Source organism: Pseudomonas sp. GW823-FHT04A03 (assembly GCF_058796615.1).
The window spans coordinates 688,930-1,148,085 of the sequence record NZ_JBXAIV010000001.1; the positions used below are offsets into that span (position 1 = coordinate 688,930).

The following is a 459,156-nucleotide window of genomic DNA, read 5'->3' on the forward strand; positions in this document are numbered from 1 at the left end:
GATCAATTGGGCACAGCTGGGCAGGCTGTCGATGGAGGCCGCGACCTGGCCCGAAGGCAACACGCCTTCGGCCGGAAGCCCGTCGACCATGGCTTTCTGGATGACCATCGGCGCGTTGGCGGCCATGATGCTTTGCGCGGCGGTCAGGCCTGCGCTGCTGCGCATCTTCAATGCACTGGAAAGCAACTGACTCAAGCTCATGCCGCTGAGGCGGCGGTAAGCCAGACCGCTGCGCACCGCCAGTAACCAGCGTTTGAACACGCCGCTGGTTTCCAGTCGGTCGAGCAATTCGTTGCGGATCATCCGTTGCGGCATGCCGTCGATGGCGCGGCTGACGATGATCGCCGCCGGGTCCTTGATCGCCAGGTAACGCGCGAGGGTCTGCGCCGGCACCGGGCTTTCGGCACACATCAGAAACCGCGTGCCCATGGCAATGCCTTCGGCGCCATATGCCAGCGCCGACACCAGTCCCCTGCCGTCCTTGAAACCGCCAGCCGCGACCACCGGAACCGACACCGCGTTGACCACTTGATCGAGCAGCAACGACGTCGGTACCGAACCGGTATGCCCCCCGCCCTCGCCGCCCTGCACGGTGACGGCATCGGCGCCCATTTCCACGGCCTTCTGCGCATGTTTCAGCGCGCCAACCGTGGGAATGCAAACGACCCCGGCATTTTTCAGGCGCTGGATCATCTGTTTGCCGGGAGAACGGCTGTAACTGACCGCCCGCACCTTGTGGCGCAGCACCAACTCGACGATGTCGTCGGCATTGGGCTGGTACATATGGAAGTTGACCCCGAACGGTTGATCGGTCAGGCGCCGGGTTTCGACGATCGCAGCCTCCATGTGCTGCGGCTCGATGGTGGCGCCGGCGAGAAAACCGAAGGCGCCGGCATTGCTCGTGGCCGCAACCAGTTTCGGGTCAGCCACCCAGCCCATCGCGGTCTGGATGATCGGATAACGGCAGCCGAGCAACTCGGTCAGCCGGGTATTCAATGAGATCGCCATGTTCACGCCCCACCCGTTGAGCGTTGCGAGCTGGCCATGGCTTTGGCGTCGTAGCCGCCGAGCCGGTCGCCGGACACCAGTTCATTTTGCGCATGGGCGAAATGGTGCAGGCCGAAGACCATGTCCATGGTCGCGCGCTTGCCCATCAGGTCCTCGGCGTTGTTGACCGCCTGCTTGCTCAATTGCAGGCCCAGGCGCGGCATCTGGGCGATGCGCCCGGCGATGTCGAGGGTTTCCTGTTCGAGGGATTCGCGGGCAACCACGCGATTGAGCATGCCCATCTGATAGGCGCGCGCCGCCGGCATGCGTTCGCCAAGGAACAGAAACTCCTTGGCGATGCGCGGATTGAGCTCATGCACATGAGCAAAATACTCGACCCCGGGGATGCCCATACGCACCACCGGATCGGCAAAGTACGCATCCTCACTGGCGACAATCAGGTCGCAGACCCAGGCCAGCATCAGCCCACCGGCGATGCACGCGCCCTGCACCATGGCGATGGTCGGCTTGGGCATCTCACGCCAGCGCCGGCACATGCCCAGATAGACTTCCTGCTCGCGGGCGTAGAGAAACTCGCCGCCGGGCTTGTTGGTGTGGTCGTACCAGAGGCTCGCACGGTCGAACGTCTTGTGAACGTCCCGCCCCGGCGTGCCGATGTCATGCCCGGCGGAAAAATGCTTGCCGGCCCCGCGCAGCACGATGACTTTCACCTCGTCGTCATCGCAGGCACGGCGAAACGCCGCGTCCAGCGCGTAGGTCATCTGCGAGTTCTGGGCATTGTGATACTCGGGGCGATTCATGGTGACCAGCGCCACCGCCCCGCGCACGTCGTAGAGCACCACGTCGGCGGCATTATTATCGTTATGTTCAGCCATCACTTTTCTCCGAAACGGTGCAACTCAGCGCTGACCCGGCGGGTTGTCTTTGAGCTGACTGGCGCGCAGGTTGTGCGGGTCCAGACGCTCGATCAGTTGCAGTTGCGCGGCGGTGGGCGGCGCTGTCGTCGGGCAATCCTGTGGCACATGTAGCTCGAACCCGGTGTTGTCCTGCACCTGCTCCACGGTCACGCCGGGGTGCAGCGAACGGATCCGCACTTGCCGCTGCGGGCCGAGAAAATCCAGCACGCAGAGGTCGGTGACGATCAGGCGGATATCGATCTCGTCCAGCGACCAGCCCCGGGCCAGGCGCGCCGGGTTGTAGCCGACCGAGGCGACCATATCGACCTCGCCTTCGACGAACACCCGACGGTTGTGGCTGGGCACGCAAAAGGAGTTGGCATGGCTGATCGAGTTGCCGGGAAAGCCGCGCACGCCGAGCATTTGCGCCTTGGGTTTGGCGTAGTCACCGATGCAGGAAATGTTCGCCTGACCGAAGCCATCGATTTGCGTCGGGCCCACCAGCGCATGGCGCTTGCCGCTCCAGACGTTGTCGAAGATCCGCGAGAAGCCCATCCAGCTGTCGCGCTTGGGTTCGTAGCCGTTGCGTGCGCCGAGCGGCACCGGCTCGGCGACCATGTACGCCTCGGAATCGGTCATCAGCAGCTGCGGATTGCTGGTCAGCATGCTCAGTGAAGCGGCCAGGCGCGGAATCACCCCGATTCCGGTGGCGAGCACCTCGCCGTCATCGCGCCAGGCTTCGGAAGCGGCGCAGATCATCAGCTCGGCGAGGCTGTAAGTCGTTGCAGAAGTCGTCATATCAAGGCTCGCTTAGTAGACCGGCAGAGGGAGCTGGCGGATGGCGTCCAGGCCACCGACCTTGTCCAGATACTGTTCGTGGGTGCAGTCGACATAGTCGCGAACGTAGTCCTGCCAGCCCTCGCCAGCCTGGGCCGAAGCGTTGTAGGCCTTGAAATGCGCGACATCGAAGCCGTACAGCGGCGCGCAGGAAGACGGGTGCGCACCGCCCGGCACGTGCGCCACGGCGGTGGTCAGGTTGCGTTCCCAGAACACTTGATGCGCCCGCGCCGGATCGGCATGGAAGTAGTCGCTGTCGACCAGTTCGTCACAGGTCACGTAGCTGTGGGTCGCGGCCCGGACGAGCAAATCGTCCATGTAGTGATCGGGGCCGCTGATCTGGCACACGCCACGCGCATCGGCGCGGTCGACATGAATCAGCGCCGCATCCAGCTTGAGCGCCGGCATCGCAACCCATTGCTTGTTGTCGGCATAGGGCGAGTCGATCAACTTGATCTGCGGGTTGTGCCGCAGCACATCCGTGCCCAGCCCGACGGCTGTCGGAATGAATGGCACCTTCATCGCGGCGGCACGCAGGCCGAGCAAGAGCATGCCTTCGTCGATTTCCATCACTTCCAGCGCCGCGTCCTGACGCGCCTTGCGGAAGTACGGTTCCAGTGGAATGAAATCCAGCGACACGAAGGCAAACACCAGTTTGCGCACCTTGCCGGCCGCGCAAAGCATGCCGACATCCGCGCCGCCATAAGCGAGCACGGTCAGGTCCTTGAGGTCCGAACGCAGAATCTCGCGCACCAGTGCCATGGGTTTGCGGCGCGGGCCCCAGCCACCGATGCCGATGGTCATGCCGTCACGCAGTTGGCCGACCATTTCGGCCGTGGTCATTCGTTTGTCCATCGTCGTATTCCTCATTGGCGACCGACACTGAAGTCATGGCCCCAGTGGCTGACCACGGTGCTTTCGAACGGGGTGTGCTGATCCCAATCGACCACCAGGCCATCGCAGCCGTATTCCAGGTCAAACCCGGACGGGGTCTTGATGTAAAACGAGATCATCTGGTCGTTGGTGTGCTGGCCGAGGGTGGCGGACATCTTCACGCCGTTGGCCTGCACCCGGTCGAGGGCCCGGCCGACTTCATCCAGGGCGTTGACCTCGACCATCATGTGCACGCAGCCGTGGGGCATCGGGCACTCGAAAATCGCCAGCGAATGGTGGCGACCGTTATTGCAATGCAGGAAGTGAATGCGTTTTTGCGGTTCGGCCGGGTCCGGTGTGAAGCGGACTTTCATCAGGTCCGACAGGCCGAAACCCAACACCTGTTCGTAGAAATCCCGGCAACGATCAAAGCTCGGCGCCGGCAGCACCACATGGCCCATGCCCAGTTCATTGGTGACGAAGCCTTTTACGCCGACCGGCGAAACGAAGCGCGCGAAGTCCTGCAACGGGCCCCAGAACAATTCGTGGCGGTTGCCGTCCGGATCGCTGAAGTGCACCAGTTCCTGGACTTTACGGTCCCGGGCCTGAGCCTCGGTACCACGGGAGACTTGCACATCGGCGCGTTCCAGCTCGCTGACAGCCTGTTCAAGCGCCGCTTTGCCCGACACTTCCCAACCGCAGGCGCCGAAGCCGTTTTCGGTGCTTTTCTCCACCAGAATCCGGTGGTGGCGCTCGTCCATTTTCAGGTACAGGCGCTCATCGTCATCGCTGCCGGCAACCATCATGCCGAGCACCTGACTTGCGTACTGCCGCCATTGCGCCAGATCGCTGGATAACAGGGTGACGTAACCCAGACCACGGATATCCATGGATGCACTCCTCGTTGTTCTCAGGCCGAGCCGCCCGGCGGCGATTGCCGGGGAGACTGTATTGAGGCCTATTCAAACGGGTTCGCCGGGGGGAAACATCGTCCAATGGGACTAGCGCATGTGCGCAACGCAGGCATAAAAAAACGGGCCTTGGGGACCCGTTGGAAATGGGGACTGGATTCCGTTCCAGCCCTTGTGCGCGGCGTGAATGATCGTTCCCACGCTCCGCGTGGGAATGCAGCCCGGGACGCTCCGCGTCCCATTCAACAGCGGACGCAGAGCGTCCATTGAGGCATTCCCACGCAGAGCGTGGGAACGATCACGCCGGTCAGGCCTTACGAAAATGCGGAATCACCTTCTCGCCAATATTCTTCAACGTCTCAAGCTGCGCCCACTGCGGCACCGTGCCCATCTGGCAGATAAACAGAATTTCGTCGGCGCCTGCATCAATCAACCGCTGCACATACCCGATGCAATCCTCAACAGTGCCGTATGCATGGTTCGGGTTCATCATCGCCATGGTCGGGTCGGAGAAATCGACGCTGACCTCTTCCGAGGCAAACCGCGACTTGATCACGCTCTGGCCGTTGCCATCGACAAAGGTGTCGTCCTTCCACTTTTCCGGATCCGGACGCTCGCCACCGCCGTACCAGTAACCCAGCGACTCCATGAAATAACGCTGGCCACGGATGCCGATGCGTCGCGCCTCTTCGTTGTTATCCAGCACGATTGCCGGGCACAGCGCCGCGATGTGGCGATTCGGACGGAAGCCCACCTGATGTTTCACGTCACGGTTGTCCCAGGCCTGGTGATAGACCTCGACCTTCTTGGCGATCTCTTCCGGGCCGCCAAAGCCCAGCACCAGCGCGCCCATGCCACGGCTGCCGGCCTTTTTCAGCGAGTCAGTGTTGGTGCAGGCCAGGTACATCGGCGGATGCGGGTCCTGATAAGGCTTGGGATGGATCGGCCGTTTCGGGATCTGCACAAAATCACCTTGGTGCTCGATCTCGTCGAACACGAACATTTTCGGGATCAGGTACATCATCTCGTCGATCTGCGGCTGCAACGTCGTCAGGTCATAGCCGAAGGTGCCGGCCTCCTGCTGGGTGCCGCCCTTGCCGACGCCAAAATGCACCCGGCCCTTGGACAACAGGTCGAGGGTGGCGATGCGCTCGGCGACTTTCACCGGGTGGTTCATCGCCGGCGGCAGGCAGACCACGCCGTGGCCGATGCCGATCCGCTCGGTTTTACCGGCGACGAACGCCAGCATGGTTTCCGGCGCGGACATGTGCGAATAGTTGCTCAGCGCCGTGTGCTCCACGCACCAGAACGTATCGAAGCCCAGTTTGTCGGCCAGCACGGCCTGTTCGACGGTGTCTTCGAAAATCTTGCGATCGCCTTCGCGGCTGGAGTCCACCGTCTGGGCTTCGTAAATCAGGGAAAATTTCATGGTTGATCCTTGTACTTGTTGGATGCGCAGCCGGCGCCGGAGAATCACGCCTTCGCGCTAATGCTCGGGCATCGCCACGGCGCTCGAATCCTGCAAACGGACTAGCCGATTCAGCGCAGAGCGCTCAGAGGAAAAAGTCGTTGCTGTCCTGGCCCATGCTCACGGCGCCGAGGTTCCAGGCGTACTTCGCCGGGCTGTTGGCAACGTGGGCGCGACCGGTATGAATGTCGCGAAAGGCGCGGTTGATCGGGTGGCTGCGGAAGATCGTCGAGGCGCCGCTGTTGAACATCAGCTCGCCCACCGCTTTCGCGCATTTGTCGGCGACCAGCGCCGAGTCGTAACGCATCTTCACTCGCTCGGGCATGCTCAGCGGCTCGGCTTTTTGCGCGCGCTCAAGCATCAAGGCGAAGTTGCGATAGAGCACGGTCTTGCATTCGTCGACGCAGACCATGGCGTTGGCCAACGCCGATTGCGCCGCCGGGTCCTGGACCATCTTGCGTCCGTCGTTGACCCCGACCCGCGCACGGTTGTGTTCGACAAACTGATCCACCGCGCCTTGCAGCGCACCGATGGCTGCCGACGACACGGCCCGCACGAAAATCTGCCCGAACGGCAGGCGAAACAGCGGCGCGGTGTTCACCGCATTTCCGGGGCTGTTCTGCATGAAACCGTCGAATGCCCGATGGGTGCGGTATTCGGGAACGAAGGCGTTCTCCACCAGAATGTCGTGAGAGCCGGTGGCTTCGAGGCCCATGACGTTCCAGTTATCGAGGATCCGATAGTCACTGCGCGGCACCAGGAACGTCCGGTAATCCGGCGCACCACCAGCCTCTTCCGCCGGCACCAGAGCCCCGAGAAACGCCCACTCGCAATGCTTGCTGCCGGACGAGAACCCCCAGCGCCCGCTGAGCCTGAAACCACCTTCCACCCGTTCGACCTTGCCCACCGGCATATAGGAAGAAGAGATCAGCACGCTGGAGTCGTTGCCCCAGACATCCTGCGCCGCGCGGTCATCAAACAGCGCCATCTGCCAGTTATGAATCGCCACGACGCCAAGCACCCAGGCCGAGGACATGCAGCCCTCGGCGAGGGTCATCTGCACTTCGAAAAAATCCTTGGGCTCCAGTTCATAGCCTTCCCAGCGTGACGGTTGCAGGATGCGAAAGAACCCCGCGTCCTGAAAATCCTTCAGGGTCTCTTCCGGCAACTGGCCGGCATGCGCGGCGTCCAGGGCGCGCTCACGCAGAATCGGTACCAGCTCGCGGGCACGCTGGCTCAGACGCTGGCGAATCAGGTCTTGGTTGAGCATTTTTATTGTTCTCCATTGTTCACCCCGTCCGCCGGGGCGCGCGTGCAGCGAGGCACGTGCCGCACTTGCGGTGCCTGCCTCCTGTGCGGCATTCAAACAATGTGAAAAGAGGCGGACATCCCTCAAACGGACCATGTCGGCAATGATCCGAAGCACGTACGCAGACCACCCAAAGGCCTAGTCCCCTCGGACGATGCTGCACAGGCACGCCAGCGCAAAAATCCATCGCACTCCAGTACAACCACAGGACGAGTGCGATGAACGACGTCAATCTGAAAGCCGACATGCTCCAGGCCATGCGCCGTCTGGCCAAGTCAGTCACCATCATCAGTACCAGCAACGGCTCCGAGCGTTTCGCCATGGCTGCCACGGCGGTCGATTCCCTCAGCACCGAGCCGCCGTCGCTGCTGATCTGCGTGAACAAGACCGCCTCTTCCCACGCGGCGCTGGCCACCGGCGCGGACTTCTGCGTGAACATCCTCGGCGTCGAACAACAGGGACTGGCCCATCGCTGCAGCGGGTCGATCAAGGGTGAGGCGCGCTTCGACCAGGGCAACTGGCTGACCAGCCTTGGCGGCATTCCGTATCTGAGTGACGCCCAGTCGGCGATCCTCTGCCGTCAGGACGGCCACTTCAGCTACGGCACCCACACCGTGTTCATCGGGCGCATCCTGCAAATCCACACCAGCGACACCATCACCCCGCTGGTCTACCTCGACGGCAGCTACACCACCACCGCCAACCCGGCATCTGCCTTCGCTGCTGCGGGCTGAGGCCGGGCCATGGACGCTCAACAACAGTTGTCGGCATTGCGCGTGAACTGCGCCGATCAGTTGGACTGGGACGATCGCTGCGATTTGCTGGTGGTCGGTTTTGGCGGCGCCGGGGCCTGCGCGGCGATTGAAGCGGCCAGTCGCGGCTTGTCGGTGTTGGCACTCGATCGCTTTGCCGGCGGCGGTGCCACGGCCATCAGCGGCGGCGTCGTGTATGCCGGTGGCGGCACGCCGTATCAGCGCCAGGCCGGTTACGAAGACAGCCGCGACGCGATGTTCAACTACCTGCGCCAGGAAGTCGGCGAGGCCGTGAGCCCGCAAACCCTGCGCGAATTCTGCGAAGGCAGTTGCGAGCAACTGGCCTGGCTCGAACGTCAGGGCGTGGCATTCGAATCCAGCGTGCCGCCGCACAAGACGTCCTACCCGAGCGACCGGTTTTATCTTTATTACTCCGGCAACGAAGCCGTTCCGGCCTATGCCGCGATCGCCAAACCGGCACCGCGCGGGCATCGCACCAAAGGCCCCGGTCTGTCGGGTGCGAGCCTGTTTGCGCCGCTGAAAGCCAGCGCCTTGCGCCTTGGCGCACGCCTGCGCAGCCAGTGCGAAGTCCGGCGTCTGGTGATTGATGCCAATGACCGTGTGGTGGGTGTTGAAGCCTGGCACCTGCCGAGCGGCAGTCGCGCAGCCCGGCAACATGCCCGGTTGTCACGCTGGGCCACGGCGATTCACATGTACGCGCCGGCAGTGGCCGATCGGTTACGCGCTCGCTTGCGGCGCATTGAACTCGCCAGTGCCGAGCGCCAGTTGATTCGGGCCGAGCAGGCCGTGTTGCTGAGCAGCGGCGGTTTCATCTTCAACCGCGAATGGGTCCGTCAGCATGCGCCGCGTTATCTACCGGGTTTGCCGCTGGGCACCAACGGTTGCAACGGTAGCGGCATCGCCCTCGGCCAGAGTGCCGGCGGCCGTGTGGCGCGGATGGACAAAGTCAGCGCCTGGCGTTTCATCAACCCGCCGCTGGCCTGGGCCCGAGGCCTGATCGTCAATGCGCGTGGCGAGCGCTACGCCAACGAAGAAATCTACGGCGCGACCCTCGGCCACGCGATGATGGAAGAACAGGACGGCCGCGCCATCCTGATTCTCGACCGGGCGCTGGTGCGTGAAGCGCTGCGCCAGGTCGGCCCCGGCAAAGTCTGGGCCTTCCAGCGTTTGCCGGTGCTGCTCAACCTGCTGTTCAACGCCAGACGCAGCCGCCACCTCGCGGACCTCGCGAAGCGCTGCGGATTACCGCCCGACAACCTGCAACGCACCGTGAACACCTACAGCCGCGCCGCGCGCGCAGACATCGTCGATCCGTTCGGCAAGTCGCCAGCGATGCTCGCCGATATGGACCAAGGCCCGTGGTACGCCCTTGATCTGTCCTTCGCCAGCCGCCTCTTCCCCTGCCCCGTCATCACCCTCGGCGGGCTGAAGGTCTGCGAAACCAGCGGTCAGGTGCTGAACCACGCCGACCAGCCGATTGCCGGCCTGTACAGCGCCGGGCGCAACGCGGTCGGGGTCGCTTCCAATCTGTATGTCTCGGGCCTGTCCCTGGCCGATTGCATTTATTCCGGCCGACGCGCCGCCGCCCATGTGGCCGAACAACTTGCTGCTCAAACCACACGCTCAGGAGAACAACAATGCAACGTGTAGAAGGCAAAGTCTGCATCATCACCGGCGCCGCCAGCGGCATCGGTCGCGAAGACGCTCTGCTGCTGGCCCGCGAAGGCGCCAAGGTGGTGCTGACCGATCTCAACGACAGCGCTGGCCGCGAAATCGCCGCGCAAATCGGCAGCAACGCGCTGTTCATCCGTCACGACATCGCCAGCGAAAGCGACTGGCAGAACGTGATCAAGACCACCCTGGAACACTTCGGCCGCCTCGACGTGCTGGTCAACAACGCGGCGATTCTGGCGCTGGGCAGCATCGAAGACACCACGCTGGAGCTGTGGCAGAAGGTGCAGAAAATCAACGGTGACGGCTACTTCCTCGGCTGCAAGTACGCGATCCAGGCGATGAAGGAAACCGGCGGCGGTTCGATCATCAACATGTCGTCGGTGGCCGCATTGGGCGCGATGCCGATGTTCTGCGCCTATTCGGCGTCCAAGGGCGCCGTGGCGGCGATGACCCGCTCGATTGCCTTGCACTGCAAGCAACAGGGTTACCGGATTCGCTGCAACAGCGTGCACCCGGACGGCGTCAACACGCCGATGACCCAGGCCCTCACCGGTGGCTTGGCGGTCAATCAGCAAGACCTCGACCAAGACCCGATGAACCGCATGTGCGCGCCGGCCGACATTGCCAACGTGGTGCTGTTTCTCGCCACCGATGAGTCGCGTTTCGTCAACGGCGCCGAGATCCGCGTCGACAACGCCCAACTGATCAGCGGGCTCTGAGGCCGAGGTGAACATGGGCACGCAACAGCAGAACCTGACACCGGCCCAGGCCACAGCGACCAGCTATGCATTGCAAGTGTGCGCGGTGATCGACGAAACCGCCGATGCGCGCTCGCTGGTACTGGACATCCCGCCAGACCTGCGTGAGCGCTTTGGCTACAGACCGGGGCAGTTCCTGACGTTTCGCGTGCCCTGTGCCGGCAAGCTGCTGACCCGCTGCTATTCCATGGCCAGTTCACCGCTGACCGATGAACAGCCCAAAGTCACGGTGAAACGGGTTGAGGGCGGCCGGGTGTCGAACCGGATGAACGAAGTGCAGGTCGGTGACTGGCTGGAAGTCTTGCCGCCGGCCGGGCATTTCTGCCTCGATGAACATCAACTGGATGACGACAAACCCTTGGTGCTGTTCGGCGGCGGGTCGGGCATTACACCGGTGTTTTCCATTCTCAAATCGACGCTGCAGCGCAGCCGGCGGCCGATCAAATTGGTCTACGCCAATCGCGATGAAGCATCGGTGATTTTCAAGGATCAGCTGCGGCAACTGGCCCAGGCCCATCCGGAACAACTGCAAGTGCTGCACGTACTCGATTCGGTGCAAGGTTTCCTGACCGCCGCCCAAGTGCGCCATTTGCTGAAAGGTTCTGCCGGCGGCGAATACTTCATCTGTGGCCCCGGGCCGTTCATGGACACCGTCGAACGAACCTTGCTCGAACTCGGGGAAGCCGCTGAACGCATCCACGTCGAACGCTTCGTCTCGCCACCCGATCCCGACGAATTGCTGGCTGAAGAAACGGCAGCCCGGCAAGCCTCCCTCGGCTCGCGCTGCGAATCGCTGGTGGTCGTGCTCGACGGTCAGCTACACGAAATTGCCTGTCAGCCCGGCGACACCCTGCTGCAAAGCTGCAAGGCCGCCGGCCTCGACGTGCCCTCCTCCTGCGAAGAAGGTTTTTGCGGCGCCTGCATGTGCGTCGTCGAGGAAGGCGAAACGCAGATGGCCCGCAACGACGTGCTCAGCCCCAGAGAACTGGCCGAAGGCTGGACCCTGGCCTGCCAAAGCCGCCCGAGCGGTGCGCGGGTGCGCTTGAAGTTCCCGGATTGAGCGGCGGTCGGGAATAGTCTCAACGGACGATCTCCCGGATGCGATCTGCAGTTAGACTCGGCCAGCCCATTGGCCCAAAAACAATAAAAGAGGTGCAGTTATGGCTCGTTTGCAAAACAAGGTCGCAGTGGTTACCGGCGGCGCATCGGGGATCGGCCTGGCCTGCGTGCGGCGCTTTGCCGCCGAAGGCGCGCAGGTTGTCGGCCTGGACATCGGCAACGCCCCGGCGGATTTTCCGGGTCTGTTCATGACACTGGATGTGCGCGATGAAGCGCAGGTGCAACAGGTCATGCAGGAAATCGTCAATCATTTCGGCCCCATCGATGTGCTGGTCAATGCGGCGGGCGTCGCCGACCAGGGCAGTGTCACCCAGACCAGCACCGCCAATTGGCAACGGGTGCTGGACATCAACCTGACCGGCACCATGCTCACCAGCAAATATGCGCTGGCGTCGATGGAGCCCCGGCGCAGCGGCTCGATCATCAACATCGGCTCGATCTTCGGCCTCCAGGGTTGCGACGGCAACGTTGCGTACAACGTGTCCAAGGGCGGCATCAACCAGCTGACGCGCTCGATGGCAATCGACTTCGGTTACGCCAATATTCGCGTTAACGGCTTGTGCCCCGGCCTGATCGAAACCCCGATGACCAGCATGGTTCGCGAGCACGAAGCCTTCCACGCCTTCTTCGCCTCGCAACACATGCTCAATCGCTCCGGGCAGCCGGAAGAAGTGGCCAACGTCGCCCTGTTCCTGGCCTCGGACGAAGCGTCCTTTGTCAGCGGCCAGATGATCGCCGTGGACGGCGGTTTCTCCGCCGGCCGCCGCTTCGCCCCGCCCGCCGCCTGATTTGTCTCGCCGGGCGCCTGCCCGGCACACCCTTTTCTTCCGCACCTGTCCTCTGGCCGAGGAGGCCCCATGCTGCCTGTCGAAAACGCACTGACCATCGTCCAACTGTTCGCCAACGCTGCCCGCAACTATGGCGACCGCCCGGCCATCGAGGATGACGGACGCTCGATCAGCTACCGGCAACTCGATCAACTGCGCGGCCAAGCCGCCCGGGCGCTGTTGGCGTTGAACGTCCAGCCCGGCGACCGCGTGGCGATCTGGGCACCGAATATCTGGGAATGGATTGTCGCTGCCGGTGCGCTGCAAAGCGTCGGCGCCGCGCTGGTGCCGCTCAATACGCGCATGAAAGGCAGCGAAGCCGGTTTCATCCTGCGTCAGAGCGGCGCCTGCGTGCTGTTTGCCATCGGCGAGTTCCTCGGCGCCGACTATCCGCGCATGCTCGCTGCCGAAGATCTGCCGGCGCTGCGCCACATCGTCACCTTGCGCAGCGATAGCTGGGACGCGTTCCTGGCCTTGGCCAACGATGTATCGCCAGAAACCCTCCAAACACGCGAGCAGGCGCTCGGCCCGCAAGACCTCTCGGACCTGCTGTTCACCTCGGGCACCACCGGCAAGCCCAAAGGCGTGATGAGCAGTCACGGGCAAACCCTGCGGGTGGTGCGCGACTGGAGTGAAGTGGTCGGTTTGCGCGAGGGCGATCGCTACCTGATCGTCAATCCGTTCTTCCATTCGTTCGGTTACAAGGCCGGCTGGCTGGCGGCGCTGATGCGCGGCTGCACCATCGTGCCGCAGCAGATATTCGACGTGCAGGCGGTGCTCGAATGCGTGCAGCGCGAACGAATTACCGTGCTGCCCGGCCCGCCGACCCTTTATCAATCTCTGCTCGCCCATCCGCAGCGCGATGCGTTCGATCTGACGTCCCTGCGCATTGCGGTCACCGGCGCTGCGACGATTCCGGTGGAGATGATCCGCCGCATGCGCGATGAGCTGGGTTTCGCCACCATCGTCACCGCGTATGGCCTGACAGAAACCTGCGGTTTTGCCACGATCTGCCGGCCGGGGGACTCGCTGGAATTGCTCGCGTCCACCAGCGGCCGGGCCATGCCGGGGGTGGAAGTGCGCTGCATCGGCGCCAACGGTCGCAGCCAACCGGTGAACGTCCCCGGCGAAATCCAGGTGCGCGGCTACAACCTGATGCAGGGCTATTTCAATGATCCGCAGGCCAGTCAGGAAGTCCTCGATGCCGACGGCTGGCTGCACACCGGCGACATCGGCGTGCTCGACGAACAGGGTTATCTGCGCATCACCGATCGCCTCAAGGACATGTTCATCACCGGCGGTTTCAACGTCTACCCGGCGGAAATCGAACACTGCCTGCTGGGTTATCCCGGCGTGGCGCAGGTGGCGGTGATCGGCATTCCGGATGAGCGTCTGGGCGAAGTGGCCATGGCTTTTCTGCTGCCGGCGCCGGGTGTCGAGATCGAGCAGACCCGATTTCTCGCCTGGTGCCGTGAGCAGATGGCCAACTACAAGGTGCCGCGCCGGGTGCAGGTGCTGGAGAGCATGCCGCTGAACGCGGCGGGCAAAGTGACCAAGAATGTCTTGCGGGAGTGGGCGTTGAGCTGACTGCTGTCCCCCAGTGGAAGTCCACTGGGGGAATGACCTTCAGATCACCCGCGCCGGATGTTGCTGACGTGGATCGCCCAACAGCGCGCGATGGGATGGCGGCTGACGTCCGCCGTCTTCGCTGATGCCGTAACCGGCAGCGATTTCGGCGGTGATCAGCGTCTGCCCCGAGAGCGCCATCAACTGCGGATCATTGAGCAAGGCGTGAATCACCCGGCCATTGAATTGCGGGGTTTCGGCGTGCGCCAGAAAAGCCTGGTACTGCTCGCCATGCTCTTCGCCGGCAATCCGCGTGCGTTCGGTCAATTGCGGCCCGAGCCAAAGCGATAACGCCGCCACGCCACGGCCCTCGAAATCGATGGCCATGTCCGCTGCCAGTTTGTCGCAACCGGCCTTTTGCGCACCGTACGCCGGGCCGTGCATGTAACAACCGCCGCCAAATGACGAGGTAAAGCAGATCAGCCCTTGTGCGCTGTTCAACAACAGCGGCGCGGCGTGGTAACTGGCGATATATGCCGAGCGCAGGCCGACGTCGAGGATGCGCACCAGGTCCAGCGGCTTCTCCCAGAACGGCCCCGGTTCGATCAATTGGTCATGAATGAACGCTGCATTGTTCACCAGCAGATCCAGCCGCCCGCATTCACGTTCGACCTGGGCGAACAGCGCCGCCACCTGCCCATCGTCGGCGTGATCACAGACCACCGCGACGCCCTCTCCGCCCGCCGCAGTGATTGCGGCAGCCGTGTCGTCCAGCAAGCTATTCAAGGCCTGCCCGTATAAATGCGCGCCTGCCGATTCCGGCGCACGCCCGGTGACATACACCCGCATGCCCGCCGCACCGAGTGCCAGGGCAATGCCCTGACCGACGCCGCGACTGGCGCCGGTCACCACTGCAACTTGCCGCTTCATTTGACGCTCCCGAACTGACTGATCACCGAGCCGCTTTTCTGGCCCTGACGATGGATGTGATTGGCCGCCAGATAACCGAAGGTCATCGCCGGGCCGATGGTGGAACCGGCTCCCGGATAGGTGCGGCCCATCATCGACGCGGCGCTGTTACCGATGGCATACAGGCCCTTGATCGGTTTACCGTCCTCGTGCAGGACCCGGGCGTGAACGTCGGTGAGCAAACCGCCCTTGGTACCGATGTCGCCGGCATCGATGCGCACCGCGTAGAACGGCCCTTTGAACAACGGCGCCAGACACGGATTGGGCTGAACGCTTGGGTCGCCGTAGTAGCGATCGAACAGCGATTCACCTTTGTGGAAGTCTTCGTCGTAGCCGCGCACCGCCATGCCGTTAAAACGCTGCACAGTGCGCAGCAGCCCGGCCGCATCGATACCGATTTTGTCCGCCAGGGTTTGCAGATCCGGCGCCTTGAAAAAGTAATCACGCAGGTGTTCGGGCAGTTGCCAGTCGCGCTGGGCATACCCCGGCAACAGTGCGCCGCAGGGGTATTTGCGGCGAAACTCGGCGTCGAACACCATCCAGCACGGCACACTGACGGCGCCTTCGCGGTTGTTGGCGTACATCGCCTCGACGATATCGGTGTAGGGGGCGGCCTCGTTGACGAAGCGCTCGCCCGCCGAGTTGACCAGCACGCAACCGGGCAACGTCCGCTCAACGAACATCGCCCGTTGTTTTTCCTCGCCGCGAACATGGGTGGTCGGCGCCCACCAGCTGTGTTCCATCAGCGCCGTGCGGGCGCCGATGGCCTGGCCTGCGCGAATGCCGTCGCCGGTATTGTGCGGCGGCGTGGCGCTCCATTCGGTCTTTGACGGTTGCGGCAGATACTGCGTGCGCATCTCTTGATTACGCTCGAAACCACCGGCGGCAATGATCACGCCGTAGCGCGCCTTGACGTTCAGGCGCTGCCCTTCGCGGCAGACCCGCGCACCGCCGACCCGGTCGCCAACAATCAGCAGCTCTTCCAGCCCACAGTTCAGCCACAGCGATTTGCCGCGATCCTGCAACGAGCAACGCAAGGCGCCGATCAAGGCATTGCCCAAGGTCAGGTAACGATCACGCTTCGACAGTCGCCGCCCCTCGCGGTCGCGCCAGTAACGCCACATCACCTTCAGCGTCAGGCGCAACCAGCCGGGGCCACGGCACAGCAGGACCTGCGCCTCTTTCATGGTCATCGCCATGCGCCCCATCATCAACGTTCCGGGGGATGGCGCACGCATGCGCAGAAACTCTTCACCCAGCTCGGCGGCGTCGAACGGTTGCGGATCCATGGAGCGATAGCCGGGTTTGCCGCCTTCGACTTCCGGGTAGTAATCGGCGTAACGCGCCTGGGCCTCGAAGCGCACGCGGGTCTTCTGTTCGAGGTATTCGACCATCGCCTTGCCGTGCTCGACGTAGGCTTCGATGCGCCCGTCGTCAATCTCGCCGTGGGTCACCGCACGAATATAGGCAATCGCTTCAGCAGCGCTGTCGCTGCCGCCCAGGGCCTCGATCCGGTGGTTGCCGGGGATCCAGATCCCGCCGCCGGACACCGCCGAGGTACCGCCGTATTCGTTGCTTTTCTCGATCAGCAACACGTTCAGTCCCAGGTCGTGAGCGCGCAGCGCCGCGGTCATCCCGCCCGCTCCGGAACCCACCACCAGCACATCGCAGCACTCATCCCATTTGATCTCGGCAGCTTTCATGCGATCACCCTTTGCTCAGCGCCTTCAAGGCAAAAACCGCTGGCCGGATCTTCGTCCGGCGCAGTCGGTCTCGGGATTGTTGGGCGCGTGTGCCGGGTGGTCATCGTCCGATGGGACTAAGGGCCAGGCCTCTCGCTCCCGTACAAATCGCTTAGTCCGCTTGGACGATGTTGCGCCCGGTGCGTGACCGCATAGTCGCCCACGGCACCACTTCCCCCCTGAAATGCAGGTCGGGCAGGTCCGACCTGGGCATGAGGACGACATGATAAAAACAATAATCGCCCCACAATCGCTACACCCTCGCGTACAGCTGGCCGTGTTGTTGCTGGCCGGTGGACTGGGCAGCCAGGCCAGCGCGATGACCTTCCAGCCGAACGAAGATCTGAGCGTCGACTGGGACACCACGCTGACCTACAGCCTCGCCTGGCGCACCGAAGGCCGCGATCACAAGCTGACGGCCAACGCCGATGGCAACGACGGCGACAATGCGTTTTCCAAAGGCAGTCTGATCAACAACCGCGCCGGTTTCCTCACCGAAGCCAACATCAAATGGCAGGACGATTACGGCGTGTTCGTGCGAGCCACGGGCTTCTACGACAACGTCTACGATCAGGACAACGACAACAACACCGGCACTTCAAACTGTTTTGCCGGCGGTCATTGCAACCGGCCGGACCGTTTCTCCCAGGACACCATCGATCAGCACCGCAACGAACTGCGCATGCTCGATTACTACGCCTACGGCACCTGGGACCTGGGCGGGCACAACCTCAATGCGCGGCTGGGTAACCAGGTGGTCAGTTGGGGTGAAAGCCTGTTCTACCCCGGTATCTCGGCGGCGCAGAGCCCGGTGGACGCGACCAAATCGACCACGCCCGGTGTCGAGGTCAAGGAAATCCTCCTGCCGGTCGGCCAGTTGTTCACCCAGTTCAGCCTCACCGACAGCCTCGATATCCAGGCCTACTACCAATACAAATGGGAAAAGACCCAGTTGTTCGGGGTCGGCAGCTACTTCTCCACCACCGACTACATCGACGAAGGCGGTTACAACGACGCCAGCGGTTTCGTCACGCGTCTGGCCAACGACAAACCTAGCAATCAGGGCCAGTACGGCGTGGCCTTCACCTACGCCGCCGAGTCGCTGAACAACACCGAGTTCGGCATTTACTACTCGCGTTATCACGACAAGACGCCGTCGCTGGACTTCCAGTCCGAACTGGGTCGCTACCGTGCGGTGTACTTCGACAACATCGACCTGTTTGGCGCCAGTTTCTCCACAGTGATTGGCGACGTCAGTTGGGCCGGCGAAATCAGCTACCGCGACGGCGCGCCGGTGATGGTCAACAACGGTTTCTCCAGCGCGGTACGTGGCAAGACCATGCAAGCCCAGTCGTCGATGATCTACGTGCTCGGCCCGACCTCCTTCGCCGACAACACCACACTGACCGGCGAGGTCGTCTACAACACCGTGATCAGCAACGACAAGTCGGCACCCGTGACCCTGGCGCCGGGCTTCACGTTGCCGGGCACCGACAGCCTGGTCTATGACCGCGAAGCCTGGGGTTACACCGCCCAGGTCAGTTTCGATTACAACGACGTGTTCAGCGGTTGGGACATGTCCGTGCCGATCACCTACAGCACCGCATCCCACGGCGACAGCTCGATTGTCGGCTCGATCAACCAGGGCGAAGGCGACGACCGCGCCAGCATCGGCAGTTCGTGGCGCTATCTGGGCAACTTCACCGTCGAAGCCCGTTACAACGCCTACCTGGGCAACGCCAACAACAGCCCGTTGGCCGACCGCGACAACGTCGCCCTCAACTTCAAATACCGGTTCTGATTCCCCTGTCGGAGGAGCACAGCATGTCTCGATTCACCCAAACGTTATTGAGCACGGCGCTGACCGTCGGCCTGCTCGGCAGTGGCCTGGCCTACGCCAAGGTCAGCCCCGAAGAGGCCGCGCGACTGGGCCAGGACCTGACCCCGATGGGCGCCGAAAAGGCCGGCAACGCCGACGGCAGTATTCCGGCCTGGAGCGGCAAGTGGCGCGGTCTGCCACCGGGCTTGAAGTTTGCCGGGCCCGGCACGCCTTACCCGGACCCGTACGCGGCGGAAAAACCGCTGTTCATCATCGATTCGAAGAACATGGACAAGTACGCCGAGAACCTGTCCGACGGCGAGAAAGCGCTGCTCAAACGCTACCCGGACACCTTCAAGATCCCGGTGTACCCGAGCCACCGCGACTTCCGTGCCGATCAGCGTCTGGAAGACCTGATCAAGAAAAACGCGGTGACCGCCGAACTCGACAACGACAACAACGACACCAAAAACGCCTGGGGCGCCTCGCCGTTTCCGATTCCGAAGAACGGCAGCGAGTTGATGTTCAACCACACCCTGCAAGGCCGGGCCAACACAGAAGAAGCCAACTATGGCCAGGCGGTGGTGTACGCCAACAAGGAAAAGGTGCTGGAAGAGGTCAACTACAAGATCTTCTCGATCTGGTCCAGCCCGGACAAGAACCTCGACAGCGCCAACGGCATTCTGACCAACTTCCTGATCACCACCCTGGAGCCAGTGCGCAAGAAAGGCGAGATCGTGGTCGGTCACGAATTCATCAACCCCACCGCCTCGCCGCGTCAGGCCTGGCAATACAGCCCCGGCCAGCGCCGCGTTCGTCGCGCCCCTACCGTCGGTTATGACTCGCCGACCGGCGCGGGCGGCTTCCGGGTGTACGACGAAGACCGTTTGTTCAACGGCGCGCCGGACCGCTACAACTGGACCATCGTTGGTAAAAAAGAGCTCTACATTCCGTATCACAACTACAAGATCGACGACCCGAGCGTGACGGCTGATCAGATCCTCTCGACCACCGGCCACGTCGATCCGCAGTACATGCGCTACGAAAAACACCGGGTCTGGGTGCTGCAGGCAACGCTCAAGGAAGGCGCCCGCCACGTCTACGCCAAACGGGTTCTGTACCTCGACGAAGACACCTGGTCCGCGACCATGGCCGATAACTACGATTCCCGTGGCCAGTTGTGGCGCACCAACATGCAGACCTCGATCTACGCCTACGACATCGAGCGCTACCACGCCCGCCTCGGCATCTACCATGACCTGATCGCCGGCTCTTATCTGGTTGACCGTCTGCTGGTCGATCAGAAGCCTGCGAAGCTGAATGCCACCGCCTTCTCCGAAGATGAATTCACCCCTGGCAACCTGCGCAAACTCGGCACCCGCTGAACCCATGGCGCCCTGACCGATTCATTCGGTCGGGGCGTTGCGCTTTTTTCAATCTGCACTTTTACGGAAATTGCCCATGAATAAATTGCTCACTGCGGCCCTTGCCGTGGCCGGCCTCGGTTTGTCGATGCAGGCCAGCGCCCTGAACATTCTGCTGACCAACGACGACGGCTGCCGCGCGCCCGGCATCGATGCGATGTACCGCGCACTGACCGCCGCCGGGCACACCGTCACCCTGGTCGGCCCGTTGAACGACAGCAGCGGCATCAGTGCCGCCAGCGTTGTGGTGCCCGGCCAGGCACTGGCAGTGACCGAGCTTGCGCCCGGCAGATTCTGCGTCGGCCCGCCCGAGGGCTACACCGCGCCGGCCGGCAAGACTTCGGCCATCGGCACTCCGGTGGATGCAGTCAACGTCGGGCTGGATGTGTTGCTCAAGGACACGCCGCCGGATCTGGTGGTGTCCGGCATCAACTTCGGTGAGAACGTCGGCCCTCTGACACAGATGTCCGGCACCCTCAACGCTGCGATTCGGGCCATGTTCAAGGGCGTTCCGGCGGTGGCGGTATCGACGGCGATAGACATGGACCTGATCATGCGCGACCAGCAGGCCGGCTACCGCAAGACCCTGGGCGCCATGGATGACACCGCGAAGTTTGCGGTGAAGGTCATCGATCAGGCCCATCGGAGCTGCGCCAAACACAACTGCAAACTGAATGTGCTCGGGCTGCCAGGCGTCAACGGGCTGAACCTCAACTACCCGGCGTTACCCGCGCGTGAAGTCAAAGGTGTGAGCTTTGCCCCGATCGGCAATTGGGACCGGGTGAACTTCACCTCACAGCGCGGCGCCGACGGTACGGTTCACGTCAACCTGGTTGCGCCACCGACACCCACAGCCACTCAACAGCAGGCCGATGCGTATCAGCTATGGCAGGGCCATGCAGTGATTACGGTGATCGCCGGCAATATGAGCGCGCCGCAGGCAGTGCAGGATCAGGCGAAGAAAATGCTCAAAAGCATCCAGCCTTGAACCGACACAACCCCTGCAGGTCATCACCCGCAGGGGTTGAACGGTTTCAGACAGCGGGCTGGAACGGGATGAACTCGGTGACTTCGAGATCAAACCCCGACACCGCTTTGTAGGGCACCGGCGAACTCATCAAACGCATCTTGCGCACGTTCTGATCGCGCAGGATCTGCGCGCCGATGCCCAGCGTACGGTGCGGAAAATGCGGCGGCCGCGATTTACCGCCGCTGCGCTGACGCAATTGCTCAAGCACGCCTTCAGCGGTTTCCTTCTGCGCCAGTAACACCAGCACGCCGCAATCGGCCGCCGCGATACACGCCAGCGAACGTTCAAGGGTCCATTGCTGCGGTCCGCTTTCACTTTCGCACCCCAAGGCATCGCGAAGGGTTTCGGTGCTTTGCACCCGCACCAGCACCGGTTGAGCGCTGTCGATCCGGCCTTTGACCAGCGCCAGATGCAGCGCGCCTTGATAGGTGTCCTGATACGCCGTCACCTGAAACTCGCCGTGGCGAGTGAGCAAGGGATAGGCCTCGCCGCGTTCGATCGTGCCTTCGTGAAGGATGCGGTAGTGAATCAGCTCGGCAATGCTGCCGATGCGCAGGCCATGGCGGCGGGCGAATTCGTGCAGTTGCTCGCCACGGGCCAGTTCGCCGTCTTCGTCGAGAATGCCCACCAGCGTCGCCGCCGGTTGCAGGCCCGCGAGGCGGGTCAGGTCACACGCGGCCTCGACATGCCCGGCCCGCTGCATGACGCCACCGGGCAAGGCCTGCACCGGAAAGATATGCCCCGGTTGCACCAGATCCGCCGGGCCGCTGGCCGGGTCGACCGCCACCTGAATCGAACGCGCCCGGTCGGCCGCGCTGATCCCAGTGGACACACCGGTAGCCGCCTCGATCGACCGGGTAAACCCCACGCCGTGCTGCGCCCGCGAATGGGGGACCATCAGGTCCAGCCCCAGTTCGCGGCAACGCTGTTCGGTCAGTGCCAGGCAGATCAAGCCGCGCGCCTGTACCGCCATGAACGTCACTGCTTCGGCGCCCGCCCGTTCGGCGGCCATCAGCAGTGAGCCTTCGGCGTTGTTCTCGTCATCGGTGATGACCACCATCTGCCCCGCCGCGATGGCTTCGAGCAGTTGCGGCACGCTGTCGAACGCCAGACTCATTGCAACGCCTCGCGCAGGTCAGCAGCGGCTTCGGACAACACCTGAGCAGCGCCTTCGACAAACGGCGCCATGCTGATGAAACCGTGAATCATCCCTTCACAGCGCTGCACCCGCACGGGCACTTCGGCTTGTCGCAGGCGCTCGGCGAACGCCTCGCCTTCGTCACGCAACGGATCGAATTCGGCGGTGATCAGGGTCGTCGGCGGCAAATGCGCCACGCTTCCGGCGCGCAACGGCGAAGCCAACGGATCATCGCCCTGCCCGTCTTCCTGCAAATACTGCTGCCAGAACCAGTTCATCATGGCGCCGGTGAGGAAGAAGCCATCGGCAAATTCCCGGTAGGACTGGCTGTCGCAACCGGCGTCGGTAACCGGATAGAACAGGCATTGATAGCGGATTTTCGGCCCCTGCCGTTGCTCCGCCAACTGACTGACCGCCAGCGCCAGATTGCCCCCGGCGCTGTCGCCAGCCACCGCGAGCCGACTGCCATCGACGCCCAGTTGCGCCGCGTGCTCCACCAGCCAGCAGGTCGCCCGGTAACAATCCAGCGGCGCCGCCGGGAACGGGTGCTCCGGCGCCAGGCGATAAGCCACCGACACCACCACGGCGTCGGTCAGGTGAGCCAACGAACGGCACAGGTTGTCGTGGGTATCGAGGTTGCCGACGACAAAACCGCCGCCATGGAAATACACCAGCAACGGCAGATTGCTCTCTTCCGACGGCCGATACAGACGCGCGTCCAGTTCGCCAATCGCACCCTCGACCCGCAAGTTGCGCACTTCGATCATTGGCACGCCCGGTATCGCCGGCTGCATGTTGTCGCAGAACTGCCGATAGTGCGCGGCATCGAGCTGACTGTAATCGGGTGCCGGCAGGTCGCTGAATTGCTGGAGTATCAGCGCGATCTGTTTATCGAGCGGCATGGGCATCTTCCTCTACATCGGACAGTTTGAATTGTGGGTTGGACTCTTCCAGGATGCTCCGCACCCGGCGCTGCAGCGCCACTTTGAAGCCTTTGTGGGGAAAGACCCAGAAGCGCTTTTCGGCGATGGCGGCGAACACCTGCTCTGCCAGTTGCGCGGGTGTCATGCCCTGGCGAATGCTGTTGTCGAGCAATTGACTGAAGGACGAACCGGCGCCGTCGACCACTTGATTGGAGGCCATGATTTCACTGGCCACCGGCCCCGGGCACACGACTGAAACGGACACGGGCGCACCGAGCTGGGTCAATTCGTAATGCAGGGTTTCCGACAGCGCCACCACCGCCTGCTTGGTCACGTTGTAAGGCGCCATCAACGGGCTGCTGAGCAGACCGGCCAGGGACGCGGTGTTGATCACATGGGCCGGACGGCCCTGACGCAGGAACAGCGGCACGAAACAGCGAATGCCGTTGATGACCCCGCAGAGGTTGACGTCGAGCATCCGTTGCCACTGCGGCGCGGTGATTTCCCAGCTGTGGCCGGTCTGCATTACCCCGGCATTGTTGAACAGCAGATCGACTCCACCAAAGTGATCGAGGGCGACATCGCGCAAGCGCTCCACCTGTTCCAGATCGCCGACATTGGTGACGCAGGCGACTGCCTGCGTTCCCCCGCTTCGCAGTTCTTCGCAAAGCTTTTCCAGCCGCAACCCATCGAGATCGGCCAATACCAGGCGCATCCCCAGTTTCGCCGCATGCTCGGCCAGCCCGCGGCCGATGCCGCTGGCGGCACCGGTAATGACCGCGACCGGCCCTGATTGCTCATTCATTGCCTGCTCCTGACAAAAGTCCGATGGCGTCAGTAGACCGGGCGCCGGTCGGCCGGCCATCGTCCATTCAGACGATGCCCGCTTCTACAGGGGCGGCAGAATCTCCAGCAAGCTCAAACCCGTGAACCTGGGAGAATAACAAGATGAGTACCCTGCACCGTATCGAAGCCAAACTGCTGGAAGACCGCTACGCACGCGGCTGGCACTGCCTGGGTCTGGCCGCCCGCTACCGCGACGGCAACGCCCACCGTCTGGACGCTTTCGGCACCCGGCTGGTGGCGTTTCAGGGCGAGGACGGCGAGCTGCACATTCTCGACGGTTATTGCCCGCACATGGGCGCCGACCTCAGCACCGGTTGCGTCGAAGGCAATTCGATTCGCTGCCCTTTCCACGCCTGGCGCTGGGGCGCCGACGGCGTGTGCGATGACATTCCCTACGCCAAACGCATTCCGCCACGGGCCAAGCTCAAGAGCTGGCCGCTGATGGAAGAAAACCATCTGCTGTTCGTGTGGAATGACCCGGAAGGCAACCCGCCGCTGCCCGAGCAACGCATCCCGCGCATCGACGCCTGCTTCAGCGACGATTGGGCCGAGTGGGAAGTCGCCGAGTTGCAGATCGACACCAACTGCCGCGAACTGATCGACAACGTTGCCGACATGGCGCACTTCGGCACAGTACACGGCGCGCCGGTCGAAGCCTTCAGCAACGTATTCGAAGGCCACCTCGCGACCCAGATCATGAGCGCCCGCAGCGAGCGGCTGTCCGGCGACAGCGCTTTGACCACCGTCGCCACCTACTACGGGCCGGCCTACCAGATCACCGAAATGACCGGTGCCATGAACGGCCAGCCGATCCACTCGATCCTGCTCAACTGTCATGTGCCGATCGACCTCGGCAGTTTCACCCTGCGCTACGGCGTACTGGTGAAAAAGATTCCGGGCCTGAGCGAAGAACAGAATCAGGCGATGGCCAAGGCCTATGTGCAACAGGCCCAGGCAGCCTTTTACGAAGACGTGTCGATCTGGCACAGCAAGACCCGCGTCGATAACCCGTTGCTCTGCGATGGCGACGGCCCGGTCTATCAATTGCGGCGCTGGTACGAGCAGTTCTACACCGATGTCGGACTGCTTTCCGCGGATGTGCAGGACCAGAAAGTGTTCATCGTGAGGGCCCGCGAACAGGCCTGATCACGGGGCTGTCGCGTTTTTGTGCCTGGCCGGCCGCCGCCGGTCAGGCCTCGTGCCCGGGCGTTGCAAGTGGTCGATACAGGCGCTTATTCTCGGGCACCGCAAACCACTAATAATAAGAACGGGTTCCCCATGCAGCAGAGCCTCAGCCTCGACACGTTCAGCGATCTCATCGGCAACCTGTATCAGGGGCCGCTGGAAACCATTCCCTGGGCGACCTTTCTCAACCAGCTCAACGTCTACCTGAAAAGCAAATACGTGACCTTCATCCTGCGGCCGCCCAGCACCCATGTGGACGGACTGATGGTCAACACCACCGGCACCTCGACCGAGGCCGTTGCCTCGTACAACACCCATTTTTTCACCCTCGACCCCTTCGTCGGCCTGCCCAATCGCCAGGTGGTGACCCTCGCCGAATTCGTCTCCAGCGATGACTGGCAAAAATCCGAGTTCTACAAGAACTTCCTCGAAGCGGTGGACGTGTTCCATATCCTCGGCGCCGACATCAACACCTGCGACGGCGCCCAGTGCCGGATCCGTATCAGTCGCGGGCGGGATGACAAGCCGTTTGGCGATGAAGAAAAAACCCTGCTCGCGCATTTCATTCCGCACCTCGAGCGCTCGATCAAGGTTCACATGCAGCTCAACCGCATCGAGGTCGAACGCAACCTTTACGCCGGTGCGGTGAATCAGATGGCGGTCGGCACGATCATCCTCGACGAGGCCGGCAAGGTGCTGCAGACCAACCAGGTGGCCGACCGGCTGATCCAGGAAAAGGACGGCATCAAACTGGTCAACGACGGGCTGCAGGTCGGTACCGACCGCGACACCCAAGAGTTTCGCCGGTTGGTGAAGCAGTCGCTGCTCTCGCAGAAAAGCAGCAACCCGTCGATGGTCGAAGCGCTGCGCGTACAGCGGCCGTCCGGGCGCGCCGACCTGGGCATCATCGTGCGTTCGGTGCCGCTGTCGGAGTGGAGCGAAGGCAAGCAGTGCCCGACGGTGGTGATCTTCATCAGCGACCCGGAGCAACAGTCCACCGCGCCCCAGGAGATCGTCCGCGCCCTGTTCGACTTCACTCCCGCCGAAACCCAGCTGGCGATGTTGCTGGCCAACGGGCTGACCCTCGATGAAGCCTCGGAAGAACTCGGCATCAGCCGCAACACCGCGCGCGCCCACCTGCGTTCAACCTTCTCCAAGACCGGCGTGACCCGCCAGACCATGCTCGTGCGCCTGATCCTGCGCAGCGTGGCCACCCTCGGCTGACACCCGTCCCGCGCCATCGTCCGCCCGGGCGATGGCTTCTTTGCCTGACTAGTCCATTCAGACGACGCCGAATATCTCCCGCCGCCCTACCTTGCCTCTACAACAATAAAAATCCGTATGAGGCCCGCGATGCGACATTCCACCTGCGCCCTGCTCCTGATCGTCTGCGTCGGCAGTTCCGTCAGCCTGTGTCAGTTGTTCAGAAACGAAGCCTATCGACCGAGCACCGCGCTCCTAGGCTGTTCGAGCACGGCAGTCAACTGCTACCCGCCGCTGGTGCGCAATCTGCTCCCGTAAACATGCGCCCATAAAAAAGCACCGGCCTGCAAGCAGCGCCGGTGCTTTTTGTTGTCAGCCGAGGATCAGGTCGGCAGGAAGCCCCGCGCCCGGGACAGGGTCAGCGCCAGGTCTTCGATCATGTCTTCCTGACCGCCGACGGTGCCGCGCCGCCCCAGCTCCACCAGCAGCTCGCGGGCGGCAACCAGGTACTTTTTCTCGGCGCGTTTGGCAAACAGCAGGAACGAGCTGTAAACCCCGGCGTATCCCAGCGTCAGGGCATCGCGGTCGAGGCGGATCGGCTGGTCCATCATCGGCACGATCAGGTCTTCGGCGACGTCCATGATCCCGTACAGGTTGACGCCGCTTTCAACGCCCATCCGCTCCAGCACCGCAACGAACACTTCCAGCGGCGTGTTGCCCGCACCGGCACCCAGCCCGGCCGCCGAACCGTCGATACGCGCGGCGCCCGCCTCGATCGCGGCCAGGGAGTTGGCAATCGACATGCCCAGGTTGTGATGGCCGTGAAAGCCCACTTCGGTGCCGGCGCTCAGGCCGGCGCGCAGTACGCCGACTTTCTCGCTGACCTCGTCCGGGAGCATGTAGCCCGCCGAGTCGGTGCAGTAAATACAGTTGGCGCCATAACTCTCCATCAGCCGCGCCTGCTCCAGCAGTTTTTCTGCGCTGACCATGTGGGCCATCATCAGGAAACCGACCGTATCGAGGCCCATTTTCGCGGACATACCAATGTGCTGACCGGAAACGTCAGCCTCGGTGCAGTGGGTAGCGACGCGGATGGTCGACACCCCGTGTTCATGGGCCATGCGCAGGTGATCGAGGGTGCCGATGCCGGGCAACAACAGCGCCGAGACTTTTGCCTGGCGCAACCGTGGAATCACCGCCGAGAAGTATTCCTCGTCGCTGTGGGCCGGCATCCCGTAGTTCAGCGATGCACCACCGAGGCCGTCGCCATGGGTGATTTCGATCAGCGGCACGCCGGCCGCATCGAGGCCGGTGGCCACGGCGATCATCTGGTCCAGGCTGATCTGATGCTGTTTGGCGTGCATGCCGTCGCGCAGGCTCATGTCGTGCAGACGAACGCGTTTACCTTGCAGATTCATGGTCATTCTCCACTTAACGGGCGGGCAGTTGCAGGGCGCCCTTGTGGGCTTCTTCGGCGAACATTTCGGCGGTGCGCAGGCCGGCGGCGGTCATGATGTCGAGGTTGCCCGCCGACTTGGGCAGAAAATCCCCGAGGCCTTCCACCTCGATGAAGATCGAGACCTTGCGGCCATCGAACACCGGGCCGTTGATCAGCTTGTAACCGGGCACATAACGCTGCACTTCCTCGACCATCTGCAACACCGAGGCGCGAATCCGCTGCTGATCCGGCTCGTCGTCCGTCAGGCAATGGATGGTGTCGCGCATCATCAGCGGCGGTTCGGCCGGGTTGATGACGATGATCGCCTTGCCGCGACGGGCGCCGCCGATCTTCTCGACCGCGCCGGCCGTGGTGCGGGTGAACTCGTCGATGTTCTGCCGCGTGCCCGGGCCGACCGAGCCGGACGACACGGTGGCGACAATTTCGCCGTAACTGACCGATTGCACCCGCGACACCGCCGCCACCATCGGGATCGTCGCTTGGCCACCGCAGGTGACCATGTTGACGTTCATCGCCAGCGACGCCGCGTGCTCCTTGAGGTTGACCGGCGGCACGCAGAACGGGCCGATGGCCGCCGGCGTCAGGTCGATCATGATCACCCCCAGCTCGTTGAGCTTGCGGCTGTTCTGCTCGTGGACGTAGGCCGAGGTCGCATCGAAGGCGATGCGAATGTCATCGTCGAGCACGTGGGGCAGCAATCCGTCGACGCCGCCCGCGGTGGTTTTCACCCCCAGTTCGCGGGCGCGTTTGAGGCCCTCGGACTCGGGGTCGACGCCGACCATCCACACCGGCTCGATCCATTCTGATCGGTGCATTTTCATCAGCAGGTCAGTGCCAATGTTTCCCGGGCCGATAATGGCCGCTCTGAGTTTCTTGTTCATCCGGTTAAACCCCACGGGTCAGGCGCAGAAAGACACCCGGGCAGAGCCCAGGCCATCGATGGTCAGAGAAAAACGGTCGCCTGCACGGGCAGGCTCAAGCGGAACCAGAGACCCCGAGAGAATCAGCTCCCCGGCCTTGAACGGAATGCCGAAGGCACCCAGGGTGTTGGCCAGCCAGGCGACGGCCGTCAACGGGTTGCCCTGCACGGCCGAGCCCAATCCTTCGCTCAGCGGTTCGTCGTTCTTGAATACGCGCATGTGCAGATTCGGCAGGTCCAGCGCTCGCGGATCGGCTTGCACATCGCCGAGCACAAACACGCCGCAAGAGGCGTTATCGGCGACGGTGTCCTGAATGCGGATGCGCCAGTCGTGGATCCGCGAGTCGACGATCTCGAAGCACGGCGTGACGTATTCAGTTGCCGCCAGCACGTCGGCTTCGGTCACGCCGGGGCCGATCAGGTCGTGCTTGAGCCGGAAGGCGATTTCGCCTTCGGCGCGGGGCTGGATCAGCCGGTTCGCCGACAGGGAAATGTTCGCGTCATTGCCGAACGACATCTGCTGGGTGATGAAGCCAAAATCCGGCTGATGCACGTTGAGCATTCGCTGGACTGCCGCCGAGGTCACGCCGATCTTCTTGCCGACGATCCGGTCACCGGCCGCGACCCGACGCTCGATGCAATAGAGCGAAACATGGTAGGCGTCTTCGATGCTGATCGACGGCCAGCGCTCGGTCAGCGGGGCCACGGTGCTGCCCTGCAGGAGCGCCTGATACAACTCTTCGCCGAATTGGCGACGCAATGCCGCGCTCATCGCTGGCCTTCCTGAAAGAAGAACAGGCATTCGCGATTGAACAGCTCGCGGTACTCGACCATCACCCAATGCCCGCACTCGCTGAGCAGCACAAAACGAATGTTCTGGCAGTGCTGCATCATCGTTTGCGCACCCGAGACCGGGCAGAACTTGTCGTCCATGCCCCAGAAACCGAGGATCGGGCACTGCAACTCCTTGAGGCGCTCGGTCATGTTCGGTACTTGCATGGTCGACAGCACGCAGACCGGTTGCTCGCGCACCACGGCGACCCGTTCATTGACGGTCTCGGCGCTGATCAACGACTCGTCGAACAATTGCAGGTTCAGCAAGCGGCGCATGCCATCCGCGTCGTGCAATTCACCTCGGGCAAACGCGGCGCCCATTTTCTGGATGCCTTCCATTTGCAGGTAATACTGCTCCTTTTCCATCAGCCCTCCCGGTGCCATCAGCACCAGTCGGCTGACCCGCTGCGGCTGGTCGAGGGCCAGTTTGATCGCGATGGCGCCGCCCAGCGAGTTGCCCACCAGGATGCAGCGCTGGATATCCAGGGCATCGAGCAGACCGCTCAGCGCATTGACGAAAAAGTCCAGGGTGTAGAGGGTGTCCGGCTTGTCGGACGCGCCATAACCCGGCAGGTCGGGCACGATCACGCGATAACCGGCGGTGACAAACAGCGGGTAGTTCTGTTTGAAATTGCTGTGGCCGCTGGCCCCGGGCCCGCTGCCGTGGATGAACAGCACCGTCTCGCCACTGCCAGCGCCCTGCCCGCCGATGTCCAGATAATGCAGCCGCAACCCCTGCGGCAGCGTAACGAAGTGCCCTTGCGCCATTGCGCTCATAAGGTGTGCTCCCGGCTATTGTTGTGCCCGGATTATTTGCGCAGGCCTTTCCTGCAACATCGTCCGACAGGACTAGCCGCCCTAGTCTTTTCGGACGTTGGCCGTACGCGCCTGCACACCTAGCATCGACGGCATTGATCTGTGACTGAACGAGGCTTTTCCATGCTGGATGCGCTGGATTTTCGCGGCAAAGTGGTGCTGGTCACCGGGGGCGGCAAAGGGGCTGGTCGGGGCATCAGTCAGCGTTTTCTCGACGGCGGTGCCGAGGTGGTGATTTGCGGTCGCGAGGCCCCGGACTCACTGCCTTCTGGCGCAGGACGCGAGGCCGTTTTCCTGCCGTGCGATCTGCGTGATGTCGAGCAGTCCGCGCGGTTGATCGAGACCATCGTCGAGCGTTTTGGCCGGCTCGACGTGCTGGTCAACAACGCCGGCGGCTCGCCCAATGCCGACGCCGCCAGCGCCTCGCCGCGTTTCAGCGAAGCGATCATTCGCCTGAACCTGCTGGCGCCGTTGAATCTATGTCAGCAGGCCAATCGGGTGATGCAGGCGCAGGACGGTGGCGGTGCAATCATCAATATCTGCAGCGTCAGCGCGGTTCGTCCTTCTCCGGGCACGGCGGCTTATGGCGCGGCCAAGGCTGGTTTGTTGAACCTGACCCGTTCGCTCGCCGTGGAGTGGGCGCCGAAAGTGCGGGTCAACGCGGTCACGGCCGGGCTGATCCTTACCGAACAGGCCGCCCTGCATTACGGCGATCAATCTGGTCTTGCACGGGTGGCAGCAACCATTCCGCTGCAACGCCTGGCGGCGCCGGAAGACATCGGCGATACCTGCCTGTACCTCGCTTCGCCCCTGGCGCGTTATGTCAGCGGCGCGGACATCACCGTGCACGGCGGTGGCGAACGCCCGGCGTTTCTCGACGCGGCCCAGCCCCACTAAATCTTAAAAACAAGGAAATCCAGCATGCCGGCGATTGCCTGCCACAGCGTCCTGCTCGAACTGACCCCGCCCGCCGCCTGGGCCAAACTGCGGGATCTGCGCCTGGCGCCACACTATGTGCCGGGACTCACCGGTTGCCAGCTGCATCCCGGGCCGATCGAAGGGCTCGGCGCCAGTCGCCGGGTGTTTCGCAAGGGCGGTCAGTGGCTGGATGAAAGCGTGGTGCAGTGGCAGGACGGGGTCGGCTTTGTCCTGGTGCTGCACAAGGCGAGCGCCGGCGCGCCCTTCCCGTTTCGCGAAGCCAGCTTCAGTTATGCCTTGCAGCGCGAAGGTGAATTCAGCCGCATGACCACCCAGATGCACTACAGCCTGCGCGGTGGCAGGCTGATGGAAAAACTGCTGGGCAAGGCGTTCAACAAGGTCGTGCGGCAGATTGCCGAGAATCTGAAGGTCTATTACGAAAACGGTATCTCGCAATGAATCGGGTGGCAGGCTGCGATATTGCGCAGCCTGCAACAGGCATCAGGACTGCGGCCCGATGTTGGCTTCGCTCCAATAGGCTTTCATCGAGCGGATCCTGCCGTCGTCATCGAATTCCATCACGTCGATCACATGCAGCGAGCATGGCTGCCCCGCCCACTGCATGTCGACCCGAAACGGCATCGCCCCACATCCGTTCAACGTCGCGCGCACCGGGCCGGTCAACGTGGCCGACACCTTGCTCACGCCCAGGCCCTGACGGTAGAAGCGCTCGATGTCAGCGATGCCGTGAATCGGCGGCTGACCGACCGGGTCTTCGACCGTTGCATCCTCGCTGTAGAGCGCAAGGATCCCGTCGATGTCGCCGGTATCCACCAGTTCTACGTAGCGGGCCATGGTGGTTTGAATCTGCTGTGCGCTGATCATTCAGACCACCTCGAACAAGGCCGCAGCACCCATGCCACCGCCGATGCACATGCTCACCACGACGTAACGCAAACCACGGCGCTGACCTTCGATCAAGGCGTGGCCAACCATCCGCGCCCCGGACATGCCGAACGGATGACCCAGCGCAATCGCCCCGCCGTTGACGTTCAACCGCTCCTGCGGAATGCCCAGCGTGTCGCGGCAATACAGCACCTGACAGGCAAACGCTTCGTTCAGCTCCCACAGGCCGATGTGGTCCATGGTCAGGCCCTGACGCTTGAGCAGCTTCGGAATCGCGTAGATCGGGCCGATGCCCATTTCATCGGAGTTGCAGCCCGCGACGGCCATACCGCGATAGATCCCCAAGGGTTCCAACCCACGTTTCTCGGCCAGTTTGGCGCTCATCAACACCGAGGCCGACGCGCCGTCGGACAGCTGCGAGGCGTTGCCGGCGGTGATGAAACGACCTTTCTCGGTCCATTCACCGCCGGCCCAGACCGGTTCCAGCGCGGCGAGATTTTCGCGGGTGGTGTCGACGCGGTTGCACTCATCGCGTTGCAGGCTGAGGGTTTCAAAGCGGGTTTCGCCGGTGGCCTTGTCGAAAATCGCCTTGCGGCTGGTCATTGGCGCCAGTTCCCGGTCGAACAGCCCGGCACTCTGGGCCAGGGCGGTGCGTACCTGGCTCTGGTAGCTGTATTCGTCCTGTTCCTCGCGGCTGATGCCGTAGCGGGCGGCAACAATCTCGGCGGTTTCGATCATCGGAATGTAAGCGTGCGGATCGCGTTCGAGCACTGCGCCGGACTGGTTGCGATAGAGGTTCTTGTGCTTGTTCTGCACCAGCGAAATCGATTCCAGGCCGCCGGCTACCGCGATGTCGATTTCGTCGCACATGATGCTTTTCGCGGCCATGGCGATGCTCATCAAACCCGACGAGCATTGGCGTTCGACGGCCATACCCGACACGGAAAACGGCAAACCGGCGGCAATCGCGCACTGGCGGCCGAGGTTGTAGGACTGGGTGCCCTGTTGCGCTGCCGCGCCGATGATCACGTCGTCCACTTCGCCGGGCTCGATGCCGGCCCGGCGCACGGCTTCGCGCACCACATGGCCACCGAGCAGCGGCGCTTCGGTGTCGTTGAATGCACCGCGAAAGGCTTTGCCGATCGGGGTACGGGCGGTCGAAACAATGACGGCTTCTTTCATGCGGGACTCCTCGAAGGTGCTGCTGAATCTTGCGGGTAGTAGCGGCTGATGGTGTCGACCACGCAGCCAGGGCGTTCTTCGCCGTCGATCTCGACGCTGACGCGGATGGTCGCCTGAACACCGCCCTTGACCTCGTCGACGGCCATCAACTGCGCACGACCGCGCACACGGGAATCCACCGGTACTACCGTGGGAAAGCGCACGCGCTCGCAGCCATAGTTGACGCCCATGGCGATGCCGCGAACCTCGACGATCTGCGGCAGAAACAGGTTGACCAGCGAAAGGCTCAGGTAACCGTGGGCGATGCAGCCGCCAAACGGGCCGCTGGCAGCCTTGAGCGGATCGACGTGAATCCACTGGTGATCGCCGGTGGCGTCCGCGAACTGATTGATCCGGTCTTGCGCCAGCAACAGCCAGTCGCTGACGCCCAGCTCTTCTCCCACTGCGTCGCGCAGGGCGAAAGGCGTGTCGAAAATACGCGGCATGTCACGCCCTCTGGCTGGAGACCGACAGCACTTCGCCGGTCATGTAGGAGCTGTAGTCGCTGGCCAGGAACATCATCACGTTGGCCACTTCCCAGACTTCGGCGGCGCGACCGAACGCTTCATTTGCCGCCAGTTGATCGAGCACGGCCTGCGGCGCGGATTTGCGCAGGAAATCGTGCAGCGCGATGCTCGGGCTCACCGCGTTGATGCGGATTCCGTAATCGGCGGCCTCGACCGCTGCGCAACGGGTCAACGCCATGACCCCGGCCTTGGCGGCGGCGTAGTGCGCCTGCTCTTTCTGCGCCCGCCAGCCGAGTACCGAGGCGTTGTTGACGATGACCCCGGCGCGGCGCTCCATCATTTTCGGCAGCATGGCGCGGGTCATGCGCATGGTGCCGGTCAGCGTCACATCGAGGACCCGGTTCCATTGTTCATCGGTCATCTCCACCAGCAACGCTGAACCACCCAGACCGGCGTTGTTGATCAGCACATCGACGCCTTCAAGGTCACGCTCGGCGCAGGCAATCAGCTGCTGCACCTGGGCTTCGTCGGCGACGTTGCAGACTTGCCCGAAAACCTGTTGCAGACCGGTCGTTTCGCGGATTTTCAGCACCGCTTCGGCCAGCCGGCCTTCATGGATGTCGCTGATCATCAAGGCACGGCAGCCTTCCTCGGCGGCCCGCAGCGCGGCGGAAAAACCGATACCGGCACCGGCCGCTGCCGTGATCAGCACCGACTTGCCACGCAACAGACCGTGACCGGCGACATAGTGAGGAACAGACATGGAAAACTCCTTGATCACACAGGAAGGCGTGGCTCTTTGGGCATGCCCAAAGCGCGCTCGGCGATGATGTTGCGCTGGATCTCGTTGCTGCCGCCGTAGAGGGTGTCGGCGCGGCTGAACAGGTAAAGCGATTGCAGGCGCGTGAGTTGATACGGCGCGGCTTCAAGCAGTTCGGCATCGGCGCCAAGCACATCCATCGCCAGCTTGCCGAGATTGGCGTGCCAGGTTGACCAGAACAGCTTGTAGATGGTCGCCTCCTTGCGCAGCGAACCGTCCTGCGCCCCCGACAGCATGCGCAGCGAGTTGTAACGCATGATCCGCAGACCGCTCCAGGCCTGGGCCAGACGTTGGCGCAAGGCCGGATCGCGCGAGGCGCCATTGGCCCGGGCGATGCCGATGATTTCGTTCAGTTCATTTTGAAATTGCATCTGCTGGCCGAGGGTCGACACCCCGCGCTCGAAACCGAGCAGCGCCATGGCGATCCTCCAGCCTTCGCCCGGCAAGCCGACGATGTTGGCGGCATCGGTACGGGCGTCGTCGAAGAACACTTCGTTGAATTCCGAGGTGCCGGTCAGTTGTTCGATCGGTCGCACGGTGATTTCGGCTTGCGCCATCGGCACCAGCAGGAATGACAGACCGCGATGGCCGACACTGCCGGGCTCGGTGCGGGCCAGCACAAAACACCAGTCCGATTCATGGGCCAGCGAGGTCCAGACTTTCTGCCCGTTGATGATCCAGCTGCCGCTGTCTTCATCCAGCGTGGCCCGGGTTTTGACGTTGGCCAGGTCCGAGCCGGCGCCCGGTTCCGAATAGCCCTGGCACCAGAATGCCGTGCCGTTGACGATGCCCGGCAAGAATCGCTGTTGCTGTTCGGCGCTGCCGAAGGCCGCGATGGTCGGGCCGGCCAGGCCTTCGCCGATATGGCCCATGCGTCCGGGACCGCCGGCGCGGGCGTATTCCTCGTGAAAAATCACTTGCTGACTGATCGACAGGCCACGGCCACCGTGCTCCGGAGGCCAGCCCACGCAGGTCCAGCCGCCCTCGGCAAGCTTGCGCTCCCAGGCTTTGCGTTCCTCGGGGAACATGTGCTCGTCACCCGGGCCGCCGCGAAAACGCAGGGCTTCGAATTCACCGCTGAGGTTGACGCGCAACCAGTCGGCCACTTCCTGGCGGAAACGTTCATCGTGTTCGCTGAAACTGATTTTCATGGCTGCTCCCCCAGAATCGCCTCGGCGATACGCTCCAGATGCCAGGCCGGCAGCCCGAGAAAACTCTCGCTGGCGCGGGCGCGTTTGAAATACAGATGCACGTCGTATTCCCAGGTGAACCCGACCCCGCCGTGCAACTGAATGGCTTCCGAAGCGCAGTGAAAGAAGGTGTCCGAGCAATGGGCCTTGGCCAGCGCTGCTGCCGTCGGCAGCTCGCTGGCTACTTGCGGATCACCGTCAGGATCGAGCACTTCCTGGGCAACGCAGGCCGCGTAATAACTGGCCGAACGCGCGCATTCCACTTGCAGCATCATGTCGGCGGCGCGGTGTTTGAGGGCTTGAAAACTGGCGATCGGTCGGCCGAACTGCTGGCGTTCCTGCATGTAGGCCACGCTCAGGTCCAGCACCTGTTGCGCACCACCGGTCTGTTCGCAGGCCAGGGCGATGCAGGCCAGCTGCAGCACGCGCTCAAGGTGCGGCCAGCCCGCGCCGAATTCGCCGAGCAGGCATTGCGCGTCAACGTAAAGGCCGTTGAGCCGAATGCGAGCCTGACGACGGGTCTGGTCCATCGTCGGCAACATCTGACGCTCGATTCCGGGCTGATCGGCTTCTACGGCGAACAGGCTGATGCCCGCCTCGCCCACCGATCCGGGCAGCCGCGCCGCAATGATCAGCAGGTCAGCGCCGTGCCCGTCGAGCACATGATTGAGGGTGCCGTCGAGCACAAAACCGTCGCCCTCCTTCACCACTGAGGCCTGCACGTCTTCGGCGGCCCGGCCGTTGGCACTGTTGAACGCCAACGCTGCGGTCACACTGCCGTCGGCAATCAACGGCAGCCAGCGTTGCTTCTGCTGATCGTCAGCGGCCAGCAGCAATGCCGGCGTGGCCATGCAGGCCGTGGCGAAGAAGGGAGAACACAGCAAACGCCGGCCCATCTGTTCCAGCAGGATGCCCAGTTCGACAAAACCGAGTCCCAGACCGCCATAGGCTTCGGGAATGTGAATCGCCGGCCAGTACATTTCACGGCACAGACGCTGCCACAGCGCCTCGTCGAAACCCCGCTCACTGACCATCGCCGCGCGCACGGCGGCAGAATCCGAGACATCGGCCAGAAAACCTTCGGCCGATTCGCGGATCATTTCCTGTTCGTCGCTGAATGCAAACTCCATCGCGGCGCCTTCTACTCGTCTAGCGGAGCACCCGTGAAGTGGTGCCCCTTCGAGTCGCCAGTCTGGTCCGGGCGGTGCGCGGCAGAATCGTCAGGCTTGCCTAGTCCGAATGGAGGTTGTCGAAGGGCATGCGGGATTTCGCATCGATAGAAAAAGATCGCCGTTTCGTTGTCAGGTGGTTTTTTTCCGCCTAACCTTGCTTAAAACCTATACAAACAAACTATCTTCGTACAATTTTTATCGCTACCGATACAGCTTCATGCGTAGTTCTTACTCGATAAAGCTTAATGAATCGGCCACAACCCTGTACGCGCCCTGCCCGGCGTACAAGAAAATGCTTCGAACGTTCTCCCTCAACACCTGCGATCAGGGAGCAAGGCAATGACTCGATTACTGCTGTTACTGGCACTGATGCTCAACCTCGCAAGCTGCAGCAACGTGGATGTCACGCGTTATGCCGATCAACAACCGGCACTGAGTCTGGAGCGTTATTTCAGCCAGCCCGTCAAAGCCTGGGGGATATTTCAGAAGCCTGGCGGCGAAGTGACCAAGCGTTTTGAAGTCACGATCGTCAGCCGTCGCGAAGGCAACAACCTGATTCTCGACGAGCGCTTCCTGTACAGCGACGGCACCCGCCAGCACCGCGTATGGACATTGACGCCCGAAGGCCAGGGACGCTGGAGCGGTCGCGCCGGCGATGTGATCGGCGCTGCCCAGGGTCAGATTGCCGGGAACGCCGTGCACTGGGTTTATCGCCTGAACCTGGCGGTCGACGATTCGACCTATGAAGTGAGCATGGACGACTGGATGTACCTGATGGACGAGGACACGTTGATCAACCGCACCAGCATGTCCAAGTTCGGCGTGGAAGTCGGTCAGGTGACCTTGTTCTTCCGCCGCCAGGGCGCCGAAGCCAGCCAATGAACCGTACAACCCAGAGCTTGATTGAATGAACGTTACCCGCCGCTTGTGCCTGGTACTGGGCGACCAGTTGTCCTTCGACCTGGCTTCCTTACAGGCACTCGATGCCGAGCGCGACACGGTGCTGTTGGTTGAGGTCATGGAAGAAGCCAGCCATGTGGCCCACCATCCACAGAAGATTGCCCTGATCTTCAGCGCCATGCGCCATTTCGCCCAGGCGCTGCAAGACCAGGATGTACGCGTCGAATACGTCAGGCTGGATGATCCGGATAACAGCGGTTCGGTGCCGGGTGAATTACATCGCTGGAAGGCGCTGTTGCAGGCCGAAGAAGTCCACGTCACCGAGTGTGGCGACTGGCGGCTGGAGCACTCGATGAAGGAATGCGGCTTGCCGATTCACTGGCACGCCGATACACGTTTTCTGTGCGGTCGCGAAGAGTTCGCCGCCTGGGCCGAGGGCAAGAAACAGCTGCGCATGGAGTTTTTCTACCGGGAGATGCGCCGCAAGAGCCGGTTGTTGCTCAATGGCGACGGCTCGCCGGTGGGTGGCGCGTGGAATTTCGATGCGGATAATCGCAAAGCCCTGCCCAAAAGCGTGAAAGCGCCCTACCCGGCGCGCTTCAGTAATGACGCCATCACCAGCGAAGTACTGGCACTGGTCAAGGCGCGTTTCAGCCAGCACTACGGCGCGCTCGATGACTTCAACTATCCCGTCACCCATGCCGATGCGCAGGCTCTTTGGGCGTACTTTCTCGATTACGGTCTGGCCGGGTTTGGCGATTACCAGGACGCCATGGCCAGTGATGAGCCTTTCCTGTTTCATGCACGCATCAGTGCGGCGCTCAACATCGGCCTGCTGGATCTGCGGCAGCTGTGCAGCGACGTGGAGTCGGCGTACTGGTCCGGCAGTGTTGCACTCAATGCCGCCGAAGGTTTCATTCGGCAATTGATTGGCTGGCGCGAATACGTGCGGGGTGTGTACTGGCTGAAAATGCCTGATTACGCGCTGGGCAACGCGCTCGGCAACACCCGGGCTTTGCCCGAGTTCTACTGGACCGGCGATACGCAGATGAACTGCATGCGCCACGCCATCGGGCAAAGCTTGCAGCATGCCTACGCGCATCACATTCAACGGCTGATGGTCACCGGCAATTTCGCCCTGCTCGCCGGCATCGCGCCGAGCCAAATCTGCGAGTGGTATCTGGCGATCTACATGGACGCCTTCGACTGGGTCGAGCTGCCCAACACGCTGGGCATGGTCATGCACGCCGATGGCGGTTATCTCGGCTCCAAGCCCTATTGCGCCAGCGGCCAGTACATCAATCGCATGTCCGATTACTGCCGCGGTTGCGCGTACAAGGTCAGCGAAAGTACGGCAGACAATGCCTGTCCGTTCAATTCGCTGTACTGGCATTTCCTGATGCGCCACGGCGAGCTGCTGCGCGGCAATCAGCGTATGGCCATGATGTACAAGAACCTCGACCGCATGCCGCAGGCCAAGCAAGAGGCACTGTGGCAACGCGGCCAGTCGCTGCTGGCCCGCCTGGATAACGGGGAGTCGATCTGAAATCAGCGTTCGCCCGGGGCCATTCGTGAAACTTACCGACGACGCCACCGGTCAACGAATGAACAACAATCCAGCCAGACCGCTTCGAGATGACCACTGCCCCAGTCCGGCCTGTCCGCCCCATGAATCCGGCCCCTGAAAAACCTGACAAAGCAGGTGAAATGGATACCCTCAAACACCTTGATCGCGAAGCACTTGAGTCCGAGGTAAAGCGATTACGCGCCGCGCTGCTGAGCAATGAAGTCGACACTGAGCAAAATGTGGCGGCCCAACTGCAGGCCAGCAGAGCTGCGCTCGCCCGCAGTGAGGAACGCTTCAGCACCATTCTGGAAACCATCGAGTCGGCGTTTGCCATCGTCAAAGTCAAATTCGACGCCAACGACGAGCCTGTCGACTACTACTTCGTTGAAGCCAACCCGGCGTTCGAGCGCCAGTGCGGGGTCAACCTGCGCGGCAAATGGGTGACCGAATTCGCACCCAATCTGGAACGCTTCTGGTTCGAAACCTACGGCCACGTGGCCAAGACCGGGGAACCGGCGAACTTCGAGAATTACGCCAATACCTTTGAACGCTGGTTCGATGTGCGCGCCGTGCGGGTCGGCGATCCGGCCGACCGGCAGATCGCGATCCTGTTCAACGACGTCACCGAACGGCGCGACGCCGAGGAGCGCTTGCGCGCCAGTGAGGCGATTGCCCGGGAGAACGTCGAACGCGTGCAACTGGCCCTCGCCGCCGGCGCCATTATCGGCACCTGGCACTGGGACCTGCTGACTGATCGATTTGCCATCGACGAAGGCTTCGCCCAGGTGTTCAACCTCGACCCGAGTCTGGGGCGCGAAGGCCTCAGCCTCGAACAGGTGATCACCAGCGTGCACCCCGACGACCGGGACGGGCTGACCACGGCGATCGACGAAGCCATTGGCCGCGGTGGCGCCTATTCCCATCAGTACCGTGTGCGCCGCGCGGACGGCAGATACCAGTGGATCGAAGCCAACGGCCGCGTTGAGTGTGCCGATGACAAGAAACCAGTTCGCTTCCCCGGCGTACTGATTGACGTCGAGGAACGCCGCACCGTCGAAGCAGAGCGCGACGGAGCTATCGCCGCCTTGCGTGCGCTCAACGACACACTGGAACAGCGAGTGTCAGCGCGCACCGCCGAGTTGATGCAAGCAGAGGAAAAACTGCGTCAGTCGCAAAAGATGGAAGCAGTCGGCCAACTGACCGGCGGCCTGGCTCATGACTTCAACAATTTGCTGGCCGGCGTTTCCGGTGCACTGGAATTGATGAGTACGCGGATCAGTCAGGGCCGGTTGAGCGAAGTCGACAAATACATGGTCACCGCACAGGGCGCGGTCAAGCGTGCCGCCGCCCTCACCCACCGCCTGCTGGCGTTCTCCAGACGCCAGACCCTCGATCCGCGACCCACCGACGTCAACATGCTGATGACCGGCATGACCGAACTGATCCAGCGCACCGTGGGCCCGAGCATTCTTCTGGAAACCATTGGCTCGCCGGTGCTCTGGCCGACACTGGTGGATGCCAGTCAGCTGGAAAACGCATTGCTCAACCTGTGCATCAATGCCCGCGATGCGATGCCCGACGGCGGACGCATTACCATCGAAACGGCCAATCGCATCATGGACGCCGAGACCGCCGGCGCGCTGGATATGCCCGAGGGTGAATATGTGTGCCTGTGCGTCAGCGATACCGGCACCGGCATGTCGGCGGATGTAATCGCCAAGGCCTTTGACCCGTTCTTTACCACCAAGCCGCTGGGCCAGGGCACAGGGCTGGGCTTGTCGATGATCTACGGCTTCGCCAAGCAGTCCGGCGGCCAGGTGCGTGTGCACTCGCAGGTCGACCGGGGCACCACGATGTGCATCTACCTGCCTCGTCACCGTGGCGAACCCGTGCAAAGTCCCGATGACAAGCACATCGCACCGGCTGTAGTCCCCAAGGCCAACGAGACCATTCTGGTGGTGGACGATGAACCGACCGTGCGCGCCTTGTTGACTGAAGTGCTCGGCGATCTCGGCTACAACCTGCTCGAAGCATGCGACAGTGTTGCCGGGCTGAAGGCGTTGCAATCGAACGTGCATATCGACTTGCTGATCACCGACGTCGGCCTGCCGGGTGGCATGAACGGCCGGCAACTGGCCGACGCCGGCAGAGAGATCCGCCCGAACCTGACGACGCTTTTCATTACCGGATACGCAGAAAACGCAGTGATCGGCGCCGGCCAATTGGGGCCCGGCATGCAGGTACTGACCAAGCCCTTCGCGGTCGACACCCTGGTGGCGCGGGTGATTGACCTGATGTCGTCGAGAGCCAAATAGCAACCCAAGCAGACTGGCTGCGGCCAAGGAGTGATAAATGGTGACTTTCCTGATTTTCCTGATCGCCTGCGGTGCAGCCGCAACCACCGGCATGGTCTTCAAGCCCGGCCAATGGTACGCGCAGCTCAACAAACCGAAGTTCACGCCACCCAACTGGGTGTTTCCGGTGGCCTGGACGACGATCTATTTGCTGCTGGCCTGGGTTGGCTACCGTTTGACGACGATTCCCGGCAGCGAAATGGTGCTCGCATTGTGGGCGGCGCAGATTGCCCTGAACACGCTTTGGACGCCGGTGTTTTTCGGTGCGCAGCGGATTGTTTTCGCGATGGTCATTCTCGTGCTGTTGTGGCTGGTCGTCGCGGCGATGGTGGTCCTGGCCTTGCGCCTGGATGTGATCACCGGGTTGATCCTGTTTCCCTACCTGGCCTGGCTGTGTGTCGCTGCGGCGTTGAATTTCTCGATCATGCGCAATAACCGGGCAGGATTCGGTTCATGACCGGACGCCATCGGACTATGAGCATTAGCCACTCGCTCAAATCCGATAATACTGGCGATACCAACTCACAAACTGCGCCACGCCCTCTTCAACTTCCACATGGGGAGAAAACCCGATCCATTGCGCCAGTGCTGAAACATCAGCCCAGGTCTTGATGACGTCGCCTGCCTGCATCGGCAACATGTTGCGCCGGGCCCTGATGCCCAGTGCCTGCTCGAGGCAGTCGACGAAATCCAGTAACGCTACCGGTTTGCCGCGCCCCAGGTTGAAAATCCGGTTGACGCCCTGCGCCTCCTTGTCCGGTTCTGGAGGCTTTGGGCACAGTCGGGCGATGCTTTCGACAATGTCATCGACGTAAGTGAAGTCCCGCGCCATCTGACCCTTGTTGTAGATATCGATCGGCCGCCCTTGAAGAATGGCCTCGGTAAATTTGAACAGCGCCATATCCGGTCTGCCCCAGGGCCCGTAAACCGTGAAAAAACGCAGGCCGCTGGCCTTCAAACCGTAAAGATGGCAGTAGCTGTCGGCAAGCAGTTCATTGGCACGCTTGGTGGCGGCATACAGGGACACAGGATGCTCGACCGCATCGTCGACGCTGTATGGCAATTTGCTGTTGGCTCCGTATACCGAACTGCTGGAGGCGTAGATCAGATGCGCGGGCGGATGGTGTCGGCAGGCTTCCAGCACATTGAGAAACCCCACCAGGTTCGATTGCGCATAGGCATCCGGGTTGTCGAGCGAATAGCGAACACCTGCCTGAGCGGCCAGATGCACGACCTCGGTGAAATCGTGCGCCTTGAATAACGCCATCAAGGCAGGCTTGTCGACAATATCCAGTGTTTCAAAGTTGAAACCCTGCAGACTACTCAACTGTTCGAGCCGCGCCTGTTTGAGAGCCACGCTGTAGTAATCGTTGAGGTTGTCGATACCGACAACTTCCTGGCCTTGCAGGCCCAGTCGTTTGACCGTGTGATACCCGATGAAGCCCGCAGCACCTGTAACAAGAACGGTCATAATCCCTGCTCCACTTAAGCCGACAGGCGATTAGTTATAGCCTCGGTCGACTTATTGAGTCGAGCTTTTATAACAACACCCAATATTGGGGACAGTTTCTGATCTAAATGACAGCCTCGTCCGTAGTAAGCAGAAAAAGTTTCTGCCATTCAGACAAAAGGAATAACCATTTAAAAACAATAGGTTGAATACTGGCAAATTCATTACTGGATGGATGGCGTGTTTTTTGACTGGTAGCGTTTGACAGACCGCAAAGTCTGGCCGATAACTACCAAGGTTGATTTTTTACAGGGCGCGAGCAATCACTTACTCGCGCCCTGTCGCTTCAGGGGCAACTACTTAGTTACCTAACCTTAAGGCTGCGACGAACAGACCGTGCGGTAGCTTTGTCTTCTGAAAAGTTAAGCCGACAATGACCCGAAGACGCCGCATAACAGGGCACAACTTCACCGCGCGATGTGCACCAATGAAACACTTGTGATTCATAATTGAAACACTTCAATCCCCCAACAATAAAAATACTTTCACTGCCTGCCATTACTTAGCCTTCATTAGAGCTTCTGCCTGCCATAAACTTTCGATCATCAAAGAGTTTACAAGCATGCCAGTCATCAGCTCGGACCAACCTAATTGGTACCTTTTACAATGCAAGCCACGTCAGGATGAGCGTGCCCACCTCAACCTGCTTCAACAAAACTACGTGGTCTTTCACCCCCAACTCGTCAGTGAACGCGTCATTCGCGGGAAACGACAGCGAGTCCAGGAATCCCTCTTCCCCGGGTACTTGTTCATCCAACTCAGTCGTGACGACAACTGGGCACCCTTGCGCTCCACTCGAGGGGTCAGTCGCTTTGTCGAATTCAATCATGGTCCCGCGACAGTGGCGGAGCACGTCATCGAGCATCTGCGTGCACGTTGCCTTGAATCAACGTTGTCGCAGCCGGATGAAGCGCTGAAACCCGGAGAAAACCTGCAGATCGTCAGCGGTCCGCTCGCGCCACTGGAAGGCGTGTTTCTGGGGTTGCACGGTACCGACCGCGTCATGATCCTTCTGCAGTTTCTTAACCGTGAGCAGCCTGTCTGTTTGCCACTCAGCGTGATTGAACGTCAACAAGCCGGCTTTCACACCTATAACTAATGACTTTGCCTTACATGCCTTTGCTCAGGAGCTCTAACATGGCTTTAAAGTCACGATGCCCTGTCGCACTGATGATGGCCTGCCTCTATCCTGAAATGGCCTGGAGCATCAATCCGCAAGCCATTGATGTTTACGGATTCGACTTCACGCCATCCTTCCTGTTTTCAGAAAGTTATGACGACAACTTTCGCGAGCTGGAAAACAGCAAGCAGTCCTCCATGGTCACCAAGCTGGCGCCTTCTTTCGAGCTCAAGGCCGAGGATCGCAACAGTGCCACACGACTGATCTGGCAACCCACTCGATACATTTATCACGACGAGTCGGATGCCTCGAACACGGCACAACGCGTGCGTGCCGACAGCATCATGGAGTTTACTGACCGGCATCGTCTGAAGCTCGACGCTGAATACCGCAAATGGGAGCGCACGGAATCGACGGCAGTCGAAGGAATCAACGACAAACTCAACAACAAACGGGTGGGTGGTCTCTACACCTTCGGTGCGAAAAGCGCTGACAATCAGATCGATCTCGGGGCCAGTTACGCCCAACTGCGTTACGACAACGCCGATGGCATCAACGACGACAAGGAACGCAATACCACGGCCCTCACCAGCACCTGGTATCACCGCATCGGCAGCAACACCCGGGGTCTGGTGGAATATAACCACACCGACTTTGACTACCAGCAGGCCAACAGCCCGCGCAGCAGTAAATCCGACGCCGTCATGGCCGGTGCCGTATGGGATTTCACGGCACGCACGACGGGCAAGGTCCGCGTCGGTTATGAGAAAAAGAACTTCGACAACAGCGAATCCAAAGACCTCGATAACCCGACCTGGCAAGTGGACTTGCAATGGAAACCGCGAACCTATTCGACATTCACCTTCGTCGCTCGCCAAGCCCTCGCCGAGGGTGACGATGGCGCTGATGCCGTGAAGTCGACGTTCACCCAGGTCGGCTGGCGTCACGGCTGGACCGAACGGATCACCACGGTGGCACAGGCCGGTTACGGCCGTTATGTCTACGAAGGCCAAAGCCGTACCGACAATCTTCAGGACTACAACCTGGCCGTGGTGTACGCGATGCGCCGTTGGCTGGATATCGAACTGGGTTATCGATATCGCGACAACGATTCCGATGCCGACAATGAAAGCTTCACCCGCAACGTGTTCCAGATCAGCTTCAACGTCAGCCTTTAAGAGGGTTTCGACATGAACGCTCGCATGGTTTTTCTTTTGTTCGCGTTGTTTCTCATACCTCATACCTACGCGGCAGATCCCGACACGCAATACAAACTGGCTGCCGGCGACGTGTTACGAATCATCGTTTTCGGTGAGCCGGAATTAAGCATGAAAAAGATCCGGCTCAGTGACGCCGGCACCTTTTCCTATCCGTTCCTGGGCGAGATTTCCGCCAAGGGACTGACTCCCGGCCAGGTCGAAAAAATCATCGTCGACGGGCTCAAGCAGGGTTATCTGATCGACCCGAAAGTCAGTCTCAGCCAGATCGAATACCGCTCGTTCTACATCAATGGCGAAGTGAAAAAGCCCGGCAGCTACCCGTTCGTGCCCGGACTGACACTGGAGAAAGCCATCGCGCTGGGCGGCGGCCTGACCGAACGGGCCTCGATGAAACGAGTAACCATCTTGCGCGGCGATGGTGGCGCGACCGTGACCGATAACGTTACGCGAAGCACCACGATTGCCCCCGGCGATACCATTTCCATTGCACAAGGCTTTTTCTGATCATGGACAACAGCCCTAGCAACTACGTCGAACGTCCTCTTCAAGCGCACCTGCATCCGCAGCACGGCGACGACAAGGACACCCTGGATCTGCTCAATCTGTGGAGGGTCATCTGGCGCGCCAAATGGAGCATCGGCTGGCTGGTTCTGCTGAGTTGCGCACTGGCGGCCGCTGTGGTCTCCAGCATCACGCCGCAATACATTGGCAGCACCACCCTGCTGTTCAACGACAAGACACCTCCTCTGATGTCGTTCCAGCAAGTCAAGGACTCAGGCGGCAACGCCACTGATTACTTGCAGACCCAGCAGGCGCTCCTGCAATCGCGGGACCTTGCCGAACGCGCGGTGAAAAAACTCGGTCTGACGACCCACCCGGTCACCGACCCGCGCCAGCAGCCAAAGCCCTGGTTTGCTCCGCGCCAATGGCTGGCCAATCTGGAGCTTGATCAATGGATCCCGGGATTGGGTCGATTTTTACCGCCGAAGAAAGAGCAGCTCACTGAAGCAGACGTCTTCAATCAGGTCACGCAGAACCTCATGCTGCACACCAGCGTCAAGTTCGTTGGCAAAAGCCAGTTGCTCGAAATCGAAGTCGAGTTGCCAGACCCCGTTCTCGCGGCAGCGGCGGCCAACGCACTGGCTCAGGGCTTTACCGACAGCCAGCTCGATACCAGCGAGAAATCATCGCAAACCACCACGGCCTGGATGAACACGCGTCTGATCAAGCTGCGCGACAACCTGCGTGCGGCCGAGAAAAAACTGCAGGGTTACCGCGAAGAACAAGGTCTGGTGGATGTTGGCGGCGTTGCCACCATCAGCGCCAACGAACTGGAAATGACCGGTAACCGCATGGTCGACGCCCGTCGCAACCGCGCTGAAGCCGAGAGTGAGTACCGGCAGGCGAAGGCACTGGGCAACGGCGATCTGAGCCGACTCTCCAGCGTGCCTGCGGTCTTGAGCAATCCCCTGGTGCAGAAATTCCAGGCCGATCGCGCTGTGGCTCAAGCCAAGGTCGATGAATTGGCGGGCCGCTATGGTCCGAAGCACCCCAGCCTGATTTCCGCACAAACCGAGTTGCGCACCGCCACCACCAGCCTGCAATTACAGGTCCAGCAAGTGGTGGCCGGTATTGAGCGGCAATACCAGCTCGCCACGGCGAGCGAAGCGTCGCTGCGTCAATCCTTCAATAGCAACAAGGCGCAAATCCAGGACATCGCGCGCAAAGAGTTCCAGTTGCGCGAGTTCCAGCGTGAGGTCGACAGCACACGCGCGCTGTATGAAACCTTCGTCACCCGCCTGAAAGAAACCACGGCCACCGCCGACATGGACTCGACGAAAGTGCGCATCGTCGACCCGGCCATCGTTCCAGTCGACGCAAGCAAACCCCGCAAGACATTGATAGTCGCAATCGTCGGGCTGGTCGCTGCGGTCATCGGCGTCGGGCTGGCATTGCTCTTCGAAAGTCTGAGCAACACCTTCAAAACCGATGAGTCGATCGAGAGCGTGTTGAATGTTCCACTGCTCAGCGTCGTGCCGTTGGTGGTGAAAAAAAGTCGCCGGCAACTGGCACGGCTTTTCGAGGACAACGACAATCCGCGCTTTTCCGAGACCATTCGCAACCTGCGTACCTGGCTGATGCTGCAAAGCAGCGAAAAGCCCTCACAGGTGGTACTCGTGACCTCGACGGTTGCCGGTGAGGGTAAAAGCACCATCGCCACCAATCTGGCCAGTTCGCTGACGCCGCTGGAACGCGTGCTGCTGATCGATGCCGACATGCGTCAGCCAACCCTGTCGCTGAACTTCGATTTCCCTCCGGACAGCCCCGGCCTGGCGAATGTCATTGCCGGCACGGCCAGGCTTGAAGACTGCATTGTTTCAGTGGGCAATCTGGACATGTTGCCGGCCGGAAAGGTCTTGCCGCCGTCGCTGGACATGTTCGTTGCGCCGCGCCTGCCGTCCCCTGGCGATCCGCTCAACCCGGTTCAGCCGCCACCCCAGGATTTGCTCAGCTCGCCGCGCATGGCACGCATGCTCGAGGCGCTCAGATCACGCTATCGCCACATCATTATCGACTCACCCCCTGCGGAGATGATCAGTGACGCGCTGTTGCTGGCCAGACATTCCGATGCGGTGATCTATGTCGTCAAGGCTGACAGCACCTCGATCAGCCAGGTTCAGCGAGGGATTGCCATGTTGCAACAAAGCCATGTGCCGGTCTTTGGCACGGTGCTCAACCAGGTCGACCTGCGCAAGGCGCGCAAGTACGGCTACCACCACTCCCGGGCGTTCTATAACTACGATTTCGCGCCCAGGTAACCATCGGGCGCATACGCCCGCCGCTACGCCCTCTTCTGCCAACGCACCACTCGCTTCACCTCCGCCGAGCTACGGAAAAGCCATCGGGAGGCACGCCGTGCCTGCTCGATTCGCGCTGATGCATGAATGCTGTCTCGAGGTTAAGCCCATGACATCGCTCTATACCGCTCACATGACACACCGCCGAGGCCTGACGTTCTGGGGCCAGTGGCTGTGCGCGCTGTCGCTGGTCACCGCGCTGTTGATATTGCTCGTGCACTGGCGCGTCGGCAGTCTGACCAGCGAATACCGCATCCTGATCATTCTGACGGTGCTCGGCTCGGTGCCGATCTACAGCGTGATGCAGGTCTACCACAAACGCCATGGCTTGCTGGTCGGGCTTGGCAGGTTGCTGGCCGGTTGGTTGATCCTGCTGGCCGTTCTGGCGGCGATTGCGTTCTTCACCCAGACCAGCGCCATTTATTCACGCCAGGTGATCATGGTCTGGGCGGTGCTGGGCTTCGTGGCCCAGGCCATAAGCTTTCTGCCTCTGCATTACCTGGCCCGCCTGTATTCGCGCAAGGTCTGCAACGGGCGCCGCTCGGTGATCATCGGTACCTGCCCGACGGCCCATGAACTGGCGAAAAAACTGTCACTGCCGAACCGCGCGCTGGTGCTGGGCTTCATCGCCGCTGCCGACAGCAGTGGCCCCGCACCCAGCATTCTGCCGTTGCTCGGCCACGTTTCCGCCATCCGCGAGATCATCACGGGCCTGGAAGTGCGCCGCGTCTATATCGTGCTGCCGATGGCCCATGCCGCCACCATCGAAGCGCTCTACATCGATCTGTTGGACATGAATGTCGACGTGGTGTGGATCCCGGATTTCGGCAGCATGGTGTTGCTCAACCATTCGATCTCGGAAATCGAGCGGATGCCGGCCATCTACCTCAACGAGAGCCTGCTCAGCTCGCACCCTGCCAGCCTGTTTTGCAAGGATCTGTTTGAACGCAGCCTCGCCGGCCTGGCCATTGCTCTGCTCAGCCCCGTGCTGCTGGTGGTGGCCGTTGCCGTCAAGCTGACCTCCGCAGGCCCGGTGCTGTTCAAGCAAAACCGTCATGGTTGCAACGGCGAAGTGATCAAGGTCTGGAAGTTTCGCTCGATGCACGTTCACGACGACCACGAGGTTCGCCAGGCCACCCGCAACGATGACCGCCTGACGCCGATCGGCGGTTTCCTGCGCCGCAGTTCCATCGACGAATTGCCACAGCTGTTCAACGTGCTGTCCGGCCGCATGGCCCTGGTCGGGCCCCGCCCGCATGCCGTCACCCACAACCTTTATTACACCGGCAAGGTGCGCGCCTACATGGCCCGGCATCGCCTCAAGCCGGGCATCACCGGGCTGGCCCAGATCACCGGCCATCGTGGCGAAACCGAGACCGTGGAAAAAATGCAGCTGCGCGTCGCCCAGGACCTCAACTACATCAACCAGTGGTCGCTGTGGCTCGACATCAAAATCCTTATCAAGACCCCCTTCACGCTGTTCTCGAAAAACATCTACTGAGCCCCTTTCCCGCGTCTGCCGCTCCCCTGCCCGACCGTTGATAACCGTCACGACGACCTGAGGTTCGACCATGAATGTGAGCGTATTCGGAATTGGTTACGTAGGCCTTGTCCAGGGTGCTGCATTGGCCGAGGTCGGGCACAACGTGCTCTGCGTCGACGTCGACGCCGGCAGGGTCGAGGCATTGAAAGAGGGCACGCTGCCGCTGTACGAACCCGGCCTGAAAAGCCTGGTGCGCGACAACTACCAAAGCGGCCGGCTGCGATTCGGCACAGACCTAGTGGACGCCGTTCACCATGGCGATGTGCTGTTGATCGCCGTCGGCACACCGCCCGACGAAGACGGTTCGGCGGATCTCCAATACGTGCTGAGCGTGGCGCAGACCATCGCGCTGAACATGGATCGGCACCAGATCATCGTCGACAAATCCACCGTGCCCGTCGGTACGGGGGACCGAGTTCGAGCGTGTATCGAGCAGGTGCTGGCCGACAACGGTCGCGGCGATCTGACGTTCGACGTGGTTTCAAACCCGGAATTTCTCAAGGAAGGCTGTGCGGTCGAAGACTGCATGCGCCCGGACCGGATCATCATCGGCACCGACAGCCCGCGTGCCGAGGAGGTCATGCGCGAACTGTATGAACCGTTCAATCGCAGCCGCGAAAAAATCATCGTCATGGATGTTCGCAGCGCCGAGCTGACGAAATACGCCGCCAACTGCATGCTGGCGACCAAGATCAGCTTCATGAACGAAATGGCCTGCCTCGCTGAAAAGCTCGGCGCCGACATCGAAAAGGTGCGCCACGGCATCGGCGCAGACCCGCGCATCGGTTACCAGTTTATCTACCCAGGTCTGGGCTACGGCGGCTCGTGTTTTCCCAAGGACGTGAAGGCGCTGATACACGCGGCCGACGGTGTCGACATCGACGCCCGGGTGCTCAAGGCCGTGGAGGCGCGCAACCAGGAACAGAAAGCCAGCCTCTATCGCAAAGTATTCGATCACTTCGACGGTCACCTTCGCGGCAAGACGTTTGCCCTGTGGGGGCTGAGTTTCAAACCCAACACCGACGACATGCGCGAGGCCCCCAGCCGGGTACTGATGGAGGCTTTGTGGCAAGCCGGCGCCAGCGTGCAGGCGTTTGATCCCAAAGCCATGGAAGAGGCCCAGCGCCTTTACGGCTCGCGCGACGACCTGACGCTGACAGGCACCAAGGAAGCGGCGCTGAAAAATGCCGACGCCCTGATCATCGTCACCGAGTGGCAATCGTTTCGGGCACCGGACTTCGACCAGCTCAGCCGGTTGCTCAAACAGCCGTTGATTTTCGACGGGCGCAATCTGTTCGATCCGCAGCGATTGAGCAAACGCGGTTTCACCTACGTCTCCGTGGGTCGGCAGACCCCTTCAGCCTTCTGAAAGGAGCCGCGCCATGTTCAAACTGGAAATAGTCGGGCAGTACTCGGCGAAATTACTGGAAGCCAACCAGGCCTATTCCTTCATCAACTTTGCCTCGATCGGCAGCTTTTTCGAGCAGAACCCGAGCACCGTTGCCTATTTTTGCGACGGCATGCTGATGTCGACCTTCATGTCTCGCGTCACCGGCAGAACGATTGGCCGGGTCAGCTTCGACTTCACCTCGATAGCTGACGTCGTGCTGCGCAGCGCCGAGCAACAGGGCAAACGCGTCTATTTCGTCGGCGCCCGACAAGCTGAACTTGATCTGTTCATCATCAAGATCAAGGCCCTTTATCCGCAACTGAGCATCGCCGGCTACCACGACGGCTATTTCGACGCCGCCCAGGCCGAAGGCATTCGGGCTGACATCTGTCGCAGCGCAGCGGACATTCTGATCGTCGGCCTGGGCGCCGGACTGCAAGAGCAGTTCGAGCAGGATGCCCTGCGCGCAGGCTTTCGCGGGGTCGCCTTCACCTGTGGCGGGTTCATCCGGCAAGAAGCCCTGGCCACGCGGCAGTACTACCCGGCACTGATCAATCGATTGCACCTGCGCGCGTTCTATCGCATGTACCGCGAGCCCCACACGATCAAGCGCTACCTCATCGATTACCCCACCAACTTCCTGCACCTGCTGAACATGATCGTTCGACACAAAGTCGCCATCAGCGTCGGGGAATGACCATGCACATCCTGTTTATCCTCAAGGATTTCAAGCCCGGCGGTGGCGTCGAGCGCGTTCAGCAACGGTTGTCCGAGCAGTTTCTCAAGGACGGCCGGCGCGTGAGCTTTTTCGTCATGAACGCGGACCTGCCCGACACCCGGGACATTCAATGCTTCAGCGGTGGCGGCAGCGGCATCGCCGGCCTGTTCAAGTCCATCGTATTGCTGCGCCGGCTCATACAGCGTGAAGGCGTCACCCACCTCATTTCCGCCAAGGAACAGGCGAACCTCTGCACGTGGTTCGCCACCCTGGGCAGTGCCTGCAAAGTCATCTACAGCCGCCACGCGACACTCGACTGCAGCGAACAGAAAACCGGCCCTTCAAGCCTGCGCCTGCTCTACACCTTGTACCTGTGCGGCAGCGGCAAGGTGGTGACGGTTTCCTCGGCCCTGCGCCAGACCCTCGCCGACTTGGTGCCGTGGGGTCAGCAGCGTATCCGCTATTGCCCCAACGCCGTCGTCACCGATCAACTGTTCCAGGCCGCCCAGGCACCGCAACCCGCCGGTTTCCCCCGCAACTACTGGTTAGCCCTGGGGCGTCTGGTCGAGCCCAAAGGATTTCACCTGCTGCTGGACGCCTATGCATTGGCGCTACGCAGCGCAGCGCTGCCGGATCTGGTGATCGCCGGCGATGGCCCGTTGCGCGAAGCACTGGTCACTCAGGCCAATCAATTGGGTATCGCACAGCGGGTGCACTTCAGCGGCTTCCTCAGCAATCCCTATCCCGTGCTCAGACACGCCCGGCTGTTCATTTTGAGCTCCCTGCAAGAGGGCATGCCGACCGTGCTGATCGAGGCGTTGGCGCTGGGCACGCCGGTGCTCGCGTGCGATTGCGAGACCGGGCCGAGAGAGTTGCTGGACCACGGCCGGCTTGGCCAGCTGGTTATCGTCAACGATGTACAGGCACTGGCCGACGGCATGCTGCGACACCTGACCCTGCGCAATGACATTGCCTGCAGCGACGAGACGCTCACTGACACCCTGCGCCCTTACACCAGCCAGCACTCAGCGCAGGCGTATTACCAGGTCTGGAATCAATGAAAAAGTTACTGATCATCCTCCATGACCTCAGCGCCGGCGGCGCTGAAAAAATGATGGCGCGCCTGGCCAAGGCACTGGTGGATGCGGGCAATGACGTGACATTGCTGATGCTCACCGGCGGCGGCATTCACGCAGCGCATCTCGACCCGCGTGTGAAAAAGGTTGAATTGCACAGCCCGCGCAGCGTCCGTGCGGTGCCTGCACTCACGCGATTTCTGCGTGCCAATCGCTTTGACGCCCAACTGGCGGCTCTCACCCACGTCAACGTGGTGGCAATCGTCGCGGCGGCCCTGTCCGGCACGCTGGCCCGGCTGCACGTCAGCGAGCGCAATGCCTTTTCCCATGACCGGCACGTGAACCCCGACTTCATGGTGCGGATGGCTTATCGGGTAGCACCGCTGCTGTATCGGCTGATCCCCAACCCGGTGATCTGTGTATCGCGCGGTGTCGCCCAGGATCTGGTCGATACCACCCTCGCCCGGCGCCAGGACGTGACCATTGCCGACAATCCGGTGCTCGACAACGACTTTCTCGAGAAGACGCCGGGACTGCCCCGCCACCGCTGGCTGCTGGAAAAGTCCGGCACGGTGATTGTCGCCGTGGGGCGCCTGGCGCCGCAAAAAGGTTTCGACACGCTGATCACAGCGTTCGCGGCACTGCCGGATCGCGATGCCCGCCTGATTATTTTTGGCGAAGGTGCCCTCAGGGCCGCACTGCTGGAACAGGCGAAACAACTGGGGGTGGCGGAGCGCTTCGATCTGCCGGGTTATGCCAATGATCCCCTGGCAGAAGTCGCCGCAGCCGATTGCTTCGTGCTCTCGTCGCGCTTCGAGGGCAGTCCCAACGCGCTGGTCGAGGCGTTATCCACCGGCACGCCGGTGGTGGCGACCCGCTGCCCTCATGGTCCGCAAGACATCCTCGTTGGCGGTCTGGTAGCGCCGCTGGTCGCTGTCGATGATCCGATCGCCCTGGCGCAGGCCATCGCCGAGCAACTGTCCATACCGCGCGATCTGCAGCGTCAGTCACGCCTTGATGCAGCCGCGCGATTCATGAGTGCCAGCGCGGTGCAGACCTACCTTAAAGCGTTGATCGGGAGCCCGTCATCATGAGCGCATTGACGATCAGGTATTCGACGTTACGCGACGCCTTCACCGTGTTCGGGATCCTGTTTTACATACAGGTGATCACTTTTGTGCTCGGTCTGGGCAGTGCCGCGAGCTTTGGCGATATCAATAAAGACCTCGAAGGCAACGTCGCCAATCAGGTCTGCGGCCTCATCACCCTGCTGGTGCCGCTATTCTTTTTCATCCGCAACAAGGTATTCCTCAGCAAGACCTTTTATCGCAGCAACTTCTTCCTGCTGGTGTTCCTGCTCTGTGTCATCGCATCGATCGGCTGGTCCCACGACCCGATGCTCAGTCTCAAGCGGTTCATCGCCCTGCTCGGCGTGGTGTTTTTTGCCGGATTCCTTGCCTATAACTACTCCCTTGAAAAAATCACCTTCATGCTCGGTTGCGCCATCGGCATAGCGGCGTTGATCGGGTTGTTGCTCGCTGTGGTCATGCCTGAAGTGGCGTTCCTCTCCGGGGGCATTCGCGATGGCGCATTCAAAGGCGTTTTCGCCGAAAAGAATGCCGGCGCCCGGCTCAACGCGATCGCCATCGTGCTGTTGTTGCCGATGATCCGGCAGCGCAATCGCTGGGCGCTCTTCTGTTCGTTCTTTTCGCTGGTTGCCATCCTGCTTGCCCAATCAGCCACCGGCGTGGCGCTGATCATTTCCGGCACGATCAGCTACTGGTACTTCCTCACGATGATCCGCCTGGGCATCAATCGCTCGCAGCTGATGTTCCTGGGATGCACCCTGCTTTACCTGCTGGTTTGCCTGTTTCTGTACAGCAACTTTGCGGTACTGCTGGAAATGGCCGGTCGCGACCCGTCACTGACCGATCGCACGTTGATCTGGGAACTGCTCGCGCCTTTCATCGACAGCCAGTTTCTCAAGGGCTACGGCTTCGGCGCCTTCTGGTCCAGCCCTGATGCCGATGCCTTCATCACCCGCTGGGGTTACATCGGCAACGCCCACAGTGGCTATATGGAGACCTTGCTCAACGGCGGCCTCATCCAGTTGACGGCGCTGGCGCTGATGTTGGGTGAAGCACTGTTCAAGCAATACCGCGCCGTGACGGCGAATCAGGCAGCCCGGTTTCGCGCCAGTGCGCTGGTCATCATCGGCCTGTTCGCCATCACCAATTATGTGGCCTACGTGATTCCCAACTATCGCTCCGCCGAGTTTCTGGTGTTCTGCACGCTGGCCCTGACCTTCCGGCACCACCACGCGACCTTCCCCGAATCCTCACCGGCAGCGCTGCGTCAGCGTTCGTCGGGCAGCGCACTACCGCGCGATTCCGCCAGCGCGTAATCCAAGGAGAATCACCGTGCCAAACCAAGCTTCCCGTTCAGCAGATTCAGTGTGCGTCGTCATTCCGATGTACAACGGCGCCGACAGCATCGAGCAGACACTGACGTCCCTGGCCCGGCAAACCCGACTGCCCGACCACGTGATCGTCATCGACGATGGCTCCACCGATGACGGTCCCCAACGGGTCAGAGACTTCGTCGCGCCGTTTCGCCTGACGCTGTTGCAGCAAGCCAACGAAGGCCAGGCCAGCGCCCGCAATCACGGGTTGCGGCACTCCGCAGAGACGTTTGTGGCAATGCTCGATGCCGATGACCAATGGCACCCGCGCAAGCTGGAATTGCAGCTGGCACTGTATGACGAACTCACCCGCCAGGGCCGGCCGGTGGGGCTGATCGACTGCTATGCGCAAGTCAATTACAGCGATGGCAGGCGCCAACTGGACGACCGGCTCAAGCACGGCAGGCATTTCTACGATTTCATCCACGCCAACGTCGTCAATGGCGTTTCCACCGCGCTGGTCAAACGTGACGTGATCATGCAACTCGGCGGCTTCGATGCCAGCCTGCGCTATTCCGAAGACCGCTTCATGTGGACCCGGATCGCCGAGCACTGGGAGATCCACACGGTGCCGGAGGTGCTGCTGGAGCGCACGGTCAATGGCGGCAACATGACCGCGAATCCGAAAAAGTACTACCAGAACAAAATCCGCTTCATCGAGGTGTACCTCGCCCGTTACGGCGCGCAACTGACCCGCCAGCAGCGGATCGATTTCGAGCTGGGCAACCACACCGATTTTCTCGAAGCATTTTCCCGACGTGGCGAGCATGACCAGGTCATCGGTGTGTATCGGCGAATGCTGGATTGCTCATGGCAGACGCTGATCTTCGCCAATGGCAAACCGACCTTGCGCTATCTCTATGCCCTTGCCAGAAACTTGCGCAAGGCAACGGCGTCAACCACGGCTCATTGATCCGGTATCCGCCATGGCCAACCACCGCCTGATGACATTGACCTGGATCTTCACCGAAAAATTCGGGCTGATCCTGCTGTCGATGATTACCTTCGTCGCTTACGCCAGGCTGCTGTCGCCAGCCGAGCTGGGTGTGGGCACGGTGATCATTGCCATCGTCGAATTGATCGGTCTGGTGTATTCGTCGGTGCTGGAAGACCCGCTGGTACGACTTGAGCGGCTGGAAGACAAACACATCAGCACAGCCTACTGGGCAGCGGTGCTGGTCAGCCTGGCGAGCATCGGTGTTATCTCGGGCGCCGTCATGCTGTACACCCCGGATCCGGTGCTGCAATGGATGACGGCGGTCGCCTCGCTGAAGATCCTGTTCACCATGATGGCGCGGGTCTATGTGGCGCAGATGCGCCGCAGCAGCAACTTCAGGATGCTGGCGTCGCGCACGCTGCTGGGCAAGGTGGCGGGTGGCGTCGGCGGCATTGCCGTTGCGCTTTGGGGACTGGGTGCGTGGGCGGTCATTGCCCAGGCGCTGATCATGGAACTGGTGTCGATCATTGTGTTGATGCGTGCAGACCCGCGGCGCATCCCCTTTCATATCGACGGTCCGATCCTGCGCGAGCTGTTGAGGTCCGGCGCACCGGTGGCCATCAACGCGCTGAGCTCGCAAACCTTGCAGCGCGGGGTCAACGTGGTCCTGGGCATCACCGCCGGCGCGAACGCAGTCGGCATGTTCAACATGGCGATGCGCATCATCGAGCTGCCACGCACCGCCATCTACAACGGTTTGCTGAGCTATGCGCTGCCGGCGTTCTCCCGGCGCAGCGCAGAGCCCAAACGATTGATCGGGATCATTGGCGATTCAACCGCTGTCAGCGGCTTTCTGCTGACGCCGCTGTTCATCGGCATCGCACTCACGGCAAACGATCTGATCCTGTTGATCTTCGGCGTCAAATGGGCCGAAGCCATTCCTCTGCTGCAAGTGCTGGCCTGCACGGCCGCCATCGGCAACAGCGCCATGTACGCCACCACCGCACTGGTGGCGGTCAACCGCAGCCACCTCACGATCAAGGCGGAAGTGCTGACCACCGCGCTGGCCCTGGCGCTGGTCTACACCCTCGGCAATCTGTATGGCGGCATGGCCGCAGCCGCCGCTCTTCTTGCGCGAATGCTGGTCATCACGCCGCTGCAGATCCGTGGCCTCAACACGGCGATCGGTTACAGCTGGCACGGCTTTTTCGAAGCCAGTTACCGCAGCGTGATCGCCTCACTGGTCATGGCGGCAACCGTGCTGCTGGTGTTACCGCAGCTGGGCTTACAGGGTTATCTGCACTTGATCGGCAGCATCGTGATCGGCGCGCTGAGTTATGCCGTGGGCTACAGCGTCATGCACCCGCACTGGCCACAGGAATTCAAATCGGTTTTCACCTCCCGCTGAGTTCAGTCCCCGAGACAGGAAGACCTCATCATGCGCAAAACCACGTTGATTACTGGCGGGGCCGGCTACATCGGCTCGCATACGGCTCTGGCCCTCATTAACGCCGGCCACAAGGTGCTGGTGCTCGACAACCTGTGCAACAGCTGTCGAGAGTGCATCCGGCGCCTTGAGCAACTGACCCTGACCCGCGTCGACTTCATCAAGGGCGATATTCGCGATCCGGTGCTGCTCGACGATATCTTCAGCCGGTACGACATCGAGGCCGTGGTGCACTTTGCCAGTCTCAAATCCGTCGAGGAAAGCGTGCGCAAGCCGCTGGACTACTACGCCAACAATGTCGCCGGCACGCTCGACCTGTGCCAGGCGATGGCTCGCAACAACGTCTTCCAACTGGTGTTCAGCTCTTCGGCCACGGTGTACGGGGAGCCGACACATACGCCGATCGCCGAAGACTTCGGCACCGGCAAACCGGTCAACCCCTATGGCCGCACCAAGCTCATGATCGAAGAGCTGCTGACGGATCTGTGCGACTCCGATCCACGCTGGAGCATCGGGTTATTGCGCTACTTCAACCCGATCGGCGCCCACGAAAGCGGAATGATCGGCGAAGATCCGAGGGGCCGCCCCAACAACCTGCTGCCGTGCCTGACGCAGGTCGCCATAGGCCGGATACCCGAACTCACGGTGTACGGCAGCGACTATCCCACCGTAGACGGAACCTGCGTGCGCGACTACATCCACGTGGTCGACCTGGCCATCGGGCATCTGAAGGCACTGCAAGTGCTGCAGCACAACCCAGGCATTCGCTTCTGGAACCTCGGCACGGGCGTTGGTTACAGCGTGCTGCAGATCATCCACAGTTTCGAAGACATCACCGGCATCAGCATTCCCTACCGCTTCGCCCCTCGACGTCTCGGTGACATCGCCAAGTGCTGGGCCGATCCGGCCAAGGCAGGACGCGAACTGGGCTGGAGCGCGCAGCGCGGCCTGGAACAAATGATCACCGATACCTGGCGCTGGCAGTCGTGTAATCCGCAGGGGTATCAATCTTCATTCAAGATTCCGGCACCCGTTGCGGTGAAGTGATGCCGATGTTCAAGGAATGTCTGCTCGCATTGCTGTTTTCGGTTTCGCTCGTATGCAACGCAGCCCAGGCGCCTCCTGCTGTGCCGACCACCGGGCTCGTGTTGTGGCTGGACGCCGCCGACGCGTCGACGATGAGCCTGGATGCGCAGAACCGTCTCCAGCGCTGGAGCGACAAATCAGGCAAGGCCAATGATGCGACAGTCGATGGCGCTTCTTCGCCGCCACAACGGATGGAGAACAGCCTCAATGGCCAGTCGGTGGTGCGCTTGAGCGGTAACTCGGGATTACTGGGTCGAGCCCTGCGCACGGTTAAAGGGCCTGCGACCGTACTGATCGTGTCCCGGCGGTTGCCTGAGCAGGCCGGCGTCGATCCCTGGCAACGGTTGTTCAGTTCACGACCGCAGGCCGCCAGCAACGATAACGTGCTGCCGAATTTCGCTGTCAGCCTGCCGCAAACCGGTGCCTATGAGCCGACGGTTTCTGTCCTTGAGCTGCAGGACGTGCCAATCGGGCCGTATGGCGTGGGACGCAATGCCGTCGGCAATGCCGAAAACTTTCGCGGCGACATCGCCGAAGTCCTGGTGTATGACCGCCCGTTTGCCTCGCTCGCGGAGCGCCAACGCGTATTTCGGTATCTGGCAGACAAGTGGACCGTGGCCATGCCGGTTCAGGCCGATACCTGGACACGTGTCGGCCCCCTGGACGCTCTGCCGTCCCACATTCATCCGGATCTGCCGTTGTCCGACCAGGCCAATGCCGGCCGGTGGCTGCTCAACACGACACTGTCCGACGAGTTCGATGGCACCACCCTCGACCGCACGCGCTGGCACGTCAACAATGCTATCGGCAACGAGTCGCTGGGACGCAAACCGGCGTTGTTCACCGAGCGCAATGCCAGCGTCAGCAACGGCTATCTGAAGATTGTCTTTCGCAAGGAAACCCTGCCGCCGAAGTACGTCCAGCTCGGCTTCAAGGATTACACCTCGGCGATGGTTCGTACCCTCGAACGTGGCTTCTACGGCTATTACGAAGCACGGGCCAAACCCATGAACTCTGCGGCTTCCAGTGCGTTCTGGCTGGCGTGGACAGGACTCGCTGACAACGCCACCGAAATCGACATCTTTGAAATCGGCGGCAAGACCAAAGATGCGGCCTCAGACAGCGCCTACAACATGAACGCCCACCTCTGGGCCACGCCGCAGAGCACCGAACATATCGCCAACGGCAGTACCTGGACCAGCCCCTGGCGGCTGGCTCGCGACTTTCACGTCTACGGCTTCGACTGGCAGCCCGACACCCTGCGCTGGTACGTCGATGGCGTGCTGGTCAGGGAGTCGAAGAACAACCACTTTTTCTACCCCATGCAGATCGTCTTTGACAGTGAGGCCATGTGGAAATGGTTCGGCGTGGTCGACGATGCTGACCTGCCTTCCACTTTCGAAGTCGATTACATCCGCATGTGGCTACGCAGTCCTTGAGCACCCTACGCCGCTTTGGCCTTGAGTCGAATGTCACACGACACAGTCCTCAGTGATCGATCCGCGCTGACGAGTCTGGAGCGCCTGTACATGAACAACCGGCGACTGAACGAGCTGGACTTGTTGCGCTTCCTCGCAGCGGTCGCCGTAGTGATTTTTCACTACGCGTTTCGCGGCTATGCGAGGGGCGATATGTCGGTAATGCCCTACCCGCTGCTGGCTGACGTGGCCAAATACGGTTATCTGGGCGTTGAACTGTTTTTCATGATCAGCGGGTTCGTCATCCTGATGACGGCTTCGAACAACGATCTCAAAGTCTTTTTCATTTCCCGCGTCATCCGCCTCTGCCCGGCGTTCTGGGTGTGCTGCACGATCACTTTTCTGATCACGCTGGCCATTGGGCAGCCAAGATTCTCGGCTGACCTTTATCAGTACGTGATCAACATGACATTCCTCGGCGACGTGCTCGGCGTGGCGCCCATAGACGGGGTTTACTGGTCACTGTTCGTCGAAATAAAGTTCTACCTGATGATCGCCATTCTGTTGGCTTTCAAGAAGATAGAGAAAATAGAAACCTTCCTTGTGCTCTGGCTGCTGGTCTCGGCCACAGCGGAAGTCTTTGCTTTCGAAAAGCTGCGCTCGGTACTCATCACCGACTACGCGGCCTATTTCATCGCCGGTGCGACGTTCTACATCATATGGGACAAGGGTTTTACCAAAGCGCGTATTTCCCTGTTGGCCGCTGCGCAGGCATTGGCCAGCTTCAACGCGATCAAGTGGGCCGAGTCAATCGAGCTGAAATATTCGACCGAATACGACGCGTTGATTATCTGCGGTGTCATTGCCCTGTTTTTCATGACGTTTCTTTTTATCGCGACGCATAAAACATCAGTCATCGGGAGGTTCGACTGGACAGCGTTGGGCGCCCTGACGTACCCGCTTTACCTGCTGCATCAAATGATCGGCTTCATGATCTTCAATATGGCTTATCCGGCCATCAATCCACATTTGCTGCTCTGGGGCACCATCGCTTTGATGATCGGTGCGTCCCATGTCATCCATAAAGAAATAGAAACCCCGATGGCCAGGCTGATGAAAAGATCGCTTTCATCTTCCTTCAATCGTCTCAGAGTCGATTAATCGGTAGTGCAACAAGCTTGGCAAAATCGGCGGGTGAAAAAGACGGGAGAGGTTTCGGTGAATACCGAAACCTCTCCCGTCGTTTTTTGTTTGTGGCGCAGAGTGCCCGTCACATCGACGATGAGCGCTTCAAGGTCTCGCTCGGCAATTCCTTGAACATTGCACGGTAACTGCTTGAAAAACGGCCCAAATGCCAGAACGACCAGTTCATCGCGACCTCCGCCACCGTCGTATCTGCCGGCGAACGTTTAAGCAATTCCCGCCGCGCACTGTTGAGCCGGCGCAAACGCAGCCAATGACTCGGCGACATCCCGGTGTACGCCTTGAAAGTCTGTTGCAACTGGCGCAGGGAAACCCCGGCAACCCGCGACAGCTCCAGCAGATTGAGGGTTTCTTCCGGCGAATCCGCCGCCCACTCACCCACGCGCTTGAGGGTGATTCGCTCTTCGGCGCGACGCTGCAAACCGCCACCGTTTAGGCACACGCTCGCGTTGTCGAGGATAAACAGACAGTCCTCCAGCAACTGTTGAGTCAGTGCTTCTTTGCTTGGCTGATCAAGGGTTTGCGACAACTTCGTGAGGGTCGAGCTTAACCAGCGACTGAACAATCCGTTCTGCGCGCCATTGAGCGGCGCCATGAACAGACCTTCCAGCCTGGCCACGTCCAGGCCGTTGCGCTGGACGAATTCCGGGCCGAACACCACGGCGATTTCCTGGTAGTTCTCCGGGGTGATCCAGATGTTGCGGCTCTCTTCATTGAGCAGATAGAGCGCGTTGTCGCTGCGATCGAAACAGAACGCCAGCGACCCTTCCGGCGCGCTGAAATTCTGCTCGACCCGGGTGTTCATCTGTTCTTCGTAAACCTCCACACCCTGCAAATCCAGATAACGGATCTGCCCGGCGAAATGCCCCGGCGACATCTGCTGGTAATGCTGAACCCAACCCGGCGTGGCGCGGATCTGTTCGGTGACATCGGCTGTGTTGAACGCTTGAACCTGAAGCGGATTGCACGTCGTCATGGGGAACCTTGCGCACTCTTTTGGTGCGCTTTGGTGCTGCTGAAAGTGGATAGATGGAACGTCAAGGCCCGCCCAAGATAGTCGTCAACGCGCCACAGGGGAAGCCTGCGAAAGATGAAATCGCTTTTCCCCCGCGTCAACAAAACCAACGACGAGGTCTTTATGAATGCCCCTTTCGATCAGCTGTTCACGTGGCTGAAAGATCACAAGATTACCGAAGTGGAATGCGTGGTCAGCGACCTGACCGGCATCGCCCGCGGCAAGATCGCACCGACCAACAAGTTCCTGCATGAGCGAGGCATGCGCCTGCCGGAGAGTGTGCTGCTGCAAACGGTAACCGGGGATTTTGTCGACGACGACATCTACTACGACCTGCTCGACCCGGCCGACATCGACATGGTCTGCAAACCGGTGAGCGATGCGGTGTACGTGATCCCGTGGGCCATCGAGCCGACCGCCATCGTCATTCACGACACCTTCGACAAGTTCGGCAACCCGATCGAACTGTCGCCGCGCAACGTGCTGAAGAAAGTCCTGCAGTTGTATACCGACAAAGGCTGGAAGCCGATCGTGGCGCCGGAAATGGAGTTCTACCTGACCCAGCGCTGCGAAGACCCGGACTTGCCGTTGAAGGCGCCGCTGGGCCGTTCCGGTCGCGCCGAGAGCGGTCGTCAGTCGTTCTCCATCGATGCCGCCAACGAATTCGATCCGCTGTTCGAAGACGTCTACGACTGGTGCGAACTGCAAGGCCTGGACCTGGACACGTTGATCCACGAAGACGGCCCGGCGCAGATGGAAATCAACTTCCGCCACGGCGACGCGCTCGATCTGGCCGACCAGATCACCGTGTTCAAGCGCACCCTGCGTGAAGCGGCGCTGAAGCACAACGTGACCGCGACCTTCATGGCCAAGCCGATCGGCGATGAGCCCGGCAGCGCCATGCACCTGCACCAGAGCGTGGTCGAGATCGCCAGCGGCCAGCCGATTTTCGCCAATGCCGACGGCAGCATGAGTGACCTGTTCCGCCATCACATCGGCGGCTTGCAGAAGTACATCCCGAAAGTGCTGCCGATGTTCGCGCCGAATGTGAACTCGTTCCGCCGCTTCCTGCCGGACACTTCGGCACCGGTCAACGTCGAATGGGGCGAAGAAAACCGCACCGTCGGCCTGCGCGTGCCGACCTCCGGGCCTGAAGCGATGCGAGTTGAAAACCGTCTGCCCGGCGCCGACGCCAACCCTTACCTGGCCATCGCCGCGAGCCTGCTGTGCGGTTACATCGGCATGGTCGAAGGCATCGAACCGAGCGCCGCCGTCGAAGGCCGGGCTTACGAGCGCCGCAACCTGCGCCTGCCGATCACCATCGAAGAAGCTCTGACCCAGATGGAAGAGTGCGACACCGTCGCGCAATACCTGGGCAGCAAGTTCGTGCGCGGCTACGTCGCGGTGAAACGCGCCGAGCACGAAAACTTCAAGCGCGTGATCAGCTCCTGGGAGCGGGAGTTCCTGTTGCTGAGCGTCTGAGACCTTCACTACCCCTGTGGGAGCGAGCTTGCTCGCGAATGGGCCAGTTCAGTTAACGAAGACGGCGACTGACACACCGCTTTCGCGAGCAAGCTCGCTCCCACAATGGCAGCAACCAATCACCTGAAATCCAATAATTCGAAGAGGTGTCGATATGCGTCTGTTGAAATCCATGATCCCCGCCGCGCTGGCCCTGGCGTGCAGTGCCGGTGCCTTCGCCCAACCCCAGGTCAGCGTCTACAACTGGACCGATTACATCGGCGAAACCACCCTCGCCGACTTCCAGTCCTCCAGCGGGATCAAGGTGATCTACGACGTCTTCGACTCCAACGAAACCCTCGAAGGCAAACTGCTCGCCGGGCGCACCGGTTACGACGTGGTGGTGCCGTCCAACCACTTCCTCGCCCGTCAGGTAAAGGCCGGCGCGTTCCTCAAGCTGGACCGCTCGCAACTGCCGAACTGGAAAAACCTCGACCCGAAACTGCTGGCCCTGCTCGAGAAGAACGACCCGGGCAACGAGCACTCGGTGCCGTACCTGTGGGGCACCAACGGCATCGGCTACAACGTCGATAAGGTCAAGCAAGTGCTGGGCATCGATCACATCGATTCCTGGGCCGTGCTGTTCGAACCGGAGAACCTGAAGAAACTCACCCAGTGCGGTGTGTCGATGATGGATTCGGCCGATGAAGTGTTCCCGGCCATCCTCAACTACATGGGCATGGACCCGCGCAGCGAGAAACCCGAGGACTACAAGAAGGCCGAAGAGAAACTGCTGAGCATCCGGCCGTACATCACCTATTTCCATTCCTCGAAATACGTGTCCGACCTGGCCAACGGCGACATCTGCGTGGCCTTCGGTTACTCCGGTGACGTGTTCCAGGCCGCCAACCGGGCCAAGGAAGCCAAGAACGGCGTGAACATCGCCTACTCGATTCCCAAGGAAGGCGCGAACCTCTGGTTCGACCTGCTGGCAATTCCCGCCGACGCGGGCAACACCAAGGAAGCCCATGCCTTCATCAATTACCTGCTCGATCCGCAAGTAATCGCCAAGGTCAGCGCCTCGGTCGGTTACGCCAACCCGAACCCGGCGGCCAAGCAATACATGGATCCGGAGCTGGTCAACAATCCCGAGGTCTATCCGTCCCAGGAAGTCCTCGACAAGCTCTACATCTCCTCTACCCCGCCCCAGTCGATCATGCGTCTGATGACCCGGTCCTGGAGCAAAGTGAAGTCGAACAAATGAATCAGTACACCCAGGAACACGCCCTCTCCTATTACGCCGCGTCGGCCCGGGCCAGCACACCCTATCCGGAACTGGCCGGTGACCTGATCGCCGATGTCTGCGTAATCGGCGGTGGTTTCACCGGCGTCAACACGGCCATTGAACTCGCGCAGCGCGGGCTTTCGGTGGTTCTGCTCGAAGCCCGGCGCATCGGCTGGGGCGCCAGCGGGCGCAATGGCGGGCAGTTGATTCGCGGGATCGGTCATGACGTCGAAGGCTTCGCCCGGCATGTCGGCAGCGAAGGCGTGCGCTACCTGCATCGGGCCGGAATCGACTCGGTGGAGCTGGTGCGCCAGCGCATCACCGACAACGCCATCGAGTGCGACCTTCGCTGGGGCTTCTGCGAGCTGGCCAACACGCCGGCGCAGTTCGACGCCTTCAAGGCCGAGCAAGACAGCCTGGCGCAGCTGGGCTACCGCCATGAAACACGGCTGGTCGCCCCCGAAGACATCCGCCGGCAAGTGGTGAACGCCGGTGTCTACAAGGGCGGCCTGATCGACATGGGCTCGGGCCACTTGCATCCGCTGGATCTGGTGCAGGGCGAAGCACGGCTGGCAGCCTCCCTCGGGGTGCGGATTTTCGAACAGAGCCCGGTGCTGGAAATCGTCCATGGCTCGACCGTTCAAGTACGCACCCGGACCGGCACGGTGCGCGCCGGCAGTCTGGTGCTCGGCTGCAACGCGCACCTGGACGAACTCGAACAGCAACTCAGCGGCAAAGTACTGCCCGCCGGCAGTTACATCATCGCCACCGAACCGCTGTCGGCGGAACGCGCCGCCGAACTGATTCCGCAGAACCTGGCGCTGTGCGACCAGAAAGTCGGCCTCGATTACTACCGGCTCTCGGCGGACCGGCGCCTGCTGTTCGGCGGCGCCTGCCATTATTCGGGACGGGACCCGGCAGACATCGCAGCCTACATGCGACCGAAGATGCTCAAGGTGTTCCCGCAACTCGCGGATGTGCGCATCGACTATCAGTGGGGCGGCAAGATCGGCATCACCGCCAACCGCTTCCCGCAGGTCGGCCGTTTGAAACAGCACCCGAACGTGTTCTACGCCCAGGGCTATTCCGGCCACGGCCTGAACGTCACCCACTGGTGCGCCAAGCTGCTGGGCGAGGCGATTCATGCCGGTCACAGTCAGGGCATGGACGTGTTCAGCAACGTGCCGCACATGACCTTCCCCGGCGGCCCGGCGCTGCGTTCGCCACTGCTGGCACTGGGCATGTTCTGGTATCGCCTGCGGGAACTGCTCGGATGACGCTTTGCGGTTAATGCGTCCTGCACATTTGCTCTATCGCGAAGCACTTCTATATTGATGAAGTGCTTTTGCGTTCCTGACGCTCAGTGCCCAACACACCCTGGAGGTCATGGATGGAGTCGTCAGCCGCCGATCAACCGCGAGCGCCCGGCCAGGCGCCGGTCAAGACCCGCCGTTTCAGCATCTCGCTGGTGTGGATCGTGCCGATCATCGCGGTGCTGGTGGGCATCTCGCTGGTGGTGCACAACCTGATGCAGGAAGGCCCCAGCATCATCGTCACCTTCAAGACCGGCAGCGGCCTGACCGCCAACAAGACCGAAGTCAAATACCGCAACGTGGTGATCGGCCAGGTCACGGACGTCGAGTTGAGCGACGACCAGAAAAGCGTCAACGCCACGATCAAACTGGCCAAGCAGGCCGAAACCTTTACCCGCGAAGACTCGCAGTTCTGGGTCGTCCGGCCGCGCATCGGTGCGGGCGGTGTCTCGGGCATCGACACGTTGCTGTCCGGTGACTACATCGGCGCCGACATCGGTCAGTCCAACTCGCGCGCAAAACACTTCAAAGGCCTGGAGAACCCGCCGCCGATCACCTACGGCGAGCCGGGCAAACGCTTCAATCTGCATGCCTCGGACCTCGGTTCACTGGACATCGGTTCGCCGGTCTATTACCGCAAGATCCCGGTGGGTCAGGTGGTGGCCTACGCGCTGGACGCCGATGGCAAAGGGGTGAACATCGAGGTGTTCATCCATGCGCCAAACGACGCCTACGTCACCGAAAACACACGGTTCTGGAACGCCAGCGGCATTGACGTCAACGTCGGCGCCAACGGTTTTGCGGTGAAAACCGAATCGCTGTCGACCTTGCTGGTGGGCGGCATCGCCTTCCGCGCGCCGGAGTACAGCCCCAACGATGTCGTCGCCGCCGAAGAAAAGACTTACGACCTGTTCGATGACCAGCAAACCGCTCTCGCACCGCCCAATGGCAAGGCGCAGTACCTGAGCCTGCGTTTCGATCAGGCCCTGCGCGGGCTGAAAGTCGATGCGCCGGTGGAATTTCTCGGCATCGAGATCGGCCGGGTGGTCAGCGTCAACCTCGACTTCGACGCGAAAAAACGCAGCTTCCCGCTCAACGTCGGCATCGTGATCTACCCGGCGCGCCTCGGCCAGGCTCACATCAAGATGCTCAAAGTGCTCGAGCACAATCCGGACGACGAAGCGGCCGCCGTGCGCCTGATCGGCACCTTTATCGACAACGGTCTGCGCGCCCAGGCCCGCAGCGGCAACCTGCTGACCGGCCAGTTGTATATTGCTTTGGACTTCTTCCCCAAAGCCGAAAAAGTGGCGTTTGACCCGACCGTCCGCCCGATCAGTGTTCCGACCGTTCCTGGCAGCCTCGAACAGTTGCAGGAAAAACTCGAAGCGATGGTCGACAAGCTCAACAAGCTGCCGGTGGAACGGATTGCCGGCAACCTCGACAGCAACCTCGTGGAATTGCGCAAAGGCCTGACCCAGTTCAACGCCAAGACCCTGCCCGGCGTGCAGAACACCCTCGCCGACGTGAGCAAGACCCTGCAATCAGCCAGTTCGACCCTGGCCGAAGATTCGCCGCAACGCGAACAACTGACCCAGACCCTCGACGAGCTCGGGCGCATGTCCCGTTCTCTGCGTGAGCTGTCCGATTATCTGGGCCGGCATCCGGAATCGTTGATTCGCGGCCGCCCCGACAACGCCGCGCCGCTGGACCTCAAAGGGCCGCCGCGCAATTGAGCACAGGAGCTGTCCCATGGCTTTAAAGCTGAAGTTCACCGTGCTCGCGATCGGCCTGTTGCTCGGCGCCTGCAAAAGCGCCCCGATCAGCTTTCATACACTGACGCCGACGCAACCGATGACCGGCCGCGCCGGTTCGGAAATCGCCATCGAAGGCATCAGCGTGCCGCCGCAGGTCGACCGGCCGCAGATCGTCATTCGCCAGGGCAACAGCGGCCTGGCGATCCTCGAGACTGAATGGTGGGGCGCGAGCCTCAGTGATGAATTGCGCAGTGCGCTGGTGGATCAACTGAGTAATGCCGGCGGTACGCGCAAAACCTCGGTTCGCATCGATGTGCAACGCTTCGATTCGATACCCGGGCAGTACGGGCTGATCGACGTCAAATGGCGCCTGCGCCAGGCCAACGCCGGGGACGACGCCCTGATCGCCTGCCGCTCGCTACTGCAAACCCCGTCCGGGCCGACCATCGATGATCTGGTGGTGGCCCAGCAGAACAACGTCAAGCGCCTGGCTGCGCTGATCAGTCAGGCAGCGGGCACTTCGCGCGGCTGTCCACCGTCCTCTTGAGAAACCGGGCTCAGCGAGACCGAAAAACGACAACCGTTGGGCTCACGCGTGGTGAGCACGACCTGCCAATGCTCGCGGTTACAGATCCGCTGCACCAGTGACAATCCCAGTCCCAGCCCCTCTCCTCGTCGCTCGTCACCGCGCACGAACGGCTGGAACATCGCTTGGCGCTGTTCCTCTGGAATGCCGATGCCGCTGTCTTCGACCACAAATCCGTTCTCCCCGACGCTTAACCTGACAAAACCCTGATCGGTGTAGTGCCAGGCATTTCGCAGCAGGTTGCCCATTACTGACTGCAGGAAGGTCTGGTTGTAGCGAGTCGTGCCAGCCGGACTGATCTCGCAGAAAAATTCGAGCCCTTTTTCGCGGATCAGCCGCCCCCAGATCTCGCCCTGAACCCGCGCAACCTCCTCAAGCGTCACGCAAATGTCACCACCGGTATCTTCCTGCGAGCGGGCGAGCATGAGGAAGGTATCCACCAACTGACGCATTTCATGGCTGGCCCGGGCGATGCGGTTGACCTGCGCGGCCGAGCGCACATCAAGCGACGGATTGGCGAGCAGTAACTCGCAGGCACCGCCGAGCACCATCAACGGTGTGCGAAGCTCATGGCTCACGTCGCTGGTGAAGAGTTTTTCGCGGCTCAGCGTTTCGCGCAGCCGGCCCAGCGTCTGATCGAACGAGAGTGCCAGCTCGCCGACTTCGTCCGCCGCGTAATCCGGATTCAGGGGCGGCGCCAGTACCAGTAACTGGTCGCGGTGACGAACCTGGCGTGCCAGGCGAATCACCGGGGCCATCACCCGTCGCGCCAGCAATCGACCCAGCACAATCGCTAGAAGAATGCTCAGGATGAAACCCACCGCGACCACAATGAACAACAAATGCTCACGCTTTTCGAGGCTTTCCTGGTCACGCAACAGCACATACTTGCGTCCGCCCACCACCTCGACCATGGCAAAAAATCCGTCACCCTCGAACATGACCTCCTGAAACCCCGGCGACAGCGCCGCCAGTGACGGAACCAGCGCCATGGCACCCGGCCCGCCCTCGAAGAAAAACAGCTCGCTCTTTTCCGGTCGATGGCTCCAGCGACCAATGTCATCCATTGCCAGCAAACGGTGCAGACCGCCACTCAAGGTGGTGGTCGTCAGCCGGTGTTCCACCACATGCACGGTGGCCACGATACCCAGCGCAAACACCCCGGCCACCAGCGCGCTCATCAAGGCGAATACGGTCACGATCCGTTTGGTCAGGCTTTGCTTGAGATCCATTCGTTTCAATGACTCCACAACTGTTTTCTAACTGACCGAGTACAGGAAGCTTCAGGGCAATCGTCAACACTTGTTAAGTCTTGCTCGAAACAAAACAAGGATTTGAGTTTGCTTATCAATTGCTCGTTTAGTTGACCGATTTATCCGCTGGCAATTTTTTCACATGTTCTTCACTGCGCCCCGACGTGCACAAACGTAATGTTCAGGAAGTATTCAAGTAACCAACTCTGCCGGTTGATTAAATCGCCGGCCATTCCTGTCGGTGAATTCAAGGGGCAAGTTGTGGAAGTACAAATGCAATTGATTGCCGCCGGTAAACAACGCCGCAGGTCCCGACCTGGAAAACTGCTGACAATGCTCGGTTCAGCGCTGGTGGTCGTTCTGGTCAGTGGCTTCGTCTGGTGGCCGCGTACACCTGTCGATCTGGGGCACGCCGGCAAAACCGCCAGGGCCGAATGGGCGCAGGCATGGCAGGCCGGAGAAGTCGTGGCGCTGGTACGCCACACCGAGCGCTGCGACCGTTCAGACAACGCCTGCCTGGGCCCGGCCGACGGCATCACCCGCGTGGGCACGGCTGCGGCGGCCAAGGTCGGCCAGGGTTTCGTGACCCTGGGCATGCAGCATGCGCAAGTGCTCAGCAGCCCGCTGACTCGGACCGCGCAGACGGCGCACTTCATGTTTGGCCAGGACGCCGACACCCAGGACTGGCTGGCGACCTGCGGTCCCACCCTGCGCGACGAGGTGGTGGCGCATAAAGTTGCACAACGCAATCTGGTACTGGTCACTCACAGCGGCTGCATCAGCGACTTTGAAAAGCAGACCGGATTTCCTCACGCGGCCAGCTCTGAATATGGCAGTACATTGTTTGTGCGTATCAATGAAAAGAAACAACTGAAAGTATTGGGCGTCATGAATAGCGATGCCTGGGTGCAACCAACTAAATAATCCCTGATCCGAACTCCATCGAAGACCGGAAACTTCGGTTTTTTTGTAAGTGGTCGTGCACTTTCTGACCCGCAGGAATAAACACTCTCGTCTTTACCAGGATCAAGTCATGACGACTGAACACAATCCGTTGCGACACGCTGCCCGTGATTTCCCCCCGACCCGACAACCCACACCTTTCGAACGCTGGGCCATACCCGGTCTGATCCTGGCTTTCGTGGTGTTTTACCTGCTGCCATTGATGACTCACGGCCTGTGGATTCCCGATGAAACCCGCTACGGTCAGATCAGCCAGGAGATGTTGCTGAGCGGCAATTGGGTCGCTCCGCATTTCATGGGCATCCGCTACTTTGAAAAGCCGATCGCCGGGTACTGGATGATTGCGATCGGCCAGGCGATTTTCGGAGACAACCTGTTTGGCGTCCGCATCGCTTCGGCCCTGAGTACCGGGGCCAGTGTCTGGCTGGCCTATCTGTTGGCGCGCCGTTTATGGAACAACCCGCGGATCAGCATCGCCAGTGCCCTGCTGTTCATGAGTTTCGGTTTGATTGCCGGTCAGGCCGGGTACGCCAACCTCGATCCGCAATTCACTCTGTGGGTCAACCTGAGTCTGGTGGCCCTGTGGTTTGCCATCGACAGTCGCACGCCGCGCGCCCGGCTGGGCAGTTGGGCGCTGCTGGGGGTTGCATGCGGCATGGGCCTGATGACCAAGGGTTTTCTGGCACTGCTGCTGCCGGTGCTGATCGCCCTGCCCTACATGATCTGGCAACGCCGCTTTGGCGAGCTGTTGCGTTACGGGCCGGTGGCCGTGTTGGTCTGCGCCCTCGTCAGTCTGCCGTGGGTGCTGGCCATTCATTACCGGGAACCGGACTTCTGGCGGTTCTTCTTCTGGCATGAACACATCCGGCGTTTTGCGGCCGGTGATGATGCCCAACACGCCCGCCCGTGGTGGTTCTACCTGCCGTTGCTGGTGGCCTCCAGTCTGCCGTGGGCCGTGTTGCTGCCTTCCACGTTCATCCGCACCTGGCGCGAGAAGCGCGAGGCAAAAACCGCTTATCTGGCCTTGTGGTTCTTGTTGCCTCTGGCGTTTTTCAGCCTGAGCAGCGGCAAACTGCCGACCTACATCATGCCGTGCCTGCTGCCGCTCGCCCTGTTGATGGGCCACACCGTGGTGAACTGGCTGCAGCAGCGCAGCGCCCGTGTGCTGCGCCTGAACGGCGTGATCAACACCGTATTGGCCAGCGTTGCGCTGGTGGCCCTGCTCTATTTGCAAACGACCAGGGAAATCTACGAAAACACCGAGATGTTCAGCCTCTCGCTGGCCTTTATCGTGCTGGTCGGCTGGATCATCGCCAATGCGCTGCAAGTAGTGCGGCCATTGACGTTGTGGGCGATGCCGGCGCTGGGCATCGGCCTGCTCGTCGCCCTGTTGCCCGCTGCCATGCCGGCGCAAATCGTCGATAGCAAGATGCCTGACCAGTTCATTGCCGAACATCAGCAGGCGCTTGAGGGAACTCGATCTTTGCTGAGCAACGACCTCGGCGCGGCCTCCGCACTGTCCTGGCGCCTGAAACGGCCCCAAGTCGATCTGTTCAACACCGAGGGTGAATTGAAATACGGCCTCGAAGACCCGGCCATGGCGGCGCGCAAAGTCAGCCTTGAAAGCGTCAGCCAATGGATGACCGATGCCCGTCGCAAAGGCTCGGTGGGCGTGGTCATGCGCGTCAACAGCACGCTTGAAGAACAGGAAGTCGGACTGCTGCCGATAGACGGCCAGCATTATCGGCGTGGCAATCTGCAGATTTTCATCTTCCCCCAGAGTCAGCCCTGACCGGAACGCCCTGCTGCCGGGCCCGTTCAACCGCCACAGCACGCCCGCGACGGTAAATGCGTGGCGTATCTCCCTCAAGACTTCAGAAAAACAACGCCGGGCATTGCCCGGCGTCCTCGCCAAGTGACTGCTAACCTGAATGGCAATGACATGTATTAACGGTTTGTTTGACGTTTTTTTCTCATTTGCCTCTCTACATTGCCAGCCAGCCAACATATGCAAATCATTCGCATTGAAACTCCCGCGAATGCTTGCCCATAACGTCTAAAAACAGGAGCTGCCCCGCCATGAGTCCATCCGTTCCGTCCTTTCTGAAACAGGCCGCGCTGGCGACTGCGCTGCTCGCTGCCGGGCAGGCGTTTGCCGCCGATTCCGTCGGCCTTGTGGTCTACAACGCCCAGCACGAAACCCTGACCAAGGCCTGGGTCGCCGGCTTCACCGAGGAAACCGGGATTCCGGTCACGGTTCGCAACGGCGATGACACGGAAATGGGCAATCAGATCGTGCAGGAAGGTGCGGCGTCGCCGGCGGACGTGTTCCTGACGGAAAACTCCCCGGCCATGGTGCTGGTGGACAACGCCAAACTGTTCGCGCCCGTGGCTCCGGCGACTCTTGAGCAAGTCGACGCGGCGTATCGTCCGGCCCACGGCCAATGGGTCGGCATCGCCGCGCGCTCTACGGTGTTCGTCTATAACCCGTCCAAGTTGCCGGAAAAAGACCTGCCCAAATCCCTGATGGGCCTCGCGAGCCCGGCCTGGAAAGGTCGCTGGGCCGCGTCGCCTGCCGGTGCGGATTTCCAGGCCATCGTCGCCGCCGTGCTGGAACAGAAAGGCGAAGCCGCCACCCTCGAATGGCTCAAGGGGATGAAAGCCAATTTCACCGCCTACCGTGGCAACAGCTCGGTGCTCAAAGCGGTGAACGCCGGACAAGTCGACAGCGGCGTGATCTATCACTATTACGCGTTCGTCGATCAGGCCAAGACCGGTGAAAACAGCAAGAACACCGCCCTGCACTACTTCAAGCATCAGGATCCGGGCGCGTTCGTGAGCATTTCCGGCGGTGGCGTGCTGGCCTCCAGCAAACACCAGGAGGACGCGCAGAAATTCCTCCAGTACATCACCGGCAAGCAAGGCCAGGAAGTGCTGCGCACCGGCAAATCCTTTGAATACGCCGTGGGCAAGGACGCTGCTTCCAACCCAAAACTGGTGCCGTTGAAGGACCTGGACGCGCCGAAAGTCGATGCATCGAAGCTCGACAGCAAGAAAGCCGTCGAACTGATGACCCAGGCAGGACTGCTGTAATTGATGCCTGAACCGCTGCCTGCGGAGATCGCTGCGGCGCCCTCCGCCCATTTGTCACGCCGGACCCGCGCCCTCAATGGGCGCGGGAGTCCGTGGGTGGTCGTGCTGGCCATCGCGGTGTCGCTGCTGTCGCTGGTGCCGATCGGCTTTGTGATCGGCGTGTCGTGGTACACCGGCTGGGCGACCATCGAAGCCTTGGTCTTCCGTCCTCGGGTCGCCGAGCTGCTGATCAACACCGTGCTGCTGGTGCTGATCACGCTGCCGATTTGCATCGTGCTCGGCACCACTCTGGCCTGGCTGACCGAGCGCACCGACCTGCCGGGGCGAAGGTTGTGGTCATTGCTGGCGGTCGCGCCGCTGGCGGTGCCGGCGTTCGTGCACAGCTACGCGTGGGTCAGCCTGATTCCGTCGATCAATGGATTGCCGGCCGGGGTGCTGGTGTCGGTGATCGCCTATTTCCCGTTCCTCTATCTGCCGATTGCCGCGACATTGCGTCGTCTCGATCCGGCGATTGAAGACGTTGCCGAATCCCTCGGCCTCAAGCCATGGGCGGTGTTTTTCCGGGTGGTGTTGCCGCAGTTGCGGCTGGCGATCTGCGGCGGTGCGTTGCTGGTCGGTCTACATCTGCTGGCCGAATATGGCCTGTACGCGATGATCCGCTTCGACACCTTCACCACGGCGATCTTCGACCAGTTCAAATCGACCTTCAACGGCCCCGCCGCCAACATGCTCGCCAGCGTTCTGGCGCTGTGTTGCCTGGCCATGCTGGTGGTGGAATCCGGCGCCCGTGGCCATGCGCGATACGCCCGCGTCGGCTCCGGCAGCGCCCGTGAGCAACGCACCGTGCGCCTGCAACGGCGCACCGCCGCGCTGGGATTGTGCCTGCAAGGGCTGACCTGCCTGCTGGCGCTCGGCGTGCCGTTGCTGACCCTAGGCAAATGGCTGATCGCCGGCGGTGCCGAGGTCTGGCAAGGCAACGAATTGCTGCCGGCGTTGCTGCAGACGCTGTCGTTCGGCGTGGCCGGCGCGCTGTTGACCAGCCTCGCGGCGATCCCGATTGCCTGGCTGTCGATCCGCGCCCCCGGCAAGCTGCAACGCCTGCTCGAAGGCTGCAATTACATCACCAGCGCACTGCCGGGCATAGTCGTGGCGCTGGCGCTGGTCACCGTGACCATCCATTTCGCCCGACCGATCTACCAGACCACGATCACCGTGCTGCTGGCCTACCTGCTGATGTTTCTGCCCCGGGCGCTGGTCAGCCTGCGCGCCGGGTTTGCACAGGCGCCGGTGGAGCTGGAAAACATCGCGCAAAGCCTCGGTCGCTCACCGTTGCGCGCCCTGTGGCTGATCACCTTGCGTCTGGCGGCGCCCGGTGCGGCGGCGGGCGCGGCACTGGTGTTTCTGGCGATCACCAATGAACTGACCGCGACCCTGCTGCTCGCGCCCAACGGCACGCGCACCCTGGCCACCGGTTTCTGGGCCATGACCAGTGAAATCGACTACGCCGCCGCAGCGCCTTATGCCCTGCTCATGGTGCTGTTGTCGCTGCCGCTCACGGCCATCCTCTATCACCAATCCAGGCGCAGTGCCGGCCGATGAACGCTCTCGACATCATCAATCTCAGCAAATCCTTTGGCGCGCAAACGGCGCTGGATACCATCAACCTGTCCGTCCCGACCGGCAGCCGCACAGTGATCGTCGGTCCGTCCGGCTCCGGCAAGACCACGCTGTTGCGGATGATCGCCGGGTTCGAATTCCCCGACGCCGGCAGCCTCACGCTCAACGGCCAGACCCTGGTCGACAGCACCCACGCCGTGCCCGCGTATCAGCGGCAAATCGGCTACGTGCCGCAGGACGGCGCGCTGTTCCCGCACATGACCGTGGCCGACAACATCGGCTTCGGGCTGGCGGAAACCGGCAGCTCCCGAACCGAGCGCATTCAGGCGCTGATGGACAGCGTCGCCCTGAACGCCGACATGGCCGCGCGCTGGCCCCACGAACTGTCCGGCGGCCAGCAACAGCGGGTGTCACTTGCCAGGGCGCTGGCCCAGCGGCCACGACTGATGCTGCTCGACGAGCCCTTTTCCGCCCTCGACACCGGCCTGCGCGGCGCCATGCGCAAAATGGTCGCGCGCCTGCTGGAAGATGCCGGCGTGACCACGATTCTGGTGACCCACGATCAGGGCGAAGCGCTGTCGTTCGCCGACCAGTTGGCCGTCATGCGTGATGGGCGGCTGGTGCAATCGGGGCATCCGATGGATCTCTACCGCTACCCCGACGACGAACAGACCGCGCGTTTTCTTGGCGAAGCCGTGGTCATGCCCGCCCGGATCGAAGCCGGTTGGGCTCATTGCGACCTGGGTCGGGTCGCAGTCAACACCAACGGTTTTTCCGGCGCCGCGCAGATCATGCTGCGGCCCGAACAACTGCAACTGTCGGACATTCCCGCCGACCCGGACGGCTGTCACGCGGTGGTCACTGATCGGGACTTTGGCGGCAACGTCTGCACCCTGACGGTGGAACTTCGCTCCCGGGCCAGCCCCGGCCGCTCACTGCTGGTGCGCAGCTCCGGGATGCACGCGCCACCGGCCGGCAGCGCTGTGCAACTGTCCATTCTGGGAGCGGCCCACGTCTTTGCAACACCCTGACTACAGGTCGAAGCGATCCACCGCGCGGCGCCGCTCGTTGTCGTCGCGCACGTCATAATTGGCGGTCGTCTGGATATTGCTGTGATGGGCCAGCTTCTGGGCAATCGACAGGTCATGCTCTTCGATCACCCGAGTGATGAACGAACGCCGGAAATCATGGGGCATGATCTTCACCCCGACCTGAGTGCCGCGCTGGCGGGCGATGTAATAGATCGCGTGCTTGGTGATGCGCTCGCGGGTGATGTGGCTGCCACGGCGAATACGGTTGAACAGAAACGCGTCGTCGCTCTCGCCTTCCTTGAGTTCCGAGCGACGGAACTCCAGCCACGCATTCAGTTTGGCGAACGCCCAGGCTGGCGCGTATTTGATCAGCTGTTTGTTGCCCTTGGCGGTGACGCACAGACTGCGCTCAGTAAAGTCCACCTGATTCAGGTCCAGATCCACCGACTCCGACTTGCGCATGCCGGTGCCGTACAACAGCGCAATTACCGCCGCATCGCGCAAACCTTGTGGTCGCGGATCGGCCGCGCAGACTTCCATCAATTCATGAATCAGCGTGCGCTTCAGATTGCGTCCCTGAGACAGTCGCGTGCCGGCAATGCCTTTGACCGAGCGCATCTTCAATAGATGTTCCTGGCTGATAAGACTCATGCGCCAGGCTTCATTCATCACACCGCGAATTGCGTTTACATAAAGCGAAGAGGTATTCGGTGCGTAGTCGTCTTCACGTAATGCCGCGACTAACGCAACGACATCTTCCGGTTGCAACGCATGCCAGGGAATGTCTTCGACGTTCATGTCTTCGAAGCCGAGACGGTCGGCGGCATCTTGTAAAACGTAACGCATGGTGAGCTGGCTGGAGGGAGCCAGACGCGCCAGATACACGGTCATCGGGTTGGTTTTCAGGGTGTCGGGGGATGCAACGGGTAAGTCAATCAAACGTCGGGCCTTGAGTAAAAGCAGTTCAACACAGCAACTAACAACTGCAACATTCTTAATATAAGGGGAACACTTCCGTAGGACTTTTCTACTAAAAACCGCGATAAACGGTAGAAGTCTGAACAGTGGCTGTATGGGTTTCAGATAAACGATTCGCCGACCGGTTTTTCATGTTCCTTTCACAAAAACGGGCATAACCTTAATTCCACTGAGTCCTGTGCCGGCGCTGCCCAAGCTGCCGGGCAAAGCCTGAAAAGTCAACCGAACCCGACGTTATGTCGTCTTGGCAACTTATTGATGCAAAGGATTTTTTCGCGTCTACGCTTTGATTGGATCCAACTGCTCAATGGATCTTTTTCTTTTTTCTTTGCAATGAGGTGTGCATGAGTCAGGCGTTTCTCCCCTTCTCCCGCCCCAGTATCGGTGATGAAGAAATTGCCGCCGTGGAGCAAGTTCTGCGCTCCGGCTGGATCACCACCGGGCCGAAAAACCAGGCTCTTGAAGAACAGTTTGCCCAGTACGTCGGTTGCCGCCACTCCGTGGCACTTTCCTCCGCCACCGGTGCCATGCATGTAACGTTGCTGGCGCTGGGAGTCGGCCCCGGCGATGAAGTCATCACCCCGTCGCAGACCTGGGTGTCCACCGCCAACATGATTTCCCTGCTCGGCGCCACGCCGGTCTTCGTCGATGTCGACCGCGACACCCTGATGACCGACGCCGCGCGTATCGAAGCCGCCATCACGCCGCGCACCAAAGCGATCATTCCGGTGCATTACGCCGGCGCCGCGTTCGACCTTGATCCGCTGTACGCGCTTGCCGACAAGCACGGCATCGCCGTGATCGAAGACGCAGCCCACGCCGCTGGCACTCGCTACAAGGGTCGCCACGTAGGTTCGCAAGGCACCGCGATCTTCTCGTTCCACGCGATCAAGAACATGACCTGTGCCGAAGGCGCAATGTTCGTCACCGACGACGAAGCCCTGGCCACTCGCGTGCGCATGCTCAAGTTTCATGGCCTGGGCGTCGATGCCTACGACCGCCTGACCCACGGCCGCAAACCCCAGGCCCAGGTGATCGAGCCCGGTTTCAAATACAACCTGGCCGACATCAACGCCGCGATTGCGCTGGTGCAACTGGAGCGTCTGGACGCAATCAACGCCCGTCGCACCGAACTGGCCACGCAATACCTGCAAAAACTCGAAGGCCTGCCGGTGCAACCGCTGGCCGTGCCGCAATACGCCCAGCAGCACGCCTGGCACCTGTTCATCCTGCGCATCGACAGCGAGCGCTGCGGCATCGATCGCGAAGCCTTCATGAAGGGTTTGCAGGAGCAAGGCATCGGCACCGGCATTCATTTCATCGCCACCCACCTGCACACCTGGTATCGCCAGCGTGACCCGCACCTTTACCTGCCCGACACCGAGTGGAACTCGGCGCGGCTGTGCTCGATTCCGTTGTTTCCCGACATGACCGATCAGGACCTTGATCGCGTGGTCGGCGCCATCGCCACCCTTATGGATAAACGCCCGTGAAACCTTACCCAATCCGTTGTGTGTCGATCGTCATCCCGGTCTACAACGAACAGGACAGCCTGCCGGAACTGCTGCGTCGCACCGAGGCTGCGTGCCAGATGCTGCGTCACGACTACGAAATCGTCCTCGTCGACGATGGCAGCCGTGACGAGTCCGCCAATCTGCTTGAGGAAGCCGCAAGCCGCGAAGACAGCCCGTTCGTTGCGGTGATCCTCAACCGCAACTATGGCCAGCACGCGGCGATCATGGCCGGTTTCGAACAGTGCAAGGGCGACGTAGTGATCACCCTCGACGCCGACCTGCAGAACCCGCCGGAAGAAATCCCACGCCTGGTGGCCGAGGCCGAAAAAGGCTTTGACGTGGTCGGCACCGTGCGCGGCAACCGTCAGGATTCGGCGCTGCGCCGCTATCCGTCGAAACTCATCAACCTCGCCGTTCAACGCTCCACCGGCGTCGCCATGAGTGACTACGGCTGCATGCTCCGCGCTTACCGCCGCACGATCATCGACGCGATGCTCGCCTGCCGCGAACGCAGCACGTTCATTCCGATCCTTGCCAACAGCTTCGCCCGCCACACCACGGAAATCACCGTGGCCCACGCCGAGCGCGAACACGGCGATTCGAAATACAGCCCGATGCGCCTGATCAACCTGATGTTCGACTTGATCACCTGCATGACCACCACGCCATTGCGGCTGCTGAGCATCGTCGGCTTCGCCATGGCCGGGCTCGGCGTGCTGTTTGCCGTGGCGTTGATCGTATTGCGTCTGGCCTTCGGTTCCGGCTGGGCAGGTGACGGCATGTTCGTGCTGTTCGCGGTGCTGTTCGTGTTTACCGGTGGCCAGTTCATCGGCATGGGCCTACTCGGCGAATATCTGGGACGCATGTACAGCGACGTGCGCGCCCGCCCACGCTTCTTCATTGAAAAGGTGCTGCGCAGCCACCCCGCCACTCCGGCGCCTGCGGTCACCGTTGATGGTCTTTCCTCTACTGCTTCTACAACTTCTACTACCGGTCAGGTTCTCTCATGAGTGCAAAAACTGTTGTCTTCGCCTACCACGATATTGGCTGCGCCGGCATTCAAGCCCTGCTCGACAGCGGCTACGACATTGCGGCCGTGTTCACCCATGCCGATGACCCGCAGGAAAACGCGTTCTACGCCTCGGTCGCGCAACTGTGCGCCAACAAAGGCATCGCGGTTCATGCACCGGAAGACGCCAACCACCCGTTGTGGATCGAGCGGATTGCCAAGCTCGATCCGGATTACATTTTCTCGTTCTACTACCGCAACCTGCTGAGCGAGCCCTTGCTGGCCACCGCCAAAAAAGGCGCGTTCAACCTGCACGGCTCATTGCTGCCGCGCTACCGTGGCCGCGCCCCGGCCAACTGGGTGCTGGTCAACGGCGAAACCGAGACCGGCGTCACCCTGCACCGCATGGTCAAGCGCGCCGATGCCGGCGCCATCCTGGCCCAGCAACGCGTGGCCATCGAACGCAGCGACACCGCGCTGAGCCTGCACGGCAAACTGCGGACCGCCGCCAGCGACCTGCTGCGCGATGCACTGCCGGCGATGCTTCAGGGCAAAATCACCGAAACCCCGCAAGACGAATCCAAAGCCACGGTGTTCGGCCGTCGAACCCCGGCAGACGGCAAACTGGTCTGGGCCCAACCTGCCGAGCAACTGTTCAACCTCGTGCGGGCCGTGACCCAGCCCTACCCAGGCGCGTTCTGCGCGGTGGGCGAGCATAAGCTGATCGTGTGGAGCGCCGACGTGGTCAAGGGCAATGAAGGCCAGGCTCCGGGCCGGGTCATCAGTGTCGATCCGCTGCGCATCGCCTGCGGTGAAGACTCGCTGGTGATCAACGCCGGCCAGCGCAACGACAACGGCCTGTACCTGAGCGGCCCGCAATTGGCCAATGAACTCGGTCTGGTGGACGGCTCGCTGCTGCGCGGTGCCGAATCCGGCCGTGGCCCGCGCCGTACACGGGTGCTGATCCTCGGCGTCAACGGTTTCATCGGCAACCATTTGTCCGAGCGCCTGCTGCGTGACGAGCGCTACGAAGTCTATGGCCTGGACATCGGCTCCGACGCCATCGACCGCCTGCGCAGCCATCCGCGTTTCCACTTCGTCGAAGGCGACATCAGCATTCACTCGGAGTGGATCGAGTACCACATCAAGAAATGCGACGTGGTTCTGCCGCTGGTGGCGATCGCCACGCCGATCGAATACACGCGCAATCCGCTGCGGGTGTTCGAACTCGACTTCGAAGAAAACCTGAAACTGGTGCGCTACTGCGTCAAGTACAACAAGCGCGTGATCTTCCCGTCGACCTCGGAAGTCTATGGCATGTGCCAGGACAAGCACTTCGACGAGGACAGCTCGAACCTGATCGTCGGCCCGATCAACAAGCAGCGCTGGATCTACTCGGTGTCCAAGCAACTGCTGGACCGGGTGATCTGGGCCTACGGCGCCAAGGGCCTGAACTTCACCCTGTTCCGTCCCTTCAACTGGATGGGCCCACGGCTTGATCGCCTCGATTCGGCGCGCATCGGCAGCTCCCGGGCCATCACCCAGTTGATCCTCAACCTGGTGGAAGGCACGCCGATCCGCCTGTTCGACGGCGGCGAGCAGAAACGCTGCTTCACCGACATCGCCGACGGCGTCGAGGCGCTGGCGCGGATCATCGATAACGACAACGACGTCTGCAACGGCCAGATCATCAACATCGGCAACCCGGACAACGAAGCGAGCATTCGTCAGTTGGGCGAAGAACTGCTGCGTCAGTTCGAGGCTCATCCGCTGCGTTCCAACTTCCCGCCGTTCGCCGGTTTCCGCGACGTGGAAAGCAAGGCGTTCTACGGCGCCGGTTACCAGGACGTCGAGCACCGCAAACCGAGCATCGCCAACGCCAAGCGCCTGCTGGACTGGACGCCGACCGTGGAAATGCGCGAAACCATCGGCAACACGCTGGATTTCTTCTTGCGTGAGGCAATGGCCGAAATCGAGAGCAAGCGTTGATGCAGGCCGGTTTGCGCATCGACGTCGACACCTTTCGCGGCACCCGCGAAGGCGTGCCGCGCTTGCTGGAAATCCTCGATGAAGCGCAGATCAAGGCAACGTTTTTCTTCAGTGTCGGCCCGGACAACATGGGCCGGCACCTGTGGCGCCTGATCCGTCCGCAGTTTCTATGGAAGATGCTGCGCTCCAACGCCGCCGGCCTCTACGGCTGGGACATCCTGCTGGCCGGCACCGCCTGGCCGGGCAAACCGATCGGCCGCGACCTCGGGCACCTGATGCGTCAGGCCCGGGCCGCCGGCCACGAAGTCGGCCTGCACGCCTGGGACCACCATGGCTGGCAGGCCAATGCCGGACGCTGGAGCGATGCGCAACTGATCGAGCAGATCCGTCAGGGCGTCGACACCTTGAGCGACATCCTTGGCGAAAAGGTCATGTGTTCAGCCGCCGCCGGTTGGCGCGCGGACGAACGTGTGATCGAAGCCAAACAGGCCTTCGGCTTTCGCTACAACAGCGATTGCCGTGGGCAGCGGCTGTTCCGTCCGTTGCTGTCTGACGGCTCGGTCGGTGCGCCGCAGATTCCGGTGGACTTGCCGACCTTCGATGAAGTGGTCGGGCCGAGCGTGGCGGCGAAGGATTTCAACGCCTTCATCCTCGACCGGTTCCGCCCGGACAACCTCAACGTCTACACCATTCACGCCGAAGTAGAAGGGATTCTGATGGCCGAAGATTTTCGTCGACTGCTGGCCGACGCACGCCAGCGACATATCAACTTCCAACCGCTGGGCGACTTGCTGCCCGAGTTTCTCAACACCCTGCCCGTCGGCCGTGTGCAGCGCGGCGCACTCGAAGGCCGCGAAGGCTGGCTGGGAGTGCAAGGCGCATGAGCAAACGCTGGGCATTGCCGCTGTTGCTGGGGATTTTCCTGCTGGCTTATCTGCTGCCGCTAGGCAGTCATGGTCTGTGGATTCCCGATGAAACCCGTTATGCACAGATCAGCCAGGAAATGCTGTTGAGCGGCAACTGGGTGTCGCCGCATTTCATGAACCTGCGTTACTTCGAAAAACCGGCGGCCGGTTACTGGATGATCGCCATCGGGCAGGCCGTGTTCGGGCAGAACCTGTTTGGCGTGCGGTTTGCCTCGGCCCTGAGCACCGGGCTGAGCGTGCTGCTGTGCTTCCTCATCGCTCGCCGTTTGTGGAACGACCCGCGCAAAAGCTTCGTCTGCGCCCTGCTCTACATGAGCTTCGTCATCGTCGCCGGCCAGGCCGGTTACGCCAACCTCGATCCGCAATTCACCTTCTGGGTCAACCTGAGTCTGGTGGCGTTGTGGTTTGCCCTCGACAGCCGTTCCAACGGCCAGCGCCTGGCCGGCTGGGCTGTGCTGGGTCTGGCGTGCGGCATGGGGTTCATGACCAAGGGTTTTCTCGCCTGGCTGCTGCCGGTGCTGGTCGCCTTGCCGTGGATGCTCTGGCAAAAGCGCTGGAAGGAATTGCTGCTGTACGGCCCGGTGGCCATCGCGGTGGCGATCATCGTCAGCCTGCCATGGGCGTTGGCCGTGCACAGTCAGGAACCGGATTACTGGCGGTTCTTCTTCTGGCACGAACACATCCGCCGCTTTGCCGGCGACGATGCCCAGCATGACGCGCCGTGGTGGTTCTACTTGCCGCTGCTGGTGGCGTTCAGTCTGCCGTGGGTCGGGATGCTACCGGTGGCGCTGAAGCAGGCGTGGCAGACCCGCCGCGAAACCGGCATCGCGTTTCTCGGCCTGTGGCTGCTGATGCCGCTGCTGTTCTTCAGCCTGAGCAACGGCAAGCTGCCGACCTACATCCTGCCGTGCCTGCTGCCGCTGGCGTTGCTGTTGGGCCACGCGCTGGCCGATCGCTTGCGCCTGGAGCAAGGCCGGGCTCTGGGCCTCAATGGCCTGCTGAATCTGTTGCTGGGGCTGGTCACGCTGATCGGGCTGGTTTACGTGCAGCTCAAGCGTCCGCTGTACGACCATGAATTGCACAGCCTGGTGCTGGTGTTCATCGCCCTGACCGGCTGGATCATCAGCAACCTGCTGCAAGCCTTCCGCCCGTTGCAATGCTGGGCGGCGCCGGCGGTGGGCAGTCTGCTGCTGATCGCATTGCTGCCGGCGGCACTGCCCAAATCGGTGGTCGCCAACAAGATGCCTGACCAGTTCGTGCTCGCCCACCAAATAGAACTGGCGGCCACCACGCACCTGTTGAGCAACGACCTGGGCGCCGCGTCGGCCCTGTCCTGGCGGGTCAAACGCCCGCGGGTGGCGATGTACAACACGATAGGCGAATTGAAATATGGCCTTGCCTATCCTGACGGCATTCAACAGCGGGTCGATACCGATCAGGTGCAACAGTGGATGCGCGAAGCCCGCAAGACTGGTTCGGTCGGCGTGGTGATGCGGGTCAAGGGGCAAGACGAACTGGACGAACTCGACAGACTGCCCAAGGACGGCGTTCGTTATGAGCAAGGCAATCTGGTGATCGTGATTCTTCCGCAGGAGGCGTCATGAGCCTGTGGCTGCTGTTGCTCGCCTGCCTGCTGACCTGCCTGGGCCAGGTCGCGCAGAAATTCGCCGTCGAGAGCTGGCGCGGCGCAAGCCTGTCGTGGTCGCGCAAACTGCGCTCACCGTGGCTGTGGCTGGCCCTGTTTGCCCTCGGCACCGGCCTGCTGGTGTGGCTGCTGGTGTTGCAGCGCCTGCCGGTCGGCATCGCCTACCCGATGCTCAGCCTCAATTTCGTGATCATCACCCTGATCGCCCGCTTCGTTTTCAAGGAATCCGTCGACGCTCAACACTGGTTCGGCGTGCTGCTGGTGATCGGTGGCGTGGCGCTGTTGGGGCAACAGTCATGAACCAGGGTCGTGGAATCTTCTTCGCCCTGGCCAGCGTGCTGCTGGTCAGCGGGGCGCAATTGAGCATGCGCTGGAGCATGACGCGCCTGCCCCGGCCGGATCAGTGGCTGGCGCTGCCCAGCGTTGATTCAGTCGCACTGGCCGTGGTGCTCGCGGCGATCTTCGCCTATGCGCTGTCGATGCTCTGCTGGCTCGCCGCCCTGCGCGATCTGCCGCTGGGCCGGGCCTATTCGCTGCTGAGCATCAGTTACGCGCTGGTGTACCTGCTGGCGGCCAGTCTGCCGCTATTCAACGAATCCTTCAGTTTCTCTAAATCACTGGGCGTGGCGCTGGTCATGCTCGGGGTCATCACCATCAACACTCGTCCGGCCCGTGCGCCCGAATTGAGGAGTTCGCCATGAAAATCACAGTGTTTGGTAGCGGTTATGTCGGCCTGGTGCAGGCCGCTGTGCTGGCCGAGGTCGGCCATGACGTGGTGTGCATGGACATCGACGAGAAGAAAGTCGAGCTGCTGCGCCAGGGCCACGTCAGCATCTTCGAGCCGGGGCTGGCCAGCCTGGTCCGCGAGGGCCTGGACGCCGGACGCCTGCAATTCACCTGCGATGAAAAACTCGCGGTGCAGCACGGCAAGGTCGCGTTCATTGCCGTCGGCACCCCGTCGAAAGAAGACGGTTCGGCGGATCTGCGTTATGTGCTGTCGGTGGGTGACGCCGTGGCCCGTCACCGTGAGAAACCGCTGATTCTGGTGGAGAAATCCACCGTGCCCGTCGGCACCGGCGACACCTTGCGCACCCACCTGGACAAAGCGCTGGTCAAGGCCGGGCGCCTGTTGCAGTTCGATATCGTGTCCAACCCGGAATTTCTCAAGGAAGGCTCGGCGGTCGCGGATTGCCGCCGGCCGGACCGGATCGTCATCGGCTGCGAGCGCGAAGAAGTGCGCGACGTGATGCGCGACCTGTACTCACCGTTCAACCGCAACCACGACCGCATCATGTTCATGGACCTGCGCAGCGCCGAACTGACCAAGTACGCCGCCAACTGCATGCTGGCGACCAAGATCAGCTTCATCAACCAGATCGCCGAACTGGCCGAACACCTGGGCGCGGACATCGAATCGGTGCGCCAGGGCATCGGCGCCGACAGCCGCATCGGCTACCACTTTATCTACCCCGGTTGCGGTTACGGCGGCTCGTGCTTCCCCAAGGACATGCGCGCCCTGATCCACAGCGCTGAAGAAGCGCACTGTTCCAGCGATTTGCTGCAAGCAGTGGAAGCGATCAACCAACGGCAGAAACACAAGTTGTTCGAACGCATCAACGCGTTCTACAAGGGCGAACTGCGCGGCAAGACCTTCGCCCTGTGGGGTCTGGCCTTCAAGCCGAACACCGACGACATGCGCGATGCGCCGAGCCGGGTTCTGCTGGAATCGCTGTGGGCTGCTGGCGCCAGCGTGCGGGCGTTCGACCCGGAAGCGATGCAGGAAACCCAGCATCTGTACCCGGAAGAATCGAAACTGATGCTGATGGGCACCCCGGAATCGGTGCTCGCCGGTTCCGACGCGCTGATCATCTGCACCGAATGGCAGCAGTTCAAGGCGCCGGATTTCGACCTGATCCAGCAACGCCTCAAGGCCCCGGTGATCTTCGACGGCCGTAACCTGTACGACGCCGAACGTCTGGCCCGCAACGGCTTCCATTACTTCCCGATGGGCCGTGGCGAATCGCGCACCTTGCCGATTCCGTTGCAGCAATGGCCGCACGCTTCGGACGTGGCTTGATCGGTTTAACCCCTGCCCTGCGCCGGCAGTCCCTGATCGCAGGGCTGCTGGCGTTTTTGCTGTTCATCGCCGGCGTGTACGGACAAGCGCCCATCGGGTTTGACTCGCGTTTCGTGTTGTTCGCCCAGGAAATGCTCCGGCACGGGCCCAGCGTGTTTCCCACCACCTATGGTGAGCCGTACGCCGATTATTCGTCGCTCTCGACCTTGTTCATCTGGCTGTTGTCGTTGCCGTTCGGGACGGTCAACGGCCTGACGGCGTGGCTGCCGAGCGCTGCCGCCGGCGCGGTGATCGTGACGTTGATGTATCGCTTGCTCGCGCCATCATCCGTGCGTTGGGCGGTGGTCAGCATTGCGCTGCTGATGCTCACCAGCACCTTCATCACCGAAACCCGCGCGGTGTCGCAGGACCTGATGCTCGCCGCCGTGGCGTTCTCGGTGTTCTACCTCGGCTATGCCCACGACCATTTCGCTGCCGGTCGACGCTGGCCGCTGGTGTTCATTCTGTTGTTGCTGGGGTTCGGTATTCGCGGGCCGATCGGGCTGGTGGTGCCGACCGGCATGCTGTGCAGTTACTACCTGCTGGATCGCCAAAGGTCACGCCTGTTGACCTTCGGGGTGCTGGCTTCGCTGCTGCTGGCGGCTTGCGTGGGGCTGTTGTTGTGGCTGGCGGATGTCAGTGGCGGGCCGGCGTTTCGGCAGGACGTGATCCGCATGCAGTTCATGGGGCGCATGGACGGCAGCGAAGGCGTCAGCGGTTCGCTGTATTACTTCACCAGTTCTTTGGGCAACTACGCGCTGGCGTATCCGCTGGCCTTGCTGGCACTGGCAGCGGCGTGGCTGAGCAAACCCCGGCAACGCGGCCCGGCCTTGCGACTGGTGCAGTATTGCGCCGCGGCGGGGTTGATCGTGATGCTCGGGCTGTCGATTCCCCAGGCGAAAAAGGCCCGTTATCTGCTGCCGATGCTGCCCATGGCGGCGATCATTGCGGCGTATCCGTTTCAGGTGTTGCACGGTCGTGTGTTTGCCTGGCTGCGCGTCGGCATGCAGGGATTGTGGTTGCTGATTCCCGCGTTGCTGATCGTCCTGTTGTCGGTGGCGAAGCGGCGGTTTCCAGAGTCGTTGACCGACCTGACGCCGGTAATGATCGTGCTTGGCTTGCTGCAACTGGCCGCGTTGACGCGGTTGTGGCTGCCGCGCTGGCGAACTGAAGTCCTTGCGTTCAGCGCCGTGCTGGCGGTCTGGTCGGCGTACGCGCTGGTGTTCGAGCCGGTGGAGCGCCAGCTCTATGACACGCGGACCTTCAGCCACGCGGCACTCGCGCGGATCCACGAGCACCCCGCGCCGTTGGTGCTGCACGGCATGGGCAAGGACGCCAAGGCGATCAAGTTCATGGTCAACGTCGAGCAGGATCTGCAACCGCAGTTCACTGAAACCACGCAAGCGCTCGAAGCGCTCAAGGGGCCGGCGTGGCTGATGATGGATCGCAGCGACTTGCAGGCCCTGCAAGACACGCCGCTCGGTGCGCTGCAGCCGGTGCTAAGCGGGCGTTTCGACAAAAACGATTATGTGTTGCTGTGGCTGACGCCTTAACCTGCGCGACGGGATTTCGACAGGGACCGCTGACTGATGACCTTTACCGTGCGACAGGCCCTGGCAGCCGATGCCAACGCCCTCCCCGCCATCGAGCGCTCGGCCGCCGAGTTGTTTCGCCTCGACCCTTCACTGGCCTGGTTGGCGGATGCTGCCGTGCCGCAGGCCTCGGCGCATTTACCGGCCATTGAACGGGGCGAACTGTGGGTGGCGGAAAACAACGACGGGCAACTTGCAGGTTTTTTAAGGGCGGTGACTGTCGACCAACAGTTGCACATTGAGGAACTGTCCGTCAGCCAACACTTTCAGGGCCGGGGCGTCGGTCGCAAGTTGCTGTTGGCGGCGATTGAACAGGCGCGTCTGTGGCAACTTCGGGCGGTGACGCTGACGACGTTTCGCGACCTGGCGTGGAATGCGCCGTTCTATCAACGTATGGGTTTTACGCTATTGAACGCCGACGACTGCGACGTACGTCTGCGCCATGTATTGCGCGATGAAATCGCTCACGGATTGCCCGGCGAGCGACGTTGCGCCATGCGCCTGATGCTCACGCCGTCGGCTTGAGATCAACCCCCAGCGCCTGGGCAAACGCCTTGACCAACGGACTGCGCACGGTGTTGTGGCGCAGGATCAGATTGAACGGCGTGTCGAAGTGGATCAGCTCCGGGCACACCGCGCGAAACTGCCCGGCAGCTACCAGCGTGGCGGCGTAGTGCTGAGGCAGAAAGCCCACGAAACGCCCGGTCTTGATCAGCAATGCCACCGCTTCGACCTGGGTCGCCGAGGCGGAAAAACTGTCGTAGCGGGCGAAGTTGAGCTTGTCGCGATGGATCGCGTAGCGGTGGTTGATGCACTCGTAATCCTGCAGCACGTTGCCGCCCATCTGCTCCGCCGGCATCTCGAACAAAGGGTGGCCGACGGCGCAGTAAGCCTGCGAGCGTTCTTCGTAGAGCGGGTAATAATCGAACTCTTCACGCTTTTGATAAACCGGGACTATTCCGGCAACCAAGCGACCTTCCACTACGCCTCTTTCCACTTCATCCAGTTGGGTGGCTTGAAGTTGAAACCTTACTTTCGGCGAGTGCTCATTTATTTTTTTAAGCGCGGCAACTAACGGCGAATTATCGTCACTGATCGTATTATCGATCACCCCCACTCCGAGATCGCCGATAAGTTCGTTCTGCGCTGAACTAAGCCGGTCACGAAAGTTGTCGACCGAGGCAAACAGATCGATCGACGCCTGATACACCAGACGCCCTTCTTCGGTCAGGTGAAACCCCTCGCGGCCACGGGTACACAGGCGCATGCCGATGCGGATTTCCAGGTCGGAGATCTGCTTGCTGATCGCGGCCAGGCCCACGTTCAGCTCGTTTTGCGCCGCGCTGAAGCCGCCGGCCTCGACCACCGCCTTGAACACCTTGAGCAGTTTGAAATCCAGTCCGCTGAGGGCCAAAGGTGCCCGGTGAGCGGTTTTGACCGGTGGGTTTCCGGAATTGGAAAGTGGGGTTTCCATAATGCTGATTTACCTCTGGCGCAATGTTCAACAATCTGTGTCCAACAACAAAAACATCGCCGGCTAATAATAATGATCACAGAAAACAAGCCTTGGCAACCGCCAAAAAATCCCGAACATCAGTGCCAACTCACTGATCGCCAAACATTAAAAGCTGACACTTCGATCAGCTCTTGTCTCTTTGCAACTGCCCTCTTGAAAACTGCTTTGGCCTGATTCTGTCTGCTGCTGCTGTTGGCTAAATAGCCAGCGCGATTTTCAGGGCCATGCACACCGATTTCAGTTCGCGTTACCGACGAGGAAAACAACAAATGTCTCAAACCACCGACCGTCTCTGGGGTGCCCGTTTCAAAAGCGGCCCGTCCGCAGCCCTGGCGGCCCTGTCCCGTTGCCCCGAGCGCTATTTCCGCCTGACGCCGTACGATCTGGCCGGCTCCAAGGCCCACGCCGGGGAACTGCAACGTGCCGGCCTGCTCGACGAGCAGGAAACCCGCACGATGATCGAAGCCCTGGACGGCATCGGTGCCGATTTCGCTGCCGGGCGCATCGCCCCGACGATGGACGACGAAGACGTTCACACCTTCATCGAACGCCTGCTGACCGAACGCCTCGGCGCACTGGGCGGCAAGCTGCGCGCCGGCCGTTCACGCAACGACCAGACCGCCAACGACCTGCGCCTGTTCCTGCGTGATCACGTCCGCACCCTGGCCGTGGAAGTGCTGGCCCTGCAAACGGCGCTGGTGGATCAGGCCGAACAGCACGTCGAAAGCATCTGCCCGGGCTTCACCCACTTGCAGCAGGCGCAACCGATCGTGTTCGCCCACCACTTGCTGGCGCACGCGCAATCGATGTTGCGTGACGTGCAACGCCTGGTGGATTGGGACGCGCGCACCTCGCTGTCGCCCCTCGGCGCTGCAGCCATGGCCGGTTCCGCGATCGCTCGCCAGCCGCAACAGTCGGCCAAGGAAATGGGCTACGCCGGGGTCTGCGAAAACTCCATCGACGCCGTGGCCAGCCGCGATCACGTCGCCGAATTCCTGTTCATCGCCAGCATGCTCGGGATCAACATCTCGCGTCTGGCCGAAGAGTTCTGCCTGTGGTCGTCGCGCCAGTTCCGCTGGGTCGATCTGGACGATGCCTATGCCACCGGCAGCTCGATCATGCCGCAGAAGAAAAACCCCGACATCGCGGAACTGGCCCGGGGCAAGGCTGGACGTCTGATCGGCAACCTGACCGGTCTGCTCTCAACCCTCAAATCCCTGCCGCTGTCGTACAACCGCGACCTGAGCGAAGACAAGAACGGCGTGCTCGACAGCGTCGACACCCTGCTGTTGGTGCTGCCGGCGATGGCCGGGATGGTCGCGACCATGACCGTCAACGTCGAGGAACTGCGCCGTCAGGCACCGCTGGGTTTCACCCTCGCCACCGAAGTCGCCGACTGGCTGGCGGTGCGCGGCGTGCCGTTCAAGGAAGCGCACGAAATCACCGGTGCGCTGGTGCAGGCCTGCGAAAAACACGACCTCGAATTGTGGGAAGCCTCGCCGGCGCTGCTGGCCGAGATCGACCCGCGCCTCACGGCAGACGTGCGTGACAGCCTGACTCTGGAAGCCGCCATCGCTGCCCGCAGCGGCTGGGGCGGCACCGCGCCGCAACAGGTGCGCGAGCAGATCGGCCGCCTGAAAACCGCCCTCGCCGCGCAGCAACAGTGGACCGAAAACTACCAGGGCTTCCGCCTCTAAGCTGGGTCCCCCTCCCACCGGGAGGGGGTTGATCGAAAAGTACAGTGTACGGAGAAACACCATGAGCCAGACTCAGGCAGAACGACTCCAGGCGGAGCGCAAACTGGCGGAAAACCAGTTCGACATTACCCAGTACCAACACGTGCCACGGCGTTATTACGGGCGGATTTTCTTCGCCACCGTGATCGTCATCGCGATTATCGGCCTGGTGCGGGCCTTCGCCGAAGGCAAGATCGAATGGTCGTACATCGGCCAGTTCCTCTCCTCCGAAGCGATCATGTGGGGCCTGTTCAACACGATCATCATGGCCGTGCTGGCCATGGCGCTGGGCATCGTGTTCGGGGTGATCACCGCGATCATGCGCATGTCGGCCAACCCGATCCTGCGCTACGTGGCAGTGACCTACACCTGGCTGTTTCGCGGTACGCCGCTGATTCTGCAACTGCTGTTGTGGTTCAACCTGGCGCTGATTTTCCCCACCATCGGCATTCCCGGCCTGTTCGAACTCGACACCGTGAGCCTGATGACCCCGTTCGTGGCCGCCCTGCTCGGTTTGAGCATCAACCAGGGCGCCTACACCGCTGAAGTGGTGCGCGCCGGTCTGCTGTCGGTGGACACCGGCCAGTACGAAGCCGCCAAGTCGATCGGCATGCCGCGCCTGCAAGCGCTGCGCCGGATCATCCTGCCCCAGGCCATGCGGATCATCATTCCGCCGGTGGGCAACGAATTCATCGGCATGGTGAAAATGACCTCGCTGGCGAGCGTCATCCAGTACTCGGAACTGCTCTACAACGCCCAGAACATTTACTACGCCAACGCCCGGGTCATGGAGCTGCTGATCGTCGCCGGTATCTGGTACCTGGCCACCGTCACCGTCCTGTCCTTTGGTCAAAGCCGTCTGGAGCGTCGTTTCGCTCGCGGCGCCGGCAAGCGTTCTTGAGGAATCCGTCATGAGAAACATCGTCAAGGCCGTGAGCCTGAACAAATATTACGACCAGTACCACGCGCTCAAGGACATCAACATCGAGGTCGAGCAAGGCGAAGTGCTGTGCATCATCGGCCCGTCCGGCTCGGGCAAGAGCACCTTGCTGCGTTGCGTCAATCAGCTGGAAAAGATCGACAAGGGCGGCCTCTGGGTCGACGGCGAACTGGTCGGCTACCGCGTCGTCGGGCACAAGCTGCACGAACTCAACGAGTCGCAGATCGCCCGTCAGCGCCTGGCCACCGGCATGGTGTTCCAGCGCTTCAACCTGTTCCCGCACATGACTGTGCTGCAAAACATCATCGAAGGCCCGTGTCAGGTGCTCAAGCGTTCGCCCAAGGAGGCGCACGAAGAAGCCCTGGAACTGCTGGCCCGGGTCGGCCTGGCCGACAAACGCAACAGCTACCCGATCGAACTCTCGGGCGGTCAGCAGCAACGGGTGGCGATTGCCCGCGCCCTGGCCATGCGACCCAAGCTGATGCTGTTCGATGAACCCACTTCGGCACTCGACCCGGAACTGGTCGGTGAGGTGCTGTCGGTGATGCGCGATCTGGCGCAGACCGGCATGACCATGATCGTCGTCACCCATGAACTGGGCTTCGCCCGGGAGGTTTCCAACCGCATGGTGTTCATGGACGGCGGGCAGATCGTGGAGGCTGGAAGCCCCGAAGAAATACTAATAAGTCCGCAAAACCCGCGCACCCAAAGCTTCATTTCTGCCGTTCGAACCTGAGGCCCCTTTGGCCTTCACAACACTCATAAGAGAACGTCCATGAAGAACTTCGTCATTCCAGCAGTACTCACCTCCCTCATGTCTTGCGGTTTCGCCGTGGCCGCCGAGTTGCCGGCCAGCATCAAGGAAAAGGGCGAGATCGTTGTCGCGATCATGCCCAACTATCCGCCGATGGATTTCAAGGACCCGGCCACCAACAAGCTCACCGGCCTTGACTACGACCTGGGCAACGCCCTGGCCGAACGCCTCGGGGTGAAGATCAAGTGGCAGGAAACCGGCTTCGAGCAAATGATCAACGCCCTGACCACCGACCGCGTGGACATGGTCCTGTCGGGCATGACCGACACCGCCGAGCGCCAGGCGAGCGTGACCTTCGTCGACTACTTCACCAGCGGCCCGCAGTTCTACACCTTGCAGAAGAACGCAGCGACCAACGAGATCATCGACCTGTGCGGCAAGAAAGTCGGCACCAGCCGCCGCACCACCTTCCCGGCGGAAATCGCCGCGTGGAGCAAGGAGAACTGTGAGGCCGCCGGCAAACCTGCGATCAACGTGATCGGCACCGAAGGCTCGGCCGACGCCCGCGCGCAACTGCGCCAGAGCCGCATCGATGCGGCGATGCAGGGCAGCGAAACCCTGTCATACCTCAAGACTCAGGAAAAGGACATGTACAAAACGGTCGGCCAGCCGATCTCCGTACAGTTCACCGGGTTGGGGGTGAGCAAGAAGAAGCCTGAGCTGAGTGAAGCGGTGAAGGTGGCGCTGCAGAGCATGGTGGATGACGGCAGCTATGGCGCGATTCTGAAGAAGTGGGATCTGGAGTTGGGTGCGATCAAGGAAGTGACCGTTAACGCCGGTAAGTAACTGGTTCCTCTGTGGGAGCGAGCTTGCTCTGGGCGGCATTCCGACGAAGTCAGTGTGTCATTCACCAGAGATGTCGACTGACATGGCCTCATCGCGAGCAAGCTCGCTCCCACAGGTACAGCGTACGTCCCTACATGTGTGGAGCGCCCAATGCTCAGTTCACCCCAACCCACCTGGCCCGACCAGCACAAAGCCTGCCTCGCCCTGGCCTTCGACCTCGACGGCCCGACCGGCGATGCCATGCTCAACAACTCGATCTGGCACAAACCCGAATACTTCGGCTTCGGCGGCTACGGCCCCTACCGCGCCTTGCCGCGCCTGCTGGATCTGCTCGACACCTTCAAGATCCCGACCACTTTCTTCGTCCCCGCCTGGGTCGTGGAAAACTGGCCGAAACAGTGCCAGGCCATCGTCGAACGCGGTCATGAAGTCGCCTACCACGGCTACAAGCACGAATCCTTCTACGCCCTGACGCTGGACCAGCAGCAGGCCGTGATGAACAAATCACGCGATATTTTCTGGCAATACCTGCACATCCGCGCCGAGGGTTTTCGCACCCCGTCCGGGGACTGGCGCGCCGAAACCCCGGCGATGCTGGCCGACAACGGCGTCATCTATTCCAGCAGCATGCGCGGCGATGATCGCCCGTATCTGGTCAACGTCCCCGGCCACGACACGCCGCTGGTGGAAATCCCCGGCCGCTGGGAAATGGACGACTACGCCTCCCTCGCCTACACCCGCGCACCGAACTTCCCGTCCGGGCTCGACCGCACCGCCAGCTACGAGCTGACCCTCGACAACTGGCAACGCGAATACGACGGCGCGATGGATGAAGGCCTGTGCCTGACCACCCTGTTCCACCCGAAAATCACCGGCAAACCGGGGCGCATCCTGTTGCTGGAGAAACTCTTCGAACACATGCGCCAGCGCGATGACGTGTGGTTCGCCACCTGCCGCGACGTCGCCCGCTGGTGGCTGAAGGAGCATCACCATGGCTGACGCTGACAACCTCTGGCCCGCCGGCAAACGCTGCGCGGTGGTGCTGACCGTCGATTACAACGACATCCACGGCATTCTCACCCAGGCCCCGGAAGTCGCCGGACGCGACAAGACGCTGTCGGTGTGGCGCTACGGCACACAACGCGGCGTCGAGCGTTTGCTTGGCCTGTTCAGGGAACTCGGGGTGCGCAGCAGCTGGTTCGTGCCCGGCATCGTCGCCGAGGAAAACCCGCAGCACATCGCCGCGATACAGGCTGACGGCCATGAAATCGCCTGCGCCGGCTACCGCCACCAGGATTACGACACGCTGGGTCTGGCGACGCAAAGCGCGGAAGTCGCCAAGGGTTGTGCAGCGCTGGAAGCCCTGACCGGCGTGCGTCCAACCGGTTTCCGGATTCCGGCGGGCAACGGCGCGCCTGGCTTCATCGAAGCCTTGAAAGATCACGGCATTCTCTGGTCGTCATCATGGCGCGGCGATGACCTGCCGTTCTTGCACCCGACCGCGCCTGAAGTGGTCGAGTTGCCGCTGCATTACGAACTGGAAGACGAGCCTTACTTCGCCTTCAACCTGAGTCCGGCCGTGCCGCCGGCGCAATCGCGGATCGCCTCTTACAGCCACACCCTGGGCAACCTGCAAATGGACTTCGCCGGATTCCACCGCTTCGGCCTGTGTTACGTGCTGCGCCTGCACCCGGAAATCATCGCCACACCGGGGCGCATCGGCGTGCTACGGGAATTGCTGCAAGGCATTCAGCAACATGACGACGTGTGGATCGCCACCGGCGCTGAGGTCGCGCAGTGGTGGGCGCAAACGGCGGCGCCGGTCGCGCAGGATCATCCGGCGTCGGTGTATGAGCGCCATTATCGGGACTACCTCGTATGACTGAACGCATGCAGCGGCTGGCGCAGTTTTGCGTCGAAACGCGGTTTGAAGATCTGCCGCCAGCGTTGGTGGAACAGGCCAAGCGACACATTCTCGACACCTTCGGCGCAGCGCTGGCCGGGGCCGACAGCGCGGTGGCGCTTCAGGCGCGGCAGGTGTTCGGCGCCGAGCCGGGCACCGCGCTGGTCTGGGGTTCTTCATTGCGCGTCGGCGCGGGACATGCGGCGTTGCTCAACGGCATCGCCGCCCATGCGCTGGAGCTGGACGACACCGGCGGCTGCGATCACTCCGGCGCGGTGGTGTTGCCGGCGGTGATGGCGGCGCTGTCGCTGGTGGATCGGCCGGTGGACGGTCGCGAATTCATCACTGCGGTGGTGATCGGCTACGAAATCGGTCGGCGGGTGCTGGAAGCCTGCGGCAGTTATTCGGCGCACAACGGCGCCGGCTGGCATTCGACCGCCACTTGCGGCGTGTTCGGTGCGGCGGCGGCCTGTGCGCGGATCTTTGCGCTGGATGTCGGGCAAACCGTGTCGGCACTGGGCATCGCCGGCAGTTTCAGCGGCGGGTTGTGGGCGTTCATTCACGACGGTTCGCAAAGCAAGAAACTGCACAGTGGCCGTGCGGCCGAAGGTGGTTTGCTCGCCGCGCGTTTTGCCCGTGAAGGCGTCAGCGGGCCGTCGGTGTTGTTCGATGATGTTTGGGGTGGATTCCTCAAGACGCTGGCGCCGGGCAGCGCGCAACCGGCTGCGCTGGATGCTGATTTGGGGCGTGTGTGGAAACTCGCGCGCTGTTCGATCAAACCCTACGCAGCGTGTCGTGGCACCCATTCGGCCATCGATGCGCTCGGCTTGTTGCTGGAGCAATTGCAGGTCGGCGCGGATCAGGTGGAAGACATCCAGGTGAACCTGTGCGGGTTTCTGTTCGACATGTGCGGCGGTCGCGAAACCCAAAGTCTGGCCGCTGCGCAGATGAGTCTGCCCTATGCCCTCGCCGCGCGACTGGTGCACGGGCATTGCCGGCTTGAGGCTTACGATGAGCAGCCGCGCAACGATCCGCGCATCGCTCACTGGCTGACGCGCATTCGCCTTGAAGTGGATGAGCGACTGTCGGAGGATGGTGAGCCGGTGGTCGTGGTGCGAACCCGCGACGGGCGTCAGGCGAGTCTGCGTGTCGAGGTGCCGCTCGGCGCGCCGGGCAATCCGCTGAGCGAGGCGGCGCTGGAGGAGAAGTTTTTCAGTCTGGCGTTGCGGGTGATTTCACCGCTTAAGGCCGAGCCGTTACTGGCGCAGCTGCGGCAACTGCAAACGCTGGATTCCGTGCGCGATCTCGAGCACCTGTTAACCGAATAAGGACATTTGATTTTCCGTGGCCACCTACTCGCTCGTTATCCGCCGTCTGATGATCGTCTCGCTGACCATCGTCGTCAGCCGCGCCATCACCAGTCCGTTGCTCACCTTGTTTTTGAGCAACAAGCTCGGCCTCAACCAACAGGACGTCGGGTTGTTGCTGGGCATCGCGGTGTTCATCGCTACCCTGCTCGCGCTGTACGGCGGCTACATCATCGACCGGCTCGAGAAGCGCCGGTTGCTGATTCTGGCGATGCTTTCCAGTGCCATTGGCTTCGTGCTGCTGACCTTCGCCAAAGACCTGTATCTGACGACCCTGACGCTGGTCATCACCGAAACCGCCTCGGCGTTGTTCCTGATCGGCTCAAAAGCAATCCTCAGCGAAAACCTGCCCATGAGCCAGCGGGCCAAGGCGTTTTCCCTGCGCTATACCCTGACCAACATCGGCTACGCAACGGGCCCGATGCTCGGCGTGGTAATCGCCGGGGTCTACCCGATTGCGCCGTTTCTGATTGCCGCCGGCATCGCTTTCGGCAGCATCTTCCTGATGATCGGCATCCCGAAGGACGCCAGCCCGGTCGCCGCCATCGGCCAGCCGCAAAGCTTCCTGAAAACCCTGATCACCCTGAAAAACGACCGCACGCTGATCATGTTCACCTGCGGCTGTCTACTCAGCACCGTGGTCCATGGCCGCTTCACCCTGTACCTGTCGCAATACCTGCTGGTGGTCGAGGATTCGCAGCGTGCGTTGCAAACCATGGCCGCCCTGCTCGCCTGCAACGCCATCGCGGTGATCCTGCTGCAATACCAGATCGGCCGCTTCCTCAACCGGGAAAAACTGCGCTACTGGATCGCCGCCGGCACCAGCCTGTTCATCTTTGGATTGATCGGTTTCAGCCTCGCCGACAGCCTGGTGACGTGGTGCATCGCGATGTTCATCTTCACCCTCGGCGAGATGATCATTTACCCGTCGGAGTTCCTGTTCGTCGACACCCTGGCCCCGGAAGAACTGCGCGGCAGCTATTACGGCGCGCAGAATCTGGCGGCGCTGGGCGGCGCACTGAGCCCGGTGATCTGCGGCTTCCTGCTGATGCACACGCCAGCGCCGACCATGTTCTACGCCCTCAGCGCACTGACCGCGATGGGTGGATTCCTGTGCTTCATGAGCGGGCGGCGCGTGGCTTTACTGCATAAATAATGCACTGAAACTGCATTTATATGAATTTGTCAGCATCGTGAATGATTGGCACACTGTGCGCGTTCCTCCCCCAATAGTTGGAACACTTCGAAGGACTTTCCGCGTTTACGGACAAGTCCTTTTTTTTGCCCTGAATTTCGCAAAGGATCGATTCTGCATGCTCGCTCGCTGGTTGCCCGCCGCCATCAACACCCGCCCCACCGAATGGAGCCGCGCCGCGATCGGCATGGCCCTGGGCACGTTGTTCAGCGTGTGGGCGTGCAGTCAGGTGTTCGGCATTGAAGTGGCCTACCACCTGATCGGCCCGCTGGGCGCGTCGGCGGTGTTGTTGTTCGCCGTGTCTTCCGGCGCCCTCGCCCAGCCGTGGTCGATCATCGGCGGCTACCTGTGCGCGGGCGTCGTCGCGTTGCTGGTGGCCCACGTCCTCGGTCGAACCCTCGGCAGCGCGTGCCTCGCGGCGGGCATGGCACTGATCCTGATGTGCTGGCTGCGCTGCCTGCACCCGCCGGCCGGCGCTGTGGCATTGACCATGGTGCTAGCCGACCCGATGACCATCTCCATGGACTGGAAAGCCCTGGAACCGGTGATGCTCAGCGCCGCGTGCCTGCTGCTGGCCGCACTGGCCTACAACAATCTGACCCGCATTCGCTATCCGAAACGCCCTGCCGAACCGGCGCCGGCCGTAGCGCCGGTGGATATTCAGTCCATCACGGCCGAAGATCTGAAACTGGCACTGGCGGATATGGAGGCGTTCATCGATGTCACGCCGGAGGATCTGGAGCAGTTGATTCATGCCAGTGAACTGCATGCCAAACGGCGGAGCATTGGCCAGGTGTTCCGCTGAGTCCGTAGCCTGTCCCTGTCAGCGTTGTCGATTGAAAAGAAGCCGCGATCCCGTGCATTTTGCCTAAGGTAAAAATGCAGACAGCCCATGCACATATCCCCGTTGTACACGGCAAATTTGCACTGTTACGATCCGGTAACGCTCGCGCGCGAGCTTCTCGAATAAAGACAATAAAAGCAGGGAGTTAGTGATGACTGCTCAGGCTTCATCCCCGCGGACTTCGTCCATGGATGCCACGCCACACGAAGTGCTGGCCGAGGTTCGCAATCACATCGGTCATCTGACCCTCAACCGCCCCGCCGGCCTCAATGCCCTGACCCTCGATATGGTGCGCCAGCTCCAGCAACACCTGGACGCCTGGGCCGCCGATGCCGATATCCACGCCGTCGTGCTGCGCGGTGCCGGCGAGAAAGCCTTCTGTGCCGGTGGCGACATTCGATCCCTGTACGACAGCCATAAAAGCGGCGACACGCTGCACGAAGATTTCTTCGTCGAGGAATACGCCCTCGACCTGACGATCCACCACTACCGCAAACCGGTGCTGGCGCTGATGGACGGTTTCGTTCTCGGCGGCGGCATGGGTCTGGTGCAAGGCGCCGATCTGCGGGTGGTCACCGAGAAGAGCCGTCTGGCGATGCCGGAAGTGGCGATCGGCTATTTCCCGGATGTCGGCGGCAGTTATTTCCTGCCGCGCATTCCCGGCGAGCTGGGGATTTATCTGGGCGTCAGCGGCGTGCAGATTCGTGCGGCGGATGCGCTGTATTGCGGGCTGGCCGACTGGTATCTGGACAGCAGCAAACTCGGCACCCTCGACGAACAGCTCGATCACCTGGAGTGGCACGACACGCCGCTCAAGGATCTGCAAAGCCTGCTGGCCCGCCACGCCGTGCAAACCCTGCCGCATGCGCCGCTTGAAGCCTTGCGCCCGGCCATCGACCACTTCTTCGCCTTGCCAGACGTGCCGAGCATCGTCGAGCAACTGCGCGCCGTGACCGTCGCCGACAGCCACGAATGGGCAACCACCACCGCCAACCTGCTGGAAACCCGCTCGCCGCTGGCCATGGGCGTGACCCTGGAAATGCTCCGTCGCGGCCGCCATCTGAGCCTGGAACACTGCTTCGCCCTCGAACTGCATCTGGATCGCCAGTGGTTCGAACGCGGCGACCTGATCGAAGGCGTGCGCGCCTTGCTGATCGACAAAGACAAATCACCGCGCTGGAACCCGCCGACCCTGGCTGCGCTGCACGCCGAGCACATCGCGAGTTTCTTCCACGGTTTCGAAGAGAGCGGGAGCTGAGCCATGCACGATCTCGAATTGACTGAAGACCAGGTAATGATCCGCGACATGGCCCGGGACTTTGCCCGTGGCGAAATCGCGCCCCACGCACAGGCTTGGGAAAAGGCTGGCTGGATCGACAACGGTCTGGTGGCGAAGATGGGCGAACTCGGCCTGCTGGGCATGGTGGTGCCGGAAGAATGGGGCGGCACCTATGTCGACTACGTGGCCTATGCGCTGGCAGTGGAAGAGATTTCCGCCGGTGACGGCGCCACCGGCGCGTTCATGAGCATCCACAACTCGGTGGGCTGCGGGCCGGTGCTCAACTACGGCAGCGAAGAACAGAAACAGACCTGGCTGGCGGATCTGGCCAGCGGCGCGGTAATCGGCTGCTTCTGCCTGACCGAACCCCAGGCCGGCTCCGAAGCACACAACCTGCGCACCCGCGCCGAACTGCGCGACGGGCAATGGGTAATCAACGGCGCCAAGCAATTTGTCAGCAATGGCAAGCGGGCGAAACTGGCGATCGTGTTTGCCGTCACCGATCCGGATCTGGGCAAGCGTGGGATCTCGGCGTTCCTTGTGCCGACTGATACGCCGGGCTTCATCGTTGATCGTACCGAACACAAGATGGGCATCCGCGCCTCCGACACCTGCGCGGTGACGCTGAACAATTGCAGCATTCCCGAAGCGAATCTGCTGGGTGAACGCGGTAAAGGCCTGGCGATTGCCCTTTCCAACCTTGAAGGCGGACGTATCGGCATTGCCGCGCAAGCATTGGGCATCGCCCGTGCGGCGTTCGAAGCAGCGCTGGGTTATGCCCGTGATCGGGTGCAGTTTGGCAAGGCGATTGTCGAGCACCAGAGCATCGCCAACCTGCTGGCGGACATGCAGATGCAGATCAACGCGGCGCGCTTGATGATCCTGCATGCGGCGCGGTTGAGGACGGCGGGTAAACCGTGTCTGTCGGAGGCCTCACAGGCCAAGCTGTTTGCGTCGGAAATGGCCGAGAAGGTGTGCTCGTCAGCGATCCAGATTCATGGCGGGTATGGTTATCTGGAGGATTATCCGGTTGAGAAGTACTACCGGGATGCGCGGATTACCCAGATTTATGAGGGGTCGAGCGAGATACAGCGGATGGTGATTGCTCGGGAGTTGAAGAACTATCAGCTCTGACTGATCGCCCCCACGCAATGCGTGGGGGCGAACTCCATTACTTGCCTTGGAACTCCGGCGACCGTTTGGCCACAAACGCCGCCATCCCTTCCTTCTGATCCTGCGTCGCAAACGCCGCATGGAACACCCGGCGCTCGAACCGCACGCCTTCAGTCAGGTTCACTTCGAACGCGCGGTTGACGCTTTCCTTGACCATCATCGCAATCGGCAGCGATTTGCTGGCGATCACCGCCGCCACTTTCAGCGCCTCATCCAGCAACTCGGCACTCGGCACGATCCGCGCGACGATGCCGCAGCGCTCGGCTTCCACCGCGTCGATCAAACGCCCGCTCAGGCACATTTCCATGGCCTTGGCCTTGCCCACGGCGCGGGTCAGGCGCTGGGTGCCGCCCATGCCCGGCAGCACGCCGAGGTTGATTTCCGGTTGGCCGAACTTGGCGTTGTCGCCCGCCAGAATGAAGTCGCACATCAACGCCAGTTCACAGCCGCCACCCAGGGCAAAACCGTTGACGGCGGCGATGATCGGCTTGCGCCGGTTGGCCACGCGATCGCTGTCGCTGAACAGGTCGTCCATGTAGATCTGCGGGTAGGTGAGATCGGCCATTTCCTTGATGTCGGCGCCGGCGGCAAAGGCTTTGGTCGAGCCGGTGATGACGATGCAGCCGATGTTCGCGTCGGCTTCAAAACCATCCAGCGCGTGGTTCACTTCGCTGACCAGTTGCGCGTTGAGAGCATTCAGCGCCTGCGGGCGATTGAGGGTGATCAGGCCGACGCGGCCATGGGTTTCCAGCAAAATCGTTTCGTAACTCATGTGCAGATTCCTTCTCAAAGATTGCGCGAAATGACCATGCGCTGAATGTCGCTGGTGCCTTCGTAGATCTGGCAGACCCGCACGTCGCGGTAGATGCGCTCCAGCGGGAAGTCGTTGAGGTAACCGTAACCGCCAAGGGTTTGCAATGCCATGGAACAGACCTTCTCGGCCATTTCCGAGGCGAACAGCTTGGCCATCGACGCTTCGACCAGCGCCGGCTGACCGCTGTCGCGCAGGGCGGCGGCGTAATGCACCATCTGCCGCGCCACGGCGATCTGGGTGGCCATGTCCGCCAGGCGGAACGCCACGGCCTGATGCTCAATGATCGGTTTGCCGAAGGTGTCACGCTCGCGGGCGTAATCGCGCGCCGCTTCGAACGCGGCGCGGGCCATGCCCACCGATTGCGAAGCGATGCCGACTCGGCCGCCTTCGAGGTTGGCCAGGGCGATCTTGTAGCCCTCGCCCTCCTCGCCCAACCGGTTGGCCACCGGCACTTTCACGTCTTCGAACAGAATCTGACAGGTGTCCGAGGCGTGCTGACCGAGCTTGTCTTCGACGCGGGCGACTTTGTAACCCGGCGAGTCGGTCGGCACGATGAAGGCGCTGATCCCGCGCTTGCCGGCGCTCGGGTCGGTGACGGCAAACACGATCACGATCCCGGCGTTCTGCCCGGAGGTGATGAACTGTTTGCAGCCGTTGAGCACGTAGTGATCGCCTTCAAGGCGTGCGCGGGTTTTCAGGCTGCTGGCGTCGGAACCGGCCTGGGGTTCGGTCAGCGCGAAGGCTCCGAGCATCTCACCGCTGGCCAGCGGTTTGAGGAAGCGCTCACGCTGGTCGTCGTTGCCGAATTTGAGGATCGGCACGCAACCCACCGAGTTGTGCACGCTCATGATCGTCGAGCAGGCGCCGTCGCCGGCGGCGATTTCTTCCAGGGCCATGGCGTAGGCCAGGTAACCGGTGTCGCAACCGCCCCACTGCTCCGGCACCAGCATGCCGAAGAAGCCCAGCCCGGCCATTTCGCCGATGGCTTCTTTCGGGAAGCGGTGCTCGCGATCCCACTCGGCAGCGAACGGTTTCAGCCGTTCCTCGGCAAACTGCCGGGCCATGTCGCGGATTTGTTGTTGGTCGTCATTGGGAATCATGGCAAATCCTTAACTCGGGTTCAGACGCACTCGACAGCCATCGCCGTGGCTTCGCCGCCGCCGATGCAGATCGCCGCGACGCCGCGCTTCAGGCCTTTCTGGCGCAGGGCCGAGAGCAAGGTCACCAGAATCCGCGCGCCGGACGCACCGATCGGATGGCCGAGGGCGCAGGCGCCGCCGTGGATGTTGAGCTTGTCGTGAGGGATTTCCAGGTGGGTCATCGCCGCCATGCCGACCACGGCGAAGGCTTCGTTGACTTCAAACAGATCGACCTGATCCAGCGACCAGCCGGTTTTCTTCATCAGCTTCTTGATCGCGCCAATCGGCGCCACCGGGAACAGGCCCGGGGTGTCAGCGAAGGCTGCGTGGCCGTGAATCACTGCCAGCGGTTTCAGACCCTGCTTCTGCGCTTGCGATTGACGCATCAGCACCAGTGCGGCGGCGCCGTCGGAGATCGAGCTGGAGTTGGCAGCGGTCACGGTGCCGCCTTCGCGGAACGCCGGTTTCAGCGAGGCGATCTTGTCCAGTTTGGCTTTTGGTGGCTGTTCGTCGTTGCTGATCACCACCTGTTCCTTGCCGACGGTCACGGTCAGCGGAACGATCTCGGCCTTGAAGCTGCCGTCCTTGATCGCCTGCTGGGCGCGGGTGGTCGAGGCGATGGCGAAAGCGTCCTGGGCTTCACGGCTGAAGTCGTTGGTTTCAGCGCAATCCTCGGCGAAGGTGCCCATCAGACGGCCCTTGTCGTAGGCGTCTTCGAGGCCGTCGAGGAACATCGAATCCAGCACCCGGCCGTGGCCCATGCGGTAACCGGCACGGGCGCGATCCAGCAGATACGGCGCGTTGGACATGCTCTCCATGCCGCCGGCGATCACTACATCGGCGCTGCCGGCCAGCAGCATGTCGTGGGCCAGAATCGTGGTTTCCATGCCCGAGCCGCACATCTTGTTGACGGTGGTGCAGCGGGTGGATTTGTCCAGCCCGGCGCCCAGTGCAGCCTGACGCGCAGGCGCCTGGCCGAGACCGGCCGGCAACACGCAGCCGAACAGCACTTCATCGACCTCATCGGCGGCAACACCGGCACGTTCAACCGCAGCCTTGATCGCGGCAGCGCCGAGTTGTGGCGCGGTCAGGCTTTTCAGTTCGCCCTGAAAACCGCCCATAGGGGTGCGGACGGCGCTGACGATGACAATCGGATCGTTGGAGATGGTCATGGGAAATCCTCCTTACTTGGCGGCCATGCGCAAGGCACCGTCGAGACGGATCACCTCGCCGTTGAGCATGCTGTTTTCAATGATATGCCGCACCAGCGCGGCGTACTCGGCCGGTTTGCCCAGGCGCGGCGGGAACGGCACGCCGGCGGCCAGCGAGTCGCGCACTTCCGGGGTCATGCCGGCCATCATAGGGGTTTCGAAAATGCCCGGGGCGATGGTCATCACGCGGATGCCGAAGCGTGCCAGTTCGCGGGCGGCAGGCAAGGTCAGGCTGGCGATCGCGCCTTTGGACGCGGAATACGCGGCCTGGCCGATCTGGCCGTCGAACGCAGCGACCGACGCCGTGTTGATGATCACGCCGCGTTCGCCGTCGGCGTTGGCTTCGCTTTCGGCAATCGCTGCTGCTGCCAGACGCAGCATGTTGAAGCTGCCGATCAGGTTGACGTTGATCACCTGCGCAAAGCTGGACAAGGCGTGCGGGCCGTTCTTGCCGAGGATCTTCTCGCCGCGAACGATGCCGGCGCAGTTCACCAGACCATTCAGGCTGCCGAAGGCTTTGACAGTCGCCTGCACGGCGGCTTCGGCGGCGGCTTCGTTGCTGATGTCTGCGACCACGCTCTGCGCACCGAGGCGCTGGGCCTGGGCGGCAACGGCTTCGGCGTTCATGTCCACCAGCATCACTTTGGCGCCGGCGCTCACCAGCAATTCAGCGGTGGCGGCACCCAGGCCGGATGCGCCGCCGGTGACGATAAAAACCTTGTTCTCGATCTGCATGACTGTTTCCTTGGATTCAAGCTGAAACGTTGTGCACCGCGGCCTCTTGAGCCTTGGCGATTTCCTGGTTGCGCAAGATAAAGCGCTGCAATTTGCCGCTCGGGGTTTTCGGCAACTCGCTGACAAATTCGATTTCACGGGGGTACGAATGCGCGGCCAGACGCTTGCGCACGTGTTGGCGCAGTTCTTCGGCCAGCGCCGGTTCCGCGCGGTATTGCGGGTTGAGCACGACGAACGCTTTCACCAGTTCGGTGCGCTCCGGATCGGGCTTGCCGACCACTGCTGCCTCGACGACGGCCGGGTGTTCGATCAGTGCGCTTTCCACGTCGAACGGGCCGACCCGGTAGCCGGAGGTGGTGATCACGTCATCGCTGCGACCGACGAAGCTGATGCTGCCGTCCGGGTTCCACTCGACGGTGTCGCCGCTCAGGTAGTAATTGCCGACGAAGGCTTTGGTCGGCGCGCCTTCATACCCGGCGAACCAGCACATCGGCGACTGTGTGCGGTCGATGGCGAGGATGCCGGGCTGGCCGACGCCGAGTTCGTTGTACTGATCGTCAAGCACCACGATGCGATGGCCCGGCGAGGCGAAACCGGCAGCGCCGAGGTGGATCGGGTGTTCGAGGCCGTGGTGGTTGCACAGCACCATGCCCAGTTCGGTCTGGCCGTAATGGTCGTGAATGACCACGCCGAGGTTGTCGGCGAACCAGCGAATCACTTCCGGGTTCAACGGCTCGCCAGCGCTGCTGACGATGCGCAGCTTGCCCTTGATCGACTTGGCGAACTCATCGCCGCCGGCAATCAACAGGCGGTACGCGGTGGGCGAACCGGTGAGGTTGGTGATGCCGTATTTGTTGATCACCCGGCAGGTGCTTTCGAGGGTGAACGGGCCATCGTAGAACGTGATCGGGTGGCCCATCGACAACGGGCCGGTCACGCCGAAATAAATGCCATAGGCCCAGCCCGGATCGGCGACGTTCCAGAACGCATCTTCCGGGCGCAGATCCACGGCATCACGGGTGTAGCTCTGAAACGCCACGACCGCCTTGAGCGGCACCGACAGCGCTTTCGACGGACCGGTGGTGCCCGAGGTGAACATCAGCAGGAACGGGTCTTCGCCGGTCAGCATCACCGGTTCGCAGACATTGGAATGGTTGGGCAGCTCGGCCCAGAAACTGAAATCGCCACGGACGATGCCCTGGCCTTTCGGACCGCCGACGGTGACCAGCGTCGGGCAGTCGGCGACTTCGCTGAGTTTCGGCCGGTTGGCGGCGTCGGTCACCACGACTTTGGCGCCGGAGCTGTTCAGGCGATGCTCGAGGGCTTTGGGGCCGAACGCGGTGAACAGCGGTTGATACACCGCGCCGATGCGCCAGGTGGCGAACACGGTGATCAGCAATTCGATGTTGCGTGGCAGCAGGCCGGCGACCTTGTCGCCCTTCTGCACGCCTTGGGCGAGAAGGAAATTGGCGAAACGCGCGGCTTTGTCCTGCAGGTCGCTGAAGGTGTACGTCGCACTGGCGCCGTCGCGGCCTTCCCAGAACAGCGCGATGCGCCCCGGCAAGGCGTGGCGGTCACAACATTCGACGCAGGCGTTGAGCGCCTCGAGCGTGCCGCTGAGCGCAGCGTCCACGGTGTGCTGATAATCAAACTGTGCGGTGGCAGACAAGTAATCGCGCATTGCCAGAATCCCTCTGTTCTTATTAGGTTGGGGAACCGTAAACAACAGAGGAATACTCGCGCCGCACGCCGGCTGCGGCAATGGTCAAAGCCCTCAAAGTGGATGACTGGTTTGGCCAAGAATCCGGTTGCAGCTGATCGTTCCCACGCTCCGCGTGGGAATGCCTCAAGGGACGCTCCGCGTTCCAGCTCTGGAAGGGACGCGGAGCGTTCCGGGCTGCATTCCCACGCAGAGCGTGGGAACGAGAGTCGGTGGGGAGCAGCGAGTGTCGGGGGTGGATCAGACCGCTTCGTTGAGGATCAAGCTGCGATAGTGCCCGGGATTAGTCCCCGACCATTTGCGAAACGCCTTGTAGAACGAACTCGCATCGGAAAACCCCAAGCGGGTGGCGATCTCTGCAAAACTGATCGAAGGTTCCGCCAGCCAGGTGATCGCCAGTTCCTTGCGCACGCTGTCCTTCAAACCCTGATAAGTCTGCCCTTCTTCGGCCAGGCGCCGGCGCAGTGTCGACGCCGACATGCACAACTGCTGGGCCAGCGCGTCGGTTTCCGGCCAGTGTTCAGCAGATAATTGCCGCAGATCCTGCTTGATCCGGCTCGCAAGACTTTCCGGGTCGCGGTACTTCACCAGAATGTTGGCCGGGGCATGGGCCAGGAAGCGTTTCAACTCCTCGGCGCTGCGCTTGATCGGCAGATCCAGCACATCGGCGGCGAAGATCATCCGCGTACGCGGCCGGTCAAAGCGCAGGTTTTCCGAGAACATCACCCGATAGTCATCACAGAAATCCGGCGCCGGGCAGCGCAGCTCGATGGCCAGGATCGGAATCCGCCGCCCCGCCAGCCAGCACGCCACGCCGTGAACGATCATCCAGTAAGTGAAATAGGTGAAGGCGCGGCGCGGTTCCGGGTCGTCTTCGAGCAGGACGATTTCCGCCAGGCTCTGCTGGTGCACCAGTTGCGCCGGCATGCGTTCAAGCATCAACGACAGGAAATTCAAGCCCGCGCTCAACCCTGCGGCCAGGTTCGGCTGGGCCATCGCGCTGCGGCAGAGGAATTCCAGGCTGCCGGATTTCAGCTTGCGCGGGTCCATGCCAAAGAACTCGTCATCGCCGCGCCGCGCCAGCAGGCGCCACAACCGCGCGTACTGGCTGGCCGGCACGCGCGCGTCATCGGTGGACAGCAGCGCCGGATCGATCCCGACCTTGCTCAAGACTTCTTCCGTGGCCACGCCCGGGGCACAACTTTGCAGCAGTGCTTCGCGCACCAGTTGAATGGCGATGGTGTCTTTTTCCGACATGGAACGCGCGCAATCCTGTTGTTGTTCGAGTGGCGGGCATCTTAGCGCAGCTGGCTGGGCGACGTGGATGTTCAGACTCATTCAGCTGAGGTTCAGGTAAATGTCAATGGATGCCATGTGAGAATGACTTTCATTATGTTACAACTTGTAACCTCATTTCGTTACACAGTGATCGTCGAATGCTCGTTCCCTTTTTGATCATGTTGCGCGAAGGCATCGAAGCCGCGCTGATCGTTGGCATCATCGCCAGCTACCTGCAACAGACCGGCCGTGGCCAGTGGATGCCGGCGGTGTGGATCGGAGTATTTCTCGCTGCTGCGCTGGCGTTGCTGGTCGGCGGTGGCCTGGAACTGGTCAGCGCCGAATTCCCGCAGAAACAGCAGGAACTGTTCGAAGGCGTGGTCGGGCTGGTGGCCGTGGGCATTCTCAGCTCGATGGTGTTCTGGATGCGCAAGGTGGCGCGTTCGATCAAACATTCGCTGCAAGCCTCCCTCGATCATGCGCTGACCGCGTCGAAGCATCAGGTCATCGCGCTGATCGCCATGGTGTTTTTCGCCGTGGCCCGGGAAGGTCTGGAAACCGTGTTCTTCCTGCTCGCCGTGTTCCAGCAGAGCGAAGGCCCGGCCGCGCCGATCGGCGCCCTGCTCGGCCTGATTCTGGCGATCATCGTCGGCTTCCTGATCTACAGCGGCAGCATGCGTTTGAACCTGTCGGCGTTCTTCCGCTGGACCGGGCTGTTCATTCTGGTGGTCGCCGCCGGGATTCTCGCCAACTCGGTGCAGGCCCTGCATGAAGCCGGGGTGTGGAACCACCTGCAAACCGTGCTTTTCGACTTCAGCGCGACGCTGCCGATGGATGGCCCGCTGGGCTCGGTGCTGGCCGGCATGTTCGGTTATCAGGACGCACCGACCGTCAGCACCCTCGGCGCGTACCTGATTTATCTGGTGGTGGCGCTGGTCATGTTCTTCATGCCGGCGCCCAAGCCTGCTGCCCAATCGTCTTCCGTTTCCAGCCAATAAGGGCCTTCATGTCAAAGCCTAATACTCCTCAGGCCTCGCCTCCCCGCGCCTTGCGCTGGGCGGTGGCCGGTTCGGTGGTCGTGATGATCGCCGCCGGTGGCCTGTTCTACTACGCCTCGAAAATGGCCGCCGCCAAACGTCAGCACAACCGTGACGAAGTGGTGGTGAACATCCATCCGCACAGTTGCGAACCGAACGCCCTCACCGTCCCGGCCGGCCACGCCAGTTTCCGCATCGTCAACCGCTCCGACCGGGCGGTGGAATGGGAAATCCTCGACGGCGTGCTGGTGATCGAAGAGCGCGAGAACATCGCGCCGGGCCTGAGCCAGGTGATCAACGCCAACCTGCAACCCGGCGACTACGCCATCACCTGCGGCCTGCTGAGCAACCCGCGCGGCACCCTGCACGTGACGCCGACCGCCGCGTCCGATGCTGCCGCCAAGGCCAAGCCGTCGATGGTTGCCTTCGTCGGGCCGCTGTCGGAGTTTCGCGTTTATCTGGCCAGCCAGGGCAGCGCGCTGATCAAAGCCGTGACGGCGCTGAATCAAGCCATCGACAACGGCGATCTGGCCCAGGCCCAAGCGTTGTATCTGCCGGCCCGTGCCGCGTACCAGCGTATGGCCCCTGCCGCACAACGCCTGGCCGAACTGGACAACAGCATCAACGCCCGCGCCGATTACTTCGAAAAACGCGAGCAGGATCCGGCCTTCGTCGGCTTCCACCGCCTCGAATACGCGCTGTTCCAGCAACGCAAACTCGACGGCCTGACGCCCATTGCTCAAGGCTTGCTCGACAACGTCACCACGCTGAAACAACAGCTGCTGGCCCAGTCGCTGCCGCCGGAGCAACTGGTGGAAATCGTCGTGCGCAATCTCAACACCCTCGCCGACGTGCGCGCCGCCAGCGGCGAAGAGGAACGCTACAGCCACAGCGATCTCAACGGCTTCGCGGCCAATCAGGAAACCGCGCACAAAGTCGTCGAACTGCTGCGCCCGCTGCTGAGCAAATCCGCCGCCGACCTGCTGCCGAAAATCGACAGCGCGCTGGCTGATTTCGATACCGCGCTGAACGGCTTCAAGGTCAAGGACGGCTACGCCAGTTACGACACCGTCAACGGTGAGCAACGCAAGCAGATCGCCGACAAGGCCAAGGCCCTGGCCGACGCCCTCGACGCCATTGATCCCGCCCTCGGCCTCTCCGGCCTGTAAGCAGAAGACGAATACCGATGAACGATTCCGAACACTTCAACCTGCAACGTCGCCGCGTATTGATGGGCATGGGCGCCGCCGGTGTCGCACTGGCCGGCACGGCGTTGAGCTGCCCGGCGATGGCCGCCGCCCCTGCGCAAGTCACCGAAGCGCCGAGCAGCGACAAGACCCAGGATCACCACGACTTTCACGGCGTGCATCAGAGCGGCATCGTCACCCCGCGCCCGGCGTCCGGCATGCTGGTGTCGTTCGATGTGCTGGCCAGCGACCGTGAAGACCTGGAGCGACTGTTCCGCACCCTCAACGAGCGCATCGCGTTCCTGATGAAGGGCGGCCCGGTCGCGCAGATCGACCCGAAATTGCCGCCGCCGGACTCCGGCATCCTCGGCCCGGTGGTCACGCCGGACAACCTGACCATCACCGTGTCGGTGGGCGAATCGCTGTTCGACGAGCGCTTCGGCCTCGCGTCCGCCAAACCCAAGCGCCTGGTGCGCATGGTCGGTTTCCCCAACGATGCGCTGGAAGCCGATTGCTGCCACGGCGACCTGAGCCTGCAGTTCTGCTCCAACACCGCAGACACCAACATCCACGCCCTGCGCGACATCGTGAAGAACCTGCCGGATCTGCTGCTGGTGCGCTGGAAACAGGAAGGCAGCGTGCCGCCGCAAGCCCCGGCCAAGCCCGGTGTGCCGGCGCAATCGGCGCGTAATTTTCTGGGTTTCCGCGACGGTTCGGCCAACCCGGATTCCAACGACGGCAAAGCCATGGATCGCATCGTCTGGGTGCAACCGGGCAGTGACGAACCGGCCTGGGCGGCCCATGGCAGTTATCAGGCGGTGCGGATCATCCGCAACTTCGTCGAACGCTGGGACCGCACGCCGTTGCAGGAACAGGAAAGCATCATCGGCCGGGTCAAAACCACCGGCGCGCCGATGGGCGCCAGCCATGAAACCGAAGTCCCGGATTACAGCAAGGACCCGGAAGGCAAGCTGACCAAGCTCGACGCGCACATTCGCCTGGCCAATCCGCGCACCGCCGCGAGCCAAGCCAACCTGATCCTGCGCCGTCCGTTCAACTACTCCAACGGCGTGAACAAGAACGGCCAGCTCGACATGGGCCTGTTGTTCATCTGCTACCAGGCCGACCTGGAAAAAGGCTTCATCACCGTGCAGACCCGCCTCAATGGCGAACCGCTGGAGGAATACCTCAAGCCGATCGGCGGCGGTTACTTCTTCACCCTGCCGGGTGTCACGGGCGACAAGGACTTCATCGGTCGCTCGCTGCTCAACGCTACTCAACCAAAAACAACTGCATAGCATTCAACAGGAGCCGCCCCCATGAAAAAGACGCCACTCGCGTTATTGCTGACCCTTGGTTTGCTCAACACCCCGCTGTCGGCGTTCGCCGCGACCGCGCCTCTGGATCTGGTGGGGCCGGTGTCGGACTACAAGATCTACGTCACCGAACAACTGGATGAACTGGCCAGCCACACCCAGCAGTTCACCGACGCGGTGAAAAAAGGCGACCTGGCCACCGCGCAAAAGCTCTACGCGCCGACCCGCGTCTATTACGAGTCGATCGAGCCGATCGCCGAGCTGTTCAGTGACCTCGACGCCTCCATCGACTCCCGGGTCGACGACCACGAGCAAGGCGTGAAAGCCGAAGACTTCACCGGTTTCCACCGCATCGAATACTCGCTGTTCTCGGAAAAAAGCACCAAGGATCTCGACGCCCTGGCGGACGGCCTGAACAAGGACGTCAAAGACCTGCAGACCCGCGTCGCCGGCCTGACCTTCCCGCCTGAGAAAGTCGTCGGCGGCGCCGCTGCGCTACTCGAAGAAGTCGCCGCGACCAAGATCTCCGGTGAAGAAGACCGCTACAGCCACACCGACCTGTACGATTTCCAGGGCAACATCGACGGCGCGAAAAAAATCGTCGACCTGTTCCGTCCGCAGATCGAGAAGCAGGACAAGGCCTTCGTCGCCAAAGTCGACAAGAACTTCGCCACCGTGGACAAGATCCTGGCCAAGTACAAGACCAAGGACGGTGGTTTCGAGACTTACGACAAGGTGAAGGACAACGACCGCAAGGCGCTGGTCGGCCCGGTCAACACCCTGGCGGAAGACCTGTCGACATTGCGTGGCAAGCTCGGTCTGAACTGAGTCCGCGCATAAAAAAATCCCCCGGACGCTTGCTGCGTTCGGGGGATTTTTTGTGGGCCGGTTTTAGAGAATGCGATAGAGCAACCGCTCGACCCGCACCCGGCTCACGCGCTTGAGGAACTTGGCCACGCCCGCCGGGTAGTCCGGCAAGGCTTCCAGGTCCTGGAAGCGTGCGATCCGCGTGGTGTGGACGAAGATGTTCTCCAGCTCCGCGCGGCGCGGTTCCAGCCACTCGCCTTTCGGGTCATCGATCAGCAAGGCGTTTTCCAGATCGAGACGGAACGCCCGTGGGTTGAGGTTGTTGCCGGTCAGCAGCGTGTAGCGCTGGTCGATCCACATGCCCTTGAGGTGATAGCTGTTGTCGCCTTCACGCCACAAATGCAGGTTCAACTGGCCGCTGTCGATGTTGCGCTGATGACGCTTGGCGAAACGGCGCAGGCTGATCTCGTAAAGATACGGCAGCGCGGCGATCACCTTGAACGGCTCGCTCGGAGGGATGTAGAAATCGTTGGCCGTCTTGTCGCCGACCACGATGTCGATCTTCACGCCGCGCGCCAGCGCCCGATTGATCTCGCGAATCACCCCCAGTGGCAGGTTGAAGTACGGCGTGCAGATGGTCAGTTGCTTCTGGGCGCTGGCGATCAGCTCCAGAATCACCCGGTTCAGCGGGTTGTTCTTGCCCACACCGAGCAACGGACTGACCGACAGGCCGGTATGCGCCGTGCTGCCGGCACTGGTGTCGTAGGCCGCATATTTGAGGCGGCTGCGCAGGTCGCCGATGTCGTTGCGCAGGCTGCGGGTGGTCGGCAGGTTCGGCAGGTCGAGGCGATGCACTGCTTTCGATTCGATCAGGCCGTGCTTGACCAGGTGGTGCATCGAGTCCGCCAGTTCGCGGTTTTGCAGCACGTGATAACGGTCGAAGCGATACTTGTCGAATTTGTGCAGGTAGACGTTGTTCAGGCTAGCACCGCTGTAGACCACGCAATCGTCGATCACGAAGCCTTTGAGGTGCAGCACGCCGAACAGCTCGCGGGTCTGCACCGGCACGCCGTAGACCGGCACCACGCTCTGGTGGGTGCGGGTCATTTCCTGATACCACGCCGAGTTGCCCGGCTGTTTGCCGGCGCCGATCAAGCCACGCTGGGCCCGCAGCCAGTCGACGACCACCGCGATTTCAAGCTCGGGACGCTTGAGTTTGGCGGCGTGCAAGGCATCGAGGATTTCCTGGCCGGCTTCATCGTTTTGCAGATAAAGCGCGACGAGGTAGATGCGCTGGGTCGCCTGGGCGATTTTTTCCAGCAGGCAACGGCGGAAATCGGCGGCGCCGGGCAGGATCGTCACGGCCTCGGGGGTCAGCGGAAAGCTGCGCAGTTTGGGCAGCAGAGAGCGTTTGAAAAGCAACGGCATAGGGCTCGCAATGGGTCGAATCCGAAGAACCCGAGAGCTTACACCATCAACTCCTTCGGGTCTTGTGAGTGTCTGTAATGACTGATCGTTACCGCGCTCTTGAATGATCGTTCCCACGCTCTGCGTGGGAATGCAGCCCGGGACGCTCCGCGTCCCTTCCAGAGCTGGAACGCGGAGCGTCCCTTGAGGCATTCCCACGCAGAGCGTGGGAACGATCAATAAAAAACATTTGACCAAGGAGAACGATCGTTCTACTGTTCGCCACATGAACGAGATAATCAGCAACGACACGACCCGAGACATCATTCTGGATGTCACCGAAAAGTTGATCTACAAAAGTGGCATCGCGGCCACCGGCATGGATCTTCTGGTGAAAACCGCCGGCGTTTCCAGAAAGAGTATCTACCGCTACTTCGCCAACAAGGAGGAGTTGACCGTCACCGCCCTGCAACGCCGCGACGTGCGCTGGATGCACTGGTACAGAAGCGCCGTCGATCAGGCCGAAACCCCGGCCGACCGCCTGCTCAACCTGTTTACCGTGCTCAAGGGCTGGTTCGCCTCGGAAGGCTTCCGGGGCTGCGCTTTCATCAATACCAGCGGTGAGACCGGCGATCCCGAGGATCCGGTCCGCCTGGTCGCCAAAGACCACAAACAAAAGCTGCTCGACTACCTGTGCGAGCTGTGTACCGAACATGGAGCCGAGGACCCGCAACTGTTGGCCAAGCAGCTGCTGATCCTGATTGACGGCGCCATTACCGTAGCGCTTGTGATGGGTGATCACAGTGCCGCCGATAATGCGCAATGCATGGCGCGAAAGTTATTGGACCTGTAACGCCTTAATAAGCCTGACAAGTTGTTTAACTGTTAATAAATCGGGAGACAAACATGTCTACTGCAGCCGAAGTTCGTCCGCCACTGCCACCGTTCAACCGTGAATCAGCCATTGAAAAAGTTCGTCTGGCCGAGGATGGCTGGAACTCCCGCGACCCGGAGCGCGTGTCGCTGGCCTACACCCTGGACACCAAATGGCGTAACCGCGCCGAATTCGCCAACAACCGCGAAGAAGCCAAGGGATTCCTCACCCGCAAATGGGCCAAGGAGCTGGATTACCGCCTGATCAAGGAACTCTGGGCCTACTCCGACACCCGCATCGCCGTGCGCTACGCCTACGAATGGCACGACGATTCGGGCAACTGGTTCCGTTCCTACGGCAACGAGAATTGGGAATTCGACGAGCACGGCCTGATGTTCCAGCGTTACGCCTGCATCAACGACATGCCGATCAAGGAAAGCGAACGCAAGTTCCACTGGTCGCTGGGCCGACGCCCGGATGATCATCCGGGGTTGTCCGAGCTGGGTCTGTAATTACGGACCAGATTACCAACGGCGGGAGTAAAGATGCTCCCGCCGTCATGCTGATCCAACGACTGTTGAAGATCACAGCCGACACTTATGCTTATTGCGAATGGTGCTTATGGACTGTCAGTTGTAACAGTAGCGAAGGGGAAGAATGCATCGAATGATATTCACGTAACGAGGTTGCCCGTTCGAAACGGACGGCAACTGCCCTTCCTTCTGTCTACGTGAGCATCTGACATGACGCAAAAAAATCTGATTCGAAATGGTGATTTCAGCACCGGCGACTTCCAGCATTGGATTGCTCGCAACTACGACACCCCCATGTCGGTCGTACTTCGTAACTCTAACTATGCAGCACGCATGGTCGGCGGCAGAAACCAGGGACAAAATCTGGCCACCGAGAGTTTCCGTATTCAGCCCGGAGAATTTACTTTCAGCGTCGACGCTCAAGCGCCCAATGCCGTCCCGCTGCAAGACACCAAGGATCGACGATTTCACACCACTGATCGCAACAGAACCTCCAATCCTATGCTCCACGCATTTATCACTTGCATGATTTGGGCAAGCAACCGTAGCACAGGTGAAGACGAAGTCTGGTACAGACAGGAGTATGTCGATCCCAAGACAAGAACACTGACGTTCAAGGGCATCATTCAACCCGGCTACGAGTGGCTGGATATTCACTTCGGCATTCCCAATGATCCCTTTGGAAATAAAGGGCCGTATTTCATCGACAATGCCTGGTTGTCGACTATGTAGCGACTAACATTCAGGCACCACTTGATCGATCAGGATCCCAGTCGCGATGAACGGGTGTTACAGCTATGATGACCGCCCGTTCCTGCCCTGCCGAAATAAGCCGATTCCATGCCTTTCGAACTCAGCGTTGACCTCACCACCCTGGCCGTTCTGGCCCTTGTCGCTTTCATTGCCGGATTCATCGACGCCATCGCCGGCGGTGGCGGTCTGTTGACCACGCCTGCGTTGCTCACCGCCGGCCTGCCGCCGCACCTGGTGCTGGGCACCAACAAGCTGAGTTCGACCTTCGGCTCGGCCACCGCCAGTTTCACCTTCTACCGACGCAAGCTGTTCCACCCCAAACAGTGGATGCACGCCATCGTCGGCACGCTGGTCGGCGCGCTGACCGGCGCCGTCGTCGCCCATTACCTGCCCGCCGAATGGCTGAACAAGATGCTGCCGGTGATCGTCTTCGCCTGTGGCCTGTACCTGTTGTTTGGCGGCACGCCGAAAGCGCCGCTGGACAGCGACGCCCCGATCAAGAAGAAGTGGCAATCGACCCAAGGCTTCAGCCTCGGTTTCTACGACGGCGTGGCCGGCCCCGGCACTGGCGCGTTCTGGACGGTCAGCAGCCTGCTGCTCTACCCGATCGATCTGGTCAAGGCCAGCGGCGTAGCGCGCAGCATGAACTTCGTCAGCAACATTGCGGCGCTGTCGGTGTTCGTGTTTTCCGGGCAGGTGGACTGGATCATCGGCCTGAGCATGGGCCTGTCGGTGATGGTCGGCGCGTTCTTCGGGGCGCGTACCGCGATCAGCGGCGGCGCCAAGTTCATTCGTCCGGTGTTCATCACCGTGGTGCTGGGGTTGACCGTGCGTCTAGCCTGGCAACACTGGTTCAGCGTGGCCTAAGCGCCGCGCCACGTAAACGTCGATCAGGTAGCGGGCAATCGATTTGGACGCCGGCAACGGCGGCAGATCGTGCACGTTGAACCACTGGGCGTCTTCGATCTCGTCTTCCTGACAGACAATCTCGCCACCGGCGTATTCGGCATGGAAACCGAGCATCATCGAGTGCGGAAACGGCCAGCACTGGCTGCCCATGTACTGGATGTTCTTCACCTCGATCTGCACTTCCTCGCGCACTTCGCGAATCAGGCAATCCTCGGCCGACTCACCCGGTTCGGCAAACCCGGCCAGCGTGCTGTAGACCCCGGTGACGAAACGCGGTGAACGCGCCAGCAGCACTTCATCGCCACGGGTCACCAGCACGATCATGCTCGGCGAAATCCGCGGATAGCTGCGCAGGTCGCAGGGCTGGCAATACATCGCCCGCTCCCGTGGCACCTGGGTCATGGCCTGACCGCAGTTGCCGCAGAAACGGTGCTCCCGAGCCCACGTCCCGATTTGCGCGGCGTAGCCCAGCACTTTGTAGATCGTGTGATCGCCATCGAGCATGAACGCCCGCAGGCCTTTCCAGTTGCAACCCGGCACCTCGCTGGTGCTGCGCAGTTCCAGCAGATACACCGGTTCGCCATCGAGATGACCGATACCGTGCTCGGCAAGGATCGACAAGTCCTGACGCTTGAGCCATTCCCGGGGGAACAGCGCGCCGTTGTCATCGAACAGGAAACCCTCGGGGCTGCGCGCCACGGCCCAGCCGCCGGGTTGATCGGTGTCCAGTACTGCAGTGGTCCAGCGAGATGTCATGGTTTCTCAATCCAGAAATTCGGGTTTCTGTTTGCTCATATGGGCAGCCATGGCCACGCGCAAATCGTTGGATTGCAGCATGGCGGCGTTCCAGGTGGCAACGTACTCCAGACCATCGTCGATGCGATGGTCGCGCATGTAGCTGATCATTTCCTTGGTGCCGGTGACCGCGATCGGCGACTTGCCGGCGATGTCCCGGGCAATGTCCATCACACCCTCGATCAGGCCGTCCTTGTCGCTGTAGACGCGATTGACCAGGCCGATGCTGCGCGCTTCTTCGGCGCCAAAGGTGCGACCGGTGTAAGCCAGCTCACGCAGCATGCCGTCACCGATGATCCGTGGCAACCGTTGCAGGGTGCCAACGTCGGCCGCCATGCCGATGTCGATTTCCTTGATCGAGAATTGCGCGTCTTCGGCGGCGTAGCGCATGTCGCAGGCGGCGATCAGGTCAATGGCGCCGCCCAGGCAGTAACCCTGGATCGCCGCGAGTACCGGCTTGCGGCAATTGTCGACGGCATTGAATGAGGCTTGCAGGGTCAGGATCTTCTTGCGCAGCAGGCGCGCATTGCGGCCGACGTCCTTGCCCAGTTCATTGGCCACGCCGGCCAGCATCATCAGGTCGATGCCCGAGGAGAAGTGCTTGCCGGCACCACTCAGCACCACCACCCGCACTTCGTCGGTGTCGTCGATCCACTGGAACACCTCGACGATTTCGCTCCAGAACGCGGCGTTCATCGAGTTGATCTTTTCCGGACGATTAATCTGCACATGGGCGATGTTGTCGGCCAGTTCGACGCTGAAGGCGGTGTATTGAGTCATGGCAGAAGTCCTTTACCGGGCTGAAAATGAGGCCCGAACTATAACAAGGCATCAGCACGGCGGTTCGGCCAAATGCGGGACTTTAGCCGTTCTTCACCGCGACGAAGGCGGCGGTCTCGTAAGGCACCGTCACCACCTCCCTGCCCCGCAGCTGCGGCTCGCCGACAATCAGTTGAGCAATCTGCTCGTCGATCTTTGCGCGCTGTTGATCGTTCAACGCCGCAATGAAACTGGTGGAGCGCACCCGGTTGAAAATCACATCCTCCGGCGAGCCGGTATGGCCATGCTGAAAATGCTGGGCCTGCAAATGCCCGAACGCCGGATGGGGAAAGGCTTTGCGCCATTCGCCGGTGTAGAAGCGCGGTGTGTCGCCCTCCAACGCATTGACGATAGCGTCCAGCTTGGGCACCCAGTCGACCCGGGTGTCGCGCAGGTTCCAGATCAGGCCCAGCTTGCCGCCCGGTTTGAGGACACGGGCGATTTCATCCAGCGCCTCGCGACTGGCAAACCAATGAAAGGCCTGCGCGCACACCACCGCATCCACCGAGGCATCGGGCAGCGGCAAATCCGTCGCCGTACCGCTGACGGCCAACACTTGCGGCCAGGCCAGTGACAGTTTTTCCAGCATCTGCGCCACCGGTTCCACGGCGATTACCTGGGCACCGGTCGCCACCAGCCGTCCGGTGAACTTGCCGGTGCCGGCGCCGAGGTCGATAACGGTCTTGTGGCCATCGAGGCCCAGTGTGCCCGTCAGCCATTCGCTGACGGCCGGCGGATAGTCGGGCCGGCCTTTGACGTAGGTGTCGGCAGCGGTTTTGTAGCCGCTGGCGGCCGAGTGGTGAACCTGATCTTTCATGGCCAAACTCCCATGGTAGAACTGCAGATCGACAACGAATGCTGACGAGCATAGCGCCGGTAAAAGGGCTTTCCTTTAACAAAGCCTGACAAAGCAATGAATAAATTTTCACCCTGCGGTGTTCAAAGTGAAACATGACCCCCTGTGGAGCCTTGCCCATGACTATCCGTTCCGTTATGTTCGCCGCCCCGTTGCTGGTGGCCGCCGTTTTCGCGAGCCCCCTCGCCTTCGCCAATGGCGATGAAGAGGCACCCGTTCAGAAACCCAACTGCCCCAAAGGCCAGGTGTTCGACACCAAAACCCAGAAGTGCGTGATGCAGACCAGCCATCTGGTGCCCGACGCCGACCGCACCGATTACGCCTACCGTCTGGCCAAGGCCGGTCGTTACGAAGAAGCCCTGGCCCTGCTCGACACGCTGGAACAACCGAACACCGCCAAGGCTCTCAACTATCGCGGTTACGCGACGCGCAAACTGGGTCGCACTGACGAAGGCATCGGCTATTACCTGCAATCGGTGAAACTCGATCCGCAGTACGCGCAGGTCCGCGAATATCTGGGCGAGGCTTATGTGATCAAGGGCCGCGTCGATCTGGCGCAGGAACAGTTGCAGCACATCCAGAAGATTTGCGGCACGACCTGCGAGGAATACCGGGACCTGGCCGAAGCCATCAACGATTCATCGAAAACCTGACACGACACGCGGAGGCGAACATTTTCAGCGATCAGGCCTTCAGAGCCGAACTCGGGCAACACCTGGCGCGCTTGTGGCGTTACGGCTTGCTGCTGTCGCGCAATCGGCACGTGGCCGAGGATCTGGTGCAAGCCACCTGCGTGCGGGCGCTCGAGCGTTCGGGCCAGTACGTGGCCGGCACGCGCATGGACCGATGGCTGCTGAGCATCCTGCATTCGATCTGGCTCAACGAAGTGCGCGCCCGCCGGGTGCGCCAGGGCCAGGGCGTGGCGGATGCCGAAAGTCAGCTGACCTTCGATGGTGAATACGCCGCGCAGACCCACGTCATGGCCGCGCAGGTGATCCGCCGGGTCGATGCGTTGCCGGAAACCCAGCGCGAAACGGTCTATCTGGCCTACGTCGAAGGCCTGTCCTACCGCGAAGTCGCCGAGATCCTGCAAGTGCCGATCGGCACGGTCATGAGCCGGCTGGCCACCGCGCGCCTGAAACTGGCCGAATACCCGCCGCTGCAAGCGGTACCGAACACCCCCGCAGGAGACCGGCAATGAATGCGCCTTCCGACGAGCAACTGGTGGCGTATCTGGACGATGAACTGGACCGCGAGCAGCGCAGCCAGCTCGACAGCCTCATCGCCGACGACCCGCTGCTGAGTTTGCGGGTGCAATGGCTGAGCCGCAGCAATCTGCCATTCAAGGCGGCCTACGACGAACTGGCGCAACAGGCGCCGCTCGACCGTTTGCAGGCCCGGCTCGATGCCGCGCCGTCACCGCAGAAGCCTGGTTTCAGCCGACGCTGGTTCATCGGCGCAGCGGCAGCGGGCGTGGCGCTCGCGGGTATCGCGGCGGACCGCTTGTTCCTGGCCTGGCAAGCGCAGCAATCGCATAACTGGCGTGAACTGGTGGGCGATTACATGGCGCTGTATGTGCCGCAGACCCTCGAACATCTGCCCACCGATGAAGCCTCGCAACTGGCGCAGTTGCGCACCGTCGATGCGCGGCTGGGCGTAAACCTGTCGCCGGCGAAACTGAAACTGCCCGGCGCGCAGTTCAAACGCGCGCAATTGCTCGAGTATGACGGCGTGCCCATCGCCCAGATGACCTGGCTCGACGCCACCCACGGCCCGCTGGCGCTGTGCGTCACGCGCACCAACAGCGGCAGCCAGCCAATGGCTCATGAACGCCGGCACGGGATGAACGTGGTGTACTGGACCGAGCGCGAACATGCCTGGATGCTGATCGGCCATCACCCGGCTTCCGAGCTCGAAGACATGGCGAAAATGTTTAAATCCCGGCTGAACGTTTAAAGAATTTTGTCACTATGCTGCTCGGGTGATTTTCCAAGAAGGATGGATTTATGCCGATTTCGCCACGCGCAGCCCTGCTGGTCATCGACGTGCAGAACGACTTCATTCCCGGTGGCCAGTTGGCCGTCCCAGAAGGTGACCTGATCGTTCCGCTGATCAACCGGCTCGCCGGCCAGTTCAAGCAAGTGGTCATTGCCCAGGACTGGCACCCGGCGGGGCATGCTTCGTTTGCCTCCAGCCATCCCGGCCGTCAGCCTTATGACGTGATTCAACTGCCGTATGGCGAGCAGACGCTGTGGCCGGATCACTGTATTCAGGGCTCACGCGGTGCCGGGTTTCACTCGGGACTCGATTTGCCCCACGCGCAGTTGGTCATCCGCAAGGGCTGCAACCCGGACATCGACAGCTATTCGGCGTTTCTGGAAGCGGATCGTGTCACGACCACGGGGCTGGCCGGTTATCTGAAGGAACGCGGGATCGACACGGTGTACATGGTTGGTCTGGCGCTGGACTTTTGCGTGATGTTTTCTGCGCTGGACGCGCGGGCGGCGGGGTTCAATGCGTTTGTGGTGCTGGATGCGTGTCGGGCGATTGATTTGAACGGCTCGCTGGCGTCGGCGATCGAGCGGATGCAGGTGGCCGGGGTTGGATTGATCCAGTCCACTGAACTGCTCTGATAATCCCGGTTCCCACGCTGGGCGCTCAGCGTGGGAACGATCATCAGGTCGGGGTTGGCAGCCAGAGCCTGAACCTCGCCCCACCCAACGGCGAACTTTCCACCGTCAACGTCCCGCCCTGCGCCTCCAGCGCCCGCCGGCTGATCGCCAGCCCCAGGCCAAACCCGCCGGTCGCCCGATCGCGACTGCGATCCAGTCGATAGAACGGCTCGAAAATCCGCTCCCGCTCGTCTTCCGGAATGCCGATCCCGTCATCATCCACCCAGATCTCGCAGCCTTTCGGGCAGACCTGCACACCGATCTGAATGCGCTTTTCGCAATAGCGCATGGCGTTGCGCAGCAGGTTCTGAATCGCGCGGGCCGTCAGGCGCGGGTCGAGGGAGAAACGTTCCAGCTGGTTGTGCAGCAGCACATCGATGACGATTTCCGGGGATTCCAGTTCTTCGTCGACGCTGCCCAGAATGCTGTCGATGAATTCGTCCAGCGACACTTCGACCTGCTCCGGCAACTTCGCCGGATTCTGCAGGCGGCTGTAGGACAGCAACTCCAGCACCAATTCATCCAGTTCGCGAATGTGCGCGACCAGCCCTTGCAGGCGTTCGCGACTGGCCTGCGGCAAGTCATCGGACAGCGCGAGCGCCAGGCCGAAGTCCAGGCGGGTCAGCGGCGTGCGCAGTTCGTGGGACACGGCGTTGAGCAGGTCCCGCTGCTGGTTGAGCAGGTTTTCGATATCGCCGGCCATGGTGTCGAACACGTTGGCCAGACTGCCGATGTTGGAGTTCGAGCCAATCTGGGTGCGCTCGCTCAAATGGCCCTTGCCGAAGCGTTCGGCCGTGCCCTTGAGGCGTTCCAGATCGCGCCAGTGCGGGCGAAACCAGAGCAACAGGCACGCCAGCAGACTCGCACCGATCAGTACATTGATGCTCCAGTACAACAGGTTCACGTCCATCGGATCCGGCGGCACCACCATCTGCACCGCCATTTCGTCATTCAGCGGCGTGACCGCCAGCGTGCGCCAGCCCCAGTCGCCCACCCGCACCATGTTTTCGCCGCGCCGCAGACGTTCTTTCTCAATGTCGGTGAACCCGGCGTCATCGATACGGGCGAGCACGATGTGCAGCGGCTGGAAATCCTTGTCCATCGAGGCCGCGAGCGCCGGCCACTGATCCTGCGGCACCGCGCGAAACTGCTTGGTGATCAGCGATTGCAGGCCACGGGAATAGTCGAGGTTGTAGGTGACGAATCGCTGCTTGAACGCCATCACCACCAGATCCGGCACCAGATAGATCGCCGCGCTGTAGGAGACGATCGTCACCAGATAGAGGCGAAACAGGATTCTGAACATCGAATCAGCATTCCCACTCGGAACGGCTGAACAGATAGCCCTTGCCCCACACGGTCTTGATCTTGCGCGCCTCGCCGGCGTGGTCGTCGAACTTGCGTCGCAGCTTGGAGATCGCCACGTCCACCGAACGGTCGGTGCCGTTGAACTCGATGCCGCGCAGGCGTTGCAGGATCTGGTCGCGACTCAGCACTTCGCCGGCATGACGGGCCAGTACCACCAGCAAATTGTATTCGCCGCTGGACAGCTCGACCGGTTGCTCGCGCCAGGTCACGGTGCGCTCCGACAGATCGATGCACAGGTTGCCCATCAGGATGCGGTCGTTGGCGGTCACCGGTTCGCCGAGGCTGCTGCGCCGCAGCAAGGTGCGCACCCGCGCCAGCAGGACGCGCGGCTCGCAGGGTTTGGTGACGTAATCGTCGGCGCCCATTTCCAGGCCCAGCACCTGATCGTGGCTGTCGTCGCGGGCGGTGAGCATCAGGATCGGCAGCGTTGCCGAGTCGGCGCGCAACAGGCGACAGACCTGCAAGCCGTCGAGGCCCGGCAGCATCAGGTCGAGAATCACCAGGTCCGGCGGATTGAGCCGCGCCCGTTCGCGCACATGGTCGCCACGGCCGATCACGCTGACGGAGTAACCGTTGCGTTCGAGGTAACTGGAGATCAGTTCGGCGAGGGCGGTGTCGTCTTCGACCAGAAGAATGTTGGGCATTGATGATCCAGATATTGCAGTGGTGTTTGTCAGGGCCTCTTCGCGAGCAAGCTCGCTCCCACATTGAATTTGTGTCGTTCACAAAACCTGTGGGAGCGAGCTTGCTCGCGAAAGCGGCTTAACAGTCACGAAATAATTCAAGGCGTAAAGGATATACGCCCTCACTCGTCCCTGAGCAAAACCCTTACACAATTTCACACAGCGCCTACAAAGCTTCACCGCTACCCTCGGCGACTGTCCGTAGGATGCGCAGATCAATATTGGGGGTTGTACATGTCGAAGAATCTGCTGGCCGGGCTCGGCCTGATCGCATTGGCGCTGACGCTGAGTGCCTGTGATAAATCCTCGAACGCCGAGGAACAGGCGCCGCCGGCCACCGTGCGGATCGAAACCCTTGAGGCGCGCCCCCTGTCGATCAGCAGCGAACTCAGCGGGCGGATTGCCGCGCCGCGTATTGCCGAAGTCCGTGCCCGAGTGGCCGGCGTCGTGCTGCAACGCACCTACCGCGAAGGCAGCGACGTGAAAAAGGGCGATGTTTTGTTCCGCATCGACCCGGCACCATTCAAGGCTGACCTCGACAGCGCCGAAGCGGCCCTGCGCAAGGCCGAAGCCAACGCCTTCCAGGCAAAGCTGCAGGAACAGCGCTACGCCCAGTTGATCGACGACAAGGCCATCAGCGCTCAGGACTACGACAACGCCCGCGCCAACGCCCGGCAGACTGCCGCCGACGTGGCCGCCAACAAGGCAGCCGTCGAGCGCGCGAAGCTGAATCTGGGGTACGCCACCGTCACCGCGCCGATTTCCGGGCGTGTCGGTCGTGCTCTGGTGACCGAAGGTGCGCTGGTCGGCCAGAACGAAACCACACCCATGGCGCTGATCCAGCAGTTGAACCCGATCCACGCCGACCTCACTCAGTCGACCCGCGAACTCAATGAGCTGCGCCGGGCATTCCGTTCCGGCCAGTTGCAGCAGGTCGGCCAGGATCAGATCAAAGCCACGCTGATCCAGGACGACGGCAGCCTTTATCCGCTACCGGGCAAATTGCTGTTCAGCGACATCACGGTCGATCCGGGCACCGGTCAGATCATCCTGCGCAGCGAGTTCCCCAACCCGGATCTCGATCTGTTGCCCGGCAGCTACGTTCGCGTGCGTCTGGAGCAAGGCGTGATCCAGCACGGCCTGACCGTTCCGCAACGCGCGGTGCAGCGAGACAGCGCCGGTGTGGCGCAAGTGCTGACCGTCGACGATCAGATGCGCGTCGCCCAACAGCCAGTGCAGCTCGGCGCGGTGCAGAACGACCGCTGGATCGTCACCGGAGGCCTGAAAGCCGGCGACCGCATTGTCATCGAAGGCCTGCAGCACGCCCGTCCGGGCGAAGTGGTGCAGATCGACGACACCCCTCTTCCACTTGCCCAGACCTCTGGTCAGTAAGCAGGACGCTCTTCTATGCCGCAGTTCTTTATCGACCGCCCGGTGTTCGCCTGGGTCGTCGCGTTGTTCATCCTGTTGGCCGGTGCGCTGGCCATCCCGCAATTGCCGGTGGCGCAATACCCCGACGTCGCGCCGCCGCAGATCGAAATCTATGCCGTGTACCCGGGCGCCTCGGCGCAGACCGTAGACGAAAGCGTGGTCAGCCTGATCGAGGAAGAGCTCAACGGCGCCGATCACCTGCTGTATTTCGAATCGCAGAGCAGCCTGGGCAGCGCCACGATCAAGGCCACTTTCCAGCCGGGTACCAACCCGGAACTGGCGCAGGTTGATGTGCAAAACCGCCTGAAAGTGGTCGAGTCGCGCCTGCCGCAAGCGGTCAATCAGCAGGGCTTGCAGGTGGAGAAAGTCTCCGCCGGTTTCCTGCTGCTGATCACCCTCACCTCCAGCGACGGCAAGCTCGACGACGTGGCGCTCAGCGATTACCTGGCGCGCAACGTGATGAACGAGATCAAGCGTATTGACGGCGTCGGCAAGGCCCAGCTGTACGGCGCCGAGCGGGCAATGCGGATCTGGGTAGACCCGCAGAAGCTGATCGGTTTCAACCTGACGCCGGCCGACGTCAACGCCGCCATCGTCGCGCAGAACGCCCAGGTGTCGGCGGGTAGCATCGGCGATCTGCCTAACCCGAGCACTCAGGAAATCACCGCGACGATTCTGGTCAAGGGTCAGCTTTCGACGCCGGAAGAGTTTGCCGACATCGTGCTCAAGGCCAATCCGGACGGTTCCACCGTGCGCATCAAGGATGTGGCGCGGGTCGAGATCGGCAGCCAGGAATACCAGTTCGGCACCCGTCTGAACGGCAAACCGTCCACCGCCGTCGGCGTGCAACTGTCGCCGGGCGCCAATGCCCTCAGCACCGCAACGCTGATCCGGGCGAAGATGGATGAGCTGTCGCGCTATTTCCCTGCCGGTGTGGAATACAAGATTCCCTACGACACCTCGCCATTCGTGAAGGTCTCGATCACCAAAGTGGTCTACACCCTCGGCGAGGCGATGTTGCTGGTGTTCGCGGTGATGTTCCTGTTCCTGCAGAACATCCGTTACACCCTGATCCCGACGCTGGTAGTGCCGGTGGCGTTGATGGGCACCTTCGCGACCATGCTCGCGCTGGGCTTCTCGATCAACGTGCTGACCATGTTCGGCATGGTGCTGGCCATCGGCATTCTGGTGGACGACGCCATTGTGGTGGTGGAGAACGTCGAACGGATCATGGCCACCGAAGGCCTGTCACCGAAAGAGGCGACCCGCAAGGCGATGACCCAGATCACCGGCGCGATCATCGGCATTACGCTGGTGCTGGTGGCGGTGTTCATTCCGATGGCATTCATGCAAGGGTCGGTGGGCGTCATTTACCGGCAGTTCTCGCTGTCGATGGCCACCTCGATCCTGTTCTCGGCGTTCCTCGCGCTGACCTTGACCCCGGCGCTGTGCGCGACGCTGCTCAAGCCGATTGCCAAGGGTGAACACCACGAGAAAACCGGGTTCTTCGGCTGGTTCAACCGTCGCTTCGAGCAACTGACCGATCGTTATCAAGGCTGGGTCGGCTACGCGCTGAAACGCACCGGTCGTTATCTGTTGATCTACGTTGTGCTGCTGGTGGGCCTGGGCCTGTGTTTCGCGCGTCTGCCCTCCTCGTTCCTGCCGGTCGAGGATCAGGGTTACACCATCACCGACATCCAGCTGCCACCGGGCGCGACCAAGAATCGTACGGTGCAAGTCGCCGAACAGCTTGAAACGCACAACAACGGTGAACCGGGTGTCAGCGACAGCGTGGTGATTCTGGGCTTCAGCTTCTCCGGCAGCGGGCAGAACGCCGCATTGGCCTTCACCACGCTCAAGGACTGGTCGCAGCGTGGCAGCGACGACTCGGCCAGCTCGATTGCCGACCGCGCCAACATCGCCCTGAGCCAGATCAAGGATGCGATGGCGTTCTCTGTGCTGCCGCCGCCGGTTGACGGTCTCGGCACTTCCAGCGGCTTCGAATTCCGCCTGCAGGATCGCGGCGGCCTCGGCCATGCGACCTTGATGGAGGCGCGCACCCAGTTGCTGGAAGCCGCCGAGAAAAGCCCGATCCTGATGAACGTACGTGAAAGCGCCCTGGCCGAAGCACCGCAAGTGCAGCTGGAAGTGGATCGCAAGCAGGCCAACGCACTGGGCATCTCGTTCGCCGACGTCGGAAACGTGCTTTCCACTGCCATCGGCTCTTCGTACGTCAATGACTTCCCCAATCAGGGGCGGATGCAACGGGTTGTCGTGCAGGCTGAAGGCGATCGCCGCAGTCAGGTCGATGACCTGCTGAAAATGCACGTGCGCAACGATGCCGGGAAAATGGTGCCGCTGTCAGCGTTCGTCAGAGCCACATGGACACAGGGCCCGGCGCAGTTGACCCGCTACAACGGCTACCCGGCAATCTCGATTTCCGGCGAGCCGAAACCCGGCCACAGCACCGGCGAAGCCATGGCGGAGATCGAACGGCTGGTGGCCCAGGGGCCGAAAGGTCTGGGTCAGGAATGGACCGGTCTGTCGTTGCAGGAACGTTTGTCCGGCAGCCAGGCGCCGATCCTGCTCGGACTGTCGCTGCTGATCGTGTTCCTGTGTCTGGCGGCGTTGTACGAGAGCTGGTCGATTCCGACTTCCGTGCTGCTCGTTGTGCCGCTCGGCGTGCTCGGTGCGGTGCTGGCGGTGACTCTGCGCGGAATGCCCAACGACGTGTTCTTCAAGGTCGGCCTGATCACCATCATCGGCCTGTCGGCGAAGAACGCGATCCTGATCATCGAGTTCGCCAAGAGCCTGTATGACGAGGGTCATGATTTGATTGACGCGACCTTGCAAGCGGCGCGTCTGCGGTTGCGGCCGATTGTCATGACTTCGCTGGCGTTCATTCTCGGTGTGGTGCCGCTGGCGATTGCCACCGGCGCGAGTTCGGCGAGCCAGCAGGCGATTGGTACCGGGGTGATTGGCGGGATGATTACGGCGACGCTGGCAGTGATCTTTGTGCCGGTGTTCTTCGTTGTGGTGATCAAGCTTGTGCGCAGGTTCGCCAAGCCCGATTGATTGACCATTCCCTGCGCGGTGGCCACAGGTCGCCGCGCTGGGCTAAGGTTGTCTGCACACCCTGGCCCATCGAGTTCCCATGCGCTTCCTCGCCCGCACCCACCCTCGCCTCTCCGCCGCCGCCCTGTTCGGTCTTGCCGTCGGCCTGTTGGTGCCCGCCGACTCCGTCATCAGCAAAATCCTCATCGGCTGGAACGCCGGGGTCTGGACCTATCTGGCGCTGATGCTCTGGCTCACCGCCCGGGCGAAGGCGCCGGACGTCAAGCAGATCGCGGTCATCGAGGACGAGAACGCAGGGCTGGTGCTGTTCGTGGTGTGTATCGCGGCGCTGGCCAGCCTGGCGACCATCACCTTGGAACTGGCCGGCACCAAGGACCTGGAAACCACCCGCAAACTCTTGCACTACGGTTTTACCGCATTGACGGTGATCGGCTCATGGCTGCTGATCGGGGTGATTTTCAGCGTCCACTACGCCCGGCTGTTTTACACCTGGGACGGCAAGGAGCCGGCGCTGCGCTTTGCCGAAGGCCTGACGACGCCCAATTACTGGGACTTTCTGTACTTCTCGTTCACCATCGGCGTCGCTGTGCAGACGGCGGATGTCGGCGTGGCTACGCGGGAAATACGCAAGATCGTGCTGGCACAGTCGCTGATCGGATTTGTGTTCAACACCGCCATCCTCGGGTTCTCGATCAACATCGCCGCCGGGTTGTTCGGCTGACGTCAGCGGTTCCCAACGAGCGCCATTTGTCGGCGACTTATGAATTTCTCCCGATCATTCACTTGACGATCGAATCGCTTCTGGTGTTTCCTGAAACCGGTTTCAGATCCTGTTACAGCGATCTGACCTGACAAATCCAATAATAAGGTTTCAGACCGTGAACGATTTCTCCGCCGCCCAGCGCAGCCGCGTGACCATGCTCGACGTCGCCGAACACGCTGGCGTGTCCAAGGCCAGCGTCTCGCGCTTCATTGGCGACGACCGCGCCCTGCTCTCCGATGCGATTGCCCAGCGCATCGAGCAGGCGATTGCCGAACTCGGTTACCGCCCCAATCAAATGGCCCGAGGCCTGAAGCGTGGCCGCACCCGCCTGATCGGCATGCTGGTGGCCGATATCCGCAACCCTTATTCGATTGCCGTGATGCACGGGGTGGAAACTGCCTGCCGTCGGCACGGCTACAGCCTGGTGGTGTGCAACACCGACCGCGATGACGAGCAGGAACGTCAGCACCTGGCGCTGTTGCGCTCGTACAACATCGAAGGGCTGATCGTGAACACCCTGGGTCATCACTGGGATGAACTGGATGAGTTGAAGCGGGAAATGCCGCTGGTACTGGTGGATCGCAAAGTGGGCGGGCTCGACAGCGACATGGTCGGGTTGAACAACCCGCTGGCCATCGAGATGGCGCTCGAACACCTTCAGCAGCGCGGCTATCGCGATGTGTTGCTTGTGACGGAACCGTATGACGGCACCAGTTCGCGGATTGAGCGGGTCAGCGGTTTTCAGCAGCAGATTGGCCAGCGCAAAGACATGCGTGGCGCGGTGCTGGAAACCGGCCCGAGCCTTGCGAACGATCTTCAAACCTTTTTGAACACATCTGATAACGGCCCAAAGACCCTGTTCTGCGCCAATGGCGTGGCGGCGCTGGCCTGCACCTTGGCATTGCGTGAGATTGGCTGCCGGTTGTTCGAGGATGTCGGGTTGATCGCGCTGGATGATCTGGATTGGTATCCGCTGGTGGGGAGCGGGATTACTGCCCTCGCTCAGCCGACGGAGGAGATTGGTGCGCGGGCGTTTGAGTGTTTGCTCAAGCGTTTGCGTGGGGATGATGAAGCGGCGCGGACACTGGATTTTGCGCCGGTGCTGATCGAGCGCGGCTCGACGCGCAGCAAGGCGGAATAAGGCCCTACGGGGCCACCCAAAAATTTTTGAACAAAAATGAAACCGGTTTCAGAGGTAGATAACAATGAATAAACCTGCCGTTTCCATCAGTCTTTCCAGCTACGGCGCTGATTTTGTTCGCCGTCGTGGCCAAGGCTCGTTCATCGAAGTGCTGGGCGCTGCCGGCGCCAATCGCATCGAATGGCGCGAAGAGTTGCTGACCAACGAAGTCCCGGAACAACTCGCCGCTGCCACACAGGCTGAAGGCCTGCAAAGCATCTATTCCTCGCTGACCGAACTGTGGCTCGCCGGCCAGTCACGGCCCAATCCCGAACTCATCACCGCGCTGCAGAACGCCGAAGCGTTCGGCTCGAAGTGGCTGAAGGTTTCCCTCGGTTTTTTCACCGACAACAATGATCTGCAGACTCTGGGGCAAATCCTTGCGCAAAGCCCCGTGCAACTGCTGGTGGAGAACGATCAGACCCTGCACGGCGGTCGCATCGAACCGTTCCAGCGGTTCTTCGCCGCTGTCGAACAGCACAACCTGCCGATCAAAATGACCTTCGACATCGGCAACTGGCAGTGGCAAGACCAGTCCGCCACCAGCGCCGCACGGTTGCTGGGACGCCACGTTGGCTACGTGCATTGCAAAGCCGTGGCCCGTCGTGCCGACGGCAAACTGGTGGCCGTACCGCCCGCCGCCACTGACCTGCATCTGTGGGAACAACTGCTGCGGCACATGGCCCAAGGGGTCATGCGCGCCGCCGAATACCCGTTGCAGGGCGATGATCTGGTGCAACTCACCACCGAACACGTCGCCGCCCTCGCCCGCCTCGGCCAGTCCCGTCTGGAGCCTGCTCATGTCTGAGATCGATATTCTGTCGTTCGGCGAAACCATGGCCATGTTTGTCGCCGAACAGAGCGGTGATCTGGCCTCCGTCGAGCAGTTTCACAAACGGATTGCCGGGGCCGACAGCAACGTCGCCATCGGCCTGTCTCGGCTAGGTTTCAAGGTGGCTTGGCTGAGCCGTGTCGGTGCCGATTCGCTGGGACGATTTGTCGTCGAAACCCTGGCCCGCGAGGGGCTCGATTGCAGCCATGTTGAAGTCGACAACGCGCATCCAACCGGTTTCCAGCTCAAGTCGCGCAACGATGACGGCAGCGACCCGACGGTCGAGTATTTCCGTCGCGGCTCGGCGGCCAGTCATCTGTCGCCACAATCAATCACCTCGACGCTGTTAAGCGCCCGGCATCTGCACGCCACCGGCATTCCGCCGGCGCTGTCGGCCTCTGCCCGTGAAATGTCCCGTGAATTGATGACCCGCATGCGCAACGCCGGCCGCAGCGTGTCGTTCGACCCGAACCTGCGCCCGAGCCTGTGGGCCAGTGAGCGGGAGATGATCAGCGAGATCAACCGCCTCGCCGCCCTCGCCCACTGGGTGTTGCCGGGGTTAAGCGAAGGTCGGTTGTTGACCGGGTTTGAAGATCCGGCGGATATCGCTGCGTTCTATCTCGATCAGGGTGCCGAAGCGGTGGCGATCAAGCTCGGGCCGCAGGGTGCGTATTACCGCACGCATCTGGATCAGGGGTTTGTCGCCGGGGTGCCGGTTGAAACCGTGGTCGATACGGTTGGCGCTGGCGATGGATTCGCGGTCGGGATGATCAGTGCCCTGCTGGAACACCAGAGTTTTCCCGAGGCGGTCAGACGTGCCAACTGGATTGGCAGCCGGGCGGTGCAGAGCCGGGGGGACATGGAGGGTTTGCCGACCCGATCCGAACTCTCCGCTGAATTCAAGGCCGCCTTCGCGAGCAAGCTCGCTCCCACAAGTCTTGTGTACGCCACGGACACTGTGGGAGCGAGCTTGCTCGCGAAGGGGGCGTAACAGACGCAACTTTTTTTGAACCTGCTGCGACAAAAACAACAAGCTCAGGAGCAAGACCATGAAAACCGCAACCCTCGCCACCCGCCGCTGGTGGTACATCATGCCGATCGTGTTCATCACCTACAGCCTGGCGTACCTGGATCGCGCCAATTATGGATTTGCCGCTGCTTCAGGTATGGCTGCCGACCTGATGATCACCCCGGGCCTGTCCTCGCTGCTCGGCGCGCTGTTCTTCCTCGGCTACTTTTTCTTCCAGGTGCCCGGCGCGATCTACGCGCAGAAGCACAGCGTGAAGAAGCTGATCTTCGTCAGCCTGATCCTCTGGGGCGGGCTCGCCACGCTGACCGGTGTGGTCTCCAACGCCTATTGGCTGATCGTCATCCGCTTCATGCTTGGCGTGGTCGAAGCGGCCGTGATGCCGGCGATGCTGGTCTATCTCTGTCACTGGTTCACCCGCGCCGAACGCTCGCGGGCCAACACCTTCCTGATCCTCGGCAACCCGGTAACCATGCTGTGGATGTCGGTGGTTTCGGGTTATCTGGTGCAGCATTTCAGCTGGCGCTGGATGTTCATCATCGAAGGTCTGCCGGCGGTGCTCTGGGCATTCATCTGGTGGAAGCTGGCCGATGATCGTCCGGCCCAGGCCAAGTGGCTCAACGACCAGGAAAAGCACGATCTGGAAAGCGCACTGGCGGCTGAACAGGTCGGCATCAAAGCGGTGAAGAACTACGCCGAAGCCTTCCGTTCGCCGAAGGTGATCATTCTGGCGTTGCAATTTTTCTGCTGGAGTATCGGTGTCTACGGCTTCGTGTTGTGGCTGCCGTCGATCCTCAAGGCCGGCGCGCAAATGGACATGATCGAAGCCGGCTGGCTGTCGGCCCTGCCGTATCTGGCGGCGGTGATCGGCATGCTGCTGGTGGCGTGGGGCTCGGACAAACTGCAAAAGCGCAAACGCTTCGTCTGGCCGCCGCTGCTGATTGCCTCGGTGGCGTTCTACGGCTCCTACGCCTTGGGCGCGGAGCATTTCTGGTGGTCGTACACGCTGCTGGTGATCGCTGGCGCCTGCATGTACGCGCCGTACGGACCGTTCTTCGCCATCGTCCCTGAGATCCTGCCGGCCAACGTTGCCGGTGGCGCCATGGCGCTGATCAACAGCATGGGCGCCCTCGGCTCTTTCGGCGGCTCGTATCTGGTCGGTTACCTGAACAGCTCCACCGGTTCGCCCGGTGCTTCGTACCTGCTGATGAGCGGCGCGCTGATGCTCTCGGTGGTGCTGACGATTTTTCTCAAGCCCGGTGCGAGCGACCGGGTGACGGCCAAGCGTGTCGCACCGCGTCCGCTGCCGGCCCATTCCTGAATTGATAGAGAGATGACTGCGATGAAAAAGCAGGTTGTGCTGTACAAGAAACTGTCGCCGGCGTTGATGGCGCGTCTTGAGGAGCAGGTCGATGTGACGCTGATCGACAGCCTCGACGCCGACGGCCTGATGAAACTGCGTGACGCTCTCCCCGGTGCTCACGGCCTGCTCGGTGCGAGCCTGAAACTGGACGCGGCGCTGCTCGACCTGGCGCCGCAGCTGGAGGCGATTTCCAGCGTTTCGGTGGGTGTCGACAACTACGACATCGACTACCTGACCCGGCGCAAGGTCATGCTGACCAACACCCCGGACGTGCTCACAGAAACCACCGCCGACACTGGTTTCGCGCTGATCCTGGCCACCGCACGCCGCGTGGTGGAACTGGCGCACATGGTGCGTGGCGGCCATTGGCATCGCAGCATCGGGCCGGCACATTTCGGTACCGATGTGCATGGCAAGACGCTGGGCATCATCGGCATGGGGCGGATCGGCGAGGCGTTGGCGCAGCGTGGGCATTTCGGGTTCGGGATGCCGGTGATCTATCACAGCCAGTCGCGCAAACCGGCGGTTGAAGAACGTTTCGATGCGCAGTACCGCAGTCTGGAGGATTTGCTGCGACAGGCGGATTTCATCTGTCTGACCTTGCCGTTGACGGCGCAGACTGAAGGTCTGATTGGCGCCGAACAGTTTGCGTTGATGCGCCCGGAAAGCATCTTCATCAATATCTCACGGGGCAAGGTTGTGGATGAGGCGGCGATGATCGACACCTTGCGGCATAACCGGATTCGCGCGGCGGGGCTGGATGTGTTCGAACGCGAGCCACTGAATCATGACTCGCCGCTGCTGCAGTTGAACAATGTGGTGGCGACACCGCATATGGGTTCGGCGACCCATGAAACGCGCGAAGCAATGGCGCGGTGTGCGGTGGAGAATCTGTTGGCGGCGCTGGCCGGTGAAAAACCCGCCAACCTGGTGAATCCCCTCCGCTGAACACTGATGATCGTTCCCACGCTCTGCGTGGGAATGCCTCAAGGGACGCTCCGCGTTCCAGCTCTGGAAGGGACGCGGAGCGTCCCGGGCTGCATTCCCACGCGGAGCGTGGGAACGATCAGGCGTGAACAGTCAGGCGCTGCGCACTTGGAGAAGCTGCGCAGCGCACAAGGCAATCCTTGAACATGCATCCGCCAGCTTCACCCGATCCACCACCAGCCCGATGCGAATATGCCCCGCCGCACTCGGCCCGAACGCCTCCCCCGCCAGCACCGAAACCCCATACCCCTCCAGCAACCGCTCGGCAAAATCCTGCGCGCCCAACCCGGTCTGGCGCACGTCGACCATCACGAACATCCCGCCATCCGGCTTGATTGGGTACAACCCCGGACAGCCGCGCAACCGCTCGCACACCAGATCCCGACGCAACCGGTATTCCTCGCGCATCTGCGTCACCTCCGGCAAATCTTTCTCCAGCGCGATCTGCGCCGCTTTCTGCACAAAGTCCGGCAGACCGAACAACATGCTCAGCGACAGATTCACCAGATGCTCGGCCAACGGTTTGGGCCCGATCATCCAACCGATCCGCCACCCGGTCATGGCGTGGGATTTGGAGAGACTGTTGATGGTTGCGGTGCGTTCCGCCATGCCCGGCAGGCTCGCCGGGCTGACGTGCTCACCTTCGTATAACAATTCGCTGTAGACCTCATCGCTGATCAGCCACAAGTCATGGCGAATGCACAACGCCGCCAGCTCCTGCCAGATCAACAACGACAGGCTCGCACCGGAAGGATTATTTGGACTGTTGAGCAACATGGCCCGCGTCTTCGGAGTGATCCGCGCCGCAACATCCGCCGGGTCGACGCGAAAACCGTTTTCCGGGCGTACCGGAACAGGCACCACGGTTGCGCCGCAGGCACCGAACACACCTTCATAAGTCACATACATCGGCTCGGCGACGATCACTTCATCGCCCGGATCCAGCAGACATTGCGCCACCGAATACACCGCGCATTGCGCGCCGGGCAGCACGATCACGTGCTCGGCATCGACGTCCTGGCCGCTGTTGCGCCGATGGCGCTCGGCGATCCGCTTGCGCAGCTCGAGCCGGCCGCGCACTTCGGAATAATGGGTATCGCCGGCGAGCAGGCTGTCGATGGCCCCGTGGATGATCGGCAGCGGCGTATCGAAATCCGGATCACCCACGGACAGCAGCAACACATCAATGCCCTCGGCGCGTAACTCCAGCGCTCGGTCGTGAATCCGCCAGGCCGCTGCTCCCTCCCCGGCGATTCGTTGGGTCAAGGCTGAATAGCGCATGTACGTCTCCTGATTGCGCGGTCTCCAGCCTTCACCCTATCTCAAATCAAGAAACGCGCCACTTTCCGGGAGTGCTACCTGTCAGGTTTGACAGTATCGGGAAATACCGGGCTACCGCTTAATAGTCCTGAGCCTGTGAGGCGCTGGAGCCACGGGCAACACGTTCAGGAGATAAGGCATGGCCACAATTCCCGCATTGAAGATCACGCACGCGCTCGCCAGCCACGGTGAGGCGAGCAATCCGGTCTACCCCCAGAAAAATCTGCTGCCCTTCTGGGCGTGGCTATTCGACCTTGAGCTGGAGGTCAGCCGTCCATGGCCCGGTTCCGCGGTTGGAGGGCAGACTGACGAGGTGACACTGTGGGTGAAATTGCCCGGAGGAACCTGGACAGAGGCCGAAAAGTACAAGCTTCCTGGCCTGATCACATTTCCTCTGAAACTGAAACTGCCCCAGAAATACCTGTGGGTTGGCGTCACAGAAATTCAGATTAAGGTGATCAACCACGACGGAACGCCGCACGAGTCAGAACCGACGTTTTTAACCATTCAAGATCGCATACCGCTTGATGGTGCAACACCGGCCGAACCGATAGTGCCGGAAGAGACAACTTCCGGCCCAGGGGTTACAACCGGTTATCTGAAGGCACACTGCAACGTCGTCCAGATCCGGATTCCGGGGCACTCGGGATATGTAAACGGTGACACCGTTCAAGTCTTCTTCGGGCCGCCCAATGCACCTGAGGTGATTGAAGTGCTGGTCAATCACCTCGAAGGAGAGACAGTCGTGCCATTACCGGGTTGGATCTTCGTGAATATCGGTAATGGCGTTTACCTGTTGCACTATCGGATCAAGAGCCGAGCTGGCGTCTCGTCGAAGGATTCAATGGCGGAATTTATCCGGGTCAACATCGTTTAATCGCCCAGACAGATCTGGTCCGCCATTCAAATCACAAACCGCGCCACCATCGCGTTCAAATCCACCGCCAGACGCGACAGTTCGTGGGTCGCGGCGCTGGTTTGATTGGCACCGGCAGCCGATTGCGTGGCCAGGTCGCGGATATTCACCAGATTGCGATCGACCTCACGGGACACCTGCGCCTGTTCTTCCGAAGCGCTGGCGATCACCAGGTTGCGTTCGTTGATTTGGTGAATCGATTGAGTGATCTGCTCCAGCGCCACGCCAGCGGCACGGGCCATTTCCAGGGTCGACTGGGTGCGCTGGTTGCTTTGCTGCATCGACTCAACCGCTTCACCGGTGCCGTTCTGAATGCCGGCGACCATTTTTTCGATTTCCTGGGTCGACTGCGCGGTGCGATGGGCCAGGGCGCGAACCTCGTCCGCCACCACGGCGAAACCGCGTCCCGCTTCACCGGCACGGGCGGCTTCGATGGCGGCGTTGAGCGCCAGCAGGTTGGTCTGTTCGGCGATGGCGCGGATCACGTCCAGCACCTTGCCGATGTCGCGGCCCTGAGCGGCCAGGCCTTCGATCATTTGCGCGGTGTTCTGCACGTCGTGGGTCATGGTCTGGATCGCGTCGACGGTTTTCACCACCTGATCGCGACCTTCGCGGGCGGCGTGGGTCGACTGGTTCGAGGCTTCGGACGTCGACACCGCGTTGCGTGCGACCTCTTCCACCGCGGCGGTCATTTCGTTGACAGCAGTGGCGGCCTGTTCGATTTCGTCGTTCTGCTGTTGCAGGCCACGGGACGCTTCTTCGGTCACGGCGCTGAGTTCTTCAGCAGCAGCGCCCAGTTGCGTGGCGGAGCCGGCGATCTGTTCGATGGTCTTGCGCAGGTTGGTCTGCATCGCGGCCAGCGCTTCGAGCAGGCGCGCCGGTTCGTCCTTGCCGTCGACTTCAATGGCTTTGGTCAGGTTGCCGCCGGCGATGGTTTGCGCGGCAGCGACGGCGCGGTTCAGCGGGGTTACGATGCTGCGGGTCAGCAGCCACGCCAGCAGGACCGTGGCCAGTGCCGCGATGAGCGCAACAATAACGATGCCGGTAATCGCGCTGTCGTAGTGGTCGCCGGCCTGAGTGGAGGCGGTCTTTGCATCGGCGGCGTTGATCGCAATCAGCTTGTTGAGCTGTTCGCCCATCTGGTCGGTGCCATCCTTGATCTTTGTGTTGATCAGGGCACGCATCTCATCGACCTTGTCCTGACGCGACAAGTCCATCATCTGATTCTGGGCTTGCAGGTAGTTGTCCAGCGTCGTCGCGAAAGTCTGATACAGCGCACGCTCTTCCGGACCGGCCGGCAGTGCCGCGTAACTGGCCTGGGCAGCACGCACCTTGTCCACCAGTACGCCGATGCGAGTCTGGGCTTCCTGCAAACCGGCCGGGTCGCGGTTGACCAGAATGCGGAACGACAGAATGCGCAGGCGCAGGACGTTTTCCGTGACCATGGCAAGTTGCGTGACGCTCGGCAACTGCGTCGACTCCATCTCCAGGGACGCCTGGCGGATGATCGACATGCGGTTGACGGCGAACACGCCGAGCACGATCACCAGCAAGGCAATAAAGGCAAAACCGAGGAAGGCACGGGGCGCGATATTCAGATTACGCAAGGACATAGGAGGACTCTCGGATGATTGAAACTACGAGCGTCCATGCCGTGATCACTGGCCCGTGGAGTGGGCTTCAGTCCGGCGTCACTGTTTTAAGAAGTCTTGTGCGCGCCTGACTTCTGTATCGGCCAGGCTTGAGGAAGTTTGCGGGGAAAGAGTAAATATTTTTCAAAGTGTTGCGAGTGTTTCACGGCTGAAACACCCGCTGTTTTAGATGATGGGTGACAGGTCAGGCCGGGGTCGCCATGCGCCAGACCCGAGCGACGTCTGTGGCACGTTCGCGTAACAGGCGCGGGGCTTCGGCGCACGCTTGTTCGAGGGTCATCGGGCCACTGGTGACGGCGAATGCTGCGTCGATGCCGTGATCGTAGAGCTCCTGATAACCCTCGCCCAAGGTGCCGGCGATGACGATCACCGGGACGTCATGTTGCTTGGCGATCCGCGCTACGCCAAAGGGGGTTTTGCCGCGCAGGGTCTGGGCATCGAAGCGTCCCTCGCCGGTGATGACCAGATCTGCGCCCTTCACCGCGTCGGCGAGTCCGACCAGTTCCGCAACCACCTCGACACCCGCCTGGAAGCGTGCGCCGAGAAACGCCTTGGCCGCGAAACCCAGTCCGCCTGCCGCGCCGCTGCCCGGCTCATCGCGAACATCGTTGCCCAGCGCTTGCGCGCAAAGTTCGGCGAAGTGGCCGAGAGCCTGATCCAGTTGTTGAACTTGCGCGGGTGATGCGCCCTTCTGCGGGCCGAAAATCGCCGAGGCGCCGTGGGGGCCGCACAGCGGGTTGTTGACGTCGGCGGCGATGTCGAAGCGGACTTGCGCCAGACGTGGGTCGAGCTCGCTGAGATCCAATTTTGCAAGTTGCGCCAGCGCCAGACCACCCGGCACCAACGATTGCCCTTGAGCATCCAGCAGTTTCACGCCCAACGCCTGCATCGCGCCGGCGCCGCCGTCGTTGGTGGCGCTGCCGCCGATGGCCAGAATCACCCGTTGTGCGCCGGCATCCAGCGCGGCGCGGATCAGCTCACCGGTGCCGAACGTGCTGCTGATACACGCGTCACGCTGCCCCGGCGGCACCAATTGCAAGCCGCTGGCTTCGGCCATTTCGATGATTGCGGTGTGGTTGTGCGGCAACCAGCCCCACGCCGCTTCAACTGCTGCCCCCAACGGACCACGCACCCGGGTGCGGCGCAATTCGCCTTCACAGGCGGCGAGAATCGACTCCACCGTGCCTTCGCCACCGTCGGCCATCGGGCATTTGACCAGCGTCGCCTGCGGCCAGACCTGCGCCAGGCCCAGCGCAATGGCTTCTGCAACGCCTTGGGCACTCAGGCTGTCCTTGAACGAATCGGGGGCGATGACGATTTTCATGCGAATTCTCCAGTTCCAATGCCCCTCATGCTGCCAGTCGCCTTGCGCGTTGACGCCTGTCCGCTGCACAAGTCGTGCAGGCGTTTATTGTTCATTTCGACAAATCGTCAGTCTGTGGCAGCAATTGCACCCCGAGATACAACGCCAACATGCCGTCGAGTTTCAGCGGATCGACCCCGCTCAACTCGGCAATCCGCTCCATTCGGTAACGCAGGCTGTTGCGATGAATCCCCAATGCATCGGCGCAGGCCTGGCTCTGCCCGTCGTGATCGCACCAGCTGCGCAGGGTCGCCAGCAACTGGCCGTTGCTGTCCTTGGCGATGACTTTGCGCAACGGTTTGAGCAGTTCATCCAGCGCATCATCGTTGCGATGGCGCCAGAGCATCACCGGCAAGCGATAGCGATTGAGGGTCAGCAGCCGTGAGCGCGGCAGCACTTCGCGGCCATAGGCGAGCAGATCGCCCACCCGTCGATAGCAGCGGCGCAGCCCGGCCAGCCCATCGGCCTGCCCGCCGACCGCAATGCGCAGGATGTTCCAGCCCAGACCATCGAGTTTTTCCAGCAACCGATCATGCTCGACGTTCTGACTCGCCGGCCGGCACCAGAGCAGCGACGACTTCGCGGAACTCACGCACCAACTGTCCGGATAGCGCGACATCAGCCACGCACTCAGCGCCTCGACGGTTTGCCCCGGCCCATGTTCCAGGCCCAGCTCGAACAGATACGGCACCCGCGTCAGTTGCGGTTTGAGCCCGAGTTGCTGAGCTTCATCCACCAGACGCGGCGAATCCCCCGCTTCACTCAACAACAGCGCGAGCAAGTCATCGCAACGCTGCCGACGCCATTGCTGTTCGGATTGCTGGTTGCGTTGGCCAACGAGCATCTCGGCGGTCATGCGCACCAGTTCGGCGTAAGTACGCAGCTGCTCCGGCTCGCCGGTGATGCCGAGCACACCGATCAAACGCTGATCGAGCAGCAGCGGCAGATTGATCCCCGGCTGCACGCCCTTCAAATGCACGGCAGTCTGTGCGTCGATCTCCACCACCCGACCGTTGGCCAGCACCAGTTGCGCGCCTTCGTGGCGGGTGTTGATCCGCTCCGGCTCGCCACTGCCCAGGATCAGGCCCTGGCTGTCCATGACGTTGACGTTGTACGGCAAAATGGCCATGGCCCGGTCGACGATGTCCTGGGCGAGGTCGTGATCGAGTTCGAACATAAGGGCTGGAATCCTTGAAAACAGGCGCGGACGGTTGTTCACCCGCACAGGGTCTGGCAGCAAACCCTGTGCTCAGGCACAAAGACAATCCGGCCAAAGGTGGCCGAGACTCTCAGGGCGATCAACGTTACCCTTTGCATCGCAAAAAATCATAATAAAGAGAGAGCCGCCATGTCGCAGAGCGCCGCTGCCGCCCAGACCATCGATGACGATAAAAACGCCGTCTACAAACGCATCACCCTGCGTTTGATCCCCTTCATCTTCATCTGCTACCTGTTCAACTACCTCGACCGGGTCAACGTTGGATTCGCCAAACTGCAGATGCTCGACGCGCTGAAATTCAGCGAAACCGTATACGGCCTCGGTGCCGGTATCTTCTTTATCGGCTACGTGCTGTGCGGCGTACCGAGCAACCTGGCCCTGACCAAATTCGGCCCACGGCGCTGGATCGCGCTGATGATGATCACCTGGGGCACGCTGTCGACTTGCCTGCTGTTCGTCACCACGCCGACCGAGTTCTACACCCTGCGCCTGTTCACCGGCGCGGCTGAAGCCGGGTTCTTCCCGGGCGTTGTGCTCTACCTCTCGCAGTGGTTCCCGACGTTCCGCCGTGGCCGGATCATGGCGCTGTTCATGTCGGCGATCCCGGTGTCGGGCCTGCTCGGCAGCCCGTTTTCTGGCTGGATCCTCAACCACTTCGCCGCCGGCCAGGGTGGCCTCGCCGGCTGGCAGTGGATGTTCCTGCTGCAAGGCATTCCGACCGTGGTTCTGGGCGCCCTCGCCTACTTCCTGCTCAGCGACAACTTCGCCAACGCCAAGTGGCTGACCCCGCATGAACGTTCGGTGCTGGAAGCCGATCAGGCGGAAGACCTGGCGAACAAACCGAAAACCACTTCCGACTCGCTGATTGCCGTGTTCAAGAACCCGGCGATCTGGGCGTTTGGCCTGATCTACTTCTGCATCCAGAGCGGCGTATACGCGATCAACTTCTGGCTGCCGTCGATCATCAAGAACCTCGGTTTCAGCGATAATCTGGTGATCGGCTGGTTGAGTGCGATTCCGTACCTGCTGGCGGCGGTGTTCATGCTGGTTGTCGGTCGCTCGGCGGACTTGCGTAAAGAGCGTCGCTGGCATTTGGTGGTGCCGATGTTGATGGGCGCCATCGGCCTGCTGATCGCGGTGAATTTCGCGGCGAATCCGGCGATTGCGATTCTTGGTCTGACCATTGCGACCATGGGCGCACTGACCGGTTTGCCGATGTTCTGGCCGGTGCCGACTGCCATGTTGAGCGCGGGCGCTGCGGCGGGCGGGTTGGCGTTGATCAACTCGATGGGGCAGATGGCTGGATTCCTCAGCCCTTACCTCGTGGGTTGGGTCAAGGACAGCACCGGGTCGACGGATGCGGCGTTGTATCTGCTGGCGGGGGTGATTGTTGGCGGGAGTTTGCTGGCGTTGCGGATGACGCGGACGTTGCGGGCTTAAGCCTTAGCGGAATACAGAAACGGCCCTTTCGGGCCGTTTTTCTTTTGGATCTGGCTAGAGCGGTGTTTCTGTCTTCAACTCCAGATTATCCAGCGCCCGGTTCACCGCCAGTTCACTCAGCATGATCAGTTGTGCAATCCCCAACAGCACATGCCGCTGCGATCCGTCCACCAGCCCGGCGAAGTCAGTGGCCATGGTCTTGGCGCAGGTCAGGGTTTCAGAGGCGTCGGCCAGCAGTTCTTCGCTGTCGATGCCGGGGGCGATGAGGTAGCGAGTGTTGGGTTTGAGCAGCGGTTTTCGGGGGAGCAGCGGATTGAGGTAGTGATCAAGGGCGCGTTCGGCGGCTTCGTGGAAGGTCTTTGAGTCGAGGGATTCGTAGGGCGAGGTGGTGTCGGTTTCGGGTGGGTTGGGTGTTGGTTTGATCATGGTGAAACTCCCTGATTGATGGAGCTGCCACGGTTCGCTGCGAAACGAATAGAGGTGGCAGCTGTACGCGGGTTCGCAGACCGGGAATCAAGGAACCCGGCATACCCGAAGGTATCCCGCGCACAACCGCCATTACACGATCAGGCAACAATGCTGAACGGAAACGGCGCGCTGGGCGCCTTGATTGATCCGGGCTGCGAAACCCGATCGCTGATTCGTCAGCGACCGGGAAACGATAGAGCCCGCGTCCAAGGCGCACAAGCCGGCGGATTCTGGCTTAGTCGTAGGCAACGGCGCAAGGTTGTGTAGCCTGAGGTGCGTGTCCGAACGTGTCCTTTAAACGCTGCGCTTAAACACCCTACTCCAGAGCGTGGGAACGAGCGTCACACACCGATTTTCGCATCCAACTCCAAAACCACTCCCCCCGGCATCTGCACAAAAATCTGCCAGATCCCGTCCTCCGGCACCTGCGCCACCTGATACGGCAACCCACTCCCCTGCACCCGCTTCAAAACCACCGCCGCATCTTCATCGGTGCGAAACGCAATATGGCTCAACGCCGCCTTATCCAGCGCCGGCTGCTCAATCACATGCACCAACGCCTCCCCGTCCTGATACAACCACCGCCCGGGAAACGGAAACGGCGGCCGGCGCCCCGGCGTCAATCCCAACAACCCACCAAAAGCGTCCTGCAGCGCCTGCCCGTCGCCAGTGTTGAAGGCCAGATGATCAAATGTCCACGTCATGTCTGTCTCCTGCGGTTATTCAGGATTGCAGTATCTGCGCTTGCCAATCCCGGAAAAATCCCGCAAAACGCCAAGGATCTTCAACGGATTTTTACTAATGAGCTCAATCCTCGATCTGGAAATCTTCGTCCGCACCGCCGACTCCGGCAGCATCTCAGCCGCTGCCCGGGCGCTGGAGCTGACCCCGGCCGCCGCCAGCATCGCGTTGAAACGCCTGGAAACCCGCCTCGGCATCCGCCTCTTCGCCCGCTCCACCCGCAGCATGCGCCTGACCGAAGAAGGCCGGCGCTACCTGGAAAGCGTGCGCTTGGCGCTGGCCACCCTGGCCGAAGGCGAACAGGCGCTGAAACAGCAGACTGAAGGCCTGAGCGGCGTGCTGCAACTGGCGGCACCGTCGGACTTCGGGCGCAATGTGCTGTTGCCGTGGCTGGACGATTTCAAGCGCGAGCACCCGCACATTCAGCTGCAATTGCTGCTCAACGACCGGCATGCGGATTTGTTTCGCGAGACGGTGGATGTGGCGCTGCGCTTCGGCGTGCCGAGTGATTCGACGCTGGTGGCGTTGCCGATTCTGCCTGAGCATCGACGTGTGGCTTGCGCCAGCCCTGCTTATCTGGAACGCCACGGCACACCGCTAAATCCTGCCGACTTGAGCGAACGCAGCGCCCTGCTCTACCTGCGCAATGGCCGGCCTTATAACACCTGGCGCTTCCATCGCGACGACGATACGGTCGAGGTCGAAGTACGCGGCGACTACCTCAGCGACGACGGCGAAGTCGCCCGCCGTTGGGCGCTCGCCGGGCACGGGATCGCTTACAAGGCCTGGCTCGACGTGGCCGAAGACGTCCGCGCCGGGCGGCTGGTGACGCTGTTCGATGACTGGCACGGCGAGAGCGTGCCGTTCAATCTGTTGTGCCCGCACCGGGTGCAGGTGTCGGAACGGGTCAAGGTGTTGCAGGCGTTTCTGCGCGAACGTTGCGAGGCGTTACGCCGATAAATTCACTTTGCCGCGCCGGGCGCTTCTGGTATTTGATCTAAGCTTTCCCACCGACAAAAGGATTTCGGCATGAGCTATCGCACACTGGGTCATTCGGGGTTGCAGGTGTCCACCCTCACCCTCGGCACGATGATGTTCGGCGAGCAGACCAGCGCAGAAGACTCGCTGCGCATCATCGACAAGGCCTGGGATCAGGGCATCAATTTCATCGACACGGCGGACGTCTACACCAATGGCCGCTCGGAAGAGATCGTCGGCGAGGCCATCGCCCGTCATCGGCATGAATGGGTGCTGGCGACCAAGGTCGGTTTCGGCCCGGTGGACGGCGTGCCGAACCGCAGCGGTTTGAGCCGCAAACACATCTTCAACGGTCTGGAGGCCAGCCTGACCCGGCTCGGCACCGACTACCTCGACATCTATTACCTGCACCGCGAAGACCACAACACGCCGCTGGAAGTGACGATCTCGGCGATTGGCGATCTGATTCGCCAGGGCAAGATCCGTTATTGGGGCCTGTCGAACTATCGCGGCTGGCGGATTGCCGAGGTGATTCGCGTCGCAGACAAGCTCAGCGTCGATCGCCCGGTGATCAGCCAGCCGCTGTACAACATCGTCAACCGTCAGGCCGAAACCGAGCAGATCACCGCCGCCCAGACCTACGGCCTCGGCGTGGTGCCTTACAGCCCGCTGGCCCGTGGCGTGCTCAGCGGCAAGTACGCACCGGACGTGACCCCGGACGCCAACAGCCGTGCCGGGCGCCAGGACAAACGGATTCTGGAGACGGAATGGCGGGTAGAGTCGTTGCGCATTGCCCAGCAGATTCAGCAATACACAAAAGAGCGCGGAGTCGGCATTGTCGAGTTTGCGATTGCCTGGGTGCTGAACAACGGCGCGGTAACGTCGGCGATTGTCGGGCCGCGCACTGAAGAACAGTGGGATGCGTACACCAAGGCGCAGGCGGTGAAGATCACGGCGGAGGATGAGGCGTTTATCGACTCGCTGGTGACGCCGGGGCATGCGTCTACTCCGGGGTTTAATGATGTGAGTCATTTTGTGTCGGGCCGTAAACCGCGCCAGCCTTAAGCACCTATGCTTCGACACAGGTCCTGCTCTCACAGGACCTGTGTCGAATGTTGGAAATATTGATCACTCGGCCAATATTCAGCACAAAAACCACGTATCCTGCGCGCCCCGTTTGACCATCACCCCCGCGAGGACAGTTTGTCTAAAGGCATTGCTCTATCGGTAACAGCATCGACGCTGTTTGCCGTCATGTATTACTACACCTCGTTGCTCACCCCGTTGAGCGGCGTGGAAATCTTCGGTTGGCGGATGCTGCTGACTGTGCCCTGCATGACCGTATTCATGTTGCTGTCCGGCGAATGGCGGCGAGTGCTGGAGCTGCTGCGCCGGGTTCCTGCGCTGCCGAAGTTGATCGGTGGCCTGATCGTTTCGTCCGCGTTGCTCGGCGTGCAGTTGTGGCTGTTCATGTGGGCGCCGCTCAACGGCTACAGCCTTGATGTGTCGCTGGGCTACTTCCTGTTGCCGCTGGCCATGGTCCTGACCGGCCGCATCGCTTATGGCGAAAGCCTGTCGTACCTGCAGAAAGTCGCGGTGTTTTTTGCCAGCCTCGGCGTGTTGAACGAGTTGTATCAGGTCGGCGGGTTTTCCTGGGCGACGCTGGTGGTAGTCGTCGGTTACCCGCTGTACTTCGTGCTGCGCAAATACCTCAAGACCGACAACCTCGGTGGACTGTGGGTCGACATGACCCTGATGCTGCCGGTGGCGTACTGGTTTGTGCGCGGCGGTGAACAGGGTTTTGGCGTGTTCGATCAGTACCCGGCGCTGACATGGCTGATTCCGCTGCTGGGTCTGATCAGTGCGTCGGCGCTGGTGGTGTACATCATTGCCAGCCGCTTGCTGCCGTTCAGTCTGTTTGGTTTGTTGAGTTACGTTGAGCCGGTGTTGCTGCTCGGTGTGGCGCTGCTGCTCGGCGAGAGCATCAAGCCCGGTGAATGGCTGACCTACATCCCGATCTGGCTCGCGGTGGTGGTGCTGGTGTTTGAAGGGTTCAAGCATCTGATGCGCCAACGGCGCCCGTAAGGCGCGCAATAAAAAGCCCGGCCTGCTCAATTGCAGGCCGGGCTTTTTTACATCTGATGCGGATTACTCGGTAGCGAGTACGCCACGACGCACCTGGTCACGCTCGATCGATTCGAACAGTGCCTTGAAGTTGCCTTCGCCGAAACCATCGTCGCCTTTGCGCTGGATGAATTCGAAGAACACCGGGCCCATCAGGGTTTCCGAGAAGATCTGCAGCAGCAGACGCTTGTCTTCTTTATCCGACGCACCGTCGAGCAGGATGCCGCGCGATTGCAGTTGATCGACCGGCTCGCCGTGATTCGGCAGGCGGCCTTCGAGCATTTCGTAGTAGGTGTCCGGCGGCGCGGTCATGAAGCGCATGCCGATTTTCTTCAACTGATCCCAGGTCTTGACCAGGTCGTCGGTGAGGAACGCCACGTGCTGGATACCCTCGCCGTTGAACTGCATCAGGAACTCTTCGATCTGCCCGGCACCCTTCGACGACTCTTCGTTGAGCGGGATGCGGATCATGCCATCCGGCGCGGTCATCGCTTTCGAGGTCAGGCCGGTGTATTCGCCCTTGATGTCGAAGTAACGGATCTCGCGGAAGTTGAACAGTTTCTCGTAGAAATTCGCCCAGTAGGCCATACGACCGCGATACACGTTGTGGGTCAGGTGGTCGATGATCTTCAGGCCGGCACCGACCGGGTTGCGGTCAACGCCTTCCAGGAACACGAAGTCGATGTCATAGATCGAGCTGCCTTCGCCGAAACGGTCGATCAGGTACAGCGGCGCGCCGCCAATGCCTTTGATCGCCGGCAGGTTCAGTTCCATCGGACCGGTTTCGATGTGGATCGGCTGGGCGCCGAGTTCCAGTGCGCGGCTGTAGGCCTTCTGCGAATCCTTGACCCGGAACGCCATGCCGCAAACAGACGGGCCGTGTTCGGCCGCGAAGTACGAAGCAACGCTGTGGGGTTCGTTGTTGAGGATCAGATTGATCGCGCCCTGGCGATACAGGTGCACGTTCTTGGAACGGTGGGTCGCGACCTTGGTGAAGCCCATGATCTCGAAGATCGGCTCCAGGGTGCCAGGTGTCGGCGATGCGAACTCGATGAACTCGAAGCCCATCAGGCCCATTGGGTTTTCGTATAAATCTGCCATGGTTGGCGCCTCATCATTCTTATCAATTAACCAGAGTTATTTGTCAGTAATGCTGAGACCGGTGGGTGGCGCACAGGAGATGCCACGCACACTGCGGGCGAGGAAGTCACCGTAGATCAGTTGAAACCCGAATATCTTCATTGTCGACCCAAGGCTCTTGCGGGCGAGGCTTCTGCTGCCAGAAGACGATTATTATTGTATGCGTAACCCGATTCTACACAGCGTAAATAGGGTTGTCTGCCCTCTCTATAAAATCCGCTTTTTTCGGCCCGGTGCAAGGGGTTTGTTGCAGAGCCAGATGCCCGCCAGAATCAGCACCCCGCCCAGGCACATGGCCAGCGTCAGCTGTTCGCCCAGCAGGATTGCACCGGCCAGCACGGCGGTCAGCGGGTTGAGCGCAATGAACACGCCGGAACGCGTGGCGCCGATTTTACGGATGCCATCGTAGTAACCGATGTAGGCCAGCGCCGAACCGAGTACACCCAGATAGCCAGCGCTGCAACGTCGACTTCACCATGGCTCAGGGCCAGCGCCCATAACATCAGGGTGCCCAGCAGAATCGAAAAGGTCACGGTCTGCACCGGGCCGATGCTCTGGTTCAGGCCGCGCGAGAACAGCGAATAGACGCCCCAGCTCAAAACGCAGCCGAGGATCAGCAGGTCGCCAATCCACGCGTCGGGCGTTTCGCTCAGCAGTTGGGGGTTACGACTGACGATCACCACACCCGCCCCGCTGATGCAGACCGCAATTCCGATCACCTTCAGCTGGCTCAGCCGCTCCCTGAACAGCAGCCATGACGCGAGTCCAATGACCGCCGGATTCAGCGCCACGATCAACGAAGCCCGGGAAGCGTTGATGTACTGCAACCCGTAAAAGAAGCACAGGTTGTAGAAGAAAATCCCGAAGAACCCCAGCAACGTCAATTGCATCCATTGCCGGAGCGTGGGCCGCGCCAACCGGATTCGAGCGAGCCTTAAACACACGACCAACGCCACGCTGGCCAGCAGAAACCGCAGACTGGCGGCAAAAATCGGGCTCAGGCTACCGGCCAGAAACCGCCCGGCTACCCACGTTCCGCCCCAGATCATGGTGACCAGCGCCAGGTTCAAATAGACGGGCATGTCCGAGGAGGCCGGACGAACAGGTTCATGACAACTCATAACGCTCCCAACGATGAGACTGACGGATGACGTATCATTCGATTGATTCCTCATCATCGTAAAATGAGTCTTTACTCATGACCCTGACCCAACTCGAAATCTTCTCGCTGGTGGCCGAACTACGCGGTTTCACCCTAGCCGCTCATCGCCTGGGGATTTCTCAGTCCGCGGTGTCCCACGCCTTGAAATCGCTGGAACAGGAACTGGGCGTCGAACTGCTGCGTCGGCACCAGTCGCAAGTGGAACTGAGCGACATCGGCGAGCAGCTGCTGCTGCGCGCGCGGGCGATGCTCGGGCTGGCTAACACCTTGCGTCAGGAAGCGGCGGATGCGCGCGGCATGAAACGCGGCACGTTGCGAATCGGTTCGTTCGGCCCGACGTCCTCGATCAAGTTGTTGCCGCGGATTCTTCAGCAGTATCGCGAGGCGCATCCGGGGATCGAAGTGCACATCGATGAAGGCCCGGATCGGCAGGTCATCCAATGGCTGGAGGAGCGGCGGATCGACATCGGTTTTGTGGTGCTGCCCGAGGAGCGCTTCGACACGTTTGCCTTGATCGAAGATCAGATGGTCGCCCTGTTCCCGCTCGGTCACCCGTTGGCGACGCACGAAACAGTGACGCTAAAAGACTTGTGCAACGACCCGTTCGTGCTGACCGAGGCCGGCTCGTCGGAGCTGGTATCGCGCCTGTTCAACGCGGCGCGGTTGAGCCCGAACATCCGCTATCGCTGCTCGCAGCTGCTCAGCACTCTCGACACCGTGAGCCGGGGCGATGCGATGACCGTGGTGGCGGAAGGTTCGTTACCTTTCGATTTCGACCCGCGCTACGTCAAGCGACCGCTGGCCCCCGCAGTCACCCGCCAGGTCGGTCTGGCGGTGCTGGATCAGCGCCAGGCATCGCCCGCCACGCTGGCGTTCATTCAACTGGCAACACGGCTGGATTACCGTTGAGCGGCGCAGGCGTCATTGGCCATCTATCATGGGCTCAGACCTCGGGCTTTGCGCGCACGCTTCGCCTGCCATCAAGAGCCCCACTCCATCGCGACAGGATGCGCCCATGCCACTGACCGTCAGGCCCCGCCGCAAGCGCAGCACCCGGATTATCGTGACAATGCTGTGCGGCCTGCTGCCGATCGTACTCGGCAGCGTGATTCTTTATATGCAGGCCGGACGTGCCCTTCAGCAGAGTTCGCAACACACCGCCGATGAAGCCCTGCGGCAGTTCGAACTGATGCTCGACAACACCGCCCAGGCAGCCCGCGAACTGTTGCCTTTGGCCGGCCAGACCTGCGAAACCGTCAAACTGGCCTTGCGCGAGCAAGTCACCCGCCGTCCGTTCGTGCGCTCGACCAATCTGGTATGGGACGACAACCTCTATTGCAGTTCGCTGTTCGGCGACTTCAAGGAAGCCGTGAATCCGGGCGACTACGCCCAAGGCAAGTTGTGGCTCATGAACGGCAACCCGGTGACGCCAAACACCGCGCTGCTGGTCTATCGCCTGAGCGAAGGGCGCGGTGGCGCATTGACCACGCTGGACGGCTATCACCTGAGCAACATCCTGCGCCTGATCGGCCGGCACACGTTGTTGTTGCTGCAAGTCGGCAACAACTGGCTCTCCGCCGACGGCAAAGTGCATCAGGGCGCCCTGCCCGCGTTGCCCGTGGCGCAAAGTACCTTGCACTCATCGAACTATGCGTTCACGGTCAGCGCCGCTTTTCCGGCAGGCGAAACCTGGCGCTACATGAAAGACGAGTACCCGCCGCTGTTCAGCCTGTTGATGTTCTTCGGTGCGGTATCGGGAGCGATCGGCTATATCGTGCAGAAGCGCTCCACCTCGCCCAGCCACGAAATGCTTCGCGCATTGGAAGCAGGAGAATTCATTCCCTACTTTCAACCGGTGGTGCACGGCGACAGCAAACGCTGGTCGGGCACGGAAGTGCTGATGCGCTGGAATCATCCCAAGGAAGGTCTGGTACGTCCGGACCTGTTCATCCCGTTTGCCGAGCACTCAGGGTTGATCGTGCCGATGACCCGCGCCTTGATGCAGCAGACGGCTGTCGTGCTGGGGCCGCTGTCATCGACCTTTACCGCACCGTTCCACATTGGCATCAACATCACCGCCAGCCACTGCCACGATCTGGAGCTGATTGAGGATTGCCGTGAATTTTTGTCAGCGTTCCAGCCCGGCAGCATCAGCCTGGTTCTGGAGCTGACCGAACGCGAGCTGATCGAGCCGTCCGACATCACCCATCAACTGTTCGCGCAACTGCGCTCAATGGGTGTGAAGATCGCGATTGACGACTTTGGCACCGGTCATTCAAGTCTCGGCTACTTGAGGACATTCAATGTCGACTTCCTCAAGATCGATCAGACATTTGTCGCCATGATCGATAAAGATGCCCTGTCCCGGCACATTCTGGACAGCATCATCGAGCTCTCCACCAAACTGGATCTGGGCATTGTGGCCGAAGGTGTGGAGACGCAAGCCCAGTGCGATTACCTGGCCGCTCATCATGTCAACTTTCTGCAGGGCTACCTTTTCGGCAAACCGATGCCGGCTGCAGACTTCATCGAAGCATTAACTCATCATTAACTTCTCTGGATAAATCCTGACTCGCCGACAGCTCGCACCAAATTGATACAAAAGAGCGTTGTTGTTACATGAAGAAAAAGTCAGGATTTACTCTTGTCGCATTAACTACTACAATTTTTCTTACCTGTTGCAAGATGGGCAGGTGAGCCATTATCACCGAGTCGCTTCAAGGCTCTTGGCTTATAGCTTTGTTTGCGGTTGGTATCAGCCAAACACACTATTGGAGTAAAGATATTGTCCAGACTCGCTGAATTTCGTGCAGCTGAAAAGGCCCTTCAGGAACAGCTCAAGCAGCTGGAATCGCTGAAGAACGATGCCGGGCTCAAGAAAGAAATCGAATTCGAAGAAAAGCTCCAGGGGCTGATGAAAACCTACGGCAAAGGCCTGAAAGACATCATCGCCATTCTCGATCCGAACCCGGCGAAATCCGGTCTGCAATCGACCGCCGCACCTAAAACCCGCCGCGCTCGCGTGGTCAAGGTCTATCAGAACCCGCACACCGGCGAGCTGATCGAGACCAAGGGTGGCAACCACCGTGGCCTGAAAGCCTGGAAGGAACAATACGGTGCAGCCACCGTTGATTCCTGGTTGCGCGGTTAATCCCTCGCAAACATGAAAGCCCTGCATATGCAGGGCTTTTTTTTGGACAATATTTAACAAATGCAACGATTTTTCTGGCGGGAAAGTTGAGTCTCAAACCGCTGTCGCGTTGAAACTATGCTTCCGAATGTTGCCCCGTTAGCCGGAGATTAACTTTATGTTTAATCAGTTCCGGTATCTAACACCAGACTGACCACGAACAGACGACTAGAATTTCAAGCTGTTTCGTGCAGCTACTATTTCGTCGCCGCTCGCCTTATAAACCTCCGCCTGCCCGGCATACGAAAGTACGTAAGCCTTATCCGCCTCGACCGCTGCAACCAATGTTTGCGACAACACATGACGGCCGTTTTCAGTCACCGTACAAGTGGTTTCAAGCGCTGTCAGCGAGCCCAGCGTGCTCGCGTGAACCTTGTTGCAGACACTCTGATAACCGCTCTGGAAAAAGTCTTTCTGCACCGACTTGCGCATCTCAAGCAACACGCCTTGCAAGTTGACCTGATGACCACTTTCCACGCGGGTCATCGTCAACTCCATCACCATGACCTGATTGCCATCTTGGTCAGTCTTCACCGCGCGCTGACGCGAGACTTCCGGGGAGGTTTCGGGTAACGCTTCGACTTCCCAGCCGGCGGGCCAGGTGATGCTCGGCGCCTCTGCAAAGGCCGGCAGAGCAAGCAGGGAAAAACCCAGGAAAACGAACAGCGATTTGAACGGTCGGATCATTACCAGAGGCACTCGCGGATTGAGCCGTAAAGTCTGAGGCCCGCCCGCTCGCAGGGCAAGCCCGCGCTTTCGGTTTGGCGATGCTGCCAGGCATGCGTATCATTGCGCCCATTCACTCGCCCCAATTTGTTACGGAGGGCCCATGAGCCTGCAAGAACTGAACACCTTCCCTGGCGTCACCGCCACCCCGGACAGCGCAACCCGCAACTTCGTGTTCAACCACACCATGCTGCGCGTCAAAGACATCACCAAGTCGCTGGATTTCTACACCCGCGTACTGGGTTTCTCGCTGGTAGAGAAGCGTGATTTCCCGGAAGCGGAATTCAGCCTGTACTTCCTCGCCCTGGTCGACAAATCGCAGATCCCGGCCGACGCCGCTGCCCGCACCGAGTGGATGAAGTCGATTCCCGGCATTCTGGAATTGACCCACAACCACGGCACCGAAAACGACGCGGATTTCGCCTACCACAACGGCAACACCGACCCGCGCGGTTTCGGCCACATCTGCATCTCGGTACCGGATATCGTCGCCGCCTGCGCACGCTTTGAAGAACTGGGCTGCGACTTCCAGAAGCGCCTGACCGATGGCCGCATGAAGAGCCTGGCGTTCATCAAGGATCCGGATGGCTACTGGGTCGAGATCATTCAGCCAGCTCCGCTGTAAAGCTGGACCTGGGTAAAAAGCAACACGCAAAGAAAAACCCCCATCATCGCTGATGGGGGTTTTTCTTTTTCAGGCCCGGGATTTACGCCGGAGCCGAAGTGCGGATCAGGTGATCGAACGCGCTGAGGGAAGCCTTGGCGCCCTCGCCCACCGCGATCACGATCTGCTTGTACGGCACGGTGGTCACGTCGCCGGCAGCGAAGATGCCGGGGATCGAGGTTTCACCGCGGTTGTCGACGATGATCTCGCCGCGCGGCGACAGCTCGATGGTGCCTTTGAGCCAATCGGTGTTGGGCAACAGGCCGATCTGCACGAAGATCCCTTCCAGCTCGACCGTGCGCAGCTCGTCACTGTTGCGATCTTTGTAACGCAGGCCGTTGACCTTCTGGCCATCGCCGGTGACTTCGGTGGTCAACGCACTGGTGATCACGGTGACGTTCGGCAGGCTGTGCAGCTTGCGTTGCAATACGGCGTCGGCACGCAACTGAACGTCGAACTCCAGCAGGGTCACGTGGGACACGATACCGGCCAGGTCGATAGCGGCTTCGACGCCGGAGTTACCGCCGCCAATCACCGCCACACGCTTGCCCTTGAACAGCGGACCGTCACAGTGCGGGCAGTACGCCACGCCTTTGTTGCGGTATTCCTGCTCACCCGGCACGTTCATTTCACGCCACCGCGCACCGGTCGCCAGAATCACGCTCTTGGCCTTGAGGGTCGCGCCACTGGCGAAGCGAACTTCATGCAGCTCGCCATTCTTGCCCGGGATCAGCTTGTCGGCGCGTTGCAGGTTCATGATGTCGACGTCGTACTGTTTGACGTGCTCTTCCAGCGCGGTCGCCAGTTTCGGGCCTTCGGTTTCCTGCACGGAAATGAAGTTCTCGATGGCCATGGTGTCCAGCACCTGACCGCCGAAGCGCTCGGCTGCAACACCGGTGCGAATACCTTTACGTGCGGCATAGATCGCCGCCGAAGCACCGGCCGGGCCACCGCCGACCACGAGCACATCAAAGGCTTGCTTGGCGCTGATTTTGTCGGCCTGACGCTCGATGGCGCCAGTGTCGAGTTTGGCGAGGATTTCTTCCAGGCCCATACGGCCCTGGCCGAAGTTTTCACCGTTGAGGTAGATGCTCGGCACGGCCATGATCTTGCGATCGTTGACTTCGTCCTGGAACAGCGCGCCGTCGATGGCGACGTGGCGGATGTTCGGGTTCAGCACGGCCATCAGGTTCAGCGCCTGAACGACGTCCGGGCAGTTCTGGCAGGACAGCGAGAAGTACGTCTCGAAGTTGAAATCGCCCTTGAGCGAGCGGATCTGTTCGATCACTTCGACACTTGCCTTCGAAGGGTGGCCGCCGACTTGCAGCAGGGCCAGCACCAGCGAAGTGAATTCATGGCCCATCGGGATGCCGGCGAAACGCAGGCTGATGTCGGCACCCGGGCGGTTGATCGAGAACGACGGCTTGCGTGCATCGTCGCCGCTGTCGATCAAGGTAATCTGGTGCGAAAGACTGGCAACGTCTTTCAGCAGGTCGAGCATTTCACGGGATTTCGCACCGTCGTCGAGTGAAGCAACGATCTCGATCGGCTGGGTGACCCGTTCCAGGTACGATTTCAACTGGGCTTTAAGATTGGCGTCCAACATACGGGCGATCTCCTGACTTTATTTGAGGCGAAAAAAAGCCCGAGCGAATCTCGCCCGGGCTTTTCTATTGGGCGGTGCAGCTTACTTAAGTAGGTGCGGAGTTCCGCCCTGCATTGCGTGTCACAGACTTAGATCTTGCCGACCAAATCCAGGGACGGAGCCAGAGTGGCCTCGCCTTCTTTCCACTTGGCCGGGCAAACTTCGCCTGGGTGAGCGGCAACGTACTGAGCAGCCTTGATTTTGCGCAGCAGCTCGGAAGCGTCACGGCCAACGCCGCCATCGTTCAGTTCAACGATTTTGATCTGGCCTTCAGGGTTGATCACGAAGGTGCCACGATCCGCCAGACCAGCTTCTTCGATCAGCACGTCGAAGTTGCGGGAGATGACATGGGTCGGGTCGCCGATCATGGTGTATTCGATTTTGCCGATGGCTGGCGAAGTGTTGTGCCAGGCAGCGTGGGCAAAGTGGGTATCGGTCGAAACGCTGTAGATCTCTACGCCCAGTTTCTGGAAGGCGGCGTAGTTGTCAGCCAGGTCTTCGAGCTCGGTTGGGCAAACGAAAGTGAAGTCGGCCGGGTAGAAGAACACTACGGACCATTTGCCTTTCAGGTCAGCGTCCGAGACTTGTACGAAGTCGCCATTTTTGAACGCGGTAGCTTTGAACGGTTTTACTTGGCTGTTGATGATAGGCATTGATGACTCTCCGTCAGGGTTGTGAATTCGATGGGTGAATCCTACCTAGCCACTCGACGGATGGCTCATTGGCAAACCTGATGCTGCTGATTTGTTTTCGCTATTAGCTGAGGGTATTAATAGAAGAAAACGATATCTACGGCGACAGCGGCTTATCCGTAATCCGGGCCATCCCGTGAAAGGGGCTTGCTTCAACATAGCGCATGGCGGACTTCATATCCTTCCAGCCCACGTAACTCATCAACGATTTGAGATCCCAGCCGCTTTGATGAGCCCATGTTGCAAAGCCGCGACGCAGGGAGTGGCTGGTGTAGCGCTCGGCGGAAATACCGGCGCGTTCCAGGGCCTGACGCAGCAACGGAATCACGCTGTTGGCGTGCAAGCCCTCCTCGCTCAGATTGCCCCAGCGGTCGACGGCGCGAAACACCGGGCCCCGCACCAGTGCTGCCTCGGTGATCCATTCGATGTAAGCCTGCACCGGACACAACTTCAGCAGTGCCGGCGCCTGATAGGTCTGCCCGAGGTTTTCCCGATCGCCCTTGCTGCGCGGCAGGTACAGGGTGATGCCGCTGCCGGCGTGCGCCTGGACGTGCTCGATCTGTACCCGACACAGTTCATCGCTACGAAAGCCGCGCCAGAAGCCCAACAGGATCAACGCGCGGTCGCGGCAAGCTCTTAGCAGCAGCGGCCGGTCCTGTTGTTCCCGGGCGACTTTCATTTCCTGCTCAAGCCAGGCGACGGTCTGCTCAAGATCGCGCAATTGGAGGGGCTCGGCCTGTTTTTCCTGCGCGGGATGCAGGGCGCGAATGCCCTTGAAGACTTTGCGCACCACCGGCGACTTGGTGGGATCGGCGAAGCCCTGACTGTTGTGCCACTGCGCCAGCGCCGAGAGACGCAACTTCAGCGTGTTGACCGACAGCACGCCCGCGTGAGCCACCAGATACCGCGCGATGCTGTCAGCTGTCGCGGGCAGGAACCCACCCCATACCGTTTCGAAATGCTCGACGGCCGAACGATAGCTGCGGCGGGTGTTGTCGCGGGTAGCGGCTTGCAGATAGCGATCGATATCGCTCATGGGCTGATTTTCTCGTGGCGTACTGAGGGTTTGTGTGGAAACCAATTTTAGGGGTTTCACATGGGGTAATACCAGTATATCCCGCCCGTTTATCGGTGGTTATTTCACTTTATTTTCAACATGGTACACTACGTACTTTAGTGGCATGTACCACAGTACGAAATGGTAGGAGCAGATATGGCCCGTGGCGGCGTTAACAAAGCAGTAGTCCAGATCGCGCGCACAGCGATCCTCGCCCGTGGCGAACACCCCAGCATCGACGCAGTACGCATCGAACTGGGTAATACGGGTTCAAAAACCACGATTCATCGTTATCTGAAGGAGCTGGATGACGGCAGCGAACCGGCCGATCCTTCGGCAGAGCCCATTGATGACGAACTCCTCGCCCTCGTCACGCGCCTTGCCCAACGCCTGAAAGAGCAGGCGCAGGAGCCGATTGATCAGGCACGCGAGCAGTACGAGCAACAGCGTCAGGCACTGGAGGACGAGCTGAATCAGCTTCGTCAGGATCACGCGCAACTGGAGAAGAAGCACGACATTCAGGCCGCCGCGCTGGTCAAGGAATCCGAAGCCCTGAGCGATACCCGCTCGATGCTGCAGACCGAACAGACTCGCAACGCCGGGCTGAATCAGGCACTGGCCGATTTTGAATTACGCTTGCAGGACAAGGACGAGCAGATCCGCTCGCTGGAAGAAAAGCACCTGCACGCCCGCGATGCGCTTGAACACTACCGCAACGCCATCAAGGAACAGCGCGAGCAGGAACAGAGCCGTCACGAAACCCAGGTTCAGCAGTTGCAGATGGAGTTGCGCCAGGCGCAGCAAAGCGCGCTAGTACGCCAGGACGAAATCACCCAACTGCACCGCGACAACGAACGCCTGCTGACCGAAAATCGCGGCACCGTGCGCGAACTGAGCCTGATGCAGGATCAGCTCAAGCACAGCAATCAGCGTCAGGATCAACTGCTGGAGCAAGCGTCTCGCGTCGACAGCGAACGCACCCTCCTCCAGGAACGCCTGCGCGTGGCGCTGCTGGAAAGCCAGACGCTCAAGCAGAACGTCGACGAGCAGTCGCAGCTCAATCAGTCATTGGAGAAGGAATTGACCAAAGCGCAAGACAGTCTGCGCCTGGCCACCACCGTTGCGGCAGCGCCAGACGCAGCAGAACCGAAAAAGACTTAAGCGCCGACCGGCGTACGCATCGTGACAAATTCTTCGGCCGCCGTCGGGTGCACCCCGATGGTGTCGTCGAAGTCACGTTTGGTGGCGCCAGCCTTCAACGCGATTGCCAGACCTTGCACGATCTCGCCAGCATCCGGCCCGACCATGTGACAGCCCAGCACCTTGTCGGACTTGCCATCGACCACCAGCTTCATCAGCGTGCGCTCCTGGCAGTCAGTCAGGGTCAGCTTCATCGGCCGGAAGCGGCTTTCGTAGATCACGACGTCGTGACCCGCTTCCCGCGCCTCTTCTTCGGTCAGGCCGACGGTGCCGATGTTCGGCAGACTGAACACTGCCGTCGGGATCATCTTGTAATCCACCGGACGGTATTGCTCAGGTTTGAACAGGCGCCGTGCCACTGCCATGCCTTCCGCCAGCGCCACAGGCGTCAACTGCACGCGACCGATGACATCGCCCAGCGCCAGAATTGATGGCTCGGTGGTTTGATATTCCTCGTCGACTTTGATGAAGCCTTTGTCGTCGAGCTGCACATCGGTGTTTTCCAGCCCCAGGTTGTCCAGCATCGGACGTCGGCCGGTGGCGTAGAACACACAATCCGCTTCCAGCACGCGACCATCCTTGAGAGTCGCCTTCAGGCTGCCATCCGGTTGCTTGTCGATGCGGGCAATGTCGGCATTGAATTGCAGATCCAGACCACGCTTGGTCAGCTCTTCCTTCAGATGATTACGCACCGAACCGTCGAAACCGCGCAGGAACAGATCCCCGCGATACAGCAACGTCGTGTTGGCGCCCAGGCCATGGAAAATCCCGGCAAATTCGACGGCGATGTAACCGCCACCGACGACCAGTACACGCTTGGGCAGTTCTTTGAGGAAGAACGCCTGGTTCGAGCTGATCGCATGCTCATGCCCCGGAATCTCGGGAATCTGCGGCCAGCCACCGGTGGCGATCAGAATATTCTTCGCAGTGAATCGCTCGCCATTGACCTCGACTTCGTGAGGACCAACGATCTTGGCGTGCGCTTCATGCAGCGTCACGCCGCTGTTAACCAGCAGATTGCGATAAATGCCGTTCAGGCGATTGATCTCGCGATCCTTGTTGGCAATCAGCGTGGCCCAATCGAAATCCGCCTCACCCAGGCTCCAGCCAAATCCCGAAGACTGTTCGAAGTCTTCGGCAAAGTGGGCGCCGTACACCAACAGTTTTTTCGGTACGCAACCAACGTTGACGCAGGTACCGCCCAGATAACGGCTCTCGGCCACCGCCACTTTCGCACCAAACCCGGCAGCAAAACGCGCAGCCCGCACACCGCCGGAACCGGCACCAATCACATAAAGGTCAAAATCGTAGGCCATTTCTATCTCCTCGGCAGGCGATCAGCATACCCGCCGTCGTCCGTTGGGCAAGCACTCCTGCCGATATAGGGGCGGAAAATGAAAAAGCCACCCGAAGGTGGCTTTTTCGTACAGGCAGATCAGGCTTTATCAGTAAGCCTTGCCAGTCTTATAGAAGTTCTCGAAGCAGAAGTTGGTTGCTTCGATGTAGCCTTCAGCACCACCGCAGTCGAAACGCTTGCCCTTGAACTTGTAGGCCATCACGCAGCCGTTCTGGGCTTGTTTCATCAGGGCGTCGGTGATCTGGATTTCACCGCCCTTGCCTGGCTCGGTCTGTTCGATCAGGTCGAAGATGTCCGGGGTCAGGATGTAGCGGCCGATGATCGCCAGGTTCGACGGCGCATCTTCCGGCTTTGGCTTCTCGACCATGCTGTGTACGCGGTAGATGTCGTCGCGGATCATTTCGCCAGCGATCACGCCGTACTTGCTGGTTTCCTGCGGATCGACTTCCTGGATGGCAATGATCGAGCAGCGGAACTGCTTGTACAGCTTGACCATCTGGGTCAGTACGCCGTCGCCTTCGAGGTTGACGCACAGGTCGTCCGCCAGCACCACGGCGAACGGCTCGTCACCGATCAGCGGGCGACCGGTCAGGATCGCGTGACCCAGGCCTTTCATTTCAGTCTGACGGGTGTAGGAGAACGAGCACTCGTCCAGCAGCTTGCGGATACCGACCAGGTATTTTTCCTTGTCGGTGCCTTTGATCTGGTTTTCCAGCTCATAGCTGATGTCGAAGTGGTCTTCCAGGGCACGCTTGCCACGGCCGGTCACGATGGAGATTTCGTTCAGGCCAGCATCCAGAGCTTCTTCGACGCCGTACTGGATCAGTGGCTTGTTTACCACCGGCAGCATTTCTTTGGGCATGGCCTTAGTCGCTGGGAGGAAGCGAGTACCGTAACCGGCTGCTGGGAACAAGCATTTCTTGATCATATAAGTCCTTGAAAGGGCTGTGTGTACGAGTTTCGGCGCAGTCTAATCAGGCGGCGTGCACCTTACAATGCCCCGCACTGGCTAACCGATGTCAACATAGAGAAATAATCTGGCGGATAGTTCAATCCGCACGCAGAGGCTGCGCAATCAGCGTAGCCCAAAGATCTCGAAACACCTCATCGACCTGCGCCCGTTCGCCCATTTACCGCTATCATTGCGCCTTTGAACCAGCCAACGAGGCAGTTAGATGTCCGCAGCAAAAATCATCAATGGGTACACCGTCGCCAAGGCGAAAGATGGCCAGTGGCATATCACTGCCGCCAACGGCGAAGATGTGTCCGGTCCGTTGCCCACTGAAGCGATGGCGATTGAAGTAGCCGCGGTGCTTGATTACACGCCTCCTGCACCGAAGCGTCGCGGCAAGGACCAAGACTGATCCGCAACGACGAATCCCGGCCCTGCCTTCGCGCAGGGCTTTTTTTGTCTGCGCGCAAAGAAGTGGCCAATCGCTATAACCTTTTCATGCCGGCGCTGTCATAGCGTCTAGCCCCCTCCTCCTCGAAGACGACATTGCCATGATCAACCGCCCCTTCATCAGTTTCCTGCCCCTGATTGCGCTCGCGGCCTTGGCCGGTTGCGCCACCTCACAGACCACCTACCTGAACAACGGCGAACAAGGGTTGAGCATCGACTGCTCCGGCGAAGCCAATTCCTGGGCCACCTGTTATGAAAAGGCGGACGCGTCCTGTGCCGGAACGGGCTATCGAATCGTCGGGACAGATGGAACACCAGCGCCCAAGGAAAGCGACAAGACCCTGGGCGTCGACGTCGGCAACTACAAAACCCGCAGCGTCGTGGTGGTGTGCAAATAGCCTTACATGTGAATTTCGGCGAACTTGATCCCCAGCCCGCGCACGACCTCGATCAGGTCGTCGAGCCGGTTGAAGGATTCGACTTCGTCGTTATCATCGACCAGGAAGTAACTGCGACCGGCGCTCTTCTTGAAAAACACGATCCACTCCCCCGGATTCGCCGGGTTCTGGATCACATGGGTCGCCGCAATGAGCCCTTCCTTGTGTCGCTCCCGCACCTGCTCTCTCTTCATTCACCGCTCCCAGAAATGACAATGCCGCCACAGCAAAGCTGTGACGGCATCAATGCTGACTGCTGACAGTCTATCAGCCGGAAATGCAGGCCGTGGCGGCGTTGCGCACATCCCACGGACGCAGCGGCACATTGGACATCCGCTCGTGCAGTTTGATACTGCTGCCGCCGGAGCGATCCTCGATGTCAAACACCGCGGCCGGACCCGATCCCAGCTTGCCCGGAACGATGACCCGCACTTCGTCCTTGTGCCGCTCTACCTGCAAGGCACCACGGCTGTTGGACAGCTTTTCGGCCAGGCACTCAGCATATTCATGGGGTTTCTTGCCGGAAATGACGTTCATGGTCGGCAGTGTTTCATTGATTTCCGAAACGCTTGCGCAACCACCCATTGCCAATGCCAACGGCAGAATCACCACACCCCATTTCATACAAAACCTCCAATAAAGACCCTCCGACAGCACGAATGCCGTTTTTCTCCGAGGCCTGCTGCATTTAACCCACATGAAATCGTGAATATCTGTTTTTAATTGTCAAAGCGACGCCCGACGGCCAGATAATAACCCGTCCGGGCTGATAAACTGCGCCAATCGACAATGCTATCGTTTTGATTTTGTAGAAAAAGCCCTTCTGGAGGCGCCCATGAAATTCATTCACCAGCGCGAGCACCTCAACGAAGACGACATCGTCGTCATCCAATGCTCGCAAACCTGCAACATCCGCTTGATGAACGACGCCAACTTCCGCAGCTTCAAGAATGGCGGCCGTCACACCTATCACGGCGGCGCTTTCGACACGTTCCCGGCCCGTATCACCGCGCCGAGCACCGGCTTCTGGAACATCACCATCGACACCGTCAACCGCCGGGCGATCAGCGTAACTCGCAAGCCGACGCTGACGCATTCGATCAAGATCATTCGCCGCTCGAGCTCCAAACTCAGCTGAGCGGTTCCGCCAACGCAGACAGGTAAGCATCAACGTGGCCCAAACGACCAAATACGTGATCAAGTACAAACTCAACGGTGAACGCCGCTTCGAGTTCGCCCAACTGGAAAACGGCACGCCGGAAGAAGCCAAGGCAGCACTGGATGCCCTGCACGGTCAGAGCGACGATGTGATCAGCGACATCAGCGTCAGCAAGGCCCTGTAAGACCCGGACGACAATTCGACCGCAAGCGGCGGAGTGTTCCGGCCGGGTGGACGGCCCAGACTGATACCTGAATGCAAGCCAAGGAATCAGCATGTCACCCTCACCCGCCTCCCCGCTCGATGCGCTCGACTGGATCGCCCTGGAGCAGCAACTGGACCAGGATGGTTGCGCCGTCATCCGCACACTGCTGCGCCCGGACACCTGTGATCGGTTGAGTGCGCTTTACCCACAAAGTGAACCGTTTCGATCCCAGGTCATCATGGCCCGTCATGGTTTCGGACGCGGTGAATACAAATACCTGCGCTATCCGCTACCACCCGTGGTGGAACGCCTGCGCAGTGCGCTTTACCCGCGACTTGTGCCTCTGGCCAACCGCTGGCATGAACGCATGGGACTGCCGGAACGCTTTCCAGAGCAACACCGCGAATTTCTCGAGCGCTGCCACGCCGCCGGTCAACTGCGACCTACCCCGCTCTTGCTGCAATACGGCCCGCAGGACTACAACTGTCTGCATCAGGACCTGTACGGCGAACATGTATTTCCGTTGCAAGTGGCGATTCTTCTGTCAGAACCTGTCGAAGATTTCACCGGCGGTGAGTTCGTCATGACCGAACAACGTCCAAGAATGCAGTCGCGTCCGCTGGTGATGGACCTGAGAAAAGGCGACGCGCTGATCTTTGCCGTCAACCAGCGCCCGGTCAAAGGCGTGCGCGGCGACTATCGGGTGACCATGCGCCACGGTGTCAGCCGACTGCACAGCGGAAAACGGCATACTCTGGGCATCATCTTCCACGACGCGACCTGACGATCATGCAAACCACCTTCGATCTGTTCGCCGACACAGAATCCGAGCAGCCCCGGCGCGCCGAACAGATCGGCGAGCAATCCTGGGTGTTGCGCGGTTTTGCCTTGCCACAAATCGAGCAGTTGTTGCCGGCCCTGGAATCGATCATCGCCTGCGCCCCATTGCGCCACATGATGACGCCCGGAGGCTTCAGCATGTCGGTGGCCTCCAGCAGTTGCGGTGCGCTGGGCTGGATTACCGATCGCAGCGGCTACCGCTATTCATCCGAAGATCCCGTGAACCACCAACCCTGGCCCGCCATGCCCGAGGTGTTTCGCGAGCTGGCGCAGGCCGCAGCGAAATGCGCCGGATTTGCCGACTTCGTACCAGATTCCTGCCTGATCAATCGCTATGTCCCAGGCGCAAAGATGTCGTTGCATCAGGACAAAGACGAAAATGCCTACGAAGCGCCGATCGTTTCGCTGTCATTGGGCTTGCCGGCAACGTTCCTGTTCGGCGGTTTCGTACGCGGCGACAGGAGCCAGAAAATCTCGCTGCTGCACGGCGACATGGTGATCTGGGGCGGTGTCGACCGACTGCGCTATCACGGCATCCTGCCGATCAAGCCTGGCCGGCACCCGCGCCTGGGTGAACAGCGTTTCAACCTGACGTTTCGCACCGCTGGATAATCCTGCAAAGTTTGACCGCAAGGGTCGGAGTGTTCCGGCCGGTGGCACTGGTTAACCTGAAATTCAACAGGTCAACGGACTCTCCATCATGAAAACGCTTTCCACCTCGCTGAACACTGAAGACGATCCACGCTGGGCCGCAGTCGTGGCACGCGACCCTCGGGCGGACGGCCAGTTTGTGTATGCCGTGAAAACCACCGGCATCTATTGCCGCCCCAGCAGCCTGGCGCGCTTGCCGAAACCGCAGAACGTCGAGTTCTTCGACACCGCCGAGGACGCCGAGGCAGCGGGCTATCGCCCCAGCAAACGGGCGAGCAAGGATCAGACCGAAGTCGCCGCGCAGCATGCCGCCACTGTCGCGGCAGCCTGTCGCCAGATCGAGGCGTCGGACAGTCTGCCGGCGCTCAACGATCTCGCCGAGACCGCCGGCCTGAGTGCCTTCCATTTTCATCGTGTATTCAAGGCCGCGACGGGGCTGACGCCGAAAGGCTATGCCGCCGCGCATCGCTCGCGCCGGGTTCGGCAGCGTCTGGCAGACGGCGGCTCGGTGACCGACGCGCTGTATGACGCCGGCTTCAACTCCAACAGCCGTTTCTACGAAGCGGCCGATCAGGTACTGGGCATGAAACCCGGCGACTTCCGGGCTGCCGGCCAGAACAACGACATCCGCTTCGCCGTCGGCCAGTGCTCGCTCGGCGCCATTCTGGTGGCACAGAGCGCGCGCGGGATCTGCGCGATTCTGTTGGGGGACGACCCGCACCAATTGGTGTGCGACCTGCAGGACCAGTTTCGCCGCGCCAACCTGATCGGCGCCGATGCCGAGTTCGAACAGCTGATCGCTCACGTCGTCGGCTTCATCGAAGCGCCTGCCATCGGACTGGATTTGCCGCTGGATGTGCGCGGCACGGCGTTTCAGGAACGGGTGTGGCAGGCGCTGCGGGAAATACCGGTCGGCAGCACCGCCAGCTACGCGGACATCGCCCTGCGGATCGGCTCGCCAAAAGCCGTGCGCGCTGTGGCTCAGGCTTGCGGCGCCAACAGCCTCGCGGTAGCCATTCCGTGCCACCGCGTGGTGCGTAGCGACGGCAACCTCAGCGGCTACCGCTGGGGCGTGGAGCGCAAGCGTGAGCTGTTGCTGCGCGAAACGCCGGCTTAACGCAGGCCGATGTAAATCGCCACCGATTCGGGGCCGGTGTAGGCCTCGAAGTCGGTAGCGAATCGACGCTCGATCTGCGGATTGGCTTCAAAGTGCTGCCAGATCCGGCCCCAGGTCTCGATGACCGCTCCCGGCAACGGGCCGCGCCCTTCGAACACCAGATAGTTGCCGCTTTCGATGCGGATCGTCTCGAAGTCTGCTGACGGTTCGGTCACCGCCACCCCGGCGGTGACATCGAATGCCCCGGAGGCATCCGACTCGTAAGCCGAGTACACGCCATACACTGACGACTCCGTCAGTTTGCCGGGAATCACCTCGGCCAGCCCCTTGGCAAAAAACTGTCCCCACATCGAACCGATCTGCGCGGTTTCAGGGTTGTGTTCGGCTGCGTTGGTGGTGCGTACACGCAGGCCGGAAACCGTGAATGAATCGACGTATTGCTGTTGTAAGTCCATCGAAAACGCCACTCCATTAGCTCGAAGTGCGGCCCGGGCGGGCCGCGATGGCGCTAATGTGTCAGCGATTGACGTCGACCACAACCCGCCCGCGCAACTGACCGGCGAGCAACTTCGGGGCCGCTTCGAGGGCTTCGCCGAGGCCGATTTCGTGGCTGATCAGCGGCAAAAGCGCGAAATCCAGATCCTTCGCCAGACGATCCCAGGCCTCGATGCGGCGTGCCTTGGGCTGGGTCACGCTGTTGATCCCGGCCAGCGTCACGCCACGCAGAATGAACGGCGCCACCGACGCCGGAAAGTCCATGCCCTGAGCCAGACCGCATGCGGCCACGGTGCCTTCGGCCCGGGTGCTGGCGCAGGCATTGGCCAGCGTGTGACTGCCGACCGAATCGATGACGCCCGCCCAGCGCTCTTTGGCCAGCGGCTTGCCGGGTTCGGACAGGGTCGCGCGATCAATGATTTCGCCAGCGCCCAGTTGCTTCAGGTATTCGTGCTCCGACACCCGACCGGTCGAAGCGACCACGCGGTAGCCCAGCTTGCTCAACAATGCGATGGCAAAACTGCCGACGCCACCGTTGGCACCGGTCACCAGCACTTCGCCCTGTTGCGGGGTCACGCCGTTGCGCTCCAGCGCCATGACGCACAGCATCGCCGTATAACCGGCCGTGCCGATGGCCATGGCTTGCGCGGCGGTGAATGCCTTGGGCAGCGGAATCAGCCAGTCACCGTTCAATCGCGCTTTTTGCGCCAGACCGCCCCAGTGGTTTTCACCAACGCCCCAGCCGTTGAGCAGAACCGCATCGCCGACCTTGTAATCCGGGCGCGAACTGACTTCAACGGTGCCCGCCAGATCGATCCCCGGCACCATCGGAAACTTGCGCACCACCGGGCTGCTGCCGGTGATCGCCAGGCCGTCCTTGAAGTTCAGCGTGCTGTACGCGACGCGAACCGTCACATCGCCTTCCGGCAACTGTTCGTCGTTGATCTCCTGCAGGTTGGCGCGATAACCACTGTCGTCTTTGTCGATCAAAATGCCTTTGAACATGACTGCCTCTCACGGGTGGAATTCAGGATGTCGAGGGATTGGAATAGCACACTGCAACATTTTGCCCCACTCGACCTTTAGCCAATCGGGCCCGAACGCCCAGCCAGCGCCGGCTGTTCAAGCTACAAATCTGTGCTGGTCATGGGGGTGGCTTTGCGTTAAAAAACCGGCTGCTACCGTCCCTGCCCTGTTTTGTCGTCGGAGAAGCTATTCCATGAGCCAATGGCCTGATACCCGCATTCTTGACCTGTTCGGCATCGAACTGCCGATCATCCAGGGCCCCATGGCCGGTGCCACCAACTCATCCATGGTTATCGCAGCGTGCAACGCCGGTGGCCTCGGTTCGATGCCGGCGGCAATGCTGACCATCGAGCAACTGCGCGAAGAGCTGAAGATCATTCGCCAGGGCACGAACAAGCCGTTCAACGTCAACTTCTTCTGCCATCAACCTCCGGCCGCCGATGAGCAAAAGGCCCGCGACTGGAAAAACCTGCTGGAACCCTACTATCGCGAACTGGGTGTCGATTTCGATGCGCCGACGCCGGTGTCCAACCGCGCGCCCTTCGATGCGGCTGCCTGCGAAGTGCTGGAAGAGTTTCGCCCTGAAGTGGTGAGTTTCCACTTCGGCCTGCCGGAAAAATCCTTGCTGGATCGGGTCAAGGCCACCGGCGCGAAAATCATCTCGTCGGCAACCACCGTCGACGAAGCGATCTGGCTGGAGCAGAACGGTTGCGACGCGATCATCGCCATGGGTTACGAGGCCGGCGGCCATCGCGGTATGTTCCTCAGCAATGACCTGAGCAGTCAGGTCGGTACGTTTGCCCTGGTGCCGCAAGTGGTCGACGCCGTGAGCGTGCCGGTGATTGCTGCCGGTGCGATTGCCGATGCGCGCGGCGTGGCTGCAGCGTTCCTGCTCGGAGCTTCAGCGGTTCAGGCCGGGACGGCGTATCTGTTTACTCCGGAAGCGAAAGTCAGTGCGTCGCACCACAAGGCCTTGCGCACCGCCAAGGAAAGCGAAACGGCGGTGACCAATCTGTTTACCGGACGCCCCGCGCGGGGGATTCTCAATCGGGTAATGCGCGAGCTGGGCCCGATATCGGACAAGGCCCCTGCCTTTCCGCTGGCAGGCGGCGCCTTGATGCCGCTGCGCGCGAAGGGTGAAGCGGAGTTCAGCAACCTCTGGGCCGGCCAGGCGTTCACGCTCGGCAAAGACATCGGCACCGCCGAACTGACCCGGCAACTGGCTGAAGGCGCGCTGGCAAAACTGACGCGTTGATGAGCCCGAACGGGTGAGGAGCGTGGCACTTTCACCCGGTTTAAAAGCAGTGCTTCCCGTTTGGCGGCATTTCGCTATATATTTCGCTATATAGCGTTTCACCCCCTCGCATCGGCGCAGTCTACCTTCCAATAACAACTGCCCACTGCACTTGCCACCCACGGAGCCGTTACATGATCAATCGTGCCTCACGTTTTGCCCCTGCCCTGCTCGCGGTATTCGCCATCGGCGCCGCGCAGGCCGACGAAGTGCAAGTCGCTGTCGCGGCCAACTTCACCGCACCGATCCAGGCAATTGCCGCCGATTTTGAAAAAGACACCGGACACAAACTGGTCGCTGCGTACGGCGCCACCGGCCAGTTCTACACCCAGATCAAAAACGGCGCGCCGTTTGAAGTGTTCCTCTCGGCTGACGACACCACCCCTGAAAAACTCGAAAAAGAAGGCGATACCGTCAAGGGTTCGCGCTTCACCTACGCCATCGGCACTCTGGCGCTGTGGTCGGCCAAGGAAGGTTACGTCGATGCCAAAGGCGACGTCCTGAAGAAAAACGAGTACCAGCACCTGTCCATCGCCAACCCGAAAGCCGCCCCTTATGGTCTGGCCGCCACTCAGGTGCTGGAAAAGCTGAAACTGACTGAAGCCACTAAAGCCAAGATCGTCGAAGGCCAGAACATCACCCAGGCCTATCAGTTCGTGTCCACCGGCAACGCCGAACTGGGCTTCGTCGCCCTGTCGCAGATCTACAAGGACGGCAAGGTCAGCAGCGGCTCGGCGTGGATCGTTCCGGCGAGCATGCATGATCCGATCAAGCAAGACGCCGTGATCCTCAACAAGGGCAAGGACAACGCTGCTGCCAAGGCGCTGGTTGATTATCTAAAAGGCCCGAAAGCCGCTGCGGTCATCAAGTCCTACGGTTACCAGCTGTAAATGTCGCTGACGAGTGCTGATTTCGCGGCGATCTGGCTGACCCTGAAACTGGCGTCCCTGACCACCGCAATCCTGCTGGTCGTCGGCACTCCGATTGCCCTGTGGTTGTCGCGCAGCCGTTCCTGGCTGCGCGGCCCCATCGGCGCGATTGTCGCGTTGCCGTTGGTGCTGCCACCGACGGTCATCGGTTTCTATCTGCTGCTGGCGCTCGGCCCCAATGGCTTCATTGGCCATTTCACCCAATGGCTGGGGCTTGGCACCCTGACCTTCAGCTTCACCGGCCTGGTGATCGGTTCGGTGCTCTATTCCATGCCGTTCGTGGTGCAGCCGTTACAAAACGCCTTCTCCGCGATCGGTACTCGCCCACTGGAAGTGGCCGCGACCTTGCGCGCCAATCCCTGGGACACCTTTTTCAGCGTGATCCTGCCCCTGGCACGTCCCGGTTTCATCACTGCAGCAATTCTCGGTTTCGCCCACACCGTCGGCGAATTCGGTGTGGTACTGATGATCGGCGGGAATATTCCCGACAAGACCCGGGTGGTTTCCGTACAAATCTACGACCACGTCGAAGCCATGGAGTACGCGCAGGCGCACTGGCTGGCCGGGGCGATGCTGGTGTTTTCGTTTCTGGTGTTGCTGGCGCTGTATTCCAGCCGCAAGACTCGCGCGGGCTGGAGCTGATCGATGATTGATGCACGTCTGAAACTGGCCTGGTCGGGCTTCAGCCTCGATGTTGACCTGCAGATGCCCGGTCGCGGCGTGACCGCGCTGTTCGGTCAGTCCGGCTCGGGCAAGACCACTTGCCTGCGCTGCATCGCCGGGCTCGAACGCGCGCCGCAGGCGTTTATCCGCATCAATGACGAGGTCTGGCAGGACAGCGAAAAAGGCATTTTCGTGCCGCCGCACAAACGTGCGCTCGGCTATGTGTTTCAGGAAGCCAGCCTGTTTCCGCACCTGTCGGTGTTGGCCAATCTGCAATTCGGCCTCAAACGCATTGCCAAGGCGCAGCGCCGGGTCGACATCACCCAAGCCACCGAACTGCTGGGCATCGGCCACTTGCTCGATCGTCACCCGCAGCACTTGTCCGGCGGTGAGCGTCAGCGTGTCGGCATCGCTCGCGCGCTGTTGACCAGCCCCCGGCTGCTGCTGATGGACGAGCCTTTGGCGGCCCTCGACAGTCAGCGCAAAAGCGAAATCCTGCCCTACCTGCAACGCCTGCACGACGAACTGGAAATCCCGGTGCTGTATGTCAGCCACGCTCAGGACGAAGTGGCCCGGCTTGCCGATCATCTGGTGCTGCTCAGCGATGGCAAAGCGCTGGCCAGCGGTCCGATTGGCGAAACCCTGGCGCGGCTCGACCTGCCCCTGGCCATGGACAACGACGCCGGCGTGATCATCGAAGGCCAGGTCAGCGGCTACGATACCGACTACCAATTGCTCACCCTGCGATTGCCGGACTCGTCACTGAACATTCGCGTGACTCACGCGCCGATGACAACGGGCCAGAGACTGCGTTGCAAGGTGCACGCACGCGACATCAGCCTGACCCTGCAAAACAGCGAGTTCAGCAGCATCCTCAATCGCCTGCCGGTCACGGTCGTCAGCGAACAACCGGCCGATAACGCCGCGCATGTGCTCATTCGCCTCGATGCCGGCGGAACACCGTTGCTGGCGCGCATCACACGCTATTCACGGGATCAGCTTGGCGCGCATCCGGGCCAGTCATTGTGGGCCCAGATCAAGGCTGTTGCGGTACTGGCGTAAATCCGCGGGCACGACCGTCATGACGCGCGGTCAATGGCTTTAACAGCCTGATTTGCCGCGAAGGAAGTCCGCCATGCCCGATACTGCGCTCACCGAAGTGTTGCCTTCGGACCTGCATTACGTCGATGACACGCAGCCAGGTATCACCCGTAAGAAACTGCGCGGAAAATTCGCCTACTTCGACCCCGCAGGTCAGCGCATCACCGATCCCGACGAGATCAAACGCATCAACGCACTGGCCGTTCCACCGGCCTACATCGACGTGTGGATCTGCGCTGACCCGCGCGGCCATCTGCAAGCTACCGGCCGCGATGCCCGTGGACGCAAGCAATATCGCTATCACGCTCGCTGGCGCGAAGTGCGTGACGCGGACAAGTATTCGCGTCTACGCGAGTTCGGTCTGGCGCTGCCCAAACTGCGCAAACAGCTGGAGGCGCTGCTGGCCTCGCCGGGCTTCAGCCGAGACAAAGTCATGGCGACCGTCATCACGCTGCTCGACGCCACCCTGATTCGCGTCGGCAATACGCAATACGCGCGGGACAACCGCTCCTACGGCCTGACCACCCTGCGCAGCCGGCATGTCGAGGTCAACGGCAGCGCGATCCTGTTCCAGTTTCGCGGCAAGAGCGGCATCGAACATCAGATCACGGTGAAAGACCGGCGCCTGGCGCGGATCATCAAGCGTTGCCTGGAAATTCCGGGCCAGAACCTGTTCCAGTATCTGGATGAAAATGGTGAGCGGCACACCGTCAGCTCCTCTGATGTCAACACCTACCTGCAAACCCTGACCGGCGCTGACTTCACCGCCAAGGATTACCGGACCTGGGCCGGCAGCGCCCTCGCTTTGGCGGTTCTGCGGGAGCTGCAATGGGAGTCCGAGACCGAGGCCAAGCGGCATGTGGTCGAAATGGTGAAGGGCGTCGCCCGCCAACTGGGCAACACGCCGGCGGTCTGCCGCAAGTGCTACATCCACCCGGCGGTGGTCGAACATTTCATGCTCGGGGCCTTGGCCGAGTTACCGAAACCGCGCATCCGCAAAGGCCTGCGCAAGGAAGAAGTCGCGTTGGCGCTGTTCCTTGAACGGATGGTCGAGCAGGCAGGCACGCCTTGAAGCCTTCGGCCGTCTCGACTAGGCTACGCCCTCCTACCTCCCCGGGATGACCGCAGAAGTGAACAACTAAGCCTTCAAAAATGTAATCGCGACACGCCGTACATGGCGCTTGTCACTGTTCACGACATTTTTTGGAGGTGCCGATGACTCACGTCTCGCGTACGCCTGCTCTCGTCTCCCTGAATCAACTGGGTTTTCAGTTCGCCAATGGCGAGACGATTTTCACTGCACTCAATCTGAAATTCGATCACACCCCGACCGCTATTGTCGGGCGCAACGGCGTTGGCAAAAGCGTTTTGGCACGTCTGATCTCCGGACATTGGCAACCTACCAGCGGCAGCGTGAAGCGAGCCGTGGCGACAAACTACATGGCGCAAACCTTTGTCGCGGCACCCGGCGAGACGGTCGCCGAGTCCACCGGCAGCGCCGCGATTCTTCAGGCGCTGGAGCGAATGAACCGGGGCTGCGGATCAGTAGAGGATTTCGACCTCATTGGCGAACAATGGGATCTGTCGGACCGTCTGCGCCGCCTGCTCGATGAAGCCGGGCTGAGAGATATTTCTTTCACCGACGAGACCGGCAACCTCAGTGGCGGCCAGCAAGCGCGCATCGCCCTGATTGGTGCGTTTTTGAGTCAGGCTCCGTTGCTGGTTCTCGATGAGCCGACCAACCATCTGGATTCATCAGGACGGCAATGGCTGATGAACTCGCTGGAACACTGGCGCACCGGTTTAATCGTCGTCAGCCATGATCGGCAATTGCTCGACCGGATGCAGCGGATCGTCGAGTTGAGCGCGTCGGGGGCTATCGAATTCGGTGGCAATTACTCGGCATTCCGCGAGCATCAGCGAATCCATCAAGCGGCAGCACAGGCACGTCTCGACCACACCAGAAGCGAACGCCAGCGCGAGCGGATTCGGTTACGGCGCGAACACGACACGATACAGCGCCACGCCGCCAACTCCCGTCGCAACGCCGAAACCGCCAACATTGCCAGTTTTGAATACGTGGCGATCAAGGGCGCCGCCCGGGAGATCATGGGGCATGTCCGTCAGGGTCATCAGGCCCGCAAGTCAGAGCTCGATGCCCAAGTGCGCGAGGCTTACGCCAAGGTGCAACCCGAGGACAGCGTGTTGATCAATTTGCCCGGGAGCGCCGTGCCGAACAACCGTCAGATCTGCACGCTGATCGACGCTCGGCTGCCCTGGCTGTCAAACGGCGCACTGAATCTTACGATCCACGGCCCGATGCGGATCGCTGTCAGCGGTCCCAATGGATGTGGCAAATCAACCCTGTTGAAAGTGCTCGCCGGGGAACTGACACCCGTCGATGGAACCGCCACGACTCACGTGCCCTTCGCATTCCTGGATCAGCAACTGGCGCAGCTGGACGATCAGCGTTCCATCACCGAACAGCTGATGATGCAAGGGGCTGCGCTGACCGAGGGCACCCTGCGCAGCTATCTCGCCCACTTGCAGCTGGATGCGAGCCGCGCCACGGCCCCCTGCGCTTTATTGAGCGGTGGCGAGCGCCTGAAAGCCGCGCTGGCGCTGGCCTTGTGGCGAACGGATCCTGCGCAGCTGTTGCTGCTGGATGAACCGACCAATCATCTGGATCTGCCTTCCGTGGAAGCATTTGAACGGGCGTTGCAGTCATTTCCGGGCGCCATTGTCGCCGTTTCCCACGATCAGGACTTCCTTGAGGCGTTGAATCCGACTCATCACTTGCGCTGGCAACCATCAGGCTGGCAACTGCACCCGACGAACTGACCTGTGTATTTTTTGCACGATTGGTCAGGGCTTCTATAGTTGATCTGGTACGAATCAGCCGCGGTGACGCCATGGAAGACATATTCGTCGTGAAGCGCTGCAACAAGATCGTCATCCACGGCCGGCGCGCCGGAGAAACACTCCATGAGCCCGCCGAAGCCCTAAGCTGGTATCGCATCTGCGACACACGAACCGGCGGTTTCATTGGCGATGGCTACGATCGGGAAGAGGACGCCCGCAAGGAATGTCACCGGCTCAACGCCGCCAGCTCGCGAGTGAGCGCCCCCGAGTCGTCGGGCTGATAGCTGTCATTTACGGGTCTATACTCAAACCAGCTGAAGGAGCAGCGCCCCAACGGCAGAAAGCTCGCGCTTCGCGGGCTTTTTGCTGCCACCGAGCGGATTAATGAACGGAGGTGTTCCATGTCCGAAAGAGAGTCCATCACCACTCTCCTCACCTTGCTCGATGCCCGCGAAGCACGCCTCGCCGCGGCCTGCAAAGAGATCGCCGACTGGGTCGACCATCAAGGCGGGCACCCCACCGCCCTGCGCATCCGCGACCGGCTGAACGATATCGAAAAGGATACCCCGCTGATTCGCAGCACCCTGTCATCGCTCAAACCGATCGACCGGCCACTGCCACGCTTCAGGTAAGCCCTCGATTCACGGTGCGCGAAAAAAGAACGTCCTTGGTCGTGAGAGGTCAATACCTTTACACGTCACCAAGGAGGCGTCTTATGGTCATTCATTTCAAAGTTGACGGGCACTTGGCCTGCGGGCACAAGGGCAACAACCTCTCCTCCAGCAGCGAACTCAATCGAGTGAAGTGCCGCAGCTGCCGCAATACCGACGCATACAAGGATGCGCGCAAAGATCAGCGCAATGCGGCGCGGCGCGCGGCTCGCCATTCGAAGGGTGCGCACACGGCGTCCGACTGGCGTTCGGAGTGGATTGAACGGTTGACCGCTATGGCCGGTCTTCAGCGTTTGCCTAGAGGTTTTACCGGGCAGGCGTTTGTCTGAACAAAAAAAGGGCCGATTGAATCGGCCCTTTTTTGCTGTTGGCTCAACGCCCTGAAGATCAAAGCCAGGTCACTTCGTCTCCTTCACCTGACAAACCCCATTGGCTTTGTTCTTGCCCGTGTACGAAACATCACGCGAGCCGTCGGGCATGATCGTCAGCGAAATGGTCACCCCGCTGCCTTTGGCTTCGAAGGCGTTATCGTTGTATTTTTTCAGTTTTCCTTCTTTGCCATTGATGTAGATCGGGCCGCCTTTGTCTGCGTGAACCTCGATGTTTCCGGGGCATGTTGCGTTCAACAGCGGGATGCCGGCTTGAGCAACGGCGGAAGACATCAGCAAAACGCCCAGCAGCAATCGCCTCATCATCATTGTCCTGTGTTGGGTTACGCGAGAAAGAAACACTAGCTCACTTCATCCACAATGACCGATGAATACGTCTGGAATCGAAAGTGAAAGAAGGTGATACCCGCGAAGTGATTGGCGCGGAAAGGAATTTTCCATTGCGGAAAAAACAAAAAGGCCTGCATGAGGTATCTCTCATGCAGGCCTTTAATATTCATGGTGCCCGAAGCCGGAATCGAACCGGCACGCCCTTACGAGCGGGGGATTTTAAGTCCCATGCGTCTACCAGTTTCGCCATTCGGGCGGTAGCGCGGTACAGCTTTGCTCTGCTGAAGATTCACAGTCCTGACAGGAACTGCGCATTGGCGGCAGAGGGGAAATATATACATCACTTCCCGGTGAAGCAAGTTTGCAGTTGCCGTTTCAAAGACTAAATCTTTCAGTGCAACGCAAATAAAAAAGCTCCGTAAATCATGGATCTACGGAGCTTGTTTATAGTGGAGGCCGAGGTCGGAATCGAACCGGCGTAGGCGGATTTGCAATCCGCTGCATAACCATTTTGCTACTCGGCCTCAAAACATTTGCTGTCAGTAGCGCAACAACAAACGTTGTACAAATTGGAGCGGGAAACGAGACTCGAACTCGCGACCCCGACCTTGGCAAGGTCGTGCTCTACCAACTGAGCTATTCCCGCTTGGTGTGGCGCATTCTATAGAAATCAGAAGCGCCGTCAACCCTTTGATTCAAAAAAGTTTTATTTCTTTTCAACATCGGTCTTCAGATGTGGCCAGGCAGCGCGAAGGTATTGAACCATCGACCACAGGGTCAGGCCTGCCGACACCATCAGCAACGCGTAACCGATGACAACCCAGAAACTGAAAACCTTGGGATTGGCCAGGAGAATCACCAGCGCAAGCATCTGCGCAGCAGTTTTCCACTTGCCCAGATTCGACACGGCCACATGGGCCCGGGCACCAAGTTCGGCCATCCACTCACGCAATGCCGAGACAACGATCTCGCGACCGATGATGACAGCAGCCGGCAGAGTGAGCCAAAGGTTGCCATGCTCTTGCACCAGCAACACCAGGGCAACAGCGACCATCAGTTTGTCAGCGACAGGATCCAGAAACGCACCAAACGGCGTGCTTTGCTCCAGGCGTCGCGCGAGGTAGCCATCCAGCCAGTCCGTTGCCGCCGCAAAGGCGAATACCGAACTTGAGGCCAGATAGCTCCACTGGTAAGGCAGATAGAACAGCAAAATGAAGATCGGGATGAGCAGGACGCGGAGAACGGTAATCAGATTAGGGATATTCATCGGCACAACTGGCTACGAGGTGAATGGGCATTCTACTCACTATGCAGGTTTGCATAAATCGACTCTGCTAGCTTTTTGCTGATCCCCGGTGCTTTGGCGATCTCTTCGATGCTTGCACGAGACAGCTCCTGCAATCCACCAAAATGTTTCAACAAGTCCCGACGCCGGGTCGGCCCGACGCCCGCAACGCCTTCCAGCGTCGACGTACGGCGGGTCTTGCCGCGCCGTGCACGGTGGCCGGTAATCGCAAAGCGGTGGGCTTCGTCACGAATCTGCTGGATCAGATGCAGCGCCGGAGAATCACCGCGCAAGGTGAACTCGTGCGCCGCATCATTCAGATACAAAGTCTCGAATCCCGCCTTTCGCGTGGCCCCCTTGGCGACCCCCAGCAAGATCAGATCCGGAACAGCCAGTTCGTTGAGCACATCACGCGCCATCGACAACTGCCCCTTGCCGCCGTCCACCAACAGAATGTCCGGCAATTTGCCCTCGCCCTCCTTCAGTTTGCTGAAGCGTCGGGTCAGGGCCTGATGCATCGCAGCGTAATCGTCGCCAGCGGTCACGCCTTCGATGTTGTAACGACGGTAATCCGACTTGATCGCCCCTTCCGGGCCAAACACCACGCAGGAAGCCACCGTGGCTTCACCGCTGGAGTGGCTGATGTCATAGCACTCCAGCCGTTGTGGCGGCTCATCGAGGTTCAACACTTCAGCCAGCGCTTCGAAACGTGCAGCAACGTGTTGGCGGTTGGCCAGCCGCGCACCCAGCGCCTGTTCGGCATTGGTCACCGCCAGTTGCTGCCAGCGCGCCCGTGTACCGCGTACCCGATGGCTGATGGTCAACTCACGTCCGCGCAGCGCCTGAATGGCCTCGATCAGCGCAGGGAAATCTTCGTGTACGACGTTGACGATCAATTCGCTCGGCAAATCGCGTTCAGGGCTACTAATGAAGTATTGCCCGAGAAAAGCGGCCATGACCTCAGCCACTTCTTCTTCAATTCCGACTTGTGGGAAGAAGTTCTTGCTACCAAGTACCCGCCCTCCCCGCACGCTGATCAGGTGGACACAGGCCCCGCCCGGATTGACGAACGCGGCGATCACATCGATGTCGCCGGTACCGCCTTCCATGCTCTGTTGATCCTGTACCCGACGCAGCAACGCGATCTGGTCGCGCAGTTCGGCGGCGCGTTCGAACTCGAGGTTGATTGCAGCCTCTTCCATCGCCGTCGACAACTCATTGGTCAACGCATGGCTGCGTCCTTCGAGGAACATCACCGAGTGACGCACATCCTCGGCGTAAACCTCAGGCTCGACCAGCCCGACACAAGGCGCCTTGCAACGCTTGATCTGATATTGCAGGCACGGCCGGGTCCGGTTTTTGTAGTAGGAGTCCTCGCACTGACGCACGAAGAATGTCTTCTGCAAAAGGCTGAGGCTTTCGCGGATCGCCCCGGCACTCGGGTAGGGACCGAAATACTTGCCCTTGGCCTTTTTAGCCCCGCGATGAATGCTCAGGCGCGGGAATTGCCCGTCAGACAGAAAGACATAGGGATAGGATTTGTCGTCGCGCAGCAGGATGTTGTACGGCGGCCGCCACTCCTTGATCAGGGTTTGCTCGAGCAGCAACGCCTCTGTTTCATTGGACGTGATGGTGGTTTCGACCTGGGCGATACGCCCGACCAGAGCCGCGGTTTTCGGCGCCAGGCCTGTCTTGCGAAAGTAGCTGGCCAGACGTTTCTTGAGGTTCTTGGCCTTGCCGACGTACAGCAGACGCGCATCGCTGTCGAACATGCGATACACGCCAGGGCGCCCGCTGACGGTCGAAAGAAAGGCGCCCGAATCGAATGTTTCAGTCATGGTCAGAGGCTGGCATCAACCATGCCGTGACGAACCGCCAGAAGCGTCAGTTCGACATCACTGCTGATCGAAAGCTTCTCGAATATGCGGTAGCGGTAGGTGTTCACGGTTTTCGGCGACAAACACAATTTGTCGGAAATGATCTGAACCTTCTGACAGCCGACAATCATCAGCGCAATCTGGATTTCCCGCTCCGACAACGCATCGAACGGTGAATCGTTGGTCGGCTGAAAGGATTTGATTGCCAGTTGCTGGGCAATTTGCGGGCTGATGTAGCGCTGGCCGGCAAACACCAGGCGAATGGCCTGAACCATTTCCGGCAACCCGGCGCCCTTGGTCAGATAACCCGCCGCACCGGCCTGCAACAACCGTGTAGGAAACGGATCTTCCTCACACACGGTGACCGCGACCACTTTGATGTCAGGATGACTTCGCAACAGTTTGCGCGTGGCTTCGAGGCCGCCGATGCCCGGCATCTTGACGTCCATCAGCACCACGTCGGGCTTCAACTCACGAGCCTTGATGAGGGATTCTTCCCCGGACTCGGCCTGGCCCACTACCTGCAGGCCATCGATATCGGCCAGCATCCGTGTAATGCCTGTACGAACGAGATCATGGTCGTCGACCACTAGCACCCTAATCAAGCAGACACCTCGCGATATGGTCTTATTGGGATGCCGGACACCTTAGCAAAAAGTGCCGGGCAGACCTAGCGGCAAGCAACATATAAAAAGTTTCAATTCCTCATCGAGGGCTTGCCGGCCGTGGGTTTCAGAGCACAGGTGTACTGAAATCGAGCTGCATTCGCAGGAAACACTCGTCCTCACCCTGCACAAACATTCCTTTTCGGCGATACAGGTTTTGCGCCGGGTTGTTTTTGAATACCGTCAGACGCAACGCCGGCCGATGCTCCAGCCGGGCCATCGCGACAACCTGATCGATCGCCCAGGATCCCGCGCCCTGGCCTTGAGCGCTTTCGACGATCTGCAATTCGCGGATATACACGGCCCGAGCATCACGACTCAGACTGAAATAGCCCACCAATTCGCCTTCACGAAGGATCAACCAGTTTTCGCGCCCGGCCCAGGCAACATCGAACGCCTCGTCCTGCCACAACAAGTCATAGTGAATGTAGTAGCGAAGCATGTTTCGGCAAGTCAGTTCTCGCACAAACGACAGGTCGGCGGATGTTGCCTGGCGTAACTCAAAACTCATTCCTGCCTCAATCTTCTTCAAGTTCATGCCCCTTCCTTGAGTGCAAGTTCAGAAAGCGGAGTGTGTCACACCTTGGCGGGCGCTCAACCCATAGAGTCCTTCTTGTGCCTTCAATAGCAATTTCTGATTGCTGACGCGCAGCAGCCTCTAGTAAGCTCGGCGCATTCATTGGAGACAGCACATGTTCAACACCCTCTCACAGCTTCGTACCGTTAGCGCCTCGCGCTCGGTTGCGGCTGCCCGGGTGAACGACGTCTGTGCTGCTCCAGCAAGCTTTTATTTTGGGTATTGGTTTAGCCACTGGCGCGCCTGATACCCACACGGCGCCCATTTGAACGGGTCGCCTACCAGAGATTTCTCACCCCCCGGTCGGCCTCCCGACCGGGGGTTTTGTTTTTTCAGGCCCTGACTTTTTTCAGCAACACCAGACACTTTGAGGATTCAACCAATGAACTACGCCACTTATTACCGTTACGACAGTTTTACCGCCTGGCGATTTACCAGCCTCCGCTCGGGACAGCCTGCCGCCTCCGATCGGTCACCCACAGGTGGCAAGCCAACACACGTAGCCAATCCGGCCAATTGTCGAACACCCCAATAGGGCCGAGTGAGCGGGAAGCCCCCGCCCTCCGCCCAGGAAGACCGAATATGAACTCGTCCGTTTCTGCTCTGCCACTGTCCACCCTGAACCCTGCCAACGAAGCATTGACCCTGCGTCTGCCGAGTTCGCTGCAACTCAAACAGCAATTGCCCCTGAGCAATGCGCTGAACCAGCAAGTCGTCGCCCACCGCCAGGCGGTCCGCGCGATTCTCGATGGTCATGACCCGCGCTTGCTGGTGATCGTCGGCCCCTGCTCGATTCACGACCCCGAGTCCGCAATTGAATACGCCAGCAAACTTTCGCGCCTGGCTGAAGAAGTCCGTGATGACATGCTGCTCGTGATGCGTGCCTACGTCGAAAAACCTCGCACCACCGTCGGCTGGAAAGGCCTTGCCTACGACCCTCATCTGAATGGCAGCGACGACATGGCAGCCGGCCTCACGCTGTCGCGCGAATTGATGCTGGAAATGATCCGTCTCGGACTTCCGATTGCCACCGAACTGCTGCAACCCATGGCCGCCGGCTACTTCGATGACTTGCTGAGCTGGGTCGCCATCGGCGCTCGCACGACCGAGTCGCAGATCCATCGGGAAATGGCCAGCGGACTGAACATGCCGGTCGGCTTCAAGAACGGCACCGATGGCGGTGTGACCGTCGCCGTTGACGCAATGCGTTCGGCAGCGCATGCCCATCGCCATTTCGGCGTAGACAGCCAGGGCCACCCGGCGATCATCCAGACCCCGGGCAACCCGGACACCCACCTGGTGCTGCGTGGTGGTCACCGAGGGCCGAACTACGACCGCGAAAGCGTTGCCATCATCAACACCGAGTTGAACCGTCTGAAAATTCCGAGCCGGATCATGGTCGATTGCAGCCATGCCAACAGTGGCAAGGACCCGCTCCGTCAGCCGGGCGTGTTCAACGATGTGCTGGAACAACGACTGCAAGGCAATCGTTCATTGATCGGCATGATGCTCGAGTCGCATCTGTTCGAGGGATGCCAGCCCCTGAGTGAATCGCTTCGTTATGGCGTTTCGGTGACCGATGGCTGCCTCGGATTCGATGCAACAGAACGCCTGTTGCTGGACGCCGCACAACGCATTCGAAAACAGGCCTGACAACAAAAATCGCCCTCCGGTGTGTCATTCACCCGGAGGGCCAGCCAGAATTAAACGTCGAAGGATCACTCCTGCACTCGAATCCGGGACACACCGGACATCTGACTCACATCATCAAGCCTCTCGACCGAGTAGGACACTTGCACAAGAGTGCCAACATGTTCGCGCCAGAATCGATGCGGCACGATGAAAACCAAAGGCTGCATCGCCATTCCGATGATTATTTCGCGGTCATCGCGGTGAAAGAATGACTCACCATCACATTTCAGATACACCAGCTCACCCTCCTCCACCCGCGCATCACTGATCAGCACACTCACGCCGTCGATCGCATCCACAACATCAAGCACGCCGTCATTGGCTTCGAGTACCTGAGGGGCCGCCAACTCTCCTCTTTCAAGGGGGGCAATACTGACCCGCGTCGCACCTGACTCGCGAATCGCACCGCTTTTCTGTTCGATACAGTATCGAACGATTACTTCCCCGCCGAGATGCGGAGTGATGTATTCAGGAGCAACCCCCAACACCAGTGGCTCACCGACAGCAAAGGATTCGACGATCAGCGTATCTTGAAAGGATGCCTCCAACGCCGATCCTTCCCAGATCAACTGCACCCGGTCGCCTGCACTCATCCCGGCATAAGGCTGAAGCGTGACCGATGTCCCATCGATGACGCGTGCCGGGTCGAGACTGCCCCCGACGGAATCCTCGAGAGTGACTGGCATCAAGCTGTAGCGAACGTCTCCGACATCCAGTTGCCTGCGCAAGGAAGTCAGCGGCTCCCGCCGCGAGGCGCTGGTCAATGTCCAGAATACCTCCAGCGAACCTCCGTCCAGCGCTGCGATGTGAGCGCCCCGCACGACCAGAACAATCTCCCTGCCCAGTTGGGCTTCGCTGATAAATCGCGGAATCTCATGTTGATATGGCAATCCTTCGATATCGAGGCCACGCCAATGCAGCACGATCCGGTCCCCGCATGCCATTCCTGAATAGGGGGCAATCCGCACGACAACCCGGTTCATAGAAGGATCAAGGACCGTACCTTCCAACGAGTCGATTGAGGGTACGGGCAGTGATAATGCCTGCCCGGGTGCATGACAATGCTCGAACGTCCCGACTCTTTCAGTAGCCATCCCTTTGGCTCGCTCTCGCGAAGCTGTTGCCTGTGCATCCGTCATGTTCATTCGCTGCTCCATTCCCTGGAAATGACACGCCGCCGAAAGCTGCGTGAAAGAGACTCTATTTAACGCGTTTCCTCAACCACTCGATGTCAGCCCCACACCCGTCGACACAGGGTTAACCGCACTGAAGCAAGTAGGCAAAAACTGGAAAACCACCCTCGACAAGGCGAGAACCCTCCAAATATTCAGAACCGGATCTCATTCAAAAGTGAAATTTCATACGCACACTGATCCAGTTTCCATCGCACTAGAAAGACTCTTCAGGCATCGCCTGCGCAACGACTGTTTTAGAGTGGCACGCAGACAACATCGATGAATCTCTGCGATCAAGGACGAAAAATGCAACGAAATGCCACAACTCTCTATCCCGTACTGTTGGTGCATGGTCTGTTCGGATTCGAGCGCATTGGCCCTTTCGAACTGTTCCATGACGTCAAACAGGCACTCAAGGCCGCAGGCGTGCAGGTATTCGTGCCGCACTTGTCGGCTATCCATGACAACGAAGTACGAGGCGAGCAATTGCTCTCGCAAATCGATTCCGTGCTCAGAGGCACAGGCGCCACCAAAGTCAACCTGATCGGTCACAGCCAGGGCGCACTGACCGCTAGGTATGCTGCAGCGCTAGCGCCACACAAGGTCGCCTCCGTGACATCGGTCAGCGGTCCCAATCACGGCTCGGAGTTGGCAGACTTCCTGCGCAAGGCGCTGATCCCCGGACGACTGCCGGAGGCTGTGGCCCTGCAGGTCGCCACGTTGTTTTCCGATTTCCTGTCTCTGCTTAGCGGACACAAGACACTGCCGCGCCAGGCTCTGGCTGCACTTAACGCGCTGACGACGGAGGGTGTCGGCCAATTCAATGACAAATACCCACAGGGCCTACCCGAAACCTGGGGTGGCCAAGGGGCCGAGCGGGTCGATGACGTTCGCTATTATTCGTGGAGTGGCGTTGTGCCGGAATTGACCATGCAGGCCCTCGATCCAATGCAGAGCATCTGTCTGGCCCTGTCGGAATATTTCATTACAGAACCCGCTCAGAACGACGGTTTTGTCGGCCGTTTCAGTTCTCACCTCGGCACCGTGATCCGCTCCGATTATCCGCTCGACCATCTGCGCAGCCTGCGTCGAGGAGTCGGCCAGCGCACCAAGCAAAACGATCCGATCCAACTTTACGTTGAACACGCCTTGCGCCTGCAAGCGGCTAATCTTTAGCGACCGGTATCAGACGAGCGAATGGAACTTTGCCGAGAAATCGGCCACTGAATCCGGTAGGCTCCCCCCTTTACTGATTTGATTGGAGAGTTTCCCCATGGCTAAAGCCACTGCCCGCCACATCCTGGTTTCCAGCGAAGCCAAGTGCAACGAACTCAAGGCCCAGATCGAAGGTGGCGCTGATTTCGCCGAAGTGGCCAAGGCCAAGGCCAACTCCACCTGCCCGTCCAGCCGTCAGGGCGGCGACCTGGGTTCGTTCGGTCCTGGCCAGATGGTCAAGGAATTCGACACCGTGGTATTCAGCGCGCCGATCAATGTCGTGCAAGGCCCGGTGAAGACCCAGTTCGGCTATCACCTGCTGGAAGTCACCAGCCGTCAGGACTGATATTCAGCCCGACCTGCTGTGCAACGGCCCGCCTGATGGCGGGCCGTTTTGTTTTGGTTACACCACACCGCTGGCGAACGGCGCGCCGCTCGCGTACAAATTGCGCTTATCGATTACCCGGCTTTAAGGCTGACAATGCGACTGGCTTTCCCGACATTGATGTTCACTGCCGTGACCCTGCTGCTTGGGATCACTGGTGTGGACGCCGCACCGCAGCATGCGATGACCGTCTATGGCGAACCGGCAAAGTACCCGCCCGGTTTCAGTCACTTCGATTACACCAACGTCCGGGCGCCCAAGGGCGGGACGATGCGCCGCTCGGCCATCGAGATCGGCCACTTCGACCATGTCCTGCCGTACATCGACAAAGGCATCGGCGTCAGCCAGATCGACGGCTTGCTGTACTCCCCGCTGGCCCAGCGTTCGCTCGACGAGCCCTACACCGTTTACGGCCTCGTAGCGCAAAAAATGGAGCGCTCGGATGACGGCCTGTCGTTGCGCTTCTTTATCAACCCCAAGGCCCGCTTTGCCGATGGCAAGCCAATCACCGCCGAAGACGTGCGCTACACGTATGACTTGCTGATGACCCAGGGCAGCCTGCGTTATCGCACCCAGTTCGCCGACGTCAAAGGTGTCGAAGTCGAAGCCCCGCTCACCGTACGCTTCGATTTCAAGAGCAACGAAAACCGCACCCTGCCGCTGGACATCGCGACCCTGCCGGTGTTTCCCGAACATTGGTGGAAGACCCGTGATTTCGCCGGCGGTGGCGGCTATGAACCGCCGCTGGGCAGCGGCCCGTATCGGGTCGGCAAGGTCGATTCCGGGCGCAGCATTACCTTTGAACGCAATCCCGACTGGTGGGGCAAGGACCTGCCGGTCAGCCGTGGCCTCTACAACTTCGATCACTTCAGCATTGAGTACTTCGGCGACACCGACGTCGCCCGCCAGGTCCTGCGCGGCGGCGCCTACGACTACAACCGTGAGTTCTCCGCCACCGGCTACTCCATCGGTTACGAGAGCCCGGCCCTGAGCGATGGTCGTCTGCAAAAGGCTCACCTGGCCACCGAGGCGCCGCAGTCGGCCCAGGGATTCGTGTTCAACCTGCAAAAGCCGATATTCCAGGATCGCCGCGTTCGTCAGGCACTGGCCATGCTCTGGGATTTCGAATGGAGCAACCGGCAGATGATGCGCAACATGTACATCCGCCAGCAGAGTTACTTCTCCAACAGTGATCTGGCCGCCCGCCAGCTGCCGGACGCCGCCGAACTGAAGATTCTCGAACCCTTGCGCGGGCAGATTCCAGACGAGGTGTTCACCCAGGTCTTCGAGGCGCCGAAGACCGATGGCAGCGGCCTGATCCGCGACAAGCAACTGCAAGCGCTGGAGCTGCTGGAACAGGCTGGCTGGAAGCCCGATGGCGACCAGTTGGTCAACGACCATGGCGAGCCGTTGAGCTTCACCTTCTTGGTCAGCCAAAACGGCATGGACCGTCTACTGCTGCCGTACAAGCGCACGCTGAAGCAAATCGGCATCAATCTCGACATCCGTCGCATCGATTCCTCGCAGTACGTCAATCGCCTGATGAGCCGCGACTACGACATGATCGTCACCGGTTACCCGGTCACCACCTCCCCCGGCGGCGAACTGTTGAACTACTTCGGTTCGGCATCGGCCAACGATCCCGGCGCCAACAACTATATGGTGCTGAAGAACCCGGCGGTCGATACCTTGATCAACGGCCTGATCCGCGCTTCGACCCAGACCGACATGCTGCGTTACGCCCATGCGCTGGACCGGGTGCTGCAATGGAACTACTACTGGATTCCCAACTATTACCCGCCGGGCACGTCGACCGTGTGGTGGAACCGCTTCGGCATTCCCACCGTGCAGGCGAGCAATGACGAAGCGATCGAGAGCTGGTGGGAAATCAGCAGCACGCCGCTGACCAACCAGCAGATGACGGCCGAGAAAATCAGCCGTGGCAGACCCGGAGGGCCGCACTGATGTGGGCTTACATACTGCGGCGCCTGCTGCTGATCATCCCGACGCTGGTGATCATTCTGCTGGTCAACTTCGTGATCATCCAGGCCGCGCCGGGTGGTCCGGTTGAACAGGCTATCGCCCATTTGCAAGGCATCGGCGGCGCCAGTGTCGGCGGCGGTGCGAGCGAGACCATGAGCGGCACGTCCCGCGCCAGCCGTGGCCTCGATCCGCAGCTGATCAAGGACATCGAAAAACAGTACGGCTTCGACAAACCGGCCCATGAACGCTTGTGGCTGATGCTCAAGAACTACGCGCAGCTGGATTTCGGCAAGAGCTTCTTCCGCGGCGCCACGGTCACCGACCTGATCCTGCAGAAAATGCCGGTGACCATTTCCCTCGGCCTGTGGGCGACGCTGATCACTTATCTGGTGTCGATCCCGCTGGGCATCCGCAAAGCCGTGCACCACGGCAGCCATTTCGATATCTGGAGCAGCACGGCGATCATCATCGGTTACGCTATGCCGGCATTCCTGTTCGCGATGTTCCTGATCGTGGTGTTCGCCGGCGGCACCTCGCTGAACTGGTTTCCGGTGCGCGGGCTGGTGTCCGACAACTTCGAATCCCTGTCGACGCTGGGCAAGATCACCGACTACTTCTGGCATCTGGTGCTGCCGGTCACGGCGCTGGTGATCGGCGGTTTCGCCACCCTGACCATCCTCACCAAGAACTCGTTCCTCAATGAAATCACCCGCCAGTACGTGGTCACCGCTCGCGCCAAAGGCCTGAGCGAAAACCGGGTGCTCTACGGACACGTGTTCCGCAACGCGATGCTGCTGGTGGTGTCGGGCATTCCCCAGGCGTTCATCAGCGTGTTCTTCGCCGGCTCGTTGCTGATCGAGGTGATCTTCTCCCTCGACGGTCTGGGGCGCATGAGTTACGAAGCGGCCGTGTCCCGGGACTATCCGGTGGTGTTCGGCTCGCTGTTCATCTTTACCCTGTTCGGCCTCCTGATAAAACTGATCGGCGACCTGTGCTACACGCTGGTCGACCCACGCATCGATTTCGCTGCGAGGAATGCCTGATGTTCAAGCTCTCGCCTCTAGGCCGTCGCCGTTTCGAACGTTTCAAGAAAAACCGCCGGGGCTGGTGGTCACTGTGGCTGTTTATCGGCCTGTTCCTGCTCAGCCTCGGCGGCGAACTGATCGCCAACGACAAGCCTTTGGTTGTCAGTTATCAGGGCCAATGGTATTTCCCGGTGTTCAAGCGCCACACCGAGCAGGAGTTCGGCGGGCAACTGCCGTTCCAGGCCGATTACCGCAGCGATTACGTGCAGAAGCTGATCCGCAAGGACGGTGGCTGGCTGCTGTTTCCGCCGATTCCGTTCAGTGATGACACCCCGAACTACGACCTCAACAAACCGGCACCGAGCCCACCGACTTCGGTCAACTGGCTGGGCACCGACGATCAGGCGCGCGACGTACTGGCTCGGGTGATCTTCGGCGCGCGGGTGTCGATCCTGTTCGCCCTGATGCTGACCTTCGTCAGCGCACTGATCGGCATCGCGGCCGGCGCCCTGCAGGGTTATTACGGCGGCTGGGTCGATCTGCTCGGCCAGCGTTTGCTGGAGGTCTGGTCGGGGTTGCCGGTGCTTTACCTGCTGATCATCCTTTCGGGATTCGTCGAGCCGAACTTCTGGTGGCTGCTGGGGATCATGGCGCTGTTTTCCTGGCTGGCGCTGGTGGACGTGGTACGCGCGGAGTTTCTGCGCGGCCGCAACCTGGAGTACGTCAAGGCTGCCCGGGCGTTGGGCTTGAGCGATCGCAAAGTGATTGTCCGGCACATCCTGCCCAACGCGATGAACGCGACCCTGAGCTACCTGCCCTTCATTCTGACCGGGGCGATTTCCACCTTGACCGCGCTGGATTTCCTCGGCTTCGGCATGCCCGCCGGCAGCGCGTCACTGGGCGAGTTGATCGGTCAGGGCAAACAGAACCTGCAAGCGCCCTGGCTTGGGTTGACCGCGTTTTTCACCCTGGCGCTGATTCTTTCCCTGTTGGTATTCATCGGCGAAGCGCTGCGCGATGCCTTTGACCCGCGCTCATGAACGGACCTTTGATATGACTGACAACCTCATCGAAATCCGTGACCTCAGCGTTGCCTTCCATGGCCAGACCGTAGTGCGCAACCTGTGCCTGGACATCCGCCCCGGCGAGTGCCTTGCACTGGTCGGCGAGTCGGGTTCTGGCAAGTCGGTGACGGCCCACTCGATCCTGCAACTGCTCCCCGAATGCGATGCCCGTACCACCGGCAGCATCCGTTATCGTGGCCAGGAACTGGTCGGCGCCGATCCCAAGACCCTGCGCGACCTGCGGGGCAACCGCATCGCCATGATTTTCCAGGAGCCGATGACCTCGCTCAACCCGTTGCACACGATTGAAAAGCAGATCGGCGAAACCCTGTTGCTGCACCGTGGCCTCGGCGGCAAAGAGGCTCAGGCACGGATTCTTGAACTGCTCGAACTGGTGGGCATCCAGAAACCGAAAGAACGCCTGAAGGCTTATCCGCATCAGCTGTCCGGCGGCCAGCGCCAACGGGTGATGATCGCGATGGCCCTGGCCTGTGAGCCCGAACTGCTGATCGCCGACGAGCCGACCACCGCCCTCGATGTGACCGTACAGCGCAAGATCCTGCTGCTGCTCAAGTCCCTGCAACGGCGCCTCGGCATGTCGCTGCTGCTGATCAGCCATGACCTCAATCTGGTGCGCAGCATCGCCCAACGGGTGTGCGTGATGAAGGCCGGGGAAATCGTCGAGCAGGCACCGTGCGAAACCCTGTTCACCGAGCCGAAACACCCTTACAGCTGCGTGTTGCTCAACGCGGAACCGGAAGGCGAAGCGCTGCCCCGGGACGAGCGCGAGAACGTGCTGGAAGTCGATGACCTGCGGGTTGATTTCACGGTCGGTGGCGGGCTGTTCCAGCGCAAGCAATACCTGCGCGCGGTGGACGGCATCAGCCTGAACATCCAGCGCGGCAAGACGCTGGGCATCGTCGGCGAGTCCGGTTCCGGTAAATCAACTCTCGGTCAGGCAATTCTGCGCCTGCTCGACTCCAAGGGCAGCATTCGCTTCCAGGGGACGGCACTCGACGGTCTCGACCAGAAACAGATGCGGCCGTGGCGCCGGCAGATGCAGGTGGTGTTCCAGGACCCGTTCGGCAGTCTCAGCCCGCGCATGTCGGTGGCGCAGATCATCAGCGAAGGGCTGGAGGTGCATTGCCAGTCGACCGCCGACGAATGCGACGACCAAGTGATCCGCGTGCTCAAGGAGGTCGGGCTCGACCCCGAAAGCCGTCATCGCTATCCCCATGAGTTCTCCGGTGGGCAGCGTCAGCGCATTGCCATCGCCCGGGCACTGGTGCTCAAACCGGCGCTGATCCTGCTCGACGAGCCGACTTCGGCCCTTGATCGCACCGTGCAGAAACAGGTGGTCGCCCTGCTCCGCCAGCTTCAGGAAAAACATGGCCTGACGTATCTGTTCATCAGCCACGATCTTGCAGTGGTACGCGCGCTGGCCCACGACATGATCGTGATCAAGGACGGCAAGGTGGTCGAAAGCGGCGCCAGCCATGACGTGTTCGACTCACCGCAGCATCCCTATACCAAAGAGCTGTTGGCGGCGGCACATCCGGGATAGGCATAATCGCGCCACCTGACTTCCGCCAATGGACGCCGCCATGAACACCACCGAAAGCCTCAAGGATTACCAATGGGTTCGCACCCTGGCGATCCGTTCGTTGTTCGAGATCATCGAGCAATCCAGTGAAGGCACGGTGATTGTCGACCGCGACGCGAACATCGTCTGGATGAACGAGCGCTATGCCCGGCGATTCGGGCTCGACTCCGCCGCCGGGGCCATCGGCAAGCCCTGCGAAAGCGTGATCCCCGGCAGCCTGCTGCGCGAAGTGGTGCGCACCGGGCGACCGATTCTGCTGGACATGCAGGACACCCCGAAAGAACCGCTGGTGGTGATGCGCCTGCCGATCCACGACGACGCCGGCGCGGTGATCGGCGCCATCGGTTTTGCCCTGTTCGACGAACTGCGCACGCTGTCGCCGATGCTCAAGCGCTACCTGAGCATGCAGGAAGAGCTGGCCTCGACCCGTTCGCTGCTGCGTGCCCGGCAGACCAAATACAACTTCGCCCACTTCATCGGCACCAGCGCTGCCAGCCTCGAAGTCAAACGCCGTGCCCGCCGCAGCGCCAGCGCCGAGTCGCCGGTTCTGTTGCTGGGCGAGACCGGCAGTGGCAAGGAGTTGCTGGCCCAGGCCATCCACGGCGCTTCGCCCCGGGCGCACAAGGCGTTCGTCAGCATCAACAGCGCGGCGATTCCCGAAGCACTGCTCGAAGCCGAGTTCTTCGGCACCGCCCCCGGCGCCTTCACCGGAGCCGATCGCAAAGGCCGCACCGGCAAGTTGCAGATCGCTCAGGGCGGTACGCTGTTTCTCGACGAGATCGGCGACATGCCGCTGCCGCTACAAAGCAAATTGCTGCGGGTGTTGCAGGAAAAGGAGTTCGAACCCGTAGGCTCCAACGACGTGATCCAGAGCGATGTGCGGGTGATTGCCGCGACCTCGACGGATCTGGAGGCGGCGATCAAGCGCGGCGAGTTCCGCGCGGATTTGTACTACCGGCTCAACGTGCTGCCGATTCAGGTGCCGCCGCTGCGCGAACGGCTGGACGATCTGCCGGCGCTCAGTGAGGCGATTCTTGAAGAGCTACGTAGTCAGCACGAACTCAACCGCGAAGCGTTGGAATTGCTCGGGCAGCATGCCTGGCCGGGGAACATTCGCGAGTTGCGAAACGTGCTGGAGCGCGCGGCGCTGCTCAGTGATGACTTGATGCTGACGGTGGATGACATTCGTGCGGCGATTGGCACGTTTACACCGGTTGAGCGAGCGCTGGCGCCTCTGTCAGAGCCGGCATCCCACGAGACCTTCAGTCAGGCCCGCGAGCGGTTTGACCGGCAGTTGATTCAATCGACCCTCGCGCAATGCGGGGGCAAGGTGATCGAGGCGGCTGAGCGGCTGGGACTGGGTCGTTCGACGCTTTACAAGAAAATGATTGCGCTAGGGATCGCAGAGTCTCAATAAGGAGACAACGTTCTCCAAATCAAGACAACATCAAAAGCTTCGCGGGCAAGCCCGCTCCCACAAGGGAATGCGTTCAAACTGTGGGAGCGGGCTTGCCCGCGAAAGCGCCCTCACAGCCATAGAAGTCTCCAAAAAGAGACAGAACTTCGAAAACCACCGCCAAACATCAAATTAATTCCTTTTATTTCAATAACTTAACCATCTGGCACAGATCTCGCTATAGCCCTCCCACACCCGTTCCACCCACAAAAATAACAATCGAAGGAGCACACCATGAGTGTGATCATCGCCTTGGCAGCCCTCGCGCTGCTGATGCTCGCGGCCTACCGTGGCTACAGCGTTATCCTTTTTGCCCCGATCGCCGCCCTCGGCGCCGTCCTGCTCACCGACCCCTCCGCCGTCGCCCCTGCCTTCACCGGGGTGTTCATGGAGAAGATGGTCGGCTTCATCAAACTCTACTTTCCCGTGTTCCTGCTCGGCGCCGTGTTCGGCAAGCTGATCGAGTTGTCGGGTTTTTCGCGCTCGATTGTTGCCGCAGCGATTCGTCTGCTCGGCACCCGCCAGGCGATGCTGGTGATCGTGCTGGTCTGCGCCCTGCTGACCTACGGCGGCGTTTCGCTTTTCGTCGTGGTGTTCGCGGTCTACCCGTTCGCAGCGGAAATGTTCCGCCAGAGCAATATCCCCAAGCGCCTGATCCCGGCGACCATCGCCCTCGGCGCGTTCTCCTTCACCATGGATGCCCTGCCCGGTACGCCGCAAATCCAGAACATCATCCCCAGCACCTTCTTCAACACCACCGCATGGGCGGCGCCGTGGCTGGGTGTGATCGGCACGATTTTCGTGTTCTGCACCGGCATGCTGTTCTTGCAACGGCAGCGCAACAAGGCGCAGCGTGCCGGTGAAGGCTACGGCACCGAACTGCGCAACGAACCGGAAACCGCCGAAGACCTGAAACTGCCGAATCCGTGGATCGCCCTGTCGCCGCTGCTGGCGGTGGGCATCATGAACCTGCTGTTCACCCAGTGGATTCCTCAGTGGTACGGCAAGACCCACAGCCTCGCGCTGCCGGGCATGGCCGCGCCGGTCACCACCGAAATTGCCAAACTCACCGCAATCTGGGCGGTGCAGGCAGCATTGCTGGTGGGCATCCTGATGGTGCTCGCGTTCGGTTTTAAAGCAATCAAAAGCAAGCTTGCCGAAGGCAGCAAAAGCGCAGTCAGCGGTGCGCTGCTGGCGGCGATGAACACCGCATCGGAATACGGTTTCGGTGCGGTCATCGCCTCGCTGCCGGGTTTTCTGGTGCTGGCCGACTGGCTCAAGAGCATCCCCAATCCGCTGGTCAACGAAGCGATCACCGTGACCTTGCTGGCCGGTATTACCGGTTCTGCTTCGGGCGGCATGAGCATCGCGCTGGCAGCGATGTCCGAGCAATTCATCAGCGCCGCCCACGCCGCCAACATTCCGCTGGAAGTGCTGCACCGGGTAGCCGCAATGGCCAGCGGCGGCATGGACACCCTGCCGCACAACGGCGCGGTGATCACCCTGCTCGCCGTCACCGGCCTGACCCACCGTGAGGCCTACAAGGACATTTTCTGTATTACGCTGATCAAGACCCTGGCGGTTTTCGTGGTGATCGGCACTTTCTACGCCACTGGCATTGTGTGAGGTATTGATGACGACTCTTTCTGGCAAGACCGCACTGGTTACCGGCTCCACCAGCGGCATCGGGCTGGGCATCGCCCTGACCCTGGCCAAGGCTGGGGCTAACCTGATCCTCAACGGTTTTGGTGATGCATCGAAGGTGATCGCTGAAGTCGAGCAGTTCGGCGGCAAGGTCGGCCATCACCCGGCAGACGTCAGCGACCCGGCGCAGATCGCCGACATGATCGCCTACGCCGAGCGCGAGTTCGGCGGCGTGGACATTCTGGTCAACAACGCCGGCATCCAGCACGTCGCGGCGGTGGAAGAATTTCCGGTAGAGCGCTGGGACTCGATCATCGCGATCAACCTGTCATCGGTGTTTCACAGCACCCGACTGAGCCTGCCGGGCATGCGCGCCAAGGGCTGGGGGCGGATCGTCAACATCGCCTCGGTGCATGGCTTGGTCGGTTCCACCGGCAAAGCTGCGTATGTGGCGGCCAAACATGGCGTGATCGGCCTGACCAAGGTGGTCGGCCTGGAAACCGCCGCCAGCAACGTCACCTGCAACGCCATCTGCCCGGGCTGGGTGCTGACGCCGCTGGTGCAGAAGCAGATCGACGATCGCGCGGCCAAAGGTGTTGACCCGCAGCAGGCGCAACACGATCTGCTGGCCGAGAAACAGCCGTCGCTGGAGTTCGTCACGCCAGCACATCTGGGTGAACTGGTGCTCTTTCTGTGCAGCGAAGCTGGTAGCCAAGTGCGTGGCGCGGCGTGGAATATCGATGGCGGGTGGCTGGCGCAGTAAGCTTGCAACTGATCGCTCCCGCGCTGTCGTGGGAGCCTTCTGACCAACAATAAGAGGCAAACCATGTCCGACATTCTCTGGCAGCCCGATGCCCAACGCATTGCCCGGTCCCGCATGGACGGCTTTCGGCGCTTCATCAATCAGCGCCACCACCTGAAGCTCGACGACTACCCGGCCCTGCATCAATGGTCCATCGACCAGCGCGAAGCGTTCTGGCAAGCGATCGTGGATTTCTTCGGCATCAGTTTTCACACCCAGCCGGACGCCGTTCTGCGTGGAGGCCTGAAAATGCCGGGCGCCGAATGGTTTCCCGGCGCCACCCTGAATTTCGCTGAACACCTGCTGAGTCGCCGCGACGATGCCATCGCCGTGATCGCTATCGGCGAAAACGGCCAGCGCGAATTGCTGACCTGGGCCGAGCTGGCCCAGCAAGTCGCCGGGTTTCAGGCCAGCCTGCAAGCGGCAGGCGTCGTGGTCGGCGACCGGGTTGCAGCGTGCATGCCCAACACCTGGCAAACCCTGGTGGCGATGCTCGCAACCACCAGTCTCGGGGCGATCTGGTCGTGCTCGTCGCCGGACTTCGGCACCCACGGCGTGATCGACCGCTTCGGCCAGATCGAACCGAAAGTGCTGATCACCTGTGCCGGTTACCGTTACGCCGGCAAAGAGATCGACCAGACCGTCAAGATCAATGAAATCCTCGAACAACTGCCTTCACTGCAACAGCTGATCATCGTGCCTTACGCGCGCCCCCACGCCCATGCGACGGATTACCGGACATCCGCCAACGTCACGTTGTGGGACGATTTCTACGAACCCGGCGATGAGCCGCAATTCGTCCCGGTGCCGTTCGATCATCCGCTGTACGTGCTCTATTCCAGCGGCACCACCGGCGTGCCGAAATGCATCGTTCACAGCACTGGCGGCGTGTTGCTGCAACACGCCAAGGAACACGGGCTGCATGTCGATCTGGGCCCCGGCGACCGTCTGTTCTACTACACCACCTGCGGCTGGATGATGTGGAACTGGCTGGTGTCGGCGCTGGCGGTCGGCAGTGCGGTGGTGCTGTATGACGGCTCACCGTTTTATCCGGACAACGAGCGGTTGCTGGAGCTGCTCGACGACGAGCAAGTCAGCGTGTTCGGCACCAGCCCGAAATTCCTCGCGACCCTGGAAAGCAGCGGCATCAAGCCGCGCGAAAGCTACGACCTGAGCCACCTGAAAACCCTGCTTTGCACCGGCTCCGCGCTGTCGCCACAGAGTTATGACTTCGTCTATCGCGACTTCAAACCGGACGTGTGCCTGTCCTCGATGTCCGGCGGTACGGACATCGTGTCCTGCTTCGTCAACGGCAACCCGATGTCGGCGGTCCGCCGGGGCGAGATCATGGGCAAGAGCCTGGCCATGGCGGTGGAAGTGTGGAATGACGCCGGGCAACCGGTGATCGGCAAAAAAGGTGAGTTGGTATGCACTCGACCATTCCCGGCGATGCCCATCGGACTCTGGAACGATCCGGATGGCGAGAAGCTGCGCAAATCCTATTTCAGCCAGTTCCCCGGCGTCTGGGCCCAGGGTGACTACGCCGAACAGCTGCCCCACGGCGGGATGCTGATTCACGGCCGCTCCGACGCCGTGCTCAACCCCGGCGGCGTGCGCATCGGTACGGCGGAGATCTACCGTCAGGTGGAGAAAGTCCCGCAAGTGCTGGACAGCGTCGCCATCGGCCAACAGTGGCAGGACGACGTGCGGGTGGTGCTGTTCGTTCGCCTCAAGGAAGGCGTAGCGCTGGATGACACGCTGCAACAGCAGATTCGTCAGGTGATCCGCGCCAACACCACACCGCGCCATGTGCCGGCGAAGATCGTCGCGGTCACCGACATTCCGCGCACCATCAGCGGCAAGGTGGTGGAACTGGCCGTGCGCAATGTGGTGCACGGTGAACCGGTGAAAAACACCGATGCGCTGGCCAATCCTGAAGCGCTTGAGCAGTTTCGCGATCGACCGGAGTTGAACCACTGAAAACAGCGCTCCTGTGACAGGTGCGCTGTTTTGCAATGCAGGCGGATTATTCAGGACGGTTTAGGGTCAGCACCACCGGTTCGGCAATCGCACCGGTACGACGGATGGCGAGACACTGCTCAACGGTGTAGCGATTGCGTTCGAATTCGACGTTGTCGGTGTAGTACTGGTCGAGCAACGAGATGACCAAGGCCAGTGAGTCAGCGTTTTCAACGGCCTGAGTTGCCGAGTGGTATTGCGTCGTGGCACCGTCCTCACCCGTCGCCAGTTTGCCGCTGGCGAGATTGAGCAGCGGTGCTACGTCCAGCATCTGGTAAGTGCTGCCGCTCTTGGCAGTATCGTTGGCGTAGCTGACATCCTTCGTCTGCGCTGCGCCATGCAGCATTTCGTGAATCAGGTCATCCGCCACTACTTCGTGGTTGTAGCCGTGGCCGATGAAATGAGCGTTCAGATTGCGCGTGTAGACTTCCATGAACGTCACGTTAGCCCGCTCGCCTGGGACGGCGGTAACCCATTGCTGGTACAGCTGAGGATTGAAGGCCGCAAGATTACCGTTGTCCTTGTACGGATCAAGAATCAGATTGCTCAGGGAAAAGCCGGCGAAATCGGTACGAATCAGCTTCAGGTATTTCAACAACCGGTCTTTGACATCCGAGCTGTTGCTGCCCAAAAACGCTTTGAGTATGAAGTCGCAGTCTTTGGCAAAGCCGCGATCACTCAAAGCCTTGATTGCCTCTTCAATCTTGGCCTTGGCTTTCGGCAAGCTTTTTTCAATGACGGCACGGGTGTAACTGATCGGCAATGTTTTATGGAAAAGATTCACTCTGAACGGAGCATCGACAGTAAAACTGTTCAGCTTTGGTCCCCAGGCTTTGCCGCTACGATCAAGTGCATACCAGTAAAAGTCTTTGCGCGCAGCCACTACCGTCAACGTTTCTGCACCGGATGCTTTCGGGCGCCAGTTGCCTTGCCCGGCAATGAGCTGGGTGCCGGCATCGACAAACTCCCCAGACTTGTTGGCGCCTTTGATATGCCTCATCTGCGATTTGGCCAGTGCAATGATTTCCTGGGTCTGCCGACTTAAACGCATCCCGCCCTTATAGACCAGTCTGCCTGTGCCACGCACGATTGAAGGCAGGTCATCCAAAGGATTAAAGATGGAAATCCCGGTGGCAATTGCCAGTTTGGCAAGGTGTCCCAGCTTGATGGACAGAGTAGTAGCCTTTGACACGATCGAAACTGTTTTACTGGCAACACCCGCAACGGTGCCCACCAGTGCAATGGCATCCATGGCACAACCATAGACGCCGTCGATAATTCGGTTGTGTTCCCCGGAAGTCAGATCCTGTATGCACTTTTTGAACGGTACGACGAGGTCCACAATGTACGTTGCGACCGCCTCTCCTCTGGCTCGCTCTCGCTCAAGTTCAGTAGGTGAGGTGGCGCTTTTTTTCAGTTGTTCGAATGTCATCAGGGGGTGACGGAGTACGATGAGCGCCGAGATCTGTTCAATCCTGGGATCAGAGAAGTTCTGAAATTCACTGTGCTTCGGAATCGTAGGTGTGGCCGGTGCGGGCAATGCAATCAGCTTGTCGATAATCGCTACACTGCTGGTCACACGAAAATCGTTCACCACTCCTTCGATATAACACTTGCGGTTGATGGGCAGACGCTCCTTGGGTGTTACTGCCCCCTCGTATTTCAAGTCACCCTTGAAATCCGCTCGTGGCGGTAAGTTGAGTTTTCCGCTTTGAACGATGAATTTTCCCAGATCATCATTGCGATGAATATCGCCGCTCAAGGTAAACAGCTCAAAGCACGTGAGTTTGCCGCGATGGGAGGCACACATGACAATGCCGAAACGCCCAGTGACTGCATCTTTGTCCCCTTGAGTCTCCCAGTTCGCTCTAAAGACGTGCCCGTCCCCTAGCGGGACCGTACGGGTCTGCAGCGCCGAGTCTCGCACGGTAAAAAACGTCAACTCTGCGCGCAACACGTCTTGCAGATCGAAATAGGACATACGCGACAGCGCCAGTTTGAGCGTAGTAGCCAGTGCTGCATTCAACTCATTCAGATAGCTGCGCAATTGCCGATTGAATTCGAGGTTGTTATCAGTCAACCACAGCAATTCCGGATAACGGTTATAAATACTCACGACCGATGGATCGTGAAGCGCAGGTTTTTTGTTTCCAGAGATCTGGGATAGCAAATCGGGTGCTTTGCTGTCCTGAAAAACGGCACGGAAATCCCATTCCCGTTTTGCGAGATCGCCGGACATATGCAAGTCGATCATCGACATGATAGTCGGCGACGCCCCAAGTCCCGGTCGCTGATTGAGTAAAGGTTTTTCCAGGAAGTCACAGCTTGGGGCTGCATGCTCCAGCGCGGACCTGGCGATGGCTCTGCGATCAGGTAGTGGCGTGGAATAGGCGTGGCTGACCTGAGAGAAATTCGCTACATACTGCTGATAGGCCGCTGTAGCCCGTTGTGTCGTCGTTTTTTCGTCCTGTTTGAATTCGACTTCAGTGACGATCGCGTTGATCAACGCCCAGTCCACGATCGGATCGATCAATGCCAGCGTATGCACATCGGCCAGCGCCTGGCTGACCGGTTCCAGCTGCGCGTACGCCATGACCTGCGCATAAGTCATCACCCGCGCGGCGCCTTGAACGACCGCTTCAACCAAAGCGACACCCCGACAGAAAGCCACCCATTCGAGCGACCCGATCGCGATCGATGTCGGAACCTGCCTGACAATGAATTCGGGGGCGATCTGTGCCAGGCACAAGTGAATCGCCAGAGGTGCTGCGTCGTGGCTGACCCATTGATTGGTCACCATATGATCGCGCAGCCCCTCCAGAACTACAGATGCAGGCCTGCCAAGATGGCGTGGCGAGTACATTTCATAGCTGCCTACAGACTTTCTGTTCTGCTGCTTGCCAATAAATGGATTGATATCCAGCAACATGGCAGTTGCCAACAGCTGGCCAAGTTGTGAATCAGAGATCGTCTCTCCTGCTTGCGATCCGAACCAACCGAGGCGCTGCAAGCATGAAAGAGCCCAACTTTTCGAAGTCGCATGACCGATTAACTGCTTTAACAAGACAGCTGCGTTGTCATGTACTGCGATCCCTGACCGGGAACCAGCCATCAGATTGCTCAACAGTTTGGTGTCACGGGGCATTTGTTGTCCCGTGATATTTCTCATTGCCAGGCACTGCTCGGCGGACAAAGTAATGAGTGCCGAGTCATCCGCAACAAGCTGCCCCCAATAATTACCGAGACTGTCGATTTCGGGAAACTCAAACTCAAAATATTCAATCAGATTCTTCAGTTGCGCCACCGTATCTGGCACATCAAAACCATGAAATCCCAGCCATTGCTCTACTGTTATTTCATCGTCTGTCCATACGTACCCTCCCGCCTCTTTGGCGATATCAGTGATTAGCGACAACACACTGTGATCAAACCCCAGTCCCTTGTTATTGCTGTGTTCCTTGAAATCTATCCAGCCATCCTCGGCGGACACTTCCATTTTCCCGGATTGCGTCACGCAAATCGACGGACTGTCGCTCCCCGTCAAACCCAGCATATAGCTACGCATGGCAACCGTACGGGTCAGATTGATCAGGAGCATTTGTCCAGGTGCATGGATGTCATACAAGGACGAGTTCTTCTTCAACTCGATCTGATAGTCCCATCCCAGAATAATCTGTTTTTCAGGGTAGTTCGCAAGACACGATTTCAGTTCGGCCAATACCAGATTGCGCTCTAAAGCATCTGCATCCAGGCGCTGTTGCATGCTCGCACCAACTGCATATTTGAAGAACTTCCCTTTCATTTCAAAACTCATAACTTCCCCATCAGTAAATAAACGTGCCTGTTTGGCCGGCGCGATATTACTTTCACCGAACAAACTTTCCAGCCGTTATTTATGAGGCGAAATTTCAAGCCATAGAAAGCAAAGTCAAACTACGCCTTAGTCCACCAACCCCCATTCACCAGCACTTGAGCCGGATACATCTCCCGGGTGTGCAAGTTTCAGTTTCAGTTTCAAATTATTAATTGAGTCAGCATGCTTTAGTGCTTCCTGTGCACTCAGGACACCCTCAGCCACCAACTTGTAAAGTGCGTCATCAAAGGTTTGCATGCCCAGTTCCCCGGACTTTTCCATGATCACTTTCAACTCCCCCAGTTCATTGCGACGAATGAGGTCGGCAATGGTGGGCGTCCCCAACATGACTTCCACTGCCGCCCGTCGCTGGCCATCAAGCGTGCGCACCAGACGTTGGGAAACGAAGGCCTTCAAATGATTGCCTAGACTGTGGAGCAATTGCGGGCGGCGCTCTTCGGGGAAGAAATTGATGATCCGGTCCAGCGCCTGATTGGCGTTGTTGGCGTGCAATGTCGACAGCACCAGATGCCCGGTTTCGGCGAAGGCCAGCGCATGTTCCATGGTCTCGCGGTCACGGATTTCGCCGATCAGCACCACGTCCGGCGCCTGACGCAGGGTGTTTTTCAGCGCAGCGTGAAAGCTGCGGGTATCGACCCCGACTTCGCGCTGGTTGATGATCGATTTTTTGTGGCGATGGATGTATTCCACCGGGTCTTCAATGGTGATGATGTGCCCGCTGCTGTGGCGATTGCGATGGTCGATCAGCGCTGCCAGCGACGTGGACTTGCCCGAGTCGGTGGCGCCGACGAACAGGATCAGGCCTTGCTTGAGCATCACCGATTCGAGCAACACCGACGGCAGTTTCAGGTCCTCGAATCGCGGAATGTCGAGTTTGACGTTGCGGATCACGATCGACACGTCGTTGCGCTGTTTGAAGATGTTGACCCGGAAGCGGCCGATCCCGGTGCGGGAAATCGCCAGGTTCATTTCCAGATCCCGGTCGAACTCCCGACGCTGTTCGGCGTCCATCAGGGAGGCGGCGACAGTTGCCACCTCGCCGGGTTTGAAGGGCTGATCGCTCAAGGGCGTCAGTACCCCGTCGAACCGCGCACTGGGCGGTGCGCCCGTGGACAGGAACAGATCCGAACCGTGGCGGCTCGCCAGTTGTTTGAGCAGTGCATCGATTTCCATGGCCAAAAGCACCTGCGAAGCTTTCAATGAACTTAAGACCGTGCGTCGTGACGCGACGGGCCTTACAGCGTCTACCGCACTAGGATAGTAGACGCCGCCTCACCGACCGACGCCCAGGATTGATGTGATGAACGCTGTACCGAACACCAACGACGCCCAGGCATTGATTACCCGCACCGACTGGAGCCGCAGCCCGCTGGGCGCCGCCGGCACCTGGCCACAGAGCCTGCGCACCGCGGTGGACATCGTGATTCACTCGCCGATGCCGATGCTGCTGTTGTGGGGACCGCAACTCACCCAGATCTATAACAACGGCTTTGCACTGCTCGCCGGGAGCAAGCATCCGCACGCTTTCGGACAACCGGCACACCAGATATGGCCGGAACTTCGAGACTTTACCGACCCGATTTACAGCGCCGTCCTACAAGGCCAGGTGCGAACCTACAGCGAACGACGCTTTACCCTGCAGCGGGACGGACAGGATTCCGACTTCTGGCTGGACCTGACCTACAGCCCGATCCGCGACGAAAGCGCGCAAGTGGCCGGCATTCTGGTCACCGCCATCGAAACCAACGAACGCCGGCGCATCGCCCTGGAACTGCAGCAACGTTCCGAAGACAGCCTCAAGGCCCAGCGCGAAAGCGAAGAACGTCTGCAACTGGCGCTGGCAGCCACCGATGCGGTCGGCACCTGGGATTGGGACATCGGCGAAGACCGCTTCATTGCCGACGCACATTTCGCCCAGTTGCACGGTGTCGATCCGGCGCTGGCCGGTCAGTTGCCGATCAGCGAATACCTGCACGGCGTGCACCCGGAAGACCGCGCGCTGATTGCCCGCAGCATCAAGCATTGCATCACCCACGGCACCGAATACGCCGAGGAATACCGCCTGCTGCAAGCCAATGGCGAGCTGCGCTGGGTGTTCGCGCGCGGGCGCTGCTACAAGGATCATCATGGCCGGCCGATGCGTTTTCTCGGCGCCGCGCTGGACCTGACTGAACGCAAGCACACCGAGCAGGCACTGCGTCAAAGTCAGACCGAGCTGCAACTGATCATCAACGCCATGCCGATCCTGATCAGCTATGTCGACCACGAAGAACGCTTTCGCCTGAATAACGCCGCGTACCTCGACTGGTACGGGCTCACGCCTCAAGAGCTGTACGGTCGCACGATCCGCGATGTGATCGGCGAAGAGGCCTATTTCCTGCGGGCGCCATACATTGCTGAAGCGCTGGCCGGCCGCCCTTGCTCGTTCAGCCTGTACACGCCGCACCGCGACGGCAGCCAGCGGCATGCCTTGATGAACTACCTGCCGCGCCACGGCGCGGACGGTGCGGTGAACGGTTTCTACATCTTCGTGATCGACGAAACAGAACGCAAAAAGACCGAAGAAGCGCTGCGCAACCTCAATGAAACCCTTGAGGAACGCGTGAGCGCGCGCACCGAACAACTGGCCCAGGCCAACCAGCGTTTGCAGAACGAGATGTTCGAACGCGAGCGCGCCGAAGACGCTCTGCGCCACGCGCAGAAAATGGAAGCGGTCGGCCAGCTCACTGGCGGCATCGCCCACGACTTCAACAACATGCTGACAGGCATCATCGGCAGCCTCGATTTGATGCAGCGCTACATCGCCAGTGGCCGCGCCGATGAGATCGGCCGTTTCACTGACGCGGCGGTATCCTCGGCCAACCGCGCGGCGGCACTGACCCACCGTCTGCTGGCGTTCTCCCGCCGCCAGTCGCTGGATCGCAAGACCATCGACGTCAATGAATTGATCCACTCGCTGGAAGACCTGATCCGCCGCACCAAGGGTGATCCGATCGAGCTCAAGTTGCGCCTGGCCGACAACATATGGCCGGTCAGCACCGATGTCAGCCAACTGGAAAACGCCCTGCTCAACCTGGTGATCAACGCCCGCGATGCCATGCCCGACGGTGGCGAACTGCTAATCGAAACGGCCAACGTCTACCTCGACGGCAACGACATCACCACCCTCGAGCCGGTAAAGGCCGGCGACTACCTGATGCTCGCGGTGAGCGACAACGGAACCGGCATGACGCCTTCGGTACGTTCCAAAGCGTTCGATCCGTTCTTCACCACCAAGCCGATCGGCCAGGGCACCGGGCTCGGGTTGTCGATGATTTATGGCTTCGCCCAGCAATCCGGCGGGCACGTCAGCCTCGACAGCCTACCCGGTCAGGGCACCTGCGTGCGCCTGTACCTGCCTCGTTTGTATGCACTGGAACCGGAGCGGCCGGTGATCGAAACGGTCAGCGAGGCCCCCGCTTTAGCCACCGGCGAAACCGTGGTGGTGGTCGAGGACGATCCGGCGGTGCGCATGCTGGTCATGGACCTGCTCAAGGAGCTGGGTTATCGCGCCCATGAAGCCGAAGACGCCAAGGGCGCCCTGCCGCTGTTCGAATCGGATCTGCGGGTTGACCTGCTGGTGACCGACGTCGGCCTGCCGGGCATGAACGGCCGGCAAATGGCGGAGATCGCCCGCCAGCATCGTCCGGGGCTCAAGGTGTTGTTCATGACCGGTTACGCGCAGAAAGCCGCCGAGCGCCAGGGCTTTCTCGAAGACGGCATGGACATGGTCGCCAAACCGTTTTCCATCGAACAGCTGGCCGGCAAGATCCGCACGATGATCAGCCAAAATCCGTGACTTGAGGCATAATCCGCGCCCCGCCGTCACCCCGCTACAGGTATTGCACGATGAAAGCCCAAGCCCGCCACATTCTGGTGAAAACCGCCGAAGAGGCTGAAAAACTCAAACAACGCATCGCCAACGGTGAAGCGTTCGATGTGCTGGCGAAGAAGTTTTCGACCTGCCCGTCCGGCAAGCGCGGCGGCGATCTGGGTGAAGTGCGGCCGGGGCAGATGGTCGGTGCGATCGATGCGGTGATCTTCAAGAAACCGCTGCGCACCGTGCACGGGCCGATCAAGAGCAAGTTTGGGTATCACCTGGTGCAAGTGTTTTACCGCGATTGATCCAGTGCCCTGAAGGCGCGGCTTTCGGCAGCGCCTTCAGGGATCGGCATCAATCCTTGGGAATCAGCGCCCCAGGCACTTGAATGACCTGACTGGCCAAGCGGTGCCCCGCCTCCGCCGCCTGCGCAGGGCTAGCCCCCGACAAGCGACTCGCCAGATACGCCGCACTGAACGAATCCCCCGCCGCCGTGGTGTCCACCACCTTCTCGACCTTCTGCGCCGGCACTTCAAACGCTTCGCCGTTGCAATGGATCAGACAGGCTTCAGCGCCGCGCTTGAGCACCACTTCCGGCGTGCCGATCTGCGCGTACGCTTCAAACACCGCGTCACAGTCTTCGAAATGGAACAGCGCCTGCTCGTCGTCCACCGTCAGCAATGCCAGATCGACGTGAGGCAACACGCTGCGATACGCCGCCCGCGCCTCTTCCACCGAAGCCCACAGGCGTGGCCGATAGTTGTTGTCGAAGACGATTCGCGCGTCACGCTGACGGGCTTCGATCAAGGTCTCGATCAGTTTTTCCCGCCCCTGCGCACCGAGTACCGCCAGCGTGATACCGCTGAAATACAGCACGTCGTAATCCGGCAGCGCCGCCAGAATCGGTGCGGCGGCTGGCGTGGTGAAACAGTCGCGAACGGCGGCTTCGTTGCGCCAGTACAGAAAGCGTCGCTCACCGGCGGCATCGGTCTGGATGCAATACAGGCCCGGCAAACGACCGGGCAAACGCTGGACCAGATCCAGGCCAATGCCTTCGTCGGCCCAAATGCGGCACATCGCGTCACTGAAGCTGTCATCACCCAGCGCCGTGACGTAATCGACCTGCGCCTTGTCACCCATGGCGCGGGACAGATAGACCGCCGTGTTCAGCGTGTCACCGCCAAAGCTCTGTTGCAGGCTGCCATCGGCACGTTGCTGGAGTTCGATCATGCATTCGCCGATCAGGGCGATGCGCGGGGTGTTCGGACCCAATGGACTGAGCGTGTTCATCAGAAACAGGTTTCCATGGTTTCGATCACCGATAGCTGCTCGTCCACCAGCAGCCCCACGCGCCACTTGTCGAAGGTCAGGCATGGGTGGGAAGTGCCAAAGGAAATGATGTCGCCCACGCGCAATTCCACGCCCGGCGCCACGGTCATGAACGCGTGTTGGTCCATCACCGCCGTCACCTTGCAGGCGCCGACATCGTCGCCCACCGCCGGCAACACACCGGCCTTGTAACGCAGCAACGGTACAGGCATCCCGGCATCGAACGCCACGTCACGCTTGCCCAGAGCTATCACGGCAAAGCCCGGCTCCGGCATCGACTGCACGTGAGCCCAGACTTCCAGCGCCGGGCGCAGGCCTTCGTGCAGATCGCTGCGACGGTCGAGTACGCAGCACTGCGCTTCTTTATAAATGCCATGGTCGTGAGCGACGTAACTGCCGGGGCGCAACACGCTGAGGAAACGCCCGCCAGCGTTCTGCGCTTCGAACGATTCGGCGATCAGGTCGTACCAGGCCGAACCCGACGCAGTGATGATCGGCTTGGCGATAGCAAACGCGCCGCTGTCCTGCAACTGCACCGCCAGGCGCACCAGCGAGGCGGCGAATTCACGGATGCCAGTGACGGCGTGATCGCCATGAATCACGCCTTCGTAACCTTCGATGCCGGTCAGGGCCAGCGCCGGTTGCGCGCCGATGGCATTGGCCAGCTCGATGACTTCCTGCTCGCTGCGGCAACCGCAACGGCCACCGACCACGCCGTACTCGATCATCACGTTCAGGCGCACACCGCGCGATGCGAAATAGGCACCCAGATCGGCGACGTTGTCCGGGTGATCGACCATACAATAGAAATCGAAGCCGGAATCGGCCGCCAGCAGATCGGCAATCAACGCCATGTTCGGCGTGCCGACCAGTTGGTTGGCCATCAGCACCCGACGCACGCCGTGGGCGTATGCAGCGCGGGTCTGGGTGGCGCTGGCCAGGGTGATACCCCACGCGCCGGCGTCGAGCTGACGACGAAACAGCGCCGGGGTCATGCTGGTCTTGCCGTGGGGCGCGAGTTCGGCGCCGCTGTCGCTGACGAATTTCTGCATCCAGCGGATATTGTGTTCCAGCGCTTCGCGGTGCAGCACCAGCGCCGGCAGGCTGATGTCACGCACCAGTTGCGCGCCGACGGCGGCATCGCCCTTTTCCACGGCAGCAGTGTTGTTGGCAGTCGTCATGGTCGAACTCCTCACAGTCGCGCCCGCAGGCAGGCGCGGTTATTCGTTGATTCGCCGGGCGAGGCTGTTGGCGCTCTCGATCAAGACCCGGCGATAGTCGTTGTAATTAGTCTTGGCATCGGCGCGCGGGGCGACGATGCACAGGGTGCAGATAGCCACGCCTTGAGGGTCTTTGACCGGGGCGGCGAAGCAATGGGTGAAGGTGTCGGCGACACTGTCGAAGGAGAAGAAACCGTCGATGCCGGCCTGACGGATTTCCGCCAGAAACGTCTCCATCGGCAGGCGTTCGCCACCCGGCAGGATGAAGTCGTCAGGGTCGATCAGGTCGCTGATCTGCTGATCGCTCAAGTGCGCCAGCAGCAGGCGACCGGAGGCGGTCCACGGGATCGGCGCGTTTTCACCGATATCGGAAGAAATGCGGAAATGCCGCTCGCCCTCCTTCATCAGCGCCACCGTGTATTTGCGCCCGTTGAGCAGGCACATCTGCGCGGTTTCCCGGGTCTGGCTGACGATCTCCTGCAAGGCGTGATCGGCCTCGCGACTGAGGTCGAAATGACGCAAGTGCGCCTGGCCGAGGAAGTACAGCTGACGACCGAGATAGACGTGACCGTCCTTGCCCACCGGCTCCAGAATCCGCCGTTCGAGCAATGACGCCACCAGTTCGTAGACCGTGGATTTCGGGCTGCCGATGCCGTTGGCGATGTCGTTCGGACGCAGGGGCTGGCCGATCTCCTTGAGGAAATCGAGGATATCGAACGCCCGGTCCAGACCGCGTGCCCGGCGCTTGATGGTGTCTTCGGTCATTTCAGTGGTTCCCATTCAAAGTGCCGGGAGTTTATCGCGAAAGATCGCTCCCACGCTCTGCGCGGGAGCGGTCGATACTCAGGCCTTCTTCTTGTATGCAATGCAGTCGATCTCGACCTTGCAGTCGACCATCATGCTCGCCTGCACACAGGCCCGGGCCGGTGCGTGTTCGGGCTTGAAGTACTCGCCGAAGACCTTGTTGAAACTGGTGAAATCCCGCGGATCGTCCAGCCATACGCCAACGCGTACCACGTCTTCCAGGCCATAACCGGCCTCTTCGAGAATCGCGATCAGGTTCTTCATGGTCTGGTGCGTCTGCTCGACGATGCCGCCCACAATGATCTCGCCATCCACCGCCGGCACCTGCCCTGAAACGTGCAGCCAGCCATCGGCCTCAACGGCGCGGGCGAATGGACGAGGCTGGCCGCCAGCGGCGGTGCTGCCGGTGCCGTAACGAGTAATGCTCATGGGTGTTTCTCCTGATTGAAAAAGTGAAAAGTCAAAACCGCGTGCTTTTGAGAAATTCCGCCAGCCGCGGCGATTGAGGACGCTCGAACAGCTCCTTCGGAGGCCCCTGCTCTTCGATGCGTCCCTGATTCATGAAAACGATCTTGTCCGAGACCTCGAAGGCAAAACGCATTTCGTGGGTCACCAGCAACATGGTCATGCCGTCCTCGGCCAGGCCCTTGATCACGTTCAGCACTTCGCCGACCAGTTCCGGATCGAGGGCCGAGGTGACTTCGTCGAACAGCATCAGGCTCGGGTTCATCGCAATCGCCCGGGCAATCGCCACGCGCTGCTGCTGACCGCCGGACAACTGGCCGGGAAAGTGATTGCGCCGCTCCAGCAGGCCGACCCGCTCCAGCCATTTTTCGGCCAGGGCCACGGCTTCGTCCTTGTGCATCTTTTTGACTTTCAGCAAGCCGAGCGTGACGTTCTGCAACGCGGTGAGGTGCGGGAACAGGTTGAATTGCTGGAACGCCATGCCGGTCATCGCACGATGACGGGCAATGACTTTTTCCGGGTGGCGCACGCGCTTGCCGTTGAGTTCGTCATAGCCGATGGATTCGCCGTCGAGCAGGATCTGCCCGCCCTGGAATTCTTCCAGCATGTTCACGCAGCGCAGCAGCGTGGTCTTGCCCGAGCCGCTGGAGCCAATCAGCGTCACCACATTGCCGCGCTGCATGCTCAGGTCGACGCCCTTGAGGACTTCGACCGCGCCGTATTGTTTGTGCAGGCCACGGATGTCCAGCAGGGGCTGACCGTTCTGGACGTTGGAAACTTGAGCTTGAGTCATGGCAGGGCCACCCGCTTTTCAATGTGCCGGCCGAGTAATTCGATGCCGTAGTTGATGACGAAGAACAGAAAACCGGCGAACAGGTAAAACTCCAGGGTCATGAACGTCCGGGCGATGATCTGCTGGGTGCTGAGCAACAGCTCGGCCACGCCGATCACCGACAGCAAGGTCGAGGCCTTGACGATTTCCGTGGACGAGTTGACCCAGGTCGGCAGGATCTGCCGCAGCGCCTGAGGCAATAGCACGTAGCCGAGGGACTGATAGAACGTCAGGCCGATGGCCTTGCTGGCCTCCATCTGCCCGCGTGGCAACGCCTGCAACGCACCGCGCACGATCTCGGCCACGTGCGAGCCGCAAAACAGCGTCAGACCCAAGGCCCCCGCCTGAAACGCGCTGATCTGCCAACCGAGCGCCGGCGCCATGTAGAAGCAGGCCAGCACCAGCACGAACACCGGCGTGCCGCGAATCAGGTCGACATAAAAGCGGAACGGCGCGCGCATCCAGAACTTGCCGTAGGTCAGCACCAGCCCGGCGAATACGCCGATAAACGTGCCGAACAGAATCGCCAGCGCCGACACCTGCACGCTGGTCAGAAAGCCTTGCCACAAGGCTTCGCGGGCAATCCACAACTCATGCAACCAACTGGGGGATTCGTACATCGCAGCCTCCTATCGGCGGATTGCCAGACGCTGCTCGAGGTAACGCAGCAGCATGGCAATGAGGTAACAGGCCGCGACATACAACGCCGTGGTCACCAGCCAGGTTTCGATCACCCGGTAGCTTTCGACGTTGATCTTGCGCGCGTAATAGGTCAGCTCCGGCACCGCGATCGCGGCGGCCAGCGAGGTGTCCTTGAACAGCGAAATGAAGTTGTTCGACAGCGCCGGCAGCACGTTGCGCAACATCACCGGCACGGTGACGTAGGCTTTCACCTGCCACTCGCCCAGACCGATGGCCAGCCCCGCTTCGCGCTGGCCCTTGGGGATGCTCAACAGACCACCGCGGAACACTTCGGTCAGGTACGCCCCGGCATACAGCGACAGGGTGATGATGAACGACGGGATCTTGTCCAGCCGGGTCCCCAGGCTCGGCAACGCAAAGTAGATCAACAGAATCAACACCAGAATCGGCGTGTTACGGATCACCGTCACATACACCGATGCCAGCACCCGCAAGGCGCGATGCTTCGACAGCAAGGCAAACGCCATCAGCAGGCCGATCACGCAGCCGATGGCGATCGACACCAGCGCCAGTTCGAGGCCCAGACCGAGCCCCGCCAGCAAGGTGTCGAAATCGCGCCACACGGCGGCAAAGTTCAACTGATAGTTCATGGTCGGCAGTACCTTGAGCGGGGCGCATCAGCGCGCCCCACTCTCACGGGATCATTTGAATTCGACAGGGAAACCGATGGCGGGCGATGGCAGATCAACACCGAACCATTGCTTGAACGAAGCGGCGTAGGTCGGGAACTCCACGCCGGTCATGGCCTCATGCAGGGCGGTGTTGACGAAGTTCAGCCAGTCCTGATCGCCACGTTTGACGGCGCAGGCGTAGGTCTGCGGGCTCCAGGCGTACGTCGGGCTGCGATAGCGGCCAGGGTTCTGCACCATCAGGTATTTGACCGAAGACTGGTCGGTGGCGGCGGCATCGGCGCGACCGGAGTTCACCGCCTGATACATCAGATCGACGCTGTCGTACTGATCGACCTTGGCCTTGGGCAGCGCCTGATGCACCAGCTCTTCGGCGTACACGTTCTGCAGCACGGCCACGGTCACGCCGTCACCACCGGCCTGCAGGTCTTCGATTTCCTTGTATTTGCTGTTGTTCGGCAGCAGCAGGCCGACGCCTTCGCGGTAGTACGGCAGGGTGAACGCCACTTGCTGCGCGCGGCTGGCGGTGACGGTGATGAACTGGCAGCTCATGTCGACCTTGTCGGTCAGCAGGTTGGGAATCCGCGCATCGGACGACTGCACTACGAACTCGACCTTGCTTGGGTCATTGAACAGACCTTTGGCCACGATCCGGGCGATGTCGATATCAAAGCCCTGCAACTTGCCGTCCGCGCCCTGGAAGTGCCACGGCGCGTTGGTGCTGCCGGTCCCCACAATCAGTTTTCCACGGGCCAGGACGCTGTCCAGCTTGCTGTCGGCCGCCTGGGCCATACCCATGACAGCGGTCGAAGCCGCAAGAACAAAAACACACGCTTTGAACAAGGAAGGTCGGCGATGCATGGCAAGCACTCCAGAGGATTGTTTATTCCGCTATACCGGAACACGGTTTGTTACTACGGAATAGACAGCAGAAAGTGTGCCACAGGATTCGCGGGGAATCTGCAATGGATTGAAATTTGTTTTGAATCAAAGAGATGGAGGTAACCCGCGGATCGGTGTAACCAAAAGTGATTCCGCACTTCGCTACTTTGCGCCACACATGGCGGGTAGCCGGGCCACATTCTGGTGCGCGATGCACGATTGGGCGCGGGCTGCACCTGTCAACTCTGACAGTTGCGGCAACGGCCGCGGCTCCCCTAACGTCGTACTGTCCAGCACATCGAATAAAGGAGGCTCCGATGACGACGCCGACTCGATATTCAGCGTTGCCCCCTACGTACCAAAAGGTATTGAAAGCCAGGCGCCTTGTTGTCCTTTATTTCTTCAACCAGCACTGCGGTGCGTGTATATCTTCCGGCCCGGTGTTTCTCGAGATCGCCAAGCCCTTTCGGTCCTGGATGGATATCTTCATGCTCGATACAGCACAGTGTTGTCGGCATCCGGATGTCACGGGCACACCGATGGTGCTGTTCTACAAGGAAGGCGTCCTGCTCAAAAAGCTGGAAGGCATCGGTACGGAGGAATCCCTCCTGCAAGACTTCACCCGATTCCTCGGCAAAACCCGGCACCCCGCTGCACTGCGCAAACCGACCCATGACCTGAACTGGCTTCGCCACACCCTCAGCACCCTCTGCACCATCCCCCGCGCAAAACGATGGAACTTTTCCTGAAAGTGCCACCTAAGAGCCATCAGGTAATGGCACCGTCGTTCCAATTGATCTGTAACAACTAGCCTCGAAGCCGGATTGGACAAGCTCCCATCCGGCTGCTTTTCTTTATTTCTCAGAAAGAGACAAGTGCTGCCGGCCCTCTGGTCGCAGCCTTGCTTCGTCCCAGGAGGGGTCTAATGTCCTTTAACGTCATGATGGTTTTCGGTACTCGCCCGGAGGCCATCAAAATGGCCCCGCTGGCCCGGGTTCTGCGTCAGTGGCCCGACATCACACTCAACATCTGCTCCACCGGCCAGCATCGCGAGATGCTCACCCAGGTGCTGGACGCGTTCGAACTGACGGTCGACGAAGACCTGCAAGTCATGACCCAGGGCCAGACCCTGAACGGTCTGTCGCAGCACCTGCTCGCCCAGCTCGATCAGGCCTACGAACGGGTCAAACCGGACATCGTGCTGGTCCACGGCGACACGACCACCAGCTTCATCGCCGCCCTCGCCGCCTTCAATCGCCAGTTGCCCATCGGTCACGTCGAAGCTGGTTTGCGTACCGGCAACTTGCGCGCGCCCTGGCCCGAGGAAGCGAATCGACGCCTGACCGGCGTGATTACCGACCTGCATTTCCCGCCGACCTCCAAGTCCGCCGCCAATCTGCTGCGCGAAGGCGTACCTGAAGACAACATTGAAATCACCGGCAACACCGTGATCGATGCCTTGCTTTGGATGCGCAAGCACCAGCAGGAGATCGATTGGCATCCGCCCGCCGATTCGCCTCTGGCGGCGATTGATGATCAGCGCCGGATGATTCTGGTCACCAGCCATCGACGGGAGAATCTCGGCGACGGTTTCCGCAATATCTGCCAGGCCCTGGCCGAACTCGCCGAGCAATACCCGGACGTGCAATTCGTTTATCCGGTGCACCTCAACCCGCTGGTGCAGGAGGTGGTGTACGGCATGCTGGCCGACAAACCCAACATCTATCTGGTGCCACCGCAGGACTATCCGAACTTTGTCTGGCTGATGGGCCGCGCGCACTTCATCCTGACCGACTCCGGCGGCGTACAGGAGGAAGCCCCGGCCATCGGCAAACCACTGCTGGTGCTGCGCGACGTCACCGAGCGACCGTCCGTGCTCGAGAGCGGCACCATGCTGCTGGTGGGCACCGACAAGGCGCGCATCGTCAAGGAAGCCCGACAACTGCTGGACGACCCGGACACCTACGCGCGCATGAGTCGCGTGCACTTCCCCTATGGCGACGGTCACGCCAGTGAACTGATCGCCACCCGCCTCCACGCCTGGCTGAGCGCACACTCGGCGGCGGGTAACGGGGTATGAGCCTGGGTTGGGTCGATTTCTTCGCGTATGTGCTGTTCGGTCTCAAATATGTAGCGATTGCGCTCGCCCTGTTGATGTTCATCCTCGGTCTCGATGACCTGTTCATCGATCTGGTGTACTGGAGCCGCAAGCTCATCCGGCGCTGGCGGATCTACGAAAAATTCAAGCGAGCCGACGAGGAACGCCTGTATTCGATTCCCGAAAAGCCGCTGGCGATCATGGTGCCGGCGTGGAACGAGGTCGGCGTGGTCGGTGAAATGGCGCGTCTGGCCGCCTCGACCATCGACTACGAGAACTATCAGATTTTCGTCGGCACCTACCCCAACGATGCCGAAACCCAGGCGGATGTCGACGCGGTCTGCCAGCACTACCCCAACGTGCACAAAGTGGTGTGCGCCCGACCCGGCCCGACCAGCAAGGCCGACTGCCTGAACAACATCATCGACGCAATCCTGCGCTTCGAGAGCGAAGCGAAAATCCAGTTCGCCGGGTTCATCCTGCACGATGCCGAAGACGTGATTTCACCGATGGAATTGCGCCTCTACAACTACTTGTTGCCGAACAAGGACCTGATCCAGATTCCGGTCTACCCCTACGCGCCGGAGTGGAAAGGCTTCACCGCCGGGCACTACGTCGATGAATTCGCGGAGAACCACGGCAAGGACGTCATCGTTCGCGAAGCTCTCACAGGTCAGGTGCCAAGCGCCGGCGTCGGGACGTGCTTCAGCCGCAAGGCCATCAGCGCCCTGCTGGAAGACGGCGATGGTATTGCCTTCGATGTGCAGAGTCTCACCGAGGACTACGACATCGGTTTCCGCCTCAAGCAGAAAGGCATGAAATGCATCTTCGCCCGTTATTCGGTCAGCGATCCGAAACTGGCGCTGGAGCAACCCTGGGTGTTCGGCATGAATCGCGAATTCTCCCAGGTGATCTGCGTCCGGGAACACTTCCCCCGTGACCTGCAACACGCGATCCGGCAGAAATCCCGGTGGATTGTCGGCATCGTGTTCCAGGGCACCAAGAACCTCGGCTGGAGCCGCAAGGGGCTGCTCAACTACTTCCTGTGGCGCGACCGTCGCGGGCTGATCGCCTACCTGTTGAGCTTTCTGGTGAACCTGCTGTTCCTGGTGCTGCTGGCGATGTGGGCGGTGACGATCATTTCGCCGGACTCGTGGCGCTATCCCTCGATCCTCGCCGACAGCTCGCTGCTCTCGGTGCTGCTGTGGCTCAACGGCCTGATGCTGCTCAATCGCCTGTTCCAGCGCGGCTGGTTTGTCACGCGTTACTACGGATTGGTTGAAGGTCTGCTGTCAGCGCCGCGCATGATGTGGAGCAACTTCGTCAACTTCTTCGCCAACCTGCGCGCCCTGCGTCAGGTCATGGAAATGGGCGATTCACGACGCGTGGCCTGGGACAAGACTACCCACGAATTCCCGGCGCTGACCAAGGCGCAGCGCACGCCACTCGGCCATCGATTGGTGGAGAAAGGCCTGCTTACCGAAGAACAACTGGAAGCGGCGATTACCAGCCCAGTGCGCCGTCGACTTGGCCGCGAACTGTTGCTGCGTGAGTACATCGACAGCACTCAGCTCGTCGAGACACTGGCTGAACAGCTGGATCTGGAATGGGCACCACTCAATCCGTTCAAGCTCGACAAACGCTTGATCGATACGGTGCCGCGCCGGGTCGCTTCCCACTACGGAGTTCTGCCCGTGGCAGAAGAAGGCGACACGCTGATTCTGGCCTCCGAAGGTCCGGTCAGTCAGGTCTCGCTGGGCGCCATCAGCCGTCAATTGAAACGCCCGGTGCGCAGCCGTCTAGCACCCCAGGGCCGCGTCACATTGGGGATTCGTTACTGGTACGCCAGCCCCCGACAGAATGAGGAAGTGCGTCATATGCTCGAAGTGCTTGAGCGCCATCAGGACGATGAAGCCCTGCTGGAACGGGTCAGCCGCCATCAGGTGCTGCTGGGCAATCTGTTGCAGGTGCGCGGGATGGTGCCGCCCACCCTGTTCAATCAGGCGCTGATCGACTTCGATGCCGAGAAGATGTCACTCGGCGAACACCTGATTTCCCGGGGCATGATCACCCAGGAAGTACTGGAACAGGCCCTCGCCGATCAGGCCAGCGAACAGCAAGCCGCCTACCGCATTGTCCGGGAGGTCGCATGAAGCCTGTGCATCGTCACACCCTGCTGATGGGCAGCCTGCTGCTGGGCCTGAGCACCGCGTATCCGCTGCAGGCTGCACCGCTGAGCGACTTTGAACAGTTCCGCAGCTATCCCTACATGGACCGCAGCTATCGCGAGGCGAAAAAGGGCAACTGGAAAGAAGTCGAACGACTGATGCGCCACTTGCTGGAAAAGGTCCCAAAGAACGACGAGGCCCGGGCACTGCTGGTGGAGTCCCTGGCCAAGCAACGCCGTTACAAGGAAGCGCTGCAAGCATTGCCGGACGACAGCAACGCCCTGCTCGACCTGCGCCTGACCTGGATCGAACAGGACCCGCCGACCAGCACACAAGTTGAAAGCTGGATGGCCACCAGCAGCCTGAATGACCGCGTGCGCCTGTGGCAGGCTTACAGCCTGAGCCTGGCCAAGTTCGGCGGCGCAGCCAAGGCCCATGACTGGCTGGCACAACTGGCGCCCAAGGGTGATGACAATATCCTGCGTCTGGCGCGCGCCAACTGGTCGGAGCAATTGCGCGACTGGAGCGGCACCATCGACCAACTGGCGCCGCTGGCCGCGCGCAAAGAACTGGACGCCGAAGGCTGGCAACGACTGGCCAACGCCTACGTACAACGCCTCGATGAAAAGCCGCTGCAGCAACTGCTGCAACAGGCGCCGAGTCCTGAGGCCGCGCGCAACATTCGCCTGGCGATGGTCGACCGCGCCATCGCCATGGGCCACGAGCAACAGTCCCAACGCTGGATGCAGTCGCTGCCAGCCAGCGACCTCGCCGATCCAGCGCAACGTCAGCGACTGTGGGAACTGGCGCGCAAGACCGAAGACGTGCCTACCGTGCAGCGCCTGAGCAACGATCTGCAACGGCCCTGCCTGGAAACCGCCGAATGGCTGTCGCGGCAGGATCCCGAAGCGGCGCTCAAGCAACTGCGCAGCTGCTCGCCGACGGACGATCCACAGACCTGGCTGGTACTCGCCCAGCGCCTGCAAGCCACGGATCTGCTGCAAAGCATCCGTCTACCGGAGCCTTGGGACAGCCGTCGGCAAACGCAGGTGCTCGACATCTGGCAGGAGCAAGGTCGTAGCGCCGAGGTCAACGCCTGGCTGGCCGGGCAGAAACAGACGCCCGATATCGTCAAGCGCCGAGCCGAACTGACGCAGCGCATGGGACGGATGATTGAAGCGGAAACCTTGTGGGAACTGCATTACCGGCAAACCGGCAATCTTTCCTCGCTCAATCAGGCCACTTACCTGGCGGTAAATGCAGGTGATCGCGCACATGCTCAACAGTTGCTGGAATCTGCGTTCGATCGTCATGACGGGCGTTTGCCGGCGACGGCGTTGCAGCGTCTGGCCGGTTTGTACGCCGCAACGCCTTCCACGACACCAGAGCAACAGCGGCGTATGGCGCTGCTGCTCAACCGGGTGGACGGTGCCACGCGTGGCCAACTGCTCGCGCAACTCGCGGAGACCGGCCAGTGCGACGCCGTGCAGCAAGCCATCGGCAGCCACCCGCAAGCGGCTGGCGATTACCGCGCGCTCGGTCGCTGCGCCATGCCTGATCGCCCGGGTGAAGCCGTCGTCTATTACCAGCAGGCTGAAAAGCTCGGCGATCGCGGCAGTCGTCTGCCGCTGGCCTATGCCCTGGAAGCGGCCGGTGATTCTGCCGGCGCACTGGCCATCTGGCGCAGTTTCCCGACCGCCGAACTCAGCGACAACGCCCGCCTGACAGCCAGTCGCAGCGCGCTGAATGTCGGCGACAGCCAGACCGCAGAAACCTACTGGCAACAGAGCACCACGCGCGGCGCCAATGAATGGGCGCTCGGCGCAGCCATCGCCGACGCGCGGGGTGATCACGCCCAGGCACTGCAACGCCAGCGTCAGGCTCTGCAGCAGGCACCGGATGCCGGGCACTTCTACGCCGCATCGGTCACTGCGCAAAAGGCCGGGGACCTGCCGCAAAGCACTGCATGGCTGGCCGAAGCGGTACGCCGCGAGCCGAACAACCCGCGTTATCGCGCCGACTACGGGATGCGTCTGGCCGGTGCCGAAACCCGCGAAGAGCGCGCCACGGCGATTCCGTACCTGCAACAGGCGACCCGGAATTTCCCCGAGGATTACCGCCTCGGCGAAACCCTCGCCTGGCGCTACGACGAAGTCGAAGACAGCGCCTCCGCGCGCAAGGAACTGCGTCGGGTGATCGATCTGGAGCAGAATCCGGTGGCGGCCGATGATGAAGACGGCAGCATGGAAGCCCGGCGTTACCGTCAGCGCCGCGCCCATGAGGCGTTGTCGCGGCGTGACAGTTTCACCGTTGCCAGCACCTGGTCACCGGCCGGAGTTTCGACCAACGACTTTCTGCGCCCGGATGACAGCGAAGGCAGCAAACGAGTGACCCGCTCGCAGAACGTTCAGGTCGCGATGTGGGATCACGCGCTGGGTGAAGAGCCGAGTCGGGCCGGCAGTACGCTGTCGATCTATGGACGTGGATTGCTCGGCGGCCAGGGCCGCTCCAGCTACTTCGAATCGGTCGCCGCCGGCGTCGGCCTGCGTTACAAGCCTTGGGGCACGGCCAACATCAACTTCTACGCGGAAATCTACAAGCAGAGCGAGGTCAGCGACGACGCGGAGCATGGCATGCGTCTGGGAGAGTTGTTCAACCCCGGAAAAGTCTGGGATCAGGGTCATGACTTCGACCGTTACGGACGCACGAACACGGACTATCTGCTGCGCGCCACCGCCTCATTCCTTGATCAGGGCAAATACCGCAACGACTGGCGGGTCGACGAGAACGAATGGGACGAGCGCTTTCTCTACCTCGATGCCGCATGGTGGACCAAGGCCGGCGATCACCAGTGGCTGTCGCGCTTCCAGCAAGGTCACGCCTGGAAACTGCCGTTCAGCGGAGCCCAGACCATCATGCCTTACGGCTTCCTCGAGTTTGCCAGCCAGGACCCGAGCAACGACTGGCGCCAGGACCTGCGCACCGGTGTCGGCCTGCGCTGGCAATGGTGGTACGACGAGGATCGCTACAACGCCTACCGCTCGAAACTGACGGTTCGCACCGAATATCAACAGTCGCTGGGCGGCAATCTGTATGAAGGCGGCAACGGTGTGCTGCTGGGCGTGGAGTGGAATTTCTGATGGCTCGATGGATGTTGTGTTTGTGCCTGCTGATGAGTGCCACTGTCGCCAAGGCCGATGAACGAGTGTTCTATCAGCCGCTGAATGTCGATGCCGGCCTGACCCAGGCACAGTGGCAGAAAGTCTGGCGAGACACCGCCAAACAAGGCACGCGTACCGTGATCGTGCAGTGGACGGCCTATGGCAACTCGGACTTCGGCGGCGCCAATGGCTGGCTCGCCAACAGCCTGAAACTCGCTCAGCGACAAGGTCTGCAACTGGTGCTCGGCCTGGCGATGGACCCGGCTTACTACAAACGGATCGATGAACTCGACAGCGCCGGCCTCGGCGCCTACTGGCAGGCGCAACTGGGGCAATCGCTGGCCCAGCAGCAGAAACTGCGCCAGGACTGGAAGCTGCCGGTCAGCGGCTGGTATCTGCCGCTGGAACTTGACGACCTGCACTTTCTGGCGGCAGATCGACGGGCCACACTTCAGCGTCAGTTAAAGGACTTTGCCGCGAAGCTGGATGCGCCGCTGCATGTCAGCGCCTTCAGCGCCGGCAAGCTGGCCCCGGCGGTCAACGGTCAATGGCTGGGCGAATTGACGGCGGCCGGTGCGCAGGTCTGGTGGCAGGACGGCGCGGGCACCGGTCGTTTGTCACCACTGGTGCGCAACGGTTACGCCAGTGCGCTGCCCTGTTCCGTGGGGATAGTGCGCGAAGCCTTCCGGCAGGTCAGCCGTGAGGGCGAGCCTTTCCGTGCCGAACCGGCCAGCCCGGATGCGACCTCGACCGGCTGCCATCAGAACGCGGTGTTTTCCCTGCGCTACCGACCGTGGGGCTCGGTCATCCTCGATAACCAACGCAAGCATCCGGGCAGCAATGTACAAAACCATTGAAGACGAAGTCCTGAAAAAGACTGCGCCCGCCGAGCTGTGGAGCGAGTTCATCCAGCATGAATTCGAGCGGCTGCACAGGTTCTGCCTGCTGATTTATCTGGCAAGCATCAGTGTCTGGATTGTCTTCGATCTGATCGTCAGCTTCCTTGGAGGGCAAGGTTTTACCTGGCGCTCGATGGTGTTTCTGACGGTGTTTTCGATTCAGGCGGTCATTCTGCTGTTCACGCGAAAGGCCGCCCATTTCGACATCCTGAACATCCTGTTCATCGTCGCCATGACCCTTGGCGTCCGACTGCTGATCGACGGCCTGCCCGCAAGCTTTCAACCTGCGTGGCTGGTGCTGGGCGCCTCGAGCATGCTCTACAGCATCTCCGTTTTGCCCATCAGCCGCTGGTCGTTCTACACCTCGCAAGGGGTGATCTGGCTGGTGCTCAATCCGTTTTTTGGTACCGAAGTCGGGCTGTTCGAACTCAAAGGCGTGATGACCATCGCTTACGCCGTGTTTCTCTGCGGGTTGACGATCTATACGTTTTTGAAGCTCCGCGAGGCCAAGCTCTACAACTACATCATGTCCAAGCTGTTGCTGGACCAGGCCTACAACGACACCCTCACTGAAATCCCCAACCGCCGCTCGTTCATGACCCGCGCCGGAAAAACCCTGCAAGCCGTGCCGCGCGAACACGACCATTACCTGGCGATGATCGACATCGACAACTTCAAGAAAGTAAATGATGTGTACGGCCACGACATCGGCGATGAGGTGCTTAAGCGCATCGCCGCGGACATCAAAACCGTGATGTCACACTTCGAATACGCACGATTGGGCGGTGAGGAATTTGCGATCTATCTGGCCGGTGTGCGCCGCGAAGATGTCGAGGCGCTGGCCGGGGAGTTGTGCCGGGTGGTGCGTGAGCAACCGACCCGGCACCCGGTGACCATCAGCATCGGTCTGGCCCGGGTCGAAGATGACGACACCCTAAACCAGGCCCTGATTAAGGCTGACGAAGCACTGTACGAGTCAAAGCATACCGGCAAGGACCGGTACACTTTTCATCAATGAGGCCGTCAGGCCTCACGCACCAGCAACACCCGCGTCACGCGACGCTCTTCGACCGCCATTACGGTCATGCCCCACCCTTCATGCTCCAGTCGATCGCCCTTCATCGGCAGGCGGTCCAGCAGGCTCATCACCAGTCCGGCCAGAGTCTGGTAATCCTCGGTCGGCTCGGCGCGAAAGCCGGTGTGCTCGCGGATGCGGGTCAGGTTCAGCGCACCGTTGACGATAAACCCGCCCTGCTCCTCGACCACGTCGGGGCCGGCGATTTCACTGGCATCCGGCAGTTCACCGGCAATCGATTCGAGAATGTCGGTCATGGTCAACACACCAACGAAGTCACCGAACTCGTTCACCACGAAGGCAATGTGGGTGGAAGCCGCACGCATTTGTTCCAGTGCGTTGAGGATCGAATAGCTGTCCAGCAGATTGACGGTCTTGCGCGCCAGGTGTTCAAGGTTCGGCTCGTTACCGGCCAGGTATTCCTTGAGCAGTTCCTTCTTGTGCACGAAGCCCAACGGCTCATCCACTGCGCCGTTACGAATCAACGGCAAGCGCGAGTAGGACGAATGCATCAATCGCGTACGAATAGCCTCGGCGTCGTCCGCCAGATCAATGTGATCGACATCGGCGCGCACTGTCATCAAGGCGCGAATCGGTCGCTCGGCCAATTGCAGCACACCGCTGATCATCACCCGCTCACGACGGTCGAACAGCTCCGCGCTCGGCGCTTCACCGTTGTCCAGCAAGTCGGAAATCTCCTCGCCGACCTCTTCCACCGCCAGTTTGCGACCACCCAACAGTCGCATCACCGCATGGGCCGTGCGCTCGCGCATCGGGCGCAAGCCCTGCATCGAGCGCTTGCGACGAGCGCGGGCGATCTGGTTGAAGATCTCGATCAGGATCGAGAAACCAATGGCCGCGTACAGATAACCTTTCGGGATGTGGAAACCCAGGCCTTCGGCGGTCAGCGCGAAACCGATCATCATCAGGAAGCCCAGACACAGCATGATCACCGTCGGGTGGGCGTTGACGAAGCGGGTCAGCGGCTTGCTGGCCACGATCATCACACCGATGGACACGACCACCGCGATCATCATTACCGCCAGTTCATCGACCATGCCCACGGCAGTAATCACCGCGTCCAGGGAGAACACCGCGTCGAGCACGACGATCTGCGCCACGATCGGCCAGAACAGCGCATAAGCGGTGTTGGTGGAGCGCTCGCCAATATGGCCTTCCAGCCGCTCGTGCAGCTCCATGGTCGCCTTGAACAACAGGAACACACCACCAAACAGCATGATCAGGTCACGGCCGGAGAAGCTCTTGCCGAACACTTCGAACAACGGTGCAGTGAGGGTGACCAGCCAGGAAATACTCGCCAGCAAGCCAAGACGCATGATCAGCGCCAGGCTCAAACCGATGATGCGTGCGCGGTCGCGCTGATGCGGCGGGAGTTTGTCCGCCAGAATCGCGATGAACACCAGGTTGTCGATACCCAGTACCAATTCCAGCACGATCAGTGTCAACAAGCCCAGCCATGCCGTGGGATCCGCTAACCATTCCATAATCTGTCTTTATCTCTCGTCAGTGAATTCAGGCTGCCGGACACGGCAAAGTGCGGCGCGAAAGCTCGAAGGCTGCGCCATCAACGATAGTCGGTAGTCGGAAGACTGGATGTTGCGAGTGCGTCAAGACCGCGCGGTGGCGCGAGGGGAACGGGGTTCTTTGAATAGAACTGGGAGGCTCCGAGAGGGTGTTCATGCAAATCCTGAATGAAAAAAGGCCTTGAAGCGTACAGGCTCTGATGACTTTTCCTACAGCTGGAAATCATTTCAAAATCTGTACGCCGCAGACATCTCCGGACTTTTACGGATAAAGCGTCGACAACACCCGGTCGGCATTGGCACCGCAGCTCATGCCTTCGGGCTTGGATTGAATGTTCTCGATCACCTCCAGCAACCGCGCCTTGCTCTGGGCCAGATGCTGCTGCATGACTTCGATCTGCTCGACCTTTCGAGTCAGGCCTGCCACCAGTTCATCGTGCTTGAACTCACCGGTTCCGGCGGCCGGCAACAACTGTTTGAGTTCCTCCAGGGAAAACCCGGCCTGCTGGGCGCTGCGGATGATATTCAGGGTTTGCAACACTTGTGGCGGGTAACGCCGGTAACCATTGCCCTGCCGCTCCACTTTGGGAATCAGACCCTGAGCCTCGTAAAAGCGAATGCTCGAAGCGCTCAAGCCGCTCTGCTGCGCCAACTCACCGATTTTCATTTCAGCCTCGATTTGCCCGCTTGACATTAAAGTTAACTTTAAGCTTAGCCTCTCTCCATCACTGATGAGGAGTCAAGCAATGTCGCCCTTCCAGATCTTGAATCTGCCCAATGGTCAGACCGTCGGCAACCGTATCGCCAAAGCCGCCATGGAAGAAAACCTCGCGGACCGTGACCAGGCACCGTCCCGCGAACTGTTCCGTTTGTATAAGGCCTGGGCCGACGGCGGTGCCGGGCTGCTGTTGACCGGTAACGTGATGATCGACCGCCGTGCCATGACCGGCCCCGGTGGGGTGGTGCTTGAAGACGAGCGGCATCTGGAGCGTTTCCGCCAATGGGCCGAAATCGCCCGCAGCGGCGGCGCGCAGGTCTGGGTACAACTCAATCACCCCGGTCGTCAGACCTTCGCCAACATGGGCCAGCAAGCGCTGGCGCCGTCGGCGGTGGCACTGGAAATGGGCTCGTTCTCGAAACTGTTCGCCGAGCCCAAGCCAATGACCGAGGACGATATCGAGGAAGTCATTCAGCGTTTTGCCAAAAGCGCCGCGCTTGGCGAAAAAGCCGGATTCACCGGGGTGCAGATCCACGCTGCCCACGGATATCTGCTGAGCCAGTTTCTCTCGCCGCTGACCAATCGCCGCACCGACCGCTGGGGTGGCTCGTTGGAAAACCGTGCACGCCTGCTGTTGTCGGTGATCGAGGCCATCCGCCAGGCGGTGTCGCCGCAGTTTTGCGTGGCGGTAAAGCTCAACTCGGCAGACTTCCAGCGTGGCGGATTCGACACCGACGACGCGCGCCAAGTGATCGAATGGCTCAACGAACAGCCGATCGACCTGCTGGAACTGTCCGGCGGCAGCTACGAAGCCCCGGCGATGCAAGGCGAAGCGCGTGACGGGCGCACCCTCGCCCGTGAGGCGTTCTTTCTGGAAATGGCCACTGAACTGGCCAGCGTCGCCCGCATGCCGGTGATGGTCACCGGCGGCATTCGTCGCCTGCCCGTGGTCGAACAAGTGCTCGACAGCGGCATCGCCATGGCCGGCATCGCCACCGCACTGGCCATCGAACCAAGCCTGGTCAAGCACTGGCGCGAAGGCCGCAACAGTGAGCCGCAACTGCCACCGATCCGCTGGAAACGCAAACCGCTGGCCGCACTGGCGAACATGGCCGTGGTGCGTTTTCAGATGGCCCGCCTGAGCCATGGCCGCCAGCCCAAACCCGAGGTGTCGGCGCTCTGGGCGCTGATCCGCGACCGGTTGTACCTCAGCCGCCGGACCCGCCAGTACCGTCAGGCAATGGACGTCTAACGCCCGGCAAACCGCAGTCGAGATAACTGACGCAGGTCGTCCTCGACGTAGTAGTCGTTGGTCCAGCTGTCATCCGCCGCCAACGGCTGCACCTGCTTCAACGCCAGTTTCTTCGCGAAGTAGCGAAAACGGTAATGCTCGTAGAACCGCAGCAGTTCCAGGCCATAGCGATCCGCCAGATCGGTGTCGCCGCGAATGATCAGGTAGTTCTCGTCATTGCCGTTGCTGGCCGAGGTGCTGAGGTTGTGGCTGCCGCTGATGATGGTCGGGCTGTCGCTGGTGAAGTCGGTGACCACCGCTTTGGTGTGCACCAGCAGGTTGCCTTTCTGGCCTTTCATGTTTTCCCGCAGCCAGCCTTCCAGCCCGGTATTGAGCAATGCGGTGGCGGCGAACTCGGCGGTGCGGTCGGCGTGAAACCCGGTGATGCGGCTGACGGTGTTTTGCAGGCCGTAACGCAGGATGTCGTCGTGGGGCTGGCCGAGCAATGCGTTGAGAATCGCGTCGGGCAAGGCGAAGGCGGTGACGAACAGCAGGTCTTTCTTCGCCCCCTCGATGATATCGACAAACTCCCGCAGATCCGCGCCGCCGGTGCGCGGGGAAAACCCGGCGAACAAGGGCTGCGCCGGATTCATCGGATTGTGCTGGGTGATCCAGTCTCGGGTGGCGCCGACGTCCGCCGGCTCGGCCCAGATCTGCTCGAAGGTTTTCAGGTAACTCGCGCTGACGGCCGAATCGTCCAGCACATGCACCACGTTGGCCTGGCGGTACACGCCGTTGGCCGTGAAGTTGGTGCTGCCGCACAGCACCGCTTGCGGCTGGCGCTCACCGCCTCCGTCGAGGCGGCTGAGGACGATGAACTTGTTATGGAAAATGTTGTGAGTGACCCGCCCGCGCTTGCTGGTCGACGGCAGTTTCGCAAGGCTCGCTTCGTTGATCGTCGTGTCTTCGTCGTCGGGCCGGGCGTGATACAGCACGCGCACCTGAACACCTCGATCGAACGCCGCGTTCACCGTGTCGACGATGGCTTGCAACTGGTATTCGTAGATCGCGATGTCCAGCGCCCACTGCCCGTCTACCGCACGCTCGATAAATCCTTGCAGGCGCCCGAGCAGACCGTTCTCCAGCCACTGACGCGCCGCATCGGGCCAGGCTTCGATGGGCATGTTCTTGTTGGCGCTGATCTGTGCGTCGAGCTCGGGAAACTTGCGCTGAAACGCCTGGCTCGCGGCCACGGCACGGTTGAAGATCACGCCCTGATTGGCAGGATGACCGTCGTCGGAGCGGATCGTCAGCTCCAGCGCTTCACCCAGTTGCGGGGCATCCGGCGAGCCATACGCCGGGTGCACGCGATAGTGGATCGTCATGCCTGGATTGACCGCGTAATCGGCCCAGCGAAATTTCTGCAGCGGCGCCTTGTCGCTCGGCGTGGCGTGAAACTGCGGGAAGGTGTGAACCTTGCCGGGAAAGGTCAGGCTGTTGAACAGGAACAGCCACGGCTTGTCACCTTGCTGCTTTTCGATGGCAAACCCCAGCAGGCCTTTGCGGCGGGGTTCGGCAAGGTCCATGGCGAGCAGCACGCCGTTGGTGCCGGCGTAGGCCTTGACGCGAAAATCGTCCTGCGGATTGGCGACCAGAACGCGCATGATTCACTCCCTGTGATTTGGCCTCACTGCAGCATAGCTCTCAGACCGACATCAACTCGTCGATATGCCGGTAATCGGCGTCCAGTGCTGTCGCCAATTGCTTCGCGCGGCCCAGGCGAATCGGCCCGCGCTCGATATCGATCAGCACGCCCGGACACTCCAGCGCTGGCAGTTCCGGACAGTCTTTCAAACGGCCATCGGTGATCACCAGCAAACGTTGTTGTTCGGCGGGAAAACGCTTGCGCCGCACCGCCAGCCAATGCCCGGCTTCCGTCAGCGCTGCCAACAGCGGTGTGCCGCCTCCCGCACCCAACTCATCGAGCCACGCGCGCAACCCGCTGGAGGCCTTCAGCCCCTGCACCTGCCATTTCGGCGCGGCGCCGCTCGCGGTCAACAACGCCAGGCGCGCGCGCTGCCGGTAAGCGTCGTCGAACAGTTGCGCAAGCACGCCCTTGGCATCGCTCAAGGCTTGATGGCGACGGGTCGAGGCCGAAGCGTCGACGATCACCAGCCACAGTTCATGGGGCGTACGGGTGCGCAGTTGGAAGAGCAGATCCGCCCGGGTTTTCGGACGGCCATTGAGCAAGGTTCCGGGCCAGTTCACCGAGCCACTGCGAGCCGCGTGACGCTTGCCCTGGCGACCGTTATCGAGGCGTCCGGCGCGGGGTCTGGCATTCGCCCCCGCGTCGGTTCGGGGGCGAATGCCTAAGGCTTTTTTGGCCAGACAGGCACTTCGCGGCGGGCACCGGTCGAGAGTGCCGGCGCCGGCATTTCACCCCACTGCCCCTGCCCTTCGCTCGGCTCGGCGTTAGTGCCGGACGGCGATTGCGCCGGTGACTGTGCGGGGGATGAAGGCTGCTCGCGACGACGATGACGCAAAGCAAACTCAGCCACGGCATCAATGTCTTGCTCGGCGATGGCTTCAGCTCCGCGCCACGCTGCATGCGCACGCGCCGCACGCAGCCAGACCAGATCGGCGCGCAAACCGTCGACGCCAGCCGCGAAGCAGCGCTCGGTAATCTGCGCCAGCGCCGCGTCATCCAGCGGGATGCCCGGTAAAACCTGGCGGGCGTTTTCACAGCGCTCGCGCAGGGCTTGCTGCTCAGCCTCCCACTGCGCACAGAACGCCTGCGGATCGCTATCGAAATCCAGCCGACGACGAATGATCTGACCCCGCTCGGCCGGCGCCGTATGACCGCTCAGGGCGACGTTGAGTCCGAAACGATCCAGCAATTGCGGACGCAACTCACCCTCTTCCGGGTTCATCGTGCCGATCAATACGAACTTCGCCGAATGCCGATGGGAAATCCCGTCACGCTCGATCAGATTGGTGCCGCTTGCGGCCACATCAAGCAGTAAGTCCACCAGATGATCCGGCAGCAGATTCACTTCATCGACGTACAACACGCCGCCGTCAGCCTTGGCCAGCACACCCGGAGAAAACTGTGCACGACCGTCGCTGAGTGCCGCGTCCAGATCCAGCGTGCCGACCAGTCGCTCTTCAGTAGCGCCCAACGGCAAGGTGACGAACTGACCGCTGGCCAACAGATCCGCCAGACCCCGGGCCAGCGTCGATTTGGCCATACCGCGCGGGCCCTCGATCAGCACGCCGCCGATCTTCGGATCGATCGCCGTCAAATACAGCGCCAGTTTCAGATCATCGGCGCCGACCACGGCGGAGAGCGGGAAATGCGGGGTGTCGGTCATATTCAGTCTCAGCTCTCTTCTTCTATGTCCAGCAGCAGGTTTTCCAGGGCCTCTTTGTAGGCGCCCGGTTCCTGCCACATTCCGCGCTGCTGCGCTTCCAGCATGCGCTCGGTCATGTCGCGCAGTGCGTGGGGATTATGCTCGCGCACGAAGTCGCGGGTCGCCGGGTCCAGCAGATACGCATCGGCCAGCAACGCGTACTGGTGATCGTCGATCAATTGCGTGGTGGCGTCGAAGGCAAACAGGTTGTCGACCGTCGCCGCCAGTTCGAACGCGCCTTTATAGCCGTGGCGCTTGACCCCGTCGATCCATTTCGGATTCGCCGCCCGGGAACGAATCACCCGGTTCAGCTCTTCTTTCAAGGTGCGGATCTTCGGCAGATCCGGCTGGCTGTGATCGCCGTGATAACTCGCCGCCGCTTCACCGCGCAGGCTTTCTACGGCGGCGAGCATGCCGCCCTGGAACTGGTAATAGTCGTTGGAATCGAGCAAGTCATGCTCGCGGTTGTCCTGGTTTTGCAGCACGGCCTGCACCTGGCTCAGGCGCTGGACGAATTGCTCGCGGGCGGCGGTGCCTTCGTCGGAACCGCCGTAGGCATAGGCGCCCCAATTGAGGTAGACCTCGGCCAGATCCTCACGGGTTTGCCACAGACGACCGTCGATCGCGCCTTGCACGCCCGCGCCATAAGCGCCGGGCTTGGCACCGAAGATACGCCAGCCGGCCTGACGTCGCGCCGCTTCTTCGTCCAGCCCGGATTGCCGCAGCGCCTCGCGTTCTGCACGCACTTTGGCGGCCAGCGGGTTGAGATCGTCCGGCTCGTCCAGTTCCGCCACGGCTTGTACAGCAGCGTCGAACAGGCGGATCAGGTTGGCGAACGCATCGCGGAAAAATCCGGAGACCCGCAGCGTGACATCGACCCGAGGACGGTCGAGCAGGCTCAGCGGCAGAATCTCGAAATCATCGACGCGCTGACTGCCGGTGGCCCACACCGGGCGCACACCCATCAGCGCCATGGCCTGGGCAATGTCATCGCCGCCGGTGCGCATGGTCGCGGTGCCCCAGACTGACAGGCCGAGCTGGCGCAGATGGTCGCCGTGGTCCTGCAGGTGTCGTTCAAGAATCAGGGTCGCGGACTGGAAGCCGATCCGCCATGCCGTGGTGGTTGGCAGATTGCGCACGTCCACCGAATAGAAATTGCGTCCGGTTGGCAGCACGTCGAGGCGGCCGCGACTCGGTGCGCCGCTTGGGCCGGCCGGGACGAAACGGCCGCTGAGGGCATCGAGCAAGCCGTGCATTTCGGCCGGGCCGCAGGCATCGAGGCGTGGGGCGATCACTTCGCGCAGGTGAACAAGGATGGCACTCACCTCAGACCAGTGAGGACCCTGTGGGAGCGAGCTTGCTCGCGAAGGCGTCGTTTCAGTCGATATTTTTGGCACTGACATACCGCATTCGCGAGCAAGCTCGCTCCCACAGGAGTCGCTCACGGCGTGCGAGATCGATTGAGCCGCGAACAGCTCAAGGCGTTCACGGGTATCCCCCGCCGTGCGCCAGACTTCATCGCTCAGCGATTGCAGTTCCATCGGACGCGGGCCCGTCCAGGGATCAGCCAGTCCGCAATCCAAAGGATCGAATCCCAACTGAAACGCCTTGGCCAACGCCCGCAACAGACTCGACTGAGCCCCTTTGCCATCGCCGCGCGGAATCCGCAGCAGCGCCAGCAAGGTGTCAATGCGCAGCCGTCCACTCGGCGACTCACCAAAAATGTGCAGGCCATCGCGGATCTGCGATTCCTTCAAGTCACACAAATAGGTGTCCAGACGCGGCAGCCAGATCGCCGCGTCGGTGTCGCTGTCGAGGCCCTCGTCCAGCTGCAATTCGCGATCAATCTGCGTGTCACGCACCAGTTGCAGGATGTCGCGCTGCAATTCACGGGCGCGGCGCGGATCGAGCAACTGAGCTTCGTAATACTCGTCCGCCAACAGCTCCAGATTGCGCAACGGGCCGTAGGTTTCGGCGCGGGTCAGCGGCGGCATCAAGTGGTCGATAATCACCGCCTGAGTGCGACGTTTGGCCTGGGCGCCCTCGCCCGGGTCGTTGACGATAAACGGATAGATGTTCGGCAGCGGCCCGAGCAGCGCGTCCGGCCAGCAGTTCTCCGACAGGCCCACGCCTTTGCCCGGCAGCCATTCGAGGTTGCCGTGCTTGCCGACGTGAATCACGCCGTGAGCGCCGTAGGTCTGGCGCAGCCAGAAATAGAACGCGAGGTAGGCGTGCGGCGGCACCAGATCCGGGTCGTGATACACCGCGCTCGGATCGACCTGATAACCCCGCGCCGGTTGAATGCCGACGAAGGTCAGGCCAAAACGCAGACCAGCGATCATCATCCGCCCGTCACGGCACATCGGATCGTTTTGCGGCGAACCCCAACGTTCCAGCACCGCCGCGCGATTGGCTTCGGGCAGTGCATTGAACATCGTCAGGTAATCATTCATCGCCAGGCTCTGCTGGCATGGGCGCTGATCGAGGGTATCGAGATCGTTACTGACACCGCCGAGCAGTTGCCGGATCAGCTCAGTGCCGCTGTCCGGCAATTCGGCCGGCAGCGGATAACCTTCGGCCTGCAACGCCCGCAGGATATTCAGCGCGGCGGCCGGCGTGTCGAGGCCGACGCCATTGCCGATGCGTCCGTCCCGGGTCGGGTAGTTGGCGAGGATCAGCGCGATACGCTTTCCAGCGTTCGGCACCCGCGCCAGATCGACCCAGCGTCGCGCCAGTTCTGCGACGAAATCCATGCGTTCAGGCTGCGCCCGATAACACACCACGTCGGACTGACTGCGCTCGCTGCGCCAGGCCAGATCCTTGAAACTGATCGGCCGACTGATGATCCGGCCGTCGAGCTCCGGCAAGGCGATGTGCATCGCCAGATCCCGCGGGCCGAGGCCCTGCTCGCTGTCGCGCCAACCGGGCTCGTTGTCCTGGGCACAAATCGCTTGAATCACCGGAATGTTGCGGCGGAACGGCCGCAGATGCGGCGCTTCCGGGCTGGACTGGGCGAAACCGGTGGTGTTCAGGATCACCGAAGCTTCGACCTCATCCAGCCAGTCCTCGACCACCGACAGGCAGCCGGGCTCTTTCAAACTGGCCACGGCGATCGGCAGCGGATTGAGTCCGGCCGCCTGAAGCCGTTGGCAGAACACGTCGATAAACGCCGTGTTCGCCGCTTGCAAATGCGAGCGATAAAACAACACCGCCGCGACCGGTTGACCGGGCAGCCAATCGGCTTGCCAGTCACTCAGTGCGGCGGTGTTTTTGTTCGGGTGGTAAATCGCCGTGCGCGGCAGCGTCTGTGGCTCGCCCCACACGTAATCCCGCGCCAGCCAGCGATTGGCCAGGCAACGGAAAAAGTCCAGCGCATTGCCCATTCCGCCCTGACGCAAAAACTGCCAGAGCCGGTCGCGGTCTTCCGCGCAGACGGTGCTCAGGTCGCTGAGCTCCGGGTCGGGCCGGTCATCGCCCGGCACCAGAATCACCTGCACGCCACGCTCGGACAACTCGACCAGCCGCTCGACGCCATAACGCCAATAAGCGATGCCGCCGTGCAACGAAATCAGAATGACCTTGGCGTGGCGCAACACTTCATCGACGTACAGGTCGACCGACGCATGGTTCTGCACTTGCATCGGGTTGGCCAGCCGCACGCTCGGGTAATCCTCGGGCAGTTGCTGCGCCGCTTCGGCGAGCAGCGCGAGGCTGGAATCGCCGCTGCACAGGATCACCAGCTCGGCGGGGGTTTGTCCAAGGTCGGCAATGTTGTCATCCGACACGAAACCGCCGGGCTGGGTCCTGAGCAGATGCATGGCTTAAACGCTGAGCGCAGCGCGCAGTTGCGCTTCGAGCTGGGCCGCGTCCAATTCCTGGCCGATCAACACCAGACGCGTCACACGTGTTTCATCGGCGCCCCACTGACGGTCGAAGTGCTTGTCAAAACGCGTGCCCACGCCCTGGATCAACAGACGCATCGGCTTGTTCGGGATCGCCGCGAAACCTTTGACTCGCAGGATGCCGTGCTGAACCACCAGTTGCGTCAGCGCGTCGAGCAGCAGGCTTTCGTCGGCTTGCGGCAGTTCGATGGAAATCGAATCGAAGGCGTCGTGATCGTGGTCGTCGTGATCGTCATCGCCTTCACCGTGGTGGTGATCGTGATGGCTGTGACGGCTGTCGATGTGCTCTTCGGAACCGGCACCGAGGCCGATCAGCACGTCCAGCGGCAGGCGGCCGTTGCTGGCTTCGATGATTTTTACCGCTGGCGGCAGTTCTTCAGCGACTTCCAGGCGAACGCGCGCGAGGTCTTCAGGGCTGGTCTGGTCGGCCTTGTTGAGGATGACGAGGTCGGCGCTGGCCAGTTGGTCGGCGAACAGTTCGTGCAGCGGCGATTCGTGGTCCAGGTTCGGATCGAGTTTGCGCTGGGCATCGACCTGATCCGGGAACGCAGCGAAAGTGCCAGCAGCCACGGCCGGGCTGTCGACCACGGTGATCACCGCGTCAACGGTGCAGGCGCTGCGGATTTCCGGCCACTGGAAGGCTTGCACCAGCGGCTTTGGCAGGGCCAGGCCCGAGGTTTCGATCAGGATGTGGTCGAGGTCGCCGCGACGGGCCACCAGTTCGCGCATCACCGGGAAGAATTCCTCCTGAACCGTGCAGCACAGGCAGCCGTTGGCCAGTTCGTAGACGCGGCCGGTGGCTTCTTCTTCGGTGCAGCCGATGGTGCATTGCTTGAGGATTTCACCGTCGATGCCCAGTTCGCCAAACTCGTTGACGATCACCGCGATGCGGCGGCCCTGGGCGTTGTCGAGCATGTGCCGCAGCAAGGTGGTTTTGCCCGAGCCGAGGAAGCCGGTGACGATGGTGACGGGGAGTTTGGCCAGTGTTTTCATCGGATGCCCTTTGGCAAGGTGGCGGGCATACGGGACGAGACCGGCAACGCGGGTGCGTGCCTGGAGAGTTCGCCACCGGATCACCCCGCCCGGTTGAAAGTGAGAATCTGTGACGAGGCAGGTCTCCTGGCTGACGGTGTTCGGGTCTTGGCCCGGTATTCGCTGCGCCTTCCCGCTGGCTCTGGATTGAGTTGGCAGTGGCGTGGCAGCGAACAGCACCGTTCACAGTTGCGGGGGCAGCCGCGGCTTGGACCGCGTTCCCTTCTTAGCTTCGGCGTGGGCCGAAGAACCTCGAAAGCGCAAGGCTACGCAGGGTGTGGGGATGGGTCAATGGTTGGTGGTTTTTGAGATTGGGGGCATATCCGTTGCTTCGGGTGCTGCCGCTGGCGGTTTCGCTCTTACAGCGAGTCCCTTTTTCAAACGCCAAAAAGGAACCAAAAGGCTTTTGCCCCGGCGTACGGCACTTCGCTTAGGCTCAGTGTTCCCTCGCTACGGTGTCCATCAGGGGGCATCGCCTACGGTTTGCTTCGCTGCACCTCCTCTCGATGTATGCGGCTTCGCCGCACGGCGCTGCGCGCCTACCCCCTGATGGACACCTCCGCTCGGCCTGCCGAAGGGGCTAAAGATCAAAAGCAGATCAAGAGCCAGAACCAGAGCCAGATCAAGAGCCCCGCTCCTCACCACTCAACACGATGAGCGTTAGCTCGAGTACCGCTTTTGATCGCAAGGCCCGTCGGCAGGCTGAGTGGAGGGATTGATCCGGGGGTGGGAGCGCAGCGACCGTGCGGCGCAGCCGCATGCATCGAGAGGAGGTGCAGCGAAGCAAACCGTAGGCGATGCCCCCGGATCAATCCCGGAGCGAAGGAACCCCGAGCCTCAGCGAGGGGCCGTACGTCAGGGTTAGAGACTTTTTGGTTACTTTTGGGGCGTTTGCCAAAAGTGACTCGCTGTAAGAGCGAAACCGCCAGCGGCAGCACCCGAAGCAACGGATCTGCACCCAATCCCAATCCCAATTGACTCAAATCCCCCCCGCATGGTCTCCTACACAACTTGTTACGGGTGCCCTTCACAGGGTGAAACGGGAAACCGGTGAATCATGTGCTTTACTCTAAAGCCATGTCAGTCCGGTGCTGCCCCCGCAACGGTAAGCGAGCGAAGCGTCAGATCCACTGTGCCCACAGGCATGGGAAGGTGACGCTTGCAGGTCGGCCAGACGCCAACCCCTCGTGAGCCCGGAGACCGGCCCGCAACACACAGTGCGCATCCTTGCGCCACTGAACATAACAAACCCGCGGTGGGCGGGCGCTGTTCGAACCTCTGCGTGCCCGGCCGCAGGGGTTTTCATGCGCTCAATTCACCCGCTGACACTCCAGAGGGAAGCGCCATGTCGATCATTAGCAGCACCGGCAGCAATTCGGACAAGATCTCCAGCACCACCACCCTGAGCCAACGCCTGACTGCCGCCGTCTGCGCGTCGATCCTCGGTGCGTGTCTCGTGTATTTCGCCGGTTTCTCGCATATCGAAGCGGTGCACAACGCCGCGCACGATACCCGCCACAGCGCCGCGTTCCCGTGCCATTGAGACCTGACGACATGATCAAGCGTATTGCGCAGACCGCAGGTTTCACCGGCCTTCTGGCCGCCCTGCTCCTGACCTTGCTGCAAAGCTTCTGGGTTTCGCCGCTGATTCTGCAGGCCGAAACCTTCGAGAAAGCCGAACCGGTTGCCGAAGTTCACGAACACGCCGCCGGCACCGCCGCCCATACACACGATGCCGAGGCCTGGGAGCCGGAAGACGGCTGGCAGCGCGTGGTATCAACCACCGGCGGCAATCTGGTGGTTGCCGTGGGTTTCGCCCTGATGCTCGCGGGTCTGTACACCCTGCGTGCGCCGACCAAAACCTCGCAAGGCCTGCTCTGGGGTCTGGCCGGTTACGCGACCTTCGTGCTCGCCCCGACCATGGGCCTGCCACCTGAACTGCCGGGCACTGCCGCCGCGGATCTGGCCTCGCGGCAGATGTGGTGGATCGGTACCGCCGCCTCCACCGCTGTCGGCCTGGCCTTGATCGCGTTCAGCCGTAACTGGCTGATGAAGTTCCTCGGCGTGGCGATCCTTGCCGTGCCGCACGTGATCGGCGCGCCGCAACCGGAAGTGCATTCGATGCTCGCCCCGGAAGCCCTCGAAGCTCAGTTCAAAATCGCTTCGCAGCTGACCAACGTCGCGTTCTGGCTGGCCCTGGGCCTGATCAGCGCCTGGTTGTTCCGCCGCAAAAGCGAAGGTCAGTACCACGCATGACCGATGACAGCGCAGCGCCGACCTTCGTGGTCGGCCTGGGCTGCCAGCGCGGCTGCCCGGCCAGCACGCTGCGTGCATTGCTTGACCAGGCGTTACAGGCGCATCGAATTGATCTTGAGAAGGTCAAGGCGCTGGCCAGCATCGACCTCAAGCGCGATGAACCCGGTTTGCAGGAACTCGCCGCCCAACTGGCGCTGCCGTTGCTGTACTTCAGCAGCGAAGAACTGGCCAGTTACCAGCAACGTTTGAGTCACCATTCGCAGATCGCCTTCGAACGCACCGGTTGCTACGGTGTGGCGGAAAGTGCCGCGCTGGCGCTCGCCGAACAGCTGATCAGCGGCCCGGCAAAACTGCTGATTTCCCGGCAAAAGTACGCTCAGGCAACTCTGGCATTGGCCGGCGCGGCGTAAATTCCCGATAATCCCCGCTTTCGATCATGAGCATTCTTCATCTCAAAGGCTTGTGAAGCACTGCCCTGCCCCTTTTCTACAGGATCCAACGATGACCGTTTACTTCATCGGCGCCGGCCCCGGCGACCCGGAATTGATCACTGTCAAAGGCCAGCGGCTGATCCGCAGTTGCCCGGTGATCATCTACGCAGGTTCGCTGGTGCCGACGGCGGTGCTGGAAGGTCATTGCGCTGAAACCGTGGTCAACAGCGCCGAGCTGCACCTAGAACAGATCATCGACCTGATCAAGACCGCCCACGCCAAGGGCCAGGATGTGGCGCGGGTGCATTCGGGGGATCCGAGTCTGTATGGCGCCATTGGCGAGCAGATTCGTCATTTGCGCGAGCTGGATATTCCGTTCGAGATCATTCCCGGCGTAACCGCCACCGCCGCGTGCGCCGCGCTGTTGGGCGCTGAACTGACCCTGCCGGACATCTCGCAAAGCGTGATCCTGACCCGTTATGCGGACAAGACCGCGATGCCTGCCGGCGAAGAACTTGGCAGTCTGGCGCAGCACGGGGCGACCATGGCGATTCATCTGGGAGTCAATCATCTGGAGAAAATTCTGGTTGAGCTGCTGCCGCATTACGGCGCAGATTGCCCGATCGCGGTGATTCATCGGGCGACTTGGCCGGATCAGGACTGGGTGGTTGGGACGCTGGAGGATATTGCCGCGAAGGTTGCCGCCAAGGGGTTTCGGCGTACGGCGTTGATTCTGGTTGGGCGGGTGTTAGGTAGCGATCATTTCAGTGAGTCGTCGCTGTATCGCGCGGGGCATGCGCATTTGTACCGGCCATAAAAAAACGGCGCTCACGGGGCGCCGTTTTTCATGCCGCAGCGAACACCTTAGTAGTAGGCGTTTTCTTTCTGCGTGTGGTCGGTCACGTCGCGAACGCCCTTGAGCTCCGGAATGCGTTCGAGCAGGGTGCGCTCGATGCCTTCCTTCAGGGTCACGTCCGCCTGGCCGCAGCCTTGGCAACCGCCGCCGAACTGCAGCACGGCAATGCCGTCTTCAACCACATCGATCAGGCTGACCTGACCGCCGTGGCTGGCCAGCCCCGGGTTGATTTCGGTTTGCAGGTAGTAGTTGATGCGCTCGTTGATCGGGCTGTCGGCGTTGACCATCGGGACTTTGGCGTTTGGCGCCTTGATGGTCAGCTGGCCACCCATGCGGTCGGTGGCGTAGTCGACGACGGCATCATCGAGAAACGCTTCGCTGAACGAGTCGATGTAAGCGGTGAAGCTTTTCAGCCCCAGCGCCGTGTCTTCAGGTTTCTCTTCGCCCGGCTTGCAGTAGGCAATGCAGGTTTCGGCGTACTGGGTGCCAGGCTGGGTGATGAAAACGCGGATGCCGATGCCCGGGGTGTTCTGCTTGGAGAGCAGATCGGCCAGGTAATCATGGGCGGCGTCGGTAATGGTAATAGCGGTCATGGAGACTCCTCGCAGGCTTAAGGCGGAGTTTACGCCAATCGGCGCGCGGCACAAAGTCCTAGTATTTACGTAGGAATAGTTCGCAAATCGGCTAGGCGCCAGGTTCGCCGTCAATCCGCGCTTTAAGCCATTGATAACTGCGTTTTTCCACCCATTCGTAGCTCAACCACGAACCGATAGCGATGGCCAGTGCGCAGACGACGAACATCAAATACGGGTTGATCCCATAGCGTCGAGCCAGATAACCACCGGCCGACAGCACCAGCACATGCATCAGATACACCGAGTAAGAACAGTCGCCCAGCAGCTTCAGCAGCCTGTTGCGCTCGACATGCCGCTCCAGCGCCATGCTGGCCATGACCAGCACTGCGCTGGGCACGCCCCAATTCAGCAATCGGGGTTCCGGCGGCAGGTGATAGATCGCCAGCAACGCCGCACCGATCCCCAATAAGGACAGCCAGACCGCCGGCCCGATCCAGCCGCGACGGTAAAGCATGCCGATGCCGATCCCCAGCAGGAACTCATAAACGATGTCCGAGCGATAAAACTCGCTGACCCAGCCAAACCCGGTCCAGGCCTGGCACACCGCAAACAGCAGCGCCGAGACCACCAGCAAACGAACTTGCAGCCGGAACAACAGCGCCCAGGCGAACAGCACGTAGAACAACATTTCGTAATTCAGGGTCCAGCCGACATTCAGGGTCGGATAGATTCCGTAGCCCCCGGGGTTTTCGGTCGGGATAAACAGCAACGACAGCAGCAAATGATTCCAGTCCACCGTCTGATCTGGCAGCAGCGGCCGGGCGAACACCACCAGCAACGCCATCAGCACCGTGTAGAGCCAATACGCCGGGACAATTCGAAACAGTCGATACAGCAGAAACCGCGCCGGCGGCAGCGCCTTGCCTTCGGTCGACAGGAAAATCACCAGCCCGCTGATCACGAAAAAGATATCGACGCCCACGGCGCCCTTGTCGATGAACAGCTGCCCTATCGGCCCGCGCGCCTCGAAGTCGAAGAAAATCTGCATGAAGTGATGGCAGACCACCGCCCACGCGGCGAGCGCTCGCAGGGCCTGCACTGAAATCAACATCGATGGCGCTCCCGATCCCGTACGTCACAAGATTGGGACAACCGCCATCGTTCAAATGATCAAAGATTCTCGTACCGGTTCATATCCAGCACGCCCTCTTCCACCGGATCGGTTTCGTGGAGGTACTGGCTCAAATCATGGAAATAGAACCAGAACTGCGGATGGCTGCGGCGAATGCCCCAACGTTCGACGATTTTCTCGAACTGCGCCGCGTCCTTTGCACTTTCCATGGCGTCGACAAACGCCGGCACCTGATCCGCCGGGATGTTGAACATGAAATTCGGGTAGCTGCTGAGCACACCCGGATAGATCGTCAGCGTATCCAGCCCCGGTTGATAACGCAGCGATTCACCGAGCAGGAACGCCACGTTGCTGTGCGCACGGTTGCGCAGCAGGCTGTAGACCTCGCGTTTGCCGCTGCGGGTTTCGACCCGCAGCATGGTCGCTTCCGGCAATTGATCGATCACTTTCAGGCCGGCAGCCGGGCGCGAAGTCAGGCGACTGAGGGCCTGTTCGGCATTTTGCAGGGCCGGGTCGATGTTCGGACGCGAGCAATAGGCATCTTCGCAGCGGTTGATCGGATCCGGACGCGCGTTGAGATCGCCGTAGCGCGCCAGCAATTGCATGGCGAAATCGCGTTTCGGGTCCTTCTCGTCGAGTTTCAGCGCGGTCGGCTTGTCGTCGTCGATGGCTTCGTAATCGAGCCACATCTTGAACTGGCCGCTGCTCTGGTACCAGTCGTCGAGATAACCCTCGCGGGAATCGGCGGGCATCAGGCGCAGGAAGTTCTGTTCGGCGCCGTTGCGGATCAGGTCGAAATACAAGCGTGTTTGCGCTTGATGGGAGACGTTGCCGAACACATCGAAATTCACCGCCAACTGGTAATACGTGCGCTCCAGCAGCGGATAGTCGAACAGCCACATCGTCTGCGGCACTTCGCCGATCAGGCCTTTGGTCACCGAGGCGCTGTCGAAGTGGCGGAAGATGCTGAGCAAGGCGTTGTCGTTGCCGGCCCACAAGGTCGACCAGCTCGGCGCCGGCAGGTCGGCGTAGCTGTCACGGCGCAGGGCTTCGTATTTGTTGCGCTTGTTGCGGTAGTTGTGCCACAGGCTCAGGACACTGCCGACATCGTCGTTCTGCCCCGGCATGGCCAGCAATGGAGTGGCCTGGCCGCGATAGTTCGGGTCGGTGATGTACAGGTCGTGTTCCGGGGCCTGGAACAGTGCCCAGAAGTTGTCGCGGATCACGTCGGTTGCGATCTGCCCACGGCACACCGGGCCGCGAATGAAGGTGCGCACGAAGTATTCGGCGTTATCGAGCATGAACTGGTAACGCGCCTGCGCGGGGATCGCCTCGAAGGTCGCGAACGGGTTGGCCCTGCTCTGCGGCCCGTAACCCGGCAAGGCATTGACCTGCCAGTGGCCGTTGTAGAACAGGCTCTTGACCCGCGCCATCTTCGCCGCGCTCAGCGGATAGGTGATGTGGGTCTTGTGCACGATCACACCCTGCACCGGCCACAGGCGGTAATACACCTGAGTGCCCGGATCGTCGTTCGGGCGACGCGTGGCGATCAGGTCGATCGGCTGGCCGGTCGGCGTGCGCGAACGCACCCACTGGAAGTAATGCCCCGGCTCGCCATCCTTGAAATAGATGTGCGCCAGGAACCAGTGCTCGTACAGCCAGCGCCCGACCAGACTTTCCCGTGCGCCGGGCTGGTTGAGCAGGTTTTCCCACTGGACGATCTGCAGCGCCTCTTTAGCGCTCGGCGCCAGGCCTTGCTCGTCGATCGGCGCGCCGGACGCCAGCCAGCGTTGCAGCGTTTGATATTGCTGATCGGTCAGGCCGGTTACCGCCAGCGGCATGCCCTCTTTCGGATGGGCGCCGGCGTAGCCGTCGAATTCGGCAGGCATCGCGCACAGGTTTTCGCGATTGAGGCCCAGCACGATGTCTTCCGGCAATTTGGCGTTGGGAGTCAGGGGCGTTTTGTGTCCCAGCTCCAGCATGCGCGCCATCAGCGCCGCCTGACTGCCCTGAGCGTCGAGCACCGAATAGAAGTCTTTCTGCTGCCAGGCGCGTTTGCCGAAGGCGTCATAGAACAACCGAGTGGTCGGTGCCGCCTGAGTGCGTTCGCCATCGTAGACCGGCATCTTGCTCGCGCCACGGGCCGCACCTTCGCCGCTGCCCAGGTTCAACTGGCAGGCAGAGTCGTAGCACGCATGGCAGGCCACGCACTTCTCGGTGAAGATCGGCTGGATGTCTCGGGTGTAGGAGATAGAAGAAGAAATAGCGGGACTCTGCGCCGCCGCGCCAAAGCTTAAAAACAGCAATGCAATGCTGATGACGCGGTACGACATGTCCCTGATCCTGATCCTGAAGAAAAACGTCGCGATTCTACCGTTATGACGCCCGTACCAACATGAGCGATATTCATGCAAAAGCGCCACATGCTCTAAATCGGCACAGGTTTGTTATGATCCCGCTCCTTCGTCATGGTCTTTTTCGAGTAGTCCCAATGTCCGATCGCAGCGTCCGCCTTCAAGCTCTCAAGCAAGCCCTCAAAGAGCGCATCCTGATACTCGATGGCGGTATGGGCACGATGATCCAGAGCTACAAGCTCGAAGAGCAGGATTATCGCGGCAAACGCTTCGCCGACTGGCCGAGCGACGTCAAGGGCAACAACGACCTGCTGGTCATTACCCGTCCCGACGTGATCGGCGGCATCGAGAAGGCTTACCTGGATGCCGGCGCCGACATCCTCGAGACCAACACTTTCAACGCCACCCGCATTTCCATGGCCGACTACGGCATGGAAGAACTGGCCTACGAACTCAACGTAGAAGGCGCACGACTGGCGCGCAAGGTCGCTGACGCCAAGACTGCCGAGAACCCGGACAAGCCACGCTTCGTCGCCGGCGTGCTCGGTCCGACCAGCCGCACCTGCTCGCTGTCGCCGGACGTCAACAACCCGGGCTATCGCAACGTCACTTTCGATGAGCTGGTGGAAAACTACACCGAGGCTACCAAAGGCCTGATCGAGGGCGGCGCCGACCTGATCCTGATCGAAACCATCTTCGACACCCTCAACGCCAAAGCCGCGATCTTTGCCGTGCAAGGCGTGTTCGAAGAACTGGGCTTCGAATTGCCGATCATGATTTCCGGCACCATCACCGACGCCTCCGGCCGTACCCTGTCGGGCCAGACCACCGAAGCGTTCTGGAACTCCGTGGCCCACGCCAAACCGATTTCGGTCGGCTTGAACTGCGCCCTCGGTGCCCGCGAACTGCGTCCGTACCTGGAAGAGCTGTCGGACAAGGCCAGCACCCACGTTTCGGCGCACCCGAACGCCGGCCTGCCGAACGAATTCGGCGAGTACGACGAACTGCCGGTGGACACCGCCAAGGTCATCGAAGAATTCGCCCAGAGCGGTTTCCTCAACATCGTCGGCGGTTGCTGCGGCACCACGCCGGGCCACATCGAAGCCATCGCCAAAGCCGTCGCCGGCTACGCGCCACGGCAGATTCCGGACATTCCAAAGGCCTGCCGCCTGTCGGGCCTGGAGCCGTTCACCATCGATCGCAGCTCGCTGTTCGTCAACGTCGGCGAGCGGACCAACATCACCGGTTCCGCAAAATTCGCCCGCCTTATCCGAGAAGACAATTACACCGAAGCTCTGGAAGTCGCCCTGCAGCAGGTCGAGGCCGGCGCCCAGGTGATCGACATCAACATGGACGAAGGGATGCTCGATTCGAAGAAGGCCATGGTGACCTTCCTCAATCTGATTGCCGGCGAGCCGGACATCTCCCGCGTACCGATCATGATCGACTCCTCGAAGTGGGAAGTGATCGAAGCCGGCCTCAAGTGCATCCAGGGCAAGGGCATCGTCAACTCGATCAGCATGAAAGAAGGCGTCGAGCAGTTCATCCACCACGCCAAACTGTGCAAACGCTACGGCGCCGCCGTGGTGGTGATGGCGTTCGACGAAGCCGGCCAGGCCGATACCGAAGCGCGCAAGAAAGAAATCTGCAAACGCTCCTACGACATTCTGGTCAACGAAGTCGGCTTCCCGCCGGAAGACATCATCTTCGACCCGAACATCTTCGCCGTGGCCACCGGTATCGAAGAACACAACAACTACGCTGTGGACTTCATCAACGCCTGTGCCTACATCCGTGACGAACTGCCGTACGCCCTGAGCTCCGGCGGCGTGTCCAACGTGTCGTTCTCGTTCCGCGGCAACAACCCGGTGCGCGAGGCGATCCACTCGGTGTTCCTGCTGTACGCGATCCGCGCCGGCCTGACCATGGGCATCGTCAACGCCGGTCAGCTGGAGATCTACGACCAGATCCCGCAGGAATTGCGCGACGCCGTTGAAGACGTGATCCTCAACCGCACGCCGGAAGGCACCGACGCCCTCCTCGCCATCGCCGACAAGTACAAGGGCGACGGCAGCGTCAAGGAAGCCGAGACTGAAGAATGGCGCAGCTGGGACGTCAACAAGCGTCTGGAGCATGCGCTGGTCAAGGGCATCACCACCCACATCGTCGAAGACACCGAAGAATCCCGTCAGTCCTTCGCGCGCCCGATCGAAGTGATCGAAGGCCCGCTGATGTCCGGCATGAACATCGTCGGCGACCTGTTCGGCGCGGGCAAAATGTTCCTGCCGCAAGTGGTGAAATCCGCCCGCGTGATGAAGCAGGCCGTGGCCCACCTGATTCCGTTCATCGAACTGGAAAAAGGCGACAAGCCGGAAGCCAAGGGCAAGATCCTGATGGCCACGGTAAAAGGCGACGTGCACGACATCGGCAAGAACATCGTCGGCGTGGTGCTGGGTTGCAACGGCTACGACATCGTCGACCTCGGCGTGATGGTCCCGGCCGAGAAAATCCTGCAGGTGGCCAAGGAGCAGAAGTGCGACATCATCGGCCTGTCCGGCCTGATCACTCCGTCACTGGATGAAATGGTCCACGTGGCCCGCGAGATGCAGCGCCAGGACTTCCACCTGCCGTTGATGATCGGCGGCGCGACCACCTCCAAGGCGCACACGGCGGTGAAGATCGAACCGAAGTACAGCAACGACGCGGTGGTCTACGTGACCGACGCCTCCCGCGCCGTGGGCGTGGCGACGCAACTGCTGTCCAAGGAACTGAAAGCCGGTTTCGTCGAGAAGACCCGCGAAGAGTATATCGACGTCCGCGAGCGCACTGCCAACCGCAGCGCCCGTACCGAACGTCTGAGCTACGCGGCTTCGATCGCGAAAAAACCGCAGTTCGACTGGGCCTCTTACACTCCGGTCAAACCGACCTTCACCGGCACCCGCGTGCTGGATAACATCGACCTCAACGTGCTGGCCGAGTACATCGACTGGACGCCGTTCTTCATCTCCTGGGACCTGGCCGGCAAGTTCCCGCGCATCCTCGAAGACGAAGTGGTCGGTGAAGCGGCAACCTCGCTGTACAAGGACGCCCGCGAGATGCTGACCAAGCTGATCGACGAGAAGCTGATCAGCGCCCGTGCGGTGTTCGGCTTCTGGCCGGCCAATCAGGTCCACGATGACGATATCGAGCTGTACGGCGATGACGGCAAGCCGATGGCACGCCTGCATCACCTGCGCCAGCAGATCATCAAGACCGACGGTAAACCGAACTTCTCGCTGGCCGACTTCGTCGCGCCGAAGGACAGCGAAGTGACCGACTATGTCGGTGGTTTCATCACCACCGCCGGCATCGGCGCCGAGGAAGTGGCCAAGGCTTATCAGGATGCTGGCGACGATTACAACTCGATCATGGTCAAGGCCCTGGCCGACCGTCTGGCCGAAGCCTGCGCCGAGTGGCTGCACCAGCAGGTGCGTAAAGAGCACTGGGGCTACGCCAAGGATGAAGTCCTCGACAACGAAGCCCTGATCAAAGAGCAGTACTCCGGCATCCGCCCTGCTCCGGGCTACCCGGCGTGCCCGGACCACACCGAGAAGGCCACCCTGTTCGCCCTGCTCGATCCTGAGGCCGAGGAAATGCGCGCCGGTCGCAGCGGCGTGTTCCTGACCGAGCACTACGCGATGTTCCCGGCGGCAGCGGTTAGCGGCTGGTATTTCGCCCATCCCCAGGCGCAGTACTTCGCCGTGGGCAAGGTCGACAAGGATCAGGTGCAGAGCTACACCTCGCGTAAGGGCCAGGAACTGAGCCTGACCGAGCGCTGGCTGGCGCCGAACCTCGGCTACGACAACTGATTGATTGACGCAAAAGAGCCCCTGTCTCGGACGCAATGAGACGGGGGCTCGGCTAAGTGGCGCTCAGGTTACCTGACGTCCTCCCCAGGTTCGGACTCGCTGCCGGACCAGTCGACGAACTGATCAAATTCGGTATCGTTAAGCCAAAAATCGAGCGTTTCTCGCTTGATACCCAGAACCTGCTCTCCGCCCACTCTGTCGATATGAGCCCTGAGTCGAATCAGACTGTCCGTCATCAAGTAACGCCAGTTCGGCGACATTCGCGTACCCGCCAGCAAAGCGTCGTGGTTTCCGTCAAACGCCCTTTGCGGAATCTCTCTTATCGGGTTGTCTTCAAGGTTCAACGCAAGCAGGCGCTCAGCCTGCAACACACCTTCCGGCCAATCGCGCAAGTCATTGCCATTCAAATGTAGGACTTCCAGTGTTGCGGTAACGGGCCCGTTGAACTGCTTCATATGATTGAAGCTCAGCTCCAGCCAGCGTAACGCCGGTAATTGCTCGGCCGTGACGCCATTGAAAACCGTCAGACGGTTGTAGTTCAGCTTCAGCCATTTGAGCCGCGGCATGGGCCCCAATGCGTCGACAAGAGCCGGGAAATCGTTGAACCGGTTACCGATGAGCCCCAGTTCTTCCAGTCGCTCCATGCCAGCAATCACCGACGGCACTGCACGCAACTCGTTGAGACCAAGATCCAGCCAGCGTACCTGGGGAAAAGCCTGAAGAAACTCTTGAACGTCTGCCCCGCTCAAACCGAGCCCCCTCAGGCTGAGCCCTTCCACGTGTGCAAACTCTGGAGACAGTCGAGGCAGCGTTCCCAGTCTGGAGATATTGGCCAGATCCAGCGTTCGATCGCTACGCACCGCCGCCCCCAGCAACCCCTTCCTCCAGCACTCCATGATTCTGAGCGAGGCATCCCGGCGGCCCTGTGACGTCGACCAGTGCCCCCCAAAAAGCGTATTTCCTGATCGGCGCGTGAAGATCCAGCCATTGAGCTGGCGTGTCATTGACTCCAATCTCTGATTCCAGTCTTCGATCCGCGCATTGACCTGTTCGACGCTTGCGTCCTGCAATAAACCCTCGACCACTTCGAAGGCCTTTTCTTCGGTCAGGGATGGATGCACCCTGCGCAAACGCCGGGTAAACGCCGGAACCTGATCCGTGAATGGTATTGGCGCGGGTATACGCAGCAACCGGCCAGCCACCAGAGTGCCGTTCTCTAGCGGCCGACTGTCCTGCTCGGGTACGTCTTCGAGCATGAATTGCGCCAGCGCCCCCTGCGGCAGATCCAGCGCCAGTTCGCATCGCTGCTGCGCGACCCGCAACTGCAAGCGTGCGTCATCGGTCAGTGGCGTCCCTGTCAGATTCATGTTCAGCACCCACTCATCGCGGGCCAGGGCTTGCCGTGGAATGTCGGAAATCAACGTATTACTCAGGTCCAGCCATCTCAGGTTGCGCAGATTGTCAGCGCCGAGCGGCCATTCCTGAAGGCGCGTCCCCTTCAAATTGAGCAATTCGAGACGCCACATCCCGGTGACATCCAGGCGACTCACGGGATTGTTGGAAAGGTCCAGCTCAAGCAGCCGGCCAGAGGACTCCCGAGGAATCGGGTTGGTGACCAGGTGGTTGCCACTGAGGTCGAGGAATTCAAGTTCGGGAAAATTGCGCAGGAATCCGCGCATCTGTCCGAGGGTGGCGTGGGGCGCTTGAAGTCGCATCACCGTGACATGGGAGAAGTCCGCCGAGAAACCGGGCAATGCTTCATCAGTGGCCAGATCCAGGTGGCGCAACGTCGGGTTTTCTTCGGCGAATGGCCTTTTTCGCCAGCACCTTTTGAGACGGGTCGCGATCCTGTCTTTTTGCGCCCGGTTCGGTCCGGTACTGGCCCAATGATCCAGGGATTGCTCAAGTTCAAGCCATTGACGCCTCAAATCCTCCAGCAATTGAAGAATGTGCGCATCGCTTTTGCCAGCCCGAATCATCTTCAGAAGCACGCCGTTGGCCCTGGAGATGCTCAGTTCCGGATAAATGCTCAGCAGTCTCACGACCAGCGAAGCGTTCAGACCGGAAAGCCCGACCGCTCCTTCGCCGCTCGCGTGATAACCCACCAGATGCTCCCTGATCCGCTGCGGAGGCTTGAACTTGAGTGTCCTGCGGCCGTGCAGCGCAAACATCGTGGCCGTATCGCCGGCATGCTCGGTAGCGTAAGCAGTGATGGCTCGCTGAAGATCACTCCCGCGGGCGGTTTCAGACAGGCCGAGGGCCTTTCGAAAGGGCTCGGGGAGCAGGCGCAAGACCGAGGCGTAAAAACCGTTTCCCGAGACCGGCAGCTCATTGAGCGCGACACCTTGTTCATTGAATGCCTGATAGAGCGGCCCCTTCTTGACCACGCTGCCTCGCACAACCGCGCTTTCGTGACCGATGGAATCGATCTGTCTGCCATCGACGCGGCCGTCACGGATATCGAGCTGCATATCAGCGGACCAACCTGGCAACTTGCTCAAGGTGTGCAGGGCAAGACGACGGGTATCAGCCGACATCATGTGCTCCATGTGCAGCCCGGCAAGCGCGCGAACCAGTCGACCACGCCGTGCATACCATCGCGCCTCCTCCAGCATTGCTTCCGGCATGCGTCCGGTGCTGTACAAAATCGCCATGTCGTCAGCGTTGGCGTGGCGAAGAATCTCTTGCGCCGCGGCGTCGCTGAGTCCGGCGTAAGCGCGCTGCAACCTGTCAACCATGGGATCCGCGATGGCACTTTCCTGGAACAGGCTTTCGAACAGCGTCGGACGATTCGCCCGGGCGTAATCGGCCAGCAGATCCCGAAAAGCCTGAGGTCGCCATACCCGGTCACCCGCCTCTTTGTCACCGAATAACGCGGATATCTCGGATTCATCGAGGGCAGACAGGATTCTGGCGGGTAACTCGCCATTGAGCACATGGCTGCGGCTCACCCGGATCGGCGGTTTATTCGCCACCTCCGCCACTGGTTGCTCCGAACCATAGCGGGTGGAAGGCCCGGTAAAGTCTGGGGTGTCATAGACCTTCAAAGTGCGCCCGACAGGCCAGCCCGGCAGTTCGATGATCAAGGGCAAGGCGTGTAAATAGCGATGATCGATGTCCAGATCGCCTGCCAATTGCTCGATGACTTGCACAACACCACGATCAGTATCAAACAGTCGCAAGGCATCCGTGAGTTCCGGAGGTGGCGAAAGGTTATCCATGTGCATCTTGCGTAACGCGTTGTCGCTGACCCCGCTGATATCACCGATCGTGAGAAGTTGTTCGTCTGTATACGCTTCAGTGATGTGTCCGATGCGCCGCAACAAGGTCTGCCGGCTCCATTTCAGCGGATTCTCGAGCGTGTGGCGCCACGCTCCCGCCGCGTTGTGAGTCAGGACAGGCTGGTACGCATGCGGATTGTCGGGGTGCCTGATACACCAGCGCCCCAGCGCCCGGTCATACACCTGCTCAAAGGTCCTGCCCTCGATCCGAATGAAGTGTCTGCCCTGTATCTCGTAACGCCCCAGCGCATCGGGCCGGACATCTGGATCGAAGCGGACCGTGCTTTCATATCCCCCGAGATCGGACTTTCTCAATCGCGCATGGCCATCAGGACGCGTGACTGGATGCAGATCCTCGATAACCGGGGCAGCATCGACCGGCTTCAGTCGGGTCAACCCCTTCGTCACGCCCCCCATCAACGCGATCAACGCCAGATTGCTCGCAATGTCCACCAGATGCGCCGTGGCAGCATGCCGATCCCCTTCGCTCCACTCGATCACGCCCTCGATGGACTCTTCCAGAAGCTGGCAAGCCATGACCCCCATCATCACTTCGCCCAGCACGGGCACAAGCATCGAAACCGTGTTCAAGATGAGCATGCCGCTGTTCAGCAATTTCGCGAACAGCGCCTTGCGAGCATTCGCATCGACATCCTCCACGGGCACGGCGTAACTGCGTGCATCTTCAAGCAGTTGCTCGCGATGACGTTCGAACAGGTAATCCCACAGATCGATATTGTCATCCCAGAAACGCAGTCCCTTGAACGGCATGTTGACCGGCGCGAGAAACGGGTCCTGGTTGGCAACCTGTCTGATCGCGGGCGCGGGTGGCACGAGATCGACAAGTGCGTTTGGCAAAGGGCTCAGCCCGTTGATCCAGTCGTTGATCCGTGCAAGATAAGACGTGATCTTGCTGCTGAACGAGGCATCCGGTGCATCGTCAGTAAACTGACTGAAGTAGTACGCACGGTCGGCATAGGCTACGAATCTGCTGAAAAATCGTTGATATTGCGTCGGCGAGCCGTCATCGACCGACGCGCTTTCCCAGGCCGTGAATCGCCGCTTGAGGGCGGCCTCCAGCTGCGAGGTCTTGTATCGCTTCAAGGGGTGATGCGGATCATCGGGAATGTACAGAATCAGTTCTTCAGGGTCCTCGAACCTCTCACTGATTGCGAACCACAGACAACCAGTCAAGCGACGCCTCATCAGGCTCATTTCACAGAACCAGATACGCCGGCCGCCAAGCAGGGGTTGGCGCTCTCCATCGAGGATTTCCTGGAGCGACGCATGATCCGCAGGCTCGATATCTCCTTGCAGCAGTGCCTGCTCGGCGGCCGCACGCAAGGCTGCTCTGCGCGCGGAGGTAAATAGTTCGCGCAGGGTTTGACGGCCTGGCTGATTTTCGGAATACAGATAATGCTTGAGGTATCGCTGATACTGGCCGCCAATGTCCAGCGTGCGGCAGGCGACCATGAATTGCCGGACGGACATCGAAGTGCGCACAGCCTTGAAAGTCCCCGCCGGCAATCGGGCGAGAAATCCCGACCGCTTGTGAAACGCACCGTTCTCACATTCGGCCGCTTCGAAATTGTGCAGCGCGGCTTGCAGCAATGACATTTTCGACACCTCGAAGGTGCCGATCTCCGTGGACCATATTCCTGCATTGATCGGTTGAATCAGCTGCAAAAACGTGTCTTCGACATCCAGTTCGACGTTGAAACGATCCTTGAGCATCGCGCACAGCAGGGTTTTGCCAAACGCATGAATGCCCTGCATGTCGGCCAACGCGTGGTCCAATCGTGTCTGGGCGCGAAAGCTCGCCGTAAAACTCTCGTTCAGAGCGCTGCGTTGTCCAGACGAGGCCTTCCGATACCAGTCCGGCAAAATGGCATTGGCGTTTCTCAACGACGCACGGCGATGGGAAGCAGCCTCCGTCAGCCAGTCGGGAATGGATTGCTCGAGCATTGCTGCGTGAATGCTTCGTGTGACGTGCTGGCGTGAAGGCTTGACGCTGCTCGAATCCGGCTGAAAGTTTTCAGACATGCTCTCGTTCCTTGGAATGAAAGCAGCAGAACACCATGCCAGGCGAGCCGGACTGCGTTAGATAGTTATCGTGACTGGCGGCGATTTGTTGCCATGGATTTCTTCTGTCATGACCGGCTCCGCAGGATTCGCAGGATTGGCTAAGCTCAAGAGGTACACTTTTCAGACGAGGGATATATGGACGATCCAGTCGACAACAAACCACCGACCTTCTGGCAGATGCTGCACAGCGTCATGGCGGCGGCGTTCGGGGTGCAGAGCGGCAAGAACCGGGCAAGGGACTTCACCCACGGCAAGCCCAGCCATTTCATCTTTCTGGGCATTGCGTTCACGGCGGTGTTCGCCCTGACGCTGTTCGGCATCGTGCAACTGGTGGTGCACCTGGCGGGCGTCTGATCCGCTCAGCGCATCAACGTCTGCAGATTGAACGGATAGCGATACGACACCGGACGGCCCTTCGCCGAGAGCTTGCGAAAGCGTACGCCGTAGTCCGGTGAAGTGCCCATGGCCAGCATTCGCCGGGCATGTTCTTTGTCGATCAGTTGCAACAGCGGAATCTGCCGGTCACGACCGCCGTACTGATTCAGATCGACGCCTTGCGCGTGATCGTGCAGCTCGACCAGCGCCCAGCCACCGAGGGTGAAATGCCCGCCGAGCAAGGCGCTCAGGCGACCGTCGACCATCGCCTGCAAGGCCTCGGGCGAGGTGTTGACCGCGCTGAACAACACGTCCTTGCCCGGCACTTTGCCGGCCTCGGACACGGCGCGCATCGCGCCGAACGCCATCTCATCGTTGGCCGCCCACACCAATGACACGTTGGGATAGCGGACCAGCAATTGCTTCGCCTGTTCGTAGGCCCGCTGTTGCGTCCAGCCGCCGTAGACCAGCTGGCGCAGACGCACCTGAGGATGTTCGGCCAGCGCCCGTTGCATGCCTTTCTCGCGCAGCTGTGCCGAGGGCGTGATCTTCAGTCCGGAAAACGCCAGCAGGTCGATGCTTTCGCCGGGCGCCACAGCCGGATGCAGACGAATCAGCTCCTTCATCATCAGGTAGCCGCCCTCCTCGTCGTTGGGCACCAGGCTGCCGATGCGATCCGCGCGCTCGGTCACCAATGCCTGCTGATTGGGCGTCAGGGCCGAATTGACGATAAAGAGCTTCACGCCGCTGTCGTTGGCCATGCGCAGAATCTGCGGCGCCACGTACTGTTCGTTGACGAACACCAGATAATCCGGGCGTTCAGGCCCCTGCAAGGCCAGTCGCGCCTGCGCGAGGGTCAGTTCCGGCTGGCGCTGGGCGTAGAGGATACGCAAGTCGATGCCCAGATCCCGGGCGGCAGCCTGCATGAATTGCGAGTAGCTGACCCAGAACGCTTCCTGCGTCGAGCCCGGATTCAGAAACAGCACCGACTCTGCACGCGCGCAGGTACCGAAAACCGCGCCGAACAGCAGCAGGCTGAGGTGGAGAAGCTTGAACATGAATCATCCGGGCCCGAGGAAAAATGGCCGCGCATTATAGCCATTCATCGCCTGGCCTTTGGCGCTTGATCCCGCCTTTTGTCCGACAATCGTCGGAGGCGGGCCCGGACGGGTCGTTTTACTGATGACTGACCCAGAACACCGCCGTTCCAACGACCAGAATGATCAGGAACAGAATGGCCCATGCATCGACGCTGCTATCGCTTTTCCTTGCCTTGGTTGGGTTGCTCATTGCATCGCCTCTTGTCGGTTTTATCGGTGATTGCAGAAAGACTCGACCACAGTTAAGACGATGATTGTCCGCACGACAAATGTGGGTTAGTTGACAGTGATTCTCGTTAGGCGATTTGGTTCTTTCCATATACTCAAACATCACTTTTGCGCATAACTGCAAACGGGTATATTGCCCCGGCTCCGTCAGGGAGTGCGCGGCCGTGCGCGCAGAATTGCAGAGGAACCATCGGACTCCAGCAAGCGAAAACGCAGCGTTTTCCGAGTGGCCAAAGCCTGAGAACAGGACTTATATGTACGTATACGACGAGTACGATCAGCGGATCATCGAGGACCGCGTCAAGCAGTTCCGTGATCAGACCCGACGCTATCTGGCAGGTGAGCTGAGCGAAGAAGAATTCCGCCCCCTGCGCCTGCAAAATGGCCTGTATATCCAGCGTTTCGCGCCGATGTTGCGCGTGGCGGTGCCTTACGGCCAGCTGACCTCGCGTCAGATGCGCATGATGGCAAAAATCGCCCGCGACTATGACAAGGGCTACGCCCACATCAGTACCCGCCAGAACGTGCAGTTCAACTGGCCGGCGCTGGAGGACATCCCGGAAATTCTCGCCGAGCTGGCCACCGTGCAGATGCACGCGATCCAGACCAGCGGCAACTGCCTGCGCAACGTCACCACCGACCAGTTCGCCGGTGTTGCGTTCGATGAGCTGATCGACCCGCGTCCGTGGTGTGAAATCGTTCGTCAGTGGACGACCTTCCACCCGGAGTTCGCCTACCTGCCGCGCAAATTCAAGATCGCCGTCAACGGATCGACCTCCGACCGTGCGGCCATCGAAGTCCACGACATCGGTCTTGAGCCGGTCCATAACGCTGCTGGCGAACTCGGTTTCCGCGTGCTGGTCGGCGGTGGTCTGGGTCGTACCCCGGTGGTCGGCGCGTTCATCAACGAATTCCTGCCATGGCAGGACCTGTTGAGCTACCTCGACGCGATCCTGCGGGTCTACAACCGCTATGGCCGTCGTGACAACAAATACAAGGCGCGGATCAAGATCCTCGTCAAGGCGCTGACTCCGGAAGTCTTCGCCCAGAAAGTCGATGCCGAGATGGAACACCTGCGCGGCGGCCAGACCACTCTGACCGAAGCCGAAGTGCATCGCGTCGCCAAACACTTCGTTGACCCGGACTACAAGGCGCTGGAAAACCAGACCGCCGACCTGGCCGCCCTCGACAAAGAGCATCCGGGCTTCGCCCGCTGGCGCACCCGCAACACTTTGGCGCACAAGAAGCCGGGTTATGTGGCCGTGACCCTGTCCCTGAAGCCGACCGGTGTTGCGCCGGGCGACATCACCGACAAGCAGCTCGACGCCGTGGCCGACCTGGCTGACCGCTACAGCTTCGGTCAACTGCGCACCTCCCACGAGCAGAACATCATTCTGGCCGACGTCGAGCAAAGCCAGCTGTTCACCCTGTGGGGCGAGCTGCGTGAAGGTGGCTTCGCCACACCGAACATCGGCCTGCTGACCGACATCATCTGCTGCCCTGGCGGTGATTTCTGCTCCCTGGCCAACGCCAAGTCGATCCCGATCGCCGAATCGATCCAGCGCCGTTTCGACGACCTGGACTACCTGTTCGACATCGGTGAACTGGACCTGAACATCTCCGGCTGCATGAACGCCTGCGGTCACCACCACGTCGGCCATATCGGCATCCTCGGCGTGGACAAAAAAGGTGAAGAGTTCTACCAGGTCTCCCTCGGCGGCAGCGCCAGCCGTGACGCCAGCCTGGGCAAGATCCTCGGCCCGTCGTTCGCCCAGGACGACATGCCGGACGTGATCTCCAAACTGATCGACGTGTACGTGGAACAACGCACCGAAGACGAGCGTTTCATCGACACCTACCAGCGTATTGGCATCGACCTCTTCAAGGAACGCGTCTATGCAGCGAATCATTAAGAACAACGAGGTCGTCGACGAAACCTGGCACCTGCTGCCGAAGGATTTCAACATCGACGAAATCAGCAACTGCGACGACCTGATCGTCCCGCTGCAGCTGTGGCGTGAACACGCCCGCATGCTCAAGGCCCGCGATGGCGGTCTGGGTGTGTGGCTGGACGCCGACGAAGAAGCCGAGGAAATCGGTGACGACGTCAATGAGTTCCAGGTGATTGCCCTGAACTTCCCGGCGTTCACCGACGGCCGCAACTACTCCAACGCCCGCCTGCTGCGTGACCGTTACGGTTTCAAAGGCGAACTGCGGGCGATTGGCGACGTGCTGCGCGACCAGCTGTTTTACATGCGCCGTTGCGGTTTCGATGCCTTCGCCCTGCGCGCGGACAAAGACCCGTACGACGCCCTTGAAAGCCTCAAGGACTTCTCGGTGACCTATCAGGCCGCCACTGACGAACCGCTGCCGCTGTTCCGTCGCCGCTGACCGTATACCCGAGCCTGCACTCGCGGGCTCGGGTATTGCCGTTTATCCCTCTCTTGTTCCCAATCTGCTCGGGCCCGGCGTGACCGGCAAGCTCAGCCCTGGATGCCTCGCCAGCGCCGCATTGGTCAGCTGTTTGCGCAGTTCCAGGCTTTCATTTCTGAAGTTGTCGAAGATCGTCGTCATTTGCTGACTGGCTGCTTCACGGGACAGCCCGACCTGCGATTCCAGGCGCGCGAACGCGTGAGCACTGCGATCGAGAACGCTGGTAAATGCATCATGACGTGTCGTCAGCAAATACTCGGCCCAAAACTCCTGCCTGCTGACTGACTCGGAAAGTTGCGTCGTCTGTTCGGCCCTGACCACCTCCAGATAGGCGTGATCGATCTGCGCGTCGGTCACCTCGGCATCCAATGGCACATTCAGGTCTGTGGGTTGCGCCGGCAACGCCAGGCGCTGCGCCAGTCGCACTCGATAAATCAGGCTGACATCCAGTGCCTGACGTTGAGTGAAAGTTCCTGCGCGGGATCGGCGCGCGATATCGAGCAACGCCTGTTTTTCTACCTGCTGCAACCGGAACAACCCGCGCAACAGACGAACCAGATCGCCTTCGAGCGTCTGTGTACCGGTGCGAGCGGCCGCCGCTGCCCGATAACACAGAACCCTGACCTCCAGATCACTGAACAGTCCCGCAACATTGGGCGCACTGACCCAGCCTGTGCGGGCCATGCGAAACAGCGCGCGACGCAACGAATCATCCTCACAGGCCGCCTCCAGCACATTCCATACCCGCTGCCCGAGCTGTTCGCGGGTTCGGGAGTAATCGGCCGTTTCACGCAGTTGCATGAGCACTTCGAATAAATCCCGGGAATCCGGATCAGCCGACAGTGACGACAACACTTGCTTCGCCCGACCGATCTCCACCGTCGGCAGGCCGTTTACCCATCCCGCCCCTTCCCGATCACCGGCCAGTCGTGCGGTGCTGGTGTACTCGGTGGTGATGACGCCCAGACTTATACCTTGTGACTGTTGGTACGCAGCGATGGCTTGCAGGCTTTCGGTCGACAGCGGATTGCCATCGATCGTGGTGCCCCGATTCAGTACAGCGCGGGAGGTGAACACGGACGTCGGGATCTCGACAATCCTGTTGTTGCGCAGATCGAGAGATTCCAGATGCACGAGCGCATTGGTATTTCCGGGCCATTCGGTGATCCCGGTATTACGCAGGCACAAGTGGCGCAAATTGCGCATCGCACTGACATCCGGAGTGCGCCCCAGGAGCGGATTGAAACCCATATCCAGCGTACGCAAGTGCTGCTTGCCGGCCAGCTCTACTATCGTCTGCTGAGTAAGCCGGATACGGTTGTTGCTCAGATCCAGACCTGTCAGCCCCGGCATGTCCCCGATCGCGACAGGGATGCGTGTCAGTCCGTTTCCTGACAGGTTCAGTACCCTGAGTCCTGGAAAATTACGCAGAAACGAGTTCAAACCTGCACTGGCACCAACGCCGCTCATTTCCAGCGCGGTGATGTGGGAAAAGTCTCCGATAAGTACCGGCATCTCCCCTAACGGCACCGCATCGAGCGTCAGACTGTAGGTCGGATGCCCCGAGTGTGCCGAGTGACGGGTTTCCTTGCGCCACGCGCGCAAAATAGCCTGCATTGCCCGCGCCTTGCTATGGGCGGGCACCTTGAGTCTCGGACCTTCCTCACCCTGATAATACGTATCGCGGTGGGTCCAGCGCTCCAGGGTTTCCACCATCGTCCGGTATTGCTCGCGCAACCGTTCAAGTGACCTGATGGCCAATACTTCGTCGGCGCCCAGTGAGGTCACGAAACGTTTGATCTGTGCGGTCGATTGGGTCGGGTACAACTCCTGCGCCCGACGCACGAGCGCGGGCGAAATGCCCAGAGATGGACTTGAAGGTGCCGATTGCTCCACGGTGACCTGTTCGATCCGGGGATCTGCCAGCCCCATGGGTGAACGATAACTCGAGCGCACCGGTGCAATTTCCAGCACTTTGGCGAAGGCTTCGCGCCGCTGCAGCGCCAATGCGGTGATTTTCTGCCGCAAGCCCGTACCGTCAACGTCCGCTTCAACGCCGATGGCCTTGCGACTGTGGGTTGGAAGGCTTTCCCACAGCGCCTGGAAAAAACTCGCCCGGGTGCGTGATGGATGACTGGAGACCCTGTTCTTACGCGTGTCCTGGACCTGATAGCGCTCGGCATAGGCTTCCAGAAGCACCTTGTGCGCAGCATCGCCCGGGCCGACGAGGGCTCGCTGGTCGGCATACACACCCCAATCCAGAATTTCGACAAATACATCGCCAGGCCAGCCCGGCAAGTGGCTCAAGGTGTCGAGTACCAACATGTCGGCATCGCGCCCGCTGGCGGCGTCCAGGTATAACCCCTCGTACGCGCGGTTCAATCGCTGTACCTGCTGATAGCGCCTGGCCTCCTCGGACAGACGCAACGGTACGATATCGGATTCAAGCTGCGCCCACTCACGCGCATCGGCATGTTGCACCAGTTCGTCGGCAACACTGGCTGAAAGCCCTGGAAATGCCTTGATGATCGGCTCGCCTCTGGAAAGCTCGCAGACGTCGGCTCGCCGGAATAACCGGTCCATCATCGCCATGCGCATCCGCGGCGCCAGCCCGGCAATATGTTTGCCCAATAACGCTATCTGGTTTTTCGACTCCACAGTGGCCGAACCCAGCAAGTGTGAACGCTCACTGTCGCTGAGCGCCGCCAGAATAGGGGTATGAAACTGGCCGTTGCGCAGTGCGTCTTCACTGAGGCTCACCTGGCGGACAGCCTTGTCTGCGCCATAGCGTGTCACTTCATTACCAAAGACGTCTTGCACAACGATTGCCATATCCTGTGGCCAGCGCCCCGCCCCTGTCAGCAAATAAAGTTGCAGATCCGCATCCGCCAGCGACGCAGACGCGGGCGTATCAATTTGCGTCATGAACTGGCTGACGTCGGAATCGGCACGAAAGCGTCTCACCGAATCCGTGAGCATCGCCATCGGCTTGCCGCGCTCGACAAATAATTTGCGCATGGCTGCCTGGCCGATCCCGCTTGCCGCAATGGCTTGCAAGGCACGGGGATCTGAAATCTTCTCCTCACGAAAACCCAAGCGACGGAACAGGGTCAACAAATTCCACTCATGAGGCAGTTCGGAGTCATGACGCCAGGCGCCAGCTCCATTGGTCTCAAGCAACGGTGAATAACGCCCGGGCAATTGCGGGTCATGGACCTCCCACAAACCGGTGCCGGTAACCGGACGCACCGCGTATGCATCGGGGCCCAGCGGCAAATAGCGGTTATCTGCGCGCCATACCAGCCCTTGCGCATCCGCAGCAAAACTGCGCGGCAAAGACTCTCGCTGACGGTAAGCCGTCATGTCCGGATTCCACAGGCGGTAAGACATTGGGCCCACCGGAACGCGGCGCAGACCCTGCATGAAACTTGACGAGCGCACGGCGGTATAAGCCTTACCCACCGCAACACCGCCGGCAGCGAAACCCACCATGAGGATCAGATTCTCAAGCGTGTCGAACAGGCAATCGGTGGCATGTTCCTGGTCACCGTGAACCCAACTGTCGATGCCCTCGTAGATCTGACCGAGCAACTGCATCCCGGCGACGGCACAAATGACCTCGCCGAGAACCGGCACGAAAGACACAAAGAACAACAGCGTATTCAGCCCGATGGCTTTATAGGAGTCTTGCCTGGCAAGGCGGGTTTTTTCATCTTCATCATCCGTCGGCACCACCAGCAGGCGAGTATCGGCCCGAACCTGCGCCGCGCGGTGTTCGAACATCGCGAGAAACAGGTTCTGCTTTGCATCACCTTGAAGATCAAGTCCTTTCAGCGGAAGGAAGGTCGTAGAAACGGGAAACTGATTCGGTCGCGCTTTCAACAAACGTACATCGAGTCCGGTGAGAAAAACCGAGCGATCCTTCATCGGGATGAAGCGCATGAAAAAACTGCGAAACTGCGAGCTGCGTAAACGGCCGCTCAACTCGAGCTCGAATTTCTGGAAGGTAGTGTATTCCTTGAGAGGATGGTCGGGATCGCCAGGCATATAGATCACACAGCGGTAATCGCCATCCGCATGTTCGCTGACCGGGCCGATGAACATCGGCCCTCTGAGCGGTACATCAAGCATTTCAAGGCTTTGATAACCCAGGGTGTTGTTGCCCAGTTTGATTGAAGTCTGCGAGTTCTTGACCGACTCAAGCATGCGGTACACATCCAGACTGATATGCCCACGCATGTAAGCGATATGCCGCTCGACATCAAACTGGTCCCTGGAACAGGCAACGGATGACTCCTGCAGACTGGCGACTTGACTATCGCTGCCGAAGAACCCTTCCACGTGCTTTTGATATTGCTTACCGAGATCCAGATAACGGCAAAGCCTGGCAAACTCGTGAGGCTGTATCGACAATAACTTATTGTTGCGCCCGGTTATCCGCTGCGGGATGTACAGCAATGAACTCTCGTGATAGGTGCTGGCCAGTGTTTCCGACAATTCGAAATTTTCACAGGCAGCGGTCAGCAAATCACGATTGATCGGCAGCACCAGTTTCCTGCGCAACCCCAACAGGCTGGACGTGGAGCGTACATGTTGAAAAATCGCCCCTTCGACCTCGAAAAAAGGTTCGCCCAGCTTCTCAGCCATGGCCTTGGCCAGCAGTGGCGTACAAAAACTCTGCGGGGATTTCAGTGCGCGCAATTGCTCAAGTGCGGCATGACGGGATTTGAAACTGGCCTTGAAACTTTCATAGAGATCGTTTCGAACAGTTTCTGAAGATTTAAGCAACCAGTCAGGAATCTGTTTTTCATACAATTCAAAAAAGACACCCTGTTGAGCGGGCGTCATGACTGGCAAGATCAATTTACTCTTTTCAACATCCATGTTTAGCAACTTTATCTCTGAAATGGGCATCCAGAATAAAGTTTCAGACTCTTTCAATACAGCGTGATTAGTTGATGAATCAACCTGTAAAACAACAACAATACGCAACTATAAAATATCTATGTACCGCACTTTCTTCCGCTGAAAATGCAGCACGCCCGCGAGCTTGATTGCTCACGAGCGTGTGAGGTGTTTACCAGAAGCGTTGCTGAGTCAGCCGGCTCCACCAGTTCAGCAAAACACGATCCACAGAACCGCTGGCCGCCATGCCGATACGCTCCTGCAGACTTTTGCGTTCGGCATAGTGCAGGTGATAGACCTCGGACTGTTTGGCGCGCTCGGCCAGGTATTCGTCGCTGGTCTTGAGTTCGTCGACCAGTTGCTTGTCCAGCGCCGCGATGCCGAGCCAGACTTCACCGGTGGCGACTTCATCGATGGCCAGTTGTGGGCGATAACGGGCGACGAAGTTCTTGAACAGTTGGTGGGTGATGTCCAGGTCTTCCTGGAATTTTTCCCGGCCCTTCTCGGTGTTTTCGCCAAACACGGTCAGGGTGCGTTTGTACTCGCCGGCGGTCAGCACTTCGAAATCGATGTCATGCTTTTTCAGCAGGCGGTTGACGTTGGGCAACTGCGCCACCACGCCGATGGAGCCGAGGATGGCGAATGGCGCGCTGATGATCTTCTCGCCGATGCACGCCATCATGTAGCCGCCACTGGCCGCAACCTTGTCGATGCACACGGTCAACGGCACGCCGGCTTCACGGACGCGCGCCAGTTGCGACGAGGCCAGGCCGTAGCTGTGCACCATGCCGCCGCCGCTTTCCAGACGCAGAACCACTTCGTCCTTCGGCGTGGCCAGGGTCAGCAGTGCGGTGATCTCGTGGCGCAGGCTCTCGGTGGCCGAGGCCTTGATGTCGCCGTCGAAGTCCAGCACGAACACCCGAGGCTTGGCGTCGGGTTTCTTCTTCTGTTTCTTCTCGGATTTGGCCTGGCCCTTGCGCAAGGCCTTGAGCTGATCCTTGTCGAGCAGGGTCTGCTCCAGCCGCTCACGCAGGCCTTTATAGAAATCGTTGAGCTTGCTGACCTGCAACTGGCCCGCGGATTTGCGCCGGCCCTTGCTGCGCAACGCAGCGAAACTTGCCAGCACCACCAGAATGGCGATGACCAGCGTCACGGTCTTGGCCAGAAAACTGGCGTATTCAGTGAAAAACTCCACAGTGACTCCTTCAAACGATGCGCGGTCGTGAAACACACGCGGGAATTGGCTCCAGCATACCCATGCACCGGCCGGTCGACCAGCCGTGAAACCTCTGGCAACAAGGCTGGAACGGGCATTTCAAACAAGCGTATGTTTTTTCATTGACAGCTCACCGTCATCCCCATAACCTCGCCACAACCTTCAACGTACCGGGATGACGCGGACGTGGGCAGCATCTACTTGATTCGACATGGCCAGGCCTCCTTTGGTGCAGACGACTATGACGTCCTGTCGCCGACCGGTGTACGCCAGGCAGAAATCCTCGGCCGCCACCTCGCCGAACTCGGAATCAGCTTCGACCGCTGCCTGTCGGGCGACCTGCGCCGCCAACAACATACGGCCAACAGCGCCCTTGAACAGTTCGCCGCCGTCGGCCTGCCGGTTCCGGCTCTGGAAATCGATTCGGCCTTCAACGAATTCGATGCCGACGCCGTGATCCGCGCCCTGCTCCCGGCCATGCTGCCGGAAGAACCCGAGGCGCTGGAGATCCTGCGCAATGCCGCGCAAAACCGTGGCGAGTTCCAGCGCATCTTCGCCCTGATCATCGAACGCTGGCTCGCCGGCACCTACGACACACCGGGCCTGGAAAGCTGGCTGGGTTTCGTCGAACGGGTACAGGCCGGGCTGCAGCGGATTCTCGAACAGGCCGACAACACCCAGAAAATCGCGGTGTTCACCTCCGGTGGCACGATCACCGCCCTGCTCCACCTCATCACTCAAATGCCTGCCCGACAGGCCTTTGAACTGAACTGGCAAATCGTCAACACCTCGCTCAACCAGCTGAAGTTCCGCGGTCGCGAGGTGGCTCTGGCTTCCTTCAACAGTCATGCACATTTGCAACTGCTGAAGGCCCCGGAACTCATCACGTTTCGCTGAGTCCGGATTACTGTGAACCTGCTGCAATCAACCAAAAAGGATCGAACCATGACCTCCGTAGCTGATGCCGTAAAAGCAATGCAAGCCAAGTTCAACCCAGCCGCCGCTGCCGGTCTGGATCTGGTCTTCGGTTTCAACATCACTGACGAAGACAAGCAATACGCCCTGATCGTCAAAGACGGCACCTGCGACATCCAGGAAGGCGAAAACCCGGACGCCAACTGCACGCTGGTGCTGGACAGCGAAACCCTGAAAGGTATCGTCAGCGGCGAAACCGACGGCATGCAGGCTTTCATGGGCGGCAAACTGCGCGTTGAAGGCGACATGATGCTGTCGATGAAACTGTCCGAGCTGTTCCCGGCTTAAGACCGCAGCCAGTCTGCAAACAAATCCCGCCCCTGTGGCGGGATTTGTCGTTTCAGGCGTTCACACCGGCAAACGACGACGCCAGCAGCTCCCGCGTATACGGGTGCCGGGCCGAATGAAACAACCCGGCCGTTTCGCCGCGTTCCACCACCTCGCCATCCTTCATCACGATCAGATCGTGGGCCAGCGCCCGCACCACCGCCAGATCATGACTGATGAACAGATAAGTCAGTCCGTGCTCCTCCTGCAACCGGCGCAACAGCGCGACGATCTGTTTCTGCACTGTGCGATCCAGCGCCGAGGTCGGCTCATCCAGCAGGATCAGATCCGGCTTGAGCACCAGCGCCCGAGCGATGGCAATGCGTTGCCGTTGCCCGCCGGAAAACTCGTGGGGATAGCGATGACGCGTCGCCGGGTCGAGCCCGACTTCCGTCAATACATCGATCACAGCCTGCTCGCGCGCCTGCGCATTCAAGTCGCTGTGCACCTGCAAACCTTCGGCAATGATCTGCTCCACACACAAACGCGGGCTGAGGCTGCCGAACGGATCCTGAAACACCACTTGCAGGCGTTTGCGCAACGGACGCAATTGTTTGCCGCTCAGTTGTTCAAGCGCCTCACCCTTGAAGCGGATGCTGCCGTCGGCGTCGATCAGGCGCAGGATCGCCTGACCCAGCGTGGATTTACCCGATCCCGACTCACCGACAATGCCCAGAGTCTTGCCCCGCTGCAGGTTCAGATCGATGCCATTGACCGCGTGCAGAAACGACTTGGCCCGCAGCCATCCGCCACCCAGCGGAAAACGCACATGCAGATCGCGAACTTCGAGCAGATCCTCCGCCGAATCCCGGCACAGCGCCGCACCGCCGGGTTCGGCGTTGAGCAATTCGATGCTGTAGGGATGCTGCGGCGCGCGGAACAATTGCTCGCAGCTCGCCTGCTCAACGATTTCGCCCGCGCGCATCACCGCCACTCGTTGGGCGATGGTGCGCACCAGATTCAAGTCATGGCTGATGATCAGCAGCGCCATGCCCAACCGCTGTTGCAGTTCCTTGAGCAGCAACAGAATCTTGCGCTGCACCGTGACGTCGAGGGCCGTGGTCGGCTCATCGGCAATCAGCAATTGCGGTTCGCACGCCAGCGCCATGGCGATCATCACCCGTTGCCGCTGCCCACCGGAGAGCTGATGCGGATACGCCTTCAGCCGCTCGCGCGGTCGTTGAATGCCCACCAGTTCCAGCAACTCCAGAATCCGCTTGCGCGCCGCCGCGCCCGCCAGGCCTTTGTGCAGCGCCAGGCTTTCGCCGAGTTGCCGCTCGATGCTGTGCAACGGGTTGAGCGAGCTCATCGGCTCCTGAAAAATCATTGCGATGCGGTTGCCGCGCAGTTGCCGCAGATAGCGCTCGTGTACACCCAGCAACTCTTCGCCGCCATAACGGATGCTGCCGTCGATCTGCGTGATGTGCGGGTCCAGCAGTTGCAAAATGCTGTGGGCCGTCACCGACTTGCCGGAACCCGACTCGCCCACCAGCGCCAGGCATTCCCCCGGGCAAATGTCGAGGTCGATGCCGTGCACCACTTCCTGCCCTTTGAACGCCACCCGCAGGTCGCGTATTTCGATCAGATGTTCACGCATATCAAGTCCTCGGGTCGAAGGCATCACGGCAGGCTTCGCCGATGAATACGAGTAGAGAAAGAATCATCGCCAGGGCAAAAAATGCCGTCAGCCCCAACCACGGTGCTTGCAGATTGTTCTTGCCCTGACCGATCAGCTCACCCAGCGAAGCACTGCCGGCGGGCATGCCGAAGCCGAGGAAATCCAGCGCCGACAACGTGGCGATCGCCCCGGTCAGAATGAACGGCAGGTACGTCAACGTTGCACTCATGGCGTTGGGCAGAATGTGCCGAACGATCACCTGCGCATCGCCGACACCCAGCGCCCGCGCCGCTTTCACGTACTCGAGCCCCCGGCTGCGCAGGAACTCGGCGCGCACCACGTCCACCAGACTCAGCCAGGAAAACAGCGCCATGATCCCCAGCAACCACCAGAAATTCGGCTCGACGAAGCCCGACAGAATGATCAGCAGATAAAGCACCGGCAGCCCTGACCAGACCTCCAGCAGACGCTGGCCGAGCAAGTCGACCCAACCGCCGTAATAGCCCTGCAAGGCACCCGCGGCGATACCGATCAACGCGCTCACCGCCGTCAACGCCAGGGCGAACAACAGCGAGACCCGCGTGCCGAATATCACCCGCGCCAGCACATCCCGCGCCTGATCGTCGGTGCCCAGCCAGTTTTCAGCGGTGGGCGGGCTCGGGGCCGGTTCGGTGAGGTCGTAGTTGGCCGTGTCGAAGCCGAACGGGATCGGCGCAAACCACATCCGTCCGCCCTGCCCCTCGATCAGTTCACGCACCTGGGCGCTGCGGTAGTCGGGCTGGAACGGCAGCTCACCGCCGAAATCCTGCTCGGTGTAGCGCTTGAACGCCGGGAAATACCACTCGCCCTGATACGTCACCAGCAGCGGTTTGTCATTGGCGACCAGTTCGCCGCCCAGGCTCAGGCCGAACAGCGCGAGAAACAGCCACAACGACCACCAGCCGCGCCGATGGGCCTTGAACCGCGCCCAACGGCGCTGTCCGATGGGAGAAAGCGTCGGCATCAGGCAGTCCTCGCGGTGAAGTCGATGCGCGGATCGACCAGCGTGTAGCACAGGTCGCCCAGCAGTTTTATCAAGAGCCCGAACAGGGTGAAGATGAACAGCGAACCGAACACCACCGGGTAATCCCGCGACACCGCCGCCTCGTAGCTCAGGCGGCCGAGACCGTCGAGGGAGAAGATCACTTCGATCAGCAACGAGCCGCCGAAAAAAACCGCGACCAATGCCTGAGGCAATCCGGCCACCACCAGCAGCATCGCGTTGCGAAACACATGCCCGTACAACACCTGTCGTTCACTCAGGCCCTTGGCCCGGGCCGTGACCACGTACAGCCGCGAGATCTCGTTGAGGAAGCTGTTCTTGGTCAGGATCGTCAGCGTCGCGAAACCGCCGATCACCAGCGCACTGACCGGTAACACCAGATGCCAGAAGTAATCGGCGACCTTGCCCCATAGCGACAGCTCGGCAAAGTTGTCCGAGACCAGCCCGCGCACCGGAAACCAATCCAGCGCCGTACCGCCGGCGAACACCACGATCAGCAGCAGCGCAAACAGAAAACCGGGCATCGCATAGCCGATGATGATCGCCGCGCTGCTCCAGACATCGAACGCCGAGCCGTTGTGCACGGCCTTGCGAATGCCCAGCGGAATCGATACCAGATAAGTGATCAGCGTCGCCCACAATCCCAGCGACAAGGTCACCGGCAGCTTCTGCCAGATCAGCTCGGTCACCGTCGCGCCCAGGAAGAAACTTTTGCCGAAGTCCAGTTGCGCGTAGCTCTTGAGCATCAGCCACAAGCGCTCACCGGCACTTTTGTCGAAACCGTACTGACGCTCGATCTCGGCCACCAGTTTCGGGTCCAGGCCACGGGTCGCGCGGGACTCGCCGCCAATGCTCTCGACATGACTGGCACCCACCGCCGCACCGACACCAATCCCCTGCAATCGGGCGATGGCCTGCTCGACCGGGCCTCCGGGCGCGGCCTGCACGATGACGAAGTTCACCAGCAGAATCGCCAGCAAGGTCGGCACGATCAGCAGCAGACGCCGCAGGCTATAACCCCACATGGGCATACTCCTTTTGCTGTTGCTGCATTTGCGTCGAGGTCAGCGCGGTCGGGCTGATTTCCCACCAGGTGTCGAGGCCGGCGTCGTACAGCGGCGCAATTGCCGGGCGACCGAAACGGTTCCACCACACCGTGGAAATCCCCGGCGGGTAATAGTTGGGAATCCAGTAGTAGCCCCACTGCAACACCCGATCCAGAGCATGGGCGTGACGCAGAAGACTCTCGCGATTGTCGGCCTGCACCACGCCTTCGAGCAGCGCATCCACCGCCGGGTCGCGCAGCACCATGTAGTTGTTGGAGCCGGGATCGTCGGCGCCGTCGGAACCGAAATAGTTGAACAGCTCGCGCCCCGGCGCCTGACTCACCGGGTAACCGACGACGATCATGTCGTAGTCGCGGCTGCGCACGCGGTTGGTGTATTGCGCGGTGTCGACCTGACGAATATCGAAGCCGATGCCGATCTGCGCCAGGTTGCGCTTGAAGGGAAGCAGCAGGCGCTCGAAACCCTTCTGGCCGTTGAGGAAGGTGAATTGCAACGGCTCGCCGGCGGCATTCACCAGTTGATCGCCACGGGGTTTCCAGCCAGCAGCATCCAGCAATTTCAGCGCCTGCAACTGCTGCGCACGAATGTTGCCGCTGCCGTCGGTGCGCGGCGCTTCGAATACCTGGTTGAAGACTTCATCGGGAATCTTGCCGCGCCACGGTTCGAGGATTTTCAGTTCTTCGGCATCCGGCAGTTCGGTGGCCGACAACGCACTGTGGGAAAAGAAGCTGCGCTGGCGCAGGTACATGCTGCGCATCATCTGCCGGTTGCTCCATTCGAAATCCCAGAGCATGGCGATCGCCTGCCGGACCCGGCGATCCTGAAACATCGGCTTCTGCAGATTGAATACAAACCCTTGGGAACCTTGCGCAGCACCGGGTGCGAGGTGTTCGCGCAGCAGCTTGCCCTGCTCCAGCGCCGCGCCGGCATAACCGATGGTGTAACTGGTGGCGGAGAACTCGCGGTTGTAATCGAAACCGCCGGCCTTGAGCACTTGTCGCGACACGTCGGTGTCGGCAAAGAACTCCACGCTCAACTGATCGAAGTTGTAGAGCCCCCGGGTGATCGGCAGATCTCTGCCCCACCAGTCCTTGATCCGCTGGAATTTCACGCTGCGCCCGGCATCCACCGCGCTGACCTTGTACGGCCCGCTGCCCGGCGGAATCTCGAAGCCTGCGCCATCGGCGAAGTTGCGCGTGCGCCACCAATGCTCGGGCAGCACCGGCAACGTCGCCAGATCCAGCGGCAAGGTACGGCTCTCGTTGTTCTTGAACACGAAACGCACCTCGGTCGGCGACTCGACCTGCACCTCGGCGACATCGCGAAACTGCTGGCGATACTTGAGGCTGCCCTGAGTGGTGAACAGCTCGAAGGTGTAGCGCACGTCTTCGGCGGTGATCGGCGTGCCGTCCTCGAACCGTGCCTTGGGGTTGAGGTAAAAGCGCAGCCAGCGCCGGTCCGCATCCAGCTCCATGCGTTGCGCCACCAGACCATAGACGCTGTAAGGCTCGTCCTTGCTCCGATAGGCCAGCGGCGCATAGAGCCAGCCGTCGATGTCGGCAACGCCGGTGCCTTTGTCGATGTAGGGAATCAGGTGATCGAACGGGCCGCTCTCCAGTGAAGAGCGGCGCAAGGTTCCACCCTTGGGTGCGTCGGGGTTGGCGTAGGCCAGGTGCTGGAAGTCCGGGGCGTATTTCGGCGCTTCGCCGTAGACCGTGAGGGCGTGCTTTGGCGCCGCGAACAGCGCCGGGCTCAGCACCAGACCGACGCTGAACAGAATGACTCTGGAAAACATGGGCAGATCCTTTCACCACGTGCCTGCCTGACTGTGATGTGCAACAGGCCGGGCCTTTTTATAGGGCGAGGTTTAGAACGATGTGTTACTAAAACCCGCCCTGACCGATCATTCTCAGAACTTGTAATTGACCCGCGTGTACAGCGTGCGGCCAAACGGATCGCCGTATTTCGGGTCGTAGCCGCTCTGGAACGTGTAGGTCTGGTTGCTGAAAGGCGGCTCGCGGTCGAACAGGTTTTTCACCCCGAGGGTCACCGCCAGAGTCTTGCGCCAGGTGTAGGTGCCGGCCACGTCCCAGACGTTGTACGAACCGACGTAATCGTGAGTGTCGCGATCCGAGTCGTGGTAACCGCTGGTGTAGCGGTTGGTCAGGCTCGCGCCGAGCGGGCCGTAGTTCCAGCTGCCGGTCAGGCTGTGACGCCAACGGGCCACGGCGCCGGCCGAGGCAAAGTCGCCGCCGCGAAAATCGCCGAGCTTGTCGATGTAGTCGCCCTTGAGCTGCTGCTGATAGTCGTAGCGGGTGACGTAAGTGCCTTGCAGGCCGATGCCGAAATCGCCGTACGGTGTGCTCGGCAGGCGATAGTCGAAGCTCACGTCGACGCCGTTGGTCTTGATCTTGCCGAGGTTGGCCAGGCCAGTGACGATGTGATCGATCGAGCCATCAGGCTTGCGGATCAAACGCTCCGGGTATAGCTCCGGGTTTTCGAACACCGCCGACTCGGGAAACTCGGCGATCTGGTTGGCGATGTCGATCCACCAGAAGTCCAGTCCGGTGGTCAGGCGATCGAATGGCTGATAAACGAAACCGAGGGTGACGTTGCGAGCGGTCTCCGGGCTCAGGTCCTGGTTTCCGCCGGTCCGACTGTTGAACTGCTGAGCGCAGTCGCGGTTGGCAATCCCGCCGTTGCTCGGGTTGCCACCGGCACACAGCCGCGGGTCGTTGTAATTGGCTACGGTGAACGTGGTGAAGTTCGGGTTGTACAACTCGTACAGCGACGGCGCGCGGAAGCCTTCACTGTAGGCGCCACGCACCACCAGTTCCTTGAACGGCTGGAAGCGGAAAGAGTATTTCGGGTTGGTGGTGCTGCCGAAATCGCTGTATTTGTCGTGGCGCACAGCGGCGGACAGTTCCAGGCTGTCGAGCACCGGCACGTTGACCTCGGCGTACTGCGCCGAGACGCTGCGATCCCCGGCGACGCTGGCATTGGGATCAACGCCCAGGCTCTGCACATCAGCCGCGAACTGGGCGAAATCCTGATGGAAGTCCTCCTTGCGGTATTCGCCGCCCAGGGCCAGCGCCGACGGCCCGGCGCCGAACCAGTCGCCGATCTCGCGGCTGATGCGCCCGTCAATCGCCTTGACCCGGCCCACTGCTGTCGAGTAATCGCCGTCCACTCCGTTGGCTGCCAACAAGGCCGAACCGGCAGCCGTCTGCGGACCAAACGGGTTGATCACACCGTTGGCAATGCCTGCGCTGACGGCGCGGTCGTTCACATAACCGCTGCGAATCGTGTTGACTACTTTGTTCTGGTTGTACGACGCGCCGAGGTTGTAATCCCACCCGACCAGCGTGCCATCGAAGCTCAACAGCAGACGCTGACCGGTGTTGTCATCTTCATGCTGACGGGCACCGACGGCGGTTTCACGCCAGTTCACGTCCACCGGTTGCGTCGGGTCGAGGGCAAAACCGCTCGGCCCGGGCGTAATGCCGTTACCCGGATAGAACGCGGTGCCAGGATTGACCTGACTGCCCATTAAAGTGCCGGGGCCGATCTGCGTCCGGTTTTCGTTGCGCGCCCAGAAGTATTCGAGGCTGACGTTGTGGTCATCCGACAGCTTGCCGGTGGCTTTGGCGAACGCCGAGGTCTTCTCGGTTTCCGGCACCAGATCGAGGTAGTTCCACAGGCTCTGGCGGCAGATACCATTGCGTGACAGCAGCCCCGGCGCATTGCAACCGGAACCGGCCAATGGGTTGGTGGCGTTGCTGCCCTGACTCCAGTTGGCGGGCGATGCCGTGCCGGAGGTGTAATCAAGACCGCGCCCAGGCTGATAGTTGTAGGTGTAACCGCGATCTTCGGCGGCCAGCCGTTGTTGCTTGTCGTAACTCACCACGCCGAAAACGTTGAAGCGATCGTCCTGCAAATCACCGAAACCCCAACTGCCGCTGAAGTTGCGGCTTTCACCGCCACCGGAATGAGTCGGCGTGTCGTAATTGGTGCTGATCTGGCCTTCGGTGAGGCTGGTCTTGGTGATGAAGTTGATCACCCCGCCGATGGCATCGGTGCCGTACAGCGCCGAGGCGCCGTCGCGCAGCACTTCCACCCGGTCGATGGCAGCGAACGGGATGGTGTTGAGATCGACGCCGGAGCCGTTAATGGCGTTGGTCGCGTTGTTGCTCAGGCGCCGACCGTTGAGCAACACCAGAGTCTTGTTCGGGCCGATCCCGCGCAGGTCGGCGTAAGACGCCCCGCCGCTGCTCGACCCCACCGAGCGCCCGGAGCCCACCGAAGACTGGTTGGCCGAGATGCGGTTGACCAGCTCCTCAGTGGTGGTCACGCCCTGCTTCTGCAACTCCTCGACCCGCAGGATGGTGACCGGTACGGCGGTTTCGGCATCGACCCGACGAATCGCGGTGCCGGTGACTTCGACCCGTTGCAACTGGGTGGTCGGTTCTGTAGCACTGCTGTCGGCAGCAATCGCCGGCAATGTGTTGATCGCCAGCAGCAAGGCCAGGCTCAAAGGGGATTTAACGGGTGAAAAATGGATCATGAACAGCCATCCCTGCGTTTTGGTTTATGCAGGGATGTGCAATGGCAGATGTTGATTTATAGGGCGCGATTTAGACCGTTGGGTGCTGAGGTTATGCAAAATGCAGCATGACATTTCATCAGACCAACGCCATTTCCCCGAGTAATCGGGTATCGAGGCCGAACCGCTCCTGCGAGACCATCTTGAACTGCCCCTCTGCCAGGTCGCAGCTCACCAGCAAGTTCCACGAATGCCGGGTTGCCGCCGAGGGAATCAGTACAAACGGATGTTCAGCCAGTAAAGCGTCGGCAAACAATCGCTGATTGGGTGACGGCCGTGCAGGGCTCAGCCAGTAAGGGTTCGGCACCTCTTCGGGCTGCACGATTTTCACCTTCGCGTCGCTGATGACCTCAAAGCACGTCAATACATAAGGTTCGCGATCCAGGGCATCAAAACTGCGGTTGGCTGCCACCTCCAGAATGGCCGACGACGGATCGACGGATGCATACACGACGCGTCGTCCGGGAATGTTCCATCGACCTCCTCTCATCTTTGACCCCATCCCGCTATCCCACGTTCTTCCATAAACCTCGCGGTCAAGCCGCCATGCATACCAATGTTTGTCCCACGGCAAGGGGTTCATGGGTAAACCCCGTAGATAAGCTGACTCAGATACTGCTCCACCATCTGAAAACCCAATGGATGCAGGGTCAATTCCCGCGGCACATGACCGTAAAAATAGGTAGAGGGTTTCTGCAGCCAGTCCTCCGCCCGTGGTTGCCCCCCGAAGGCCCGAATGGCCAACTCCAGCACCAATGCATATTGGTAGGCGATGACACTCTGCTGCGGGTCAAGCCGTACCGGTTTGCCTTCCTTCAGCAGCCGCCTTACCGTCCTGACCGACTTGCCAGTGATGAGTTTGACCATGTCGCCTTGCTGGTAAAGCTCGGAGGTTGAAAGCATGTCGACGACGTCGTTCAGCTCGAAACCTTCATCGGTAAGCTGAACAATCAGCAGGGCGTCATCACCGATGTTCCGGCCATGCACGAGCAATTCGACAGGCTTGCCCTCGACTTTCTTCAAGCCCCCCAACCGGGGTACTTTTGCGCTGGGCAAGGCGACATCCTCCATGGGGCACCTGGCACGATCATCGCGCCACTGATGGCGAGCGGAATAAGCAGGCGTTTCGTATTCGAGGTGTGCAGTTCGCATGATCAATCCATTATCAGAGGCCTGAGTGATCAGGCCGTTAACGACTTCAATGTCATCGCCGATGCTATAGATCACGCTTCCGACGGCCAACCTTAAAAAGTCGTCGGAAATATCCCCGTTTTCGCCCAAAGCCCGGCAACTTCCGTAGGACGTTGCCGGACGCCATTCCGTCCTCAACTGCCGAAGTGATAACTCACATCCAGCCACCACTGGCGCCCGTAAGGGTCGTAGTTGCCGGTCGGGTAATACGGCCAGCCCGCCGAGTCGTCATGCTTGACCTGATTGAGCACGTTGTTCACGGTCAGCCCGATACTCGCCCGGTCGTTGAGCTTGTACCGTGCACTGGCGTTGAACACCGTCCACGGAGACAGTCGCCCGTCACCCGCGCCGTTGGTGACCGAGCCGTAACGAATTCCCATCAGCGTTGCCGTGGCCTTCTGGTAATCCCAGGTCAGGCTGGCGTTGACCTTGCTGCGCCAGTCGTAGTTGGTGCGCGAGGTGCGCCAGTCCTGGGTCGGGGCTTCGTCCGATTCCTTGTAGTAATGCGACAGCACCAGGGTGTAGCCCAGCGCCGAACTGAACGCGCCATACTGCCCGGCGCCCCAGCGAATGTTGCTCTTGAAGTCCAGGCCGCTGACCCGCTCGCTGGCGGCGTTGATCGCATTCACCCGCACCCGCTGCAACTGATTGGGATCGACGGCGGCATTGCCGGGATTGCGATCCACACGTGCCAGGGTCGACTGGCAGTTGGCCGAGTTGATGTCCTGGGTGCCATTGCGGCATTCGTTCTCTTGCTGCAACAGGCGGTTTTCGTCGACGGTGGTCAGCAGGTCATCGATCTCCACCCGCCAGAAATCGGTGGAGAAATCGAAATTGCGTGAGGGCGACCAGACGAAACCGTAGGTCCAGGATTTGCCGCGTTCGGATTCCAGATCCGCCGTGCCGTTCTGGGTGTAATCGACCCGCCCGCGATCGCAGGCGCCCTCCACGCCTTGGCTGCAACCGTAGTAGTCGATCTGCGCAGGGTAATAACCGTTGCTGTCGGACTGATAGATGTAGTTCAAGTCTGGGGCGCGGAAACTGGTGCCGTAACTGCCGCGCACCAGCAGACTGTTCACCGGCCGCCATTCCAGGCCGAGGTTGTAGGTTTTCTGTTGTTCGGTGCGGCCGCTGAATTTGTATTGGTCCCAGCGCCCTGCGGCTGTCGCCAACACCGTGTCGGTGACCGGAATGCTGAACTCGCCACCGGCCGCGTAACGCTTGCGCGAACCGCCGGAGCTTTGCGCCGGGGTCACGCCGTAGAAACTGCCGTCATTGAGGCTGTCATCCGGATTGATGCGGTATTCCTGCTTGCCCGCCTCGAGCACGCCGGCGAATCCCACCGGACCGGCGGGCAGGTCAAACAAATCGCCGTTGACCGACGCGTTGTAACTGGTCGACACCGACTTGCTGCTCTGCGTCAGGTTGCCGCGAAATTGCTCCCATTCCTGCGGCGTCAGTGGCCGGTCGAGGCGCGAGGCATCCGGCGCGAACACCGGATAACCGTCGCGGGTGCCCAGTTGCGGGCCGAGGTAGAAATCCTGGATCGACGACAGCGGCGTGTAACGCGTGGTGCGCACGCTTTTGTATTCAGACCGGTTGGCCGCCAGTTCATAGTTCCAGCCGGTGTCGGCGATCTTGTCCGAGAGGCCCAGGGTGCCGGTCCATGAGGTGTCGCGCCATTTGCTGTTGTTGCTGGTGCGCCCGCCGATTTCCTCTTCACCGAAGCGCCGGTACCAGCGCTCCAGATTGCCGCTGTTCTGGTTGATGAAATCCGGCGAGGTGAAGCTCGGGCCGCGCGTGTTGTTCTGGATATGATCGAGACCGTACATCAGGTCGGCGAACACCTGACCGCTGTCGCTGAAATGCCAGGTGCCACGGGTGTAGCCGTCGTAGTTTTCCTTTTGCGTCTGTACCGTCCAGTAATCGTTGTACATCTGGTCGGTGCGGCAACGTCCGCCGCTGTTGAACAGCTTGTTGTCGAACGTGCCCTGATAGGCGCCGCAGCCGGGCCCCAGATAACGGTTGTTGGTCAGGTCGCGACGGTAGCCGACATCCGCCAGCGGCCCGCTCTGCATGAAGCCGCGATCATCGGCCCAGATCGGGTCGCGGTTGGTCAGTTCGAGTCCAAACAACCCGTCGAAGTCGCCCCAACTGCCGCCGCCGCTGATCTGCAAGCGCTGGTTGTCACCGCCGCCGCGCTCGCTGGTGCCGCCCTTTAGGTTGACGTCGACGCCATTCATTTTGTCCTTGAGGATGATGTTCACCACCCCGGCAATCGCGTCCGAACCGTAGATCGCCGAGGCGCCGCTGCTGAGCACTTCGATGCGGTCGATGATCGCCGACGGAATGTTCGCAAGGTTGGTGAAGTTGACCTTGCCATCGTACGGCGTCGGGTAATCGGCGACCCGCCGGCCGTTGATCAGCACCAGCGTGTGGTTGGGACCGAGGCCGCGCAGGTTGAGGGCGCTGGCCGCCGGTTGCCAGGTGTTGCCGTAGTCTTCGCCCTGGGTCATGCCGGTGTTCTGGGTTTGCGTGGCGAGGGCGTCGTAGACGTTCTTGTAGCCGCGCGCTTCCATTTCTTCATGGGTGATGACGTTGACCGGCGTCGCTCCATCGCTCTGCGCCCGGGCAATGCGCGAGCCGGTGACGGTGACTTTTTCCATGCGGTAATCGGCGCTGCTGGCGGGCGCCACGGCAGCCGCCTTGACCGACGCCGCGCTCGGCGCATCGGCCGGGCGAATGCTCAGGCCCTGGGTGCCCTGCTCGACTTGCAGGCCGCTGCCGATCAGGGCTTTCTCCACCGCCTGACGGCCACCCAATGCGCCGCGCACCGCACCGCTGCGCTTGCCCTGAACCAGATTCTGACTGAAGGAAATCGGCACGCCGGTCTGGCGCGAGATGTCCAGCAGCACCTCGTCGAGGGCCCCGGCGGCAATGTCGAAGGTATAGACCTGAGCGGCGACGTCCTGTGCCTGAACGGTGGCCGGGACAATCCCCGTCGCCAGCACGATGGCCAGCGTCAGGCGGGACAATTGTTGTTGTTTGAATGAGAACATCGAGGGGCTTCCCTGTTGAAGGCGTCTGCAGGGAATGAGCAGCGGGCCGGCGCTTTTTATAGGGGGACGGATAGACCGGGAAGTTATGGATTTATAACCGTGCTTCGATGCTCACCCAGTACGGGTTGTGCCAAGTGACACGGATCGGCAGCGAACGCTCCAGCAGTTGCAAAGTGCGGTCACTGTCGTCCAGCGGATAGAGACCGCTGAGGCGCAAACCGGCGACCTCGGGGCTCAGGTGCAGGATGCCGCGACGGTAGCTGCGCAGGCTGTCGATGACTTCGCTCAAGGGGCGATCGCGCACTTCAAGCCGCCCTTGCACCCAGGCACTTTCCTGCCCTTTGCTGCGTTCCAGCGCGAGGATTTCCTGCCTGTTGAACAGCAGACTTTCGCCGGCCTCCACCACTTGCCGCGCGCCGCTGGCGGTGACCACTTCGACCTGTGAATGCAGCATCACCAGCCGCGTTGAATCCTCACCACGTTGCACCAGGAATTTGGTCCCGAGCGCACGCATCCGCCCATGCCCGGTTTCGACCACAAACGGCCGGGACAGATTTTTCGCCACATCGATCAGCAGCTCACCGCTGCGCAGGTCCAGCAAACGCTCGAGATTGTTGAAGCGCGGCACCACGCGGCTGCGGGCATTGAGGGTCAGAGCGCTGCCGTCCTCCAGCGTGAATTCCCTACGCTCGCCGATACCGGTCGACAATTCGCCGGCCTCGGGCAACCAGCCATAACGTCGACCGAGCAAACCGGCCAGCACCGCGATACCGAGCACACTCAAACTGCCACTGAGGAATCGGCGTCGACTGGACGGTGCATTCAGGCTGTGCAACACACTCTCACGCGGCAAACCACGCAGATTCGAATGGCGTAGCAGGTTCAGCCCGCCACCCATTTGCTCGATGATCTGCTGATGCCGTGGATCCGCCGTGCGCCAGGCGTCAAAGGCGGCGCGCTCCTGCAAGCTGACGTGCCCCGATTGCAGCAGCGCCATCCATTGCGCGGCTTCGTCGATCAGCGTTTCGTCCGGCCTCATGCCTGCATCGCCTGATAGCAACGCTTGAACGCCTCGACCATGTATTGCTGCACACGGCTGGTGGACACGCCGAGGCGTTCGCCGATTTCGCTGTAGGTCAGGCCGTCGAGCTGGTGATAGAGAAACGCAGCCTTGGCCTTGGCCGACAATCCGTTGAGCAAGCGATCCACCGCCAGCAGCGTTTCGATCACCAACTCCCGTTCCTCGGGTGACGGATGCACCGGTTCCGGCGCCAGTGCCAGGCTTTGCAGGTAAGCGCGCTCCAGATCCTGCCGGCGCCAGCCTTCATAGACCAGCCGCCGGGCAATCGTGGTCAGCAGCGCGCGGGGTTCGCGAATCGCCAGCGGATCGGGCAGCGCCAGGACCCGAAGAAAAGTTTCCGAAGCAATGTCCTGTGCGCTGTGCGGGCAACCGAGGGTACGGCTGACCGCTGCGCACAACCATCGGTAGTCCTTTTGGAACATTTGCCCGATGACCTGGTAATGCGGGTTGTGACTCCCCATGCCTTACTCCCTGAAAACGGGCTCCACCCGCTGCGAAAATCCATGGATATGCCGGGATCTTCCGGCGGTGATCAGGGGTGCGACTGTGCTATAGCGCCTGAGACATTTGAAGTAATAAAAAATCAGGATCAGCAAACCTTTGAGAATAAGGCACGTCGTCGCCACGGCAACATTGGCTGACACAACGTTGATCTCGATCAGTGGCGCCGGCCACGCCAGTCTCTAACCTTGCGCCTCCATCGATAGCCACGGACGGCTCACCGGGAGCCTGCGGCTGACCTTTCAAGGAAGAGCAATCATGCGATCACTCAACATCATTCTTCTGTCGTCGGCGTTCAACGGCCTGACTCAGCGTGCCTGGCTGGAACTGCGTCAGGCCGGGCACTCACCCAGCGTGGTGCTGTTCACCGACGAAACCGCCGTGTGCGAGCAGATCGAAAACAGCGGCGCCGACCTGGTGATCTGCCCGTTTCTCAAGGATCGCGTGCCCCACGCGCTGTGGAGCAATCCGCAGCGTCCGGTCGTCATCATTCATCCCGGCATCGTCGGCGATCGCGGTGCCAGCGCACTGGACTGGGCGATCATGCGCGAGCTGCCATCCTGGGGCGTAACCGCCCTGCAAGCGGTGGAAGAAATGGACGCCGGCCCGGTCTGGGCCACCTGCGAATTCAACTTGCCGACAGGCCTGCGCAAATCCGAGCTGTACAACGGCCGGGTCAGCGACGCGGCGATCCGTTGCATCCGCGAAGTGGTGGAGAAATTCATCGACGGTTTTGTGCCGGCTGCGCTGGATTACAACAATCCGAAAGTGCGCGGGCGTTTGCAGCCGAACATGAAACAGGACGACCGCACCTTCAGCTGGCACGACTGCTCACGCTTCATCAAGCGCTGCATCGATGCGGCGGACGGCCAGCCCGGCGTACTCGCCAGCCTCGCCGGCGGGCAGTATTACGTGTACGACGCGCACATCGATCAACGCACCGGCATGCCCGGCGAAATTCTCGCGGTGCACGACGACGCGGTACTGGTGGCGACCGGTGATCACAGCCTGTGGATCGGCTCGCTGCGCCGCAAACCGCAACCGGGCGAAGAAACCTTCAAGCGTCCGGCGCGGCATGTGCTGGCCGGGCAGTTGTCTGGCGTGCCGGTGCTGGACTGGTCGATTGCCAACGCGCCGTTCAGCGACGAGGCGTATCAGCCGATCCGGTATCGCGAGTCCGGCCAGGTCGGCGAGCTGACGCTGGAGTTCTACAACGGCGCGATGAGCACCGAGCAATGCCGGCGCATGGTCGAGGCCCTGCGCTGGGCCAAGTCCCGCGACACTCAGGTGTTGCTGATCAAGGGCGGACGCGGCAGCTTTTCCAACGGCGTGCACCTGAACGTGATTCAGGCTGCCGAGGATCCGGGCGCCGAAGCCTGGGCCAATATCCAGGCCATCGATGATGTGTGCGAAGAATTGCTCAGCGCACGGCAACTGGTGGTCAGCGGGGTTACCGGCAATGCCGGGGCCGGTGGCGTGATGCTCGCTCTCGCGGCTGACATCGTGTTTGCCCGCGCCGACATCGTGCTCAATCCGCATTACAAGAGCATGGGTTTGTACGGCTCGGAATACTGGACTTACAGCCTGCCCCGCGCCGTCGGCCCGGCCATGGCGGAGCAACTGACTCAGGCCTGTCTGCCGGTCAGCGCTGCGCAAGCGCTGCAACTGGGCATGGTCCAGGAAATCGGCCCGCGTTGCCCGGACGAGTTCTCGCTGTGGCTGCTGCAACGGGCCAACAGTGTGCTGAGTGATCCGACTTATGTGTCGGTACGGGAGCGCAAGTTGCGGGTCGATCATGTGTTGATTCGTGAGTGTCGCGAGGCGGAGCTGCAGGAGATGCAGGAAGACATGCTGTACAACCGCAATCAGTTTGCCGAGAAGTGCCGCAACTTCGTCTACAAACGCAAGACTTGCTGTACGCCGGCGCGGTTGGTGGAGGAATGGGCTCGGGTGCGTGAAGTCGAAGTGGCTGACTGAACAATGACGCGGTCCCGGGGCTGCCCGTACAATGCGGGCACCTCAACCACCGGCCCGCCCATGGACATCGACCTCGCCCGCACCTTTCTGGAAATCGTCCGCCACGGCAGCCTCGCCGCGGCGGCGGAAAAGCTGTTCGTCACGCAAACGGCAATCACCGCCCGTGTCCAGAAACTCGAAAGCCAGTTGGGCAGCACGCTGTTCGTGCGCAACCGTGCCGGTGCGCGGCTCACTGCCAACGGCGAGGCCTTCGTGGTCTACGCCAATCAGTTGGTGCAGACCTGGGAAGCGGCGCGCCGCGACCTGCCCTTGCCCGAGGGCTATCACAACGTGCTGCACATCGGCGGCGAGGTCAGCCTGTGCAACCCGCTGATGCTCAGTTGGGCCGCCGAACTGCGGGAGAAAATCCCCGGCCACGCGTTGCGCATGGAAATCCGCGACGGCGAAAACCTGCTGCGCCAGCTCGAACTGGGGGTGCTCGATGCGGCGCTGGTCTATCAACCGGAATACTGGCCGGGACTGCAGGTCGAGCAGGTGCTGGAGGAGAAACTGATTCTGGTCACCACGCCCGGCCGCCCTGCCCCCTACGTGTACATCGACTGGGGCCCGGACTTCCGCCGCCAGCACGACGCCGCCCTGCCGGAAAAGGCCAAGGCCGCCCTGAGCTTCAACCTCGGCCCGCTGGCCCTGCAATACATCCTGGAGAACGGCGGCAGCGGCTACTTCCGCACCCGGGTGGTGCGCACTTATCTGGAAAGCGGCGCGCTGGAACCGGTGACCAAAGCCCCTGAATTCGGCTATCCGACCTACCTCGTCTACTCCCGCGACCGCGACTCGGCGATCCTGCAACAGGCGTTCGATCTGCTGCGCGAAGTGATCAAGGCCGATGACGACTGGTCGCAGCGCTGGAACCCGTTGAGCTGACGGCCGCTATACACCGGAGCATGGCACTTGTGACCTGAAGGTTGCCCCTGCACAAACGGCGGGATCGGCTAATCTGCCGGGATAACGACAATATCCGCAGGTGACCGCAGTGAGGCAGACCACCGAGGCATTTCGCAGCCGCTACCGTGCGGCGATCCATCCCCGCTACAACCCGTGGCTGCACGGCGCATTCGTGCTGCTGTTCGGCGTGCTGGCCATCGGCGCGTTCTGGAGCAGCGTGCATCAGGTCCAGGCGCTGGAATGGCTGACCGTGCCGCTGACCCTGCTGTTCTTCAATTTCGGCGTGTACATGGTGCACCGCCACCTCGGCCACCACAAAAAGAGCTTCGCCCGGATGTTCTACGCCCGGCATGCCGGCGATCATCACAGCTTCTTCACCCCCGGCCACATGACCTATGACGGCGCCCGCGACTGGCGGGTGATCCTGTTTCCGGCCTGGCTGATCGTGCTGCACACGCTGGCGATCACCCTGCCCCTGTGGTGGCTGTTCGCGCAGGTCAACAGCAACGTCGCCGGGCTGTTCGGCGGCTGCATGGTGTTCGGTTACCTGGCCTATGAAGTGTTTCACGCCTGCGAGCATCTGCCGCCGCAGAATCCGCTGACCCGCCTGCCGTGGATCCGCCAGATGCGCCGCCTGCACGAGCTGCATCACCGTCGCGAACGCATGCAGGAGCGCAATTTCAATATCGTTTTTCCGCTGATGGACTACCTGTTCGGCACCCTCTACTGGGAGCCGGAAACCGCCCCTCTGACCGATTCGAGAACGCCCATGACCCGCATGCAGCACACAGTCGACATCGCTGGTGATCCGATCGCCGTCCTCGCCTACGCCGCCACCGTCAGTCGCTGGCCGGAGTGGCACCCGTCTTCGCTGAAAATCGACGGCCCCAGCGGTGCGCTGCATGCCGGTGCGCGATTCGACGAGGATATCCACGCCGGCGGGCGCGAGGGGCATTTGCGCTGGGAGGTCACCGAATACCTGCCAGGTCGGCGCTGGTGTGCTCGGGCCCAGGGTGATCAGGGTCTGTCCTTGCTGCTGACCTATGAATGCTCGGCGCACAACGATGCCACGCGGTTCGTGCGCACCCTCGATTACCAGTTCGAGGGCATCGGCCTGCGCATCGCCAACCACCTGCTGCTCAAGCGGCGCATCGATCGCGAATCGGCGGCTTCGATGCTGGCCTTGCGTGACATGGCGACCCGGCACCTGGCACTCGCGGGAGCCCACGTGTGAGATGGCGATATCTGCTGTTGCTGCTGGTTATCGGGGTTCTGGGCTTTTTGCTGTTGATGCCGACCAAGGTCGAGCCCGTCGGCTGGACGCCGCAACCGGCGCCCTCGCTGACCGAAGGCCAATTCGCTGACAACCAGCGACTCAAGGGCGCGGCGCAAGTCGGCCCGAGCGACATCGAAGGCCCCGAAGCGCTGCTGCTGGAAAACGACTTTCTGATCACCGGACTGCACGACGGACGCCTGCTGCGCACCAGCCTCGACGGTCAGCAACGCAAGGTGCTGGCGGATACTGGCGGCCGGCCGCTGGGGCTGGCGCGGCATCCCAACGGTTTGCTGGTGATCGCCGATGGGGTCAAGGGTTTGCTGTCGCTCGACGCGCAGGGTCGGCTGGTGGCGCTGTCTACCGAAGCCAATGGTCTGCCGTTCGGGTTTACCGATGACGTGGCCATCGACAAGTCCGGGCATTACGCCTACTTCAGCGATGCCTCGAGTCGCTGGGGCTACGGCCACGATGGCGAAGCGATCATCGAGCACGGCGGCGACGGACGTCTGTTGCGTTATGACTTCCAGACCGGCAAGACCGTCGTGCTGCTCGACAGACTGGAGTTCGCCAACGGCGTGACTCTCGGCCCCGATGACGCCTATGTGCTGGTCAACGAAACCGGCGCCTACCGCATCAGCCGCTATTGGCTGACCGGGCCCAAGGCCGGCACTTATGACCTGTTCATCGACAACCTGCCGGGGCTGCCGGATAACCTCGCCTTCAATGGACGGGATCGCTTCTGGGTGGCGCTGTACACGCCGCGCAACCCGCTGCTGGATCGCACCGCTGAACACCCGTTCGTACGCAAGATGATCGTGCGGGCGATGACCGTGCTGCCCAAACCGGTGGAGAAACGCGGGTTCGTGCTGGGGCTGGATCTGGACGGCAAGGTGATCGCCAATCTGCAGGACGCCAGCGCCGGCAATTACTCGCCGATCACCACGGCGCGCGAGTATGGCGAGTGGTTGTATTTCGGCTCGCTTAAGGCGACGCACATGGCGCGGATGCCATTGGAGGCAGCCTTGAAGTGAGGCGATGCCAGGCGGTCAGTTGCTGGACCGATCGAACTTGTCCGGATCCTCATCCTCCGGCACTTCCTCGCTCTTGCGTTCCTCTTCAGGATTACGAACGGTGTGCGCCGGGCTATTGGGCTCTGGATGCGTGGGAACCGGGTCAAATGCGCCCTGCTCTTCACTAGGGAATTTTGGATCTTTCATAAGGCACCTCGCAAAGAGTCGCAATGTGAAGACTCTTAACATTCGAGGTGCCGGTCGGGGCTGTCGTTCCAGTCGTTTCACCACCGAGGGCCGGTGGCGCGACTGACGGTCAGGTTCGAGCCTGTAACTGCTCGACGATCTTGTCTTTGACCTGCAGGCGTTTCTCTTTGAGTCTCTTCAGGGTGTCGTCGCTGGGTGCATCCGAGGTCGCCGTCTCGGCCTTGACGACTTCGGCGTCCGCCTGGGAATACTTGTTGATCAGTGCATCCAGATGTGGATCCGCGGTGCGTCGTTGCTGGATCTCTTCCTTTGTCAGTTTCAAGTCCTGTAACAAATCATGGGTCACCGGCATGGAACACCTCCGTCAGTTGATCGGCAGCCAACGCGACCGATTGCGCTGGCCAAGTATCAGAATGGCCTCGGTTGACCGGTTCTGTCGACCACCTGTCAGACCAGCGGTGCCCGTTCGTCGCCCTTTCGCGAATGCGATAAAACCTTTGGTCGGCCAATTCCCTCCATTGAATAACGCTCACAAAAACCTGCGTGGAGAAACACCAATGGACGGATTCAAACTGCGTCACCTTTTTCTGGCCGTGGCCTTGAGCACCGGCATGGGCTCGGCCTTCGCCGCCACCGACAATGATTTCGTCGACAACGCCGCTGCCGGCGGCATCGCTGAAATCGAAACGAGTCGCCTGGCGCTGGAAAAAAGCCAGTCCGCCGACATCAAGGCTTTCGCCAACATGATGATCACCGACCATGGCAAGGCCAACGATGAACTGGCGACGATTGCCAAGGCCAACGACATCGAAGTGCCGGACACCACGACGCTGGTCAAACAGGCCAAGGAGAAAATCCTCGACATGCGCGATGAATCTTTTGATGCGGCCTACGCCAACAATCAGGTCAAGGCCCACGAAGAAGCCATCAAACTGTTCGAGAAACAGGCCAACACCGTGACCGACGACAAGGTCAAAGGCGCCACGGAGCTCAAGGGCTTTGCCCAGAAAATGCTTCCCGGGCTGCAAAAACACCTGGCCGCTGCCAAGGAACTGCAGGCCAAGCACCCGAGCAAGTAGACACAACACACCTCAAGAGGCCGCCTCCATTGGACGCGGCCTCTTTTTTTGGCCCGTTGTTTTGCGCAAAAGATCAGCGCCGCCAGCCATGACGACTAGAGTTATCGGTGCGTTCCGTGCGGTAGATCAAAAATATGATCGCGGGAACGAACAACTATTTCGAACGGCCAAGGTCATTCACTTCGCGCCGGTCATTTTCCGAAGAACCGGCCCCCAATTCGCAATGGAGCAACAGGCACATGGCAGCACTGCAGAACAGCACACTCGATGCGATGAAAAACAAACAGGCACAACTGCTGGGCGAATGGACTCAAGGGCTGGTCGACAGCGGCGCCACCCGCAATCTCAAGGAACACGATGTGCAGCAGCAGACCAGCGAATTCCTGCAACTGGTGGTCAGCGGTCTGGAAAACGACAACGGCACCAACATCGCCGCGCCGGGCTGGGAAACCACCCGCCAGTTCCTCGAAAAGCTCTCCCACAGCCGCGCCCTGCTCGGTCAGGATTCGCAACAGACCGCCAGTTTCATTTTCTCGCTCAAAGGGCCGCTGTTTGCCCTGCTGCAAAATCATTACAAGAAACAACCCGCGCTGCTCGGCGGACAGCTCTGGGAAATCTCCGAACTGCTCGACGCGTTCGGCCTGCACACCATCCGCACCTTCCAGAAATCCCGTGAAGCGGTGATCAAGCGCCAGCAGGAAGAACTGCTGGAACTGTCGACCCCGGTGGTCAAGCTGTGGGACGGCGTGCTCGCCCTGCCGATGATCGGCACCCTCGATTCGCAACGCACCCAGGTGGTGATGGAATCGCTGCTGCAACGCATCGTCGACACCGGTTCGGAAATCGCCATCATCGACATCACCGGCGTGCCGACCGTCGACACCCTGGTGGCCCAGCACCTGCTGAAAACCGTGACCGCGATCCGCCTGATGGGCGCCGACTGCATCATCAGCGGCGTGCGTCCGCAGATTGCCCAGACCATCGTCCACCTGGGCCTCGACCTGCAAGGCGTGGTGACCAAAGCCAATCTGGCTGATGCGTTGAAACTGGCGCTGACCCGCTTGGGCATCACCCTCGCCAAGACGGTTTAACCAATGGAACGTATCCCGATTCTTCAGATGGGCGACTTCCTGCTGGTGACCATTCAGGTCGACATGCATGACCAGCTCGCCCTCACCCTCCAGGACGATTTGTCCGAGCGCATCAGCAAAACCTCCGCCCGCGGGGTGTTGATCGACATCTCGGCGCTGGACATGGTCGATTCGTTCATCGGCCGGATGATCGGCACCATTTCCGGTCTGTCGAAAATCATGGACGCCGAAACCATGCTCGTCGGCATGCAGCCGGCGGTGGCGATCACGCTGGTCGAGCTCGGCCTGAACCTGCCCGGCGTCAGCACCGCGCTGAACGTCGAGCGCGGCATGAAACTGTTGCAGGAACGAGTACGCCAGCAATGACCGTGCGCAGCAGCGGTACCCAACCGATCAAAATCGAGCAGGACGTGGTGCTGGCCCGGCAGCAGGCGCGCAAACTGGCCACCGAATGCGGCATGCGCCTGATCGACCTGACCAAACTGGTGACCGCCGTCAGCGAGCTGGCGCGCAACACCATGGTCTACGGCGGTGGCGGCGACATGGACTGGCAGATCCTCGACGACAACCACAAGGTCGGCCTGCGCCTGACATTTCGCGACGAGGGGCCGGGGATTGCCGACATCAAACTGGCGATGACCGATGGCTGGACCTCCGGCAGCGGCCTGGGCCTGGGCCTCACCGGCGCCAAGCGGCTGGTGGACGAGTTCGAACTGGACACTGCGCCCGGCGAGGGCACTCGCATAACGATCACCCGATGGACATGAATATCAGCGGGAGCCTGACCCGAGTGCTGCCGATCGAGGACAGCAGCCAGATCGGCCACGCCCGGCGCACGGCGCAACAACTCGCCGAGCAGCACGGTTTCGATGAACGCGATGCCGGACGTGTCGCGCTGGTGGCCACGGAACTGGCGAGCAACGTGCTCAAACATGCGACGCACGGTGAAATGCATCTGCGGGCACTGCAGCGGGCCGAGGGTTTCGGCCTCGAAATGCTCGCGGTTGACCGGGCCGGCGGCTTCGATCTCGACGCGTGCATGGCCGATGGCTTTTCCACGGGCGGCACGCAAGGGATCGGCCTCGGCGCCGTGTCGCGTCAGACCGAAGTCTTTGATGTGTACGCCGACGCTCGGGGCGCGGTGTTGCTGGCGCGGCTGTATCCACGCAGCGACCGGCAGCCGGATCAGCGTTTCGGCGTCAGCCAGCACTCATTGCACAACGACCCGGCGTGCGGGGATGTCTGGCATCTGGCGTTCAACGGGCCGGACATCAGCGCACTGATCGTTGACGGTCTGGGCCATGGCGAAGACGCCGAGCGCGCCGGACGGGCCGGTGAGAAAGCCTTCGCCCTGGCCCCGTTCGCTTCCCCGGTGCCGTTGATGGAAGATCTGCACCGGGAAATGATCGGCACGCGAGGCGGCGCGGTGGCGTTTGCGCAGTTCCATGGCGAGCGCGACAGCCTGACCTATGCCGGTGTCGGCAACATCGGCGCCAGTCTTGTCATGGCCGACAAATCCCGCGGACTGGCCTCGCACCCGGGGATCGTCGGCGGCCAATACCGAAAAGCCCAGCCCTTTGACTATGCTCACGTGAACGGACATCTATTGATCATGTACAGCGACGGCTTGCAGTCCCGTTGGAACCTTCAAGACTACCCCGGTCTGGTGCATCGCCATCCCGCCGTGATAGCCACCGTCCTGCACCGCGATTTCTGCCGCGGGCGCGACGATGTAACGGTGCTGGTCGTTGCCCTGGAGGCCGCCCATGGCTGAGTCCCCGACCTTGAACAACGCTGAACAATCAGCGCTGATCGCCCAGTTGCAGAGCGAATCCGCCGCGCTGCGCGAAGAGCTCGACGAAACCAATCAGGGCGTGCTCGCCCTGTACGCCGAACTCGACACCCAGGCCGAACAACTGCGCCAGGCCTCCGACCTGAAAAGCCGCTTCCTGTCGTACATGAGCCATGAGTTCCGTACCCCGCTGGGTTCGATCCTGAGCATCAACAGCCTGCTGGCCGACGAACTCGACGGCCCGCTCAGCCCCGAGCAACATAAGCAGGTCGCGTTTGTCAGCAGCGCCGCCCGAGAGCTCAGCGACATGGTCGACGACCTGCTCGATCTGGCGAAGATCGAGGCCGGGCGCATCACCATTTCTGCGGCATGGTTCGACATGTTCGATCTGTTCGCCGCACTGCGGGGGATGTTCCGGCCGATTGTCGACGCCACCGCCGTAGACCTGATTTTCGAAGAGCCGGTGGGCCTGCCGCGCCTCTACACCGATGACAAGAAGCTTGCGCAGATCCTGCGCAATTTCATTTCCAATTCGCTGAAATTCACCACCCGTGGTGAAGTCCGGGTCTCGGCGCGCCTCGAAGGTCAGGACAAGGTTCGATTTGCAGTGAGCGACACCGGCATCGGTATCGCCCCTGAATTGCACGGCACCCTGTTCGAAGACTTTTCACAGGTCGACTCGCCGCTGCAAAAACGCCTGCGCGGCACCGGGCTCGGCCTGTCGCTGTGCAAGCGTTTCGCCGAATTGCTCGGTGGCGAGGTCGGTGTCGAGAGTACGCCGGGCGTGGGTTCAAGCTTTTTCGTGATCATTCCGTTGGCGATTGCCCAGGAGAACGTCGATGAAACATGACATCCGTCTGTTGATCGTCGATGACAACGTCGCCACCCGCTACGCCTTGCGCCGACGCCTGGAGCGCCACGGCTACGAAGTGTTCGAGGCCGGCACCGGCGGCGAAGGCCTCGCCCTGATCGCCAGTGAACCGCTCGATGCGCTGATTCTCGACGTCAACCTGCCGGACATGAGCGGGTTCGACATCGTCCGTAAACTGCGCACCGACCCGGGTACCGCCCTACTCCCGGTAATCCACGTGTCGGCCGCCTCGATCCAGACCGGCGACATCATCACCGGCCTCGATGCCGGGGCCGATGCCTACCTGATTCACCCGGTCGATCCCGATGTGCTGCTGGCAACGTTGCGCACCCTGCTGCGGGTGCGCGACACGGAGAACGCCCTGCGCGAAAGCGAGGCGCGTTTTCGCGAGATCTTCATCAATATCTCCGCGCCCATCGCCGTGCTCGACGCCGACCTGAAAGTCCACGAGTGCAACCACGCCTTTTCCCAGCTGATTCAGGACAACCGCGACCCGCAGACTCTCAGCGAATGCTTCGCCGAGGATCAGAGTGCAATCCTCGACGAACTGCGCCTGCGGCTGGAGGATGGCGAACGCTGGAAAGGCACGCTGAACATGCGCGTGCAGGGCGAGATCCGCGAGACCGAGTGGCAGATTTCACCCTATCGCACGCCGAGGCTGAGCCTGGTGTTCGTCGAAGACGTCACCGAGCACCGTCATCGCGAACGCTCGCACCTGGCGCGGCTGGACGACACCACCACGCAGCTGGCCAAGGAAGTCGCCGACCGGGTCCGCGCCGAATCGCAGCTGCTGCAGGTACAGAAAATGGATGCGCTGGGCAAACTCACCGGCGGCATCGCCCATGACTTCAACAACCTGCTGACCGGGATCATTACCAGCCTTGAGCTGATCCAGAAACGCGTCGCCGATGCCCGCCCGGACAAGGTCCAGTTTTACGCCGAAGCGGCCCTGAACTCAGCGATGAGTGCGGCCTCGCTCACTCATCGCCTGCTGGCTTTTGCCCGCCAGCAACCGCTCGACACCCGTCCGGTGGACATCAACGATCACGTACGTTCGCTGGAAGAATTGCTGGTACGCACCATCGGCGAACGCATCGCCCTCAAGCTTGAGCTGACCACTAAACCTGCGATTGCGCTGGTCGACCCGATTCAACTGGAAAGCGCGGTGCTCAACCTGGTGATCAACGCCCGGGATGCGCTGCCGCAAGGCGGCAATATCTGGGTCAGCACCTACGCCGCGTACTCCCACGGCGATCCGAACCTCACCGATGGCTCCTACGTGGCGCTGTCGGTACGCGATGACGGTACCGGCATCGAGCACAGCGTGATCGGCAAGGTGTTTGAACCGTTCTTCACCACCAAGCCGCTGGGCCAGGGCACCGGGCTGGGGCTGTCGACGATCTACGGTTTCGCCCGCCAGTCCGGCGGCGATGCGCACATCCGCAGCGTGGCGCGACGCGGCACCGAAGTGACGATCATGTTGCCGGCGACCACCGACCCGACCGCTGCCGATCTGACGCCTCCGGTGATCGACCCGCAGGGGGCCGGCGAGCATGTGCTGATCGTCGAAGACATGCCGTCGGTGCGGCTGTTCGTCACCGAAGTGCTGGAGGACGCCGGTTACCGCTGCACCCAGGCCGGCGATATCGAAACCGCACTGGAGCGCTTGCAGAACGATCCGTCAATCAACCTGCTGCTGACCGACGTCGGCCTGCCACGCATGAGCGGTCGTGAACTGGCGGACGTTGCCCGGGGTTGGCGTGAGGGGCTGCCGATCCTGTTCATGACCGGTTACGCGGAAACCGCGATCAACCGCCAGGTGTTCCTCGGGGCCGGCATGGACATGCTGGTCAAACCGTTCCAGATCAGCGAATTGCTGGACAAGGTACGCCGCACGCTCGACGGAGCCTGACACACCGCCATCGCGGGCAAGCCCGCGATGAGGTCGGCCCTGGCGACGTAGTTATCGGCTCAAGGCGCGGGCAAGAAACGGCGCAGTCCGGCTCTTCTTGCTCGCCGCCACTTTCTGCGGCGTCCCGGCCACAACGATCTTGCCGCCCTGATCCCCGGCACCCGGACCGATGTCGATTACCCAGTCGCTCTGCGCCACCACGCGCATTTCATGCTCGACCACGATCACCGTGTGCCCTGCCGTCACCAGCGTATCCAGTTGCTCCAGCAAGCGATCGACATCCCGTGGGTGCAAGCCGGTGGTGGGCTCATCCAGCACATACAACGTCGCGCCGCGCTGGTTGCGCTGCAGTTCGGTGGCCAGTTTGATCCGCTGGGCCTCGCCGCCGGACAGCTCGGTCGCCGGTTGCCCCAGGCGCAAGTAACCGAGGCCGATATCGCGCAGCACCTCCAGCGAACGGCGGATCGCCGGTTGCTCGGTAAACACCGTCACCGCCTCGTCCACCGTCAGTTGCAGCACCTGCGCGATGCTCAAGCCCTGCCAGAGGATGGCCAGGGTCTCGGGGTTGTAACGCGCGCCGTGGCAGGTCGGGCACGGCGCATAAACGCTGGGCATGAACAGCAATTCGACACTGACAAACCCCTCGCCTTCGCAGGTCGGACAGCGCCCCTTGGCGACGTTGAAAGAAAACTGCCCGGCGTCGTAGCCCGCCGCTTTCGCCTCGTCGGTCGCAGCGAATAACTTGCGCACGTTGTCGAACAGCCCGGTGTAGGTCGCCAGATTCGAACGCGGTGTGCGGCCGATGGGTTTCTGATCGACCTGCACCAGACGCTTGATCGACTCCAGCCCGGCGCTGACCTGGCCGGCGCTGGCAGTCGGGGTATCGTCTTCCAGATTGAGTTCTTCCGACTCGGCATCACTGACGCTGCGCCCAAGTTGCGCGCCGACCAGTTCCAGCAGCGCCTGGCTGACCAGGCTCGATTTGCCGGAACCGGAGACACCGGTGACCGAGGTGAAACAGCCCAGAGGAAATTCGGCGCTGAGGTTGTTCAGGTTGTTGCGGGTGACGCCGTCGAGCTTCAGCCACCCAGAAGGCTTGCGCGCCGCGCGGGACGGCCGTTGCTGTTCGGCGAACAGGTAGGCGCGGGTCTGGGAGCTTTCGATCGCGGCCAGCCCTTGGGGAGGCCCGCTGTAGAGAATCTGCCCGCCCTTTTCGCCCGCTGCCGGGCCGACGTCGATCAGCCAGTCGGCGCGGCGCATGGTGTCCAGGTCGTGCTCGACCACAAACACGCTATTGCCGTCGGCCTTCAGACGCTGCAACGCTTCGAAAAGGGCCTCGCCGTCAGCCGGGTGCAGGCCGGCGGAGGGTTCGTCGAGCACGTAGATCACGCCGAACAATTGCGAACCCAATTGTGTCGCCAGGCGCAAACGCTGCAACTCGCCGGACGACAGGGTCGGCGTGCTGCGCTCCAGGGCCAGATAACCGAGGCCGAGATCGGTCAGGGTGCTGACCCGGTCCAGCAAGTCCTCGGCAATGCGCTGCGCGGCCAGGCGTTTTTCCAGCGACAGGTTCGGCGTATGGCGCACGTCCGGCGCGTTGGCGTGGCCGCTGGCGCCATGGGCCACGCGCTGCTGACGGGCTTCGCGGGTCTGGCTGTGGGTCAGGGTTTCACCGGTTTCATCGGCGTGTTCCAGCCAGCTCGCGTCCGCCACCGGTTTCAAGACTTCGGCGACTTGCAGCAGCGGCATCCGCGACAACTCGCCGATGTCATGCCCGGCAAACGTCACCGACAACGCCTCGCGCTTGAGGCGTTTGCCATCGCACAACGGGCACAGGCTGCCGAGCATGAATTGCGACACGCGCTTCTTCATCAGCGCGCTTTGCGAATGGGTGAAGGTGTGCAGGATGTAGCGCCGGGCGCCGGTGAACGTGCCTTGATAGCTCGGCTCCATCTTGCGCTCGAGGGCGACGCGGGTTTCATCCGGCGTCAGCCCGGCGTACACCGGAACCGTCGGTGTTTCCTCGGTGAAGAGGATCCAGTCGCGCTGCTTTTTCGGCAGCTTGCGCCAAGGTATGTCGACGTCGATGCCCATGGTCACCAGGATGTCGCGCAAGTTCTGCCCCTGCCAGGCCAAGGGCCAGGAGGCCACGGCGCGCTGGCGGATGGTCAGTTCGGGATCGGGCACCATCAGTGCCTCGGTGACCTCATAGACCCGGCCCAGTCCATGGCACTCCGGGCACGCGCCTTGCGGTGTGTTCGGCGAGAAATCCTCGGCATATAGCATCGGCTGGCCCGGCGGATAGCTGCCGGCGCGCGAGTACAGCATGCGGATCAGGCTCGACAGCGTGGTCACGCTGCCCACCGAAGAACGCGTGCTCGGCGTGCCGCGTTGCTGTTGCAGGGCCACGGCCGGCGGCAGGCCCTCAATGGAATCGACATCCGGCACGCCAACCTGATCGATCAGCCGCCGCGCATAGGGCGCCACCGACTCGAAATAGCGCCGCTGGGCTTCAGCATACAAGGTCGAAAACGCCAGCGACGACTTGCCCGACCCCGACACACCGGTGAACACCACCAGCGCATCACGGGGGATATCGACGTCGACGTTCTTCAGATTGTGTTCACGGGCGCCACGCACGCGAACCATGCCGGCGGCGGAATTGGAGCTGCGCTTGGAGGTCATTGGCCAGCCTTGGTCAAGGGATTCGAAGCTCAGGCACTGAGCACGGAACGGATCATCTGCAACAGCGCTTCGGGGCCGTAAGGCTTGCCGAGCAAATGGGTGTCGGGGCTGAGCTGATGGTTGCGCGAGATGATGTCGCGGGTGTGGCCGGAGGTGAACAGCACCGCCACCGGCGGCATCTGAACCTTGGCCCACGCCGCCAGATCGGAACTCTTGATCAGGCCGGGCATGACCACGTCGGTGAAAATCAGGTCGACACGCGCGCCTTCCATCAACATCTGCATGGCCGCGTCGCCATTGCCGGCGATCAGCACGCGGTAGCCTTCTTCGCGCAACAGTTCGACGGCCGAAGTGCGTACCGCTTCGTTGTCCTCGACCACCAGGATCGTCTCGTGGCCGCCAGTGAGGGGTTTCTCCACGCTGGGCGCCGCTTGCCCCACAGCCCGCAGGCTGCGCGGGAAGTACAACTGAACTCGCGTGCCCTGGCCCACCTGGCTGTCGATCTCGACATGCCCGCCGCTCTGTTTGACGAAGCCGAACACCATGCTCAAACCGAGGCCGGTGCCCTGGCCGTCGGCCTTGGTGGTGAAGAACGGTTCGAACACCTGCTCGAGCATGTGCGGGGCAATGCCGACGCCGCTGTCACTGACCGAAACCCGTACGAAATCCCCCGGCACGATGCCCTTGCCCGAACAGAACGCCCGGTCCAGTGAGAGGTTGGAGGCGCCGAGCACAATCGTGCCCTCGCCCTTCATGGCGTCCCGGGCGTTGATCGCCAGATTGAGAATGGCGTTTTCCAGTTGATTGCGGTCGACGTTGATGTGCCACGGTTCGTCCGGCAGTTGCACGTCGATCTGAATGGTTTCGCCCAGCGCCCGTTGCAGCAACTCGCCGACGCCTTCGAAGATCTGCCGTGGATCGCACACCGCCGGCGACAGCGGCTGGCGACGGGCAAACGCGAGCAGTTGCGAGGACAGCTTGGCGCCACGTTCCACCGCCGCCAGCGAGGCGCTGACCCGACGCTGGACGTTGGCGTTGTTCGGCTCATGCCGCGCCAGCAGGTGCAGATTGCCGGCGATCACTTGCAGCAGGTTGTTGAAGTCATGGGCCACGCCACCGGTAAGGCCGCCGATGGCTTCGAGCTTCTGCGACTGGCGCAGTTGCTCTTCAGCGGAGAGACGCGCGCCGACTTCATCGGCCACACGCTGTTCGAGATTGCGGGTGAACTTGAGCAGGGATTCTTCGGCGATCTTGCGCTCGTGAATGTCGATGAGTACGCCGGGGAAACGGAACGGCTGGCCCTGCTCGTCGAACTCGCAGCAACCGCTGGCCAGCACCCACAGGAAGCTGCCATCGGCGCGGATCACGCGGTATTCGGCGTTGTACGGCTCGCCGGTGCGCACCGAATTCTCGACGCATTCCTGCACCCAACTGCGGTCGTCTGGATGAATGTGCGCTTCAGCGATGTGCTGCGGCAGATTGGTCAGGTCCTGATTCGGCGGGAAGGAAAACGTGCGGGCAAATCGCTCGTCGGCGGACAGCACGTTGTTCCTGACGTCCCAGACAAACGAGCCGAGCAATGCCCCGGCATTCAGCGCCAGGCGCACCCGCTCGTTGTCGGCGCGGTAGGCATCTTCGGCGGCTTGGCGCAACCGTTCGGACTGCACCAGTTCGGTGGTTTCCACCACCATCGCCATCACGCCCGAGGGAACTCCCGCATCGTTGGCCACCGGGCTGTAATACAAATCGAGCCAGACGTCCTCGGGTACGCCATCGCGCAGCAGCACCAGCACCTTGTTGCGATATTCCAGGGTGCCGCCCGCCAGACAGGTGTCGACCACATGCCGGTTGAAATCGGCCACCTCCGGCCAACCCAGCTCTACCGGTGATCCGAGCAGATACGGATGGCGTCCGCCGGCGAATCGGGAATAGGCGTCGTTGTAGATCATGTAACCGGCATGGCCCCAGAGCATGACCATCGGCAGCGGCGAAGCCAGCATCAGCTGAACCGTGCTGCACAGGCTGGCCGGCCAGGTTTCGAGGGGGCCCAGATCCGTGCCGCTCCAGTCGAACGCACGGATCCGCCCGGCCATCTCGCCTTGCCAGCCGTCACACCCATGGCTATCGGATAAAAACTGCATCGGCTGCTTCAACGCCTTGTGGTGGGTCCGGTTCTATCGCTGCGCGTTCAAGCGCCGCGCCCGTCTGTTTCGAGCGCGCGGGGCAGCGATGGTTTCATTAGAGGTATAGCCGATTTCACCCCGGCTCGACGTTCAGACTTCGATCAGGTGTTTGAGCGGATGGTAGCCAGTCTTGAGCTTCGCAGCGACGTCGAGAATCGCCTTCTGGATGCCGTCCAGGTGCATGCAGGTCAGCTCGATCGCGGCGCTCTGGTTGCCGGCCTCGATGTACTCGATCAGCCGCAGATGCTCGTCGTCGCGGCAGGCTTCGTGGCTGTCGTCATCCAGCGCGGCGGCGTACAGCGAGGCGCGGGAAATCAGCTTCTGGAACCAGTCGAGCAACACCGGGTTGTTCAGGCTGCGGGCCAGTTTGATGTGGAACTCGCCGAGCAGGTGAATCAGCCGCTCGTGATCGCCGGCTTCGTGGGCTTCGTCTTCCAGCAGCAAGTGATCGCGCAAGTCCTGCATCACCGCAGAGTCCTTGCGCCGGCACAGTTCGGTGACGATGCCGATCTCGATCAAACGCCGGGTTTCGAACAGCGAACGGATCTCTTCATCGCTGGGCAGCGACACCGACGCACCTTTATTGGGCTCGGTGGTGACCAGTCCGTCGGCCTCCAGTTGCTTGAGCGCCGCCCGAACCGACGTGCGGCTGACATTGAACAACTCCGCCAGCGACGCCTCGCCCAGCTTCATCCCCGGACGCAGCGAACGCTTGCTGATCGCCTCGTAAACCCCTTGGTAGACGCGGTCGACCGTGGTTTCCGTTTTCTTCTCGGTCATTCAAAAACTCCTTCAATGCTGGCAACGCTGCCCGACGAACGACTCAGTCAGGGAAATGGGGGGTTGCGCAAGCAGATTAATCCGGGTATTTCTAAATTGCATTCAGATATTGCATACAATAATTAGAGGATTGCACCATTATGGGTCAACCAATAGCCATTGAAGTGCGTAACGTATCCAAGCGGTATTCTGATGATCCTGGCCTGGCGCCAGCCCTCGATAACGTGTCGGTGAACATCGCCGACAACGAATTCTTCACCCTCCTCGGCCCCTCCGGCTGCGGCAAGACCACCCTGCTGCGCACCATCGCCGGTTTCGAACACGTCAGCGACGGCGAGATCCGTCTGGCGGGCGAAACGGTCAATCACCTGCCGCCGTTCAAGCGTCGGGTCAACACGGTGTTCCAGAGTTACGCGCTGTTTCCGCACATGAGTGTCGCGCAGAATATCGCCTTCGGCCTCGAGATGCAGGGTCTTGATCGCAAGACGATTCCCGGACGGGTCGATGAAATGCTCGCGCTGGTGCAGATGGAGCACCTGGCCGGGCGCAAACCGGCGGAATTATCCGGCGGCCAGCAACAGCGTGTCGCGCTGGCCCGGGCCCTGGCGCCGAAGCCGAAAGTGCTGTTGCTCGACGAGCCGCTGTCGGCGCTGGACCTGAAGCTGCGCAAGGAAATGCAGGTCGAACTCAAGCGCGTGCAGCAGGAAGCCGGCATCACCTTCATCTTCGTCACCCACGATCAGGAAGAAGCCCTGACCCTGTCCGACCGGATCGCGGTGATGTCCGCCGGCAAGATCCTGCAGATCGGCACCCCGACCGACATCTATGAACGGCCGCAACACCGCTTCGTCGCCCAGTTCATCGGCGACATCAATTTTCTCCCCGGCCAGCTCAAGCGCGGCGAGCACAACGAAAACATCTTCGTGCCCAACGGCATGCCGGTGGAAATCCCCTGCCCGCCGCAAGGCGTCAATGGCAGCAGCGTGCAACTGGCGTTTCGCCCCGAGCGTTCACAACTGGTCTCGGCGGATCAACCACATCATCTGCGCGGCGTGATCGAAGCGGTGCTGTATGTCGGCACCGCGACGCTGTACCAGTGCCGTTTGAACAACGACATCAAAGTCATGCTGCGGGAAAACAACGAGGGCCTGAGCGCTTGTCGTGCGGTCGGTGAACGCGTGGCGGTGCACCTGCCACCCCAGGCCTGCCTGTTGATGGAGGCCTGAGATGAGCGTCAGCAGCACTTCCCCCTCCCTCAACCGCGCGCTTTTGCTCAGCCCGGTGGTGTTGACCCTGCTCGCCCTGATCGCCATTCCGCTGGGGATCATGGGCTACATCAGCCTGCTGCCGCGCAACACCTACGGCGGCGTTGACTGGCAGGCCCAATGGCAACTGCAGAGTTACGTGCAGCTGTTTTTCCAGGAAGGTTTCGACGGCGAACTGGAACTGAACTGGGTCTACGCCCAGGCGCTATTGCGCTCGGTGTTCCAGGCCGGCGGCACCACGGTGTTGTGCTTTTTGTTCGGGTTTCCGGTGGCGTTGTGGATGTCGAGCCTGACTCCGCGCCGACGCAATCTGATGGTGTTGCTCATCACCATTCCGTTCTGGACCAACCTGCTGATCCGCAACTACGCGTGGCTGATCATCCTGCGCGAACAGGGCTGGGTCGCCCAGAGCCTCAACGCGCTGTTTCCGAGCGCCGGCGGCATCACCCTGCTCTACAACGACTTCGCCGTCAGCGTGGGTCTGGTCTACAGCTTTCTGCCGTTCATGATTCTGCCGATCTACTCGACCCTGGAAAAACTCGACTGGCGTCTGGTGGAAGCCGCCTATGACCTGGGCGCCAACCGCTGGCACGCGTTGCGCCGGATCATCCTGCCGCTGTCGATGCCCGGCGTGATTGCTGGCGCGTTGCTGGTGTTCGTGCCGAGCCTCGGCGCTTTCATCACCCCGGCGATCCTCGGCGGCGGCAAGACCCTGATGATCGGCAACCTGATCCAGCAGCAATTCGGCACCGCGCGCAACTGGCCGCTGGGCAGTTCGCTGTCGTTCCTGCTGCTAGGGATTCTGCTGTTGTCGCTGGTGCTCTACGCCCTCTACAGCCGCAGCGCGGCGAAAACCCTGAACCGGGGAGCGAAAGCATGATCTCTCTGCACCTGAAAAAACTCCCGGCGACCCGGGAAATCAGCCTGCTGATCCTCGCCTACCTGTACGTGCCGATCCTGGTGTTGATCGCCTACAGCTTCAACGCCAACCGCTCGGCAACGGTGTGGACCGAGTTCTCGTTCGCCTGGTACGGGCGGATCCTGGCCAACCCGTCGATCCAGACCGCAGCGCTGAACTCGATCATCGTCGCGACCATCACCACGGTCTGCGCCACGGCAATTGCACTGCTCGCAGCACTGGCGACTTACCGGCCGTTCTACGGGCAGAAAATGGTCGAGGGCGGGATCAACCTGCCGCTGATCCTGCCGGAGATTGTCACCGCCGTGGCCACCCTGCTGCTGTTCATGGCGCTGGGGATCAAGCTCGGGTTGATGACGGTGATCGTCGCGCACATCGGCTTCTGTATTCCGTTCGCCTACCTGCCGATCCGCGCACGGCTCAACGATCTGGACAAGAGCCTGCTGGAAGCCGCCAACGACCTGTACGCCAACCCGTGGCAAGTGTTCCGCCGGGTGACCTTGCCGCTGCTGTGGCCGGCGGTGTTGTCCGGTTCGGTGCTGGCGTTCGTGGTCAGCCTCGACGATTTCATCATGACCTTCTTCGTCGCCGGCCCCGGTTCGACCACGTTGCCGGTGTACATCTTCTCGGCGATCAAGGCCGGTGTGACGCCGGAAATCAACGCGATTTCGACCCTGATGCTGGTGATTTCCATCGTGCTGGTGGTGCTGGCCTTCTGGCTCGGCCAACGCGGCAAACAACAATAAACCTGGAGCGCTCTGTTCATGAAAACCAAAAGCATGCGTTTGGCTATTTCCGGTCTGGCCCTGAGTTGTTTCACCGCGTTCAGCGCCCACGCCGCCGAGCCCAAGGAATTGTTCTTCTATAACTGGACCGATTACTACCCGGTGGACCTGCTGGCCAAGTTCGAAAAGGAGACCGGGATCAAGGTCACCATGGACGGCTATGACAGCAACGAAACCCTGCTCGCCAAGTTGCAGGCCGGCGGCGCCGCGTATGACGTGATCGTGCCGTCGCAGTCGATCATGCAGACGCTGATCAAGCAGGATCTGCTGCTGGAAATCGACGCTCCGACCCTGAACAACTTTCAGTACGTCAAAGGCCCGTTCCGCGACCCGAGCTTCGATCCGGGCCGCAAATATTCGGCGCCTTATCTGTGGGGCACCACCGGGTTTTCCTATGACAGCGCCCGGGTGCCGGGCGGCAAGCTCGACGACTCGTGGAAAGAATTCTTCGAACCGCGCAAAGAGCTGCAAGGCCAGCTCGCCGCCCTCGACACTTCCAGCAGCGTGATCAACGCCGCCAGCCATTACCTGAACGTCGACGAATGCACGGAAAACCCGCAGGACGCCAAACGCATCCTTGAGCTGCTGCAGAAGCAGAAACCGTTCTTGAAGATGTACAGCTCCGACAACACCGTCGACCGCATGGCCTCGGGCGAAGTGATCATGATGCAGAACTGGAACGGCTCGACGGCCCGCGCCACGTTGCAGAAGAGCACAATCAAATACGTGTACCCGAAAGAAGGCCTGGCGATGTTCCAGGACAACTTCGCCGTACCGAAAAGCGCGCCGCATCCGAGCAACGCCAAGATCTTCATCGACTGGATGATGAAACCGGAGAACGCGGCGGCCGTGTCCAACGCGATTGCCTATGCCAACGGGATTCAGAGCGATCAGTTGCTGGATGCGAAATGGAAGGTCATGGACGCGATCAACATGCCCGAGGAATACGCCTCGCGGCTGCGGCCGGAGAAGGAATGCAGCAACAAGGCGCGGGAGCTGCAGGATCGGATCTGGTCGAAGCTTAAGGGCTGATCGCCTGACTTGAGACCGCGTCGCGGCCATCGCGAGCAAGCTCGCTCCCACAAGGATCGGTGGCGCTCACAGTTCCAATGTGGGAGCTGGCTTGCCAGCGATGAGGCCCGCCCAGACAACATAGAAACAGAGGTATGAAATGTCCCACCCCCGCTGGCTCAGAAACATCCGTCCCTACGGCGCCCCCGCCGAAGACCTGCTGATCGAAAACGGCAAGTTCACCCAACGCCGCCCGGCCTCCAGCACCCCGCTGGCCGCCACCGACATAGATGGCCAGAACCAGCTCCTGACCGCCCCGCTGGTGGAAAGCCACGTCCACCTCGACAAGACCCTCTACGGCCAACCCTGGCGCCCGAACAGCGCCGGCCCGACGCTCAAGGACTACATCAGCAACGAGCGCCGCGTATTGCGCGAAGTGAAAGCCCCGATCGCCGAACGCGCCGGTGCGTTGCTGGAAAATTGCATCGCCCGGGGTTCGCTGACCATGCGTTGCCACGTCGACATCGACCCGGAATTCGGCCTGCGTCACGTCGAAGCCATGCAGCAACTGCGCGAAACCTACAACGACCTGATCGACCTGCAACTGGTGGTGTTCCCGCAAACCGGCCTGATCAGCCGCCCCGGCACCGCCGAACTGATGCGCGAAGCCATGGCCCTGGGCGTGGAAAACGTCGGTGGGCTCGACCCGTGCGGCATCGACAACGACCCGATCGCGCAGCTGGATTTCGTGTTCAAACTGGCCAGCGAATTTCAGCGCGGCGTCGACATCCATCTGCACGACAAGGGTGAACTGGGCCTGTGGCAGATCGCCCGGATCGCCGATTACACCGAACGTTTCAACCTGCAGAACCGAGTGATGATCAGCCACGCCTATTGCCTCGGCATGCTGCCGTGGAGCCAGGTCAAACCGGTCGCCGAACGCCTCGCTGCGCTGGGCATTTCGCTGATGAGTTCGGCACCGGCCGACTGCGCGGTGCCGCCGTTTCTGGCGCTGCGTGAAACCGGCGTCAACGTGTGCCTGGGCTCCGACGGTATCCGCGATGCGTGGTCGCCGATGGGCAATGGCGACATGCTGGAACGGGCGATGCTGTTGGCGTTCCGTTTCGACCTGGGCAAGGACGATGAATTGGCAGCGGCATTCGACGCGGCGACCGTGAACGGCGCCCGCGCATTGGGTGTTGAAGAGTATGGTTTTGGAATCGGCCGGCCGGCAGATTTTCTGTTGATGCCGGTGGAAACCCTTGGAGAAGCGGTAGTCGCGCGGCCGGTGCGTCAGGTGTATCGCGGCGGCGAACTGATCGCCAGCGGCGGTCTCCTGCTGGGCAGCCGTCTGTGAAACGGATCGGCCTGAAGGCCGGTTGCGTGGTCGGCTTCGACGGCACGCAGCATGTGCTGTGGCGTGACGGTGAAGTGGTGTTCGCCGGTTCGCGCATCGAGTTTGTCGGGCGCGGTTATCAAGGGCCGGTGGATCAGTGGATCGACTACGGTAATGCGCTGATCGGCCCGGGTTTCATCGACCTGGATGCCCTCGGCGATCTCGATTCCACGGTGCTGACCCTGGACAACGGCGAAGAGCGCGCCATGGGCCGGATGTGGTCGGCGGAGTATCTGGAGGCCGGCCCGCGTGAGTCGTTCAGCCCTGAAGAAGAAGTCTTCAAGTACCGCTACGCCTTCACCCAGTTGATCCGCAACGGCATCACCACGGCGATGCCGATCACCTCGATGTACTACCGCGAATGGGCGGAGACCTACGACGAGTTCGCCGCGGTCGCCGGCGTGGCGGGCGAACTGGGGCTGCGCACCTATCTCGGCCCCTGCTACATGAGCGGCATGAGTTACTGGCGCGCCGACGGCAGCCTCGCCCACCACTGGGATGAGGCTCGGGGGTTGGCCGGACTGGATGCGGCCGAACGGTTTTTCAAGGATTTCGATGGCGCGCACGCCGGGTTGATTCGTGGTGCGCTGCTGCCGGATCGCATCCAGACCTGCACCCCGGCGCTGCTTCAGCGCACGTCCGCATTGAGCCGCGAGCTGAACGCGCCGATGCGCCTGCATTGCTGTCAGGCGCTGAGTGAGGTGGCGATGGTCGAACAGCTGCGCGGCACCTCGCCGCTGGGCTGGTTGCAGCAACTCGACCTGCTCACCCCGCGCAGTCTGTTGCCCCACGGCATCTACACCTCGGGCGATGACGATCTGCAACGGGTCATCGACGGCGGCGCGAGTCTGGTGCACTGCCCGCTGGTGTTCGCCCGCGACGGCGAGGCGCTGAACTCGTTCGGCCGCTATCGCGCCAAAGGCATCAACTTCGCCCTCGGCACCGACACCTGGCCTGCGGACTTGCTGGCCAACATGCGCCACGGTCTCAACATCGCCCGCTTGATGGAGGGCGGCTCGGCGCTGACCAGCAGCCTCGATCTGTACAACGCCGCTACCCTCGGCGGCGCCACAGCGCTGGGCCGTGACGACCTCGGTCGCCTGGCTCCGGGCGCCAAGGCCGATATCACCGTTTTCAGCCTGCGCGGCCTGCACCTGGGCCCGCTGTTCGATCCACTGAAAAACCTGCTGCTGGCCGGGCGCGGCGACGACTGCATCGCCAGTTTCATCGACGGTCGCTGCGTGATGCACGACGGTCAGGTCAACGGCGTCGACTACCCCACTCTGCAACGCCAGGCCCAACGCCAATACGAAAAACTGATGCGCAGCCACAGCGACCGGGCCTTTGGCCGACCGGACTGGAAAACCCTGTTCCAGCCGGCCATTCCGTTCGCCGACGACTACAGCGCCGAGGCGCCGTTGAGCGCCATCGATCCACTTCTTTAGAGAACACTGCCATGCACAGCTTCGATTTCAGTCAACTGAGCCCACGGGAAAAGTACAAGATTCTGATCGGCAGCGTGGTGCCGCGCCCGATTGCACTGGTCACCACCATCGACGCCGAAGGCCGGGTCAACGCGGCGCCGTTCAGCTTCTTCAATGCGCTGTCGGCGGACCCGCCCATTCTCGCGCTCGGCGTCGAGAACTACGGCGACCAGAGCCCGAAGGACACCACGCGCAATATCCAGATGAATCAGGAATTCACCGTCAACATCGTCAGCGATGCACTGGTGGAGGCTATGAACGTCTGCGCCGTGCCGTTCGCGCCAGGCTTCGATGAGTTGACCGCAGCAGGGCTGACCGCGATCCCCGGCACCTCGGTCAAATGCCCGCGAATCGGCGAAGCACCGGTGGCGCTGGAATGTCGGCGGATGATGGCGCTGAACATCGGTCAGTCGCGGGAGATCATTTTTGGCGAGGTGTTGATGGCGCACGTGCGCGATGAGTTGATCGATCCGAAAACCCTGTACATCGATCAATTGGGGCTGGATGCGATCGGGCGCATGGGCGGGCATGGTTATGCGCGGACCCGGGATTACTTCGACCTGCCGACCCGCTCGTTGCAAGCGTGGACGGAGGCACCCGGGGGTGGCGAGCGGTTCTGGCCCGCCAAATAAAAAAACGGCCCACCGAGGTGGGCCGCCGTTACAGGTCGATCAGTCAGTGCCGTACTTCGGCGACCGTGGCCCGTACAGCAGGCCCGCCGGATGACCGGCCGACAGCAGTCGATTGCTGGCCACACCGGCAATCGGGTAGCCGGCATCGGTGGAGCTGTTGATGATCTGCTTCACCGCCGCAGTGATCAGCATGCCGATCAGGCCGCCGGCGTTGCTGTTGTTGCCCTCCTCGCTCGACGCCCGTGCCGCTCCGGTCCACAGGGTGACGCCGGTTTTCAGGTCGACCAGTCTGGCGTTGGCGGTGACGGCAGTTTCGCTGCTGATCACCATGTAGCGTGTGCCGTACTCGCTGACGGTGATGTACAGCGCCGCGTCGGCACCGAAGATTTCCTGCAGTTTGTTGGCCGGCGCCGCATGGATGTCATCCGGCGTGGTCAGGCCGTTCTGGCGGAATGTCTCGTCGACCAGGGTGATCGGCAGCACGTAGTAACCGGCTTCGGCCAGCGGGAAGGTCACTTGCGACAGCAGGCTGTAGGACGCCTTGACGTCCGGCGAGGTGTTCAGCGGTGGCAGCACCAGAATGGATTTCGGCCGTGCTTGTTTGTACGCCGAATAGTCCACGGTTTTCGGTGCAACGCAGCCACCGATAACGGTCAGCGCCAAGCCTGCGGCCAGCAGCTTCAAGGCACGCGAGATCATTGGGCGTCTCCGGTCCTGGCGTTTTTAAGCAGAAAATCCATGTAGGTGCCGGACTCGGGGAACAGGGTTTTCTCGGTGCGCAATTGCTGCACCATCTGATCGTCCTTGCCCATGCTCAGGTACAGCAGACCGAGGTGGGCGTGGTAACCCGGCGGTACGGGCTTGCCACTGGCGCGGATCTTTTGCAGATCGGCTTCCAGCGCTTCGGCCTGGGCCTCTTTCGGCGTTTCGCTTTTGAAGTATTCGTAGACTTGTGGCTGGTAGCCTTCCCACTGGTACAGGGTTTGCGGGCTGCTGCAACCGGCCAGCAAGGCGCTGCCAGCCAACGTCAAGGCCATTAGCGACCGGGACAGGGACAGATTCATGGTGTGTTGCTCCTTGCAATGGGCGTCTATCAGTTGCCCGGTTTCCAGGCACCGGCGTTCATGCCGTCAACCAGACGATTGATCGCCTCGCGCATGGCCAGATCGAGGACTTTGCCGTTGAGGGTGGAATCGTAGGCAGCGGTGCCGCCGAAGCCGATGATTTCGCGATTGGACAAGGCGTACTCGCCTGCGCCCTGGGTCGAATACACCACTTCGGACGTGCTGATGTTGACGATGTTCAGGTTGACCTTGGCGTAGGCGACCTGGGTCTTGCCACGGCCAAGAATGCCGAACAGTTGATGATCGCCGGTCTCTTTGCGGCCGAACTCGGTGACGTCACCGGTCACCACGTAATCGGCGCCTTTCAGGCGCTGGGCCTGGCCCTTGATCGCCGCTTCCTGCTGGATTTCGCCCATGTTGTCGCGATCCAGCACCGAGAAACGGTTGGTCTGCTGCAAGTGAGTGATCAGGATGGTTTTGGCCTGGCCACCGAGACGGTCGACGCCATCGGAGAAGATCCCGCGCATGTAGCTCGAACGGTTGTCGAACTTGCCCACGGCCATCGGGATACGCACACCGGACCAGGCCTGGGAGGCGCTTTCCACCTTGGCCACCGGCAATGCGCGGGAGCTTTCGGTGGCGCAACCGGAAAGCGAGCCGGCCAGAGTGCCGAGGACGGCAATCGCAACGCCCGAGACCAACATCCGGGAGATCATTCTCACTGTGCATTCCTTCTGAAAAATGATGTGTCCCGGCACGGCAAAATCGTGGGGGATCGGGAAAGGGGCGGCATTATGCCAAAGTGCCATCAGTGAAGACAGGCTTTTTTGACGTCAGTAAATTGGCTTGCGAATCAACCAGCAGCCCTCAGTAACGATCGTTCCCACGCTCTGCGTGGGAATGCATCCCGTGACGCTCTGCGTCACAGTGGACGCGGAGCGTCCATGGCGGCGTTCCCACGCGGAGCATGGGAACGATCAGTTCGGGGTATCAGTGGAAGTCGCGGCTCTGCACCCGGATTCCGTTGAGCAACGGACTGAGGTCGCTCAAGCGGCCGGCGATCAAATGCCGCACCTCGCCTTCACGCTCCCAGCGGCCATCGACCTTGAGCAGTTGCGAGCCGACCAGCACCTGACGCTGACGCTCGGCCAGATCGCGCCAGACCACCACGTTGACGTTGCCGAACTCGTCTTCCAGGGTCACGAAGGTCACGCCGCTGGCAGTGCCCGGCCGCTGGCGCCCGGTCACCAGTCCCGCCACGCTGACCGGCCGGCCATGCTCGACGTCCAGCAACTCCCGGGAGCTGCGACAGCGCCGGGCCCGCAACTCGTCGCGCAACAGCGTCAACGGGTGCGGCCCCAGCGTGGTGCCGAGGGTGGCGTAGTCGGTGAACAGGTCTTCGCTGACACTCGGCGTCGGCAGCAGCACATCCGGCTCGTCCTGACTCGGCAACCCGGCAAACAACCCGAGCTGTTTCTGCACCCCGGCCACTTCCCAGCGCGCCCGATGGCGGTGACCGGCCAAATCGCGCAAGGCTCCGGCATCCGCCAGCAATGCCTGGGCCCGACTGTCGAGCCCGGCCCGTTCACCCAGATCGGCGACATCGGCAAACGCGCCCCTCGCCCGAGCGTTTTCAATGCTGCGGGCATCTTCCTCGCGAAAGCCCTTGATCATCCGCAGGCCCATGCGGATGGCCGGTTGCTCGCCAGTGATCGGTTCCAGGCTGCAATCCCAGTCACTGGCGCGCACGTCCACCGGGCGGATCTGCAAATGATGCCGGCGTGCATCCTGAAGAATCTGATCCGGGCTGTAGAAACCCATCGGCCAGCTGTTGATCAGCGCACAGGCGAACGCCGCCGGTTCGTGGCACTTGAGCCAGCAACTGGCATAGGTCAGCAAGGCAAAACTGGCGGCGTGGGACTCGGGAAAACCGTAGCTGCCGAATCCCTTGATCTGCTCGAAAATTTGCGCGGCGAATTCCGGGCTGTAGCCGTTTTTCTTCATGCCGGCGGCCAGCCGTTCCTTGTGCGGTTCCAGTCCGCCGTGGCGTTTCCACGCCGCCATGGAGCGGCGCAGCTGATCGGCCTCGCCGGGGCTGTAGTCGGCGGCGACAATCGCGATCTGCATCACCTGTTCCTGAAACAGCGGCACGCCGAGGGTGCGCTTGAGCACCACTTCCAGCTCCGGTGACGGATAGGTTTCCTCTTCTTCCTTGTTTCGGCGACGCAGGTACGGATGGACCATCCCGCCCTGGATCGGCCCCGGCCGGACGATGGCCACCTCGATCACCAGATCGTAGAAAGTTTGCGGGCGCAGGCGCGGCAGCATCGACATCTGCGCCCGGGACTCGATCTGGAACACGCCGATGGTGTCGGCGCGGCTGATCATGTCGTAGGTCGGGCGATCGTCAGCCGGGATGGTGGCCAGGCTCAGATTCTGGTTGCGATGACGGCGCAGCAGGTCGAAACAGCGGCGAATCGCACTGAGCATGCCGAGGGCGAGGATATCCACCTTGAGCAACCCGACGGCATCGAGGTCGTCCTTGTCCCACTGGATGATCGTGCGGTCGGCCATGGCGGCGTTTTCCACCGGTACCAGCGTGTCCAGCGGTTGCTCGGAAATCACGAAACCGCCGGGATGCTGCGACAGGTGCCGGGGGAAGCCGATCAGTTGCCCGGTCAGGCTCAGTACCCGGTGCAGCAGCGGACTTTCGGGGTCGAAACCGCCTTCGCGCAGGCGCTCCACGGGCGGCGTTTCATCGCTCCAGTGGCCGCAGCAGTCGGCCAGCGCATTGATCTGGTCCGGTGGCAGACCCAGCGCCTTGGCCACATCGCGGATCGCGCCGGAAGCATGGTAAGTGCTGACCACCGCCGTCAGCGCCGCACGACGTCGACCATAACGACGAAACACGTATTGCAGGACTTCTTCCCGGCGTTCGTGCTCGAAATCCACGTCGATGTCCGGCGGCTCGTTGCGCTCCCTCGACATGAAACGCTCGAACAGCAGCGTGGTGCGATCCGGGTCGATCTCGGTGATGCCCAAGGCGAAACACACCGCCGAGTTGGCCGCCGAACCGCGACCCTGGCAGAGGATCTTCTGCTCCCGGGCGAAGCGCACCACGTCGTGCACGGTGAGGAAGTAGCTTTCGTAGCCGAGTTCGGCGATCAGCTCCAGCTCATCGTCGATCTGCTTCAGCACCTTGGGCTGCGCGCCTTTCGGCCAGCGCCAGGCGATGCCTTGCTCGGTCAGGTGGCGCAGCCAGGAACTGGCGCTGTGTTCCTCGGGCACCAGCTCTTTGGGGTATTGATAGCGCAACTCGCCCAGATCGAAGGTGCAGCGGCGAGCCAGTTTCACCGATTCGTCCAGCAAGGCCTGCGGATACAACTCGCGCAACACATCGAGGCTGCGCAAATGCCGCTCGCCGTTGGGGTGCAGGCGCAACCCGGCTTCGGCCACCGGAACGTGATGACGGATCGCGGTCATGGTGTCCTGCAAGGCCCGCCGGCCACGGGCGTGCATGTGCACATCGCCGCTGGCCACGGCTGGAATCTGCAGCTCATCCGCCAGACTCAGCAGCGCGGCCAGCCGTTGCTGATCGTTCTGCCCGCGATGCAACTGCACCGCCAGCCACAGCCGTTCGCCGAACGCCTGTTTCAGCCAGCGGCCCTCTTCCACCTCATCGATCGCATCCGGTACCCACAGCACCAGCAATCCCGGTAACGATTCGCTGAAGTCCTCGCGCAGCACTTGATACTGGCCTTTTTGGGTACGCCGTCGAGCCTGGGTGATCAAGCCGCACAGCGCCTGATAACCCTCGATGTTCTCCACCAGCAACACCAGTTTCGGGCCGTTCTCGATGCGGATTTCGCTGCCGATGATCAGCGGCAGCTCCACGGACTTGGACGCCTGCCAGGCACGGACGATCCCGGCGAGGGTGCATTCATCGGTAATCGCCAGCGCCTGATAGCCGTGTTTTTTCGCGCGCTGGAACAACTCCAGCGCACTGGACGCGCCGCGCTGGAAACTGAAATTCGACAGGCAGTGCAGCTCGGCGTAACCCTGGCTCACGCGAACCAGCCCTGCAGCCACAACGGACCGCCCTCACCCACTGCCCGGTACGCCCAGCCTTGCTGGCCGGCGCGGTTCTGGATCAGGTAATAGTCGCGGCGCACGTCGTCACCGTCCCACCAGCCGGACTCGATACGCTCCGGGCCCATGAGGATGCGCGCCGAACCTTCGGGCACGGACTGCGGCTCGCCCAACAACCAGCCCGGACGCTGCACGCCCGGCAATGCAGGGCAACGTTGTTTGTCGTCGGCGTTCTGCCATGCGCACTCCGGGCGATGATCGGCCTGAAAGCGCAGGCCCTGCACCGCCTCATCCCCCAGCCGCGCACGCAGGCGTTCGCGCAGTTGCTCCCAGGGCAAGGTCTGCTGCGGACGGTCGTCGAACAGTTCCTGAAACTGCGGCACGAAACTCGGCAGATCCTCGGCGCGCAGACGAAAACCGCGCACCGGGGCTTCGACCTGCACCTGCTCCAGTCGGCCACGGGCCAGTTCAAAGAGCATCGCCGGGTCGCGCTCGGCGCTGAGCAGGCCGACCTTGATCAGCGTGTCCGGCAGCCCCGCATGTTCCAGATGCAAGTCGAAGCGCTGTACGCCGCTGTCGCGGCCGCACAAAAACGCCGCCAGATCGGACGTCAGGCGGCGCAAGGGGAATAGCAGCGCCTGATGGGACTGCACGTCGAAATTGAGTTCGATGCGCACATCGAAGCGATCCGGCGGCAGGTAAAACGCCAGCGCCAGCGGCCGTGCGCCGAACAGCGTGTCCAGGTGCTTGAGCATCGGCGCCTCGAAACGCCGGGCCAGGGCCTGACGCGGCAGGTTCTGCACCTGATGAAGGTTGCGCAGGCCCATGCGCGACAGCGCCGTGGCCACACTCGGCTCAAGCCCGATGCGGTCGACCGGCAATTGCCCGAGGTGATGGCGCAGGGCTTCACCGTCGGGCGCCACCAATCCGTCATAGGCGTTGGCCAGTACTCGCGCGGCCACCGGGTTGGGCGCGGCGACGATGCGGTGCCGAAAACCCAGTTCCGTCAGCTCCGTGCGCAATCGCGCCTCGAACTGCGCCCAGGAACCGAACAGCCCGAGGCTCGATTCGATCTCGAACACCACGGTGCGCGGATAATGCACGCTGACCTGGGCGCTGAAGCGATAGGCCCAGGCGGCGAGAAACTGCTGCCAGTGCTCGACCTCGGCCGCGTCGTAATCGACGGTGGCGAACCCTTTGCTCATGGCCTGCGCAGCAGTCATCGACTGCCCGGGACGCAAGCCCAGCGCCCGCGCCGCCGGGTTGACCGCTTGCAACACCCGGCGCTGGGCCGGGCCGCTGAGCAGCGCCAAGGGTTGCTCGGGATCGGGGCGCTGACGCAGCACGGCGTCGAGGGCCAATTGCGGGAACAGAATGCAAACCCAGCGCATGGCGACCTCAATGCCCCGCGGCGAAGGCAATCGGGGCGCTGCGCGCCAGACCGCCCCGGCACTTGAGCACGCGCAACTGCGCCGGGCGGGCATCGATGGCAATCCGCAGCGCAGCGGGCGACGGGTTGACCGCTTCGCTCAACGGCCGCCACGCGAACGCCAGGGTCTGGCCGGTTTCCGCCGCCACCTGCAAACGGCGCAAGGCACGGTCATCAGCCTTGTGCGGCCAGCACAGCACCGCGCCGCAACTGCCCGAGCGCAGGCATTGCTCCGCCGCCCACAACGCATCGCGCTCGCTGGCCTGGATCACCGACAACTGGCGCAGATCGACCCCGGCATTGGCCCAGGCCTGCGGGTACGGCACGAACGGCGGCGCCACCAGCACGATGCGCTCGCCCGCCGCCGACAGCCGCGCCAACGTCGGCCACACCAGTTGCAACTCACCGACACCGGGCCCGGCCAGCAGGATTTCGCTCAGCGCCGCTTCCGGCCAGCCGCCACTGGGCAAGGCTGCGTCCAGCGCGGCGTGCCCGGTGGGTTGCGGGCTGGCGGCGGGTGGCGCAGGCCGGCCCTTCCAGACCTGGCCGCCATTGAACAGCGTATCCAGCGCAACGACGGCACCCATCAGCCTTGCCTCACCAGACCGCAGAACACCCCTTCGATGGCCAGGTCCTGATCGGCCCGCACCACAATCGGCTGGTACGCCGGGTTGCGCGGCAACAGGCGAACCTCATCGCCGATCCGCTCGAAGCGTTTGATGGTGACCTCACCGTCGAGTCGCGCCACCACGATCTGGCCGTTGAGCGCCTCGGGATTGCGGCGCACGCCGACCAGATCGCCGTCGAGAATCCCGTCCTCGATCATCGAATCGCCCTGCACCCGCAGCATGTAGTCGGGTGTACGGGAGAACAGCGCAGGATCGAGCATCAGCCGATTGTGCAGGTCGGCATCGGCGCCGATGGGCGCACCGGCAGCCACCCGGCCGAGTACCGGGACTTCGAGCAGTTCCGGCCGCGCAGGTTGCCCGAGCAGGCGAATGCCCCGGGCCTGATGCGGATTGACCTCGATGAACCCGGCTTCGGTGAGCGCCAGCACATGCTTGCGCGCCACGCTGCGGGAGGCGAAACCAAAAGCCTCGCTGATTTCAGCGAGGCTTGGGGGCTGACCGTGTTCGGCGATGCGTTCGCGGATAAAGGTCAGGATGGCGGTACGGCGGGGAGTCAGATTTGTCATGGAGTACATTTGTACTCCTGTGGGAATTTCCTGACAAGCACCGCCAGTCAGCTCAAACCGCGCTCCGCCAGAAACTCCGCGATGTAATCAATAAATGCCACAACCTTGGCCGTCGCCCGTCGATGGCTCGGGTACACCGCCAGAATGTGCGGGCCGAAGCTGTCCGGATCGATCTCGTAATCGGCCATGACCCGCACCAGTCGCCCATCGGCAATGTATGGCGCAGCGCTCCACAATGGCGTGTGCAGCAAACCGCGCCCGGCCAAAGCGCTGGCCAGCAGCAAATCGTAATTGTCGCTGCGCAACAGCGGCGCCGCCGGTTGCGCCAGGCTCAGGCGCTGGCCGTCGCGTTCGGCCCACCAGAATTCGCGGCTGAGCAACGGATGCCGGTACAGCAGCCATTCATGCTGATCGAGGGTTTGCGGCGTGACCGGCAAGCCCTTGCGCGCCAGGTATTCGGGGCTGCCGCACAGCGCCAGGCGATTGCTGCCGACCACCCGCGCAATCAGCCCCGGCAAATCATCGTGCCCCTCGCGCAACGCCAGGTCGTAACCGCTTTCCAGCAGATTGACGAACTCGTCGCACAAATCCACTTGCAGGCTGATCTGCGGGTATTGCTGCAAAAAGCCGTCACACACCTGATCGAGAAACGCCCGCCCGTAAGCCAGCGGTGCGGTGATTTTCAGGCTGCCGCGCAGGCCGTGCTGCAACTGCTCGATTTCTTCGCTGGCCTCATCCAGCCGTTGTAATACCTGTCGTGCGGTTTCCAGATACAGCCGGCCGATTTCGGTCAGCAGGATCCGCCGCGTGCTGCGCTCGAACAGCCGCGCCCCAAGTTCGGATTCCAGATGATTGACCGCTTTGGTCAGGGCCGACGGGGTCTTGCCCAGTTGCTCGGCAGCGCGGCTGAAACTGCCGAGCTGCGCGGTGACCACGAACATTTTCAGTGCACCCAGCTTGTCCATGCTTTTTCCATTCAGGCAAAAACGTTTTTCGTGAGGGAGGCGTTCTGTCGGGCATTGGCAGCCACTAATCTGGCCATCAGACGCAATAACAAGGAAATGTTCAATGAAAAGATTCATCCCGCATTTCACAAAAAATCTGCTGATCGCCGCTATGAGTTTTGCCTCGATGGAAGCCATGGCCGCCACTGATCTGGTGCTGCTCAACGGCAAGATTTTCACCGCCGACCGCGCTCAACCGAAGGTTCAGGCGCTGGCCGTGGAGAACGGCAAGGTGCTGAAGGTCGGCAGCGAAGCGCAGATCAAGGCCTTGATCGAACCCGGCACCCAGGTGATCGATCTCAAAGGCCAGGCGCTGATGCCCGGCCTGATCGACAGCCATTCCCACGCGATTTTCGGCGGGCTGGAAATGGTCTCGGCCAACATGGAAGACGAAATGGTCGAACTCGACGAACTGGAAAAACGCCTACGCGGCTGGCGTGAAGACGGCAAGGCCCGGCATGGCGATGTGTTGAGTGTGGCCGGCATGAGTTCGGCGTACTGGGCCAAGGCTGAAGCGCTGGGCAAAATCTTCAACCACGGCGAATGGGCCGCCGTGCCGGTGGTGTTCACCGGCAGCGACCACCACACGGCGTGGGCCAACAACGTGATGCTCAAGCGGGCGGGTATCGACGCCGCGCTGCTGAAAACCCTGCCGGACGCAGAAAAAGACACCATCGGCAAACTGCCCAGCGGTGAACCGAACGGCTTTGTGGTCGACGCCGGCTGGGATCGCGTCGCCTCGAAAATGCCGGTGCCGAGCCCGGCCGACATGCTCAAGGCTGCGCAATCGGCGGTGCGTTTCAACAACAGCCTCGGCATCACCGCGTGGATGGACCCCGCCGCCAACGCCGCGCCGGGCGAGCCGGTGTTCGCCCTCAAGCCCACCGAGAAAACCGTCGGCGTATTGCCAGCTTATAAAGCCCTGTCGGAAAGCGGCGGCATGACCGCCCACGTCGCCGCGCTGCTGGTGGCCAACCCGAAAAGCGTCCCGGCCGATCTCGACACCCTCGACAAGGTTCGCCAGCAGTTCCAGGGGATCCCCAACCTGACGCTGCCGGGAGTCAAGATCTTCGCCGACGGCGTGATCGAATACCCGGCCCAGAGCGCCGCGATGATCGATCCCTACAGCAACTCGCACAAACAGGGCGAGTTGCTGATCGATCCACAGCATTTCGGCGAACTGGTCAGCGCCATCGACCAGCGCGGCTGGCTGGTGCACATCCACGCCATCGGCGACCGCGCGGTGCGCGAATCTCTGAACGGCATCGCCCAGGCGCGCAAGGACCGGCAGAGCGGCGTGACGCACTCGATCACCCACCTGCAAATGGTCAACCCGAAGGAGTTCGCCCGCTTCAAGCCGCTGAACGTGATTGCATCGATGCAACTGCTGTGGGCCAGCGCCGACGACTACACCACCGACATGATCAAGCCTTACGTCAGCGCCCTCGCCTTTCGCTATCAATACCCCGCGCATTCGCTGCTCAAGCAAGGCGCGACGATTGCCGGCGCCAGCGACTGGCCGGTGTCCTCGCCGAATCCGTGGAACGCCATGGCCCAGGCCATCACCCGCACCGGGCCGCTGGGCGTGCTCAACGCCGACGAACGCCTGGACCGCGAAACCATGTTCTACGCCTACACCGCCAACGCCGCGCGGACCATCGGCCTGGAACAACAGATCGGCTCGCTGAGCCCCGGCAAACAGGCCGACTTCATCGTGCTCGATCGCGACGTGTTCAGCGTCGATGACAAAGCCCTGCATGACACTCAGGTCCTGCAAACCTGGTTCGCCGGCCGTCAGGTCTACGCCCCTACCCTCTAATAACAATCGCCGTATCCGCTGCCCGACCCCGCGCCCGTCGCCGGGGTCCGGCGCAGCCTTGCCCGCTTCCTGCCCATAACAACCACAACAACGGGACTTCACATGAAAGCCTTGCCCCTGTTCGCCCTCACTTCCTTGAGCCTGCTGCCCTTGAGCAGCCACGCGATCCCATTGAGCGATGATTTCGCGGTGCTGGTCGACCTGACCCTGGCCAGCGACTACCGCACCCGCGGCATCTCCCAGACCCAGAACGACCCGGCCCTGCAGGCCGGTCTGACCCTGGCCCACAGCAGCGGCCTGTACCTCGGCGCGTGGAGCTCGAACGTCGATTTCGGCGGCGGCCTGAAAACCCGTCAGGAAGTCGATTACTACGCCGGCTGGCTGTGGCAGGCGACCGAGGCTGTGAGTCTGGATCTGGGCTACATCAAATACGCGTATCCCAAGGAGAGCCAGTTCAACCAGAGCGAGGTGTACTCGATTCTCAGCGCCTACGGCGTGAAACTCGCGGCCTATTACTCCAGTGATGCGCCGGGCATCGACAGCAAACAGAGTTCGCTCTACAGCTATATCGGCTATGAAACCGAATTGCCGTTGGATTCCGGGCTGAAGCTGCGCTACGGCAACATGGACTTCAAAGATCCGCATATGTATTCGGCGTCCGGTCACAGCGAAGAGTCCTACCGGGAGTGGGAAGTCAAACTGACCCATAACCTGGCCGGCGTGGTGCTGGGCCTGAGCTACATCGACACCGACCTATCGCAGAGCCAGTGCCTGAGCAGCTGGGGCTTCAAGGACGTGTGCACGGCGACGGTCGTCGCCAGCGTCAGCAAATCCTTCTGATCTGCCGCAAACCTCCCGTGGGAGCCGGCCTGCTGGCGCCCACATTTTTTGCACTTACCGTGATTTTGTTACCGGATGTTTACGGAATTTTTACCAATGTTCTTCTACAGTTACGCGCGTAACCGTATGGGTTTTCGACTGACGTAGAGGAAAGTATCGAAATGGCTTTGGGCAAAGGACTGCGTTTACCGTCCATCACTCCGACCCGTCTGGTGCTGCTGTTTTCGCTGGCACTGGTGGCGCTGTACAACCTGGCGACCTGGAAGGCGCTGGGAACGCTGATTACCTTGCAAGGCGCGCACAAACTGGCGTTTTTCGCGTCCTTCGGGCTGTTTCTGTGGGCGGCGATCACGCTGCTGCTGACGCTGGTCTCGTTTCGCTGGACGCTGAAACCGGCGCTCACGCTGGTGGCCCTGCTCTCCGCCTGCGCCGCGTATTTCATGAACGAATACGGAATCACCATCGACACGGTGATGATCCAGAACGTGTTCGAAACCAATCCCGGGGAAGCCACGGCGTTGTTCAGCGGCAAACTGCTGGCTTACGTGCTGTTGCTCGGTGTGTTGCCGGCCGTGCTGATCTGGCGCTGGCCGGTGGTTTATCGGCCGTTCTTTCGGGGCTTGCTGAACAAGGTGCTGGTGATCGCGGCCTGCGTGCTGGTGATCGGCGCTTCGGTGGGCGCGTTCTATTCGACCTACGCGCCGATCTTTCGCGAGGAAGACAAGCTCACCCACTTCATCAACCCGACCAACTACATCTACGCGATCAGCAAATACACCAAGCAGCGGCTGGGGATCAAAAAGCATTTCGTGGTGCAGGCCATCGGCGAAGACGCAGTGATGAGCGCCAAGGCCGCCGGTCGCGAGAAGAAGTCGCTGATGGTGTTCGTGGTCGGCGAAACCGCCCGGGCCGACCACTTCTCGCTCAACGGTTATGAACGCGAGACCAATCCCGAGCTGAGCAAACTCGACATCCTCAACTTCACCCAGGTGCATTCCTGCGGCACTTCGACGGCAGTGTCGGTGCCGTGCATGTTCTCGATGTTCCCGCGCGAGGACTACAGCGACAAGAAAGGCAAAACCTACGAAGGCCTGCTGGACATCCTGCAACGGGCCGGCGTGCAGGTGCTGTGGCTGGACAACAACAGCGACTGCAAGGGCACCTGCCTGCGCGTGCCGAACCGCGACATCGAAAAGACCCAGCCGGGGCCGTTCTGCGACGGCAACAACTGCCTCGACGAAGCGTTGCTGGCCGACTTGCAAGGCTACATCGACAGCCTCAAGGGCAACGCGATCATCGTCCTGCACGCCGACGGCAGCCACGGCCCGGAATACTACGAGCGCTATCCGAAGGACATGGAGCGCTTCAAACCGATCTGCCACACCAACCAGCTGGGCAGTTGCAGCCGTGACGAACTGGTCAACGTCTACGACAACACGATCCTCTACACCGACCATTTCCTGGCCAAGGTGATCGAGCTGCTCAAGCGCAATCAGGACCATCTCGATACGTCGATGCTGTACGTGTCCGACCATGGCGAATCACTGGGCGAGAACGGCCTGTACCTGCACGCCGCGCCCTATGCGCTGGCGCCGGAAGCCCAGACCCATGTGCCGATGGTGATGTGGTTCGGCAACAACACCCTCTCGCAACTCGGCATCGACCGTGGCTGCCTGCAAGGCAAAAGCAGCCAGCCGGATCTGAGCCATGACAACCTGTTCCACTCGGTGCTGGGGTTGTTCGAGGTCAGGACGTCGCTGTATCAGCCGGGGCTGGATATTTTCCATGGCTGTCGGCCGGCGATGACGGCGGGACAGTGATCCCAACTAACTGCGCCAGAAAGGCCCACGGGTAAATCCCGCGCTGGTGGCCGTCGCTGAACACCAGTTGCAGGCCGTAGCCCTGAGCGTTCAATTCGATGACCCGCACACGCGGGTCAACCATTGGCGGCGAACCCCGCAGGCGGAACGCCCGGCACTGCGAGCACGGACACTGGCGACGCAGTTCGGCATGGTCGAGCAACTGCTCGCGGCCATCCGGCCAGCTAAGCCGCAACCTCTGCTCACTTTGGGAATTGCCGACCGACAGCGGATTCATTGCAGCTGACTCAACGCAATCCGCACGGCTTTGCGCACTTCCGGGTCGCCATCGTCCTGCGCGGCCTGCAACGCCGCCACCGCCCCGCGATCGTTCAATTCGCCGAGGGCCAGCGCGGCTTCCTTGCGCAGGTTGCTGATGCGATGGCCGAGAGTGTCGATCAGGGCGTCGAGGGCTGCGACGTACTTGAGGCGCCCGAGGCTGCGGGTTGCGCGCAGGCGCACCTGCCAGTAGTCGTCGGCCAAGGCTTCGATCAGCGCCGGACCCGCGTCGGTGTGGCCGACCTTGCCGAGGGTGGTCGCGGCTTCTTCGCGCACTTGCCACGCCTGATCCTGCAAAGCCTGACGCAACGCGGGCAGCACTTCGGCATCACTTGCCAGGCCCAGGGCGCCGGTGGCGGCGCGGCGCACTTCGGTGTCCGGGTCATCACTCGCCAGGCGGGCCAGGGCTGGCAACGCGTCGAGCTGCTTGAGCCAGCCGAGCACGCCGACGGCTTCGCGGCGCACGCTGGCGTCGGCATCGTTCAGCGCTTGAATCGCGGCCGACGCAGCGCCGGGGAAACGCAATTCACGCAAGGCCCGGAACGCGGCAATCCGCACGCCGGTTTCGGCATGGCTGGTCCACGGCAGAATCACCCTGCCCGCGGCTTCGGTCTTGAGCAGGCTCAGGCTCTGCGCCGCAGCGGCTTGCACCGCCGGCGACGGATCCGTCAGGGCCTGGCACAGCGCTTCAACCACCGGCTCGTCTTCCCAGGCTTCCAACAGGCGCGCCGCTTCGGCACGCACTTCTTCGGCAGGGTCTTCGGCCAGTCGCTCGACCAGCCAGAGCAGACCGTCCGGCTCTTCGAGGTCGGCCAGATCGATCAGGGCAATCCTCCGCACACCGGCGTCATCGGCGGTCAGGCGTGGTTGCAGGGCGAGAATGTCGTCGTTATCGGTCACAGCAAAAAATGAGGTCATAGGGCAAATCGCGGCAAGGAGTTTTCTGGAGGCAAACCGAGCGGATTGAGGCGCGGCAGCGGTCGGTCGTTGTCGTGGCGCAGCAGGTCGAGGCAATGGCGTTTGAGGCGCGAGAACTCGTGGCTGGTCACCAGTTCGGTGGTGCGTGGCCGGGGGAAATCCAGGCGCAGGTCTTCGATGATTCGCCCCGGTCGTGCGCTCATCACCAACAAACGGTCGGCGAGGAACAGCGCTTCGTCGATGTCATGGGTGACGAACACCACGGTGGTGCGAATCCGCGTCCAGATGTCCAGCAGCAGTTCCTGCATGTTCAGTCGGGTCAGCGCGTCCAGTGCGCCGAAGGGCTCGTCCATCAGCAACAGCCGTGGGCGATTGACCAGCACCCGGGCGATCTCCACCCGTTGCTGCATGCCGCCGGAAAGTTGATCGGGCCAGCATTCGGCGAAGCCTTCGAGGCCGACCAGTTTGAGGATGTCGTCGGCAGCGCGATGGCGCTCGGCCTTGCCGATGCCGCGCATTTTCAGGCCGAAGGCAACGTTGTCGCGCACCGTGCGCCACGGGAACAAGGTGTGATGCTGGAACACCATGCCGCGTTGCGGTGACGGGCCGGACACTTCGGCGCCATCGACTTTCAACTGCCCCCCATGGGGCTGCAGATGCCCGGCCAGCGCGCCGAGCAAGGTCGATTTGCCGCAACCGGACGGGCCGAGAATGCACACGAACTGGCCGGGTTCGATCTGGCAATCCAGCCCCTGCACCGCTTCGAATGCTTGCCGGCCTTCGCCGAGGACGATGGAGAGATGACGGATATCGATCCGCCCTTCCGGGGTTTGCATGACGCTCATCAGGCCTTTCCTCGTGGTCGATGCCAAGGCGTGAACAGCCCGCCCAGGCGTTTGATCAGCAGGCTGCTGCCCATGCCCAACACGCCGATCAGCAACATGCCGACCACAATGTCGGCGTAGTTCTGGATGGTGTAGGACTCCCAGGTGTAGTAACCGATGCCGAACTGGCCGGAGATCATTTCGGCAGTCACCAGACAGAACCACGAGGTGCCCATGCCGATCGCGAGGCCAGTGATGATGCTAGGTGCGGCGCCCGGCAGGATCACTTCCAGCAGGATCGCCCGACGTCCGGCCCCGAGGCTTTTGGCCGAGGCGATCAGGCGCGGGTCGACGCCTTCGACGCCGTGCACGGTGTTGAGCAGGATCGGGAACAGCGCGCCGGTGAAGGTGATGAAGACCATCGACAGTTCGGAGGACGGGAACATCAGGATGGCCAGTGGAATCCAGGCGACGGCGGGGATTGGGCGCAGGACCTCCAGCGGTGGCAGCAGCAGGTCTTCGGCCCACTTTGAACGGCCGATGGCCAGGCCCAGGGCGATACCGGTCAGCAGTGCGGCGAGGTAGCCGGCGAAGACCCGGCTGAGGCTCGCGGTCAGGTGCTGGATGAGTTTGCCGGAGTCGCCGAGGCCGAGGGCGGCTTCGATCACGGCCAGCGGGGTTGGCACGTTGGCGAAGGTGACGAGGCCGAGGTTCCAGTGGTGGCTGGCGGCTAGTTGCCAGAAGAGCAGGCAGAGCAGCAATGAGGCGGCTCTGGGGAGCCAGCGTCGATAAGGTCTGAACACAATAATTCCTCTCACCCCGACTCTATGTGGGAGCGAGCTTGCTCGCGATTCGGATAGGTCAGGCAAAGTTGCACCGGCTGACCGGACGCCTTCGCGAGCACGCTCGCTCCCACAGTTGACCGAGTTGTTATCGGGTTAACGACTGGCCACGGCCTGCGCGGTGGCATCGGTGAAATCAAAGACTTTGCCGCCTTGGGCCGAAGCGTACTGCTGCGCCTGCCCCTTCAACAAAAACGCGCTAAGGCGCCCCTTCGCATCACTGGCAAACCACGCCTGCTCCGCCAGCAACTTGATCCCGCTGTCACTCGCCTGCGCATACACCGCCCGAATATTCTTGCCTTCCGACTTCAGACCGGCCAACGCAGTGAACGCCTCTTCAGCCGAGGCATACCGCCGAACCTTGTCCTCACCGCGCACCCAGATTTCCGCAACATGACTGAAATCCGAAATCGCTTTCCCGGTCACCGCATCGACCGACTTCAACGGCGTCTGCGCGTAGTTGGCCAGTTGCGCGGTGTAATCCAGATTCGAAGCCTTGAACGCCGCACGAATGTACTGATCGTCGATAAAGGTATTCAGATCGAGCCCGCGATCGGCCTTCTTCAGCAGCTTCAGCGTGTCAATCGCGGTGCCCACAGCCTGGCGATATTCCGGCTTCCAGCTCAGGTCGCGGGTCTGCACGCCGAGCGGGCCATGGAACAGGTAATTGACCTCGGCATCGACACCAGTGACCTTGGCGATCAGTTCGCTGTATTTCTCCGGTTCGGCGGCCAGCAGTTGGTTGGCCTCGATGCTGGCGCGCAGGTAGGCGACGACGATTTCCGGGTACTTTTTCGCATAGGCCTGATCGACCAGCGCACCGTGGAAGGTCGGCGCATTGGCCTGGGCGCCGTCGTAGATCTTGCGGGCGAAGCCGCGGCTCGGGAACAGTTCGGCGAACGGTACAAAGTCAGCGTGGGCGTCGATCTTGCCGGCCTGCAACGCTGAACCTGCGACCTCTGGCGGTTGGGCGATGATGTTCACGTCCTTGAGCGGGTCCCAGCCCTGCTCCGCCACGGCGCGCAGCAACATGCCGTGGGCGGTGGAGGCGAACGGCACGGAAATGGTCTTGCCCTTGAGTTCGCTCAGCGACTGCACGCCCGACGCGCTCGGCACCACGATGCCGTTGCCGCTGCCCTTGATGCTGCCCGACAACACGCTGATGAACAGGCTGTGCTTGCCGGCGGTTTCAAACGCCACACCGTTGAACGCCCCGGGGAAATCGGCCATGGCGCCGAAGTCGAGTTTGCCGGCGACCATCTCGTTGGTCAGCGGTGCGCCGCTGGTGAAGTTCTTCCACTGCACGTCGTACTTGGCGTCTTTGTAGGCGCCGTCGTGAGGCAGGTATTTGTCGAGCAGGCCCAGCTCGCGAATCAACAGGCCGCCAGCGGCGCAGTTGATGGTGGTGTCCTGGGTGCCGATGGCAATGCGGATGGTTTCGGCCGAGGCCGACAGGGTGAACGAAGCCAGTACCAGACCGGCGATTGCTGCACGCAACATGGTTGAATCCCCTCGAATCATTTATAGGATGTTCGTCTCCGCCGCGATCAGGGCGCGGTGGGAAACGAGGGGTGTTTGGTGAGTCCAGCGTCCGGGGTTTACGGATGGCTTTTGTGTTGTCTGTGCGGGCCTCTTCGCGAGCAAGCTCGCTCCCACATGATCGTCGGTGTACTCATTATTTGCGGCTGGCTTAAATCCACTGTGGGAGCGAGCTTGCTCGCGATAGCGGACTACCGGTCAACGCAGTAAATATGGGATTTCGACTTTCACCGCACCGGTCGGGCAGTCCTTTTCGCAAGGCATGCAGTACCAGCATTCATCGAAGGCCATGTAGGCCTTTTGCGTGGCCGGGTTGATCGCCAGCAGGTCCATCGGGCAGACGTCGACGCACACGGTGCAGCCCTTTTCGGCGATGCATTTGTCCTCGTCCACGGTGACGGGAGCGTTGGAGCGGAAGAAGATTTCCTGGGCTTGGTAGGCCATGGTTCGGACTCTCTCTAGTGATGCCTCAAGCGGCGAAAGCACCGACCCGAAGGCGGTCGTAAGCCTGCATTTCCTCGGCATCGAGGGGGATGATGTAAGGCTCGACGGCTTTCTTGAAACTGGTCATGCGTCCGTCCTCGCCCTTCTTCAGGTGGCAGTGGCAGAACCATTCGCGGTCGTCCCGTTGTGGGTGATCGACGCGGTAGTGGTACAGGCCCCAGCGGCTTTCGGCGCGGAACAGCGAGGCGCGGGCGGCCATTTCGGCGCAGTCGCGGATCACGCTGGTTTCCATGGCGCGCATCAGTTCGTGGGCGTTGTTGGCCTTCATCTCGTTGAGATCGCGTTCGATGTCGCTGAAGCGTTGCAGGCCGATTTCCATTTTCTTGGTCACTTTCGGCGGTTGCAGGTAGTCGTTGACGAAGCGCCGCAGCTTGTACTCGACCTGCGCCGGCGGCAGACCGTGTTCGCGATCCAGCGGTGCGTAGACCCGGGCTTTTTCCTTCTCGATCTGCTCGGCATCCAGTGCGGAGAACTCGCGCCCGGCGACAAACTCCGCCGCGTTGTGGCCCGCGAACCAGCCGTAGGTGAACGCGCCAAGCATGTAGTTATGCGGCACGGCGGCCATGTCACCGGCCGAGTACAAACCTTTCACCGAGGTTTCGGCCCGCTCGTTGACCCACACGCCGGACGCCGAGTGGCCGCTGCAAAAACCGATTTCCGAGATGTGCATCTCGACCATCTGCGTGCGGTAATCGGTGCCGCGATTGGCGTGAAACTGGCCGCGACTCGGGCGCTCGTTGCTGTGGAGGATTTCCTCGATGTTCTGGATGGTTTCCTCGGCCAGGTGATCGAGTTTGAGGAACACCGGGCCGTTGCCGCTCTCCAGCTCCTGGTGGAACTCCCACATCATCTGCCCGCTCCAGTAGTCGCACTCGATGAAGCGTTCGCCCTTGTTGTTGGCGGTGTAGCCGCCGAGCGGGCCGGTGACGTAGGCGCAGGCCGGGCCGTTGTAATCCTTGATCAGCGGGTTGATCTGGAAGCACTCGAGGTTCGCCAGTTCGGCCCCGGCGTGATACGCCATGGCGTAACCGTCGCCGGCGTTGGTCGGGTTTTCGTAGGTGCCCATCAGGTAACCCGAGGACGGCAGACCGAGTCGACCGGCAGCGCCGCAAGCGAGGATCACTGCCTTGGCCTTGATCACATGGAAGTCGGCGGTGCGGCAGTCGAACCCCATCACACCGTTGACGGCGCCCTCCTCGTCGGTCAGCAAACGGGTGCAGGCCAGTCGGTTGGTGATGCTCACCCGCGCGCGCTTCAACTGGCGATACAGGACTTTCTTGATGTCGTGCCCTTCCGGCATCGGCAGCACATAGGCGCCCATGTGGTGGACTTTCTTCACCGCGTAATCGCCGGTTTCGTCCTTCTCGAACTTCACGCCCCAGCGGTCGAGCTGCTCGATGGTTTCGAAACTGTGCGTCGCATAGGCGTATACCGCCGCCTGATTGACGATGCCGTCGTTGGCGATGGTGATTTCCTTGGTGTACTGCTCGGGCGTCGAGTGGCCGGGAATGATCGCGTTGTTCAGGCCGTCCATGCCCATGCTGATCGCGCCGCTGCGCTTGACGTTGGCCTTGTCCACCAGCAGCACGCGCAGATCCTTGTTTTTCTCCTTGGCCTTGATCGCGGCCATCGGGCCGGCGGTGCCGCCGCCGATCACGACGATGTCGTATTCCTGTTCGAGTGTCGTTCGACTCATGCCTGCTCCCCTTTTTGCCGGTCGATCCGCAGGCGGTACTGGAACGCATCGCCACGGTAGTAAAGGTGTTCGAAGTCCAGCGGCTGGCCGTTGGCGTCGTGGGTCAGACGCTCGATGCGCATGATCGGCGAGCCGGCCTCGACGTTCAGCGCCTGGGTCAGGTCGCTGTCGGCCAGCACCGCGTCGATGGCCAGATCGGCGTGGCCGAGGGCAATGCCGCAGTCGTTTTCAAGGATCAGGAAGATGTCGCGGGTGACCAGATCAGCCTTCTCCAGCCGTTCGCCGACGGCTTTGGGCAGGTAAGTGATTTCCAGCGAGATCGGCTCGCGGTTGATCAGCCGTACGCGTTTGATCTGCGCGACGATTTCGCCTTCGGCGACCTGCAATCGCTCGGCGACCAGTTTGTCGGCGGCGATGAATTTGAAACTGCGCAGGCGGTTGATCACCTCGTAGCCACGGCCGGTCATGGACTCGGCGAGGCCTTGCAGGGTGCTGACGTTTTGAAAGGTCTTGGGTTTGGCGACGAAGGTGCCTTTGCCGTGGATCTTGAAGATCAGCCCTTCTTTCTGCAGATCGCCCAGGGCCTGGCGCACGGTGATGCGGCTGACCTTGAACAGCGTGCCGAGCTCGCTTTCGGACGGCATCTGGCTGTCTTGCGGGTATTCGCCGTCGAGAATCCGGGCGCGCAGCACGTCGCGCAGTTGGGTGTGCAGCGGAACGCTGCCAAGGGAAAGAACGTTATCGGTCATCACGGGATCACTTGTTATAACGAGTTATGACATGATCTTAGAGACGTTATGACAAGCTTGAGAAATACCGAATGAGCATAAGGTTAGATGCGCAACACCATCCCCTGTGGGAGCGAGCTTGCTCGCGATAGAGGTGTATCAGTCACCAAAGTTATTGACTGACAGGACGCTATCGCGAGCAAGCTCGCTCCCACAGGGGGGACGGTGTGGTCTGGGGAATTATTGGCGTTTGAGGATCTGATCCATGACCCAATCGGTCTTCAGGGCTTCGGCGGCGATTGCCGGGTGCCGGGAGTCACCGCGAATCTGCGCGTTCATGCCCAGTACGTGGTGCCACTGAATGTGTTCGTGGTGAGGGATTTCCAGGCTGATGTCCTCGTCGGCATGCAGCTCGACCGGATGCTCGTCGAACACCGAAAAACCGATCCGTCCTTTGCTGCCGATGATCTCGACCCGATCCTCGCGCCGATCCGCGACAAAGCTCCAGCAGCCCATGCCCAATGCGCCCGAAGCGAATCGCCAACTGGCGCTGACCGCATCCTCCGCCGCGTACAACCCGGCCTGACGCGCGGTGAAGCCAGCGACTTCGACGATGTCGCCGAGCAGGTACTGAAACAGGTCAAGCCCGTGGCTGGCCAGATCCGCAAAGTAACCACCACCCGCCACCGCCGGATCGGTGCGCCAGTTTGCGCTGCCGTCCAGATCCTTCGGTGATGGTGCCTTGGTCAGCGTCCAGCTCAGATGCCGCACCTCGCCGATACGCTTCTGCTCCAGCCATTGCCGAACCTGCTGAAAACGCGGCAACGAACGGCGGTAATAGGAGACGAACAGGTGCAGGCCGGCATCGGCAAACGCCTGCTGCATCTCGCGGCTTTGCCCGGCGTTGAGCGCCATCGGCTTTTCCACGCAGCAATGCTTGCCGGCGGCGGCGACTTGCAGGCTGTAAGCGTGGTGGCTGTCGGGTGGCGTGGCGATGTACACCGCATCCACCTCGGGATCGTTGATCAGGGCATCGACGTCGGTGTAAGTCCGAGCAATACCGTGACGCGACGCGTAATCGGTCACCGCTTCCAGACGTCGCCCCATCACCGCCACCAACGCCGAGCCGGGCGCCTTGTAGAAAGCCGGCCCGCTCTTGCGTTCAGCCACACTGCCGCAACCGATCATGCCCCAGCGCACTACGTTCATCGCTATCCTCCCGAGTTTTAACCGATGCGCAGTGCGCGAAGGTCGAGGTGGCCGTTTTGCAGCGGCGGGCACCAGTAGTAGCCGCCGGTGATCGGCCGGCTGATGCGGTACAGACCATCGGTGATGCCGTCTTCCAGACCGCTCATGCGGCGCAGTTGTGCTTCGAAGGCGTCGAGGGAGAAGCCGAACGCCAGGAACATCAGGCCGGCGCGGTCGCCTTCGATCCACGGCATCGAACGGCGCACGACGAAGGCTTCCGGGGCGAAGCTTTCCTGGGCGGTACGTTTGACGTGGGCGGACACCGGGGCGTCGTCGATCTCTTCGTTGTCGCTCAGGCGACGGCCCATGATGTTGTCCTTGTCTTCGGCGGACAGCGCATGGAAACCCTTGAGGTCGTGCTGCCATTGCTGGATCGCGGCAAAGCTGCCACCGACCAGACCATCGGCGCCTTCACTTTGCAGTGCGGCGGCGACAGCGGCTTCGTCATGCGGATTTTCGGTGCCGTCTTCATAACCGGTGAGGTCATGGCCGTCCTTGTGGCGGAAGGCTTCCTGCATCTGCACCAGACGCAGCGCCGGGGCCAGGGCGGCCTCAAGCGCGGTGCTGCGGTTGAGCAGATCACCACGGTCGACACCGTGCAACCAGACCCACAGGGCGTGCTGGGTCGACGGGTTTTCCACGCCAACGCCGGTCAACGCCGGGAAGCTGCGCAGACCGTCGATGTTCACATTCAGGGCCTTGGCCAGGGACTCACCGAAACCGACCACCGCCGACTTGCCGTCCACCAGGTTCAGCAGGTTGTCGATCGCCTGCGGCAGCGCTTCAACCGACTCAAGGGCGAAAAACAGGTGACGTGCTTGCGGGGGAACTGGGGTGGCGAGGATGCCCGGCTGGTAGTAACTCATGTCGACTCCTTGGAAAGAGCGCGGAGTTTAACTGTAGCCGGAGGATTTGTGTGGGATCAGATGACGCACTCGCTGCGCCACGCACTCGGACTCTTCCCCGTCCAGCGCTTGAACGCCCGCCGAAAACTGCGCACGTCGCTGTAACCGACTTCCTCGGTAATCCGCTCGATCGGCATCTCAGGATTGGCCAGCAAACTCATGGTGCGTGCCTGGCGCACTTGCTCCAGCAGCGCCTCAAACGTCAGCGAATGTTCAGTCAGCCGCCGGCGTAAAGTACGGCTGCTCATGTTCAAGTCACCAGCGATCTTTTCGATGTGACTGCCCCGGCTCAGATCCCGGGCAATCGCCCGCTCCACAGCCTGGATCAGATCGAGTTTCTGATGCACCTGCGCCGCTTCCAGCTCCAGCAACTTGACCGCCTGACGCAGCGCCAGCGAATGGTGGTTAGGCAGGTTCACATCCAGCCATTGCACGTCGATCAGCATGCGATTGTGCAGACACCCGAAACGCACCTCCGGCCCCAACAGCCGCCGGTATTCATCGACGTAATCCGGCGCGGCGTGCATGAACTCCACGGCAATCGGCTTGAATGTCTCGCCCACCAGCGCCCGGCCGTAGACCAGCAGGCTGGCGAAAAACTCTTCCACCGCAAACACCTGCACATCGGCAAATGGCAGCCGGCATTCAACGTCGACGTACACCTGGTCGCCCACTACATCGACACTGGAAACGACGATCCCGCCGGACGTGTGCTGATGCCGGACCCCGATTTCGAACGCGTCGCGCAAGGTCTTGCACAGCGACAGCACATGCCCCAACAGCCCCAGCGTCCCTAGCACGTTCTGCGCCCCGACCCACAGGCCCAGCCCCTGATTGGGCAAAGCCTTAAGCGCACGCTGGATCATGGCCACGGCCTGGCGATAGGAAATCCGCTGCGAAGGATCCTGCAAATCCTCGAAATCAAAACCCAGGCCACGGCACAGGCTCTGCGGTTCGATGCCCTTGTTGGCGGCGACTTCGGCCAGGGTTTGCAGGAGAAATGGCGACACCAGCGCCAGTTCGAAGGTGGGGTCTTGGACTTTTACGTTCATGGAGGCTGACATTCCGGATCACGCTGAATTGTTATTTTTGTAACCGGTTATGTCGAAGGAAGTTAGCACAGGGTTGACGGGCTGTCCGCAGAAGTCCCCTTCCGTGTCCGCCAATACCCTGCCCTGTCGTGCGCCAAGGGCTTATTTCTATAGTGGCCGGGCGTCCTGCGTGCCGGCGTTGCGCCCAAACACAATAATAATGAGGACGGACATGACCCCGAACCGCGCGACATTCCCTGTGCGACTGGCGCTGAGCCTGCTCGGCTGCGCCGCGACCCTGCCGGCGCTGGCCACCGAAGCCGGCGTCGACAACATCGGCCCCGGCACCGACGGCTTCTTCATGCTGCCGATGGAGGTCGACAGCCTTCCGGAGAACATGGTCGCCTTCAACCTCTACTACAACCACTACAAGGCGACCAAGCTCAACATCAGCTCGTTCGGCGGCAAGGTGCCGAATGTCGAGATCGAGTCCACCGCCGTCATCCCGCGTCTCGACTACCTGAGCCCCGTGCGGATCTTCGGCGGGCGCCTGGCCGGTTACATCGCCCAGCCGTGGCTCAAGCAGGAAGTCTCGGTGTTCGGCCTGAGCGATACCCGCGAAGGCATGGGCGACACCACCATCGCGCCGATTATCCTGTGGGACATGGGCAAGGATCTGACCCTCGGCGCCGCCGTGGAAATCACCGTGCCCACCGGCGAATACAGCGTCGACCGACTGGCCAACACCAGCAACAATTTCTATACCTACAAACCGCTGTTCTCCTTCACCTGGCTGCCGACCGAGCGCACCGAGGTGTCGATGAAGACCACCTACAGCTTCAACGAGAAAAACAAGGACACCGACTACAAGTCCGGGCAGATCTTCCACTTCGATTACTCGGCCAGCTACAAAATCACCGATGACCTGATGCTCGGCATCAACGGCTACTACCTCAAGCAAACCACCGACGACAAACAGTTCGGCCACACCGTGCAGTTCGCCGGCGAAGACGTGAACGACGGCGTACGCGGCAAGGTGTTCGCCATCGGCCCGGCGCTGCACTTCACCTTTCTCAAGTACGCCAGCGCCGAGATTCGCTGGGCCAAGGAGTTCGACGTAGAGAACCGGCCAGAGGGGGAAATGTTGTGGGCGAAGGTGAGTATTCCGTATGCGTTCTGAGTGCATTTGTAGGAAGGCGTGCGCGGATTTGTAGGCTGAAAACCTGAAAAACAGAGGGTAGGAATAGGCCTACAGCGGCGGTCGAGATTGCCGGACAACGGTGGGAAACGTCCGGCAGATTTCAAAGGGGGGCTTGCAGATACTGGGCTTCGTTACTCCATGGCCCTTCATGGGCTCATGGGGTACATCGTCTGCCAGTGACGACAATGGGCCATTCCCCCTTAAACTGCTGAGATTGATCACGGAGATCACTATGAGCTTATTACTTTCCCCGTATTACTCTGACTTCGAATCCGAAGAAGAGGCCGAGAGCTACGATCGCTGGTTTCGTGCAGAGGTACAGGAGGCACTCGATGACCCCAGCCCTGGCATTCCCCATGATGAAGTTATGGCAATGCTCGACCAGATGCTGGAAGAGATACGCAGGAAGCGTCGCGCTGCAGCTTGAATGGAGCAGCAAGTCCTCGCGTCAACTGGCTGACATCTTCAAATACATCGAGCAACACAATACCAACGCTTCAATTTCGCTAAGACACAAGGTGGGTGCAGCAGCACAGCGACTTTCATCAATACCTTATGGTTACCGACCTGGCCGAGTGCCTGGCACTCGTGAAATGGTGATTCATCCGAACTATCTGCTGGTCTATCGAGTGAATGGCCACATCAAAATACTGAGGGTGCTTCACGCCCGACAAAAATACCCCTCAACTTCAGCAACATAAAAAAAGGGCGGCCAAACGGCCGCCCGAAGCGTACTACACGAGAGTCCTTTACAACGTCAGCTGTCCCCGCTCCTCTTCGGTCAGCTGCTGTTTCGCCTGTTCATCCAGCGTCCCGGCGCCCAGCACCTGCACCGGGCTGTTGGGGTTGTAGCCCGGCGTCGGCGCGCGGCTGGCGCCGTCTCGGGTCGGGGCCAATTGTTCGTTGCCGAAGCTCAGTACTTGCACGGTGAACACCGAGGCCTGGTTCTGGCGCGACGCGGCTTGTTGCTGACGAGCGACATCTTCCGCCGCCTGGGTCGCCGACGACGCGGCGGAGCTGGCCGAAGTGATCGCCCCGGTGTTGACCGCCGAGACCACCGGCACGCCGGTCGCCTTGCCCTGCACCGAAATGTTGGCGGCGTTGACCACCGTCAGCGCGGCGATGTTGACGTTGCCCGAGACGCGAATCCCCGCCTCGCCCGCATCGATGGTGCCCAGCGGCGCGATCAGGTCGATGTCCCCCGGCGCCACTTCGGCAATCGGGTTGAGCGTGGCGATACCGGCGCCGGTGCTTGGCACCGATGGCGACAGCGTCACGTTGCCCCAGGTGTCGTACACGCGTTTCGGCGGCGTGTAGACCACGGTGGTTTTCGAACCGCGACCGGCGTTGATGTCGCCCTCGGCGGACCAGCCGAGGATCGAGCCGCCAAAGGTGGTCATGATCCGGCTCTGCCCCAGCAGAATGCTGCCCTGTGAGTAGAGCTGAATGTTGCCCGAGCCCTGGGTGATGATCCCCGCCGTCGATGGTGGCGCCGCGCCCTCGATGCCGAACACCTGACCACCGCCCGGCGTGAGCATCTGGATATCGCCGCCGAACAGGGTTTTCACCCCTGCTCCGCCATACAGGGTGATGTCGCCGTCATAACGGATCGGGTTACCGGCCACATCGACGGTCGGAAACAGCGAAGCAATGGCGTTGCGACCGCGCAGATAACTGCCTTTACGCGGGCCGTCGACGTCGTTGTATTCCAGGCCCCCGGCACGCAGTTCGGCGAAGTACACCTGACGGGCGAAAGTCGCCTGCTCTGCACTTGGCAGCGCGGCGAAGAAGGCTTGCGCCTGTTCTGCATTGCCGCTGAAGCCGTAGCCGAGGGTCAGCCAGCTTTGCAACTCATCGAGGTAGGTCTTGACCACTTTGCCTGGCTGACCGTTGAGGGATGAGTTCGGGTCGGCAAGGTTATTCGGGTTGAGATAACGAGCGATGAATCGCGAGTAATCCGGCCCCTGCGCGCCCACACCTGCCTGCAACACAATGCTGGCACCACGCCGATTGTCGCCTGCCACGACAGGGCCGATGCTGGTGATGCCGGCGCGGTCCTCCATCAGAATGTTCCGGCCTGCATTGATGTCCAGCAGACCCGGGCCGGCGATGTCGAAGCTGCTGTAGAGAATGTCGCGTCCGGCCGAAACCCGGGATACATCGCGCGCATCGTTGTGGAGGAACAGGTTACCGGTAGAAGTGACCACTTCGTTATTCGGGATAGTCACCTCATCCACCACGATTGTCGGCTGCCCCAAGTTGGTTCCCGAGGCAACGATATCGCGACCGGCCAACATCCAGACCGGCCCGGCGGCCTCATACCATTTGCGTTGCGCGACGCCATTTCTGGAGTACGTCAGCGTCTCACCACTGCGTACGCCCACAAGGTCTCCGGTCAGGGCATAGATTCTGGCAGGTGCCTGCACCGTGCTCAGCCCTGAGTAGCTGTCGGCCCCGAAGGCGAACAATGGATAGCGGGCATTTCGGCTGGCCGGTAAGCCGTCAACGCTGTTGTTGGTCGTGATCGGGTTACCGGCGGTGTTGCTGGCAAACCCATTGAAAGACGGTGCAAACGGCGTAGCGATGGCAGTCGGACTGGCGCCGGACTGGTTGATTGCATAGCCGCCGGCATAAATCGAATCACCGGCCAGCAATTCAAGTTGACCGGCGGACGACGGCGCCAGCAACAGCGAGAAGCTTGTCGCAGGCGCCGGATTGCCCGAACCGTAAGCAGCCGACGGGCCTGCGAAGATCGAACCTTGAGCGGCGACTGCGCGCAGGATGGACGGATAGACAAAACGCCGGTCAGTGGGTGAGGTATTGAGCCCGGTAACGACCGTTGGCGTCGTTTCGGCCAACTGCGTACTTGGCGTGAGATTACCCCCGGCTGAAAACAGATCGATTGCGGTGTGGTCGGTCCACAGGGAGAAGCCTGCCAGGCCACCGCCCGCATGGTAAACACCATCCGCGTCGGTAAACGGCGAGGAATTCTGCAAACGAACCCGGCCCGGATCCACCGCCCCGCCCATGACCAGATCGCCACGGGTACTGAGGCGCATCCCCGAATCCCCCGGAATCAGCACAAGCCCGCCAGTTGCACTGCCGATGGTCGCTTTGAACGGGTCAAACGCTCGCGTTTCCCGTGGATCCTGATCCAGGGTAAAGGCGCCATAGTGCAGATTGACGCCCCCCACGGAACTGGCGGTAATTTGCGCAGCACCGCGCAGGTTGATCAACGCACCTTGCAGATCATGGCGCGGAGCTAGCGTTCCAGACTCCCCGGCGCGGGCCTGCAGTGACGGATTGAGCGAGCCGCCGATGCGGATATCGATGTCTCCGCCACCGGTCAATTGCAAGCTGCCATCGCTGCCCACCCGCCCCGTGCTGCCGACGGCAACGATCAGACCCTGACTGCGTGGGTATAGATTCGAGCGGCCGTCACCGATCGGGCTGAGCATGCCGCCATCGGCGCCGGCACGCAGGTTGATGTTGCCACCGCCCAAGGTGCCGAAACCGGTGAAGCCGACGAGATAAGGCCCTTTGTCACTGTCCAGGTTGGGCAGAGGCGAAGTCGCGTAACTGCCGAAGTTGATCCACCAGGCGGTCGGTACTTCTGCGTTGCCGGTGCCCTGCCGCCACAGCCAGTTGCCCACGGCCACGCTTGGAACCTGCGCTCGGGTATCCACCTGGAGCGAATTGTCTCGCCGTCCGAGAACGTCACCTGAAATCGAACCACCGGCACCGATGGTCAGATTGCCGCCCAATTGCGGATACCAGGCTTGATAGAGATTGCTGTCCCCGCCATCGACCCATTTCTCGTTATCGCTGCCCGCGCTGCCGAGCACTGAGCCGTCATCCGTCAAGCGCCCGCGCGGTTGATTGAATCGGGCGTCGACATCGCTCGACTGGGTGCCGGAGGTATACACGCCAAATGGCGAATTCATGCTCAGGTTGCCGCCGGCCATAAGGTCCAGATCACCGGTGCCGGTACGCAGGACGCTGAACATCTGCGAATGCGTGGCAACCATGGTGCCACCGACGTTGGCTACGCAAGACATGGGATCGATATCACACCAGAACAAATCGTCTTCGCTGACCGGTGAGCCGGCCGGCATCCCCATCATATTGCCCTCCGTCCACAAGAACTTCGCCGGCGCGATGCAGACTCCGGGAATCGCGTCGCACCAGAACATGTCTTCTTCTTTGACGACATCTCCGGGGGTAAAGCCCAATCCATTATCTTCGGCCCACGTGGTATCGAGTTTCTTCACGGTGACTTTCATACCGTAATGGGTGTCCGCCAGGCGCAGATTGCCGTTGGTATTGAGCGGTTTCACCGCACGACTGTCGGCCGCGTCCAGATCTGCCCCCGCCACCATGCGCAGCGACCACGAGGTGCTGCCCGACGGCAGCATGCTCGCCAGCGCCCAATTGCGACCCTGAGACGTTCCGTTCGAAGGACGCAGATCAATGAACGCTGTGCCGTCGGCCAGAACCACGTCGGTCATGGAAGGAATCAGCGCGCCCCGCAGCAGTGCCAGTGAACCACTCAACTTCACACCAGCGGTCTGGTTGTCGGCAACGGTGCCTGGCAGCGGTACACCTTTGGGCCAGAGCATGGCGTCCAAAAAGGTATTGGCGACAAGCCGGGTGCCGGCGCCCAGGCGACTTCCCACCGGCAGCGTCACGCTGTCGCTGAGCACCGTACCGGCGGCATACAACAGCGTTCCCGAGGCATCGTGTATGGCACCCGCCAGCACCGTGCCAGCACTGATCGTGTAGGGTGCGGCCAGCGTGGCCTCCGTCGGCAACAGTGTGCCGCTGGCGAAGGTCGCCCCCTGGATCGGCAAGTCGTAATTGAGTGTCGTGCCCTTGGGAAACGCCGTACCTTCAGCCAGGGTGACGCCGGCCTGCGGTACGGTCAGATCGCCCCCGAACGGCTGTATGCCGGGCACCAGTTTCCAGCCGGCGTCGTCGACAGTTTCCGGGGGGGGTGCAAAACCGTCGTTGATGCTGCCATAGATATCGAGGTTGCCACCGGCGCGGATCAGCAGACTCCCCGCTTCGCCAGAGCCGTAAACCGCCGTTTTTTGCGTATGTGGATTCAGGCTCGCATAGCGGTAGCCGGACAGGTCCAGATCGCCCTGCACCACCAGATCGCCATCGACGCTTTTGCTGGCAATCTCCACGCCTGGCCGCAAATGGAACGCATCGGCATAGACCGGGTTGTTCAGGCCGGCCACTTTGCGTTGCAGCAGATCGGTGTTGCTCAGAGCCGCGTCGATGAAGGTGCTGCTATCGCCATGGATGTGATCCAGATAGGCCTGATCGATAACTTGGTAGGGCCGACCGCTGACTGCCGGATCGACGCCGTCATTGGCATCGGCGTAGCGGCGCATGGCGTTGAGACCAATCGAACGGGCGCCTGCGATATCCAGCGAACCGTTGGCGTCCACGGCAATATCGTCACTGCCCAGACGTGGTGCAAACAGCTCCAGCGTGCCACGCGGCAAACCGTCGCTTTGCCCCGCCAGTTGACCGAGTGGCGCATCCGTGCCGTGTCGCAGATCGATACGTGCGCCGGAAGTCAGCGTCAGCAGGCCATCACCCGAATCGAGTTCAACCATGGCGCGGTTTGGTGCATCGATGATCTTGCCGTAGCTGTCGACCCGCAGCACTCGCCCATGGGCGTCGAGCACCGCGCCGCCGGCCAGCGTCAACCCCCGATTGCCGGCCAGACGAATGCTGCCGACCCGCTCGCCACTGGCATCGACCCGACCGACCACGGTCAGACTGCCATTGTCCACCGAAACATTGATCTCGCCGGCCTTGAGCCCGTCCCCGATCAGCAGATCACCCTGTTTGAGCTGGAAGCTGCGACTGCCGAAGACCTGACCGGCATTCAAGCGTTGATTCAGCGACGCGAACGATGAGTTCAGGTCACCACCCAACGTCTGCGCGCGAATATCGACGCCACCTGCCTTGTACGGCACCCGGGTCCCGCCCGCGTCGTAGTCACCGCTGCTGGAGCCGAGAATCTCGCCTTGCAGATCGACCAGGCCCGCCTCGGTTGCCAGAGCCACCGCGCTGAGATGACCAGCCTGATTGTTGTGCGCCGACACATCGATGCGCGAACCGACAGCCTGACGAATGTTGCCCTGACTGCTGTACAGCGCCACGTCGCCGCCCCAGCTGTACTTGTTGATGTCATTGAACGGCAACGTGCGACCGGCCAGATCCAGTTGCGCAGCGCTGGTCAGGTTCAGATCGTGCTGCGACTTGACTACCAGTTTGCCGCTGGCCAGCGCGATACGGCCATCCAGCGTGACCTCACGCGCATCGAGCGTCAGCTCCGCCCCCAGCGCATTGGCCAGCGTCGCGTTCGCCGGGCCGCTGAGCGTCAGGTCATTACCGGCCTTGAGCAGATTGACCGAACCGGCTTCACCGGTGAGCAACGGCGTACGCAGATTCAGATTCCCCCCGCTGTAGACGTAGCCGGTTACCGGATCAAACGCACCCTGCTCGCGATACACCGCCAGACTGCCCTTGTGATTGGCCGTGATGCGCTCGCTGGCGTTGAGGTTGACGTTGGCGAAGCCCAGCGCGAGTCGGTTATTCAGATCCAGACCATTGGGTTGCGGGTTCGGGCCATAGCCGAACTCGATGCGCTTCGCTTCAATGTTCAGGGTTCCGCGACCGGTGCCGGCTCCGCCACTGACCACCGCCCCAGGTGCCTGGGTGGCGCCACTCCAGATCAGGTTCTCGGTGCGGATGGTTGCCACATCGTCGGATTTGCCGAGACCGTAAATGGCCGGTGTGGTGATCAGCAGATTCTGCAATCGGCTGGTACCGGTTTTTGCATCGAGCGTATCGAGGCTGACATTGCCAAAGAAGTTGAATGCATCACGAGCGGTCAGACTAAGGGTTTCCAGGGCCGGTGCCCCAAACCGGGTGTCGCCGCGGAGCAACCGGTCGAGCACATCCTGGTTCAGGGTCAGACCCGCCTGCACATGGCCCCCGGCCGCCGCGAGGGCTTCAACGCTGCCGGCGTTCACCGCGCCGACAGCCAGCGCCAGATGCCGGGTCCCGAAGCGCACCGCCTCGCCCAACTGGAATTGGTTATCCGTGGCCGCCGTTATGCTGCCGCTGGAATAGAGCGACGTTTGCGCACTGCACATTTGCAGTTCACAGGTGCCGATGCGGATGCTGCCACTGCCCTCGATGCTGTTCGTGATCTGCGGTGCAAGGACATTGGTCCAGCCATTGGACACCACCAGCAGGCTGGCGGCGCCAGGTTGATAAATGAAGCCGTCGGCGGAGTCGTAAGGTGCATCCGCACGCCCCAGTGTATTGATCGCCGCGCCCTCTTCGAGGGTAATGCCGCCATTACGATTCGTTGTGCGCATCAGCACTTCAGGCGCCGACAAGGTCGCCCCCGCGCGTAGCGTGATGCTGTTGGCATATCCGTCAAACTTGATGAAGTTTCCCGCCGGTCCATATTCCACCGTGGGTGTCGCACCGACGCTCAAACGTCCGGCGTTGAGCTGGTTGAGGCTGTCGGCATACATCGAAATGCCGTCGAAGCCAGGAGTGCGTGACTGCCCCGGGGCCAGGATCTCGATGTTCGCGCCTTGCACTGACGCGGTTCCGACCAGGCCACCCACCGTCGGGGAGAACAGCGCCTGCCCCTGAAAATTCAGGTTGATCTCGTGAGTCCCGCCGCTGGACAACTCCAGTTTCAGCGATTTGCCATCCATCGGTGCCAGGGCTCGCGGTATGCCACGCCGTGCGGCATCGCTTTGCACAAACTGGGTGAAGCTGGTTTCGTTGTACTGCGAATACCGCCGCAAGACATCGGCCGAAGTCAGGATCACCTGACGCGCAAGGCTTTCACGCAGGCCACTGTTGGCAATCGACATTTGCCCGGCACTGCTCCAGGAATCATTACGCAGCTTCAGCGCGCCAGAAGTGATGCCGGACGAGGCCTGACCATTGACCTCGACGCGGAACGCACCGGGCAACAGGGCGAATGTCGAAGGCAGCAACGTGTAAGTGCCCGCCGCCAGTCCCGGCACGCCTGCGCCGAGGGTGATCTGCTGGCCGATACGCGGATCACTCGCCCCTGCCTCTGCCAGTACCGGCGCGTAGGCACTCTGGTTACCCGGCACAATCGCGTACACCGGGTTGGTGCTCAGGCCCGGCAGACTGAACGTGCCATCGTAGGCTGTGCGCACCAGTGGACTGAACCGCGCATCTGTAGAACCGCCGCGACCGGAAACAAACCCCGCCCCCCGCAAATCACCGCCACCGGAAAGGTCCAGCAAGGCACCGTTCTGTACGTCGATGAACGCCCCGGTCAGGGCGATGCCGTTCAAGTTCCCGGCAACGCCGTTCAAGACCACCGACTTGCCGTTGTAGCGATAGTCGATACCGTCGGAAGTCCCGCCATAGGGCATGACCAGTCCGGCAGCACTGACCGAGGTGACGCTGCCCGGCAACAGACTCAGTTCCAGCGTTTTGCCCAGTAAGTTCTCTCCCAGCCTGATCAACCCGAGAGGCGCGCGAATGACCCCGCCCTGCTCGATTTTCCCGGCGACCATCAGCAATTCGCCAAACACCGAATAAGGCAGCGCCTGTGGCGCCGGGCCGTGACTGCCGATGCGCAAGGTACGTTCCTTACCGGGCACTGGCGTGAAGCCCTGATAACCGACACGCACGTCGGCCGAGACCCCCGCGGCAGGGTAGATCTGCGCTGCGCGCAGGTTCAGGTCGCCCGCCGTCCACAACCGCGAACTGCGTTCGTTGTCCGTCGGTGCGAGAAAGCGCAGGTCGCCCTGACTGTCGAGCGTGACCTGGTCGAAACTGCGCCGACTGACAAAACTGGCGGGGGCATTGAGCTGCCGGATCGAACCTTCAGTACCGAATGACAGGGTATTGTTCATGTCCAGCAAGTCGGCCGTGGCGATCAGTCGGGCTGACGACAATTGCGTCGTTGCACTGGCCATGACCCGTGGCCGGACACTCACGTCCGAAGGCTGGTACAGACCCAGTCCGGACAAGCGCATATAGGGAGCAGCCAGATTGATACGTGCGTCGTCCTTGGACGTCTGGGCCAGCGACACCGATCCGGCATAGAGACTCAGGCTTTGCTTCATGTGCAAGTCGACGTCGCCGTCGAACGTCAGCATGCCGTTGCTCAACAGACTCAGGTGGTCGAAGCCGCCCGTCATCAAACTGTCTGCACTCAAACGCGTTTGGCCAAAGCGTAACGACTGCGCCCCTTCTCCCGGCAGCAGGTCGGCGGGCAGGACGTCATCCGGCGCCTGGCCGATGATCAGCTCTCTTGGCACCCGCACCTCGTTGCTGGCCAGGGTGTGTCTGTACAGCGGCGCCTCCTGCGCGATTTCGAGCCGCCCGCCAGACGTGCCGCCCCCCCCGGCCGTGGCTTTCAACTGACCGTCAATGACCAGACCGTTGTAGGAACTCAATGCAATCCGCCCACCGTCCGTGGCGATGGTGGTCGGCCCCGCTCCTGCGATATCCAGCATCGCTTGCGTCCCGGAAGCGTCCAGCCGTGCGCCTTTGCGCACGATCACATAGGCATCGGCAGACGTGGCCGTGATCTTCTTCGCATCGATCTCGCCGCCGACAATGATGCTGCCGCCCTTGCCCACCTGACCGTAGGTCCGACCCCGCGCATCCGTGGCGGTGAACGCGCGCCCGGCCACATCGAGGACGGCGTGATCGCCGATCCAGATCGAACGGTCGTGGCGGTTCGGATCAGCCTCTTGAAGGCCGGTGGCAACGTCGAGCAAGCCAAACTGTTGCTGACGGATATCGATCGTGCCGCCCCAGGCATTCAACTCGCCGTCCACGGTAATCTGCCCCGCCCCTCGCACGTTGATGCGCTGACCGGGATCGACGCTGATGCGCGAGTTCTGCCCGATGCGCAGCGTACTGCTGGCCGGGTCAATGAGATTGAGCACACTGTGACCGGCCTGCAATGTCAGGCTGGCGCCTGCACGTTGGGTCAACTGGCCCTGAACGGGATTTTCCTGAAACAGGCTCGGTGTCCACAGTTCCAGTGCCGTGCGCGGGTCAGAACCGCTGCGCTGGTTCACCGCCGTATCGCCGAATCGATAAACCGGCACCTGCACATCGATGACCGCCCCATCAGCCACTTCCAGCCCATTCAGACCCGTGATGCTGTAGGCTGAAAAACCCTTGCTCAAAAGCGCCGGTGCCAGTTGCAGGACGTGATCGGCCAGCGTCGAGGCGGCGTCACCGATCAGCACCTTGTTGGCCTGGATCAGCAGACTGCCGCCGCCCGTGACGCCATAACCACGCAGTTCGCCATCAAGGCTCAGTCGCGATTGTCCGGGGGCAGAAAGCGCACTGGATTCCAGCGTGACGTCGCCGCCCTTGCCGCCGCGGGTCTTGCCATTGGCCAGGATGGCGCCGCCGGACGACACATCGAGCAGGCTGCCGTCAGCCAGTTGAATGTCCCCGGAGCTGCGGATCAGGATCTGTCCGCCATTGACATAGGCCAGGTCATTCGACGCCTGCGGGTCGGTGCGAAGATTGCTCCACACACCGCGCGTGTCCAGTTGCACGCCTTCGCTCACCGCTACGGCCGCGCGCGTGTCCTTTGGCACGAGCAACCCGGTATTGCCCGTCAACACGTCACCCAAATGCAGCGAGCCACCCCGGGCAGTCAGGTTGGCATCGATCTGCACATGCGGTCCGAACAGGGTGATATCGCCGCCCGTATCGACGGTCACGGCCTCTTGCACGTCGACGGTTTCACGGGCCGACACCTTCAACGCACCTAGGCGGTAGCCACGGATAAGCTCACTGTCGAGAAACAGCTTGCCGACGCGTTCTGCGGCCACCGCATCGTTCAGGCCGGGCACCGTCAGATCGGCGGCGCGCTCACCGCCAATGCGCACCTGATCGAATGTCGGCGTGAGGTCATAGAGCAGACCACCGGCACTCGCCGAGTAGACAGGCTCGTAGTTGCCAACGATCAGCTGCGCCCGGCGTGCCACGGCGGTCTGGCGCTGCTCATAGCCATCGAGCACGGCACGTGGCGCTTGCGTCTGGCGCTCGCCCTGGAACACTTCACCGAGCAACTGGCCGTCAAGCAACGCGCTGCCGGTACCGATGAGCAATTGACCGGCATCTCGGCCAACGGTGTAACCCGATTCCTGGCGAGTGGACGGGGCAATCAGCGGGTTATAAAACACCCGGGTCTGTCCCCAGCGCTCGCTGCTGTCTTCATAGCCTTTGTAAACGCCGGTGTAGAGCAAGTCCCCCGGTGCCCGGGAGACTTCATACAAGTGCCCGTCAGCACCGCGCAGCCAGCTCTGGCGAATACTGCCGCTCTGAACATCGAGCGTGCCGCCAGACAGGTTGATCAACGAATTCTTTTCGGTGACCACATCGTTGCCAGTGAAACTGACACTCCCGCCCTGGGCCATCCATTCCCCGATGCGATGCCCCTGAGTGCCGAGATAACCGCCGACCTCCAGCAGACCTCCGGCGGTGTACCAACGATCGGTCGCGTAGCCGTTGGTTCCGGCCGGCACATACACCAATTCACGGACATCAACCCAGACATCGTTGCTGTTGAGCGCACCGCTCTCGCGATTGACCGCTGCGTCGCGCTGCTCGTTGCCTTGAACGTTGATCTTGATGCTGTTGGCTTCCATGGCCACTTTCACACCAATGGCGCCGGACACATCGATCTGCGCGCCGTCACGCACCACACTGCGGCGCCCGGCTGCCACCGCGACCTGGCCGCCGGTGGCTAGAGTGATCGAGCCGTTCTGGAACTCGACGCTGCCACCGCTGGCGATCTCGATGCGTGACTGGTCGGCGCGAACCGGATTGTTGGCGTTGACCCCGGCCAATGCCGCCTGCCGTTGACTGTCCAGCGCCGTCAGGTCACTGCTGTCGAGAAGGACAGCAGTGACACTGCCCTCGCCGAGCGTAACGCTGCCGCGGGTGTCGGATGCCGGGTTGCGCAAATGGACAGTGCCGCGTGTGTTCACGGAAGTGCTGGCCAGCAGTACACCGTTTTGCAGCACGTCATGGCCGGTCAGCGTGATGTCGCCAGTTGCCGCTTGAATCAAACCATTGTTGCTGACCTTGCCGGCACTTGCGCCCTCTTTGAAACCCGGGGTGACTTCGCTGCCGAAGGTCGTGGACAGCGTATTGCCCTCGGTGCCCGAGCCTTTACGGATATAGAAGCGGTCACCGGCCCCAAGCACCGTCTGCCCCTTGGCGGTACTGATGCTGCCATCGTTCTGTACCTCATTGCCCAGCAGCAACGCATAACCACCGGCATCGGTCGACAACGCCGGCTTGTGCGTCGCGATAGTAGCGCCCCGCTCCACCAGCACCTTGCCAACGGCATCGGTGAAGGTTGGCTGGCTGCCCGTGGTGTCGAAGTACAGGCCTCGATCGTGGAACTGGGTGTCGGTGATATTGGCCGCAGCCGCCACGAGGTTGCGTACATTGACCTGGCTGCTGCCGCTGAACACGATGCCGTTACGGTTGACCAGCATCACCGTACCGTCACCCTTGATCTGTCCCTGGATCTGGCTCGGGCGGGCGCTCGGGTCGTTGACCCGGTTGAGCACCGCCCAGTTCGCCTGTTGGGCAAATTCGACCGTGGTATTGCGACCGACGTTGAAGGTTTCCCAGTTGAGGATCGCCTTGTCGGCCGTCTGTTCGATACGCACACTGGTTTTGCCGTCAGCCTGGGTTTGCTGAGGGCCCTTGGCATTCTGCCAACCTTGCGCAAGGCTGTTATCAACCTTCAAGCCGCCCTCGCCCAAACCATCCGGAACGAACTGCACCGAACCCAGCGCCGCCGCCCGTCCGGCAGCCTGAGCGGCTTGCTGCGCCGCAATGGCTGCCACCGTGTTGTTCAAGGTCTGGATCGAACGCTGCAACTGCTGATTGGCCTTCTGCTGTTGAGCCAACGGCGGCGTCATGCCCGGCAACCCGCCCACGCTTGGGCGAGCGGCCGCCGCCTGTTGCGCGGCCCCCTTGGCAGAGAACCAGCCGGAACTGAACGCTGTCGCCGCCTCGGCACTGCCGGCCACCAGACACAGCGCCACCGCGTGTGCCAACGGCTTGAGCAGCCACAACGCGGGATCGGCCACCTCACGCTTGAGCATCTGGGAACGGGTAACGCGACGGGATGGGCGAGCGAGCATCACTACGAGATCCTTTTTGTTTGCCACACGAAGCTGCAGGCCAGCGAACGCCTGCCGTTACGACATAGGCTGTTGGCAAGGGGCGCGACCGAACGGATGTCACACAAACTTCATGAACGGGGTGTAATTGCGCGGCAAAAAAAATGGCAGCCCACAAGGGGCTGCCATTCGAACCGCAGGTGAGAAGTGGTGCCTTACAGCGGACGGCCTGCGGCGTTGCACACGCTGGCGTTGTTGATGTCCAGGTTGTTGCCTGTGGAGTTGGTGATGAAGTTCGCGGTCACAGCGTTTTTCCAGTTGGTCGGAACCGGAATGAAGCCGTGAGCGGCGGTGGCGACGGCATTGCCTGGCACGCTGTAGTGCTGGGTCAGGAAGGCTTTGACGTCAGCGGCAACAGCGGCATCCTTGTAGCACTGGCCGAAGATGAAGTTGGTGTAGGCCGCCATGGCATAACCGTTCGCAGGGTTGGCGACTACCGGGGACCATTGAGCAGGATTGTTCGGGCTGGTTGGCAGCGGCGCCGACGCCAATGCCGCGTTGACGTTGGCGCTGGTTGGCTGAACGCCGTTGATGCGAGCAACCACGGCGTTGCTCGAAGCGTTCACGCCGTCCGGACCGACATAACCGATCGAACCGTCGACCGCGTTCACGGCGGGTGCCACGTCAGCGGTGTTGGCGACGCCAACCCAGGTCGAAGGCACTGCCGAACCGGCCGGCAGACGAGCGTTGGTGAACGTGGTATTGACGGCGAACTGGGTCGGGCAGATCGAGTTCAAGTGACGGCTGAGGATCTCGGTGGTGCCGCTGGAAGCCGTGCGATACACAACGCGAATCGGGGTGGTATCGGAGGTGTTCAACAGCGCACCCCAGGTAGTCTTGGCGCCCGACAATGCGTCACACAGCTGAGCGCTGGTCAGGTTCAGGGTGGTGTTGCCAGCCTTTTTGTATGGGATCGCTACCGAGGTGGCAACCGATGGCAGCTGAATCAGCGGGCCGTAGGCAGTACCGAAGTTGGCGGTGTAGGTGCTGAGTTCCGAACCGCTGAGAATCGAATCGCTGGCAGCGAAGTGCACGGTGCCGGTGGTGCCGAATTGCGAAGCGGTGTTGGTCAGGAAAGCGCTTTTGCCGATGCCGCTACCGGTCACGGCGTAGCTGAAATTGGCAGGCAGGATGCTGTTGCTAGAGCCTTTGTACAGAGCGGCAGGCAGTGAGGCGCCACCACCGGTTACGTTGGCAGCCATGGCCTGGGCGGAAGCCAGGGCAGCGACGGTCAGGGAAGCTGCGATCAGAGTGCGCTTGAACATGAAGAATCTCCTTTTCAACTAGGTTGGGAACACAGGTTTTCGGATTGCTTGCATGACACTGGGAGGACTCACCGCTGACCTTCGCAAGCGGGGTCCGTGGTTAAGTCGCACTGAGAAATTCGCAGTTTCCGGTGACAGATAAAGGAAAAAACCTCGGGAGGTGCGAGGTGTTTTTCGGGGGATTTTCTCGGGTGTTCTGGTGGTTGTGCGGAGTGTCTACGGCACGCTTTTCGAGGGAATCGGCCGCAGCCCTTGAAGGGCCGTTGCAGATGACAGAGAGGAGAACCCGAGGATGCCTTTTTTCGCGCTCGGGTGAGATCTGGGCGCCGGCGAAAAAGTTGAAAAAACTACTGCACGAGTTGGTTGATCTCGATGATCGGCAACAACACCGCCATCACGATCACCAAAACCACCCCGCCCATCACCACGATCATCAGCGGTTCAAGCAACGCGGTCATGCCCATCGCCCGGCGCTCGATATCGCGGGACAGGGTTTGTGCGGCGCGTTCAAGCATCGGCGGCAATGCGCCGGTTTTCTCGCCGCTGGCGATCAGGTGAATCAGCACCGGCGGGAACACGTTTTCCACTTTCAGCGCTGCCGCCAGGTTGACGCCCTCGCGCACCTTGGCGGTGGCCTCATTGACGCTCAGGCTCAGACGATCATTCGACAAGGTCTGCCGCGCCGCTTCCAGTGCCCGCAACAAAGGCACCCCGGCGCCGCCGAGAATCGCCAGGGTCGAGGCGAATCGGGCGGTGTTCAGCCCCAGCACAAACCGCCCGATCAGCGGCAGCTTCAGCACCCGGTGATGCCAACTCAAGCGCGCCGCCGGGTTGCGCAAATACAGGCGCCAGCTCCAGAACGCACCGGCCATGATCCCGGCGCACAACCAGCCCCAGGCGCGAATGAAATCACTGGCATTGAGCATCGCCAGCGTCAGCCCCGGCAGATCCTGTCGTGCCTGGGAAAACGCGCTGACCACCTGCGGCACCACATAACTCAGCAGGAAAATCACAATGCCGATCGACACCAGCCCGACCACGCCCGGATAGATGAACGCGGTGAGAATCTTGCCGCGCAGGTTGTTGCGCTCCTCGATGTAATCCGCCAGCCGCTCCATCACCTCCGCCAGATCACCGGACTCCTCGCCCGCCGCAATCAGCGCCCGGTAAATCTCCGGAAAATCCCGTGGCCGCGCCGCCAGCGCTTCGGCCAGGCGCATGCCGCTGCGAACGTCGGCGCGAACGGCGCTGAGGGTGTGGGCGATGTGCTTTTTCTCGGCCTGCTCGACCGTGGCACTCAGCGCCGCTTCCAGCGGCAAACTGGCGCCGAGCAGGCTCGACAGCTGTCGCGTGGCCCACGCCAGATCGTTATCCGACAGCCGCGCACTGAACATTCCACCGCCGCCATTCTGGGAGACATTGCTTTCCTTCTCCACCGACAACGCCGTCAAGCCACGACCACGCAGCACGCCGAACGCGGCGCCCTGACTCTCCGCTTCCAGATGCCCGGATTCGATCTTGCCGCTGGCATCGGCGGCTTCAAAACGATAGCGATTCATCAGGCGTCCCGTGTCACACGAAGGATTTCTTCAGGGGCCGTGGCACCGCTGCGAATCCAGCGCTCACCGTCCTCGCGCAGGCTGAACATCCCGGCCTTGCTCGCCGCCGCACGTAACGCCTGCTCCCCTGCCCCTTGGTGAATCAACGTGCGGATGTCGTCATCGATGCAGAACAACTCGTGAATGCCGGTCCGACCGCTGTAACCGGTGTGATTGCACGCCGCACAACCCACCGGGCGCCAGGTGCCGGGCGTCGCGGGGTCTTCCTGTTTGCACTGATTGCACAGGCGCCGTACCAAGCGCTGGGCCAAAACCCCGAGCATCGACGAGGCCAGCAGAAACGGTTCGACGCCCATATCGACCAAGCGGTTGACCGCCGACACCGCGTCGTTGGTGTGCAAAGTTGCGAGCACCAAGTGACCAGTCAGCGAAGCCTGCACCGCGATCTGCGCGGTCTCCAAATCGCGGATCTCGCCGATCATGATGATGTCCGGGTCTTGCCGCAGAATCGCCCGCAAGGCCAGGGCAAACGTCATATCGATCTTGGCGTTGACCTGAATCTGGCTGATGCCCGGCAGGTCGTATTCCACCGGGTCTTCCACGGTGAGGATGTTGCTGGTGCTCGCATCAAGCCGCGCCAGTGCGGCATACAAACTGGTGGTCTTGCCGCTACCGGTCGGGCCAGTGACCAGCACGATGCCGTGGGGCTGGCGGATCAGGTGATCGAGTTTGGCCAGCACCTGCGCGTCCATGCCCAACGTTTCCAGATGCAGGCGCCCGGCCTGCTTGTCGAGCAGACGCATCACCACCCGCTCGCCATGACCGGTGGGCACGGTTGAAATACGAATATCGATCGGCCGCCCCGCTACGCGCAACGCAATGCGCCCGTCCTGCGGCAGGCGTTTTTCGGCGATATCGAGCTGCGCCATGATCTTGATCCGCGACACCAACGCACCGTGCAATGCCTTGCGCGGCGACACCACGTCGCGCAGGGTGCCGTCGACGCGGTAGCGCACCACCGAATGGGTTTCGAAGGGTTCGATATGAATGTCGCTGGCCTCATCCCGCGCCGCTTGAGTGAGCAAGGCGTTGATCATGCGGATCACCGGCGCGCCGTCCTGGGTGTCGAGCAGGTCAGTGATTTCCGGCATGTCCTGCATCAGGCGGTCGAGGTCAACTTCGTTTTCCGCCGCACCCACTACCGCCGCCGCGCTGCCGGTGTCGGCGTAGGCACTGGCGAGCAAACCGTCGAGTTCGTCATCGCGCACCCGCTCAAGCCTGGCCGCGCCGAACTGCCGGCGCACTTCAGTGATCGACCAGCCCGGCGTCGACGGGCACACCGTCAGCACGCCGTCGCGCAGCAGAATCCGCTGCGCCTTGGCCCAGGCGTAAGGCAATGCGCTCATTGCAGCGGCACCGCTTTGATGGTCGCGCGCGGGCCGGACACCGGTGCCGGCACGCCTTGGGCGGTGGCCGGTAATTGCGGCGCCTGCATGTCCGGCATCGCCCAGCTGTGCTCCGGTTGCAGACCGCCCTGGGCGCGGCGCATGAAGTCGTAACGGTTGAGCGTGATGCTGCGGCCCGCCGCGCTGTCGCGGATGATGTACGGGCGCAGGAACACCATCAGGTTGGTCTTGGTGATCGAGCGGCGTTCGTTGCGAAACAGCGCGCCCAGCCCCGGAATACTCGACAACCATGGCACCGCGTCATTGCTCTGGCTGTAGCCGTCCTGCAGCAGACCGCCGAGCACCATGATCTGCCCGTCATCGAGCAGGATGCTGGTGTCGAGCGCGCGTTTGCTGGTGACGATCCCCGCCGAGTTGGCTGCCGCCGAGGCGCGCTCGTCGATGCTGCTGACTTCCTGATAGATGTCGAGCTTCACCGTGCCGCCCTCGGATATCTGCGGCCGCACGTTGAGCTTCAAACCGACCTCTTCGCGGGTCACGGTCTGGAACGGGTTGTTGCTGGTGCCCCCGCCGCCGGTGACGTAGCTGCCGCTGACAAACGGGATGGTCTGGCCGACAAAAATGCTCGCCGCTTCGTTGTCCAGGGTCAGCAGGTTCGGCGTCGACAGCACGTTGGTGCCGCCCTTGCTCTTCAGCGCCCGGGCAAGCACTTTCAGGTCGAGAATCTTGCCGATGCCGGGGATGTCGACGGTGCCGTTGACGTAACCGAGGTTCAGGCCTTGCGGCAATACGTCGATGCTGGTCTTGCCGTTGACGTTGATCCCGGAGCCGCCAAGGTTGGCGCCGCCGATCACGCCGTTGCCGCCGAGGTTGCCGGTCTGCCATTGCACGCCGAATTCGCTGGCGTCGTCCTCGCCGACTTCGACGATCAGGCTTTCGATCACCACTTGCGCGCGGCGCTGGTCGAGCAAATCGATGACTTCGCGCAGGTTGCGGTACAGCGGTTCCGGCGCGGAAATCAGCAAGGTGTTGGTGGTCGCGTCCGCCTGAATGGTCACGCCGCCGGCGCTGAAGGCGACGTTCTGTTCGCTGCTCTGCGCATTGCTGCTGCCACTGGTGGCGCTGCTGCCCTGAGCGTAGCTGCCACCGGTACTGCCGCTGTTGGTGGTCGAAGTGCTGCCGTTGGTTTGCGTACCGCTCTGGCCGTTCTGCCCGCCGCCCGAGTTGGTGGAGCTGCCCATGTTGCTGAGCACCGAACGTGCATTGTCGCTGGTGCCGCTGTCGCTCTCGCCGGTCAATAAACCGCGCAGGGCCTGGGCCAGTTTGCCGGCCTGAGCGTTGCGCAGATACACAACATGCAGATTGCTCGGGTTGCTTTGCGCGTTGTCGAGTTTGTAGATCAGGTTGCGCGCCAGCTCCGTGCGCTCCGGGCTGCCGGCGCGGATGATGATGGTGTTGGAGCGTGGGTCGCCGATCACGGCGATTTTCTGGGTTGGATCGTTGCCCGGCGCGTCGAGCAGGTCGGCGACCATCGGCGCAATGTCGGCGGCGATGCCGTTCTGGATCTGCACCACGTCGGTGTCGATGGCGCTCGGGGTGTCGATGCCTTGAATCAGTTGCGCGACCCGTGTGAGGTTCTCCGCGTAGTCGGTGACGACGATGGTGTTGTTGCCCGGATAGGCGTTGATCGGGTTGTTCGGCGAGACGATCGGGCGCAGCACCGGGATCAGGTTCACCGCGTTCTCGTATTGCAGGCGGAACGTGCGGGTGAGCATGCCGTTGCCGGCCGGTTTGTCGGCGCTGTAAATCGGCCCGCCGAGCAACTTGGCGTCGGCCTCCGGCACCACCTGCGCCACGCCGCCGACGTCCACCACACTGAAACCCTGCATGCGCAGCGCCGCCAGCAGCATGTCGTAAGCCTGATGCGCCGGCACCTGGCCTTCGGAGACCAGCGTCAGGTTGCCCTTGACCCGAGGGTCGACCAGAAACTGCTGACCAGTCGAGCGCGACAACGCCCGCACCACCGCTTGAATATCCGCGTCGACAAAATTCAGCGTCACCGGTTGATCGCCCAACGGATTGGCCGGCAACGTCGTGCCCCGCGCCGAGCCGCCACTGCGAGCGCGTTCGGTGATGTTGTGCAATTGCTTCGGCGCCGGTTTGACCTGGGCCTGCGCGCGCTCGCGGTCGAGCACCGCGTCGCCACTGCGCTGGGTGTTGGCCAGCGGCCGGCCGAGCTCGCTGTCCACCAGCAGCGGCGGTTGATTCGGTGGCGTGGTGTTGCTGCACGCGCTCAATGCCATCAACAGCATCGGCAACGCCATGCGTTTGGATCCTGACCCCTTCATGAAGCTTCCTTAGCGCCCAGCGCCTGATCCATGCGTACGGTGCCCGACAGAGTGCCGGCGGTGTCATCGGTCGCGGCGTCGTCTGCGCGTTGCAGACGGGCCTCGACCACTTGCAGTGAAAAATTCCGGGGTTGGCTCAGCAGCCAGTCGAGCACGGCGTCGGCCGGTGCCGCGTCGAACGTCAATTGCCAGCCAGTGGACGCGGTCACCAATTGGTAATGGCCGCCCAGTCCGCTGGCCTGCAAGGTCTGTTGCAGCGATTGCTCGAGGTTCTGCCCGTCCGGGCGCACGCTGACGTCGCGCAACAGCACTTCAAGCGCTTCGGCCTGGGCGCGCAATTTCGGGATCTCGACTTGCGACGCGGCGATCTTCTTCAGCGGCGGCTGAATCAACGCCACCCACACAAACAGCCCCAGCAACAGCGCCGCCATGCCGCCGACCATGCGTTTTTCACGCAGGGCCAACGGCTGCCAGCGGGCCTTTAGCTGAGCATTGAAGCGCTGCCAACCGGCGCGGTATTTCGCAAGCGATGGGCTATTCATCTTCGGCTCCGCTGCTGTCGTCGTTGTCGGTGGCGGCGGTCGCCTCGCCGGCCGGGCGCAGGACCCAGCCGTCGTCATTCGGGCTGATGCTGATGCCGGCCTGGGCCAGCGTGCCTTGCCAATCCTTGTCGTCGCCCGAACGCCGGGCCTCGGGCAGCAGACTCAATTGCAACGCGCCGTCGACGAATTCCAGCCGCTGCACCGTGCCCGCCATGGACGGCATGCCGCTGCCGGCCTGCGACACCAGTCGCGTGAAGTCCTGCCCCGGCGCATCCACCGCGCCTTGCTGACGCGCCGCAATTTGCTGACGGGCCTGTTGCAGCGGATTGAGGATCACCGGCAATTCGGGGAACGCCTGCTTCACCCGCTGCGCCATCTGCGCCTTGAGCTGCTGGCCCTGCGCGGCCTCGCGGGCGGCGTACAGGTTCAAACCGATCACCCACACCGCCAATGCCAGCGCGCAACAACCGAGCGCCCTGCCCCAGCCGCGATGCTCGGTGCCCGGTTGCTGGAGGCCGCCGTGCAGGCCCCAGTTCGGCAACGGGCCGGTGTTACGCTGCGTGTCGGGCAATGTTGATTGCACCGCTTCGGGCGCGCCGTCACCGATCCAGTGCGCCGGCAGACCGGTTTCCAGTAGCCATGCCTCGTCGATCATCGGCTGCACCTGCGCCGCATTCGGGCCGTGGCGCAGCAACAGATGATCGTCGCTCAGGCAGCCGACGCCGCCCGCCATCACCGGCAAACTGTAGGCCGCGGGGTACAGACCTTTGAGGTTCAAACCGAATTGCCCGAGGTGCTGCAAATCCTTGCGTGCTACCCAGGCAATCTGCACCTGGCCGCTTTCATTGCGAGCGCTGTGGGCGATGTGCATCTCGGCGCTGTCGCCGAGCATCAAGGCCTGCGCCGCACATTGCACAGCGGCGGCGGTTTTGCTCGCGGGCAACGGCGGCAGATCGATGCTCGCCAACAGGCTGTCCGACGGGTGCAGAAAACACACCAGCGGTTGCTTCGGCAACGCGCCAAGCCGCACGCGGTCCTGGCGAACGACCTGCCCCTGGCGATCCAGCCACGCACAATCCACTTCACTGTCGAGACCCAGCTCCGCCAGCGGCGGCAAACTCACGCGCAACTGGCTCATACACCCACCCGCGACCAGATCACTTGCGGCAAACGATCCTGACTGCGATGCAGCAACGCATCGAGGCTCACCCGCCGCTGATCCCGCCGCGCCTGCCCGCGCAGCCGGAACCAGTCGCTGGTGATGCCGACCTTGACGCTGGTGATCTCCAATTGCGGCAGCCGCAGCCGATTGACGAAATCCCCGCGATTGATAAACCAGCGCCCGGCGTCACGCTCATTGATCAACGCCTGCGCCCGCTCCAGCGACAGCCCCGGCACATATGCCGCCAACACAGGCGCCGTGGCCGTGTTGCCGTTGAGCCAGGTGGTCGCCGGAATCACCGTCAGGTACGGCGCCAGTTTCGCCAACAGCGCATCGTTGACCCCGTCGACACTGCGCAAATCCTCAAGCGTGCGCAGCATCGGCAAGGTCGGCGATTGCGGTTTGCGCGACGCGGACGGCGACGTCGCGCGCCCACTGTCGAAGGTGTTTTTCGCCACAGGCTTGTCCACCACTTGGGCATTCAACAGGTGCGGATACGAGCCGATCACCCGCTGACTGATGCGCCGGCTCAAGCCGTTGCTGACACCAATCAACTCGCACAAGCGCTCGAACGCCTGCACCTGCGCGTCATCGATTCGCTCGTTGGCCACCAGATTGCGCAGGTTGAACTTGCCCTGCTCGTCTTCCAGCCGCCCCTCGAAACCCTGGGTGTTCAACCGCTGCGCCCAGGGTTGATCGAGTCGGGTCAGCGGATCGCGTTGCCGCGCATCCCACAACAATTGCCGGCTGATCTCCAACCCGCCGTGCAACACCCAACGGCCCTGCACGCGCAGTTGTTCGGCTTCCAGCGCCCGGGTCGAAACGCTCTGGCGCGTCAGCATGCCGGCGGCAATCACCGCGACCACCGCCGCGATCAGCAGCGCACTGATAATCGCCATCCCCTGCTGGTTCGATTGGCTGTTCATGACCGGCCTTACAACTGCCAGGAACCAATGTCGGCATTCACACCGTCGCCGTCAGGCTGGCCGTCGGCGCCGAGGGAAAAGATGTCGATCTCGCCGTTGGCACCGGGATTGAGGTACTGATAAGGACGACCCCACGGGTCATTCGGCAGGCGCTCAAGGTACGAACGCCAGTTGGTGTTCTTCGCATCGGCCGGCCGCTCCACCAACACCTTCAAGCCCTGGTTCTGATTCGGATAAGTGCCGTGATCAAGGCGATACAGCTTCAGCGCCTGCATCAACCCGCCAATGTCCTGCTTCGCCGCCGTCGCCCGCGCCTGATCCGGCCGGTCGAGCACTTTCGGCACCACCATCGCCGCCAGAATCCCGAGAATCACCACCACCACCATGATCTCGATCAGCGTAAAACCCTGCTGCCCACGGGGCATCCGGCTCGGTCGACTGGGCTGTTTGAATTGCGCGATATCCATCTCGTCATTCCCTGGCTTGATTCGATTCGACGCGCAGTGTTGCAAGAAGATATGTCAGGGATGTTGAAAATCCTCGGGTGTTTTCGTCGTCAAGCCGTCAAGCACGGGCGTTAGCGTCAAGGGCTGCCCCACTGCCCGAGCCCCCGATGCGCACCCCCTCCCCGCAAGCCGGATTCACCCTGATTGAAGTGCTCGTCGCGCTGGCGATCATCGCCGTCGCCATGTCCGCCGCCGTGCGCGTGGCGGGGTTGATGACGCAGAGCAGCGGGATATTGCGGGATCGTTCGATTGCGATGATTGCGGCGCAAAGTCGGATGGCTGAACTCCGGTTGGAAGGGAGATTGCCGATGGGGGTTAAGGCGATGGAGTGTGATCAAGGGAGGTTGTTGTTGCGGTGTGAGCAGGTGATTGGGGGGGCGGAGAATGGGCGGTTGTTGAAGGTTGGTGTGCAAGTCTTCGATCGCAGCCAGGAGGCGCCGGCGTTGGCGAGGGTTGAGACGTTGTTGAGCAGACCGCAGGACTAAGGCCAATGGCGATTTGCCTGTCTAATCGATTTCCTGAGAGGCTGTTTTCTGAAAGTATGCAGGTCTCCGTTTTCCGTGTCCTAGCGACACCTTTTGGATCAGTACAAACCTCATGGATTTTGATCACAACCTGCCTCAACCTGGTGACATCCTGCTACTGAGAGGAAAGAGCCTGTTTACCAAGCCGAATATGGTGGCTCAATCGATCACACGGTTACAAAAATCAAGCTATTCACATGTCGCCATTGTTACCGGGCAGAACATGATCATGGATGCAACGCCAGGCACTGGCATAACCCTGCGTCAATGGGATGAGGTGAGTCATACCTACGACGTCGCCAATTCGTTGTTGGTCAGGCATAGAACCGCTGACCCGTTGGCGACTCAGGATCTGGTTCGACGAGCGAATTACTACTACGGCCAGAAGTACAAATTAATTGCCTTAATAGGGAATGAACCGACTTTTTCGGATAATAAAGGAATCGTGTGTTCACAGTTCGTCGCGCAGGTATACCAGGACTGCAATCTACGCTGCTCAGAAAAGCCATGTCGTAAAACTCTCCCGACAGATATCCATACCTTTGTCACGTCAAACCCGGAGTGGATTCAACGGCCCCTATCTGAAGTCGAAATTGGACTGAGCCATTACACTGATGAGATCAATCATTCCTTGGCATATTCGACTCACCAAATGGATAACTATGTTGCGGCTTCTGTTAAGCAGGCGTTTGATTTTAGCCGCATGTTTCATAAATTAACCGCGCACATCGCGGATCTGACTGACACGGTCAATGTCACGAACGGTGGTTTGATCCCTGTTACCCTGAGGATGGCCACCTCCTCCAAGACCGACATTTCCATCGAACACCTCAGTGCCTCATGGCGCCAATATTTTCTCGAGCCAAAAGCCAAGGCCACGTTCCTTCATGAGGACGGCCCGGCAGCTGACAAGCAGGTAACGGTCTTTATAAAAACATGTGAAATTGTAAAGCAGCATACCAATGCAGCAGACGAAGCATCGAATCAGCTGCAAATTTTAATGAGCACGTTTGAAGAACTTTCAAAGTCTCTGTCCCCTGCCCCTACTGAAGACGAAATTCGAACTTGGACTGCTAGCCATCTTGAGTTCAGGGCAAGTGCACAACATCAAATAGATATTCTGGACTGGATCTTCAACTCCAACCCCAACAATATTGATTTCGTCAAAAAATTTGATTTCCAGGCACTTATGGAGGAGTACGGTAAAAACCCGAGGCCCGACTACAAGGAAGCGCTAGATACACTCTCTATCATTGCCAACTATTGTCTGCTTTGCGATTGCTGGATAAAGCAGCGCCCACACTATGCTCAAATAATGAGCGCCCACGATGCTGCGGATGATCTGACGAAGCAGTAGATCCTGATTTTTTGATAAGAACCGAAGTAAAACCTCAGAGATCGGTGGAAACGCTGAAGCGATTGGTTGGAGCAAAGCGCAAGGTCGCCAAGTGGTTGGCGACCCATAAAGGCAACGACAGGATCTCGAGCAAGGCATCAATGCCTGAACATGATGCCGCCGCTGGCCAGGCTGGAGATTTTGCTCAACCACACGACCAAATGCATCAAGCCGATCAGGTTTTTAATACCCCGCCTCCCGCACCGAGAATAACCAGAAGCACGACATCCGCAGGATTAGGCGTTCCTGCATAGAGAACACCCGAACTTCTATAGCCGGAAATCCTGACAAGGTTGCCGCCCAGGCTGCCAGTGAAATCGATCGCACCGTTCACACAACCACCGTCCGTAAGGTCGATCATGTTACCGACGCCGCGCATCCGAATACCCGCGTAATTGGGGTTCACCGCTGCCGCTGTCGCGCCGAGCACACCACTGATCTTGTTCGCCGTCCCATGGTTATCAATGCAATAGGTGCCACGGGGCGCGTAGTAATCGCAGTCGCTGAATGAGTTCTGGTTGCTGTGTATGACGAGTGGGCAATGACCGCCCTCAAAGTGTGAGTTGACGGCCGTACAACCGGGTGCCGATTTTTCGATATAAACCGACGCCGCTGGAACATTGCTGGTAGAAGAACGGTTCCAGGGATGCAGGTTATCCGCTCTGAAGTTCCTGAGCGCATACAGTCCGTACCAGGCGTTATCTTTCGATACCCCGCAGTCCAGCAGCGTGACGTTGGTCATCGCGGAGTCGGTTGGCCCGTTGTACAACCAGCCATGCTGACCCGTCGTATCAATCAGAATGTCTTCGTACGTACTTTCAAAACCCAGCTTGCGCTCACCGTCAATGATGTCGAAATCAGTGATCAGGCCATGGGAGGCAGACTGTGTAATCGTCACCTGCCGCAGATTCTGCTTGGCGCCTTTGAGTGCAAAGGTGTTCCCGTTGGTGTTATTGGCGCGGTTGCCGTCGAACTGCATACCGACAATCGAAACGTTGTTCGTGTTGATGTTGAAGTTCGAAGAGATGAAATCCGTGTTCAGGCCATTCTTGGCCTTGAGTATCGTAAAGAACTGCCCTTTACCGACCCAGGACATGTTCGGAATGATCTGGATGTACTCGCAGATGTAAGTGCCGTAACCCCACACGATTCTCGCGCCTGCGGCAGTGACTGCTGCAATCGCCGGGTTCAGCGTCTTTTGCTCATTCAGAACGCCATCTCGCCTGAATCCACACTGCTCAGCGGTGACATCACCGTCGTGCATCAACTTCCATTGGCCACCATCGTTCGCCTTGATGACCATGGGGATCGCCTGGTCGGTCGTCGTGCCTGTTGTGTCCAAAACGTACTCAGCGTGCCCTCCATCTCCGCGAGCATGAAAGCCAAGCGTTGAAACCTTCTTGTACGTGGCCGAACTCACGGCGTACAGATCATCGAGGGTATCGACCGTGATGCAGTCAATCTGGGCGGCGAGGTTTGTGGTGTTTCCTGTCATTGGGCATAAATCCTTTTGCGTAGGGAAAGCCCCGCGTCTGGCGGGGCTCGGTGGCAACCTGACTTGTTGAGGAAGGGTTGCGGTGGGGTTGAAGAGATTTTTTAGGCGGCCCGTGGAGCCGGTTTGGAAGCAAGAATATGCATTTGCGCATACATAATCAATGCACATATGCATATCTGTTTTGATTACCCCAAAACGCTGATTGCCGATGGCATGGAGCGCGATCCGACGATTTGAGCGCTTGCCCCGTGAATCCATAGTCGCCTCAGTCGTTCTGGTCGATGTATGACGCCAGACACCTCGGTCGGCCCCCTCTCCCTCCGGGCGGTCCGACGTTTCGGGAGGGCTGGGGTGAGGGCCGCTTGTTGAATCACCCGTTTACCCACCCCAAAAACCACGTTTAAAAGACACCAACCGTTACCTCCTCAAGGCTACACAACCTTGCGTCATTACCTACGACTACGCCAGAATCCGCCGGCTTGTGCGTCTAGTGCGCGGGTCTTATCGTTTCCGGGTCACTGAAAAACAGTGATCGGGTTTGGTAGCCCGACCTCCCATATGACGCATAACGTCACCTAGCGCAGATGCCCTTTCGGCATCCGTCTTATGGTGGCCATGCGCAGGGCGCCCTCGGGCGCGCCGGATTTTCCATATGGGCCGGTCTACCAACCTTCGTATGGCCACCACCACTCGTTTGGTAGCGAGAGTGATGGCTCCTTAAGTCCCATATGGAGCTACATCTATGTTCAAACCAACACCAAACCCACCGGAAACCGATCCAGTTTCTCCCTACAAATTCCCCGATTCCCGAACGCTCAACGAAGCCGCCGAACGCGCGCTCGATCACTACCTCACACCGCAGCAACGGATCATGGGCAGCCATCACAAACACGACCCCATGTACCTGGCCAACCCGGCCTACAACACTGAATCCCTCTTGGCCAACGCCAGCGAATCATTGGGATCGGCCAGCGAAATGCTCAACAACTTTGCGGCCACGCTGGAGCCGGCTCATCGCAAAACCGCGATCGGGATTGCGCAGCTGGTGATGTTGAGTGAGTTGGCGGTGAATCAGGCGTTGGATCATGTTGAGGTGAAGGCGTAAGCATCTGAGTGCTGTAGCTCAATAGACGAAAAGAAAATGGCCGAGGTTGTCAGGTGTGACTGACGACCTCGGCCAAATGCGTTTTTCTCTGTACCAAAAGCTTCAACCGATCCGAACGCAAAGGCGATACGGGCTACTCGCTTCAAGATCATTCCCAACCCGTCAACCAAAGAATTGTAAGAATTGTTGAGCGCAACATTTGCCTCAGGCATCCTGTGCGACGCAAACGCACAGGGTGGCGGATTTTTGATACTCCCGCTCTGCCAAACGTTTGATGTTCGCACTCTCTCAGTGGCCGGAATTTCTAATCCAATCAGGCCAAGGACAACTGAATTTTTGAAAAGGAATTTCCCGTGAGTGGCAAACCTGCAGCCCGAGTAACAGATCCCACCAGTTGCCCACTCCCGGGGCACGGCGCAAATCCAATTGTCAGCGGCTCTGTTAAATGCAACTAAAAATATTAGCCATCAGCCTTTTATGTTGCGTCAGTTTATTTTCTAACGCTGCCGACCTTCCTATCAAAGAGGGCATGCCATTTTCGGAAGCCCGAAAAGCTTTGATCAAAAATGGCTGGAAGCCGAATCCGACCTACTCAGGTGAGTTCGGGATTGAAAGCGTCATCCAAAGAAAGGGCTTCAGTGAAATCGAGTCTTGCACGGAAGGCGTCCGTTACTGCAGCTTCAACTACATCAAGAACGGAGATTGTTTAGGTGTAGGAACTGTCGGCGAAGAAGTCAAAGACATGAAAATTTATTCCTGGATCTTCAAATGCCCTGAAAAGGATTGAAGCCAGAAATCAAAGGGGACAGAAATCTGTTCTTTTTTGGAACGATCAAATGAAGACCACGACCCTCCTGCTCCTCGCAATGTATTGCACGGGTACAAGCTTTGCGTTTGCCGGCGGCTCGCAATCGACAAATGACAAGCACGGGACAGCAGGCATCACCGTCGGTGAGCCTTTGGAGTCGGCCAGATCCAAGTTGATCAAACAAGGATGGAAGCCAACCCGCATGCACACCAGCGATGGCTATGAATACAGCGGTGTAGAGCGCGAGCTGGCAGCACGCAATTTCCTGGAACTCGATACCTGCTCGTTTGATAGCTCGCGCTGCATCCTGTTCTATTCAAAGAAAGGTGCCTGTTTGCGCGTTGACACCATGGGTGAACAGCTCAAAGGCATGACGGTTACGCGATGGGCCGAAGAATGTCCTGATGCTCCTTTAGAGCAAGATAGCGGCGACGCGGGTTAAGAAACAAAGGGGACCGAATGAAATAATTCAGTCCCCTTCCCCCTCTTTCCTCCCTAAATCCCTGTGGGAGCGAGCTTGCTCGCGAAGGCGTCAGAATTGATACCAGCTTAATCAGCAGGTGATCCCGATGTCTGCTTGACCGGCATTTGCAAATTATCCAACGCCCGATTCACCGCCAGCTCCCCGAGCATGATCAACTGCGCAATGCCCACCAACGCTCGACGCTGCGAAGCCGGCACCAGACTGGCGATGTTCTGGGCAATGGTTTGGGCCGAAGCGAGTGTTTCACTGGCATCAATCAGCAGTTCTTCGTTTTTGTTGTCCGCAGTCACGGCATACATCCCGCGGGTTCTGCGTGGGGGCGGCGTGGAGCCGGGCGGACAGAGGTAATGGTCGAGCGCGCGGTCAGCGGCTTCGTGGAGTTTTTTGGAATCGATGGATTCGTAGGGGGAAACCGAGTCGGTTTCGGGCGGGTTGGGTGTTGGTTTGATCATGGTGAAGCTCCATTTTTATACCTGGTGGAACCACCAACACCTGTCGCTAAACAAGTAAGGGTGGCAGCTGTACGCGGGTTAGCGAACCGAGAGGTATAAGACCCGGCAGACCCGAAGGTCTCCCACGCACAGCCACCATATCGTCATCGCAAAAATCTGCGACGAACTGGAGCGTCGTTGAACTTATACCTGGTCAGGTCGCTAAACCCGATCGCTGGGTTGCCAGCGACCCATAGACGATAAAGACCAGGTACAAAGCGCACAAGCCGGCGGATTCTGGCGTAGCTGTAGGCAACGGCGCAAGGATATGTAGCCTGAGAGAGTGTCTGGAGATGTCTTTTTAAACGTTCGTGTTTATCGGAATTCTCATTGCGTCTCGGATCCCACGACAGATCCGTCCCCTTGCCCCAACAAACGTAAAGCGTCCGGTGAACACATCCCCCTGACGCTGATAGGGAGCCGTCGCCTCCATTGAACCGAAGCAGTAGTGGTTATGCGGAATCTGTTCTCTGCATAATGACTGACCGACCATGTTTAGGGTGCTTGTCATGCCAGCCTCCGCTGATCAAAACTCCGCTGTCGTTTTATGCGCAGCTTCCAATAACGACCTGGAAGATCTGGTAGCCATCAGGATTGAGGCCATGCGCGAGAGCCTTGAACGGCTTGGACGATTTAACCCAGATCGAGCGCGCGAACGATTTGTTGCTGGGTTCGACGTTAACAGCACTCGCCGCATAGAAGTATCAGGTGATCTGGTCGGTTTTGTCGTAATCAAAGACCACCAGAGCGAGCTTTTGCTTGACCACTTGTATGTGATACCCAGTGCTCAAGGAGCAGGAATCGGCTCTGAAGTCCTTACTCAGATCTTCAGAGAGGCTGATGAGATCGGGCGTCCCATCAAGGTCGGTGCTCTCAAGGAAAGCGCTTCAAATCGTTTTTACACTCGCCATGGCTTCGTGTTCGTCGAAAGCGGTGAATTCGATAATTATTATGTCCGAGCTAACGGTAATGCCGTTGATTTGGGCGACTAGGCAGATCTTGTTACGCCGCCCGTCAGATGTTGCACCTTTAGATGAACAAAGGGGATTGATCTATTTTCTGGAAAATAAATCTGTGCCCTTCTTCGTCCGTCCCCTTCTTCGTCCCCTTCTTCCTCCGCTTACGCGTCGACACCATGGGTGAGCAGCTCAAAGACATGACGGTTACGCGATGGGCCGATGAATGTCCTGACGCGCCACCAGAGCCCAATAAAGACGACGCGGGTTAGTTACTGGCTTGTGGAAATCCGTCTGTTTAAGCGACTTTCTGAATACTGTTTAACGACACTCACCGTTACTTCCTCAAGGCTACAACGCCTTGCGTCATTGCCTACGACTACGCCAGAATCCGCCGGCTTGTGCGTCTGGGGTGCGGGTCTTATCGTTTCCGGGTCACTGAAAAACAGTGATCGGGTTTGGTAGCCCGACCTCCCATATGACGCATAACGTCACCTAGCGCAGATGCCCTTTCGGCATTTGTCTTATGGTGGCCATGCGCAGGGCGCCCTCGGGCGCGCCGGATTTTCCATATGGGCCGGTCTACCAACCTTCGTATGGCCACCACCACTCGTTTGGTAGCGAGAGTGATGGCTCCTTAAGTCCCATATGGAGCTACATCTATGTTCAAGCCAACACCAAACCCACCAGAAACCGATCCGGTCTCCCCCTACAAATTCCCAGACTCCCGAACCCTCAACGAAGCCGCCGAACGCGCCCTCGACCACTACCTCACCCCACAACAACGCATCATGGGCAGCCACCACAAGCACGACCCCATGTACCTGGCCAACCCGGCGTACAACACCGAATCCCTCCTGGCCAACGCCAGCGAATCACTGGGATCGGCCAGCGAAATGCTCAACAACTTTGCTGCGACGCTGGAGCCTGCGCATCGCAAGACTGCGATCGGGATTGCGCAGTTGGTGATGTTGAGCGAGTTGGCGGTGAATCAGGCGCTGGATCATGTTGAGGTGAAGGCGTAAGCGGCTGCGCGCTGTAGCTCAATAGAGGGAAAGAAAATGGCCGGGATCGTCAGATGTGACTGACGACCTCTTACCCCATGAACAAACCAACTACTCCGGCACATTTCGATGTGAACTCGAGTATTCAGATCTGTGTCTATCCTCACCATTTAAGCGGAACGGGTCGTTTTTCTAAAAAATAGATCCGTTCCGATCTTTTCTTTCAATACCCAAGCTCTGTAGATGGTTGCCTTGGAATACCATCAAGATTATTTACAGCGACTGACATCGACCACTGATTATTTGAGTGCGATGGCAATGTCAATTTCTATAATTTCCCGCACAGCTCAGACATATCAACAAGTTAGCTACGCCCTTGGTCAATTTCGGCTTCGAAATTCATTCCGAGCAGGCACTAAACACGTCGAAGAACTTGAGCAATAGAACAATCTAGCCTTAAATATATCCGCCACATGAAGAAAGCCGCTATCAATACGCAGGATTTACACTTCATTAAGGATGCAAAAAAATGAAATCACGATCACGAAGCATGCTAGAAAAATCTATATCAGCAATGCTTTCAGCAATGGAAATTTATAACAAGCCGGATTTTAAATACCGAGAGGAAAGCTTCTCGGTATTATGCATAAACGCTTGGGAATTACTGTTCAAAGCAAAAATCTTGAGCCTGTCAAGTAACAAAGCAGCGTCATTATACGCGATGGAGCATCGAACTCTAAAGAACGGTGAAAAATCAAAGCTCCCCAGACCAAAAACCAATCGATCCGGAAACCCGATGTCTATAAGTATGTTTGAAGCATTCCGAATAATCACCGAAGAGTTCGGAAGCAAGATCGAAAAAGCCGTGATCGATAACATAACCGCATTAAGTGAAATCAGAGACAACTCCATTCACTTCATTAATGACGATCTGATGCTGAGCCAAAAAATACAAGAGCTTGGCACTGCCTCATTACAAAACTATGCAAACATCGTGAAAAGCTGGCATGGCAACATCCTCTCAACATATAACTTTTACTTGATGCCACTTTCTTTTTTCCGAGGATTTGACGAAGCACCAGGCATAATGCTGAACCCGAAAGAGAAGAAAATCCTGGATTACATAGGCCAAATAGAAAAAACCTACGACAGCGATGACATTGGAGCCTATAACCTCACACTGAGAATTGATATAAAATTACAAAAAGTAAAAAGCGACGACGGCTTGCCAATTCAATATTCCACGGACAGCAATGCAACTAGAATCATAATCACCGAACTGGAAATATCCGAAAAATACCCGTGGGACTATCAAAACCTCACCACCCGCTTAAAACGCCGATTCAAAAACTTCAAACAGAACAACAACTATCACGCCATTCGCAAAGCATTAGAAGAGGACGATAAATTTGCACATAAGCGGTACCTTACGCCTGGCAGCACGACTGGAATTCCAAAAATCTTTTACAACCCAAACATTCTCAAAGAGTTCGATATACACTATGAGAAACACTGACAATCTTTACAAAAAAAGCATCAAAAAAACGGACTGAGCTATTTTATAAGATAGATCAGTCCTTTTTTTTCTACTATCTAAGCAATTTTGCTTTGTTAGTCGCGACATCAATCGCCCTAGATTGACTCATTCCAATATTCACTGATGCTGCCAACCGCTGCTTATCCTTATCGGTCGTGTGAAACATATGCAAGTGATAGAACACTAAGCTCTGCAATATAGTAAAAGCAAAATTATTTGAAATAGTATCTTTCGCTAACTTTTCAATCGCTTCAAACGGGATATGCCCCGGATGGACCAAACATGAGGCTATTCCGATCAACCGATATGCATTGTTTTGCTTATTAGCTACAAGTGAGTTTATATCTTCACGGATTTTTTCAGAACTCACCACCTGACCCACACGCGCTATAAAACCTGTGCAGATCATGCCGAGTACTTGGAATGCAAGCCGCTTCGCTGTCTCTTTAGCTTCGTTAGCAGTTAAGTCGGGCTTTCGGTCGTTCAGCATTCTTTCTAATTCAGCAACAAATGCATCGGGCTGATCAAAAATCTCCTCAAAAATAGCCTTCAAACTACGTAGCGAACCATTAAAAATTTGCTCCAAGTAGCTAGCTTTGCGAGAGCGCTCCAAGGATCCATAATAATTCTTAGTGATATGCCCCATAATTTCCGACGTTTTAATCATCAGGTTTATGTTAGAGCTAAAGCTAAGTATGGAATCAGCATCACCAGGAGACAGCGAGTTTGTTTTAGGTGGTTCGGGAATATCGCGAGTATCAGATAAATCAGCAGCACGCCGAGATTCTAACTGATTTTTCTCAACATCTTGATCATTAATTTCATCGATAACTATTTGCGCCGTAGTATTAACTAGCGCGCTAATTGATGCAATATCCCCATTAAATTCGATCGGCGCCTGATCGGAAAAACATCCATTTAAAACATCCGATACCTGCTCTATCACCCAGGGATTGTTTCCGTGATGCGTCAGGAACATTACACAGTTCGCATTTTCTTTGCGATAAAGCTCCTTACAGTAACCCCTGACCAGCTCTTTAATACTATCCTTATGAAGATTTGCCGCAAGATACTTTCCGACAAATAAAAAGTAAACATAAGAATAACTAAAGCTAAATAGATCACCATCCTGCTTCAGTATTTTTGCTTGTTTTAGCAATGACAGCCTTGTGTCAAAATCAACTGTCGCATACTCATCGCAAAAATTTCTATTAAATTCCCTAAGATTTTCCAGACCAAGCTCCGTCACATCTCTACTTTTGAAAAACCAAGCAAGATGAGATAGATAATTAAACATCTCATTTAGATGATCAAGCCTAAAATCGGCCTCTTTCAGACTCTTAACTATCAGGAACTCATAATATTGAGAAAAGCTGCTATTTTGAAGCTCAGTTTGTTGATCTTGCGCGCAGCTTTGCAACAATATCAGCAAATAAATTGGCTTTGACGGGACGAGGTTCTTCCCTAGGATCACTCCTAGAATACGTTCAACATCATGTACTTTCCTATCCAACTCTGACTTGGTATTTAACCCCCCAAGCATGCACCACTTCTTAATCAGATTGTGACGCATTAGATGCCCGAATGGACGTATTTTCAACGTCTCAAAATCCGAAAGCGCCTCAGCTGCCGAAGAATCAATATATTCATTCAATTGATATCTTGAGCTAGCAGTAACTATTACAGCCCCAAATGACTCGCTCAGATACTCTATTAATTTTGCTTGGTTTTTTGATCCGCCACTCAACCGATCCAGATCGTCAACAAGAGCAACCTTATTAATCCTCTCTGCGTAAACAAAATCCTCGTTTTTTTCGTACTGCACCTCTGCAAGCTGTGAAATTTTTCGGTCAAGCTCCCTCGTTCCAACTGAACTAAGCTCGGCAGCCTTTATATATACTGGCAACCCCCCTTGTGAATGAATGTCAAAAAAAGCTCTTTTTAACAAAAATGATTTTCCAGACTCGTCATCACCTAAAATCAGTGTCCTGCCTAGCTCCTGCCAACTGCTTATGACCTTGTCGGCAAATATATATTTTTTATCTTGCTCCGCATTGGTATCTTCCAACTCCGGATAAAGAAATACATCTTCAGCGACTATTTTTTGTTTGCTCTCATGAGTAAAATTACCACCTGCATCAGATAGAAAATCAATAAATCCAACGGAAATTTTATTGATTTGTCTTGCACACCCACCTGATACCTTTAGTGCATGCTGAAGTTCCTCAAGTTCCACCGGGAGTGTTTTACCTGCTTTGAATCTCTTCTCAAAAACCACTTTTTCATCAAGGTCAAATAAAAGACAACTAAATTTTGGATCAAACTCATTACCATGAGGCTGTAAAGCGGCACCTTCAAAAATCAAAACATTCCCAATTGATCCATCCACTACTTCTTCAGACGCAGATGAGTGTTCATGACCGGAAAGGATCGCATTTGAGTGCGTTCTCAGCGCTTTCTTTAGTGGATGATAACTTGCTTGGCAATACCAATTTAGGGGGTGATGTATCAGTGACAACCTTAGATTAGATGGAGCTTCAAGAAGATCATAGTAATTTTCGATTGGGAAGACCAATTGCCCCTGAGGCTCTGGAAGTCTTGACATCCAGGCTGCATTAAGTGAAGAGACCCGAACAACCGCACCTTTTATGTTTAATTCATACTCTTTCCAAAGGCTATCCGAGTACACAGGAGTTAATGTTGTCACCCTGTCCTGAAACTTAAAAAATTCACTCTGCACAGAAGTACAATCGTTCACGAGACCTTTGCTATTTGCCCGTGCTGGATCCTTAACAATCTGTTCAATTATAATTGTTCGGCCTTCGTTCTCAGGCTTGAGCACACAATCATGATTTCCAGGCGCTAAAAAAAAATCGACACCTCGCCCTATCTCGGATTCAATATCCTTTTTAATACCATCAAAAAAAACCTCGGCCAAGTCATACTCTTCTTTTTTGCAACTAAAAGCGATATCACCAGTAATTATTATTGCAAATGCGTCGCTTTGATGAGCCGTTGTGTAACATGCTTTCGCTATTGATAATCCAACTTCTAAAATCTTGTCAGCCGAACTCTTTATATGAATATCACTTACATGCAACACACCTAGCTTCATCAGAAACTCCCAGTTCTTAGTTATAGCTCATACTTGGCGCCAGAAGGAATTTGATCTTTCTATAGTTCAGCCATTTATAAAACTATTATTGTTTTTTTGTAGAACCAATTGCCACTGTTTTGATATCACGTTTTTTCGTTCCACGCAATTGGGCGGGACGAATTCGATCAACGGCTTAGGCCTAGGGGCTCTATCTACAAGCAATTGCCAAGGTGAATGCCTGCTACTGGCTCGGACGTCCTCTGAGAATTGAAGATGAGCGTTCTTGAGCGTCCGAAAACGACCACACATTTTTTTGTCCAATTTCGAGACACTTAAACCGGTCGCCGAGAAGTCACTCTCTTAACTGAAGTGACGAGATGACTGATACCAACCTCACAACTCACGGCCTAACCAACCTAGGCATCTCCACCCCCTCCCCCAACCTCTCCACCCCCAACCGCACCCTCTCCCCACCCTGCTCAATCACCACCCCATCCCCCTCCACCGCCACCAACTTCACCCCAGGACTCACCCGATCCCCCTGCAAAAAACTCCTCGGCGGCCCATCGTTCAAACTCAAAATCGCCACCGCTCCCCGACTTCCCGCCATCACGCCACTCACCTTGATCTCCACCGGCGCCGTTCGATTGGAAAACCACTGCAACGCCGGGTTATCGCTGCGCGCAGCGAGCAGTTGCGGGGTGGCGGCCGGGGTGTGGGATTCGGCGGTGGTCAGGAGCAGGGATGACCAAGTGGCGATGCCGACCAGGGCGGCCAGCAGTGCGGCGGCCTGGATGAGTTGGGGGGGTGAAAAGCGTGCGGTGTATCTCATGGGCTGAATCTCCTTTTAGTCCCGGTGACCAGACTACGCGGCAATTCTCACGGTTTTATTTCACACGCCTTACATGTTGGCCGTGCAGGATGGTTTTTTGGGACGGGGCTGGACGCAAGGGAGTGCGCAATCGATGAACCGGTGCAGGCAGCAGGGTTTTACGTTGATCGAGTTGATGGTGGTGCTGGTGATCATCGGTATCGCCAGTGCGGCGATCAGTCTGAGTATCAAGCCCGATCCGTTGCAGTTGCTGCGCAAGGATGCCGAGCGCGTGGCGCAGTTGCTGCAGATTGCCCAGGCTGAGGCTCGCGCCGATGGCCGGCCGATTGCGTGGTTGAGCGATGGCAAGGGGTTTCGGTTCAGTCGGCGCAGTGACAGTGGCAAGGGCTTTGATCATTTCGATCGGGACCCGCAGTTGCGGCCGCGTCCCTGGCAGAGTCCGAAGCTGGAGGTGCGGGTGGAGCCCAAACAGAAGGTGGTGCTCAACGCGGAGTGGATCAATCCGCCGCTGCAGTTGACGTTGTCTGACGGGCTCAATCGGTTGAGTGTGCTGCGCGATGCTTCGGGCCGGATTAGCGTGCAATGAACAGACAACAAGGTTTTACGCTGATCGAGGTGATGGTCGCGATTCTGTTGATGGCGGTGGTCAGTCTGATTGCCTGGAAGGGGCTGGACAGTGTCACCCGCGCCGACAGCCATTTGCAGGCCAGTGGTGAGCAGAGCGACAGCCTGTTGCGGGCGTTGAATCAGATGCAGCGGGATGTGGAGATGCGCGCCGGGATCGAGCTGACGGAACCGAAGAAGGTCGGCACCGAGGATGAACCGGCGACGGCCCCGCCTGCCGTTACGGTGCGCAGCAGTGACAGCAAGGGGTTTCGGCTGGACATCATTCGTAGCGCGGCGGATCAGCCGGGGGCGTTGCAGCGGGTGCGGTGGTGGCTCAAGGGCGACACGCTGTATCGCGCGGTGGCGCCGGCGCGTAGTCGGTATCCGTTGCCGGCGCCTACTGCGGGGGTGGCGGTGTTGGGTGAGGTGAGTGATTTGCAGGTGCGGGTTTGGGAGGCGGACAAGGGGTGGCGGCAGTTGAGCGGGAATCGCCGGGAGGATCCGTTGGGGTTGGAGGTTCGGTTGACTCGGCAAACACCGCAAGGGCCGGAGAAGTACCGGCAGGTTATGGGGCCACTCCAGTAACTTGGTCCACTGAGGTCCCTGTGGGAGCGAGCTTGCTCCGGGCGGCGATCCGACGAAGGGGCCGGAAGATTCAACATCTCATTGCCTGAACTACTGCTTTCGCGATCAAGCTCGCTCCCACAGGGTTCTGTGGTGTTTGTGGGGGTTGTGTTGGGTTAGCTGAGGACTACGACGCCGCCCGGTAGCTCGGTGCATTTGACGCCATAGGCATCGCGGATCAGGGCGCCTACGCCGGCCAGTTGGTCGAGGGAGAAACGTGCTTGTACCCGGCGTTGGCCGAGCTCCCGATTGAGCAGCAGCAACATCCCCGGACGGTAGCGGTTGATCTCATCAATCATCTGACTCAGCGTCGCACCGTTGAACACCAGCACCTGCTGACGCCAGTTCATCACCGCCGCTGTGTCGACGCTTTGCACAGTGCCAACCTGTTGCGCGTCATAGGTCAATTGCTGGCCCGGTTCCAGGCGCAGGCTGCGGCCTTCGACTTCCACTTCTACAGCGCCATCGAGGCACGTCACGCACACCTGCTGATCGAGGTTGCGCAGGTTGAACCGCGCCCTGCTCGCCCGCAACCAGCCGCCACCGGCCTGCATCGCCATGGGCAGCCGTGCGGTCTGCACTTCGACTTCGCCGCTGACCAGTTCAAAACCTTGCACGCCCTCATCCACCGAACGCTGGTTGATGCGGGTCTGGGTGTTCAGTTCCAGGCTCAAGCCATCGGCCGGTTCGACCCGACGTTGCTGGCCAACTTCGGTGATGTAATCAGCGCCAAGCCCGGAGAACCCGCCCGGAATCGTGCCGCGCACCAGCAGGAACGCTGCCGACGCGGCAATCGCGCCGCCGAGAAACGCCCGGCGTCCAAACCGTCGTGGCGCCTGTGTCGCTTCGGCCGCCGGTTGCAGCAGATGCCACAACGCCTTGCACTCTTCGAAGGCGCGGGCGTGTTCGGGGCTTTGCGCGCACCACTGGCGCAGCGCTCGGGCGTCGGCGACCGTGGCGCGGCCGGAGGTCAGCAGGATCAGCCAGTCGCGGGCTTCGCTTTGCAGACGCTCGGCAGGCGTGGGCTCGGCAGGTGTCAGACGGAAAATGTTCAAACGCACAGGTACTCGACGGGTTGATCGGGACACTAAATCGGAGCTTCATTCACTAGACGGTTTTCCGGCCCCGCGACCGAACCGCTGAAACACTTTTCTTTCCAGTTTGGCCGCGCAGTGTCCGAGGGCAGCCTTGATTTCCTTCTCGACCATGCGCGTGGAGATGCCGAAACGCTGGGAGATTTCCAGGTGCGGCGCCTCTTCCAGCCGTGCGGCGATGAAGATCCGGCGGCGCCGGGCCGGCAGTTCGTAGAGGGCGCTGAGCAGGGACTGGATTTCCTTCTGGCCGCCGACCACGCGCATCGGGTCCAGCGCTTCGTCGCTGACTTGCAGCAGTTCTTCGACTTCGCTGCCGGTGAGCAGCCGCGCATCGGCCTGGCGGCGGTCGGCGGCGATGTTCAGGGCCATGCGATAGAGGTAGGCGTTGGGCCGCAGCAGGTTCGGCGGCGCTTCCATGCGGTCGACCCGCAGGTAGGTTTCGTGCAGCACGTCGTTGGCCAGGTCCTCCGAGCCGAGACGGCGTCGCAGGCGTACCCGAAAGTCCTCGTAGGACGTCAGGAACAGCTGGACCATCGAACTTTGTCCGGCGTCTTTCATCCCCCGGAAACTCCTTCCCATTGTGTGCATTCCATGCGCTTTCCTGACGATTCGGGTAACAACAGCAACGTGACTGGCTGGCGCAATGCGCCGGGAGTCGGCCGGTCGATTTTCAGCGTGTGAAAACTGTCTACCAGCGCTGCATCGCGCCGAACATCGCCGGTGGTGGTGACCAACCGGTTGTGCTGCACCACACCGTCGCGACCGATCCACAGCTGCAACACTGCGCGAAAACTGCCGGGCCGGGTCAGCGGCGAGCGGCACAGGTTGCGTTCAATCGCGGCCTGCACCGCCGTGGCGTAACTGCGGTTGACGGCTGCGCTGGCGGGAGTCGGTTTCTCCGCCGGCATTGGTACTTCCTCGACTTGCGCAACCTGCAAGGTGAACGCGTCGTCGCGGCTGTACTTGGCCATCAACCCGCTGCCGCCGAGCATCCGGCGTAATGCTTCGGCGGCGGTGAATTCGCCATCCACCGCCAGGGAACGTCGACCGCGACTCAACTGGCTGTCGACCAGCACCGCCATGCCGGTGGCGCGGCTGAACTGATCGAGGGCGCGCGCCAGTTCCTGGGCCGGGATGTGCAGCGTCATGCGCATCGATGCCGGCACCGGGTCGGCGCTGGCGCGGCTCAGAAACAAGCCAAGCAGCAGCCCCAGACAGAGCTGGCGCATGAGCGCTGAGCGCACAACATCCTCCCTGGCACGGCCTCGCTGCACGGCTGATGTATCCCTGAAAACCGTCATCCTGAGGGCTGTTTATGAATCTGGTGTGACGGCCACTGCAAAAAAACCATCACGGGATCGGCGCCGCCGTTGCACTAGACTCTTGAGCTAGAGCGGCCCCTTCGGGCCGGCCAGGAGGCACGCATGAAATCAGTCTGGAAAGTCGTCTTCGGCGGGTTGTTGCTGACGGTGTTGGGCGGTGCACACGCGGAGGAGCCGCTGGGTTGCGTCGAGGTGACGGTGGGCGGCTACAAGGCGCCGAATTACGATTGCCTGAGCCAGCAGATGGGCAACAACCCCAATGGCGCGGCGGCTGCGCAGAAGAATCAGGAAGCGATGAATGTGCCGGTCAACAAGCGGCCGCCGAATCAGGTGGGGCTGGCGACGCCAGCGGCCACCGCAACGCGGATGGGAAACACGTTTGGCACGTCGGTGAAACCGCAGCGGCCACCGAACTAACTGATCTACTGTGGTAGCGAGCCTGCTCCGGGCGGCGATCCGACAATAGCGTCCTGTCAGTCAACATTGATCGCACAGACAAACCGCCATCGCTAGCAAGCTAGCTCCCACAGGGTTTTGTGTTTGGCATTGTTCAATGGTCTGCGGGAATCTGGCGAAAGCTCACCGCCAGCCGATTCCAGCTGTTGATGGTGCTGACGGCCATGGTCAGGTCCACCAGTTCCGTCTCGCTGAACTGTTCCCGTGCCTGCTGGTAAACATCATCAGGCACCCTGCTATCCGCCAGCAGCGTGACGGCCTCGGTCCAGGCCAGTGCGGCCCGCTCACGCAGGTTGAAGAAGCCGCTGTCGCGCCAGACTGCGATGGCGTACAGCCGTCGATCTGTCTCCCCTGCCCGCCGTGCTTCCACCGAATGCATGTCGGTGCAAAACGCGCAGCCGTTGAGCTGCGAGGCACGGATCTTGATCAGGTGCAGCAACGGCGGTTCGATGCTCAGGCTGCTGGTCAGCGCTTCCAGGGCAATCATCGCTTTCATGGCTTTGGGTGAAGCGCTGTAGTAATCCAGACGCGGGGACATGGGCGGGCCTCGGGCAGCAGAAGAGTGATTTCACGGTAAACGCTGGTTCGGCAACGTTACAGCCCCAATTCCACGAAAAAACGGCAGACCACTGATCCAGGCAAAACACGAAACCTGTGGGAGCGAGCTTGCTCGCGAAAGCGGTGTGTCATTCACCTTTGACAGTGGCTGAACTGACGCCATCGCGAGCAAGCTCGCTCCCACAGGGCCCTATGCCAATTTGGGGGATTTGCACTACGCAACTTCTGCCGGAACTACATTCGGGAGTAATCTGGCCGGCACACTCAATCGCCCGGAGAGCCCCCTCGGTATGGAACTTCATGTCGTGATCAACGGCCGCAAGGACTTGGCCGGTCAGTTGTACCAACAACTGCGCGGCGCTATTGAATCCGGGCGTCTGGCCGCCGGCACTCAGCTGCCGCCCAGTCGTTTGCTCGCCGAACAATTGGGGATTTCGCGCAAGACCATTTCCGACACTTACGCGCAACTCACGTACGAGAATTTTCTCACCGGCGTGATCGGCAAAGGCACTTACGTCAACGCCCGCTCGACGCCGGTGCTGCGCAAGCAAAGCCATTCCGAGCTGGCCAGTTCCGAAGTGATCGAGAGCTGGCGCAATCTGCCGGTGTTCCTGCGGCATCCGACGCTTGAGGGTTCGTTGCGCTATGACTTCATCGGCGGCGCCACCAGCAAGGGCCAGTTCCCCCAGGATGACTGGCGCCGCTGCGTCTCTCACGCGCTGCGGCAGATGGCCAATTCCAAAGGTTTCTACAGCGTGCCGGAGGGCCTGCCGGCGCTGCGCAATGCGATTGCCCGGCACATCGCGTTTTCCCGGGGCGTGAACTGTCAGGACGAGGACATCGTGGTGTGCAACGGCGCGCAACAGGCGCTGGATTTGATCACCCGGGTGTTGATTCGTCCCGGAAGTCTGGTGGCGATGGAAGATCCCGGTTACCCGCCGGCGCGGCTGCTGTTCGGCACTCATGGCGCCACCGTGGTCGGCGTGCCGGTGGATGCCGAGGGCATTCAGGTCGAGCGGATTCCCGAGGGCACGCGGCTGATCTACGTGACGCCGTCGCACCAGTTTCCGCTGGGCATGCCGATGAGTCAGGCGCGGCGCGAAGCCCTGCTCGAACGGGCCCATGAGCTGGGCGCGATCATCATCGAGGACGACTATGACAGCGAGTTCCGCTACGAGGGCCGCCCGACTGATTCGCTGCACAAGCTCGATCAGCGCGGCATCGTCGCCTACGTCGGCACCTTCTCGAAAACCCTGCTGCCGGAGTTGCGCCTCGGCTACGCGATCCTGCCGCCCGCGATTCTCGAAGCGGTGATTCGCGCCAAGCAGCTCACCGATCTGCACGCCTCCACCCTGCCCCAATGGGCGTTGGCCAAGTTTATCGCTGAAGGCTGTCTGCTCAAGCACATCCGCCGCTGCCACACCATTTATGCCCAGCGCCGCGAGCGGATCCTGGCGCGCATGGCCACCGACCTGTCGCCGTGGCTGGAGGCCGTACCGCCCAGCGCGGGGTTTCACATGGCGGTGTTCTGCAAGGTGCCGATCGACTTGCCGCTGGTGATCGAACTGGCAAAAAAAGTCGAAGTCGGGCTGTACGCCATCGACGGTTTCTATTACCAGCAGCCGGCCAGAAACGGGATGTATTTCGGTTTCGGCGCCATCGAGACGCTGGACATCGATATCGCACTCGACCGCCTGCGCGACATTCTGCAACAGGTCGTTGGTTAGATTGGACTAAACGATTAACCGCCGATTGGTTATTGGTGATCCGGGGGTGCAGGCCTATCCTGCACAAGCGTTATCCCTCAATGAGCAGGATTCGTCCGGCCTGATTCAGGAGTGTGAGCAATGTCCAACGAAGTGATCAACACCGTACAGGTGCAGGCTGCAGCCGGCCGATCGGAGGAGCTGGGCAAGCAGTTGCAGAAGATCGTCGAAACCCTGCGCGAAACGCCGGGCTGCGATTCCTACATGGTCGACCGCTGCCCCGAGGACAGCCACCGCTGGACGGTCAGCGCCCGCTGGCAGTCGGAAGCGGCGATGCAGGCGCATTTCAATCGCCCGGAAGCCCAGGGCTTCATCGACCTGATCGACAGTCGTCTGGCCAATAGCGTGGATTTCAACAGCTTTCCTATCGTCTGATCCGCCGCCTTCGCGAGCAAGCTCGCTCCCACAGGGTTTTGTGCAGTTCACTAATAATATGAACGACACAGAAAACTGTGGGAGCGAGCTTGCTCCGGGCGGCGTTCCGACGATGGCGTACTCGAAAGCGCAGAATCCCCCAGATTGGTCACCCAAACTTCCCGAATATTGGCCGTTTGAATACCCCGGCCCGCGGACTACTGTGATTACCGACTCCCCAACTTGATCAGGTGATCCCCATGAAAGTCCTGCACTTGCTTGCCGCCCCGCTCGCCGCTCTGGCCCTCACCATCAGCGCTTCGGCACTGGCCCACGGCACCGATTCCCCGTCCGAGAAAATCTCGGTGCTGCAGGATCAGATGCTGAAAAACGTCCCCGGCAAAAAAGCCATGATGATCGAAGTCGATTACAAGCCCGGCCAGTCCTCGATCGCCCACAAACACGACGGCACCGCCATGGCCTACGTGCTGGAAGGCGAGATCGTTTCCCAGGTCAAAGGTGAGCAACCGATCACCTACAAGAAGGGCCAATACTGGTACGAGCCGGCCGGTTCCGAGCATTTGATCTCGAAAAACGCCAGCAATAGCAAACCGGCCAAGTTGCTGGTGTTCATGGTGCTGTCGCCGGACGAGCAAGTGCTGATCCCATTGAAAAACTGATGGTTGTTTAACCAGCCATAAATAAAAGGCGCAAATTATTGATTTGCGCCTTTTTTATTTCTTGCGGCAATTAATCAAGAACGCTTACAGCCAATAAAACTATTGCATGACAGTCATTCAGCAAATTGTCAGGTTGTTTTCAGTTTGCCGGGAGTAGTCTGAGGCAACTGTCGCCGGTTCCATTTAATCAACCCCGACACCTCTGACTTTCCGACTGAAGTTGCTTCACGGGAGACTCACCATGAAACTTGCCTTTGCCAGTACCTTGGCGATATCGGTTTTAGCGTTGTCCGCCTGTTCCGTTCCTACCGCCCCCAAAGCGGTTTCTTCCCTCGACACACTGTTCACCCAACCGGTCGGCCGCAGCAGCGCCACCCAGGTCAAAAGCGGTCCCGGTGTCTCGCTGGGCGTCGTCTACAGCCCGAGCACCCAGACCAACCGCGAATACCTACGCGACTATCAGGCCAACGCCGGCACCGGTTTCGGCCAGAGTTTATTGGTGCAGCCGATCCACGACGCCTACGTCGCCACCTCAAAACCGGACATGGCGGTGGATTGGGTCAAAGCCTCGCTACAACGCCAGTTCGGCTCGGTAACGGTGTACCCGGACATGCAGAGCCTGCGTGCGGCCAACCCGGATGTGGTGGCGATCGTCGACACGCACAGCCAGTTGATTACTTCACGCAGTTCGGACATCAAGGCCGATGTGAGTGCAGACTTCTATGACGGGAAGTTCAACTATATCGGGACGGCGAAAGGCTCTGAGGCGAAAGAGTTGACGCCGATCTGGGCGGACTTCAAGCGTTCGGAGGAGATTGTTGCGGATATTAATCAGCAGCAGGAAGTTCAGGTTCGGGCGTTGCAGAAGTTTGACCAGTCGCTCAGTAATTTATTGACCAGGCCGGCAGATAAAGTGTCGATGCTCGATAATAAACAAGGACATAACTTGCAGTAACGACAAATCCATCAGGCATAAAAAAGCCCCCGCATCTCGCAATGCAGGGGCTTTTTCATTCAACGGCTACTCAAGCAAGCTCAAGTTCCGCAGTCGCCGAAGCAGGCACGACCGCCTGACCGCTCAGCGCCACGTCGTTCAGCTCGCGGTTGGCCACCGCGTACATGGCGTAGTCGGTGCCGCTGGCAGCACGGATTTCCACCAGCATCGCGCGCCAGCGTTCGATCATGGCGTCGTTCTGCTTCATCCACAGTGCCAGACGGGTTTCCACGTCCGAATCACCGCCGCCCGCTTGCAGAACGGCGATGGTGATCGCGCGTTGCTGCCAGTCGACGTCGTCGCGGAACGCTTCACGGGCCAGGGCTTGCCAGTTGTTTTCAACCGGCAAGGCGCTGATCTGCGAAATGTACCAGGTGATGTCCAGCGCGCTGCCCACGGCGAAGTACGCCTTGGCCACTTCGGCTGGGTCCTGACCGGTCACGTCGGCCGCTTCGATGATCGGCAGCAGCGTGTAGAGGTGGGTAGTGCCCGCCACCATACGCGCCAGCAATTCCGGTACACCGGCGGCGACGTACGCCTGATAACGCTCCTGCCAGTTCTCGCGGATTTCGCCGCTCAGCAGCTCGTCCAGTTTCAGGCCCAGCTCCTTCAGGTGCGGACCGAAATGCGCGACGTCACGGGCAGCGTTCTGCTCGTTGCGGCGGGCACGCAGGAACCAGCGCGTAGCGCGACGGCCCAGACGCATCAGCTCGTCCATCAGCTCCAGCTGCACGTCAGCGGAAACCTGATAGTCCAGCGCTTCGATCTGACGGAACCAGTGCGGGAGGTGGAAGATGTCACGCACGATCACGTAAGCGCCCGCCACGTTCGCCGGGGTCATGCCGGTGGACTCTTTGAGTCGCTGAACGAAAGTGATGCCCATGTGGTTGACCAGATCGTTGGCGATCTGGGTGCTGACGATCTCGCGCTTCAGGCGGTGACGACGCATGGCTTCGGAGAACTTGCTGACCAGAGTCGGCGGGAACGCCGTTTCCATGTCGCGGGTCAGGTAGTCGTCATCCGGCACCAGGGAGCCCAGCAGCTGCTCCTTGAGGTCGATCTTGCTGTACGAGATCAGCACCGACAGTTCCGGACGGGTCAGGCCATGGCCTTCGGCAACGCGTTCGGCCAGTTGCTCTTCGGTCGGCAGGAACTCGATGGCGCGATCCAGCTTGCCACGGCCTTCCAGGTCGCCCATCAGACGCTTGTACTCGGCGATGCGCGCATAAGCACGTCGGGCCGCCAGGGACAGGGCCTGAGTCTGCTTGTAGTTGTTGCCCAGCACCAGACCACCGACTTCGTCGGTCATGCTCGCCAGCAACTGGTTGCGTTGCTTGTCGGTCATGTCGCCGGCCTGAACCACTTCGTTCAGCAGGATCTTGATGTTCACTTCGTGGTCGGAGCAGTCCACGCCACCGGCGTTGTCGATGAAGTCGGTGTTGGAGCCGCCGCCATTGAGACCGAATTCCACACGACCCAGTTGGGTCATGCCGAGGTTACCGCCCTCGCCCACCACTTTGCAGCGCAGTTCGTTGCCGTTCACGCGCAGCGCATCGTTGGCCTTGTCGCCGACATCGGCGTGGCTTTCGGTGCTGGCTTTCACGTAAGTACCGATACCGCCGTTCCACAGCAGATCCACCGGCGCCTTGAGCAAGGCGTTCAGCAGTTCGGTCGGGGTCAGTTTGTCGGCCTTGATGTCGAAGCGTTCCTGCATCTGCGGAGAGATGGCAATGCTCTTCGCGCTGCGCGAGAAGATGCCGCCGCCTTCGGACATGATGCTGGTGTCGTAGTCGGACCAGGCCGAACGCGGCAGGTCGAACATGCGCTGACGCTCGACGAAGCTGGTGGCCGGGTTCGGGTTCGGGTCGATGAAGATGTGCATGTGGTTGAACGCGGCAACCAGTTGCAACTTGTCGGACATCAACAGGCCGTTACCGAACACGTCACCGGCCATGTCACCCACGCCGACCACAGTGATGCTGTCTTCCTGGACATTGATGCCGCGCTCGCGGAAGTGGCGCTGTACACCGACCCACGCGCCCTTGGCGGTGATGCCCATTTTTTTGTGGTCGTAACCGGCCGAACCACCGGACGCGAACGCGTCACCCAGCCAGAAGCCGTAGTCGATGGCGATGCCGTTGGCGATGTCGGAGAAGGTTGCAGTGCCCTTGTCCGCCGCGACGACCAGGTACGGGTCATCGTCGTCATGACGCACGACGTTGGCCGGCGGTACCAGTTTGCCGTCTTTCAGGTTGTCGGTGATGTCCAGCAGACCCGAGATGAAGATGCGGTAGCAGGCGATGCCCTCGGCCGCGATTTCGTCACGGCTGCCGCCCAGTGGCAGGCGACGCGGCAGGAAGCCGCCCTTCGCACCCACCGGCACGATGACCGAGTTTTTAACTTGCTGGGCTTTCACCAGGCCGAGGACTTCGGTACGGAAGTCTTCTTCACGGTCGGACCAGCGCAGGCCGCCGCGAGCAACGTTGCCGAAGCGCAGGTGCACGCCTTCGACGCGTGGCGAGTAAACGAAGATTTCGAACTTCGGAACCGGTTTCGGCAGTTCAGGGATCAAGTGCGGGTTGAACTTGAAGCTGAAGTACGACTTGTTCTGGCCGTTGGCGTCGGTCTGGTAGAAGTTGGTACGCAGGGTCGCTTTGATCAGGTCCAGGTAACGACGCAGGATGCGGTCTTCGTTGAGGACTTGAACGTCGTCCAGCGCGGTCAGGATTGCCTGCTCCAGACGCTGTTGCTTGTCGTCCAGATCATCGCTGCCGAGCTTGCGCGCCAGATAGAAACGGGTCTTGAACAACCGGGTCAGTTCGCGAGCGATGTCGGTGTGATTGTTCAGGGTGCTGGCGATGTAGCCGAGGTCGAAGCCCAGGCGGATCTGCTTCAGGTAGCGGGCGTAGGCACGCAGCAGCGCAACGTCGCGCCATGGCAGGCCGGCGGTCAGCACCAGACGGTTGAACGCATCGTTCTCGGCATCGCCACGGACGATGTGGACGAACGCGTCCTGCAGGGTGTCGTTGAGTTGCTGGATGTCCAGGTCCAGGCCTTCGGCAGCGGTGAACGCGAAGTCGTGGATCCAGAACTCGCGGCCGTTGGTGTGACGCAGACGGTACGGGAATTCACCCAGCACGCGCAGACCAAGGTTTTCCAGGATCGGCAACACGTCGGACAGTGCCAGCGGAGTATCGGCGTGATACAGCTTGCAATGCAGCTCGCGTGGGCCGGAAGCCAGCGGCTGGTAGAAGCTCATGGCCAGCGGCTTCTTCTCGCTCAGGTTAAGCAGGTGCTGCATGTCGACCACAGCCGAATGCGCAGCGAAACGCTCGCGGTAGCCGGCCGGGAAGCCTTTCGGGAAGTCGGCCAGCACGTTGGTGCCGTTGGCTTCGCCGAAGGTTTCGACGGTCAGTGCGGCGTAGTCGTCCTGCCAGCTGCGGCAGGCCTGGATCACTTCGTTTTCCAGTTGCAGCGGGTCGATGTCGATGCGGTTTTTCGGGTCGACGCGCAGGATCAGTTGCACGCGAGCCAGCACGGACTCGGAGAAGAAGGTCCAGAACTCGCAGTCGGAAGCCTTCAGGCGTTCCATCAGCACTTGCTGGATTTTCTGGCGGACTTCGGTGGAATAGATGTCGCGCGGCACGTAGGCCAGGCAGTAGCAGAAACGACCGTACGGGTCTTTGCGCAGGAACACGCGGATCTTGTTGCGTTCCTGGATCTGCACGATCGACATCACGGTGCTGAACAGTTCGTCGACCGGAGTCTGGAACAGGTCGTCACGCGGCAGCACTTCCAGAACCTGAGCCAGTTCCTTGCCCAGGTGAGCCTTGGCCTGGAATCCGGAGCGACGCTCGATTTCCTCGACCTTGCGGCGGATGAACGGGATGACACGCACGCTTTCTCCATACACCGACGAGGTGTACAGGCCCATGAAGCGGTGTTCCTTGATCACTTTGCCGTCGGCATCGAGTTCGCGGATCGACACGTAGTCCGGGTAGGCCGGACGGTGTACGCGGCTCGGGTGCGCGGCTTTGGCGAAGGACAGCAGCGTCGGTTCGCGCAGGTAGGCAACGGCGTAGTCTTCGATGCGCAGCTCGTCATAGGTCATGCCGGTGCGCAGCAGTTTGGTCAGGCCGAGGAAGGAATTCTGGTCGTACTTGATGTGGCCGCCATCCGGCTCATCGGTCACGGTGAATTCTTCGTAGCCGAGGAAGGTGAAGTGGTTGCCCACCAGCCATTCCAGGAAGCTCTTGATTTCGTTCTTTTCGTCGGCATCGACGGCGAATGCGCTGTTATCGAGCTTGGTGAGGATTTCCTGCACCTTGGCCTTCATCGGCTCGAAATCGGCGACCGCGACGCGGACTTCACCCAGGACCTGTTCCAGCTCCTTGGACAGCACATTCAGTTCGGCCGCGTTGGCGCAGCGGTCGATTTCCAGGTACATCAGCGACTCGTGCAATACGCCTTCGCCGGTCGAACCTTTTGGCAGGATTTCCAGCAACTCGCCCTTGCTGCCACGACGCACGCTGAGCACGGTGGTCTGCAGGGTATGGATGCTGTAGCCGCGACGGTTCAGCTCGGTACGCACCGAGTCCACCAGGAACGGCAAGTCATGGTGCAGCACTTCGACCGCGGTGTGGGTCGACTGCCAGCCGTGACGTTCGTAATCGGGGTTGTAGACGCGCACTTGTGGTTGCGCGTGATCGAAGCGCTCAAGCAGGCGCCACGCAGAAAGAGTACAGCCAGCGAGGTCGGAGAGGCGACGTTGGGTCAGCTCGTCCAGGGAAATGATGCCGAAGAATTGTTCAGCGAACAGCGCCACTTGTGGCAGTGCCTGTTCACTGATGTGCTGCGCCAGTGCCGCTTGCAGTTGGTGCTGGAAGTCGGCTTTGCTGGCTGCGGTGAAGAACGCCATCTGTGGTACTCCGCTTGGGCTTGTTATTGATGGAAAGCGTCGCGTACAAAACCCCTTTCGGGGCGTTCCGTCGCCCTGTTCCTGATTCTCGGGCAGAGGAAACAGGGTGACAGGTGGGTGAAGCTGGACGAGACACTCAGGTCACATTCACCTTCCATGAATGGGCATCTGCAAAAACGACTGCCCGGCGCCGCTCGCGGGGCCATGGCAATGCCTTTACGGGTGCTCATCCGTTGCGCAGCTTAATGGGTGCGACAATGTGTCTGCTTGCGGTGCTGCGACATATTCGGTCATTGGCACGTAAACCAAGGCTTGCGCATCGGTAAACACTAGCATTCATGGGGCAGAACGCCGGTCTGAATGCCCGTTTTTACGGTACATGCGTGCCAGGAATGACCATTGACCTGTGTCGCGTTCACGACACATCCTCTGACACTCTCACATGCAGAAATTCCCGGGGGCTGGCAGAATCGCGCCCAATTGCGACCAACAAGCCCGCCGAGGCAGGAATTCCCCATGCAAATGACCACCGCCCTTTTGATCGTCAACCCGTGCGACGACGAAGAAGACAACATGGCCATGCTCTGCTGCCACAGCGACAAGGGCGACATGTTCCTGATGAGCCGCTATCCGGACGAAGACGAGCTGGAGATCACGCTGGATGGCGAGCCTTCGACCCTTGATGGTGTCAAGGTCACCCTGAGCAAGACTCTGCTGAAGATCGAAATCGCGGCCGCCGATGCCGATGCGTTGAATGGGGATGATGTGCTGGAAATCACCTTCAACCCGGACATGGTGGATCTGGCTGAAGTCGAGGAAACCCTGAAGAACATTCTTGATGGTACTGGCACCTATATCAGCCAGATTTGATGGTGTCTGAACTGGCGCCTTCGCGAGCAAGCTCGCTCCCACAGTGACCGCGTTCTGTCAGGAGAACATAGTTCATTGTGTGAGCGAGCTTGCTCCGGGCGGCGTTCCGACGAAAGGGCCCGAAAGAACACCGCACCTCCCCCACCCTACAAAATTCCAACAATTGCCCCGGTCATTTCCCGCACTTTGCGCAAAATGCCGTTAGTCGCCACCCCCTGCGATGGATTAAAGTAACGCCCCCAGCCCCGGCGTTATCCGAACGCCTGTGGCCACCCTTTCCAGGAACAGTCATCGATGGAACATCGTGAAGCGCTGCTGGCGCTGCGAACCTTTCTTTCAACGCAGATTCTCGGCCAGGAAAAACTCATCGAGCGCTTGCTCATCGCCCTGCTCGCCGACGGCCACATGCTGGTCGAGGGCGCTCCGGGTCTGGCCAAGACCAAAGCGATCAAAGAGCTCGCCGAAGGCATCGAAGCCCAGTTCCATCGCATTCAGTTCACCCCGGACCTGCTGCCCGCCGACATCACCGGCACCGAGATCTATCGCCCGGAAACCGGCAGCTTCGTGTTCCAGCAAGGCCCGATCTTCCACAACCTGGTGTTGGCGGACGAAATCAACCGTGCCCCGGCCAAGGTTCAATCGGCGCTGCTCGAAGCCATGGCCGAGCGTCAGGTCAGTGTCGGGCGCAGCACTTACGAGCTGTCGCCGCTGTTTCTGGTGATGGCCACGCAAAACCCGATCGAGCAGGAAGGCACCTATCCGCTGCCCGAGGCCCAGCTCGACCGCTTCCTGATGCACGTGAAAATCGGTTTCCCGGATGCAGCCGTCGAACGCCGCATCCTGCAACAGGCCCGGGGCGAAGCCCTGAACGGCGAGACCAAGCCCGAACGTCGGGTCAGCCAGCAGGCGATCTTCGCCGCGCGCAAGGAAATCCTCGGTCTGTACATGGCGGACGCCGTGGAGGAATACCTGGTGCAACTGGTCATGGCCACGCGCAACCCGGCCAAGTTCGACCCGGAAATGGCCGAGTGGATCGCCTACGGCGCCAGCCCGCGTGGTTCCATCGCCCTCGACCGCTGCGCCCGCGCCCACGCCTGGCTGGCCGGTCGCGACTTCGTCAGCCCGGAAGACATCCAGGCTGTGCTGTTCGACGTGTTGCGTCACCGCATCATTCTGTCGTTTGAAGCCGAAGCCGCTGGCATCGACCAGGATCGGGTGGTGCAGCGGATTCTCGACGTCGTAGCCGTCGCTTGACCCCGATGAACGCCTCTCTGCCGTCCGAACCGGGCATCCGCATCAGCCTCGCCGAGCTGATCGAGATGCGTCACCGCGTGCGCGAAGTGCAGCTATTTTCCACGCCGAGCCAACGCAGCCCGCTGATCGGACTGCACCACTCCAAGTTTCGCGGGCGTGGCGTCGACTTCGATCAAGTGCGGGTCTATCAGGCCGGCGACGACGTGCGCACCATCGACTGGCGCGTGACCGCGCGGACGCAGGAACCGCACACCAAACTGTTCCATGAAGAACGCGAACGGCCGATTTTCATCATGGTCGAGCAAAGCACGCGGCTGTTTTTCGGCTCCGGGCTGATGTTCAAGTCGGTGCTCGCGGCGCAGGCGGCGGCGCTGATCGGCTGGGCCGCGCTGGGCCACAACGACCGGGTTGGCGGACTGGTGTTCGGCGACAACGAGCATTACGAAATCAAGCCGCGCCGCAGCAAGCAGAGCCTGCTGCAACTGCTCAACCGTCTGGTGAAGGTCAATCAATCGCTGCACAGCGAGCGGGAGCCAGATCGCGATGCGTTTGGCGTAGCGCTGCGCCGGGCCCGCGAAGTGCTGCGACCGGGCAGTCTGGTGATCGTGATCTGCGACGAGCGCGCACTGTCCGACAGCGCCGAGCAACAGTTGAGCCTGCTGTCGCGGCATTGCGATCTGTTGATGCTGCCGCTGTCCGATCCACTGGATCATGCCCTGCCCGCCGCCGGGCTGCTGAGATTCGCCGAGCGCGGCGCTCAACTGGAACTCGACACGCTGAATTTCGACCTGCGCCAGACCTACCGCGCCCAGGCCGAAGCGCGGATCGCCCGCTGGGAGTTGCTCGCGCAGAAGCTGCGCGTACTGCTGATGCCACTGAGCACTCAGAGCGAAATGGTCGAACAGATGCGCGAATTCCTTAACCCGCAACGTCCGGGGAAAGGTCGATGAACGGCCTCGAACAACTGCAACCGCTGATCTCCCCGCCGCCGATTGCCTTCTGGCCGCCGGCGCCGGGCTGGTGGCTGCTGCTTTTGCTGCTGCCGGTGATCGGTTTCGCGGTCTGGCGTCTGCGGCGTTTCATTCCGATCAAGAAAAAACCGATCGTGCGTGCCGAACTGCCGCTCGATCCGGTGCGTATCGCTGCACTCGCCGAACTGGCGCAGATGCCCAAACCCTACGACGGCGCCCCGGCCGGTGCCTGGCTGCAGCAGCTCAATGGCCTGCTCAAGCGCCTGTGCCGCAACCACTATCCCTACAGTCAGAGCCATACCCTCAACGGCCGCAAATGGCTGGCGTTTCTCGACAACCGTTGCCCCGCCGCCGGCCTGACCCGCTGGATGGTGCTCGTCGAAGGCGCCTACAAACCCGAGTGCAAACTCGACGACAAAGCCATCGCCGGCCTGACCCAGGCAGTCGACACCTGGATCCGCAAACATGTTTGAGTTCGCCTGGCCGTGGATCTTTCTGCTGTTGCCGCTGCCGTGGCTGATGCGCCTCGTGCTGCCGGTGGCCGACAGCGGCGAGCCGGCGCTGAAAGTGAGTTTCCTCGGTGACCTCGAAGGCCTCGCCCGCCGTCGCGCCCGGGCCAACCTGCCAGCGTGGCGCCAGCAAGCGCCGTTCATCCTGCTGTGGTTGTTTCTGCTGATCGCCACCGCCCGCCCGCAATGGCTCGGCGAACCGTTGCCGATTGCCGCCAGCGGCCGTGATCTGCTGGTGGCGGTGGACGTGTCCGGCTCGATGGATTTCCCGGACATGCAATGGAACGACGAAGACGTCAGTCGCCTGTCGCTGGTTCAGCATTTGCTCGGTGATTTTCTCGAAAGCCGCGATGGCGACCGCGTCGGTCTGATCCTGTTCGGCAGCCAGGCCTACCTGCAAGCACCCCTGACGTTTGACCGGCGCACCGTTCGGGTATGGCTCGATGAAGCGCGGATCGGCATCGCCGGCAAGAACACCGCGATTGGCGACGCCATCGGCCTGGCCCTGAAGCGCCTGCGTATGCGTCCGGCCCAGAGCCGGGTGCTGATTCTGGTCACCGACGGCGCGAACAACGGCGGTGAAATCGACCCGCTGACCGCCGCAAAACTGGCCGCCAGCGAAGGCGTGAAAATCTACCCGATCGGCATCGGCGCCGATCCCGAAGAAAGCGGCGCCACAGCATTGCTCGGCGGCAACCCGACTCTCGATCTCGACGAGCCGGCGCTCAAGGCCATCGCCGAGGTCACCGGCGGGCGCTATTTCCGCGCCCGCGACGGCCAGCAACTGCAAGCGATCAAGGACACCCTCGACCAACTCGAGCCGGTGACTCAACAACCGACCCAGGCCCGTCCGGCACAGGCGTTGTATCAGTGGCCGCTGGCATTCGCGCTGCTGCTGAGCATCTTGCTGGTGGCCCGTGTGTTGTGGCCGGACAACCCGCTGCAACGGCTGTTCACCAAGGAGCTGTATCTGCAAAGCCCCCTGCCTGACTGGCGCGAGCGCCTCAAGCGCCTGCGTTTGCGGAGGCGCCGATGATCGCCCTCTGGCCGCACTGGTTCCGCCCCTGGTGGCTGTTGCTATTGCCGTTGCTCGGCTGGCTGATCTGGCAGCTCTGGCACCGGCAAAAACGCGCAGGTCGCTGGCAGATGATTCTGCCGCCGGCCTTCCACGCCACGCTGCTCAGTGGCGGCAGCGGTCGCGACAGCAAACTGCCGTGGGTCGCCCTGAGCGTGGCCTGGCTGCTGACGATTCTGGCGTTGCTCGGGCCGAGTTGGGAACGGGTCGAACAAACCAGCCAGAAACCCGCCGATCCATTGGTGGTGGTGCTGGAACTGACCCCGGAAATGCTCGCCACCGACTCACCGCCAACGCGACTGGAACAGGCCCGGCGCAAGCTGTTCGACCTGTTGAAAGTGCGCAGCGATGCCCAGACCGCCATCGTCGTTTACGCCGGCAGCGCCCATACGCTGGTGCCGCTGTCGGATGACCTGGCGACCAGTCGCAATCTGCTCGACGCACTCAAGCCTTCGCTGATGCCGGAAAGCGGCCACCGCGCCGATCTGGCGGTGAGCAAGGCGCTGGCGTTGCTCAAGCAGGGTGCGCTGGGTCAGGGGCGGATTCTTCTGATCGGCTCTTCGCTATCGGAAGAAGAACGCCAAGGTATTCGCCACGCGCTGAGTGGCCAATCGGCGCAGTTATTAATGCTCGGCATCGGCACCGCCGAGGGCGCGCCGATTGCTCAGGAGGACGGCAGTTTCCTCAAGGATGCTCAGGGCGCGATCCGCGTGCCGCAGCTCGACAGCCCGGGCCTCGGCGCCTTCCTCAACGCAGTCGGCGGCGAGTACCGCAACGCACGGCTGGATGAATCCGATCTGGGCGACCTCGGCTTGCTCGATGGCCCGCGCAGCCTGCGCAACGATGGTCAGACTGTGCGCCTCGACACCTGGGCCGATCAGGGTTACTGGCTGCTGCTGCCGCTGTTGTTGCTCGCCGCGTGCGCCGGGCGGCGTGGCTGGCTGTTCTGTCTGCCGTTGCTGCTGGCATTGCCGCAACCGAGCTATGCCTTCGACTTCGAAGACCTGTGGCTGCGCCCCGATCAGCAAGGCCTGCATCTGCTCAAACAGAAGCGCCCGGCCGAAGCGGCGAAGCATTTCGAAGATCCGCAATGGCAAGGGGTGGCGTTGTACGAGGCCGGCGACTACAGTGGCGCCGCTCAGCGTTTCGCCGAGGGCAATGACGCCCACGCCCACTACAATCGTGGCAATGCCCTGGCCAGAAGCGGCGAGCTGGAAGCGGCGCTGGATGCCTACGAGCAGGCCCTGGAACGCCAGCCGGATCTGCGCCCGGCGCTGACCAACAAGGCGCTGGTGGAAAACCTGCTGAAACAGAAAAACGCCCCGCCGCCGGCCGAACCACAAGACAAACCGGCGCAGCCAAACATACCGGGCGATGAACCACCGCCACCGACCGCTCCGCCGCCAGCGGTCAAAAGCGAAACCCACAGCGAGCCACAAACCGGTGAGTCCGCCAGCGAGCCGCCACCGACCACTCCGCCGCTGCCGGGTGCCAACGAGCTGCCGGACGGCGAACCGGGCGAAGAACAGAACACTCCGCCGCTGCTGCGCCCCAATGAGGACAACCTCGAAGGCGAGCAACAGCAGGCGCTGGAACAATGGCTGGGCAAGATCTCGGATGACCCGGGCGAACTGCTGCGACGCAAATTCTGGTACGAACAGCAACAACATCAGGATCAGGAAAACATTCGATGACCCGTTTCACCGCTCTCTTGCTGCCCCTGCTGATCTGCACGGCCACCGCTCAGGCGGCCGAGCTGACGGCCAGTGTGGATCGCAGTCGCCTGAACTCCGGCGAGACGGTCGAACTCACCCTCGAATCCAACGATGTCACGCAGTTCGGCAAACCGGATCTGAGCCCGCTGGAGCCGCTGTTCGAAGTGCGCGGCACGCGTCAGGTCAACCAGTTGAACACGCTCAATGGTGACAACCGCGCCACCACTCGCTGGATCATCACGTTGCTGCCCAAGCAGAACGGCAGCGTTGAAATCCCGCCGCTGAAACTGGGCGACGTCGAGAGCCAGCCGATCACCGTGCAGGTGATCGAGAGCGACACCCGCGAAGAAAACAATGCCCGCGAACCGGTGTTCATTGAAGCCAGTCTCGACCAGACCAGCGTCTATGTGCAGGCCCAGGCCATCCTGACACTGCGCATCTACCATTCGGTGTCGCTGTACGACGACAGCAGCCTGACGCCATTGCAGATCGCCGACGCGCGCATCGAGCAACTGGGCGACATGCGCACCTACGAAAAAGACATCAACGGTGTGCGCCACGGCGTGATCGAGATGCGCTATGCGATCTATCCGCAGCACAGCGGATTGCTGAGCATCGCCCCGCAGACTTTCAGCGCCACACTGGTCGATACCCAGCCCTCGCAGGACGCCACGGCGCAGGGGCCGAAGCCGGGCAAACTGATGCGCGTCAGCTCCAGCGCCACGTCGCTGACGGTCAAACCGAAACCGATGACCTACCCCAGCGACGCACCGTGGCTGCCGGCCCGCAGCCTGAGCCTGAGCGAGAGCTGGAACCCGGAGCCGGAACACACTCAGGTCGGCGACTCCCTGACCCGCAGCCTGACCCTCAAGGTCGAAGGCCTGGCCAGCTCGCAACTGCCCGCCCTGCCCGCCACCGAGGCCAATGGCCTGCGCCGCTACCCGGATCAACCGGTGCTGAACAACCAGAGCAGCGACCGCGGCCTGATCGGCAGCCGCGAAGAACGCGAAGCGCTGGTGCCCAGCCGCAGCGGCTCGATCGAATTGCCAACGGTGGACGTAGTCTGGTGGAACACCTTCGAAGATCACCTGGAACACACCAGCCTGCCGGCTCGCACCCTGCAAGTGGCGAACAACCCGAGCCTGCAAGTCGACACCCCGGCCGGCAGCGCGCAACCGCTCAGCGCAGCCGACAGCGAAGCGTTGTGGTGGTGGAAACTCAGCACATTCGTTTTCGCCTGCACCACCCTGCTCGGCTTCGGCCTCTGGTGGCGTGCCCGCTGGCAACCGGCAATCCTGCGAGCCGCACAAACCGGCCCGAGCCCGCGCACCCTGCTCGACGACATCAAACGCGCCAGCCAGGCCAACGACCCCCACGCTACCCGTCAGGCCCTCGACGCCTGGGCCCGCCAGCAACCGGAAACCCTCGCGGACATGGCGGCGCGGTTTGTGCCGTTGTCGGATGCGCTCGACGGGCTGAACGGCGCGCTGTACAGCGAGACCGGGCAGCATTGGCAGGGTGAAGATCTGTGGCGAGCGATCCGGACGATTCCGACGGCGGAGCGGGTGCAGGATCCGGTCGGGGATAGTGGGTTACCACCGCTGTATCCGAAGTAGTTGCAGTCCAATAGAGGCTTTTGCCCGTAAACTCTCTTCTTTTTTCGCCGCGCTTTTTTTCCTGCGGCCATCACCTCTTTATATTGCGGAGTCAGCCTTGCGTCTGTTTCACACCTCCGACTGGCACCTTGGGCAGAACCTGCACGGCCAGGAGCGCGATTTCGAGCACGCCTGTTTTCTCGAGTGGCTGCTGCGCCAATTGAAACTGGCGCAGCCGGACGTGCTGCTGATCGCCGGCGACATCTTCGACACGGTCAATCCACCGGTCAAAGCCCAGGAACGCCTCTACGATTTCATCGTCAGCGCCCACGAACAGCAGCCGTTGCTGACCATCGTGATGATCGCCGGCAACCACGATTCCGGTTCGCGGATCGAACTGCCCGCGCCGTTGATGCGGCGTTTGCGCACCCATGCGCTGGGCCGGGTGCTGTGGCTGGATGACGGGCAACTGGATGCTGGGCGTCTGTTGTTGCCGCTGCCGAATGCTTCCGGCGAGATCGCAGCGTGGTGCCTGGCGCTGCCGTTCCTGCGGCCTGCTGAGGTGACCGGCGCGCATCTGGGTGAAAACTATCTGCGCGGCATCGGTCAGGTGCATGAATGGCTGATCGAAGCAGCCAACGCCAAGCGCCAACCGGGCCAGGCGCTGGTCGCCATCAGCCATGCACACATGGCCGGCGGCTCGGTGTCGGAAGACTCCGAACGCAGCCTGATCATCGGCAACGCCGAAGCCCTGCCCGCCAGCCTGTTCGGGCCGAGCATCAGCTATGTCGCACTCGGCCATTTGCACAAGCCGCAGAAGGTCAACGGTGAAGAACGGATTCGCTACAGCGGTTCGCCGATCCCGTTGTCGTTTTCGGAAATCAGTTATCAGCACCAGATTCTCGACGTTGTTCTGGACGGCGAAACCCTGGTCAGCGTCGAGCCCATGCTGATTCCGCGTTCCGTGAATCTACAACGCCTCGGCCCTGCGCCGCTGGCGGAAATCCTGCTGCAACTGGCGGACCTGCCGAACATCGACCTGCTGGCCGAAACCCAGCGCCAGCCGTGGCTGGAAGTGCGGGTGCGCCTCGACGAGCCGCAGCCGGATCTGCGCCATCAGGTGGAAAGCGCCCTGCAAGGCAAGGCTGTGCGACTGGTGCGGATTGCCGCCGAATACGCCGGCAACCGTGGCGCTAATGGCGCCGAAGACGGCAGCGCGCTGATCGAACTGGACCAGCTCACGCCGCAGGAATTGTTCAGCCGCGCCTGGCTCGACAACTATGGCAGCGAGGTCGACGAGCAAACCCTCAAGGACTTCGCCGAATTGCTGCAGGACGTACAGATGGAGGGCGAGCAGCCATGAAGATTCTCGCCATTCGCCTGAAGAACCTCGCGTCGCTGGCCGGCCCTTTTGAAATCGATTTCACCGCCGAACCGCTGGCCAGCGCTGGCCTGTTCGCCATCACCGGACCGACCGGCGCCGGCAAGAGTACTTTGCTCGATGCTCTGTGCCTGGCGTTGTTTGGCTCTGTGCCGAGGTTGAACAACACCGGGCGTGACGCCAAGGTGCCGGACGCCGACGGTGAAATCGCCACCGGCGACCCGCGCACCCTCCTGCGTCGCGGCACGGGTGAAGGTTTTGCCGAAGTGGATTTTGTCGGCGTCGACGGCCGTCGCTATCGCGCGCGCTGGGAAGCCAACCGCGCCCGGGAAAAGGCCGGCGGCAAGTTGCAGGCGAGCCGTCAGAGCCTGCGCGACATCGATCAGGATCAACTGCTCGCCAGCCAGAAAGGCGAGTACAAGACTCAGCTTGAAGCCGCGCTGGGCCTGAACTTCGAACAGTTCACCCGCGCCGTGCTGCTGGCCCAGAGCGAATTCAGCGCGTTCCTCAAAGCCGACGACAACGACCGCAGCGAACTGCTGGAAAAGCTCACCGACACCGCGCTCTACACCCGCCTCGGCCGGCGCGCATTCGACAAGACCAAAGAGGCCCGCGAAGCCCACAAGCAGTTGCAGGATCAGGCCACCGGCGTGACCCCGCTGGCGCCCGAGGCCCGCGCGGAGCTGGACGAGCGCTTCAATGCCGCCCAGCAACAACTGAAGTTGCAGCAGGCGCAGCTCAAGCAGATCGAGCAGCAGCACGACTGGCTCAAGGAACTGCTGCGGCTGCAAGACTCGCAACAAGCCGCCGCCGAACAACTGCGCAGCGCAGAGCACGAACGGGAGTCGCTGGCCGGCGAGCGTCTGAAGCTCACCCGCCTGGAACAACTTGCCCCGCAACGGCACCAGTTCGCCCGCAAAACCGAACTTGATGCACAGCTGACACCGCTGGCCGCACAGATCCACGCGCATACCCAACAGCAAGGTGAACTGGCTGAGCGCCAGACGCGACTGGAGCAGGATCTCGCCGCAGCGCAGATCGCCCTGACCCAGGCGCAAACGCAGCAAAGCGAAAGCGCGCCGCTGTTGCGTCAGGCCTTCGAGGAGCAAAGCACCCTCGCCCGCCTCGCCAAGGATGTCGCAACCGGCACCGAAGTGAAGCAAGCCGCTGAGCAATCCTGCGCCCAGGGCCAAAGCGCGATCCAGACCCTGCTCGATCAGCAAAAACAGGTCGCCGATCGCTTGCAGCGTATCGCCGCCGATCTTGAGCAAAGCGCTCACTTGGCACCGTTGAGCGAAGCGTGGAATGCCTACCGCGACCGCTTGCAGCAACTGATGCTGATCGGCAATCGATTGAACAAGGGCCAAAGCGAACTCGCTTCCCTCGAAGAAAACGCCGCTCGCGCCACCGAAGCGCTCGCCACGCAAAAGCAGCAGCTGGAAGTATTGTTCAAGGAGGCTGGCGCCGAACCGGACGCGGTCGCCGAGCAGATCGGCATTCTCGGCACTCTGTTGCAGGACAACCGCAAGCAACTGCGCGCCATCGAAGACCTGACGCGCCTGTGGGCCAGCCAACAGGATCTGGACAAGCGCAGTGCCGAGCTGCAACAGCGTCAGCTCGATGCGCAACAGGAGCGCGAGCGCCTGACCCAGGACGGGGTGAAAACCAAGTCCGAGCTGACCGTCGCCGAACAGACCCTCAACGTCACCCGAGAATTGCTCGAACGTCAGCGTCTGGCCCGCAGTGCCAGTGTCGAAGAGTTGCGCGCGCAGTTGCAGGACGACCAGCCATGCCCGGTCTGCGGCAGCAACGAGCATCCGTATCACCAGCCGGAAGCCCTGCTGCAAAGCCTCGGCCGTCATGATGAAAGCGAGCAGGCCCGCGCGCAGCAAGCGGTCGATCAACTGAAGGAAAAACTCACCGACCTGCGTGCCAGCGTCGGTGGCGTGATTGCCCAACAGAAAGAGTTGCTGCAACAGCAGGAACAACTGGCGACACAACAGCAAACGCTGACGCCGAGCATCGAGGCGCATCCGCTGGCGGCGTCGTTGCTGAATCAGGACGCCGATAAGCGTGCTGCGTGGCTCACCCGCCAGAATGAACAACTGAACCAGAGCATCACCCAGGACGAACAGCGCCAGACCGCCCTGCTCACGCTGCAACAGGATGCGGCGCGCCTGACCCAGCAATTGCGTCAGGCAGAAACCGCACACCAGCAAGCGTCGCAGCACCTGAGCAATCAGCAGCGCGAGCTGAGCGCTGACCGCCAGCGCCTGGACGAAGAACTGGCGGCCTTCGCCACACTGCTGCCGGGCGACACCCTCGACGCCTTGCGCGCCGAGCCGGCCGCGACCTTCATGCAGCTTGACCGGCAGATTGCCGAACGTCTGGCGCAAGTCGATCAGCAGAAAGAAGAACTGGCCGAGCAACAACAACGCCAGCAGACGCTTGAGAAAGAACAGGATCGCCAACAGGGCCGTGTGCAGCAGCTGCAAAATGCTGAGCAGCAGCTCAACGCGCTGACCGGGCAACAACAGGCCAGCCAGGAAAAACTGGCGCAATTACTCGGCAATCACAACTGCGCCGAACATTGGCAGCAGCAACTGGAACAGGCCGTGGAACAGGCGCGCAACGCCGAATCCACGACGACTCAGGCGCTGCAGGAAGCGCGTACGCAGCTTGTGCAAATCGCCGCTGAACTCAAAGCGCAGCAGGAGCGTCTGCAAGCGCTGGAAATCGAAGACCGCGACCTGGCCGGCAAGATTGCCGACTGGCGCGCACGCCATCCGGAGCTGGATGACGGTGGCCTCGAAGACCTGCTACGGGTTGATGACGCGCAAGTCGACGAACTGCGCCAACGCTTGCAGCGCAACGAAAAAGCCGTTGAACAGGCCAAGGTGTTGTTGCAGGAACGCGATCAGCGCCTGCTCGATCATCAGGCTCAACACAACGGCAACCTGGATGCCGAACAACTCGCCAGCGCCCTCGCCGACCTGCAAACCCAGTGCACGGCCAGCGAACAGCACTGCGCCGAACTGCGCGCCGAGCAGGCCGAAGACCAGCGCCGCCAGAACGCCAATCAGGCGCTCGCGCAGCAGATCGCCGACGCCAATGCCGAATATCTACGCTGGGCGCGGCTCAATGCGCTGATCGGCTCGGCCACCGGCGACACCTTCCGCAAGATCGCCCAGGCCTACAACCTCGACCTGCTGGTGCATCACGCCAACGTGCAGCTGCGACAACTGGTCAAGCGCTACCGCCTCAAGCGTGGCGGCAGCATGCTCGGCCTGCTGGTGATGGACACTGAAATGGGCGACGAACTGCGTTCGGTGCATTCGCTGTCCGGTGGCGAAACCTTCCTGGTGTCGCTGGCCCTCGCCCTGGGTTTGGCCTCGATGGCATCGAGCACGTTGAAGATCGAATCGCTGTTCATCGACGAGGGCTTCGGCAGCCTCGATCCGGAATCCCTGCAACTGGCCATGGACGCCCTCGACGGCTTGCAGGCGCAGGGTCGCAAGGTCGCGGTGATTTCCCACGTGCAGGAAATGCACGAGCGGATCCCGGTGCAGATTCAGGTACAGCGCCAGGGCAACGGTCTGAGCACACTGGAGGTGAAATGAACACGTTGTATTCCTTCCGCCGCTGCCCGTACGCGATGCGGGCGCGGATGGCCCTGCGTTATTCGGGTGTGCCGGTGGAGATCGTCGAAGTCAGCCTGAAAGCCAAACCGGCGGAGATGCTGGCGATCTCGCCCAAGGGCACGGTGCCGGTGCTGGATGCGGGCGGTCAGGTGATCGATGAAAGCCTGGAGATCATGCGCTGGGCGCTGGCGCAGAACGATCCGGATGACTGGTTGCTGGGTGGCGATTCAAGGATCGCCGAGTTGATCGAAGCCAACGATCAAGTATTCAAGGTTCACTTGAATCGCTACAAGTATGCCGAGCGTTATCCGGAACAGCCGATGGAGGTTTATCGCGCGGAAGGTGCGCTGTTCTTGCAGCAGCTCGATGAGCTGCTCGAGGGTCGCGATTACTTGTTGACCGGGCATCCGAGCCTGGCCGATATCGCGTTGCTGCCGTTCGTTCGCCAGTTCGCCCATGTTGATCGTGACTGGTTTGCGCAGACGCCTTACGTGCGGTTGCAGGCCTGGTTGCAGCGGTTTCTTGAGTCGGAGCTGTTCACCGGCATCATGAAAAAGTAAGCGCGTTACGCCAGCACTTCACACATGCCGATAGCCGAGCAATCCACTTCGAACGGGCCGAGAAAACCGCTGGGGGTTTTCACCGGCGGATTGCCGGCCAGCAGCCCCAGCGCATTGGCCCGTTCGATGTTGTGAGCGATGGTGTGGTTGGCCTCTATGGCCCGGGCAAGTCCGCCGACCGAACCCTGGCCGAATCCCAACAGGGAAGCGCCGTTGGTCATGAACGCCAGTCCGGCAATAACCCAGAGTCTGTAGCCTTTCATGCTCCGCCGACTCCCGCGAGTTCAGCTGAATCCACCGTCGCGTTTTGCGAGCGGAGTTCGAACTGGATGCCGGGATGGGCGACGTCGATCGGTGCTTCGAAGCTGTGTTGCGACTGCGACGCCAGACTGACAAACAGCACCATGACCAGGTACAGACCGATGGCCACGTAGGCGCCGCGTTTGGCGGAAGTGATGATTGAACTGGCCATGATGTGTGCTCCGTGGACAATGTTTCGAGGTCCACAGAATCGATCAAAAAAGCCGGGGTAACCACTCAGGGTTTGGCATAGTAACCATCAGCTTCGTTGATTATTTAGCCGGTCTATCTCGCTGTTTGAAAATAGCTATCGCTGGTCGTTGCGCAGGCAAAAAACTGCCCAAGGCTACGATCTTTTGATTTTGCTTTTTTGAGAAACAAGATCAAAGGATCGCAGCCTTGGGCAGTTCCAGGGTGTGACGGAAATTTCAGTGTTGAGCTTTGTGATCCAGCGCGGCGTAGAAGTTGGCGCTTTGTTGCAGGTATTTCTGGGTGTAGCTCTGGGTGTGGGATTTTTTGTCGCTGATTTCAACGTTGGCACTGGCTGGCAGGGCCACGGTGGCGGAGATGGCGGAAGCGGCAATCACGGAGAAGAGATTGAAGTTCATGGCGGTAACCCTCGTGTTCAGTTGGCTTGCTTGCCCGGTTGGGCCGTGAAGCAAACTTAACGCTCGAGGGTTGATCGCTTGAAATGCTTTGCAACATTACCTGTTATCAGCAGGATTAATACAAAGCTTCAGGCCCCGTAGACCGGGTCCTGCGGCTTATTGACGCACGAGAAACTTGAGGTCGCTCGGGGCGTCCATCGGCAGTTTTTGCACGGTTTTGCCCAACAGACCGGTCTTGCCGTCGCGCTCGACCACGACAATCTGGTTGCTCTTCTGGTTGGCAATCAGCAGGAATTTGCCGCTCGGATCGAGGCTGAACTCACGCGGGTGATCGCCTTCCACCGAACGTCGCTGCAGTTCCTTGAGCTGGCCGCTGGCCGGATCGATGGCGAACACCAGCAGCTGATTGGCGGTGCCACGGTTGCTGACGTAGAGGAATTTGCCATCGGCGGACGCGTGCAGCGCGGCGGCGGCCTTGTCCGAAGTCGGCTGGCCGGCAGCCAGATCGACCATTTGCGTCTGGGTCAGCACGCCGTCCTTGTAGTCGAATACCGCGACCTGAGCGCTCATTTCCATGGTCAGCCAGGCATGTTTGCCGTCAGCGCTGAACAGCAGATGACGCGGGCCGCTGCCGGCTGGCAGTTGCACCGACGCGGTTTTTGCCGGGGTCAGCGGCAGGTCCGGGTTGGCTTTCGGGTCGAATTGGTAGATGAAGACCTTGTCCGCACCCAAGTCATTGGAGAACACGTAACGGCCGTCCGGCGAAGACACCGTCGAGTGCACGTGGTTCGAGGCCTGACGCTCGGGATTGACCCGGCTCGCCGGGTGCGCGCTCATCTGCACCACCGGTTTGAGCTTGCCGTCGCTGCCGACCGGCAACACCGCGAGCGTGCCGCCCGGATCTTCAACCACCGAGTAGTTGCTGACGAACAGATGGCTGGCGTCGCCGCCGAGGCTGGAATGGGTCGGCTCGTTGCCCAGGCTCTGGACCTGATTGATCAGGGTCAGGGCGTGCGTTTTCGAATCGATTGAATAACTGCTGACGCGACCGACCGGATCTTTCTGGCCTGGGCCGTTTTCGTTGACCACGAACACCCGGTGCTGATCCTTCGACAGGGTCAGCCACGACGGGTTTTCGCTCTTGATCACTTGCAGCGGCTTGGCGTCGATCTGGCCGGTGGCGCTGTCGAAGTTCATCCGGTAGATGCCTTCGCTGGTGCCAGCGGTGTAGGAGCCGACCAGCAACTGGAAGCTTTCGGCCGAGGCGCTGGAAAGGCCCATCGCGCCGACGCTGCCGGCCATCAGCAATGGCCAGAATTTACGCATGTTCATTCGGTGTCATCCTCGTCGTCGGCGCTGCTGAGTACATCGCCGAGGCATACCAGACGGTGTTCGCCAACGGTTTTGGTGTCGCTGGAAAAACCGACGATCAGCCAGCTCTGCAGATCTTCATCAAACGTCGCCGCTGCCACCTGAGCCGGGGTGAACTCCCAATGCTTGGCGGCCCGGCCATCGATGCATTCGATGTGCAGATTGTCGTCTTCGTCGAGGGCGAATTCGAAAGCGTGCAGGCCGTCGATTTCGACCATACCGCAGTGTTCGAGGGCGTTGAGAAGGGTGTCGGTTACGGCAGTCATGGCAATCATGTCTTTCAGGGGGAAAGGGCCAATGATAGCTCAAAGCAGGCGCTGAGCCCCTGTGGGAGCGAGCTTGCTCGCGAATACGGAGTGTCAGGCAATCAACAAGTGACTGGACGACCGCCTTCGCGAGCAAGCTCGCTCCCACAGGGATCTCGGTGTGGTTTAGAGGGCTTCGCGCGAAGGCTTGCCGTCGACCAGCCGCTGAATGCGCAGCGGGTTGGCGTTTTTCAGCGGTTCCGGCAGCAGGCTGTCGGGGTAGTTCTGGAAACACACCGGGCGCAGGAAACGATCGATTGCCAGCGTCCCCACCGAAGTGCCGCGGGCATCGGACGTCGCCGGATACGGCCCGCCGTGAACCATCGAATCACACACTTCGACACCGGTCGGATAGCCATTGAGCAGGATCCGCCCGACCTTCTGCTCCAGCAAAGGCGTCAGCTCCGCGAAGCGCTCGAAATCCGCCTGCTCACCGATGATTGTCGCCGTCAGTTGTCCATGCAAGCCCTGCAACGCCGCGCTCAGCTGCGCCTTGTCCGCCACTTCGACGATCACCGTGGTCGGGCCGAACACTTCTTCCTGCAGGACTTCATCGCCGTCGATCAGCAGGCTGACATCGGCCTTGAACAACTGCGGCTGCGCCTGATTGCCTTGCTGCGGGTTACCCGCCAGATGCTCGATGCCGGTATGCGCCAATAATTTTTCCAGGCCCTTGCCGTAGCTACCGAGGGTGCCGGCATTGAGCATGGTTTGCGCCGGTTGATCGCCGATCAGCGCCGCGACTTGCTCAACGAATGCCGTGAATTGTGGCGAGCGAATGCCGATCACCAGACCCGGGTTGGTACAGAACTGTCCGCAGCCCTGCACCACCGACGCGGTCAGATCGCGGGCGACCGTTTCCGAACGTACGGCCAGGGCTTGGGGCAACACGATCACCGGATTGATGCTCGACATCTCGGCGAACACCGGGATCGGCTGAGGGCGCGCGGCGGCCATGTCGCACAGCGACCGTCCGCCACGCAGCGAACCAGTGAAGCCCACGGCCTGAATGGCCGGATGTTTGACCAGCCATTCGCCGACGCCACCACCGTAGATCATGTTGAACACGCCCGCCGGCATCGCGGTTTTTTCTGCTGCGCGGATCAGCGCATCGGCAACAAGTTCAGCGGTGGCCATGTGACCGCTGTGGGCCTTGAACACCACCGGGCAACCGGCGGCCAGCGCCGAAGCGGTATCGCCGCCGGCAGTAGAGAATGCCAGCGGAAAGTTGCTCGCACCGAACACCGCCACCGGCCCTAGGCCGATGCGGTACTGGCGCAGATCCGGACGTGGCAGCGGCTGGCGATCCGGCAACGGCAGATCGATGCGCGCACCGTAGAAGTCACCGCGCCGCAGGACTTTGGCGAACAAGCGCATCTGGCCGCTGGTGCGCCCTCTTTCACCCTGAATCCGCCCCGCCGGCAATGCGGTTTCGCGGCAGACCACGGCCACAAAGTCATCCCCCAGCGCATCCAGTTCATCGGCAATCGCATCGAGAAACTGCGCGCGGCGTTCGGCACTGAGGCTGCGATACGCCGGATACGCCGCCGCAGCGGCCTTGGCGGCGGCGTCTACTTCCGCTTCCGTGGCCTGAATGAAATCGTGAGGCAGTGCCTCGCCCGTGGTGGCATCGACGCTCTGCAGCTTGACGTCGCCCGCCGCGCTGCGACGGCCGCCGATGTAGTTGTGACCGAGAATCTGAGTCATGGGATCTCCTTAAAGGGTGCCGATGCTGTGCGGTTCGAATGCCGCTGCGACCGGGGCGATGCCGTTGACCAGCGGTGCGCCGAATTCGGCCTGGCTGATCTCGAACACGTCGCCCGGCTGAGTGCGAATGCCATCGGCGAACGACAGGGTCGCGGTGCCGAAGAAGTGAATATGCACGTCGCCCGGACGCAGGAACTGGCTGTACTTGAAGTGGTGGTATTCGAGGTTCGCCAGGCTGTGGCACATGTTGGCCTCGCCGCTGAGGAACTCGTTCTGCCACAGCACTTCGCCGTCGCGCAGGATGCGGCTGGTGCCGGCCAGATGTTGCGGCAGCTCACCGACGCGCAACTCCGGGCCGTAGCTGCAACTGCGCAGCTTCGAGTGGGCCAGGTACAGGTAATTCTTGCGCTCCATGACGTGATCGGAGAACTCGTTGCCCACCGCAAAACCGAGGCGATACGGCTTGCCGTCGTGGCCGATGATGTAGAGGCCGGCCATTTCCGGTTCCTCGCCGGCGTCTTCAGCAAACGGCGGCAGCGGGAACGGCTGACCGGGACGCACGACAATGCTGCCGTCGCCCTTGTAGAACCATTCTGGTTGCACGCCGGCCTGCCCCGCCGCCGGTTTGCCGCCCTCCACGCCCCACTTGAAGATGCGCATGGTGTCGGTCAACGCCGCTTCGTCGCCGGCCTGCTGATGCATCTTGTCCCGGGCCGAGGCGCTGCCGAGGTGCGTGAGGCCGGTGCCGCTGACCAGCAGGTGCGCCGGGTCCGGGTGGTCCAGCGGCGGAAGGATCCGCAGTTTGGCCAGCAATTCGGCGTAATCGTGGCTGATGCCCAGGCCGAGGGTTTGCACTTGCTGCGCGAGGGTGCTGCCGGCCTCGATCGCGGCCAGGGCCAGATCGCGAACCGTACGCGCGTCCTGCACTTCACGCACCAGACCGTCCTCGACCACCCCGACACGGCGCTCGCCGCTACTCAATTCGAATTGAACCAGATGCATGATGTTCTCCTGTTAAAACAAATCCTGGATCGAAATCAGGTGCGTGTCGCACCGCGTGCACTCGCTGCAAATTGCTCGACCGGCAGCACATGCTTGCGCTCCAGCAAGCGATAGACGACGCCCGTCAGAATCAGCCCGAACACCATCACCCCGGACAGGAAGTACAGGCCCGAAGCGAGGTTGCCGGTGTATTCCTTCAAGGCGCCGATCACGAACGGGCCGATGTAGCCGCCAAGGTTGCCTACCGAGTTGATCAGCGCAATGCCTGCCGCCGCACTGGCGCCGGCAAAGAACCGCCCCGGCAAAGTCCAGAACACCGCCGTGCAGGAAAACAGCGCGAACGCCACCAGACACAACGCCGCCAGTTGCGCCACCGGCAACGACAGCCAGGCGCTGAGGAACAGGCCGATGGCGCCCAGCACATACAGCACCGCCAGATGGCCGTAGCGATCATTCAAACGGTCGGAACTGCGCGGAATGATCAGCAGGCCGATGATCCCGAAGATGTACGGCACCGACGACACGAAACCGGTCACCAGATCGCTGCCGCCAAACTGTTTGATCAGGGTCGGCAGCCACAGGCCCAGGCCATAAATGCTCAGGGTCACCGGCAGATAAAACAGCGCCAGCAGCAGCACGCGTTTGTCTTTCAGCGCATGCAGCGGATTGCCGTGACGGGTCTGGCCATATTCCTGCAGGTCCTTTTTCAACTCGCCGGTCAGCCAGTCCTTCTCGGCCTGGTCCATCCATTTCACTTGCTGCGGGCCGTCCGGCAGCCAGCGCAATACCGGCCAGGTCAGCAGGATCGCCGGGGTGCCGATGACGATGAACAGCCACTGCCAGCCGTGCAGACCGAGGATGCCGTCCATGCCCAGCAAACCGCCGGACACGGGGCCGGTGATCATCATCGCGATGGGTTGAGAAAGGATGAACAGCCCGAGGATCTTGCCGCGATGGCGCACCGGGAACCATTGGGTGATGTAGTACAGAACGCCGGGAAAGAACCCCGCCTCCGCCGCGCCAAGCAGAAAGCGCATCACGTAGAAACTGTGCGGGCCCTGGACGAAGGCCATGCCGATGGTGATCGCGCCCCAGGTGATCATGATCCGCGCGAACCAGCGCCGTGCGCCAAAGCGTTCGAGCATCAAATTGCTAGGGATTTCAAATAGAAAGTAGCCGATGAAAAACAGCCCGGCGCCGAGGCCGTAGGCGGCATCACCGATACCGATGTCGGCGCCCATGTGCAGCTTGGCGAAGCCGACGGCAGAGCGATCCACATAGGCGATCAGGTACAGCAGGATCAGGAAGGGAATCAGTTTCAGCGTGATGCGCCGGACAAGCCGCAGTTCCTGGCTCATGAGATCGGTCTCCGATTGTTGTTTTTATGGAACCTCGGGGGACGCCTCTCGCGAAAAATCGCCAGGGCCATCTCTCCGTCGAAATCGACTATATAGTAATACTAATTACGCAACAACACTTCCAAACCGCCGATTTTGCGCTTATGTTTAGCCGAAGCTCGCAAACAATAGTCTTACAATAAGAGAATCGATCATGTCTGATAAGAAACCCACCCTGCGCTCCGCCCAATGGTTTGGCACGGCCGACAAGAACGGCTTCATGTACCGCAGCTGGATGAAGAATCAGGGCATCGCCGACCATCAGTTCCATGGCAAGCCGATCATCGGCATTTGCAACACCTGGTCGGAACTGACCCCGTGCAACGCGCACTTCCGCCAGATCGCGGAGCACGTCAAACGCGGGGTGATCGAGGCTGGTGGTTTTCCGGTGGAATTCCCGGTGTTCTCCAATGGCGAATCGAACCTGCGCCCGACCGCCATGCTCACCCGCAACCTGGCGAGCATGGACGTCGAGGAAGCGATTCGCGGCAACCCGATTGACGGCGTGGTACTGCTGACCGGTTGCGACAAGACCACCCCGGCCCTGCTGATGGGCGCGGCCAGTTGCGACGTGCCGGCGATCGTCGTCACCGGCGGGCCGATGCTCAACGGTAAACACAAGGGCAAGGACATCGGCTCCGGCACCGTGGTCTGGCAGCTCAGCGAGCAGGTCAAGGCCGGCACCATCACGATTGACGATTTCCTTGCGGCCGAGGGCGGCATGTCCCGCTCGGCCGGTACCTGCAATACCATGGGCACCGCGTCGACCATGGCCTGCATGGCCGAAGCACTCGGCACTTCCCTGCCGCACAACGCGGCGATTCCGGCGGTGGATGCGCGGCGTTATGTGTTGGCGCACATGTCCGGCATGCGGGCGGTCGAGATGGTGCGTGAAGACCTGAAACTGTCGAAGATCCTGACCAAGGAAGCCTTCGAAAACGCGATCCGGGTCAACGCAGCGATTGGTGGTTCGACCAACGCGGTGATCCACCTCAAAGCCATCGCCGGGCGCATCGGCGTCGAGCTGGATCTGGACGACTGGACCCGTATCGGCCGTGGCATGCCGACCATCGTCGACCTGCAACCGTCCGGGCGTTTCCTGATGGAAGAGTTCTACTACGCGGGCGGCTTGCCGGCCGTGCTGCGCCGTCTCGGCGAGGCCAATCTGATCCCCAACCCGAACGCGTTGACCGTCAACGGCAAATCCATCGGCGAGAACACCAAGGACGCGCCGATCTACGGCGAAGACGAAGTGATCCGCACCCTCGACAACCCGATCCGCGCCGACGGCGGCATCTGCGTGTTACGCGGTAACCTGGCGCCACTGGGTGCGGTGCTCAAGCCGTCAGCCGCCACGCCGGAACTGATGCAGCACCGTGGTCGCGCCGTGGTGTTCGAGAACTTCGACATGTACAAGGCGCGGATCAACGACCCGGAACTGGACGTCGATGCCAACTCGATTCTGGTGATGAAGAACTGCGGGCCGAAGGGTTATCCGGGCATGGCGGAAGTCGGCAACATGGGGCTGCCGGCCAAACTGCTGGCACAGGGCGTGACCGACATGGTGCGCATCTCCGACGCGCGAATGAGCGGCACCGCTTACGGCACCGTTGTGTTGCACGTCGCCCCGGAAGCGGCGGCCGGCGGGCCTTTGGCGGCGGTGAAGGAAGGTGACTGGATCGAGCTGGACTGCGCCAGCGGGCGTTTGCATCTGGACATTCCGGACGCTGAACTGGCGGCGCGCATGGCGGATCTGCAACCGCCGCAACAGCTGTTGGTGGGTGGGTATCGTCAGCTGTACATCGACCATGTGCTGCAGGCGGATCAGGGGTGTGACTTCGACTTCCTCGTCGGTTGCCGAGGGGCTGAAGTCCCCCGCCACTCTCACTAACACCACCGCCCCTGTGGGAGCGAGCTTGCTCGCGATTGCGATTTATCATTCAACATCCAGGTTGGCTGACACTCCGCTATCGCGAGCAAGCTCGCTCCCACATTTGCTTTGTGTATCCCCCTCAAGAATGAGCCACGCCTGCTATGATGCGCGGCATCTCCATCGCTCAGGATCGCGCCACTCCCCATGGATTACCGCAAACCTTCCGACCGTAAAAGCATGCACTCGCGCATCGTCCAGGAACTGGGCATGCAGATTGTTTCCGGACGCTTTCTGCCCTGCGACAAGCTGCCCGCCGAAGCCTTGCTCTGCGAGGAATACGCGGTCAGCCGGCCGGTGTTGCGCGAAGCCACGCGGGTGCTGGTCGCCAAGGGCCTGGTGTATTCGAAACCGCGCGTCGGCACCGTGGTCAAGCCACGCCGCGAATGGCACATGCTCGACCCGGACGTGCTGCACTGGCTGATGCAAAGCAGCCCGCAGAATGAATTCTTCAACGTCCTGACCAGTGTGCGCAGCATCATCGAACCGGCCGCCGCCGCCCTCGCCGCCCAGCATGCGACCGATGCCGACATCGCATCGATTGCCGAGGCTTACCAGCGCATGGAAGCCGCGCCGACCCCGGAAGCCTTGCTGCAACCGGATCTGGATTTTCACAGCCGGATTGCCGACGCGACCCATAACGATTTGCTGGCGAACCTGTGCAACATGCTGTCGGTGGCGATTGCCGAGGCGCTGAAGCATTCGAATCAGCGGCCGAATCTGCATGAACTGGCGTTGCCTCGGCACAAGGCGATTTTGACGGCGATCGAGAATCGGGATGCGTTGGGCGCGCGGCATGCGACGTTGGTGCAGCTGGATGATGCGCGCAGTGCCTTGAGTGTTGTGCTTGGGGCGGATCTTTCGTAAGCCTTTAGTGCGCCTGCCCACACCGCAGACATAAAAAAGCCGCAACCCTAAGGTTGCGGCTTTTTCATTTCAGCCAACCGGATCAGTGAGCAAACAGAGAATTCCCCTTCTGCCCCGCCAGTTTCTCCGGCTTGATCAGGAACTTCGCCAGTGCCGGCAGCAGCCACAGCGCACCGAACATGTTCCACAGCAGCATGAAGGTCAGCATCAGGCCCATGTCGGCCTGGAACTTGATCGCCGAGAAGATCCAGGTGCACACGCCGATGGCCAGGCACAGACCAGTGAACAGCACCGCCTTACCGGTGGATTTCAGGGTCTGGTAATAGGCTTCCTGCAACGGCAGGCCGGCACGCAGGAAACTTTCCAGGCGGCTGTAGATGTAGATGCCGTAGTCCACGCCAATCCCGACACCCAGCGCCACCACCGGCAGGGTCGCAACCTTCACGCCGATGCCCATGAACGCCATCAGCGCGTTGCCCAGCACCGAGGTCAGCACCAGCGGCAGCACGATGCACAAGGTCGCCGCCCACGAGCGGAAGGTGATCATGCACATGACCGCCACGCAGATGTACACCAGGATCAGGATGGTCAGCTCGGACTTCTTGATCACCTCGTTGGTGGCCGCTTCGATCCCGGCGTTACCGGCGGCGAGGATGAATTCCAGGCCTTCCTTGTTGTTTTCCTTGGCGAAGTCCTGCACCGCATGCACCGCGCGATCCAGGGTTTCGGCCTTGTGGTCGTTGAGGAACACCAGCACCGGCGCCAAGGAGCAACTGTTGTTGTAGAGGCCATCGGCCCGGGCGATGGAGTTGTTCAGCACGTCCGGGTTGCGCGACAGGGTTTCCCATTTCAGGTTGCCCTCGTTCATGCCCTTGATCATCTGCTTGGACACGGTCACCAGCGAGATCGCCGACTGCACGCCCTCGGTGTTCTGCATCTTCCACATCAGTTCGTCGATCGGCGCCATGGCTTCATAGCGCGAGCAGCCTTCGGACTTGGTCTTGACCATCACCACCAGCACGTCGGAGCTGGTCGAGTAGTTGCTGATGATGAAGTTGTTGTCCTTGTTGTAGCGCGAGTCCGGACGCAGTTCCGGCGCGCCCTGGTCGAGGTCGCCGATCTTCAGGTTCTGGCTGTACCAGAGACCGCCACCGAAGGCGACCAGCGCCAGGGCAATGGAAATCGGGGCGACTTTCGGGTTGGCGAAATTCGACAGCAAGCGCCAGAACGGATGCTCGCGGTGCGCGTCCTTCTTGCTCTTGGCGATGGCGCGCTTGCTGATGCCGACATAGGAAATCGCCACCGGCAGCAGGATCAGGTTGGTGAACACGATCACCGCCACGCCGATGGAAGCGCCGATGGCCAGCTCGCGGATCACGCCGATGTCGATGATCAGCAGCGTGATGAAGCCGACGGCGTCCGCCAGAATCGCGATCATCCCCGGCAGGAACAGCTGACGGAAAGTCCGTCGTGCGGCCGTCAGCGCGTTGTCCGCCTCACCGGATTGCAGGGCGATCCCGTTGATTTTCTGCACGCCGTGGGAAATCCCGATGGCGAAGATCAGGAACGGCACCAGCATCGAATACGGATCGAGTCCGAACCCGAAGAAGTGCATCAACCCGAGTTGCCAGACCACCGCCACCAGCGTGGTGCTCAACACCGCCACAGTGCTGCGCAGGCAGTTGGTGAACCACAGCAGCAGGATCAGGGTGATGACGAACGCGATGCCGAAGAACATCACCACCATCACCAGACCGTCGATCAGGTCGCCGACCTTCTTGGCGAAACCGACGATGTGGATCTTGACGTTGGGGTTCTGCGCTTCGAACTTGTTGCGGATCTTGTCTTCGAGCTCATGGGAGAACTGGCGATAGTCCAGCGCCAGCAGCTTGCCCTGGTCCTGCGGATCCGGGTAGGACTCCAGCAGCGGGATGTCGACGATGCTCGACTTGAAGTCGTTGGCCACCAGACGCCCGACCTGACCGGACTTGAGCACGTTGTTGCGCAGCATGTCGAGGCTGTCCTGAGAGCCGTTGTAGCTCTGTGGGATCACTTCGCCGCCAGCAAAACCTTCCTCGGTCACTTCGGTCCAGCGCACGCTCGGGCTCCACAACGACTTGAGGCCGGAACGGTCGACGCCGGAGATGTAGAACACCTCGTCGTTGATCTGACGCAGGGTCTCCATGTACTCCTTGGAGAAGATGTCGCCATCCTTCGCTTCCACCGAAATGCGCACGGTGTTGCCCAGGTTCGCCAGGTCGTTGCGGTGCTCCATCATCTTTTCAATGAACGGATGCTTGAGCGGGATCATCTTTTCGAAACTGGTGGACGGGCGGATCAGCGTGGCCTGCCAGAACAGGAAAATGCTGACCAGCAGGCAGATCACGATCACTGCCGGGCGGTTGTTGAAGATCAGGCGCTCGAGAAACGTCGCCTTGTCCTGATGATGAGTGCTCAAGGAAGTCATAGCCCCGCCTTCTTATTATTGATTCGGCTCATTTGCCCAGCTCGGCGCCGTTCGCAGTAGTCACGCGAACGCCACCCTGCCCGCTCAGGATCAGATTGCCGTTGCCGGCGGCGGTGACCGACGACAGCGAGATGCGATCCGGACGGTTGAACACACTGAAGGTTTCGCCGTTGTCACTGCTGCTGACCACCGAGCCGCCGTTGCCGACAATGACGATGGAGCCGTCTTCAAGCAGTGTGGCGCCGGACAGGCCGAACTCCAGCGAACCGCGCGCAGCTTTCAGTTCGACCTGCTCCCAGGTGCTGCCGAAATCGGTGGAGCGGTAAAGGTTGCCGCGCAGACCGTAGGCCAGCAGGGTTTGCGGTTGCGCCGTGCCGATCACGCCGAACAGCGAACCTTCGTACGGGCCTTCGAGTTTTTCCCAGGTCTGGCCCCAGTCGGCGGAGCGGAACATGCTGCCCGACTCACCGACGATGAACAGGCCGGCGTCCTTTACCGAAGCGATGGCGTTGAGGTGGAACTGGTCTTCGTTGTCGAGGCGATCGCTGACGTCTTCCCAGTGTTTGCCGCCGTCGGTGGTTTCCAGCAGCGCGCCGTAGGCACCTACGGCCAGACCATTGTTGACGTCCTTGAACCAGACGTCGAGCAGCGGCGATTCACGCTTGAGGTCTTCGAACTGTTTGGTCCAGGTCAGGCCGCCGTCTTCGCTGGCGAGGATCTGTGCGTCGTGGCCGACCGCCCAGCCGTGCTTGTCATCGACGAAATACACGGCAGTCAGCAACTGGCGGCTCGGCACTTTGGCCTGGGTCCAGGTCTTGCCTTGGTCGTCGGAATAGAGAATGTGCCCGCGATCCCCGACCGCCACCAGCCGGGTTCCGGCGTGAACGACATCGAGCATCAGGCTTTTCGAGGCCTTGGCCGATTCGGTGGAATAGACCACGTCGGCAGGCGCTTCGGCGGCGAGAACCGGCGCCGACAATGTGGCAAAGCCCAGCAGAGAGAGTGCTGTGGCCAGCAACGCGGTGTTGCGTAACGCCGGCGGGCGGCAACGACTCATAGACCTTCCCCTGTTTATTATTGTTGGTCATGGACCTTAAGGGCGCCGCAAGGGTGCTCACGGTGACTGCCTGGTCACAAGCATAGTCCTGAAACCCGCCATCCAGAGCCCCTTCGGAAGCTGGCTCATCCTATCGGGCATTCGAAACGTCTGACAATCGGCGCAACGTTATCTTTTGTTAACCGAAAGGGACTACAGCGGCAGCTGAATGCGCGGGCATTCGTCCGACTGATGGCAGGGATTCTTGCGAGGGGGACTTGCACGATCGGTATTATGGTATACCATCAGACGCACAGACACTCTTTATCCCCTACGGAGCAGCTCATGAGTTTCGAAATTCGCAAGATCGTCAGCTATGTCGAAGAAACCTTCATCGAAGGCGGCAAGGCGTCCGACACACCGGTGACCATGGTCGGCCTGGCCGTCGTGATGAAGAACCCGTGGGTCGGCAACGGCTTTGTCGAAGACCTCAAGCCGCAGATCCGCGCCAATTGCTCGGACCTCGGCGCAATGATGGTCGAGCGTCTGGTGGGCATCATCGGCGGTGCCGAGAAGATCGAGGCCTACGGCAAAGCCGCGGTGGTCGGCGCCGACGGCGAAATCGAGCATGCGTCGGCGGTGATCCACACCCTGCGCTTCGGCAATCACTACCGTGAGGCGGTCAAGGCCAAGAGCTACCTGAGCTTCACCAACAAGCGCGGCGGTCCGGGCACTTCGATTCAGATTCCGATGATGCACAAGGACGACGAAGGCCTGCGCTCGCACTACATCACCCTGGAAATGCAGATCGAAGACGCCCCGCGCGCCGACGAAATCGTCGTGGTGCTCGGTTGCGCCGACGGTGGTCGCCTGCACCCGCGCATCGGCAACCGCTACATCGATCTGGAAGAACTGGCCGCCGAAAAAGCCCAGTAATCACAATAAAAAAGGCATTGCAGGAGCGCTCCATGATTCGGCTCACCGCTGAACTCACCCCGGCCGGCACCAGTTATCTGGCGACCGGCCAAGGCCAACCCGTGGTGTTGATCCACGGTGTGGGCTTGAACAAAGAAATGTGGGGCGGCCAGATTGTTGGCCTGGCCACGCAATACCGGGTGATCGCCTACGACATGCTCGGCCATGGCGCCAGCCCGCGACCGGCCAGCGGCACCGCCCTGCTCGGTTATGCCGATCAGTTGCTGGAGCTGCTCGACCACCTGCAATTGCCCGAGGCGTCGGTGATCGGCTTTTCCATGGGCGGTCTGGTGGCGCGGGCGTTTGCCCTGCATTACCCGGAGCGCCTGAAAAGCCTGGTGGTGCTCAACAGCGTGTTCAACCGCAGCGAAGAGCAGCGCGCTGGCGTCATCGCCCGCACGGCGCAGGCTGCCGAACACGGGCCTGATGCGAATGCCGAAGCGGCCCTGTCGCGTTGGTTCAGCCGTGAATATCAGGCGGCCAACCCGGCGCAGATCGCCGCGATCCGCCAGACCCTGGCCGGCAATGATCCGCAGGGCTACCTGACCACCTACGAACTGTTCGCCACCCAGGACATGTACCGCGCCGACGACCTGGGCAGCATCCAGGCGCCGACGCTGATCGCCACCGGCGAACTGGACCCTGGATCGACCCCGGAAATGGCCGAGCAACTGGCCGCGCGCATTCCCGGCGCGAAGGTTGCCGTGCTGCCCGAGCAACGGCATATGATGCCGGTAGAGTCGCCACGGCTGGTGAACCAGACGCTGCTGGAATTTCTCGACACCGCACACGCCCGACAAAACCATATAAAGGGGATCGTTGCATGACGCTCGCACGCTTCCAGATGTGCATCGGCGGAGAGTGGGTCGACGCCCTCTCCGGCAAGACTTTCGAAAGCCTCAACCCGGCGCTGGCCGAACCCTGGGCCGAATTGCCCGACGCGGATGAGGCCGACGTCGAACGCGCCGTACAAGCGGCACAGACCGCTTTCGACAGCCCGGCATGGCGTGGCTTGACCGCCACTGCGCGCGGCAAACTGCTGCGTCGTCTTGGTGACCTGATCGCTGAAAACAAGGAACAACTGGCGCAGCTGGAAAGCCGCGACAATGGCAAGCTGATCCGTGAAACCCGGGGTCAGGTCGGCTATCTGCCGGAGTTCTTCCACTACACCGCCGGCCTCGCCGACAAGCTCGAAGGCGGCACTCTGCCGCTGGATAAACCCGATCTGTTCGCCTACACCGTGCACGAAGCCATGGGCGTGGTCGCCGCGATCATTCCGTGGAACAGCCCGCTGTATCTGACCGCGATCAAACTGGCGCCGGCATTGGCAGCGGGCAACACCATCGTGATCAAGCCGTCCGAGCATGCATCGGCGACCATTCTGGAGCTGGCACGCCTGGCTCTCGAGGCCGGGATTCCACCGGGCGTGGTCAACGTGGTCACCGGTTACGGCCCGAGCACTGGCGCCGCCCTCACCCGCCATCCGCTGATCCGCAAGATCGCTTTCACCGGCGGCGCGGCCACGGCCCGGCATGTGGTGCGCAGCAGCGCCGAGAACTTCGCCAAGTTGTCGCTGGAACTGGGTGGCAAATCACCGAACATCATCTTCGCCGACGCCGATCTCGACAGCGCGATCAATGGCGCCATCGCCGGGATCTACGCGGCGTCCGGGCAGAGCTGCGTATCCGGTTCGCGACTGCTGGTGCAGGATGAAATCTACGACGAATTCGTCAGCCGGTTGGTGGAGCGCGCCCAGCGCATCCGCATCGGCAACCCGCAGGACGACAGCAGCGAAATGGGCCCGATGGCCACCGCGCAGCAACTGGCGGTGGTTGAAGGTCTGGTAGCGGATGCCATCGCCGAAGGCGCGCGCCTGCGTCTCGGTGGCAAGCGTCCGAGTGGCGTCGGTGACGGCTGGTTCTATGAGCCGACGCTGTTCGAGTGCGATCGCAATTCGATGAAGATCATGCAGGAAGAAGTGTTCGGGCCGGTGGCCTCGGTGATCCGCTTCAAAGACGAAGCCGAAGCGCTGGCGATCGCCAACGACTCGCAGTTCGGCCTCGCCGCCGGCATCTGGACCCGCGACCTGGGCCGCGCCCATCGCCTGGCCCGGGACGTGCGCTCGGGGATCATCTGGGTCAACACCTACCGCGCGGTGTCGGCAATGGCACCGATCGGTGGCTTCAAGAACAGTGGCTATGGACGCGAAAGCGGCATCGATTCGGTGCTGGCCTACACCGAACTGAAAACGGTGTGGATCAACCTCTCCCAGGCGCCGATGCCTGATCCGTTTGTGATGCGTTAGGAGTCCTGCGACATGATCGAACCCGGCATTTACAAAGACGTCATGAGCTCGTTTCCGTCCGGGGTCACGGTGGTCACCACCCTCGACCCGGACGGCGGCATCGTCGGCATCACCGCGAGCGCCTTCAGTGCGCTGTCGATTGATCCGGCGCTGGTGCTGTTCTGCCCCAACTACGCTTCCGACACCTACCCGGTGCTGCGCGACAGCAAGCGTTTCGCGATCCATTTGCTGTCCGCCGACCAGACCGCCGAGGCCTACGCCTTTGCCGGCAAAGGCAAGGACAAGGCCAACGGCATCGACTGGCATTTGAGCGAGCTCGGTAACCCGATCCTCGCTAAAGCCACGGCGATCATCGAGTGTGAGTTGTGGCGTGAATACGACGGTGGCGACCACGCGATCATCGTCGGCGCGGTGAAGAACCTGATCCTGCCGGCGCAACCGGTGACGCCGATGATCTATCACAAGGGCAAGCTCGGCGCGTTGCCGACACTGGGGTGAGCGGAGGAACACATGAGCAACGAAAAGTATGAGCAAGGCCTGAAGATCCGCACCCAGGTGCTGGGCGAAGCCTATGTGCAGCGCTCGATCGAGAACGCCGACGACTTCACCCGCCCGCTGCAGGAAATGGTCACCGAATACTGCTGGGGCCATGTCTGGGGACGCGAAGGCCTGTCGCTCAAGGAGCGCAGCATGATCAACCTGGCGATGATCTCGGCGCTCAACCGCCCGCACGAACTGAAACTGCATGTGCGCGGCGCCTTGCGTAACGGCCTGAGTCGTGAGCAAATACGCGAAATTCTGCTTCAGGTCGGTATTTATTGCGGCGTCCCGGCAGCCGTGGACAGTTTCCGGCTCGCCCGTGAAGCCTTCGCCGAAGCCGACGCCGAGGCCTCCAGTTAACCCCTCGGCTGTTTTGATGCCCGTCTGGCATGGACAGCCACCTTAAAGAGCGGACCCCATGAAACGCCTGCCACTCGACGACAGCTTCAAGGTCAATCGCAACCCCGTCACCCTGCGCGAAATCGTGCTGGATAAACTGCGAAGCGCCATCATGAACTTCCAGCTGCTGCCGGGCGATCGCCTGGTGGAGCGCGATCTGTGCGATCGCCTGGGCGTGAGCCGTACGTCGGTGCGTGAAGCCTTGCGTCACCTGGAATCCGAAGGCCTGGTGGAATTCGCCGACGCCAAGGGCCCGCGCGTGGCGATCATCACTCTCGCCGATGCGGTCGACATCTATGAGCTGCGCTGCGTGCTCGAAGGCCTGATCGTCCAGCTGTTCACCCTGCGCGCCAAGGCCAAGGACATCAAGGCCCTGGAAAAAGCCCTCGACGAGAACCGCAAGGCGCTCAAGGACGGCGAACTACAACAGGTGATCGATTCGGTGCAGGGTTTCTACGACGTGCTGCTGGAAGGCTCCGGCAACCATGTCGCGGCCACTCAGTTGCGTCAGTTGCAGGCGCGCATCAGCTACCTGCGCGCGACGTCGGTGTCCCAGGAAAACCGTCGCGGCGCCAGTAATCACGAGATGGAAAAAATGGTCGAGGCGATCAAGAGCGGCGATCCGCTGGCGGCGCATCAGGCGTGCGTCGATCACGTGCGCGCTGCGGCTGCCGTGGCCCTCGATTATCTGAAGCGCAAACAGGAAGAGACCGGCGCCACACCGCCGATCACCCTGCCCATCGCGCTGAAAGAACCGCGCATAGGTCACTGACATGTTCAGCCCGAGCTTTTGCCCGAAATGCGGTGGCGCCGACCTCGGTCAGCAGGTGCCGCCGGGCGATACGCACGAGCGCCTGATGTGCCGCGGCTGCGGCTACATCCACTATGTAAACCCGAAAATCATCGCCGGCTGCATCATCGAGCAGGACGGCAAATACCTCTTGTGCCAACGGGCGATTCCCCCGCGCCCCGGCACCTGGACCCTGCCCGCCGGTTTCATGGAAAGCGGCGAAACCACCGAACAGGCCGCCCTGCGCGAAGTCTGGGAAGAAAGCGGCGTACGCGCGGAAATCGTCTCGCCGTACTCGATCTTCAGCGTGCCGAAGATCAGCGAGGTCTACATCATCTTCCGCGCCCTCGCGCTGGAAATCACCGGCCAGTACGGCCCGGAAACCCTCGCCTGCAAGTTCTTCGCCCCCGAAGACATCCCGTGGGAGCAGATCTACTACCCGGCGATCCGGCAGATCCTCGAACGCTACATCGAGGAACGCCAGGCCGGGGTATATGGCATGTACATGGGCAATGACGACAGCGGCAAGATTCATTTCATGCGCTGAAATATTACCTGTCCTTCTGTTCCTGATCGTTCCTACGCTCCGCGTGGGAATGCCTCTTCGGACGCTCCGCGTTCGGCTCTGGAAGGGACGCGGAGCGTCCCGGGCTGCATTCCCACGCAGAGCGTGGGAACGATCAGAGGTAGGCGATGCCTTCCACAATGATGATCTCCGCCCGCGCCCACTCCTCCCGGTAGCTCTTCGCTTCCTGATACGCCGCCGAGTGGTAGCACGCCACTGCCTGCTCGTAGCTGTCGAATTCAATCACCACGCTGCGCTGCGGCGTCGCCCGACCTTCCATCGCTTCGCTGCGCCCGCCTCTGGCTAAAAACTTCGCGCCGAACTCGGCGAACGCCTTTGGCGCGCGCTCGGTGTATTGGCTGTAGTGATCGGGATCGGTGATGTCCACGTGTGCAATCCAGTACGCCTTCATAGTGACCTCTTGGTTGAATTTGTATTATGGTATACCACGAATTTCAATCCTATCGAGAGTTCAGCATGGCCTTCAACAGCATCGAAGAAATCATCGAAGATTATCGCCTCGGCAAAATGGTGTTGCTGGTCGATGACGAAGACCGGGAAAACGAAGGCGACCTGCTGCTGGCAGCTGATCGTTGCACGCCCGAGGCGATCAGTTTCATGGCCCGTGAGGCTCGGGGGCTGATTTGTCTGACGTTGACTGACGATCATTGCCAGCGTCTGGGGCTGGAGCAGATGGTGCCGAGCAATGGCAGTGTATTCAGCACCGCGTTCACGGTTTCTATCGAAGCGGCGGTCGGCGTGACTACCGGGATTTCCGCCGCTGACCGCGCTTGTACGGTGGCCGCTGCGGTGGCGCCGAACGCACGCGCTGAAGACCTGGTGCAGCCCGGCCATATCTTTCCGCTGCGCGCCAAGGAAGGTGGCGTGCTGACCCGCGCCGGCCACACCGAAGCCGGTTGTGATCTGGCGCGGCTGGCGGGTTTCACGCCCGCCTCGGTGATCGTCGAAGTGATGAACGACGACGGCACCATGGCCCGCCGCCCGGATCTGGAAATCTTTGCCCGCAAGCACGGGATCAAGATCGGCACCATTGCCGACCTGATCCACTATCGCCTGAGCACTGAACACACCATCGAGCGCATCGGCGAACGGGAGTTGCCGACGGTGCATGGCACGTTCCGCCTGATCACCTTTGAAGATCGCATCGAGGGTGGCGTGCACATGGCGATGGTCATGGGCGAATTGCGCCGTGAGGAACCGACGCTGGTCCGCGTGCACGTGATCGATCCGCTGCGGGATCTGGTTGGCGCCGAGTACAGCGGGCCGACGAACTGGACGTTGTGGGCAGCGCTGCAACGTGTCGCCGCCGAAGGGCATGGCGTGGTCGTGGTGCTGGCCAATCATGAGTCGTCGCAGGCGTTGCTGGAGCGCATTCCGCAACTGACACAACCACCACGGCAGTTCAGTCGCTCGCAATCGCGGATCTATTCAGAGGTCGGGACTGGGGCGCAGATTCTGCAAAACCTGGGCGTCGGCAAGCTACGCCACCTGGGCCCACCGCTGAAATATGCCGGTTTGACCGGCTACGATCTGGAAGTGGTCGAGAGCATTCCTTTTACCGAATAACCCCGTTCGCCAGATAGCCGGTACGGCAAAGTGCTTGCACAAAGTTTGGAATACCATAATATGATATTCCATAGACCGGACGACCTGAAAAACCGTCCAGCTACTGCTCCCGACAGGCGGGCAACAACGCAAGCCCGCTCAAAAACACAACAATGAGGGCGTAAAAATGGTGTTGAACAAAGCTGCAACCGCGATCTTTCTTGCGGGACTGCTGAGCGTGACCGGTCAGGCCGCGATGGCCGCCGAGAGTGTGAACTTTGTCAGCTGGGGCGGTAGCACCCAGGATGCGCAGAAACAGGCCTGGGCCGATCCGTTCAGCAAGGCCAGCGGCATCACCGTCGTGCAGGACGGCCCGACCGACTACGGCAAACTCAAGGCCATGGTCGAAAGCGGCAACGTGCAATGGGACGTGGTCGACGTCGAAGCCGACTTCGCCCTGCGCGCCGCCTCCGAAGGCCTGCTCGAACCCCTCGATTTCAAACAGATCCAGCGCGACAAGATCGACCCGCGTTTCGTCAGCGACTACGGCGTCGGCTCGTTCTTCTTCTCCTTCGTCCTCGGCTACAACGAGGGCAAACTTGGTGCCAGCAAGCCGCAGGACTGGAGCGCGCTGTTCGACACCAAGACCTTCCCCGGCAAACGCGCCCTCTATAAATGGCCGAGCCCCGGCGTGCTCGAACTGGCGCTGCTCGCCGACGGCGTGCCAGCCGACAAGCTTTACCCGCTGGATCTGGATCGCGCCTTCAAGAAACTCGACACCATCAAGAAAGACATCGTCTGGTGGGGCGGCGGTGCGCAGTCGCAGCAACTGCTGGCCTCCGGTGAAGCGAGCATGGGCCAGTTCTGGAACGGCCGGATCCACGCCCTGCAGGAAGACGGCGCACCGGTTGGCGTGAGCTGGAAACAGAACCTGGTCATGGCCGACATTCTGGTCGTACCAAAGGGCGCGAAAAACAAGGACGCGGCGATGAAGTTCCTGGCCAGCGCCAGCAGTGCCAAAGGCCAGGCCGACTTCTCCAACCTGACCGCCTACGCCCCGGTCAACGTCGACAGCGTGGCGCGTCTGGACTCGACGCTGGCCCCGAACCTGCCGACTGCCTACGCTAAGGATCAGATCACTCTTGATTTCGCGTATTGGGCCAAGAACGGTCCGGCCATCGCGACACGGTGGAACGAATGGCTGGTCAAATGAAAATGGCGGCCACCGCGTCCCGTCCCTCCACTGCCACCGGGAGCGCCCCGAGCGCTGCCGGCCTGGCTGAAGGCAAAAAGGCGAGTGCCATGGCGCAAGCCCCGTCCCTCAAGCAACGCTGGCGCGGCGCCGGCAATCTCGCGCCGGCGCTGCTGTTCCTCGGTCTGTTCTTTCTCGCACCGCTGATTGGCTTGTTGCTGCGCGGCGTGCTGGAGCCGGTGCCGGGCCTTGGCAACTATGAGCAACTGTTCGCCAACTCGGCGTATGCGCGGGTGCTGTTCAACACCTTTTCGGTGGCGGGACTGGTGACCGTGTTCAGCCTGCTGCTGGGCTTCCCGCTGGCTTGGGCGATCACCCTGGTGCCACGGGGTTGGGGTCGCTGGATCCTCAACATCGTGCTGTTGTCGATGTGGACCAGCCTCCTCGCCCGCACCTATTCCTGGCTGGTGCTGTTGCAGGCTTCGGGCGTCATCAATAAAGCCCTGATGGCCATGGGCATCATCGATCAGCCGCTGGAAATGGTGCACAACCTGACCGGCGTGGTGATCGGCATGAGTTACATCATGATCCCGTTCATCGTGCTGCCGTTGCAGGCGACCATGCAGGCCATCGACCCGATGATCCTGCAGGCCGGCTCGATCTGTGGCGCGAGCCCGTGGACCAACTTCTTCCGGGTGTTCCTGCCTCTGTGCCGGCCGGGTCTGGCGTCCGGCGGGTTGATGGTGTTCGTGATGTCGCTCGGTTACTACGTCACCCCGGCGCTGCTGGGCGGAGCGCAAAACATGATGCTGCCGGAATTCATCATTCAGCAGGTGCAGTCGTTCCTCAACTGGGGCCTGGCCAGCGCCGGCGCCGCGTTGCTGATCGTTATCACTTTGGTGCTGTTCTACGTCTACCTGAAGCTGCAACCGGAATCCCCGGTTGGCGCCAGTAACGCGAGGTAAGCCGACATGCTCCTGACGCCCAATGCCATGAGTCGCCGGATGCGCTTCGGCCTGTATTTCACCACCGGGCTGATCGGTCTGTTCCTGCTGTTGCCGATCGTGTTCATCGTCCTGCTGTCGTTCGGTTCGTCCCAGTGGCTGGTGTTCCCGCCACCGGGCTGGACGCTGAAATGGTACGTGCAGTTCTTCTCCAATGCCGACTGGATGAGCGCAGCGCTGGCCAGCCTCAAGGTCGCGGTGCTGACCACGATCTGCGCCGTCGCCCTCGGTTTGCCGACGGCCTTCGCGCTGGTGCGCGGACGCTTTCCCGGCCGGGAAATGCTATACGGTCTGTTCACCCTGCCAATGATCGTGCCACTGGTGATCATCGCCGTGGCGGTGTACGCGCTGTTCCTCAAGCTCGGTTACACCGGGACGATGTTCGCCTTCGTCGTCAGCCATGTGATCGTCGCGCTGCCGTTCACCATCATCTCGATCATCAACTCGCTGAAGCTGTTCGATCAGTCGATTGAAGACGCAGCGGTGATCTGCGGGGCGTCACGCCTGCAAGCGGTGTTCAAGGTGACCTTTCCGGCGATCCGTCCGGGGATGGTGGCCGGCGCCCTCTTCGCCTTTCTGGTTTCGTGGGACGAAGTGGTGCTCAGCGTGATGATGGCCAGCCCGACCCTGCAAACCCTTCCCGTGAAAATGTGGACCACCCTGCGCCAGGACTTGACGCCCGTGATCGCCGTCGCTTCGACGCTGCTGATCGGCCTGTCGGTATTGGTCATGGTGATCGCCGCCGCCCTGCGCCGGCGCAACGAAATCAGCGCCTGAGCGCCCAGGAGTACGACATGAGTGCCGTGATCAAAGACGCATCCCAGCAGAACGACAAACCCCTGGTCAGCCTGCGCAACCTGAACAAGCACTACGGCGATTTCGCCGCCGTGGACAACATCTCGCTGGACATCAAGGACGGCGAATTCCTCACCTTCCTCGGCTCCAGCGGCTCGGGCAAAAGCACCACGCTATCGATGCTCGCCGGCTTCGAAACCCCGAGCAGCGGCGAGATCCTGGTCAACGGTCAGTCGCTGGTCAATGTGCCGCCGCACAAGCGCGATATCGGCATGGTGTTCCAGCGTTATTCGCTGTTCCCGCATCTGTCGGTGCGCGACAACATCGCGTTCCCGTTGGCGATCCGCAAACTCGCTGCGGCTGAACGTGACAAACGCGTCGATGCGATGCTGAAACTGGTGCAGCTGGAACAATTCGCCCATCGCCGCCCTTCGCAACTGTCCGGCGGCCAGCAGCAACGAGTCGCCATCGCCCGGGCGCTGGTTTACGAGCCGCGCATTCTGCTGATGGACGAACCGCTCGGTGCGCTGGACAAGAAACTGCGTGAAGACTTGCAAGATGAATTACGCCAGCTGCACCGCCGCCTCGGCATCACCATCGTCTACGTGACCCACGACCAGGAAGAAGCCATGCGCCTGTCCCAGCGCATCGCGATTTTCAGTCACGGCAAGATTGTCGGGCTCGGCAGCGGGTATGACCTTTATCAGAATCCGCCGAATGCGTTTGTGGCGTCGTTTCTCGGTAACTCGAACTTTCTCAAGCTCAAGGCGCAGGGTAATGCGGCGGCGAGTTTTGAGGGGGAGTCGCTGTCGATCCGTCTCACCGCTGGATTGCAGACCGGGCAGGATGTTTTGTTGATGGTGCGTCCAGAGAAGGCGTTGGCGTTGAGTGTGCAGCAGGCGGCGAGTGAGCCGTTGGCAGCGGGCTGGAATGAGGTTTCGGCGAAGGTGGTTGAGGTGTTGTTTCTGGGGGAGAGTCAGACGTGCAGTGTGGTCACGTCGGGTGGCACGTCCATGACCGTGAAAGCATTGTCGGCGGCGGGGATGCCGTTGAAGGCTGGGGATCCGGTTCGGGTGCGTTGGGCGACGGCGGATGCATGCGTCTATACCGAGTGGGCTGAGAGCGATCTGAATAAAGCTGCCGGCGCGCACTGATTCAACAGAGATTTGCGTGCCACTTCTGGCCACCGCAACGTCGGGTTGCGGTGGCCATTTTTTCAGACGATGGCCTTAAAGCCCTCAATCTCATCCGGCCAGGCCGTCAACACCTCAAACCCGTCCTCAGTCACCGCAATCATGTGCTCCCACTGCGCCGACAACGATTGATCCTTGGTCACAACCGTCCAGCCATCCGCCAGACTCTTCACATGCCGCTTGCCGGCATTTAGCATCGGTTCGATGGTAAAAATCATCCCCGCCTTCAGTTTCAAGCCCTGCTCCGGATAACCGTAATGCAGCACTTGCGGCTCATCGTGATAAACCTTGCCGATCCCGTGCCCGCAGTACTCACGCACCACGCTGAACCCTTCCTTCTCCGCCAACGTCTGGATCGCATGCCCGATGTCACCCAACGTGGCGCCCGGCCGAACGACGCGGATACCGGCGCACATCGCGTCGTAAGTGGTCTTGATCAGATGCCACGCCTCGGGCGTCGGTTCGCCGACCACGTACATGCGGCTGGTGTCGCCGAACCAGCCGTCCTTGATCACCGCGATGTCGAGGTTGACGATGTCGCCGTCCTTCAGCACGCGCTTCGAAGGAATGCCGTGGCAGACCACTTCATTGACCGACGCACAAACGGTTTTCGGGAAGCCGTGGTAACCGACGTTGGCCGGAATCGCCTTCTGCACATTGACGATGTAGTCGTTGCACAACTGATCGAGCTGATCGGTGGTGACGCCAGCCTTGACGTGCGGCACCAGCATCGCCAGCACCTCGGCGGCCAGCCTGCCGGCCTCGCGGGACTGGGCGACTTCGGCCTGGGTGTTGATCTTGATCGGGTTTCTCATGCCTTAATCGCCTCTTTGACCGAGGCGTTCTGCGCGGCATCCGCCAGTGCGCAGACTTGCTGCAGATCCAGACCGCCCGACTGCTCGGCGCGAATCAGCAACCGGCAAATGGCGTGGTGATCAAGGTCGGGATACAGCTCGGCGAGCATGCCGATGCGCATCCAGTGTTCGGCCTGCGCGTTGATCGAGCGGCTGAGTGCGTTGCTGGAGATGCGCAGATTCTCGTGCATGTCCTCTGAAATCTTTACGATGCCCATGGCAATATCCGATACGAAGTGTATATGTATCGTATATTAATCGTGCATCGTCCGGGATTGCAAATTTTGCGCGCCCAGTAAATCCCGGGCAAAAAAAAGCTGCCCGGAAGGCAGCCGAATCATGAAAAGCACGCGATGTATTGGGGCCAAGTATGGGCAGCCGATAATGACAGTGTCATGACAGCGATGAATTCATTGAACCGCCCCGCCCGCGTCATCAGGTTGTCATCGAACCCACGGCAGAATCCTCGCAAACCGTCCGCGCCTCCCGACGGATGATTTGCAAGGATCCCCATGAAAGAAGACACCTCGCTGTTTGCCGCCATCGACCTCGGTTCCAATGCCTTTCGCATGATGATCGGCCAGTCGGTGCGCAGCAGAAAGGGCTTCATGATTCAGGAGGTCAAAACCTTGCGCGAGCCGGTGCGGCTGGCCGAAGGTTTCGACGGCCGGGCACTGGATGAAATGGCGCTGGATCGTGGCTGGCAGGCGCTGGCGCGGTTCGGCAAGAAGCTGCGCGGTTTCGAGCCCGGTCGCGTGCGTGCGGTGGCCACCAGCGCGGTGCGCGAGGCGGACAATGCACAGCTGTTTCTGGCCAGCGCGGAACGGCATCTGGGGTTTCGCATCGATGTGATTTCCGGCCATGAAGAGGCGCGCCTGGTCTACGCCGGTGTGGCCCACACCCTGCCGGTCGCCGATGGCATGCGTCTGGTGGTCGACATTGGCGGCGGTTCCACCGAGCTGATTCTCGGCCAGGGCTCGCAACCGCTGCTGACCGAAAGCATCGCCCTCGGCAGCGGTACCTTGAGCACGCGCTACTTTCGCAACGGCGAGATTTCCCCCGGTGCGCTGCAAGAAGCCGAACGGGTAGCCATTCTGCAATTCGAAAAAGTCGCCCGCCGTTATCGTGCCCAGGGCTGGCAGCAGACAATTGGCTCTTCGGGTACCGCGCGGATGCTCGCCAAAGTGCTCAAGGCCAATCGCCTGAACGATCATGGCGAGAGCGGCATCACCTACGGCGGCCTGTTGCGGTTGTCGTTGCGCTTGCTGGAAGTCAGCAATGTTCAACAGCTGAAACTGGCCGGCCTGCAACCCCACCGCCAGAGCATCCTGCCCGGCGGCCTGGTGGTCATGCTGGCAGCATTCAAAGTGTTCGGCATCTCGCAAATGGTGCCGTCCGAACCCGGTCTGAGGCTGGGTGTGCTGCACGGTCTGATGAGCAACCACTGAGCGGTTTTCGCTGCAGGATTTTCACTGCCGGATCAAGCGCTTCGTGACGCCGAAGACGCCCTTTCAATACTCGATGACGCCTGCGTATAAACCCCTGCAAATCACTTCCTTCCCCTCTCCGATTTCGTTCTATCGTTAGATCGAAATGGCTGTATTTCCGGCCGTTTAAAGGTTGCGACAGCTCAGGTCTGAGCCTATGTTGCACGCGAGCTTTTTCCCCGCGAATGGAACGCGATCAACACCACAAAGAGGTGAAGAGATGTCAAAGGATTCACGCCCTGCCGTACTTGGGCTGATCGGCAATACGCCGCTGGTACAAGTCACCCGCTTCGATACCGGTCCCTGCACCCTGTTTCTCAAACTCGAATCACAGAACCCCGGCGGTTCGATCAAGGACCGCATCGGTCTGGCCATGATCGACGCCGCTGAGCGCGACGGTCGTCTGCAACCGGGCGGTACGATCGTCGAGGCCACCGCCGGCAACACCGGTCTGGGCCTGGCCCTGGTCGGCCGCGCCAAGGGCTACCGCGTCGTGCTGGTGGTGCCGGACAAAATGTCCACCGAAAAAGTCCTGCACCTCAAGGCCATGGGCGCCGAAGTGCACATCACCCGCTCCGATGTCGGCAAGGGTCATCCCGAGTATTACCAGGATGTCGCCGCGCGTCTGGCCAAGGACATTCCCGGCGCGTTCTTCGCCGACCAGTTCAACAACCCTGCCAACCCGCTGGCCCATGAATGCAGCACCGGGCCGGAAATCTGGGCCCAGACCGAGCATGACCTCGACGCGATCGTGGTCGGCGTCGGCTCGGCCGGCACCCTGACCGGCCTGACCCGCTTCTTCAAACGCGTTCAACCGGACCTTGAAATGGTCCTGGCCGACCCGGTCGGTTCGGTGATGGCTGAATACAGCCGCAGCAAGTACTTGGGCACCGCCGGATCCTGGGCGGTGGAAGGCATCGGTGAGGACTTCATTCCGTCGATCACCGACCTGTCGAGCGTGCGCAGCGCCTACTCGATCAGCGACGAAGAAAGCTTCGATCACGCGCGCCAGCTGCTGAAAGCCGAAGGCATTCTCGGTGGCTCGTCCACCGGTACCCTGCTCGCCGCCGCGCTGCGTTACTGCCGCGAACAGACCGAGCCGAAACGCGTGGTCAGCTTTGTCTGCGACACTGGCACCCGCTATCTGTCGAAGGTCTACAACGACCAGTGGATGACCGATCAGGGCCTGTTGCAGCGCAAACGCTACGGCGACCTGCGCGACCTGATTGCCCGACGTTTCGAAGACGGCAAAGTCGTCAGCGTCGGCCCGGACGATACGCTGATGACCGCCTTCCAGCGCATGCGCCTGGCAGACGTTTCACAACTGCCAGTGCTGGTGGATGGCAAGCAACTGGTCGGCGTGATCGACGAGTCGGACATTCTGGTGCGGGTACACGAAGACGCCTCGCTCTTCAGCAAACCCGTTGCCAAAGCGATGACGGACAAGTTGCAAACCCTCGCCCCCGGCGCCACGCTGGCTGAACTGGAAGCCGTGCTCAGCAGCGGCCTGGTGGCCATCATCGCCGACGCTTCAGGCTTCCACGGCCTGATCACCCGCGTCGACATGCTCAATCAATTACGGAGATCCCTGGCATGAGCCAGCACGACAAGAACGCCCGTCAACAGGGCTTCGCCACCCGCGTGATCCACGCCGGGCAAACGCCGGACCCGACCACCGGCGCGCTGATGCCGCCGATCTACGCCAACTCCACGTACCTGCAAGACAGCCCTGGCGTGCACAAAGGTTTCGACTATGGCCGCTCGCACAACCCGACGCGTTTTGCCCTGGAGCGTTGCGTGGCGGATCTGGAGGGCGGCACACAGGCGTTCGCCTTCGCGTCCGGTCTGGCGACGATTTCCACCGTGCTCGAACTGCTCGACGCCGGCTCGCACATCGTGTCCGGCAATGACCTGTACGGCGGCACGTTCCGTCTGTTCGACAAGGTGCGCCAGCGCAGTGCCGGGCATCGTTTCAGCTTCGTCGATCTGGCGGATCTGTCGGCGTTCGAAGCGTCGTTGCAGGACGACACGCGCATGGTGATTGTGGAGAGCCCGACCAACCCGCTGCTGGGTCTGTCCGACCTCGCCGCCATCGCCCGCATCTGCAAGGCGCGCGGGATCCTCTGCGTGGCCGACAACACCTTCGCCAGCCCGTGGATCCAGCGTCCGCTGGAACTGGGTTTCGACATCGTGCTGCACTCGACCACCAAATACCTGAACGGTCACTCCGACGTGATCGGCGGGATCGCGGTGGTCGGTGACAATCCTGCGCTGGCCGAGCGTCTGGGCTTCCTGCAGAACGCCGTCGGCGCCATCTCCGGCCCGTTCGACGCGTTCCTCACCCTGCGTGGCGTGAAGACTTTGGCGTTGCGTATGGAGCGTCATTGCAGCAATGCACTGGAGCTGGCGCGCTGGCTGGAACAGCAGCCGCAGGTCAAACGTGTCTACTACCCGGGCCTGGAATCCCATCCGCAGCACGAACTGGCCAAGCGTCAGATGCGTGGTTTCGGCGGGATGATTTCCCTGGATCTGAACAGTGATCTGGCGGGCGCCCGGCGCTTCCTGGAAAACGTGCAGATCTTCGCTCTGGCCGAAAGCCTTGGCGGGGTGGAAAGCCTGATCGAACACCCGGCGATCATGACTCACGCGACCATTCCGGCGGAAACCCGTGCCAAGCTCGGCATAGGTGACAGCCTGGTGCGTCTGTCGGTGGGTGTCGAGGACATCGAAGACCTGCGTGCGGATCTGGCGCAAGCGTTGGCCAGTATCTAACGCCCGAAAACGTCAAAGCCCGCACGAGGCGGGCTTTGGTGTTTGAGTAGGCGGCCAGTGCTGGTCTCTGGCTTACGAGGTTTCTCAGGACTCCCACAGTACAGGCAATGTGCTCTGCTGCTTCACACGGCATAAGGGCTGGAACCCAGCGCGGGGTTCTTTCTAACCGTGTACCCTTCGGAACGCGCCCAACGCTTCCTCGCTATCCGCTTGCGCATCAGTCTGCGTCTTCGCCTACATCCTTGAGCCTAGCAAACACGCTACATTGCGCTACGCGGTTTTTAGACTGATTGTTTTCTAGCGCCGGCCTGCAAGGAAGTTAACCGACTATCGCCTTCACGGCCCTTCAGCCTGCCTCTCGCCAAGGGCGAACTATACTTTTCAGTTCGCTGTCCAGATTTCCTGTAAACCGTCGACACCCGTGCACCCTCCGGTGCCCCCGTGCCACTCACCAATCTGGTTGACCCCGGGCCGACGAGCCTTCCGTCAAGCAACGAATGACGGGTAATGCTCGGTTGTTGTGTGGCTGATGGGGCGTGGAGAAAATCATGAAGCACACGCTTTGGCCGGGCCTCGTCCTGGCAGTTGCGGCAACGGTGGCAATGCCCAATGTCTGGGCTGCGAAGGCGCAGGCTTTGGCGTCGGATGGGGCGGATCATGTGGGTGCGGGGGCTGTGGCTTCTGATGGATCGGATCATGTTGGCGCGGGGGCCGTTGCCTCTGATGGCGCGGACCATGTCGGTGCTGGCGCTGTCGCCTCTGATGGTGCAGATCACATCGGCGCCGGAGCAGTTGCTTCAGACGGCTCAGATCATGTCGGCGCAGGGGCCGTTGCTTCTGATGGCTCCGATCACGTTGGTGCAGGCGCCGTTGCCTCCGATGGCTCCGACCACGTAGGCGCCGGAGCAGTCGCTTCTGACGGTTCCGATCACGTTGGTGCAGGCGCAGTCGCCTCTGACGGCTCCGATCACGTAGGTGCCGGAGCAGTCGCCTCTGACGGCGCGGATCACGTTGGTGCTGGCGCAGTCGCCTCCGACGGTTCCGATCATGTCGGCGCCGGCGCAGTCGCCTCTGACGGTTCCGACCATGTCGGCGCCGGCGCAGTAGCTTCTGACGGCTCCGACCATGTCGGCGCCGGCGCAGTAGCTTCTGACGGCTCCGATCACGTCGGCGCAGGCGCAGTAGCTTCTGACGGCTCCGACCACGTCGGCGCAGGCGCTCTCGCCGCCGATGGCGCAGACAAGGTTGGTGCCAACCGGCTCGCCTATTCCCGCGCAGGCGTCGGTTCGGACCAGGTCGCTTCCGCCCTCATGAGCGGCAGCTATTCCGACCAGTTCAACAGTCCTCAATAACCGCTATCGGCGCAACCAGCCCACCGCTGGTTGCGCCGCACTAGCACATTTGTGCTAATCGACCACCCCGATCCCTGGCGTTATATTCCTTCGCAACCCCCGACACTCCCCAACATTGCCGCTGTGCAGTGCGCGGGATCGTTGTGCCTGGAAAAACAACAACACCAAGGAAGAAACACCATGAAACTGCAACTCAGCCTCGCCAGGATCACAGTCCTCGGTGCCCTGCTCCTCGGCGCCAGCGGTTGCCAGACCGCCAAACCCACCGAAGACAGCATGCGCGAACGTGCCCAGACCGTCATCGGCCAACCGGTGACCAAGATCGGCAACATCCGCAACGACAGCACGCTGACCTACTACACCGCCTACACCGCCGCCGGCGAATACAACTGCGAGCTGCCCAGCGGCGCGATCATCGCAGTGGCCAGCATGGGCATCATGACGCCTCCGCTGTCCTGCCTGCCCAAAGGCGCTTCGCCGATTCCGTACCAGTAATCCGGCGCAGAAAAACCGTTCAAGTGCCTCTTCTCATCCGGTAAAGGATTCCGTTCGATCATGAAAACACTCATCGCCACCCTCAGCCTTGCAGCCATCGTTCTCACCGGCTGCGCCACCCCAAAACAATGGGAAGCCACCGGCGGCAGCAAGACCGACGGCGTTGTCCAGGTCTCCTATGAACTGGGCCAGTTCGAGAGCGGGCAAACCTCCGCCGCTCAAGGGTTGGCCACAGCTGAAGGCCGTTGCAAGGTCTGGGGCTACAAGAGCGCCGAAGTCTCGGGCTCGGAGAAAAACATCTGCCGCACCATGGGCCAGTACAACTGCCTGCAAACCACCATCACGCAAGACTATCTGTGTAAGCGCTGACCGCTTCGGTCTGCCGGTCGCGCAGCGCACGCAAGGTCGCGCGCAGCTCGGCCGGGCGTACCGGTTTGGACAGAATGGCGATCTGCCGATCATGCAGGGCCGCCTGGATTTTTTCGATGTCATGCCCGGTGATGATCATGGCCGGCACCGCATAACCGCGCTGACGGCGAACCTCATCGATGCACTCGATGCCGGTGCTGTGGGAGCCCAGGTCATAGTCGGCAACGATGACGTCGCAGTCCGTGACCAGGCCCTGCCCGCTCAGCTCGGCCTGCACGACGCAGCCCCACCGTTCGAGCAACGCAGAAGTCGCCAACAGAACGTTGCGATCATCCTCCACCAGACAAACCTTCAACCCCGTAAGTAACCCGACTTGCCTTGCCTCCTCACGATTGACAGGCATCTGCGGCGGCGCGAGTGGCAGTCCATGCAAGGCCACCGCCGTGCCATGCCCCAGCCGTGAGCGGATCGCGACGTCGACACCGATCAACTGTCCCAGACGCCGGACAATCGACAGCCCCAGGCCCACCCCTTCAACGTCCTTGTCGCGCAACTGGCGCACCCGATAAAACTCCTCGAACACCTTGGGCAAATGCTCTTCGGCGATGCCGTTGCCGCGGTCATAGATCGCGATGGCCAACCCCGCGCCGCGCTTGCGCACACCGATCAGCACCGGCCGGTGCGCGCCGTATTTGAAGCAATTGGAGAGCACGTTCTGCACCATGGTCGCGAGCAACGCCGGATCGGTGCGCACCCAGTGTTCGCAAGGCCGCAAGCGCAGTTCGACACCCGCCCAGCGCGCGGCTTCGGCGTTCTGGCGGATCAGATCCGCCAGCCATTCGCCCAGTTCAAGCGTCTGCAACCGGGGCAGAATCCGCCCGTTATCGAGGGTGTAGAGATCGAGGATCGAGCGAAACAGCTGCGACACGTTGAGCAGCGAACGATCGATGCTGTCCACCAGCCGCCGCTCCTCCTCGCCCAGCCGCGACTCGCGCAGGCACGCGGTAAACAACCCGATGGAGTGGATCGGCTGACGCAAGTCATGACTGGCCTGGGCCAGGAAACGCGACTTTTCCAGATTGGCGGCGACCGCTTCTTCCGACGCCTTGCGCGTGCGCTCCAGCAGCAAGTGCGCATACACCGGAATCACCGTGCTGGTGATCATCAGCATCAACACCATGAACGGTTGCGCCTGCCAGTACGGCGTCAACCGATAGACCGCCAACAACGCCAGCAGTGCCAGCACCGTGGCGATCGCCAGGTAGCGCGAGCCGTAGCGCATGCCGTTGCCGAGATTGACCCAGACCATGACGGCATAGATGGGCAAGGCCGCCTCGCCGCCGACCACCAGGCCGAAGCTGGTGCCGGTGTAATCGTGGAGCATGCCGAAAATCCGCCGCGCCGGATAATGCCCCGGCCAGCGCACGATGGCCTGGCGCAGCACGACGGAGGCCAGCAAAAACAGGGAAATGTAGGTGACCACCGGCAGATAGGTATCGAAGCGCTGGCCCGGCAGGAAACCGAGCACGGCCATGTAAACCAACGCGATGCTGGCGATGATGATGCGCAGATTGGCCTGGTCGAGCTCGGTGTTCTTTTCGAACTTCATGGGGGAACGTCCTTGTGCGGCAGTCGTCATAAACAGCACGAATCAGCAGGCAATGCCTTCGCCCGGTGCTAAGGTGCATGCCGTGAGAAATGCTGACCCAGGGAGGGTTTTGCCATGGCGTGCCGAATTATCATAGCCGACGATCACCCGTTGTTTCGCGAAGCATTGCTGCGCACCGTCCAGCGCTTGCTGCCCGACGCCCTGATCGAAGAGGCCGGCGACCTCGACACCGTGCTCGCCCTGCTGCCGGCCGGCGATGAGCCCGACACCTTGATCCTCGACCTGCGCTTTCCCGGCCTGACCTGTGTCAGCCAGCTCGCGGAACTGCGCCGGCGTTTGCCGCGAACCACGCTGATTGTGGTGTCGATGGTCGATGACGAGGCGCTGATCGGTGAGGTCATGGCGGCCGGCATCGATGGTTTTATCGGCAAGAACATCGCCCCGGACGAGATCGGTCAGGCGATCCGGGCGATTCGTGAAGGTGAGGTGCTGGTGAAATTCGCCCCGTCCGGCTTGCTGCCGCTGGACACCGGCACCGCCCTCACCCCGCGTCAGCAAGAGGTGCTGCGGCTGATCGCCCAAGGCAAGACCAACAAGGAAATCGCCCGTGAACTGGATATTTCGCCGTTCACGGTGCGGATTCATGTGTCGTCGTTGTTGCGGGTGCTCAACGTGCCGTCGCGGGCCGCGGCGGCAGTCAAGTATTCCGGTGCGGGTTAGCGGTGGACGCCGAGATCAAGGATCAACCTGGGCCATCAGTTCAGGCACCGACTCCTGCCGCTTCGCATAGCGCTGCGCCAGCACCGCGCAGACCATCAACTGAATCTGATGGAACAGCATCAGCGGCAGAATCAGCACGCCAATCGTGCTGCCGGCAAACAACACCTGCGCCATCGGCACACCGGTGGCCAGGCTCTTTTTCGAGCCGCAGAACAGAATGGTGATGCGGTCTTCCAGATTGAAACCGAACAGCTTGCCCAGCACTGTGGACGCGAGCAGCACCAGCGCCAGCAGGATGCAGCAGACCACCACCAGCCCCAGCAGGTCGATCACCGGAATCTGGTGCCAGATGCCCTCGTTCACCGCCTCACTGAACGCGCCGTAAACCACCAGCAGAATCGAGCCCTGATCGACGAATTTCAGCCAGTTCTTGTTGCGACCGACCCAGGCGCCGATCCAGCGACGGGCGATCTGACCGGCAATGAACGGTAGCAGCAATTGCACGCTGATTTTCACGATCGCGTCGAGGGTCGAGCCGCCGTCACCGTGGACGTTCAGCAGCAGCGTCACCAGCAGCGGCGTGAGGAAAATCCCGAACAGGCTGGACGCCGCCGCGCTGCAAATCGCCGCCGGAATGTTGCCCCGCGCCAGCGAGGTGAAGGCAATCGCCGATTGCACCGTGGCCGGCAGCGCACACAGGTAAAGCATGCCCATGTACAGCTGATCGCCGATCAGTGGCGACAACAGCGGTTTGAGCGCAAGACCCAGTAGCGGGAACAGGACAAATGTCAGGCCGAACACCAGCAAATGCAGGCGCCAGTGACCGGCGCCGGCGATGATCGATTCGCGCGACAGCTTGGCGCCGTGCAGGAAAAACAGCAGCGCGATGGCGATGTTGGTCAGCCAGCCGAAACCGGTCGCGACCTGACCGCTGGCGGGCAGGAAGCTGGCCAGCAGCACCACGCCGATCAGGGTCAGGGTGAAGTTGTCGGGCAAAAATCGTGGGCGCGTCATGGTTTGCTCATCCGGGGGTTGCCAGTACGTGGAAGCGACTCTAACGTGACTGGAAATTACCGACTAACGCCGAAGAACCCACAGATGCCGCCAAAAGGACACGACAAAAGCATCAGACGCAGCATTCCTGGGCTGCCCAGCCTGCCGCGTCCGCTATACGGGCGCACTGAATCGCTGCCCAATCGCGCGCTGACCCGCCGTCACAGTCATCCGTGGGTGCAGTTGTCCTACGCGATCCAGGGCGTGCTCGAAGTGCAGACCGCCGTCGGTCGTTTTGTCGCGCCGCCGGAGCGGGCGGTGTGGATTCCGGCGGGCGTGCCGCATCGGGTATTCAGTTCGCCGCACACGGAAATGCGCAGCCTATACATCGATTGCAGTGTCGCCAATTGGGCGCCGGAGCGTTGTCATGTACTCGGGGTCAGCGATCTTTTGCGTGAGCTGATCCGGGCTTTCAGCCAGATTCCTGTCGAGTATGACCAGAGCGGCCCGCACGGGCGTCTGGCGCAGGTGATCCTCGATCAACTGGCCGATGCGCCGCCCATCGATCTGATGCTGCCACTGCCGCAGGACAGTCGCTTGCGCCAGATCTATCAGAGCCTGGAGCAACATCCGGAACAGCAGACCACCCTGGCGCACTGGAGCGAAAAATTCGGCGTGACCGAGAAAACTCTGACTCGGCTGTTCCTGCGCGACACCGGTTTGACCTTCCGCACCTGGCGTCAACGCTTGCGTCTGCTGGGGGCTCTGACACCGCTGGAGCGCGGCGAACGCGTCACCGACGTGGCTTTGGCCTGTGGTTATGACTCGACGTCGGCGTTTATCGCGGCGTTTCGCCAACAGTTCGGCGAGACGCCGGGAGAGTTTTTCCGATGAAATTAACCGATATTTATCGACTTTATGCATGCCATTGAGCAAATTTCAGGGTAGAGTTTCGCCCATCAAGAATCTTTGACATCTTTCGACGATAACAATGATCAACCACCCTTTAGCGAACCTGTCGGCGGTAACAGCATGATCGAAGTCACTGAAGTTTCCATTGCCCAATTGCGCGCGGCGCTCGAATCCGGCCAGACCACGGCGGTTGAACTGGTGCAGGCCTACCTGGCGCGCATCGACGCCTTTGACGGCCCGGACACCGCCACTGCCCTGAACGCAGTGATCGTGCGCAACCCTGAAGCGCTGAAAGAAGCCCAGGCCTCCGATGCCCGTCGCGCCAAGGGCGAAACCCTCGGTCCGCTGGACGGCATCCCCTACACCGCCAAGGACAGCTATCTGGTCAAAGGCCTGACCGCCGCGTCCGGCAGCCCTGCCTTCGCCGATCTGGTGGCCCAGCGCGATGCGTTCACCATCGAGCGCCTGCGTGCGGGCGGCGCGATCTGCCTGGGCAAGACCAATATGCCGCCGATGGCCAATGGCGGGATGCAGCGTGGCGTCTATGGCCGCGCTGAAAGCCCGTACAACGCTGAATACCTGACCGCGCCGTTTGCTTCCGGCTCGTCGAACGGTGCCGGTACCGCCACCGCCGCAAGCTTCTCGGCATTCGGTCTGGCGGAAGAAACCTGGTCGAGCGGTCGCGGCCCGGCGTCGAACAACGGCCTGTGCGCCTACACGCCGTCGCGCGGGGTGATTTCGGTACGCGGCAACTGGCCGCTGACGCCGACCATGGACGTGGTGGTGCCGTACGCCCGCACCATGGCCGATCTGCTGGAAGTGCTCGACGTGGTGGTCGCCGAAGACACCGACACCCGTGGCGACCTGTGGCGCCTGCAACCGTGGGTGCCGATCCCGAGCGTCGCCTCGGTGCGCCCTGCTTCCTATCTTGAACTCGCCGTGCAAAGTGATGCGCTGGCCGGCAAACGCCTGGGCGTACCGCGCATGTACATCAACGCCGACCCTGAGGCCGGCACCAGCGACGAGCCGGGCATCGGCGGCCCGACCGGGCAGCGCATCTACACCCGCGCGTCGGTGATCGATCTGTGGAAACAGGCCCGTCAGGCCCTCGAAGCCGCCGGCGCCGAAGTGATCGAAGTGGATTTCCCGCTGGTCTCCAACTGCGAAGGCGATCGCCCGGGTGCGCCGACCGTGTTCAATCGCGGCATCGTCTCCAAAGAATTCATGCACCACGAACTGTGGGACCTGTCAGCCTGGGCCTTCGATGATTTCCTGCGTGCCAACGGCGACCCGAAACTCAACCGTCTGGCAGACGTCGACGGGCCGAAAATCTTCCCCCACGACCCGGGCACCCTGCCCAACCGTGAAGGCGACCTCGCCGCCGGCATGGACGAATACGTACGCATGGCCGAACGCGGCATCACGCCGTGGGATCAGATCCCGACGCTGCCGGACGGCCTGCGCGGCCTGGAGAAGACCCGCAAGCTCGACCTCGAAGACTGGATGGATCGCCTCGGCCTCGACGCCGTGCTGTTCCCGACCAACGCCGACGTGGGCCCGGCCGACGCCGACGTGAATCCGGCCTCGGCCGACATCGCCTGGAGCAACGGCATCTGGGTCGCCAACGGCAATCTCGCAATCCGCCACCTCGGCGTACCGACCGTCACTGTGCCGATGGGCGTGATGGCCGACATCGGCATGCCGGTGGGGCTGACGTTCGCCGGGCGCGCCTATGACGACTCGACGTTGCTGCGCCTGGCAGCGGCGTTCGAGGCGACCGGTTCCAAGCGTCTGGTGCCGCCGCGTACGCCAGCACTGGCGACAGGCAAGTAAATGCAAACGGCGGGATCGATTGATCCCGCCGTTTTTTATCGCTCTGCCAGTTCTTCCAGTAAATCCGCCGAAGGCACGAAAAACAGACTGCCGGTGACCGCCGTGCTGAAGTCCAGCAACCGGTCGTAGTTACCCGGAGGCTTACCGACAAACATGTTCTCCAGCATCTGCTCCAGCGGCTCCGGCGAACGCGCGTAGCCAATGAAATAAGTGCCGAACTCACCCGCGCCGGGCCGGCCGAACGGCATGTTGTCGCGCAGGATCTTCACCTCTTCGCCGTCCTTGGTGATGGTCGTCAACGCGCTGTGGGAATTGCTCGGTTTGACCGAATCGTCCAGCTCGATATCGGACAGTTTTGTACGCCCGATCACCCGCTCCTGCGCTTCGACCGGCAATTCGTTCCACGCCTTCATGTTGTGCAGGTACTTCTGCACCAACACGTAACTGCCACCACTGAACGTCTGATCTTCATCGCTCACGAGGGTGAAATGCTCGGCTTTTCGGCCCACCGGATTTTCCGTGCCATCGACAAAACCGATAATGCTGCGCATGTCGAAATAGCGGAAACCCTGCACCTCGTCGGTCACCGTCACAGCGCCGTCCAGTGCCGACATCAACTGCGTCGCCAGTTCGAAACACAGGTCCATCTGATCGGCCCGAATGTGCAGCAGCAAGTCGCCAGGCGTGGAAACGGCGCGCCGCCCTTCTACACCGAATTCGCGAAAATCATGCAAGGACGCCGGGCGTGGACTGCCGAACAGACGATCCCACGCGCTGGAAGAAAACCCGCAGACGCAGGACAGGTTTCCCGAGGGAACGCGCTTGCCAACCGAGCGCGTCAGGCCGGCGATATCGGCGCACCAGCCACGGACTTTTTCGGCGGCCTCGGCCTCGGCGCTGAGGGTCGCCACGATGAAGATGGCAGCGCTGGTGATCGGGCTGCAGACGGCTTGAGGATCTGGCGTGTCGATGATCGTAGCTCCCAAAGTGGTGGACTGACTCGACAGCGAGGTTAGCAAAGAAGTGTTGACTGAAGTATTGCCCGCGCTCTGCCCATGTCGTCCGACACTTCGTTATTCACGAACAATACCCACGAAATAAACGATTTTTCTTCGTCGGAAGGCTCCTACTAGCATGGCCCCGTCTACCCCGAAAAACATAAAGACAGGGAGAACGGCATGCACCCCATCAACATCGGCGAACCCTGGATGTGGGTCGCCTTCATCGTTTTTGTCCTCGCCATGCTGGCCGTCGACCTGTTCGTCTTCGGCGGGCGCAAGGCACATCGGGTCTCTGTACGTGAAGCCTCATCCTGGGTGATTGCCTGGTGCATGCTGGCGATGGCTTTCGCCGGATTGCTCTGGTGGTATCTCAACGGCGAATTCGGTCCCGAAATCGCCAAGGTCAAGACTCTGGAATTCCTTACCGGTTACCTGATCGAGCAGTCGCTGTCGATCGACAACATGTTCGTCTTCGTGATGATCTTCAGCTACTTCGCCGTGCCGCCGGAGTTGCAGCGCCGGGTGCTGCTGTACGGCGTGCTCGGGGCGATCGTGATGCGCGCGGCGATGATTTTTGCCGGGGTGTGGCTGGTGTCGCAGTTCACGTGGCTGCTGTACGTGTTCGGCGTGTTCCTGATCATCACCGGGATCAAGATGCTGGTGTTCGCCGAGCAGCAACCGGACCTCGATAACAACCCGCTGCTGCGCTGGGTGCGCGGGCATCTACGGATCACCAATGGTTTTCATGGCGAGCGTTTTTTCGTGCTGCAGAACGGCGTGCGCTGGGCCACGCCGATGTTTCTGGTGCTGGTGCTGATCGAGGCCAGCGACTTGATGTTTGCGGTCGACAGCATCCCAGCGATCTTCGCAGTGACGACCGATCCGTTCATCATTTTCACCTCGAACATCTTCGCGATCATGGGGCTGCGGGCGCTGTACTTTTTGCTGGCGGACATGGCCGACCGTTTCCATCTGCTCAAGTACGGACTGGCGCTGGTGCTGGTGTTCATCGGCGGGAAGATGACGGTGATGCCGTGGTTTCACATGCCGGTGGAGTGGTCGCTGGCGATTGTCGGCGGGCTGATTCTCGCGTCGGTGGTGCTGAGTCTGATCCTGACGAAGGACAAGTCGCCCGAGAGCGAAACGCAGGAAGGTCAGGCGAAGTAAAATTTGTGGGAGCGAGCTTGCTCGCGAAGGCGTCATGTCAGCCAACTAATCTGTTGAATGACACAACGCTATCGCGAGCAAGCTCGCTCCCACAGTAATGTGAACTGCTACTTATCCGATTTGATGCTGGTCCACACCCTGGTCCGCACCCGCTCCAATTTCTGCGGCAACGGTTGCACCACATACAGCTTCTTCAGCGCTTCGCTGGTCGGCGTCAGGTTCGGGTTGCCGGTGATTTCCTTGTTGATCAACGGCAGCGAATCCTTGTTGGCATTCGGGTAACCGAGGAAGTCACTGATCGACGCGATGACCTTCGGATCCAGCAGGTTGTTGAGGAACTCGTGGGCCTCTTCGACGTTCTTCGCGCTCTTCGGAATGGCGAACGTGTCGAACCAGATCGGCGCGCCTTCCTTCGGCAAGCGCCAGTCGACCACTACGCCGTTTTTCGCTTCTTTGGCGCGGTTGCCGAACTGGTAGAAGCTGCCGGAGTAACCGATGGCCACGCAGATGTCGCCGTTGGCGATGTCGGTCATGTACTTGGCCGAGTTGAAGTAGGTCACGTACGGGCGAACCTTGAGCATCAGGTCCTTGGCTTTCTCATAGTCGGCCGGGTTCTGGCTGTTCGGGTCCAGGCCCAGGTAATGCAGGGCCAGCGGCAGGATTTCGGTCGGCGAATCGAGCATCGCCACGCCGCAGGATTTCAGCTTCTCCATGTTCTCCGGCTTGAACACCAGATCCCAACTGTCCACCGGCGCATTCTCGCCGAGCGCAGCCTTGACCTTGGCCGGGTTGAAACCGATCAGCACCGTGCCGACCATGTAAGGCACGCCGTACTGATTGCCGGGGTCGTTGACGTCGAGCAACTTGAGCAGCGCCGGGTCCTGGTGACTCCAGTTCGGCAGTTTGGACTTGTCGAGTTTCTGGAACACCCCGGCCTTGATCTGGGTATCGAGGAACTGGTTCGACGGCACCACCAGGTCATAGCCGGAGTTGCCGGTGAGCAGTTTGGCTTCGAGAGATTCGTTGGTGTCGAAGGTGTCCCAGGTCACTTTGATGTTGCTTTTGGCGGCGAAATCCTTGGGCACCGACGGCAGGATGTAATCCGCCCAGTTGTACACCCGCAGTTCGCGCTGTTCGGCCTGTACGGCGCTGGCCAGCAGCGTCAGCCCGAAAACAGTGGCGCCCAGAATGCGTTTCATCGTGACCATGTTGTGTTTCCCCGAATGCAGCGTGAGTCGATGGTTTTTATGTTCTGTACACGGCAGCGGCTGTCAGATCAGCCAAGGGCAAGGAAGGTGCAGCATTTAATTGTGGCTTCGATTCTTCCTGACAGCGTAGACGCGGCACAGTAGCCCGTTGGCCAAAAGGGGATCGAAATGGCCAATTTGCGTGACCGCCAGGATGCGGAAACAAAAATGCCCGACGTAGTGCCGGGCATTGTTTGAGAAGACTGCAGAATATCAGTCAGTAAAACCCAACCGCGCCGCCCTGCTCTGCTGCGTCTGTCCACGGGTCGCCAGGCAGTAATACAGCGGGCATGTGACGATCAGGCCGACCAGCCACGACAGGTCCGCGCCTTCCACCAGATTGGCGTACGGCCCGACATACAACGACGTGTTGGCGAATGGCAGTTGCACGATGATGCCGATGAAGTAGGCAATGATCGCGTGCAGGTTGAAACGCCCATAAATGCCCCCGTCGGCGCGGAAGATCGAGGCGATGTCGTAATTGCCGCGCTTGATAAGGTAGAAGTCGATCAGGTTGATTGATGCCCACGGTACCAACACCAGCAGCAGCGCCAGAATCAAACCGATGAACTCGGAAATGAAATCCGCCGAGGCACCCAGCGCCACCACACAGCAACCCGCCAGCACGATGCTCGACAAGATCACCCGCACCTTGATGCTCGGCGTCCATTGGCTGGCAAAGGTCTGGATCGAGGTGATGATCGACAGCACCGCGCCATACAGATTCAGCGCGTTGTGGCTGATGATGTTGAGCAGGAACAGCACCATCAGAATCGGTCCCAGCCAACCGGTGGACTGCTTGACTGCCGCCATCGCTTCGGTGCCTTCCGGGGTTGCCAACACCGCCACCGCGCCGAAGGTGAACGACAGAATCGTGCCCAGCGTTGCGCCCAGATAAGTCGCGATAAACGGCTTGCCGATACCGATGTCCGCTGGCAGGTAACGGGAATAGTCGGAGACGTACGGCGAGAAACTGATCTGCCAGATAATCCCCAGCGACACCGTCGCCAGCCATCCCGAGAGATTGAAGCTGCCCCGGGTAAAGAAGTCCGCCGGCAACTCATGGGCAAAGATGTAGATGAACCCGGCCAGCAGCGCGCTGCCCATCACCCAGGTGCCAATGCGGTTGAGCGTGTGGATGAAGTTGTAGCCAATCACGCCAATGGCCGTGGCGCTGAGGGCGCCGATCAGGATGCTCAGCGGCGCCGGCACCGACGGCGCGATGCCGACGATGGACTTGCCGGCCAGCACGATGTTGGAAATGAAGAAACCGATGTAGATGATCGCCGCGAAAAACACGATCAACAGCGCGCCGTAACGCCCGAACTGACCACGACTCTGCACCATCTGCGGAATGCCCATGCGCGGGCCTTGCGCCGACGCCAGGGCGATCACCACCCCGCCGATCATGTGCCCCAGCGCAATCGCCAGCAGCCCCCAGAACAGGTCGAGATGAAACACCTGGACCACCATGGCGCCGGTGACGATGGGCAGTGGCGCGATGTTGGTGCTGAACCAGAGGGTGAAAAGGTCGCGGGCCTTCCCGTGGCGTTCCGCGAGTGGGACGTAGTCGACCGTGTGATTCTCGATCAACGGATCTTGCCGGGACATCTGGGACATAAAAATGAACTCGATTGGGTCTGTTCTTATCGTTGTATGAAGCCAAACCGGGGGAGCATCGTGGCCGCCCCTCAGATGCAGACCATATTATGGTATTCCAACATTTTCACAAGACTGATCCGCTGTTTGCGATGGCATCTGATCCGGCATCCTCCCTGATAGCCAGCGTTCACGGCTAGAGAAAAGCCCCGTAAATGCTGAGTTTCCGACGGATGAACCACGTTTATCGTTTCACCAAAAAAGCGCTTGCAATCGACGTATTACGGTATACCATCAGACCCATAAACACATAAAAACACGCTTCACCGCACTCGAGGATTGACCAATGATCGATGCTGCCGTCTACAAACAAGTCATGGGCTCGTTCCCGTCCGGCGTTACTGTCATCACCACCCTGGATGACGACGGCCAGATCGTCGGCCTGACCGCCAGCGCGTTCAGTTCGCTGTCGATGGACCCGGCCCTGGTGCTGTTCTGCCCCAACTACAGTTCCGACTCCTATCCCGTCCTGATCAAGAACAAACGCTTTGCCATTCACGTGCTGTCCGGCGGCCAGCAAAGCGAAGCCTACGCGTTCGCCCGCAAAGGCAAGGACAAGGCGCAGGGCATCGAGTGGACGCTTAGCGAACTGGGTAACCCGATCCTGGCCAACGCGACAGCTATCATCGAATGTGAGTTGTGGCGCGAATACGAAGGCGGCGACCACGCGATCATGGTCGGCGCGGTGAAAAACCTCATCGTCCCTCAGCAGGACGCCGGCCCGCTGGTGTATTGCCACGGCAAAATGGGCGCCCTGCCCGCCTTCGCCTGATCCGCACGATTGCACTTAAACAGGCCGGCAATCGACCGGCCGACCCCAAGAGATTCGAGGTAGCGTCATGAAATTTTCCCTGTTCGTACACATGGAGCGCTGGGACGAAAGCGTCAGCCACCGTCAACTGTTCGAAGACCTGACCGAACTGACGTTGATGGCCGAGGCCGGCGGTTTCAGCACCGTGTGGATCGGCGAACACCACGCGATGGAATACACCATCTCGCCGAGCCCGATGCCGCTACTGGCCTACCTCGCGGCCAAGACCACCACCATTCACCTGGGCGCCGGCACCATCATCGCGCCGTTCTGGCATCCGCTGCGGGTCGCCGGTGAATGCGCGCTGCTCGACGTGATCAGCAACGGCCGGATGGAAGTCGGCCTGGCCCGCGGCGCCTATCAGGTGGAATTCGATCGCATGGCCGGCGGCATGCCCGCCTCCAGCGGTGGCCAGGCGCTGCGGGAAATGGTCCCGGTGGTGCGCGCCCTGTGGCAAGGCGACTACGCCCACAACGGCGAGATCTGGAAATTCCCCACCTCCACCAGCGTGCCGAAACCGATCCAGAAACCGAACCCTCCGATGTGGATCGCCGCCCGCGACCCGGACTCGCACAACTTCGCCGTGGCCAACGGCTGCAACGTGATGGTCACGCCGTTGATGAAGGGCGACGAAGAAGTCCTTGATCTGAAGAACAAGTTCCAGACTGCGCTGGACAACAACCCGGATGTGCCGCGTCCGCAATTGATGGTGCTGCGTCATACCCACGTGCATTCGGCGGATGACCCGGAAGGCTGGAAGGTGGGCGCGAAAGCCATCTCACGTTTCTATCGCACGTTCGATGCGTGGTTCGGCAACAAGGAAGTGCCGGTGAACGGCTTCCTGGCCCCGAGCCCGGAAGAGAAGTTTGCCGGACGGCCGGAATTTGAGCTGGAGAGCCTGCACAAGACCGCCATGATCGGTACGCCGGAAGAGATCATTCCGCGGATCAAGTACTACCAGGAACTGGGAGTGGATGAGTTCAGTTTCTGGTGCGACAACAGCTTGCCGCATGCGGAAAAGAAGAAGTCGCTGGAGCTGTTTATCAAGCATGTGGTGCCGGCGTTCAGATAAAACTGCGACCCGGCATACGAAAACGCCCCGAGCTGTTCGGGGCGTTTTCATTTGAGGTTTCAAGGCAACGATGGCTCTGTTGGATCAGGCAGAAAGAATCGCGCTGTCAGCCAGCATGTCGCCATTGCCGTGACGAACAGCACGACCATTCCGAGCATCTCATCGGAAAAGGTCGCTCCCTTAACGTCCGAAACAACGGCGAGGACAAACGGTGTCACCCATAAAGTGGCCAACGCGGCACCCGACAGCGCAATCACTGAACAGGCTCGGCTCGTCCGTTTGACCTTCATCAGTGCAATCACCATTGCGAACAACAAAAACGGTACAAGAAATACAACCTCGGCGAGCACAGGGCCGAGGAACGGCATCAACATCAACTCCCCTCCCACGACCTCACCCATCAGCCGTGGGTTCATGGCCAGATGGAAGATCGTTGCAAGGGTCTTGAGGATGCTTGCGATAAACCCGGGAACCAGGGGACAAAGAAGAAAAGCCAGGAACACTTTCAGACGCGGATATTTCACTTCACTCACTGCCAAAATCCTTTTTCCAAAAAAAACAACGTTGTGCATCGTCCTTCACGTCGCAGAGCCTCAACGTCTGACGCCTGTTTGCGTCGCGATATCTTCCGGCGCCAAATGGCGACCATCGGCCGACAGCAACTCAAGCTTCCTGATCGGCTTTCGCTTTTGCGCATCCACCATCACCGAGCCAGACTCGCCAGGCTCGAACATGAATTCCCCGCCCCACTGCGACAGCGCAACAATCACGGTTTGCAACGCCCGGCCCTTTTCAGTCAGCACGTACTCCTTGTAAGCGCTGCCATCGGACGCCGGCACCAAGCGCAGGATGTCGCGCTCTACCAGCCCCTTGAGCCGGGTGCTCAACATGTTCTTGGCGATCTCCAGGCTCTTCTCGAAATCGCTGAACCGACAAATGCCTTCCAGCGCATCACGGATGATCAGCAACGACCACCAGTCACCGATCAGGTCGAGTGTCCGGGCAATCGGGCAGGCATTGCCCGCAAGGCTTTTGCGCTTCATTTCGGGTGTCTCCGGCAAAACGGCAGGTTCGATGCGGTTGCATCTTACAACTCATGCCGCCAAACCGATAACGCCATGCGCAGCGAACTTAGCACTTGCGTACAAGTGGCCAATCCGCTTTGTCGCGATAGTGAACGCTGCCATCACGGCATCCACGCAGGCCCACACCCAAGGAGTTTTCATGAGCACGTTCACGACCCAAGACGGCACCGAGATCTATTTCAAGGACTGGGGCAGCGGCAAGCCCGTGCTGTTCAGCCACGGCTGGCCGCTGGATGGCGACATGTGGGAATACCAGATGGAGTACCTGAGCAACCGCGGCTATCGCACCATCGCCTTTGACCGTCGCGGTTTCGGGCGCTCCGAGCAGCCGTGGACCGGCTACGACTACGACACCTTCGCCGATGACATCGCGCAGCTGATCGAGCACCTGGATCTGCGTGACGTGACCTTGGTCGGCTTCTCTATGGGCGGTGGCGATGTCAGCCGCTACATCGCGCGCCACGGTAGCGAGCGCGTTGCCGGGCTGGTGTTGCTGGGCGCGGTGACGCCGCTGTTCGGCAAGAAACCGGACTTTGCCGAAGGCGTCGACAAGTCGGTGTTCGACGGGATCAAGGCCGGCCTGCTGAAGGATCGTGCGCAGTTCATCGCTGACTTCAACGCTCCGTTCTACGGCACCAATCAGGGCCAGAAAGTCTCCGACGGCGTGCTGACCCAAACCCTGAACATCGCGCTGCTGGCCTCGCTCAAAGGCACCGTGGATTGCGTCACTGCATTCTCGGAAACCGATTTCCGCCCGGACATGGCGAAAATCGATGTGCCGACGCTGGTGATTCACGGCGATGGCGATCAGATCGTCCCGTTCGAAACCACCGGCAAACAAGCGGCCGCGCAGATCAAGGGTGCCGAGCTGAAAGTCTACGCAGGTGCGCCGCACGGCTTTGCGGTCACCCATGCGCAGCAATTGAATGAAGACCTGCTGGCGTTTCTTGATCGCTGAGTCCTTGTGATCTGAACACGCCTTGAAAAGGGCCGTCGACTCCCCTGTCGGCGGTCCTTTTTTTTGTTGTCCCGGATTCCGGTGCCAAGGTGAAGCCCCGTATTTACGGGGCTTTCAGGCCTCTGCATCACGTTTTTATCTTCACATGCCAGCTTAATAATATTTTACCGATAACCACCCCCTCCCTAGTCTGATCCCAAGCACAGAGAACAGGTCGACAGCGACCTGAATCCAACGGCCTCGTGAGAAGGGATCAGAGATGACCACTGAAATAATAAAAACAGACACGCTTGTTGTCGGCGCCGGTCAAGCGGGTGTGGCCATGAGTGAACACCTGAGCAAACTCGGTGTGCCGCACCTGGTGCTGGAGCGCAGCCGCATTGCCGAACGCTGGCGCACCGGGCGCTGGGACTCGCTGGTGGCCAACGGTCCAGCGTGGCACGACCGCTTTCCGGGGATGGAATTCGATGATGTCGATCCGGACGGTTTCGCCCACAAGGAGCGCGTCGCCGATTACTTCGAGGCGTATGCGAAGAAATTCAACGCGCCGATCCGCACCGGCGTCGATGTGAAAAGCGTGGTGCGCAATGTCGGGCGTCCGGGCTTCACCGTCGAGACCTCCGAGGGCGTGATCGAAGCCGCCCGCGTCGTCGCCGCCACCGGCCCCTTCCAGCGTCCGGTGATCCCGGCCATTGCACCGAAAGATGAGCGTCTGCTGCAGATTCACTCGGCCGACTATCGCAACCCGCAACAGTTGCCGGCCGGTGCCGTGCTGGTGGTCGGTGCCGGTTCGTCGGGCGTGCAGATCGCCGATGAATTGCAGCGCTCGGGCAAGCAGGTTTACCTCTCGGTCGGCGCTCACGATCGCCCTCCTCGCGCTTACCGCAACCGTGATTTCTGCTGGTGGCTCGGCGTGCTCGGCGAGTGGGATCAAGCCGCGATGAAACCCGGCCGCGAGCACGTGACCATCGCGGTCAGCGGCGCTCACGGTGGTCGCACCATCGATTTTCGTGGTCTGGCCCATCGCGGCATGACTTTGGTCGGCGTCACCGAATCGTTCAGCGACGGCGTGGTGACCTTCAAACAGGACCTGCGCGACAACCTCAAGCGTGGCGACGAGAACTACCTCGCGCTGCTGGATGCCGCCGACGCCTACATCGAACGCAACGGTCTGGATCTGCCACTGGAACCGGAAGCCCGCGAGACTTATCCGGATCCTGAATGCGTGAAAAACCCGCTGGCCGATCTCGATCTGGCCGCCGCCGGCATCAGCTCGATCATCTGGGCCACCGGGTTTGCCGTGGATTATTCCTGGCTGAAAGTCGCGGCTTTCGACGACAACGGCAAGCCGCAGCACCAGCGCGGTGTGTCCAGCGAATCGGGCGTGTATTTCCTCGGTTTGCCGTGGCAGTCGCGACGCGGGTCGTCGTTCATCTGGGGGGTGTGGCACGACGCCAAGCACGTGGCCGATCACATCGCCACCCAGCGCAAATACCTGGCTTATCGCGATGCCGAACAACGCGAAGCCGCGCTGCACAACAACGCTGTCGACACCGTCGACGCTTGATTTCCCTCTTCAATCCCGGCGCCCGTCGCGCCGGGCCCGATTTCGTCAGGAGCCGCACATGAGTCAGCCAACCCACACCCGCATTCGCATGTTCAACACCAAAGACACCTACCCGAACCAGACCCTGGACAACGACCTGTGCCAGGCCGTGCGCGCCGGTAATACCGTGTATGTCCGTGGTCAGGTCGGGACCAATTTCGATGGCGAACTGGTCGGCCTCGGCGACCCGCGCGCGCAGACCGAACAGGCGATGCGCAACGTCAAGCAACTGCTAGAAGAGGCCGGCAGCGACCTGAGCCATATCGTCAAGACCACCACTTACCTGATCGACCCGCGCTACCGCGAGCCGGTGTATCAGGAAGTCGGTAAATGGTTGAAGGGCGTGTTCCCGATCTCCACCGGGCTGGTGGTGTCGGCTCTGGGTCAGCCGCAGTGGCTGATGGAGATTGATGTGGTTGCGGTGATTCCCGAGTAATTCGACCTTAGCGAAAGGAGGCCACACATGACATTTTCCATCGCCGCCCGCTGCCCTGAAACCGGTCAGTTCGGCATCGCCATCAGTTCCTCCAGCATCGCCGTCGGCGCCCGCTGCCCGTGGCTGTTGCCCGGTGTCGGCGCGGTGTCGAGCCAGAACATCACCCTGCCGTCGCTCGGCCCGGAAGTGCTCGCCTTGATGGAGCAAGGCCTGGCGCCCGAGGCGGCGCTGGACAAGGTGCTGACCCGCAACGGCTACAGTCAGTACCGGCAGATCACGGCCATCAATCACCTCGGTCAGACTGCGCATTTCAGCGGCGCGCAAACCCTGGGTGTGCACAACGCCGTGTCGGGCGAGCAATGCGTGGCGGCGGGCAACATGCTTGCCGGGCGCTCAGTGATCGAAGCCATGGTCAGCGCGTTCGAAGAAGGCGAAGGCCAATTGGCCGATCGCCTGATCAACGCCCTGCACGCCGCCCAAGCCTTGGGCGGTGAAGCAGGTCCGGTGCATTCGGCAGCCGTGGTGGTGGTCGGCGAGCTGACCTGGCCCATCGTCAACCTGCGGGTGGACTGGGCCGATAAAGACCCGATCGGTCAATTGCAAAAACTCTGGGACGCCTATCGCCCGCAGCTTCAGGACTACATCGACCGCGCCCTCGATCCGGCCAAGGCGCCGGGCTACGGGGTTGCCGGAGACGACCGATGAGCGACAGCGTCGCGTTGCTCAAGACGCTGGTGGGGTTCGACACCACCAGCCGCGAGTCCAACCTGCAATTGATCGACTTCGTGCGCAGCTACCTCGAAGGTTTCGATGTGCCGTGCGAGCTGATCTACAACGATGAGCGCAGCAAGGCCAATCTGTTCGCCACGATCGGCCCGGCCGATCGGCCGGGCATCGTGCTTTCGGGGCACACCGATGTGGTACCGGTCGATGGCCAGCCGTGGACGTTGCCACCGTTCGAACTGAGCGAGCGCGACGGCAAGCTTTACGGTCGCGGCACGGCGGACATGAAGGGCTACATCGCCTGCGTGCTGGCGTTGGTGCCATCGTTGATCGAAGCACCGCTGCGCCTGCCGGTGCACATTGCTTTGTCCTATGACGAAGAGGTCGGCTGCCTCGGCGTGCGCTCGCTGCTCAAGGTCCTGGAGCAACGTCCGGTCAAACCGCTGCTGTGCATCATCGGCGAGCCGACCGAACTCAAACCGGTGCTCGGGCACAAGGGCAAACTGGCGATGCGCTGCGATGTCCAGGGTCATGCCTGTCACTCGGCCTACGCGCCGCTCGGGGTGAACGCCATCGAATGCGCCGCCGAACTGATCGGCGAACTGGGACGCATCGGTCGGCAACTCAAGGATGAACACGTCGATCCGCGTTTCGACCCGCCGTACTCCACGGTGCAAACCGGTGTGATCAACGGCGGCAAGGCGTTGAACATCGTTCCCGCCGATTGCCGTTTCGACTTCGAAATCCGCGCCCTGCCCTCACAGGATCCGGCGCTTGTCGCGCAGCAACTCAAGGCCTACGCCGAGCAGCAAATGCTGCCGCGCATGCGGGCCGTCAGCGAGCAGAGCGATATCCGTTTCCGCGAATTGTCGGCCTATCCAGGGCTGGCGACGGATGCCCGAAGCCAGGCTGCGGAATTGATCGCCACGTTCTGCGGTTCGGACGATTTCGGCACCGTGGCGTTTGGGACTGAAGGCGGATTGTTCGATGCGGTGGGGATTCCCACGGTGGTGTGCGGTCCCGGCAGCATGGATCAGGGCCACAAGCCGGACGAGTTCGTCAGCGTCGATCAGCTCACGGCCTGCGATGAAATGCTGCATCGAATGTTGGCGTCTATTCGCCTCTGAAAAAACGGCCTGGCTGCTGGATTCAGGTCTGCAGCCGAGCCGCAAGAACACCGACAGACAGCTGCTCCGACGGAGGTCAGCTGCGTTGTCGTTCATGGCGCTGAAACACCCGGGACAGAGCGTTTTCAGCTGACCGGAGAGCCTCGTTTTTTTAACGCCTGAAGCAATAAAACTACTAATTTATCTCTCCCCTTTCCTTGCCCATGATCAACCCCAACAAGAAATGCGCCGTCCGTGCCGGCGCTTACTGAAGTACGTCCACGTACTCGTCCTTGCCTTGGAGTTCGTCATGGCCACCTCTGCAACAACGTCCGCACCGCTCATTGAGAAACACACGATCGGCTATGTGCCGCCCGAAGATCGCCACGGAAAGGTTCGGGATCTGTTCACCCTCTGGTTCGGCGGCAATATCGCGCCGTTGCCCATCGTCACCGGCGCCCTCGGCGTGCAGCTGTTTCATCTGAATCTGGTGTGGGGCATCGTCGCCATTCTGGTCGGCCATCTGGTCGGCGGTGTGCTGATGGCGCTGCACTCGGCGCAGGGCCCGCAGATGGGCATTCCGCAGATGATCCAGAGCCGCGCACAGTTCGGCTCCCTCGGCGCATTGCTGGTGGTGTTGATTGCCGGGGTCATGTACATCGGTTTCTTCGCCTCCAACATCGTGCTGGCCGGCAAGTCCCTGCATGGCGTGGTCGACAGCGTTCCGGTGCCGGTCGGCATCGTCATCGGCGCGCTGGGCTCGGGGATCATCGGCATCATCGGTTACCGCTTCATCCACGTGCTCAACCGCATCGGTACCTGGGTTCTGGGGATCGGCATCGTGGTCGGCTTCGGCTACATCCTCACCCACATCCAGACCGATGACTTCCTCACTCGCGGCAGCTTCAACATCTCGGGCTGGCTCGCCACCGTGTCGCTGGCAGCACTGTGGCAGATCGCGTTTGCACCTTATGTTTCGGACTACTCGCGCTACCTGCCGGCGAACGTGCCGGTGGCGGCGACCTTCTGGACGACCTATCTGGGATCGGCACTGGGTTCGAGCCTGTCGTTCGTGTTCGGCGCTGTCGCCGTGCTGGCGACGCCAGTGGGCATGGACACCATGGACGCGGTGAAACTCGCCACCGGCGCCATCGGCCCGTTGATGCTGGTGCTGTTTCTGCTCAGCGTTATCAGCCACAACGCGCTCAATCTGTACGGCGCGGTGCTGTCGCTGATCACCCTCGTGCAAACCTTCGCCTACCGCTGGATTCCGACCGCCAAGAGTCGCGCAGTGATTTCGATCATTGTCCTGCTGGCCTGCTGCTTCGCTGCGGTCGGCGCCTCGGCGGACTTCATCGGCCACTTCGTCGACATGGTGCTGGTGCTGCTGGTGGTGTTGGTGCCGTGGACCGCGATCAACCTGATCGACTTCTACGCCATCCACAAAGGCCAGTACGACATCGGCTCGATCTTCCAGGTCGATGGCGGCATCTACGGCCGTTACAACCCGCAGGCCTTGCTGGCGTATGCGATCGGTATCGCGGTGCAGATTCCGTTCATGAACACGCCGCTGTACGTCGGGCCGGTGTCGGCGCACATCAACGGCGCGGACCTGTCGTGGGTGGTTGGCTTGCTGGTGACTTCGCCGCTGTATTTCTGGCTGGCGACCCGTGACAGTGCTTATCGTCGGCGGCTGACTTCCGGAAAGCTGGCGGGCAGTCTCTGAGATTGACTCGATGCACCAACAAAGGCCCGCCATGTGCGGGCCTTCTGTTTTGCGTTGTGCTATTTCTTTACGCCCGATGACAACCGGAGATGGAAATCCAATGCTGCGAATTCTGGGCAAAGCCTCATCGATCAATGTGCGCAAAGTGCTGTGGACCTGTGCTGAACTGAACCTGCCCTTCAAACGCGAAGACTGGGGCTCAGGTTTTCAATCAACGTTGACGCCGGAGTTCCTCGCACTCAATCCCTGCGCGATGGTGCCAGTGATTCAGGACGATGACTTCACGCTGTGGGAATCGAACTCTATCATTCGCTATCTGGCGTCGCGCTATGACGGCGAACAACTTTACCCGAGCGAGCCGCGCGCCCGCGCGCGGGTGGATCAATGGATCGACTGGCAGGCTTCGGAGCTGAACAAGTCCTGGTCGTACGCGTTCATGTCGCTGGTACGCAAGTCACCTGCGCATCAGGACAGCGTTGCTTTCGCGGCCGGTTGCCGGGAGTGGGCACGGCACATGGAGATCCTCGACCGGCAGCTGCAAAAGACCGGCGCCTATGTCAGCGGCGAGCAGTTTTCCCTCGCCGACATCCCGATCGGTCTGTCGGTCAATCGCTGGTTCGAGACGCCGCTGGAACATCCGCACTTGCCGGCGGTGAGCGCTTATTACGAACGTTTGAGCCAGCGCCCCGCTTACCGATTGCACGGACGAAACGGCACGCCTTGATGCCGGTCACTTGTTTTTGAACGCCTCACGCCGCGCCTGCCGTTCGGCGGCGTACGCCTCTTGCGGCTGGCTGATCAGATCCTCACGGCGCAACACTTCACCGCAGTGATCGCACAGCGGCCCGAGGCCGGCGCTGTGGTTGCAGTTCTTGTGGGTCATGTTCACCGCCAGCCCTTCCTCCGGCGACTTGCACCAGGTCTCGCCCCAGGCGCGTAACGCAATCACTACCGGGTAAAACGCCTCGCCTTTTGCGGTGAGGTGGTACTCATAGCGTTTCGGCCGCTCGTTGTACAAGCGGCGCTCGACCAGCCCGTCCGCTTCCAGGCTTTTCAGACGGGCGGCGACCATCTGCGGCGTACCGCCGGTCTGGGCCAGGATCTCGTCGTAGCGATGGCTACCCATGAACAATTCGCGCAAAACCAGCACCGTCCAGCGATCGCCGACGATCGACTCGGCCCGGGAAATCGGGCACAGCGTGTCGGGAAGACTATCGTTTACAGCCATCAGGGCTTGCCTCTTTCACAGTTACTATGATTATCATATCAGCACGATGCGGGAACAAGCCCTGAGCATCGATCACTCTCATTGCCGGAGTCCATCGTCATGTCGAAACCTCTCTATCCGCTCGACAGAACCGCCTACCTGCTGGTCGATCCGTACAACGATTTTCTCTCCGACGGCGGCAAGATCTTTCCGCTGATCAAGCCGATGGCCGAGCAGAACGGCCTGCTCGACAACCTGCGCAAACTCGATCGCGCCGTGCGGACCCTGCCGACTCCGGTCGTCATCGTACCGCATCATCGCTGGGTCAAAGGCGACTACGAGAACTGGGATCATCCAAGCCCCACCCAACAAAAGATCATGCACATGCACCACTTTGCCCGTGGCGAATGGGGTGGTGAATGGCACCCGGATTTCGCGCCGAAGGACGGAGACATCGTGGTTCAGGAACACTGGGGCTCCAGCGGTTTCGCCAACACCGACCTGGATTTTCGCCTGAAACAGCAAGGCATCACCCACGTGATCATTGTCGGCCTGCTGGCCAACACCTGCATCGAAGCCACCGCCCGCTACGCATCGGAACTCGGTTATCACGTCACGCTGGTGCGCGATGCCACCGCCGCGTTCAAAGAGGAAATGATGCACGCCGCCCACGAACTCAACGGCCCGACGTTCGCCCATGTCATCACCACCACGGACGAACTGATCGCCAGCCTTCAGTCCCAGGGTGACGCGAAATGAGTCTGACCGGCCACCTGCTGATCGGCGCCGTTGACGTGCCCGCCACCGAGGGCACGATGAAGGCACTGAATCCGGCAACCAACTCGCTGATCGAACCGGAATTTGCCTTCGGCGGTGCAGCGCAGGTCGATCAGGCGGCAGCCCTCGCCGATGCGGCCTTCGACAGCTACAGCCACACTTCGCTGGCCGAACGTGCGGCGTTTCTGGAAAGCATCGCCGACAACCTCGACGCCGTGCGCGAGGAACTGGCCGCACGTGCCTCGCTGGAAACCGGTCTGCCTCAGGCGCAGCTCGAAGGCGAAGCCGCACGGGCCGCGACCCAGTTCCGTCAGTTCGCCGAGGTGGTGCGCAAGGGGCGCTTCCTGCAACTGGCGATCGACCCGGCGCAACCTGATCGCCAGCCGCGACCACGCATGGATCATCGCCTGCAGAAAGTCGCCATCGGCCCGGTGGCGATCTTCGGTGCGAGCAATTTTCCGATCTCCTATTCAGTGGCCGGCGGCGACACCGCGTCGGCGCTCGCGGCCGGTGCGACGGTGATTCTCAAGGCCCATAACGCGCATCCCGGCGCCTCGGAAATCCAGGCTCGCGCTATCCGCAAAGCGGTGCAGATGCATGGCCTTCACGAAGGGGTTTTCTCCATGGTGCGCGGTGGCGGCAATGCCATCGGTGAGGCACTCGTCGATCATCCGTTGATTAAAGCGGTGACGTTCACCGGTTCGGAGATGGGCGGCATGGCGCTTTATCGCCGAGCCCAATTACGACCTGATCCGATTCCGGTGTTCACCGAAATGACCAGCGTCAACCCGACGTTCATTCTGCCCGCAACGCTGTCCACGCGTGGCGGTGAGATTGGCGATGGTTTTATCGAGCGGATGCTGGTGAATGTCGGGCAAGCTTGTCTGTGTCCGTCGATCCTGATTGCAGTCGAGGGTGAAGGTCTGCAAGCGTTGCGCAACGCCATGATCAAGCGGGTCAGCGCAGTGCCGTCACGCACGATGTTGACGCCAGGGATTCACGGTTCATACGTCAAAGGACTGGTGGCGATGGAAAGCGTGGGGGCGAATCTGGTGGCGGTCGGCGCGCCGACGGATGGGAAGTTTGAAGGCCGCTCGGCGCTGTTGGAAGTTGACGGCCAACGCCTGCTCAGCGAACCGGCGCTGGCCCATGAAGTGTTCGGCCCGGCGGCGCTGTTGGTAACGGTCAGGGATGATGAAGAGTTGCTGGCGGTCGCCCGTTCGTTCAAGGGTCAGCTCAGCGCAGCCATCCACCTTGAAGACCACGATCTGGATCTGGCCCGGCGTCTGTTGCCGATCCTCGAACGCCGCACCGGGCGCATTGTGGTCAACGCCTTTGCTCATCCGCAGGAAGTGACTTTCGCCACCGTGCACGGCGGGCCATTCCCGGCCACGTCGGACAGCCGCTTCACCTCGGTTGGCATGACGTCAATCGAGCGTTTTCTGCGGCCGGTGGCGTATCAGGGCTTTCCCGATGCGTTGCTGCCGGAGGCGCTGCGCGACGTTAATCCTCTGGACTTGCCGCGACTTGTCGATGGGCAATAACCCCGTCCCGGTTCGCCGTTAAGCCGAACCGGGACGCAGGTTTCAGATTTGCGCCAGCCATTCATGTTCCGGGTGTACAACTGCCAATTGCTCGATTAACCAATGCCGCTCTCCGGGCGAAAGCCTGGGCAAGGCGAGATTGAAATCGGCTAGATCCTTTGTCCTGAGGTGTTTGGCCTTGAACAACAGAATGGCCGCAGGCCTGAGATACGGAATGCCTGCATCGCTCGTGCAGACCATCTCACTACGTTCGCCAGTGATCGACGTATCGCGCTTGTAAACCCATCGGTCTGGCGTACCCGGTTCAATCATCATGTCGACCCGCCAGGCTTGCGCCTCGGTATCAAAACACCAGATCTGAAAAATATCGGAAGCCGGTTCGCGATTTGACTCCAGCCGCTCAAAGACGCCGCCCTTGACCGCATAGAAATCCAGAGGCCCCAGCGCCTCGCGAAACACCGGGAAATCTTCACGCAGGATGGTGAACTCGAGGTCTTCATGCGTTCGGGTTTGCTGTCCCTGCCAGACGTCAAACGCCCATCCGCCGACAATGCACCAAGGCCGATCGACGTGTTCGAGTCGCTGGAATAAATCAGTAGGTGTCCAGGGGTTCCATGCCTCTTGATCCGGCAGGTGTTCCTGAGCCGTCATTCGCCGTTCTCCATGTCCTTGGCTTTATCCGGACATTGAAACAAAAAAGTGCCGGGCTCGCTTGAGCCCGGCACTTCTTTTTTACAGCCATTGACCTGACAGATTCGATCAGGCCGGCACACCCAGAATGATGTGCGAAGCCTTGATCACGGCCGTCGCGCTGACGCCAGCCGCCAGGCCCAGTTCGTTCACCGCATCGCGGGTCACGATCGAATAGACCTTCGAACCGCCGGCCAGCTCGATCACCACTTCAGCGTTGACCGCGCCATCGGTGACGCTCAGCACCTTGCCTTGCAGGCAGTTGCGGGCCGACAGGCGAATGTCGCTGGATTCGGTCATCAGCATCACCCAAGGCGCCTTGACCAAAGCAACGGCTTCTTTGCCCACCGCGATGCCCAGGCTCTTGAGGCTGGCCAGGGTCACAACCGCCACCAGCTTCTCGCCGCCCGGCAGGGTCAGGACGACCTCCGCATTGACCGAGCCTTCCTGAACCTGGCTGACCTGACCTTTAAAAACGTTGCGGGCACTGACTTTCATGATGGACGTCCTTTTGTTGACTTTGGAGTTAGGAAACGGGCTGCATCATCGGAGCAAGCGCTATGTACTTACAACTACAGCGCTGCACCTGAATGAACATTGACCCCCTGACTCTAGATCAACAAGTCCTCATAGAAAGCACCGTACGGAAGCTCAGGGTGTTCGATCTGGATTTCCAGAATCCAAACACCGGCATTCGGAGCCTGATCGAAGTCACCCAGATTGCCGCCCCGATAAATCGCATGAGGAAAATCGCTGACCCGGTGGCCCTTGATGTCCAGGTTCAGCTTCCAGCCCATCGCCTCGGCCTGATCGGTGGCATAACGGTACAGCTCAACACCGGTTACGCCCTGACGCCAGAAGGCTTCGACCTTGTCGAAGAGTTCTTTGGAGGCCGCCGCGCAAGCGATCATTTGCGGATCGGAACCGGTGACAAACGTCGCCCCGGCATCGCCTTCGTGGCCTTCCCAGACCACGCCCATGTCGATGAAGAAAATGTCGTTCTCGCCCAGAACCGGATCGCCGTCGGAACGCTCCTTGAAGGTCTTCAACGTGTTAGCGCCGAAGCGGATCAGCAGCGGATGCCAGATCCGGTCCATGCCCAGTTCAACGAGAATCTCTTTGCCTCGCGCATGGGCCTCGGATTCACGCATGCCGGGCTTGATTACCTTGGCGATCTCGTCCACGGCCTTCCAGGTCAACTGCTGGGCGTGGCGCATGGTCTCCAGCACAAAACGCTCACCTACCGCTTCTTTCCCGCTCAGGGCTGTGGTCATCGCTGATTCCTTCTGGCTAATTGCTTGCGCTGTATAGTTTTTTATATTGCGAAACAGGACGCCTAAGATACAACCATGACACAACGTGTCAATTCTCTTCTGCGCGCACCACGCCGCGCTCTTCCAGCAAGCGCACAAACATGCTCAGACTGCGCGAAACCGTACCCCGCCGCCATACCAGCCACGTCGTCAGATAGCGGAAATCCGACGCCAGCGGCCAGACACTTACCGTCGCGCAACCGGGCATGCTCTGCAGCATGCTGCGCGGCATCAAAGCCAGGCCGGCGCCCGCACTGACGCAGGCGAGCATGCCGTGATAGGACTCCATTTCAAAAATCTTGCCCGGTACCGCAGCGTCAGTGCTGAACCATTTTTCGAAGTGATGGCGATAGGAGCAGTTCGAGCGGAACGCATAGATGTTCTCGCCGTTCACGTCCGCCGCGCGCTGGATCGGCCCGTGATGAAGCGGCGAGATGATGACCATTTCTTCTTCGAACGCCGGGATGCCTTCCAGCGCCGGGTGCAGGACCGGGCCGTCGACGAACGCAGCCGCCAGGCGTCCGGAGAGCACGCCGTCGATCATCGTCCCGGACGGACCGGTCGACAGGTCCAGATCGACCTTCGGATGTTGCTGGTTGTAGGTAGCCAGCAAACCGGGAATGCGCACCGCCGCCGTGCTTTCCAGGGAGCCCAGCGGGAACGCGCCTTGCGGTTCCTCGCCGGCCACCGTGGCACGGGCTTCCTGGACCAGATCGAGAATGCGCCGCGCGTATTCGAGAAAACTCCAGCCGGCCGGCGACAGGCGCAAACGGCTTTTCTCGCGGATGAACAGGTCGACGCCCAAGTCCTCCTCCAACTGCTTGATGCGCGTCGTCAGGTTCGACGGCACGCGATGGATCTGCGCCGCCGCCGCGCTGATGCTGCCGTGCTCGGCAACGGCCTTGAAGATTTCCAGTTGCACCAGATCCACAGTCATTCTCCAATCGTGAAAGAAACGCTCTTTATTATTCAGTTTCCAGAAATTAAACGCCACCCTACTCTGAGCGCATCCACTGACCTCGCAGGACGATGCCATGAGCCCGATTTCCAGCCAGACCCACGCCATCTCGATCAACCCCGCCACCGGCGAGCAGATCGGTCACTACGCCTTCGAATCCGCCGAAGCCCTCGACGCTGCGCTGACCCGCGCCGCATTCGGCTTCAACAAGTGGAAACGCAAACCGCTGCAGGATCGCTCCCGCGCCCTGACCGCGCTGGCCGGTGCGCTGCGTGACAGCAGCGAAGCCATGGCGACCATGATCACCAGGGAAATGGGCAAGCCGATCGCCCAGGCCCGTGGCGAAATCGAGAAATGCGCGAAGCTCTGCGAGTGGTACGCCGAACACGGCCCGACCATGCTCAACGCCGAAGCGACACTGGTCGAAGGCGGCAAGGCGCGCATCGAGTATCGTCCACTCGGCCCGATCCTCGCCGTCATGCCGTGGAACTTCCCGATCTGGCAAGTGCTGCGCGGCGCCGTCCCGGCCCTGATCGCCGGCAACACGTACGTGCTCAAGCATGCGCCGAACGTGATGGGCAGCGCCTATCTGTTACGCGACGCCTTCACCCGCGCCGGTTTTGCCGATGGCGTGTTCGAAGTGATCAACGTCACCCCGGAAGGCGTTTCCACCGCCATCGCTGACCCGCGCATTGCTGCCGTGACCCTGACCGGCAGCGTCCGCGCCGGCATGGCCATCGGCGCACAGGCCGGTGCCGCGCTGAAGAAATGTGTGCTGGAACTGGGCGGTTCCGATCCGTTCATCGTGCTCAACGACGCCGATATCGACGAAGCCGTGCAAGCGGCGGTGATCGGTCGTTACCAAAACTCTGGCCAGGTCTGCGCCGCCGCCAAACGTCTGATCATCGAAGAAGGCGTGGTCGAAGAATTCACCCGCAAATTCGTCGAAGCCACCCGCCAGTTGAAGATGGGCGACCCGTTGTCCGCCGACAACTACATCGGCCCGATGGCCCGATTCGATCTGCGTGACGAACTCGATCAACAAGTACGCGACACCCTGGAAGAAGGCGCCACCCTGCTGCTCGGCGGCGGCAAGGCCCAAGGCCCGGGCAACTACTATGAGCCGACCGTGCTGGCCGATGTCACCGACCGCATGACGTCGTTCAAGCAGGAACTGTTCGGCCCGGTGGCCTCGATCATCACCGCCCGCGATTGCGCTCACGCCGTGGCCCTGGCCAACGACAGCGAGTTCGGCCTGACCGCCACGATCTACACCGCCAACGTCGCCCTGGCTCAGCAACTGACCAGCGAACTGGAAACCGGCGGCGTGTTCATCAACGGCTACTCCGCCAGCGATCCGCGCGTGACCTTCGGTGGTGTGAAGAAAAGCGGTTTCGGCCGCGAGCTGTCGCACTTCGGCGTTCGCGAGTTCTGCAACGCGCAGACGGTGTGGCTGGATCGCCGCTGATTCAATGAAAAAAAGCCCGGAAGCGTTTTGCGCTTCCGGGCTTTTTCATTTCAAACCGCCGCTTGTTGTGGCTCCGGCACCGTCCGATCCTTGCTCAACAGCCCCAGCACCACAGCCGCCGACGCCAGCGTGAGGATCGTCAGGATGTGCAGCAGATACTGGAAGGCCGAAGCGTAACCTTGCACCAGACGTTCATTGGCCAGGCCCGGGACCGTGTTGATCGCGTGAGCCATGTCGCCGGTGGTCACCCGGTGCGCGGTCTCGGCAATCAGCGCTGCGTCTGCACCGCCGGCCACTGCTTGTAGATCCGTGTGTAGCAGCGAAGCAAGAATCGCCGCGACACTGGCCAACGCAATCCCCTCACCCGCCACCCGTATCGTGTTGAAAATCCCGGCCGCCATGCCGGCTCGCTCTTTCGGCACCACGCTGACCGACAGTCCATCCATCAAACCCCACGGCAGGCCCGCGCCGATCCCGATCAACACCATCGGCACCACCAGCGCGAATTTCGGCTCGCCGACGTTGTACAGGCTCAGCCAGTGCAGCCCCACGGCGGCAATCAGGAAGCCCACGCCCGACAGGATGCCGGCCGAGACAAACCGGGTCATGGACGCCGCCAGCATCGGCACCACCAGCATCGGCGCCGACAGCGCCAGCAACAGCAGACCGGCATCGATTTCACTCAAGCCTTCGACGCCGATAAACCGCAGCGGCAGCATGACCACCAGCACGATGTAGCAATAGCAGGTGCCGATCGGCAGCATCTGCACGCCGATGAAGCGCGGAAAGCGGAACAGCGTCAGATCGAGCATTGGACGTTTGACGCGCATTTCGATGAAGACGAACAGCGCCAGCAACAACGCCGAAGCCCCCAACAGACCCACCACCAACGGATTGCCCCAACCGCTTTCGGGGGCCTGGATCACACCGAACGTGAACAGCGCCAGCATCGAGCTGAATGTCACGGTGCCCGGCCAGTCGAGACCGCTGGCGTCGGGGTCGCGGGTTTCACGCATGCGTGGCAGACCAAAGACCATCGCGATCACACCGATCAGCGCCGTGAAGACAAAGATCGCGCGCCAGTTGAACGCTTCGATCAGCGCCCCGGCCACCAGTGGTCCGAACGCCAGACCGATGCCAAACGTAGTACCAAGCATGCTGTACGCACGGGTGCGCGCATGACCTTCGAATTCCTGCGCCAACGCCGCCGAACCACTGGCCAGCGCCGCCGCCCCGGCCACGCCCTGAATCGCCCGAAGCACATCCAGCCAGAACACCGAAGGTGCCAGGCTCTGGGCAATCGACGCTGCGGTGAACAACAGCATGCCAGCAGTGAACAGGCGCTTGCGTCCGTAGACATCGGCCAACGCCCCCGCCGCCATCAGCAAACTGCCGAACGACAACATGAACGCATTGGTGATCCAGGTCAGCGCCACCGGGCTGCCGCCCAGGTCACGGCCAATGGCCGGCGTTGCCACCGCGCCACCGGTAAAACTTAACGGCAGGACCAGCGCCGACAGGCAAATGGCCGCGAGGATCAGGAGCTTGTCGCGCGCGCCTTGATGTTGGGAGACGTTTGTCATGATTTCATCCAATGAAAAGAAAATCAGGCTGCGATCAACAGAGCGCAGCCTGCGATGGCTTCAACGGGGTGAAGTCAGTCCTTGAAATCCGTGGACAGCGCCAGCTCATTCCACTCGGCCAACTCCTGCGCCACCAAACGATTCTTCGCTTCGATCCGCGCAATCGTGTCGCTACCCAGCGCCAGCCGCTGCGGCGGGTTCGGTGCGTTGACCAGCGCCAGCATCGCTTCGGCAAACTTCACAGGATCGCCCGGTTGCGCATGGTTGGCCGCTTCGGCAAACGTGCGCATCGTGCCCACGGTTTCGTCGTAGTCCGGCAGCACCAGTGCGGTCTTGATCAGCGATTGCTCGTCGAGGAAGTCGGTGCGGAAGAAGCCCGGTTCGACCACCGTGGCATGAATGCCCAGCGGCGCCAGTTCCTGATGTAACGCTTCGCTGATGCCTTCCACCGCGAACTTGGTCGAGCCGTAGACGCCCCAGCCCATGTACGCCTGATAACCGCCAATCGACGAGATATTGATGACCCGCCCGCTGCGCTGGGCGCGCATGTGCGGCAGCACCGCGCGGGTGACGTTGAGCAGACCGAACACGTTGGTGGCGAACAGGCGCTCGGTTTCGCTGGCGCTGGTTTCTTCGACGGCGCCCAGCACGCCGAAGCCGGCATTGTTGATCAGCACGTCGATGCGGCCGAAGCGCTTGATGCCTACTGCCACCGCTTGGTGGGCTTCTTCTTCGCGGGTGACATCGAGGCGCACCGCCAGCAGGTTCGGGTGATCGCCGAGGCGGTCGGTGATGTCTTGCGGGTTGCGGGCGGTAGCAATCACCGCGTCACCGGCACGCAGGGCCTGCTCAGCGATAAGGGTGCCAAAACCACGGGAAGCTCCGGTAATCAGCCAGGTACGCATATCAACTCCTCCTGTCGGTGACCCTGGCGAGATTGCCGGGCCTTCTTGATGAGTTGAGTCGACTTTAAAGCCGTGCTACTGATGTGATAATCCCAACAAATTTGCATGACTTTGTGAAAGGCACTCACAAATGAAAAACCCGTCCACGGCGGATCTGTCGATCTTTCTTTGCATCGCCCAGCACCTGAATTTCAGTCGTGCGGCGGTTGATCTGGGCCTGACACCGTCAGCCCTGAGCCATTCATTGCGAGCGCTGGAAAATCGGCTCGGCGTGAGGCTGTTCAATCGCACCACCCGCAGCGTGGCCCTGACCGAGGCTGGCGAACGTTTGTACGCGAGGCTGAAACCGGCGTTTCGCGACATCGACGACGCACTCGAAGACCTTAATCACTTTCGCGACAAGCCCTCGGGCAATCTGCGCATTACCTCCGGGCGCCAGGCCTGTGAGCTGGTGCTGCTGCCGATTGCCAGCGAGTTCCTGCTGGCCTATCCGGACATACGTCTGGAAGTGGTCGAAAGCGATGCGCTGCTGGATATCGTCGCCGCCGGATTCGATGCAGGTGTACGCTTCGGCAACCGGCTGGAAGCTGACATGGTGTCGATGCCCATAGGGCCGACCCTGCGCTCGATAGTGGTCGCTTCACCGGCGTTTCTCGAACGGCACGCCGCACCGCAAAAGCCGGAGGACTTGCACGCCCTGCCCTGCATCCGTCACCGGTTTCCCAGCGGCGCGCTGTATCGCTGGGAATTCGAACGCGGCGGCATCGTTCAGGAAATCGAAGTCAACGGCCCGCTGACCCTGGGCGATGTCAGCCTGATGATCGGCCCGGCGTTGCAGGGCCTGGGACTGGCGTATGTGTTCGAGGACATGGCTCGCGAGCACTTGGCAAGCGGGCGGCTGGTGCAGGTGCTGGCGGACTGGTGTCCGTACTATCCCGGCCTGCACCTGTATTACCCGAGCCGTCGCCACGTACCGGCGCCGCTCAAGGCGTTTATCGATTTCGCCCGCAATGCCCGCGAAGGCAAAACGGGCTAAGCCGTTCTACAGATACTTCAACCAGGCAATGTCGCGCCGCCGGGCCTTCAACGTCGAAAACCAGCGCACGGACGGGAACAACGCGACCGCCAGCAGCACCGCCGCCAGCCACACCGCCGTCACCGTCGAGAAACCGAAATACGTGCCCTGATTAAGCCCGAACAGCGCCACGCCGATCAGGTACAGCACCTTCAGCGCATACAGGTGCAGCAGGTAGAAAAACATCGGTGCCGAACCAAACACCGTCAGCCAGCGAATCCAGCGCCGATTCTGCGCACGCTCGAACACCAGCAACAGCAGCAGCCCGACACTCACCGTCAACGTGATGAACAGCAGCGACGGCGGGTATTTGGTGATGTTGAAAAAACTCATCAGGGTTTGCAGACCGCTGTCACCCAAGGCCCAGGGTTTCTCGCCGTAACCGTTGACCAGTCGTAGTGCCACAAAGCCCAGCAGCCCGGCGACACCACCGATCAACAAACGGCGCTGACGCACTCCGGCATCGGCTGCGCGCGCGAACCACGGCCCCAGCGCGTAACCCAGACCGATCACACCGATCCACGGCAACAACGGGTACGAGGTGCGCAGGCGCAAGGTCTCGCCCGCCTCGATCCAGCCGCGGTCATGCAGGATTGCCCACGGCACGTGCAGCGCCGAATCGGTTGCGAAGTGCAGTCCGTCGAGCAGGTTGTGCCCGGCAATAATCGCCAGGCTCAGAGTGAGCAACAGCCAGCGTGGCAGCCAGACCAGCAGCGACAGCGCGATCATGCTCAGGCCGATCGCCCAGATCACTTGCAGGTAGATCACGGTCGGTGGCAGCTGGAACGTCCAGGCGAAATTCACCAGGGTGAATTCGAGCGCCACCAGGAACAAACCGCGCTTGAACAGGAAGGCACTGACGTCAGCCTTGCCGTCGTACTTCTCGCCAAACAACCACGCCGACAACCCGGTCAGCAGCACGAACACCGGCGCGCACAGATGCGCCAGGGTGCGGCTGAAAAACAGCGCAGGTTCCGTGCTGGCGATGTCCATCGGGTCGCTGACCTGACGATGCAGCAGAAAGGTTTCGCGCACGTGGTCCAGCAACATGAACAGAATGACCAGGCCACGCAGCGCATCAATGGACAGCAACCGGCCAGTCGCCGAGGGGGCAGAACGGGGAACCGCAATCGTCATGGAGGTATCGCAATCGAAAGGTTGATCGATGCGGCCGCCCGAAAGCGGTCGCATAATTTGCGTTACCTTATAACATGAAAAACCGATCCAATCGCTAGCGGTTCTCAACCAGAGATCACGCTGTTCGCAGGATTTCCAGCACGACCTGCAACGGATGACGCAGCTGTTGATCGGCCTGGCGCTTGACCTGACTGCGGCAGGAATACCCGGTGGCCAGCGCTTCGCCCTTCTCCGCCGGTGCCTCGATCTGCTTCGCCCAGGATTGCTCGTAGATCACTGCCGAGGTTTCGCGATTGCGCGCTTCGTGTCCGTAAGTGCCGGACATGCCGCAGCACCCGGTGGCCTGGGTCGCCAGCTTCAGGCCGACACGCTCGAACACCTGCTCCCATTGCCGGGTGGCGGCCGGGGCGTTGGTTTTCTCGGTGCAATGCGCCAGCAGGCGGAAGGTGTCTTCGCGGCGCTGATCGGCCTGCTCCGGCGTGACCTTGAGCAACCACTCCTGCACCAGCGCCACCTCCGGGCATTTCTCCATCCCCGGCACTTTCAGATATTCCTGGCGATAGACCAGGGTCATCGCCGGGTCGAGCCCCACCAACGGCACGCCGATCTCGGCCAGTGCGCGCAATTGCCCGGCATTGCGCAACGCCGCGCGATTGAACGCCGACAGGAAACCCTGCACATGCAGCGGCTTGCCGTTGGCACTGAACGGCGCCAGATAAACCTGATAACCGAGGCGCGAAATCAGCTCGATCAGATCCGCCAGCAACGGCGCTTCGAAATACCGGGTGAAGGCATCCTGCACCAGCACCACACTGCGTTCGCGTTGTGCCTGTGTCAGCGTCGACAGCACATCGACCGACGCCGGCTGAACCTGCCAGCGACGCATCGCCGCGTGGAAATCGAAACAGCTGAGCAACGGCACATCGACCATGCCACCAAGGCGCTCGATCAAGCGACGGCTGAACGAGGCGCCCATCAAGCCGTTGTAGAGCAACGGAATCCGCGCCATGTATGGAATCGTGTACTCCAGCGAGGCAATCAGATAATCCCGCGCCGGCCGCAGATAACGGGTGTGGTACAGCTCGAGAAACCGCGAACGGAAATCCGGCACGTTCACTTTCACCGGGCACTGCCCCGCGCAGGACTTGCACGCCAGGCACCCGGCCATGGCGTCGTACACCTCGTGGGAGAAGTCCTGTTCCTGCGCACGGCTGTTGCGCCAGCGCTGCAACAACGTGCTGAAAAACGGCGGACGGCGGCTGGCATCGGCCAACACATCAACACCCGCCTCGCCCTGCAAACGCAGCCATTCGCGAATCAGCGAAGCGCGGCCTTTTGGCGATTGCGCGCGCTGGCGGGTGGCTTTCCACGACGGGCACATGGCGTCGTCGGGATCGAAGTTGTAGCAGGCGCCGTTGCCGTTGCAGTGCATCGCCGCGCCGTAGTCCTGCCAGACTTTTTCGTCGATCTGCCGGTCGAGTTCGCCGCGCAGGGTCACTTCGTCGATCTTCAGCAACGCAGCGCCGGGGATATTCGGCGTGGCGATCTTGCCGGGGTTGAACTGGTTGAACGGATCGAACGCCGCCTTCAAGGCTTGCAGCGCCGGGTACAGTTCGCCGAAGAAGGCCGGCGCATATTCCGAACGCAGGCCTTTGCCGTGCTCGCCCCACAGCAGGCCGCCGTAACGCTGAGTCAACGCCGCCACGCCATCCGAAACCGGGCGCACCAGCGCAGCTTGTTGTGGATCCTTCATGTCGAGAATCGGCCGCACGTGCAGCACGCCGGCATCGACGTGGCCGAACATGCCGTATTGCAGCTTATGGCTGTCGAGCAGGTCGCGCAGTTCGGCGATGTACTCGGCCAGGTGCTGTGGCGGGACGGCGGTGTCTTCGACAAACGGCTGTGGCCGCGCTTCACCGGCGACGTTGCCGAGCAAGCCCACCGCGCGTTTGCGCATACCGTAGACGCGATTCACCGCCGCATGCCCGACGGCCAGCGTATGCCCCAGGCGCTCGACCGTGGCGTCGATGCCCAGGTGCTGGACAAAAGCCTCGACCCGGCCTTGCAGCTCCTCGGGATCGTCGCCGCAGAACTCCACCAGGTTGATCCCCAGCGTCGGCCGCTCGGCGCTTTCCGGGAAATACTCGGCGACGCCGTGCCAGACGATGTCCTGCATCGCCAGCAACAGCACTTTGGAGTCCACTGTTTCGATCGACAATGGCTTGAGCGCCATCAACGCGCGGGCATCGCGCAAGGCATCCATGAAGCCGGCGTAGCGGATGTTCACCAGCATTGTGTGCCTGGGGATCGGCAACACGTTGAGCTTGGCCTCGACCACAAACCCCAGCGAACCTTCAGCGCCGCACAGCACGCTGTTGAGGTTGAAACGGTTGTCGGCTTCGCGCAGGTGCGCCAGGTCGTAGCCGGTCAGGCAGCGGTTGAGGTCGGGGAAGATTTCCCGGATCAGCTCGCCCTGCTCATCAATGATCTGCCGCGCGCAGCGATACACCTCGCCGGCCCGGCCCTCGCGGGCGCATTCCGCTGCGAGTTCGCTTTCTTCCAGTGGACGGCTGTGCAAGCGCTCGCCACCGCGCAGGACCATGTGCAGTTCCAGCACGTGGTCGCGGGTCTTGCCGTAAGTGCAACTGCCCTGGCCGCTGGCGTCGGTGTTGATCATGCCGCCGACGGTGGCGCGGTTGGAGGTCGACAGTTCCGGGGCGAAAAACAGCCCGGCGGATTTCAGTGCTGCGTTGAGTTGATCCTTCACCACACCGGCCTGCACCCGCACCCAACGCTGTTCAACGTTGATTTCGAGGATGCGGTTCATGTGCCGCGAAAGGTCGACAACGATGCCGTCGGTCAACGACTGGCCATTGGTGCCGGTGCCGCCGCCGCGAGGCGTGATCACGACTTTCTGGTAGGCCGGCTCGGCGATCAGGCGTGCCAGCAGCGCCACGTCGTCGGCGTCGCGCGGGAATACCGCCGCCTGCGGCAAGCGCTGATAGATCGAGTTGTCGGTGGCCAGCACCACGCGGCTGGCGTAGTCGGCACTGATTTCGCCACGAAAACCGCCGGTTTCAAGGGCTTTAAGAAACTGCTGGTAGTCGGTGTTCAACGCGGTGGAAGGCGACAGCTGGGCAATCATCGGAAGGGCAATCTCGGTCAAAAACGGGCCGTGTGGCGGTGAACAGTTGTGCGCAATGAATGATTGCGTCACGCTCCCGCCATCTCATAGGCCTTATGTTCATTGCAGAGCGACGCCGGGACAACCGTAAAATCGACCCCCAATCCATGACTAAAACGAATGAATCCGCGAACCCTCACTCCCTCGATGTCGTTGCTGCTGGCGTTTGAAGCCGCCGCACGCCATGAAAGCTACACCCGCGCCGCCCACGAACTGTCGCTGACCCAAAGCGCGGTCAGCCGGCAGGTGCAGATTCTGGAAAAGATGCTCGGCATGCGCCTGTTCAGCCGCGAAGGCCGGCGGGTGATCCTCACCGACGTCGGGCGCATGTATCAGCGCGAACTGTCCGAGGCCCTCGGCCAGATCCGCAGCGCGACGTTGCAGGCCATGGCGTTTGGCTCGGGCATCCACAGTTTGCGCCTGGCGACCCTGCCGACCTTCGGCTCGAAATGGCTGCTGCCACGCTTGAAGGACTTCTACACCGCGCACCCCGGCATGACCGTGCACCTGCATTCACGCATCGAAACCATCGACTTCGACACCAGCGAAATCGACGCGGCGATTTGCGTCGGCGGCGGTGACTGGCCGGGGCTGACCGCTCACCGCCTGCACACCGAAGAACTGGTGGTGATCGCCAGCACGCAGTTGTCCGATGCCGAACGTCTCGCGGCCGACAAGGACATCGCCGGGCAACTGCTGCTCAACGTCAGCAGCAACGCTCAGGCCTGGTCCGAGTGGTTCAGCCATCACGCCCTGCCCCATCGCAGCATGCGCATCGGCCCGAGTTTCGAGATGACCTCGCACTTGATCCAGGCGGTGCGCGCCAACATCGGCATCGGGCTGGTGCCGAGAATTCTGGTGGAGGATGAGCTGCACAACGGTGAGTTGCTGCAACTGGGCGAACCGATCAGCAGCCGGCGCAGCTATTACCTGGTGTACCCGGCGCGCAATGAGTCGCTGGCGTCGCTGAAGGCGTTTCGCGACTGGCTGATGCGTACGCTCTGAAACAACAGAGGGCGCCGTTTGGCGCCCTCTGGCTTTGCTCGATCAGAACCGCGGCTTCAGCGCTTTCCAGTCCGGCTTATAGCGCTGCATCTGCCGCACATCATCGCGCTGACGAATGCCGCAGGTCAGGTACTGGTCATGCAGCTTGCCCAGTTGATCGTGATCCAGCTCCAGCCCGAGGCCCGGTGCACGAGTGATCTTCACGCAGCCGTCGACGATCGGCAGTTTGCCGCCCTTGATCACTTCTTCATCCGGTTCCTGCCACGGGTAATGGGTGTCGCAGGCGTAGTCCAGATTCGGCACCGCCGCCGCTACGTGAGCCATGGCCATCAGGCTGATGCCCAGGTGGGAGTTGGAATGCATCGACACGCCGAGACCGAAGGTGTCACACATTTTCGCCAGGGTTTGGGTATCGCGCAGACCGCCCCAGTAATGGTGATCGGCGAGGACAATCTGCACGCTGTTCAGCGCAACGCTGCGG

The 459,156-nt window shown here is 61.0% G+C and carries 393 protein-coding genes, 3 tRNA genes, 3 pseudogenes and 2 riboswitches (2 of these 401 cut by a window edge); of the genes and pseudogenes, 226 read left to right on the plus strand and 173 right to left on the minus strand.

Annotated elements, in window-relative coordinates:
* From AC1Q9F_RS02820 to AC1Q9F_RS02850, 7 genes are all read right to left on the minus strand, one after another.
* Positions 1-1,008: the 5' portion of an NAD(P)H-dependent flavin oxidoreductase gene (locus AC1Q9F_RS02820; protein ID WP_492619047.1), read on the minus strand. Its footprint begins 60 nt before the window's first position; only the first 1,008 of its 1,068 coding nucleotides appear in the window; its start codon is at positions 1,006-1,008; the stop codon falls past the left edge of the window.
* A 2-nt stretch (positions 1,009-1,010) separates the two neighbouring features.
* The gene (locus AC1Q9F_RS02825) at positions 1,011-1,883 is read right to left on the minus strand and encodes an enoyl-CoA hydratase (protein WP_492619046.1); all 873 of its coding nucleotides are present in this window, start codon (positions 1,881-1,883) and stop codon (positions 1,011-1,013) included.
* Positions 1,884-1,907: 24 nt separating this feature from the next.
* Positions 1,908-2,702, minus strand: coding sequence for a CoA-transferase subunit beta (locus AC1Q9F_RS02830; RefSeq protein WP_492619045.1), 795 nt, complete (start codon positions 2,700-2,702; stop codon positions 1,908-1,910).
* 12 nt (positions 2,703-2,714) lie between these two features.
* Positions 2,715-3,596 carry a CoA transferase subunit A gene (locus AC1Q9F_RS02835; protein WP_492619044.1) on the minus strand — a complete coding sequence of 294 codons (882 nt, stop codon included), beginning with the start codon at positions 3,594-3,596 and terminating at the stop codon, positions 2,715-2,717.
* Positions 3,597-3,607: 11 nt separating this feature from the next.
* Positions 3,608-4,504 (minus strand): VOC family protein, encoded by an 897-nt coding sequence (locus AC1Q9F_RS02840; protein WP_492619043.1) that lies wholly within the window; start codon positions 4,502-4,504, stop codon positions 3,608-3,610.
* Between the two features lie 328 nt (positions 4,505-4,832).
* Positions 4,833-5,954, minus strand: coding sequence for an LLM class flavin-dependent oxidoreductase (locus tag AC1Q9F_RS02845; RefSeq protein WP_492619042.1), 1,122 nt, complete (start codon positions 5,952-5,954; stop codon positions 4,833-4,835).
* A gap of 124 nt (positions 5,955-6,078) precedes the next feature.
* The gene (locus AC1Q9F_RS02850; protein WP_492619041.1) at positions 6,079-7,263 is read right to left on the minus strand and encodes an acyl-CoA dehydrogenase family protein; all 1,185 of its coding nucleotides are present in this window, start codon (positions 7,261-7,263) and stop codon (positions 6,079-6,081) included.
* A gap of 257 nt (positions 7,264-7,520) precedes the next feature.
* Between AC1Q9F_RS02850 and AC1Q9F_RS02855 the strand changes: the two genes are divergently transcribed.
* The 6 genes from AC1Q9F_RS02855 to AC1Q9F_RS02880 all read left to right on the plus strand — a co-directional run bounded on the left by AC1Q9F_RS02855 (position 7,521) and on the right by AC1Q9F_RS02880 (position 14,040).
* Complete coding sequence (locus tag AC1Q9F_RS02855) at positions 7,521-8,036, plus strand: flavin reductase family protein (protein WP_492619040.1); 516 nt, start codon at positions 7,521-7,523, stop codon at positions 8,034-8,036.
* Between the two features lie 9 nt (positions 8,037-8,045).
* Complete coding sequence (locus AC1Q9F_RS02860) at positions 8,046-9,725, plus strand: FAD-binding protein (protein WP_207982769.1); 1,680 nt, start codon at positions 8,046-8,048, stop codon at positions 9,723-9,725.
* Positions 9,713-10,468: a glucose 1-dehydrogenase gene (locus AC1Q9F_RS02865; protein WP_492619039.1), complete on the plus strand. Its 756-nt coding sequence runs from the start codon at positions 9,713-9,715 to the stop codon at positions 10,466-10,468. The genes AC1Q9F_RS02860 and AC1Q9F_RS02865 overlap by 13 nt, the downstream gene beginning before the upstream one ends.
* A 13-nt stretch (positions 10,469-10,481) precedes the next feature.
* Entirely contained in the window at positions 10,482-11,567 is a 1,086-nt protein-coding gene (locus AC1Q9F_RS02870) for a 2Fe-2S iron-sulfur cluster-binding protein (RefSeq protein WP_492619038.1), read from the plus strand.
* A gap of 100 nt (positions 11,568-11,667) precedes the next feature.
* A complete protein-coding gene (locus AC1Q9F_RS02875; protein ID WP_492619037.1) occupies positions 11,668-12,414 on the plus strand; it encodes an SDR family NAD(P)-dependent oxidoreductase in 747 nt (248 codons plus the stop codon).
* A gap of 69 nt (positions 12,415-12,483) precedes the next feature.
* Positions 12,484-14,040, plus strand: coding sequence for a FadD3 family acyl-CoA ligase (locus AC1Q9F_RS02880; RefSeq protein ID WP_492619036.1), 1,557 nt, complete (start codon positions 12,484-12,486; stop codon positions 14,038-14,040).
* Between the two features lie 39 nt (positions 14,041-14,079).
* Here AC1Q9F_RS02880 and AC1Q9F_RS02885 read toward each other — a convergent pair whose 3' ends face one another.
* Both AC1Q9F_RS02885 and AC1Q9F_RS02890 read right to left on the minus strand, forming a co-directional pair.
* Positions 14,080-14,949 carry an SDR family NAD(P)-dependent oxidoreductase gene (locus tag AC1Q9F_RS02885; protein ID WP_492619035.1) on the minus strand — a complete coding sequence of 290 codons (870 nt, stop codon included), beginning with the start codon at positions 14,947-14,949 and terminating at the stop codon, positions 14,080-14,082.
* The gene (locus AC1Q9F_RS02890; protein WP_492619034.1) at positions 14,946-16,691 is read right to left on the minus strand and encodes an FAD-dependent oxidoreductase; all 1,746 of its coding nucleotides are present in this window, start codon (positions 16,689-16,691) and stop codon (positions 14,946-14,948) included. Before AC1Q9F_RS02890 ends, AC1Q9F_RS02885 begins: the two co-directional genes overlap by 4 nt.
* Before the next feature lie 262 nt (positions 16,692-16,953).
* Here AC1Q9F_RS02890 and AC1Q9F_RS02895 point away from each other — a divergent pair, with 262 nt between their 5' ends.
* From AC1Q9F_RS02895 to surE, 3 genes are all read left to right on the plus strand, one after another.
* Positions 16,954-18,531 carry a DUF1302 domain-containing protein gene (locus tag AC1Q9F_RS02895; protein ID WP_492619033.1) on the plus strand — a complete coding sequence of 526 codons (1,578 nt, stop codon included), beginning with the start codon at positions 16,954-16,956 and terminating at the stop codon, positions 18,529-18,531.
* A gap of 23 nt (positions 18,532-18,554) precedes the next feature.
* Positions 18,555-19,934 carry a DUF1329 domain-containing protein gene (locus tag AC1Q9F_RS02900; RefSeq protein WP_492619032.1) on the plus strand — a complete coding sequence of 460 codons (1,380 nt, stop codon included), beginning with the start codon at positions 18,555-18,557 and terminating at the stop codon, positions 19,932-19,934.
* Positions 19,935-20,010: 76 nt separating this feature from the next.
* Entirely contained in the window at positions 20,011-20,961 is a 951-nt protein-coding gene (surE, locus tag AC1Q9F_RS02905) for a 5'/3'-nucleotidase SurE (RefSeq protein WP_492619031.1), read from the plus strand.
* Positions 20,962-21,007: 46 nt separating this feature from the next.
* Here the strand turns inward: surE and AC1Q9F_RS02910 are convergent, their stop codons facing one another.
* The 3 genes from AC1Q9F_RS02910 to AC1Q9F_RS02920 are packed head-to-tail and all read right to left on the minus strand — an operon-like array spanning position 21,008 to position 23,869.
* Entirely contained in the window at positions 21,008-22,120 is a 1,113-nt protein-coding gene (locus tag AC1Q9F_RS02910; RefSeq protein WP_492619030.1) for a 3,4-dihydroxy-2-butanone-4-phosphate synthase, read from the minus strand.
* On the minus strand, positions 22,117-23,043 hold the full coding sequence (gene lipP1 / locus AC1Q9F_RS02915; protein WP_492619029.1) for a LipP1 family hormone-sensitive lipase: 927 nt from the start codon (positions 23,041-23,043) through the stop codon (positions 22,117-22,119). The genes AC1Q9F_RS02910 and lipP1 overlap by 4 nt, the downstream gene beginning before the upstream one ends.
* On the minus strand, positions 23,030-23,869 hold the full coding sequence (locus AC1Q9F_RS02920) for an SDR family NAD(P)-dependent oxidoreductase (RefSeq protein WP_492619028.1): 840 nt from the start codon (positions 23,867-23,869) through the stop codon (positions 23,030-23,032). Before AC1Q9F_RS02920 ends, lipP1 begins: the two co-directional genes overlap by 14 nt.
* Positions 23,870-24,012: 143 nt before the next feature.
* Between AC1Q9F_RS02920 and AC1Q9F_RS02925 the strand changes: the two genes are divergently transcribed.
* Positions 24,013-25,056 (plus strand): 3-ketosteroid-9-alpha-monooxygenase, oxygenase component, encoded by a 1,044-nt coding sequence (locus AC1Q9F_RS02925; RefSeq protein ID WP_492619027.1) that lies wholly within the window; start codon positions 24,013-24,015, stop codon positions 25,054-25,056.
* Positions 25,057-25,188: 132 nt separating this feature from the next.
* Positions 25,189-26,319: a helix-turn-helix transcriptional regulator gene (locus AC1Q9F_RS02930; protein ID WP_007951349.1), complete on the plus strand. Its 1,131-nt coding sequence runs from the start codon at positions 25,189-25,191 to the stop codon at positions 26,317-26,319.
* Positions 26,320-26,681: 362 nt separating this feature from the next.
* On the opposite strand, the gene dmpG is transcribed toward AC1Q9F_RS02930, so the two are convergent.
* From dmpG to AC1Q9F_RS02950, 4 genes are read right to left on the minus strand one after another with little or no spacing between them, the layout of a single operon-like run.
* Positions 26,682-27,716 carry a 4-hydroxy-2-oxovalerate aldolase gene (gene dmpG / locus AC1Q9F_RS02935; RefSeq protein ID WP_492619026.1) on the minus strand — a complete coding sequence of 345 codons (1,035 nt, stop codon included), beginning with the start codon at positions 27,714-27,716 and terminating at the stop codon, positions 26,682-26,684.
* Between the two features lie 13 nt (positions 27,717-27,729).
* Positions 27,730-28,638: an acetaldehyde dehydrogenase (acetylating) gene (locus tag AC1Q9F_RS02940; RefSeq protein WP_492619025.1), complete on the minus strand. Its 909-nt coding sequence runs from the start codon at positions 28,636-28,638 to the stop codon at positions 27,730-27,732.
* A gap of 18 nt (positions 28,639-28,656) precedes the next feature.
* Positions 28,657-29,448: a fumarylacetoacetate hydrolase family protein gene (locus AC1Q9F_RS02945; RefSeq protein WP_492619024.1), complete on the minus strand. Its 792-nt coding sequence runs from the start codon at positions 29,446-29,448 to the stop codon at positions 28,657-28,659.
* Positions 29,445-30,287, minus strand: a complete 843-nt coding sequence (locus tag AC1Q9F_RS02950; RefSeq protein ID WP_492619023.1) for an alpha/beta fold hydrolase — start codon at positions 30,285-30,287, stop codon at positions 29,445-29,447. Before AC1Q9F_RS02950 ends, AC1Q9F_RS02945 begins: the two co-directional genes overlap by 4 nt.
* A 162-nt stretch (positions 30,288-30,449) precedes the next feature.
* Between AC1Q9F_RS02950 and AC1Q9F_RS02955 the strand changes: the two genes are divergently transcribed.
* Positions 30,450-31,223 (plus strand): SDR family oxidoreductase, encoded by a 774-nt coding sequence (locus AC1Q9F_RS02955; protein WP_492619022.1) that lies wholly within the window; start codon positions 30,450-30,452, stop codon positions 31,221-31,223.
* Between the two features lie 24 nt (positions 31,224-31,247).
* Positions 31,248-31,703, plus strand: a complete 456-nt coding sequence (locus tag AC1Q9F_RS02960; RefSeq protein WP_492619021.1) for an SRPBCC family protein — start codon at positions 31,248-31,250, stop codon at positions 31,701-31,703.
* Between the two features lie 42 nt (positions 31,704-31,745).
* On the opposite strand, the gene AC1Q9F_RS02965 is transcribed toward AC1Q9F_RS02960, so the two are convergent.
* From AC1Q9F_RS02965 to AC1Q9F_RS02990, 6 genes are read right to left on the minus strand one after another with little or no spacing between them, the layout of a single operon-like run.
* Entirely contained in the window at positions 31,746-32,129 is a 384-nt protein-coding gene (locus AC1Q9F_RS02965) for a steroid Delta-isomerase (RefSeq protein ID WP_492619020.1), read from the minus strand.
* Positions 32,130-33,332, minus strand: coding sequence for an acetyl-CoA C-acyltransferase (locus AC1Q9F_RS02970; protein ID WP_192558033.1), 1,203 nt, complete (start codon positions 33,330-33,332; stop codon positions 32,130-32,132).
* Positions 33,329-33,817, minus strand: coding sequence for a MaoC family dehydratase (locus AC1Q9F_RS02975; RefSeq protein WP_492619019.1), 489 nt, complete (start codon positions 33,815-33,817; stop codon positions 33,329-33,331). The genes AC1Q9F_RS02970 and AC1Q9F_RS02975 overlap by 4 nt, the downstream gene beginning before the upstream one ends.
* 1 nt (position 33,818) lies before the next feature.
* Positions 33,819-34,601: an SDR family oxidoreductase gene (locus AC1Q9F_RS02980; RefSeq protein WP_492619018.1), complete on the minus strand. Its 783-nt coding sequence runs from the start codon at positions 34,599-34,601 to the stop codon at positions 33,819-33,821.
* 14 nt (positions 34,602-34,615) lie between these two features.
* A complete protein-coding gene (locus AC1Q9F_RS02985; RefSeq protein ID WP_492619017.1) occupies positions 34,616-35,809 on the minus strand; it encodes an acyl-CoA dehydrogenase family protein in 1,194 nt (397 codons plus the stop codon).
* The gene (locus tag AC1Q9F_RS02990; RefSeq protein ID WP_492619016.1) at positions 35,806-36,978 is read right to left on the minus strand and encodes an acyl-CoA dehydrogenase family protein; all 1,173 of its coding nucleotides are present in this window, start codon (positions 36,976-36,978) and stop codon (positions 35,806-35,808) included. Before AC1Q9F_RS02990 ends, AC1Q9F_RS02985 begins: the two co-directional genes overlap by 4 nt.
* A gap of 381 nt (positions 36,979-37,359) precedes the next feature.
* Here AC1Q9F_RS02990 and AC1Q9F_RS02995 point away from each other — a divergent pair, with 381 nt between their 5' ends.
* The 4 genes from AC1Q9F_RS02995 to tspO all read left to right on the plus strand — a co-directional run bounded on the left by AC1Q9F_RS02995 (position 37,360) and on the right by tspO (position 42,298).
* Positions 37,360-37,902 (plus strand): DUF3833 domain-containing protein, encoded by a 543-nt coding sequence (locus AC1Q9F_RS02995; protein WP_492619015.1) that lies wholly within the window; start codon positions 37,360-37,362, stop codon positions 37,900-37,902.
* Between the two features lie 25 nt (positions 37,903-37,927).
* Positions 37,928-39,466 carry a cryptochrome/photolyase family protein gene (locus AC1Q9F_RS03000; RefSeq protein WP_492619014.1) on the plus strand — a complete coding sequence of 513 codons (1,539 nt, stop codon included), beginning with the start codon at positions 37,928-37,930 and terminating at the stop codon, positions 39,464-39,466.
* Positions 39,467-39,627: 161 nt separating this feature from the next.
* The gene (locus AC1Q9F_RS03005) at positions 39,628-41,802 is read left to right on the plus strand and encodes an ATP-binding protein (RefSeq protein ID WP_492619013.1); all 2,175 of its coding nucleotides are present in this window, start codon (positions 39,628-39,630) and stop codon (positions 41,800-41,802) included.
* Positions 41,803-41,839: 37 nt separating this feature from the next.
* Positions 41,840-42,298, plus strand: coding sequence for a tryptophan-rich sensory protein TspO (tspO, locus tag AC1Q9F_RS03010; RefSeq protein ID WP_492619012.1), 459 nt, complete (start codon positions 41,840-41,842; stop codon positions 42,296-42,298).
* 36 nt (positions 42,299-42,334) lie between these two features.
* On the opposite strand, the gene AC1Q9F_RS03015 is transcribed toward tspO, so the two are convergent.
* Positions 42,335-43,312 carry an NAD-dependent epimerase gene (locus AC1Q9F_RS03015; RefSeq protein WP_492619011.1) on the minus strand — a complete coding sequence of 326 codons (978 nt, stop codon included), beginning with the start codon at positions 43,310-43,312 and terminating at the stop codon, positions 42,335-42,337.
* A gap of 601 nt (positions 43,313-43,913) precedes the next feature.
* On the opposite strand from AC1Q9F_RS03015, the gene rfaH reads away from it, so the two are divergent.
* The 15 genes from rfaH (at position 43,914) to AC1Q9F_RS03090 (ending at position 61,786) form a co-directional block, all read left to right on the plus strand.
* Positions 43,914-44,450, plus strand: coding sequence for a transcription/translation regulatory transformer protein RfaH (rfaH, locus tag AC1Q9F_RS03020; protein WP_492619010.1), 537 nt, complete (start codon positions 43,914-43,916; stop codon positions 44,448-44,450).
* A gap of 38 nt (positions 44,451-44,488) precedes the next feature.
* Positions 44,489-45,649, plus strand: coding sequence for an outer membrane beta-barrel protein (locus tag AC1Q9F_RS03025; RefSeq protein ID WP_039768571.1), 1,161 nt, complete (start codon positions 44,489-44,491; stop codon positions 45,647-45,649).
* Between the two features lie 12 nt (positions 45,650-45,661).
* The gene (locus AC1Q9F_RS03030) at positions 45,662-46,195 is read left to right on the plus strand and encodes a polysaccharide biosynthesis/export family protein (RefSeq protein WP_007951324.1); all 534 of its coding nucleotides are present in this window, start codon (positions 45,662-45,664) and stop codon (positions 46,193-46,195) included.
* A 2-nt stretch (positions 46,196-46,197) separates the two neighbouring features.
* The gene (locus AC1Q9F_RS03035; RefSeq protein ID WP_492619009.1) at positions 46,198-48,510 is read left to right on the plus strand and encodes a GumC family protein; all 2,313 of its coding nucleotides are present in this window, start codon (positions 46,198-46,200) and stop codon (positions 48,508-48,510) included.
* A 148-nt stretch (positions 48,511-48,658) separates the two neighbouring features.
* A complete protein-coding gene (locus tag AC1Q9F_RS03040) occupies positions 48,659-50,050 on the plus strand; it encodes an undecaprenyl-phosphate glucose phosphotransferase (RefSeq protein WP_492619008.1) in 1,392 nt (463 codons plus the stop codon).
* Positions 50,051-50,120: 70 nt separating this feature from the next.
* Entirely contained in the window at positions 50,121-51,461 is a 1,341-nt protein-coding gene (locus AC1Q9F_RS03045; RefSeq protein ID WP_492619007.1) for a UDP-glucose dehydrogenase family protein, read from the plus strand.
* Between the two features lie 13 nt (positions 51,462-51,474).
* Positions 51,475-52,179 carry a WecB/TagA/CpsF family glycosyltransferase gene (locus AC1Q9F_RS03050; RefSeq protein ID WP_492619006.1) on the plus strand — a complete coding sequence of 235 codons (705 nt, stop codon included), beginning with the start codon at positions 51,475-51,477 and terminating at the stop codon, positions 52,177-52,179.
* Between the two features lie 2 nt (positions 52,180-52,181).
* On the plus strand, positions 52,182-53,261 hold the full coding sequence (locus AC1Q9F_RS03055; protein WP_492619005.1) for a glycosyltransferase: 1,080 nt from the start codon (positions 52,182-52,184) through the stop codon (positions 53,259-53,261).
* Entirely contained in the window at positions 53,258-54,370 is a 1,113-nt protein-coding gene (locus AC1Q9F_RS03060; protein ID WP_492619004.1) for a glycosyltransferase, read from the plus strand. Before AC1Q9F_RS03055 ends, AC1Q9F_RS03060 begins: the two co-directional genes overlap by 4 nt.
* Positions 54,367-55,680: an O-antigen ligase family protein gene (locus AC1Q9F_RS03065; RefSeq protein WP_492619003.1), complete on the plus strand. Its 1,314-nt coding sequence runs from the start codon at positions 54,367-54,369 to the stop codon at positions 55,678-55,680. The genes AC1Q9F_RS03060 and AC1Q9F_RS03065 overlap by 4 nt, the downstream gene beginning before the upstream one ends.
* Before the next feature lie 16 nt (positions 55,681-55,696).
* Positions 55,697-56,650: a glycosyltransferase family 2 protein gene (locus AC1Q9F_RS03070; protein WP_492619002.1), complete on the plus strand. Its 954-nt coding sequence runs from the start codon at positions 55,697-55,699 to the stop codon at positions 56,648-56,650.
* 13 nt (positions 56,651-56,663) lie between these two features.
* Complete coding sequence (locus AC1Q9F_RS03075; RefSeq protein WP_492619001.1) at positions 56,664-58,082, plus strand: oligosaccharide flippase family protein; 1,419 nt, start codon at positions 56,664-56,666, stop codon at positions 58,080-58,082.
* 30 nt (positions 58,083-58,112) lie between these two features.
* Complete coding sequence (gene galE, locus AC1Q9F_RS03080; protein ID WP_492619000.1) at positions 58,113-59,168, plus strand: UDP-glucose 4-epimerase GalE; 1,056 nt, start codon at positions 58,113-58,115, stop codon at positions 59,166-59,168.
* A gap of 5 nt (positions 59,169-59,173) precedes the next feature.
* A complete protein-coding gene (locus tag AC1Q9F_RS03085; RefSeq protein ID WP_492618999.1) occupies positions 59,174-60,646 on the plus strand; it encodes a family 16 glycosylhydrolase in 1,473 nt (490 codons plus the stop codon).
* A gap of 90 nt (positions 60,647-60,736) precedes the next feature.
* The gene (locus AC1Q9F_RS03090) at positions 60,737-61,786 is read left to right on the plus strand and encodes an acyltransferase family protein (RefSeq protein WP_492618998.1); all 1,050 of its coding nucleotides are present in this window, start codon (positions 60,737-60,739) and stop codon (positions 61,784-61,786) included.
* 109 nt (positions 61,787-61,895) lie between these two features.
* On the opposite strand, the gene AC1Q9F_RS03095 is transcribed toward AC1Q9F_RS03090, so the two are convergent.
* Positions 61,896-62,804: a helix-turn-helix domain-containing protein gene (locus AC1Q9F_RS03095; RefSeq protein WP_492618997.1), complete on the minus strand. Its 909-nt coding sequence runs from the start codon at positions 62,802-62,804 to the stop codon at positions 61,896-61,898.
* Positions 62,805-62,966: 162 nt separating this feature from the next.
* On the opposite strand from AC1Q9F_RS03095, the gene AC1Q9F_RS03100 reads away from it, so the two are divergent.
* The 5 genes from AC1Q9F_RS03100 (at position 62,967) to AC1Q9F_RS03120 (ending at position 69,203) form a co-directional block, all read left to right on the plus strand.
* On the plus strand, positions 62,967-64,325 hold the full coding sequence (locus tag AC1Q9F_RS03100; protein ID WP_007951306.1) for a glutamine synthetase family protein: 1,359 nt from the start codon (positions 62,967-62,969) through the stop codon (positions 64,323-64,325).
* A gap of 154 nt (positions 64,326-64,479) precedes the next feature.
* Positions 64,480-65,568, plus strand: coding sequence for a polyamine ABC transporter substrate-binding protein (locus AC1Q9F_RS03105; protein ID WP_285355934.1), 1,089 nt, complete (start codon positions 64,480-64,482; stop codon positions 65,566-65,568).
* Complete coding sequence (locus tag AC1Q9F_RS03110; protein WP_492618996.1) at positions 65,565-66,866, plus strand: NAD(P)/FAD-dependent oxidoreductase; 1,302 nt, start codon at positions 65,565-65,567, stop codon at positions 66,864-66,866. The genes AC1Q9F_RS03105 and AC1Q9F_RS03110 overlap by 4 nt, the downstream gene beginning before the upstream one ends.
* A gap of 113 nt (positions 66,867-66,979) precedes the next feature.
* Positions 66,980-68,635, plus strand: a complete 1,656-nt coding sequence (locus AC1Q9F_RS03115; RefSeq protein ID WP_492618995.1) for a PqiB family protein — start codon at positions 66,980-66,982, stop codon at positions 68,633-68,635.
* A 16-nt stretch (positions 68,636-68,651) separates the two neighbouring features.
* Complete coding sequence (locus AC1Q9F_RS03120; protein ID WP_492618994.1) at positions 68,652-69,203, plus strand: PqiC family protein; 552 nt, start codon at positions 68,652-68,654, stop codon at positions 69,201-69,203.
* On the opposite strand, the gene AC1Q9F_RS03125 is transcribed toward AC1Q9F_RS03120, so the two are convergent.
* Positions 69,161-70,474: a sensor histidine kinase gene (locus AC1Q9F_RS03125; RefSeq protein ID WP_492618993.1), complete on the minus strand. Its 1,314-nt coding sequence runs from the start codon at positions 70,472-70,474 to the stop codon at positions 69,161-69,163. The two genes, AC1Q9F_RS03120 and AC1Q9F_RS03125, sit on opposite strands and share 43 nt — an antisense overlap.
* A gap of 294 nt (positions 70,475-70,768) precedes the next feature.
* On the opposite strand from AC1Q9F_RS03125, the gene pmrG reads away from it, so the two are divergent.
* The 5 genes from pmrG (at position 70,769) to AC1Q9F_RS03150 (ending at position 77,199) form a co-directional block, all read left to right on the plus strand.
* Positions 70,769-71,419 (plus strand): lipopolysaccharide core heptose(II)-phosphate phosphatase PmrG, encoded by a 651-nt coding sequence (gene pmrG, locus AC1Q9F_RS03130; protein WP_492619439.1) that lies wholly within the window; start codon positions 70,769-70,771, stop codon positions 71,417-71,419.
* A gap of 109 nt (positions 71,420-71,528) precedes the next feature.
* The gene (arnT, locus tag AC1Q9F_RS03135) at positions 71,529-73,250 is read left to right on the plus strand and encodes a lipid IV(A) 4-amino-4-deoxy-L-arabinosyltransferase (RefSeq protein WP_492618992.1); all 1,722 of its coding nucleotides are present in this window, start codon (positions 71,529-71,531) and stop codon (positions 73,248-73,250) included.
* Between the two features lie 287 nt (positions 73,251-73,537).
* A complete protein-coding gene (locus AC1Q9F_RS03140; protein WP_492618991.1) occupies positions 73,538-74,551 on the plus strand; it encodes an iron ABC transporter substrate-binding protein in 1,014 nt (337 codons plus the stop codon).
* Positions 74,552-74,554: 3 nt separating this feature from the next.
* On the plus strand, positions 74,555-76,150 hold the full coding sequence (locus AC1Q9F_RS03145) for an ABC transporter permease (RefSeq protein ID WP_115079951.1): 1,596 nt from the start codon (positions 74,555-74,557) through the stop codon (positions 76,148-76,150).
* Positions 76,147-77,199, plus strand: a complete 1,053-nt coding sequence (locus tag AC1Q9F_RS03150; RefSeq protein WP_492618990.1) for an ABC transporter ATP-binding protein — start codon at positions 76,147-76,149, stop codon at positions 77,197-77,199. Before AC1Q9F_RS03145 ends, AC1Q9F_RS03150 begins: the two co-directional genes overlap by 4 nt.
* Here the strand turns inward: AC1Q9F_RS03150 and AC1Q9F_RS03155 are convergent, their stop codons facing one another.
* The gene (locus AC1Q9F_RS03155; protein ID WP_127800906.1) at positions 77,200-78,090 is read right to left on the minus strand and encodes a site-specific integrase; all 891 of its coding nucleotides are present in this window, start codon (positions 78,088-78,090) and stop codon (positions 77,200-77,202) included.
* 431 nt (positions 78,091-78,521) lie between these two features.
* On the opposite strand from AC1Q9F_RS03155, the gene arnB reads away from it, so the two are divergent.
* The 10 genes from arnB to AC1Q9F_RS03205 are packed head-to-tail and all read left to right on the plus strand — an operon-like array spanning position 78,522 to position 89,493.
* Positions 78,522-79,670 (plus strand): UDP-4-amino-4-deoxy-L-arabinose aminotransferase, encoded by a 1,149-nt coding sequence (gene arnB, locus AC1Q9F_RS03160; protein ID WP_492618989.1) that lies wholly within the window; start codon positions 78,522-78,524, stop codon positions 79,668-79,670.
* Positions 79,667-80,701: an undecaprenyl-phosphate 4-deoxy-4-formamido-L-arabinose transferase gene (gene arnC / locus AC1Q9F_RS03165; RefSeq protein WP_179694875.1), complete on the plus strand. Its 1,035-nt coding sequence runs from the start codon at positions 79,667-79,669 to the stop codon at positions 80,699-80,701. The genes arnB and arnC overlap by 4 nt, the downstream gene beginning before the upstream one ends.
* Positions 80,698-82,689, plus strand: coding sequence for a bifunctional UDP-4-amino-4-deoxy-L-arabinose formyltransferase/UDP-glucuronic acid oxidase ArnA (gene arnA / locus AC1Q9F_RS03170; protein ID WP_207982809.1), 1,992 nt, complete (start codon positions 80,698-80,700; stop codon positions 82,687-82,689). Before arnC ends, arnA begins: the two co-directional genes overlap by 4 nt.
* Complete coding sequence (arnD, locus tag AC1Q9F_RS03175) at positions 82,689-83,573, plus strand: 4-deoxy-4-formamido-L-arabinose-phosphoundecaprenol deformylase (protein ID WP_207982810.1); 885 nt, start codon at positions 82,689-82,691, stop codon at positions 83,571-83,573. The genes arnA and arnD overlap by 1 nt, the downstream gene beginning before the upstream one ends.
* Positions 83,570-85,219 (plus strand): lipid IV(A) 4-amino-4-deoxy-L-arabinosyltransferase, encoded by a 1,650-nt coding sequence (arnT, locus tag AC1Q9F_RS03180; RefSeq protein ID WP_492618988.1) that lies wholly within the window; start codon positions 83,570-83,572, stop codon positions 85,217-85,219. The genes arnD and arnT (AC1Q9F_RS03180) overlap by 4 nt, the downstream gene beginning before the upstream one ends.
* The gene (gene arnE / locus AC1Q9F_RS03185; protein WP_492618987.1) at positions 85,216-85,560 is read left to right on the plus strand and encodes a 4-amino-4-deoxy-L-arabinose-phosphoundecaprenol flippase subunit ArnE; all 345 of its coding nucleotides are present in this window, start codon (positions 85,216-85,218) and stop codon (positions 85,558-85,560) included. The genes arnT (AC1Q9F_RS03180) and arnE overlap by 4 nt, the downstream gene beginning before the upstream one ends.
* Positions 85,557-85,961: a 4-amino-4-deoxy-L-arabinose-phosphoundecaprenol flippase subunit ArnF gene (arnF, locus tag AC1Q9F_RS03190; protein WP_492618986.1), complete on the plus strand. Its 405-nt coding sequence runs from the start codon at positions 85,557-85,559 to the stop codon at positions 85,959-85,961. The genes arnE and arnF overlap by 4 nt, the downstream gene beginning before the upstream one ends.
* Complete coding sequence (locus tag AC1Q9F_RS03195; RefSeq protein WP_179694869.1) at positions 85,958-87,337, plus strand: UDP-glucose dehydrogenase family protein; 1,380 nt, start codon at positions 85,958-85,960, stop codon at positions 87,335-87,337. The genes arnF and AC1Q9F_RS03195 overlap by 4 nt, the downstream gene beginning before the upstream one ends.
* The gene (locus AC1Q9F_RS03200; RefSeq protein WP_492618985.1) at positions 87,310-88,929 is read left to right on the plus strand and encodes an ArnT family glycosyltransferase; all 1,620 of its coding nucleotides are present in this window, start codon (positions 87,310-87,312) and stop codon (positions 88,927-88,929) included. Before AC1Q9F_RS03195 ends, AC1Q9F_RS03200 begins: the two co-directional genes overlap by 28 nt.
* Positions 88,930-88,965: 36 nt before the next feature.
* Positions 88,966-89,493, plus strand: a complete 528-nt coding sequence (locus AC1Q9F_RS03205; RefSeq protein WP_492618984.1) for a GNAT family N-acetyltransferase — start codon at positions 88,966-88,968, stop codon at positions 89,491-89,493.
* Here the strand turns inward: AC1Q9F_RS03205 and AC1Q9F_RS03210 are convergent.
* Complete coding sequence (locus tag AC1Q9F_RS03210; RefSeq protein ID WP_262159533.1) at positions 89,477-90,442, minus strand: LysR family transcriptional regulator; 966 nt, start codon at positions 90,440-90,442, stop codon at positions 89,477-89,479. The genes AC1Q9F_RS03205 and AC1Q9F_RS03210 overlap by 17 nt on opposite strands.
* A 311-nt stretch (positions 90,443-90,753) precedes the next feature.
* Between AC1Q9F_RS03210 and argH the strand changes: the two genes are divergently transcribed.
* The 11 genes from argH (at position 90,754) to AC1Q9F_RS03265 (ending at position 102,482) form a co-directional block, all read left to right on the plus strand.
* Positions 90,754-92,181, plus strand: a complete 1,428-nt coding sequence (gene argH / locus AC1Q9F_RS03215) for an argininosuccinate lyase (RefSeq protein WP_085730860.1) — start codon at positions 90,754-90,756, stop codon at positions 92,179-92,181.
* Positions 92,182-92,242: 61 nt separating this feature from the next.
* Positions 92,243-93,121, plus strand: a complete 879-nt coding sequence (locus AC1Q9F_RS03220) for an amino acid ABC transporter permease (RefSeq protein ID WP_492618983.1) — start codon at positions 92,243-92,245, stop codon at positions 93,119-93,121.
* 10 nt (positions 93,122-93,131) lie between these two features.
* The gene (locus tag AC1Q9F_RS03225; RefSeq protein WP_039768627.1) at positions 93,132-93,896 is read left to right on the plus strand and encodes an amino acid ABC transporter ATP-binding protein; all 765 of its coding nucleotides are present in this window, start codon (positions 93,132-93,134) and stop codon (positions 93,894-93,896) included.
* A gap of 39 nt (positions 93,897-93,935) precedes the next feature.
* Positions 93,936-94,760: an ABC transporter substrate-binding protein gene (locus AC1Q9F_RS03230; RefSeq protein ID WP_492618982.1), complete on the plus strand. Its 825-nt coding sequence runs from the start codon at positions 93,936-93,938 to the stop codon at positions 94,758-94,760.
* A gap of 150 nt (positions 94,761-94,910) precedes the next feature.
* Positions 94,911-95,759, plus strand: coding sequence for a polysaccharide deacetylase family protein (locus AC1Q9F_RS03235; protein WP_492618981.1), 849 nt, complete (start codon positions 94,911-94,913; stop codon positions 95,757-95,759).
* On the plus strand, positions 95,752-96,642 hold the full coding sequence (locus AC1Q9F_RS03240) for a polysaccharide deacetylase family protein (RefSeq protein WP_492618980.1): 891 nt from the start codon (positions 95,752-95,754) through the stop codon (positions 96,640-96,642). Before AC1Q9F_RS03235 ends, AC1Q9F_RS03240 begins: the two co-directional genes overlap by 8 nt.
* Positions 96,639-97,991, plus strand: a complete 1,353-nt coding sequence (locus AC1Q9F_RS03245) for an MmgE/PrpD family protein (protein WP_492618979.1) — start codon at positions 96,639-96,641, stop codon at positions 97,989-97,991. The genes AC1Q9F_RS03240 and AC1Q9F_RS03245 overlap by 4 nt, the downstream gene beginning before the upstream one ends.
* A gap of 16 nt (positions 97,992-98,007) precedes the next feature.
* Entirely contained in the window at positions 98,008-99,186 is a 1,179-nt protein-coding gene (locus AC1Q9F_RS03250) for an MFS transporter (RefSeq protein ID WP_492618978.1), read from the plus strand.
* A 157-nt stretch (positions 99,187-99,343) separates the two neighbouring features.
* On the plus strand, positions 99,344-100,030 hold the full coding sequence (locus AC1Q9F_RS03255) for an HPP family protein (protein WP_492618977.1): 687 nt from the start codon (positions 99,344-99,346) through the stop codon (positions 100,028-100,030).
* 190 nt (positions 100,031-100,220) lie between these two features.
* On the plus strand, positions 100,221-101,327 hold the full coding sequence (locus tag AC1Q9F_RS03260) for an enoyl-CoA hydratase/isomerase family protein (protein WP_492618976.1): 1,107 nt from the start codon (positions 100,221-100,223) through the stop codon (positions 101,325-101,327).
* Between the two features lie 3 nt (positions 101,328-101,330).
* The gene (locus AC1Q9F_RS03265) at positions 101,331-102,482 is read left to right on the plus strand and encodes an acyl-CoA dehydrogenase family protein (protein WP_492618975.1); all 1,152 of its coding nucleotides are present in this window, start codon (positions 101,331-101,333) and stop codon (positions 102,480-102,482) included.
* Positions 102,483-102,519: 37 nt separating this feature from the next.
* Here the strand turns inward: AC1Q9F_RS03265 and AC1Q9F_RS03270 are convergent, their stop codons facing one another.
* From AC1Q9F_RS03270 to AC1Q9F_RS03295, 6 genes are all read right to left on the minus strand, one after another.
* On the minus strand, positions 102,520-103,293 hold the full coding sequence (locus AC1Q9F_RS03270) for an enoyl-CoA hydratase (protein WP_492618974.1): 774 nt from the start codon (positions 103,291-103,293) through the stop codon (positions 102,520-102,522).
* 14 nt (positions 103,294-103,307) lie between these two features.
* Positions 103,308-104,435: an acyl-CoA dehydrogenase gene (locus tag AC1Q9F_RS03275; RefSeq protein ID WP_011334278.1), complete on the minus strand. Its 1,128-nt coding sequence runs from the start codon at positions 104,433-104,435 to the stop codon at positions 103,308-103,310.
* A gap of 20 nt (positions 104,436-104,455) precedes the next feature.
* Complete coding sequence (locus AC1Q9F_RS03280; RefSeq protein WP_492618973.1) at positions 104,456-105,646, minus strand: acetyl-CoA C-acyltransferase; 1,191 nt, start codon at positions 105,644-105,646, stop codon at positions 104,456-104,458.
* Positions 105,647-105,658: 12 nt separating this feature from the next.
* Positions 105,659-106,420 (minus strand): SDR family NAD(P)-dependent oxidoreductase, encoded by a 762-nt coding sequence (locus AC1Q9F_RS03285; protein WP_007918867.1) that lies wholly within the window; start codon positions 106,418-106,420, stop codon positions 105,659-105,661.
* 16 nt (positions 106,421-106,436) lie between these two features.
* Complete coding sequence (locus AC1Q9F_RS03290; protein ID WP_262159521.1) at positions 106,437-108,101, minus strand: AMP-binding protein; 1,665 nt, start codon at positions 108,099-108,101, stop codon at positions 106,437-106,439.
* A gap of 279 nt (positions 108,102-108,380) precedes the next feature.
* Positions 108,381-109,397: an AraC family transcriptional regulator gene (locus AC1Q9F_RS03295; protein ID WP_492618972.1), complete on the minus strand. Its 1,017-nt coding sequence runs from the start codon at positions 109,395-109,397 to the stop codon at positions 108,381-108,383.
* Between the two features lie 179 nt (positions 109,398-109,576).
* On the opposite strand from AC1Q9F_RS03295, the gene efeU reads away from it, so the two are divergent.
* From efeU to efeO (AC1Q9F_RS03315), 4 genes are read left to right on the plus strand one after another with little or no spacing between them, the layout of a single operon-like run.
* The gene (gene efeU / locus AC1Q9F_RS03300) at positions 109,577-110,416 is read left to right on the plus strand and encodes an iron uptake transporter permease EfeU (protein WP_085696065.1); all 840 of its coding nucleotides are present in this window, start codon (positions 109,577-109,579) and stop codon (positions 110,414-110,416) included.
* Between the two features lie 8 nt (positions 110,417-110,424).
* A complete protein-coding gene (gene efeO / locus AC1Q9F_RS03305; protein ID WP_492618971.1) occupies positions 110,425-111,624 on the plus strand; it encodes an iron uptake system protein EfeO in 1,200 nt (399 codons plus the stop codon).
* A 17-nt stretch (positions 111,625-111,641) separates the two neighbouring features.
* Positions 111,642-112,940, plus strand: coding sequence for an iron uptake transporter deferrochelatase/peroxidase subunit (gene efeB / locus AC1Q9F_RS03310; protein ID WP_492618970.1), 1,299 nt, complete (start codon positions 111,642-111,644; stop codon positions 112,938-112,940).
* 21 nt (positions 112,941-112,961) lie between these two features.
* Complete coding sequence (efeO, locus tag AC1Q9F_RS03315; RefSeq protein ID WP_085687128.1) at positions 112,962-113,786, plus strand: iron uptake system protein EfeO; 825 nt, start codon at positions 112,962-112,964, stop codon at positions 113,784-113,786.
* 63 nt (positions 113,787-113,849) lie between these two features.
* Here efeO (AC1Q9F_RS03315) and pssA read toward each other — a convergent pair whose 3' ends face one another.
* On the minus strand, positions 113,850-115,193 hold the full coding sequence (gene pssA / locus AC1Q9F_RS03320) for a CDP-diacylglycerol--serine O-phosphatidyltransferase (protein ID WP_492618969.1): 1,344 nt from the start codon (positions 115,191-115,193) through the stop codon (positions 113,850-113,852).
* A gap of 265 nt (positions 115,194-115,458) precedes the next feature.
* Here pssA and AC1Q9F_RS03325 point away from each other — a divergent pair, with 265 nt between their 5' ends.
* The 4 genes from AC1Q9F_RS03325 to AC1Q9F_RS03340 all read left to right on the plus strand — a co-directional run bounded on the left by AC1Q9F_RS03325 (position 115,459) and on the right by AC1Q9F_RS03340 (position 118,199).
* A complete protein-coding gene (locus AC1Q9F_RS03325) occupies positions 115,459-116,025 on the plus strand; it encodes a TetR/AcrR family transcriptional regulator (RefSeq protein ID WP_492618968.1) in 567 nt (188 codons plus the stop codon).
* Between the two features lie 53 nt (positions 116,026-116,078).
* Positions 116,079-116,558, plus strand: coding sequence for a nuclear transport factor 2 family protein (locus AC1Q9F_RS03330; protein ID WP_492618967.1), 480 nt, complete (start codon positions 116,079-116,081; stop codon positions 116,556-116,558).
* Between the two features lie 231 nt (positions 116,559-116,789).
* The gene (locus AC1Q9F_RS03335; RefSeq protein ID WP_492618966.1) at positions 116,790-117,311 is read left to right on the plus strand and encodes a hypothetical protein; all 522 of its coding nucleotides are present in this window, start codon (positions 116,790-116,792) and stop codon (positions 117,309-117,311) included.
* Positions 117,312-117,419: 108 nt separating this feature from the next.
* Positions 117,420-118,199 carry a TSUP family transporter gene (locus tag AC1Q9F_RS03340; protein ID WP_207982832.1) on the plus strand — a complete coding sequence of 260 codons (780 nt, stop codon included), beginning with the start codon at positions 117,420-117,422 and terminating at the stop codon, positions 118,197-118,199.
* On the opposite strand, the gene nudC is transcribed toward AC1Q9F_RS03340, so the two are convergent.
* The 3 genes from nudC to AC1Q9F_RS03355 form a co-directional block, all read right to left on the minus strand.
* Complete coding sequence (gene nudC, locus AC1Q9F_RS03345; RefSeq protein ID WP_039768669.1) at positions 118,167-118,997, minus strand: NAD(+) diphosphatase; 831 nt, start codon at positions 118,995-118,997, stop codon at positions 118,167-118,169. The genes AC1Q9F_RS03340 and nudC overlap by 33 nt on opposite strands.
* Positions 118,998-119,003: 6 nt before the next feature.
* A complete protein-coding gene (locus AC1Q9F_RS03350) occupies positions 119,004-119,816 on the minus strand; it encodes a crotonase/enoyl-CoA hydratase family protein (RefSeq protein WP_011334292.1) in 813 nt (270 codons plus the stop codon).
* Positions 119,817-119,898: 82 nt separating this feature from the next.
* Entirely contained in the window at positions 119,899-120,672 is a 774-nt protein-coding gene (locus tag AC1Q9F_RS03355; RefSeq protein WP_492618965.1) for a class I SAM-dependent methyltransferase, read from the minus strand.
* A 158-nt stretch (positions 120,673-120,830) separates the two neighbouring features.
* Between AC1Q9F_RS03355 and AC1Q9F_RS03360 the strand changes: the two genes are divergently transcribed.
* The 4 genes from AC1Q9F_RS03360 to pncA all read left to right on the plus strand — a co-directional run bounded on the left by AC1Q9F_RS03360 (position 120,831) and on the right by pncA (position 123,344).
* Positions 120,831-121,364, plus strand: a complete 534-nt coding sequence (locus tag AC1Q9F_RS03360) for a tetratricopeptide repeat protein (protein ID WP_007951256.1) — start codon at positions 120,831-120,833, stop codon at positions 121,362-121,364.
* A 62-nt stretch (positions 121,365-121,426) separates the two neighbouring features.
* Positions 121,427-121,912, plus strand: coding sequence for an RNA polymerase sigma factor (locus tag AC1Q9F_RS03365; protein ID WP_207986217.1), 486 nt, complete (start codon positions 121,427-121,429; stop codon positions 121,910-121,912).
* Positions 121,909-122,667, plus strand: a complete 759-nt coding sequence (locus AC1Q9F_RS03370) for an anti-sigma factor family protein (protein ID WP_492618964.1) — start codon at positions 121,909-121,911, stop codon at positions 122,665-122,667. Before AC1Q9F_RS03365 ends, AC1Q9F_RS03370 begins: the two co-directional genes overlap by 4 nt.
* A 50-nt stretch (positions 122,668-122,717) precedes the next feature.
* Positions 122,718-123,344, plus strand: coding sequence for a bifunctional nicotinamidase/pyrazinamidase (gene pncA / locus AC1Q9F_RS03375; protein WP_492618963.1), 627 nt, complete (start codon positions 122,718-122,720; stop codon positions 123,342-123,344).
* Between the two features lie 43 nt (positions 123,345-123,387).
* Here pncA and AC1Q9F_RS03380 read toward each other — a convergent pair whose 3' ends face one another.
* Complete coding sequence (locus AC1Q9F_RS03380) at positions 123,388-124,689, minus strand: ATP-binding protein (RefSeq protein ID WP_273902759.1); 1,302 nt, start codon at positions 124,687-124,689, stop codon at positions 123,388-123,390.
* Positions 124,690-124,693: 4 nt separating this feature from the next.
* Positions 124,694-125,395, minus strand: a complete 702-nt coding sequence (locus AC1Q9F_RS03385) for a response regulator (RefSeq protein ID WP_492618962.1) — start codon at positions 125,393-125,395, stop codon at positions 124,694-124,696.
* A 273-nt stretch (positions 125,396-125,668) separates the two neighbouring features.
* Between AC1Q9F_RS03385 and AC1Q9F_RS03390 the strand changes: the two genes are divergently transcribed.
* From AC1Q9F_RS03390 to AC1Q9F_RS03425, 8 genes are all read left to right on the plus strand, one after another.
* On the plus strand, positions 125,669-126,826 hold the full coding sequence (locus AC1Q9F_RS03390; RefSeq protein WP_273899565.1) for an efflux RND transporter periplasmic adaptor subunit: 1,158 nt from the start codon (positions 125,669-125,671) through the stop codon (positions 126,824-126,826).
* A 15-nt stretch (positions 126,827-126,841) separates the two neighbouring features.
* Positions 126,842-129,940: a multidrug efflux RND transporter permease subunit gene (locus tag AC1Q9F_RS03395; protein WP_492618961.1), complete on the plus strand. Its 3,099-nt coding sequence runs from the start codon at positions 126,842-126,844 to the stop codon at positions 129,938-129,940.
* A 79-nt stretch (positions 129,941-130,019) separates the two neighbouring features.
* Positions 130,020-130,661 (plus strand): DUF1345 domain-containing protein, encoded by a 642-nt coding sequence (locus AC1Q9F_RS03400; protein ID WP_207982840.1) that lies wholly within the window; start codon positions 130,020-130,022, stop codon positions 130,659-130,661.
* A 157-nt stretch (positions 130,662-130,818) separates the two neighbouring features.
* Positions 130,819-131,844, plus strand: coding sequence for a LacI family DNA-binding transcriptional regulator (locus AC1Q9F_RS03405; protein WP_492618960.1), 1,026 nt, complete (start codon positions 130,819-130,821; stop codon positions 131,842-131,844).
* A gap of 64 nt (positions 131,845-131,908) precedes the next feature.
* Entirely contained in the window at positions 131,909-132,691 is a 783-nt protein-coding gene (locus AC1Q9F_RS03410) for a sugar phosphate isomerase/epimerase family protein (protein ID WP_492618959.1), read from the plus strand.
* Positions 132,684-133,706: a sugar kinase gene (locus AC1Q9F_RS03415; RefSeq protein ID WP_492618958.1), complete on the plus strand. Its 1,023-nt coding sequence runs from the start codon at positions 132,684-132,686 to the stop codon at positions 133,704-133,706. Before AC1Q9F_RS03410 ends, AC1Q9F_RS03415 begins: the two co-directional genes overlap by 8 nt.
* Before the next feature lie 58 nt (positions 133,707-133,764).
* Entirely contained in the window at positions 133,765-135,063 is a 1,299-nt protein-coding gene (locus AC1Q9F_RS03420) for an MFS transporter (RefSeq protein WP_492618957.1), read from the plus strand.
* 21 nt (positions 135,064-135,084) lie between these two features.
* Positions 135,085-136,053, plus strand: coding sequence for a 2-hydroxyacid dehydrogenase (locus AC1Q9F_RS03425; protein ID WP_492618956.1), 969 nt, complete (start codon positions 135,085-135,087; stop codon positions 136,051-136,053).
* A 132-nt stretch (positions 136,054-136,185) separates the two neighbouring features.
* Here the strand turns inward: AC1Q9F_RS03425 and AC1Q9F_RS03430 are convergent, their stop codons facing one another.
* Positions 136,186-137,373: a pyridoxal phosphate-dependent aminotransferase gene (locus tag AC1Q9F_RS03430; RefSeq protein ID WP_492618955.1), complete on the minus strand. Its 1,188-nt coding sequence runs from the start codon at positions 137,371-137,373 to the stop codon at positions 136,186-136,188.
* 178 nt (positions 137,374-137,551) lie between these two features.
* On the opposite strand from AC1Q9F_RS03430, the gene AC1Q9F_RS03435 reads away from it, so the two are divergent.
* Entirely contained in the window at positions 137,552-138,289 is a 738-nt protein-coding gene (locus AC1Q9F_RS03435) for a hypothetical protein (RefSeq protein ID WP_207982846.1), read from the plus strand.
* 26 nt (positions 138,290-138,315) lie between these two features.
* Here the strand turns inward: AC1Q9F_RS03435 and AC1Q9F_RS03440 are convergent, their stop codons facing one another.
* The 3 genes from AC1Q9F_RS03440 to AC1Q9F_RS03450 all read right to left on the minus strand — a co-directional run bounded on the left by AC1Q9F_RS03440 (position 138,316) and on the right by AC1Q9F_RS03450 (position 142,520).
* Positions 138,316-139,941 (minus strand): methyl-accepting chemotaxis protein, encoded by a 1,626-nt coding sequence (locus AC1Q9F_RS03440; protein ID WP_492618954.1) that lies wholly within the window; start codon positions 139,939-139,941, stop codon positions 138,316-138,318.
* A gap of 223 nt (positions 139,942-140,164) precedes the next feature.
* Positions 140,165-141,304, minus strand: a complete 1,140-nt coding sequence (locus tag AC1Q9F_RS03445) for a glycerate kinase (RefSeq protein WP_492618953.1) — start codon at positions 141,302-141,304, stop codon at positions 140,165-140,167.
* A 91-nt stretch (positions 141,305-141,395) separates the two neighbouring features.
* Positions 141,396-142,520 carry a sugar diacid recognition domain-containing protein gene (locus AC1Q9F_RS03450; protein WP_039768706.1) on the minus strand — a complete coding sequence of 375 codons (1,125 nt, stop codon included), beginning with the start codon at positions 142,518-142,520 and terminating at the stop codon, positions 141,396-141,398.
* A gap of 171 nt (positions 142,521-142,691) precedes the next feature.
* On the opposite strand from AC1Q9F_RS03450, the gene AC1Q9F_RS03455 reads away from it, so the two are divergent.
* A complete protein-coding gene (locus AC1Q9F_RS03455) occupies positions 142,692-144,002 on the plus strand; it encodes an MFS transporter (RefSeq protein ID WP_492618952.1) in 1,311 nt (436 codons plus the stop codon).
* A gap of 54 nt (positions 144,003-144,056) precedes the next feature.
* Here the strand turns inward: AC1Q9F_RS03455 and AC1Q9F_RS03460 are convergent, their stop codons facing one another.
* Together AC1Q9F_RS03460 and AC1Q9F_RS03465 are read right to left on the minus strand one after the other, a co-directional pair.
* The gene (locus AC1Q9F_RS03460; protein ID WP_480402263.1) at positions 144,057-144,428 is read right to left on the minus strand and encodes a DUF6124 family protein; all 372 of its coding nucleotides are present in this window, start codon (positions 144,426-144,428) and stop codon (positions 144,057-144,059) included.
* Positions 144,429-144,811: 383 nt separating this feature from the next.
* Positions 144,812-145,174 carry a VOC family protein gene (locus AC1Q9F_RS03465; RefSeq protein WP_492618951.1) on the minus strand — a complete coding sequence of 121 codons (363 nt, stop codon included), beginning with the start codon at positions 145,172-145,174 and terminating at the stop codon, positions 144,812-144,814.
* Between the two features lie 97 nt (positions 145,175-145,271).
* Between AC1Q9F_RS03465 and AC1Q9F_RS03470 the strand changes: the two genes are divergently transcribed.
* From AC1Q9F_RS03470 to rarD, 3 genes are all read left to right on the plus strand, one after another.
* Complete coding sequence (locus AC1Q9F_RS03470; RefSeq protein WP_492618950.1) at positions 145,272-146,171, plus strand: LysR family transcriptional regulator; 900 nt, start codon at positions 145,272-145,274, stop codon at positions 146,169-146,171.
* A 69-nt stretch (positions 146,172-146,240) separates the two neighbouring features.
* Positions 146,241-147,254 (plus strand): aldo/keto reductase, encoded by a 1,014-nt coding sequence (locus AC1Q9F_RS03475; protein WP_492618949.1) that lies wholly within the window; start codon positions 146,241-146,243, stop codon positions 147,252-147,254.
* A 138-nt stretch (positions 147,255-147,392) separates the two neighbouring features.
* Positions 147,393-148,274, plus strand: a complete 882-nt coding sequence (gene rarD / locus AC1Q9F_RS03480; protein ID WP_007958956.1) for an EamA family transporter RarD — start codon at positions 147,393-147,395, stop codon at positions 148,272-148,274.
* A gap of 63 nt (positions 148,275-148,337) precedes the next feature.
* On the opposite strand, the gene hppD is transcribed toward rarD, so the two are convergent.
* The gene (hppD, locus tag AC1Q9F_RS03485) at positions 148,338-149,414 is read right to left on the minus strand and encodes a 4-hydroxyphenylpyruvate dioxygenase (RefSeq protein ID WP_273899587.1); all 1,077 of its coding nucleotides are present in this window, start codon (positions 149,412-149,414) and stop codon (positions 148,338-148,340) included.
* Between the two features lie 246 nt (positions 149,415-149,660).
* Positions 149,661-150,574, minus strand: a pseudogene (locus AC1Q9F_RS03490) (DMT family transporter).
* A 77-nt stretch (positions 150,575-150,651) separates the two neighbouring features.
* Here AC1Q9F_RS03490 and AC1Q9F_RS03495 point away from each other — a divergent pair.
* The 3 genes from AC1Q9F_RS03495 to AC1Q9F_RS03505 all read left to right on the plus strand — a co-directional run bounded on the left by AC1Q9F_RS03495 (position 150,652) and on the right by AC1Q9F_RS03505 (position 153,766).
* Positions 150,652-151,524: a LysR family transcriptional regulator gene (locus tag AC1Q9F_RS03495; protein ID WP_492618948.1), complete on the plus strand. Its 873-nt coding sequence runs from the start codon at positions 150,652-150,654 to the stop codon at positions 151,522-151,524.
* Positions 151,525-151,630: 106 nt separating this feature from the next.
* Positions 151,631-153,166: an EAL domain-containing protein gene (locus tag AC1Q9F_RS03500; RefSeq protein ID WP_492618947.1), complete on the plus strand. Its 1,536-nt coding sequence runs from the start codon at positions 151,631-151,633 to the stop codon at positions 153,164-153,166.
* Positions 153,167-153,400: 234 nt separating this feature from the next.
* Entirely contained in the window at positions 153,401-153,766 is a 366-nt protein-coding gene (locus AC1Q9F_RS03505) for a histone-like nucleoid-structuring protein, MvaT/MvaU family (protein WP_011334329.1), read from the plus strand.
* Between the two features lie 207 nt (positions 153,767-153,973).
* On the opposite strand, the gene AC1Q9F_RS03510 is transcribed toward AC1Q9F_RS03505, so the two are convergent.
* Positions 153,974-154,492, minus strand: a complete 519-nt coding sequence (locus AC1Q9F_RS03510; RefSeq protein WP_492618946.1) for a DUF4946 domain-containing protein — start codon at positions 154,490-154,492, stop codon at positions 153,974-153,976.
* Positions 154,493-154,634: 142 nt separating this feature from the next.
* Here AC1Q9F_RS03510 and gloA point away from each other — a divergent pair, with 142 nt between their 5' ends.
* Positions 154,635-155,156, plus strand: a complete 522-nt coding sequence (gloA, locus tag AC1Q9F_RS03515) for a lactoylglutathione lyase (protein ID WP_065260490.1) — start codon at positions 154,635-154,637, stop codon at positions 155,154-155,156.
* An 82-nt stretch (positions 155,157-155,238) separates the two neighbouring features.
* Here gloA and ahpF read toward each other — a convergent pair whose 3' ends face one another.
* The 3 genes from ahpF to AC1Q9F_RS03530 all read right to left on the minus strand — a co-directional run bounded on the left by ahpF (position 155,239) and on the right by AC1Q9F_RS03530 (position 158,568).
* Positions 155,239-156,801, minus strand: a complete 1,563-nt coding sequence (ahpF, locus tag AC1Q9F_RS03520; protein WP_492618945.1) for an alkyl hydroperoxide reductase subunit F — start codon at positions 156,799-156,801, stop codon at positions 155,239-155,241.
* A 128-nt stretch (positions 156,802-156,929) separates the two neighbouring features.
* Positions 156,930-157,493 (minus strand): alkyl hydroperoxide reductase subunit C, encoded by a 564-nt coding sequence (gene ahpC / locus AC1Q9F_RS03525; protein ID WP_003224621.1) that lies wholly within the window; start codon positions 157,491-157,493, stop codon positions 156,930-156,932.
* 136 nt (positions 157,494-157,629) lie between these two features.
* Positions 157,630-158,568 (minus strand): site-specific integrase, encoded by a 939-nt coding sequence (locus tag AC1Q9F_RS03530; RefSeq protein ID WP_492618944.1) that lies wholly within the window; start codon positions 158,566-158,568, stop codon positions 157,630-157,632.
* A gap of 177 nt (positions 158,569-158,745) precedes the next feature.
* On the opposite strand from AC1Q9F_RS03530, the gene AC1Q9F_RS03535 reads away from it, so the two are divergent.
* A complete protein-coding gene (locus tag AC1Q9F_RS03535) occupies positions 158,746-159,750 on the plus strand; it encodes a DNA-binding protein (protein ID WP_492618943.1) in 1,005 nt (334 codons plus the stop codon).
* Here AC1Q9F_RS03535 and gorA read toward each other — a convergent pair.
* On the minus strand, positions 159,747-161,105 hold the full coding sequence (gene gorA / locus AC1Q9F_RS03540; protein ID WP_492618942.1) for a glutathione-disulfide reductase: 1,359 nt from the start codon (positions 161,103-161,105) through the stop codon (positions 159,747-159,749). The two genes, AC1Q9F_RS03535 and gorA, sit on opposite strands and share 4 nt — an antisense overlap.
* Positions 161,106-161,234: 129 nt before the next feature.
* Positions 161,235-162,074: a UTP--glucose-1-phosphate uridylyltransferase GalU gene (gene galU / locus AC1Q9F_RS03545; protein WP_007958937.1), complete on the minus strand. Its 840-nt coding sequence runs from the start codon at positions 162,072-162,074 to the stop codon at positions 161,235-161,237.
* Between the two features lie 247 nt (positions 162,075-162,321).
* On the opposite strand from galU, the gene AC1Q9F_RS03550 reads away from it, so the two are divergent.
* Positions 162,322-162,510: a hypothetical protein gene (locus tag AC1Q9F_RS03550; protein ID WP_096821531.1), complete on the plus strand. Its 189-nt coding sequence runs from the start codon at positions 162,322-162,324 to the stop codon at positions 162,508-162,510.
* Between the two features lie 139 nt (positions 162,511-162,649).
* Complete coding sequence (locus AC1Q9F_RS03555; protein ID WP_492618941.1) at positions 162,650-162,946, plus strand: hypothetical protein; 297 nt, start codon at positions 162,650-162,652, stop codon at positions 162,944-162,946.
* 2 nt (positions 162,947-162,948) lie between these two features.
* Here AC1Q9F_RS03555 and AC1Q9F_RS03560 read toward each other — a convergent pair whose 3' ends face one another.
* Positions 162,949-163,179 (minus strand): hypothetical protein, encoded by a 231-nt coding sequence (locus AC1Q9F_RS03560; RefSeq protein ID WP_011334337.1) that lies wholly within the window; start codon positions 163,177-163,179, stop codon positions 162,949-162,951.
* 73 nt (positions 163,180-163,252) lie between these two features.
* On the minus strand, positions 163,253-163,609 hold the full coding sequence (locus AC1Q9F_RS03565; protein WP_492618940.1) for a hypothetical protein: 357 nt from the start codon (positions 163,607-163,609) through the stop codon (positions 163,253-163,255).
* A 211-nt stretch (positions 163,610-163,820) separates the two neighbouring features.
* Here AC1Q9F_RS03565 and AC1Q9F_RS03570 point away from each other — a divergent pair, with 211 nt between their 5' ends.
* The 5 genes from AC1Q9F_RS03570 (at position 163,821) to ada (ending at position 166,957) form a co-directional block, all read left to right on the plus strand.
* Entirely contained in the window at positions 163,821-164,123 is a 303-nt protein-coding gene (locus AC1Q9F_RS03570; RefSeq protein ID WP_007958929.1) for a DUF1883 domain-containing protein, read from the plus strand.
* Positions 164,124-164,157: 34 nt separating this feature from the next.
* Complete coding sequence (locus AC1Q9F_RS03575) at positions 164,158-164,328, plus strand: hypothetical protein (protein ID WP_007958927.1); 171 nt, start codon at positions 164,158-164,160, stop codon at positions 164,326-164,328.
* 91 nt (positions 164,329-164,419) lie between these two features.
* Entirely contained in the window at positions 164,420-165,133 is a 714-nt protein-coding gene (locus AC1Q9F_RS03580) for a 2OG-Fe(II) oxygenase (RefSeq protein ID WP_492618939.1), read from the plus strand.
* A gap of 5 nt (positions 165,134-165,138) precedes the next feature.
* Positions 165,139-165,801, plus strand: coding sequence for a DNA oxidative demethylase AlkB (alkB, locus tag AC1Q9F_RS03585; protein ID WP_492618938.1), 663 nt, complete (start codon positions 165,139-165,141; stop codon positions 165,799-165,801).
* A gap of 88 nt (positions 165,802-165,889) precedes the next feature.
* On the plus strand, positions 165,890-166,957 hold the full coding sequence (ada, locus tag AC1Q9F_RS03590) for a bifunctional DNA-binding transcriptional regulator/O6-methylguanine-DNA methyltransferase Ada (RefSeq protein WP_492618937.1): 1,068 nt from the start codon (positions 165,890-165,892) through the stop codon (positions 166,955-166,957).
* Here the strand turns inward: ada and AC1Q9F_RS03595 are convergent.
* The gene (locus AC1Q9F_RS03595; RefSeq protein WP_492618936.1) at positions 166,954-167,412 is read right to left on the minus strand and encodes a GyrI-like domain-containing protein; all 459 of its coding nucleotides are present in this window, start codon (positions 167,410-167,412) and stop codon (positions 166,954-166,956) included. The genes ada and AC1Q9F_RS03595 overlap by 4 nt on opposite strands.
* A gap of 61 nt (positions 167,413-167,473) precedes the next feature.
* The gene (gene acuI / locus AC1Q9F_RS03600; RefSeq protein WP_492618935.1) at positions 167,474-168,457 is read right to left on the minus strand and encodes an acrylyl-CoA reductase (NADPH); all 984 of its coding nucleotides are present in this window, start codon (positions 168,455-168,457) and stop codon (positions 167,474-167,476) included.
* Between the two features lie 214 nt (positions 168,458-168,671).
* Between acuI and AC1Q9F_RS03605 the strand changes: the two genes are divergently transcribed.
* The 9 genes from AC1Q9F_RS03605 (at position 168,672) to AC1Q9F_RS03645 (ending at position 176,327) form a co-directional block, all read left to right on the plus strand.
* Positions 168,672-169,733, plus strand: a complete 1,062-nt coding sequence (locus AC1Q9F_RS03605; RefSeq protein ID WP_492618934.1) for an NAD(P)H-dependent flavin oxidoreductase — start codon at positions 168,672-168,674, stop codon at positions 169,731-169,733.
* 173 nt (positions 169,734-169,906) lie between these two features.
* Positions 169,907-170,662: a molybdate ABC transporter substrate-binding protein gene (gene modA / locus AC1Q9F_RS03610; protein WP_102688025.1), complete on the plus strand. Its 756-nt coding sequence runs from the start codon at positions 169,907-169,909 to the stop codon at positions 170,660-170,662.
* A complete protein-coding gene (gene modB, locus AC1Q9F_RS03615; RefSeq protein WP_007958914.1) occupies positions 170,663-171,343 on the plus strand; it encodes a molybdate ABC transporter permease subunit in 681 nt (226 codons plus the stop codon).
* A 3-nt stretch (positions 171,344-171,346) separates the two neighbouring features.
* Entirely contained in the window at positions 171,347-172,426 is a 1,080-nt protein-coding gene (gene modC / locus AC1Q9F_RS03620) for a molybdenum ABC transporter ATP-binding protein (RefSeq protein WP_492618933.1), read from the plus strand.
* Positions 172,427-172,499: 73 nt separating this feature from the next.
* Positions 172,500-173,537, plus strand: a complete 1,038-nt coding sequence (locus tag AC1Q9F_RS03625; RefSeq protein ID WP_007958906.1) for a DNA topoisomerase IB — start codon at positions 172,500-172,502, stop codon at positions 173,535-173,537.
* A 143-nt stretch (positions 173,538-173,680) separates the two neighbouring features.
* Positions 173,681-175,306 (plus strand): ABC-F family ATP-binding cassette domain-containing protein, encoded by a 1,626-nt coding sequence (locus AC1Q9F_RS03630; RefSeq protein ID WP_492618932.1) that lies wholly within the window; start codon positions 173,681-173,683, stop codon positions 175,304-175,306.
* Between the two features lie 71 nt (positions 175,307-175,377).
* Complete coding sequence (locus tag AC1Q9F_RS03635) at positions 175,378-175,608, plus strand: hypothetical protein (protein ID WP_492618931.1); 231 nt, start codon at positions 175,378-175,380, stop codon at positions 175,606-175,608.
* A gap of 120 nt (positions 175,609-175,728) precedes the next feature.
* Positions 175,729-175,959 (plus strand): hypothetical protein, encoded by a 231-nt coding sequence (locus AC1Q9F_RS03640; RefSeq protein ID WP_007958902.1) that lies wholly within the window; start codon positions 175,729-175,731, stop codon positions 175,957-175,959.
* Between the two features lie 83 nt (positions 175,960-176,042).
* Entirely contained in the window at positions 176,043-176,327 is a 285-nt protein-coding gene (locus tag AC1Q9F_RS03645; protein WP_492618930.1) for a hypothetical protein, read from the plus strand.
* 69 nt (positions 176,328-176,396) lie between these two features.
* On the opposite strand, the gene AC1Q9F_RS03650 is transcribed toward AC1Q9F_RS03645, so the two are convergent.
* The 8 genes from AC1Q9F_RS03650 to AC1Q9F_RS03685 all read right to left on the minus strand — a co-directional run bounded on the left by AC1Q9F_RS03650 (position 176,397) and on the right by AC1Q9F_RS03685 (position 181,055).
* A complete protein-coding gene (locus AC1Q9F_RS03650) occupies positions 176,397-176,690 on the minus strand; it encodes a hypothetical protein (RefSeq protein ID WP_492618929.1) in 294 nt (97 codons plus the stop codon).
* Between the two features lie 196 nt (positions 176,691-176,886).
* Positions 176,887-176,973: transfer RNA gene (locus AC1Q9F_RS03655), tRNA-Leu, on the minus strand.
* A 194-nt stretch (positions 176,974-177,167) separates the two neighbouring features.
* Positions 177,168-177,241, minus strand: a tRNA-Cys gene (locus AC1Q9F_RS03660).
* 46 nt (positions 177,242-177,287) lie between these two features.
* Positions 177,288-177,363 (minus strand) — tRNA-Gly (locus tag AC1Q9F_RS03665).
* A 60-nt stretch (positions 177,364-177,423) separates the two neighbouring features.
* Complete coding sequence (gene pgsA, locus AC1Q9F_RS03670; protein WP_007958898.1) at positions 177,424-177,984, minus strand: CDP-diacylglycerol--glycerol-3-phosphate 3-phosphatidyltransferase; 561 nt, start codon at positions 177,982-177,984, stop codon at positions 177,424-177,426.
* Between the two features lie 32 nt (positions 177,985-178,016).
* Positions 178,017-179,840, minus strand: coding sequence for an excinuclease ABC subunit UvrC (gene uvrC, locus AC1Q9F_RS03675; protein ID WP_207982874.1), 1,824 nt, complete (start codon positions 179,838-179,840; stop codon positions 178,017-178,019).
* Between the two features lie 2 nt (positions 179,841-179,842).
* Complete coding sequence (gacA, locus tag AC1Q9F_RS03680; protein ID WP_032829778.1) at positions 179,843-180,484, minus strand: response regulator transcription factor GacA; 642 nt, start codon at positions 180,482-180,484, stop codon at positions 179,843-179,845.
* Positions 180,485-180,611: 127 nt separating this feature from the next.
* Positions 180,612-181,055 (minus strand): GNAT family N-acetyltransferase, encoded by a 444-nt coding sequence (locus tag AC1Q9F_RS03685; RefSeq protein ID WP_492619438.1) that lies wholly within the window; start codon positions 181,053-181,055, stop codon positions 180,612-180,614.
* Positions 181,056-181,703: 648 nt separating this feature from the next.
* Here AC1Q9F_RS03685 and AC1Q9F_RS03690 point away from each other — a divergent pair.
* Positions 181,704-182,774 carry a 3-deoxy-7-phosphoheptulonate synthase gene (locus AC1Q9F_RS03690; RefSeq protein ID WP_492618928.1) on the plus strand — a complete coding sequence of 357 codons (1,071 nt, stop codon included), beginning with the start codon at positions 181,704-181,706 and terminating at the stop codon, positions 182,772-182,774.
* A 65-nt stretch (positions 182,775-182,839) separates the two neighbouring features.
* Here the strand turns inward: AC1Q9F_RS03690 and AC1Q9F_RS03695 are convergent, their stop codons facing one another.
* Positions 182,840-183,958 carry a hypothetical protein gene (locus AC1Q9F_RS03695; protein WP_492618927.1) on the minus strand — a complete coding sequence of 373 codons (1,119 nt, stop codon included), beginning with the start codon at positions 183,956-183,958 and terminating at the stop codon, positions 182,840-182,842.
* 336 nt (positions 183,959-184,294) lie between these two features.
* Here AC1Q9F_RS03695 and AC1Q9F_RS03700 point away from each other — a divergent pair, with 336 nt between their 5' ends.
* The 10 genes from AC1Q9F_RS03700 (at position 184,295) to AC1Q9F_RS03745 (ending at position 197,145) form a co-directional block, all read left to right on the plus strand.
* Positions 184,295-185,164 (plus strand): esterase/lipase family protein, encoded by an 870-nt coding sequence (locus tag AC1Q9F_RS03700; protein ID WP_492618926.1) that lies wholly within the window; start codon positions 184,295-184,297, stop codon positions 185,162-185,164.
* A gap of 97 nt (positions 185,165-185,261) precedes the next feature.
* The gene (locus tag AC1Q9F_RS03705; RefSeq protein ID WP_492618925.1) at positions 185,262-185,549 is read left to right on the plus strand and encodes a peptidylprolyl isomerase; all 288 of its coding nucleotides are present in this window, start codon (positions 185,262-185,264) and stop codon (positions 185,547-185,549) included.
* 135 nt (positions 185,550-185,684) lie between these two features.
* Positions 185,685-187,553, plus strand: coding sequence for an extracellular solute-binding protein (locus AC1Q9F_RS03710; protein ID WP_492618924.1), 1,869 nt, complete (start codon positions 185,685-185,687; stop codon positions 187,551-187,553).
* Positions 187,553-188,614: a microcin C ABC transporter permease YejB gene (locus tag AC1Q9F_RS03715; protein WP_007952064.1), complete on the plus strand. Its 1,062-nt coding sequence runs from the start codon at positions 187,553-187,555 to the stop codon at positions 188,612-188,614. Before AC1Q9F_RS03710 ends, AC1Q9F_RS03715 begins: the two co-directional genes overlap by 1 nt.
* A complete protein-coding gene (locus tag AC1Q9F_RS03720; protein ID WP_007952058.1) occupies positions 188,614-189,636 on the plus strand; it encodes an ABC transporter permease in 1,023 nt (340 codons plus the stop codon). Before AC1Q9F_RS03715 ends, AC1Q9F_RS03720 begins: the two co-directional genes overlap by 1 nt.
* 13 nt (positions 189,637-189,649) lie before the next feature.
* Positions 189,650-191,224, plus strand: a complete 1,575-nt coding sequence (locus tag AC1Q9F_RS03725) for an ABC transporter ATP-binding protein (protein WP_007952057.1) — start codon at positions 189,650-189,652, stop codon at positions 191,222-191,224.
* A 40-nt stretch (positions 191,225-191,264) separates the two neighbouring features.
* Positions 191,265-192,680 carry a sigma-54 interaction domain-containing protein gene (locus tag AC1Q9F_RS03730; protein WP_492618923.1) on the plus strand — a complete coding sequence of 472 codons (1,416 nt, stop codon included), beginning with the start codon at positions 191,265-191,267 and terminating at the stop codon, positions 192,678-192,680.
* 273 nt (positions 192,681-192,953) lie between these two features.
* Positions 192,954-194,345: a GntP family permease gene (locus AC1Q9F_RS03735; RefSeq protein WP_492618922.1), complete on the plus strand. Its 1,392-nt coding sequence runs from the start codon at positions 192,954-192,956 to the stop codon at positions 194,343-194,345.
* Between the two features lie 7 nt (positions 194,346-194,352).
* Complete coding sequence (gene hbdH / locus AC1Q9F_RS03740) at positions 194,353-195,126, plus strand: 3-hydroxybutyrate dehydrogenase (RefSeq protein ID WP_007952053.1); 774 nt, start codon at positions 194,353-194,355, stop codon at positions 195,124-195,126.
* A 63-nt stretch (positions 195,127-195,189) separates the two neighbouring features.
* Positions 195,190-197,145 (plus strand): acetoacetate--CoA ligase, encoded by a 1,956-nt coding sequence (locus tag AC1Q9F_RS03745; protein WP_492618921.1) that lies wholly within the window; start codon positions 195,190-195,192, stop codon positions 197,143-197,145.
* Positions 197,146-197,191: 46 nt separating this feature from the next.
* Here AC1Q9F_RS03745 and AC1Q9F_RS03750 read toward each other — a convergent pair whose 3' ends face one another.
* Both AC1Q9F_RS03750 and AC1Q9F_RS03755 read right to left on the minus strand, forming a co-directional pair.
* Positions 197,192-200,998, minus strand: a complete 3,807-nt coding sequence (locus AC1Q9F_RS03750; protein ID WP_492618920.1) for a hypothetical protein — start codon at positions 200,996-200,998, stop codon at positions 197,192-197,194.
* Positions 200,999-201,124: 126 nt separating this feature from the next.
* Positions 201,125-202,231: a PilT/PilU family type 4a pilus ATPase gene (locus tag AC1Q9F_RS03755; RefSeq protein ID WP_492618919.1), complete on the minus strand. Its 1,107-nt coding sequence runs from the start codon at positions 202,229-202,231 to the stop codon at positions 201,125-201,127.
* A gap of 127 nt (positions 202,232-202,358) precedes the next feature.
* Here AC1Q9F_RS03755 and AC1Q9F_RS03760 point away from each other — a divergent pair, with 127 nt between their 5' ends.
* Complete coding sequence (locus AC1Q9F_RS03760; RefSeq protein WP_492618918.1) at positions 202,359-204,896, plus strand: PAS domain-containing hybrid sensor histidine kinase/response regulator; 2,538 nt, start codon at positions 202,359-202,361, stop codon at positions 204,894-204,896.
* A 50-nt stretch (positions 204,897-204,946) separates the two neighbouring features.
* Complete coding sequence (locus tag AC1Q9F_RS03765; protein ID WP_007952044.1) at positions 204,947-205,222, plus strand: peptidylprolyl isomerase; 276 nt, start codon at positions 204,947-204,949, stop codon at positions 205,220-205,222.
* Between the two features lie 49 nt (positions 205,223-205,271).
* On the opposite strand, the gene AC1Q9F_RS03770 is transcribed toward AC1Q9F_RS03765, so the two are convergent.
* The 8 genes from AC1Q9F_RS03770 to AC1Q9F_RS03805 all read right to left on the minus strand — a co-directional run bounded on the left by AC1Q9F_RS03770 (position 205,272) and on the right by AC1Q9F_RS03805 (position 211,759).
* A complete protein-coding gene (locus tag AC1Q9F_RS03770; RefSeq protein ID WP_492618917.1) occupies positions 205,272-206,207 on the minus strand; it encodes a sugar kinase in 936 nt (311 codons plus the stop codon).
* On the minus strand, positions 206,207-207,427 hold the full coding sequence (locus tag AC1Q9F_RS03775; protein ID WP_492618916.1) for an amino acid deaminase: 1,221 nt from the start codon (positions 207,425-207,427) through the stop codon (positions 206,207-206,209). Before AC1Q9F_RS03775 ends, AC1Q9F_RS03770 begins: the two co-directional genes overlap by 1 nt.
* 39 nt (positions 207,428-207,466) lie before the next feature.
* Entirely contained in the window at positions 207,467-208,231 is a 765-nt protein-coding gene (locus AC1Q9F_RS03780) for an IclR family transcriptional regulator (RefSeq protein ID WP_085745508.1), read from the minus strand.
* 78 nt (positions 208,232-208,309) lie between these two features.
* Positions 208,310-208,699 carry a RidA family protein gene (locus AC1Q9F_RS03785; RefSeq protein ID WP_492618915.1) on the minus strand — a complete coding sequence of 130 codons (390 nt, stop codon included), beginning with the start codon at positions 208,697-208,699 and terminating at the stop codon, positions 208,310-208,312.
* A 31-nt stretch (positions 208,700-208,730) separates the two neighbouring features.
* Positions 208,731-209,528: an amino acid ABC transporter ATP-binding protein gene (locus AC1Q9F_RS03790; protein ID WP_011334480.1), complete on the minus strand. Its 798-nt coding sequence runs from the start codon at positions 209,526-209,528 to the stop codon at positions 208,731-208,733.
* Positions 209,525-210,187 (minus strand): amino acid ABC transporter permease, encoded by a 663-nt coding sequence (locus AC1Q9F_RS03795; protein WP_492618914.1) that lies wholly within the window; start codon positions 210,185-210,187, stop codon positions 209,525-209,527. The genes AC1Q9F_RS03790 and AC1Q9F_RS03795 overlap by 4 nt, the downstream gene beginning before the upstream one ends.
* Before the next feature lie 9 nt (positions 210,188-210,196).
* On the minus strand, positions 210,197-210,859 hold the full coding sequence (locus AC1Q9F_RS03800; protein WP_492618913.1) for an amino acid ABC transporter permease: 663 nt from the start codon (positions 210,857-210,859) through the stop codon (positions 210,197-210,199).
* Between the two features lie 51 nt (positions 210,860-210,910).
* The gene (locus AC1Q9F_RS03805) at positions 210,911-211,759 is read right to left on the minus strand and encodes a transporter substrate-binding protein (protein WP_492618912.1); all 849 of its coding nucleotides are present in this window, start codon (positions 211,757-211,759) and stop codon (positions 210,911-210,913) included.
* A gap of 338 nt (positions 211,760-212,097) precedes the next feature.
* Here AC1Q9F_RS03805 and AC1Q9F_RS03810 point away from each other — a divergent pair, with 338 nt between their 5' ends.
* The 6 genes from AC1Q9F_RS03810 (at position 212,098) to AC1Q9F_RS03835 (ending at position 221,124) form a co-directional block, all read left to right on the plus strand.
* Positions 212,098-212,529 (plus strand): thioredoxin family protein, encoded by a 432-nt coding sequence (locus tag AC1Q9F_RS03810; RefSeq protein WP_492618911.1) that lies wholly within the window; start codon positions 212,098-212,100, stop codon positions 212,527-212,529.
* Positions 212,530-212,705: 176 nt separating this feature from the next.
* Positions 212,706-213,860, plus strand: a complete 1,155-nt coding sequence (gene wecB / locus AC1Q9F_RS03815) for a non-hydrolyzing UDP-N-acetylglucosamine 2-epimerase (protein WP_492618910.1) — start codon at positions 212,706-212,708, stop codon at positions 213,858-213,860.
* Positions 213,857-216,031 (plus strand): cyclic di-3',5'-guanylate-activated glycosyltransferase NfrB, encoded by a 2,175-nt coding sequence (gene nfrB / locus AC1Q9F_RS03820; RefSeq protein ID WP_492618909.1) that lies wholly within the window; start codon positions 213,857-213,859, stop codon positions 216,029-216,031. The genes wecB and nfrB overlap by 4 nt, the downstream gene beginning before the upstream one ends.
* On the plus strand, positions 216,028-219,186 hold the full coding sequence (locus AC1Q9F_RS03825; RefSeq protein WP_492618908.1) for an NfrA family protein: 3,159 nt from the start codon (positions 216,028-216,030) through the stop codon (positions 219,184-219,186). Before nfrB ends, AC1Q9F_RS03825 begins: the two co-directional genes overlap by 4 nt.
* The gene (locus AC1Q9F_RS03830) at positions 219,186-220,064 is read left to right on the plus strand and encodes a DUF4434 family protein (RefSeq protein WP_492618907.1); all 879 of its coding nucleotides are present in this window, start codon (positions 219,186-219,188) and stop codon (positions 220,062-220,064) included. The genes AC1Q9F_RS03825 and AC1Q9F_RS03830 overlap by 1 nt, the downstream gene beginning before the upstream one ends.
* Complete coding sequence (locus AC1Q9F_RS03835) at positions 220,048-221,124, plus strand: GGDEF domain-containing protein (protein ID WP_492618906.1); 1,077 nt, start codon at positions 220,048-220,050, stop codon at positions 221,122-221,124. Before AC1Q9F_RS03830 ends, AC1Q9F_RS03835 begins: the two co-directional genes overlap by 17 nt.
* 5 nt (positions 221,125-221,129) lie before the next feature.
* Here the strand turns inward: AC1Q9F_RS03835 and AC1Q9F_RS03840 are convergent, their stop codons facing one another.
* Positions 221,130-222,686, minus strand: a complete 1,557-nt coding sequence (locus AC1Q9F_RS03840) for a TerC family protein (protein ID WP_179694738.1) — start codon at positions 222,684-222,686, stop codon at positions 221,130-221,132.
* Positions 222,687-222,987: 301 nt separating this feature from the next.
* Positions 222,988-223,392 (minus strand): MerR family transcriptional regulator, encoded by a 405-nt coding sequence (locus tag AC1Q9F_RS03845; protein WP_085695943.1) that lies wholly within the window; start codon positions 223,390-223,392, stop codon positions 222,988-222,990.
* Between the two features lie 79 nt (positions 223,393-223,471).
* On the opposite strand from AC1Q9F_RS03845, the gene AC1Q9F_RS03850 reads away from it, so the two are divergent.
* Complete coding sequence (locus tag AC1Q9F_RS03850; protein ID WP_492618905.1) at positions 223,472-224,695, plus strand: NADH:flavin oxidoreductase/NADH oxidase family protein; 1,224 nt, start codon at positions 223,472-223,474, stop codon at positions 224,693-224,695.
* On the opposite strand, the gene AC1Q9F_RS03855 is transcribed toward AC1Q9F_RS03850, so the two are convergent.
* From AC1Q9F_RS03855 to cobW, 5 genes are read right to left on the minus strand one after another with little or no spacing between them, the layout of a single operon-like run.
* Positions 224,692-226,338, minus strand: a complete 1,647-nt coding sequence (locus AC1Q9F_RS03855) for a phospholipase D-like domain-containing protein (protein WP_492618904.1) — start codon at positions 226,336-226,338, stop codon at positions 224,692-224,694. The genes AC1Q9F_RS03850 and AC1Q9F_RS03855 overlap by 4 nt on opposite strands.
* A gap of 40 nt (positions 226,339-226,378) precedes the next feature.
* Positions 226,379-227,062 carry a vWA domain-containing protein gene (locus tag AC1Q9F_RS03860; protein WP_492619437.1) on the minus strand — a complete coding sequence of 228 codons (684 nt, stop codon included), beginning with the start codon at positions 227,060-227,062 and terminating at the stop codon, positions 226,379-226,381.
* Complete coding sequence (locus AC1Q9F_RS03865) at positions 227,044-228,045, minus strand: magnesium chelatase ATPase subunit I (protein ID WP_492618903.1); 1,002 nt, start codon at positions 228,043-228,045, stop codon at positions 227,044-227,046. Before AC1Q9F_RS03865 ends, AC1Q9F_RS03860 begins: the two co-directional genes overlap by 19 nt.
* An 8-nt stretch (positions 228,046-228,053) precedes the next feature.
* Positions 228,054-231,902, minus strand: coding sequence for a cobaltochelatase subunit CobN (cobN, locus tag AC1Q9F_RS03870; RefSeq protein ID WP_492618902.1), 3,849 nt, complete (start codon positions 231,900-231,902; stop codon positions 228,054-228,056).
* Positions 231,903-231,905: 3 nt separating this feature from the next.
* Entirely contained in the window at positions 231,906-232,979 is a 1,074-nt protein-coding gene (gene cobW / locus AC1Q9F_RS03875) for a cobalamin biosynthesis protein CobW (RefSeq protein ID WP_492618901.1), read from the minus strand.
* 99 nt (positions 232,980-233,078) lie between these two features.
* Positions 233,079-233,288: riboswitch (cobalamin riboswitch) on the minus strand.
* A 731-nt stretch (positions 233,289-234,019) separates the two neighbouring features.
* Positions 234,020-234,241, plus strand: a riboswitch (cobalamin riboswitch).
* A 122-nt stretch (positions 234,242-234,363) separates the two neighbouring features.
* Between cobW and AC1Q9F_RS03880 the strand changes: the two genes are divergently transcribed.
* The 4 genes from AC1Q9F_RS03880 (at position 234,364) to cobM (ending at position 236,522) form a co-directional block, all read left to right on the plus strand.
* Positions 234,364-234,561, plus strand: coding sequence for a CbtB domain-containing protein (locus tag AC1Q9F_RS03880; RefSeq protein ID WP_007959524.1), 198 nt, complete (start codon positions 234,364-234,366; stop codon positions 234,559-234,561).
* Positions 234,562-234,572: 11 nt separating this feature from the next.
* Positions 234,573-235,274: a CbtA family protein gene (locus AC1Q9F_RS03885; RefSeq protein WP_492618900.1), complete on the plus strand. Its 702-nt coding sequence runs from the start codon at positions 234,573-234,575 to the stop codon at positions 235,272-235,274.
* On the plus strand, positions 235,271-235,684 hold the full coding sequence (locus AC1Q9F_RS03890) for a cobalamin biosynthesis protein (protein WP_011334491.1): 414 nt from the start codon (positions 235,271-235,273) through the stop codon (positions 235,682-235,684). Before AC1Q9F_RS03885 ends, AC1Q9F_RS03890 begins: the two co-directional genes overlap by 4 nt.
* Positions 235,685-235,775: 91 nt before the next feature.
* A complete protein-coding gene (gene cobM / locus AC1Q9F_RS03895) occupies positions 235,776-236,522 on the plus strand; it encodes a precorrin-4 C(11)-methyltransferase (protein ID WP_492618899.1) in 747 nt (248 codons plus the stop codon).
* 47 nt (positions 236,523-236,569) lie between these two features.
* Here cobM and nfuA read toward each other — a convergent pair whose 3' ends face one another.
* The 3 genes from nfuA to AC1Q9F_RS03910 all read right to left on the minus strand — a co-directional run bounded on the left by nfuA (position 236,570) and on the right by AC1Q9F_RS03910 (position 240,601).
* On the minus strand, positions 236,570-237,154 hold the full coding sequence (gene nfuA, locus AC1Q9F_RS03900; RefSeq protein WP_007959519.1) for a Fe-S biogenesis protein NfuA: 585 nt from the start codon (positions 237,152-237,154) through the stop codon (positions 236,570-236,572).
* A gap of 91 nt (positions 237,155-237,245) precedes the next feature.
* Positions 237,246-238,247 (minus strand): acyltransferase family protein, encoded by a 1,002-nt coding sequence (locus AC1Q9F_RS03905; RefSeq protein ID WP_492618898.1) that lies wholly within the window; start codon positions 238,245-238,247, stop codon positions 237,246-237,248.
* A 59-nt stretch (positions 238,248-238,306) separates the two neighbouring features.
* Positions 238,307-240,601, minus strand: a complete 2,295-nt coding sequence (locus AC1Q9F_RS03910; RefSeq protein WP_492618897.1) for a fatty acid cis/trans isomerase — start codon at positions 240,599-240,601, stop codon at positions 238,307-238,309.
* A 158-nt stretch (positions 240,602-240,759) separates the two neighbouring features.
* Between AC1Q9F_RS03910 and metH the strand changes: the two genes are divergently transcribed.
* Positions 240,760-244,470: a methionine synthase gene (gene metH / locus AC1Q9F_RS03915; protein WP_492618896.1), complete on the plus strand. Its 3,711-nt coding sequence runs from the start codon at positions 240,760-240,762 to the stop codon at positions 244,468-244,470.
* A 68-nt stretch (positions 244,471-244,538) separates the two neighbouring features.
* On the opposite strand, the gene AC1Q9F_RS03920 is transcribed toward metH, so the two are convergent.
* Complete coding sequence (locus tag AC1Q9F_RS03920; protein WP_492618895.1) at positions 244,539-249,794, minus strand: dermonecrotic toxin domain-containing protein; 5,256 nt, start codon at positions 249,792-249,794, stop codon at positions 244,539-244,541.
* Between the two features lie 177 nt (positions 249,795-249,971).
* Between AC1Q9F_RS03920 and AC1Q9F_RS03925 the strand changes: the two genes are divergently transcribed.
* Positions 249,972-250,190 (plus strand): DUF2970 domain-containing protein, encoded by a 219-nt coding sequence (locus AC1Q9F_RS03925; protein WP_007959515.1) that lies wholly within the window; start codon positions 249,972-249,974, stop codon positions 250,188-250,190.
* 5 nt (positions 250,191-250,195) lie between these two features.
* On the opposite strand, the gene AC1Q9F_RS03930 is transcribed toward AC1Q9F_RS03925, so the two are convergent.
* The gene (locus tag AC1Q9F_RS03930) at positions 250,196-251,269 is read right to left on the minus strand and encodes an ABC transporter substrate-binding protein (RefSeq protein WP_492618894.1); all 1,074 of its coding nucleotides are present in this window, start codon (positions 251,267-251,269) and stop codon (positions 250,196-250,198) included.
* 524 nt (positions 251,270-251,793) lie between these two features.
* Here AC1Q9F_RS03930 and AC1Q9F_RS03935 point away from each other — a divergent pair.
* Entirely contained in the window at positions 251,794-253,452 is a 1,659-nt protein-coding gene (locus AC1Q9F_RS03935) for a nitrite/sulfite reductase (protein WP_207982912.1), read from the plus strand.
* The gene (locus AC1Q9F_RS03940) at positions 253,436-253,930 is read left to right on the plus strand and encodes a DUF934 domain-containing protein (protein ID WP_007959510.1); all 495 of its coding nucleotides are present in this window, start codon (positions 253,436-253,438) and stop codon (positions 253,928-253,930) included. Before AC1Q9F_RS03935 ends, AC1Q9F_RS03940 begins: the two co-directional genes overlap by 17 nt.
* Before the next feature lie 42 nt (positions 253,931-253,972).
* Here the strand turns inward: AC1Q9F_RS03940 and AC1Q9F_RS03945 are convergent, their stop codons facing one another.
* Complete coding sequence (locus AC1Q9F_RS03945) at positions 253,973-258,856, minus strand: NEL-type E3 ubiquitin ligase domain-containing protein (protein WP_492618893.1); 4,884 nt, start codon at positions 258,854-258,856, stop codon at positions 253,973-253,975.
* Between the two features lie 193 nt (positions 258,857-259,049).
* Positions 259,050-260,072 (minus strand): protease SohB, encoded by a 1,023-nt coding sequence (sohB, locus tag AC1Q9F_RS03950; RefSeq protein ID WP_207982914.1) that lies wholly within the window; start codon positions 260,070-260,072, stop codon positions 259,050-259,052.
* Between the two features lie 207 nt (positions 260,073-260,279).
* Here sohB and AC1Q9F_RS03955 point away from each other — a divergent pair, with 207 nt between their 5' ends.
* Positions 260,280-260,990, plus strand: a complete 711-nt coding sequence (locus tag AC1Q9F_RS03955) for a histidine phosphatase family protein (protein ID WP_007959503.1) — start codon at positions 260,280-260,282, stop codon at positions 260,988-260,990.
* Between the two features lie 48 nt (positions 260,991-261,038).
* Positions 261,039-261,356 (plus strand): SCP2 sterol-binding domain-containing protein, encoded by a 318-nt coding sequence (locus AC1Q9F_RS03960; protein ID WP_007959502.1) that lies wholly within the window; start codon positions 261,039-261,041, stop codon positions 261,354-261,356.
* A gap of 52 nt (positions 261,357-261,408) precedes the next feature.
* On the opposite strand, the gene AC1Q9F_RS03965 is transcribed toward AC1Q9F_RS03960, so the two are convergent.
* The 10 genes from AC1Q9F_RS03965 to AC1Q9F_RS04010 form a co-directional block, all read right to left on the minus strand.
* Positions 261,409-262,992 (minus strand): ABC transporter ATP-binding protein, encoded by a 1,584-nt coding sequence (locus AC1Q9F_RS03965; RefSeq protein WP_492618892.1) that lies wholly within the window; start codon positions 262,990-262,992, stop codon positions 261,409-261,411.
* Position 262,993: 1 nt separating this feature from the next.
* The gene (locus AC1Q9F_RS03970) at positions 262,994-264,016 is read right to left on the minus strand and encodes an ABC transporter permease (protein WP_492618891.1); all 1,023 of its coding nucleotides are present in this window, start codon (positions 264,014-264,016) and stop codon (positions 262,994-262,996) included.
* Positions 264,016-265,080 carry a microcin C ABC transporter permease YejB gene (locus AC1Q9F_RS03975; protein ID WP_492618890.1) on the minus strand — a complete coding sequence of 355 codons (1,065 nt, stop codon included), beginning with the start codon at positions 265,078-265,080 and terminating at the stop codon, positions 264,016-264,018. Before AC1Q9F_RS03975 ends, AC1Q9F_RS03970 begins: the two co-directional genes overlap by 1 nt.
* The gene (locus tag AC1Q9F_RS03980; RefSeq protein ID WP_492618889.1) at positions 265,067-266,917 is read right to left on the minus strand and encodes an extracellular solute-binding protein; all 1,851 of its coding nucleotides are present in this window, start codon (positions 266,915-266,917) and stop codon (positions 265,067-265,069) included. The genes AC1Q9F_RS03975 and AC1Q9F_RS03980 overlap by 14 nt, the downstream gene beginning before the upstream one ends.
* Before the next feature lie 114 nt (positions 266,918-267,031).
* Entirely contained in the window at positions 267,032-269,686 is a 2,655-nt protein-coding gene (locus AC1Q9F_RS03985) for a TonB-dependent receptor (RefSeq protein ID WP_492618888.1), read from the minus strand.
* Between the two features lie 118 nt (positions 269,687-269,804).
* Positions 269,805-270,308: an RES family NAD+ phosphorylase gene (locus tag AC1Q9F_RS03990; protein WP_492618887.1), complete on the minus strand. Its 504-nt coding sequence runs from the start codon at positions 270,306-270,308 to the stop codon at positions 269,805-269,807.
* Positions 270,305-271,006 carry an antitoxin Xre/MbcA/ParS toxin-binding domain-containing protein gene (locus AC1Q9F_RS03995; protein WP_492618886.1) on the minus strand — a complete coding sequence of 234 codons (702 nt, stop codon included), beginning with the start codon at positions 271,004-271,006 and terminating at the stop codon, positions 270,305-270,307. The genes AC1Q9F_RS03990 and AC1Q9F_RS03995 overlap by 4 nt, the downstream gene beginning before the upstream one ends.
* A gap of 44 nt (positions 271,007-271,050) precedes the next feature.
* Positions 271,051-273,975 (minus strand): TonB-dependent receptor domain-containing protein, encoded by a 2,925-nt coding sequence (locus tag AC1Q9F_RS04000; protein WP_492618885.1) that lies wholly within the window; start codon positions 273,973-273,975, stop codon positions 271,051-271,053.
* A 91-nt stretch (positions 273,976-274,066) separates the two neighbouring features.
* Complete coding sequence (locus tag AC1Q9F_RS04005) at positions 274,067-275,014, minus strand: FecR domain-containing protein (protein ID WP_492618884.1); 948 nt, start codon at positions 275,012-275,014, stop codon at positions 274,067-274,069.
* On the minus strand, positions 275,011-275,517 hold the full coding sequence (locus tag AC1Q9F_RS04010) for a sigma-70 family RNA polymerase sigma factor (RefSeq protein WP_011334510.1): 507 nt from the start codon (positions 275,515-275,517) through the stop codon (positions 275,011-275,013). The genes AC1Q9F_RS04005 and AC1Q9F_RS04010 overlap by 4 nt, the downstream gene beginning before the upstream one ends.
* A 298-nt stretch (positions 275,518-275,815) precedes the next feature.
* Between AC1Q9F_RS04010 and AC1Q9F_RS04015 the strand changes: the two genes are divergently transcribed.
* The 4 genes from AC1Q9F_RS04015 to AC1Q9F_RS04030 all read left to right on the plus strand — a co-directional run bounded on the left by AC1Q9F_RS04015 (position 275,816) and on the right by AC1Q9F_RS04030 (position 280,786).
* On the plus strand, positions 275,816-277,534 hold the full coding sequence (locus tag AC1Q9F_RS04015; RefSeq protein ID WP_492618883.1) for a hydrogenase maturation protein: 1,719 nt from the start codon (positions 275,816-275,818) through the stop codon (positions 277,532-277,534).
* A gap of 60 nt (positions 277,535-277,594) precedes the next feature.
* Entirely contained in the window at positions 277,595-278,458 is an 864-nt protein-coding gene (locus tag AC1Q9F_RS04020; RefSeq protein WP_007959472.1) for a LysR family transcriptional regulator, read from the plus strand.
* Positions 278,459-278,567: 109 nt separating this feature from the next.
* On the plus strand, positions 278,568-279,713 hold the full coding sequence (locus AC1Q9F_RS04025) for a sterol desaturase family protein (protein WP_492618882.1): 1,146 nt from the start codon (positions 278,568-278,570) through the stop codon (positions 279,711-279,713).
* The gene (locus AC1Q9F_RS04030) at positions 279,710-280,786 is read left to right on the plus strand and encodes an SMP-30/gluconolactonase/LRE family protein (RefSeq protein ID WP_492618881.1); all 1,077 of its coding nucleotides are present in this window, start codon (positions 279,710-279,712) and stop codon (positions 280,784-280,786) included. Before AC1Q9F_RS04025 ends, AC1Q9F_RS04030 begins: the two co-directional genes overlap by 4 nt.
* A gap of 15 nt (positions 280,787-280,801) precedes the next feature.
* Here the strand turns inward: AC1Q9F_RS04030 and AC1Q9F_RS04035 are convergent, their stop codons facing one another.
* Both AC1Q9F_RS04035 and AC1Q9F_RS04040 read right to left on the minus strand, forming a co-directional pair.
* Positions 280,802-280,972, minus strand: a complete 171-nt coding sequence (locus tag AC1Q9F_RS04035) for a hypothetical protein (RefSeq protein WP_007959467.1) — start codon at positions 280,970-280,972, stop codon at positions 280,802-280,804.
* A gap of 109 nt (positions 280,973-281,081) precedes the next feature.
* Complete coding sequence (locus tag AC1Q9F_RS04040) at positions 281,082-281,324, minus strand: HP1242/YdcH family protein (RefSeq protein ID WP_207982927.1); 243 nt, start codon at positions 281,322-281,324, stop codon at positions 281,082-281,084.
* A gap of 205 nt (positions 281,325-281,529) precedes the next feature.
* Here AC1Q9F_RS04040 and AC1Q9F_RS04045 point away from each other — a divergent pair, with 205 nt between their 5' ends.
* The 7 genes from AC1Q9F_RS04045 (at position 281,530) to AC1Q9F_RS04075 (ending at position 287,717) form a co-directional block, all read left to right on the plus strand.
* Positions 281,530-282,051 carry a DUF4142 domain-containing protein gene (locus AC1Q9F_RS04045; RefSeq protein WP_007959465.1) on the plus strand — a complete coding sequence of 174 codons (522 nt, stop codon included), beginning with the start codon at positions 281,530-281,532 and terminating at the stop codon, positions 282,049-282,051.
* Between the two features lie 239 nt (positions 282,052-282,290).
* Positions 282,291-283,142, plus strand: a complete 852-nt coding sequence (locus AC1Q9F_RS04050) for an STAS domain-containing protein (RefSeq protein WP_207982928.1) — start codon at positions 282,291-282,293, stop codon at positions 283,140-283,142.
* A gap of 3 nt (positions 283,143-283,145) precedes the next feature.
* The gene (locus tag AC1Q9F_RS04055) at positions 283,146-283,508 is read left to right on the plus strand and encodes an STAS domain-containing protein (protein ID WP_007959463.1); all 363 of its coding nucleotides are present in this window, start codon (positions 283,146-283,148) and stop codon (positions 283,506-283,508) included.
* Complete coding sequence (locus tag AC1Q9F_RS04060; protein ID WP_007959462.1) at positions 283,505-283,909, plus strand: anti-sigma regulatory factor; 405 nt, start codon at positions 283,505-283,507, stop codon at positions 283,907-283,909. Before AC1Q9F_RS04055 ends, AC1Q9F_RS04060 begins: the two co-directional genes overlap by 4 nt.
* On the plus strand, positions 283,906-284,916 hold the full coding sequence (locus AC1Q9F_RS04065) for an ATP-binding protein (RefSeq protein ID WP_207982929.1): 1,011 nt from the start codon (positions 283,906-283,908) through the stop codon (positions 284,914-284,916). Before AC1Q9F_RS04060 ends, AC1Q9F_RS04065 begins: the two co-directional genes overlap by 4 nt.
* Positions 284,909-285,784: a sensor histidine kinase gene (locus AC1Q9F_RS04070; RefSeq protein WP_492618880.1), complete on the plus strand. Its 876-nt coding sequence runs from the start codon at positions 284,909-284,911 to the stop codon at positions 285,782-285,784. Before AC1Q9F_RS04065 ends, AC1Q9F_RS04070 begins: the two co-directional genes overlap by 8 nt.
* Positions 285,774-287,717 (plus strand): response regulator, encoded by a 1,944-nt coding sequence (locus tag AC1Q9F_RS04075; protein WP_492618879.1) that lies wholly within the window; start codon positions 285,774-285,776, stop codon positions 287,715-287,717. Before AC1Q9F_RS04070 ends, AC1Q9F_RS04075 begins: the two co-directional genes overlap by 11 nt.
* Positions 287,718-287,768: 51 nt before the next feature.
* Here the strand turns inward: AC1Q9F_RS04075 and AC1Q9F_RS04080 are convergent, their stop codons facing one another.
* From AC1Q9F_RS04080 to AC1Q9F_RS04090, 3 genes are all read right to left on the minus strand, one after another.
* Complete coding sequence (locus AC1Q9F_RS04080; RefSeq protein ID WP_492618878.1) at positions 287,769-290,402, minus strand: excinuclease ABC subunit UvrA; 2,634 nt, start codon at positions 290,400-290,402, stop codon at positions 287,769-287,771.
* 29 nt (positions 290,403-290,431) lie between these two features.
* Positions 290,432-292,543 (minus strand): hybrid sensor histidine kinase/response regulator, encoded by a 2,112-nt coding sequence (locus AC1Q9F_RS04085; protein WP_492618877.1) that lies wholly within the window; start codon positions 292,541-292,543, stop codon positions 290,432-290,434.
* Between the two features lie 132 nt (positions 292,544-292,675).
* The gene (locus AC1Q9F_RS04090; RefSeq protein ID WP_007959456.1) at positions 292,676-293,365 is read right to left on the minus strand and encodes a GntR family transcriptional regulator; all 690 of its coding nucleotides are present in this window, start codon (positions 293,363-293,365) and stop codon (positions 292,676-292,678) included.
* A gap of 140 nt (positions 293,366-293,505) precedes the next feature.
* On the opposite strand from AC1Q9F_RS04090, the gene AC1Q9F_RS04095 reads away from it, so the two are divergent.
* The 7 genes from AC1Q9F_RS04095 (at position 293,506) to AC1Q9F_RS04125 (ending at position 300,857) form a co-directional block, all read left to right on the plus strand.
* A complete protein-coding gene (locus tag AC1Q9F_RS04095) occupies positions 293,506-294,591 on the plus strand; it encodes an ABC transporter ATP-binding protein (RefSeq protein WP_492618876.1) in 1,086 nt (361 codons plus the stop codon).
* A gap of 1 nt (position 294,592) precedes the next feature.
* Positions 294,593-295,510: an ABC transporter permease gene (locus AC1Q9F_RS04100; RefSeq protein ID WP_007959454.1), complete on the plus strand. Its 918-nt coding sequence runs from the start codon at positions 294,593-294,595 to the stop codon at positions 295,508-295,510.
* Entirely contained in the window at positions 295,507-296,295 is a 789-nt protein-coding gene (locus AC1Q9F_RS04105) for an ABC transporter permease (RefSeq protein ID WP_492618875.1), read from the plus strand. The genes AC1Q9F_RS04100 and AC1Q9F_RS04105 overlap by 4 nt, the downstream gene beginning before the upstream one ends.
* A gap of 18 nt (positions 296,296-296,313) precedes the next feature.
* Positions 296,314-297,366, plus strand: a complete 1,053-nt coding sequence (locus tag AC1Q9F_RS04110) for an extracellular solute-binding protein (protein WP_492618874.1) — start codon at positions 296,314-296,316, stop codon at positions 297,364-297,366.
* A gap of 139 nt (positions 297,367-297,505) precedes the next feature.
* On the plus strand, positions 297,506-298,702 hold the full coding sequence (locus AC1Q9F_RS04115) for an amidohydrolase family protein (RefSeq protein ID WP_492618873.1): 1,197 nt from the start codon (positions 297,506-297,508) through the stop codon (positions 298,700-298,702).
* On the plus strand, positions 298,699-300,186 hold the full coding sequence (locus AC1Q9F_RS04120) for an amidohydrolase family protein (RefSeq protein WP_492618872.1): 1,488 nt from the start codon (positions 298,699-298,701) through the stop codon (positions 300,184-300,186). Before AC1Q9F_RS04115 ends, AC1Q9F_RS04120 begins: the two co-directional genes overlap by 4 nt.
* Before the next feature lie 11 nt (positions 300,187-300,197).
* Positions 300,198-300,857 carry a flavin reductase family protein gene (locus AC1Q9F_RS04125; protein ID WP_085745460.1) on the plus strand — a complete coding sequence of 220 codons (660 nt, stop codon included), beginning with the start codon at positions 300,198-300,200 and terminating at the stop codon, positions 300,855-300,857.
* Positions 300,858-300,896: 39 nt separating this feature from the next.
* Here AC1Q9F_RS04125 and AC1Q9F_RS04130 read toward each other — a convergent pair whose 3' ends face one another.
* From AC1Q9F_RS04130 to AC1Q9F_RS04165, 8 genes are all read right to left on the minus strand, one after another.
* The gene (locus tag AC1Q9F_RS04130) at positions 300,897-301,556 is read right to left on the minus strand and encodes a DUF799 domain-containing protein (protein WP_492618871.1); all 660 of its coding nucleotides are present in this window, start codon (positions 301,554-301,556) and stop codon (positions 300,897-300,899) included.
* Positions 301,553-301,921, minus strand: coding sequence for a DUF4810 domain-containing protein (locus AC1Q9F_RS04135; protein WP_207982938.1), 369 nt, complete (start codon positions 301,919-301,921; stop codon positions 301,553-301,555). The genes AC1Q9F_RS04130 and AC1Q9F_RS04135 overlap by 4 nt, the downstream gene beginning before the upstream one ends.
* Positions 301,922-301,950: 29 nt before the next feature.
* A complete protein-coding gene (locus AC1Q9F_RS04140; protein ID WP_162130490.1) occupies positions 301,951-302,637 on the minus strand; it encodes a CsgG/HfaB family protein in 687 nt (228 codons plus the stop codon).
* Between the two features lie 274 nt (positions 302,638-302,911).
* Positions 302,912-306,010, minus strand: a complete 3,099-nt coding sequence (locus tag AC1Q9F_RS04145; RefSeq protein ID WP_492618870.1) for an error-prone DNA polymerase — start codon at positions 306,008-306,010, stop codon at positions 302,912-302,914.
* The gene (locus AC1Q9F_RS04150) at positions 305,986-307,401 is read right to left on the minus strand and encodes a Y-family DNA polymerase (protein ID WP_492618869.1); all 1,416 of its coding nucleotides are present in this window, start codon (positions 307,399-307,401) and stop codon (positions 305,986-305,988) included. Before AC1Q9F_RS04150 ends, AC1Q9F_RS04145 begins: the two co-directional genes overlap by 25 nt.
* A 7-nt stretch (positions 307,402-307,408) precedes the next feature.
* Complete coding sequence (gene imuA, locus AC1Q9F_RS04155; protein ID WP_492618868.1) at positions 307,409-308,026, minus strand: translesion DNA synthesis-associated protein ImuA; 618 nt, start codon at positions 308,024-308,026, stop codon at positions 307,409-307,411.
* Positions 308,026-308,643: a transcriptional repressor LexA gene (gene lexA / locus AC1Q9F_RS04160; protein ID WP_085695893.1), complete on the minus strand. Its 618-nt coding sequence runs from the start codon at positions 308,641-308,643 to the stop codon at positions 308,026-308,028. The genes imuA and lexA overlap by 1 nt, the downstream gene beginning before the upstream one ends.
* 38 nt (positions 308,644-308,681) lie before the next feature.
* The gene (locus AC1Q9F_RS04165; protein WP_273901140.1) at positions 308,682-309,599 is read right to left on the minus strand and encodes a LysR family transcriptional regulator; all 918 of its coding nucleotides are present in this window, start codon (positions 309,597-309,599) and stop codon (positions 308,682-308,684) included.
* A gap of 103 nt (positions 309,600-309,702) precedes the next feature.
* On the opposite strand from AC1Q9F_RS04165, the gene AC1Q9F_RS04170 reads away from it, so the two are divergent.
* From AC1Q9F_RS04170 to AC1Q9F_RS04180, 3 genes are all read left to right on the plus strand, one after another.
* On the plus strand, positions 309,703-311,457 hold the full coding sequence (locus AC1Q9F_RS04170) for an amidohydrolase (protein ID WP_492618867.1): 1,755 nt from the start codon (positions 309,703-309,705) through the stop codon (positions 311,455-311,457).
* 102 nt (positions 311,458-311,559) lie between these two features.
* Positions 311,560-312,297: a TorF family putative porin gene (locus tag AC1Q9F_RS04175; RefSeq protein ID WP_492618866.1), complete on the plus strand. Its 738-nt coding sequence runs from the start codon at positions 311,560-311,562 to the stop codon at positions 312,295-312,297.
* Between the two features lie 161 nt (positions 312,298-312,458).
* Entirely contained in the window at positions 312,459-314,117 is a 1,659-nt protein-coding gene (locus tag AC1Q9F_RS04180) for a phosphoethanolamine transferase (RefSeq protein ID WP_207982943.1), read from the plus strand.
* Positions 314,118-314,124: 7 nt separating this feature from the next.
* Here the strand turns inward: AC1Q9F_RS04180 and AC1Q9F_RS04185 are convergent.
* From AC1Q9F_RS04185 to AC1Q9F_RS04235, 11 genes and pseudogenes are all read right to left on the minus strand, one after another.
* Positions 314,125-314,394: pseudogene (locus AC1Q9F_RS04185) on the minus strand (DUF971 domain-containing protein); the annotation flags it as partial.
* Positions 314,391-315,353: a HEAT repeat domain-containing protein gene (locus tag AC1Q9F_RS04190; protein ID WP_007959420.1), complete on the minus strand. Its 963-nt coding sequence runs from the start codon at positions 315,351-315,353 to the stop codon at positions 314,391-314,393. The pseudogene AC1Q9F_RS04185 and the gene AC1Q9F_RS04190, both read right to left, overlap by 4 nt.
* Complete coding sequence (locus AC1Q9F_RS04195) at positions 315,350-316,198, minus strand: ABC transporter ATP-binding protein (protein ID WP_492618865.1); 849 nt, start codon at positions 316,196-316,198, stop codon at positions 315,350-315,352. The genes AC1Q9F_RS04190 and AC1Q9F_RS04195 overlap by 4 nt, the downstream gene beginning before the upstream one ends.
* Entirely contained in the window at positions 316,198-316,980 is a 783-nt protein-coding gene (locus AC1Q9F_RS04200; protein ID WP_492618864.1) for an ABC transporter permease, read from the minus strand. The genes AC1Q9F_RS04195 and AC1Q9F_RS04200 overlap by 1 nt, the downstream gene beginning before the upstream one ends.
* Positions 316,981-317,115: 135 nt before the next feature.
* A complete protein-coding gene (locus AC1Q9F_RS04205; RefSeq protein ID WP_262161636.1) occupies positions 317,116-318,519 on the minus strand; it encodes an ABC transporter substrate-binding protein in 1,404 nt (467 codons plus the stop codon).
* A 237-nt stretch (positions 318,520-318,756) separates the two neighbouring features.
* Positions 318,757-319,002: a 4Fe-4S dicluster domain-containing protein gene (locus tag AC1Q9F_RS04210; protein ID WP_007959413.1), complete on the minus strand. Its 246-nt coding sequence runs from the start codon at positions 319,000-319,002 to the stop codon at positions 318,757-318,759.
* A gap of 25 nt (positions 319,003-319,027) precedes the next feature.
* Entirely contained in the window at positions 319,028-320,758 is a 1,731-nt protein-coding gene (locus AC1Q9F_RS04215) for a fumarate reductase/succinate dehydrogenase flavoprotein subunit (protein ID WP_492618863.1), read from the minus strand.
* A complete protein-coding gene (locus AC1Q9F_RS04220; protein WP_119429335.1) occupies positions 320,755-321,507 on the minus strand; it encodes a GntR family transcriptional regulator in 753 nt (250 codons plus the stop codon). Before AC1Q9F_RS04220 ends, AC1Q9F_RS04215 begins: the two co-directional genes overlap by 4 nt.
* 219 nt (positions 321,508-321,726) lie before the next feature.
* Entirely contained in the window at positions 321,727-322,695 is a 969-nt protein-coding gene (locus tag AC1Q9F_RS04225) for a Gfo/Idh/MocA family protein (RefSeq protein WP_207982950.1), read from the minus strand.
* A 17-nt stretch (positions 322,696-322,712) separates the two neighbouring features.
* Positions 322,713-323,600, minus strand: a complete 888-nt coding sequence (locus AC1Q9F_RS04230) for a Dyp-type peroxidase (RefSeq protein WP_492618862.1) — start codon at positions 323,598-323,600, stop codon at positions 322,713-322,715.
* Between the two features lie 56 nt (positions 323,601-323,656).
* On the minus strand, positions 323,657-324,691 hold the full coding sequence (locus AC1Q9F_RS04235; protein WP_492618861.1) for an AraC family transcriptional regulator: 1,035 nt from the start codon (positions 324,689-324,691) through the stop codon (positions 323,657-323,659).
* Between the two features lie 211 nt (positions 324,692-324,902).
* Between AC1Q9F_RS04235 and AC1Q9F_RS04240 the strand changes: the two genes are divergently transcribed.
* The 3 genes from AC1Q9F_RS04240 to AC1Q9F_RS04250 all read left to right on the plus strand — a co-directional run bounded on the left by AC1Q9F_RS04240 (position 324,903) and on the right by AC1Q9F_RS04250 (position 326,572).
* Positions 324,903-325,850, plus strand: a complete 948-nt coding sequence (locus tag AC1Q9F_RS04240) for a SphA family protein (protein ID WP_207982954.1) — start codon at positions 324,903-324,905, stop codon at positions 325,848-325,850.
* Between the two features lie 253 nt (positions 325,851-326,103).
* On the plus strand, positions 326,104-326,298 hold the full coding sequence (gene relB, locus AC1Q9F_RS04245) for a type II toxin-antitoxin system RelB family antitoxin (protein ID WP_492618860.1): 195 nt from the start codon (positions 326,104-326,106) through the stop codon (positions 326,296-326,298).
* The gene (locus AC1Q9F_RS04250; protein WP_492619436.1) at positions 326,231-326,572 is read left to right on the plus strand and encodes a type II toxin-antitoxin system RelE/ParE family toxin; all 342 of its coding nucleotides are present in this window, start codon (positions 326,231-326,233) and stop codon (positions 326,570-326,572) included. The genes relB and AC1Q9F_RS04250 overlap by 68 nt, the downstream gene beginning before the upstream one ends.
* Positions 326,573-326,620: 48 nt before the next feature.
* Here the strand turns inward: AC1Q9F_RS04250 and AC1Q9F_RS04255 are convergent, their stop codons facing one another.
* The 9 genes from AC1Q9F_RS04255 to gspG form a co-directional block, all read right to left on the minus strand.
* Positions 326,621-339,097 carry a filamentous hemagglutinin family protein gene (locus AC1Q9F_RS04255; RefSeq protein WP_492618859.1) on the minus strand — a complete coding sequence of 4,159 codons (12,477 nt, stop codon included), beginning with the start codon at positions 339,095-339,097 and terminating at the stop codon, positions 326,621-326,623.
* A gap of 194 nt (positions 339,098-339,291) precedes the next feature.
* Positions 339,292-340,401 carry a substrate-binding domain-containing protein gene (locus tag AC1Q9F_RS04260; protein ID WP_179694688.1) on the minus strand — a complete coding sequence of 370 codons (1,110 nt, stop codon included), beginning with the start codon at positions 340,399-340,401 and terminating at the stop codon, positions 339,292-339,294.
* Between the two features lie 347 nt (positions 340,402-340,748).
* Entirely contained in the window at positions 340,749-341,960 is a 1,212-nt protein-coding gene (gspF, locus tag AC1Q9F_RS04265) for a type II secretion system inner membrane protein GspF (protein WP_492618858.1), read from the minus strand.
* Positions 341,960-343,366: a type II secretion system ATPase GspE gene (gspE, locus tag AC1Q9F_RS04270; RefSeq protein WP_492618857.1), complete on the minus strand. Its 1,407-nt coding sequence runs from the start codon at positions 343,364-343,366 to the stop codon at positions 341,960-341,962. The genes gspF and gspE overlap by 1 nt, the downstream gene beginning before the upstream one ends.
* Complete coding sequence (gspD, locus tag AC1Q9F_RS04275) at positions 343,363-345,714, minus strand: type II secretion system secretin GspD (RefSeq protein WP_492618856.1); 2,352 nt, start codon at positions 345,712-345,714, stop codon at positions 343,363-343,365. The genes gspE and gspD overlap by 4 nt, the downstream gene beginning before the upstream one ends.
* The gene (locus tag AC1Q9F_RS04280; protein ID WP_492618855.1) at positions 345,711-346,256 is read right to left on the minus strand and encodes a type II secretion system protein M; all 546 of its coding nucleotides are present in this window, start codon (positions 346,254-346,256) and stop codon (positions 345,711-345,713) included. The genes gspD and AC1Q9F_RS04280 overlap by 4 nt, the downstream gene beginning before the upstream one ends.
* Complete coding sequence (gene gspL / locus AC1Q9F_RS04285; protein ID WP_492618854.1) at positions 346,249-347,394, minus strand: type II secretion system protein GspL; 1,146 nt, start codon at positions 347,392-347,394, stop codon at positions 346,249-346,251. Before gspL ends, AC1Q9F_RS04280 begins: the two co-directional genes overlap by 8 nt.
* The gene (gspK, locus tag AC1Q9F_RS04290; RefSeq protein ID WP_492618853.1) at positions 347,391-348,344 is read right to left on the minus strand and encodes a type II secretion system minor pseudopilin GspK; all 954 of its coding nucleotides are present in this window, start codon (positions 348,342-348,344) and stop codon (positions 347,391-347,393) included. The genes gspL and gspK overlap by 4 nt, the downstream gene beginning before the upstream one ends.
* Positions 348,345-348,352: 8 nt before the next feature.
* Positions 348,353-348,811 (minus strand): type II secretion system major pseudopilin GspG, encoded by a 459-nt coding sequence (gspG, locus tag AC1Q9F_RS04295; RefSeq protein WP_492618852.1) that lies wholly within the window; start codon positions 348,809-348,811, stop codon positions 348,353-348,355.
* A gap of 146 nt (positions 348,812-348,957) precedes the next feature.
* Between gspG and gspI the strand changes: the two genes are divergently transcribed.
* Positions 348,958-349,335 (plus strand): type II secretion system minor pseudopilin GspI, encoded by a 378-nt coding sequence (gspI, locus tag AC1Q9F_RS04300; RefSeq protein ID WP_492618851.1) that lies wholly within the window; start codon positions 348,958-348,960, stop codon positions 349,333-349,335.
* Between the two features lie 112 nt (positions 349,336-349,447).
* Positions 349,448-350,731, plus strand: coding sequence for a hypothetical protein (locus AC1Q9F_RS04305; RefSeq protein WP_492618850.1), 1,284 nt, complete (start codon positions 349,448-349,450; stop codon positions 350,729-350,731).
* 214 nt (positions 350,732-350,945) lie between these two features.
* Here the strand turns inward: AC1Q9F_RS04305 and AC1Q9F_RS04310 are convergent, their stop codons facing one another.
* The gene (locus AC1Q9F_RS04310; RefSeq protein WP_492618849.1) at positions 350,946-352,265 is read right to left on the minus strand and encodes a hypothetical protein; all 1,320 of its coding nucleotides are present in this window, start codon (positions 352,263-352,265) and stop codon (positions 350,946-350,948) included.
* A gap of 742 nt (positions 352,266-353,007) precedes the next feature.
* On the opposite strand from AC1Q9F_RS04310, the gene AC1Q9F_RS04315 reads away from it, so the two are divergent.
* The 4 genes and pseudogenes from AC1Q9F_RS04315 (at position 353,008) to AC1Q9F_RS04330 (ending at position 354,620) form a co-directional block, all read left to right on the plus strand.
* Positions 353,008-353,370, plus strand: a complete 363-nt coding sequence (locus AC1Q9F_RS04315) for a DUF6124 family protein (RefSeq protein WP_007959368.1) — start codon at positions 353,008-353,010, stop codon at positions 353,368-353,370.
* A 353-nt stretch (positions 353,371-353,723) separates the two neighbouring features.
* Positions 353,724-353,810: pseudogene (locus tag AC1Q9F_RS04320) on the plus strand (PAAR domain-containing protein); the annotation flags it as partial.
* A gap of 5 nt (positions 353,811-353,815) precedes the next feature.
* Positions 353,816-354,157 carry a hypothetical protein gene (locus AC1Q9F_RS04325; RefSeq protein WP_492618848.1) on the plus strand — a complete coding sequence of 114 codons (342 nt, stop codon included), beginning with the start codon at positions 353,816-353,818 and terminating at the stop codon, positions 354,155-354,157.
* Between the two features lie 49 nt (positions 354,158-354,206).
* Positions 354,207-354,620 (plus strand): hypothetical protein, encoded by a 414-nt coding sequence (locus AC1Q9F_RS04330; protein ID WP_492618847.1) that lies wholly within the window; start codon positions 354,207-354,209, stop codon positions 354,618-354,620.
* A gap of 107 nt (positions 354,621-354,727) precedes the next feature.
* Here AC1Q9F_RS04330 and AC1Q9F_RS04335 read toward each other — a convergent pair whose 3' ends face one another.
* Positions 354,728-355,114 (minus strand): DUF6124 family protein, encoded by a 387-nt coding sequence (locus AC1Q9F_RS04335; protein ID WP_492618846.1) that lies wholly within the window; start codon positions 355,112-355,114, stop codon positions 354,728-354,730.
* Between the two features lie 548 nt (positions 355,115-355,662).
* On the opposite strand from AC1Q9F_RS04335, the gene AC1Q9F_RS04340 reads away from it, so the two are divergent.
* The 3 genes from AC1Q9F_RS04340 (at position 355,663) to AC1Q9F_RS04350 (ending at position 358,629) form a co-directional block, all read left to right on the plus strand.
* On the plus strand, positions 355,663-356,145 hold the full coding sequence (locus tag AC1Q9F_RS04340) for a GNAT family N-acetyltransferase (protein WP_492618845.1): 483 nt from the start codon (positions 355,663-355,665) through the stop codon (positions 356,143-356,145).
* Between the two features lie 626 nt (positions 356,146-356,771).
* Complete coding sequence (locus tag AC1Q9F_RS04345; RefSeq protein ID WP_007959368.1) at positions 356,772-357,134, plus strand: DUF6124 family protein; 363 nt, start codon at positions 356,772-356,774, stop codon at positions 357,132-357,134.
* A gap of 529 nt (positions 357,135-357,663) precedes the next feature.
* A complete protein-coding gene (locus AC1Q9F_RS04350) occupies positions 357,664-358,629 on the plus strand; it encodes a DUF3644 domain-containing protein (protein ID WP_492618844.1) in 966 nt (321 codons plus the stop codon).
* A gap of 73 nt (positions 358,630-358,702) precedes the next feature.
* On the opposite strand, the gene AC1Q9F_RS04355 is transcribed toward AC1Q9F_RS04350, so the two are convergent.
* Positions 358,703-361,765 (minus strand): anti-phage protein, encoded by a 3,063-nt coding sequence (locus AC1Q9F_RS04355; RefSeq protein ID WP_492618843.1) that lies wholly within the window; start codon positions 361,763-361,765, stop codon positions 358,703-358,705.
* 382 nt (positions 361,766-362,147) lie between these two features.
* Positions 362,148-362,579: a type II secretion system protein N gene (locus tag AC1Q9F_RS04360; protein WP_492618842.1), complete on the minus strand. Its 432-nt coding sequence runs from the start codon at positions 362,577-362,579 to the stop codon at positions 362,148-362,150.
* A 133-nt stretch (positions 362,580-362,712) separates the two neighbouring features.
* Between AC1Q9F_RS04360 and gspH the strand changes: the two genes are divergently transcribed.
* Both gspH and AC1Q9F_RS04370 read left to right on the plus strand, forming a co-directional pair.
* Positions 362,713-363,165 (plus strand): type II secretion system minor pseudopilin GspH, encoded by a 453-nt coding sequence (gene gspH, locus AC1Q9F_RS04365; protein WP_011334577.1) that lies wholly within the window; start codon positions 362,713-362,715, stop codon positions 363,163-363,165.
* A complete protein-coding gene (locus AC1Q9F_RS04370; RefSeq protein ID WP_207982988.1) occupies positions 363,162-363,770 on the plus strand; it encodes a type II secretion system protein GspJ in 609 nt (202 codons plus the stop codon). Before gspH ends, AC1Q9F_RS04370 begins: the two co-directional genes overlap by 4 nt.
* 155 nt (positions 363,771-363,925) lie before the next feature.
* On the opposite strand, the gene AC1Q9F_RS04375 is transcribed toward AC1Q9F_RS04370, so the two are convergent.
* Genes AC1Q9F_RS04375 through AC1Q9F_RS04385 form a run of 3 tightly spaced genes read right to left on the minus strand, consistent with a single transcriptional unit; the run spans position 363,926 to position 366,132 of the window.
* Complete coding sequence (locus AC1Q9F_RS04375; protein WP_064600865.1) at positions 363,926-364,864, minus strand: FecR family protein; 939 nt, start codon at positions 364,862-364,864, stop codon at positions 363,926-363,928.
* 45 nt (positions 364,865-364,909) lie between these two features.
* Complete coding sequence (locus AC1Q9F_RS04380) at positions 364,910-365,461, minus strand: RNA polymerase sigma factor (RefSeq protein WP_011334580.1); 552 nt, start codon at positions 365,459-365,461, stop codon at positions 364,910-364,912.
* Positions 365,458-366,132, minus strand: coding sequence for an STN domain-containing protein (locus tag AC1Q9F_RS04385; protein WP_169430668.1), 675 nt, complete (start codon positions 366,130-366,132; stop codon positions 365,458-365,460). The genes AC1Q9F_RS04380 and AC1Q9F_RS04385 overlap by 4 nt, the downstream gene beginning before the upstream one ends.
* Before the next feature lie 195 nt (positions 366,133-366,327).
* Here AC1Q9F_RS04385 and AC1Q9F_RS04390 point away from each other — a divergent pair, with 195 nt between their 5' ends.
* On the plus strand, positions 366,328-366,642 hold the full coding sequence (locus AC1Q9F_RS04390; RefSeq protein WP_492618841.1) for a hypothetical protein: 315 nt from the start codon (positions 366,328-366,330) through the stop codon (positions 366,640-366,642).
* A gap of 133 nt (positions 366,643-366,775) precedes the next feature.
* On the opposite strand, the gene AC1Q9F_RS04395 is transcribed toward AC1Q9F_RS04390, so the two are convergent.
* Entirely contained in the window at positions 366,776-367,219 is a 444-nt protein-coding gene (locus tag AC1Q9F_RS04395) for a carboxymuconolactone decarboxylase family protein (protein WP_492618840.1), read from the minus strand.
* A 310-nt stretch (positions 367,220-367,529) separates the two neighbouring features.
* Here AC1Q9F_RS04395 and pdxR point away from each other — a divergent pair, with 310 nt between their 5' ends.
* From pdxR to AC1Q9F_RS04415, 4 genes are all read left to right on the plus strand, one after another.
* Complete coding sequence (pdxR, locus tag AC1Q9F_RS04400; protein ID WP_492618839.1) at positions 367,530-368,966, plus strand: MocR-like pyridoxine biosynthesis transcription factor PdxR; 1,437 nt, start codon at positions 367,530-367,532, stop codon at positions 368,964-368,966.
* A gap of 120 nt (positions 368,967-369,086) precedes the next feature.
* Complete coding sequence (locus AC1Q9F_RS04405) at positions 369,087-369,380, plus strand: putative quinol monooxygenase (RefSeq protein WP_007959339.1); 294 nt, start codon at positions 369,087-369,089, stop codon at positions 369,378-369,380.
* Positions 369,381-369,619: 239 nt separating this feature from the next.
* The gene (locus AC1Q9F_RS04410) at positions 369,620-370,039 is read left to right on the plus strand and encodes a cupin domain-containing protein (protein ID WP_492618838.1); all 420 of its coding nucleotides are present in this window, start codon (positions 369,620-369,622) and stop codon (positions 370,037-370,039) included.
* Between the two features lie 241 nt (positions 370,040-370,280).
* Complete coding sequence (locus AC1Q9F_RS04415) at positions 370,281-370,994, plus strand: ATPase (RefSeq protein WP_492618837.1); 714 nt, start codon at positions 370,281-370,283, stop codon at positions 370,992-370,994.
* A 70-nt stretch (positions 370,995-371,064) separates the two neighbouring features.
* On the opposite strand, the gene AC1Q9F_RS04420 is transcribed toward AC1Q9F_RS04415, so the two are convergent.
* Positions 371,065-375,951, minus strand: a complete 4,887-nt coding sequence (locus tag AC1Q9F_RS04420; protein ID WP_492618836.1) for an NAD-glutamate dehydrogenase — start codon at positions 375,949-375,951, stop codon at positions 371,065-371,067.
* A 516-nt stretch (positions 375,952-376,467) separates the two neighbouring features.
* On the opposite strand from AC1Q9F_RS04420, the gene AC1Q9F_RS04425 reads away from it, so the two are divergent.
* The 10 genes from AC1Q9F_RS04425 (at position 376,468) to AC1Q9F_RS04470 (ending at position 389,522) form a co-directional block, all read left to right on the plus strand.
* Positions 376,468-376,821, plus strand: a complete 354-nt coding sequence (locus AC1Q9F_RS04425; protein ID WP_011334588.1) for a hypothetical protein — start codon at positions 376,468-376,470, stop codon at positions 376,819-376,821.
* A gap of 294 nt (positions 376,822-377,115) precedes the next feature.
* Complete coding sequence (locus tag AC1Q9F_RS04430) at positions 377,116-378,075, plus strand: AAA family ATPase (protein ID WP_007913915.1); 960 nt, start codon at positions 377,116-377,118, stop codon at positions 378,073-378,075.
* 5 nt (positions 378,076-378,080) lie between these two features.
* Positions 378,081-379,025, plus strand: a complete 945-nt coding sequence (locus AC1Q9F_RS04435) for a DUF58 domain-containing protein (RefSeq protein WP_007959332.1) — start codon at positions 378,081-378,083, stop codon at positions 379,023-379,025.
* Positions 379,022-379,519 carry a DUF4381 domain-containing protein gene (locus AC1Q9F_RS04440; protein WP_179694665.1) on the plus strand — a complete coding sequence of 166 codons (498 nt, stop codon included), beginning with the start codon at positions 379,022-379,024 and terminating at the stop codon, positions 379,517-379,519. Before AC1Q9F_RS04435 ends, AC1Q9F_RS04440 begins: the two co-directional genes overlap by 4 nt.
* Positions 379,512-380,591: a vWA domain-containing protein gene (locus AC1Q9F_RS04445; RefSeq protein ID WP_492618835.1), complete on the plus strand. Its 1,080-nt coding sequence runs from the start codon at positions 379,512-379,514 to the stop codon at positions 380,589-380,591. Before AC1Q9F_RS04440 ends, AC1Q9F_RS04445 begins: the two co-directional genes overlap by 8 nt.
* Positions 380,588-382,324, plus strand: a complete 1,737-nt coding sequence (locus tag AC1Q9F_RS04450; protein ID WP_492618834.1) for a vWA domain-containing protein — start codon at positions 380,588-380,590, stop codon at positions 382,322-382,324. The genes AC1Q9F_RS04445 and AC1Q9F_RS04450 overlap by 4 nt, the downstream gene beginning before the upstream one ends.
* Positions 382,321-383,961 (plus strand): BatD family protein, encoded by a 1,641-nt coding sequence (locus tag AC1Q9F_RS04455; RefSeq protein ID WP_492618833.1) that lies wholly within the window; start codon positions 382,321-382,323, stop codon positions 383,959-383,961. The genes AC1Q9F_RS04450 and AC1Q9F_RS04455 overlap by 4 nt, the downstream gene beginning before the upstream one ends.
* Before the next feature lie 97 nt (positions 383,962-384,058).
* Positions 384,059-385,303, plus strand: a complete 1,245-nt coding sequence (locus AC1Q9F_RS04460) for an exonuclease SbcCD subunit D C-terminal domain-containing protein (RefSeq protein WP_492618832.1) — start codon at positions 384,059-384,061, stop codon at positions 385,301-385,303.
* Positions 385,300-388,941 (plus strand): AAA family ATPase, encoded by a 3,642-nt coding sequence (locus AC1Q9F_RS04465; RefSeq protein WP_492618831.1) that lies wholly within the window; start codon positions 385,300-385,302, stop codon positions 388,939-388,941. The genes AC1Q9F_RS04460 and AC1Q9F_RS04465 overlap by 4 nt, the downstream gene beginning before the upstream one ends.
* On the plus strand, positions 388,938-389,522 hold the full coding sequence (locus AC1Q9F_RS04470) for a glutathione S-transferase (RefSeq protein WP_492618830.1): 585 nt from the start codon (positions 388,938-388,940) through the stop codon (positions 389,520-389,522). Before AC1Q9F_RS04465 ends, AC1Q9F_RS04470 begins: the two co-directional genes overlap by 4 nt.
* A gap of 5 nt (positions 389,523-389,527) precedes the next feature.
* On the opposite strand, the gene AC1Q9F_RS04475 is transcribed toward AC1Q9F_RS04470, so the two are convergent.
* From AC1Q9F_RS04475 to AC1Q9F_RS04510, 8 genes are all read right to left on the minus strand, one after another.
* The gene (locus tag AC1Q9F_RS04475; RefSeq protein ID WP_115078204.1) at positions 389,528-389,785 is read right to left on the minus strand and encodes a hypothetical protein; all 258 of its coding nucleotides are present in this window, start codon (positions 389,783-389,785) and stop codon (positions 389,528-389,530) included.
* Positions 389,782-389,994, minus strand: coding sequence for a hypothetical protein (locus tag AC1Q9F_RS04480; protein WP_085746241.1), 213 nt, complete (start codon positions 389,992-389,994; stop codon positions 389,782-389,784). The genes AC1Q9F_RS04475 and AC1Q9F_RS04480 overlap by 4 nt, the downstream gene beginning before the upstream one ends.
* 256 nt (positions 389,995-390,250) lie before the next feature.
* Complete coding sequence (locus AC1Q9F_RS04485) at positions 390,251-390,430, minus strand: hypothetical protein (RefSeq protein ID WP_007941320.1); 180 nt, start codon at positions 390,428-390,430, stop codon at positions 390,251-390,253.
* Between the two features lie 156 nt (positions 390,431-390,586).
* Positions 390,587-391,762: a lactonase family protein gene (locus tag AC1Q9F_RS04490; protein ID WP_492618829.1), complete on the minus strand. Its 1,176-nt coding sequence runs from the start codon at positions 391,760-391,762 to the stop codon at positions 390,587-390,589.
* Positions 391,759-392,067 carry a DUF5629 family protein gene (locus AC1Q9F_RS04495; RefSeq protein ID WP_492618828.1) on the minus strand — a complete coding sequence of 103 codons (309 nt, stop codon included), beginning with the start codon at positions 392,065-392,067 and terminating at the stop codon, positions 391,759-391,761. Before AC1Q9F_RS04495 ends, AC1Q9F_RS04490 begins: the two co-directional genes overlap by 4 nt.
* A gap of 165 nt (positions 392,068-392,232) precedes the next feature.
* Positions 392,233-393,813 (minus strand): aldehyde dehydrogenase (NADP(+)), encoded by a 1,581-nt coding sequence (locus AC1Q9F_RS04500; protein WP_492618827.1) that lies wholly within the window; start codon positions 393,811-393,813, stop codon positions 392,233-392,235.
* A gap of 9 nt (positions 393,814-393,822) precedes the next feature.
* The gene (araD1, locus tag AC1Q9F_RS04505; protein ID WP_492618826.1) at positions 393,823-394,815 is read right to left on the minus strand and encodes an AraD1 family protein; all 993 of its coding nucleotides are present in this window, start codon (positions 394,813-394,815) and stop codon (positions 393,823-393,825) included.
* Positions 394,816-394,850: 35 nt separating this feature from the next.
* Positions 394,851-396,173: an MFS transporter gene (locus tag AC1Q9F_RS04510; protein ID WP_007957417.1), complete on the minus strand. Its 1,323-nt coding sequence runs from the start codon at positions 396,171-396,173 to the stop codon at positions 394,851-394,853.
* Between the two features lie 193 nt (positions 396,174-396,366).
* Between AC1Q9F_RS04510 and AC1Q9F_RS04515 the strand changes: the two genes are divergently transcribed.
* Together AC1Q9F_RS04515 and AC1Q9F_RS04520 are read left to right on the plus strand one after the other, a co-directional pair.
* On the plus strand, positions 396,367-398,103 hold the full coding sequence (locus AC1Q9F_RS04515) for an IlvD/Edd family dehydratase (RefSeq protein WP_011334608.1): 1,737 nt from the start codon (positions 396,367-396,369) through the stop codon (positions 398,101-398,103).
* A gap of 186 nt (positions 398,104-398,289) precedes the next feature.
* Positions 398,290-399,009 (plus strand): FadR/GntR family transcriptional regulator, encoded by a 720-nt coding sequence (locus AC1Q9F_RS04520; protein WP_115078210.1) that lies wholly within the window; start codon positions 398,290-398,292, stop codon positions 399,007-399,009.
* An 82-nt stretch (positions 399,010-399,091) separates the two neighbouring features.
* On the opposite strand, the gene AC1Q9F_RS04525 is transcribed toward AC1Q9F_RS04520, so the two are convergent.
* Positions 399,092-401,476 carry an efflux RND transporter permease subunit gene (locus tag AC1Q9F_RS04525; protein ID WP_492618825.1) on the minus strand — a complete coding sequence of 795 codons (2,385 nt, stop codon included), beginning with the start codon at positions 401,474-401,476 and terminating at the stop codon, positions 399,092-399,094.
* A gap of 28 nt (positions 401,477-401,504) precedes the next feature.
* Positions 401,505-402,533, minus strand: coding sequence for a WD40/YVTN/BNR-like repeat-containing protein (locus AC1Q9F_RS04530; protein WP_492618824.1), 1,029 nt, complete (start codon positions 402,531-402,533; stop codon positions 401,505-401,507).
* Between the two features lie 324 nt (positions 402,534-402,857).
* On the opposite strand from AC1Q9F_RS04530, the gene AC1Q9F_RS04535 reads away from it, so the two are divergent.
* The 7 genes from AC1Q9F_RS04535 to AC1Q9F_RS04565 are packed head-to-tail and all read left to right on the plus strand — an operon-like array spanning position 402,858 to position 408,068.
* The gene (locus tag AC1Q9F_RS04535) at positions 402,858-403,448 is read left to right on the plus strand and encodes an amino acid synthesis family protein (protein WP_007957412.1); all 591 of its coding nucleotides are present in this window, start codon (positions 402,858-402,860) and stop codon (positions 403,446-403,448) included.
* 32 nt (positions 403,449-403,480) lie between these two features.
* Positions 403,481-404,314, plus strand: a complete 834-nt coding sequence (locus AC1Q9F_RS04540) for an alpha/beta fold hydrolase (RefSeq protein ID WP_085603067.1) — start codon at positions 403,481-403,483, stop codon at positions 404,312-404,314.
* Positions 404,311-405,792, plus strand: coding sequence for an aldehyde dehydrogenase (locus AC1Q9F_RS04545; RefSeq protein ID WP_085603065.1), 1,482 nt, complete (start codon positions 404,311-404,313; stop codon positions 405,790-405,792). The genes AC1Q9F_RS04540 and AC1Q9F_RS04545 overlap by 4 nt, the downstream gene beginning before the upstream one ends.
* Before the next feature lie 12 nt (positions 405,793-405,804).
* The gene (locus AC1Q9F_RS04550) at positions 405,805-406,290 is read left to right on the plus strand and encodes a flavin reductase family protein (RefSeq protein WP_085711335.1); all 486 of its coding nucleotides are present in this window, start codon (positions 405,805-405,807) and stop codon (positions 406,288-406,290) included.
* A gap of 12 nt (positions 406,291-406,302) precedes the next feature.
* Positions 406,303-406,692 (plus strand): carboxymuconolactone decarboxylase family protein, encoded by a 390-nt coding sequence (locus tag AC1Q9F_RS04555; RefSeq protein ID WP_007957404.1) that lies wholly within the window; start codon positions 406,303-406,305, stop codon positions 406,690-406,692.
* Positions 406,693-406,750: 58 nt separating this feature from the next.
* Positions 406,751-407,503, plus strand: coding sequence for a GntR family transcriptional regulator (locus AC1Q9F_RS04560; RefSeq protein WP_085603063.1), 753 nt, complete (start codon positions 406,751-406,753; stop codon positions 407,501-407,503).
* A 1-nt stretch (position 407,504) separates the two neighbouring features.
* On the plus strand, positions 407,505-408,068 hold the full coding sequence (locus AC1Q9F_RS04565) for an NUDIX hydrolase (RefSeq protein WP_007957402.1): 564 nt from the start codon (positions 407,505-407,507) through the stop codon (positions 408,066-408,068).
* A 133-nt stretch (positions 408,069-408,201) separates the two neighbouring features.
* On the opposite strand, the gene AC1Q9F_RS04570 is transcribed toward AC1Q9F_RS04565, so the two are convergent.
* Positions 408,202-408,498 (minus strand): DUF1330 domain-containing protein, encoded by a 297-nt coding sequence (locus AC1Q9F_RS04570; protein ID WP_492618823.1) that lies wholly within the window; start codon positions 408,496-408,498, stop codon positions 408,202-408,204.
* A gap of 65 nt (positions 408,499-408,563) precedes the next feature.
* On the opposite strand from AC1Q9F_RS04570, the gene ribBA reads away from it, so the two are divergent.
* From ribBA to AC1Q9F_RS04595, 5 genes are all read left to right on the plus strand, one after another.
* Positions 408,564-409,673: a bifunctional 3,4-dihydroxy-2-butanone-4-phosphate synthase/GTP cyclohydrolase II gene (gene ribBA / locus AC1Q9F_RS04575; protein WP_039766885.1), complete on the plus strand. Its 1,110-nt coding sequence runs from the start codon at positions 408,564-408,566 to the stop codon at positions 409,671-409,673.
* Positions 409,674-409,839: 166 nt separating this feature from the next.
* Positions 409,840-410,865, plus strand: a complete 1,026-nt coding sequence (locus AC1Q9F_RS04580; RefSeq protein ID WP_492618822.1) for an ABC transporter substrate-binding protein — start codon at positions 409,840-409,842, stop codon at positions 410,863-410,865.
* Positions 410,862-411,809 (plus strand): ABC transporter permease, encoded by a 948-nt coding sequence (locus tag AC1Q9F_RS04585; RefSeq protein WP_085603052.1) that lies wholly within the window; start codon positions 410,862-410,864, stop codon positions 411,807-411,809. Before AC1Q9F_RS04580 ends, AC1Q9F_RS04585 begins: the two co-directional genes overlap by 4 nt.
* A gap of 6 nt (positions 411,810-411,815) precedes the next feature.
* A complete protein-coding gene (locus AC1Q9F_RS04590) occupies positions 411,816-412,625 on the plus strand; it encodes an ABC transporter permease (protein ID WP_007957396.1) in 810 nt (269 codons plus the stop codon).
* Positions 412,626-412,642: 17 nt separating this feature from the next.
* A complete protein-coding gene (locus tag AC1Q9F_RS04595; protein WP_007957395.1) occupies positions 412,643-413,797 on the plus strand; it encodes an ABC transporter ATP-binding protein in 1,155 nt (384 codons plus the stop codon).
* 62 nt (positions 413,798-413,859) lie between these two features.
* Here the strand turns inward: AC1Q9F_RS04595 and map are convergent, their stop codons facing one another.
* Both map and AC1Q9F_RS04605 read right to left on the minus strand, forming a co-directional pair.
* Positions 413,860-414,651, minus strand: a complete 792-nt coding sequence (gene map / locus AC1Q9F_RS04600; RefSeq protein WP_492618821.1) for a type I methionyl aminopeptidase — start codon at positions 414,649-414,651, stop codon at positions 413,860-413,862.
* A complete protein-coding gene (locus tag AC1Q9F_RS04605) occupies positions 414,648-414,908 on the minus strand; it encodes a ParD-like family protein (protein ID WP_492618820.1) in 261 nt (86 codons plus the stop codon). Before AC1Q9F_RS04605 ends, map begins: the two co-directional genes overlap by 4 nt.
* Before the next feature lie 294 nt (positions 414,909-415,202).
* On the opposite strand from AC1Q9F_RS04605, the gene AC1Q9F_RS04610 reads away from it, so the two are divergent.
* The 3 genes from AC1Q9F_RS04610 (at position 415,203) to AC1Q9F_RS04620 (ending at position 418,949) form a co-directional block, all read left to right on the plus strand.
* On the plus strand, positions 415,203-416,138 hold the full coding sequence (locus AC1Q9F_RS04610; protein WP_492618819.1) for a Ppx/GppA phosphatase family protein: 936 nt from the start codon (positions 415,203-415,205) through the stop codon (positions 416,136-416,138).
* Positions 416,139-416,397: 259 nt separating this feature from the next.
* Positions 416,398-417,774 carry a pyridoxal-phosphate dependent enzyme gene (locus AC1Q9F_RS04615; protein WP_492618818.1) on the plus strand — a complete coding sequence of 459 codons (1,377 nt, stop codon included), beginning with the start codon at positions 416,398-416,400 and terminating at the stop codon, positions 417,772-417,774.
* Positions 417,771-418,949 carry a cystathionine gamma-synthase gene (locus tag AC1Q9F_RS04620; protein WP_007957389.1) on the plus strand — a complete coding sequence of 393 codons (1,179 nt, stop codon included), beginning with the start codon at positions 417,771-417,773 and terminating at the stop codon, positions 418,947-418,949. The genes AC1Q9F_RS04615 and AC1Q9F_RS04620 overlap by 4 nt, the downstream gene beginning before the upstream one ends.
* Positions 418,950-419,755: 806 nt before the next feature.
* Here the strand turns inward: AC1Q9F_RS04620 and AC1Q9F_RS04625 are convergent.
* The gene (locus AC1Q9F_RS04625; protein ID WP_492618817.1) at positions 419,756-420,298 is read right to left on the minus strand and encodes a hypothetical protein; all 543 of its coding nucleotides are present in this window, start codon (positions 420,296-420,298) and stop codon (positions 419,756-419,758) included.
* A 183-nt stretch (positions 420,299-420,481) separates the two neighbouring features.
* Between AC1Q9F_RS04625 and AC1Q9F_RS04630 the strand changes: the two genes are divergently transcribed.
* Together AC1Q9F_RS04630 and yecR are read left to right on the plus strand one after the other, a co-directional pair.
* Positions 420,482-420,796: a hypothetical protein gene (locus tag AC1Q9F_RS04630; protein ID WP_262161277.1), complete on the plus strand. Its 315-nt coding sequence runs from the start codon at positions 420,482-420,484 to the stop codon at positions 420,794-420,796.
* A gap of 60 nt (positions 420,797-420,856) precedes the next feature.
* Positions 420,857-421,165: a YecR family lipoprotein gene (gene yecR / locus AC1Q9F_RS04635; protein WP_119426270.1), complete on the plus strand. Its 309-nt coding sequence runs from the start codon at positions 420,857-420,859 to the stop codon at positions 421,163-421,165.
* Here the strand turns inward: yecR and AC1Q9F_RS04640 are convergent.
* Positions 421,137-422,774 carry an ATP-binding response regulator gene (locus AC1Q9F_RS04640; protein ID WP_492618816.1) on the minus strand — a complete coding sequence of 546 codons (1,638 nt, stop codon included), beginning with the start codon at positions 422,772-422,774 and terminating at the stop codon, positions 421,137-421,139. The two genes, yecR and AC1Q9F_RS04640, sit on opposite strands and share 29 nt — an antisense overlap.
* Before the next feature lie 114 nt (positions 422,775-422,888).
* Between AC1Q9F_RS04640 and AC1Q9F_RS04645 the strand changes: the two genes are divergently transcribed.
* Positions 422,889-423,494, plus strand: coding sequence for a LuxR C-terminal-related transcriptional regulator (locus tag AC1Q9F_RS04645; RefSeq protein ID WP_115078228.1), 606 nt, complete (start codon positions 422,889-422,891; stop codon positions 423,492-423,494).
* Between the two features lie 15 nt (positions 423,495-423,509).
* On the opposite strand, the gene AC1Q9F_RS04650 is transcribed toward AC1Q9F_RS04645, so the two are convergent.
* Positions 423,510-424,508, minus strand: coding sequence for a bile acid:sodium symporter family protein (locus AC1Q9F_RS04650; protein ID WP_007950443.1), 999 nt, complete (start codon positions 424,506-424,508; stop codon positions 423,510-423,512).
* A gap of 84 nt (positions 424,509-424,592) precedes the next feature.
* On the opposite strand from AC1Q9F_RS04650, the gene AC1Q9F_RS04655 reads away from it, so the two are divergent.
* Both AC1Q9F_RS04655 and AC1Q9F_RS04660 read left to right on the plus strand, forming a co-directional pair.
* Positions 424,593-425,381, plus strand: a complete 789-nt coding sequence (locus AC1Q9F_RS04655; protein WP_492618815.1) for an AraC family transcriptional regulator — start codon at positions 424,593-424,595, stop codon at positions 425,379-425,381.
* A gap of 138 nt (positions 425,382-425,519) precedes the next feature.
* Positions 425,520-427,232: an amidase gene (locus AC1Q9F_RS04660; RefSeq protein WP_492618814.1), complete on the plus strand. Its 1,713-nt coding sequence runs from the start codon at positions 425,520-425,522 to the stop codon at positions 427,230-427,232.
* Positions 427,233-427,267: 35 nt separating this feature from the next.
* Here the strand turns inward: AC1Q9F_RS04660 and AC1Q9F_RS04665 are convergent, their stop codons facing one another.
* Positions 427,268-428,218, minus strand: coding sequence for a Dyp-type peroxidase (locus AC1Q9F_RS04665; protein ID WP_492618813.1), 951 nt, complete (start codon positions 428,216-428,218; stop codon positions 427,268-427,270).
* Between the two features lie 192 nt (positions 428,219-428,410).
* Here AC1Q9F_RS04665 and AC1Q9F_RS04670 point away from each other — a divergent pair, with 192 nt between their 5' ends.
* A complete protein-coding gene (locus AC1Q9F_RS04670; protein WP_085603028.1) occupies positions 428,411-429,400 on the plus strand; it encodes a TerC family protein in 990 nt (329 codons plus the stop codon).
* A 107-nt stretch (positions 429,401-429,507) separates the two neighbouring features.
* Here AC1Q9F_RS04670 and AC1Q9F_RS04675 read toward each other — a convergent pair whose 3' ends face one another.
* Together AC1Q9F_RS04675 and AC1Q9F_RS04680 are read right to left on the minus strand one after the other, a co-directional pair.
* Positions 429,508-430,608, minus strand: coding sequence for a polyamine ABC transporter substrate-binding protein (locus AC1Q9F_RS04675; RefSeq protein WP_007950448.1), 1,101 nt, complete (start codon positions 430,606-430,608; stop codon positions 429,508-429,510).
* Positions 430,609-430,860: 252 nt separating this feature from the next.
* The gene (locus tag AC1Q9F_RS04680; protein WP_492618812.1) at positions 430,861-432,267 is read right to left on the minus strand and encodes a purine-cytosine permease family protein; all 1,407 of its coding nucleotides are present in this window, start codon (positions 432,265-432,267) and stop codon (positions 430,861-430,863) included.
* A 325-nt stretch (positions 432,268-432,592) separates the two neighbouring features.
* Between AC1Q9F_RS04680 and AC1Q9F_RS04685 the strand changes: the two genes are divergently transcribed.
* Together AC1Q9F_RS04685 and AC1Q9F_RS04690 are read left to right on the plus strand one after the other, a co-directional pair.
* Complete coding sequence (locus AC1Q9F_RS04685) at positions 432,593-433,078, plus strand: flavin reductase family protein (RefSeq protein WP_007950450.1); 486 nt, start codon at positions 432,593-432,595, stop codon at positions 433,076-433,078.
* 67 nt (positions 433,079-433,145) lie between these two features.
* On the plus strand, positions 433,146-434,189 hold the full coding sequence (locus tag AC1Q9F_RS04690) for an LLM class flavin-dependent oxidoreductase (protein WP_007950451.1): 1,044 nt from the start codon (positions 433,146-433,148) through the stop codon (positions 434,187-434,189).
* A 59-nt stretch (positions 434,190-434,248) separates the two neighbouring features.
* Here the strand turns inward: AC1Q9F_RS04690 and AC1Q9F_RS04695 are convergent, their stop codons facing one another.
* Positions 434,249-434,722, minus strand: coding sequence for a hypothetical protein (locus tag AC1Q9F_RS04695; RefSeq protein WP_492618811.1), 474 nt, complete (start codon positions 434,720-434,722; stop codon positions 434,249-434,251).
* Between the two features lie 60 nt (positions 434,723-434,782).
* The gene (locus tag AC1Q9F_RS04700) at positions 434,783-435,232 is read right to left on the minus strand and encodes a winged helix-turn-helix transcriptional regulator (protein ID WP_492618810.1); all 450 of its coding nucleotides are present in this window, start codon (positions 435,230-435,232) and stop codon (positions 434,783-434,785) included.
* Between the two features lie 181 nt (positions 435,233-435,413).
* On the opposite strand from AC1Q9F_RS04700, the gene AC1Q9F_RS04705 reads away from it, so the two are divergent.
* From AC1Q9F_RS04705 to AC1Q9F_RS04735, 7 genes are all read left to right on the plus strand, one after another.
* The gene (locus AC1Q9F_RS04705) at positions 435,414-436,232 is read left to right on the plus strand and encodes an alpha/beta fold hydrolase (protein ID WP_492618809.1); all 819 of its coding nucleotides are present in this window, start codon (positions 435,414-435,416) and stop codon (positions 436,230-436,232) included.
* Positions 436,233-436,491: 259 nt separating this feature from the next.
* Positions 436,492-437,799, plus strand: coding sequence for a flavin-containing monooxygenase (locus AC1Q9F_RS04710; RefSeq protein WP_492618808.1), 1,308 nt, complete (start codon positions 436,492-436,494; stop codon positions 437,797-437,799).
* Positions 437,800-437,857: 58 nt separating this feature from the next.
* Positions 437,858-438,274, plus strand: a complete 417-nt coding sequence (locus AC1Q9F_RS04715; RefSeq protein ID WP_007950460.1) for a RidA family protein — start codon at positions 437,858-437,860, stop codon at positions 438,272-438,274.
* A gap of 27 nt (positions 438,275-438,301) precedes the next feature.
* Complete coding sequence (locus tag AC1Q9F_RS04720) at positions 438,302-438,979, plus strand: DUF1028 domain-containing protein (protein ID WP_492618807.1); 678 nt, start codon at positions 438,302-438,304, stop codon at positions 438,977-438,979.
* Positions 438,976-440,124, plus strand: a complete 1,149-nt coding sequence (argE, locus tag AC1Q9F_RS04725; RefSeq protein ID WP_492618806.1) for an acetylornithine deacetylase — start codon at positions 438,976-438,978, stop codon at positions 440,122-440,124. Before AC1Q9F_RS04720 ends, argE begins: the two co-directional genes overlap by 4 nt.
* Before the next feature lie 289 nt (positions 440,125-440,413).
* On the plus strand, positions 440,414-441,829 hold the full coding sequence (locus tag AC1Q9F_RS04730; protein WP_007950463.1) for a purine-cytosine permease family protein: 1,416 nt from the start codon (positions 440,414-440,416) through the stop codon (positions 441,827-441,829).
* Positions 441,830-441,929: 100 nt separating this feature from the next.
* On the plus strand, positions 441,930-442,553 hold the full coding sequence (locus AC1Q9F_RS04735; RefSeq protein WP_492618805.1) for a glutathione S-transferase family protein: 624 nt from the start codon (positions 441,930-441,932) through the stop codon (positions 442,551-442,553).
* A 6-nt stretch (positions 442,554-442,559) separates the two neighbouring features.
* Here the strand turns inward: AC1Q9F_RS04735 and AC1Q9F_RS04740 are convergent, their stop codons facing one another.
* The gene (locus AC1Q9F_RS04740) at positions 442,560-443,057 is read right to left on the minus strand and encodes a winged helix-turn-helix transcriptional regulator (protein WP_085602995.1); all 498 of its coding nucleotides are present in this window, start codon (positions 443,055-443,057) and stop codon (positions 442,560-442,562) included.
* Between the two features lie 99 nt (positions 443,058-443,156).
* Between AC1Q9F_RS04740 and AC1Q9F_RS04745 the strand changes: the two genes are divergently transcribed.
* Positions 443,157-443,795 (plus strand): cysteine hydrolase family protein, encoded by a 639-nt coding sequence (locus AC1Q9F_RS04745; protein ID WP_492618804.1) that lies wholly within the window; start codon positions 443,157-443,159, stop codon positions 443,793-443,795.
* Positions 443,792-445,357, plus strand: coding sequence for an aldehyde dehydrogenase (NADP(+)) (locus AC1Q9F_RS04750; protein ID WP_492618803.1), 1,566 nt, complete (start codon positions 443,792-443,794; stop codon positions 445,355-445,357). The genes AC1Q9F_RS04745 and AC1Q9F_RS04750 overlap by 4 nt, the downstream gene beginning before the upstream one ends.
* A 42-nt stretch (positions 445,358-445,399) precedes the next feature.
* Here the strand turns inward: AC1Q9F_RS04750 and AC1Q9F_RS04755 are convergent, their stop codons facing one another.
* The 4 genes from AC1Q9F_RS04755 to ptrR all read right to left on the minus strand — a co-directional run bounded on the left by AC1Q9F_RS04755 (position 445,400) and on the right by ptrR (position 448,291).
* A complete protein-coding gene (locus AC1Q9F_RS04755) occupies positions 445,400-446,008 on the minus strand; it encodes a nucleotidyltransferase domain-containing protein (RefSeq protein ID WP_492618802.1) in 609 nt (202 codons plus the stop codon).
* Positions 446,009-446,116: 108 nt separating this feature from the next.
* A complete protein-coding gene (locus tag AC1Q9F_RS04760) occupies positions 446,117-446,545 on the minus strand; it encodes a TOBE domain-containing protein (protein ID WP_007950468.1) in 429 nt (142 codons plus the stop codon).
* 113 nt (positions 446,546-446,658) lie between these two features.
* On the minus strand, positions 446,659-447,321 hold the full coding sequence (locus AC1Q9F_RS04765) for a M24 family metallopeptidase (RefSeq protein ID WP_192561370.1): 663 nt from the start codon (positions 447,319-447,321) through the stop codon (positions 446,659-446,661).
* Between the two features lie 88 nt (positions 447,322-447,409).
* Positions 447,410-448,291 carry a putrescine utilization regulator PtrR gene (ptrR, locus tag AC1Q9F_RS04770; protein ID WP_007950470.1) on the minus strand — a complete coding sequence of 294 codons (882 nt, stop codon included), beginning with the start codon at positions 448,289-448,291 and terminating at the stop codon, positions 447,410-447,412.
* A 103-nt stretch (positions 448,292-448,394) separates the two neighbouring features.
* On the opposite strand from ptrR, the gene AC1Q9F_RS04775 reads away from it, so the two are divergent.
* Complete coding sequence (locus AC1Q9F_RS04775; RefSeq protein ID WP_492618801.1) at positions 448,395-449,786, plus strand: aldehyde dehydrogenase family protein; 1,392 nt, start codon at positions 448,395-448,397, stop codon at positions 449,784-449,786.
* Between the two features lie 50 nt (positions 449,787-449,836).
* On the opposite strand, the gene AC1Q9F_RS04780 is transcribed toward AC1Q9F_RS04775, so the two are convergent.
* Positions 449,837-451,369, minus strand: coding sequence for an MFS transporter (locus tag AC1Q9F_RS04780; protein ID WP_492618800.1), 1,533 nt, complete (start codon positions 451,367-451,369; stop codon positions 449,837-449,839).
* Positions 451,370-451,443: 74 nt separating this feature from the next.
* A complete protein-coding gene (locus AC1Q9F_RS04785) occupies positions 451,444-452,274 on the minus strand; it encodes an oxidoreductase (protein ID WP_492618799.1) in 831 nt (276 codons plus the stop codon).
* A gap of 130 nt (positions 452,275-452,404) precedes the next feature.
* On the opposite strand from AC1Q9F_RS04785, the gene AC1Q9F_RS04790 reads away from it, so the two are divergent.
* Entirely contained in the window at positions 452,405-453,310 is a 906-nt protein-coding gene (locus AC1Q9F_RS04790) for a LysR family transcriptional regulator (RefSeq protein ID WP_492618798.1), read from the plus strand.
* A 6-nt stretch (positions 453,311-453,316) separates the two neighbouring features.
* Here AC1Q9F_RS04790 and AC1Q9F_RS04795 read toward each other — a convergent pair whose 3' ends face one another.
* On the minus strand, positions 453,317-454,486 hold the full coding sequence (locus AC1Q9F_RS04795; RefSeq protein WP_492619435.1) for an acetyltransferase domain-containing protein: 1,170 nt from the start codon (positions 454,484-454,486) through the stop codon (positions 453,317-453,319).
* Positions 454,487-454,601: 115 nt separating this feature from the next.
* Positions 454,602-457,631, minus strand: a complete 3,030-nt coding sequence (gene ydiJ / locus AC1Q9F_RS04800) for a D-2-hydroxyglutarate dehydrogenase YdiJ (RefSeq protein ID WP_492618797.1) — start codon at positions 457,629-457,631, stop codon at positions 454,602-454,604.
* A gap of 159 nt (positions 457,632-457,790) precedes the next feature.
* Here ydiJ and AC1Q9F_RS04805 point away from each other — a divergent pair, with 159 nt between their 5' ends.
* A complete protein-coding gene (locus AC1Q9F_RS04805) occupies positions 457,791-458,675 on the plus strand; it encodes a LysR substrate-binding domain-containing protein (RefSeq protein ID WP_085690249.1) in 885 nt (294 codons plus the stop codon).
* A 42-nt stretch (positions 458,676-458,717) separates the two neighbouring features.
* Here AC1Q9F_RS04805 and AC1Q9F_RS04810 read toward each other — a convergent pair whose 3' ends face one another.
* A protein-coding gene (locus tag AC1Q9F_RS04810) for a glucarate dehydratase family protein (RefSeq protein WP_207983044.1) crosses the window boundary here: on the minus strand, positions 458,718-459,156 show its end. Its footprint extends 836 nt past the window's final position; the window shows 439 of its 1,275 coding nt (coding positions 837-1,275); its start codon lies off the right edge, out of view; it ends in the stop codon at positions 458,718-458,720.

Bases quoted from the DNA above. Each gene is read 5' to 3' on its own strand.
- AC1Q9F_RS03200 (WP_492618985.1), top strand. From the start codon at position 87,310: ATGGCCGCACGCTTCGGACGTGGCTTGATCGGTTTAACCCCTGCCCTG.
- AC1Q9F_RS04080 (WP_492618878.1), bottom strand. From the start codon at position 290,402: ATGACCTCCAAGCGCAGCTCCAATTCCGCCGCCGGCATGGTTCGCGTG.
- AC1Q9F_RS03095 (WP_492618997.1), bottom strand. From the start codon at position 62,804: ATGACGACGTGCAATCCGCTTCAGGTTCAAGCGTTCAACACAGCCGAT.
- AC1Q9F_RS03980 (WP_492618889.1), bottom strand. From the start codon at position 266,917: ATGTTTTCCAGAGTCATTCTGTTCAGCGTCGGTCTGGTGCTGAGCCCG.
- AC1Q9F_RS04415 (WP_492618837.1), top strand. From the start codon at position 370,281: ATGAAACTTGCCTTTGCCAGTACCTTGGCGATATCGGTTTTAGCGTTG.
- arnE (WP_492618987.1), top strand. From the start codon at position 85,216: ATGAGCCTGTGGCTGCTGTTGCTCGCCTGCCTGCTGACCTGCCTGGGC.
- hbdH (WP_007952053.1), top strand. From the start codon at position 194,353: ATGACGACTCTTTCTGGCAAGACCGCACTGGTTACCGGCTCCACCAGC.
- AC1Q9F_RS03390 (WP_273899565.1), top strand. From the start codon at position 125,669: ATGTCGAAGAATCTGCTGGCCGGGCTCGGCCTGATCGCATTGGCGCTG.
- AC1Q9F_RS04785 (WP_492618799.1), bottom strand. From the start codon at position 452,274: ATGCGTACCTGGCTGATTACCGGAGCTTCCCGTGGTTTTGGCACCCTT.
- wecB (WP_492618910.1), top strand. From the start codon at position 212,706: ATGTCCTTTAACGTCATGATGGTTTTCGGTACTCGCCCGGAGGCCATC.
- AC1Q9F_RS03715 (WP_007952064.1), top strand. From the start codon at position 187,553: ATGTGGGCTTACATACTGCGGCGCCTGCTGCTGATCATCCCGACGCTG.
- arnT (WP_492618992.1), top strand. From the start codon at position 71,529: ATGACGACTGAACACAATCCGTTGCGACACGCTGCCCGTGATTTCCCC.
- AC1Q9F_RS03030 (WP_007951324.1), top strand. From the start codon at position 45,662: ATGAACGCTCGCATGGTTTTTCTTTTGTTCGCGTTGTTTCTCATACCT.
- AC1Q9F_RS02910 (WP_492619030.1), bottom strand. From the start codon at position 22,120: ATGAGTCTGGCGTTCGACAGCGTGCCGCAACTGCTCGAAGCCATCGCG.
- AC1Q9F_RS03730 (WP_492618923.1), top strand. From the start codon at position 191,265: ATGAACACCACCGAAAGCCTCAAGGATTACCAATGGGTTCGCACCCTG.
- ada (WP_492618937.1), top strand. From the start codon at position 165,890: ATGAAAACGCTTTCCACCTCGCTGAACACTGAAGACGATCCACGCTGG.
- gspK (WP_492618853.1), bottom strand. From the start codon at position 348,344: ATGAACAGCCAATCGAACCAGCAGGGGATGGCGATTATCAGTGCGCTG.
- AC1Q9F_RS02850 (WP_492619041.1), bottom strand. From the start codon at position 7,263: ATGCTCAACCAAGACCTGATTCGCCAGCGTCTGAGCCAGCGTGCCCGC.
- AC1Q9F_RS02925 (WP_492619027.1), top strand. From the start codon at position 24,013: ATGAGTACCCTGCACCGTATCGAAGCCAAACTGCTGGAAGACCGCTAC.
- AC1Q9F_RS04590 (WP_007957396.1), top strand. From the start codon at position 411,816: ATGCTCCTGACGCCCAATGCCATGAGTCGCCGGATGCGCTTCGGCCTG.
- AC1Q9F_RS04690 (WP_007950451.1), top strand. From the start codon at position 433,146: ATGAAATTTTCCCTGTTCGTACACATGGAGCGCTGGGACGAAAGCGTC.
- lexA (WP_085695893.1), bottom strand. From the start codon at position 308,643: ATGTACTCCATGACAAATCTGACTCCCCGCCGTACCGCCATCCTGACC.
- nfrB (WP_492618909.1), top strand. From the start codon at position 213,857: ATGAGCCTGGGTTGGGTCGATTTCTTCGCGTATGTGCTGTTCGGTCTC.
- efeO (WP_085687128.1), top strand. From the start codon at position 112,962: ATGAAAAAGACGCCACTCGCGTTATTGCTGACCCTTGGTTTGCTCAAC.
- AC1Q9F_RS03925 (WP_007959515.1), top strand. From the start codon at position 249,972: ATGGACGATCCAGTCGACAACAAACCACCGACCTTCTGGCAGATGCTG.
- nudC (WP_039768669.1), bottom strand. From the start codon at position 118,997: ATGACATCTCGCTGGACCACTGCAGTACTGGACACCGATCAACCCGGC.
- AC1Q9F_RS03360 (WP_007951256.1), top strand. From the start codon at position 120,831: ATGACTATCCGTTCCGTTATGTTCGCCGCCCCGTTGCTGGTGGCCGCC.
- AC1Q9F_RS04465 (WP_492618831.1), top strand. From the start codon at position 385,300: ATGAAGATTCTCGCCATTCGCCTGAAGAACCTCGCGTCGCTGGCCGGC.
- yecR (WP_119426270.1), top strand. From the start codon at position 420,857: ATGAAAACACTCATCGCCACCCTCAGCCTTGCAGCCATCGTTCTCACC.
- AC1Q9F_RS03270 (WP_492618974.1), bottom strand. From the start codon at position 103,293: ATGAGTTACGAAACGATTTTGCTGGAAACCCATGGCCGCGTCGGCCTG.
- efeO (WP_492618971.1), top strand. From the start codon at position 110,425: ATGTCAAAGCCTAATACTCCTCAGGCCTCGCCTCCCCGCGCCTTGCGC.
- AC1Q9F_RS03265 (WP_492618975.1), top strand. From the start codon at position 101,331: ATGCACGATCTCGAATTGACTGAAGACCAGGTAATGATCCGCGACATG.
- AC1Q9F_RS04685 (WP_007950450.1), top strand. From the start codon at position 432,593: ATGATCGATGCTGCCGTCTACAAACAAGTCATGGGCTCGTTCCCGTCC.
- AC1Q9F_RS03890 (WP_011334491.1), top strand. From the start codon at position 235,271: ATGACCGATGACAGCGCAGCGCCGACCTTCGTGGTCGGCCTGGGCTGC.
- AC1Q9F_RS04255 (WP_492618859.1), bottom strand. From the start codon at position 339,097: ATGCTCGCTCGCCCATCCCGTCGCGTTACCCGTTCCCAGATGCTCAAG.
- AC1Q9F_RS04225 (WP_207982950.1), bottom strand. From the start codon at position 322,695: ATGAACGTAGTGCGCTGGGGCATGATCGGTTGCGGCAGTGTGGCTGAA.
- AC1Q9F_RS03455 (WP_492618952.1), top strand. From the start codon at position 142,692: ATGTCGCAGAGCGCCGCTGCCGCCCAGACCATCGATGACGATAAAAAC.
- AC1Q9F_RS03960 (WP_007959502.1), top strand. From the start codon at position 261,039: ATGACCTCCGTAGCTGATGCCGTAAAAGCAATGCAAGCCAAGTTCAAC.
- pdxR (WP_492618839.1), top strand. From the start codon at position 367,530: ATGGAACTTCATGTCGTGATCAACGGCCGCAAGGACTTGGCCGGTCAG.
- AC1Q9F_RS04445 (WP_492618835.1), top strand. From the start codon at position 379,512: ATGTTTGAGTTCGCCTGGCCGTGGATCTTTCTGCTGTTGCCGCTGCCG.
- AC1Q9F_RS03260 (WP_492618976.1), top strand. From the start codon at position 100,221: ATGACTGCTCAGGCTTCATCCCCGCGGACTTCGTCCATGGATGCCACG.
- AC1Q9F_RS04755 (WP_492618802.1), bottom strand. From the start codon at position 446,008: ATGACGGCTCAGGAACACCTGCCGGATCAAGAGGCATGGAACCCCTGG.
- AC1Q9F_RS03725 (WP_007952057.1), top strand. From the start codon at position 189,650: ATGACTGACAACCTCATCGAAATCCGTGACCTCAGCGTTGCCTTCCAT.
- AC1Q9F_RS02860 (WP_207982769.1), top strand. From the start codon at position 8,046: ATGGACGCTCAACAACAGTTGTCGGCATTGCGCGTGAACTGCGCCGAT.
- AC1Q9F_RS04340 (WP_492618845.1), top strand. From the start codon at position 355,663: ATGCCAGCCTCCGCTGATCAAAACTCCGCTGTCGTTTTATGCGCAGCT.
- AC1Q9F_RS02990 (WP_492619016.1), bottom strand. From the start codon at position 36,978: ATGGAGTTTGCATTCAGCGACGAACAGGAAATGATCCGCGAATCGGCC.
- AC1Q9F_RS04050 (WP_207982928.1), top strand. From the start codon at position 282,291: ATGGCAGCACTGCAGAACAGCACACTCGATGCGATGAAAAACAAACAG.
- AC1Q9F_RS04345 (WP_007959368.1), top strand. From the start codon at position 356,772: ATGTTCAAGCCAACACCAAACCCACCAGAAACCGATCCGGTCTCCCCC.
- AC1Q9F_RS04280 (WP_492618855.1), bottom strand. From the start codon at position 346,256: ATGAATAGCCCATCGCTTGCGAAATACCGCGCCGGTTGGCAGCGCTTC.
- AC1Q9F_RS04750 (WP_492618803.1), top strand. From the start codon at position 443,792: ATGAGTCTGACCGGCCACCTGCTGATCGGCGCCGTTGACGTGCCCGCC.
- acuI (WP_492618935.1), bottom strand. From the start codon at position 168,457: ATGTTCAAAGGCATTTTGATCGACAAAGACGACAGTGGTTATCGCGCC.
- AC1Q9F_RS03140 (WP_492618991.1), top strand. From the start codon at position 73,538: ATGAGTCCATCCGTTCCGTCCTTTCTGAAACAGGCCGCGCTGGCGACT.
- AC1Q9F_RS04260 (WP_179694688.1), bottom strand. From the start codon at position 340,401: ATGTTCAAGCGCACTCTGATCGCAGCTTCCCTGACCGTCGCTGCCCTG.
- AC1Q9F_RS04165 (WP_273901140.1), bottom strand. From the start codon at position 309,599: ATGGACAAGCTGGGTGCACTGAAAATGTTCGTGGTCACCGCGCAGCTC.
- AC1Q9F_RS03040 (WP_492619008.1), top strand. From the start codon at position 48,659: ATGACATCGCTCTATACCGCTCACATGACACACCGCCGAGGCCTGACG.
- AC1Q9F_RS03500 (WP_492618947.1), top strand. From the start codon at position 151,631: ATGCCACTGACCGTCAGGCCCCGCCGCAAGCGCAGCACCCGGATTATC.
- AC1Q9F_RS03395 (WP_492618961.1), top strand. From the start codon at position 126,842: ATGCCGCAGTTCTTTATCGACCGCCCGGTGTTCGCCTGGGTCGTCGCG.
- uvrC (WP_207982874.1), bottom strand. From the start codon at position 179,840: ATGACTGAAACATTCGATTCGGGCGCCTTTCTTTCGACCGTCAGCGGG.
- AC1Q9F_RS03985 (WP_492618888.1), bottom strand. From the start codon at position 269,686: ATGATCCATTTTTCACCCGTTAAATCCCCTTTGAGCCTGGCCTTGCTG.
- AC1Q9F_RS03280 (WP_492618973.1), bottom strand. From the start codon at position 105,646: ATGACCATCTCCAACGATCCGATTGTCATCGTCAGCGCCGTCCGCACC.
- AC1Q9F_RS03085 (WP_492618999.1), top strand. From the start codon at position 59,174: ATGTTCAAGGAATGTCTGCTCGCATTGCTGTTTTCGGTTTCGCTCGTA.
- AC1Q9F_RS04475 (WP_115078204.1), bottom strand. From the start codon at position 389,785: ATGAAAGGCTACAGACTCTGGGTTATTGCCGGACTGGCGTTCATGACC.
- AC1Q9F_RS03340 (WP_207982832.1), top strand. From the start codon at position 117,420: ATGCCTTTCGAACTCAGCGTTGACCTCACCACCCTGGCCGTTCTGGCC.
- AC1Q9F_RS04045 (WP_007959465.1), top strand. From the start codon at position 281,530: ATGGACGGATTCAAACTGCGTCACCTTTTTCTGGCCGTGGCCTTGAGC.
- AC1Q9F_RS03935 (WP_207982912.1), top strand. From the start codon at position 251,794: ATGTACGTATACGACGAGTACGATCAGCGGATCATCGAGGACCGCGTC.
- AC1Q9F_RS03810 (WP_492618911.1), top strand. From the start codon at position 212,098: ATGACGACGCCGACTCGATATTCAGCGTTGCCCCCTACGTACCAAAAG.
- AC1Q9F_RS04480 (WP_085746241.1), bottom strand. From the start codon at position 389,994: ATGGCCAGTTCAATCATCACTTCCGCCAAACGCGGCGCCTACGTGGCC.
- AC1Q9F_RS04370 (WP_207982988.1), top strand. From the start codon at position 363,162: ATGAACAGACAACAAGGTTTTACGCTGATCGAGGTGATGGTCGCGATT.
- AC1Q9F_RS03755 (WP_492618919.1), bottom strand. From the start codon at position 202,231: ATGGAAATCGATGCACTGCTCAAACAACTGGCGAGCCGCCACGGTTCG.
- AC1Q9F_RS04545 (WP_085603065.1), top strand. From the start codon at position 404,311: ATGACGCTCGCACGCTTCCAGATGTGCATCGGCGGAGAGTGGGTCGAC.
- AC1Q9F_RS03645 (WP_492618930.1), top strand. From the start codon at position 176,043: ATGGTCATTCATTTCAAAGTTGACGGGCACTTGGCCTGCGGGCACAAG.
- ydiJ (WP_492618797.1), bottom strand. From the start codon at position 457,631: ATGATTGCCCAGCTGTCGCCTTCCACCGCGTTGAACACCGACTACCAG.
- AC1Q9F_RS03605 (WP_492618934.1), top strand. From the start codon at position 168,672: ATGAGCCAATGGCCTGATACCCGCATTCTTGACCTGTTCGGCATCGAA.
- AC1Q9F_RS03865 (WP_492618903.1), bottom strand. From the start codon at position 228,045: ATGACCGACACCCCGCATTTCCCGCTCTCCGCCGTGGTCGGCGCCGAT.
- gspE (WP_492618857.1), bottom strand. From the start codon at position 343,366: ATGAGCGCATTGCCTTACGCCTGGGCCAAGGCGCAGCGGATTCTGCTG.
- AC1Q9F_RS04140 (WP_162130490.1), bottom strand. From the start codon at position 302,637: ATGATCTCCCGGATGTTGGTCTCGGGCGTTGCGATTGCCGTCCTCGGC.
- AC1Q9F_RS03700 (WP_492618926.1), top strand. From the start codon at position 184,295: ATGCAACGAAATGCCACAACTCTCTATCCCGTACTGTTGGTGCATGGT.
- AC1Q9F_RS04700 (WP_492618810.1), bottom strand. From the start codon at position 435,232: ATGAAGCGCAAAAGCCTTGCGGGCAATGCCTGCCCGATTGCCCGGACA.
- AC1Q9F_RS02995 (WP_492619015.1), top strand. From the start codon at position 37,360: ATGACTCGATTACTGCTGTTACTGGCACTGATGCTCAACCTCGCAAGC.
- AC1Q9F_RS04115 (WP_492618873.1), top strand. From the start codon at position 297,506: ATGTCCCACCCCCGCTGGCTCAGAAACATCCGTCCCTACGGCGCCCCC.
- AC1Q9F_RS04015 (WP_492618883.1), top strand. From the start codon at position 275,816: ATGCGATCACTCAACATCATTCTTCTGTCGTCGGCGTTCAACGGCCTG.
- AC1Q9F_RS03420 (WP_492618957.1), top strand. From the start codon at position 133,765: ATGAAAACCGCAACCCTCGCCACCCGCCGCTGGTGGTACATCATGCCG.
- AC1Q9F_RS03975 (WP_492618890.1), bottom strand. From the start codon at position 265,080: ATGTGGGGTTATAGCCTGCGGCGTCTGCTGCTGATCGTGCCGACCTTG.
- tspO (WP_492619012.1), top strand. From the start codon at position 41,840: ATGGTGACTTTCCTGATTTTCCTGATCGCCTGCGGTGCAGCCGCAACC.
- AC1Q9F_RS03560 (WP_011334337.1), bottom strand. From the start codon at position 163,179: ATGAAGAGAGAGCAGGTGCGGGAGCGACACAAGGAAGGGCTCATTGCG.
- AC1Q9F_RS04705 (WP_492618809.1), top strand. From the start codon at position 435,414: ATGAGCACGTTCACGACCCAAGACGGCACCGAGATCTATTTCAAGGAC.
- AC1Q9F_RS04680 (WP_492618812.1), bottom strand. From the start codon at position 432,267: ATGTCCCAGATGTCCCGGCAAGATCCGTTGATCGAGAATCACACGGTC.
- galU (WP_007958937.1), bottom strand. From the start codon at position 162,074: ATGATCAAGAAATGCTTGTTCCCAGCAGCCGGTTACGGTACTCGCTTC.
- AC1Q9F_RS03885 (WP_492618900.1), top strand. From the start codon at position 234,573: ATGATCAAGCGTATTGCGCAGACCGCAGGTTTCACCGGCCTTCTGGCC.
- AC1Q9F_RS02965 (WP_492619020.1), bottom strand. From the start codon at position 32,129: ATGATCAGCGCACAGCAGATTCAAACCACCATGGCCCGCTACGTAGAA.
- AC1Q9F_RS04075 (WP_492618879.1), top strand. From the start codon at position 285,774: ATGAAACATGACATCCGTCTGTTGATCGTCGATGACAACGTCGCCACC.
- AC1Q9F_RS03780 (WP_085745508.1), bottom strand. From the start codon at position 208,231: ATGACCGAAGACACCATCAAGCGCCGGGCACGCGGTCTGGACCGGGCG.
- AC1Q9F_RS02845 (WP_492619042.1), bottom strand. From the start codon at position 5,954: ATGAAATTTTCCCTGATTTACGAAGCCCAGACGGTGGACTCCAGCCGC.
- AC1Q9F_RS03255 (WP_492618977.1), top strand. From the start codon at position 99,344: ATGCTCGCTCGCTGGTTGCCCGCCGCCATCAACACCCGCCCCACCGAA.
- AC1Q9F_RS03325 (WP_492618968.1), top strand. From the start codon at position 115,459: ATGAACGAGATAATCAGCAACGACACGACCCGAGACATCATTCTGGAT.
- AC1Q9F_RS03720 (WP_007952058.1), top strand. From the start codon at position 188,614: ATGTTCAAGCTCTCGCCTCTAGGCCGTCGCCGTTTCGAACGTTTCAAG.
- AC1Q9F_RS04055 (WP_007959463.1), top strand. From the start codon at position 283,146: ATGGAACGTATCCCGATTCTTCAGATGGGCGACTTCCTGCTGGTGACC.
- AC1Q9F_RS04605 (WP_492618820.1), bottom strand. From the start codon at position 414,908: ATGGGCATCGTAAAGATTTCAGAGGACATGCACGAGAATCTGCGCATC.
- AC1Q9F_RS02980 (WP_492619018.1), bottom strand. From the start codon at position 34,601: ATGTCTGTTCCTCACTATGTCGCCGGTCACGGTCTGTTGCGTGGCAAG.
- AC1Q9F_RS04010 (WP_011334510.1), bottom strand. From the start codon at position 275,517: ATGGGGAGTCACAACCCGCATTACCAGGTCATCGGGCAAATGTTCCAA.
- map (WP_492618821.1), bottom strand. From the start codon at position 414,651: ATGAGAAACCCGATCAAGATCAACACCCAGGCCGAAGTCGCCCAGTCC.
- AC1Q9F_RS04780 (WP_492618800.1), bottom strand. From the start codon at position 451,369: ATGACAAACGTCTCCCAACATCAAGGCGCGCGCGACAAGCTCCTGATC.
- AC1Q9F_RS04540 (WP_085603067.1), top strand. From the start codon at position 403,481: ATGATTCGGCTCACCGCTGAACTCACCCCGGCCGGCACCAGTTATCTG.
- AC1Q9F_RS04170 (WP_492618867.1), top strand. From the start codon at position 309,703: ATGAAAAGATTCATCCCGCATTTCACAAAAAATCTGCTGATCGCCGCT.
- AC1Q9F_RS03495 (WP_492618948.1), top strand. From the start codon at position 150,652: ATGACCCTGACCCAACTCGAAATCTTCTCGCTGGTGGCCGAACTACGC.
- AC1Q9F_RS04355 (WP_492618843.1), bottom strand. From the start codon at position 361,765: ATGAAGCTAGGTGTGTTGCATGTAAGTGATATTCATATAAAGAGTTCG.
- AC1Q9F_RS04035 (WP_007959467.1), bottom strand. From the start codon at position 280,972: ATGAAAGATCCAAAATTCCCTAGTGAAGAGCAGGGCGCATTTGACCCG.
- AC1Q9F_RS03025 (WP_039768571.1), top strand. From the start codon at position 44,489: ATGGCTTTAAAGTCACGATGCCCTGTCGCACTGATGATGGCCTGCCTC.
- AC1Q9F_RS02875 (WP_492619037.1), top strand. From the start codon at position 11,668: ATGGCTCGTTTGCAAAACAAGGTCGCAGTGGTTACCGGCGGCGCATCG.
- AC1Q9F_RS03625 (WP_007958906.1), top strand. From the start codon at position 172,500: ATGCCCGATACTGCGCTCACCGAAGTGTTGCCTTCGGACCTGCATTAC.
- AC1Q9F_RS03970 (WP_492618891.1), bottom strand. From the start codon at position 264,016: ATGCCGACGCTTTCTCCCATCGGACAGCGCCGTTGGGCGCGGTTCAAG.
- metH (WP_492618896.1), top strand. From the start codon at position 240,760: ATGTCCGATCGCAGCGTCCGCCTTCAAGCTCTCAAGCAAGCCCTCAAA.
- pncA (WP_492618963.1), top strand. From the start codon at position 122,718: ATGCCGATTTCGCCACGCGCAGCCCTGCTGGTCATCGACGTGCAGAAC.
- AC1Q9F_RS04720 (WP_492618807.1), top strand. From the start codon at position 438,302: ATGACATTTTCCATCGCCGCCCGCTGCCCTGAAACCGGTCAGTTCGGC.
- AC1Q9F_RS04220 (WP_119429335.1), bottom strand. From the start codon at position 321,507: ATGACCGATAACGTTCTTTCCCTTGGCAGCGTTCCGCTGCACACCCAA.
- AC1Q9F_RS04550 (WP_085711335.1), top strand. From the start codon at position 405,805: ATGATCGAACCCGGCATTTACAAAGACGTCATGAGCTCGTTTCCGTCC.
- gspH (WP_011334577.1), top strand. From the start codon at position 362,713: ATGAACCGGTGCAGGCAGCAGGGTTTTACGTTGATCGAGTTGATGGTG.
- AC1Q9F_RS02950 (WP_492619023.1), bottom strand. From the start codon at position 30,287: ATGAGCGCAATGGCGCAAGGGCACTTCGTTACGCTGCCGCAGGGGTTG.
- AC1Q9F_RS03790 (WP_011334480.1), bottom strand. From the start codon at position 209,528: ATGACTCAAGCTCAAGTTTCCAACGTCCAGAACGGTCAGCCCCTGCTG.
- AC1Q9F_RS03100 (WP_007951306.1), top strand. From the start codon at position 62,967: ATGAATGCCCCTTTCGATCAGCTGTTCACGTGGCTGAAAGATCACAAG.
- AC1Q9F_RS04385 (WP_169430668.1), bottom strand. From the start codon at position 366,132: ATGCGCCAGCTCTGTCTGGGGCTGCTGCTTGGCTTGTTTCTGAGCCGC.
- AC1Q9F_RS03840 (WP_179694738.1), bottom strand. From the start codon at position 222,686: ATGGAATGGTTAGCGGATCCCACGGCATGGCTGGGCTTGTTGACACTG.
- AC1Q9F_RS03880 (WP_007959524.1), top strand. From the start codon at position 234,364: ATGTCGATCATTAGCAGCACCGGCAGCAATTCGGACAAGATCTCCAGC.
- AC1Q9F_RS02970 (WP_192558033.1), bottom strand. From the start codon at position 33,332: ATGAAAGAAGCCGTCATTGTTTCGACCGCCCGTACCCCGATCGGCAAA.
- cobW (WP_492618901.1), bottom strand. From the start codon at position 232,979: ATGAAAACACTGGCCAAACTCCCCGTCACCATCGTCACCGGCTTCCTC.
- AC1Q9F_RS02940 (WP_492619025.1), bottom strand. From the start codon at position 28,638: ATGAACAAGAAACTCAGAGCGGCCATTATCGGCCCGGGAAACATTGGC.
- AC1Q9F_RS03765 (WP_007952044.1), top strand. From the start codon at position 204,947: ATGAAAGCCCAAGCCCGCCACATTCTGGTGAAAACCGCCGAAGAGGCT.
- AC1Q9F_RS04235 (WP_492618861.1), bottom strand. From the start codon at position 324,691: ATGAACGTAAAAGTCCAAGACCCCACCTTCGAACTGGCGCTGGTGTCG.
- AC1Q9F_RS04735 (WP_492618805.1), top strand. From the start codon at position 441,930: ATGCTGCGAATTCTGGGCAAAGCCTCATCGATCAATGTGCGCAAAGTG.
- hppD (WP_273899587.1), bottom strand. From the start codon at position 149,414: ATGGCAGATTTATACGAAAACCCAATGGGCCTGATGGGCTTCGAGTTC.
- AC1Q9F_RS03785 (WP_492618915.1), bottom strand. From the start codon at position 208,699: ATGAGCATTACTCGTTACGGCACCGGCAGCACCGCCGCTGGCGGCCAG.
- AC1Q9F_RS04795 (WP_492619435.1), bottom strand. From the start codon at position 454,486: ATGACGATTGCGGTTCCCCGTTCTGCCCCCTCGGCGACTGGCCGGTTG.
- gspD (WP_492618856.1), bottom strand. From the start codon at position 345,714: ATGAAGGGGTCAGGATCCAAACGCATGGCGTTGCCGATGCTGTTGATG.
- AC1Q9F_RS04195 (WP_492618865.1), bottom strand. From the start codon at position 316,198: ATGAGCGTCATGCAAACCCCGGAAGGGCGGATCGATATCCGTCATCTC.
- AC1Q9F_RS03115 (WP_492618995.1), top strand. From the start codon at position 66,980: ATGGAGTCGTCAGCCGCCGATCAACCGCGAGCGCCCGGCCAGGCGCCG.
- AC1Q9F_RS04250 (WP_492619436.1), top strand. From the start codon at position 326,231: ATGAAGTTATGGCAATGCTCGACCAGATGCTGGAAGAGATACGCAGGA.
- AC1Q9F_RS04805 (WP_085690249.1), top strand. From the start codon at position 457,791: ATGAATCCGCGAACCCTCACTCCCTCGATGTCGTTGCTGCTGGCGTTT.
- AC1Q9F_RS04515 (WP_011334608.1), top strand. From the start codon at position 396,367: ATGTCTGATAAGAAACCCACCCTGCGCTCCGCCCAATGGTTTGGCACG.
- argH (WP_085730860.1), top strand. From the start codon at position 90,754: ATGTCTCAAACCACCGACCGTCTCTGGGGTGCCCGTTTCAAAAGCGGC.
- AC1Q9F_RS03055 (WP_492619005.1), top strand. From the start codon at position 52,182: ATGCACATCCTGTTTATCCTCAAGGATTTCAAGCCCGGCGGTGGCGTC.
- AC1Q9F_RS03750 (WP_492618920.1), bottom strand. From the start codon at position 200,998: ATGAGTTTTGAAATGAAAGGGAAGTTCTTCAAATATGCAGTTGGTGCG.
- AC1Q9F_RS03940 (WP_007959510.1), top strand. From the start codon at position 253,436: ATGCAGCGAATCATTAAGAACAACGAGGTCGTCGACGAAACCTGGCAC.
- AC1Q9F_RS04535 (WP_007957412.1), top strand. From the start codon at position 402,858: ATGAGTTTCGAAATTCGCAAGATCGTCAGCTATGTCGAAGAAACCTTC.
- AC1Q9F_RS03035 (WP_492619009.1), top strand. From the start codon at position 46,198: ATGGACAACAGCCCTAGCAACTACGTCGAACGTCCTCTTCAAGCGCAC.
- AC1Q9F_RS03015 (WP_492619011.1), bottom strand. From the start codon at position 43,312: ATGACCGTTCTTGTTACAGGTGCTGCGGGCTTCATCGGGTATCACACG.
- AC1Q9F_RS04640 (WP_492618816.1), bottom strand. From the start codon at position 422,774: ATGAAGTTCGAAAAGAACACCGAGCTCGACCAGGCCAATCTGCGCATC.
- AC1Q9F_RS03570 (WP_007958929.1), top strand. From the start codon at position 163,821: ATGAAATTCATTCACCAGCGCGAGCACCTCAACGAAGACGACATCGTC.
- AC1Q9F_RS03595 (WP_492618936.1), bottom strand. From the start codon at position 167,412: ATGGACTTACAACAGCAATACGTCGATTCATTCACGGTTTCCGGCCTG.
- AC1Q9F_RS04410 (WP_492618838.1), top strand. From the start codon at position 369,620: ATGAAAGTCCTGCACTTGCTTGCCGCCCCGCTCGCCGCTCTGGCCCTC.
- AC1Q9F_RS04090 (WP_007959456.1), bottom strand. From the start codon at position 293,365: ATGACCGAGAAGAAAACGGAAACCACGGTCGACCGCGTCTACCAAGGG.
- AC1Q9F_RS04210 (WP_007959413.1), bottom strand. From the start codon at position 319,002: ATGGCCTACCAAGCCCAGGAAATCTTCTTCCGCTCCAACGCTCCCGTC.
- AC1Q9F_RS03705 (WP_492618925.1), top strand. From the start codon at position 185,262: ATGGCTAAAGCCACTGCCCGCCACATCCTGGTTTCCAGCGAAGCCAAG.
- AC1Q9F_RS04395 (WP_492618840.1), bottom strand. From the start codon at position 367,219: ATGTCCCCGCGTCTGGATTACTACAGCGCTTCACCCAAAGCCATGAAA.
- AC1Q9F_RS03650 (WP_492618929.1), bottom strand. From the start codon at position 176,690: ATGAGGCGATTGCTGCTGGGCGTTTTGCTGATGTCTTCCGCCGTTGCT.
- AC1Q9F_RS04715 (WP_007950460.1), top strand. From the start codon at position 437,858: ATGAGTCAGCCAACCCACACCCGCATTCGCATGTTCAACACCAAAGAC.
- AC1Q9F_RS03905 (WP_492618898.1), bottom strand. From the start codon at position 238,247: ATGTTGATTTCAGTGCAGGCCCTGCGAGCGCTCGCCGCGTGGGCGGTG.
- AC1Q9F_RS04105 (WP_492618875.1), top strand. From the start codon at position 295,507: ATGATCTCTCTGCACCTGAAAAAACTCCCGGCGACCCGGGAAATCAGC.
- AC1Q9F_RS03825 (WP_492618908.1), top strand. From the start codon at position 216,028: ATGAAGCCTGTGCATCGTCACACCCTGCTGATGGGCAGCCTGCTGCTG.
- lipP1 (WP_492619029.1), bottom strand. From the start codon at position 23,043: ATGCCGCTCGATAAACAGATCGCGCTGATACTCCAGCAATTCAGCGAC.
- AC1Q9F_RS03470 (WP_492618950.1), top strand. From the start codon at position 145,272: ATGAGCTCAATCCTCGATCTGGAAATCTTCGTCCGCACCGCCGACTCC.
- efeB (WP_492618970.1), top strand. From the start codon at position 111,642: ATGAACGATTCCGAACACTTCAACCTGCAACGTCGCCGCGTATTGATG.
- AC1Q9F_RS04205 (WP_262161636.1), bottom strand. From the start codon at position 318,519: ATGTTGCGTGCAGCAATCGCCGGTCTGGTACTGGCTTCGTTCACCCTG.
- AC1Q9F_RS04135 (WP_207982938.1), bottom strand. From the start codon at position 301,921: ATGAATCTGTCCCTGTCCCGGTCGCTAATGGCCTTGACGTTGGCTGGC.
- AC1Q9F_RS04390 (WP_492618841.1), top strand. From the start codon at position 366,328: ATGAAATCAGTCTGGAAAGTCGTCTTCGGCGGGTTGTTGCTGACGGTG.
- AC1Q9F_RS04440 (WP_179694665.1), top strand. From the start codon at position 379,022: ATGAACGGCCTCGAACAACTGCAACCGCTGATCTCCCCGCCGCCGATT.
- AC1Q9F_RS04510 (WP_007957417.1), bottom strand. From the start codon at position 396,173: ATGAGCCAGGAACTGCGGCTTGTCCGGCGCATCACGCTGAAACTGATT.
- AC1Q9F_RS04305 (WP_492618850.1), top strand. From the start codon at position 349,448: ATGGATTTTGATCACAACCTGCCTCAACCTGGTGACATCCTGCTACTG.
- AC1Q9F_RS03465 (WP_492618951.1), bottom strand. From the start codon at position 145,174: ATGACGTGGACATTTGATCATCTGGCCTTCAACACTGGCGACGGGCAG.
- AC1Q9F_RS03535 (WP_492618943.1), top strand. From the start codon at position 158,746: ATGGCCCGTGGCGGCGTTAACAAAGCAGTAGTCCAGATCGCGCGCACA.
- AC1Q9F_RS04350 (WP_492618844.1), top strand. From the start codon at position 357,664: ATGCTAGAAAAATCTATATCAGCAATGCTTTCAGCAATGGAAATTTAT.
- AC1Q9F_RS04630 (WP_262161277.1), top strand. From the start codon at position 420,482: ATGAAACTGCAACTCAGCCTCGCCAGGATCACAGTCCTCGGTGCCCTG.
- AC1Q9F_RS04085 (WP_492618877.1), bottom strand. From the start codon at position 292,543: ATGCAGTTTTTATCCGATAGCCATGGGTGTGACGGCTGGCAAGGCGAG.
- AC1Q9F_RS03415 (WP_492618958.1), top strand. From the start codon at position 132,684: ATGTCTGAGATCGATATTCTGTCGTTCGGCGAAACCATGGCCATGTTT.
- AC1Q9F_RS02930 (WP_007951349.1), top strand. From the start codon at position 25,189: ATGCAGCAGAGCCTCAGCCTCGACACGTTCAGCGATCTCATCGGCAAC.
- AC1Q9F_RS04000 (WP_492618885.1), bottom strand. From the start codon at position 273,975: ATGTTCTCATTCAAACAACAACAATTGTCCCGCCTGACGCTGGCCATC.
- AC1Q9F_RS04435 (WP_007959332.1), top strand. From the start codon at position 378,081: ATGAACGCCTCTCTGCCGTCCGAACCGGGCATCCGCATCAGCCTCGCC.
- AC1Q9F_RS03530 (WP_492618944.1), bottom strand. From the start codon at position 158,568: ATGAGCGATATCGATCGCTATCTGCAAGCCGCTACCCGCGACAACACC.
- AC1Q9F_RS03355 (WP_492618965.1), bottom strand. From the start codon at position 120,672: ATGAAAGATCAGGTTCACCACTCGGCCGCCAGCGGCTACAAAACCGCT.
- AC1Q9F_RS03195 (WP_179694869.1), top strand. From the start codon at position 85,958: ATGAAAATCACAGTGTTTGGTAGCGGTTATGTCGGCCTGGTGCAGGCC.
- AC1Q9F_RS04130 (WP_492618871.1), bottom strand. From the start codon at position 301,556: ATGATCTCGCGTGCCTTGAAGCTGCTGGCCGCAGGCTTGGCGCTGACC.
- AC1Q9F_RS03205 (WP_492618984.1), top strand. From the start codon at position 88,966: ATGACCTTTACCGTGCGACAGGCCCTGGCAGCCGATGCCAACGCCCTC.
- cobN (WP_492618902.1), bottom strand. From the start codon at position 231,902: ATGCATCTGCTCAGGACCCAGCCCGGCGGTTTCGTGTCGGATGACAAC.
- AC1Q9F_RS02960 (WP_492619021.1), top strand. From the start codon at position 31,248: ATGCCGGCGATTGCCTGCCACAGCGTCCTGCTCGAACTGACCCCGCCC.
- AC1Q9F_RS03145 (WP_115079951.1), top strand. From the start codon at position 74,555: ATGCCTGAACCGCTGCCTGCGGAGATCGCTGCGGCGCCCTCCGCCCAT.
- AC1Q9F_RS04670 (WP_085603028.1), top strand. From the start codon at position 428,411: ATGCACCCCATCAACATCGGCGAACCCTGGATGTGGGTCGCCTTCATC.
- AC1Q9F_RS03460 (WP_480402263.1), bottom strand. From the start codon at position 144,428: ATGATCAAACCAACACCCAACCCACCCGAAACCGACACCACCTCGCCC.
- AC1Q9F_RS03285 (WP_007918867.1), bottom strand. From the start codon at position 106,420: ATGCAGATCGAGAACAAGGTTTTTATCGTCACCGGCGGCGCATCCGGC.
- AC1Q9F_RS04710 (WP_492618808.1), top strand. From the start codon at position 436,492: ATGACCACTGAAATAATAAAAACAGACACGCTTGTTGTCGGCGCCGGT.
- efeU (WP_085696065.1), top strand. From the start codon at position 109,577: ATGCTCGTTCCCTTTTTGATCATGTTGCGCGAAGGCATCGAAGCCGCG.
- AC1Q9F_RS02975 (WP_492619019.1), bottom strand. From the start codon at position 33,817: ATGCCGCGTATTTTCGACACGCCTTTCGCCCTGCGCGACGCAGTGGGA.
- AC1Q9F_RS02900 (WP_492619032.1), top strand. From the start codon at position 18,555: ATGTCTCGATTCACCCAAACGTTATTGAGCACGGCGCTGACCGTCGGC.
- AC1Q9F_RS04500 (WP_492618827.1), bottom strand. From the start codon at position 393,813: ATGACTCAGATTCTCGGTCACAACTACATCGGCGGCCGTCGCAGCGCG.
- AC1Q9F_RS04070 (WP_492618880.1), top strand. From the start codon at position 284,909: ATGGCTGAGTCCCCGACCTTGAACAACGCTGAACAATCAGCGCTGATC.
- galE (WP_492619000.1), top strand. From the start codon at position 58,113: ATGCGCAAAACCACGTTGATTACTGGCGGGGCCGGCTACATCGGCTCG.
- AC1Q9F_RS03105 (WP_285355934.1), top strand. From the start codon at position 64,480: ATGCGTCTGTTGAAATCCATGATCCCCGCCGCGCTGGCCCTGGCGTGC.
- AC1Q9F_RS03350 (WP_011334292.1), bottom strand. From the start codon at position 119,816: ATGACTCAATACACCGCCTTCAGCGTCGAACTGGCCGACAACATCGCC.
- AC1Q9F_RS03150 (WP_492618990.1), top strand. From the start codon at position 76,147: ATGAACGCTCTCGACATCATCAATCTCAGCAAATCCTTTGGCGCGCAA.
- rfaH (WP_492619010.1), top strand. From the start codon at position 43,914: ATGCCAGTCATCAGCTCGGACCAACCTAATTGGTACCTTTTACAATGC.
- AC1Q9F_RS04525 (WP_492618825.1), bottom strand. From the start codon at position 401,476: ATGACTTCCTTGAGCACTCATCATCAGGACAAGGCGACGTTTCTCGAG.
- AC1Q9F_RS04110 (WP_492618874.1), top strand. From the start codon at position 296,314: ATGAAAACCAAAAGCATGCGTTTGGCTATTTCCGGTCTGGCCCTGAGT.
- AC1Q9F_RS04490 (WP_492618829.1), bottom strand. From the start codon at position 391,762: ATGAACATGCGTAAATTCTGGCCATTGCTGATGGCCGGCAGCGTCGGC.
- AC1Q9F_RS03245 (WP_492618979.1), top strand. From the start codon at position 96,639: ATGACTGAACGCATGCAGCGGCTGGCGCAGTTTTGCGTCGAAACGCGG.
- gorA (WP_492618942.1), bottom strand. From the start codon at position 161,105: ATGGCCTACGATTTTGACCTTTATGTGATTGGTGCCGGTTCCGGCGGT.
- AC1Q9F_RS04095 (WP_492618876.1), top strand. From the start codon at position 293,506: ATGGGTCAACCAATAGCCATTGAAGTGCGTAACGTATCCAAGCGGTAT.
- AC1Q9F_RS03850 (WP_492618905.1), top strand. From the start codon at position 223,472: ATGTCGCCCTTCCAGATCTTGAATCTGCCCAATGGTCAGACCGTCGGC.
- AC1Q9F_RS03710 (WP_492618924.1), top strand. From the start codon at position 185,685: ATGCGACTGGCTTTCCCGACATTGATGTTCACTGCCGTGACCCTGCTG.
- AC1Q9F_RS04240 (WP_207982954.1), top strand. From the start codon at position 324,903: ATGACCCCGAACCGCGCGACATTCCCTGTGCGACTGGCGCTGAGCCTG.
- AC1Q9F_RS04675 (WP_007950448.1), bottom strand. From the start codon at position 430,608: ATGGTCACGATGAAACGCATTCTGGGCGCCACTGTTTTCGGGCTGACG.
- AC1Q9F_RS03630 (WP_492618932.1), top strand. From the start codon at position 173,681: ATGACTCACGTCTCGCGTACGCCTGCTCTCGTCTCCCTGAATCAACTG.
- dmpG (WP_492619026.1), bottom strand. From the start codon at position 27,716: ATGAATCTGCAAGGTAAACGCGTTCGTCTGCACGACATGAGCCTGCGC.
- AC1Q9F_RS04005 (WP_492618884.1), bottom strand. From the start codon at position 275,014: ATGAGGCCGGACGAAACGCTGATCGACGAAGCCGCGCAATGGATGGCG.
- AC1Q9F_RS02955 (WP_492619022.1), top strand. From the start codon at position 30,450: ATGCTGGATGCGCTGGATTTTCGCGGCAAAGTGGTGCTGGTCACCGGG.
- gspG (WP_492618852.1), bottom strand. From the start codon at position 348,811: ATGGATATCGCGCAATTCAAACAGCCCAGTCGACCGAGCCGGATGCCC.
- AC1Q9F_RS03110 (WP_492618996.1), top strand. From the start codon at position 65,565: ATGAATCAGTACACCCAGGAACACGCCCTCTCCTATTACGCCGCGTCG.
- nfuA (WP_007959519.1), bottom strand. From the start codon at position 237,154: ATGACCGCTATTACCATTACCGACGCCGCCCATGATTACCTGGCCGAT.
- AC1Q9F_RS03920 (WP_492618895.1), bottom strand. From the start codon at position 249,794: ATGTCTGAAAACTTTCAGCCGGATTCGAGCAGCGTCAAGCCTTCACGC.
- AC1Q9F_RS02840 (WP_492619043.1), bottom strand. From the start codon at position 4,504: ATGGATATCCGTGGTCTGGGTTACGTCACCCTGTTATCCAGCGATCTG.
- AC1Q9F_RS04760 (WP_007950468.1), bottom strand. From the start codon at position 446,545: ATGAAAGTCAGTGCCCGCAACGTTTTTAAAGGTCAGGTCAGCCAGGTT.
- AC1Q9F_RS03685 (WP_492619438.1), bottom strand. From the start codon at position 181,055: ATGAGTTTTGAGTTACGCCAGGCAACATCCGCCGACCTGTCGTTTGTG.
- AC1Q9F_RS04335 (WP_492618846.1), bottom strand. From the start codon at position 355,114: ATGATCAAACCAACACCCAACCCGCCCGAAACCGACTCGGTTTCCCCC.
- AC1Q9F_RS03005 (WP_492619013.1), top strand. From the start codon at position 39,628: ATGGATACCCTCAAACACCTTGATCGCGAAGCACTTGAGTCCGAGGTA.
- AC1Q9F_RS02825 (WP_492619046.1), bottom strand. From the start codon at position 1,883: ATGGCTGAACATAACGATAATAATGCCGCCGACGTGGTGCTCTACGAC.
- AC1Q9F_RS04585 (WP_085603052.1), top strand. From the start codon at position 410,862: ATGAAAATGGCGGCCACCGCGTCCCGTCCCTCCACTGCCACCGGGAGC.
- AC1Q9F_RS02945 (WP_492619024.1), bottom strand. From the start codon at position 29,448: ATGAGCGCGGCATTGCGTCGCCAATTCGGCGAAGAGTTGTATCAGGCG.
- AC1Q9F_RS03745 (WP_492618921.1), top strand. From the start codon at position 195,190: ATGTCCGACATTCTCTGGCAGCCCGATGCCCAACGCATTGCCCGGTCC.
- AC1Q9F_RS02920 (WP_492619028.1), bottom strand. From the start codon at position 23,869: ATGAATGAGCAATCAGGGCCGGTCGCGGTCATTACCGGTGCCGCCAGC.
- AC1Q9F_RS02880 (WP_492619036.1), top strand. From the start codon at position 12,484: ATGCTGCCTGTCGAAAACGCACTGACCATCGTCCAACTGTTCGCCAAC.
- AC1Q9F_RS04230 (WP_492618862.1), bottom strand. From the start codon at position 323,600: ATGAGTTACTACCAGCCGGGCATCCTCGCCACCCCAGTTCCCCCGCAA.
- AC1Q9F_RS04730 (WP_007950463.1), top strand. From the start codon at position 440,414: ATGGCCACCTCTGCAACAACGTCCGCACCGCTCATTGAGAAACACACG.
- AC1Q9F_RS03385 (WP_492618962.1), bottom strand. From the start codon at position 125,395: ATGCCCAACATTCTTCTGGTCGAAGACGACACCGCCCTCGCCGAACTG.
- AC1Q9F_RS04580 (WP_492618822.1), top strand. From the start codon at position 409,840: ATGGTGTTGAACAAAGCTGCAACCGCGATCTTTCTTGCGGGACTGCTG.
- AC1Q9F_RS02870 (WP_492619038.1), top strand. From the start codon at position 10,482: ATGGGCACGCAACAGCAGAACCTGACACCGGCCCAGGCCACAGCGACC.
- surE (WP_492619031.1), top strand. From the start codon at position 20,011: ATGAATAAATTGCTCACTGCGGCCCTTGCCGTGGCCGGCCTCGGTTTG.
- AC1Q9F_RS03930 (WP_492618894.1), bottom strand. From the start codon at position 251,269: ATGTTCAAGCTTCTCCACCTCAGCCTGCTGCTGTTCGGCGCGGTTTTC.
- AC1Q9F_RS03830 (WP_492618907.1), top strand. From the start codon at position 219,186: ATGGCTCGATGGATGTTGTGTTTGTGCCTGCTGATGAGTGCCACTGTC.
- AC1Q9F_RS03555 (WP_492618941.1), top strand. From the start codon at position 162,650: ATGATCAACCGCCCCTTCATCAGTTTCCTGCCCCTGATTGCGCTCGCG.
- AC1Q9F_RS03220 (WP_492618983.1), top strand. From the start codon at position 92,243: ATGAGCCAGACTCAGGCAGAACGACTCCAGGCGGAGCGCAAACTGGCG.
- AC1Q9F_RS03510 (WP_492618946.1), bottom strand. From the start codon at position 154,492: ATGATCCGACCGTTCAAATCGCTGTTCGTTTTCCTGGGTTTTTCCCTG.
- gspI (WP_492618851.1), top strand. From the start codon at position 348,958: ATGCGCACCCCCTCCCCGCAAGCCGGATTCACCCTGATTGAAGTGCTC.
- AC1Q9F_RS04450 (WP_492618834.1), top strand. From the start codon at position 380,588: ATGATCGCCCTCTGGCCGCACTGGTTCCGCCCCTGGTGGCTGTTGCTA.
- AC1Q9F_RS03690 (WP_492618928.1), top strand. From the start codon at position 181,704: ATGAACTCGTCCGTTTCTGCTCTGCCACTGTCCACCCTGAACCCTGCC.
- AC1Q9F_RS02865 (WP_492619039.1), top strand. From the start codon at position 9,713: ATGCAACGTGTAGAAGGCAAAGTCTGCATCATCACCGGCGCCGCCAGC.
- AC1Q9F_RS04315 (WP_007959368.1), top strand. From the start codon at position 353,008: ATGTTCAAACCAACACCAAACCCACCGGAAACCGATCCAGTTTCTCCC.
- AC1Q9F_RS04470 (WP_492618830.1), top strand. From the start codon at position 388,938: ATGAACACGTTGTATTCCTTCCGCCGCTGCCCGTACGCGATGCGGGCG.
- AC1Q9F_RS03475 (WP_492618949.1), top strand. From the start codon at position 146,241: ATGAGCTATCGCACACTGGGTCATTCGGGGTTGCAGGTGTCCACCCTC.
- AC1Q9F_RS03410 (WP_492618959.1), top strand. From the start codon at position 131,909: ATGAATAAACCTGCCGTTTCCATCAGTCTTTCCAGCTACGGCGCTGAT.
- AC1Q9F_RS03155 (WP_127800906.1), bottom strand. From the start codon at position 78,090: ATGACCGTGTATCTGGCGCGTCTGGCTCCCTCCAGCCAGCTCACCATG.
- AC1Q9F_RS02895 (WP_492619033.1), top strand. From the start codon at position 16,954: ATGATAAAAACAATAATCGCCCCACAATCGCTACACCCTCGCGTACAG.
- AC1Q9F_RS04430 (WP_007913915.1), top strand. From the start codon at position 377,116: ATGGAACATCGTGAAGCGCTGCTGGCGCTGCGAACCTTTCTTTCAACG.
- AC1Q9F_RS03435 (WP_207982846.1), top strand. From the start codon at position 137,552: ATGGCCACAATTCCCGCATTGAAGATCACGCACGCGCTCGCCAGCCAC.
- AC1Q9F_RS03275 (WP_011334278.1), bottom strand. From the start codon at position 104,435: ATGATTCCCAATGACGACCAACAACAAATCCGCGACATGGCCCGGCAG.
- AC1Q9F_RS04190 (WP_007959420.1), bottom strand. From the start codon at position 315,353: ATGACCTCATTTTTTGCTGTGACCGATAACGACGACATTCTCGCCCTG.
- AC1Q9F_RS04530 (WP_492618824.1), bottom strand. From the start codon at position 402,533: ATGAGTCGTTGCCGCCCGCCGGCGTTACGCAACACCGCGTTGCTGGCC.
- AC1Q9F_RS04425 (WP_011334588.1), top strand. From the start codon at position 376,468: ATGCAAATGACCACCGCCCTTTTGATCGTCAACCCGTGCGACGACGAA.
- AC1Q9F_RS03430 (WP_492618955.1), bottom strand. From the start codon at position 137,373: ATGCGCTATTCAGCCTTGACCCAACGAATCGCCGGGGAGGGAGCAGCG.
- AC1Q9F_RS03835 (WP_492618906.1), top strand. From the start codon at position 220,048: ATGTACAAAACCATTGAAGACGAAGTCCTGAAAAAGACTGCGCCCGCC.
- pgsA (WP_007958898.1), bottom strand. From the start codon at position 177,984: ATGAATATCCCTAATCTGATTACCGTTCTCCGCGTCCTGCTCATCCCG.
- AC1Q9F_RS04495 (WP_492618828.1), bottom strand. From the start codon at position 392,067: ATGACTGCCGTAACCGACACCCTTCTCAACGCCCTCGAACACTGCGGT.
- pmrG (WP_492619439.1), top strand. From the start codon at position 70,769: ATGCAATTGATTGCCGCCGGTAAACAACGCCGCAGGTCCCGACCTGGA.
- AC1Q9F_RS04520 (WP_115078210.1), top strand. From the start codon at position 398,290: ATGGATTACCGCAAACCTTCCGACCGTAAAAGCATGCACTCGCGCATC.
- AC1Q9F_RS04485 (WP_007941320.1), bottom strand. From the start codon at position 390,430: ATGAACTTCAATCTCTTCTCCGTGATTGCCGCTTCCGCCATCTCCGCC.
- AC1Q9F_RS03450 (WP_039768706.1), bottom strand. From the start codon at position 142,520: ATGTTCGAACTCGATCACGACCTCGCCCAGGACATCGTCGACCGGGCC.
- ahpC (WP_003224621.1), bottom strand. From the start codon at position 157,493: ATGCCTATCATCAACAGCCAAGTAAAACCGTTCAAAGCTACCGCGTTC.
- AC1Q9F_RS04060 (WP_007959462.1), top strand. From the start codon at position 283,505: ATGACCGTGCGCAGCAGCGGTACCCAACCGATCAAAATCGAGCAGGAC.
- ahpF (WP_492618945.1), bottom strand. From the start codon at position 156,801: ATGTTGGACGCCAATCTTAAAGCCCAGTTGAAATCGTACCTGGAACGG.
- AC1Q9F_RS04100 (WP_007959454.1), top strand. From the start codon at position 294,593: ATGAGCGTCAGCAGCACTTCCCCCTCCCTCAACCGCGCGCTTTTGCTC.
- ribBA (WP_039766885.1), top strand. From the start codon at position 408,564: ATGGCCTTCAACAGCATCGAAGAAATCATCGAAGATTATCGCCTCGGC.
- pssA (WP_492618969.1), bottom strand. From the start codon at position 115,193: ATGCCGTTGCTTTTCAAACGCTCTCTGCTGCCCAAACTGCGCAGCTTT.
- AC1Q9F_RS04655 (WP_492618815.1), top strand. From the start codon at position 424,593: ATGCCGCCAAAAGGACACGACAAAAGCATCAGACGCAGCATTCCTGGG.
- AC1Q9F_RS04555 (WP_007957404.1), top strand. From the start codon at position 406,303: ATGAGCAACGAAAAGTATGAGCAAGGCCTGAAGATCCGCACCCAGGTG.
- arnA (WP_207982809.1), top strand. From the start codon at position 80,698: ATGAGTGCAAAAACTGTTGTCTTCGCCTACCACGATATTGGCTGCGCC.
- AC1Q9F_RS03695 (WP_492618927.1), bottom strand. From the start codon at position 183,958: ATGAACATGACGGATGCACAGGCAACAGCTTCGCGAGAGCGAGCCAAA.
- AC1Q9F_RS03045 (WP_492619007.1), top strand. From the start codon at position 50,121: ATGAATGTGAGCGTATTCGGAATTGGTTACGTAGGCCTTGTCCAGGGT.
- gspF (WP_492618858.1), bottom strand. From the start codon at position 341,960: ATGAATCGCTATCGTTTTGAAGCCGCCGATGCCAGCGGCAAGATCGAA.
- AC1Q9F_RS03075 (WP_492619001.1), top strand. From the start codon at position 56,664: ATGGCCAACCACCGCCTGATGACATTGACCTGGATCTTCACCGAAAAA.
- AC1Q9F_RS03050 (WP_492619006.1), top strand. From the start codon at position 51,475: ATGTTCAAACTGGAAATAGTCGGGCAGTACTCGGCGAAATTACTGGAA.
- AC1Q9F_RS03090 (WP_492618998.1), top strand. From the start codon at position 60,737: ATGAACAACCGGCGACTGAACGAGCTGGACTTGTTGCGCTTCCTCGCA.
- AC1Q9F_RS04650 (WP_007950443.1), bottom strand. From the start codon at position 424,508: ATGACGCGCCCACGATTTTTGCCCGACAACTTCACCCTGACCCTGATC.
- argE (WP_492618806.1), top strand. From the start codon at position 438,976: ATGAGCGACAGCGTCGCGTTGCTCAAGACGCTGGTGGGGTTCGACACC.
- AC1Q9F_RS04660 (WP_492618814.1), top strand. From the start codon at position 425,520: ATGATCGAAGTCACTGAAGTTTCCATTGCCCAATTGCGCGCGGCGCTC.
- AC1Q9F_RS03775 (WP_492618916.1), bottom strand. From the start codon at position 207,427: ATGACGACTGCCAACAACACTGCTGCCGTGGAAAAGGGCGATGCCGCC.
- imuA (WP_492618868.1), bottom strand. From the start codon at position 308,026: ATGGGTGCCGTCGTTGCGCTGGATACGCTGTTCAATGGCGGCCAGGTC.
- AC1Q9F_RS02885 (WP_492619035.1), bottom strand. From the start codon at position 14,949: ATGAAGCGGCAAGTTGCAGTGGTGACCGGCGCCAGTCGCGGCGTCGGT.
- AC1Q9F_RS03120 (WP_492618994.1), top strand. From the start codon at position 68,652: ATGGCTTTAAAGCTGAAGTTCACCGTGCTCGCGATCGGCCTGTTGCTC.
- AC1Q9F_RS04645 (WP_115078228.1), top strand. From the start codon at position 422,889: ATGGCGTGCCGAATTATCATAGCCGACGATCACCCGTTGTTTCGCGAA.
- AC1Q9F_RS04610 (WP_492618819.1), top strand. From the start codon at position 415,203: ATGAAAGAAGACACCTCGCTGTTTGCCGCCATCGACCTCGGTTCCAAT.
- cobM (WP_492618899.1), top strand. From the start codon at position 235,776: ATGACCGTTTACTTCATCGGCGCCGGCCCCGGCGACCCGGAATTGATC.
- AC1Q9F_RS03965 (WP_492618892.1), bottom strand. From the start codon at position 262,992: ATGCGTGAACATCTGATCGAAATACGCGACCTGCGGGTGGCGTTCAAA.
- AC1Q9F_RS04310 (WP_492618849.1), bottom strand. From the start codon at position 352,265: ATGACAGGAAACACCACAAACCTCGCCGCCCAGATTGACTGCATCACG.
- AC1Q9F_RS03295 (WP_492618972.1), bottom strand. From the start codon at position 109,397: ATGTCGGAAAAAGACACCATCGCCATTCAACTGGTGCGCGAAGCACTG.
- AC1Q9F_RS04175 (WP_492618866.1), top strand. From the start codon at position 311,560: ATGAAAGCCTTGCCCCTGTTCGCCCTCACTTCCTTGAGCCTGCTGCCC.
- AC1Q9F_RS04330 (WP_492618847.1), top strand. From the start codon at position 354,207: ATGAAGACCACGACCCTCCTGCTCCTCGCAATGTATTGCACGGGTACA.
- AC1Q9F_RS04740 (WP_085602995.1), bottom strand. From the start codon at position 443,057: ATGGCTGTAAACGATAGTCTTCCCGACACGCTGTGCCCGATTTCCCGG.
- gspL (WP_492618854.1), bottom strand. From the start codon at position 347,394: ATGAGCCAGTTGCGCGTGAGTTTGCCGCCGCTGGCGGAGCTGGGTCTC.
- AC1Q9F_RS02890 (WP_492619034.1), bottom strand. From the start codon at position 16,691: ATGAAAGCTGCCGAGATCAAATGGGATGAGTGCTGCGATGTGCTGGTG.
- AC1Q9F_RS04775 (WP_492618801.1), top strand. From the start codon at position 448,395: ATGAGCCCGATTTCCAGCCAGACCCACGCCATCTCGATCAACCCCGCC.
- AC1Q9F_RS03425 (WP_492618956.1), top strand. From the start codon at position 135,085: ATGAAAAAGCAGGTTGTGCTGTACAAGAAACTGTCGCCGGCGTTGATG.
- AC1Q9F_RS04150 (WP_492618869.1), bottom strand. From the start codon at position 307,401: ATGCGCTGGGTTTGCATTCTGTTCCCGCAATTGGCCCTCGACGCCGTG.
- AC1Q9F_RS04420 (WP_492618836.1), bottom strand. From the start codon at position 375,951: ATGGCGTTCTTCACCGCAGCCAGCAAAGCCGACTTCCAGCACCAACTG.
- AC1Q9F_RS03910 (WP_492618897.1), bottom strand. From the start codon at position 240,601: ATGTCGTACCGCGTCATCAGCATTGCATTGCTGTTTTTAAGCTTTGGC.
- AC1Q9F_RS03370 (WP_492618964.1), top strand. From the start codon at position 121,909: ATGAATGCGCCTTCCGACGAGCAACTGGTGGCGTATCTGGACGATGAA.
- AC1Q9F_RS02985 (WP_492619017.1), bottom strand. From the start codon at position 35,809: ATGAAAATCAGTTTCAGCGAACACGATGAACGTTTCCGCCAGGAAGTG.
- AC1Q9F_RS03635 (WP_492618931.1), top strand. From the start codon at position 175,378: ATGGAAGACATATTCGTCGTGAAGCGCTGCAACAAGATCGTCATCCAC.
- AC1Q9F_RS03945 (WP_492618893.1), bottom strand. From the start codon at position 258,856: ATGGATGTTGAAAAGAGTAAATTGATCTTGCCAGTCATGACGCCCGCT.
- araD1 (WP_492618826.1), bottom strand. From the start codon at position 394,815: ATGCATCTGGTTCAATTCGAATTGAGTAGCGGCGAGCGCCGTGTCGGG.
- AC1Q9F_RS03795 (WP_492618914.1), bottom strand. From the start codon at position 210,187: ATGTACGAATCCCCCAGTTGGTTGCATGAGTTGTGGATTGCCCGCGAA.
- AC1Q9F_RS02835 (WP_492619044.1), bottom strand. From the start codon at position 3,596: ATGGACAAACGAATGACCACGGCCGAAATGGTCGGCCAACTGCGTGAC.
- AC1Q9F_RS04765 (WP_192561370.1), bottom strand. From the start codon at position 447,321: ATGACCACAGCCCTGAGCGGGAAAGAAGCGGTAGGTGAGCGTTTTGTG.
- AC1Q9F_RS04180 (WP_207982943.1), top strand. From the start codon at position 312,459: ATGGCTTTGGGCAAAGGACTGCGTTTACCGTCCATCACTCCGACCCGT.
- AC1Q9F_RS04620 (WP_007957389.1), top strand. From the start codon at position 417,771: ATGAGCCAGCACGACAAGAACGCCCGTCAACAGGGCTTCGCCACCCGC.
- AC1Q9F_RS04125 (WP_085745460.1), top strand. From the start codon at position 300,198: ATGCACAGCTTCGATTTCAGTCAACTGAGCCCACGGGAAAAGTACAAG.
- AC1Q9F_RS02855 (WP_492619040.1), top strand. From the start codon at position 7,521: ATGAACGACGTCAATCTGAAAGCCGACATGCTCCAGGCCATGCGCCGT.
- AC1Q9F_RS04020 (WP_007959472.1), top strand. From the start codon at position 277,595: ATGGACATCGACCTCGCCCGCACCTTTCTGGAAATCGTCCGCCACGGC.
- AC1Q9F_RS03210 (WP_262159533.1), bottom strand. From the start codon at position 90,442: ATGGAAACCCCACTTTCCAATTCCGGAAACCCACCGGTCAAAACCGCT.
- AC1Q9F_RS04570 (WP_492618823.1), bottom strand. From the start codon at position 408,498: ATGAAGGCGTACTGGATTGCACACGTGGACATCACCGATCCCGATCAC.
- AC1Q9F_RS04405 (WP_007959339.1), top strand. From the start codon at position 369,087: ATGTCCAACGAAGTGATCAACACCGTACAGGTGCAGGCTGCAGCCGGC.
- AC1Q9F_RS03580 (WP_492618939.1), top strand. From the start codon at position 164,420: ATGTCACCCTCACCCGCCTCCCCGCTCGATGCGCTCGACTGGATCGCC.
- arnD (WP_207982810.1), top strand. From the start codon at position 82,689: ATGCAGGCCGGTTTGCGCATCGACGTCGACACCTTTCGCGGCACCCGC.
- AC1Q9F_RS03760 (WP_492618918.1), top strand. From the start codon at position 202,359: ATGAACGCTGTACCGAACACCAACGACGCCCAGGCATTGATTACCCGC.
- AC1Q9F_RS04040 (WP_207982927.1), bottom strand. From the start codon at position 281,324: ATGCCGGTGACCCATGATTTGTTACAGGACTTGAAACTGACAAAGGAA.
- AC1Q9F_RS03565 (WP_492618940.1), bottom strand. From the start codon at position 163,609: ATGAAATGGGGTGTGGTGATTCTGCCGTTGGCATTGGCAATGGGTGGT.
- AC1Q9F_RS03805 (WP_492618912.1), bottom strand. From the start codon at position 211,759: ATGCATCGCCGACCTTCCTTGTTCAAAGCGTGTGTTTTTGTTCTTGCG.
- AC1Q9F_RS04065 (WP_207982929.1), top strand. From the start codon at position 283,906: ATGAATATCAGCGGGAGCCTGACCCGAGTGCTGCCGATCGAGGACAGC.
- AC1Q9F_RS03125 (WP_492618993.1), bottom strand. From the start codon at position 70,474: ATGGATCTCAAGCAAAGCCTGACCAAACGGATCGTGACCGTATTCGCC.
- AC1Q9F_RS04215 (WP_492618863.1), bottom strand. From the start codon at position 320,758: ATGAGTCGAACGACACTCGAACAGGAATACGACATCGTCGTGATCGGC.
- AC1Q9F_RS03440 (WP_492618954.1), bottom strand. From the start codon at position 139,941: ATGTCCTTGCGTAATCTGAATATCGCGCCCCGTGCCTTCCTCGGTTTT.
- AC1Q9F_RS03330 (WP_492618967.1), top strand. From the start codon at position 116,079: ATGTCTACTGCAGCCGAAGTTCGTCCGCCACTGCCACCGTTCAACCGT.
- arnB (WP_492618989.1), top strand. From the start codon at position 78,522: ATGAGTCAGGCGTTTCTCCCCTTCTCCCGCCCCAGTATCGGTGATGAA.
- AC1Q9F_RS04595 (WP_007957395.1), top strand. From the start codon at position 412,643: ATGAGTGCCGTGATCAAAGACGCATCCCAGCAGAACGACAAACCCCTG.
- modB (WP_007958914.1), top strand. From the start codon at position 170,663: ATGTCGCTGACGAGTGCTGATTTCGCGGCGATCTGGCTGACCCTGAAA.
- AC1Q9F_RS03735 (WP_492618922.1), top strand. From the start codon at position 192,954: ATGAGTGTGATCATCGCCTTGGCAGCCCTCGCGCTGCTGATGCTCGCG.
- modC (WP_492618933.1), top strand. From the start codon at position 171,347: ATGATTGATGCACGTCTGAAACTGGCCTGGTCGGGCTTCAGCCTCGAT.
- AC1Q9F_RS03770 (WP_492618917.1), bottom strand. From the start codon at position 206,207: ATGAACACGCTCAGTCCATTGGGTCCGAACACCCCGCGCATCGCCCTG.
- AC1Q9F_RS04790 (WP_492618798.1), top strand. From the start codon at position 452,405: ATGAAAAACCCGTCCACGGCGGATCTGTCGATCTTTCTTTGCATCGCC.
- AC1Q9F_RS03380 (WP_273902759.1), bottom strand. From the start codon at position 124,689: ATGTTCAGAATCCTGTTTCGCCTCTATCTGGTGACGATCGTCTCCTAC.
- AC1Q9F_RS04360 (WP_492618842.1), bottom strand. From the start codon at position 362,579: ATGAGATACACCGCACGCTTTTCACCCCCCCAACTCATCCAGGCCGCC.
- AC1Q9F_RS03800 (WP_492618913.1), bottom strand. From the start codon at position 210,859: ATGAACTATCAGTTGAACTTTGCCGCCGTGTGGCGCGATTTCGACACC.
- AC1Q9F_RS03230 (WP_492618982.1), top strand. From the start codon at position 93,936: ATGAAGAACTTCGTCATTCCAGCAGTACTCACCTCCCTCATGTCTTGC.
- AC1Q9F_RS04455 (WP_492618833.1), top strand. From the start codon at position 382,321: ATGACCCGTTTCACCGCTCTCTTGCTGCCCCTGCTGATCTGCACGGCC.
- AC1Q9F_RS03235 (WP_492618981.1), top strand. From the start codon at position 94,911: ATGCTCAGTTCACCCCAACCCACCTGGCCCGACCAGCACAAAGCCTGC.
- arnT (WP_492618988.1), top strand. From the start codon at position 83,570: ATGAGCAAACGCTGGGCATTGCCGCTGTTGCTGGGGATTTTCCTGCTG.
- AC1Q9F_RS03225 (WP_039768627.1), top strand. From the start codon at position 93,132: ATGAGAAACATCGTCAAGGCCGTGAGCCTGAACAAATATTACGACCAG.
- AC1Q9F_RS04560 (WP_085603063.1), top strand. From the start codon at position 406,751: ATGAAACGCCTGCCACTCGACGACAGCTTCAAGGTCAATCGCAACCCC.
- AC1Q9F_RS03855 (WP_492618904.1), bottom strand. From the start codon at position 226,338: ATGCGCGTTCTGGTCGCCAATCCGCAGGACGATTTTCGCGTCAAGGCC.
- AC1Q9F_RS03445 (WP_492618953.1), bottom strand. From the start codon at position 141,304: ATGAAAATCGTCATCGCCCCCGATTCGTTCAAGGACAGCCTGAGTGCC.
- AC1Q9F_RS03290 (WP_262159521.1), bottom strand. From the start codon at position 108,101: ATGCGCGATTACTTGTCTGCCACCGCACAGTTTGATTATCAGCACACC.
- AC1Q9F_RS03550 (WP_096821531.1), top strand. From the start codon at position 162,322: ATGTCCGCAGCAAAAATCATCAATGGGTACACCGTCGCCAAGGCGAAA.
- AC1Q9F_RS03335 (WP_492618966.1), top strand. From the start codon at position 116,790: ATGACGCAAAAAAATCTGATTCGAAATGGTGATTTCAGCACCGGCGAC.
- modA (WP_102688025.1), top strand. From the start codon at position 169,907: ATGATCAATCGTGCCTCACGTTTTGCCCCTGCCCTGCTCGCGGTATTC.
- relB (WP_492618860.1), top strand. From the start codon at position 326,104: ATGAGCTTATTACTTTCCCCGTATTACTCTGACTTCGAATCCGAAGAA.
- AC1Q9F_RS03000 (WP_492619014.1), top strand. From the start codon at position 37,928: ATGAACGTTACCCGCCGCTTGTGCCTGGTACTGGGCGACCAGTTGTCC.
- AC1Q9F_RS03060 (WP_492619004.1), top strand. From the start codon at position 53,258: ATGAAAAAGTTACTGATCATCCTCCATGACCTCAGCGCCGGCGGCGCT.
- AC1Q9F_RS03240 (WP_492618980.1), top strand. From the start codon at position 95,752: ATGGCTGACGCTGACAACCTCTGGCCCGCCGGCAAACGCTGCGCGGTG.
- AC1Q9F_RS04565 (WP_007957402.1), top strand. From the start codon at position 407,505: ATGTTCAGCCCGAGCTTTTGCCCGAAATGCGGTGGCGCCGACCTCGGT.
- AC1Q9F_RS04615 (WP_492618818.1), top strand. From the start codon at position 416,398: ATGTCAAAGGATTCACGCCCTGCCGTACTTGGGCTGATCGGCAATACG.
- AC1Q9F_RS02830 (WP_492619045.1), bottom strand. From the start codon at position 2,702: ATGACGACTTCTGCAACGACTTACAGCCTCGCCGAGCTGATGATCTGC.
- AC1Q9F_RS03845 (WP_085695943.1), bottom strand. From the start codon at position 223,392: ATGAAAATCGGTGAGTTGGCGCAGCAGAGCGGCTTGAGCGCTTCGAGC.
- arnF (WP_492618986.1), top strand. From the start codon at position 85,557: ATGAACCAGGGTCGTGGAATCTTCTTCGCCCTGGCCAGCGTGCTGCTG.
- AC1Q9F_RS04380 (WP_011334580.1), bottom strand. From the start codon at position 365,461: ATGAAAGACGCCGGACAAAGTTCGATGGTCCAGCTGTTCCTGACGTCC.
- AC1Q9F_RS03400 (WP_207982840.1), top strand. From the start codon at position 130,020: ATGCGCTTCCTCGCCCGCACCCACCCTCGCCTCTCCGCCGCCGCCCTG.
- AC1Q9F_RS04745 (WP_492618804.1), top strand. From the start codon at position 443,157: ATGTCGAAACCTCTCTATCCGCTCGACAGAACCGCCTACCTGCTGGTC.
- gloA (WP_065260490.1), top strand. From the start codon at position 154,635: ATGAGCCTGCAAGAACTGAACACCTTCCCTGGCGTCACCGCCACCCCG.
- alkB (WP_492618938.1), top strand. From the start codon at position 165,139: ATGCAAACCACCTTCGATCTGTTCGCCGACACAGAATCCGAGCAGCCC.
- AC1Q9F_RS03065 (WP_492619003.1), top strand. From the start codon at position 54,367: ATGAGCGCATTGACGATCAGGTATTCGACGTTACGCGACGCCTTCACC.
- AC1Q9F_RS04325 (WP_492618848.1), top strand. From the start codon at position 353,816: ATGCAACTAAAAATATTAGCCATCAGCCTTTTATGTTGCGTCAGTTTA.
- AC1Q9F_RS03640 (WP_007958902.1), top strand. From the start codon at position 175,729: ATGTCCGAAAGAGAGTCCATCACCACTCTCCTCACCTTGCTCGATGCC.
- AC1Q9F_RS03990 (WP_492618887.1), bottom strand. From the start codon at position 270,308: ATGAACCCCTTGCCGTGGGACAAACATTGGTATGCATGGCGGCTTGAC.